This window comes from Bordetella tumulicola (assembly GCF_054779135.1).
In genome coordinates this window covers 451967-913339 of the sequence record NZ_BAAGYU010000006.1, presented here as the reverse complement: position 1 = coordinate 913339, position 461373 = coordinate 451967, and the positions used below count along the sequence as shown (strand labels likewise).

General features: G+C 60.1%; 383 protein-coding genes, 3 tRNA genes, 3 pseudogenes and 2 riboswitches (2 of these 391 only partly in view). Of the genes and pseudogenes, 189 read left to right on the top strand and 200 right to left on the bottom strand.

Going from position 1 to position 461373, the window contains the following annotated elements:
- The 15 genes from ACYVDM_RS08030 to ACYVDM_RS07960 form a co-directional block, all read left to right on the top strand.
- Window positions 1-13862, top strand: partial view of an SDR family NAD(P)-dependent oxidoreductase gene (locus tag ACYVDM_RS08030; protein WP_415792031.1) — the 3' portion only. 2176 nt of this gene lie to the left of the window's left edge; the window shows 13862 of its 16038 coding nt (coding positions 2177-16038); its start codon lies beyond the left edge, outside the window; it ends in the stop codon at window positions 13860-13862.
- A gap of 5 nt (window positions 13863-13867) precedes the next feature.
- Entirely contained in the window at window positions 13868-28135 is a 14268-nt protein-coding gene (locus ACYVDM_RS08025; RefSeq protein WP_415792030.1) for an SDR family NAD(P)-dependent oxidoreductase, read from the top strand.
- A gap of 69 nt (window positions 28136-28204) precedes the next feature.
- On the top strand, window positions 28205-41995 hold the full coding sequence (locus ACYVDM_RS08020) for an SDR family NAD(P)-dependent oxidoreductase (RefSeq protein ID WP_415792029.1): 13791 nt from the start codon (window positions 28205-28207) through the stop codon (window positions 41993-41995).
- A gap of 179 nt (window positions 41996-42174) precedes the next feature.
- Window positions 42175-42248, top strand: a tRNA-Cys gene (locus ACYVDM_RS08015).
- A gap of 39 nt (window positions 42249-42287) precedes the next feature.
- Window positions 42288-42980 (top strand): MBL fold metallo-hydrolase, encoded by a 693-nt coding sequence (locus ACYVDM_RS08010; protein ID WP_415792028.1) that lies wholly within the window; start codon window positions 42288-42290, stop codon window positions 42978-42980.
- Window positions 42981-43075: 95 nt separating this feature from the next.
- Window positions 43076-44332, top strand: coding sequence for a hydroxymethylglutaryl-CoA synthase family protein (locus ACYVDM_RS08005; RefSeq protein ID WP_415792027.1), 1257 nt, complete (start codon window positions 43076-43078; stop codon window positions 44330-44332).
- Window positions 44320-45105 carry an enoyl-CoA hydratase/isomerase gene (locus ACYVDM_RS08000; RefSeq protein ID WP_415792025.1) on the top strand — a complete coding sequence of 262 codons (786 nt, stop codon included), beginning with the start codon at window positions 44320-44322 and terminating at the stop codon, window positions 45103-45105. Before ACYVDM_RS08005 ends, ACYVDM_RS08000 begins: the two co-directional genes overlap by 13 nt.
- A 136-nt stretch (window positions 45106-45241) precedes the next feature.
- Window positions 45242-45991, top strand: coding sequence for a polyketide synthase (locus tag ACYVDM_RS07995; RefSeq protein ID WP_415792024.1), 750 nt, complete (start codon window positions 45242-45244; stop codon window positions 45989-45991).
- 64 nt (window positions 45992-46055) lie between these two features.
- Window positions 46056-46295, top strand: coding sequence for an acyl carrier protein (locus ACYVDM_RS07990; protein ID WP_415792023.1), 240 nt, complete (start codon window positions 46056-46058; stop codon window positions 46293-46295).
- Window positions 46282-47532, top strand: a complete 1251-nt coding sequence (locus tag ACYVDM_RS07985) for a beta-ketoacyl synthase N-terminal-like domain-containing protein (RefSeq protein WP_415792022.1) — start codon at window positions 46282-46284, stop codon at window positions 47530-47532. The genes ACYVDM_RS07990 and ACYVDM_RS07985 overlap by 14 nt, the downstream gene beginning before the upstream one ends.
- A 39-nt stretch (window positions 47533-47571) precedes the next feature.
- Entirely contained in the window at window positions 47572-48705 is a 1134-nt protein-coding gene (gene fabD, locus ACYVDM_RS07980; protein WP_415792021.1) for an ACP S-malonyltransferase, read from the top strand.
- 66 nt (window positions 48706-48771) lie between these two features.
- Window positions 48772-49065, top strand: coding sequence for a hypothetical protein (locus ACYVDM_RS07975; RefSeq protein ID WP_415792020.1), 294 nt, complete (start codon window positions 48772-48774; stop codon window positions 49063-49065).
- Between the two features lie 57 nt (window positions 49066-49122).
- Window positions 49123-50175, top strand: coding sequence for an acyltransferase domain-containing protein (locus ACYVDM_RS07970; RefSeq protein WP_415792019.1), 1053 nt, complete (start codon window positions 49123-49125; stop codon window positions 50173-50175).
- A gap of 161 nt (window positions 50176-50336) precedes the next feature.
- The gene (locus tag ACYVDM_RS07965) at window positions 50337-52394 is read left to right on the top strand and encodes an SAM-dependent methyltransferase (RefSeq protein WP_415792018.1); all 2058 of its coding nucleotides are present in this window, start codon (window positions 50337-50339) and stop codon (window positions 52392-52394) included.
- A 48-nt stretch (window positions 52395-52442) separates the two neighbouring features.
- Window positions 52443-53144 carry an NAD(P)-dependent oxidoreductase gene (locus tag ACYVDM_RS07960; RefSeq protein ID WP_415792017.1) on the top strand — a complete coding sequence of 234 codons (702 nt, stop codon included), beginning with the start codon at window positions 52443-52445 and terminating at the stop codon, window positions 53142-53144.
- Here ACYVDM_RS07960 and ACYVDM_RS07955 read toward each other — a convergent pair.
- Together ACYVDM_RS07955 and ACYVDM_RS07950 are read right to left on the bottom strand one after the other, a co-directional pair.
- Window positions 53141-53974 (bottom strand): 4'-phosphopantetheinyl transferase family protein, encoded by an 834-nt coding sequence (locus tag ACYVDM_RS07955; RefSeq protein ID WP_415792016.1) that lies wholly within the window; start codon window positions 53972-53974, stop codon window positions 53141-53143. The genes ACYVDM_RS07960 and ACYVDM_RS07955 overlap by 4 nt on opposite strands.
- Window positions 53971-54891, bottom strand: coding sequence for an AraC family transcriptional regulator (locus ACYVDM_RS07950; protein WP_415792015.1), 921 nt, complete (start codon window positions 54889-54891; stop codon window positions 53971-53973). The genes ACYVDM_RS07955 and ACYVDM_RS07950 overlap by 4 nt, the downstream gene beginning before the upstream one ends.
- 98 nt (window positions 54892-54989) lie before the next feature.
- Between ACYVDM_RS07950 and ACYVDM_RS07945 the strand changes: the two genes are divergently transcribed.
- The 4 genes from ACYVDM_RS07945 (at window position 54990) to ACYVDM_RS07930 (ending at window position 60393) form a co-directional block, all read left to right on the top strand.
- Complete coding sequence (locus ACYVDM_RS07945) at window positions 54990-55739, top strand: SDR family oxidoreductase (protein ID WP_415792014.1); 750 nt, start codon at window positions 54990-54992, stop codon at window positions 55737-55739.
- Window positions 55740-55979: 240 nt separating this feature from the next.
- Window positions 55980-57617: a Hint domain-containing protein gene (locus ACYVDM_RS07940; protein WP_415792013.1), complete on the top strand. Its 1638-nt coding sequence runs from the start codon at window positions 55980-55982 to the stop codon at window positions 57615-57617.
- 234 nt (window positions 57618-57851) lie between these two features.
- Window positions 57852-58115, top strand: a complete 264-nt coding sequence (locus ACYVDM_RS07935; RefSeq protein ID WP_415792012.1) for a FecR/PupR family sigma factor regulator — start codon at window positions 57852-57854, stop codon at window positions 58113-58115.
- A gap of 103 nt (window positions 58116-58218) precedes the next feature.
- A complete protein-coding gene (locus tag ACYVDM_RS07930) occupies window positions 58219-60393 on the top strand; it encodes a TonB-dependent receptor (protein ID WP_415792011.1) in 2175 nt (724 codons plus the stop codon).
- Window positions 60394-60502: 109 nt separating this feature from the next.
- Here the strand turns inward: ACYVDM_RS07930 and ACYVDM_RS07925 are convergent, their stop codons facing one another.
- The 4 genes from ACYVDM_RS07925 to ACYVDM_RS07910 all read right to left on the bottom strand — a co-directional run bounded on the left by ACYVDM_RS07925 (window position 60503) and on the right by ACYVDM_RS07910 (window position 64312).
- A complete protein-coding gene (locus ACYVDM_RS07925) occupies window positions 60503-61747 on the bottom strand; it encodes an MFS transporter (RefSeq protein ID WP_415792010.1) in 1245 nt (414 codons plus the stop codon).
- A gap of 98 nt (window positions 61748-61845) precedes the next feature.
- Window positions 61846-62745, bottom strand: a complete 900-nt coding sequence (locus ACYVDM_RS07920; protein WP_415792009.1) for an amidohydrolase family protein — start codon at window positions 62743-62745, stop codon at window positions 61846-61848.
- Window positions 62746-63022: 277 nt separating this feature from the next.
- On the bottom strand, window positions 63023-63253 hold the full coding sequence (locus ACYVDM_RS07915; RefSeq protein WP_415792008.1) for a hypothetical protein: 231 nt from the start codon (window positions 63251-63253) through the stop codon (window positions 63023-63025).
- 120 nt (window positions 63254-63373) lie between these two features.
- Window positions 63374-64312 (bottom strand): LysR family transcriptional regulator, encoded by a 939-nt coding sequence (locus ACYVDM_RS07910; RefSeq protein WP_415792007.1) that lies wholly within the window; start codon window positions 64310-64312, stop codon window positions 63374-63376.
- Between the two features lie 138 nt (window positions 64313-64450).
- Here ACYVDM_RS07910 and ACYVDM_RS07905 point away from each other — a divergent pair, with 138 nt between their 5' ends.
- From ACYVDM_RS07905 to ACYVDM_RS07895, 3 genes are all read left to right on the top strand, one after another.
- Window positions 64451-65413, top strand: a complete 963-nt coding sequence (locus ACYVDM_RS07905) for an isocitrate lyase/PEP mutase family protein (protein ID WP_415792006.1) — start codon at window positions 64451-64453, stop codon at window positions 65411-65413.
- A complete protein-coding gene (locus ACYVDM_RS07900) occupies window positions 65406-66239 on the top strand; it encodes an amidohydrolase family protein (RefSeq protein ID WP_415792005.1) in 834 nt (277 codons plus the stop codon). Before ACYVDM_RS07905 ends, ACYVDM_RS07900 begins: the two co-directional genes overlap by 8 nt.
- Window positions 66240-66310: 71 nt before the next feature.
- The gene (locus ACYVDM_RS07895; protein ID WP_415792004.1) at window positions 66311-67267 is read left to right on the top strand and encodes a tripartite tricarboxylate transporter substrate binding protein; all 957 of its coding nucleotides are present in this window, start codon (window positions 66311-66313) and stop codon (window positions 67265-67267) included.
- Here ACYVDM_RS07895 and ACYVDM_RS07890 read toward each other — a convergent pair.
- Window positions 67254-67511 (bottom strand): hypothetical protein, encoded by a 258-nt coding sequence (locus ACYVDM_RS07890; RefSeq protein ID WP_460475333.1) that lies wholly within the window; start codon window positions 67509-67511, stop codon window positions 67254-67256. The two genes, ACYVDM_RS07895 and ACYVDM_RS07890, sit on opposite strands and share 14 nt — an antisense overlap.
- On the opposite strand from ACYVDM_RS07890, the gene ACYVDM_RS07885 reads away from it, so the two are divergent.
- From ACYVDM_RS07885 to ACYVDM_RS07870, 4 genes are all read left to right on the top strand, one after another.
- Window positions 67483-68448, top strand: a complete 966-nt coding sequence (locus ACYVDM_RS07885; protein ID WP_415792002.1) for a Bug family tripartite tricarboxylate transporter substrate binding protein — start codon at window positions 67483-67485, stop codon at window positions 68446-68448. The genes ACYVDM_RS07890 and ACYVDM_RS07885 overlap by 29 nt on opposite strands.
- 13 nt (window positions 68449-68461) lie before the next feature.
- A complete protein-coding gene (locus ACYVDM_RS07880) occupies window positions 68462-69367 on the top strand; it encodes an amidohydrolase family protein (RefSeq protein ID WP_415792001.1) in 906 nt (301 codons plus the stop codon).
- A 172-nt stretch (window positions 69368-69539) separates the two neighbouring features.
- A complete protein-coding gene (locus ACYVDM_RS07875) occupies window positions 69540-70502 on the top strand; it encodes a TAXI family TRAP transporter solute-binding subunit (protein ID WP_415792000.1) in 963 nt (320 codons plus the stop codon).
- 107 nt (window positions 70503-70609) lie between these two features.
- Complete coding sequence (locus ACYVDM_RS07870) at window positions 70610-72643, top strand: TRAP transporter permease (protein WP_415791999.1); 2034 nt, start codon at window positions 70610-70612, stop codon at window positions 72641-72643.
- Between the two features lie 107 nt (window positions 72644-72750).
- Here ACYVDM_RS07870 and ACYVDM_RS07865 read toward each other — a convergent pair whose 3' ends face one another.
- A complete protein-coding gene (locus ACYVDM_RS07865) occupies window positions 72751-73455 on the bottom strand; it encodes a CGNR zinc finger domain-containing protein (RefSeq protein ID WP_415791998.1) in 705 nt (234 codons plus the stop codon).
- Between the two features lie 27 nt (window positions 73456-73482).
- Here ACYVDM_RS07865 and ACYVDM_RS07860 point away from each other — a divergent pair, with 27 nt between their 5' ends.
- Together ACYVDM_RS07860 and ACYVDM_RS07855 are read left to right on the top strand one after the other, a co-directional pair.
- Complete coding sequence (locus ACYVDM_RS07860; protein ID WP_415791997.1) at window positions 73483-74928, top strand: amidase; 1446 nt, start codon at window positions 73483-73485, stop codon at window positions 74926-74928.
- Window positions 74925-76160, top strand: a complete 1236-nt coding sequence (locus tag ACYVDM_RS07855) for an MFS transporter (RefSeq protein WP_415791996.1) — start codon at window positions 74925-74927, stop codon at window positions 76158-76160. The genes ACYVDM_RS07860 and ACYVDM_RS07855 overlap by 4 nt, the downstream gene beginning before the upstream one ends.
- Here ACYVDM_RS07855 and ACYVDM_RS07850 read toward each other — a convergent pair whose 3' ends face one another.
- The 6 genes from ACYVDM_RS07850 to ACYVDM_RS07825 all read right to left on the bottom strand — a co-directional run bounded on the left by ACYVDM_RS07850 (window position 76161) and on the right by ACYVDM_RS07825 (window position 81991).
- Window positions 76161-78362, bottom strand: a complete 2202-nt coding sequence (locus ACYVDM_RS07850; RefSeq protein ID WP_415791995.1) for a xanthine dehydrogenase family protein molybdopterin-binding subunit — start codon at window positions 78360-78362, stop codon at window positions 76161-76163. It lies immediately after the preceding gene.
- Between the two features lie 13 nt (window positions 78363-78375).
- On the bottom strand, window positions 78376-79371 hold the full coding sequence (locus tag ACYVDM_RS07845) for an FAD binding domain-containing protein (RefSeq protein ID WP_415791994.1): 996 nt from the start codon (window positions 79369-79371) through the stop codon (window positions 78376-78378).
- A gap of 4 nt (window positions 79372-79375) precedes the next feature.
- Complete coding sequence (locus ACYVDM_RS07840; RefSeq protein ID WP_415791993.1) at window positions 79376-79888, bottom strand: (2Fe-2S)-binding protein; 513 nt, start codon at window positions 79886-79888, stop codon at window positions 79376-79378.
- 106 nt (window positions 79889-79994) lie between these two features.
- A complete protein-coding gene (locus ACYVDM_RS07835) occupies window positions 79995-80564 on the bottom strand; it encodes a hypothetical protein (RefSeq protein ID WP_415791992.1) in 570 nt (189 codons plus the stop codon).
- 164 nt (window positions 80565-80728) lie between these two features.
- Window positions 80729-81115, bottom strand: coding sequence for a RidA family protein (locus tag ACYVDM_RS07830; RefSeq protein WP_415791991.1), 387 nt, complete (start codon window positions 81113-81115; stop codon window positions 80729-80731).
- A 57-nt stretch (window positions 81116-81172) separates the two neighbouring features.
- Window positions 81173-81991, bottom strand: a complete 819-nt coding sequence (locus tag ACYVDM_RS07825; RefSeq protein ID WP_415791990.1) for an IclR family transcriptional regulator — start codon at window positions 81989-81991, stop codon at window positions 81173-81175.
- A gap of 113 nt (window positions 81992-82104) precedes the next feature.
- Between ACYVDM_RS07825 and ACYVDM_RS07820 the strand changes: the two genes are divergently transcribed.
- Together ACYVDM_RS07820 and ACYVDM_RS07815 are read left to right on the top strand one after the other, a co-directional pair.
- Window positions 82105-83280, top strand: a complete 1176-nt coding sequence (locus ACYVDM_RS07820; protein ID WP_415791989.1) for a thiolase family protein — start codon at window positions 82105-82107, stop codon at window positions 83278-83280.
- A gap of 14 nt (window positions 83281-83294) precedes the next feature.
- Window positions 83295-83690 (top strand): Zn-ribbon domain-containing OB-fold protein, encoded by a 396-nt coding sequence (locus ACYVDM_RS07815; protein WP_415791988.1) that lies wholly within the window; start codon window positions 83295-83297, stop codon window positions 83688-83690.
- A gap of 50 nt (window positions 83691-83740) precedes the next feature.
- Here the strand turns inward: ACYVDM_RS07815 and ACYVDM_RS07810 are convergent, their stop codons facing one another.
- From ACYVDM_RS07810 to ACYVDM_RS07760, 11 genes are all read right to left on the bottom strand, one after another.
- Window positions 83741-85111: an MmgE/PrpD family protein gene (locus ACYVDM_RS07810; protein ID WP_415791987.1), complete on the bottom strand. Its 1371-nt coding sequence runs from the start codon at window positions 85109-85111 to the stop codon at window positions 83741-83743.
- The gene (locus tag ACYVDM_RS07805) at window positions 85104-86267 is read right to left on the bottom strand and encodes a PrpF domain-containing protein (protein ID WP_415791986.1); all 1164 of its coding nucleotides are present in this window, start codon (window positions 86265-86267) and stop codon (window positions 85104-85106) included. The genes ACYVDM_RS07810 and ACYVDM_RS07805 overlap by 8 nt, the downstream gene beginning before the upstream one ends.
- Window positions 86268-86270: 3 nt before the next feature.
- Window positions 86271-87458 carry an iron-containing alcohol dehydrogenase gene (locus tag ACYVDM_RS07800; RefSeq protein ID WP_415791985.1) on the bottom strand — a complete coding sequence of 396 codons (1188 nt, stop codon included), beginning with the start codon at window positions 87456-87458 and terminating at the stop codon, window positions 86271-86273.
- A gap of 13 nt (window positions 87459-87471) precedes the next feature.
- Window positions 87472-88659 carry an acyl-CoA dehydrogenase family protein gene (locus tag ACYVDM_RS07795; RefSeq protein ID WP_415791984.1) on the bottom strand — a complete coding sequence of 396 codons (1188 nt, stop codon included), beginning with the start codon at window positions 88657-88659 and terminating at the stop codon, window positions 87472-87474.
- A gap of 22 nt (window positions 88660-88681) precedes the next feature.
- On the bottom strand, window positions 88682-89458 hold the full coding sequence (locus tag ACYVDM_RS07790) for an enoyl-CoA hydratase/isomerase family protein (RefSeq protein ID WP_415791983.1): 777 nt from the start codon (window positions 89456-89458) through the stop codon (window positions 88682-88684).
- A 30-nt stretch (window positions 89459-89488) separates the two neighbouring features.
- Window positions 89489-90694, bottom strand: a complete 1206-nt coding sequence (locus ACYVDM_RS07785) for a CaiB/BaiF CoA transferase family protein (protein ID WP_415791982.1) — start codon at window positions 90692-90694, stop codon at window positions 89489-89491.
- Window positions 90691-91929, bottom strand: coding sequence for a CaiB/BaiF CoA transferase family protein (locus tag ACYVDM_RS07780; RefSeq protein ID WP_415791981.1), 1239 nt, complete (start codon window positions 91927-91929; stop codon window positions 90691-90693). Before ACYVDM_RS07780 ends, ACYVDM_RS07785 begins: the two co-directional genes overlap by 4 nt.
- Window positions 91930-91968: 39 nt before the next feature.
- Complete coding sequence (locus ACYVDM_RS07775; RefSeq protein WP_415791980.1) at window positions 91969-92943, bottom strand: Bug family tripartite tricarboxylate transporter substrate binding protein; 975 nt, start codon at window positions 92941-92943, stop codon at window positions 91969-91971.
- A 319-nt stretch (window positions 92944-93262) separates the two neighbouring features.
- Window positions 93263-94336 carry a phosphotransferase family protein gene (locus ACYVDM_RS07770; protein WP_415791979.1) on the bottom strand — a complete coding sequence of 358 codons (1074 nt, stop codon included), beginning with the start codon at window positions 94334-94336 and terminating at the stop codon, window positions 93263-93265.
- On the bottom strand, window positions 94329-95522 hold the full coding sequence (locus ACYVDM_RS07765) for an acyl-CoA dehydrogenase family protein (protein ID WP_415791978.1): 1194 nt from the start codon (window positions 95520-95522) through the stop codon (window positions 94329-94331). Before ACYVDM_RS07765 ends, ACYVDM_RS07770 begins: the two co-directional genes overlap by 8 nt.
- 10 nt (window positions 95523-95532) lie before the next feature.
- Window positions 95533-96279 (bottom strand): SDR family NAD(P)-dependent oxidoreductase, encoded by a 747-nt coding sequence (locus ACYVDM_RS07760; protein WP_415791977.1) that lies wholly within the window; start codon window positions 96277-96279, stop codon window positions 95533-95535.
- Between the two features lie 125 nt (window positions 96280-96404).
- On the opposite strand from ACYVDM_RS07760, the gene ACYVDM_RS07755 reads away from it, so the two are divergent.
- The gene (locus ACYVDM_RS07755) at window positions 96405-97094 is read left to right on the top strand and encodes a GntR family transcriptional regulator (protein ID WP_415792107.1); all 690 of its coding nucleotides are present in this window, start codon (window positions 96405-96407) and stop codon (window positions 97092-97094) included.
- Between the two features lie 93 nt (window positions 97095-97187).
- Here the strand turns inward: ACYVDM_RS07755 and ACYVDM_RS07750 are convergent, their stop codons facing one another.
- Genes ACYVDM_RS07750 through ACYVDM_RS07740 form a run of 3 tightly spaced genes read right to left on the bottom strand, consistent with a single transcriptional unit; the run spans window position 97188 to window position 99846 of the window.
- Window positions 97188-97892: an SDR family NAD(P)-dependent oxidoreductase gene (locus tag ACYVDM_RS07750; RefSeq protein ID WP_415792106.1), complete on the bottom strand. Its 705-nt coding sequence runs from the start codon at window positions 97890-97892 to the stop codon at window positions 97188-97190.
- A 7-nt stretch (window positions 97893-97899) separates the two neighbouring features.
- On the bottom strand, window positions 97900-98868 hold the full coding sequence (locus tag ACYVDM_RS07745; protein WP_415791976.1) for a Bug family tripartite tricarboxylate transporter substrate binding protein: 969 nt from the start codon (window positions 98866-98868) through the stop codon (window positions 97900-97902).
- A gap of 39 nt (window positions 98869-98907) precedes the next feature.
- Complete coding sequence (locus ACYVDM_RS07740; protein ID WP_415791975.1) at window positions 98908-99846, bottom strand: dihydrodipicolinate synthase family protein; 939 nt, start codon at window positions 99844-99846, stop codon at window positions 98908-98910.
- Between the two features lie 117 nt (window positions 99847-99963).
- Here ACYVDM_RS07740 and ACYVDM_RS07735 point away from each other — a divergent pair, with 117 nt between their 5' ends.
- Complete coding sequence (locus tag ACYVDM_RS07735; protein WP_415791974.1) at window positions 99964-100902, top strand: LysR family transcriptional regulator; 939 nt, start codon at window positions 99964-99966, stop codon at window positions 100900-100902.
- Between the two features lie 64 nt (window positions 100903-100966).
- Here the strand turns inward: ACYVDM_RS07735 and ACYVDM_RS07730 are convergent, their stop codons facing one another.
- Both ACYVDM_RS07730 and ACYVDM_RS07725 read right to left on the bottom strand, forming a co-directional pair.
- Complete coding sequence (locus tag ACYVDM_RS07730) at window positions 100967-102472, bottom strand: fumarate hydratase (protein WP_415791973.1); 1506 nt, start codon at window positions 102470-102472, stop codon at window positions 100967-100969.
- Window positions 102473-102485: 13 nt separating this feature from the next.
- Entirely contained in the window at window positions 102486-103466 is a 981-nt protein-coding gene (locus tag ACYVDM_RS07725) for a Bug family tripartite tricarboxylate transporter substrate binding protein (protein ID WP_415791972.1), read from the bottom strand.
- 189 nt (window positions 103467-103655) lie between these two features.
- Here ACYVDM_RS07725 and ACYVDM_RS07720 point away from each other — a divergent pair, with 189 nt between their 5' ends.
- Entirely contained in the window at window positions 103656-104408 is a 753-nt protein-coding gene (locus ACYVDM_RS07720; RefSeq protein ID WP_415791971.1) for a GntR family transcriptional regulator, read from the top strand.
- 45 nt (window positions 104409-104453) lie between these two features.
- Here ACYVDM_RS07720 and ACYVDM_RS07715 read toward each other — a convergent pair whose 3' ends face one another.
- The 6 genes from ACYVDM_RS07715 to ACYVDM_RS07690 form a co-directional block, all read right to left on the bottom strand.
- On the bottom strand, window positions 104454-105839 hold the full coding sequence (locus tag ACYVDM_RS07715; RefSeq protein ID WP_415791970.1) for an amidase: 1386 nt from the start codon (window positions 105837-105839) through the stop codon (window positions 104454-104456).
- 43 nt (window positions 105840-105882) lie between these two features.
- Window positions 105883-106608, bottom strand: a complete 726-nt coding sequence (locus ACYVDM_RS07710; RefSeq protein WP_415792105.1) for an ABC transporter ATP-binding protein — start codon at window positions 106606-106608, stop codon at window positions 105883-105885.
- A 5-nt stretch (window positions 106609-106613) separates the two neighbouring features.
- A complete protein-coding gene (locus ACYVDM_RS07705; protein ID WP_415791969.1) occupies window positions 106614-107330 on the bottom strand; it encodes an ABC transporter ATP-binding protein in 717 nt (238 codons plus the stop codon).
- The gene (locus ACYVDM_RS07700) at window positions 107314-108261 is read right to left on the bottom strand and encodes a branched-chain amino acid ABC transporter permease (RefSeq protein ID WP_415791968.1); all 948 of its coding nucleotides are present in this window, start codon (window positions 108259-108261) and stop codon (window positions 107314-107316) included. The genes ACYVDM_RS07705 and ACYVDM_RS07700 overlap by 17 nt, the downstream gene beginning before the upstream one ends.
- The gene (locus tag ACYVDM_RS07695; RefSeq protein ID WP_415791967.1) at window positions 108258-109139 is read right to left on the bottom strand and encodes a branched-chain amino acid ABC transporter permease; all 882 of its coding nucleotides are present in this window, start codon (window positions 109137-109139) and stop codon (window positions 108258-108260) included. The genes ACYVDM_RS07700 and ACYVDM_RS07695 overlap by 4 nt, the downstream gene beginning before the upstream one ends.
- 122 nt (window positions 109140-109261) lie before the next feature.
- Entirely contained in the window at window positions 109262-110377 is a 1116-nt protein-coding gene (locus ACYVDM_RS07690) for an ABC transporter substrate-binding protein (RefSeq protein WP_415792104.1), read from the bottom strand.
- Between the two features lie 523 nt (window positions 110378-110900).
- On the opposite strand from ACYVDM_RS07690, the gene ACYVDM_RS07685 reads away from it, so the two are divergent.
- From ACYVDM_RS07685 to ACYVDM_RS07675, 3 genes are all read left to right on the top strand, one after another.
- Window positions 110901-111380, top strand: coding sequence for a carboxymuconolactone decarboxylase family protein (locus tag ACYVDM_RS07685; protein ID WP_415791966.1), 480 nt, complete (start codon window positions 110901-110903; stop codon window positions 111378-111380).
- A gap of 10 nt (window positions 111381-111390) precedes the next feature.
- Window positions 111391-112146, top strand: a complete 756-nt coding sequence (locus ACYVDM_RS07680) for an SDR family oxidoreductase (RefSeq protein ID WP_415791965.1) — start codon at window positions 111391-111393, stop codon at window positions 112144-112146.
- 74 nt (window positions 112147-112220) lie between these two features.
- Window positions 112221-112715: an Ohr family peroxiredoxin gene (locus ACYVDM_RS07675; RefSeq protein ID WP_415791964.1), complete on the top strand. Its 495-nt coding sequence runs from the start codon at window positions 112221-112223 to the stop codon at window positions 112713-112715.
- A 12-nt stretch (window positions 112716-112727) separates the two neighbouring features.
- Here the strand turns inward: ACYVDM_RS07675 and ACYVDM_RS07670 are convergent, their stop codons facing one another.
- The 3 genes from ACYVDM_RS07670 to ACYVDM_RS07660 form a co-directional block, all read right to left on the bottom strand.
- Window positions 112728-113768, bottom strand: coding sequence for a LysR family transcriptional regulator (locus ACYVDM_RS07670; protein WP_415791963.1), 1041 nt, complete (start codon window positions 113766-113768; stop codon window positions 112728-112730).
- A 196-nt stretch (window positions 113769-113964) separates the two neighbouring features.
- Window positions 113965-114399 carry a cupin domain-containing protein gene (locus tag ACYVDM_RS07665; RefSeq protein WP_415791962.1) on the bottom strand — a complete coding sequence of 145 codons (435 nt, stop codon included), beginning with the start codon at window positions 114397-114399 and terminating at the stop codon, window positions 113965-113967.
- 216 nt (window positions 114400-114615) lie between these two features.
- Complete coding sequence (locus ACYVDM_RS07660; protein ID WP_415791961.1) at window positions 114616-115494, bottom strand: RNA polymerase sigma-70 factor; 879 nt, start codon at window positions 115492-115494, stop codon at window positions 114616-114618.
- 254 nt (window positions 115495-115748) lie between these two features.
- Here ACYVDM_RS07660 and ACYVDM_RS07655 point away from each other — a divergent pair, with 254 nt between their 5' ends.
- The 15 genes from ACYVDM_RS07655 to tssH all read left to right on the top strand — a co-directional run bounded on the left by ACYVDM_RS07655 (window position 115749) and on the right by tssH (window position 131944).
- On the top strand, window positions 115749-116660 hold the full coding sequence (locus ACYVDM_RS07655; RefSeq protein WP_460475332.1) for a dihydrodipicolinate synthase family protein: 912 nt from the start codon (window positions 115749-115751) through the stop codon (window positions 116658-116660).
- Between the two features lie 277 nt (window positions 116661-116937).
- Window positions 116938-118263 (top strand): aspartate aminotransferase family protein, encoded by a 1326-nt coding sequence (locus ACYVDM_RS07650; protein ID WP_415791959.1) that lies wholly within the window; start codon window positions 116938-116940, stop codon window positions 118261-118263.
- A 129-nt stretch (window positions 118264-118392) separates the two neighbouring features.
- Window positions 118393-118833 carry a WG repeat-containing protein gene (locus ACYVDM_RS07645; protein ID WP_415791958.1) on the top strand — a complete coding sequence of 147 codons (441 nt, stop codon included), beginning with the start codon at window positions 118393-118395 and terminating at the stop codon, window positions 118831-118833.
- Between the two features lie 347 nt (window positions 118834-119180).
- Complete coding sequence (gene tssA, locus ACYVDM_RS07640) at window positions 119181-120242, top strand: type VI secretion system protein TssA (RefSeq protein ID WP_415791957.1); 1062 nt, start codon at window positions 119181-119183, stop codon at window positions 120240-120242.
- 44 nt (window positions 120243-120286) lie between these two features.
- The gene (tssB, locus tag ACYVDM_RS07635; RefSeq protein WP_415791956.1) at window positions 120287-120841 is read left to right on the top strand and encodes a type VI secretion system contractile sheath small subunit; all 555 of its coding nucleotides are present in this window, start codon (window positions 120287-120289) and stop codon (window positions 120839-120841) included.
- Window positions 120842-120859: 18 nt separating this feature from the next.
- Window positions 120860-122362 carry a type VI secretion system contractile sheath large subunit gene (gene tssC / locus ACYVDM_RS07630; RefSeq protein ID WP_415791955.1) on the top strand — a complete coding sequence of 501 codons (1503 nt, stop codon included), beginning with the start codon at window positions 120860-120862 and terminating at the stop codon, window positions 122360-122362.
- A gap of 74 nt (window positions 122363-122436) precedes the next feature.
- Window positions 122437-122904, top strand: coding sequence for an Hcp family type VI secretion system effector (locus ACYVDM_RS07625; RefSeq protein ID WP_460475331.1), 468 nt, complete (start codon window positions 122437-122439; stop codon window positions 122902-122904).
- 132 nt (window positions 122905-123036) lie between these two features.
- A complete protein-coding gene (locus ACYVDM_RS07620; RefSeq protein WP_415791953.1) occupies window positions 123037-123852 on the top strand; it encodes a type VI secretion system accessory protein TagJ in 816 nt (271 codons plus the stop codon).
- The gene (gene tssE / locus ACYVDM_RS07615) at window positions 123852-124415 is read left to right on the top strand and encodes a type VI secretion system baseplate subunit TssE (protein ID WP_415791952.1); all 564 of its coding nucleotides are present in this window, start codon (window positions 123852-123854) and stop codon (window positions 124413-124415) included. The genes ACYVDM_RS07620 and tssE overlap by 1 nt, the downstream gene beginning before the upstream one ends.
- Window positions 124415-126319 (top strand): type VI secretion system baseplate subunit TssF, encoded by a 1905-nt coding sequence (gene tssF / locus ACYVDM_RS07610; protein ID WP_415791951.1) that lies wholly within the window; start codon window positions 124415-124417, stop codon window positions 126317-126319. Before tssE ends, tssF begins: the two co-directional genes overlap by 1 nt.
- 31 nt (window positions 126320-126350) lie before the next feature.
- Window positions 126351-127007 (top strand): DUF3540 domain-containing protein, encoded by a 657-nt coding sequence (locus tag ACYVDM_RS07605; protein ID WP_415791950.1) that lies wholly within the window; start codon window positions 126351-126353, stop codon window positions 127005-127007.
- 137 nt (window positions 127008-127144) lie between these two features.
- Entirely contained in the window at window positions 127145-128200 is a 1056-nt protein-coding gene (gene tssG, locus ACYVDM_RS07600; RefSeq protein ID WP_460475342.1) for a type VI secretion system baseplate subunit TssG, read from the top strand.
- Window positions 128197-128721, top strand: coding sequence for a DUF2778 domain-containing protein (locus ACYVDM_RS07595; RefSeq protein WP_415791948.1), 525 nt, complete (start codon window positions 128197-128199; stop codon window positions 128719-128721). The genes tssG and ACYVDM_RS07595 overlap by 4 nt, the downstream gene beginning before the upstream one ends.
- Window positions 128711-129094, top strand: a complete 384-nt coding sequence (locus ACYVDM_RS07590) for a DUF2195 family protein (protein WP_415791947.1) — start codon at window positions 128711-128713, stop codon at window positions 129092-129094. The genes ACYVDM_RS07595 and ACYVDM_RS07590 overlap by 11 nt, the downstream gene beginning before the upstream one ends.
- A gap of 93 nt (window positions 129095-129187) precedes the next feature.
- Window positions 129188-131944, top strand: a complete 2757-nt coding sequence (gene tssH, locus ACYVDM_RS07585) for a type VI secretion system ATPase TssH (RefSeq protein WP_415791946.1) — start codon at window positions 129188-129190, stop codon at window positions 131942-131944.
- 25 nt (window positions 131945-131969) lie between these two features.
- On the opposite strand, the gene ACYVDM_RS07580 is transcribed toward tssH, so the two are convergent.
- Entirely contained in the window at window positions 131970-133457 is a 1488-nt protein-coding gene (locus ACYVDM_RS07580; protein ID WP_460475330.1) for an FHA domain-containing protein, read from the bottom strand.
- A gap of 201 nt (window positions 133458-133658) precedes the next feature.
- Between ACYVDM_RS07580 and tssJ the strand changes: the two genes are divergently transcribed.
- Genes tssJ through ACYVDM_RS07550 form a run of 6 tightly spaced genes read left to right on the top strand, consistent with a single transcriptional unit; the run spans window position 133659 to window position 142925 of the window.
- Complete coding sequence (gene tssJ / locus ACYVDM_RS07575; protein WP_415791935.1) at window positions 133659-134213, top strand: type VI secretion system lipoprotein TssJ; 555 nt, start codon at window positions 133659-133661, stop codon at window positions 134211-134213.
- 58 nt (window positions 134214-134271) lie between these two features.
- Window positions 134272-135606, top strand: coding sequence for a type VI secretion system baseplate subunit TssK (tssK, locus tag ACYVDM_RS07570; protein ID WP_415791934.1), 1335 nt, complete (start codon window positions 134272-134274; stop codon window positions 135604-135606).
- 24 nt (window positions 135607-135630) lie between these two features.
- Complete coding sequence (locus ACYVDM_RS07565; protein WP_415791933.1) at window positions 135631-136914, top strand: DotU family type VI secretion system protein; 1284 nt, start codon at window positions 135631-135633, stop codon at window positions 136912-136914.
- The gene (tssM, locus tag ACYVDM_RS07560; protein WP_415791932.1) at window positions 136911-140516 is read left to right on the top strand and encodes a type VI secretion system membrane subunit TssM; all 3606 of its coding nucleotides are present in this window, start codon (window positions 136911-136913) and stop codon (window positions 140514-140516) included. Before ACYVDM_RS07565 ends, tssM begins: the two co-directional genes overlap by 4 nt.
- A 12-nt stretch (window positions 140517-140528) precedes the next feature.
- Window positions 140529-141239 (top strand): type VI secretion system-associated protein TagF, encoded by a 711-nt coding sequence (gene tagF, locus ACYVDM_RS07555; RefSeq protein ID WP_415791931.1) that lies wholly within the window; start codon window positions 140529-140531, stop codon window positions 141237-141239.
- Between the two features lie 30 nt (window positions 141240-141269).
- The gene (locus ACYVDM_RS07550) at window positions 141270-142925 is read left to right on the top strand and encodes a hypothetical protein (RefSeq protein ID WP_415791930.1); all 1656 of its coding nucleotides are present in this window, start codon (window positions 141270-141272) and stop codon (window positions 142923-142925) included.
- Window positions 142926-142980: 55 nt separating this feature from the next.
- On the opposite strand, the gene ACYVDM_RS07545 is transcribed toward ACYVDM_RS07550, so the two are convergent.
- Window positions 142981-143808, bottom strand: coding sequence for a winged helix-turn-helix domain-containing protein (locus ACYVDM_RS07545; protein WP_415791929.1), 828 nt, complete (start codon window positions 143806-143808; stop codon window positions 142981-142983).
- 277 nt (window positions 143809-144085) lie between these two features.
- Between ACYVDM_RS07545 and ACYVDM_RS07540 the strand changes: the two genes are divergently transcribed.
- Entirely contained in the window at window positions 144086-144613 is a 528-nt protein-coding gene (locus tag ACYVDM_RS07540) for an META domain-containing protein (protein WP_415791927.1), read from the top strand.
- 85 nt (window positions 144614-144698) lie between these two features.
- The gene (locus ACYVDM_RS07535; protein WP_415791926.1) at window positions 144699-145451 is read left to right on the top strand and encodes a sulfurtransferase; all 753 of its coding nucleotides are present in this window, start codon (window positions 144699-144701) and stop codon (window positions 145449-145451) included.
- 110 nt (window positions 145452-145561) lie between these two features.
- On the opposite strand, the gene metG is transcribed toward ACYVDM_RS07535, so the two are convergent.
- On the bottom strand, window positions 145562-147637 hold the full coding sequence (gene metG, locus ACYVDM_RS07530; protein WP_415791924.1) for a methionine--tRNA ligase: 2076 nt from the start codon (window positions 147635-147637) through the stop codon (window positions 145562-145564).
- A 186-nt stretch (window positions 147638-147823) separates the two neighbouring features.
- The gene (locus ACYVDM_RS07525; protein ID WP_415791922.1) at window positions 147824-148105 is read right to left on the bottom strand and encodes a hypothetical protein; all 282 of its coding nucleotides are present in this window, start codon (window positions 148103-148105) and stop codon (window positions 147824-147826) included.
- A 99-nt stretch (window positions 148106-148204) separates the two neighbouring features.
- On the opposite strand from ACYVDM_RS07525, the gene apbC reads away from it, so the two are divergent.
- From apbC to ACYVDM_RS07495, 6 genes are all read left to right on the top strand, one after another.
- On the top strand, window positions 148205-149311 hold the full coding sequence (apbC, locus tag ACYVDM_RS07520) for an iron-sulfur cluster carrier protein ApbC (protein WP_415791920.1): 1107 nt from the start codon (window positions 148205-148207) through the stop codon (window positions 149309-149311).
- 3 nt (window positions 149312-149314) lie between these two features.
- Window positions 149315-151192: an autotransporter assembly complex protein TamA gene (locus ACYVDM_RS07515; protein WP_415791918.1), complete on the top strand. Its 1878-nt coding sequence runs from the start codon at window positions 149315-149317 to the stop codon at window positions 151190-151192.
- Window positions 151189-155022, top strand: coding sequence for a translocation/assembly module TamB domain-containing protein (locus ACYVDM_RS07510; protein ID WP_460475329.1), 3834 nt, complete (start codon window positions 151189-151191; stop codon window positions 155020-155022). Before ACYVDM_RS07515 ends, ACYVDM_RS07510 begins: the two co-directional genes overlap by 4 nt.
- Before the next feature lie 63 nt (window positions 155023-155085).
- Complete coding sequence (gene dcd / locus ACYVDM_RS07505) at window positions 155086-155652, top strand: dCTP deaminase (protein WP_415791914.1); 567 nt, start codon at window positions 155086-155088, stop codon at window positions 155650-155652.
- 326 nt (window positions 155653-155978) lie between these two features.
- Entirely contained in the window at window positions 155979-156425 is a 447-nt protein-coding gene (locus tag ACYVDM_RS07500; RefSeq protein ID WP_415791912.1) for a hypothetical protein, read from the top strand.
- 111 nt (window positions 156426-156536) lie between these two features.
- Window positions 156537-158798, top strand: coding sequence for an Orn/Lys/Arg family decarboxylase (locus ACYVDM_RS07495; RefSeq protein ID WP_415791910.1), 2262 nt, complete (start codon window positions 156537-156539; stop codon window positions 158796-158798).
- Window positions 158799-158896: 98 nt separating this feature from the next.
- On the opposite strand, the gene ACYVDM_RS07490 is transcribed toward ACYVDM_RS07495, so the two are convergent.
- From ACYVDM_RS07490 to ACYVDM_RS07460, 7 genes are read right to left on the bottom strand one after another with little or no spacing between them, the layout of a single operon-like run.
- On the bottom strand, window positions 158897-159307 hold the full coding sequence (locus tag ACYVDM_RS07490) for a Zn-ribbon domain-containing OB-fold protein (RefSeq protein WP_415791908.1): 411 nt from the start codon (window positions 159305-159307) through the stop codon (window positions 158897-158899).
- A 2-nt stretch (window positions 159308-159309) separates the two neighbouring features.
- Entirely contained in the window at window positions 159310-160467 is a 1158-nt protein-coding gene (locus tag ACYVDM_RS07485; RefSeq protein ID WP_415791906.1) for an acetyl-CoA acetyltransferase, read from the bottom strand.
- A 34-nt stretch (window positions 160468-160501) separates the two neighbouring features.
- Window positions 160502-161659: an acyl-CoA dehydrogenase family protein gene (locus tag ACYVDM_RS07480; RefSeq protein ID WP_415791904.1), complete on the bottom strand. Its 1158-nt coding sequence runs from the start codon at window positions 161657-161659 to the stop codon at window positions 160502-160504.
- A 25-nt stretch (window positions 161660-161684) separates the two neighbouring features.
- The gene (locus tag ACYVDM_RS07475) at window positions 161685-163226 is read right to left on the bottom strand and encodes an acyl-CoA synthetase (RefSeq protein WP_415791902.1); all 1542 of its coding nucleotides are present in this window, start codon (window positions 163224-163226) and stop codon (window positions 161685-161687) included.
- 18 nt (window positions 163227-163244) lie between these two features.
- Window positions 163245-164102 (bottom strand): MaoC family dehydratase, encoded by an 858-nt coding sequence (locus ACYVDM_RS07470; protein ID WP_415791900.1) that lies wholly within the window; start codon window positions 164100-164102, stop codon window positions 163245-163247.
- A 34-nt stretch (window positions 164103-164136) separates the two neighbouring features.
- Window positions 164137-165114, bottom strand: a complete 978-nt coding sequence (locus ACYVDM_RS07465) for a Bug family tripartite tricarboxylate transporter substrate binding protein (protein ID WP_415791898.1) — start codon at window positions 165112-165114, stop codon at window positions 164137-164139.
- Window positions 165115-165135: 21 nt separating this feature from the next.
- Entirely contained in the window at window positions 165136-166101 is a 966-nt protein-coding gene (locus ACYVDM_RS07460; RefSeq protein ID WP_415791896.1) for a Bug family tripartite tricarboxylate transporter substrate binding protein, read from the bottom strand.
- Between the two features lie 192 nt (window positions 166102-166293).
- Between ACYVDM_RS07460 and fabG the strand changes: the two genes are divergently transcribed.
- From fabG to gcvP, 14 genes are all read left to right on the top strand, one after another.
- Window positions 166294-167046, top strand: coding sequence for a 3-oxoacyl-ACP reductase FabG (gene fabG, locus ACYVDM_RS07455; RefSeq protein WP_415791894.1), 753 nt, complete (start codon window positions 166294-166296; stop codon window positions 167044-167046).
- A gap of 41 nt (window positions 167047-167087) precedes the next feature.
- Window positions 167088-167564 (top strand): MaoC/PaaZ C-terminal domain-containing protein, encoded by a 477-nt coding sequence (locus ACYVDM_RS07450; RefSeq protein WP_415791892.1) that lies wholly within the window; start codon window positions 167088-167090, stop codon window positions 167562-167564.
- A complete protein-coding gene (locus tag ACYVDM_RS07445; protein ID WP_415791890.1) occupies window positions 167561-169720 on the top strand; it encodes an acetate--CoA ligase family protein in 2160 nt (719 codons plus the stop codon). Before ACYVDM_RS07450 ends, ACYVDM_RS07445 begins: the two co-directional genes overlap by 4 nt.
- Window positions 169717-170484 carry a citryl-CoA lyase gene (locus ACYVDM_RS07440; protein WP_415791888.1) on the top strand — a complete coding sequence of 256 codons (768 nt, stop codon included), beginning with the start codon at window positions 169717-169719 and terminating at the stop codon, window positions 170482-170484. Before ACYVDM_RS07445 ends, ACYVDM_RS07440 begins: the two co-directional genes overlap by 4 nt.
- On the top strand, window positions 170481-171656 hold the full coding sequence (locus ACYVDM_RS07435; RefSeq protein WP_415791886.1) for an acyl-CoA dehydrogenase family protein: 1176 nt from the start codon (window positions 170481-170483) through the stop codon (window positions 171654-171656). The genes ACYVDM_RS07440 and ACYVDM_RS07435 overlap by 4 nt, the downstream gene beginning before the upstream one ends.
- Before the next feature lie 61 nt (window positions 171657-171717).
- Window positions 171718-172455: an IclR family transcriptional regulator gene (locus ACYVDM_RS07430; RefSeq protein ID WP_415791884.1), complete on the top strand. Its 738-nt coding sequence runs from the start codon at window positions 171718-171720 to the stop codon at window positions 172453-172455.
- A 26-nt stretch (window positions 172456-172481) separates the two neighbouring features.
- Window positions 172482-173612, top strand: coding sequence for a CaiB/BaiF CoA transferase family protein (locus ACYVDM_RS07425; protein ID WP_415791882.1), 1131 nt, complete (start codon window positions 172482-172484; stop codon window positions 173610-173612).
- A gap of 35 nt (window positions 173613-173647) precedes the next feature.
- On the top strand, window positions 173648-174484 hold the full coding sequence (locus ACYVDM_RS07420; RefSeq protein ID WP_415791880.1) for an enoyl-CoA hydratase/isomerase family protein: 837 nt from the start codon (window positions 173648-173650) through the stop codon (window positions 174482-174484).
- Window positions 174485-174617: 133 nt separating this feature from the next.
- Window positions 174618-175829, top strand: coding sequence for a BaiN/RdsA family NAD(P)/FAD-dependent oxidoreductase (locus tag ACYVDM_RS07415; RefSeq protein WP_415791878.1), 1212 nt, complete (start codon window positions 174618-174620; stop codon window positions 175827-175829).
- A gap of 128 nt (window positions 175830-175957) precedes the next feature.
- Window positions 175958-176572 (top strand): superoxide dismutase, encoded by a 615-nt coding sequence (locus ACYVDM_RS07410; protein WP_415791876.1) that lies wholly within the window; start codon window positions 175958-175960, stop codon window positions 176570-176572.
- Between the two features lie 36 nt (window positions 176573-176608).
- A complete protein-coding gene (locus tag ACYVDM_RS07405; protein WP_415791874.1) occupies window positions 176609-177502 on the top strand; it encodes a ZIP family metal transporter in 894 nt (297 codons plus the stop codon).
- A 102-nt stretch (window positions 177503-177604) separates the two neighbouring features.
- Window positions 177605-177706: riboswitch (glycine riboswitch) on the top strand.
- 36 nt (window positions 177707-177742) lie between these two features.
- A riboswitch (glycine riboswitch) is annotated at window positions 177743-177856 on the top strand.
- 82 nt (window positions 177857-177938) lie between these two features.
- Entirely contained in the window at window positions 177939-179039 is a 1101-nt protein-coding gene (gcvT, locus tag ACYVDM_RS07400; RefSeq protein WP_415791872.1) for a glycine cleavage system aminomethyltransferase GcvT, read from the top strand.
- 62 nt (window positions 179040-179101) lie between these two features.
- Window positions 179102-179479: a glycine cleavage system protein GcvH gene (gcvH, locus tag ACYVDM_RS07395; protein ID WP_415791870.1), complete on the top strand. Its 378-nt coding sequence runs from the start codon at window positions 179102-179104 to the stop codon at window positions 179477-179479.
- Window positions 179480-179544: 65 nt separating this feature from the next.
- Window positions 179545-182418, top strand: coding sequence for an aminomethyl-transferring glycine dehydrogenase (gene gcvP, locus ACYVDM_RS07390; RefSeq protein WP_415791868.1), 2874 nt, complete (start codon window positions 179545-179547; stop codon window positions 182416-182418).
- Window positions 182419-182581: 163 nt separating this feature from the next.
- On the opposite strand, the gene ACYVDM_RS07385 is transcribed toward gcvP, so the two are convergent.
- Complete coding sequence (locus ACYVDM_RS07385) at window positions 182582-183529, bottom strand: AraC family transcriptional regulator (RefSeq protein ID WP_415791866.1); 948 nt, start codon at window positions 183527-183529, stop codon at window positions 182582-182584.
- 204 nt (window positions 183530-183733) lie between these two features.
- Between ACYVDM_RS07385 and ACYVDM_RS07380 the strand changes: the two genes are divergently transcribed.
- Complete coding sequence (locus tag ACYVDM_RS07380) at window positions 183734-184591, top strand: SDR family oxidoreductase (protein WP_415791864.1); 858 nt, start codon at window positions 183734-183736, stop codon at window positions 184589-184591.
- Between the two features lie 175 nt (window positions 184592-184766).
- Here ACYVDM_RS07380 and ACYVDM_RS07375 read toward each other — a convergent pair whose 3' ends face one another.
- The 8 genes from ACYVDM_RS07375 to aptA form a co-directional block, all read right to left on the bottom strand.
- On the bottom strand, window positions 184767-186839 hold the full coding sequence (locus ACYVDM_RS07375; RefSeq protein WP_415791862.1) for a DUF945 family protein: 2073 nt from the start codon (window positions 186837-186839) through the stop codon (window positions 184767-184769).
- 99 nt (window positions 186840-186938) lie between these two features.
- Window positions 186939-188570, bottom strand: coding sequence for a M81 family metallopeptidase (locus ACYVDM_RS07370; protein WP_415791860.1), 1632 nt, complete (start codon window positions 188568-188570; stop codon window positions 186939-186941).
- Window positions 188571-188599: 29 nt separating this feature from the next.
- The gene (locus ACYVDM_RS07365) at window positions 188600-190285 is read right to left on the bottom strand and encodes an ABC transporter ATP-binding protein (RefSeq protein ID WP_415791858.1); all 1686 of its coding nucleotides are present in this window, start codon (window positions 190283-190285) and stop codon (window positions 188600-188602) included.
- A 4-nt stretch (window positions 190286-190289) separates the two neighbouring features.
- Window positions 190290-191183: an ABC transporter permease gene (locus ACYVDM_RS07360; RefSeq protein ID WP_415791855.1), complete on the bottom strand. Its 894-nt coding sequence runs from the start codon at window positions 191181-191183 to the stop codon at window positions 190290-190292.
- A 2-nt stretch (window positions 191184-191185) separates the two neighbouring features.
- A complete protein-coding gene (locus tag ACYVDM_RS07355; RefSeq protein WP_415791853.1) occupies window positions 191186-192127 on the bottom strand; it encodes an ABC transporter permease in 942 nt (313 codons plus the stop codon).
- Between the two features lie 16 nt (window positions 192128-192143).
- Window positions 192144-193712 carry an ABC transporter substrate-binding protein gene (locus ACYVDM_RS07350; protein ID WP_415791851.1) on the bottom strand — a complete coding sequence of 523 codons (1569 nt, stop codon included), beginning with the start codon at window positions 193710-193712 and terminating at the stop codon, window positions 192144-192146.
- A 74-nt stretch (window positions 193713-193786) separates the two neighbouring features.
- Window positions 193787-195298: a M81 family metallopeptidase gene (locus ACYVDM_RS07345; RefSeq protein WP_415791849.1), complete on the bottom strand. Its 1512-nt coding sequence runs from the start codon at window positions 195296-195298 to the stop codon at window positions 193787-193789.
- 182 nt (window positions 195299-195480) lie between these two features.
- Window positions 195481-196800 carry an omega-aminotransferase AptA gene (aptA, locus tag ACYVDM_RS07340; protein ID WP_415791847.1) on the bottom strand — a complete coding sequence of 440 codons (1320 nt, stop codon included), beginning with the start codon at window positions 196798-196800 and terminating at the stop codon, window positions 195481-195483.
- A gap of 230 nt (window positions 196801-197030) precedes the next feature.
- Here aptA and ACYVDM_RS07335 point away from each other — a divergent pair, with 230 nt between their 5' ends.
- Complete coding sequence (locus ACYVDM_RS07335; RefSeq protein WP_415791845.1) at window positions 197031-198479, top strand: aminotransferase-like domain-containing protein; 1449 nt, start codon at window positions 197031-197033, stop codon at window positions 198477-198479.
- A gap of 54 nt (window positions 198480-198533) precedes the next feature.
- Here the strand turns inward: ACYVDM_RS07335 and ACYVDM_RS07330 are convergent, their stop codons facing one another.
- The 3 genes from ACYVDM_RS07330 to ACYVDM_RS07320 all read right to left on the bottom strand — a co-directional run bounded on the left by ACYVDM_RS07330 (window position 198534) and on the right by ACYVDM_RS07320 (window position 200528).
- On the bottom strand, window positions 198534-199022 hold the full coding sequence (locus tag ACYVDM_RS07330; RefSeq protein WP_415791843.1) for a dihydrofolate reductase: 489 nt from the start codon (window positions 199020-199022) through the stop codon (window positions 198534-198536).
- A gap of 23 nt (window positions 199023-199045) precedes the next feature.
- Window positions 199046-200017, bottom strand: a complete 972-nt coding sequence (locus ACYVDM_RS07325; RefSeq protein WP_415791841.1) for a thymidylate synthase — start codon at window positions 200015-200017, stop codon at window positions 199046-199048.
- A 70-nt stretch (window positions 200018-200087) separates the two neighbouring features.
- Window positions 200088-200528, bottom strand: a complete 441-nt coding sequence (locus ACYVDM_RS07320; protein ID WP_415791839.1) for an OsmC family protein — start codon at window positions 200526-200528, stop codon at window positions 200088-200090.
- Window positions 200529-200739: 211 nt separating this feature from the next.
- Here ACYVDM_RS07320 and coq7 point away from each other — a divergent pair, with 211 nt between their 5' ends.
- The 10 genes from coq7 to ACYVDM_RS07270 all read left to right on the top strand — a co-directional run bounded on the left by coq7 (window position 200740) and on the right by ACYVDM_RS07270 (window position 213640).
- Window positions 200740-201417, top strand: a complete 678-nt coding sequence (gene coq7, locus ACYVDM_RS07315) for a 2-polyprenyl-3-methyl-6-methoxy-1,4-benzoquinone monooxygenase (RefSeq protein ID WP_415791837.1) — start codon at window positions 200740-200742, stop codon at window positions 201415-201417.
- A 735-nt stretch (window positions 201418-202152) separates the two neighbouring features.
- Window positions 202153-203247 carry an MraY family glycosyltransferase gene (locus tag ACYVDM_RS07310; RefSeq protein WP_415791835.1) on the top strand — a complete coding sequence of 365 codons (1095 nt, stop codon included), beginning with the start codon at window positions 202153-202155 and terminating at the stop codon, window positions 203245-203247.
- A 102-nt stretch (window positions 203248-203349) separates the two neighbouring features.
- Complete coding sequence (gene tviB / locus ACYVDM_RS07305) at window positions 203350-204624, top strand: Vi polysaccharide biosynthesis UDP-N-acetylglucosamine C-6 dehydrogenase TviB (RefSeq protein ID WP_415791833.1); 1275 nt, start codon at window positions 203350-203352, stop codon at window positions 204622-204624.
- Window positions 204625-204637: 13 nt separating this feature from the next.
- A complete protein-coding gene (locus tag ACYVDM_RS07300) occupies window positions 204638-205663 on the top strand; it encodes an SDR family oxidoreductase (RefSeq protein ID WP_415791831.1) in 1026 nt (341 codons plus the stop codon).
- Window positions 205664-205742: 79 nt separating this feature from the next.
- Window positions 205743-207104, top strand: coding sequence for a murein biosynthesis integral membrane protein MurJ (gene murJ / locus ACYVDM_RS07295; protein ID WP_415791829.1), 1362 nt, complete (start codon window positions 205743-205745; stop codon window positions 207102-207104).
- Complete coding sequence (locus tag ACYVDM_RS07290) at window positions 207104-208243, top strand: glycosyltransferase family 4 protein (protein WP_415791827.1); 1140 nt, start codon at window positions 207104-207106, stop codon at window positions 208241-208243. The genes murJ and ACYVDM_RS07290 overlap by 1 nt, the downstream gene beginning before the upstream one ends.
- A gap of 42 nt (window positions 208244-208285) precedes the next feature.
- Entirely contained in the window at window positions 208286-210214 is a 1929-nt protein-coding gene (gene asnB / locus ACYVDM_RS07285) for an asparagine synthase (glutamine-hydrolyzing) (protein WP_415791825.1), read from the top strand.
- The gene (locus tag ACYVDM_RS07280) at window positions 210211-211335 is read left to right on the top strand and encodes a glycosyltransferase family 4 protein (protein WP_415791823.1); all 1125 of its coding nucleotides are present in this window, start codon (window positions 210211-210213) and stop codon (window positions 211333-211335) included. The genes asnB and ACYVDM_RS07280 overlap by 4 nt, the downstream gene beginning before the upstream one ends.
- Window positions 211332-212501 (top strand): glycosyltransferase family 4 protein, encoded by a 1170-nt coding sequence (locus ACYVDM_RS07275; RefSeq protein WP_415791821.1) that lies wholly within the window; start codon window positions 211332-211334, stop codon window positions 212499-212501. Before ACYVDM_RS07280 ends, ACYVDM_RS07275 begins: the two co-directional genes overlap by 4 nt.
- Window positions 212498-213640, top strand: coding sequence for a glycosyltransferase family 4 protein (locus ACYVDM_RS07270; RefSeq protein ID WP_415791819.1), 1143 nt, complete (start codon window positions 212498-212500; stop codon window positions 213638-213640). The genes ACYVDM_RS07275 and ACYVDM_RS07270 overlap by 4 nt, the downstream gene beginning before the upstream one ends.
- A 37-nt stretch (window positions 213641-213677) precedes the next feature.
- On the opposite strand, the gene ACYVDM_RS07265 is transcribed toward ACYVDM_RS07270, so the two are convergent.
- The gene (locus ACYVDM_RS07265; protein WP_415791817.1) at window positions 213678-215075 is read right to left on the bottom strand and encodes a phosphomannomutase/phosphoglucomutase; all 1398 of its coding nucleotides are present in this window, start codon (window positions 215073-215075) and stop codon (window positions 213678-213680) included.
- A 182-nt stretch (window positions 215076-215257) separates the two neighbouring features.
- On the opposite strand from ACYVDM_RS07265, the gene ACYVDM_RS07260 reads away from it, so the two are divergent.
- Window positions 215258-216673 (top strand): FAD-binding oxidoreductase, encoded by a 1416-nt coding sequence (locus ACYVDM_RS07260; RefSeq protein WP_415791815.1) that lies wholly within the window; start codon window positions 215258-215260, stop codon window positions 216671-216673.
- A 76-nt stretch (window positions 216674-216749) separates the two neighbouring features.
- Here ACYVDM_RS07260 and ACYVDM_RS07255 read toward each other — a convergent pair whose 3' ends face one another.
- The 5 genes from ACYVDM_RS07255 to ACYVDM_RS07235 all read right to left on the bottom strand — a co-directional run bounded on the left by ACYVDM_RS07255 (window position 216750) and on the right by ACYVDM_RS07235 (window position 221396).
- Entirely contained in the window at window positions 216750-218033 is a 1284-nt protein-coding gene (locus ACYVDM_RS07255; protein ID WP_415791813.1) for a TRAP transporter large permease, read from the bottom strand.
- A complete protein-coding gene (locus tag ACYVDM_RS07250; RefSeq protein WP_415791944.1) occupies window positions 218024-218473 on the bottom strand; it encodes a TRAP transporter small permease in 450 nt (149 codons plus the stop codon). Before ACYVDM_RS07250 ends, ACYVDM_RS07255 begins: the two co-directional genes overlap by 10 nt.
- Window positions 218474-218584: 111 nt before the next feature.
- Window positions 218585-219568 (bottom strand): TRAP transporter substrate-binding protein, encoded by a 984-nt coding sequence (locus ACYVDM_RS07245; RefSeq protein WP_415791811.1) that lies wholly within the window; start codon window positions 219566-219568, stop codon window positions 218585-218587.
- A gap of 119 nt (window positions 219569-219687) precedes the next feature.
- Entirely contained in the window at window positions 219688-220578 is an 891-nt protein-coding gene (locus ACYVDM_RS07240) for an SMP-30/gluconolactonase/LRE family protein (protein ID WP_415791809.1), read from the bottom strand.
- Window positions 220575-221396, bottom strand: coding sequence for an NAD-dependent epimerase/dehydratase family protein (locus tag ACYVDM_RS07235; RefSeq protein ID WP_415791807.1), 822 nt, complete (start codon window positions 221394-221396; stop codon window positions 220575-220577). The genes ACYVDM_RS07240 and ACYVDM_RS07235 overlap by 4 nt, the downstream gene beginning before the upstream one ends.
- 163 nt (window positions 221397-221559) lie before the next feature.
- Between ACYVDM_RS07235 and ACYVDM_RS07230 the strand changes: the two genes are divergently transcribed.
- A complete protein-coding gene (locus tag ACYVDM_RS07230; RefSeq protein ID WP_415791805.1) occupies window positions 221560-222294 on the top strand; it encodes a FadR/GntR family transcriptional regulator in 735 nt (244 codons plus the stop codon).
- Window positions 222295-222306: 12 nt separating this feature from the next.
- Here ACYVDM_RS07230 and fahA read toward each other — a convergent pair whose 3' ends face one another.
- Window positions 222307-223623, bottom strand: a complete 1317-nt coding sequence (gene fahA, locus ACYVDM_RS07225) for a fumarylacetoacetase (RefSeq protein WP_415791803.1) — start codon at window positions 223621-223623, stop codon at window positions 222307-222309.
- Between the two features lie 9 nt (window positions 223624-223632).
- On the bottom strand, window positions 223633-224934 hold the full coding sequence (hmgA, locus tag ACYVDM_RS07220; protein ID WP_415791801.1) for a homogentisate 1,2-dioxygenase: 1302 nt from the start codon (window positions 224932-224934) through the stop codon (window positions 223633-223635).
- Between the two features lie 162 nt (window positions 224935-225096).
- Between hmgA and ACYVDM_RS07215 the strand changes: the two genes are divergently transcribed.
- Window positions 225097-226005, top strand: a complete 909-nt coding sequence (locus ACYVDM_RS07215; protein ID WP_415791799.1) for a LysR family transcriptional regulator — start codon at window positions 225097-225099, stop codon at window positions 226003-226005.
- Here the strand turns inward: ACYVDM_RS07215 and ACYVDM_RS07210 are convergent.
- The 4 genes from ACYVDM_RS07210 to mutM form a co-directional block, all read right to left on the bottom strand.
- Window positions 226002-226202 carry a DUF2783 domain-containing protein gene (locus tag ACYVDM_RS07210; protein ID WP_415791797.1) on the bottom strand — a complete coding sequence of 67 codons (201 nt, stop codon included), beginning with the start codon at window positions 226200-226202 and terminating at the stop codon, window positions 226002-226004. The two genes, ACYVDM_RS07215 and ACYVDM_RS07210, sit on opposite strands and share 4 nt — an antisense overlap.
- A gap of 10 nt (window positions 226203-226212) precedes the next feature.
- Window positions 226213-227907 carry an FAD-dependent oxidoreductase gene (locus ACYVDM_RS07205; protein ID WP_415791795.1) on the bottom strand — a complete coding sequence of 565 codons (1695 nt, stop codon included), beginning with the start codon at window positions 227905-227907 and terminating at the stop codon, window positions 226213-226215.
- 106 nt (window positions 227908-228013) lie between these two features.
- The gene (locus ACYVDM_RS07200; protein ID WP_415791793.1) at window positions 228014-228967 is read right to left on the bottom strand and encodes an MBL fold metallo-hydrolase; all 954 of its coding nucleotides are present in this window, start codon (window positions 228965-228967) and stop codon (window positions 228014-228016) included.
- Window positions 228968-229100: 133 nt separating this feature from the next.
- The gene (mutM, locus tag ACYVDM_RS07195) at window positions 229101-229928 is read right to left on the bottom strand and encodes a bifunctional DNA-formamidopyrimidine glycosylase/DNA-(apurinic or apyrimidinic site) lyase (protein ID WP_415791791.1); all 828 of its coding nucleotides are present in this window, start codon (window positions 229926-229928) and stop codon (window positions 229101-229103) included.
- Here mutM and ACYVDM_RS07190 point away from each other — a divergent pair.
- The 14 genes and pseudogenes from ACYVDM_RS07190 to modC all read left to right on the top strand — a co-directional run bounded on the left by ACYVDM_RS07190 (window position 229927) and on the right by modC (window position 241990).
- Window positions 229927-231824: pseudogene (locus ACYVDM_RS07190) on the top strand (tetratricopeptide repeat protein). The gene mutM and the pseudogene ACYVDM_RS07190 sit on opposite strands and share 2 nt — an antisense overlap.
- Complete coding sequence (lolB, locus tag ACYVDM_RS07185; RefSeq protein ID WP_415791789.1) at window positions 231821-232399, top strand: lipoprotein insertase outer membrane protein LolB; 579 nt, start codon at window positions 231821-231823, stop codon at window positions 232397-232399. Before ACYVDM_RS07190 ends, lolB begins: the two are co-directional and overlap by 4 nt.
- Entirely contained in the window at window positions 232396-233325 is a 930-nt protein-coding gene (gene ispE, locus ACYVDM_RS07180; RefSeq protein WP_415791787.1) for a 4-(cytidine 5'-diphospho)-2-C-methyl-D-erythritol kinase, read from the top strand. Before lolB ends, ispE begins: the two co-directional genes overlap by 4 nt.
- Before the next feature lies 1 nt (window position 233326).
- Window positions 233327-233403, top strand: a tRNA-Gln gene (locus tag ACYVDM_RS07175).
- Window positions 233404-233550: 147 nt separating this feature from the next.
- The gene (locus ACYVDM_RS07170) at window positions 233551-234501 is read left to right on the top strand and encodes a ribose-phosphate pyrophosphokinase (RefSeq protein WP_415791785.1); all 951 of its coding nucleotides are present in this window, start codon (window positions 233551-233553) and stop codon (window positions 234499-234501) included.
- A 137-nt stretch (window positions 234502-234638) separates the two neighbouring features.
- Complete coding sequence (locus ACYVDM_RS07165) at window positions 234639-235259, top strand: 50S ribosomal protein L25/general stress protein Ctc (protein ID WP_415791783.1); 621 nt, start codon at window positions 234639-234641, stop codon at window positions 235257-235259.
- A 141-nt stretch (window positions 235260-235400) separates the two neighbouring features.
- A complete protein-coding gene (pth, locus tag ACYVDM_RS07160; RefSeq protein WP_415791781.1) occupies window positions 235401-235997 on the top strand; it encodes an aminoacyl-tRNA hydrolase in 597 nt (198 codons plus the stop codon).
- Window positions 235998-236001: 4 nt separating this feature from the next.
- The gene (locus ACYVDM_RS07155) at window positions 236002-236763 is read left to right on the top strand and encodes a CPBP family glutamic-type intramembrane protease (protein WP_415791779.1); all 762 of its coding nucleotides are present in this window, start codon (window positions 236002-236004) and stop codon (window positions 236761-236763) included.
- Window positions 236764-236889: 126 nt separating this feature from the next.
- Window positions 236890-237819 carry a siderophore ABC transporter substrate-binding protein gene (locus ACYVDM_RS07150; protein WP_415791777.1) on the top strand — a complete coding sequence of 310 codons (930 nt, stop codon included), beginning with the start codon at window positions 236890-236892 and terminating at the stop codon, window positions 237817-237819.
- A gap of 219 nt (window positions 237820-238038) precedes the next feature.
- A complete protein-coding gene (locus ACYVDM_RS07145; protein ID WP_415791775.1) occupies window positions 238039-238533 on the top strand; it encodes a type III secretion system chaperone in 495 nt (164 codons plus the stop codon).
- 9 nt (window positions 238534-238542) lie between these two features.
- A complete protein-coding gene (locus ACYVDM_RS07140; protein ID WP_415791773.1) occupies window positions 238543-239319 on the top strand; it encodes a hypothetical protein in 777 nt (258 codons plus the stop codon).
- A gap of 79 nt (window positions 239320-239398) precedes the next feature.
- The gene (gene modA / locus ACYVDM_RS07135) at window positions 239399-240163 is read left to right on the top strand and encodes a molybdate ABC transporter substrate-binding protein (RefSeq protein ID WP_415791771.1); all 765 of its coding nucleotides are present in this window, start codon (window positions 239399-239401) and stop codon (window positions 240161-240163) included.
- A gap of 12 nt (window positions 240164-240175) precedes the next feature.
- Window positions 240176-240853 carry a molybdate ABC transporter permease subunit gene (gene modB / locus ACYVDM_RS07130; RefSeq protein ID WP_415791769.1) on the top strand — a complete coding sequence of 226 codons (678 nt, stop codon included), beginning with the start codon at window positions 240176-240178 and terminating at the stop codon, window positions 240851-240853.
- Window positions 240854-240871: 18 nt separating this feature from the next.
- Window positions 240872-241990, top strand: coding sequence for a molybdenum ABC transporter ATP-binding protein (modC, locus tag ACYVDM_RS07125; RefSeq protein WP_415791767.1), 1119 nt, complete (start codon window positions 240872-240874; stop codon window positions 241988-241990).
- A 101-nt stretch (window positions 241991-242091) separates the two neighbouring features.
- On the opposite strand, the gene ACYVDM_RS07120 is transcribed toward modC, so the two are convergent.
- The gene (locus ACYVDM_RS07120; RefSeq protein WP_415791765.1) at window positions 242092-242991 is read right to left on the bottom strand and encodes a LysR family transcriptional regulator; all 900 of its coding nucleotides are present in this window, start codon (window positions 242989-242991) and stop codon (window positions 242092-242094) included.
- Window positions 242992-243097: 106 nt separating this feature from the next.
- On the opposite strand from ACYVDM_RS07120, the gene ACYVDM_RS07115 reads away from it, so the two are divergent.
- From ACYVDM_RS07115 to ACYVDM_RS07080, 8 genes are all read left to right on the top strand, one after another.
- Entirely contained in the window at window positions 243098-243967 is an 870-nt protein-coding gene (locus ACYVDM_RS07115; protein ID WP_415791762.1) for an amidohydrolase family protein, read from the top strand.
- A gap of 56 nt (window positions 243968-244023) precedes the next feature.
- Window positions 244024-244572, top strand: a complete 549-nt coding sequence (locus ACYVDM_RS07110; RefSeq protein ID WP_415791760.1) for a hypothetical protein — start codon at window positions 244024-244026, stop codon at window positions 244570-244572.
- A 2-nt stretch (window positions 244573-244574) separates the two neighbouring features.
- On the top strand, window positions 244575-245126 hold the full coding sequence (locus tag ACYVDM_RS07105) for a carboxymuconolactone decarboxylase family protein (RefSeq protein ID WP_415791758.1): 552 nt from the start codon (window positions 244575-244577) through the stop codon (window positions 245124-245126).
- Between the two features lie 76 nt (window positions 245127-245202).
- A complete protein-coding gene (locus tag ACYVDM_RS07100; protein WP_415791756.1) occupies window positions 245203-246003 on the top strand; it encodes an SDR family NAD(P)-dependent oxidoreductase in 801 nt (266 codons plus the stop codon).
- Entirely contained in the window at window positions 245987-246940 is a 954-nt protein-coding gene (locus tag ACYVDM_RS07095) for an SMP-30/gluconolactonase/LRE family protein (protein ID WP_415791754.1), read from the top strand. Before ACYVDM_RS07100 ends, ACYVDM_RS07095 begins: the two co-directional genes overlap by 17 nt.
- Window positions 246941-247018: 78 nt before the next feature.
- Complete coding sequence (locus ACYVDM_RS07090) at window positions 247019-248029, top strand: Bug family tripartite tricarboxylate transporter substrate binding protein (RefSeq protein ID WP_415791752.1); 1011 nt, start codon at window positions 247019-247021, stop codon at window positions 248027-248029.
- A gap of 154 nt (window positions 248030-248183) precedes the next feature.
- Entirely contained in the window at window positions 248184-250580 is a 2397-nt protein-coding gene (locus tag ACYVDM_RS07085) for an AsmA family protein (RefSeq protein ID WP_415791750.1), read from the top strand.
- Window positions 250581-250690: 110 nt separating this feature from the next.
- Window positions 250691-250766: transfer RNA gene (locus ACYVDM_RS07080), tRNA-Lys, on the top strand.
- 154 nt (window positions 250767-250920) lie between these two features.
- On the opposite strand, the gene ACYVDM_RS07075 is transcribed toward ACYVDM_RS07080, so the two are convergent.
- The 3 genes from ACYVDM_RS07075 to ACYVDM_RS07065 form a co-directional block, all read right to left on the bottom strand.
- On the bottom strand, window positions 250921-251190 hold the full coding sequence (locus ACYVDM_RS07075; protein ID WP_415791748.1) for a helix-turn-helix transcriptional regulator: 270 nt from the start codon (window positions 251188-251190) through the stop codon (window positions 250921-250923).
- Window positions 251191-251288: 98 nt separating this feature from the next.
- Window positions 251289-252164: an ImmA/IrrE family metallo-endopeptidase gene (locus ACYVDM_RS07070; RefSeq protein WP_415791746.1), complete on the bottom strand. Its 876-nt coding sequence runs from the start codon at window positions 252162-252164 to the stop codon at window positions 251289-251291.
- Window positions 252161-252520, bottom strand: coding sequence for a helix-turn-helix domain-containing protein (locus ACYVDM_RS07065; RefSeq protein ID WP_415791744.1), 360 nt, complete (start codon window positions 252518-252520; stop codon window positions 252161-252163). Before ACYVDM_RS07065 ends, ACYVDM_RS07070 begins: the two co-directional genes overlap by 4 nt.
- A gap of 132 nt (window positions 252521-252652) precedes the next feature.
- On the opposite strand from ACYVDM_RS07065, the gene ACYVDM_RS07060 reads away from it, so the two are divergent.
- Both ACYVDM_RS07060 and ACYVDM_RS07055 read left to right on the top strand, forming a co-directional pair.
- Window positions 252653-252937: a DUF3892 domain-containing protein gene (locus tag ACYVDM_RS07060; RefSeq protein WP_415791742.1), complete on the top strand. Its 285-nt coding sequence runs from the start codon at window positions 252653-252655 to the stop codon at window positions 252935-252937.
- A 31-nt stretch (window positions 252938-252968) separates the two neighbouring features.
- On the top strand, window positions 252969-253154 hold the full coding sequence (locus tag ACYVDM_RS07055; RefSeq protein ID WP_415791740.1) for a hypothetical protein: 186 nt from the start codon (window positions 252969-252971) through the stop codon (window positions 253152-253154).
- Between the two features lie 141 nt (window positions 253155-253295).
- Here ACYVDM_RS07055 and ACYVDM_RS07050 read toward each other — a convergent pair whose 3' ends face one another.
- From ACYVDM_RS07050 to ACYVDM_RS06870, 37 genes and pseudogenes are all read right to left on the bottom strand, one after another.
- The gene (locus tag ACYVDM_RS07050) at window positions 253296-253508 is read right to left on the bottom strand and encodes a DUF2274 domain-containing protein (protein WP_415791738.1); all 213 of its coding nucleotides are present in this window, start codon (window positions 253506-253508) and stop codon (window positions 253296-253298) included.
- A 4-nt stretch (window positions 253509-253512) separates the two neighbouring features.
- Entirely contained in the window at window positions 253513-254763 is a 1251-nt protein-coding gene (locus ACYVDM_RS07045) for a TraB/TrbI/VirB10 family type IV secretion system protein (RefSeq protein WP_415791736.1), read from the bottom strand.
- Window positions 254760-255755, bottom strand: a complete 996-nt coding sequence (gene trbG, locus ACYVDM_RS07040; RefSeq protein WP_415791734.1) for a P-type conjugative transfer protein TrbG — start codon at window positions 255753-255755, stop codon at window positions 254760-254762. Before trbG ends, ACYVDM_RS07045 begins: the two co-directional genes overlap by 4 nt.
- Window positions 255752-256447 carry a conjugal transfer protein TrbF gene (trbF, locus tag ACYVDM_RS07035; protein WP_415791732.1) on the bottom strand — a complete coding sequence of 232 codons (696 nt, stop codon included), beginning with the start codon at window positions 256445-256447 and terminating at the stop codon, window positions 255752-255754. The genes trbG and trbF overlap by 4 nt, the downstream gene beginning before the upstream one ends.
- 9 nt (window positions 256448-256456) lie before the next feature.
- The gene (trbL, locus tag ACYVDM_RS07030; RefSeq protein ID WP_415791730.1) at window positions 256457-257728 is read right to left on the bottom strand and encodes a P-type conjugative transfer protein TrbL; all 1272 of its coding nucleotides are present in this window, start codon (window positions 257726-257728) and stop codon (window positions 256457-256459) included.
- Window positions 257725-257925 carry a hypothetical protein gene (locus tag ACYVDM_RS07025; protein WP_415791728.1) on the bottom strand — a complete coding sequence of 67 codons (201 nt, stop codon included), beginning with the start codon at window positions 257923-257925 and terminating at the stop codon, window positions 257725-257727. The genes trbL and ACYVDM_RS07025 overlap by 4 nt, the downstream gene beginning before the upstream one ends.
- Window positions 257926-257935: 10 nt before the next feature.
- Window positions 257936-258655, bottom strand: coding sequence for a P-type conjugative transfer protein TrbJ (gene trbJ / locus ACYVDM_RS07020; protein ID WP_415791726.1), 720 nt, complete (start codon window positions 258653-258655; stop codon window positions 257936-257938).
- A pseudogene (gene trbE / locus ACYVDM_RS07015) lies at window positions 258652-261104 on the bottom strand (conjugal transfer protein TrbE). The gene trbJ and the pseudogene trbE overlap by 4 nt, the downstream one beginning before the upstream one ends.
- 7 nt (window positions 261105-261111) lie before the next feature.
- Window positions 261112-261384, bottom strand: a complete 273-nt coding sequence (locus ACYVDM_RS07010; protein WP_415791723.1) for a conjugal transfer protein TrbD — start codon at window positions 261382-261384, stop codon at window positions 261112-261114.
- On the bottom strand, window positions 261381-261743 hold the full coding sequence (locus tag ACYVDM_RS07005) for a TrbC/VirB2 family type IV secretion system protein (protein WP_415791721.1): 363 nt from the start codon (window positions 261741-261743) through the stop codon (window positions 261381-261383). The genes ACYVDM_RS07010 and ACYVDM_RS07005 overlap by 4 nt, the downstream gene beginning before the upstream one ends.
- Entirely contained in the window at window positions 261740-262714 is a 975-nt protein-coding gene (trbB, locus tag ACYVDM_RS07000; RefSeq protein WP_415791719.1) for a P-type conjugative transfer ATPase TrbB, read from the bottom strand. The genes ACYVDM_RS07005 and trbB overlap by 4 nt, the downstream gene beginning before the upstream one ends.
- Complete coding sequence (locus ACYVDM_RS06995; RefSeq protein WP_415791717.1) at window positions 262704-263168, bottom strand: CopG family transcriptional regulator; 465 nt, start codon at window positions 263166-263168, stop codon at window positions 262704-262706. Before ACYVDM_RS06995 ends, trbB begins: the two co-directional genes overlap by 11 nt.
- Complete coding sequence (locus ACYVDM_RS06990; protein ID WP_415791714.1) at window positions 263165-265183, bottom strand: conjugal transfer protein TraG; 2019 nt, start codon at window positions 265181-265183, stop codon at window positions 263165-263167. The genes ACYVDM_RS06995 and ACYVDM_RS06990 overlap by 4 nt, the downstream gene beginning before the upstream one ends.
- 348 nt (window positions 265184-265531) lie before the next feature.
- Entirely contained in the window at window positions 265532-266446 is a 915-nt protein-coding gene (locus tag ACYVDM_RS06985) for a LysR family transcriptional regulator (protein WP_415791712.1), read from the bottom strand.
- A 240-nt stretch (window positions 266447-266686) separates the two neighbouring features.
- The gene (locus ACYVDM_RS06980; protein WP_460475328.1) at window positions 266687-268690 is read right to left on the bottom strand and encodes a DUF3363 domain-containing protein; all 2004 of its coding nucleotides are present in this window, start codon (window positions 268688-268690) and stop codon (window positions 266687-266689) included.
- Window positions 268691-269071: 381 nt separating this feature from the next.
- Window positions 269072-269593: a S26 family signal peptidase gene (locus tag ACYVDM_RS06975; protein ID WP_415791710.1), complete on the bottom strand. Its 522-nt coding sequence runs from the start codon at window positions 269591-269593 to the stop codon at window positions 269072-269074.
- Between the two features lie 41 nt (window positions 269594-269634).
- Complete coding sequence (locus ACYVDM_RS06970) at window positions 269635-270123, bottom strand: DUF2840 domain-containing protein (protein WP_415791708.1); 489 nt, start codon at window positions 270121-270123, stop codon at window positions 269635-269637.
- Window positions 270120-270359, bottom strand: coding sequence for a chromosome partitioning protein ParB (locus ACYVDM_RS06965; RefSeq protein WP_415791706.1), 240 nt, complete (start codon window positions 270357-270359; stop codon window positions 270120-270122). Before ACYVDM_RS06965 ends, ACYVDM_RS06970 begins: the two co-directional genes overlap by 4 nt.
- Window positions 270356-271042, bottom strand: coding sequence for a ParA family partition ATPase (parA, locus tag ACYVDM_RS06960; RefSeq protein WP_415791942.1), 687 nt, complete (start codon window positions 271040-271042; stop codon window positions 270356-270358). The genes ACYVDM_RS06965 and parA overlap by 4 nt, the downstream gene beginning before the upstream one ends.
- A gap of 281 nt (window positions 271043-271323) precedes the next feature.
- Complete coding sequence (locus ACYVDM_RS06955; protein WP_415791703.1) at window positions 271324-272172, bottom strand: replication initiator protein A; 849 nt, start codon at window positions 272170-272172, stop codon at window positions 271324-271326.
- A gap of 42 nt (window positions 272173-272214) precedes the next feature.
- Window positions 272215-272496: a helix-turn-helix transcriptional regulator gene (locus ACYVDM_RS06950; protein ID WP_415791701.1), complete on the bottom strand. Its 282-nt coding sequence runs from the start codon at window positions 272494-272496 to the stop codon at window positions 272215-272217.
- 92 nt (window positions 272497-272588) lie between these two features.
- Window positions 272589-273440, bottom strand: a complete 852-nt coding sequence (locus ACYVDM_RS06945; protein ID WP_415791699.1) for a DUF2285 domain-containing protein — start codon at window positions 273438-273440, stop codon at window positions 272589-272591.
- Between the two features lie 472 nt (window positions 273441-273912).
- Window positions 273913-274656 (bottom strand): hypothetical protein, encoded by a 744-nt coding sequence (locus ACYVDM_RS06940; RefSeq protein WP_415791697.1) that lies wholly within the window; start codon window positions 274654-274656, stop codon window positions 273913-273915.
- 145 nt (window positions 274657-274801) lie between these two features.
- Window positions 274802-276178 (bottom strand): AbiJ-related protein, encoded by a 1377-nt coding sequence (locus ACYVDM_RS06935; RefSeq protein ID WP_415791695.1) that lies wholly within the window; start codon window positions 276176-276178, stop codon window positions 274802-274804.
- A 154-nt stretch (window positions 276179-276332) separates the two neighbouring features.
- Window positions 276333-279956: a DEAD/DEAH box helicase gene (locus ACYVDM_RS06930; RefSeq protein WP_415791693.1), complete on the bottom strand. Its 3624-nt coding sequence runs from the start codon at window positions 279954-279956 to the stop codon at window positions 276333-276335.
- Window positions 279957-279962: 6 nt separating this feature from the next.
- A complete protein-coding gene (locus ACYVDM_RS06925; RefSeq protein WP_415791691.1) occupies window positions 279963-280931 on the bottom strand; it encodes a hypothetical protein in 969 nt (322 codons plus the stop codon).
- Between the two features lie 390 nt (window positions 280932-281321).
- Window positions 281322-281630, bottom strand: a complete 309-nt coding sequence (locus ACYVDM_RS06920; RefSeq protein WP_415791689.1) for a DUF736 domain-containing protein — start codon at window positions 281628-281630, stop codon at window positions 281322-281324.
- An 869-nt stretch (window positions 281631-282499) separates the two neighbouring features.
- On the bottom strand, window positions 282500-284554 hold the full coding sequence (locus tag ACYVDM_RS06915; protein ID WP_415791687.1) for a ParB/RepB/Spo0J family partition protein: 2055 nt from the start codon (window positions 284552-284554) through the stop codon (window positions 282500-282502).
- 379 nt (window positions 284555-284933) lie between these two features.
- Window positions 284934-285458 carry a JAB domain-containing protein gene (locus ACYVDM_RS06910; RefSeq protein WP_415791685.1) on the bottom strand — a complete coding sequence of 175 codons (525 nt, stop codon included), beginning with the start codon at window positions 285456-285458 and terminating at the stop codon, window positions 284934-284936.
- 423 nt (window positions 285459-285881) lie between these two features.
- Window positions 285882-288074: a copper-transporting P-type ATPase gene (locus ACYVDM_RS06905; protein WP_415791941.1), complete on the bottom strand. Its 2193-nt coding sequence runs from the start codon at window positions 288072-288074 to the stop codon at window positions 285882-285884.
- A 265-nt stretch (window positions 288075-288339) separates the two neighbouring features.
- Window positions 288340-288816, bottom strand: a complete 477-nt coding sequence (locus ACYVDM_RS06900) for a DUF411 domain-containing protein (protein WP_415791683.1) — start codon at window positions 288814-288816, stop codon at window positions 288340-288342.
- A gap of 117 nt (window positions 288817-288933) precedes the next feature.
- Window positions 288934-289863: a copper homeostasis membrane protein CopD gene (copD, locus tag ACYVDM_RS06895; RefSeq protein ID WP_415791681.1), complete on the bottom strand. Its 930-nt coding sequence runs from the start codon at window positions 289861-289863 to the stop codon at window positions 288934-288936.
- A 4-nt stretch (window positions 289864-289867) separates the two neighbouring features.
- Window positions 289868-290251 (bottom strand): copper homeostasis periplasmic binding protein CopC, encoded by a 384-nt coding sequence (copC, locus tag ACYVDM_RS06890; RefSeq protein ID WP_415791679.1) that lies wholly within the window; start codon window positions 290249-290251, stop codon window positions 289868-289870.
- Between the two features lie 99 nt (window positions 290252-290350).
- Complete coding sequence (locus ACYVDM_RS06885) at window positions 290351-291262, bottom strand: copper resistance protein B (RefSeq protein WP_415791677.1); 912 nt, start codon at window positions 291260-291262, stop codon at window positions 290351-290353.
- Window positions 291263-291272: 10 nt separating this feature from the next.
- A complete protein-coding gene (locus ACYVDM_RS06880) occupies window positions 291273-293192 on the bottom strand; it encodes a copper resistance system multicopper oxidase (RefSeq protein WP_460475327.1) in 1920 nt (639 codons plus the stop codon).
- Between the two features lie 110 nt (window positions 293193-293302).
- Window positions 293303-294685 carry a heavy metal sensor histidine kinase gene (locus tag ACYVDM_RS06875; RefSeq protein WP_415791673.1) on the bottom strand — a complete coding sequence of 461 codons (1383 nt, stop codon included), beginning with the start codon at window positions 294683-294685 and terminating at the stop codon, window positions 293303-293305.
- Entirely contained in the window at window positions 294682-295356 is a 675-nt protein-coding gene (locus tag ACYVDM_RS06870) for a heavy metal response regulator transcription factor (RefSeq protein ID WP_415791671.1), read from the bottom strand. The genes ACYVDM_RS06875 and ACYVDM_RS06870 overlap by 4 nt, the downstream gene beginning before the upstream one ends.
- A gap of 885 nt (window positions 295357-296241) precedes the next feature.
- Between ACYVDM_RS06870 and ACYVDM_RS06865 the strand changes: the two genes are divergently transcribed.
- A complete protein-coding gene (locus ACYVDM_RS06865) occupies window positions 296242-296544 on the top strand; it encodes a hypothetical protein (protein ID WP_415791669.1) in 303 nt (100 codons plus the stop codon).
- 59 nt (window positions 296545-296603) lie between these two features.
- Here the strand turns inward: ACYVDM_RS06865 and ACYVDM_RS06860 are convergent, their stop codons facing one another.
- The 12 genes and pseudogenes from ACYVDM_RS06860 to ACYVDM_RS06805 form a co-directional block, all read right to left on the bottom strand.
- Entirely contained in the window at window positions 296604-297809 is a 1206-nt protein-coding gene (locus tag ACYVDM_RS06860; protein WP_415791667.1) for an MFS transporter, read from the bottom strand.
- Between the two features lies 1 nt (window position 297810).
- On the bottom strand, window positions 297811-298551 hold the full coding sequence (gene arsH, locus ACYVDM_RS06855; RefSeq protein ID WP_415791665.1) for an arsenical resistance protein ArsH: 741 nt from the start codon (window positions 298549-298551) through the stop codon (window positions 297811-297813).
- On the bottom strand, window positions 298529-298951 hold the full coding sequence (gene arsC, locus ACYVDM_RS06850) for an arsenate reductase (glutaredoxin) (RefSeq protein WP_415791663.1): 423 nt from the start codon (window positions 298949-298951) through the stop codon (window positions 298529-298531). The genes arsH and arsC overlap by 23 nt, the downstream gene beginning before the upstream one ends.
- 33 nt (window positions 298952-298984) lie before the next feature.
- Window positions 298985-300052 carry an ACR3 family arsenite efflux transporter gene (gene arsB, locus ACYVDM_RS06845; RefSeq protein WP_415791661.1) on the bottom strand — a complete coding sequence of 356 codons (1068 nt, stop codon included), beginning with the start codon at window positions 300050-300052 and terminating at the stop codon, window positions 298985-298987.
- 10 nt (window positions 300053-300062) lie between these two features.
- Window positions 300063-300557, bottom strand: a complete 495-nt coding sequence (locus ACYVDM_RS06840) for an arsenate reductase ArsC (RefSeq protein WP_415791659.1) — start codon at window positions 300555-300557, stop codon at window positions 300063-300065.
- A 15-nt stretch (window positions 300558-300572) separates the two neighbouring features.
- Window positions 300573-300899: an ArsR/SmtB family transcription factor gene (locus tag ACYVDM_RS06835; RefSeq protein WP_415791657.1), complete on the bottom strand. Its 327-nt coding sequence runs from the start codon at window positions 300897-300899 to the stop codon at window positions 300573-300575.
- 170 nt (window positions 300900-301069) lie between these two features.
- The gene (locus ACYVDM_RS06830; RefSeq protein ID WP_415791655.1) at window positions 301070-301696 is read right to left on the bottom strand and encodes a hypothetical protein; all 627 of its coding nucleotides are present in this window, start codon (window positions 301694-301696) and stop codon (window positions 301070-301072) included.
- Window positions 301697-301731: 35 nt separating this feature from the next.
- Window positions 301732-302451 (bottom strand): hypothetical protein, encoded by a 720-nt coding sequence (locus tag ACYVDM_RS06825; protein WP_415791653.1) that lies wholly within the window; start codon window positions 302449-302451, stop codon window positions 301732-301734.
- Window positions 302452-302928: 477 nt separating this feature from the next.
- Window positions 302929-303519, bottom strand: a complete 591-nt coding sequence (locus ACYVDM_RS06820; protein ID WP_415791651.1) for a hypothetical protein — start codon at window positions 303517-303519, stop codon at window positions 302929-302931.
- 61 nt (window positions 303520-303580) lie between these two features.
- Window positions 303581-304936: a tyrosine-type recombinase/integrase gene (locus ACYVDM_RS06815; RefSeq protein WP_415791649.1), complete on the bottom strand. Its 1356-nt coding sequence runs from the start codon at window positions 304934-304936 to the stop codon at window positions 303581-303583.
- A 283-nt stretch (window positions 304937-305219) separates the two neighbouring features.
- A pseudogene (locus tag ACYVDM_RS06810) lies at window positions 305220-305648 on the bottom strand (tyrosine-type recombinase/integrase); the annotation flags it as partial.
- Complete coding sequence (locus tag ACYVDM_RS06805) at window positions 305645-305824, bottom strand: hypothetical protein (RefSeq protein WP_415791945.1); 180 nt, start codon at window positions 305822-305824, stop codon at window positions 305645-305647. The gene ACYVDM_RS06805 and the pseudogene ACYVDM_RS06810, both read right to left, overlap by 4 nt.
- Window positions 305825-305884: 60 nt before the next feature.
- On the opposite strand from ACYVDM_RS06805, the gene ACYVDM_RS06800 reads away from it, so the two are divergent.
- The 19 genes from ACYVDM_RS06800 to ACYVDM_RS06710 all read left to right on the top strand — a co-directional run bounded on the left by ACYVDM_RS06800 (window position 305885) and on the right by ACYVDM_RS06710 (window position 320554).
- Entirely contained in the window at window positions 305885-306517 is a 633-nt protein-coding gene (locus ACYVDM_RS06800; protein WP_415791647.1) for a hypothetical protein, read from the top strand.
- Window positions 306518-306560: 43 nt separating this feature from the next.
- Window positions 306561-306770 carry a hypothetical protein gene (locus tag ACYVDM_RS06795; RefSeq protein WP_415791645.1) on the top strand — a complete coding sequence of 70 codons (210 nt, stop codon included), beginning with the start codon at window positions 306561-306563 and terminating at the stop codon, window positions 306768-306770.
- A 36-nt stretch (window positions 306771-306806) separates the two neighbouring features.
- Entirely contained in the window at window positions 306807-307214 is a 408-nt protein-coding gene (locus ACYVDM_RS06790) for a hypothetical protein (protein WP_415791643.1), read from the top strand.
- A 3-nt stretch (window positions 307215-307217) separates the two neighbouring features.
- Window positions 307218-307997, top strand: coding sequence for a type III secretion system inner membrane ring lipoprotein SctJ (sctJ, locus tag ACYVDM_RS06785; protein ID WP_415791641.1), 780 nt, complete (start codon window positions 307218-307220; stop codon window positions 307995-307997).
- A gap of 2 nt (window positions 307998-307999) precedes the next feature.
- On the top strand, window positions 308000-308662 hold the full coding sequence (locus ACYVDM_RS06780; RefSeq protein ID WP_415791639.1) for a hypothetical protein: 663 nt from the start codon (window positions 308000-308002) through the stop codon (window positions 308660-308662).
- Window positions 308659-309261 carry a type III secretion system stator protein SctL gene (gene sctL / locus ACYVDM_RS06775; protein WP_415791637.1) on the top strand — a complete coding sequence of 201 codons (603 nt, stop codon included), beginning with the start codon at window positions 308659-308661 and terminating at the stop codon, window positions 309259-309261. Before ACYVDM_RS06780 ends, sctL begins: the two co-directional genes overlap by 4 nt.
- Window positions 309261-310601 carry a FliI/YscN family ATPase gene (locus ACYVDM_RS06770; RefSeq protein ID WP_415791635.1) on the top strand — a complete coding sequence of 447 codons (1341 nt, stop codon included), beginning with the start codon at window positions 309261-309263 and terminating at the stop codon, window positions 310599-310601. The genes sctL and ACYVDM_RS06770 overlap by 1 nt, the downstream gene beginning before the upstream one ends.
- A complete protein-coding gene (locus ACYVDM_RS06765) occupies window positions 310598-311080 on the top strand; it encodes a hypothetical protein (RefSeq protein ID WP_415791633.1) in 483 nt (160 codons plus the stop codon). The genes ACYVDM_RS06770 and ACYVDM_RS06765 overlap by 4 nt, the downstream gene beginning before the upstream one ends.
- Window positions 311070-312101: a type III secretion system cytoplasmic ring protein SctQ gene (gene sctQ, locus ACYVDM_RS06760; RefSeq protein WP_415791631.1), complete on the top strand. Its 1032-nt coding sequence runs from the start codon at window positions 311070-311072 to the stop codon at window positions 312099-312101. Before ACYVDM_RS06765 ends, sctQ begins: the two co-directional genes overlap by 11 nt.
- Window positions 312094-312750, top strand: a complete 657-nt coding sequence (gene sctR, locus ACYVDM_RS06755; RefSeq protein WP_415791629.1) for a type III secretion system export apparatus subunit SctR — start codon at window positions 312094-312096, stop codon at window positions 312748-312750. Before sctQ ends, sctR begins: the two co-directional genes overlap by 8 nt.
- 6 nt (window positions 312751-312756) lie before the next feature.
- A complete protein-coding gene (locus ACYVDM_RS06750; protein ID WP_415791627.1) occupies window positions 312757-313026 on the top strand; it encodes an EscS/YscS/HrcS family type III secretion system export apparatus protein in 270 nt (89 codons plus the stop codon).
- A complete protein-coding gene (sctT, locus tag ACYVDM_RS06745; protein WP_415791625.1) occupies window positions 313014-313847 on the top strand; it encodes a type III secretion system export apparatus subunit SctT in 834 nt (277 codons plus the stop codon). Before ACYVDM_RS06750 ends, sctT begins: the two co-directional genes overlap by 13 nt.
- Before the next feature lie 30 nt (window positions 313848-313877).
- Window positions 313878-314936, top strand: coding sequence for an EscU/YscU/HrcU family type III secretion system export apparatus switch protein (locus ACYVDM_RS06740; protein ID WP_415791623.1), 1059 nt, complete (start codon window positions 313878-313880; stop codon window positions 314934-314936).
- A gap of 180 nt (window positions 314937-315116) precedes the next feature.
- Complete coding sequence (locus tag ACYVDM_RS06735; protein ID WP_415791621.1) at window positions 315117-315278, top strand: hypothetical protein; 162 nt, start codon at window positions 315117-315119, stop codon at window positions 315276-315278.
- Window positions 315279-315403: 125 nt separating this feature from the next.
- Window positions 315404-316294, top strand: a complete 891-nt coding sequence (locus ACYVDM_RS06730) for a SctD/MshK family protein (protein WP_415791619.1) — start codon at window positions 315404-315406, stop codon at window positions 316292-316294.
- A 15-nt stretch (window positions 316295-316309) separates the two neighbouring features.
- Window positions 316310-316720, top strand: a complete 411-nt coding sequence (locus ACYVDM_RS06725; protein ID WP_415791617.1) for a hypothetical protein — start codon at window positions 316310-316312, stop codon at window positions 316718-316720.
- On the top strand, window positions 316704-317039 hold the full coding sequence (locus ACYVDM_RS06720) for a hypothetical protein (RefSeq protein ID WP_415791615.1): 336 nt from the start codon (window positions 316704-316706) through the stop codon (window positions 317037-317039). The genes ACYVDM_RS06725 and ACYVDM_RS06720 overlap by 17 nt, the downstream gene beginning before the upstream one ends.
- Window positions 317036-319174 carry an FHIPEP family type III secretion protein gene (locus ACYVDM_RS06715; protein WP_415791613.1) on the top strand — a complete coding sequence of 713 codons (2139 nt, stop codon included), beginning with the start codon at window positions 317036-317038 and terminating at the stop codon, window positions 319172-319174. The genes ACYVDM_RS06720 and ACYVDM_RS06715 overlap by 4 nt, the downstream gene beginning before the upstream one ends.
- Before the next feature lie 39 nt (window positions 319175-319213).
- The gene (locus tag ACYVDM_RS06710; protein WP_415791611.1) at window positions 319214-320554 is read left to right on the top strand and encodes a type II and III secretion system protein family protein; all 1341 of its coding nucleotides are present in this window, start codon (window positions 319214-319216) and stop codon (window positions 320552-320554) included.
- A 436-nt stretch (window positions 320555-320990) separates the two neighbouring features.
- Here the strand turns inward: ACYVDM_RS06710 and ACYVDM_RS06705 are convergent, their stop codons facing one another.
- Complete coding sequence (locus tag ACYVDM_RS06705) at window positions 320991-321824, bottom strand: tetratricopeptide repeat protein (protein WP_415791609.1); 834 nt, start codon at window positions 321822-321824, stop codon at window positions 320991-320993.
- A 378-nt stretch (window positions 321825-322202) separates the two neighbouring features.
- Between ACYVDM_RS06705 and ACYVDM_RS06700 the strand changes: the two genes are divergently transcribed.
- The 11 genes from ACYVDM_RS06700 to ACYVDM_RS06650 all read left to right on the top strand — a co-directional run bounded on the left by ACYVDM_RS06700 (window position 322203) and on the right by ACYVDM_RS06650 (window position 334982).
- Window positions 322203-322994 (top strand): transglycosylase SLT domain-containing protein, encoded by a 792-nt coding sequence (locus ACYVDM_RS06700; RefSeq protein WP_415791607.1) that lies wholly within the window; start codon window positions 322203-322205, stop codon window positions 322992-322994.
- A 120-nt stretch (window positions 322995-323114) separates the two neighbouring features.
- The gene (locus ACYVDM_RS06695; protein WP_415791605.1) at window positions 323115-323576 is read left to right on the top strand and encodes a hypothetical protein; all 462 of its coding nucleotides are present in this window, start codon (window positions 323115-323117) and stop codon (window positions 323574-323576) included.
- Between the two features lie 175 nt (window positions 323577-323751).
- On the top strand, window positions 323752-327258 hold the full coding sequence (locus tag ACYVDM_RS06690) for a hypothetical protein (protein WP_415791603.1): 3507 nt from the start codon (window positions 323752-323754) through the stop codon (window positions 327256-327258).
- Between the two features lie 226 nt (window positions 327259-327484).
- On the top strand, window positions 327485-328768 hold the full coding sequence (gene otnK, locus ACYVDM_RS06685) for a 3-oxo-tetronate kinase (RefSeq protein ID WP_415791601.1): 1284 nt from the start codon (window positions 327485-327487) through the stop codon (window positions 328766-328768).
- Window positions 328765-329418, top strand: coding sequence for a class II aldolase/adducin family protein (locus tag ACYVDM_RS06680; RefSeq protein WP_415791599.1), 654 nt, complete (start codon window positions 328765-328767; stop codon window positions 329416-329418). Before otnK ends, ACYVDM_RS06680 begins: the two co-directional genes overlap by 4 nt.
- A gap of 41 nt (window positions 329419-329459) precedes the next feature.
- Window positions 329460-330248, top strand: a complete 789-nt coding sequence (locus tag ACYVDM_RS06675) for a hydroxypyruvate isomerase family protein (RefSeq protein WP_415791597.1) — start codon at window positions 329460-329462, stop codon at window positions 330246-330248.
- 73 nt (window positions 330249-330321) lie between these two features.
- Complete coding sequence (locus ACYVDM_RS06670) at window positions 330322-331362, top strand: TRAP transporter substrate-binding protein (RefSeq protein WP_415791595.1); 1041 nt, start codon at window positions 330322-330324, stop codon at window positions 331360-331362.
- Between the two features lie 16 nt (window positions 331363-331378).
- Window positions 331379-332359 (top strand): D-erythronate dehydrogenase, encoded by a 981-nt coding sequence (gene denD, locus ACYVDM_RS06665; protein WP_415791593.1) that lies wholly within the window; start codon window positions 331379-331381, stop codon window positions 332357-332359.
- A 10-nt stretch (window positions 332360-332369) separates the two neighbouring features.
- The gene (locus tag ACYVDM_RS06660; RefSeq protein WP_415791591.1) at window positions 332370-332933 is read left to right on the top strand and encodes a TRAP transporter small permease; all 564 of its coding nucleotides are present in this window, start codon (window positions 332370-332372) and stop codon (window positions 332931-332933) included.
- Window positions 332930-334210 carry a TRAP transporter large permease subunit gene (locus tag ACYVDM_RS06655; protein WP_415791589.1) on the top strand — a complete coding sequence of 427 codons (1281 nt, stop codon included), beginning with the start codon at window positions 332930-332932 and terminating at the stop codon, window positions 334208-334210. The genes ACYVDM_RS06660 and ACYVDM_RS06655 overlap by 4 nt, the downstream gene beginning before the upstream one ends.
- A gap of 31 nt (window positions 334211-334241) precedes the next feature.
- Window positions 334242-334982 (top strand): FadR/GntR family transcriptional regulator, encoded by a 741-nt coding sequence (locus tag ACYVDM_RS06650; RefSeq protein ID WP_415791587.1) that lies wholly within the window; start codon window positions 334242-334244, stop codon window positions 334980-334982.
- Window positions 334983-335114: 132 nt separating this feature from the next.
- Here ACYVDM_RS06650 and ACYVDM_RS06645 read toward each other — a convergent pair whose 3' ends face one another.
- The 7 genes from ACYVDM_RS06645 to ACYVDM_RS06615 form a co-directional block, all read right to left on the bottom strand.
- Window positions 335115-336647: a UxaA family hydrolase gene (locus ACYVDM_RS06645; protein WP_415791585.1), complete on the bottom strand. Its 1533-nt coding sequence runs from the start codon at window positions 336645-336647 to the stop codon at window positions 335115-335117.
- 36 nt (window positions 336648-336683) lie between these two features.
- Window positions 336684-337010, bottom strand: a complete 327-nt coding sequence (locus ACYVDM_RS06640) for an NIPSNAP family protein (protein ID WP_415791583.1) — start codon at window positions 337008-337010, stop codon at window positions 336684-336686.
- Window positions 337007-337804 (bottom strand): transporter substrate-binding domain-containing protein, encoded by a 798-nt coding sequence (locus tag ACYVDM_RS06635; protein WP_415791581.1) that lies wholly within the window; start codon window positions 337802-337804, stop codon window positions 337007-337009. The genes ACYVDM_RS06640 and ACYVDM_RS06635 overlap by 4 nt, the downstream gene beginning before the upstream one ends.
- 77 nt (window positions 337805-337881) lie before the next feature.
- Entirely contained in the window at window positions 337882-338610 is a 729-nt protein-coding gene (locus tag ACYVDM_RS06630) for an amino acid ABC transporter ATP-binding protein (protein ID WP_415791579.1), read from the bottom strand.
- 11 nt (window positions 338611-338621) lie between these two features.
- On the bottom strand, window positions 338622-339293 hold the full coding sequence (locus ACYVDM_RS06625; RefSeq protein WP_415791577.1) for an amino acid ABC transporter permease: 672 nt from the start codon (window positions 339291-339293) through the stop codon (window positions 338622-338624).
- 10 nt (window positions 339294-339303) lie between these two features.
- Window positions 339304-339987: an amino acid ABC transporter permease gene (locus ACYVDM_RS06620; RefSeq protein ID WP_415791575.1), complete on the bottom strand. Its 684-nt coding sequence runs from the start codon at window positions 339985-339987 to the stop codon at window positions 339304-339306.
- 4 nt (window positions 339988-339991) lie between these two features.
- Window positions 339992-341047, bottom strand: a complete 1056-nt coding sequence (locus ACYVDM_RS06615; RefSeq protein ID WP_415791940.1) for a cyclase family protein — start codon at window positions 341045-341047, stop codon at window positions 339992-339994.
- A 274-nt stretch (window positions 341048-341321) separates the two neighbouring features.
- On the opposite strand from ACYVDM_RS06615, the gene ACYVDM_RS06610 reads away from it, so the two are divergent.
- On the top strand, window positions 341322-342200 hold the full coding sequence (locus ACYVDM_RS06610) for a helix-turn-helix domain-containing protein (RefSeq protein ID WP_415791573.1): 879 nt from the start codon (window positions 341322-341324) through the stop codon (window positions 342198-342200).
- 77 nt (window positions 342201-342277) lie between these two features.
- On the opposite strand, the gene ACYVDM_RS06605 is transcribed toward ACYVDM_RS06610, so the two are convergent.
- Window positions 342278-342748, bottom strand: coding sequence for an MEKHLA domain-containing protein (locus ACYVDM_RS06605; RefSeq protein ID WP_415791571.1), 471 nt, complete (start codon window positions 342746-342748; stop codon window positions 342278-342280).
- A 272-nt stretch (window positions 342749-343020) separates the two neighbouring features.
- Here ACYVDM_RS06605 and ACYVDM_RS06600 point away from each other — a divergent pair, with 272 nt between their 5' ends.
- Window positions 343021-343188, top strand: coding sequence for a hypothetical protein (locus ACYVDM_RS06600; protein WP_415791569.1), 168 nt, complete (start codon window positions 343021-343023; stop codon window positions 343186-343188).
- Window positions 343189-343376: 188 nt separating this feature from the next.
- Here ACYVDM_RS06600 and ACYVDM_RS06595 read toward each other — a convergent pair whose 3' ends face one another.
- From ACYVDM_RS06595 to ACYVDM_RS06585, 3 genes are read right to left on the bottom strand one after another with little or no spacing between them, the layout of a single operon-like run.
- On the bottom strand, window positions 343377-344672 hold the full coding sequence (locus ACYVDM_RS06595; RefSeq protein WP_415791567.1) for a saccharopine dehydrogenase family protein: 1296 nt from the start codon (window positions 344670-344672) through the stop codon (window positions 343377-343379).
- Between the two features lie 33 nt (window positions 344673-344705).
- Window positions 344706-345809 carry a carboxynorspermidine decarboxylase gene (locus tag ACYVDM_RS06590; RefSeq protein ID WP_415791565.1) on the bottom strand — a complete coding sequence of 368 codons (1104 nt, stop codon included), beginning with the start codon at window positions 345807-345809 and terminating at the stop codon, window positions 344706-344708.
- Between the two features lie 6 nt (window positions 345810-345815).
- Window positions 345816-346202: a helix-turn-helix domain-containing protein gene (locus ACYVDM_RS06585; RefSeq protein WP_415791563.1), complete on the bottom strand. Its 387-nt coding sequence runs from the start codon at window positions 346200-346202 to the stop codon at window positions 345816-345818.
- A gap of 211 nt (window positions 346203-346413) precedes the next feature.
- On the opposite strand from ACYVDM_RS06585, the gene ACYVDM_RS06580 reads away from it, so the two are divergent.
- The 3 genes from ACYVDM_RS06580 to ACYVDM_RS06570 all read left to right on the top strand — a co-directional run bounded on the left by ACYVDM_RS06580 (window position 346414) and on the right by ACYVDM_RS06570 (window position 349880).
- Window positions 346414-347310: a LysR family transcriptional regulator gene (locus tag ACYVDM_RS06580; protein ID WP_415791561.1), complete on the top strand. Its 897-nt coding sequence runs from the start codon at window positions 346414-346416 to the stop codon at window positions 347308-347310.
- Window positions 347311-347403: 93 nt separating this feature from the next.
- Window positions 347404-348759: an MFS transporter gene (locus tag ACYVDM_RS06575; protein WP_415791559.1), complete on the top strand. Its 1356-nt coding sequence runs from the start codon at window positions 347404-347406 to the stop codon at window positions 348757-348759.
- Window positions 348759-349880, top strand: a complete 1122-nt coding sequence (locus tag ACYVDM_RS06570; RefSeq protein WP_415791557.1) for a M14 family metallopeptidase — start codon at window positions 348759-348761, stop codon at window positions 349878-349880. Before ACYVDM_RS06575 ends, ACYVDM_RS06570 begins: the two co-directional genes overlap by 1 nt.
- A 93-nt stretch (window positions 349881-349973) precedes the next feature.
- Here the strand turns inward: ACYVDM_RS06570 and ACYVDM_RS06565 are convergent, their stop codons facing one another.
- From ACYVDM_RS06565 to ACYVDM_RS06535, 7 genes are all read right to left on the bottom strand, one after another.
- A complete protein-coding gene (locus tag ACYVDM_RS06565) occupies window positions 349974-350603 on the bottom strand; it encodes an ANTAR domain-containing response regulator (RefSeq protein WP_415791555.1) in 630 nt (209 codons plus the stop codon).
- A 2-nt stretch (window positions 350604-350605) separates the two neighbouring features.
- Window positions 350606-351757, bottom strand: a complete 1152-nt coding sequence (locus ACYVDM_RS06560) for a transporter substrate-binding domain-containing protein (protein WP_415791553.1) — start codon at window positions 351755-351757, stop codon at window positions 350606-350608.
- Between the two features lie 157 nt (window positions 351758-351914).
- A complete protein-coding gene (locus ACYVDM_RS06555; RefSeq protein ID WP_415791551.1) occupies window positions 351915-352628 on the bottom strand; it encodes a branched-chain amino acid ABC transporter ATP-binding protein in 714 nt (237 codons plus the stop codon).
- A 4-nt stretch (window positions 352629-352632) separates the two neighbouring features.
- Window positions 352633-354675 (bottom strand): ABC transporter permease subunit, encoded by a 2043-nt coding sequence (locus tag ACYVDM_RS06550; RefSeq protein ID WP_415791549.1) that lies wholly within the window; start codon window positions 354673-354675, stop codon window positions 352633-352635.
- Window positions 354668-355501 carry a branched-chain amino acid ABC transporter permease gene (locus ACYVDM_RS06545; RefSeq protein ID WP_415791547.1) on the bottom strand — a complete coding sequence of 278 codons (834 nt, stop codon included), beginning with the start codon at window positions 355499-355501 and terminating at the stop codon, window positions 354668-354670. The genes ACYVDM_RS06550 and ACYVDM_RS06545 overlap by 8 nt, the downstream gene beginning before the upstream one ends.
- 96 nt (window positions 355502-355597) lie before the next feature.
- Window positions 355598-356776 carry a substrate-binding protein gene (locus tag ACYVDM_RS06540; RefSeq protein ID WP_415791545.1) on the bottom strand — a complete coding sequence of 393 codons (1179 nt, stop codon included), beginning with the start codon at window positions 356774-356776 and terminating at the stop codon, window positions 355598-355600.
- A 106-nt stretch (window positions 356777-356882) separates the two neighbouring features.
- The gene (locus ACYVDM_RS06535) at window positions 356883-357785 is read right to left on the bottom strand and encodes a nitrilase family protein (protein ID WP_460475326.1); all 903 of its coding nucleotides are present in this window, start codon (window positions 357783-357785) and stop codon (window positions 356883-356885) included.
- Window positions 357786-358292: 507 nt separating this feature from the next.
- Between ACYVDM_RS06535 and ACYVDM_RS06530 the strand changes: the two genes are divergently transcribed.
- The gene (locus ACYVDM_RS06530; protein ID WP_415791541.1) at window positions 358293-358799 is read left to right on the top strand and encodes a DUF1440 domain-containing protein; all 507 of its coding nucleotides are present in this window, start codon (window positions 358293-358295) and stop codon (window positions 358797-358799) included.
- A gap of 114 nt (window positions 358800-358913) precedes the next feature.
- Entirely contained in the window at window positions 358914-359234 is a 321-nt protein-coding gene (locus ACYVDM_RS06525; RefSeq protein ID WP_415791539.1) for a 4a-hydroxytetrahydrobiopterin dehydratase, read from the top strand.
- 69 nt (window positions 359235-359303) lie between these two features.
- On the opposite strand, the gene poxB is transcribed toward ACYVDM_RS06525, so the two are convergent.
- The 13 genes from poxB to ACYVDM_RS06460 all read right to left on the bottom strand — a co-directional run bounded on the left by poxB (window position 359304) and on the right by ACYVDM_RS06460 (window position 372906).
- A complete protein-coding gene (poxB, locus tag ACYVDM_RS06520) occupies window positions 359304-361031 on the bottom strand; it encodes a ubiquinone-dependent pyruvate dehydrogenase (RefSeq protein WP_415791537.1) in 1728 nt (575 codons plus the stop codon).
- 138 nt (window positions 361032-361169) lie between these two features.
- A complete protein-coding gene (locus ACYVDM_RS06515; protein ID WP_415791535.1) occupies window positions 361170-362273 on the bottom strand; it encodes an ankyrin repeat domain-containing protein in 1104 nt (367 codons plus the stop codon).
- Window positions 362274-362467: 194 nt separating this feature from the next.
- Entirely contained in the window at window positions 362468-363250 is a 783-nt protein-coding gene (locus ACYVDM_RS06510) for an ABC transporter permease (RefSeq protein WP_415791533.1), read from the bottom strand.
- Window positions 363234-364001 (bottom strand): ABC transporter ATP-binding protein, encoded by a 768-nt coding sequence (locus ACYVDM_RS06505; RefSeq protein ID WP_415791531.1) that lies wholly within the window; start codon window positions 363999-364001, stop codon window positions 363234-363236. Before ACYVDM_RS06505 ends, ACYVDM_RS06510 begins: the two co-directional genes overlap by 17 nt.
- Complete coding sequence (locus ACYVDM_RS06500) at window positions 363998-365347, bottom strand: acyl-CoA thioesterase/bile acid-CoA:amino acid N-acyltransferase family protein (protein ID WP_415791529.1); 1350 nt, start codon at window positions 365345-365347, stop codon at window positions 363998-364000. The genes ACYVDM_RS06505 and ACYVDM_RS06500 overlap by 4 nt, the downstream gene beginning before the upstream one ends.
- The gene (locus tag ACYVDM_RS06495; RefSeq protein WP_415791527.1) at window positions 365344-366423 is read right to left on the bottom strand and encodes an ABC transporter substrate-binding protein; all 1080 of its coding nucleotides are present in this window, start codon (window positions 366421-366423) and stop codon (window positions 365344-365346) included. Before ACYVDM_RS06495 ends, ACYVDM_RS06500 begins: the two co-directional genes overlap by 4 nt.
- 68 nt (window positions 366424-366491) lie before the next feature.
- Window positions 366492-368018: a class I adenylate-forming enzyme family protein gene (locus ACYVDM_RS06490; RefSeq protein WP_415791525.1), complete on the bottom strand. Its 1527-nt coding sequence runs from the start codon at window positions 368016-368018 to the stop codon at window positions 366492-366494.
- A gap of 86 nt (window positions 368019-368104) precedes the next feature.
- Window positions 368105-368530 carry a PaaI family thioesterase gene (locus ACYVDM_RS06485; protein WP_415791523.1) on the bottom strand — a complete coding sequence of 142 codons (426 nt, stop codon included), beginning with the start codon at window positions 368528-368530 and terminating at the stop codon, window positions 368105-368107.
- A 39-nt stretch (window positions 368531-368569) separates the two neighbouring features.
- Window positions 368570-369574: a zinc-binding dehydrogenase gene (locus ACYVDM_RS06480; protein ID WP_415791939.1), complete on the bottom strand. Its 1005-nt coding sequence runs from the start codon at window positions 369572-369574 to the stop codon at window positions 368570-368572.
- A gap of 30 nt (window positions 369575-369604) precedes the next feature.
- On the bottom strand, window positions 369605-370591 hold the full coding sequence (locus ACYVDM_RS06475) for an ABC transporter substrate-binding protein (RefSeq protein WP_415791521.1): 987 nt from the start codon (window positions 370589-370591) through the stop codon (window positions 369605-369607).
- Between the two features lie 19 nt (window positions 370592-370610).
- Window positions 370611-371381, bottom strand: a complete 771-nt coding sequence (locus tag ACYVDM_RS06470; protein WP_415791519.1) for an ABC transporter permease — start codon at window positions 371379-371381, stop codon at window positions 370611-370613.
- Window positions 371378-372145 (bottom strand): ABC transporter ATP-binding protein, encoded by a 768-nt coding sequence (locus ACYVDM_RS06465; RefSeq protein WP_415791518.1) that lies wholly within the window; start codon window positions 372143-372145, stop codon window positions 371378-371380. Before ACYVDM_RS06465 ends, ACYVDM_RS06470 begins: the two co-directional genes overlap by 4 nt.
- Before the next feature lie 20 nt (window positions 372146-372165).
- Complete coding sequence (locus tag ACYVDM_RS06460; protein WP_415791516.1) at window positions 372166-372906, bottom strand: GntR family transcriptional regulator; 741 nt, start codon at window positions 372904-372906, stop codon at window positions 372166-372168.
- A gap of 240 nt (window positions 372907-373146) precedes the next feature.
- Here ACYVDM_RS06460 and ku point away from each other — a divergent pair, with 240 nt between their 5' ends.
- The 5 genes from ku to ACYVDM_RS06435 all read left to right on the top strand — a co-directional run bounded on the left by ku (window position 373147) and on the right by ACYVDM_RS06435 (window position 379948).
- The gene (gene ku / locus ACYVDM_RS06455) at window positions 373147-374151 is read left to right on the top strand and encodes a non-homologous end joining protein Ku (RefSeq protein WP_415791514.1); all 1005 of its coding nucleotides are present in this window, start codon (window positions 373147-373149) and stop codon (window positions 374149-374151) included.
- 20 nt (window positions 374152-374171) lie between these two features.
- On the top strand, window positions 374172-376760 hold the full coding sequence (gene ligD / locus ACYVDM_RS06450; protein WP_415791512.1) for a DNA ligase D: 2589 nt from the start codon (window positions 374172-374174) through the stop codon (window positions 376758-376760).
- A gap of 232 nt (window positions 376761-376992) precedes the next feature.
- A complete protein-coding gene (locus tag ACYVDM_RS06445) occupies window positions 376993-377946 on the top strand; it encodes a Bug family tripartite tricarboxylate transporter substrate binding protein (RefSeq protein ID WP_415791510.1) in 954 nt (317 codons plus the stop codon).
- Window positions 377947-377973: 27 nt separating this feature from the next.
- Complete coding sequence (locus ACYVDM_RS06440; RefSeq protein WP_415791508.1) at window positions 377974-378459, top strand: tripartite tricarboxylate transporter TctB family protein; 486 nt, start codon at window positions 377974-377976, stop codon at window positions 378457-378459.
- Window position 378460: 1 nt separating this feature from the next.
- Entirely contained in the window at window positions 378461-379948 is a 1488-nt protein-coding gene (locus ACYVDM_RS06435; RefSeq protein WP_415791506.1) for a tripartite tricarboxylate transporter permease, read from the top strand.
- Between the two features lie 206 nt (window positions 379949-380154).
- Here ACYVDM_RS06435 and ACYVDM_RS06430 read toward each other — a convergent pair whose 3' ends face one another.
- From ACYVDM_RS06430 to ACYVDM_RS06395, 8 genes are all read right to left on the bottom strand, one after another.
- Window positions 380155-381795, bottom strand: coding sequence for a gamma-glutamyltransferase family protein (locus ACYVDM_RS06430; RefSeq protein WP_415791504.1), 1641 nt, complete (start codon window positions 381793-381795; stop codon window positions 380155-380157).
- A 400-nt stretch (window positions 381796-382195) separates the two neighbouring features.
- Window positions 382196-383251: an ABC transporter substrate-binding protein gene (locus tag ACYVDM_RS06425; RefSeq protein WP_415791502.1), complete on the bottom strand. Its 1056-nt coding sequence runs from the start codon at window positions 383249-383251 to the stop codon at window positions 382196-382198.
- A 102-nt stretch (window positions 383252-383353) separates the two neighbouring features.
- On the bottom strand, window positions 383354-384436 hold the full coding sequence (locus ACYVDM_RS06420) for a CobW family GTP-binding protein (protein WP_415791500.1): 1083 nt from the start codon (window positions 384434-384436) through the stop codon (window positions 383354-383356).
- A complete protein-coding gene (locus tag ACYVDM_RS06415; protein WP_415791498.1) occupies window positions 384426-386042 on the bottom strand; it encodes an amidohydrolase family protein in 1617 nt (538 codons plus the stop codon). The genes ACYVDM_RS06420 and ACYVDM_RS06415 overlap by 11 nt, the downstream gene beginning before the upstream one ends.
- Window positions 386043-386078: 36 nt before the next feature.
- Window positions 386079-387326, bottom strand: a complete 1248-nt coding sequence (locus ACYVDM_RS06410; protein WP_415791496.1) for a metal-dependent hydrolase family protein — start codon at window positions 387324-387326, stop codon at window positions 386079-386081.
- Between the two features lie 32 nt (window positions 387327-387358).
- Entirely contained in the window at window positions 387359-388237 is an 879-nt protein-coding gene (locus tag ACYVDM_RS06405; protein WP_415791494.1) for an ABC transporter permease, read from the bottom strand.
- Window positions 388238-388248: 11 nt separating this feature from the next.
- A complete protein-coding gene (locus ACYVDM_RS06400; protein ID WP_415791492.1) occupies window positions 388249-389301 on the bottom strand; it encodes an ABC transporter ATP-binding protein in 1053 nt (350 codons plus the stop codon).
- Window positions 389302-389305: 4 nt separating this feature from the next.
- Window positions 389306-390148 carry an ABC transporter permease gene (locus ACYVDM_RS06395; protein WP_415791938.1) on the bottom strand — a complete coding sequence of 281 codons (843 nt, stop codon included), beginning with the start codon at window positions 390146-390148 and terminating at the stop codon, window positions 389306-389308.
- 384 nt (window positions 390149-390532) lie between these two features.
- Here ACYVDM_RS06395 and ACYVDM_RS06390 point away from each other — a divergent pair, with 384 nt between their 5' ends.
- Complete coding sequence (locus tag ACYVDM_RS06390; RefSeq protein WP_415791490.1) at window positions 390533-391183, top strand: OmpA family protein; 651 nt, start codon at window positions 390533-390535, stop codon at window positions 391181-391183.
- Window positions 391184-391255: 72 nt separating this feature from the next.
- Here ACYVDM_RS06390 and ACYVDM_RS06385 read toward each other — a convergent pair whose 3' ends face one another.
- The 3 genes from ACYVDM_RS06385 to ACYVDM_RS06375 form a co-directional block, all read right to left on the bottom strand.
- Window positions 391256-391951, bottom strand: coding sequence for a DUF6776 family protein (locus ACYVDM_RS06385; protein WP_415791937.1), 696 nt, complete (start codon window positions 391949-391951; stop codon window positions 391256-391258).
- Window positions 391952-392081: 130 nt separating this feature from the next.
- The gene (gene murU, locus ACYVDM_RS06380) at window positions 392082-392816 is read right to left on the bottom strand and encodes an N-acetylmuramate alpha-1-phosphate uridylyltransferase MurU (protein WP_415791488.1); all 735 of its coding nucleotides are present in this window, start codon (window positions 392814-392816) and stop codon (window positions 392082-392084) included.
- The gene (locus ACYVDM_RS06375) at window positions 392816-393856 is read right to left on the bottom strand and encodes an aminoglycoside phosphotransferase family protein (RefSeq protein ID WP_415791486.1); all 1041 of its coding nucleotides are present in this window, start codon (window positions 393854-393856) and stop codon (window positions 392816-392818) included. Before ACYVDM_RS06375 ends, murU begins: the two co-directional genes overlap by 1 nt.
- 200 nt (window positions 393857-394056) lie before the next feature.
- On the opposite strand from ACYVDM_RS06375, the gene ACYVDM_RS06370 reads away from it, so the two are divergent.
- The 3 genes from ACYVDM_RS06370 to rsmA are packed head-to-tail and all read left to right on the top strand — an operon-like array spanning window position 394057 to window position 398785.
- Complete coding sequence (locus ACYVDM_RS06370; protein WP_415791484.1) at window positions 394057-396432, top strand: LPS-assembly protein LptD; 2376 nt, start codon at window positions 394057-394059, stop codon at window positions 396430-396432.
- The gene (locus ACYVDM_RS06365) at window positions 396429-397979 is read left to right on the top strand and encodes a peptidylprolyl isomerase (protein WP_415791482.1); all 1551 of its coding nucleotides are present in this window, start codon (window positions 396429-396431) and stop codon (window positions 397977-397979) included. The genes ACYVDM_RS06370 and ACYVDM_RS06365 overlap by 4 nt, the downstream gene beginning before the upstream one ends.
- Window positions 397980-397996: 17 nt before the next feature.
- Complete coding sequence (gene rsmA, locus ACYVDM_RS06360; protein ID WP_415791480.1) at window positions 397997-398785, top strand: 16S rRNA (adenine(1518)-N(6)/adenine(1519)-N(6))-dimethyltransferase RsmA; 789 nt, start codon at window positions 397997-397999, stop codon at window positions 398783-398785.
- Between the two features lie 43 nt (window positions 398786-398828).
- Here rsmA and ACYVDM_RS06355 read toward each other — a convergent pair whose 3' ends face one another.
- On the bottom strand, window positions 398829-399971 hold the full coding sequence (locus ACYVDM_RS06355; RefSeq protein WP_415791478.1) for a glycerate kinase: 1143 nt from the start codon (window positions 399969-399971) through the stop codon (window positions 398829-398831).
- A 175-nt stretch (window positions 399972-400146) separates the two neighbouring features.
- On the opposite strand from ACYVDM_RS06355, the gene pyk reads away from it, so the two are divergent.
- Window positions 400147-401589 carry a pyruvate kinase gene (pyk, locus tag ACYVDM_RS06350; protein WP_415791476.1) on the top strand — a complete coding sequence of 481 codons (1443 nt, stop codon included), beginning with the start codon at window positions 400147-400149 and terminating at the stop codon, window positions 401587-401589.
- Window positions 401590-402059: 470 nt separating this feature from the next.
- Here pyk and ACYVDM_RS06345 read toward each other — a convergent pair whose 3' ends face one another.
- On the bottom strand, window positions 402060-403289 hold the full coding sequence (locus ACYVDM_RS06345; RefSeq protein ID WP_415793610.1) for a nucleoside recognition domain-containing protein: 1230 nt from the start codon (window positions 403287-403289) through the stop codon (window positions 402060-402062).
- 122 nt (window positions 403290-403411) lie between these two features.
- Between ACYVDM_RS06345 and ACYVDM_RS06340 the strand changes: the two genes are divergently transcribed.
- Window positions 403412-405646, top strand: coding sequence for an acyl-CoA dehydrogenase (locus ACYVDM_RS06340; protein ID WP_415793613.1), 2235 nt, complete (start codon window positions 403412-403414; stop codon window positions 405644-405646).
- Window positions 405647-405667: 21 nt separating this feature from the next.
- Here ACYVDM_RS06340 and ACYVDM_RS06335 read toward each other — a convergent pair whose 3' ends face one another.
- The 5 genes from ACYVDM_RS06335 to ACYVDM_RS06315 form a co-directional block, all read right to left on the bottom strand.
- Window positions 405668-406183: a MarR family winged helix-turn-helix transcriptional regulator gene (locus ACYVDM_RS06335; protein ID WP_415793609.1), complete on the bottom strand. Its 516-nt coding sequence runs from the start codon at window positions 406181-406183 to the stop codon at window positions 405668-405670.
- Window positions 406149-408482, bottom strand: coding sequence for a xanthine dehydrogenase family protein molybdopterin-binding subunit (locus ACYVDM_RS06330; protein ID WP_415793608.1), 2334 nt, complete (start codon window positions 408480-408482; stop codon window positions 406149-406151). The genes ACYVDM_RS06335 and ACYVDM_RS06330 overlap by 35 nt, the downstream gene beginning before the upstream one ends.
- Window positions 408483-408492: 10 nt before the next feature.
- Window positions 408493-409161, bottom strand: coding sequence for an isochorismatase family protein (locus ACYVDM_RS06325; protein ID WP_415793607.1), 669 nt, complete (start codon window positions 409159-409161; stop codon window positions 408493-408495).
- Window positions 409158-410243, bottom strand: coding sequence for a M29 family metallopeptidase (locus ACYVDM_RS06320; RefSeq protein ID WP_415793606.1), 1086 nt, complete (start codon window positions 410241-410243; stop codon window positions 409158-409160). Before ACYVDM_RS06320 ends, ACYVDM_RS06325 begins: the two co-directional genes overlap by 4 nt.
- 62 nt (window positions 410244-410305) lie before the next feature.
- Entirely contained in the window at window positions 410306-411133 is an 828-nt protein-coding gene (locus ACYVDM_RS06315; RefSeq protein ID WP_415793604.1) for an alpha/beta fold hydrolase, read from the bottom strand.
- A 278-nt stretch (window positions 411134-411411) separates the two neighbouring features.
- Here ACYVDM_RS06315 and ACYVDM_RS06310 point away from each other — a divergent pair, with 278 nt between their 5' ends.
- From ACYVDM_RS06310 to ACYVDM_RS06295, 4 genes are all read left to right on the top strand, one after another.
- Window positions 411412-412572 (top strand): FAD-dependent monooxygenase, encoded by a 1161-nt coding sequence (locus ACYVDM_RS06310; RefSeq protein ID WP_415793603.1) that lies wholly within the window; start codon window positions 411412-411414, stop codon window positions 412570-412572.
- Between the two features lie 31 nt (window positions 412573-412603).
- On the top strand, window positions 412604-413146 hold the full coding sequence (locus ACYVDM_RS06305; protein ID WP_415793602.1) for a (2Fe-2S)-binding protein: 543 nt from the start codon (window positions 412604-412606) through the stop codon (window positions 413144-413146).
- Between the two features lie 101 nt (window positions 413147-413247).
- Window positions 413248-416250, top strand: coding sequence for a c-type cytochrome (locus ACYVDM_RS06300; protein WP_415793612.1), 3003 nt, complete (start codon window positions 413248-413250; stop codon window positions 416248-416250).
- Between the two features lie 84 nt (window positions 416251-416334).
- A complete protein-coding gene (locus ACYVDM_RS06295) occupies window positions 416335-417651 on the top strand; it encodes an MFS transporter (RefSeq protein WP_415793601.1) in 1317 nt (438 codons plus the stop codon).
- Window positions 417652-417718: 67 nt separating this feature from the next.
- Here the strand turns inward: ACYVDM_RS06295 and ACYVDM_RS06290 are convergent, their stop codons facing one another.
- Complete coding sequence (locus ACYVDM_RS06290) at window positions 417719-418660, bottom strand: LysR substrate-binding domain-containing protein (protein ID WP_415793600.1); 942 nt, start codon at window positions 418658-418660, stop codon at window positions 417719-417721.
- 251 nt (window positions 418661-418911) lie between these two features.
- On the opposite strand from ACYVDM_RS06290, the gene ACYVDM_RS06285 reads away from it, so the two are divergent.
- The 7 genes from ACYVDM_RS06285 to ACYVDM_RS06255 all read left to right on the top strand — a co-directional run bounded on the left by ACYVDM_RS06285 (window position 418912) and on the right by ACYVDM_RS06255 (window position 426756).
- Window positions 418912-420042 carry a mandelate racemase/muconate lactonizing enzyme family protein gene (locus ACYVDM_RS06285; RefSeq protein ID WP_415793599.1) on the top strand — a complete coding sequence of 377 codons (1131 nt, stop codon included), beginning with the start codon at window positions 418912-418914 and terminating at the stop codon, window positions 420040-420042.
- On the top strand, window positions 420039-421130 hold the full coding sequence (locus ACYVDM_RS06280; RefSeq protein WP_415793597.1) for a mandelate racemase/muconate lactonizing enzyme family protein: 1092 nt from the start codon (window positions 420039-420041) through the stop codon (window positions 421128-421130). Before ACYVDM_RS06285 ends, ACYVDM_RS06280 begins: the two co-directional genes overlap by 4 nt.
- Before the next feature lie 67 nt (window positions 421131-421197).
- Window positions 421198-422391 (top strand): ABC transporter substrate-binding protein, encoded by a 1194-nt coding sequence (locus tag ACYVDM_RS06275; RefSeq protein WP_415793595.1) that lies wholly within the window; start codon window positions 421198-421200, stop codon window positions 422389-422391.
- A gap of 18 nt (window positions 422392-422409) precedes the next feature.
- Window positions 422410-423267, top strand: a complete 858-nt coding sequence (locus tag ACYVDM_RS06270) for a branched-chain amino acid ABC transporter permease (RefSeq protein WP_415793593.1) — start codon at window positions 422410-422412, stop codon at window positions 423265-423267.
- Entirely contained in the window at window positions 423267-425072 is a 1806-nt protein-coding gene (locus ACYVDM_RS06265) for a branched-chain amino acid ABC transporter ATP-binding protein/permease (protein WP_415793591.1), read from the top strand. Before ACYVDM_RS06270 ends, ACYVDM_RS06265 begins: the two co-directional genes overlap by 1 nt.
- The gene (locus tag ACYVDM_RS06260; RefSeq protein ID WP_415793590.1) at window positions 425053-425784 is read left to right on the top strand and encodes an ABC transporter ATP-binding protein; all 732 of its coding nucleotides are present in this window, start codon (window positions 425053-425055) and stop codon (window positions 425782-425784) included. Before ACYVDM_RS06265 ends, ACYVDM_RS06260 begins: the two co-directional genes overlap by 20 nt.
- Window positions 425785-425793: 9 nt before the next feature.
- Complete coding sequence (locus ACYVDM_RS06255) at window positions 425794-426756, top strand: SMP-30/gluconolactonase/LRE family protein (protein WP_415793589.1); 963 nt, start codon at window positions 425794-425796, stop codon at window positions 426754-426756.
- Between the two features lie 96 nt (window positions 426757-426852).
- Here ACYVDM_RS06255 and gloA read toward each other — a convergent pair whose 3' ends face one another.
- The 10 genes from gloA to ACYVDM_RS06205 all read right to left on the bottom strand — a co-directional run bounded on the left by gloA (window position 426853) and on the right by ACYVDM_RS06205 (window position 437203).
- Complete coding sequence (gloA, locus tag ACYVDM_RS06250) at window positions 426853-427248, bottom strand: lactoylglutathione lyase (RefSeq protein WP_415793587.1); 396 nt, start codon at window positions 427246-427248, stop codon at window positions 426853-426855.
- Window positions 427249-427415: 167 nt separating this feature from the next.
- Entirely contained in the window at window positions 427416-428639 is a 1224-nt protein-coding gene (gene tcuB / locus ACYVDM_RS06245) for a tricarballylate utilization 4Fe-4S protein TcuB (RefSeq protein ID WP_415793586.1), read from the bottom strand.
- Window positions 428626-430041, bottom strand: coding sequence for an FAD-dependent tricarballylate dehydrogenase TcuA (tcuA, locus tag ACYVDM_RS06240; RefSeq protein WP_415793585.1), 1416 nt, complete (start codon window positions 430039-430041; stop codon window positions 428626-428628). Before tcuA ends, tcuB begins: the two co-directional genes overlap by 14 nt.
- A 79-nt stretch (window positions 430042-430120) precedes the next feature.
- Window positions 430121-431047, bottom strand: coding sequence for a LysR substrate-binding domain-containing protein (locus tag ACYVDM_RS06235; RefSeq protein ID WP_415793583.1), 927 nt, complete (start codon window positions 431045-431047; stop codon window positions 430121-430123).
- Between the two features lie 8 nt (window positions 431048-431055).
- Window positions 431056-432045 carry a M48 family metallopeptidase gene (locus tag ACYVDM_RS06230; protein ID WP_415793582.1) on the bottom strand — a complete coding sequence of 330 codons (990 nt, stop codon included), beginning with the start codon at window positions 432043-432045 and terminating at the stop codon, window positions 431056-431058.
- Complete coding sequence (locus ACYVDM_RS06225) at window positions 432020-432760, bottom strand: lysophospholipid acyltransferase family protein (protein ID WP_415793580.1); 741 nt, start codon at window positions 432758-432760, stop codon at window positions 432020-432022. The genes ACYVDM_RS06230 and ACYVDM_RS06225 overlap by 26 nt, the downstream gene beginning before the upstream one ends.
- Before the next feature lie 3 nt (window positions 432761-432763).
- A complete protein-coding gene (gmhB, locus tag ACYVDM_RS06220; RefSeq protein WP_415793579.1) occupies window positions 432764-433300 on the bottom strand; it encodes a D-glycero-beta-D-manno-heptose 1,7-bisphosphate 7-phosphatase in 537 nt (178 codons plus the stop codon).
- On the bottom strand, window positions 433297-435435 hold the full coding sequence (gene glyS, locus ACYVDM_RS06215; protein WP_415793577.1) for a glycine--tRNA ligase subunit beta: 2139 nt from the start codon (window positions 435433-435435) through the stop codon (window positions 433297-433299). The genes gmhB and glyS overlap by 4 nt, the downstream gene beginning before the upstream one ends.
- Complete coding sequence (gene glyQ / locus ACYVDM_RS06210; protein ID WP_415793575.1) at window positions 435436-436344, bottom strand: glycine--tRNA ligase subunit alpha; 909 nt, start codon at window positions 436342-436344, stop codon at window positions 435436-435438.
- A 160-nt stretch (window positions 436345-436504) separates the two neighbouring features.
- Entirely contained in the window at window positions 436505-437203 is a 699-nt protein-coding gene (locus ACYVDM_RS06205) for an ankyrin repeat domain-containing protein (RefSeq protein ID WP_415793574.1), read from the bottom strand.
- A 251-nt stretch (window positions 437204-437454) separates the two neighbouring features.
- Here ACYVDM_RS06205 and ACYVDM_RS06200 point away from each other — a divergent pair, with 251 nt between their 5' ends.
- Window positions 437455-438222 (top strand): crotonase/enoyl-CoA hydratase family protein, encoded by a 768-nt coding sequence (locus tag ACYVDM_RS06200; protein ID WP_415793572.1) that lies wholly within the window; start codon window positions 437455-437457, stop codon window positions 438220-438222.
- 91 nt (window positions 438223-438313) lie between these two features.
- Entirely contained in the window at window positions 438314-439837 is a 1524-nt protein-coding gene (locus ACYVDM_RS06195) for a fumarate hydratase (RefSeq protein ID WP_415793611.1), read from the top strand.
- Between the two features lie 284 nt (window positions 439838-440121).
- Here ACYVDM_RS06195 and ACYVDM_RS06190 read toward each other — a convergent pair whose 3' ends face one another.
- Window positions 440122-440529: a hypothetical protein gene (locus ACYVDM_RS06190; protein WP_415789624.1), complete on the bottom strand. Its 408-nt coding sequence runs from the start codon at window positions 440527-440529 to the stop codon at window positions 440122-440124.
- A 464-nt stretch (window positions 440530-440993) separates the two neighbouring features.
- Between ACYVDM_RS06190 and ACYVDM_RS06185 the strand changes: the two genes are divergently transcribed.
- Window positions 440994-441443, top strand: a complete 450-nt coding sequence (locus ACYVDM_RS06185; protein ID WP_415789622.1) for an SRPBCC family protein — start codon at window positions 440994-440996, stop codon at window positions 441441-441443.
- A 2-nt stretch (window positions 441444-441445) separates the two neighbouring features.
- Here ACYVDM_RS06185 and ACYVDM_RS06180 read toward each other — a convergent pair whose 3' ends face one another.
- The 3 genes from ACYVDM_RS06180 to ACYVDM_RS06170 all read right to left on the bottom strand — a co-directional run bounded on the left by ACYVDM_RS06180 (window position 441446) and on the right by ACYVDM_RS06170 (window position 445200).
- Window positions 441446-442792 (bottom strand): FAD-dependent oxidoreductase, encoded by a 1347-nt coding sequence (locus ACYVDM_RS06180; RefSeq protein WP_415789620.1) that lies wholly within the window; start codon window positions 442790-442792, stop codon window positions 441446-441448.
- A 173-nt stretch (window positions 442793-442965) separates the two neighbouring features.
- Window positions 442966-444162 carry a CaiB/BaiF CoA transferase family protein gene (locus ACYVDM_RS06175; protein ID WP_415789618.1) on the bottom strand — a complete coding sequence of 399 codons (1197 nt, stop codon included), beginning with the start codon at window positions 444160-444162 and terminating at the stop codon, window positions 442966-442968.
- 123 nt (window positions 444163-444285) lie between these two features.
- Window positions 444286-445200, bottom strand: coding sequence for an SDR family NAD(P)-dependent oxidoreductase (locus tag ACYVDM_RS06170; RefSeq protein ID WP_415789616.1), 915 nt, complete (start codon window positions 445198-445200; stop codon window positions 444286-444288).
- Window positions 445201-445353: 153 nt separating this feature from the next.
- Between ACYVDM_RS06170 and ACYVDM_RS06165 the strand changes: the two genes are divergently transcribed.
- Window positions 445354-446253, top strand: a complete 900-nt coding sequence (locus ACYVDM_RS06165; protein WP_415789614.1) for a LysR family transcriptional regulator — start codon at window positions 445354-445356, stop codon at window positions 446251-446253.
- Window positions 446254-446410: 157 nt separating this feature from the next.
- Complete coding sequence (locus ACYVDM_RS06160; RefSeq protein ID WP_415789612.1) at window positions 446411-447394, top strand: Bug family tripartite tricarboxylate transporter substrate binding protein; 984 nt, start codon at window positions 446411-446413, stop codon at window positions 447392-447394.
- A gap of 84 nt (window positions 447395-447478) precedes the next feature.
- Here ACYVDM_RS06160 and ACYVDM_RS06155 read toward each other — a convergent pair whose 3' ends face one another.
- The 4 genes from ACYVDM_RS06155 to ACYVDM_RS06140 all read right to left on the bottom strand — a co-directional run bounded on the left by ACYVDM_RS06155 (window position 447479) and on the right by ACYVDM_RS06140 (window position 451109).
- Window positions 447479-448438 (bottom strand): NAD(P)H-dependent flavin oxidoreductase, encoded by a 960-nt coding sequence (locus ACYVDM_RS06155; RefSeq protein ID WP_415789610.1) that lies wholly within the window; start codon window positions 448436-448438, stop codon window positions 447479-447481.
- A gap of 22 nt (window positions 448439-448460) precedes the next feature.
- Window positions 448461-449438, bottom strand: a complete 978-nt coding sequence (locus ACYVDM_RS06150; protein WP_415789608.1) for a Bug family tripartite tricarboxylate transporter substrate binding protein — start codon at window positions 449436-449438, stop codon at window positions 448461-448463.
- 97 nt (window positions 449439-449535) lie between these two features.
- The gene (locus ACYVDM_RS06145) at window positions 449536-450711 is read right to left on the bottom strand and encodes a thiolase (RefSeq protein WP_415789606.1); all 1176 of its coding nucleotides are present in this window, start codon (window positions 450709-450711) and stop codon (window positions 449536-449538) included.
- Entirely contained in the window at window positions 450708-451109 is a 402-nt protein-coding gene (locus ACYVDM_RS06140; protein WP_415789667.1) for a Zn-ribbon domain-containing OB-fold protein, read from the bottom strand. The genes ACYVDM_RS06145 and ACYVDM_RS06140 overlap by 4 nt, the downstream gene beginning before the upstream one ends.
- Before the next feature lie 730 nt (window positions 451110-451839).
- Here ACYVDM_RS06140 and ACYVDM_RS06135 point away from each other — a divergent pair.
- From ACYVDM_RS06135 to ACYVDM_RS06110, 6 genes are all read left to right on the top strand, one after another.
- Window positions 451840-453030, top strand: a complete 1191-nt coding sequence (locus tag ACYVDM_RS06135; RefSeq protein WP_415789604.1) for an acyl-CoA dehydrogenase family protein — start codon at window positions 451840-451842, stop codon at window positions 453028-453030.
- A 36-nt stretch (window positions 453031-453066) separates the two neighbouring features.
- A complete protein-coding gene (locus ACYVDM_RS06130; RefSeq protein WP_415789602.1) occupies window positions 453067-454194 on the top strand; it encodes an acyl-CoA dehydrogenase family protein in 1128 nt (375 codons plus the stop codon).
- A 59-nt stretch (window positions 454195-454253) separates the two neighbouring features.
- On the top strand, window positions 454254-455051 hold the full coding sequence (gene paaG, locus ACYVDM_RS06125; RefSeq protein ID WP_415789600.1) for a 2-(1,2-epoxy-1,2-dihydrophenyl)acetyl-CoA isomerase PaaG: 798 nt from the start codon (window positions 454254-454256) through the stop codon (window positions 455049-455051).
- Window positions 455052-455174: 123 nt separating this feature from the next.
- Window positions 455175-456005, top strand: a complete 831-nt coding sequence (locus ACYVDM_RS06120) for an HTD2 family dehydratase (RefSeq protein WP_415789598.1) — start codon at window positions 455175-455177, stop codon at window positions 456003-456005.
- Window positions 456002-457198, top strand: a complete 1197-nt coding sequence (locus ACYVDM_RS06115; protein ID WP_415789596.1) for a CaiB/BaiF CoA transferase family protein — start codon at window positions 456002-456004, stop codon at window positions 457196-457198. Before ACYVDM_RS06120 ends, ACYVDM_RS06115 begins: the two co-directional genes overlap by 4 nt.
- Window positions 457195-458022: an HpcH/HpaI aldolase/citrate lyase family protein gene (locus ACYVDM_RS06110; RefSeq protein ID WP_415789594.1), complete on the top strand. Its 828-nt coding sequence runs from the start codon at window positions 457195-457197 to the stop codon at window positions 458020-458022. The genes ACYVDM_RS06115 and ACYVDM_RS06110 overlap by 4 nt, the downstream gene beginning before the upstream one ends.
- A 157-nt stretch (window positions 458023-458179) precedes the next feature.
- Here ACYVDM_RS06110 and ACYVDM_RS06105 read toward each other — a convergent pair whose 3' ends face one another.
- The 4 genes in view from ACYVDM_RS06105 to hda are tightly spaced (each overlapping or abutting the next) and all read right to left on the bottom strand, a layout consistent with a single transcriptional unit that may run on beyond the window.
- Complete coding sequence (locus ACYVDM_RS06105) at window positions 458180-458665, bottom strand: 2-amino-4-hydroxy-6-hydroxymethyldihydropteridine diphosphokinase (protein WP_415789592.1); 486 nt, start codon at window positions 458663-458665, stop codon at window positions 458180-458182.
- Entirely contained in the window at window positions 458662-460017 is a 1356-nt protein-coding gene (pcnB, locus tag ACYVDM_RS06100) for a polynucleotide adenylyltransferase PcnB (protein ID WP_415789590.1), read from the bottom strand. The genes ACYVDM_RS06105 and pcnB overlap by 4 nt, the downstream gene beginning before the upstream one ends.
- Window positions 460017-460715, bottom strand: coding sequence for an HAD family hydrolase (locus tag ACYVDM_RS06095; RefSeq protein ID WP_415789588.1), 699 nt, complete (start codon window positions 460713-460715; stop codon window positions 460017-460019). The genes pcnB and ACYVDM_RS06095 overlap by 1 nt, the downstream gene beginning before the upstream one ends.
- Window positions 460687-461373, bottom strand: partial view of a DnaA regulatory inactivator Hda gene (gene hda / locus ACYVDM_RS06090; protein ID WP_415789586.1) — the 3' portion only. The gene runs 39 nt beyond the window's last position; 687 of the gene's 726 nt are visible here — the last part of the coding sequence; its start codon lies beyond the right edge, outside the window; its stop codon occupies window positions 460687-460689. Before hda ends, ACYVDM_RS06095 begins: the two co-directional genes overlap by 29 nt.

The window sequence follows — 461373 nt, the reverse complement described above, 5'->3', positions numbered from 1 at the left end:
CCATGCGGGACGGTATCTGGACTGCCGACGCCATTTATGATGCATTCTCGCGCATGGGGCTGCACTATGGCCCCGGTCACCGTTCGCTGGCTTGCATTATGCGTGGCGAAGGGCAAGTGTTGGCGCGACTGGACCTGCCATCGGCCCTCGCCGGCAGTCTGGCCGATTACGGCCTGCATCCGGCCTTGATGGATGGTGCGTTCCAGGCGGCAACCACGTTGTTGTTCGATCTGGACGAACTGCCGTTGGCGCCGATCGTTCCGTTTGCGCTGCAAAGCTTGCGCACGCTCGCGCCATGCCAGGCGCAAATGCAGGTGTGGGCAAGGTTTGCGCCAGGTGGTCAGGTTGAGGGCGCGCATAGCCTGGATATCGATCTGTGCGATGTTGACGGCAATGTGTGCGTACAAATGCGTGGCTTCGTGCCACGGTCAACGGGGCACGATCGGCCCGGCGTCTTGTTCGCGACCCAGGTCTGGAACGATCGTCCGATAGCCCTGCAGGACCGAGCTCCCGGCGAGCCGCACGTGATGCTATGTGGGCTGCCCGGCATTCGCGCGCAAAGCCTGGCGACCGACGGCGTGACGCTGCAAGACGCCGAGACGCCGAGCAATAGCGCGGATCAGTATCGATTGTTGGCGCAGGCCTGCTTCGCGCGGGCTGCAGCGCTGATTCGCCAGCGGCCGCGGGCCTTGTGCGTGATCCAGCTGGTGTTGCCCAATACCGAAGAATACTTGGTGCATGCGGGTTTGGCCGGATTGTTCAAGAGCATTCATCTCGAGCATCCGCAGGTGACGGGGCAGGTGGTGTTTGTCGACCCCGCCATCGGCGAGGAAGCGCTGGCCGCGCTGTTGCTGCGTGAGCGCAGTCATGCGCACGATACCGTGGTCAGGTATGCGCAAGGTATGCGAACTGTCCAGGGGTGGCACATGCTCGACCCCACGTTGGGCACATCGGTGGCGCCGGCAGGGCTTTTCAAAGAGCACGGTATTTACCTACTGACTGGCGGGTTGGGCGGCCTGGGTGTGTTGTTCGCCAGGGAAATCCTGGCCCATGTGCCCAGCGCGCGGCTCGTTCTGACGGGCAGATCTGCGCCAGACGAAGTGGCCGCATCGCCGGAGAAGTCGGCATTGTTGGCTGGGTTGCAGGCGGCGGGTGCCGTCGAGTATCGCCAGCTGGATCTGGCCTCGCCCGAGCAGATCGATAGCCAATTCACGGCGATCCGAGAAGAATACCGGCAGATCAACGGCATCATCCATAGCGCGGGCATGACTGCCGATAGCTTTGTCTTGAAGAAATCCGACGAGGAGTTTGGCCGCGTGCTGGCGCCAAAAGTCCACGGTACACATTATCTGGACCAGGCAACGCAAGCGCTCGAACTGGATTTCTTTGTTCTGTTCTCATCGCTGAGCGCGGCGGTAGGCAATCTGGGCCAAGCCGATTATGCCGCGGCCAATGGCTTTCTGGATACGTTCGCGGCACAGCGCAACCGATTGGTCGCGCAAGGGCTGCGTCACGGTTTGACTCAGGCTATTCGCTGGCCCCTGTGGCGCGATGGCGGCATGCAGGTCGATGCAGCCGGGCGTGATGGCCTGTACGAAACCACCGGTATCCGGGCGATGGCGACGGCCACTGGCATGCAGATGTTTTACCGCAGCCTGGCGTCCGGTCTGGATCAGACGTTGGTCATGTCCGGCAATGTGACGATGATGCGGCAGACGTTGGGATGGTTTGGAACGGTAGCGAATGTCGTGGCGGGGGAAGGCACGTCCACTGTTGCCGCGCCCATGGAGGCGAGCCAGTCGCAGAGGGACGCCGTCGAAGATTTCTTGTGCGAGCAATTGGCATCCGTGCTGAAACTGCCGATCGACAAAGTGGATCCCGCGGCGCCGCTAGAGGACTATGGCGTCGACTCCATTCCGGCGCTGGATTTGACGCGCCAGTTGGAAAAAACCTTTGGTATTTTGCCCAAAACCCTGTTCTTCGAGTATCTGACAATACGCGATCTGGCGTCCTATTTTGTCAGGGAACATGGACAGGCGGTGGCGACGCTATCGCAAAAAGTCGATGGGCTTCGAGCTGACGTAGCCTTGCCGGCAGCGGGCACCGTCCAGATACAGGATGCTTCGGTGGTGCGCAGGGGCAATGCCAGCCTGCGACGCGGCCGCCGTGCGGCGGTTTCGGCCGTTCGTACCGAGACACGAGATAGCGCGCGGGTGGGCGAGCCCATCGCCATCGTGGGCTTGTCGGGACGGTATCCGGAATCCCGCGATCTGCAGGCGTTTTGGCGCAATTTGCGCGATGGTAAAGATTGCATCACCGAGGTACCCGCAACGCGTTGGGATTGGAGGGAATACTACAGCGCTGATCGCACGGCAGCGGGTAGTCACTACAGCAAGTGGGGCGGATTCATTGAGGGCGTGGACGAATTCGACGCGCGTTTTTTTAATATCTCGCCGGTCGAAGCGGAAATCCTGGATCCGCAGGAGCGCTTGTTCCTGCAATACGCCTGGATGGCGATAGAGGATGCCGGCTACACCCGGGCCGCGTTGCAGGGCGTGAACTGCAACAACACGCCGGGGGCGGTGGGCGTTTACGCCGGTGTCATGTACGGCGAATACCAGTTGCTGGGCGCCGAGGCCAGCCTGCAGGGACGGCGCACGGGTTTTGCCAGCAACCCCGCTAGCATCGCGAATCGGGTGTCCTACTTTTTGAACTTGCATGGGCCCAGCATGGTGGTCGACACCATGTGCTCGTCGTCGCTGACGGCGATCCACCTGGCTTGCCAGGATCTGCGGTTGGGCAACACCGCCCTGGGCATTGCTGGCGGCGTCAACGTAACGATACATCCCAACAAATACCTGATGCTCAGCGCTGGCCAGTTTTTGTCCGGTACCGGGCAGTGCCAGAGCTTTGGCGACGGGGGCGATGGATATATTCCCGGCGAAGGCGTGGGCGTTGTTCTGCTCAAGCGGCTGGCGGATGCCGAGCGTGACGGGAACCTGATCTATGGCGTCATCCGCGGCACCGCGCTGAGCCATGGTGGCAAAACCAATGGCTACACCGTGCCCAATCCGCAAGCCCAGGCTTTGGCGATCCGTCATGCGCTGGCCGACGCTGACGTGGATGCGCGGCATGTCAGTTATCTTGAAGCCCACGGCACCGGAACCAAGCTGGGTGATCCGATAGAAATCGCCGCACTCACCAAGGTGTTTCGTGAAAGCACGGCGGACCGCAGTTTCTGTCTGATTGGCTCGGCCAAGTCGAATATCGGACACGCCGAGGCGGCAGCGGGGATTGCCGGGCTGACCAAGGTGTTATTGCAGATGAAGCACGGAAAGATCGTGCCGTCGCTGCATTCCCGTCGCCTGAACCCGCACATCGATTTCGAGCAAACGCCTTTTACGGTGAACCAGACCCTGCGTCCTTGGGAACGACCGGTAGTTGACGGGCGAGAACTGCCGCGTATCGCAGGGATTTCGTCGTTTGGCGCGGGCGGCTCCAATGCGCATTTGGTCGTCCAGGAATATGTGGCCGCCGCCGATGCCGATGCCGATGCCGGTGTGGTCGGTCAGCATTTATTCCCGCTCTCGGCGCGCAGCGACGAACAACTGCGCCTGAAGGCACGCGATCTCATCGTCTTCCTGAATGACGCGCAGGCGGACGGCCCAGCCGACTTGGCGGCGATTGCCTACACATTGCAGGTCGGACGTGAAGCAATGGATGCGCGCTTGGTGGTGGTTGCCGATTCGGTATACATTCTGGTGGAAAAACTGCAGGCCTTTGTCGACGGCACATCTGTGGATGGCGTGGTGCAGGGCCAAGCGGTTCGTAAAAAAGATGCCTTGTCGCTGGTGACGCAGAATCTCGAGCTGCCGGCGATGCTGGACCGATGGATTGCCGGCGGGCAGTCTGTGCCGTTGGCCGAGCTGTGGGTGAAGGGTATCGAACTCGATTGGCAGCGTCTTCATGTCAGCCGGCCACGGTTTGTCAGCCTGCCAACCTATCCTTTTTTGCGCCAGCGTCATTGGATAGAGGTGGCGCGCACGCCTCTGGCCACCGATGCCGGGGCTCGCCTGCACCCGCTGGTGCATCACAACCAATCCGATCTCGAACAGCAATGCTACACCTCGCGCTTCGACGGCAACGAATTCTTTCTGGTGGGAGCGCCCGGCGAGCGGCGGCTGGGTGAGGCCGCTTGTCTGGAAATGGCGAGGGTCGCAGGCGAATTGGCCATGCCGGGGCGTGCCAAAGCGCACACCGTCGTGTTGCGCGACCTGGCGTGGGGGCAACCGGGCAAAGCCTTGGGCAGCGCGCCGTTGACGCTGGCTTTGTTCGATCACAAGGGCGACCAGGCGAGTGTCGAGTTGACCTGCGGTGCTGGTGACGCGCTAACGGTGCTGTGCCAAGGGCATATCCAGTTTCAGGCGCCGGCCGAGCCGGTGCGGCATGATCTGGCGGTGATTCGCTCGCGTGCTGGCGAGACCGTAGTGGAATTGGCGTTGCCAATCGCGCTGCAGGCGGGACACGAAGCCTATGTGTTGCATCCCGCCATATTGCAGCAGGCGTTGGAGGCCGCGGTAGGTGGGGATATTGATTTGCGGGTTTATGGGATGCGTTCGGTGCGCATTCTGCAGGCGACCGTCACGGCGAAATGCGCTTGGGTGCGGCGATCCATAGGCATGCCGGGGACGGTTGATATTGATATTTGTACGGCCCAGGGCGTGGTTTGTGTCGAACTGCGGGGTGTGCGGATGCGCGCGTCGACGGTGGGGAATGCGTTGCTGGCCCGGGAAGCTGCTGCGCCTGCGTCCACGGGGGCCCGAGGTTCGGCGCCCGATGTGACGGATGGGCCGATACCGGCGCAAGAGGCCAGTCAGCCGCTGGGAAAGGAGGTGCCCATCAGCCTGCGGCGTGTTATTGCCCTGGATGCGGCGATGAGTGTGGATGCGTCATCGTCTAGTGCGTTACTCAAGCCCCATCGCATCGCCCTGCAAGAGCCGGCGGCGGCGATTGCGCCATCGGCAGCAAGTGCGCACAAGCCAAGACTGAGTCTGGCAGCCACCCCGTTTGGTCTGGCCGAGCAGGTTGGCGGTGGCGTTGCGCTGGTCCGCCGGGGCAATGGGGTCTACACCATCAGCGTCGACACGCAGGACGGCGCAAACAGTATGTCGACCGAACTGATCGCAGATTTAGTGCAAGCGCTGCGCGCGGTCCAGGTCGAGGCGGACGTAAAGGTCGTGTTGCTTGAGGGTGGCGACGCCGTCTTCATGCAAGGTGCGGCACAAGCGCATCAACAGGCGCTGCAAGCCCGGTTATATGTTGCGCTAGCCGAGTTCCCCTATCCGTTGGTCGCCGTTGCACGCGGTGATGCGTTGGGCGCGGGATTCTTGATTGCCGCCTTGTGCGACGTCATGATTTGCGGCGAAACCGCTCAGTACGGCTTTGCTTTGCAAGGCCTGTATCCCTCGCAGGCAGTCGACTTTTTCACTCAGCGTTTTGGCCGGACACATGCTGAAGATTTTCTGTACCTGACGGAAATCGCCAGTGGTGCCGAGTTGCGTGCCAAGGGCTGGACTTGCGCCATTGTGCCCAATGCCGAGGTCGTCGCCCACGCCGAGAAGCTGGCGGTAGGTTTGGCGAGCAAATCAGCGTTGGCATTGCGCCTGCTCAAGCAGGAGCTCGGCCGTGGCCTGCTGGCGGCAGCACAATCCTTGCCCGACGTGGTCACGATGTCGGTCGGTGAACGGGGAGTCGAGGTTTTGCCCGAGGCGCCGGCGACGCTGGCGTTGGCGCAGCATCGCGACGGTGTGCTGCATGTGACGATACGTGCGCGGCAGCCGGACGCCGACGAATCCAGTCTGTTGGAAGGCTTGGTCGGCGTGTTCAGGCAAGTGATGGCATCCACCGCGTGGCGTGTTGTGATTCTCTCCAGCGAGTTGCCGGGCTTCTTGCCGGAATATCCCGCAAGCCGGCGCGCCGACGTCGCGCTGCAGTGGGTGCGTCTTTTTCAGAAATTTGATCGGCCTGTTATCGTCGGCTCGAATGACGGCCTCAATGGGGTGGCCACGCTGGCAGCGCTGTATGGCGCGGTTTGCGTTCAGGCCGGCCGTGTGGATCTGTGGGCACTGCAGGAGCCGGTGTTGGCGGCCTATGCCGCTGCGGCGTTGACGCAGCGGTTCGGCGACGATAGGGCGCAACGCATGCTGTTTACCGCCGATGCATCCATGCTGGATGAGGTGGCGGGTCACGCGGGAACCTGGCGCGTCGTTGACAGCCTGCACGTCGACGCCGACGTCGATCGTATCGCTGGCAAGGTGGCGGCGTTACCGCTGATCGAGCTGCAAGAATGGCGACGGCAGACGGCACAAATGCAGGATGATGCGTTGGCCGCGTTCAAGGAACTGCCTTGGGCCGGGGAGCGTGAGCCGGTCACATCGGATGCCGTTGGCGTAGCGGTAGCGCTCGAATCCAGTGTCGTGTCGGCGGTGGCGTACGCCGACGGGGTCCTGGAAGTACACATGGCCGACCGCGAGGCACGCAACATGTTTTCGCCGGCATTTACGGCAGGCATGCGTGCCGCCTTTGCCGAGGCGGAGCGAGGCCACTACAAGGTCGTGGTCCTGACGGGATACGACAACTACTTTGCCATGGGAGGCACGCCGGACACCTTGCGTGCGATACACGAAGGGTTGGAGAAATTTACCGACAATACGGTGTTCCAGTGGCCGCTGAGCTGCCCGGTTCCCGTGGTTGCCGCCATGCAGGGGCATGCTCTGGGCGCAGGCTGGGCGCTGGGCATGTTTGCCGACTTCGCGTTGTTCAGTGACGAGAGCCGTTATGGTAGTCCCTACATGGGCTACGGATTCACGCCGGGCGCTGGCGCGACCCTGGTCTTTCCGGCCAGGGTAGGCCACGACCTTGCGCGCTTGACCTTGCTGGGCGCCGAGTCGTATGCCGGCGGCGAGTTGTTGATGCGCGGCCTGTCCTATCCCGTGTTGGCGCGCCAGGATGTGTTGCCGTCGGCACTGGCGTTGGCACGGCGTATTGCCCGCAATCCGCGTGATCGCCTGATTGCGCTCAAGGCGCGTGGCGCCAGGCCGTTGCGCGATGCGCTGGACGGAACCTTCGAGCGCGAACTGGCCATGCACGAAGAGACCTTCGTCGGCCAGGCGGACACGATTGCGCGTATCGAGCACAGTTTGCCATCGGCAACGCCGTCCATGGCGCCAGCGGCGGCTCCGGTTGGAACAGCTGCCGTTGCGTCGAATGCCGACGCCATTGTCTACGGACTGCGCGAAATGTTGGCACATGAGCTTCGCATGCAGGAAAGCGATATCGATGTCGATGATCCGTTTGTAGACCTGGGGCTGGATTCGATTACCGGCGTGACCTGGATACGTGGCATCAACGATAAATACGGCACGGATATCGAGGCGATAAAGGTCTATAGCTACCCGACCTTGAACCAATTGGGCTTGTACGTGTTGGACCAAATGGGCGTGGTGGGTACGGACGGCGATGTCGTGCCCGACGTATTCCCGCGATCTACGCTGGATAGCGAGGCCGTCGAGGCGCCGAGTCTGGCAGGCGATGCCGATGCGGATGAACGAGTGCTTGTTTCATGGCGTACTCGGGCGTCGGGCAAAACCAGCCATTCCGATGCGGGCCCGATAGCGGTGGTCGGCATGGCCGGGCTGTTCGCGCAGTCAGGGAACCTGCGGGAATTCTGGCACAACATCGTTGAGGGTCGCGACTGCATATCGGAAGTGCCCAAGCATCGTTGGGATATCGATTTGTATTACCAGGAAGGCGCGACGGTGGCCGGCAAGACCTATAGCCGCTGGATGGGCACGCTGGCCGACTATGACCAGTTCGATGCCGCCTTCTTTAATATTTCGCCGCGCGAAGCGCGCAGCATGGACCCGCAGCAGCGTTTGTTCTTGCAGGAGTGCTGGCATGGCCTGGAGCATGCGGGCTACAACCCGCGCAGGCTCGCAGGCAGTCGCTGCGGGGTCTTCGTCGGTTGTTCCACCGGCGATTATCACCAGTTATCACGGCGCGAACAGCTCAGCGGGCAAGGGTTTACCGGCGCCGCGCCGTCCATTTTGGCCGCGCGTATCTCGTACCTGCTGGACTTGCATGGGCCCAGCCTGGCCATCGATACGGCCTGCTCGTCCTCGCTGGTGGCGATCGCCACCGCTTGCGACAGCCTGGCCTCGGGCGGCAGCGATATGGCATTGGCCGGTGGCGTCAATGTGATGGCCGGCCCCGCCATGCAAATCATGACCGCGCAGGTGGGCATGCTGTCGCCACAAGGGCGCTGCTATTCGTTCGATGCGCGCGCCGACGGTATTGTCAACGGCGAAGGCGTGGGCGTGGTCGTACTCAAGCGCCTGGCGGATGCGGAACGCGACGGCGATTGCATTTACGGCGTGGTCGAAGGTTGGGGCGTCAATCAGGACGGCAAGACCAATGGCATCACGGCGCCCAATGCCGATTCGCAAACCCGCTTGCAGCAGGATGTTTATGAACGGTTCGGCATTGATCCCGCGGATATCGGGCTGATAGAGGCCCACGGCACTGGCACGCCGTTGGGCGATCCGATAGAGGTCGCCGGCCTGAAGGCCTCGTTCGGCAAGTACACACGCAATACTGGATACTGCGCGCTCGGTTCGGTCAAGAGCAATATCGGCCACTGCCTGACCGCTGCGGGTGTATCGGGCTTCCTCAAGGCTGTACTGGCGCTCCAGCATGGCAAGCTGCCGCCCACTTTGCATTTCAGCAAACTCAATCAACACATTACGCTGGATGGTTCGCCGTTCTATATCAGCGACACCTTGCGTGATTGGCAGCGGGTGGGCTCGGCGCCGCGGCGGGCGGCGATAAACGCCTTGGGCTTTAGCGGCACGAATGCCCACGTTGTCGTGGCCGAGCATATCACTTCTGAAACACAGGCTGTATCGGCAGGGCCCGTGATCGTACCGCTGTCCGGCGCTTCCGAAGCGCAACTCGTGCGAACGGCGCGCGAACTGTTGGCGTTCGTGCGCGCGCCGGGCATGGAGCCGGGACATCTGGCGCGCATTGCCTATACCTTGCAGGTGGGACGCGAAGCGATGTCCGAAAGGGCGGCGCTGGTGGTGTCCAACCTGAGTGAGTTCGAACGCGTTCTGCAAGCCATCGTGTCGGGTTCCACCGTGGTGGCCGAGAAGTCGGCTGCCCACCTTTATCGAGGGCATGCGGGTGATGACGATGGTGTGATGCGTACGCTGTCCACGGACAGCGATTTCCAGGGCATGGTCACAAAATGGCTGGAACAGCGCGAACTGGCGCGCCTGGCAGAAATGTGGGTCAAGGGCCTGGCATTCGATTGGGGCGGCCTGTATGCCGGCCGCCGTCCGCGTCGTATCGGCCTACCGGGCTATCCGTTTGCCATGCAGCGATTCTGGATCGAAGCCGATGCGCCGTCTGCCGTGGCGTCTACGCCGAGCCAGGTCCCATGTAGTCCTGCGCGTCCCGCCGCCGCACGCAGTGGTGTTCAGGAGCCGCCTATGCACGCGACCACGCAGGCTGCCCCCGCTATTAGCGGTCCATCCCTGGTGCAGTTGCAGCAGGCGTTGCGTGCCAGCCTGGCAGAGGCGCTGTTCATGCAGCCGAGCGATATTGGACTGCAGAAGCCCTTTGCCGAGCTGGGTCTGGATTCGATTATTGGTGTCGAATGGGTCAAAGTGTTGAACAAGCAATACGGAACTGATATTGCTGCAGCGCGGATCTACGACTATCCCAATGTGGCCGAGATGGCCGTGCATTTGCAGGGTGAACTGGGCTCAATGACGCCGACTGTGGCTGCGGCGCAGGTGATCCCGCTAGCGCAACTTCAGCAGGAACTGCGCGTCAGTCTGGCTGAGGCCTTGTTCATGAAGATGGGCGACATTCGTGTCTCTCGGCCGTTCACCGAACTGGGGCTGGATTCGATCATTGGCGTTGAATGGGTGAAAGCACTGAACAAGCGATACGGCACGGACGTTGCCGCCGCGCGCATCTACGACTATCCGAATATTGAGGAGTTGGCGGTACATCTGCGTGATCAGATCGCCAGTGTCGCCCCGGTCGCTTGCGCACCACCGCATGCCGTGGCCGGAAACACGATTGAATGGGCACCCAAGCAGGGTGGCCGATTCGGCTCGCTGTATTTCACCGACAGTGGCGTCGAAGGCGTGTTTGAGGCGGACGGCGAGGTGTCGCTGCACTATCTGATCAGTCCAGAATCCAACGTTAGCCTGCGCGAGCACGTGGTGTTCGGCGAACATCTGTTGCCGACCGACGCCTATATCGAGCTGGTGTATTCGGCTTATCGCCGGTATTTCTCGGTTCAGGAGATACGGCTGAACAATATCGTCATTGTGAATCCCTTGGTCGGCGAGAAGGGCAGCCATACGCCGATCCGCCTGACGTTCCGCCGCAACGGCGATCAACTGCAGTTCTTCGTGCGTTCGGGCAGGCCTCAAGCGACGATGGCCGAGATACTGAACATGCAGGGGATGATAGAAATTGCCGTTGGCCAGCCGGCCCGCCTGCAGACAAATGACGGAATGTTCGACACCAGCCTGACGGCTACCGAGATCGCTACCAATACCGGCCAGTACTATGCACCACTGCAATCCCTGCGTTTTGGTGCTTCGTCCGCACAGGGCGAGATTCAGGTGGCGGACCATGGGTTCGGCTTCATGGCCAATCCTTTCGTTATCTATGGAGCACTGGGCACGGTCATTAATTACGGCGTGCATCTGGCCGCGCAGCGCTACGGTGCCAGCGACGACCAGTTTCTGCCGTACCGGATTGGCAAGCTGTCCGTGATGGGTTCGCTCGATGGTGCGTTGTACCGCAGCCACGCCGTACTTCGTAGTGGGGATCCCGATGCCTTTGAGTTCGATGTCGAGGTCGTCGATCAGCTCGGCAATCCAGTATTGACGTTAGCATCCGTCGTCCTGCGACGCGTGCCGCGCGCGAAACTGGCACCGCCACGGGGCGCTATCGCGGCGTCGCAACCGCCTGTGGCCCGTCCGGAATTTCCCGAGGCAGTGGCGGCCAATGGCGCGGCGCGATTCACTGAAAAGGTGGCCATCATCGGCATGTCCTGCCGGTACCCCATGAGCGAGAACGTCGATGCTCTGTGGGAGAATCTCAAGGCTGGCAAGGATTGCGTGGTCGAGGTGCCTACCGACCGCTGGGGCGCGGTCGACGGTTGGTTCTATCCAGAGCCGAATCACGAGCACACCACTTATTCCAAGTGGTCGGGTCTGGTCGATGGTATCGAGTATTTCGACGCCTTGTTCTTTGGTATTGCGCCGGCCGAAGCCGAGTTGATCGATCCCCTGCAACGGATCTTTCTCCAAGAGTGCTGGAAGACGATAGAAAGCGCGGGTCATGCCCCTAGCTCGCTGGCCAACCAGGCCTGCGGCGTCTATGTGGGTTGTGGCAGCGGCGATTATGTGCGCCTGCTTCATGCCGCAGGCCGGGATACGGCAGGGGCGGCCTTCATGGGTACCTCTACCGCCATTCTTGCTGCACGCATTTCGTATCACCTGAATCTGAAGGGTCCGGCTATCGCCATTGATACGGCATGCTCGTCATCCCTGGTTGCGGTGCACCTGGCGTGCGAAAGCATACGCAATGGCGAGAACACCATGGCCCTGGCGGGCGGTGTCAATCTGCTGACAACACCCATAGGCCATGTGCTGACTTCGCAGGTAGGCATGCTTTCGCGCGATGGCCGATGCGCACCGTTCGACGCATCGGCTGGCGGTATCGTGTTCTCCGAGGGCTGCGGCGTGGTTCTGCTGAAAGCCCTGTCTGCCGCGCAACGCGACAACGACGATATCCTGGGTGTCATAGAGGGATCGGGTATTAACCAGGACGGCAAGACCAATGGCATCACCGCGCCCAGTACCCGGGCGCAAACGGCCTTGCTGCGCCAGGTCTATGAGCGATTCGATATTGATCCGTCGCGCATCGGCTATGTGGAAGCCCATGGCACCGGCACGCCGCTGGGCGATCCCATTGAAGCCGACGCCCTGAAAGAGGTATTCGGCCGGGCAGGAGGTGAGCAGACCTGCGCGCTGGGATCGATCAAGAGCAACATAGGCCATAGCGGCTTTGCCGCGGGGATCGGCGGCATCATCAAGACGCTGTTGTGCCTACGCCATCGCAAACTGGTGCCGCTGGTGCATTTCAGCAAGGTTAATCCTCACATCGAACTGAGTGGTTCGCCGTTCTACGTCAATACCGAGTACCAGGACTGGTCCAACGCGGGGCCTCGCATGGCCTGCGTCAGTTCGTTCGGTTTCTCCGGCACCAACGCCCATGTGGTTATCAGCGAGCATGCTTCGTCCCTGAGCGATCAGCCGACGGTGCAAGAGGTCGCCGCAGGTGTGTTCGTGCCCTTGTCGGCGAAAACCGAAGAGCAGTTGCGGCAACAGGCACTGGAGTTGGCCGGTTTTCTGCGGCGCCGCCAGGAACAAGTGGATTTGCGTCGCATGGCTTATACGCTGCAGGTAGGGCGCGACGCCATGGATCATCGCCTGGCGGTGGTCGCCGACTCGATCGAAGCGCTGGCGTCCAAGTTGCATGCGTGGCTGGATGGAAAATCGGGCGCTGGTGTCTTCCACGGTTGTGCGGCGCAGGCCAATGATGCGCTGGCATCGCTAGCCAGTGACGAGGATATGCGGGCCCTCATTGATCACTGGGTGGCGCGCAAGAACCTGCTCAAGGTGGGCGAATTGTGGGTACGTGGTGTCGAACTTGATCTGGATCCACTGCATGCGGGCAGCAACCTGCGCCGCATGGCTTTGCCGACCTATCCTTTCGCTCGCGAACGTTGCTGGGTTACGCCACGTGCCGATGCGATGCCGCGTGCGGCAAAACAGGCGCAACTGCATCCGATGCTGCATCGAAATACCTCTGACCTAGCCAACCAGCGTTACGCCAGCGAGTTCATCGGCAATGAGTTCTTCGTGGGCGATCATCGCGTGCAGAACCGTCCAATGCTGCCAGCGGTGGCCTATCTGGAGATGGTGCGCGCGGCGCTGGAAGATGCCTTGCCCGACGCCGATAAGCCCGCGCAGGTGGCGTTGCGGCATGTCGTCTGGCTGCAGCCCATGGTGATGGACGCGCCGCGCCAACTGAGCGTGGAAGTCTTCGAAGAGGGCGACGGCGAACTGGGCTTCGAAGTCTATAGCCGGGACGTTGATGGCAGCGAAGTGCTGCATTGCCAGGGGCGTGGCATCGTGGATCGTTCGCAGTTGGCGCTCACTCTGAATCTGACCGACCTGCGCGATCAGATGCACCGAGGCATCCTGGATGGCGAGTCGCTTTATTCGCGTTTCGCCAATATGGGGCTGCAGTATGGGCCCGCATTTCGTGGTGTCCAGACCGTGCACCTGGGTGATGCGCAGTCGTTAGTCGAACTGCGCTTGCCCACCGCCGCACGTACCGGCGACGAATGTGTGCTGCCGCCCAGCCTGATGGACGGCGCGCTGCAGGGTTCCATTCCCTTGATCGCCGATGTGGGTGGGGACAATCCGACGCTGCCATTCGCGCTGGAATCGCTGCGGGTGTTTTCGCCATGTCCCGAGACCATGTTCGCCTGGGTCCGTCATTCGGCCGAGGCGGGCGCTGGTGCAGGCCTGGTCAAGGTTGACATCGATCTCTGCGCGGCGGATGGACGGGTTTGCGTGCAAATGCAGGGGTTCTCGTCGCGTCCGCTGGACATCAATGATGATTTCGACGAGTCGCATTACGCATCACTGATTGCAAGAATTGCGAGCGACGACATTTCGGTCGACGACGCTATCAAGCTAGGTTGAAGGTCATGACGCAAGGTCTAGAGCACATTTATCGCGAAGTATCTGCTGGTCGACTTTCGCAACGCGAGGCCCTCGAGCGTGTCCGCGAATTCAGGCAGCTAGCGACAACCCGCGCGACCAAAAGGATGGCGATCCTGCAGGTCGCGCCGGTTTGGGAACGGTCGAGGCAGCCGGCGTATGCACAGGTGGCGTCTTATGCCGAGCATCATGTGCTGGTCCACGGATTGCCGCACATCGACCACGCCGAGCTCAGGGGACAGCTATATGGTGAACCCGCCATTCAGCGATTGCGCGACGATGCGGCGCTGGGGCTGGGTGGGCAATACCGCTCGGTAGCCACGGCCTTGTTCGAAACGCTGCGCGGCGTGCTGGTACGCAAACCGCAAGGCCTGGCGTTGGTGCAACTGGTGGTGGCCGACGACGCCTCGGCCGGGATTTTTGCCGGTCTTGCCGGCCTGATCGAAACCGCTATGCTGGAATACCCCGATGTATTGGCGCAAATCGTGTTCGTCGCCCCCAGTCTGGCGACGGACGAACTGGTTCGGCAACTGACGGCAAGCGCCGTCGAGCCGCGGCAACGCGTACTGCGTTATGTGGACGGCGCGCGCGATGTGCGCCGTTGGCGAGAGTTGGCGGACACCACGGCCGCTGCGCCGGCCTGCTTCTTCAAGGAACACGGCGTTTATCTTATTACGGGTGGCCTGGGTGGACTGGGCATGCTGGTGGCGCGCGAAATCCTGGCCCAGACCGGCCATGCCCGAGTCGTATTGTGCGGGCGCGCCGCGCCGGACGCCGTGCGCTCCCGGTTGGAGACGCTGGATGGCGACCGCGCCGCCTATCGCCAGGCGGATGTCAGCGATACGGCGTCCACTCAGGCGCTGATCGACGGCATCGTTGACGATTACGGGCAACTCGACGGTATCGTGCATAGCGCAGGCGTTTTGCGCGACGAGTTCATTATGCGCAAGAGTCAGCAGCAGTTCGAAGAAGTGCTGCGTCCCAAGATCGCCGGCACAGAGAACCTGGACTTGGCCAGCCGCGCGTTACCGCTGGATTTTTTCTTGTTGTTTTCTTCCATCGCGGTATGGGCGGGCAATGTAGGCCAGGCCGACTACGCCGCGGCCAACGGATTCATGGACGAGTTTGCGGCGTTTCGCAATGCGCAGGTCGCAGCCGGTGCGCGGCATGGCCGGACGGTGTCGATTGCCTGGCCGCATTGGCTAGATGGCGGCATGAGCATCGACGCCACCAGCCTGGGCCAGCTCGAGCAGCGTACGGGCCTGCGCTCGATGGCGACCGCCGATGGCATGCGGGCGCTGCACCACGCGCTCGCCGCTCGCCACGACCACATCATGGTGATGCATGGCGATGCGGCACAGATACGCCGGGCCTTGGATGGCAGCGTGATCGAGCCGCCGCCTGTACGTACACCGCCCATGGTGGCTGAAGTCGGCGATTTGTCAGTGCGCACTCGCGCGTATTTGCGCGAGGCGTTCGCGAATGTGCTGAAAATACCGCTGCAGCGCATCGAGACCAAGGCGCCGCTGGAGAACTACGGTATCGACTCGATCCTGGCCATGCGGCTGACCAGCCATCTGGAAGCGAGTTTCGGCGCGTTGCCGAAGACGTTGTTTTTCGAATACCTGAGTATCGAGGAGTTGGCCGGCTACTTCGTGCGTTCGCATGCCGATACGCTGGCTGGCCTGCTCGCCGTCAGTAGCCAGCCAGCGGCATCGAAGCTGACCGCGATACCGGAAACGCCATTGGTGCCGGCCCGTGCCGAGGGCGCTAACGCGCCTGTTGCGCGCCGCCGCCGTTTGCGCCGCGCGGAGGCTGTCAGTCGGAATACGGCATCGCACGCGCGGGTGTCGGGCGGCAGTGTCTCGGACACCGGCGCACCTGGACAAACCATGCGCGCGGCCGTGCTGGAGCCGATCGCCATCGTCGGTTTGTCGGGCCGCTACCCCGAGGCATGGGATCTGGAAGCTTTCTGGGTCAATCTACGCGATGGCAGGGATTGCATTACCGAGATTCCCGCTCAGCGCTGGGACTGGCGCGATTACTACAGCGAGGATCGCACGCGTGACGGCGCTCATTTCAGCAAATGGGGCGGCTTTATCGAAGGCGCGGATGAGTTCGATCCGCGATTCTTCAATATCTCGCCGCGCGAAGCGCGCACCATCGATCCGCAGGAAAGACTATTCCTGCAGCATGCCTGGATGGCGATCGAGGATGCGGGCTATACCCGCGCTCGCCTGCAGGTCGCCGATGCCGGCGGTTCGTCAGGGCAAATCGGCGTCTACGCGGGTGTGATGTACGGCGAGTACAACTTGTCGGGCAGCCTGGCCAGCATCGCGAACCGCGTCTCGTATTTCCTGAATCTGCACGGCCCTAGCCTGACGCTGGACACCATGTGTTCATCCTCACTGACGGCCATCCACCTGGCGTGCCAGGATTTGCGTCTGGGTCGCACCAGTCTTGCCCTGGCGGGCGGGGTCAATCTATCGATTGATCCCAGTAAGTATTCCATGCTGAGCGGTGGACAGTTCATTTCGGGCGACGGCCACTGTCAAAGCTTTGGCGAGGGTGGTGACGGCTATATCCCGGGCGAGGGCGTGGGCGTGGCTGTGCTCAAGCGCCTGAGCGATGCCCAGCGCGATGGCGATCACATTTACGGTGTTGTACGTGGTAGCGCCCTCAATCATGGCGGCAAGACTAACGGTTACACGGTACCCAACCCGCGTGCCCAGGCCGATGTCATCCGGCGCGCGCTGGTCGAGGCGGGCGTGGATGCCCGTCAACTCAATTACATAGAAGCCCACGGCACAGGGACAAAGCTGGGTGATCCGATAGAAATCGCCGCGTTGAGCAATGCCTTTCACCAGTCCGCGCCACAAATCGAAGGCCAGACGGGGATTTGTCTGGTGGGGTCGGCCAAATCGAATATTGGCCATTGTGAATCGGCTGCAGGCATTGCCGGCGTAACCAAGGTGCTGCTGCAAATGAAGCATGGCCAGATCGTGCCGTCGCTGCATTCCCGTCGCCTGAATCCCAACATCGATTTCTCTAGCACGCCTTTCGTCGTCGTGCAGGATTTGCAGGTTTGGCCCGCGCCGGTGATCGACGGTGTTGCGCGTACCCGGATGGCGGGTATTTCTTCCTTCGGTGCGGGTGGGTCCAATGCGCATGTCATCATCGAGGAATACCAGACGCCGGAGGTGACGGCTCCGGTGCTGGCCACGCCGTTACTGGTGCCCTTGTCGGCGCGTACGGCTGATCAGTTGATCCGTCGTGTGACTGACCTGCTGGTCCTCATCGAGCGCGCCGGGCAGGCGCCAGACCTGGGTTCGCTGGCCTGGACCCTGCAGACAGGGCGCGAGGCCATGGACGAGCGTGCGGTCTTTATCAGCGATTCGATCGACCATCTGTTGTCGCAATTGCGCGCCTTCGTGGCCGGTGAAGCCACTGGTGGCGCGGTCTTCCACGATCAGGTCAGAAAGCACAGGGATGCTGTCGCGGAGCTGGCCGATGATGTCGCCTTTGCGGGTGCATTGGCGACCTGGCATGCCGAACGCAATCTGACTAAGCTGGGCGAGCTTTGGTCGCGCGGCGTGGAGTTGAACTGGCAGGACCTTGCCGGCGGCGCACCGCCGCGGTTGATGAGCCTGCCCACCTATCCCTTCGCACGGGAATCATACTGGCGGGAGCGGCCCGTGGTGGCCGGATCGCGCTCGCAGGTGTTGCATTCCCTGGTGCACGCCAATACGTCGGATCTGACCCGGCAGTGCTACCAGACGTTCTTGCGCGGCGCCGACCCGCTGCTGGTGACTGATGCCAATGGCCATCAGATTTTGCCGCCGCTGGCCATGCTGGAAATACTGCGTGCGGCAGTGGCGTTGTCGGTACCGCGGACGTCATCGGTCGCGTGTTGGGAGTGGCGCGATATCCACTGGGGCGAGCCGGTAAGCGTGGCGGGAGAGCGTGCGGTTTGCGTCGGCCTTTTTCCCCGCGCAGATGATGTTGTCGACGTCGAGATCTACAGCGGCGAGGGGGGCACCGATACCGTTCACGCTCAGGGTCGCGTGGCGCCCTATGAGGGTGCCGCTGCGGCACGGATTGAACTCGAGCGCATGAAAACCGGACTGCATCCCATGGGCGACGGCGCCTGGATGGGAGATGGCCAACTGGTCGTGGAAGAACCGCTGGCGGGGTCTGCCCATGGCGCGGACCGGGACATGATTCTGACGCCGGCGATTTGGGCCAGTTTGATGAAGTGGACAGCGCAACTCGTCGGCAAGGACGTGCAGCCGTTGGCATTGGATTCCATGCGAGTCTGGGCTAAATCCGGCGGGGCATCGGTACTTGTCCTGCGCACGATCGGCTGTGGCGAATTCGACGTGCAGATATGCGATGAAGGGGGGCATGTATGGGCGCAATTGGGCAGCCTGCGCATGGTGACTGTCGATACCGAGGCTGTCGTAGCGACCGTCGATGCGGCGGCCGTTGATACCAAGACAGCCGGCGCGGCGCCAATCGTCGCAACCGCGGTCAACTTTGCGCCTGCCAACCGCGACGCCGTAACCATTGATCCGCCAGACGCCGCTGTCGATCCCATGCCGGCCCGGTCATGGGCGGTGACACGGGACGCGACACCTCGCTCCACCTCGCCAGGCGCCAAACCGATTGCCGTGCGTTTGGGGGCGGCGCACGTCATCTCGCCGCGCCTCGCCAGCGTCAAGCCTGTAACGCAACTGCATGCGCCGTCGTCGACATCGGCGTCGCACGACCTGAACAGTACCTCCATCGCGGTGAGTGCGCATGAGCAAGCTCCCGGCATTGTCATCATCGACATTCACCAAGCACTGCGAGCGTCGTTGGACGCTCTGCGCCAGGCGGTGCTGCACGTAAACCGGCACTCCAGCCTGAAGACCGTGCTGTTGATCGGCCGCCATGCTGCTGCGTGGCAAGGAGACAGGGATTGCGGCAACGCGGCTGTCCGCGACGCGCTGTATGCAGCCCTGATGGCGCTGCCGTGTCCGGTCATTGCCGTCACGCCGCAGGGCGCGTCGGGCAGCGGCTTGCTGCTGGCCGCGATGTGTGACTTCCTGCAGGCAGGCGCAGAGGCAATCCATGGTTTTGTCGATGTCAATGGTGCCTATCTGCCTAGCCAGGCGGAAGACCGTTATTTGCGCGAGCGCCTGGGCGATGCCGTGGCGGATGAACTGCTTTACCGCAGCGCGCCGTGCAGCGGCCGCCAGTTGAATGAACGAGGCTGGTCTTGCCGGGTGGCGCCGGGCACTCAATGCGTAGACGAGGCGCTCGCCTTTGCTGCCGTCCTGGCAAAAAAGCCACAGCGTGCCCTGCACTTGCTCAAAAACCATCTGGCGCGCGACCTGAGTCCGTTGGCAGCGGTTTTTAGCCCCTATCAACCGGATCGGACAAGCGCTGTTGGCGGCCAAGTCATCGTCGTTCGCCTGGGCGACGATGCGACGCAGCTGTCACAGCTCGCGCAGATAAATGCGGTGTTCGATCGATTGGCGACGCAACCCGGCAATACGTCAGTCATCATCCTGGTTGGTGGTCTCCGTGGTTTCCTCCCCGAACTGCAAAGCCAGCAGGCCGATCCCGACGCGTTCATCGACTTGCTGTCGCGACTGCAGGCCGCGCCAGTGCCCGTGATTGCGGCGTTGGAAGGCGATGTCGAGGGCCTGGCCTGGCTGTTTGCCCTGGCTTGCGACGCGGTCGTTCATAACCGGCATGCGCGTTATACGGTGACGTCCGCCTGGTCTGGCCGGGCGGCGCGTCACGTCGCGGCCTTGGGCGCCATGCGCCTCGGCGCGCCGCTGGGCTATGAAATGGCTCTGTCCGAGCGCGCGTACGAGGGGTCGGAGCTGCCAACACAGACGGTTTTCTTGCGGATGGCGGAAAAAGCGCAAGTCGTGGTGCGGGCCCAAGAATTAGCGAGTCATTGGACCGCTTGGCCACGGGCCGCCCTGACGGGCTGGAAGCAGGCCCAGGCGCAGCGCTATGCCGCGCTGCTGGCCGCATTGCCAAGCTTCGCCTTGCACGAGCACGCCAGCGCGGTGGTGGCGCCGGCGACACATTCTGCCGCGTTGGCGCATAACATCGCCTTGGCCTCATCCGTGGTCAGTGTGCAAGCCTATGCAGACGGCGTGGTCGTCGTCACATTGGCCGATCGTGCAGCCAAAAACATGTTCTCACCGGATCTGATTGCCGGCTTGTCGGAAGCCTTTGCGCATATTGCCGCCATGCCCAGCTACAAGGCCGTCGTGCTGACCGGCTTCGATAGCTATTTCGCCACCGGTGGTACGGTCCAGACGCTGTTGGCGATTCAGGAAGGTCAGGCGCAGTTCACGGACGAGAGGATCTTCCAGGCGGCCATGGATTGCCAACTGCCCGTGATCGCAGCCATCCAGGGCCACGCTATCGGCGGTGGCTGGTCTTTCGGCATGTTTGCCGACGTGGTGCTGTTGTCCGAGGAGAGCCGCTACCTCAGCCCTTACATGGATTACGGCTTTACGCCGGGCGCCGGTTCCACCCTGATGCTTCCCGCAAAAATGGGGTATGACCTGGCTCGCGAAACGCTGTTGTCGGCCCAGGAAATCTCTGGGCAGGAACTAAAGGCGCGTGGCATTGCCTTGCACGTGCTGCCGCGCAAGAATGTGCTGGCTGCGGCGGTTGCGCTGGCCAGGCACTTGGCGTGCCGGCCGCGCGAGGCCCTGATCGCGCAAAAAAGGATGTGGACCGATGTCCTGCGCCAGACGCGCGAGGCAGCGTATCGCCAGGAATTGCTCATGCACGAGGAAACCTTCGTGGGCAACACGGGCACGTTGACGACGATACGGTCCCGTTTCGGCGATACCGATGCCGTCAACGCGCCCGTCGCGCCCGTCGCGCTCGTGCCTCGTGAGACGGTGGCCTCCGGGTCGGAAATCCGCGAAAGCCTCAAGATCATGCTGGCGCAGGAATTGTTCCTGCAGGCCGACGAGATCGAGGACGACACACCTTTCATCGATCTTGGGCTGGACTCGATTACCGGTGTGACATGGGTGCGCAAGATCAACGAAACCTACGGTACCGGCATTGCGGCGACCGAGGTCTACAGCCATCCCACGCTAGGTGAAATCGCAGGCTTGGTCATGAGGGCGATGCAGGCCGCTGGCGAGCCAGAGGGAATGCCCATGGCGGCTTCTGTGACTGTCGCTGCAAAGGAAACCGCATCGTCGCCCGTAGCTGCCAAGACAAGCGCTCCGCTCGCGACAAAACGCCGCCTGGCGTCATGGCGCGGTCAGGCCCAAGCCGCACCACGCTTGGTCAGCCAGTCGGTGGTCGTGCCGCCGCATGCTCCCAAGCCTATCCCTCAGCGGTCCGATTCGATGCGCGCGCCCATTGCCATCATCGGCATGGCCGGCCAGTTCGCCCAGGCGAAAAACATCGACGAGTTCTGGCAGAACCTTGTCCAGGGCCGAGATTGCATTAGCGAGATACCCGCCACACGCTGGGATAGCGAGACCTACTACCGTAGCGGCCTCGCCGCTCCTGGCAAGACCAACAGCCGTTGGTTAGGGGCGCTGGAAGAATACGATTTGTTCGACCCGCTGTTCTTCAGCATCTCGCCTACCGAGGCGGAAAATATGGAGCCGCAACAGCGTGTGTTCCTGCAAACCTGCTGGCATGGCATAGAGAATGCGGGCTACAGCCCAGGTTCATTGTCAGGGCAATTGTGCGGTGTGTTCGTCGGTTGTGGGCCCAGCGAATATCACCAGATCGCCCCTACACAGCAGCTTAGCGCGCAAGGTTTTACCGGCGCCGCCAGTTCGATTCTGGCTTCCCGGATATCGTACTTCCTGAACCTGCGCGGCCCGTGCATGGCGATCGAGACGGCGTGCTCGTCTTCGCTGGTGGCCGTCGCCAACGCGTGCGACAGCCTCAATACGGGCGGCAGCGACTTGGCCCTGGCCGGCGGGGTGTACGTGATGGCGGGGCCCGCCATGCACATCATGACGGCGCAGGCGGGCATGCTGTCCGTAGACGGCCGCTGCTTCAGCTTCGATCAGCGCGCCAACGGCTTTGTCCCTGGCGAAGGTGCCGGCGTCGTGGTGCTCAAGCGCCTGGCTGACGCCCAGCGTGATCACGACCGGATTCTGGGTGTGATCGAAGGCTGGGGTATCAATCAGGACGGCAAGACCAATGGCATGACCGCGCCCAACCAGGCCGCCCAGTCGGAACTGCTGCAGTCGGTCTACCGGCGTTTTGATATCGATCCCGCGCAGATTCAGTTGATCGAGGCCCATGGCACGGGTACCAAGCTGGGCGACCCGATAGAAGTGGCCGGCCTGAAGGCGGCATTCGGGGCTTTCACCCACAACAACGCTTATTCCGCGCTGGGTTCTGTCAAGAGCAATATCGGCCACTGCCTGACGGCTGCCGGTATCGCGGGCGTGATCAAGGTCGTGCAGGCCTTGCGCCACCAAACACTGCCGCCCACCATCAACTACCAGCAGTGCAATGAGCACATCCAGCTCGATGGCAGCCCCTTCTATATCAACGACCAGCGCCGCGCATGGGACGTGGCGCCGGGGCAGCGCCGCCGCGGTGCGGTCAGTGCTTTTGGATTCTCTGGCACCAACGCGCATTTGGTGCTGGCCGAAGCGTCAGCCACCGTTGCGACACGGGCACCGGTGAACGTGCTTACCGAAGACGGCAAGCTGATGATCCCGCTGTCGGCGCGTACCGAGGCTCAATTGCGGCAGAAAGCGGAGGATTTGCTGGCGTTCTTGCGCCGCCACCCCGAAACCAGCCTGACCGATATTGCCTATACCTTGCAAGTTGGCCGGGATGCCATGGGCGAGCGTCTGGGCTTGTTGGCCGGCTCTGTCGACATGCTGGTGACGCAGCTACAGGCTTTCGTATCCGGCGAGCCGAATGCGGCGGGTGTTTACCAAGGCCAGGTCAAGCGCAATCGCGACGAGATCAAGCTGATCGCGCAAGATGAGGAAATGCAGGAGATGGTGGTCGGCAAATGGCTGGGCGAACGGCGCTTGTCCAAGTTGCTGGCGTTGTGGGCGAAAGGCCTGGCCTTCGACTGGAGCCGTTTGTACGGCGCGGACAAGCCGCAACGCATCGAATTGCCCAATTATCCGTTTGCCAAAGAGCATTATTGGCTAGTGCCGGAAATCCCGACGGCCTCGAGCGCATTGGTTGCCGGGCACCGCCAGGTCGCTGTGAGGCTGGCAGCGAACCTGCCAGTAAGCGAGGTCGAGCCTCAGCCTGAAACCGTCATGATGACGCCGCGCTGGGACGTCATGCCGGTACCAGACGAAGCCGCAGTGGCCATGGATCTTCCAGTTCTGGTCATTGGCGCGAATGCGCAGCAGCGTGACCTGCTGGAGAGCCACCATGGCGTGCAACACCTGCACTTCATCGATATTGCGATCACCGACGATGTGGTTGCGATCGCCGACAAACTGCAGCAGGCGGCGTTCGATCGACTGATCTGGATCGCCTCGGCGCACGAGGTAGCGACGCTGGCAGAGGAAACTCTGATCGAGGATCAGGAACGCGGCATTATGCAGGTGCTGCGCATCGCCAAGGCCCTTGTCGGCATGGGCGACGAGAAGCGCGATCTCGTGTGGGACATGATCGTCGCCAACACCTTACCGGTGCGCCAGGGAGAAAGCCTGAATCCCACGCATGCCGGCCTGCAAGGGTTTGCGGGCTGCATGACCGAAGTCTATTCGCACTGGAAAATCCGCCTGTTCGACCTGCAGGCGTGGTCGCAGCCGGTGGTGGCTGCCATGGATCGCCTGCCGTTGCGTGGCCGCAATGCCTGCTATGCCTTGCGCGGCAGCGAATGGTTCGAGCAACGATTGATCCCTGTCGACCAGATGCCGGAAGACGCACCGACTTATCGCCAGCGCGGCGTTTACGTGGTCATCGGCGGTAGCGGCGGATTGGGCAATATCTGGACGCGACATTTGATCCGTCATTACGACGCCAGCGTTGTATGGATAGGCCGTCGTCCACGCGATGCAAGCATTCAGCGGCAAATCGACGAGATTTCCAGACTGGGTCGTACGCCCGAATACATCCAGGCCGACGCCAGTCAGTTGCTGCAAATGCAGGCGGCTTATCAGCAGATCAAGGCGCGCCATCCGGCCATCCACGGCGTCGTTCATTCGGCGGTGGGGACCTTCGACCAAAGCTTGAAGACCGTATCGGAAGCCGATTTCCGTTCCATATTGTCAGTGAAAATAGATGCCTCGGTGCGCATTGCCCAGGTGTTCGACGGGGAGGCCTTGGACTTTGTGCTGTTCTTCTCGTCCAACGCTTCGTTCGTGCGTGGCGCCGGGATGAGTGGTTATTCGGCGGGCTGCACCTTCAAAGATGCGTTTGCGTTGCAACTGGGCCGTCAATGGCCGGGCAAGGTCCAGGTTATCAACTGGGGATACTGGTCGGTCGGCGCCGGAGAGGCCATGACCGACGCTATGAAGGCGTATTTCCACGAAACTGGTTATCGACCGCTGGATCCGGAACAAGGCATGGCGATCCTGGATCACGTGTTGGCCAGCACGCTGAGCCAGGTATCAATTACCCGCAAATTGCCGCAGACGGTCGAGCCCCTGTCTTACCCGAGTGATCGCATTAGCGACTACGGTGCGACGCCCGGAGTCGCCATGCAGGAGGTGGCCGACGCGATCCGTAACATCGATTCCCGTACTCGCTTTCGCCATATTGCGGCGAACGAGGGGCGACAGATGGAGCCCCTGCTGGCGCGTTTGTTGCGCGGCATACTGGCTGCCACGCCCAATATTTTGCCAATCTATGAGCGCTGGCTGAGCGCCAGCCGCGCGTTCATGCCGATCGAGCAACCGGAAACACTCAGTTTGCCTCAGCTCTGGCAGGCCTGGGAGGATGGGTTGCGCGAGTGGACCCGCGATCCCGGCGCCAAGGAACTGGCGCTCTTGGTCGATCTCGCCATGCGTGCGTTGCCGGACATTCTTGTCGGCCGACGCAAGGCGACCGACGTGCTCTTTCCCAATTCCTCGCTGGAATTGGTCGAGCGGGTATACAAGACCGAGACCGTGGGCCTGGCGTACAACCATAGCCTTAGCGATACGCTGGCCGCTGCGGTGCGTGCGCGGGTCGAGGCCGATCCGCACGCGCATCTGCGCATGCTGGAGATAGGCGCGGGTACCGGAGCCAGCACGGTTGGCATCATCGCTGCGCTGCAGCCGTGGCAGGCGCAAGTGGCGGAGTATTGCTATACCGATTTGTCCAAGGCTTTCTTGTTCCATGCGCAGCAGCACTATGCACCGCGCGCCCCGTATTTGCGCACACAACTCTTCAACGTCGAGCAACCCCTTGCGGGTCAGGATGTGCAACCCGGAAGCTATGACTTCGTCATTGCGGCGAACGTCGTCCATGCCACTAAGAACGTCCGCAACACCTTGCGCAACGCCAAGGCGCTGTTGCGCCGCAATGGCGTCCTGCTGCTCAATGAAATCAGCGAGAAGTCGCTGCGCGGCCACGTTACCTTCGGCCTGCTCGATGGATGGTGGCTCAACGAAGACTGCGAGGTACGGATTCCCGGCTCGCCAGGACTGTACCCGCAAGCCTGGCAGCGCGTGCTGGAGGAAGAGGGCTTTCACAGTGTGCAGTTTCCGTGCGCGCCGGTGCACGCGTCGGGGCAGCAAATCGTGGTGGCATTCAGCGATGGCGTGGCGCGACAGCGGCGGGCACAAAAAGAGCAACCACGAGCGATGCCTGCCTTGGCCGTTGAACAAGTTCAGGCGGTGCGGTATGCGCCTGCAGTGGGGAGCGAGCTTGCCGTTGATGCGCCGCAGACGGACGAGCAATTGCTGGCGCTGACCGTTGGTTTTTGCAAGCAGCTGATCGGCAAGGCGCTGAAAATCGAGCCTGCGCTGATAGACGCCACAGAGCCGCTGGAAAGTTATGGCATCGACTCCATCATCGTCGGCCTGGTCAACCAGCAACTGCAGCAGCATTTTGACGACGTGGGCGCCACCTTGCTGTACGAAAATCAAACCGTGGAGGCTCTGGCGCGTCATTTGCTCAATACGCAACGCGACGTTCTGAACGGTTTGTTTGGTACCAAACCGCAAGCGCCCAGCGCTGCGCAGACGCCGGAAGTCCAGATCGCACCGGAGCCGGTGCCGACGCCCGCATTCGGTACGTCGACGGTCATTCCCGCAAGCGTCGAGCCTCCCGTTTCCCCAACCCTGTCCGCACCATCACACGCGCCGCACAGCAAAGGGATCGCTATTGTAGGCATCAGCGGCATGTATCCCATGGCGGATTCGCTAGATGCGTTCTGGGAAAACCTCAAATCGGGCCGGGATTGCATCACTGAAATCCCGCCGTCGCGCTGGTCGCTGGAGGGGTTCTACGAACCTGACGAGCGCATCGCTGTCGCCGAAGGCAAGAGCTATTGCAAATGGGGCGGCTTCATCGATCGATTCGCGGAGTTCGATACGCTGTTCTTTGGTATACCGCCACGCGAAGCACTTAACATGGATCCGCAGGAGCGTTTGTTCATGCAGACTGCGTGGGCGGCGCTGGAGAACGCCGGCTATACGCGCCAGGCATTAAAGCAGCAGTTCCAGGGCCGGGTGGGTGTGTTCGCCGGCATTACACGGGTAGGCTATAACCTGTACCGCATGGCGCTGGGCGAGCAAGAGCGTTTCTGGCCGCGGACGTCCTTCAGTTCGGTGGCCAACCGCTTGTCGTATTTTCTGGACATTCACGGGCCCAGTCTGCCGGTGGACACCATGTGTTCGTCGTCATTGACCGCCATACACGAGGCCTGCGAGCATATCCGCCACGGCGACTGCGAGATGGCTCTGGCTGGCGGCGTCAATCTTTATCTGCATCCGACCAGCTACATCGACATGTCGTCGCAGCACATGCTGTCCGGCGACGGTCGCTGCCGTAGCTTCGGCGAAGGTGCCAACGGTTTTGTGCCGGGCGAGGGCGTGGGCGTGGTGCTGCTGAAGTCGCTTGACCGCGCGCTGGCGGACGAAGACATTATTCATGGCGTGATTCTGGCAACACAGGTCAACCATGGCGGCAGAACCAACGGCTTTACGGTACCTAACCCTGTGGCGCAGGCAGATCTGATACGCCGGGCGCTAGACAAGGCAGGCGTTCACGCCCGGGACGTCAGCTATATCGAGGCCCACGGCACGGGTACCGATCTAGGAGACCCTATAGAGATTGCCGGCCTGCAACAGGCCTTCGGCGACGCCACTGGGGACAAAGGTTTTTGCCGCATCGGTTCGGCCAAATCCAATGTGGGTCATCTGGAGGCCGCCGCCGGCATCGCGGGGCTGACCAAGGTCTTGTTGCAGTTCCGACATGGCCAGATCGTGCCCAGCCTGCATGCCGCACAAGCCAACCCGCATATTCGGTTCGAAAAAACCCCCTTTGTCCTGAATCGAGAACTCATGGACTGGGAGCAGCCGGTGGTCGACGGCCAGTGCAAACCGCGCATCGCGGGGATTTCCTCGTTTGGCGCTGGTGGGGCCAATGCCCATGTGATCCTGCAGGAGTTTGTGCCCGATCGCGTGGACCAGGCGCGGACCAAACCGGCTAGCCCACGTGTGACGGTTGTTCCGCTGTCGGCGAGAAGCGACGAACACTTGTGCCAAAAGGCGCGGGAACTCGCCGCATTCCTCGACGCGAACACCCGTCTCGATCTGGACGAGCTTGCCTATACGCTGCAGACAGGACGCGAGGCCATGGAAGTGCGGCTGGCCATTGTGGCTGACAGTGTGGACGTCTTGCGTCGCCGGTTGCGGGCCTTCGCCAACGGCGAGCATGCCGCAAATGGCGTCCATTGCGGCACGGTGCCGCACAGAAAGGATCGCGTCCTCGTACCGACGCCCGACGACTTGCAGGCGATAGATGAAGGTGTACGCAGGGGCGAGTACTCGCGCGCGCTCGCGTTGTGGGTACAAGGCGTGGCATTTGACTGGCACAAACTTTATGACACCACCAGGCATGGGCGCCGCATCGAACTGCCGACCTATCCCTTTGCCCGGGATAGCTACTGGATCGACAGTGTGGCCGGACATGGCGTCGCGTCGCCCACGCCGGCGCCGAAACCAGCAGTCGAACCTGTGCCTGAACTCGCCGACAGCGTGCGGGTAATCGAGGACATTATTAGCCGTATCGATGATGCCTCGATGGATGCCGCCGAAGGCGCGCAATTGCTCAGAAAGCTTGTCTGAAAAGACGCTGGCAGCCTCTCTCGCGCAGGCGCGGTCGGGGGGGGCGTGCCGAAAGGAATAGCGAAAATCATGATCGATTTTGTTGAGTACGTCGTTTCCGAACTGAAGAGCCGGCGTTTGTCGAAGGCAAGCGCGCTGGAGCTGATTCGGCAGTTTTCGGGCAATACGGGCGGCGCGGCGAGGGAGACGGTCATCCATCCCTTAGTGCAGCGCAATGTGTCCGACCTGCAGGAACAGCGCTACGGCACTTTGTTCAGCGGCAAGGAGTTCTACCTTATCGACCATCGGGTGATGATGGACGGTAAGCCGCAGTCCGTATTGCCAGGCGTGGCGTACCTGGAAATGGCACGGGCTGCTCTGATGGATGCCTTGCCGGACGGCAACGAAAGCGCACCTGTCGAACTGACCGACGTGGTATGGCTTGCCCCGCTGGTGGTGAGCGCAACTCGGCAGGTTTTTATTGCGTTGGCGCCGGCTGCAACGGACGCGGGCGGCATCGAGTTCGAAATTTTCAGCGCCGGGCCGGATGAGACAGGAGACGATGTCGTCCATTGCCGCGGCATGGTTCGCATGCTGGCGGAGGACGCATCGGCGCCGCTTGATATCGCCAGCATCGAACGGCGTATGACGCGTGGCCGCATCGACGCAGCTGAGGTCTACGCCGCGTATCGTGAGATGGGTATACGTTTTGGTCCCGCACACCAATCCGTGCGCACGGTGATCGCGGGTCGTGACGAAGCCCTGGCTCGCCTTATCCTGCCGGAGACGGTTGACGGTACCTTGTCTGCCTATCGCCTGCACCCCAGTCTGGTGGATGGTGCCCTGCAGGCGTCCATAGGGTTGCTGCCTGACCTCGATAATCTGCCTCGTGATTCATCACTGCCCTTTGCCCTGGAGACGATGCGGGTATTCGCACCATGCCCGAAAGAAATGATGGTCTGGGTTCGCCACGCGGCCGATTCCCAGCCCCAACGTGGCGTGATCAGACTGGACATCGATTTGTGCGACGCCGAAGGCAGCGTGTGCGCGCAGTTGCGTGGATTCACTTCGCGGGCGCTGGGCGCAGGTCCTGCCCCCGTCGGTGCTGGCAACGACAACAAAGCCGGCTTGGTGCTGGCCAGCGTCGCCTGGCAGGACGCGCCCCTGTCGGCCAGGGTGAATGAGTATGCGACGTTTATCCATCACGTCATCGTTTGCAATTGGCCGGACGAAGAGGTGTCCGACCTGCAGAACCTGGCGCCGCGACTGCAATGGCATCGGCTGAAAGGTTCGCCTGAGTCGGCGGTAGGATTCACTGCGCTGGCGCTGGATGCCTTCGAGATCATCCGCAACATCCTGCGCAATCCTGATGGCATACCGGCGCGGGTGCAACTGCTGTTGCGTGCCGGCGAGCAGGACGCTTTGTTGGCGTTGTCTGGCCTGTTCAAGACAGCGGCGCTGGAGAATCCGGACTTTCAGGGCCAAGTCGTCATCCAGGATGGCGCGATGACGGCCCAGCATTTATGGGGGTGCTTGCAGGCCGAAATAGAACAAACCTCGGCCCCTGTGGTGCGCTATCGCGGCGCGACCAGGCAAGTGCCGGGCTGGATCGATCATAGCGAACTGGACATTGCACCACGCATGCTGATCAAGGAGCACGGCGTTTATGTGCTGACCGGCGGCTTGGGTGGCCTGGGTAAATTGTTTGCCGCGGACATTTTGCGCCACACCCGTTCAGCCAAGGTGGTTCTGACCGGGCGCGCAGATAGCGATTCGGTGTTGCCGCGCGTGCAGGCCCTGGCGGCCGAGCTGGGCGCGGGCGAGCGTCTGGTCTATCGGCAAATTGATCTGGCCGACCTCAACGACGTTCGTGGCTTGATGGCCGAACTGACGGCGAGCCTGGGGCCGATCAAGGGCATCATCCACAGTGCCGGCATGATTGCCGACAGCTTCATCGTTAAAAAAACCGCCGCTGAATTTGCCAGCGTGTTAAAGCCCAAGGTGTATGGGGCGGCCAACCTCGATCTGGCCAGCCAGGACATCGATCTGGACTTTCTGGTGCTGTTCTCGTCCGGCGCTTCGGTCATGGGCAATCTGGGCCAGGCGGACTATGCCGTCGCCAACGGCTACCTGGATCACTATGCGGCGCGGCGCAATCAAATGGTGGCCGCCGGGCTGCGTAGCGGAGCCACGCTGGCCATCAACTGGCCGCTGTGGCGTGACGGCGGCATGCACATGCCCGAGCGTCAACAGGAAGCCATGCGAGCCGCCACGGGAATGCTGCCGCTGTCCAGCGTTCACGGCCTGCGTGCGTTCCATGCGGGCTTGGACGCCGGGCTGGGCCAAATGCTAGTCGTCGAAGGTGAACTGGACAAGATTCGTGCCGAGTTGTTCGGCAAGGCATCGACGATCACGATCGAGGACGCGGATGCAGAGCGGGGCGAGGTGCGGGCGGTTGATGGAGCGCACGCGGCGCAAGGGGTAGACAAGTTCATACCCGCCGATCTGCGCCAGCGTACGCGGGATTACCTGCGCCACCAGCTTGCCGTGTTGTTCAAATTGCCCTACGGGAAAATTGATCCCTGTGCACCGCTGGAAAAATACGGCATAGACTCCGTCCTGGCGATGGATTTGACCGCGCAACTGGAAAAGCATTTTGGCGCACTGTCGAAGACCTTGTTCTTCGAGTACCAGACCATAGACGAGTTAGCCGACTATTTCATGCAGACGCATGATGCGAGCCTGCGCAAGCTGTTTCCGGTTGGGGCGGCCGAGGCCGACAGCGGTGTCGGGCAATCCGCAATGCCGGTGGGGGGGACTGTCGGGTCGTCGGACGTCGCCGTTGCGTCATCGACGGCCCGTCGCGTGCAACGAAAAAAAGGACGCGCCACCGCGTCTGTTCAGGCCCACACGTTGCCGGACAATCATCAACACGAACCGATCGCCATCGTCGGCCTCAGTGGCCGCTATCCCCAGGCCGAGGACATTGAGGCGTTCTGGACGGTGCTGCGCGACGGCAAAAACTGCATTACCGAGGTTCCGGCCGAACGCTGGAACTGGCGCGATTACTACAGCGAGGATCGCAACGCTCCAGGCCGCCACTACAGCAAATGGGGCGGTTTCATCCGAGGCATCGACGAATTCGATCCGCTGTTCTTCAACATCCCTCCAGTCGACGCGCACATGCTGGATCCGCAGGAGCGCATGTTCCTGCAACATGCCTGGATGGCGGTCGAGGATGCCGGCTATACCCGCGCCAGCATGCAGATCCCGTCGCACAACGGACCGCCGGGGCAGGTAGGCGTCTACGTGGGCGTGATGTACGGCGAATACCAGTTGCTGGGTGCCGAGGCCAGTGTGCATGGACAGCCGGTGGGCGTGCCGGTGAGCTACGCGAGCATCGCCAACCGTGTTTCGTACGTGATGAATCTGCATGGCCCCAGCATGACGCTGGACACCATGTGCTCGTCGTCGCTGACGGCTATGCACCTGGCCTGCCAGGACCTCAAGCAGGGCAGGACAGACCTGGCGATAGCCGGTGGCGTCAACCTAAGCATGCATCCCAACAAATACCTCATCCTCAGCGCCGGGCAGTACATTTCGGGTGATGGCGCGTGCCAGAGCTTTGGCGAGGGGGGCGACGGCTACATTCCGGGCGAAGGCGTGGGCGTGGTCGTGCTCAAGCGCCTGGCCGACGCCGAGCGCGACGGCAATCATATCTATGGCGTGATCAAGGGTAGCGCGCTCAACCATGGGGGCAAGACCAACGGCTACTCGGTGCCCAATCCCAAGCTTCAGGCTGCGGTGATCGCCATGGCGATGAAAGAGGCGGGCATCGATGCCAGGCATATTGGCTATATCGAGGCGCATGGCACAGGTACCAAGCTGGGCGATCCCATAGAAGTCGCCGCGCTGTCGCAGGCGTTTCGTCGCGATACTGACGAGCGTCAGTTCTGCGCGCTGGGTTCGGCCAAGTCGAATGTTGGTCACTGCGAATCCGCGGCGGGTATTGCCGGACTGACCAAGATCTTGCTGCAAATGCGGCATGGCATGTTGGTGCCATCCTTGCACGCCGAGAGGCTCAATCCCCATATTGATTTCGCGGCCTCACCATTCGTGGTTAACCAAATACTGACGCCGTGGGCGCGTACGCGGATAAACGGGCGGGAGATCCCCCGCATCGCCGGGTTGTCCTCGTTTGGGGCCGGCGGCTCGAATGCTCACTTCATTATCGAGGAATACCGTGCGGCGCATACGCCGTCGACTGAGGCAAGCGAGCCAACGCTGATACCGTTGTCGGCGCGGACGGACGATCAATTGCGTCGCAAGGCGTCGCAACTCGCTGACTACATTCAGGCGCGTCCAGGCGCGCTGGACCTGCGCGCGGTGGCCCATACCCTGCAATCGGGCCGCGAGGTCCTGGATGTGCGGCTGGCGCTGGTGGTGAATTCACTAGCGGAACTGGCCGACAAGCTGCACGTCTATGCACGCGGCGAAGATCCCGTCGCACAGTGCTTTGCGGGCCGGGTCGCACCCGACGCCGGCTTCGTCGACAGCCTCGATCAGGACGAGGACATGGCCGAGACCATAGATAGGTGGATAGCGCGCGGCAAGTTCGACAGACTGGCCGAACTCTGGGTGAACGGACTGACGCTGGATTGGAGAAAATTCCATGGTGATCGCCGGCCGACCCTCGTAAGCCTACCCACGTACCCCTTCGCGCGCGATCGCTATTGGTTCAACGGTGGGGAGGCCGCGCGCAAGGCAGCGAGCGGACAGAGTGCGCATCTGCATCCCCTGTTGCACGTTAATTTGTCCAACTTCTTTCAGCAACGCTATCAGTCGGTATTCGACGGCAGGGAGTTCTTTCTTACCGATCATCAGATATCCCTGCCAGGCGTGGGCAAGCAAAAGGTGTTGCCTGCCGTGGCCTATTTGGAGATGGTGCGCGCCGCAGTCGCGCACGCGTTCGGCGACACCGAAGGCCAGCTGGAATTGGAGAACGTCGTCTGGGTGGAGCCGTTGGTGGTCGATGGCTCCGCCACCGTCACCATTGCACTGTTGGCGGACGACAGGGGTGGTGTTGGGTTCGAGGTGCTGAGCGGCGCTGCCGAAGGCGAAACGCACCAACATTGCCATGGCCACGCGCGACGGGTGGAGCCCGAGGCGCGTGGCCCGGTGGATTTGCGTGCAGTCGACGCCACGCTGAGTCAGACGTCGATACCGCCCCAAGCGCTCTATAACGTTTTTGGTGCGCTGGGCGTGCACTATGGGCCAGCATTCCAGTGTGTGGAGATCGTCCGGCGTGGCAACGATCAGGTCCTGGCCGAATTGGCCGTTCGTGACGGCGCACCCGGCTGGGATCAAGGCTTGATGCTGTATCCGGGCCTGCTGGACGGTGCACTGCAGGCCAGCCTGGGCATGATGGGTGACATCGCTTCGCTGCGTGAGCCTGCTATCCCCTTCATGCTCGATCGCTTCGTTATGGTGGCGCCTTGTGGCCCACGCATGCAGGCTTGGATACGGAAAGCCGCGGATAGCGATGCGGCGGCGGGTATCACCAAGCTGGACCTCGATTTGCTCGACACGAATGGCCAGGTGTGTTTGCGCCTGATCGGTCTGGGGCTGCGCGCAGTGCGCCGCGATCCCGAGCGCGGCCTGTTGCTGGCGCGTCCCGAATGGCAATCCGTGTCGCCACAGGGCGAGCCGGTCGCCACGGTAGCGACCGAGCATCATCACGTATGGCTGTGCGGCAAACAGGTTCCAGGCACCGAGCTTGTTGCGGCGGCAATGCCGGGTCGCGAGGTTCGGTTGATCCTGGCGGCAGATGCCAAGGACAGCCATGCTAAGCGCTACCAACGGGCAGCGTTGGCGGGCTTCGAACAACTGCAAGCCCTGATGCAAGCCGGGGTAACGGACAGAACGCTGGTCCAACTGGTCGTGGTTGGCGCCGAGGACGATGCGCTGCTGACAGGGCTGTCTGGCCTGATCGCCTCCGCGCGGCGAGAGAATCCGCTGCTGTTGGGACAGTTGGTGGTATGCGCGCCCGATATGGATGCGGCCAACCTGGCCGCGCGGCTACACGCGGCGGCCGCTTCGCCGCATGAGCCGTGTATCGACATCGCCGCTGCGGTGCCCAGCGTATTGCGCTGGCAACAGCTACCGGTGGACGAGGCCACGCCCATGGCCTGGCGCGACGGCGGCGTCTACCTCATTACTGGCGGCATGGGCGGCTTGGGGACGTTGTTTACGCGCAATATCTTTGCGCATTCCAAGGACGCCGTCGTCGTGCTGAGTGGCCGCTCGGCCTTGACCGATGAGAAGCGCGACGATCTGGTACATCTGGCCGAAGAACTGCAAGTGCCGCTGAGCCGGCTCGTGTACCGCCAGATCGACTTGACGCGGCAAGCCGAGGTCGAAGCCGTCGTCGCGGCGATCGCGGCGCAATTCGGCGGCTTGCATGGGGTGTTGCACAGCGCAGGCATGATCCACGATGGCTTCATCGTCAACAAGACACCGCAGGAGTTTGCCCGGGTGCTGGCGCCCAAGGTCGCCGGTACCGAAAACCTGGACTTGGCTACGCAACGACTAAGGCTGGATTTCTTTGCCCTGTTTTCTTCCATGGCTTCGGCAGTGGGCAACGTGGGGCAGGCCGATTACGCGGCGGCCAATGGTTTCATGGATCACTATGCGGGTTACCGCAATGCGCTGGTTGCGACCGGCGCTCGCCATGGTCGTACGGTCTCCCTCCATTGGCCGCTATGGCAGGATGGTGGCATGCGACTGGATAATGCAACATTGGCTGCCTTGCGCGCGGTGTCGGGCATGGAGCCGCTGGCGACGGCGTCGGGCATGTTGGCCTTCCATCAGAGCCTGTCGCAGACTAGCGCGCGGGTCCTGGTGGCCGAGGGCAACGTAGATCGTTTGCTTCGGGTCTTGCGGCCGGAACCCACAGTCGCGCCGACAACGGATGTCGTCGGGACGGCATCGACCTTGCCCACGGACGCCGACGATTCCTTGCACGATCGGACGGTACGTTATTTGATCGGTGAATTCTCCGAGCTTATGCGGATACCCGCCCACGAAGTGGAGCCCAAGGCGGCGTTGGAGAAGTACGGCATGGATTCCGTACTTGCCATGAAGCTGACTAACCAGCTGGAGCAGCGTTTCGGCGCCTTGTCCAAGACTCTCTTCTTTGAATATCAGAACCTAGCCAGTCTTGCGGGTCACCTGGTCAAGGCTTTTCCGGACAAGCTGAGCGTGCTGATCGGCACAGCCGAAAGCGGTCAGGCGGCTGCAAGCATGGCGGCAGTGAGTTCCACCCCCGCTATGACAGTAGGCGCGGCGCGCCCGCGCAAAATGCTGGCGGGCAAGCTTGCGCCGTCACAACATCCCAAGCCGATAGACGACATCGCTATCATCGGCGTTGCGGGACGCTACCCGCAGGCCGCCAATCTGCGGGAATTCTGGGATAACCTCAAGCAGGGACGCGACTGCATTACCGAGATTCCGCCTGAGCGCTGGGATCATTCGATGTTCTTCCACCCCGAACGCCATCAGCCAGGTAAGGCCTATAGCAAGTGGGGGGGGTTCCTCGATGGCGTTGATACCTTCGATGCACTGTTCTTCAGCATCTCACCCAAAGAAGCCGAACTTATCGACCCGCAGGAAAGGTTATTCCTGGAGACTGTCTGGCAGACGATGGAAGATGCCGGGTACGACAGGGTCGCCTACGCGGGGCAGCATGTCGGTGTGTACGTGGGTGTCATGTGGGGACAATATGAATTCTATGGCGTCAACGCTGGCGCGGGCGGCATGCCCAGTTCATCGTTCGCGTCCGTGGCCAATCGGGTGTCGTATTTCTTTGACTTTCACGGCCCCAGCCTGGCAGTGGACACGATGTGCTCGTCCTCGCTCACGGCGATTCACCTGGCTTGCGAAGCCTTGCGCCAGGGTAGTGTGCCCCTTGCCATCGCGGGCGGCGTCAATCTGTCGCTGCATCCGGCAAAGTACTTGAGTTTGAGCCAGGGCAATTTCGCGTCCACCGACGGACGTTGTCGCAGCTTTGGCGCGGGCGGCGACGGCTACGTTCCGGGCGAAGGCGTGGGTGCGGTGCTGCTCAAGCCGCTGCACCAGGCGGTGGCCGATGGCGACCAGATCTACGCCGTCATCAAGGCGGCAGTCGTCAACCATGGCGGCAAGACCAACGGCTATACCGTGCCCAACCCCGTGGCCCAGGGCGAGCTGATCCGCAATGCCCTGGATCTGGCGCGAGTGAATCCTGCCAGCATAGGCTACGTGGAAACCCATGGTACTGGCACGGCGCTTGGTGACCCGATAGAAATGACCGGCCTGGTGCGGGCGTATACGAATGCGGGCGACGGATCGATGCAGGCGCAGTCCTGCGCCATTGGCTCGGTCAAGTCCAACATAGGGCATCTTGAATCGGCTGCCGGTATCGCCGCACTTACCAAGGTGTTGTTGCAGTTCAAGTATGGTCAGCGAGTGCCCTCGTTGCATGCGCAAGCGCTCAACCCGCATATCGATTTCGCCGGTACGCCGTTCCAGGTGCAGCGCACATTGGAAGACTGGCCAAGCCTGGATGGCAAGCCGCGCCGCGCGGCGATCAGCTCGTTTGGCGCGGGTGGCTCGAACGCCCATGTGATCCTAGAGGAATTCCAGGCGCCACCGTCGTCTCAGCATCAACGCCCCGAGGCCGTGCTGATGTCGGCGCGCGACCAGGCATCGCTGCGCGTTTATGCGCAGAATCTGATTGCGCATTTGCTCGACGAGCCAGGCCTGGCGCTGAGCGATGTCGCCTTCACCACCCAGGTCGGCCGCACGGCCATGACACATCGGCTGGCCGTGATCGCCAGCACCACGATAGAACTGATCGACAAGCTGCGCGTCTGGTTGGCGCAATCCGCGTCGGGTGCGACGGCGTTGGAGCACGTATTTGAGGGCCGAGTGGGCAAGGACGTCCCGGGTGATGTGCCTGTCGTGGACGTTGTCCGTCAGAATTTGTCCGGATTGGCAGAATCGTGGATCCACGGCGCCAGCATCGATTGGCCGGCCTTGTTCCGCAATGAATCCGTGAGGCGCGTGTCGCTACCCACCTATCCGTTCGTCCGGGAGCACTACTGGATCGAGACGGGTGCAATTCCGCCGGCAACACCATCGATGGCGGTTCAAGCGCAAACGCCTGGCGACACCGATTTGCTGTATTACGAGGCGACGTGGCAGGCCTCCGAGGCGCCTGTCGCAAGTGCAACGGGGGCGTCGTCACTTCTGTTGTTGAACGCGGATGCCGTTCTGGCGTCGGCGCTGCGATGGGCCATACCCGATGCCATGATCATCACGGTGGAGATGGCTGGTCCCTATCGACAACGGGATAACGGCCACTATTGCGTAGACGCTAGATCAAGCGCGGACGTTGTCCGACTCGTACAGGATCTGCACGCAGCCGGCACCTTCCCCGACACCGTCGTGCATTGTGCGGGGTACGGTTCCGTGGATAAGCAACTTGATGAGGGTGTGTACGCTATTCATGCGCTGTGCCAGGCATGGCTCGCCTCGCAGGTGCGCGGCCCCCTGAAACTCTTGTCCCTGCATGGTGGGACATCGGGTGTGACGAACGACGTGTCCCTGGCCTTGCATCTGGCTCTCGCCGGCTATTGCCGCAGTTTGGCTTTGGAACGCCCGGGCTTTGTGTGGAAGCTACTATCGATCGACGATCCGTGGCCGATGGATACGCTCGTGCGTCATATCGTGCTGGAACTGGACGATGCCAGCTGGCGGGATGGCGAGGTGCGCTACCGCGGCGGATCGCAGACCCTGCGGCGCGAACTCAAGACCATGCAGCCGCGCAATCGCGCGCAGGCGCCGCTTGGGGCACCGATACGCCAGCGCGGAGTCTATCTAATTACCGGTGGCCTGGGCGGCGTGGGCTATTTGTTTGGCACATGGCTTGTCAAGGAGTACGGCGCTCGCCTGGTGCTCTCGGGACGCTCGGCGCTCGCCGATGCGTTGCAGCGCAAGCTGGCATTGTTGCAGGCCCACGCCGACCAGCCCGATGACGTGGTTTATGTGCAGGCCGATGTGGCCGACGCCAGCCATACCCAACACCTGGTTGCCGAAGCGCAACGACGTTACGGTCGCCTCGATGGGGTTATTCACAGCGCGGGCATCCATCGCGACGCCTTTGTGTTGAATAAGTCCCGTGAAGAGATGGCACAGGTCTTGTCCGCCAAAATCCAGGGCTGTCTGAACCTGGACGAAGCGACCCGGCATCAGAGCCTGGACTGGTTCGTGCTGTTCTCGTCGGTGGCGGGGGCAGTGGGTAATGTCGGCCAGAGCGACTACGCCTATGCCAATAATTTCCTTGACGCTTTTGCCGAGCAGCGCATGCGCTGGGTCGAGGCCGGAGAGCGGGCAGGGCATACCCTGTCCATCAACTGGCCCTTGTGGGAAGACGGCGGCATGCAGCTGCCGGCGTCCGATATCGAGCTGCTGGCGCGGAAAACCGGCTTGCGGCCGTTGCCGACCGAGGTTGGCGTGGCCAGTTGGGAGGAACTGCTGCGGGGCGGCGATGTGCAGTGCATGCCGGTATATGGGAACGCCGCCAAAATCACCGCCTATTTGTCCGCGCCTTTGTCCGTAACCCAAATGGTGTCTGCAACGGCGCCGGTCGCCGCACCGGCGTTACGCCCGGTCGGCGTCGATGTATCGGATCAGGCAATGGACACCGCGTTAGAGGGCTACCTCAGGGCCATGCTTGGCGATGAGATCAAGCTGCCCGTCGAGCGTATCGATCCCCAGGAGCCATTGACTTCGTTTGGTGTCGATTCCATGATGATCAGCCGGATGAACACCAAATTGGAACGGGACTTCGGCGCCTTGCCTAAGACCTTGTTTTATCAATACGAAAGCATAGAGGCGTTGGCGGGTTATTTCCTCAGCGAGGCGGCAGCTGCGGTGGCGCGGCGCTTTGGCGATGCGCAGTCAAGGGCAATCACGCAGGCCTCAGTACCGGATAGCCAGTCAACGCACGTTGATTCGCCTGTGGGTACAAAGTCCGAGCCGATACAGGCCGTGCTCACACAGGCCACGGTCATGCCTGACGCCCGGCGCGAGCCAATTGCCATCATCGGCGTGCACGGACGCTTTCCGGGTTCGGATTCCGCGCAGGCGTTCTGGCAAAACCTGCGTGCCGGTAAAGATCTGATCGTCCCGGTACCTCAGGAACGATGGGATGCCGAGGAACATTTTGCGGATGACCCGGATTTGGCGCGTGAAGGAAAAATCTATTGCAAATGGGGTGGGTTCCTGAACGATGTCGATACATTCGATGCGAGCTTCTTCAGTATTTCCGCCGACGATGCTCGTATGATGGATCCGCAAGAGCGGCTGTTTATCCAGTCGGTCTGGAGCGCGCTCGAAGACGCCGGCTACACGCGGGACAGCCTCAAAGCGCAACATCCCAAGGGTAAGAGCGCAGATGTCGGGGTGTTCGTCGGTGTCACGACCAACACTTATCAAATGCTTGCGCCCGAAGAATGGCGTCGCGGCAACATGGTCGCACCCGGTTCGCTGCCGTGGTCGATCGCTAATCGGGTATCGTATTTCTTTGACTTCCAGGGGCCCAGCATGCCGATTGACACGGCTTGCTCGTCCTCGCTGATGGCGCTGCACCTGGCGGGCGAAAGCCTCAGGAATGGCGATTGCCAGGTGGCGATTGCGGGCGGCGTCAACCTGTACCTGCACCCCTCCAAGTATCAATCCTTGTGCCGGCGCCGCATGCTGGCCGTCGATGGCAAATGCCGCAGCTTCGGCCATGGCGATGATGGTTTCATTCCCGGTGAAGGCCTGGGTACCGTCATTCTCAAGCCATTGTCGCGGGCGATGGCGGATGGCGACCACGTTTATGGCGTGGTAGTAGCGAGCGCGACCGCACACAGCGGCCGCTCCAACGGATACTCCGCACCCAATCCAAATTCGCAGGCCCTGTTGATCGAAGAAGCCCTGGCCAAGGCGGAGATTGATCCGGCCACCATCAGCTACGTGGAAGGCCATGGGACGGGAACCCAGTTGGGCGACAGCCTGGAGGTGTTGTCGCTGACTCAGGCATTCGGCAAACGAACGGCCCGCAAGCAGTTCTGCGCACTGGGGTCGTTGAAGGCGAATGCGGGGCATGCCGAATCGGCGGCGGGCATCGCCGGCGTGATCAAGGTACTGATGCAGTTCAAGTATCGTGAAATCGCGCCGACCTTGCACGCGGATCCGGTCAATCCGGATATCCCGTTCGCTGACACGCCGTTCTACTTGCAACGGCAGTTGACGCCATGGAAAGTGGCAGCAGGCCACGTGCGTCGGGCCATGATCAACTCGTTCGGGGCGGGTGGTGTCAATGCCTGCGTGATACTTGAAGAAGCGCCGGCCGTCGCACCGACGATCGGCGCGGCTAGGCAAAAACATTTGATGGTTTTGTCCGCTCGGGATGAAAGCGGGCTGCGGGAGCGTGCCGCCGACCTGCTGGAATACCTCAAGCACAATGACCTGGTAGACATGAGCCGGTTGGCGTACACGATGCAGATTGGGCGCGAAGCCATGGAGCAAAGGCTGGCTGTCGTGGCAGAAAACGCCGCCGGACTGGCGACTGAATTGGCTGCCTACCTGGAGCAACGGCCGTCCACCGGGCTGTCGGCCAGCCGTGTGGAACCGCATCGCCGGAAGAAGTCCGTCAGTACCGAAGACCGTGAGCGTGTGCGCTTGGCGGTCGCGCAGTCGGATCTGGCGGCAATCGCCCAACGATGGGTGGCGGGCCAGGAAATTTCCTGGAACCTGTTGCACGAGGGACATTCCGTGCGACGCCTGCCTTTGCCCACCTATCCGTTTTCCTCTACCCGCTACTGGCTGTCCGATGGCGCATCTGCGGCGCCGATAAAACACGAAGTTGGGCCGCGGCGCGAAGAGGTTGCCGGGCCGCCGCGACTCCATCCCCTGGTGCACGACAATGTCTCGACATTGAATGAAATCGGCTTTGCTTCGTCATTATCGGCGCAACATTATTACGGGCGGGATCATCGTATTAATGGCGAAGCTATCTTTCCCGGCTCGGGCTTCGTCGAGATGGCTTGCGCCAGCGGTGCGTTTGCGGCCGAAGTCCCGGTTGTGCGGATCAACGACGTCTTCTGGCTGCATCCGCTGAAACTGGATGATGCGGGGCTGCAGGTCAAGACCCTGTTGCAAGCCAGTGGCGGCGATGTGCAATACACCATCGTGTCGCTCGATAGCGACCATGAGCAGATCGTCCATGCCGAAGGCCGACTGGTATTTCAGGCTGACGACGCCGTGGGCGGTGATTCGGAGCCGGCAGTTTCCTTGCCAGAACTCCGGCAGCGCGCCACCCGGATGCTGGGTCACGAGGAATGCTACCGGCAATTCCGGCAAGGCGGCTTCGACTACGGCTTCAGCTTTCAGACGATACAGGAACTGCATATAGGGTCGGATTTCGCGCTCTCGAAACTGAAGCTTGCCGACAGCCTGCTTGAGGACTTCGACCAATATCTGTTGCATCCCTGCTTGCTGGACGGGGCTTTGCAAACGGTCATTGGCATGGTGGCCGGCCACGGTGCAAATACGCCGCATGTCCCCTTCGCCGTGGACGCTATCGCCATCCTGCATCCCTTGACAGAAACCTGCCACGTCTACGTCGAACGCTCGGCGGGAGACACGGCTTCCGGCGACATCATGATGTTCGATATCCGGCTTCTGAATGCCAATGGCGAGGTCTTGGTCAAACTTACCAATTTTTATGTTCGTGCCTTGACCAAGGGCGCCGACGGCGAAATCGATGAGGCTGAACTCAGCGTCGTCGATTGACCCGGGCTACTAGGAAAACGTGCTGTGACGAGATTGCCTAACGAAGCAGTGGACGCAGGAAGCACGGCGTCATTGCAATGTCACGCACGGCTTGTAGAGTTAGATTCTTCGCTTATGTGGCGGTTCCCACTGACCCACTCGTGTCAACGAGAGGGCGGAGCCTGCCCGACACCCTCAAAGGCGCGGTAGCAAAGTGGTTATGCAGCGGATTGCAAATCCGTCCAGGTTGGTTCGAGTCCAGCCCGCGCCTCCATTAAACCCGTGTGCAGGGGACGCCGTGGGCAGCGCCTGGATGGTAGGCAGAAATGAAGTGGTCTCGCCTCACGTATTCTTGATCAAGGTCCGTCATCAGGCCTTTGTGAACAACAACTACCTGATCGTGGATCCAGTGAGCCATCAAGCCGTGGTGGTTGATCCGGCGTGGGAAATGGACAAGATCCAGGTAGAGCTGGAGCATGCCCAGGCGACACTCAGCGGGATCCTGATTACGCACTCGCATCACGATCACATCAACTTGGCCAAACCCATGGCCGACTTCTATAACTGCCCGATCTGGATGTCGCAGCGGGAAATCCAGAGTTCGGGGTTCTCGTCGCGGCATCTGATCGCGTTGGACGATACGGCATTCCATGTCGGCGGCCTGTCGATCCAGCCGATCTTGACGCCAGGACACACGCCGGGCTGCGTTTGCTTCCTGATAGGCAATAATTTGTTTTCCGGCGACGTCTTGTTCGCCGAAGGTTGCGGCATTTGCATGGATCTTGAGTCCGCATACGCCATGTTCGATAGTCTAGAGCTGTTGAAGGCCGTGATAAAGCCGGACACCCATGTGTTTCCCGGCCATACCTATATGCGGTCGCCGGGCCAGAATTTTGGCGACCTGCTCGGCTACAACATTTATCTTAATTTTCCCGATAAGTACGCTTTTGCGGCGTTTCGACTGCGCAAAGGACAGAAACGGGAAAACCTGCTGGCCTTTCGCTGAGTCAGCCGGCCTTTCTTCTTATTGTTTGATCAACTTCTTGCCGCTGCCACGCCAATGCGTGCAGCGAGCGTCGTCTGCGTCTCAGGAGAGCCTACGTGAGCATGGTTGGAATCGAAGCGATGAATGTCTTTGCCGGTACGACGTTTGTCGATGTCAAAAAGCTCGCTGCGCATCGTGGACTGGATATGAGCCGATTCGAGAATCTTCTGATGAAAGAGAAGAGCCTCACCATGCCATACGAGGATCCCATCACGTTCGCGGTCAACGCGGCCAAGCCTATCGTGGATGCGCTGAGTCCGGAGGAAAAGGACCGCATTGAAATGGTGATCACCTGCACGGAGTCGGCGTTCGACTTCGGTAAGTCGATGAGCACGTATTGCCATGATCTTTTGGGCCTGAATCGCAACTGTCGGCTGTTTGAGTTGAAGAATGCCTGCTATTCCGGTGTGGCCGGGCTGCAAATGGCCATTAACTTCGTGCTGGCTCAGGTCTCGCCGGGAGCCAAGGTCCTTGTCATCGCCACCGATATCTCCCGCTTCATGGTCGAGGAAGGCGGCGATGCGCTGTCGGCCGACTGGTCCTTCGCGGAACCCAGTAGTGGCTCGGGCGCTGTGGCTATGCTGATCAGCGATCAGCCCCACGTGTTCCAGATCGATGTCGGCGCCAATGGGTACTACGGTTACGAGGTGATGGATACCTGCCGCCCCTCCGCCGACGCGGACGCCGGCGATACCGATCTCTCGCTGCTGGCCTATCTGGGTTGCTGCGAAAACGCCTATCTGGAATACCAGAGCCGCGTGGATGGCGCGAATTTCGGTTCCACCTTTACCTATCTTGCTTACCATACGCCTTTTGGCGGTATGGTAAAAGGCGCTCACCGCAACATGATGCGCAAGTTGCTCAAGGCGGCGCCGGCGGCGATCGAGGACGATTTCCAACGCCGGGTGACGCCGGGTCTGACGCACTGCCAGCGCGTGGGCAACATAATGGGCGCGACGGCCGCGATGTCGCTGGCCAGCACCATCGACAACGGAGACTTCGAGACGCCGCAACGCATCGGCGTGTTCTCCTACGGATCGGGATGCTGCTCGGAATTCTTCAGTGGCGTTGCCACCCAGGATGGACAACAACGCCTTCGCGAGCAACGCATCGGACAGTGCCTGGACAAGCGCCGCGAGCTCTCGATGAGCGAGTACGACGAGTTGCTCAACAATCGAGCGCTCCGGTTCGGTACCCGCAATCTAGTGCCAGACACGACCTTTGTTGCGGACGCGCGCAGCGTCATGGGCCTGCCGACCTTGTTTCTTAAGCAGATCAAAGAGTTTCATCGGGAATACGAATGGATATCCTGAGCCAGGCTTTCGATACGCTGCGCGTCAGGCAGGAAGAAGACATCTGTTTTATCCAGTTGCATCGTCCGGACGCCGGTAATGCCATCAACGACCGCATGGTCGAGGAACTGGGTAGGGTGCTGGCGGCGTGCGAGCCGGCGATCAAAGTGGTGGTGCTTGAAGGCTTGCCGGACGTGTTTTGTTCCGGTGCGGATTTTCAGGAAATCCGCGAACGTGTCGATGGACTGGCCGGCGCTCGCGAACAAAATCCTGGGCCGCTCTACGATGTGTGGCATAAGCTTGCACATGGTCCTTACATTTCCGTCGCCCATGTGCGCGGCCGCGCCAATGCGGGCGGCGTTGGCTTTGTTTCCGCCTGCGATATCGTGCTGAGCGACGACAAGGCGGCATACAGTTTGTCAGAGCTTTTGTTCGGCCTGATGCCGGCTTGTGTACTGCCGTTCCTGGTGCGGCGGGTAGGGCAGGCCAAGGCCAACTATCTGACCCTGATGACGCAGCCGATCAGCGCTGCGTTGGCGCAATCGTGGGGCCTGGTCGATGCCTGCGAAGCCAACAGCGAGAATCTGTTGCGCAAGCGGCTATTGCGGCTGCGTCTGCTTGGCAAGGCGGGCATCGCACGCTACAAGCGCTACGTGCGCGAGCTGGATGACGGGCTGGCCACTGCCCGTGGACCGGCGCTGGCGGCGAATCTTGAAGTATTTTCCGACCCCGACAACCTGAGCAAAGTGGCGCGTTACGTGAAGACGGGAAAGCTGCCGTGGGAAGCCGATTGACACAACTATGGCTGGTTCCACAAACGGGGTCAGGTCCGAGCAATAGACAAGGCATGTTGCCAAGTCACGCAATGCCGCCCGACTAGGTGCCATTCCGGTCAGAGGCACGGGGCGTGCGACTCACTAAGTGCCATCCATGTCAGACCAGATTATCGAAGTGAGCGATCTTCAGGACGGGATCGTGCAAATCAGAATGCAGGACCGCGCCAACCGTAACGGGTTCACGGTGGAGTTCATTGCCGGGCTGACGGGGGCCTTCGCTGAAGTCAGTCAGCGCGAGGACTGCCGGGTCGTCGTCTTGACCGGTTATGACGGGTATTTTTCGAGCGGTGGAACGCAGGAAGGACTGCGCGACCTCTACGCGGGGAAAATCCAGTTTACCGATAGGGATTTGTACAGCCTGGCGCTGAACTGCCCGATACCGGTGGTAGCCGCCATGCAGGGGCATGGCATAGGCGGCGGCTTCGTTATGGGTATGTTCGCCGACGTTACCGTGCTTGCCCGCGAGGCCGTCTATACCGCGAATTTCATGAAATATGGCTTTACCCCCGGTATGGGTTCGACCTTCATCCTGCCGGAGAAGCTGGGCTCGGTCCTGGCGCACGAAATGATGCTGACTGCGGCTACTTATCGGGGTGAAGACTTCCTCAAGCGGGGCGTGCAACTGCCGATTGTGTCGCGCGAGCAGGTGTTGGAGTACGCGCTCGACGCGGCGCGCAGTCTGGCCGAGAAGCCAAGGGTTTCGCTGGTGACATTGAAGAATCATTTGACGGCGCCTTTGCGTGCCAAGCTGCCGGGTTTCATCGAGCAGGAAATCGCCATGCACGAACTCACGTTTCATCAACCCGAAGTCAAGAGCCGCATCGAGGCGGTCTTCGGCAAGTGATTCGAAACCGAAGCGAGCCTGACCTCTTTTTCGTTATTCCGATAAGTTGAAGGAAATCATTACCATGACCCAGCAAGACATTTTCGATGTCATCGTTCGCCATACTCGCGACGTGTTGCCCAATCTGACTGATCACCCGTTTCAGTCAGGGGATTCGCTGAAGGCCTTGGGTGCGAATTCGGTGGATCGCGCCGATATCATCATGATGACCCTGGAGACGTTGGCGCTGAATGTGCCGCTAGTGGAAATGGCACGCGCCGACAGTATCGGCAATCTTGCCGAAATCATGTATGCCAAGGGCTGAGCTTGCGATCACCGGCGTAGGCATTCAGTCCGCCATCGGTCAGGGCCGGACGGCGTTTGCTGCCGCACTGCTCGAAGGACGGCACCGTTTCGACGTCATGCGCCGGCCAGGACGCCAGCGTCCGTTGGTCGCGGGCACCGTGGATGTCGCGCCGACGCGGTTTATCGGCGCAGAAATGGACGATCCCGTACTGCCGCCATCCGTGCCGCACAGCATGGCAAGAACGTTGTCTCTTTCGGGCCGCGCGGCCCTGGCGTGCCTGAACGAAGCATGGGAAGACGCAGCGCTGGATCGATACGCGCCCGAGCGCGTAGGCCTGGTGGTTGGTGGCTCCAATCTGCAGCAGCGTGAGTTGGTCAACATGCACGACGCCTACCGCGGGCGCGAGCAATTCTTGCGTCCCACCTATGGCATGTCCTTCATGGACAGCGATTTGTGTGGCGTTTGTACGCAAGTGTTTGGAATTCGCGGCCCGGCCTTCACGATCGGCGGCGCCTCGGCCAGCGGACAGGTTGCCGTGATCGAGGCGGCGCAGGCCGTCGCGTCCGGGCGGGTCGACGTTTGCATTGCTATCGGCGGGCTGATGGATTTGTCGTACTGGGAATGCCAGGGTCTGCGTTCGCTGGGCGCAATGGGTTCTGATCGATACGCCGATGCACCGGCATTGGCGTGCCGGCCGTTCGACCAAAGCAGCGATGGTTTTGTTTTTGGCGAATTGTGCGGCGCGGTCGTGATCGAATCGCAGGCTTCGGCGCGGCAACACCAGCGCACTCCTTATGCGCGCCTGGCCGGATGGGCGATGATCATGGACGCCCATCGGAATCCGGATCCTTCGGGTCCGGGCGAAGTCGCGGTCATCCAGTCGGCATTGCAGCACGCGGGGTTGTCGCCGCACGACATCGATTATGTGAACCCGCACGGCACCGGTTCCAACCTGGGCGATAAAACCGAGGTGGGAGCCTTGCGCGAATGCGGTCTGGAACACGCTTATCTGAATACGACGAAATCGCTGACCGGGCATGGCCTGAGCGCTGCGGGAACGGCCGAACTGATTGCTGTCCTGCTGCAGATGCGCGAAGGCCAGTTACATCCGGCCAGAAACCTCGATCAGCCGATCAGTTCCAGCATGAACTGGGTAGGCCCGCGTGCGGTATCCCACTCAGTGCAGAACGCGCTGAACCTGAGCATGGGTTTTGGCGGTACCAACACGGCGGTTTGTGTGCAGCGTTGCGCTTGAACGCCATTTATCTTTGACGAGTATTGCAGGAAGGCAGCCATGAATATCACCATGTTTCCAGGACAGGGCTCGCAGTACAAGGGCATGGGCCTGGATTTGTTCGATCGCTATCAGGATCTGACCGATATGGCCGATGCCATCCTCGGCTACTCGATCAAGGCGTTGTGCCTGGAAGACAAACGAGACGAACTGAGCCGCACCCAGTTCACTCAACCCGCGTTGTATGTGGTGAACGCCTTGTCGTATGCCGCCAAGCTGGATGAGGGCATGGTGCCCCCCGACTACCTGCTGGGCCACAGCCTGGGCGAGTTCAATGCGCTTACCGTCGCCGGTTGCATCGATTTTGAAACCGGGCTGCGCCTGGTGCAAAAGCGTGGCGAGCTGATGAGCCGCGCCACCGATGGCGCAATGGCTGCGGTATTGAACGCCAGCAAGGAGGAAATCGAGAGCCGGTTGCGCGACAACGGCTTGAACAATGTTTTCCTGGCCAACTACAACACGCCGTCGCAAATCGTGCTGTCCGGCGCGCGCGAAGAAATCGGCAAGGCAGAAAAGCTCTTTCAGGAAGGCAAGATGCGGTATTACCCGCTGGCTACCAGCGGCGCTTTTCATTCGGTATTCATGACCGAAGCGATGACGCAATTTCGCGATCACCTGAAGCTGTACACGTTTTCCGAACCGCGTGTTCCCGTCATCGCCAACGTAACCGCCCTCCCGCATACCGCCGACGCCATCCAGGCACGGTTGGCCGACCACCTCGTCAGCACGGTGCGTTGGTTCGAAAGCGTGCAGTATCTGATGGCCCTGACCTTGACGCAGGGCCAGACCGCAAATTTTGAAGAGGTTGGCCCAGGCGATGTATTGACCAAGCTGGTCTACACCATCAAGGCGCAGACCTCGGAAGAAGCGTTGCGCCAGATCGCTGCGCGAGACACCGCTGACGTCCAGGCGGAGCCCGCGGCCGTGGAGCCGGGCGTGAGCCACAGTGCGGCCGCGAAGGTAGCCGCATGGAACAAACAATATCCAGTGGGCACCAGAGCTAAATCAACGTTGACGGACGACGGTCCTCTGGAAACCCGGACCGAAGCCGTCGTGCTGTTCGGACACCGCGCGGCGGTGTATATGAAAGGGTTCAACGGATACTTTGATCTTGACGAACTGTCCCCGGTGTAGCGATCAATCCATCGCGAATGGGGGCAGGATTTTGACTGTTGGTGTATTTCCTGCAACGGAGGTTGTATGACGGCCGCTGACTACTACATATTTGGCGTGGGCTTTGGCGCATCGGACGTTCGATATATCGGTTGGATGAGAAAATCGCTGCAGGACATGAGCGAACAAATCCATGCCGATTTGACCTGCGTCTCGGGTAGCGCCCCCCGCGCGATTGCCGAGGCAGCGCGCGGCGATACCAAACTCAGCATTTTCGAAATCGAATCCGTGCGCACGGCCGAGGATGCCAGGGACGCCACCTGTTTCTGGCATCAATATTTTCGTTCTCTTGGCCTGGACGTCGTCACCGACCAGCGTTAAGCAACGCCCTGGCGTAGGGCGGCGACAGGCCTTGTGGCATTCAATCAGGAGTCGTGCATGCCTAAGACCGTGTTCATGTTTTCGGGTCAAGGGTCCCAGTATTTCCAGATGGGCAAGGACCTGTTCGAACAACACGCAGTGTTCCGCGACTGGATGCGGCGCCTGGACGACATGGCATGGGCTATCAACGGGACCCGTGTCAACGAGGCGATCTACGGGTCACCCAAGTCGAACGTTTTCGCCCGCACGCGGCTGACTCATCCCGCCATATTCATGGTGGAATATGCACTGGCGCAATGCCTGGTGCACGAAGGCATAGAGCCGGATCTTGTTCTGGGTGCCAGTCTGGGCTCGTTCACCGCGGCGGCGGTAGGCGGCAGCCTGACCGTCGAGGAAGCCATGGCGGCAGTGCTGGAACAGGCTGCGGGCTTTGAACGTGACTGTTCGCCTGGTGGCATGATTGCCGTGCTTGCAGCCCCTGATCTCTACGAACAAGAAGCTTTTCTACGCGATCGTAGTGAACTGGCCGGCATCAACTTCCACTCCCACTTTGTCGTGTCCGCCGAGTTCGATGAACTGGATACTATCGAAGCAGAGTTAAAGCGTCGCGACCTGACCTTTCAGCGCCTGGCGGTTTCGTATGCATTTCACTCGCGCTGGATAGACAAGGCCGAGGCCGGCTTTTGTGCATTTATGCGTGGCGTGCCGGTGAGGCCGGCGGCCATTCCTATCGTTTGCTGCCGGCAGGCAGCCATCTTGGACGCGTTACCAGACGAGTATTTCTGGCAAGTGGTGCGCCATCCCATCCGGTTTAACGATACCGTCGCCCTCCTGGAACGCCAGGGTCCGCACCGCTACATCGACGTGGGTCCGTCGGGTACGCTGGCCGCCTTCATCAAGTACAGCCTTGCGAAAGACTCACGTTCCAGCATGCATGCGATTCTGACGCTTTTTGGCAAGGAACATCGCAATTTCGTCGCGTTGCTCAATGAGGTTGGCGCGACGAGCGATGGTGTCCACGATAGTTTCCGAAAGGCCGATGGCGCGATGCCGACAATGGGTCGCGGCAGCGTCGCGCGAGCCGTACGGCCAATCCCACAGCAAGGTTGAATCAGTTTATGGGTCAAGATGATGGACACGCATTCGGAAACGACGTCCAGCAATATCCTCAAGAAAGGCAGCAAAGCCGCGGGTCTGGAAGCGATCGAGGCATAGCGCCGAGCTCGCCACCGCCAGTTGTGTTTGACGGCCGTTGGCTGCGCGACCCTGCCATGCCTCAGGCGTTACAGGGCATGCGCCTGGATGGCATCAGAAAACACCTGTGGCGCTACGGCAATCAAGTCGCGGCGCGCAATGCCATCGTTCGACTCGAAGATCCCCACTGGCTGGCGGCGTGGGATGCCGCGCTTGCCGATTTGACGGACCGCAGGGTTGTGCTGCATGGCAGCGAATTGGGTGTTTTCGCGCTGCGAGCGCTGCATCATGGGGCAGCGCATGTGGTGTGCGCGGACCCTTACCCGCTGGAGGCGCGCATCACCACTGGCATCGTGCAAAAGCATTTCATGAAGCAGTGGCGTGCCCGGTTTGGAGAGGCCGTTGCCTCGTGGACGGAGCAAGAGCAGCGCGCATCATTCGAGTCCTTTGCAGCCTGCGTTGACATTGTCAGCGGCGAACCGCAGACGGTTCTCGAAGCCGACTGCTTGGTGTTTTCGCAGATCGACCATACGCTGCTGGGTACCGGCATCGTCCAGGCGGTAAGGCGCCATCAGGGCGAGGGGCGCAGCATCAGGCGCGTGCTGCCGGCCAGCGCGCGCGTGTTCGCGATGCCCATTGCCTGGAACTACGACGCCACCGGCTACCAATTGGAAGCCCTCAACGTGCTGCGATGGAGCCCTTATCCACAACCGTTCGATGTAGAAACGACGGCCTGGACGCCCATGAGCGAGCCGATCGAAGTCGGTTCGCTGGATTTTTCGGATTTCCAACCGGCCATCTGGGACACCCGCTTGCCTATCGTGAAGACGGGTGAGGTGGATGCGATCGTATTCTGGTTCGAGTTGGATCTGGGCGGTCACTGTATCGGCAACGAGCCGGGCAGCCCCCTGCGTTGGCTCAAGCCGGCGGTTCAGCACATCGATGCGATCTCGGTGACGGACGGCGACGAGCGGGTCTTGCGCACACAGATGACCGAAACCCGCTTCCATTTTCAACTGGGCGATTCGGCAAGCTCGCCTCGTTCACAGAGTTTGCCCGGCTGGTACGTGTCCACGCTGGGCGATGCGCCACGCACGCAGGCGTATCGCGCTGCGATCTCGCGCGCGCTCGACGGAGCGACGGACTCGCTGGTGCTGGATATTGGCGCGGGTTGCGGCATGTTGCCTATGTTGGCGGCCGAAGCGGGGGCTCGGCAGATCGTGGGTTGCGAATCGAATGTCGGCATCGTGCAGGCGGGTAGGGACGTCATCACCGTCAACGGCTATGCCGATCGCGTTGCCCTGATCGGCAAGGACTGCCGAAACATGACGATTCCGGAGGATTTGCCGCGGCCGGCCGACCTGGTGGTACTGGAGTTGTTCGATTGCAGTCTTATTGGCGAAGGCGTGCTGCACTATCTGGGCCACGCACGCGAACATCTGCTGACAGAGTCTGCACGATTTGTGCCCGCCAAAGCACGTATCCGCGCGATGCTGATCGAATATCGGCTGGACCGTCTTTGGGATCTGGACGTCAATCTGCTCAACCCTTATCGTGCGCACACCGGCTTCATCAATGTGGATGCGACCCGGCTGGATTATCGTCCGCTGAGCGAGCCTTTCGACGTATTCGAGTTCGACTTCGCCACGGCGGGTCCACAGCCCGAAGACAAAGTCATTCGCCTGCCGGCGATCGCTTCGGGTACCGTCGGCGCGGTGCTTTTCTGGTTCGACCTGGGGCTGGACGAGGCCAATTGGCTGCCCAATGATCCGCACGCTGCCGGCGGTTCGCACTGGAAGCAAGGTCTGCAGGTGCTGCCGGAGCTAAGCATCGAAACCGCAGGCGAACTGCCCTTGCGGGCCTCGCACAATGGCAGCCGTTTGTCGTTTCGCTGGGAGGCGGAGTCTCTGGCCAAAGACGACTTTTCCCTGCTGCCCAGGTGGGATCCGCGCTGGTTAGCGGCCAACACCGAACTGGAGCAGCAAACCCAAGCCTTGCTACAGCACTGCGTGCAGAATCCCGACGAGTATGCCAAAGTGGCGGAAATCGCCCTGCGTATTGCGGTTGATCCGGCGGCCCACGGCGTCGAACCCGGCATCGCCCAGCGCTTTGCTTCCCTCTTTTTCAATACCTAGGCCGCAGGTCCCGCTATCCGGCTTGTGGCGATCATCGGGGAACGGAGTATGAAGAAAATCTGTATCGTCGGCGCATCGGGCAAACTCGGCCAATATATGGTGCGCCAGTGCCTGGAACGCGGCGACGAGGTCGTCGCCGTGTGCCGTGAGCGCAGCGTGCCCAAGCTGGCAGCCTTCGAAGGCCGTATCCGTGTGGTTCCGGGCGCAACGGATAACCGGGACGTCATACGCGAGGCGGTCGCCGGCTGCGATGGCGTGTTGGTGGTGCTGGTTCCCTGGGGTGTCCAGCAATACTCCACGGGCACAGCCCAGGCCGTACTCGACTACGCCGAGCCGGATGCCCGGCTGGTGTTTTCCTGCGGTTGGCACATCAGCCGCGACGGCAAGGATGTTTACTCCCGCTTGCTCCGGTTTCAGGTTGTCGTGGGCGGCTGGATCGGACGGGTGCTGCGTGTAGGCGACGTCAACGACCAAGTCGAGGCTTGCAGACGGGTGTTCGCCAGTCACCGCCGTTGGACGGTCGTGCGTGGCAGCGACCTCGAAGAAGGCGAGAGCCAGGGGTTGCCGGTGTGGAGCCATCACGTCGGCGATCCGATACTGGCCAGCAACGTCACGCGTCGCGTGGACTACGCGCGATTCATGGTAGCTGCGCTCGAGAACGACGAACTCATCCAGCAGGCGCCCGCCATCGTGGGCTGCCAGACGCCGTCGGCGCTGGCGCACCTGCGCGAGCCTGCCGCTGCAGGCTAAGGCCCGGTGCGTCTTCGCGGTGCCAGCGTCAATTCCTCATCATCGTCAAGCGGCGTCAGCTTGCGTAAGCTGACGCTCTGGGGACGATCGCCCTGGCTTTCGGCACAGATGGCAAGCAGGTAGTCCGCCGTCGGTTGAAACTGCCACAGACGCCAGCGGTCGGGCACGTCGGCCAACTCGGCGTCGATGTCCAGCTTCACCGCACCCGCGTCGGGAAAGCTGAAGCTGAATTTGTCCAGCGGTAGCGACAAACCCATCCCACGGGCCTTGATGTACGACTCCTTGAACGTCCAGTATTCATAGAATCTAAAATCGCGTTCCTGGAGCGGTGTGCGCCGTAGATCGGCGCTTTCCCGCGCAGAAAACATTCTTTCGGCCAACCCCGGCGCCGCTGCACGATGCAGCGATTCGACGTCAACACCCAACATCCCCAGTCGGGTGATCCCCAGCGCGATCAGGCCGCGCGTGTGCGAGACATTGAAATTCAGTTCGCATGCCGCGCCGTGCTGCGGTGCGATCGCCGGACGTCCGTAGGCATTGGCGACAAACCGCCAATCGGCGGGCGCCACCGGTGCGTAGCGTGCCAGCACCGTGCGTACCATGGCACGCGTAACCCCGTAGCGCAGCCGATCATCAGCAAAATAAAACCGCTCGCGCTGCCGCTTCTCGTCGTCGCTCAATAAGGCCTGTAGCCTGCCCTGGGTGCCGTCTCCATCCCAATCCTGGTAGTACGCCAGCCATAGATCGATGGCATTGGCGGCGTTCACGTTCGTCGACACGACGGCTTCCCGCGAGGCATTGACGCTTCCTTTTACGTTCACGGTGATCATACGATGGCAGTCCGCGCCGCGATAGCCTGGTCTCGCGCGTACTGCGTCGGCGGCTGTCCGACGTAGCGCGTGAAGGCGACGCTGAACGTGCTCGCGGAGCCGTAGCCGACCCGCTCGGCGATTTCGGCGATACCGCCCTCGTTGCGGCGAAGCAAGTCCTTTGCGAGCGCCATGCGCCAACCGAGCAGATACGCCATCGGCGCCAGGCCCACCGCGCGGTTGAAGCGCTCGAAGAACGATGAGCGCGAGAGCGCGGCTTGCTTGGCCAATTCCACGACCGTCCATGCTCGCGTCGGCTGCTCGTGCATCGCGCGGATCGAAGCCGCCAGGCGCACGTCAGCGAGCCCGCGCACCAGGCCCGGCGACGCCGTCGTCCCAGCCGTCGATCGCAGCGCCTCGATGAGGAGTACCTCCAACAAACGGGCGAGCACGACCTCGCGCGCAGGTCGCTGCTCGCGTGACTCATCGCCCACCAACTGCACGAGCGTCGCCAGCCGTTGCTCGCCGCGGACGTGAACCAGTTGCGGCAGTAGTGAAACCAGCAGGGCTACGTCCGGCGAGCCGAAGCTACAGTGGCCCGCCAGGATGCGCAGGTCCGTCGGGCCCTCCTGGGCACCGATCCGGAACAGCCCCTGGCCCAGCGCAACCGGCATGGCGTCCGCTGTGCCCGTCGGCGGTTCAAGACTGGACATGGCGATGCCGAGTGCCGCCGGGATAAGAACGAAGTCGCCAGTCTGCAGCACGATCGTCTCGTGTCTGTCGAGCGTGAGGCGGCAGCCGCCCTCGAGGACGACGCAATAGAAGGGCTGTCCGGCATCGGAGCGGCGGATCTGCCACGGACCCGCGCCGACGACCTGTTTCGAGAACCGGGCGGTCGGCTGCAGTAATGTGACCACCTCGGCGAGCGGATCAATCATGGTCGGACTCTCGCAAATGAGATATGGATTCTGGATTGTAGTGAGTATGGATTCGGCGAGCTATCGTCAAGGCCTCCCAACCTACACGAAAAAATCTTATGAAAACTGTCATGATTACTGGCTGCTCTTCCGGCTTCGGACTGGAGACCGCGCGCCACTTCCTCAAGCAAGGTTGGCAAGTGATTGCCACGATGCGCACGCCGAGCGAGGACGTGCTGCCGCCCTCCAGTCGATTGCGCGTGCTGCAGCTCGATGTCACCGATGTATCGAGCATTCACAATGCCATCGAGGCCGCAGGTCCCATAGACGTGCTTGTCAACAACGCGGGCTTCGGCGCGCCCGCTCCGTTAGAGCTGACGAGTATGGAGACCTCGCGCGCGCTCTTCGAGACCAACACCTTCGGCACGATCGCGGTCACGCAGGCGGTGTTGCCGCAAATGCGTGAGCACAAGTCCGGCGTCATCGTGAACGTGACCTCGAGCACCACGCTGAAGCCGTTGCCATTGGTCGGTATCTATCGCGCAGCCAAGGCCGCGGTCAATGCATTCAGCGAATCGCTGGCGATCGAGGTTGAGCAGTTCGGGGTACGCGTGCATATCGTGTTGCCCGGATCCTCGAGCGAGACCCGCTTTCGTGACACGGCGCGGACACACCTGCGCGGCATGGATGACGAGATCTATGGCGAGTTCATGCAGCAGACCATCGCCCGCATGCAAGCCTCCGTAGGCCAGGGAACGCGATCGAAGGACGTGGCCGAGGCGGTGTGGTATGCAGCGACGGATCCGTCGGCACCGATGCGCATCCCCGCCGGTGCCGATGCCGTGCAGTGGGCCGCCGAAACACGCTGACCTCGCGCCGCACGTTGCCTGGAGTTTGCCGGCCGGCGTCCATTTCACCGAGCAAAACGCGCATTTCGTCGAAAAAGGCTTGTGCCGCCCGGCAAATTCCTCGACGCTTACCCGGAATTTTGCTGCAAATCGCTCGCGAGCCTGATCGACGAGATGGGAACCGGTGCGCACCACCTTGCCACATATTCGCTCGATCAACCGGATTTCGCGTGTCCTGAAAACTTACAAGACAGGTGATGTATGGCTACCGAAGCAGTGGTATACATTGGCGGTATCAACCCCCATGATGTGAGGGTCGATCAGCAATACTACGATGCCGACACCGTACTGGAGGCGATCTACGACGACCCCAATACGACTCTGAACGTCGAGGATGACACGGACGTTTCCCGCACGTTGGACCTCAAGCAAACCATCAACGCGGAACTGTCGTCCACCTTTTCGTTGAACGTGCTGGACAACGCCAGCGTCAGGCTGGTCGCGCTGGACGGCTCGGCCAACAATCCCACCTACAACTACGGTCTGGTCGGCAACGGAAAACTGGAAATGACGCCGGAATTTGTCGATGCCGCATTGGGCTTCGTCGGTCAATCGCCGGTTGTCACGATCAACGTTGACTTCAGTGACGCCGGTGCCTCGACGCTGGTGTACGATCCGGGCAATATCTCCAACCTGCGCGTGCCACCCACCATTACCGGCATGTCCATGGGCGACCAGATTCAAGTCCCGGGCGCTCAGAACGTCAACTACGACAATGACGTTCTGTTCTTTCGTACCGATCAGGGCATTGAAGTCGGCCGTCTGCATGCGCCGGACTTGGACCCCGACTGGCTGAAAATGGACGGTGACACCATGACCTACGCGTGCTATCTGAAAGGCACGCACATCGCGACCCCGGGCGGCGAAGTCAAGATCGAGGACCTCGCCGCGGGCGACCAGGTCTGCACCGCCAGCGGCGGCGTCGCCACCGTCAAATGGCTGGGCCACCGTACCCTGTACAAACATCGCACCCCCGCAAAGAACGCAATCCGCGCCTTCCCTATCCTCTTCAAGCAGGGTGCGATTGCCGACAACGTGCCCCATCGGGATCTGCTGCTGTCCCCTTGGCATCACGTGTACTTTGACGGCGCACTCATTCCCGCCATGCTGCTGGTCAATGGACGCACCGTCATCCAGCAATTCGACATGCCTGTCTTTGAATACTTCCATGTCGAGCTGGAATCGTTCGACATTCTCCTTGCCGAGGGCCTGCCGGCAGAGTCGTACGTTGACACCGGCAACCGCGCCATGTTCCAGAATGCCGATACCGTTGCCTTACACCCGGACTTCGGCCCTCCCACCGGGCGACCAGTGATCGACGGCATCAAAGTGGTGCGCGCTGGCCCCACCGTCGAAGCCGTACGCAAACGTCTGCTGGCCCGCGCCCAGGCGCTGACTCAATCCGTGCGCATCACCGACCCCGGTCTCTACGTCGAAGTCGATGGCCAGCAAATACACGCCGAGTCAGCCGGCCAGCCCGAGGGCGTCCTGCGCTTCGCCTTGCCGGCGGGCGCTGTGCACGCCGACGTGTGGGTCCGTTCGCGCTGCGCAGTTGTGCGCGAGACGACCATACGCGCCAACCGCGACTTGCGGCAGGTCGGCGTGGGCTTGGTGCGTATCACCATCGAAGACGAGATCGGCCGTCGAGATCTGGACCTGCTCGACACTCGGCTCGATGGCATGCATGCGCCTCAGGATGTGCGCGGCGCAGTGATGCGCTGGACCAATGGCGACGCGCGCATTCCTGCGGTCTTGCACGGTGCGCGTGGCCCGACGACGCTGGAGCTGCATGTGCTGCGGACTTATTCGTACTGGGAAAAGGCGCTGCGGGCAGCGTAAAGGCAAGCTCGATGCCATGGGCCCCCACTGCGGTGCTCTGCGATACGAAGGGCACCTGGTGAGGGTGCCCTTCGTTTTTTTAGATGCAACCGAGCCATGCCGCGGACCGGTTGATGATTGAAATGACGTAAATTGACAACACGTATCCGTAAGGATGCTTTACTCGCTGATAAAAATCATTATCATTCATAGCTGCTTTTCTTTTCATGGCGAGTGCCGCTGGTGTCGGCGGCAATGACTAGTCAGTCAAGCGCTACATCGCCAAAGCCCTGCAACGCTGCGGCATTGAACTTGTCTTCGTTGTCTTGGTGTAGAACCACTCCCCAGGTCGCTAATGTCACGCCCGAAGTTGCCGAGCAGGCAATCCTATGGTTGCTGGCACAGCATGAGGAGCGGGTCTCGCCGCATGTGATCGGGCAATGGTGCCAGTGGCGTGCCCAGCACCCGGATCACGGGCGGGCATGGCGACGCATCGAAGCCGTAAAAGGAAATCAGTAGCCACTGCTTCCGCTCTGTATCCCTCCGAAAGGTCACCCTCATGCACGTTGTCGCGTCATTTAAGTCCCCCAGTTCCGCGAGCCATCCGCGCACGACCCTCGCCATGGCGCTAAGGTCTGTATTCTGGGCCGCATTCATCGCCACACCAGTCTTGCTTGCTCCTACTATCGCCCGTGCGCAGACGCAACCCGCGGGCGCCACAGGCGAGACAGACGCGGCAGACGTGACCACGCTGTCGACCGTGATAGTGACCGGTGCAGCTTATTCCGATTTACCTGAAGCCTACGCGGGCGGGCAAGTCGCGCGAGGCGGCACTCTGGGTATTCTGGGTGTGCAGGACGTGATGGATACACCTTTTAGCGTTACTAACTATACGGCGCAGACCATTCGGGACGAGCAAGCTCGCACCTTGGCCGACGTGGTCGTCAACGACTCGTCGGTACGCATGCAAACATCTACCGGCAGTTTCAGTGAAGATTTTCAGATTCGCGGTTTCACTGTTCCCAGCGGTGACGTCGGTCTCAACGGCTTATATGGTTTGACGTCGTCCAATCGTATGCCGGCGGCTCTCATGGAGCGTATCGAGGTGCTTAAAGGCCCCGGTACGTTGATGTACGGTATCAGTCCCACCGGTAGCGTTGGTGGCAATATCAATATCATCACCAAGCGCGCTGGCGACACGCCATTGACACGCCTGACCACCACATACGAAAGCAAGTCAGTGCTGGGCACGCAGTTGGACGTAGGCCGACGTTTCGGCGACGACAATCAATGGGGCATTCGTGTCAATGCCCAGTACAAGAATGGCGAAACCAGCCTGGACAATGGCCGACAGGAATTTGGTCTGGGCGCGCTGGCGCTAGATTACCGTTCACCGAAATTGCGCTGGTCGTTGGATGCCTATTCCCAGCGCGAGAACATCGATAACTTTCGCGCGCAGAATGGATTCCGCCCTGGCATTCCCTACATTCCCTCCGCGCCTTCCGGGCATCGTGCGATTTATTCTGGCGCCGACCTGACGGTCTTCGATTCGACCGTGGCGACACGCCTCGAATATGACGTTACCGATCGTCTGATGGTGTACGGCGCGGCGGGTTATCGCTACGGTGGCAGCGAGCAGGACTTTCCCCAAGCACGAACCGTCAATGGCGTCGATGAGCATGGCAACTTTCGGGTGACCAACTCATGGTATGACGCGTATTCGCGTAACAAGACCGGCGAGATTGGCGCGCGCGCGAACTTCGAGACGTTTGGGGTCAAGCACTTGCTGACCTTGTCGGGCTCGATTCTCAAGCTGGAGGCGGGCAGTTTCTACCTGTCATCGGATGAAAGCACGGATTCTAATATCTACGACCCGGTTCCGCTGATTCCGATGAGCGGCCACCGCGGTACTCCGAGCAAGAACTCGGAGACCGAACTCACCAGCTTTGCGTTAACCGATACGCTATCGTTTGCTAACGACCGGATCCTGATTACTGGTGGGCTACGCAGGCAGAATGTGAAGTTGGACAACTTCAATACGGCAGGGAGCGTCACGTCATCCTACGACGAAAGCGCCATCTCTCCGCTCGCTGGCTTTGTTGTTCGCCCCCTGGAAAATGTCTCGTTGTATGGCAATTTCACCTCGGGCCTGACGCGTGGCGGGACCGCGCCAGCAACCGCGGCCAATGCTGGAGAAGTGTTCGCCCCATACAAGTCCAAGCAGTACGAAGCGGGCGTAAAAGTCGATTGGGGTAGCGTCCTCACGACCGCCTCGGTCTTTCAGATCGACCGGCCGAGCGCGATTACCGATCCAACTACCAACGTCTACAGTTACGACGGCGAGCAGCGCAACCGCGGCCTGGAGTTGTCGGCCGTCGGCGAAATCACCCCCGGGCTGCGCGTCATGGCTAGCGCGACCTTCTTCGATGCCAAACTTCAGCACACAGCAGGCGGCGTTAATGATGGCAAGCGAGCCCCTGGCGTGCCCAAACGCACTTATAACCTAGGCGTCGACTGGGATCTGCCCTGGGTTCCGGGCATGAGCGTGAACGCACGCGCCATCTACACGGCCTCAATGCCCTACGACGCGAATAATTCGCTGACACTGCCGTCGTGGACCCGCTATGACATCGGGGCTCGCTACCGCACAAAGGTAATGGGCAAGCAGGTGACGTTCCGCGCGAACGTCGAAAACCTGTTCAACGAGAACTATTGGCTGTCGAGCAGTGCGCTGCTCACTGTGGCGACAGCGGCTGCGCCTCGTACGGTATTGTTGTCGGCCGAGATAGAGTTTTAAGCGACAGAGCAAAAGGCCGCGCATATCGTGTCGCGGCCTTGGCTCAAGGCTGAAGCGGTGGTTGATATGGTGAGACTATCCCCGCCCACTCAAACATGGCCCTATACGTCTAGCTAGCGGTATTCAAGCTCGATAACTCGCGGCCGCGGGTTTCAGGCAATAGCAGGGTAGCGATCAGCACCACCGTATACGCGCCGCCGGCAAAAATGCCGATGGCCATGGCCAGTCCCATGCTGTTGCTCAGGTAGCCCACCAGGCTGGGAAACAATGCGCCAATGCCGCGGCCAAAGTTGTAGGCGAAGCCCTGGCCGTTGGCGCGTATCTCTGACGGGAACAGTTCGGTCAGGTAGGCGCCCAGCCCGCCGAAGATACCCGATGCGGCAAAGCCCAGCGGAAAACCCAGGAACAGCATCTGGCTATCGGTCAGCGGCACCTGGGTATAGAAGTACACGCATATGCCCGACAGCACTGAGTAAATGATGAAGTTGATGCGGCGTCCCAGACGGTCGGCCATGTGCGCGCCGGCGATGTAGCCGCAGAACGAGCCCACGATGATGACGAGCAGATAGCCTCCTGTGTTCAGGACTGACAGATGCCGTTCCACTTTCAGGTAGGTGGGTAGCCACGTGGTCACCGCGTAATAGCCGCCCTGGATGCCGGTGCACAGCAACGCCGATAGCAGCGTGGTCTTGAGCAGCCCCGGCGCAAAGATCAGCCAGGGCGATACCTTGGGGCGGTCTTGCTTTTGCTCGCGTCCTTGTTCGAAAATCTCGGGCTCGGGAACATGCTTGCGGATATACAGCACCAGCAGGGCGGGTAGCACACCGACCCAGAACAGACTGCGCCAGGCCCATTCTTCGGGCAGCACCGAGAACGCAATGGTGTACAGCAGAGCGGCAACACCCCAGCCCACGGCCCAACCGCTTTGCACGGTGCCCACGGCGCGGGCGCGATGCTGGGACTTGATGATCTCGCCCATCAGTACCGAGCCCACCGCCCATTCGCCGCCAAAGCCCAGGCCTTGCAGCGCGCGCAGGATGAAGATCTGTTCGAAGTTCTGGGTGAAGCCGATGCCGACGGTGCATACCGAGAACCACAAGATGGTGATCTGCAGGATGCGCACGCGGCCGTAGCGGTCGGCCAGGATGCCCGCGCCCCAGCCGCCGATGGCCGAGAACAACAGGGTCACTGTGCCCAGCATGCCTGCCTGGCCGCGGTCGATGCCCCATAGCGTCACCAAGGTGGATATCACGAAAGTGAACACCATGTAGTCCAGCGCATCGATGGTCCAGCCCAGGAACGACGCGTAGAACGTGCGTTTACCGCTGGGAGAGAGTTCGCCAAACCAGCTCATGTCATGTCTCCGCTATGGATAGGGTTGTTGGCCGAGTGTGTGGTCACGGCTGTGGCCAATACATTGGTAGCCAACAAGTGTGTAGCTAAACGCGCGCTTCAATCCAGCGCGGGAAAGTCATACAGGGCTTGCGGGTTGTCGACCAGGATGCGGCGGCGCAGGCTGTCGGTAGGCGCCCACTTGGGCAGCAGGTTGCGCAATACACCGGTGTCCGGCATGCGCGGGATGGCTACGTGGGGCCAGTCGCTGCCCCACACCATCCGGCCGGGGGCGGCCTGGATCAGCGCCTGCGCCCAAGGGGTGACATCGTCGTAGTGGTCGAATTGCTCGCTGATGCGATAGGCACCTGACAGCTTCGCCCACCAGCCGTATTCTTTGACGCCGTGCAGCAGGGCTTGAAAACCGGGATGCTGCATGCCGTCGGATACCGGCATGTGGCCCATGTGGTCAAACACGCAGGGTATCGATAGCTTGGCCAGACGAGGCATTGCATCGGGCAGGTGGCGCACGTCCATCAGAAATTGCGCATGCCAGCCCAGCCGGGCGATGCGCGGGGCCAACAGGTCCAGCGCGTCCAGGCCGACACCGCCGCCGAACAAGACGTTAAAGCGTACACCGCGCACACCGGCAGTATGCATGGCTTGCAGTTCGTGGTCCGTGACATCGGGGTTCACCACCGCGACACCGCGCAAGGTGTCGCGGTGACGGCCCAGCACATCCAGCATGTAGCGATTATCGGTGCCATGCACGCTCACTTGCACCAGCACGCCGCGCGCCATGCCGCTGGCAGCCAGCATGGCCAGATACTTGTCTTCGGAGGCGGGTGGCGGCGTGTAGCTGCGGTTTTCCACGTACGGGTAGCGCACGCCGTCGCCAATGACATGCGCATGCGTGTCGCACGCACCGCGCGGTATGTCAAAGCTGGCGGAGGCCACATCGGGCAGGGGCCCCAGACAAAGCGCATGGTTAACAGGCGGTGAGCTTGGGGGCTGCGTCATGGGGGATGGCCTTCTCATGAGAGTGTGGATGAGATTACGCCTGCGCTAGTTTTACTGTCAATAATGTTGTCGATAATATGAAGGGGTAAAGCGATGCGGCTTTGTTATTGACAATAACTGACGCGGGCCGGAAGGAGCATGCAGAAAAGTGTGGTTGGTCAGGGTCAAAACTGGGCCCAACATATGAAGGGGGTATCTAGGCCACACTTACGAAATTTCGTTCATGGTGTCTAGGCTTCCATAGCAAATTGTTCCGAGACGGTCCGGAGCGACGGCATCAACGCCAGTTAGGCAAAACAGGACGTGCGATGTCGAGATTGAGGTTGCTTTGGGGCGCCACCACCCTGGCCATTCTGGCTGTGCTGGGCTTTGCCGGCTGGATATTGAGCTTGCCGGCGGCAACAGCGGTCGCGCAGGCGCCAGTGGTGCCGCAAACGGAGGCCGATGCCCTGTTGGCCGCGCTCAAGTCGACGAAAGGTGAGCGTCCGTTGATTGCCATCTTGGGCATCAACGACGCCACTGAGACGACTGACTATCTCTTGCCCTCGGGCATCCTGCGTCGGGCTGATGTGGCCGATGTCATGATGCTGGCGACCGGTCCGGGTCCAGTGCGGCTCTATCCATTGCTTCAAGTGATACCTGATGCAACCATAGCGGTTGTCAGCGGCGCAAAATACCGCGAATCCAGCATGACGCGCCTCGCAATACTTACCAGCGCCTCAAGTCCTTCGGAGTAGGAAGAGGTACGGTAAGCCGCGCAGATCTGGAGCGGCCTGAAGGGCGTCTGTTGACGGTAACTCACGATGGCGCCTCGCTGGATTTCATTGCGCAAAATGCAGGTGGGCAGCACGCCGATGCCCACACCCGCGGCCACCAATCGGGCGAGCATCGCCAGACTATTGCAAGTGCTGACCCTGAGCGTTGGCCCGCCCTCTTTTTCCCACCAGTTGGTCATCCGCTCGTGTAGTGGCGAGGGGGCGGGCACGCAAAGAATGGTGGATTGCGATAAGGACTGCGGATCGGCAAACTGAGTGGGTAGCGGCATGGCTCGGCTGCTCATCCAGGCGACCGGTGCGAGCGCCAGCGGCTCAACCTGGGTGTTGGCCAGATGGCCCGGATCGGCCAGGATGGCCAGATCCAGCTGATTGGCCCCCAGCGCATCGAGCAGAACGAAGCTATTACCTACTGTTAGCTCGACCTTCAGGCGCGGATAACGCTCTCCTAACAGCGAGACGATTTTGGGCAGTACGGCGATGGCGACGGTTTCCGACGAGCCGACCCGAAGCGTCCCCTGCAGCGGGTCGCCGGTGCGTAATCGAGTCTCCAGTTCATCCAGCAGCTTGAGTACTTCGTCGGCGTAGTGCACGGCGACCGCGCCTTCGGCGTTCAGCTTGGCCGCACGTCCGTCTCGCTCGAACAGTTTGGTGCCAAGCGCCTCCTCAAGCTCGCGCACGCGCAGGGAGACTGTCGGCTGAGTGACGTTCATCTGCCGCGCCGCCGCCTGGAACGAGCCAAGCTTCGCAATGGCCGTAAGCGCTTCAATCTGAGCCAGGGAATATCGACGCATCAGTTTTTCCTATGCAATTGGCCGTAAAAGTTTAATTAGTTTAATGATTGGCGCGTTGCTAGGATAGCGCCATGACGCTGGATACACGGATTTCTCTGGATCGAAATGCGCAGTAGATCCGGCACTATGGAGAGACCGATGACAAAGACAAAACGACTCCGGGACGCAATCTACGCGCCGGAAATACTGGTGCAACTCGGTGTTTTTGATGGATTCAGTACGCGCCTGGTCGAGCACATGGGCTACACGAGCGCCTTTGTGACGGGCAGCGGCGTGAGCGAAACGCGTCTTGGCCAAGTCGATGTGGGCATCATGGGCATGGAAGAGAACGTCGCGGCGGTACGCAGCATAGCGGCATGCTCAAATCTTGCGCTACTGGCTGACGCGGATACGGGTTATGGCAACGCGGTCAACGTGTATCACACCGTGAGTGCTTTCGAGCGCGCGGGCGCCGCCGGCATCATGCTCGAAGATCAGGTTTGGCCCAAGCGCTGCGGTCATATGCGCGGTAAAGAAGTCATCCCTCAGGACGAGATGGTGCAGAAGCTGCGCGCCGCGTGCGATGCGCGTATCGACAAGGATTTTGTTATCAAGTCGCGCACGGATACGCTGGCCACTCACGGCCTAGATGAGGTGATTCAACGCCTGAATGCCTACGCAGAGGCCGGGGCTGATCTCTTATTCGCAGACGCGCTGCTCGACGCCGAGCAAATCCGCACGGTTGCAGCCAATGTTCCCAAACCGCTATGCGTGAACATGGGTTTTGGTATTCGTCAGCGTTCGACGACGCCGCTTTTGTCGGCAACACAGTTGCAGGATTTGGGTGTGGCCGTTGTGATTTACCCGCGCTTGCTGACGGCCTGCGCATTGGCCGGTATGAAAAAAGGCATTGAGATCCTGGGGCAATCGTTGACGAGTGGAAAGCCTGAAGATCGCCCCGACGCCGCGGTGAGCTTCGAAGAGCTCAACGACATCATGGGCATGGCGGCCATCAAGGATCTAGAGGAACGGTTTCTGACCGGTGCACAAAAGGCCGCGAAATATGGCAGTGAGGCGATCGGCGCCCTCCGTGCCACGACATCGGGCGCTGGGCATGAGTAATACGCACGCCACGTCTCGCATACTGCCCCTGGGGTCCGTCGACTGCCATGCGCACGTCATCAAGATGGGTCTACCGTTGATAAGCGATCGACATTCACAGCCCGCTCGCGAGGCGAGCGTCGAGGATTATCTGAGCACGCTGACTGCCCATGGCGTGACATACGGGCTGCTCACGGCGCCCAGTTTTTTCGGACCCAATAACGAGGTGCTGCTCGACGCGCTGCGCTTGTCTGCAGGCAGGCTACGCGGCACCGTGACGGTGCAACCCGATATCAGTGAGGACGCACTTGCCGACTTACAGAGCGAGGGGGTGTGCGGTATCCGGCTGAATTGGGTCAAACGCCAAGCGATCCCGAATATCCATTCCAACGAATACCAGGGCTTGTTGGGCAAGGCAAAGAACCTGGGGCTGCACATCGAGGTGTTTCTCGAGGGCGAGCATCTGCCGCCGGTCCTGGCGGCGATCAATGCAAGTGGCGCGCGTGCTGTCATTGATCACTTTGGTAACCCGGGCGGCAGCGACGGTATTCGAAGCGAGGGCTTTCTGGCGTTGCTCGATGCGCTTGAGGCAGGCAATACCTGGGTCAAGCTATCCGCGCCCTTTCGCTTGCGGGGCAGTGAGGCACCTGCCCTGGCCGCCAAGATCATTCAGCAATCGAACGGTGAGCGCGCGTTATGGGCAACGGATTGGCCCTGGGTCGGTCACGAGGACAAGATCACGTATCCGCAGTGCATCGAATCACTTTTCGAATGTGTGCCGGATGAGGCAATACGGAACCGTATCCTGACAAAAAACGCACACGAAGCGTTCGGATTCGGGTCGTAGCAAGACGAGCCCGGGTCGGGTTCGTTAATCCATCGTCTTAGTAATCACCACGCCGGTTAGGAGACACCATTATGAGAAAGCATAAGCTTCTTGGCGCAACACTACTTGCAGCACTATTCGGGCTGGCCAACGTATCGGTGGCCAGCGATGTCATCAACATGATTATTCCGGCCTCTCCCGGGGGCGGGACCGACGCTCTTTTCCGTGCGATTGCACGCTACGCCGAACCGCATCTGGGCGCAACACTGGTGGTGCAAAATGCCGGCGGCGCGGGCGGCACGATCGGGGTCGGCCAGCTTGCGCGCGCCAAGCCTGATGGCCGGACGATGGCGGGTGTGTGGATGGGACCTATCACTGTCGCACCGCACACGGTCGACGCAACTTACGGCCTGGATGACTATATTCCTGTCATTCAGCTCGATGCTGCCCCCTACGTCATGTGCGTTCGTAATGAGTTTCCGGCCAATACGGGCAAAGAGCTTCTCGACACGCTGAAATCAAAGCCGGAGCACTACACCTTTGGCACTGATGGTGTGGCCGGCCCAGGCCAGCTTGCCGCCGAGCGCGTGTTCCAGGCGTTTGGCGTCAAGGCGCGCGACATCCCGTATCGGGGCGCGGGCGAAATCATGCCAGCCCTGCTAGGTAAGGTGGTCGACGTCTATGTGGGCTCCGTGCCTCCAGCCGCTGGGTTGGCAAAGAAAGGCGACATCAAGTGCTTGCTTGCTACCGGCGCCGATCCCGTCAAGGCGCTGCCACGCGCCACAACGTTGACCGAACTCGGTATCCCCGAGAAAGAGACGCTGCTCTGGCACGGTCTCATCGTGCCTGCCGGTACGCCCGATGCGGAGGTCGAGCGTATCGCCGACGCGTTCGAACAGGCCGCAAACACACCGGAAATGACCCGGTTCTTTGAAACAGCCGGCGTGGAAAAGAAGATCTTGCGTCGCGAGGCATTTTCTCAGCACATCCGTAAGGAATACGCGGAACTTGGCGATTTGGTTAAATCGCTCGGACTTAAAAAACAATGATCAAGGCGCCGCAACCGGTCACAAAGCTGGCCAATTGCGGCGCTTTGTCTTTGTTGTGGAAGGCTTCTTTTTCATCAAAATTTCTTATCAAGCTGGTCAAATAACGTCGCTTTTCTAGATGAAAGGGTGTCCCTATACTGCGGGAAACGTAGCTCTCGTCCGGCAACGCGCCGGCGCGGGAGTTAATTATTTCTATACACAGACAGGAGACAACCATGAAGCCGTGGTTCAAATTTTTTGCCATGCTGGCCTGTTGCGCGAGTGTTGCCGCGCAGGCGCAGTATCCCGACAAGCCGATTCGCCTGATCGTGCCGTTCTCGCCAGGCGGTAATATCGACGCGACCGCGCGCATTATTTCCGGTGGCCTGGCCGAACGCCTGGGTCAAACGGTCATCGTAGAGAACCGCGCGGGCGCTGGCGGCACGGTGGGATCGGAATTCGTCGCGCGCTCATCACCCGACGGCTATACCATGCTGCTGGGCTCAACGGGGGCGTTGGCACCGGTTCGTTCGCTGCATCCCAAGACGAAACTACAGCCGACTGAGGACTTCGCCGCGGCGGCGCCGCTGACTCGCGCGCCATTGGTATTGGTGGTTAGCCCCACGTTACCTGTGAAGACGCTGGCCGAATTCATTGAGTATGCCAAGGCTCGCCCTGGCAAGTTGACGTTCGCCTCCGCGGGCGTGGGGACCGCCGCTCATCTGACGGGCGAACTGTTTCAGAAGCTCAGCGGCACCGAGTTCCTGCATGTACCATACAAAGGCAGCAGCCTGGCGGTAGCAGACCTATTGGGCGGGCACGTGGATCTGACATTCGATCAATTGGCGTCAACGTTGAGCCAGATCCAGGCGGGCAAGCTGCGCGCCCTGGGGGCGACCACGGACAAGCGCTCCAGCGTTATGCCTGAACTGCCGACGCTGGCCGAGTCCGGCTTGCCGGGCTTCGAGGCCAGCACCACCACCGGCCTGTTGTTTCCCGCGGGGACATCCGAGGACATCATTGCAAAGGTCAACGCCGCCGTACAAGAAGTGTTGCGCCTGCCTGACGTGCAGAACCAGTTCCGCGAGCTCGGCTCCGATGTGCTGATCGGCACGGGCGCTGATTTCGATAAGGTGCTGCGCGACGAAACTGCTAAATGGGATGGCGTGATCAAGGAAGCGGGCATCAAGCCCATGGATTAAAGGCCAATCAACAATGAAAAACCACGACGCGACCTCCGCCCCGCTGTGCTTGCCGCCGCTGACGCAGGCATCGAGACCGCGCTGGGCCTTGCCGGCCAACGCCACTGATTGCCACTGTCACGTCTATCAGGACCTGGCTCGTTATCCGCTGATCGAAGAACGGTCCTATACGCCTGCGCCTGCCACATTGCGGCAGTATTCGGAGATGTGCGAACAGGTGGGGATCCAGCGCACCGTACAAGTGAGCGCCAGTGTCTATGGCACCGACAATTCCTTGACGCTTGATGTGATCGCGGCATTGGGCCAGCATCGGGCGCGCGGCGTCGCCGGCCTGGCCGCCGATGTGTCGGCGGCTGAACTGAGCCGGCTGCATGACGGCGGCATGCGCGGGGTGCGTCTTTCCACTCATGTCAAAGGCTATGGTGGTACGCAGGGGCTGGACGCAATGGCTGATCGGATTCGACCGTATGGTTGGCATGTACAGGTACATGTGGCCAACATCGATGAATTGGTGCCGCTCGAGGATACGCTGCTGCGCACGCCGGTACCGCTGGTGTTCGACCATATGGGCGCACTGCGTGGAAGTCAGGGCGTCGACAACCCGGGCTTTCAGGTGATGCTGCGCATTCTGCGCGAACGCGATGATTGCTGGACGAAGATATCGAGCTGGTATCGTCGTTCATCACAGGGAGAGCCGGACTACGGTGACATGGCGCCGATTGTGCGGGCTTTGGTAAAGACACGGGCGGACCGCCTGGTGTTCGGGACCAACTGGCCGCATCCCGCTTTGTTCGCGCCCAGTACCGTGCCGGACGATGGCCACTTGATCGATCTTTTCTGCGATTGGGTGCCGGACGCCGCCACACGTGAACGTATCTTGGTAACTAATCCGGCGCAGCTATACGGATTTGACGGCTGAGTCGAGTGTCGGATTTTCGCACAAGCACTAGCAGGAAACTCTAATTGACGTGCCTTTGTTCGCGGGTTACACCCGTAGCTAGGCACACGTAGCATCAGTCTTATCGCATTGAAAATGTGTTTCGCAGTCGCAGTCGCAGCGCAACATTAAAAAAGCGTTTCCAGGAGACAAGATGAATACTTCAATACGACGTTTCGCATTCCTGCTGTGTTTGTGTGTAGGGTTTTTTCAAGCGGCTGTGGCCGAGAATATCTCGATCGCCACGGGCGGCACCGGCGGGGTCTATTACCCGATCGGCGGTGGTATTGCATCAATGCTGTCCAAGAAAGTGCCCGGCATGGAGGCCACTGCCGAGGTGACTGGCGGGTCGGTGGATAACCTGAAACTGATCGACGGCGATGATTCTTATATCGGACTGACGATGTCCGATGCCGCGCAGGATGCCTACAAGGGTGAAAATAAATTCAAGGACAACAAGGTGCCGCTGCGCACCCTGATGATTCTTTATCCGAACCGCATGCACGTGGTCACGGTAGATGGACGCGGCATCGAAAAGATCGCCGACCTGAAAGGCAAGCGCATTTCCACGGGTTCGCCCGGCAGCGCGACCGAAGTCATGGCTTTTCGCATGCTGGAGGCGGCCGGATTGGATAAGGACAAAGACGTTGACCGCGAACGGCTGGGTGTCGCCGAGTCGGTGAGTGCCGTGAAGGACAACAAGATCGATGCCTTCTTCTGGGTGGGTGGTTTGCCGACGGCCGCGGTAACGGACCTCGCCAATACGCCGGGGACAAAAATCAAAATGATCGACAACGCGGATCTTGTCGGGGCGATGAACAAGAAGTACGGGGATCTGTATATCGAAGACACGATTCCAAAATCCACCTACCGCGGCATGGAGCAGGACAACAAACAGGCGACGGTCATGAATATCCTGGTCGCCAACGAGAAGATGAGCGATGAGACGGCGTACAACATCGTCAAGACCATCTTCGACAGCCGCGACGATCTGATCGCCGTGCACAAGGACACGGCTGAATTCAAGCTCGAGAACCAGAAGGCGGCGGCCTCGCCGATTCCGTTCCATCCGGGCGCCATCAAGTACTTCGCCGAGAAGGGCGTCAAGATCAATTGAGCTGGTTCTTCCTCGCCCCAACCCACGCGGTTGGGGCTTTTACATGGCTCGCGCAACGATAACGCCAAGGCACACAGAGGCCGAACTCCATCCAGGGGAATGTCAGCATGAATGTATCTGTGGAACCGACTTCTACGGCCACCGTCAGCGATGAGGCCTTGCGCAAAGTCGAGGAATACATCGAACAGGAAGAGGGCGCTGCTAATCACCTGGGCGGCTGGCTGGGCATATTCCTGGCTACCGCGGCGGTCATCATGTCGTTGTTCCATATGTACGCCGCCTATGCCATCGTGCCGACGCAGACGTTGCGTCCCATCCACGTGGCATTCGTGATGTCCCTGTCCTTTCTGATGTTCCCCGTCAGCAAGCGATTTCGGCACCGCATCATGTGGTGGGACTGGATAGTGGCGTTGCTGGCGATCGCGGTGGCGGTATATCTGATCGTTGGCGGCGACGATTTTACTGATCGTAATACCAGTCCTAATCCGTGGGATGTCGTGTTTGGCGTGGCGTTGATCTTGATGGTGCTCGAGGGCATGCGCCGCACGATCGGATGGATATTGCCCTTTATCTCGATCTGCTTTCTGGCGTACGCGATACTTGGGGAATATCTACCGCCGCCATGGACGCACAGGGGTTATGGCATCGATCGTATTGTCGGTTTCATGTACATGACGCTGGAAGGTATATACGGCGTAGCGGTGGACGTGTCGTCGTCACTCATTATTCTGTTCACGATCTTTGGGGCGTTTCTGCAGCAATCGGGGGCGGGCAAGTTCTATATCGATTTTTCGTTCTCGGCTATGGGTGGCAAGCCCGCTGGCGCGGGGCGTACGGTGGTGTTGGCGTCATTCCTGCTGGGGGGGCCATCTGGCTCGGGCGTCGCCACGACCGTCACGCTAGGCACGGTGGCGTGGCCGATGCTCGCCAAAGTGGGTTACGAACGCAACGCCGCGGGGGGACTGCTGGCGGCGGGAGGCCTGGGCGCGATCATTTCGCCACCCGTCATGGGGGCCGCGGCCTTCATCATTGCCGAGTTTCTGAAGATCTCGTATCTGGATGTGCTGCTGATGGCGATCATCCCGACTTCTCTTTTTTATATTGCGCTATTCCTGATGGTCGAGATAGACGTACGCAAGTACGGCATGGGCAACGTGATCTTCCAGAAGGTAGACACGGTGTGGAATCTGACCAGGCATTACTGGTTTCATTTCCTGTCGCTGATATCTATCGTCGCATTCATGATGTGGGGATTTTCACCCGTCTTGTCGGTGTTCTGGGCCACGGTCGTGTCGTTCCTGACTAGCTTCTTGCGTCGCGACACGGCGATGATTTCTTATGACTTGTTTCGCGGCAAGGGCTCGATATCGAAGCATTTTTTCCAGTCGCCGTTGATCCAGGCGCTGAAAGCGGGATCGACGGGCATGTTGGGTGTGGGCACGACCTGCGCTGGCGCCGGCATTATTGTGGGCGTGGTGACGCTGACGGGCCTGGGCCTGAAATTCAGCAGCATCGTCATCGACTACGCGGGTGGCTCGCTGTTGCTGACCGCCATCTATACGGCGTTGGTCGTATGGGTGATCGGTCTGGCGGTCCCGGTAACGGCCTCGTACATTATCTGCGCCGTGATTGCCGCGCCCGCGCTGATCAAGTTGGACGTACCCGATTTCGCCGCACATATGTTCATTTTCTACTACGCGGTGCTCTCGGAAGTATCGCCGCCCACGGCATTGTCGCCGTTCGCGGCGTCGGCGATTACGGGCGGCGATCCCTACAAGACCACCATGCAGTGTTGGAAATACACGATACCGGCATTCCTGGTGCCGTTCATTTTTGTGCTTGAGCCCTCCGGTCAAGGGCTGCTGCTGATGGGGTCGACCGAGGCGCTCGCAGCAGCGAACTGGTGGTCGATCGCAGCAGTGACGGTAACAGCGGCCGCGGGCATTTTCTCGCTGGCCGTCGGCTTTCAGGGGTGGCTGCTGGTACGCGCCACGATGTTCGAGCGTGTTCTGTTCTGCATCGCCGGATTCGTGTTGGTGTATCCGGGTGGGGTAGCCGATCTGATTGGTTTTGGCCTAGTGCTGATTGCCCTGCTCTGCCACTGGTGGCGAGGTCGTACGTCGCCTCCGGCTGTGGTTTGACTTGGGTCTTCTCGTCCCAATCGTTCGCAGGCCCCGCGCCGAGCGCGGCTGATGTATTGGCGATCACTTGTCGGGTGGCGTAAGCCGGCGACGAGTCTCAACTGCGATCAATCACCTGTATAACCTTGCTTTTGTCGGTTGCGATAGACGCGAATTTTTTCCCGGTTTCCGCATAGCGTCGACGAGCACCAACGGCGATTTCCGGGTTTGGATCGATCATAAAAAATCCAGCTGCATTCGTCGGATGCACACATCTTCATACGATCCAGTCGATCTGTCACGGATAGCTGATAAAACTCAGCCAGGACGCGGCTCAAGCCCCCTGTGAGTGATCCGGACTGCAGGGTGATGGCACCTGCTTTCCCCATCGCTAACGTCATGGGGAAATGTGCCGCCGCCGCGTTGATCTGTGCGGCAATTGCCGCATCGGCTGCTCGTTCGGCTGGCGCAAGTTGCAAGAATGATCGCAACGCGTCGCGAAGTGCCAAGGCCCGCCCCAGGTCCTGTGCACTTAATGTCGCCTTCTTGGCTATGGCGCCTCGGTTTCTCAGCCAAGCCTGGAGCTTGGCCGCGCTGTCCAATTCGTCATCTGGGACGTGAACCTGCCCCCCTTCGACGTAGCGCCGAAGGTCGAGCGAGTTGACGAAATCGTAGAGCAGCGCGATATCGTCGGGGACGGAAAATTTTTCGGACAAATGCATTGTGACACTAGCATAGCACTTTTGCTGGTTGACTTCTATGACACCAGTAAATAGAATTTGCTCGTGTTTGTTGTTGGCCCCAGGCGCGTCGTTTGACGCGTTGTCGTTCAAACCCATTACCCGTGCAGAGGATTTCCCTTGATTCGATTTCCCGTCGTGCCCAAAGACCTGAGAAATCCGGCTGGCGGCGAGTGGCATTACCTTGATCTTGTCGAATTGGCATCGGGCATCCGGACGGGTGACATTTCACCGGTCGCCGTGACTCAAGCCCAGCTCGAACGCATCGCCGCGTTGGATGGTGCCCTGCACAGCTATGCGCTGGTCATGGCGGATTCCGCCATGGCGCAGGCCCGCCTCGCCGAAGCGGAGATCTCGGCAGGCCACTATCGCGGTCCGCTGCATGGTGTCCCTCTTGCCGTCAAAGATCTATTTTGGACCCAAGGGGTTCCGACTGCTGGCGGGATGGCAGTACATAAGGACTATCGACCGACGGAAGACGCCACCGTGGTTCGACGCTTGAAGGAGGCCGGTGCGGTGTTGCTGGGCAAATTGCAGATGACGGAGGGGGCTTATTCCGATCATCATCCTTCGATAATACCGCCCGTGAATCCATGGGGTGCACAGTACTGGCCGGGAGTTTCGTCCAGCGGACCCGGCGTCGCGACGGCGGCGGGCATGTGCTTTGGCGCGCTCGGTTCGGACACGGGCGGCTCGATCCGCTGGCCATGTGCGGCCACCGGCCTGACCGGGCTCAAGCCGACCTGGGGGCGCGTTAGCCGTCACGGGATGTTTGCACTTGCGCCCAGCCTGGACCACGTAGGGCCGATGACGCGCTGTGCGGCGGACGCCGCAGTGATCATGGCCGCGATAGCCGGGCCTGACCCAAGCGATCCGAGTAGCCGGGTTGATCCGGTATGCGATTACGTGGCTGATGCCCGACTAGGTGTAAAGGGTGTGCGTATCGGTATGGATGTTGCCTGGAACCGTGACGACGTCGATCCGGCAACGCAATCTGTGCTATCCGAAACTGTGGAAGTGTTTCGCAGACTCGGCGCCGAGATTGTTCAACTGCGGTTTCCTGATGTCACTGAGGCTGTGGCCGATTGGACTCCCCAATGCGCGGCGGAGGCAGCCGTGGTGCATGAGGCGACGTATCTAGCGCATAAGCAGGACTATGGGCCGATTTTGTCTTCTGTTGTCGAGGCTGGACGCGCTTTATCAGAGAGCGAATATCAGGCGATACAGCAACGGCGCAACGAATTCCGGCGTCGCGTGGCACGCCTGTTCTCGGGTGTTGAGCTGCTGCTTACCCCAGTTCAACCATTCCCGCCGTTGACGCTTGACGCGGTTCGCATTTTGGGAGAACAGCCCGACCTCATTGCGCAACTGCAGCGATTTACCTGCCCGTTCGATATGACGGGCAGCCCGACCATCACATTGCCGGGAGGCGTCAGCCAACAGGGTCTGCCGATTGCTTTTCAGCTTGTCGCCGCCGACTTGGGTGAATCAATGTTGCTTCGCGCAGGTGTGGCGTTTCAGGGCGCGACATCCTGGCATCGTCGCCATCCGGGTGGACTGACATGAGCCCGCCCTCATTTCGACATCGGGCCTTTCAAGGATGGTTCATCGTTGCGGCAGTGTTCGCGATTACCTTCGTCGGTTTCGGCAGTGCCTATACTTTCAGTGCCTTCGTCGAATCCCTGCAGAGGGAATTCAACGCTTCGAGGGGGGCGGTGTCGCTTGTCTTCTCATTGGCGGGATTCCTCTATTTCAGCTTGGGCGCTATCAGCGGTCCGCTTGCTGATCGTTGGGGCGCGCGTCGATTGGCGATTCTTGGCATGGCGTTGATTGCGCTGGGGCTGGTCTTGGCAGGCATGGCGCGTACGCTCGGCGAAGTTTATGCCGCGTATACCTTTGGGGTAGGGCTGGGGGTGGGTTGCGCCTACGTCCCCGCCGTGGGCGTCGTGCAGCGATGGTTCGTGCGGCGTCGCGGGCTGGCATCGGGCCTGGCGGTCAGCGGAATAGGGGTGGGAACATTGGTGATGCCGCCGGTGGCTTCGCTTCTGATCGATACACTAGGGTGGCGGCAGGCGTATTTCATCCTGGGAGGGCTGGCCGCGATGTTCGGCATAGGCGCGTCCCTGCTTATCAAGGATGATCCCTACACACAGGGGCTCGCGCCAGATGGTGACAGTCGGCATATGGACGCACCCACACCCAATCGTTCAGGGCTATCTGTCCGCGACGCGGTGAGGTCGCCGCAGTTTGTCGGCCTATATATCGCTTGCCTGATCAGTTCGTTCGGCGTTTTCGTGCCGTTCGTTCATCTCGTGCCTTATGCCCTGGATCATGGAATCGCGCAATCCGCGGCCGTGCTTCTGCTGGGTGCGATCGGCGCGGGCAGCACGGCAGGGCGTTTCTTCCTGGGGGGCATCGCCGATCGCATCGGGCGACAGCCATTTCTTCTGATCACATTTTCCGGCATGGCGCTCGCCCTGACGATCTGGGCCGTCGCGACCAACATCTGGACGCTTGCCGTGTTTGCGCTGCTGTTTGGCGTGTTCTATGGCGGGTGGGTGGCCATTCTTCCGGCTGTCATGGTGGACTATTTCGGCGGACGAAATGCCAGCGGCATCATCGGGATTCTCTACACCAGTGTGGCCGTTGGAACGCTAATCGGTCCCAGCGTTGCCGGATTCGCCTTTGACGTGAGCCATAGCTATACGATTCCTATCATTGCCAGCGTTGGCGCAAATGTTTGTGCGTTGATCATCGCGGCATTCGTGATGCGGATGCCGGTGACGGCCGTGGCTTGACTACGCATGTAGCAGATCTTCGATGCGTACCGGCAGATCGCGCACGCGCACGCCGGTGGCATGATAGACTGCATTGGTAATGGCGGCGGCGATGCCCGCCAGGCCGATTTCGCCGATACCGCGCGCGCCGACTTCATTCCAGATGTAGTCGGGATAGTCCAGGAAGTTCACGTCCAGCCGCGGCGCATCGGCATGGGTGGCGACGATGTAGTCGGCCAGATTGCTGTTTACCGGTGCCCCCGAGCGGCTGTCGTAGTGCGTTTGCTCCAGCATGGCCATTCCCACGCCCATGATGATGGCGCCTTCTATCTGGCTGCGGCCGGTGCGCGGGTTCAGAATGCGCCCGCCGTCGATCACCGTGACCACGCGCGACACCCTCAGCCGCGCGGTGGCCGCATGCCAGACGACTTCGACGAAATGCGCGCCATACGAGTTGATCGAATACTGCTTTTTTAGCGCCCGGCCGCTGCCGCCGTGGCCGTCGCCCGATACGTGGGACACGTTGGCCGCGGCTAACACCTCAACCAGCGGCACGCCCGCGTCAACGCTGTCATCGGCCGCGCGAATGCGGCCGGCTTGCACGGTCAGTTCCTTGGCCGATCTGCCGCGGTATGGGCCTTGCCCGCTCACCGCTAGCTGGCAGGCAGCCTGAACGGCGTTGCGGGTGGCCTCCAGCGCGGCGGGCGCAATGGACGCGGTGGCGGCCGACCCGCCCGACACCGGGCCCGCGGGCAGCTGTGTATCGCCCAGGCTGACCTGGATGCGGTCCAGCGCGATACCTGTTTCGGCACTGACTAACTGCGCCAAAATCGTGTAGGTGCCCGTGCCGATATCCTGCGTGGCGCACATCAAGTGAGCCGAGCCGTCCGCATGCAGAGAGACTCTGGCATCGGTGGGCATGCGCAGCCCTAGCCACGAGCACGCGGCGACGCCCCAGCCTAGCACCTCATCGCCCCGACGCATCTCGCCCACGCCTGGCAGGCGTTTTTGCCATCCGAATCGTTCGGCCCCTTGCTGCAGGCATTCGCGCAGGTGGCGCGACGAAAAGGGCAGTCCGTTGCCCTCGTCGTGCTCGGGCTCGTTGCGCAGGCGGAGCTCAACAGGATCGATCTGTAGTGCGATGGCCAATTCGTCCATGGCGGATTCCAACGCGTACATGCCGGGCACCGCGCCGGGGCCGCGCATGGACGTCGGTGCGCCGACATGGCGCCGCGGCATTGCCCAAGTCACTTTTAAATTCGGCGTGCTGTACATGCGTGGCGTGGCTTCGCCGCAGCGTTCGCGATATTTGTCCAGCATAGATACCTGGCTCAGGTAGTGGTGCTGCAGTGACATCAGTTTGCCATCCTGCGTGGCGCCCAGGAGCAGGCGTTGTCGGGTGTACGGACGGTGCCCCGCGCTGTGAAAGGTCATCGCGCGGCTGATCACCAGTTTCACGGGACGGCTCAGCAGGCGCGAGGCGACAGCTGCCAATAGCGAATGCGGCCAAATCCATAACTTGCCGCCGAAACCCGATCCTAAATAATGCGAGATGACGCGTACGTTCTCTTTGCCGGTCCCCAACATCTGGGCGGCGACATCACGATGATTGACCACGCCTTGCGAGGTCTCATACAGCGTATAGGCCTGCCCGTCATAAGTCGCTACGCAAGCGTGCAGCTCCATCGAGTTATGGGTTTCGACCGGCGTGGTGTAGACGGCGTCGATCGTCACCGGCGCACTGGCGTGAGCGGCCGCTGCGTCGCCCCGCTCGCTTTCAATATTGGGTGTGTCCTCGTCGGCTAGCGGCGAAACATCAGGCGTCTGGCTGTCATAGCTGACTTGTACCGCATGGGCCGCGGCCTGAGCCTGTTCGAACGTATCAGCCACGACAAGCGCCACATACTGGCCGTAGTAGCGGATGATGTTGTCGTCCAGCGGTGGTCGTGCTTCGTCAATCGAACCGCTGGCAGCGCGGTATAACGCAGGGCGATTGCCTTGGTGCAATACGATATGCACGCCGGGCATGGTTTCAGCAACCTCAGTCTCCAGCTGGGTGATGCGTCCATGGGCAATGGTGGCGCATACGGGTACCGCATGCAGCATATCAGGCAGCATGAAGTCCGCGGTATAGCGCGCCGTGCCGCTGACTTTTGCAGGACCGTCGATACGCGTATAGGGCTGGCCGATTGCGTCAGGATGGGCAAGCGGGGATTGGGCCATGGTGCGCTTCCTCTTATTGGGGCGGCAGCGTGGTGGACAGGGTGTGGACCAGACAGCGGCGCGCCAGTTCAATCTTGAAGCCGTTCTCGCTTTGTGCAATGGCGTCCTGCAATGCGGTTTGCGCGGCTTGCCGATAGAGCCCCGCGCTGGCGGCTTGGCCGATCAACACTTGTTCGGCGTGCGGGCAGTGCCAGGGCCGCGTACCGACTCCGCCCAGGGCAACGCCGGCCGATACGATATGGCCGTCGCGAGTCTGCAGCACCACTGCGGCCGACGCCAGTGCGAACTCGTATGAAGCTCGATCGCGCAATTTCGTATACAGGGAGCGTGTGCCGGGCGCTATGGGCGGCAGGCTCACATGGGTGATCAATTCACCCGTCCGCAGCACAGTCTCGCGATGGGGCGTATCGCCGGGTAGCAAGTAAAAGTCGCGCAGTGCGATGTCTCGGGCGCCGTCGCTGCCTTGCACATGCACCGTGGCATCCAATGCCATCAGCGCCACATTCATGTCCGACGGATTGCTGGCGATGCAATGCTCGCTAGTGCCCAGGATAGCCAGATTGCGGTTGTGGCCGCCAATGGCGTCGCAGCCGCTGCCGGGGTTGCGCTTGTTGCAGCGAGTGGCACGGTCACGAAAGTAAACACAGCGCGTGCGCTGCAACAGGTTGCCGCTGGTGGTGGCCATGTTGCGCAGTTGCGCCGATGCGCCGGCCAGCAGCGCCTGCGCCAGCACAGGATACTGTGCTGCGATGCGCTCATGGCGCGCCAGATCGGCATTGCGTACCAGTGCGCCAATGTGTGTGCGGCCGTCCGGCGAGACCTCGATTTGGTCCAGGCCCAGATGGTTGATATCGACGACGTGAGAGGGCGTTTCGATATCGAGCTTCATCAAGTCGACCAGGGTGGTGCCGCCAGCTAAAAATCGTACCTGTTCGTGGGGATCGGTCGGTGTGGCCAGACGTACTGCTTCTTCAAGCGTGGCGGCGCGTGCGTAGTGATAGGTTTGCATGCCTTTACCTTTTTCCGCGTACGTCCTGGATGGCGGCGATGATGTTGCCATAGGCGCCGCATCGGCAAATATTGCCGCTCATCAATTCGCGCACCTCGTCGTCGCTGTCGCCACAGGGTTCGTGCAGTAGGGCGGCCGCCGACATGATCTGGCCGGCGGTGCAGTAGCCGCACTGATAGCCGTCGTGCTCCACAAACGCGGCTTGCAGCGGGTGCAGGGCCTCGGGGCTGCCCAGCCCTTCGATGGTCGTGACGTCGCAGTCGTGCGCGGCCACGGCCAGCACCAGACATGCGTTGACACGCCGGCTGTCCACATGCACCGTACAGGCCCCACATTGACCGTGATCACAGCCCTTCTTGGTGCCAGTCAGGTGCAGGGTGTCGCGCAGCGTATCCAGCAACGTGGCACGGGGGTCCAGTGTCAGGACATGGCGGTGGCCGTTGACGCGTAGCGTAGTGGGTACGCCGCCGTCTGGCTTGGAGATCCTACAGGACGTATCTTCAGAAGGATGGGGCATGAACAGTTCCTGTCTGCAGAAAAAAATGGCCGGAAAAGTAGGTGAGAACGAAGACGGCAGCAAACGAAGCGAGCAGCAAACGCCATGCCCGCGGAGCTGGAGAGTGCTAGCGACGGTTGCCTGCGTGGTCCCCTTCTTGCCGGGCCTGTTTCAGGTCTTCGTCTGACAATAGGCGCGTATCCGGGTCGGCGGTGTCACCTTGTTGGGTATTGAAATGCAATTTTTCCATATAGGGCGTGGGCTTCTTGCGGCGATAGTCGGCAAATTCCTTGGCGTAGTAGGCACGCGCTTCGTCAACCGATTTGGCATTGGTGACGATATCGTGCATCAGGTTCAAGGCCAGGAAATTAGCTTGTTCATCATGGCAGCGGGCTGAGACTTCACCCACTGTCCGTTCGACGATAACGCTACCATCGAATTGTGCCAATGCCGTGAACTTATCAGGAGGGACGAGATAATCGATGAACGACTCGACCGAGTCGTTGTGGGGCGCCGGAAAATTGTGCGTATAAAAGGCCCTGGACGCCACGATACGCTTCCACGGTCCGGGTTTGAACCATGTCAGCTGAGTATCGGTGATTTCATCGGGATCGCCATACTGGTCAATGACCAGTTGGGCAGCCTCGCGCGATTCGCTGGGCCAACCTTCCGTGAGAGGGGATTGGGGGGTAGTCATGCGGCTCTCCTTGTTTCAATATGGATTGAACCGGCCTAAAGCCGGAGCCGCAGTGACCAGCAAATCTCGTTCCGCTGCGCTGATTACGTTCGCAACAACATCAGCACACCAACGGCCGCCAAGCCGTTAGCGCTGGATAGCAGCAGATCGAGGCGAAGACGAAATCAGTTGTTGGAAACCGGGCCCCCGGCGTACTTGGGACGCTGCGCGGCAGTCACGATAATCTCTACCAACAGCTCGGGTGCTGCCAACTTCGCTTCGCAGGTCGCTCTCGTAGGCATCGCGTTCGCGGGCAGCCACTCCTCCCAGACGGCGTTCATGCCAGCGAAGTCGCGCTCAATATCCTTCAGCCAGATCTGCGCGGACAACAGACGGGATTTGTCCGAACGGCCCTTGAGCAGATAGTCTTCGATTTTCTTCAGTACGTCGCGGGTTTGCTCGGCGATCCCTCCTGCCGCTGACGATGTGATGCCCGCCAAGTACACCGTATCACCGTGGATCACGACGCGGCTCATCCGCTGGTTGGAATCTTTGCGTTCAATATCTGTCATTTGATGTGCTCCTTGATTCGTGGCTTGCAGTATTTGCTCGCGGTCAGAGGTTTAAGTCTACATCTGGCTTTGAGGTTCGTCTCTGTCTTCGTTTCGTAGCTTGGCCTCGATTGCTCGGGATGCATCGGTCAGCACCTGCAGCTTTTCTCGAAGGAAGTTTCCGGACAATCGCTTCTTTAGCGCTGAGATACTCAGGCCGCCCACCGGGATGCCGTGCGGACCAAAAATGGGCAGTGCCAATGCGCGAATATCCTGAATCTCCAGGACTTCGTCGATGAAATACCCTTTTGTGCGTACGTGTTCGATGCGCTCCCACATGGTCTTCAAGTCAAACCCTGGGTAGTCGCGGGCGATGCGCTTGCTGTTGGCCAGATAAATGCGTTCGATCTCGTCGTCCTGCAGGCCACTGAGAAATGCAACGGCGCCGCCGCCGATGTTTAGCGGACGATGTCGGCCCACATCTAATACGAATGCCTTGATCGGATAGGCGCCTTCGGCACGCCCCGCGCAGACGCCATCGAATCCTGAGCGGATCGTCAGAAAAGCGGTGTCGCCCGTTGCGACGGCGATGTGTTCCAGAAAGGGTTGGCAAACGTCGCGCAAGTCAAAGGACATGGCAGCGGCCAAGCCCATCTCATAGGCCAACGATCCGAGATGATATTTCTTTGATTTCTCGTCCTGGCTGATGAGTCGTTCAGAGACAAGCGCCTGCAGAATTCTATGGGTCGTTGGTCGAGTCAGTCCTGACCGTTGATAGAGCTCGACCAACCTCAGGCCTTTGCGATTGTCCGCGGTGATCAGTTTGAGCAGCGTCGCGCAACGCTGCACCATCTGCGTGCCGCTACGACTTTCTTCAGCATTGGCGTTGTTATGCATGAACTCTCACGATGTGGACGGTTAGGGGTGGGTAAGTCCCGATTATCTGCGGATAATGGGGGTTAATTCAAATTCGTTGTGACAAATAGTCCACATTTAGGGAGATCGAACAGGTGACTGCTACCTTGGACACTGACACATCTCAGATTTCTGCTGTGGTCGGAATCGGCCACACTGACTGGGTGGAGGATTACCGGCGTGTACGTGCCGGCGAGAAGCCACATGATTCCTACGGGTATGCCGCGCTGGCATTCAAAAGGGCGCTGGAAGATGCAGGTCTGAGCCGCGACGATGTCGACGGCTTGATCGTAGGGCCGACGACGGCGTACGAACGGATGGGCGAAATATTGAATATCGATCCGCGCTGGGGAGGCCAGGCCGATGCGGTGCAAGCGGTATTTCAGGCCGTCATGGCGATCAAGTCCGGCATGGCGGAAGTCGTGGCGCTGGTGTATGGCAACGATCAGCGCTCGGCCGCTGTGCAATACGGCGGTCCCGAGGCAATGGGTGGCGGAGCATTCCTGTCATATGTCTATCACAGCCCCTGGGGGCTGACGTCACAAGGCGCGCTCTACGCATTGATGTTTCAGCGCTACAAGGCGTTGCACGGCGTCACGGACAAGGACCTCGGGCAGGTGGCAGTTGGCCAACGCCAATGGGCCAATATCAATCCCAACGCCATCATGCAGAACAAACCGTTGAGCATGGAGGATTATCTCGCGGTCAAGTACATCGCCGAACCGCTGCGTATGAACGACTATTGTTTGATAAACGATGGCGGCGTGGCGCTCATCATCATGGAAGCCAGCCGCGCGAAGCGTCTGTCGAACAAAGCGGTCAAAATCCATGGCCTGGGCCGCAGCGATTTGAATCATCATGCGACCAGTTTGGGTCCGCGGTTGGTCGACTTCTATCTGCCGGCGCAACAGCGCGCGGCGGAGCAGGTGTTTGCTGCCGCCGGTATTGGTCCCAAGGATATTGACGCGTTGATGGTGTACGACAGTTTCAGCCCGCATATTCTCTTTGCGTTAGAAGGGTTCGGTTATTGCCGTTGCGGCGAGGCGGGAAAATTCATCGCCGAGAATGGCATTGGCGTGGGCGGAAAGTTGCCAGTGAACACGCACGGCGGCCATCTGTCCGAGTCCTATATGCAGGGCTGGAGCCATCAGATTGAGGCGGTGCGCCAGGCGCGCGGCGGGCTGGGAAAACGACAGGTACCGGACTGTCGCTATGTGCAATACGTTTCGGATGTCGCCGGCAAGGCCATGTCCATCATCTATGGACGCTGAGGAGGACCACGACCATGAGCAAGACGCCCCGTCTGTATTCCCCGTACGATGCACCGATGTGGGAAAGCATTGCCGAAGGCAAGATGAAGCTGCAACGTTGCCCAGAGTCCGGAGAGTTCCGTTATCCGCCCGGCCCGATATGCCCGGTCAGCCTTAGCATGGACTATGCGTGGACGCCGATCTCGGGTAAAGCCAAGATCGTTTCCTGGACCGTGTTTCATCGTCAGTACTTGCCCGCCTACCCCGCACCTCATCTGGTGGTTGCCGTGCAATTGGAAGAGGGCCCCATCATGGTGTCTTACATGGATCATGCCGAGCTCGCGGACATCGCGCTGGATGCGCCGGTACGCATGATGTATGCGGAGCATCCCGATGGTTATCAGGTTCCGAAGTTCACGCTGGATCGATAGAAAAAAAGGGCGTGCGATGGTGTCGCACGCCTATCCGCCATGCGCGTCGATCAGGCTACGATCGGCAGTTTGCTCATCAACTCTCGCACCGAGGTCTGCTGCAACGCCAAGGCCGATGCAAAAAACGCATCGCCATGATCGGCGGCACCGGCATGGCTCAGGCAATCCCGCCATTTTTCACGAAGTTCTTCGTCATCCAATGGACAGTCGGCCGAGCCGCGCAGTGCTCGGATTTCTTTGTGCAATACGTCGCCTGATACAAGCGTCACCGCCAGTGTATTCCAGCGAGGGGTTTCAGGGCCGTCGTCTTCGGTGCAGCGGATCTTTTGCATCAGAGCCTGCGCGGCGGGTCGTTGCACGGCATCGTCGGTGAAGCTGGATAGGCGTACGTGACCATCCAGTAGCGCGGCAGCCATGGCGTACTGCATGCTGAATTTGCCTTCCAGACCTGTTTTCGGATGATCGTGGATCAACGGAACCGTTGCGCGCCGGTTCGCACGTACGTGGACGGCTGTCACGGCGTCGGCGTGCAGACCATGTGTGTCGCGCAGTGCAAGCATGCCGTCGATGGACCGATGGGCGGCGTAGCACATTGGGTATTTTTTGATTTCGATGCCGCTGCGTTCCAGCTCCAGCGTATCCACGCCCAAGCTGTCCATAGCCTCGTTCAAGTCTTCGCCATGGCCATACAGTGACGTAAAGCCCTCGGGGCCGTCCAGGGCATCAATGGCGCCGTCGACGTCTAGCTCTGCCAGGAGGGCTGCGCGTATGGCGCTGGCACCGCAATGTCCTGTCTGAAATGACTTGGCCATGGTACCGAAGTTGCCGCGCGTACCGGACGCCTGTGCGACAGCAAGACCGATGGCGTTGACGGTTTGTGCCTCGGATAAGCGCAACAGATGGCAGCACGCGACGGATGCGCCGATTGTGCCTAGCGTCGTGGTAGCGTGCCAACCTTTGGCATAGTGGTCGTGAACCATGGCGCGAGCCAGTCGTACCATCACTTCGAATCCCATGGCATACGCGCTCGCCAACTGAATGCCATCCAGGTCTCGGGCCTCTGCCAGTGCCACTAGGGGTGGTAGCAGCGCGATGCTGGGATGGCCCCGAAGCGGACTGTTGACGTCGTCATAGTCCAGTACGTGCCCGGCGACGCCGTTATACAAAGCGGCGTCTTCGGCGGACCTGGCCGCGCCCAGGCCCCAAGCTGTCGCAAACGACCTCGTGTCGCGACGCCCGCCGGTATAGCGCCGTATCGCCAGGGAGGCGGGCTCGCCGTGTCCCGCCAGGGCGATGCCCGCGGTGTCAATCAGCGCCCGGCCGACTTGGCGCCGTAGTTCCGCTTGTAGCACACGCGGATCAAAGACTCGCGAGAACCGGGCGATACGTTGCGAGGCGGTAAGTGCGGTAGGTTCAACCATGAGGGCTCCGCAGAGGAGGATTCTTCAGAAACAGTTCGCCGCGCGCCAGCAAGCGAGCGGTGCGTTCAATGGTGGCGGTAATGATGCGTGTCGTCGCACCATCTTGCTGTGCGGCGGCGTCGACGCTGATCGTCCCGCTCGGATGACCCAAGCGAATCGGACCGGTCTGGTCGGGCCGGACATGCTGTGCGGCCAATGTGCCGGGAATGCGACATGCCATGCCCACCGCGGCGGATACGGTGGCGGCCAATGCTTTGCTGGTCGCGGAGGTCGAGTACTGTCGGCAGATCAGGTCCACATCGTTGGCCTCGATCTGTTCTCCGGTCGTATAGGCCCGATAGGCACGAGGCGACTGTACCGCAACGAGCATCGGTGTCGATGGCGCGGCGCGACTGTACCAGTAGTCGGATAGTCCCGTGCGCACGGCTACGGCTTCGCGTACACGCTGCATGACGCCGCTCAATTGGGCATTGTTATCGATGTCGTCAGGCGTTTCGACACCCGTCATGCCCAGATCTTCCGCGCAGACAAGCACGATCAGATTGGGGCCATCCACGACCGAGACGTTCAGCGGGCCGTGGCCTGGAACCTCAATGCGGCTGGTTGCCTCTCCAAGCGGCAGCAGGGCGCCCGTGATGGCGCCTGTCGCCAGGTGAAAATCCAGATCTATCGCGGCGCCCGTGCCCGGTACCCCGCCGATCATCAAGGTTCCTGTTTCCAGCACGGCGCCGTCACGCAGCGGGACTTTGGCCACGATGATGCGTTTCGTGTTGACGTTGTGGATGCGTACGGTGGCCACATCACCATGCGCCTGGACATATCCTTCACGGACGGCATAAGCGGCGGCCGCGGCGGTCAGGTTGCCGCAATTGAGATTGAAATCGACCTCGGCGTGGCGGATTCCTACCTGTGCGAACAGGTAGTCGATATCCGCGTTTGGCACGGTCGGGGTACCCATGAGGGCCGCCTTGCTGGTCAACTTATCGCCGCCGCCCATGCCGTCTATCTGGCGAGGGTCCGGGCTGCCGAAGATCTCCAGCAGCATGGGTACGAGGGCCGTACGGTCTGCGGGAAAGCGATCGCTGGGCATGAAAACGCCTTTGCTGGTGCCGCCGCGAAACAGAGAGAACGGAATAGAAGTAGTGCTCGTGTTCATGGCTTACGCTGCCTCCGTCAAGATGGCGCGCAGACGGTCGTGGTGACCCGCCAGTTCGCGTGCGCGATCGGCGTTGAAGTTGTATAACGACGCGTTCAGCGCGTGTTCGCGATCGGTGGGTGATACGTTGGTCAGTTTGTGAGGGACACCCAGAGAAAGGAAGTGTGCCCGTACCGCCTGAGCGACTTGCTCGGGTGCGGCCGCGGTGGCGGGTAGTCCCAGGGCGACGCCCATCTGCTCGATAGCGTCGGGACACAGGTTCCCGAAATGCCGGATGGCGGGTGCGGTGAGCAGTGCCTGCGTCGCACCTTGGTCCAGTTGCGGTACGCGGTTAAAGAGGGCCGCGGCCAGCGCATAGACCGAACGGGCGATCCAGTGGGCATCGAACGGTCTGCCCCCATCGTCTTCGTCGCGATTTTGCAATAGTGCCGCGGCGCACATGTCCAGACGAGCTTGCGCATCTCCTGGGTCGAGCATGCGGTGTAACGCTGTTCGTGACAGGGTGTAGGCGTGCAGCCGTGACGACTGCACCAGGGGGTTAGCTTGGCGCAGAGCGCCGATGTTCATCAGCGCGCGCCAATAGACACCCAGTCCGGTGGATAGCGCCAGGCTTGTGGGCGCGGTTAACAGGGCATCTGAATCCCAGAAAATGGCCGATGGTCGGGTCTTGGGATCGAAAAACTCCAGACGCGGACCGCCGTCGTCGCGGCGCAGCGCGGCACCGCCGCGATGCTGTGCCGAGGTGGCCGCCGTCAGCACGTTGAAAACAGGGGGTTTGGGGCGCAATAGCCTGGGGCTATATGGCGGCTGACCGTCGACGTAGCGCGTCGCCAGCTCCATTAACGGTCTGTCTTCGCCCAGCGCCATGGCCACGACGCGCGTGGCCTTCAGCACACTGCCCGCGCCCACTGCCACGAGCAGGTCTGCGTGCCCCGAGCGGGCGACCGCCGCGGCTTGCTGTACATCTTCCAGCGGAGCATCTTTGCGTAGTTGCGTGTAGGCGCCGGCGTATCGATCACCCAATAGCGCTTGAATGCGCGACAACAACGGCGTGCGCGTGGCGACGCTATTGCCGCACAGCACGAAGACGTGGCGTGCGTTCAGTCGCGCCACTTCGCGCGGCAGGCTGGCGAGCGCGTTGTCTCCAGCGTGGATGCGGACGGCGGAAGATATGGCGAGGAACCGAGTCATGGCTGCCTCTCGTTCAGTTTGTCGGTAATCCGCCGCGCAGCAACTCTCGGGCGACCACCCAGCGATGTACCTCGCTGGGACCTTCCACGATGCGCATGACGCGGCACATGCGGGAGATGTACTCCAAGGGCAATTCCTTGGATACGCCCATGCCGCCAAAGAGTTGCATGGCGCGGTCGACGACGCGCGTGATCATTTCCGTGCCCTGTACTTTCACCATGGAGCCGTCCAGGCGCACGTCGGTGCGGTCCTGATCCATTTTCCAGGCCATCTGGTAGACGAGCAGACGCACCATTTCCAATTCTTGATAAGAGTCGGCGATCCACCACTGTACGGCTTGACGGTCCGCCAGCGGTGCGCCAAAGGTCTTTCGTGTGTTGGCCTGTTCGATCATCATCTGCAGACAGCGCGTGGCCAATCCCAGGCAGCGCGACGCAATTTCGAGTCGACGTACACCCAGGCGCTGCGACAGCGGTCCGAATCCACCACCCACCGCGCCCAGCACCTGGCTATCGTCCAACTCCACGTTGTTCAGCACGACTTCATAGGGATGATATTCACCGATCATCGGAAACGACGTGGGAACGCTGAGCCCGGGTGTGCCGTTGTCCACCAGGAATGCGGTAAAGGCGGAGCGCTTGTCGGCGGCAGGATCCGTCACGGCCATGACGATCATGAAATCCGCGCGGCGTGCGTTGCTGATCCACAGCTTTGTGCCGTTGAGCACCCATTTTCCGTTCTTGCGCTCGGCACGAGTCGTTATGGCGGCGGCGTCTGAGCCAGCACCAGGTTCAGAGAGCGCCAGACAGCTTTTCTTCTCGCCTCGCGAGTAGGGCAACAGATATCGGTCGATCTGATCGCCTTTGCACAGCTCCTTGAGCATGAAGAGGTTCGGGCTTTCTGGCGGTAGAACGAAAGGGACAATGCTGTGCTTCAGTTGCTCGACGACCAGGCATTTCGTCAGCATCCCCAAGTTCTGTCCGCCAAACTCTTCGGGTACGTCGATGCCCCACAGGCCGATTTCTTTGGCTTTGGCCTGCAGTGTGGCCTCGAGTTCAGGCGGGATGAGCGGCGTGTCGGTATAGCCGCGCTCGGCTTCGCGGCGGATGATCAGCGCCTCGTGCGGTATCAGTTCGTCAGTGGTGAAACGCGCCACAGTGTCGCGCACCATCCGCGAAGTTTCGGGTAATTCGAAATCCATATTCTCTCCTGATGACTCTGGGTCACCGGCCCTGGTAGGCGGGTTTCCGTTTTTCCTGAAAGGCACGGCGGCCTTCGATTCGATCTTCTGTGTCGCGTAGCAGTCCAAAGGCGAGGCGCTCGCTGTCCAGTGCGGCGGGCAGCGGCATGTCCTTGCCGCTGTACACCAGCCGCTTGATGGCGCGGACCGATAGGGGGGCGTTCTGGGCAATGCGCTGTGCAATCGTCAGGGCGGCCGGCAGCAACTCGTCGCGCGGCAGCACCTTGCTTACCAGACCAATGCGCAACGCTTCGTTCGCGTCCACGCGGTCGCCCGTCAGCAGCATCAGCATGGCATCGGATGTGCCTATCGCGCGCGGCAGCCGTTGCGTGCCTCCCGCGCCCGGGATGCTGCCAATCCGTACTTCGGATAGCGCGAACACGGCGTTCTCCGAGGCGAGTCGGATGTCGCACGCTAGCGCAATCTCCATGCCGCCACCCATGGCGTAGCCGTTGATGGCGCAGATCAGAGGCTTGTCGGTATTCAGCCCTTCCAGCAAGTGGTCGGAATGTGATCGCCCAAACGTCAGTTCGGCAAAACTTTCCTTGGGAGGCATGGTCTTCTTCAGATCAGAGCCTGTGCAGAAAGCCTTGTCGCCAGCGCCGGTCAATACTGCTACCCGAATGGCGTCGTCTTCGTTGATACGGATCCAGGCGGCATGCAATTCGGCGCGCATCTCCGGGTCAATACTGTTCATCGCTTCCGGGCGATTCAGTGTCAGGGTGGCGACGTGGTCAACCACCGTAATGTTCAAGGGCATGTCTTCTCCTATCTCTGATTCGGCGATAGCTCAGGACAGAACACCGTCCGCGTACAAGACTGCTATCTCTGTGTCGTCCAGTCCGAGCAGGTCGTGGCAGACTTCGTCGGTATGCTGTCCCAGCAGTGGCGCCGGGGATGTGGGTTCGGATTGCGCGCCCGAAAACCGATAGGGCGCGGAGTTGTAGGTGCTAGGGCCCATTTCGGGATGGTTCATCGTGACCCAATGCCCGCGTTGCTTCAGTTGCGGGTCGATCATCACATCGCGGGCGTCGTAAACGGGACCCGCAGCGACGCCCGCGTTTTGCAGCGTTGTGGCTAGCTGCATCATGTCGTACGACGACGTGACGGCGGATAAAGCGGCATCGATGGCCTCGCGTTGATTCAGGCGATCCTCGACGTCATTCCACTCTGGATAATCCTGCATGCCGAGGACATGAGTGAGTGTCTGCCATTGCGCGTCGTCACTGATCTCAATGGTGATCCAACGATCTTTGCCTGCGCACGGATAGACGCCACTGGGAGCGCGGCCGGGGTGGGCATTGCCACGGCGGCCGTCGATACTGTCGTTCACCAGGAAATTCATGAGACTGGGACCCACCATGGCCAGTGTGGACTCCATCTGTGCCAGGTCAATGAACTGGCCCTGACCGGTGCGGCGCTGGTGGCGCAGTGCCGCCAAAATGGCGAATGCTCCATGTCCGGGATTGGGGATATGGTCCGGGTAGTTGGTGCCCGTACCCGCAGGTTGACGGTCGGGCAGGCCTGTCATGTGTTGCAGGCCGGTCAACGCAGCAATCGTCAGGCCATAGCCCAAGTCGTTTTTCGCAGGGCCCGCGGCGCCTTGCATGGACATCGCGGCAAAGATCAGGCGCGGTGCGAGTGCCTTCAACGTGTCGTAGCCCAGACCGAGTTTTTCCATGACGCCTGGCGTGAAGTTATTGGTGACCAAATGGGCATCGACGATCAGACGCTTGGCCAACTCCAGCCCTCGTACGGTCTTCAGGTTTAACGTGACGCTGCGTTTGCTGGAATTGCGATCCGCGAAGTAGCCGCTGCGATTGACACCGGGCTTGCCGTCCTTGAACGGTTTGGTGACGCGCAGCGTGTCCAGCCTTTGCGAACTTTCGATCTTGATAACGTCTGCACCGAGGTCGGCCAGAATCTTGGTGGTATATGAGCCTGCGCCAATCCATGAAAAATCGATGACACGTACGTTCGACAGCAGTTTTTTCATCGTACGACTCCTTGCTGTCTCATGGCTTCTTGCTCTGTGTCGGTGTAGCCGACCCAGCTCAGGATCTCCCGAGTATGTTCACCTAGCTGCGGCGCGTGACGACGCAACTGCCAGGGTGTGGCCGATAGTCGGTAGGGTGCACCGGGCATGTGCAGTGTGGTTCCATGGGCATCCTGGGTATCGACGAAATAGCGGCGGAATTCGCGTTGGGGATCGCCGGCAATGTCCCGTGTGTCGCAGATCGGCGCCAATGGAATGCGGCGCGTACGTCCCTTGGCATGCAGCGCCCGCTTGGTGAGTTTGCGGACAAAGGGAGTGAAGACCTCGCCAAAAAGGTGCTTGGCTTCGTCGCTTGCCAGGAATTCCTGGTTGTTCCAGCGCTCCTCGCGGAACTGTTCGGCGCCGATGACGCCTTCCTCGATTAACCAGTCCGTGGTGGTTTTCCAAAATCGGTTACTGCCGATGCCGCCCGCCATCAGATAGATGTAGCCATCCTCACATTCGAAGACGCCGGTGCCCGCCAGGCGCTGCGTGCCGGCGTTGCGCTGGCGGATGGTGCCTTCCAGATCATAGAACTGCACCGCGTTCTCCATGCCCATGACCACGCATTCCTGCATGGAGACATCGACATGTTGTCCCGAGCCGCTGACCTCGGCATCGTAGACAGCCGCCAAGGACGCAACGGCGGCGAACAGATTGGCCGCACCCACGGCCTGCTCGCCGCAGGCCACCATCGGTGCGGTGTCGGGATAGCCCGCCAAGTACAGCATGCCGCCCATCCCCATGGCCGTGAGATCGGTCGCCAGCCAATGCGCGAACGGACCGGATTGTCCAAACGCCGTAATGCTGGTCAGCGTCAGTGCGGGATTGGCGCGGCGCAGCTGAGCAAAATCCAGTCCCCGGTCCGCCATTTTGCCAGGCTGCTCGCTTTCTAGAATCAGCGAGCAGCGCTCGGCCAATCGGTGGAACACTTGCGTGCCAATGTCGCTTTCCAGATCCAGCGCGATACTCTCTTTGTTGGTGTTCTGATACTGGAATGTGAGACTGGCATCCGAATCGTCGCGGCCCGCGATCCGAGGTTCTACATGCCGTGACGGTGATCCTATCAGTGGCTCGATCAGGATGACTCGGGCCCCGAGATCAGCAAACAGTTTGCCGCAGTAGTTTCCCAAAGGGCCGGCCACGTCCAATACCGTGATGCCGGCCAGTGCCATGACTTCTGGCGTTGACGTCATATACGTAAGTCCATTTGTAGATTGCCCAGCCAGACAGGCTTATTGCATTTGGTAGATGCCCGCCTTCTTGGCGACGTCGCGCCATTTGGCGATGTTCTGTTGCACACTTTTTTGCATATCCTCGGGTGAGCTGGCGACCACGGCGTATCCCAGCTTTTCGAGCTGCTCGCGTCGCTTCTTGAGTGAGTTGACGATGGCGGTGTTGAGGACCGCAACGACTTTGGGGTCGGCCTTGGCTGGCATGTTGAAGCCATACCAGGTGTCCGAGTCGTATCCCTTTAGCCCGATTTCCGAGAAGGTGGGCACGTCCGGTAGTTGCGGGTTGCGTTCCGGGCTACCGATGGCCAGGATGCGCAAAGACCCCTTGTCCGCGAGTTCCTTTGCCGAAGCGGATTGCACAAACATCAGGTCGATGTGACCGCCCAGCAGATCTGTCATGGCCGGCCCGCCACCGCGGTAGGGTACGTGGGTGATGTCCACATCCGCCATTGCTTTCATGAGTTCGCCCGCCATGTGCTGCGAGCTACCTACTCCTGCCGAGCCATAGCTTAGTTTTTCGGGGTTCTTCTTGGCGTAATCGATGATCTCCTGCGCCGTCTTGAATGGCGAATTGGTCCGTACCGCCAGCACGAGCGGGGCCGAGACGGCGACGGACAACGGAGTGAAATCCTTGAGGGAGTCGTAGCCGAGCTTTTTGTATATGGCAGGGTTGACCGATAGTATGCCGTCGGTGGTCAGCATGATGGTGTAGCCGTCGCCGGGTTGCCGTTTGACATAGTCGGCCGCGATCGTGCCGCCGGCGCCCGCGTGGTTCTCGACGACGACCGGTTGCTTCAATGCTTCGGCGACGTCTTGGCCGACCAGGCGAGCCAGGCCATCAGTGCTGGCGCCAGCCGCGTAAGGCACGATCAATTTGATTTGCTCGGATGGGAATGTGTTGGCGGCCGCAACGCTCATGGCCAACGTCAGTCCGGCTACACCGAACAAATACTTGAGTGGATTCCTGAATGGCACGGATGTCTCCTAGTTTTAGGGAAGGGGTGTGCCGGTCTGCGCCGGATTCAGTCGCTTTTGGAAGGGGCGATCTGATACCGGTGAATGATAGGAATCTGGGGGAGCGTGGGCAATGCGGAAAAGCCCACAATGTGAGCTATTCAGGGTGAAATCTATGCGTTGTCGTACCGATTCTTCGGGTTTTACCCGATGAATATGCTGATAGTCCAATTATTGAGATTTTATTTTCTGGGCGAAGCCGTTCTTTTGGGCAGCCTTGGGGATCGAACCGCCGTGTAGCAGATATCCTCGAACACGGCATCGATTATGAACTGTGCGTTCAATTGGCGTGTCGCCCCTCCACCTGCCCCCACGCAATATCCGCCACCCGTGAAAACCGATTGCCCATGTCTTCTGCATTGGCACTCGCTGCGGTACCCCTCAGTACGCGGCCTTTGATTCCATGCAGAATCGCGGCAAATCGGAACATGTTGAAGACGATGTAAAAATCCAGATCGGCGATGCCCGTGCGGCCCGTGCGTTGGCAGTAGGCTTTGACATAAGCCTGCTCATCGGGCAGGCCCGCTGCCCGCAGATCTACACCGTGAATGCCGCCGAGAATGTCTGGCGGCATGCGAAACATCATGGCGTGATAGGCAAAATCCGCGAGCGGATCGCCTAGGGTCGAGAGCTCCCAATCCAGTACCGCCAGTACCTTGGGTTTGCTCGGGTGAAAGATCATGTTGTCAGCCCGAAAGTCACCATGCGTAATGGTGACGTCTTCGGTCGTCGGCAGGTGTGCGGGTAACCATTCGACGAGTTTATCCATGGCGGGGTAACGGCCGGCGAGTTCGTCTTCCAGATACTGTTTGGACCACCGATTGATTTGACGTGCGACATAGCCGCCTGGTCGGCCGTAGTCGCTCAGGCCGATGGCCGTGTAGTTCACTTGGTGCAGCGTTGCCAGCGTGGCATTCATGGCATCCATGTATAGGGCACGCTCGTTTTGTGGCACATCGGCAAAGCTGGCGTCCCAGAATACGCGGCCTTCTATCATGTCCATCACAAAGAACCAGCTGCCGATCACGCTGTCATCGGTGCACAGACCATAAATGCGCGGCACGGCAAAGCCTACAGTGCCCAGCGCGGCCATGACGCGTGCTTCGCGCTCTACGGCGTGCGCGCCTTTGAGCAGGACGCCCGGCGGCTTGCGCCGCAGTACATAATTGCGTCCGGGGGTTTGCAGGCGGTAGGTGGGATTGGATTGCCCGCCCTTGAATTGATCGACCGTTAAGGGGCCTTGGTATCCCTCGACATGGGCTTGCATCCAGGCCTCCAGTGAGGTTTGGTCAATTTGGTGTTCGGGACGGACCGCGGTCGTGCCGGCGAAGCTGGCCTCTTTACCCTTATCCATGCGTGCCTCCTTGTATCGCATCGCGCTTCATTTTCTTGGCCAGCGACCATTTGTGGACTTCGGTGGGACCGTCGTAAATGCGGAAGGCGCGAACTTCGCGAAAGATCTGTTCGACGATGGTATCGCGCGACACGCCCGTGCCGCCCAGGACTTGGACGCAGCGGTCGGCGACGCGGAATAGGGCGTCAGACACGGCGACTTTGGCCATGGAACTTTCGGTGGTAGCTTGCGAGCCACTGTCGAGCACACCAGCGCACCAGTCAATCATCAAGGCGGCCTGCTGCAAGTCGATCAGGTTGTCGGCCAACATGAAACCCACGCCTTCGTGATCGATCAGGGGCTTGCCAAAGGCTTTGCGCTTGACGGCGTAGGCGGTGGCAATCTCATGCGCGCGCGCGGCGCCGCCGAACCAGCGCATGCAGTGCGACAGGCGTGCCGGCGACAGGCGGATCTGCGCGTAACGGAAGCCCTCATGCACCTCGCCGAGGATGTCTTCCTGAGGAACGGTGAGGTTGTCGATGATGATCCGCGCATGGCCGCCGGGCATTGAGCTATCGATGGTATCGAGGATGCGTTCGATGCGTATGGCGGGGTTGGGCAGTTCGACCAGGAACATCGTGGCCTGGATCTTGTCGCCCGTGTTGGTGCGCGCCATCACGATGCCCACCTCGGCGCCGTCGGCACCGGTGATGAACATTTTTCGGCCATTGATCACCCATTGATCACCCTGCTGTATGGCAGTGGTTTGCAGCATCGACGGGTCGGAGCCCGCGCCACCGTCTTCGGCCGGCTCGGTCATGTAAAAGGCCGAGCGCGCCTGGCCGCTGACCAGTCGGTCGAGGTATTTGGTTTTCTGCGCGGCGGTGCCGATTTTACCGAGCAGGAACATATTGCCTTCGTCCGGCGCCATGGTGTTGACCGCTACAGGCCCCAGCGGCGACAGGCCCGAGCGTTTGAGCACGGCCGCTGTTTCCAGCTGCGTCATATGGCTGCCGTCGGGCAGGATATGGGGTGTCATGACGCCCGCTGCGCGAGCCTTGGCGCGCAGTTCTTCTACCAGTTCCTGATTCGGGCCGTGGGCCGTGCGACGCGGATCGTGCTCGTAGGGCACGACAATGTCGCGCACAAATGCTTCCACGCGCTGGCCCATTACTTGACTGCGTTCACTGGGGTATGGGGTGTACATGCCTATCTCCTTAAAGCGTACTGACGACATGGCCGCCGTCGACCACCAGCACAGAGCCGGTCATGTAGCGGGACGCATCGCTACACAGGAGCAGCAATGGGCCGTCAAGATCCTCGAGTTGGCCCAAGCGTCGCTGAGGGATGCGTTTGATCAGTGCTTTGCCCGCGTCGGTTTGCCAGAACTCGCTATTGAATTCGGTTTCGATGTAGCCGGGCGCCAAGGCGTTGACGCGAACGCCATAGCGCGCCCATTCCAGTGCCAGTGTTTTGCTGAGCTGGATCACACCGGCCTTTGAGACGGTGTACGACACGATGCCGCCTGCCTGGCGCAGACCCAGAATAGAGGCGACGTTGATGATGCTGCCCCCTGTGGTTTGCAGGGCCGGCAACAGGGCTTGGGCCAGAAAGAACATGCCCTTGAGATTGGTATCCAGTACCGCATCCCAATCGTCCTGACTGTGTTTGGCCGCAGGGCTTTCTCGCACGATGCCGGCATTATTGATCAGGACATCGAGGGTGTCGATTTGCTTGACCAGGGCTGCGCGACTGGCCGCATCGGTCACGTCGAATGACAGGCAAATCGGCGACACGCTGCATTCCAGCGTGTCGGCAAAGGCCTGTAATCGGTCCAGCCGCCGGGCGGCCAATATCAACTGTGCCCCTTGTGCGGCCAGTACCTTGGCAAAGTGCTGCCCCAGGCCACTGGATGCCCCCGTGACGAGCACTCGCTTGTTCGCGACGGATAGTGATGGCGTCATACCTTACGTCTCCTAAGATCCTATTGGCCCGCATAGCGGGACGTGGCTCAATATTTTTTCCCATCAATGAGAATTGTTCTATAAAATTGTAGGATGATTTTCCTGGTGTGACTAGCCCCCTATTTATGAATCAATCGATCACCCCTACTGAACCCAACGACCTGCCGTCGTTGCAAAAGAAATCGAAAAGTGCATCCGACCTGGTTTTCCAGGGGATTCTGCGTGAGCTGGAGGCCCATACACTGGTACCTGGGCAACGCTTGGTGGAAGTCGACTTGGCCGCCCACTTTGGCGTGGGTCGCAATTCGGTACGAGAGGCCTTGCAGCGGCTCGCAGCCGAGGGGGTGATTGAGCTATCGCGGCACAAGGGCGCGGCGATACGCTCGCTGAGTCTGCAGGAAACCCTGGATGTGCTGGATGTGGCAGAGCGCATGTTGGGTCTGTTGGCGCGCACGGCGATCCGGGGTTTGGATCTGCCCTTGGCGAGGGGCTCGTTGCAGGATACGTTGCAGCAATTGAGACAGGCCGATCAGGCGCAGGATAATGTGGCTTTTGCCCGGGTACGTCGGCGCTTTTATCGAGTCTTGCTGGACATGGGCGGCAATCTGGAACTCAAACGATTGTTTCCCACCATTCTGATGCCGGTGGTGCATGCTCAGCATCGGCTGCCTAGTCTGCAGAAAATGCGTCTTGCCGATTATCAGCACATTGCGCAGGCGGTGCTGGATGGCGATCCTGATCAGGCGGAAATGGCCGCTTGCGCTCATGTGCACAACGTGCGCAAGAGTATTAATGGCGCTTATGGGCCAGGCTAGAGTGGCTCTGGTTGTTTGCCGGCTCAATGTGGTCAAGAGTGATTGGGGCGGGGACTTCTCGTTTCGTCGTGGGATAACCTCCAGAGAGTCTATTTAACACCGCAATGACGCCCCTCCGCATATCCCAATATTTTGCCCAGTAATCGCCGCGGCGGCAGGGGAAAGCAGATAGCCTATCAACTGAGCGACCTCTACTGGTTCGATGAGTCGGCCAATCGGCGGCACCCGTGCGGCACTCTCTGATCGCGCCGGATCATTCAACATCCCCGTCGCGGTAGCGGCGGGAGACACGACATTCACAGTGACTCCGTGTTCGGCGAATTCTGCAGCCCAACTGCGTGACATGGCGATCAGTGCCGCCTTGGTGGCCGCATATTGACCTCGCCCCGGCATGCCTTGCGCTACACGGCTGCCAATGAACACGACGCGTCCGTGGTAGCGTGCGGCCATGGCGGGCATGATGGTATTACACAATCTGTTGGCGGCATCGACATGTAAACGCCACATCAGGTCGCTGGCCACATGATCCAATTCCCCAATGCGGCCAACACGCAAGATGCCGGCTGCGTGCACCAGGGCGTCAGCGTCAACGAGTTGCTGCGCTATGCGTTCGACCTCTGTTCCTATGCTGAGATCGACAGTGAATGCATTGAAGTGGTCGGTCGCGAGCGTGGGGGGATCCCGATCCACGCCCGTTACACGCCAACCTGACTCCAATAGCAACTCGGTGATTGCCCGCCCGATACCGGCACTGGCGCCTGTCACGACGGCATGTCTTTGCGATGGGGGGCTCTTCATCGCGGCGTTATTGGACACGAATGTTTGCCTCCGTCACGATCTTTTGTGCTTGAGCCATCTCATCGCGCTGGAAGTTCGCAAAATCAGCGACCGAGCCAGGTTGAAACATGAGGCCTTGCTCGGTCAGCTTAGTTCGCATATCGGTAGCTAATGCGATGTTGACCTCTTTATTGAGACGTTCGGTGACGTCGGCAGGTAACTTGGCGGGGCCCCACAAACCATACCAGCTGTAAAACTCATACCCTGGAATCGTCTCCCCCACGGTCGGCACATCGGGCAGACTGCTGGCGCGCTCGGCGGATGTGACGGCGATGACACGCAGCTTCCCCGTTTTGTGATACTGCAACGAGCCCAGGATGGGATCGATAAAGCCGTTGATCTGCCCACCGATCAGGTCGTTCAACGCGGGGGCTGTACCCCTGTACGGCACAGTCAGGTATTCCAGATTGCCCGCCGCCTGTTTCAGCGACTCGGTGGCGAGGTGGCCTGCGGAGCCGATTGACCCTACGGCGAAGGTCATCTTGCCTGGATTGGCCTGTGCGTAGGTAATGAGCGACTTGACATCCGTAATGGGCAGGTCTTTGTTGAGCGCGATAGACAAAGGGGCTTTGGCGACTAAGGCAATCGGGGTGAAGTCGTTCTCGACCTTGTAGGGGACGGACTTCGTCGTCATTTGGGTGGTGGTAAACGTCGAGGCGCTAAACAGCAAGGTGTAGCCGTCGGGTTCGGCGCGGGCGACTGCGTCACCGCCGATAATGCCGTTGCCGCCAGGACGGTTTTCGACAACAATCGATTGGCCCATCTGTGTACCTAGTTTTTCCGCGAGCATACGACCAACAATATCCAGCGTTCCGCCAGGCGGAAAGGGAATGATCATGCGAATCGGCCGGGTGGGATATTCCGCGGCGAGCGCGTTGATGGATACCACGAGCGCGATGGTGGTCAGGCATGTGCCGATTAGGGTTTTGATTTTCATCGTTGTCTTCCTCCTTGTTATGTGCTGGCTGTCAGGCGATCAGCGTGTGAGTAGTCCAGCTTGTTTGACGGCGGCTCTGAGGGCCTCCAGTTCTTGTTCAGAAGGGGCTTGGGTTGGTGGGCGTACCGTGGCGTCGTTGATGACACCCGCCAAATACATTCCGCTCTTCATCCGAGCATGGGCTTCGCCGGTGGGCTCGCCACCGCCATATACGGCGTCTTTCAAGGGCGTAATGATGGCTTGAATCTCAATCGCTTTCTTGAGGTCACCGGTTTTCACCGCATCCCATAGGTCGATGATTAGTTGCGGGATAAACGTCGCAAAACCCACTAATGCCCCATCTACGCCTTGCACCATCGAGGCGAGCAGATACTCGTCGTGGCAGGTCAGTATGGCTTTGTGAGCGTTCGCCTCGCGAATGGCCTGAATATCGCGTGCATATTTGTTCATGTCGCGCTGGCCCACCTTAAAGGCCTGTACATAGGGCAATCGGGCGAGATCGGCCAGCAGTTGTGACGAGTATGAGGCGCGCGTCCATGCTGGATAGACGTGGCACACCAGATCAAGGTCCGGCGCGGCATGGTGAATGGCCTCGAAATATTCCAATGCATGAACGGTGGTGAAACCAAAACGCAGCCAATGGTGTGGCGGCATCACATCCAGGGCTTTCGCTCCTGCCTCGCGGGCGGCACGGGCATGATCGGCGGCGTCGGAGAGCCCCTCGCACACAATCGACGAGATGACGGGGATTTTGCCCTTGAGTTCATCGGCGACGACGCGTGTGACTTCGGCTCGCTCGTGGGGCGTCAGGGCGAACACTTCGCCTGTGTGACCATTGGTCATGACGGCCACCACTCCCTGGTGACTGGCCAACCATGCAGCGAGTTTGCGCAGGGCGGGCTCGTCGATACGGTGATCTGGTGTAAATGGGCAGGAAATAGCAGGTATGATTCCCCGATAATTATTGATGGACGGCATGGTCGTTTCCTAGTGTCGATAGTGAGTGTCGTAACGTTTTTCGGACACCTCTATCGTTCCTCACCCACCTCCTGTCCGTCCAATACTCGAATCGCATAGAACTATTCACCACAAAAGATGGGTCCCGGAAATCGACCTCTTGATCTCGAATGGCTGGAAGATTTTCTGGCCCTGGCCGAGTGCGGTAATTTCTCACGAGCGGCAGAGGCTCGTCACATTGCACAGCCGGCGTTTAGTCGGCATATTCGTGCCCTTGAGGAATGGGTAGGTGTCGATCTTTTTGACCGTAGTGCGCATCCCGCTGCACTGACTGCGGCAGGCAAGCGATTTCATCCGTTGCTGGAGGATATTCTGGCCAGTCTGCAAGCCGCCCGGATCAAGGCTCAGCTTGCCCATGACGTGGCGGCCGCCAGCCTGCGCTTTGCTGCGACGCACGTGTTATCCCTGACGTTTTTTCCAGCTTGGCTGGGTCGCCTCGAGGGGCAATTGCACCTGGGGTCTATTCAGACGATGTCTGATAGTGCGCAGACCTGCGAGGACTTTATGTTGCAGCGCCGCGCGCAGTTCATGCTCTGTCACGGACATGCCAAGCTTACTAACCGTCTGGACGAAGCGAATTATCCCAAGTTGGTATTGGGACAAGATGTCCTGGTGCCGGTGTCCGCGCAAGATGGGCTGGGTCAGCCCCGGTACACGCTAGATTCCAAGGGCATGCCTCCTTTGCTGGCGTATAGCGAGGGTGCAGGGTTGGGACGAATATTACGTGCCGAGATGCGTCAGTGGTTCGGAGAAATGCCGGATACGGTAGCGTATCCTGGTGCATGGATTGTTTTCACGGCGCATCACGCATTGTTGCTCAAGTCCATGGCACTGGCTGGGCGAGGAGTGGCTTGGCTGCCTGAGAGCTTGATTCGTAGTGAGTTGGAGCGGGGTGAACTGGTCGCGGCCGCAGACACATCGAGGCATGTGATCATCGACATCCGTTTGTATCGGCAGCCATTCGAGATGGCGCCCTCGGCGGAAAAGCTGTGGTTGCTTGCTAGCAGTGGAATTTGAAGTCAATCAATCCCTGTGATGTGGCGTGAGCACACGCTGCGGTTCGTACATCTATACGCTCAGATTACACGGCCGCTTTCAGCGGAAAGACCTTGTGAACTCTGTTTCCCTGCGCATCTATTGCTACGGTAACGGGCATGTCGCGTACATCAAATTCGTAGATGGCTTCCATGCCCAGGTCCTCGAAAGCCACGACACGTGCTGCCTTGATGGCTTGAGCTACTAGATAAGCGGCTCCCCCCACCGCGCTCAGGTAGGCGGCGCCATGGGCTTTGATCGCGTCAATGGCGATGGAACCGCGTTCTGCCTTGCCGATGGTGACCAATAATCCCGTCGTGGCAAGGAGCTGAGGCATGAATTTGTCCATTCGGGTGGCGGTCGTGGGACCCGCGGGGCCAACGGCTTCTCCGTGTACCGGATCCACCGGGCCGACGTAATAGAGCGCTCGATCTCTCAGGGATACTGGCAAGGGTTGCCCTTGTGTGAGCAAATCCGCCATACGCTTATGTGCCGCATCGCGCCCCGTTAGGAGTTTGCCCGATAGCAACAGCGTTTCGCCCGCCCTCCAGGTTGCAACGTCCGTCGGTGTCAGGGTGTTCAGATCGATCCGCTTACCTTCCTGGGCTGGCAGCGTATCGGGGATGCCCTCCCACGTGCCGGGGTCTGGTGGAGGAAGGCGGGCAGGCCCGTTATCGGGCATCTCAAAGGAAATAAAACGGGTGGCGGCACAGTTAGGCACTAGCGCTACGGGCAGTAGCGCCGCATGCGAAGCAGCGGTCGCGACTTTGACATCCAGTACGGTGGTGTCGCCGCCTAAACCCTGGGCACCGATACCCAGGGCATTGACGCGTTGATAGACATCTATTCTTAACTGCTCCTCTGCGATGTGTCCCCCACGTTTGAGCAACGCGTGCATGTCAATGGGACTGAACAGGGCGCGTTTGGCCATCGACATGGCTTGTTCGGGCGTGCCACCGATACCTAGGCCAAGTACGCCCGGTGGACACCAGCCTGCGCCCATGCCGGGCAGCTGGGACACAACCCAGTCAGCAACGGAATCGCTGGGATTGAGCATGGCGTAGCGCGTTTTGACGTCGCCGCCGCCGCCCTTGGCTACGACGATGAACGCCAGTTCTTCACCTTCGACCAGTTCTACCTGCACCATCGCGGGCGTGTTGTCTTGGGTATTTCGACGCGTGCCTAGCGGATCCTGAATCATAGACGCCCGCAATGGATTGTTCGTGCAGCCATAGGCGCGAGCGACTGCGCGGTTGGCTAGGGTTTGCAGGCTTGGCGTGGCCTCGGCGTCGCCGTGACGGATGCGCACGTCCATCCCCATCCGCGCGTATATGTGCACAACGCCAGTGTCCTGACAGACTGGCCGGCGCGCCTGCGCACTGAGCTTGCTGTTGATCAGCAACTGCAGTAGCGCATGGCGCGCCGCAACGCCGCTCTCGGTTGCATGCGCCGCCTTTAGCGCTTGCACGAAATCCGCAGGATGAGTGTGACTGATCGCTTGCAATGCGTCGGCGATGCTGGTTTCGATATCGATGGCTAACACATTGCGCATGACGTTTCTCCTCTCATTGCAATTTGATTCCCGCCTGCTTGACAACACTTGCCCAGCGTTTTCCTTCATCTGCCGTGAACTGTTGGAAGGCGGACGGTGCATACTGTTCAGCGGGCAGCAGTTTGATGCCCTGTTCACTCATCGTGCTGGTGAAGTTCCGATCGGCTAGTGCTTTTTGCCATGCTCGATATAGCGTCTGTACCACTTGGTCAGGTGTGCCTTTCGGCGCGTACAGTCCATACCAGGTGGCGACCTCGAAATCCGGTATGGCTTTTTCTCCGATAGTGGGAACATCCGGAAATTGCGTCATACGATCTGGTGAGGTCAGACCCAGCGCTCGCACCTTACCTCCCTTGGTTTGAGGGAGGGCGGTATTGGTCTGGTCGAACATAGCATCAACCTGATTGCCCATCAGGTCATTCAAGGCGGGGCCGGCGCCTTTGTAGGCAATGGGTGTGACCTCGATACCCGCTTCGCTGGCGAACATGGCTGCTACCAGATGTGAGGTGGATCCAACGCCGGCGTTACTGAAGTTCAATTTGCCGGGGTTCTGTTTGCCATAGGTGATGAGATCGGAGACGGATTGATAGGGAGAGGACTCACCTACCAACAGCACCAAGGGGGTGTCGGGGAAGCGGAATACCGCTTGAAAATCCTGGACAGGATCATAAGGTAGCCGTGCATATAACGAAGGGGCCGCCGCCATATAACCAATGTGTCCCACCAAAAATGTGTAGCCATCTGGGGCGGCTTTGGCGGCTTTGGTTGCCCCGATGGTGCCCCCGGCTCCACCCACGTTTTCAACGAGGATGGTTTGTCCCAATTCTTGGGATACGCGATTGGCAACGTTACGGGCCATGGCATCGGTCGGGCCGCCTGCAGCGAAAGGAACGATCCAGGTAATCGCCCGGTTAGGGTAATTATCTTGCGCCTGAGAGGCCATAGGCAACGCGAGCGCTCCCGCGGCAGTGAGTGCTGCAATCCAATTTTTCATGAGTTGTCTCCGTTCTATGGTGGGCCGTGTTTCCGGGTAGATGGGTACGCGTACATGTGATTCGAGAATGAATACTGACATAATAATGTACGCTCATATAAAAATGTACGTACATTTAAGCGAATCAATATTATCGCGTCAATATTGGGAATTACCCTTGGACTCTGTCAGGGCAGGGCAGCAGATAGAATGGAGACTGTCATCTATTTCCCTCATACCATGTCCATTACGCTGTACACACGCATCTCGGAAGAGCTGGCCGGGTTGATCGCAAGTGGCGTGTATCCGGTAGGCTCTTTGTTGCCCGCCGAGCACACGCTGACCGAACAGTTCGATGCCAGCCGCCACACAGTGCGCGCCGCCTTGCGCCAGTTACAGGATCTGGGATTGATCGCACGTCGCCGTGGCATCGGGACGGTGATTATTGCCGCCAAGCCCAAGGCGGGTTTCAGTCAGTCTTTGAGTTCGTTAGAGGACTTGGTGCAATTGGCGGTGCGTAGTCCACGCACGATTAAGCAAGTCCAGGAAGTCGTGGTGGACGTGGCATTGGCGACGTATTTAGGTGTCGGGCCGGGGACGCGGTGGTTGAAGTTTTCCTCGACGCGTGGGGTCGATGGACAGCCTCCCGTGGCATGGACGGATCTTTATGTCGATGTCCATTACAAAGGCGTGCGTAAATTGGCGCGCGAGCACCCGGATCAATTGGTATCGCAGCTGATCGAAGAGCACTACGGTCGTCGCATTGCTTCCGTTGAACAAACGATTTCCGCGTGTGCGATTCCCTCTGCCGTGGCGCGAGAGCTAGCGGTCCCGGTGGATTCACCGGGCTTGCTGATTCGTCGACAGTACAAGGATCAGGCCGGGACATTGGTCGAAGCATCGTGCTCTTATCATCCAGCAGGACGCTATGAGTTTTCCACGACCTTGATCAGGGAGCAGTGAGGGCGTATGGGCCTATTGCAGGTTAGCGTTCGTCGTGACTCTCAATCACTTTTGCTTAGCAAAAGCGTTTTCGATTTCAACGGCGATCTCTAACAATCGTCGATCGCTGTTAGGAGCCCCCATCAATTGATAGCCGATAGGCAGGCCTCGTACCGGTAACGGCAATGAGACCGCGCACAGGCCCAGGTAATTCGCAGGCTGCGTGTTTTGCGTCATACCCAAGGCCAGGCTCATGCTTTTTTCTGGGTCAGACAGTTCTGTCAACAGAGGGGGGAAATCCGCCGTCGTTGGGCTCACCCAGGCGTCATACCCCGCAAATCTTTCCGCGACAGTTTTTCTGCTCTGGGTTCGTTTGTCCTCCAGGGCCAGGAACTCATAGGCTTTCGATTCCAGGCCCGCTTCGATCCGTTTCGCAATCACGGGGTCCATCAACGATTTTTGGGCGAGGAAGTTTTCTTTGCCCAATACCGACAACAATGATGCCGGCATGGACACGGGAAAATATCCGGCTCGTTCGGGTGCCTCGGGAACCATGATATTTTCCAGCGAACATCCGTTTTCCTTCAGGCGCTGATTGGCCTGTTGAAACGCGTCGCTGATGTCCTGGTTAATGCCGTCACTGAAATGATTTTCCGGCACGCCGAGACACAGGCGGCTTAGTCGGACGCCCGTTGGACGGCTGTCGTATTGGTATCCGAAAAGCACGGACGAGATCGTATTAAATGCCAGCAGCGCATCCTTGGCCGATCTTGTAATCAAGCCGATGGAATCGACGCGGGGGTCTAGCGGAAACGCGCCGTCGACGGGCCACAAACCCGCCGTGGTTTTAATGCCAAATACCCCGTTAAATGCCGCCGGGACGCGAACGGAGCCGCCGGAATCCGAGCCAATGGCAAAGGCGCACAGCCCGGCACCCATGGCGACCCCGGATCCCGAACTGGAGCCGCCTGGCGCGCGGTGGTTGTCCCGATCCGATGTATTCCACGGCGTACCTCTCGGTGTCGAATGGCCGGTGATGCCCAGGCAAAACTCAACCGCCTTGGTTTGCCCCAAGAATACGCAACCTGCCTGTCTGAGGGCTTGGATGAAGGTCGCTTCCTCGGGGCCAAGAATGCCTTGCAAATCGATATTGGAGCCCACCTTGGGTCGCGGCATCTGCGAAATCACAAACACATCTTTGATCGCGATGGGCACACCCATCAACGGCCCTAGATCCGTGCCGGCTTTGATCAAGAGGTCCATGGCTTTTGCCGTGGCGATTGCGCTGTCGGCGGCGACCGACTCATAGGCGCCCAGTTTCGGATCCAGTTGCTGAATGCGCTCCAGATAAATCTTTGTGACGGCTTCAGCGGTCACCTTTCCTGTGCGAAAGTCTTTCGCGAATCCTTCCAGACCGTGTTCTTGGAACGGATCTAACGGCAAATCACTCATTACTGCGTTCTCCGAAAAAGAGTCAAATAGGATGAATAGCGACCTATAGGCCCAAGTACGCTTTTCTGATCAATGGGTGGCCTTCTAATGTCGAAGACGGCCCTTCCAGCACCAACCGTCCGTTTTCGAGTACGTAAGCGCGATCACTGCATTGCAGCACCTGCTTAATGTTTTGCTCTACCAATAACACCGGAAATCCCAGATCCGCGACTTGCCGTATCGTTTGCATGACTTGTTTGACGTACAGCGGTGACAATCCCAGACTCGGTTCGTCCATGATCAACAAATCCGGGTCCAACATCAGTGCGCGACCAATGGCCACCATCTGTTGTTGTCCCCCCGACAACGAGCCAGCTTCCATGTGGGCGAATTTCTCTACATCCGGAAAAAGCGAAAATACTTTCTCCAAATTGGAATTTCTCTTCGCGCGCTGGCGAGGGAGATATCCTCCGAGCAGAATATTGTCTTTGACCGTCAGATTCGGAAAAAGCTGGCGCCCCATGGGAACGTGCGCCAATCCGCGTTCGGCCATCTGATGGGGCTCAAGGCCGGAAATCTCTTCGCCTTTAAACAGGATCCGACCCTTCCAGGGTTTGATCATGCCCGAGATGGCGCGAAGGATGGTGGATTTTCCGCTGCCGTTACCGCCCACCAGCCCGACCAGTTCGTTCTTTTTGACTTCTAGTGAAACATTGAAGACGACCTGCAGTGCACCGTATCCAAGCTCGACATCCTCAACCTTCAATATGACTTCATTTGTGCTGTTCATGGTCGTCAATCCGTGCCGAGGTAAGCTTCAATGACGTTCGCGTCATTAATCACTTCAGTGGCGGATCCTTCCGCGATCTTATTGCCACTGGCCAAGACAATCACGTGGTCAGCGAGCTGAATAATGGCTTCCATGATGTGTTCGACCATTACGATCGACACACCGGTCGCCGTGAGCGTGCGTAAAAGCTCAATCATTTCCTTCAAAGCAGGCGGGTTTAGCCCCGCCATAATTTCGTCCAGAAACAGCACTTGAGGCTCCAGCGCCAACGCTTTCGCCAACTCCAAACGACGCAGTCTGGCCAAATTCAGATCAGAAGACAGCTGATTCGCTCTATCCAGCAAGCCGACCTTTTCCAGCGCAGCCAACGCCACACATTCCGCGTCTTTACGTCGCGTGTTCTTTAAAAAGGCCGCGACCAGCACGTTTTCCAGTACCGTCATCTCCTCATAGGGACGCTCGGTCTGGAACGTACGCCCCATGCCATGCCGGGTGCGCAGATAGGCCGCAAGCCGTGTCACATCCTGATCCAGAAACGTAATTTTTCCTGCGCTGATCGGCGTGAACCCCGTGATGGCGTTAAACAGCGTAGATTTGCCGGCGCCATTTGGCCCGATCAATCCCAGCACCTGGCCTTTGGTCAGCGTCAGTGAGACGTTATTGACAGCGATAAGACCGCCAAACTGCACTTTTATATTTTCAGCCTTAAGCACGGTTTGCATATTTCTTCCTGATTAATTTATGCGCATACTCGCCCACGATGCCGCGAGGCAATACGAGAATGACCACCAATATCAGCACTCCATAGAGCAACATATTGGCTTGTGCAAAGGCTGTTCTGAATATTTCTCCTGAAATCACGAGCAATGCCGCACCGACGGCGGGCCCCCAGAGGGTGCCCCGCCCACCGATAATGACAGTGAGTGCGATCTGGATTGAAAGCAGCAAGTTAAAAATGATGTGCGGTTCGATAAACGACAAGAACAGGCCGTAGATTCCTCCTCCAAGCGCCGTCAGTATGCCCGATAAGACAAATGCTTTTAGCTTGATGATGCTTGGGTTGATGCCCGCCGCCATTGCGGCTTCTTCGTTATCTCGGACTGCCTTTAATTGATAACCGAACTTTCGTGTCGAAATATAGATCGTGATGCCAATCGTGATGGCCGCGTAAATCAACGCCAGATAGTATTGCGTGGTCTTGTCGAATAGATCGATGCCGAACGGTTCGGGTAATGTATCGATAAATACTCCGGACGCACCACCTGTCAGCCATCCTTCATTAATCGCGATCAGGCGCAGAATCTCTGCAATGGCAATCGTCGACAACGTGAAATAGGGGCCACGCAGTCCAAAGGTCAGTTTGCCCCAGATCAGCGCCATGACCGCCGCCACCGCCATTGCGAGCAGTAAGGACCACCACGGTGCCAACCCGAATTGTGCGGAACCAATGGCGACAAAGTACGCCCCCAGGCCTACAAAACTGGCGTGGCCCAAGCTGAGCTGCCCGGCCCATCCTCCCAGCAGGTTCCAGGATGTCGCCCATCCCGTGAATAGCAGAACCGAAATACCCACCGTAATATAGGCGGAGGACGTCAAGGGGTAGCATGCCGCCGCGACGATCAGGCCACCCAAAATCAGAATATGCTTACTCATACTCTTTTCACCGTTTTACCAAAGAGACCTTCGGGCTTGACCAACAGCACGATCAGGAAGACCAACAGCCCATAGGCATCACGGTAGGCAGAATCCAGATACGACGCGCCCAGGACTTCAACGACACCCAGTAGCACGCCACCGATAATAGCTGCGCCGATATTGCCGAGCCCGCCCAGCACGGTGACGACAAATGCCTTGAGCGTAAAGAGTGCACCCGTCGTGACGGGTGAGGCAAAGAGCAGGGGGATCAAGGAAACGCCGGCCGTGACGGCTAGGGCCATTCCCAGTCCAAAAACAATGGCTTGGATTTTTTTGGTGTTGATACCCACCAGCTCCGCACCCAGACGATTTTCTGCCGTGGCTTTGATAGCCCGTCCGACTTCCGTTTTATTCAACAAGAAGTACAAGGCGCTGATCACAACCAGCGTTGCCAACCCGGCAAATAGCAGGACAACGGAAATTCTGATTTCGCCCACCGACATCGTGCTGGACGCATAGGAAACCTTGACCGATTGAGGTTCTCCACCAAATGTCAGCAAGAGAAGATTGGCAATCACCAGGGAAATGCCAAGCGTGGCCAACATCATCGTTTCGGGCTTGGCATCTATCACGCGGGTCAATAGCACTTTTTGTATCATCGCACCCACGACAAAACCCAGCGGAATCGCCAATATCAACGTCAGGTACGGATCCCACCCTAAAAAGCTATTGAGAACGACGGCAAAATACATACCTAGCACGACAAAATCGCCATGAGCAAAATTGATCGTTCGCATGACGCCGAACACGAGCGTGAGGCCCACGCCAATCAGGGCGTAAACCGCGCCAATCAGAACCCCGTTTGAAAGGTTCTGAAGAAATGAAACATAATCCATCGTGAATGACCTTTTGCTGACTTGGACATCGGCCGAATTTTTGAAGTCGATAGCGCGTATTCAGACTGCACCACATGCCGATATAGATCGGCATGTGGGTCTTTATATTTATTGATTAGCAGTCAGTTCGAGAGTTTGGCTTTTTGCGATGCCAGATTCTCCGGGAATACGGTCACGTGCTTGCCATCCTGAATCTGGATAATGACGCTTTTAATCGGGTTCTGTCCGGAGAAGCCGTCGTAATCCTTAAAAACGACGTCGGTCACCGGGGTTTTCAGATTCGTGCTGGCAAGCGCCTCGCGTACTTTTTCGCGATCAGTCGACTTGGCGCGGCGTAATGCATCTGCCGCGACGGTCAGGGCCAGATAACCTTCCGCCTCGTAGAAAGAGGGCTCCTCTTTTGCCTTCGCTTTCAAGCGCTCATAAAGCTCGGGCGTCCCTGCGTATTTAACGTCCGGGCTCCAGCTCACCGCCGACACGATATTTTCCGATGGGTCGCCAACCTGCTCAATGAAACTGATCATCGAGGAGGCAGTGTCAATGGCCACGACTTTCGTGTTCAGACCGACTTCTTTGATTTGCCGCGCAATCGCGATGCCGTCATCCGCATACGAACTGGTTAGCAAAATGTCCGGGTTGGCCGAGCGGAATTTGTTCAGGATCGGACGGAAATCCGTGGTGCCTTGGTCATAGGCTTGCTTGCCGACGATTTCATAGCCTCGTTTTTCCGCTTGGCGCACCCCTTCTTCGCTCATCGAGGTTGGCCACGCGCCGTTGCCGTACATGATGGCAATCTTCTTCAAATCACCATGGGTTTTTTGAAGATTATCGAAATAATCGAAGTAGACATTCGCCACAATCGTGGAGTTGTGCTTGGCACGAAACACCCACTTGGAGCCCGGCTTGGTAATCGAGTCATCGGCGCTGCCCAACACAATCAACGGGATTTTTTGACGGGTCGCAACTTTGGACATCGGGCCCGTAATACCCGAGGCATACGAGCCGATAATCAATGGTACCTGCTGCTTGTTTAGGGACTCAACGGCAGCTAATGCACTTTGCGCATCAGAGCGGTCATCCTGAGAAATCAATTCCAGCTTTTCGCCGTTAATGCCGCCATTCGCATTGACCTCTTCCAACGCAACTTGTATGCCCGTGTTGTATCGCTCTCCGAATGCTGCGAAGTTGCCCGACAGGCTGTTGATGACCCCGATCTTCACTTGTGCAACGGCCGGCATAGAAAATGCCGACGCGCACAACACCGCGAACAGACCCAGTCTCAAAAATTTGGTTTGAGTTTGCATTGTTACCCCTTATTTTTAATAAAAATGTAAATGCCTATACACGCCTACGATGAATGGCGATTAAATTTTTTCTGGCCTTTCTCCCCTCTCGCTCTATGGGTGGTCTAATGGCGTGAGAGTTCAAGAGACCATATTCCCCAGGTGTTATGGCTTGGTTTTATCCGCTTCGTGGGCTGGAAATCCCCAGCTGATTTTCGGCCCGTGAACCCTGCCTGTCAAATATTGAGTTGGCGGCCTGTACGGGCTTGCCAACGTCCCCGGTATCTCGGTCGACCAACGTGCTGGTAGCGATCGCTTGCCTACGATAGCGATTGGTGCTTTCCAGACAACACTATGATCCCTTTGCCGGGTCTACCGGCTGATTCCTTCGACGCCTACCATTTGCTCGTTGCCTGAGTGTTTGCAACGACCCAATTTATCCGCCAGGCGGGCGGCGTCAACCATAGAGGGAATCATCATGAGTCAACGTGTTAATGCCTTTGCGCAGTCCCCCGAGTTATTCAAGAAGTTTGTCGAATTTGGCATGCTCGTCAAGTCGGGTTCCATTGAAGAGTCGATCCTCAATCTCGTCGATATCAGGGCATCGCAACTGAACGGCTGCGCGTTCTGCCTGGATATGCACGTCAAGCAGGCCAAGATCCGAGGCGAACGTGAACTGCGTTTGCACCACGTCGCCATTTGGCGTGAGTCCACGCTGTTCTCGCCGCGTGAGCGTGCGGCGCTGGCGTGGACGGAAGTCATGACCCATCTGCCTGCGCACGGTGTGCCCGATGAGATCTATGAACGTGTGCGTACGCAGTATTCGGAAAAAGAGCTCACGGAGCTGAGCTTTGCGATCATGGTGATCAATGGCTGGAACCGCCTGAATGTGGGTTTCCAGACGGTTCCTGGCTCGGCCGACAAGGCCTATGGGCTGGATAAGGCCAACCTGAACTGAGGAGTACGTCATGAAAATCCTGGTCATTGGTGGCACCGGTCTGATTGGCTCCAAACTGGTCGGCAATTTGACGCAGCGCGGCCACGACGTGATTGCCGCTTCGCCGGCGACCGGCGTGAACACGGTCACGGGCGAGGGCCTGCGCGAAGCGTTGGCCGGCGTTCAAATCGTGGTGGATGTCGCGAACTCTCCCTCGTTCGAAGACAAGGCGGTATTGGAGTTCTTTGAAACGTCAGGGCGTAATTTGTTGGCCGCCGAGGCCGAGGCGGGTGTACGGCATCATGTTGCGCTGTCGGTGGTGGGAACACACCGACTGTCGGAAAGCGGATATTTTCGAGGAAAAATTGCGCAGGAAAAGCTGATCAAGGCGAGTGGCATTCCGTACACCATCGTCCATAGCACACAGTTCTTTGAGTTCCTGGGTGGTATTGTGCAGTCAGGCGCCGATGGGGACGTGGTGCGTTTGCCGGATGCGTATGTACAGCCTATCGCGTCTGATGACGTGGCCAGGGCGATGGCCGACGTCACTCTGGCGTCGCCGGTTAACGGCACGATCGAAATCGCCGGCCCCGAAAAAGTAAGGCTGGGAAATCTGGTCGAGCGATTTTTGAAGCAGATTGGCGATGTCCGTCAGGTCGTGGCGGATAAACAGGCGCGTTATTTTGGGGCATTGCTGCAGGATGACACGCTGGTGCCAGGGGCCATTCCCCTTTTGGGCGATATTGATTTTGAGACGTGGTTTTCCCGCTCACGTAGCGGGAAATAACCGGCTCTGGGAAAATGGCGGCATCAGCTTGATGCCGCCGTTGGGTAGTCCAGACGTACACGCGAGGCAACTATATGAGTAAATTACAGCCCCCTTCTTTAAGCCTGCTGGACAAGTATCGGGGGGAAGATTTTCAGGCCCTGTATACCACCTCTGTGACAGTCAAGGGCGGAGAGGCCGAACACGGACGCGCGTCAGGTATTGCGCGCTCTGACGATGGCGCGTTGACGGTCGACCTGCGTTTGCCTGCAGAGTTGGGTGGCCCGGGCGGCGGCAGTAATCCTGAGCAGCTGTTTGCTGCAGGTTATGCCGCCTGTTTCCACGGCGCGCTCAGTCTGCTGGCCGCCAGAGAGGGGCTGATTATTCACCATTCCGAGGTCAAGGCATCGGTGACCTTTGGCCGTGATCCAGTTGACGGTCTTTATGCCTTGGCGGCGCACATCACTATTCATCTACCGGGGTTGGAAAAGGCCGCGGCAGAAGAGTTGGTACGCAACGCCGAGCGCCTATGCCCATACTCCAAAATGGCCCGGCAAGGCATTGAGAGTGTGGTGGCATTGACGCAATAGTGGTCGCGGCGGTTAGTGCTGTTTTAGCAAAAATGTCTCTAGGCTTTGTAGATCCAGTGCCCGGATACGGGTGGTCATATAGTCGATGAACACCCGTATTCTGCTGGGCAGATGTTGACGGCTGAGGTAACAGATGTAGTGCCCGCGGTCATCGGGCGAGTATTGCGGCAGGCACGGCACTAGCGTGCCGGCCCGCAGATGGTCGCCTATCTGGTAGCCCGCCATGTGTGCGATGCCCTGACCGTCGAGTACCGCTTGCAGAACCAGGTCCGCATCGTTGAACGACAACATAGACTGCGGTGTGAACTTGCGCATCAGGCCTTCGATCTTGAATTCCCATTCGTAGAGTCGCCCCGTCGGCAGGCGAAAGTTGATGCACTGATGTCTGGCCAGCTCGTCGATCGTCTGCGGCAAGGGATGCCTGGCGGCATAGTCCGGCGACGCGCAAAGGAGCATTTGCATTGGAATCAATTGTTTGGCAATGACCTGGCTGTCTTCCATGCGGCCATCGCGAAACGCCACGTCGATGCGGTCCGTCGTGAAGTCGGCCGTTCCGTCGTCCAGGAGGAGTTCTATCGAGACATCAGGGTACGCGGCGCGGAAACCATTGAGCAACGGCGCGACGACCTTGCGGCCAAACCCCGTGGTGGCACATACGCGGAGTTGTCCGGCAGGCGGTCCCGCGCGCAAGTCACGCATGTCGTCCAGTGCTTGCACGATGCGCTTGACACCGGCATGGCAGTTTTCATAGAACACCTCGCCTTCTCGGGTCAGCGACGTGCTTCTCGTCGTGCGCACGAATAGTCGTGTGCCCAACTGGTCCTCCAGCTTTTGCACGCTGCGACTGACGGCCGACCGGCCGATACCCAGGCGGTCGCCCGCCTTGGCGAAGTTGCCTTCGGACGCAACCGCGATAAAGGCTACGACGCCGGCATAGCTGGTAGCAAAGCTATTGGCCAGCGAGTCGCCGCCATTACCAGGGCTAGCCTGTGTGGAAATGGCGTCTGACGCCTGGGCCGCGGGTGCGTTGACAGAGGGATCTGTGTTTTCCATATCCCTAAGACGGCCGAACTGATCGTTTTGTGACGTGGGTCAGAAGAAAAGAAGGCCCGGCGGCAGAAAAGACCCCCACGCCGTGCCGTCGGCTTGCTGTCCACCTCGCGGCTAGTACGCCGCTCGGATTCGCCAGGCACAGAACAGTCCGCAGGGACTGTTCTGTGTCCGGGCTCATCTCCCGAGGGGGCTCAAGCTATTTCACCGGTATGAGCGCTGGCGAACCTTGCTTTTTGATCAACACCACCAGAAATTTGGCGGGTTGGGTGTTACTGGCGTTGCGACCGACGGTATGGATGTCGTTTGGACCTTCATAGAAAGTCTGGCCGGGTGTCAACGTAACCTCTTTGCCGCCTTGGACTTGCATCACGATGCTGCCTTCCAGGACGTAGACAAAGCTGTGCGCGTCGTGCCGATGAATGGGGTCGGCGGCACCGGGCGGGTAGTCGACCGTAATCACCAGGGCGTCTTTACCCTGTATATCCGGCAGATCGTGGGTCATCAGCGATGTCACGATGGGTTGTGGAGCGGTGGTGGCGTGAGCCTTGTGCGGTGGTGCCGCGGATGCCAGGGGGCTCAGTAAGGCGCCGATGGCGATGAAAGGTAATCCGCGCTTGATGATCTGTTGCATGGCCGTTCCTTGGGTGGTTGAAGGGACGGGTCCATCGTAGAAGGCCAGGCGTCAGCCCGGTAGATCCGGGCGCGGGATCACTATGTTGTCTGTGGGGCACCAATCTCGAGTGTCGGCGATAGTTTGGCGTTACTGCGTAAAGCGAGGGCGCCAGCGTTGGCGCTTTTATTTTGTACTGTCTATACGGATTGATGCGTTTTTTTCGCACATGCTAAATCAATCCACCGGCAGCGCCGCCGCGATGCGGGCAAGTTTTTCCGGATTGCGCTGCACCAGTACGCGAACGATGCGTTGTCCGTCAGTTTCGTAGGACTGTACGGATTCCAGGCTGCCCTGGATGTAGCGCAGCAGCGTCCATTGGCCATTGATCTGTACGACCTTGACGTGTAGTGCGTCGCCGTATCGCCTTCGTCCTGCGTAGAACAGTTGAGCCAGGCGTTTGCCGCCGACCAGGCTGGCAAAGCTGGGGACCTTGCCGCCACCATCGCCGATCAGTTCCGCATCGTCACGCAGCAGGGCGTGCAGGCCGTGGAAGTCGCCGCATTGCATCGCCTCGGCAAAGCCCAGCATCAGGCGATGGTGGGTTTCGTGTGAGACATTGTGCCGGGGTTCGGCGGCCTGGAGTTGCTGCTTGGCGCGTCTGACGAGCTGGCGACAGGCTGTCTCGGTTTTTTCGAGGGTCCGGGCAATATCCTCGTAGTCGCTATCGAAGACCTCGCGCATTAGAAAGGCGGCACGCGCTTCGGGCGATAGTCGTTCCAGCAGGAATAGGAACGCGACCGAGACGTCGCTGGCCATTTCGTGGATCTCGGCCGGCGTGGGGGGGGACGACATCAAGATGGGCTCGGGCAGCCAGACGCCGACGTAGTGTTCTCGCTGCGCCTTGGCGGCACGCAGGCGGTCGATGGACAGGCGTGTGGTAACGGTCACCAGCCAGGCTTCGGGATTGTCCAGCGTTGAGAGGTCTGTCTCGTGCCACCGTAGCCAGGCATCCTGGACGACGTCCTCGGCGTCGGCGACCGAGCCCAGCATGCGATAAGCGATCGCCTGCAAGCGCGAACGATGGCTGTTGAACAGGCGAGTGGGATCGGTCATTAGAGGGTAAAGGGGCCGTCGTGAAAGCGTAAAAGAGGCAGCCGTGATTATTGTGCGGTTTCCCCAGAATTGGCAACTTTTCGTCGCGTGGACTTTACTGCGTTGCCTCGGTGGCATAGATCTCTACTGCCATCATTCAGTTCTTGTATGACCGAATGTGCGTTGCGTATTGGACGAGCCGCCGGCAAACGTGTTCAATACATTAGAGTCCGCCGGGCGCCCGTTCGGCTATTACCTATTCGAGACGAGACACCATGAGTCAGGCCCCTACCAAGCTACGCGCCGCCCTGAACGGGATTTCCGGCATTTTGGTTACCCCTTTTGATGATGCCGATAAACTGGCGCCGGCCCGCTTGGCGCCGATCGTCGATCGTGCGGTGACTGCCGGTGTACATGTATTGGTGGCTAACGGTAATACCAGCGAGTTTTATGGCCTGACGACACACGAAGCGGAACAAATGGTGCACGCGGCGGCTGAACAGGTTGCCGGGCGGGTGCCGTTGCTGGCGGGTGTAGGCCGTAGCCTGCATGATGCGATAGCCTTGGCGCGCGCATCGCGCGCGGCGGGCGCTACGGCGCTGATGGTGCATCAGCCGCCAGATCCTTTTGTCGCGCCGCGTGGCGTGGTGCAGTATGTCACTCGGATCGCCGAGGTGGGTGATGGCCTGCCGCTGGTGCTTTACCTGCGTGATGACGGAATCGGCCTGGACGCCGTGGAGGCGCTCTGCGCGATTCCCGGTGTGGTTGGGGTGAAGTGGGCTTCGCCCACGCCGCTGCGTCTGGCCGAGATTATCGAGCGCACGCGTGAGCGTGATTTGGCGTGGGTGGGTGGCTTGGCTGAACACTGGGCGCCGCCGTTTTATGCCGTGGGCTCGCGTGGCTTTACGTCAGGCCTGATCAACGTGTTGCCCGAGCGATCCGTCGAGATTCATGTGGCGCTTGAGGCGGGCGATTATCCGCGTGCGATGCAACTGATTCGCGGTATGGCCGAGTTTGAGGCATTACGGGCGCTAGAGCGCAATGGCACCAATGTGACCGTGGTCAAGCGTGCGTTGCAATTGCTGGGGACAGACTGCGGCGCGGTGCGTGCCCCGGGCGCGTGGCCACTGTCGGCCGAGGCGGATGAGACGCTGCGCCGGCTGCTTGGCCAGTGGGGGCTGATTTAAGACGGGATTGCCCGCCGCCAAGGTTTCCGTGGCGACTGCGGGGGCGAGAGGACGATGGCTTGGCATGAAACGATTGTTGCGTGGCGATCGACTGGTTGCGCGAGCTATCACGCGCATGATTGATTCATTTGATCCGTTTCATTATTTCAATGAAACGATTGTTGCGTTTCGAGTCAGGACTTTTTATACTGGGTGACGGGTACGCTGCTTTGGCAAGTTTCGTTTTGGGTGGCGCCTTGTTCTTCGCGTTTAGCCTTTTCACAAAGAGATTCTGACCATGACGCACGTATTTCACCGTAATCCCAAGCTCAAGTTGCCCCTTGCCGTCGGCGGCGAGGGGATCGAACTGATCGATCAGGATGGTAAGCGCTATATCGATGCCTCCGGCGGTGCGGCGGTGTCGTGCCTGGGGCATGGCCATCCGGTTGTGATTGAGGCGATCAAGCAGCAGCTGGATTCGATTGCCTACGCGCACACGTCGTTTTTTACGACCGAGGTGGCTGAGACGCTGGCCGATATGCTGGCGCAGGCGGCGCCGGGCGATCTGAATCATGTGTATTTTGTATCGGGCGGGTCCGAGGCGGTCGAGGCTGCGCTGAAAATGGCGCGTCAGTATTTTGTGGAAATCGGCCAGCCGTCGCGGCACCATTTCATCGCGCGTCGCCAGAGTTACCATGGCAACACGCTGGGCGCGCTGGCGATCGGCGGCAACGCCTGGCGACGCGAGCCATTCTTGCCGCTGCTGGTCGAGGCGCATCATGTGTCGCCGTGCTATCCGTATCGCGAACGTCTGGACGGGGAAAGCGATGCGCAATATGCACAACGTCTGGCTGACGAGCTCGAAGCCAAAATTCTCGAACTCGGCCCGGAGTCGGTCGCGGCGTTTGTGGCCGAGACGGTGGTCGGCGCGACTGCGGGTGCCCTGGCGCCGGTGGGCGATTACCTCAAACGGATTCGCGCGGTGTGCGACAAGTACGGCGTGCTGTTGATTCTGGACGAAGTGATGTCCGGGATGGGGCGTACAGGCCATTTGTTTGCCTGCGACGAAGACGGTGTGGTGCCTGATCTCATTACCATCGCCAAAGGACTGGGAGCGGGCTATCAACCGATCGGCGCGACGCTGTGCACGGACCGCATCTATGACGCCATCGTGGGCGGCAGCGGTTTCTTTCAGCATGGTCACACGTATATTGGTCATGCGACGGCGTGCGCAGCATCGTTGGCGGTGCAGCGCGTCATTGAACAAGACGATCTGTTGACGAATGTGCTCGCGCGGGGTGAGCAACTGCGTGCCGGCCTCAAGGCCGCTTTTGCGGATCATCCCAATGTGGGCGATGTCCGCGGCCGCGGCTTGTTTGTCGGGGTGGAGTTCGTTGCTGACCGCAGCACCAAAGAAACGTTGGATCCCGCTCAGAAGACCCACGCCAAGCTCAAGGCGATGGCCAAACAACATGGTCTGCTGGTCTACCCTATGGGCGGTACGGTGGACGGGGTCAAGGGGGATCATGCGTTGTTGGCGCCGCCCTTTATTTGTACGGCTGAGAACATCGATCAGATCGTTGAGCGGTTTGCGCAATCGGTACGCGCGGTTCTGCCCGCCTAATGAAGGGGGCGCGTCACGGTAATCTGCCGACTCTTCTATATATATATAGATAAGTGAGTCGGCGAAGCAGAGACCCCAAGGCCGCCCGCATGCTGGCGGCCTTGGGGTCTCTGCCGTTATGCTGTCGCCATGAAGCACAAATTTCAATCTGCCTGCGCGTCAGCGCTGTTGGTCTGTGCCGCGCTGCCTAGCCTGGCACAGAATGTCGATCACACTGACCAGGCCCAGGATGTCGATCGTTATGGCCACGCCCTGATTCTTGATGAGCAAGGCTGGCTCTATATTGACCGGAACAAACGCCCCATCTTGCGGCCTTTTATTTTCGACAATGGCCCAGACTACTACGAGGAGGGCCTGGCGCGCTTTGTCGAGAACGGCAAAATGGGTTTTCACAACGAGGCGCTGCACGTCGTGGTTCCCGCGCAATACGATTTTGTTTTTCCGTTTAAAGATGGTGTAGCCCGAGCCGGGACGAATTGCACTCAGAATCGCGAGGCAGAGCATTCATACATGATTTGCCAGCAGTGGGAAACGCTGCGTAATCCGATGCGTCCGGTACCGGCGCATTAGGGACGCAACGACTCATCTCATATGGATAATGAAGTCTTATTGCATTGTTGATTGGTTTTATTAATGAAACAGCATCAAAAATAAGCTAACGATCAAATCAGCGTACGTGATGTGCGGGGTTCTGGCCCTGATAGTGCTTGGACGGTATTGTTTCAATATTTAAAAATAGCAATGAAGAAAATGTACTGATATTTTCGTATTTGTTAATAAATCGTAAAAAAAGACAGTAGGTGTTATCTGTCACAGGGATAGGCGCAGGCTATGCCTAGAATTCCGACTTCTACGGGATTAGCTCGAAGGTGGCCTATTTGCGGGGCTAAGGGTTATCCCAGGTATGAATAAGACTTATGGAATTTGCCGATATCTTGACCTCGTTGGATTCTCGTCTGCCTTGCGGCGAGGACCTGGAATACGATCCCGAATTTCTGCAACTGCAGCAAGCGGCGGTGGAGCGTAGTGAGCAACAATTCGGCTCGACGATCATCCCGGCCCAGCCTCCCGACTGGCGGGAAGTAGAGAAACTCGCGCGCGGTTTATTGGAGCGCACGCGAGATGTGCGCATCATGGGCTACCTGACTCAGGCTTGGGCAGAAGTGCGGGGCCTGCCGGGCTATGCCGACGGTGTGAAACTGGTGGCCGATACGCTGGAGCGTTATTGGGAGGCCGTGCATCCGCATCTGGATAGTGAGGATGATCACGATCCCATGCCGCGCATCAATGCACTGACTTCGTTGGGCGACCATGCGGGCTGCGCACGCAGCGTGCGTTCGAGTCGCCTGGTCAATGGTGTGCATGGGCAATTGTCGCTGCGCGATGCGGAATCCTTATTGGATGGCACTCGCTCGGATCCCGATTTTTATCCGGGCGGTCGTGTCCGCCTGGTCGAGCATCTGCGTCAATCCTGGGTGCAAAAAGAACCTGAGCTGGTGGCGCTGACCAATGCCGCGCAGGCTTTGCGTCGCATCCAAAAACAAGTCACGGACAAGCTGGGGCAAGAATGGGTGCCGGATTACACCGGTATTCTGCGCACGCTGGATGTGGCGACGTTGGCTTTGGGTGATAGTGCACCGGTAACGACCGTCAGCGCATCAATAGGGGACGCAAGTGCGGATGACACTGCAGTTACAACCTCTGAACAGCACGCTACACTGGTAGCAGCACCGGCGCCGGTGCTACGTTGGCAGGACGCGCAGATACAGTCACGTGACGATGCGATCGCCATGTTGACCAAGGTATGCGCGTACTTTGAAGTGCATGAGCCTAGTCATCCTGCTCCGTATTTGATTCGTCGGGCGCAGCAACTGGTTTCTATGAGCTTTCACGACATTATGAAGAATCTGGCGCCGCAGGGTCTCGAACAATTCGAGAACTGGTTGCCCAGGGACGCTAATGGCGGATCTGGCGACTGAGCTCGCTCAATTCATTGCATAGATTGCAGGACAGGAGAGTACAGATGGTAACGACACTGAAGGGTAGCGGCCAGAAGTTCATTGCACGTAATCGAGCACCGCGTGTGCAGATCGAATACGACGTGGAGATCTATGGTGCCGAACGCAAGGTTCAATTGCCTTTTGTGATGGGCGTGATGGCGGATCTGGCCGGTAAGTCGGTCGAACCTTTGCCGGACGTGGCCGAACGCAAATTCCTGGACGTCGACATCGATAATTTCGATGAGCGCATGAAGTCGATTCAACCGCGTGCGGCTTTCCATGTGCCGAATACGCTGACGGGCGACGGCGAGCTGAATGTCGACATTACGTTTGAGAGCATCGACGATTTCTCGCCCGCCACCGTGGCTCGCAAGGTCGGCGCGTTGAACGAACTGCTGGAGGCGCGTACCCAGTTGGCCAACTTGCTTACCTACATGGACGGCAAGACCGGCGCCGAAGAGTTGATCGGCAAGGTACTGAAGAACCCTGCTTTGATGAATGCGTTGGCTGCTGCGCCGAATCCGGATGCGCCGGCTGCGGGCACGGATGCGCCCGAATCTGATCCGGCCGCGAAATAAACGATAACGGAGATCGCGATGACTGCTGTGGCGAAAAGCGCGGATGCCCGCACAACTGAAACGCTAGAGGCCGATGGCCTGTCGGCGCTGTTAAAGAAAGAATTCAAGCCCAAGACTGAACAAGCACGCGAAGCGGTGGAGCACGCGGTGCGCACGCTGGCCCACCAGGCGCTGGAAAACAGCGGCGTGTCGATGTCTTCCGATGCTTATCGCACGATTCAGGCGATCATTGCCGAGATCGATCGCAAGCTGTCGGATCAGATCAATCTGGTGATGCATCACGCGGACTTCCAGCAACTGGAAGGCGCTTGGCGTGGTCTGCACTACCTGGTGACCAACACTGAGACGGATGAGCTGCTCAAGATCCGTGTGATGTGCATCTCCAAGAAAGAATTGGGCCGTACCCTCAAGCGCCATAAGGGCGTGGGCTGGGATCAGAGCCCGATTTTCAAGAAGGTTTACGAAGAAGAATACGGCCAGTTCGGTGGCGAGCCGATCGGCTGCCTGGTGGGCGACTACCACTTCGACCACAGCCCGCCAGATGTGGAACTGCTGAGCGAAATCGCCAAGGTTTCGGCGGCGGCGCACTGCCCGTTCATCACGGGGGCATCGCCCAGCGTGATGCAGATGGATTCGTGGCAAGAGTTGGCAAATCCGCGTGATCTGACCAAGATTTTTACCAACACGGAATACGCCGCCTGGCGCAGTCTGCGTGAGTCCGAGGATGCTCGCTACCTTGGTCTGGCCATGCCGCGATTCCTGGCACGTTTGCCTTATGGCTCGCGCACCAACCCGGTTGATGAATTCGACTTCGAAGAAGACACCGACGGTGCGAACCATGATCGCTATTCCTGGGCCAACTCGGCCTACGCGATGGCGTCCAACATCAACCGCTCGTTCAAACTGTACGGCTGGTGCACGTCGATCCGTGGCGTGGAGTCGGGCGGCGCAGTGGAAAACTTGCCGTGCCATACCTTCCCCACGGACGACGGCGGTGTCGACATGAAGTGCCCCACCGAGATCGCGATTAGCGATCGCCGTGAGGCTGAGTTGGCCAAGAATGGCTTTATGCCGTTGGTCCATCGCAAAAACTCGGACTTTGCGGCGTTCATCGGCGCACAGTCCCTGCAAAAACCGCATGAGTACTATGACGTGGATGCGTCGGCGAATGCCAAGCTGTCGGCCCGCTTGCCGTATTTGTTTGCCTGCTGCCGTTTCGCGCATTACCTCAAGTGCATCGTGCGCGACAAGATCGGTTCGTTTCGCGAGCGTGACGACATGGAGCGCTGGCTCAATGACTGGATCATGAATTATGTCGATGGTGATCCAGGCAACTCGTCTCAGGAGACCAAGGCCCGCAAGCCGCTGGCTGCCGCCGAGGTCCAGGTCCAGGAGATTGAGGACAACCCAGGCTATTACTCCGCAAAGTTTTTTTTGCGGCCGCACTATCAGCTCGAAGGGCTGACGGTGTCGCTGCGTCTCGTGTCCAAGCTGCCGTCGTTGAAGAAGAATGACGGTTAATGGACTCATTCGATCAGGGCACGTCGGTGCCGTGACTGCAACTTAGGGAGAGAGAAGTGGCTGTTGACATGTTCATGAAAATCGACGGTGCCAGTGGCGAGTCGAAGGATGGCAATCACAAGAATTGGACCGACATTGTTTCGTTCTCGTGGGGTGCTACGCAGCCCGGTACCATGGCCAGCGGTGGTGGTCTGGGCGCCGGTAAGGCCAGCTTTAACGACTTGCACGTCGTTGCGCGTATCGACAAGGCCGCTCCGGCTGTCATGAAGCACTGCGCCAGCGGCAAGCACTTGAGCCGTATCGAGTTGTCGGTGTGCAAGGCTGGTGGCCAACAGGTTGAATACACGAAGATCACGCTGGAAGACGTGTTGGTGTCGTCCGTGCAGTTGTCGGGCGAACTCAACTCTGAATCCGTTGTTGTGAACTTTGCTTTCCAGGCTGCGAAGGTCAAGCAGCAATACTGGGAGCAAACGGAGCAAGGCGGCAAGGGTGCGGAAAGCCTGGTCGCTTGGGATATCAAGCAAAACCGCGAAGTCGGCTAAAGCCTTGGGTAGCGGCTCGGTGGGGCATTGCCTCGTCGGGCCACCCCCAAGGGATCAAGCCGCATCTTTTTCGAGACGGCGGACGGTTTCTGAACCGTGCGCCGACTTTGTGTTTCTTCTGCGGTGCTCTTTATGACCAAACCTGCCATTGCGCTGCGTGAAAGCAGCTTGTCCCAGCATCTGGAGTCGATCCAGTCGCAGATACGCCGTAAACCGGCCGATGCGGATTTGCGTGCACAGTTATTTCAGTTGATGGTGGTGCAGGGAGATTGGGCGCGTGCGTCCGAACAACTGCAATTGAGCGCCCAGCTCAATGCTCAGGCACAGCCTACCGCCATGTTGTATGCACAGGCGATTGCCGCCGAGCGTCAGCGCGAGCTCGTGCTCAGTGGCCAAGAAGAACCCTTTTCCTTTGGCGAGGCGCCGGAGTGGTTTGCGGATTTGTGGCAGGCGTTGCGCTGTGACGCCGAGGCGCCGCAAGAAGCGGATGAATGTCGCGCGCGCGCTTATGAGGCGGCTCAGGCTCGCCCCGGGCAGGTGGTGGTGTCCAATGACGAGACACCGTTGACATTTGAATGGGTCAGTGATGGTGACAGCCGTCTCGGTCCGGTGTTTGAGTTTATGTCGGGCGGCCGTTATGGCTGGCTCCCGTTCTCCGCGTTAAAGAGCGTGCGTTTGTTGCCACCCGAGGGCTTGAGCGATGTCGTGTGGTCGCAAGCCGAAGCCGTGCTGGAGGATGGCCGGACCCAATATGGCTTGATTCCCGCTCGTTATCCCGCGCTGGCCGGGCAGACATACGCCGACCTGTCGGACGGAGCGAAGCTGGGGCGGATGACTGACTGGCACGTGCTGCATGGCGACACCTACGCCGGCGTAGGTCAGAAGATGTGGGTGACCGATCAGGGCGAGTACGGCTTGCTGGATATACGGTCGCTGGAGATGCGTTGATGGCAGTAACCGATACGACGGCGGGTTTGCGTCCGTGGGAGCATATGCCGCGCAGTGAACGCGTGGCCCGTGATCGCTTGCAACCGTCGCTATTGGATCGCTTGATGGACAACGATCCGTCCAAGCGACAGGAGACGCGCGAGTCGTCGATGTTGACGCATGCGGAGTTGCGCACGGCCGTTTTGCGGGATCTGCGCTGGTTGCTCAACACGGTCAATTTGCAGACGACGGATGATTTGTCTTCTTATCCGAGCGTGCCGGGTTCGACCTTGAATTTTGGCGTGCGCGCCATGGCAGGCAAACGGATGTCGGAAATCGACTGGATCGACGTCGAAGACTCGATCCGTAATGCGATTGCGGCGTTCGAGCCCCGCATCCTGAATTCGTCGGTCGAGGTGCGTTGCGTGACCGATACCGGTACGCTGGAGCATCACAACATATTGACCCTGGAGATCAAGGGCATGTTGTGGTGTGTGCCGCACCCCATGGAGTTTTTGTTCCGCACGGATATCGATCTGGAAAGCGGCCATATGGATCTGCGCGATATCGGAGGCGTTGTCTGATGGATTCGCGCTTGCTCGACTACTACAACCGCGAATTGGTGTACATGCGCGAAATGGGTGCGGAGTTTGCCCAGATGTATCCCAAGGTGGCGGGCCGTCTGGGGATACATGGCACCGAGGTTGCGGACCCGTATGTAGAGCGGCTGCTTGAGGGCTTTAGTTTTCTGACGGCGCGTATCCATCTGAAGATGGACGCGGAGTTCCCGCGTTTTTCGCAACGCCTGCTCGAGGTCGTTTATCCCAACTACCTGGCGCCGACGCCCTCGATGGCGGTGGTGCAGTTTTCCCCAAGCATGAACGAAGGCACGTTGGCGCGCGGCTTTGATTTGCCGCGAGGCACGTTGCTGCGTGGGCGAGTGCCGCGTGGCGAGCAGACCCCTTGCGAGTTCATGACCGGACATGCAGTGCGGCTGTGGCCCTTGCGCGTGGTGCAGGCGGAGTTCACGGGCACACCGCCCGATTTGCCGTTGGCCCGGTTGGGGTTGGGCGGGCGTAATGGTCGCGTGCTGAGTGCCTTGCGTATTCGTATCGAAGTTTGTGGGGGCGTTCGTCTGGAAGACATGGATCTGGACCAGTTGGTGTTTCACCTGGCCGGTCAAGACTTGCAGATGCAGCGTTTGCTGGAAATCATCATGGGCCATACCGTGGCGGTGCTGGGCCATGATACGGAGCGCCCTGTCAGTTGGATCAACAAACTATCGCCCGCCTCGATCAAGCATGAGGGATTCGACGACGACCAGGCGCTGCTGCCTGCGGATACGCGGGTGTTCCAAGGCTATCGTTTGTTGCAGGAATATTTTGCGTTTCCGCGACGCTATTTGTTTTTCAGCGTGAATGATTTAAAGCGCGGCTTGCGCACGTCTGCCTTGCGCAGCGGCGAGCGCCGCGAGACGCGCAGTTTTGATTTGACGCTTTTGTTTTCGGTGGCGGCGCCTGAGCTGGAGGGCTCGATCGCCGCGGAGCACGTGGCGTTGCACTGTGCGCCGGCGATCAACCTGTTCCCCAAGCGCGCGGATCGTGTGGCTGTGACGCCGCGCACGAGCGAATATCACTTGGTGGTGGATCGTACGCGACCCTTGGACTACGAAGTGTTTGGGGTGACTCAGGTGTTGGGTCATGCCTCGGCAGAGCGGCCCGAGCAAGAGTTCCGGTCGTTTTATGGCACGCTGGGCAGTGATCCGGATGATTATGGTGCGTACTATTCCATGCGTCGTGAGCCTCGATTGTTGTCCGATCAGGCAAAGCGCAATGGCACGCGGACCGGTTACATCGGTAGCGAGGTGTTTGTGTCGCTGGTGGATCGTCACGAGGTTCCGTTTTCGGGGCAACTGCGTCACCTGACGCTGGAGACACTGTGTACGAATCGCGATCTGGCGATGCTGCTGCCGCTCGGCACGGAGACGGACTTTACGTTGCGGGTGTCAGCGCCGGTTGGTGCGATCAAGGTGCTGCATGGCCCGACGCGGCCGCATCCGGCGTTGGCTGAAAATGCGGCGACGTGGCATTTGATCAGCCATTTGGGCTTGAATTATCTGAGCCTGGTGGATCTGGATGCCGAGCAGGGGGCGCAGACGCTGCGCGAGATGTTGAATGTGTACGGCAATCTGGCGGATCCGGTGGTGCGCAAGCATATCGCTGGCGTGCGCCATGTCCGCGCTGACCCCATGCATCATCGTTTGCCGATTCCTGGCCCAATTGTGTATGGACGGGGCGTGCGTATCGGTTTACAAGTGGATGAGACAGCGTTCTCGGGGATCAGCCCGTATTTGTTTGGTGCCGTCCTGGAGCAGTTTTTTTCCCGGCATGTGTCGATCAACATGATGTCGGAATTGGTGTTGTCTACGTTGCAGCGCGGCGAAATCGCGCGCTGGAAGCCCCGTATGGGGGCACGCCCCGCAGTCTAGGGTCCTGAGTTTGATTGAAAGGAATCGTGCCATGAAAACCGCGGCGAAACGTCAGTATCCCGTCTACGATCCGGTGCATCTGATCGGCACAGTGATGCATCGTGACGACGACGGTATGTTTACTGTTGAATGTGATGGTCATCAATGGCATACCCGTCTGGCGGCCAGTTGTTTGCTGATGCCCCAGTTGGGGGATCAGGTGCTGATCAGCGGCCCCGAGACCGCGCGTGTGTACCTGATTGCCGTGGTCGAGCAGGCCGATCCGCGTCAGGCCCAGCTCGAAACGATGGGCGATGTGGTGCTGCGCTCGCGTACCGGCAGTGTCTCGGTCGAGAGTGCCAAGGACGTGCGTCTGGCCGGCGAGCGCTCGGTCACCGTCGATACGGCGTCTCTGGCGCTGCAGGCCAAAGAAGCCAGTTTCGTGACGGAAAAAATGAAGTACCTGGGCGGTGAGGTGACGGCGACCGTCGGGTCGACTCGTGTGGTGGGCAAGGTCTACGAGGCCGTGATGGATCGCCTGTCGTTCTTGTCCCGCGTGACCTTCCGCGCGGCCGAGGAGGTCGAGCACGTACGGGCTGGTTCGCTAGATTACCGGGCCGACAAGAGTGCCCGTCTGCATGCGTCCTACACCATGGTGACCGGTGAGAACCTGGTGAAGGTGGACGCCAAGCAGATTCATATGGGTTAACCATGTCGGACACGATGGTGGGCGCCGGCGAGCAGGCAACGGTCGGGGCGACGCCCGGGTCGCAGCCGGTCGCGTCCGAAGGGGAGGGTCAGCCATCCGGGACGATCCCGCCCGCGGGAGGTGGGGTCTTGCCCTCCATGCCGATCACGTTCTGGCGTGAGTTGGCGCAAGACCCTTATTCCCACGATCTGTTTCATGTGCTGCGTTGGATTGACGCCCGCGCGGGCGCTCGCGCCCCGTTGGGCCGCGACACGGTTGCGCGTAATGAGCCGGTGCGTCTGCGCCAGGAGCCCTCGATGGCTTTTGCGCCGTCGACATTGTCTTCTGTCGATTTGGCGCGCGACGGACGTCCTCCGGAAGTCTCGATCTACAGTTTTGGTTTGTTTGGGCCAAATGGCCCGCTGCCCCTGCACCTGACGGAGTATGTGCGTGAGCGCATTCACCACTATGGCGATCGCACGCTGTCGGGTTTTGCCGATGTATTTCATCATCGGCTGATTTTGCTGTTCTATCGTGCCTGGGCCGATGCGCAGAGCACGGTCAGTCTGGATCGCAAAGAGGCGCGTTTTACGCGTTATGTCGCCAGCTTGCTGCATATGGGGATGCCGTCCCTGGCACGGCGCGACACCGTGATGGATCACGCCAAGTTTTTCATGGCGGGCCATTTGCTGCGCCAGACGCGTAATCCAGAGGGTCTGAAGCAGATCCTTCAGACATTCTTTTCGGTGCCTGTGCGTATTGCGGAGTTTGTACCGCAGTGGATACGGTTGGAACCCTCGCAGCAGTTGGGGTTGGGCGGTAGTCTCGGATTGGGGCAGGACACTATTCTGGGTTCGGCGGTGCGCGATGCCCAGCATAAATTTCGCATTGAACTCGGCCCGCTGGAGCGGGCCGACTACGCCAGCTTCTTGCCGGGCGGAAAGCGGGCACGGCAGTTGATGCACTGGGTGCGCGATTACATTGGTGTCGAGTTTGCCTGGGATGTACGGCCGGTGCTCAAACGCAAGGATGTGGTCGGCATCAAGTTGGGTGCGGAGCAACCGTTGGGTCTGTCGTCATGGTTGGGTAGTCGCCGGGCAGAGCAAGGCGATGCACGTGATTTAGTGCTGGATTATGAGGGCCGTGATCGTGCAGGACGTGATGCACGCAAGGCGGCGATGGCAACGACGCAACTCCAGGAGACGCAAGCATGAGGCATGACATGACCTACGATGGCCAAACAGTGGAGTGGACAGGCCACGGAACGTTTCGCGCGACCAGTGGCGCGTCACGCCACCAGTTGCCCAGCGAGCATTGCACGCCCGACGCCGGTCCGATCCCGCCGGGCTACTACAAGATTTTTTTGGCGGATCAGGGCGTGGCGCAAGACGATGGCCGCGACATGTGCGCGCTGAAGCCCGCATGGGGCATTCAGACGATTCCCCGCGGCGCCGACGCCGGCCGGTGCGAGCCTAACTGGGCGAATTGGGGGACTAACCGTGCGCGGATGGAGCCGGCCGATACGGCGACGAAGAATCGTTGCTCGCCGGGCCGTAACGGGTTTTACCTCCATGATTCCACCAAGGGTTATAGCCACGGTTGCATTGAAGTCGATGGCCGAATTTTTCCGTTATTGCGCACCTACGTGCGTGGCGGGCAAGGACGGTCGACGATGATCATCAAGGTCGAGTATGTGAAAGATCGCGCCACGAACGGAGGCACGAGTGCCCATTAAAACTCGCTGCCTGGCAGTGCTGCTGGCAACCACCGTATGGGGTCCGCTGGCGCAGGCGGCCGGGTCGATCAAAGTCGAGAATGCGCTGGCGCAGTGCGTGGAGTTGCAACCGGGCGTGCGCAGCACGACGGCTCAAGCCGTGCTCCTGCAGGCCAATGTGAACGTTAAAAAATCCATCGGTGAATGCGGCTGCAAGTCGGCGATTGCGCAGTACACGTCCAAGGTCGAGATGGACGGGTATCGCAGCTTTCTGCAAAGCGGCGCAGTTGCGCTGCGCGAGTCCGGGCCACAGACGCTGACGTTGACCAGCAGTGCCCAATTGCTGGGCGATCGCGGCGTGGTGCTCTCGCTGGGCTGCGCTGCGCCGGATTGACCGAGTTCGCTTGACTGACTGCGACGTTCGATGTCCGCCGAATAATGCTGAACGGCTGATCCCTTTTTTTGATGCTGAGTACAACACAACGATATGTCCGACATTGGCCGCCAAGATTTGTTTGGAAAACTGAATCCGCTGCTGTATCAAGCGCTGGAAGGTGCGACCTCGTTTTGCAAATTGCGGGGCAATCCGTACGTGGAGCTGGTGCATTGGATACACCAGGTCGTTCATACGCAAGACAGTGATTTTCACCGCATCGCGCGTCGCTTTGACATGGACATGGGGACATTGCAGGCAGACTTGACGGTGGCGCTGGATCAACTGCCGCGGGGTGCCGGCTCGGTGTCCGATTTGTCTGAGCATATTGACCATGCAGTCGAGCGTGCGTGGGTGTTGGGATCATTGCGGTACGGCGCCGGGCGTATTCGCGGTGGCCATTTGATGGCTGGGTTGGTCAAGACCTATGCCTTACGCAACGTGTTGCTGGGTATGTCGGACCAGTTCTCCCGCATAGTGCCGGATGTGCTGCTGGAGCAAATGGAGGGAATCGTGCACGGCTCCCCCGAGGATGCTTCCGCACAGCCCGTTGAGTCCGAAGGCACTGCGCCGGTGTCGGGCGAGGGCGGTGGCTCGGCATTGGCCAAGTTTGCGGTCGATTTGACTGCTCGGGCGCGTGCCGGCGAGATCGACCCGGTGTCGGGCCGCGATGAGGAAATCCGTCAGATCGTCGATATTCTGATGCGTCGCAGGCAAAACAACCCGCTGCTGGCCGGTGAGGCTGGCGTGGGCAAGACGGCAGTGGTCGAAGGGTTGGCGCTGCGACTGGCCAGTGGCGACGTGCCGCCGCCGCTGCACGACGTGTCGCTGCTGTTGCTGGATATCGGACTGCTGCAGGCGGGGGCCGGCGTCAAAGGCGAGTTTGAGCAACGTTTGCGTAGTGTGATTGACGAGGTGCAAGCCAGCCCCCGGCCTATCGTGCTGTTTATTGACGAGATTCATACCCTGGTGGGCGCCGGGGGGGCGGCAGGGACGGGCGATGCGGCAAACTTGCTCAAGCCCGCGCTGGCGCGGGGACAATTGCGGACCATCGGGGCAACGACCTGGTCGGAATATAAAAAGTACATTGAGAAAGATCCCGCGCTGACGCGGCGCTTTCAGGTGGTGCAGATTCACGAGCCCGCCGAACCTCGCGCCGTCGGGATGTTGCGCGGTCTGGCCGCGACGCTGGAGGATCACCACAAGGTGTTGTTGCTGGACGAGGCGATTGAGGCGGCTGTCTCGCTGTCGCATCGCTACATCCCGGCGCGCCAGTTGCCTGATAAGGCCGTGGCCCTGCTGGATACGGCATGTGCCCGAGTAGCGGTCAGCCAGCATGCCGTGCCCGCGGCGCTTGAAGATGCGCGTCGCCGTATCGAAGCGTTGGAGATCGAGCAGCGTATTGCGGTGCGTGAGGCGCGTTTAGGGGCGGGAGATGAGGCCCGTGTGGCGCAAATCGCCGATGCATTGACGCAGGCGCGTGTGGAAGAAAGCGCGCTCGAGGAGCGCTGGGCATCTGAGCGAGCATTGGCCGAGCGTGTTTTCTCGCTACGCAAGGCACTGGATCAGGATGGCGACACGCAAGCTCCGGCTAGCGAGATGCCCGGGGCGCCGATTGGCAATGTGCCTTCAGCACACGATAACAGCGAAACCGCAGAACCACCTGCCGGCGATGCGGTGCAAGAACCCGCGCCCGTGCAAGACGCTGCGCCGACAAAAGACCCGGTGCAATTGCGCGAGGAATTGGCGCAGGCCCAGGACGAGTTGGCGCGTCTCCAAGGCGAAGCCGCGCTGATCTACCCGGCCGTTGATGCGGCGTCGGTGGCATCGGTGGTCGCGGACTGGACCGGCATTCCCGTCGGCCGCATGGTGCGCGACGAGGCCAAATCGGTGTTGCGCCTGGCCGATACGCTGGAGCAGCGTGTCATCGGGCAACGGCATGGCCTGGAGGCCATCGCACGACGCATTCAGACCTCGCGTGCCCGCTTGACCGATCCGAACAAGCCGGTCGGTGTTTTCTTGCTGTGCGGCCCCAGTGGCGTGGGCAAGACCGAGACGGCACTGACGCTGGCTGAGGCGCTATATGGTGGTGAGCAGAATCTGATTACCATCAACATGAGCGAGTTCCAGGAGTCCCATACGGTATCCACGCTCAAGGGCGCGCCGCCGGGATATGTGGGCTATGGCGAAGGCGGCGTCTTGACCGAGGCCGTGCGCCGTCGTCCGTATAGCGTGGTGTTGCTGGACGAAGTGGAAAAGGCACATACGGATGTGCATGAGATTTTCTTCCAGGTGTTCGACAAGGGCTGGATGGAAGACGGTGAAGGTCGTTATATCGATTTCCGCAACACCGTCATTATTCTGACGTCGAATGTGGGGACCGAGTTGATCGCCACGCTGTGCAAAGATCCCGATTTGATGCCGGATGCGGACGGCCTGGCGACTGCTTTGCGAGAGCCGTTACTCAAGGCCTTCCCGGCGGCACTGCTTGGCCGTCTGGTGGCGGTGCCCTATCTGCCGCTATCGGATGAGATGTTGGCGCGGATTGTCGATTTACAGTTTGAGCGAGTGCGTCAGCGCTTGCGTGATAACCATGATATCGCGCTCACGGTCAGCCCCGAGGCGACTGCGCTGGTGGTGGCGCGCTGCACCGAAGTGGAGTCAGGCGGCCGTATGGTTGATGCGATTTTGACAAATACCGTGCTGCCACAGGTTAGCCGCGAACTACTGTCCGCCTCGATGGAGGGGCGCAGCGTGTCCACGGTGACCTTGCTTGCGGCTGATGGGGAGTTCCAGTACCAGTACGAATGATGCCGATGCCGGGCATCTCCCGTGCTTATTTGCGGCGCGGAGGGCTCGGCTCGTCTTCAGACGTGTCTTTTTTGGGGGCCGGCTGTTGCACACGAGCCGGTCGCAAGAACCCGCCATACTCGCGCAAATTATCGCGAGCAGCCCAACCGTTGTTGTCCTGCTCGCGGGCGCTATTCAACGTCTCGCCCAAGGGATCGAGACGGTGCGGCGCGAGGGGATCGTCGGAGGGGAGGGTCGACGGCGTTTGGTCGGAGAACACGTTGTGGCCGTCATTGTCATCGTGCGAGCCCAGTGCGTCGAGCGGGTCTCGCAGGGGGCCCGAGACATTGGCATCGCCGCGCGGCAGATGGCGCAGGGGATCTTCCGGGTTGCGGTTCTGGGCCGATTCCATATCGAAGGGATGGGCGGAAACGTCGGGCGCGCTACCGACCGGGACGGTGCCGGGGCCGCCGAACAGGTCACTGAAGACGTCGGTCGTAGAGGTGTCAGTGGGCGGGAAGTCCGGAAGCAGTGCTTCGTCGGACGGGGTGTCGTCAAAAGGGGATCCTGAGGGGGGCGGCGCGGCAAATTCCTGCGCCCTTGGGGACGCAAGCGGGGCCGAGGCCGCGGCCGCGGGCACCGCAGCGGAGACTGGCGTCGCAGGGGTCACTGGGGAGGGCGCAGGGGTCGTGGGCTCTGTGGGTGGCGTGGCTGTGTCAGCGACGTTGATCGGGGGTGTCGTGTCCAGATCAGCGGGACTCGGCTGCGCCACAGGCTGGTCAGGGGCCGCGGGTTGGGGTGAGTCTGCGGGGTGGGCGGAGACAATGGGTGGTGCTGAGGTTGCGGGTTGCGCTGCGGCCACAGGCTCGGCGGAGACGGCAGGTTTGGTTGAGGTAGCAGGTGGTATGGCGGGTGTAGGCTCCGCCATGGCCGTGGGTTGCGCCGCGGCTACAGGCTCAACGGCGACGCTGGGCTCAGCGGGTGCAGTGACGGGTTGGGGCTTAACGGATGCGGGTTGGGCCTCAACAGACGCGGCCTCGACTGCGGCTTTGCCGGTGGCGACCGGTACTACGGGCTGGATATGCGGGCTTGGGATGTCAAGCAGCGGGCTTTCCAGCAACGGGTCGGGTTCTGCCAGCAGGGGGTCGTGCTGCGGGTCGTGGGTGGCCGCGAAAGCGCCTGCAAGGGCAGCGGGCGCGGCGTTGTCTACCGTCGCGGTTGACGGATCTTCGGCTTTGAGGGTATAGGAACCAATGACCAGTTCATCGCCAGGAGCAAGGGGGACTTCTTGATCACGCAAGATAGCGCGGCCATTGATGCTGACACGGCTCATGCTGCTGAGATTGACCAGATAGCAGGTGTCGTCGCTGATGCGCACGGCCGCCTGGACGCGGCAAATGCCACCGTCAGCGTCTGGCAAGGTGAGGTGATTGTCTGTCGATCGGCCCAGCGTACCACCGGGCGCATCAAACACAGCGGACCAGGGCGCGATGAGTCCAGAGTCTTCGGGGCGTTGCTGAACAGTGAGTTTCATGCAGAAAATCTCCAGTACCGATGTCTTGATCATAGCCAGCCTTGGTGACGGAAATGATGTCGGGGCGTTATGAAACTATATCTGCTCAAGACTTTCCTGCGCGTTCCGTAACAGTAGTAACTATTTTTGTTTTTACACGACAATTTCTTGTTTTTCCCTTGTCATAGATAGTTTCTTTATCAACCGAGAGGCGTGCCGGGCATGATGGCATCCAGTAATACCTTGATTTCCCTCTGGAAGGGCCTGCAGGCAGGACTCGTCGTGCTGGCGCTGCTGGCTGTGGCCGGGTGCTCGTCGACCGCGAGTCGCGTGGCGGTGCCCTATGCGCTGGAGCTGACCGTCGATAAAGAGGTGAATCCCGATCACAACGGTCGACCCTCTCCGGTTCAGGTCACGATTTACGAGCTGACCTCGTCCAGCGCGTTTGCGTCCCGTGATTTTTTCTCGCTGCAGGCGGATCCCCAGGCGGCATTGGGAAAAGAATTGATCAACAGCCACCAGGTCGTGTTGCGTCCCGGTGAAATCAGAACAATCGAGTATCCCGGCAGCACCGAGGCGCGGCTGGTCGGCGTCGTGGCCGCATACCGGGATCTGGAACATAGCCAGTGGCGTTTGGTGGTCGAGCTTCCCCAGCCCCAAAGCACGAATATCTTCAAGGTATGGCAGTTTTCGCCCAACGAAGAAACGATCAAGATCTCCGTCAAAGATAATGAGGTTACTGTGACGGACCGGGATAGATCTTGGTGGCCGTTTTAGGCGCACGACCAGTGTTGCATAGCAGCCTGATCCCGCAACCTTATTTGTAAGCGCAACCATGGCAGAGAAGAGCAAAGTCATCTGGACCGAAGGGATGTTCCTGCGGCCACAGCATTTTCAGCAATTTGAACGTTATCTCGAGAGCTCGCTAAGGCAGCGTACGTCGTCATTACAAGGGTTTTTCTGGGGCTTCAGCCATCTGGTGCTGGACCGCGATGCGTTGGCGATCGGCAAGGTCGTGCTGACCGAAGCCAGTGGTGTCTTGCCAGACGGTACGCCGTTCGATTTTTCACACCCCGATGACGCCCCTGAGGCCCTGGATGTGTCCGAGCAAGCGCAAGACGTGCGTGTCATGCTGGCGCTGCCGCGCGTTCGGCCGGGCGCCACGGACGTGCAATACGAAGACGAGGCCGATTCGCTGGCACGCTACCTGGTAAAGGAGGCCGAGGTCGAGGATTCTGGCTCGATGGGACTGGAGCCGGCGTTGTTGCAAGTGGGGCACTTGCGCCTGCGCTTGATGCTTGAAACGGACATGGGCGATGAATGGCTCGGCCTGGGGGTGGTGCGCATAGTCGAACGTCGCGCCGACAATCGGGTGGTGCTCAACGAGCGGTACATTGCACCGTGGTTGTCGGCGGGTGCGCATCCGTTGCTGTTGGGTTTTGCACAAGAACTCTACGGCTTGCTTGAGGCCCGCAGTGAGGCCCTCGGGTTGCGCTTGTCGCAGCCCGGGCGCGGCGGTGTGTCCGAGGTCTCTGATTTCATGTTGCTGGAGACGGTGAATCGCTATATTGGTTCACTGTGGCACACGCGGCAGGCCGAGTGGTTGCATCCCGAAAGGCTATTCCACGATTGGTTGATGCTGTCTTGCGATTTGGCCACATATACGTCGGCTTCCCGACGGCCCGAAGTCCTGCCGACCTATGAGCACGATGATCTGCAATTAACCTTTGGTACCCTGATGAACGAATTGCGCCGCTCGTTGTCGGCGGTGCTCGAGCAGCATGCCTTGCAGATTCCCTTGCAGGATCGCGGTCAGGGCGTACGCGTGGCGCAGATCCCCGATCTGGAACTGCTGCGTACCGCGGGCTTTGTGCTGGCGGTTCATGCCGATATGCCATCGGACACGGTTCGTTCGCGTTTCCCCGCTCAGGTCAAGATCGGCCCGGTCGAGCGGATTCGCGATCTGGTGCATTTGCAGTTGCCCGGGGTGACCGTACGTGTGCTGCCTGTGGCGCCGCGTCAGATCCCGTACAGTGCTGGTCATGTGTATTTCGAGCTCGACAAGGGCGGCGATTTCTGGAAACAGCTAGAGCGCACGGGCGCTCTGGCTTTGCATTTGGCAGGTGAGTTCCCTGGGCTGACCATGGAATTCTGGGCGTTGCGCGATTAAAGGTTCAAGCCTGCCGGAGAAAATATGCACGCATCCGATACTGCATTACCCGGCCCGATGGGTTCGGGCCTGCCAGAAGGGGGCGCTTCGGCGTCCGGCCGATTACGGCCACACGAATATGTGATCAGTGGCTCCAATCCCCTGGTGGCCGCGGCCAATCCGCTGCTGGATTTGATTCCGCAGATACGTGCGACGACGTCGCATCCCTCGCCGGTGATGTTGCGCGAGCATCTACTGGATGAGATCCGGCAATTCGAGTTGCGCGCTCAACAGGCGGGGATTTCCAACGAGACCATTCTTGGCGCGCGGTACTGCCTGTGCACGGCGCTGGATGAGGCGGCCGCCTTGACGCCCTGGGGCGGCAACGGGGTTTGGTCGGCGCACAGCTTGCTCGTGACGTTCCACAATGAGACGTGGGGGGGAGAAAAGTTTTTCCAGCTATTGGCCAAACTGTCTCAAAATCCGAGTCAGCATTTGGACTTGCTGGAACTGCTGTATTTCTGTCTGCTGCTCGGGTTCGAGGGCCGTTATCGCGTGCTCGACAATGGCCGCTCGCAACTCGAGACGTTGCGCCAGCGGTTGCTGCGTATTTTGCGCAGTGCCCGCGGCGAATATCCGCGTGCCTTGTCACCCCACTGGCAGGACGTGCCGGCACAAGTGCAAATGCGGCGTCTGCCGGTCCCATTGTGGGTGTTTGGCGCCCTGGTGGCCGTGCTGGCGTTGGCGGTGTATTGGGGACTGGCCTGGCTGTTGAGCCGGCAGTCTGACGAGGTGTTTACGAAGATCAGCAGCCTGAAACCCCCAACGGTACAGGTCGCAACGCCTCGCCAGCCAACCGCTTCGCCGCGTCTGGCGGTGTTCTTGTCGCCGGAGATTCGTGATGACTTGGTGACGGTGCGCGATGAAGTCGATCGCAGCGTCGTGGTATTGCGCGGCGATGGGTTGTTTGAGTCGGGTTCGGCGGCGGTGCGCGAGCAGTATCTGCCAGTGTTGTCTCGTGTCGCGGACGCGATGCGTCAGACCGAGGGCAATATTCTGGTGCGTGGCTATTCCGACAATATTCCGATACGCAGTGCGCGCTATCCGTCGAACTGGCACTTGTCGCAGGCGCGAGCGGATGCCGTCAAGGAGTTGCTTGAGACGCGTCTGGACGACCCGCAGCGTGTCCGCGCCGAAGGGCGTGGCGATGCGGACCCTGTGGCGCCAAATGATACGGCGGCAGGGCGCGCGCGCAATCGCCGCGTTGAAATTACGTTGATGGTGCCACCGGTACCTCGTGGAGAGACTGTCGAGGGTGTCGGGCGATGATGCATAACGTCTTTAGTTTCATATTTAGCCGAGGGCTGTGGAATTTCTTCGGCTTGGTAGCCATTGCACTGTTGATCTGGATTGCCGGGCCGCTGTTGGCGATTGGGACGACTCGACCGCTGGAAAGTGAAACGACGCGGATCATCGTCATTGCCGTGTTGTTCGGGCTGTGGCTGTTGCGCATTATCTGGCGCAAATGGCGCGAGGGTCGACTGAATTCCCAGTTATTGGGTCAACTGCGCAAGCCTGCGACGAAAAAGAAAGCAGAACCAGAGCCCGGTAATCCCGAGATCCGTCAACTCGAAGAGCGTTTCAACGAAGCGGTCGAGTTGTTGCGCAAGACGCGCTTTGAGGGTGACAAGCGACGATTGTCACTATCGCGGTTTTCAAAGCAACATCTGTATCAGTTGCCCTGGTACGTCATTATTGGCGCGCCGGGGGCGGGCAAGACGACGGCATTGGTGAATTCGGGTTTGAATTTTCCGTTGGCGGATCGTTTTGGCAAAGTGGCTTTGCGTGGCGTTGGCGGTACGCGCAATTGCGACTGGTGGTTTACCGACGATGCTGTGTTGTTGGATACGGCCGGCCGTTACACCACCCACGAAAGCGATGCGACGGGCGACGAAGAGGAATGGAAAGGATTCCTCGGTTTGCTGTCGAAGTACCGGGGGCGTCAGCCGATCAATGGCGCCATGCTGACCATCAGCGTGGAAGACTTGCTCGCGTCGTCTGACGCAGAGCGGGCGCAGCATGCGGCCGTATTACGCCGTCGCTTGCAAGAGCTGCGTGAACAGCTCGGCATTCAGTTCCCTGTATACGTGCTGGTGACCAAAGCGGATCTGCTGTCCGGGTTCGAGGAGTACTTCGCGTCGTTCAGCCGCGAAGATCTGTCGCAGGTGTGGGGCTTTACGCTGCCCTATACCCGGACGCAGGAAGCCGACTTTGATTTGTATGAGGCTTTCCATACTGAATATGACTTGTTGCAGCGACGGCTCAACGATGCTTTGCCCGAGGTGCTGGCGGCCGAGACCGACCCTGCCAAGCGCGCGCTGGCCTACATGCTGCCGCAGCAGTTTGCGGGTTTGCAGGCATTGCTCGGACAGTTTCTGAGTGACGTGTTCGCGACTTCGAAGTTTGAGGCGCGCCTGGTGCCGCGTGGGGTCTACTTCACCAGTGGTACGCAGGGCGGCGAAACATTTGACCAGGTGACAGGTCACCTGAAGCGCTATCTGCGTATTGACGGCGGGCCGCAGACGACAAGCGTACCGGTCGAGGAAGAAGGGCGCAGCTACTTCCTGAAAGGCGTGCTGCAAGACGTGATTTTTCCCGAAGCCGGTCTGGCGGGGCGGAATCTACGCTGGGAACGTCGGTATCGGCGGTTGCACTGGGCCGGTTACTGCCTGATTGCCGCACTGTTGATTGCATTGTTGGTGGGATGGGGGATCAGTTATCGCAACAACAAGGCCTATGTGCAAGAGGTTGAGCGCAGGGTTCCCACCGTCGAAAAGCTGGGACGCGAGATCAAGATTACGCGTGCCGGGGATGTGCTGGGCCTGATGCCGTTTCTGGATAGCCTGTGGTATCTGCCGCGCAATGCGAACTTTGAGTTGGATTCGCCACCGCTGACGTATCAATTTGGCCTATATCAAGGGCAAAAGATGCATTCCGCGGCGCAAGGGGTGTATCGCGACACGCTGGATCAGGTGCTGCTGCCGCAGGTGGCACGACGAATCGAGACGGCATTGCGTTCGGCGTCGCCCGATGATCTGGAGTTTTCGTACGAGGCATTGCGTGCCTATTTGATGTTGTACGAGGCCGATCACTATGATGCGGAGTTCATGCATGCCTGGCTGCTCTCGGATATGCAGAAAACCCTGCCAGAGGGCTATACACGCCGGCAGTACGACATGATGTCATTGCACGTGCGCAATCTGGTTCAGGGCCGTGTGCTGTCCTCGCCGTTCCCGCGCGATGATGCGTTGGTGTCCGAGGCGCGTGAACGCCTGGCGCACTATACGTTGGCGCAACGTGCGTATAGCCGTTTGCGCCGCCTGCTGTCGAATACCGAGCAGGGGCCGGAGCAGACAGCGATTACGCTGGGGGGGCCGCAAGCCAGCTCGGTGTTTGTGCGCAAGAGCGGCAAGCCTCTCACGCAGGGGATTCCGGCGCTGTATAGCTACGATGGTTACTGGAAAATCTTTAACCAGCGCGTGACGCGCGTGGCGGAGTTGCTGCGTCAGGATGATGCATGGGTGCTGAATATCCCGCCGCCTGGGGCGATGGATCAACGGGCGCAGCAGCAATTGATCGTGGATATCAAGCGTCTGTACATGAACGATTATGTGCAGCAGTGGGATGGGTATCTCAACGATCTCAAGTTGACACCAACGAAATCGTTGATGGAGAACATTCAGATCGCCCGGACCTTGTCGGCACCCGATTCGCCGTTGGTTAAGTTGGTGGAGGGGGTTGCGCGCGAGACCACCCTATTGCGCGATACCGGCGATGGGCGTTCGTTGATGGACCAGGCGCGTGAGCGTGTCAGCAGTACGCGGGATGCGCTGGAGCAAATGTTCGGCCCTACCGGACCTGTCGCGGCGATGCGTGGGGATGCGACGGATGAGAAACTCGAACGCATCGTCGACCTCCATTTCGAACCGTACCGTCGTTTGGCCCAGGGTCAAGGCCAGACTCCTGCGGCGATCCTGGAGACGACGGGGTTGCTCAATGATCTTTATACCTACTTGACCGCTGCCGATGCCGCATTGCGCAGTGCCAGTCCCGCCCCGGACTCGGATGTCGTGAGCAAGCTGCGTGCCGAAGCGGGTCGACTGCCTGGGCCCCTGCGCGAGGTGCTCAATACCATGTCGGTGAACGCGTCGGATGAAATTTCCGGCGCGACGCGCAAGCGTATGGGCGATACGATGTCGGCGACGATCGGGTTGTTTTGCCGCCAATCGATTGCCGGTCGCTACCCGTTTGCCCGGGGGGCCACGCGTGATGTGGCGCCCAATGACATGGCCCGCTTGTTCGCGCCCAACGGGATGATGGATGAATTTTTCCAAAAGGAGTTGGCGACGCAGATCGATGTGTCGGGGCCACGCTGGCGGTTTAAACCGGGCATTGATGGCGCGAAGGGCGAGCGCGCAGGATACCTGGATTCATTTCAGCGCGCGGGTGTGATTCGGGATGTGTATTTCATGGCGGGTAGCCCGCTGCCGTCGTATCGTGTCGCTATTCGACCGATCGAGATGGATGCGCAGATTACCCAGTTCGTGATGGATGTGGATGGTCAGGCGGTGCGCTATGCACATGGCCCGCAAATCGCGACAATCGTGCAATGGCCGGGCCTGCGTGGCTCGAATCAGGCGCGCATTGAACTCACGCCCCAGTCGGGTGGCGCGGGGTTGTCGGCGTCGGGGCCCTGGGCGTTGAACCGGTTGCTGGACAAGGCGCAGTTGAGCCGCGGGTCGTCGCCTGAGGTGACCATTGCGACGTTCGACATTAATGGCCGAAAGGTCGTGTTGGAGATCACTGCCAGCAGCGTGAAAAGCCCCTTCAATCTTCCCGAAATGCAGGGGTTCTCCTGCCCGGGCCGCTAAATGGGATTCGCCATGGATGACGTGAAGGCATTCTTGGGGTGGTACGGAAAAATTCCCGCATCCGGGGATTTCGTGCATCGGCGCGTGCCGCGGGAATTGATTGCCTGGTGGGACCACTGGCTGCAATATGGCCTGGCCGCATTGAAGCAGGCGCCGGACGATAGTACGGCGCGCAGTTTCGCAACCGCGCCGATCTGGAATTTTGCGATTCCTGCCGGACCCAGTGGCAACGGTGTCCAGTTGGGCTGCGTAGCGCCCAGTCGGGATCGGGTCGGACGCGTATATCCATTATGCGTGTTCACGTCGATTGCCGAGGACGACTATCACAGCAGCATACTGGAAGGCGCGACGGACTATTACCGACGCATTGGCGTGAGCATTCTGTCGGCGGTACGGCATGGCTGCGCGTCAGAGCAGTTCGATCGCGAATTGCAGGCGATTGTCGTGCCGGGCGTGGTGCAGCAGCAACCGGTGGCGCGTTCTAGCGGCAGCGATATCATGGATATCTTGAATTCGGGTTTGGAAACCACGGCTGAGCCGGTATCGACTCACAGCTTGTCAGCCTGGGCCGATTTGCCGTTTTGTTTTAACCCCAGTTCGCACACCAGTTATTGGTGGACGAATCAGGTCGATGGGGCTGCCTTGCAGACGTATATACATGGCGGGGCATTGAATGCCGCGTTATTTACCCGATTGTTCGCATCGTTGCCGGCTTGGCGCTAGCAACGGTGCATGTTGTTTGGAGCCTGGTGTATGAACGCGACTCCCCCTGTATCTAGTCATCCTGCCCCCGACGGGGGTGTTTCGGGGCTACGGCCGCTGAACGTCATTGCCGCGGTCGCCAATGGCGGGGTGCCGCAGGCGCGTATTCGCCGGGTATTGGCTGATCTGGCTGTGCCTTTGGCTCAACTGCATGCGCACAGAGGTGTTCATGGGGGCATTGCCCTGAGCACTATCGGGTTGGATGCGTCGGGCAAGGCCCATCTGATGCAGCCACCGCTCGAGCCGAGCGCGGACGCGGATAATGCGGCCCGTATAGAAGGCTACGCTGCCTTTGAGCAGTACACGGATGATCCAGAATGGCCGTGTGGCCCGTGGACGGACGTTTATGCGTTGAGCGCGGTGGCCCATACGATGTTGACGGGGACGGCGCCGCCACCTGCGTTGGACCGTTGTGTCAAGGATGCGAGCGTGCCCTTGGCGGGGCGTGAGCTCGGTGCCTACGACCTGGCGTTTTTGCAGGCCGTGGACCAGGGATTGTCCATGTCGCTGTCTGGCCGACCGCAGAGTATCGAGGCTTTTGTGCAGGCATTTGGCTTGGGGGTGGCTTTGCCTGTGAAGGAAATGCCACCGCCGGCAGCTGCTGAGGTACCTGCGGCGGCAGTCTCGGCGCCACCCCCGACACCGCCTGTTTCTCCTATTCCGGTGGCTGCCGCAGCGCCTCCGAGCACCAAGGCGGGGCCACGCGTGCCTCTGTTGGTGTTGTTGGGGGTCTTGGCGGCGATTGCTTTGGTGCTGTATATGTGGCTGCGCCCTGGTGGGCCGACTGTGTCATCGGCCGGCCGGGATGCGCCGCCCGCAGTGGCTGAGAACGTTGCCCCCGGATCAGCGGCTCCTGCTGAGCCTGCCGAGCCCGAACCCCCGATCCCGACGCCACCGGCGTTATCGGACCTGGGTGGCTCGCGTAATGGAAGTTCGACGGGAGAGGGGACTAGCGCCTCGTCCGACGCGTCAGCGACGTCGGAAGCTACTGCGGGTGTCGCGGCACCGACGGCGACGGCGCCAGAAGCGACTGCACCGCAGGCGTCTGCAGGCGTTGACGCACCTGCTGGCGCTGAGGCCCCGGCGGGGAGTGCCGCGCCGCAGACGACGCCGGATGCTGCGAATGGGATCGCCACCGCGGGGGCTGCCGCCTCTGAGTCGTCGGCAGGCACGAGCGGCGCGGGTGCGGCCGGGGTGCCTATGACGGTAAACAGTAGCCTATCCCCCGGGGAGTCATCGACCACATCTGGGGCCGCGGCGGGTACGGCGGAGTCGCCCGCCACGCCGGCAGGAGCATCGACTGACCCTTCGTCTGCGGGTCAAGCCGAGGCGACGGGGACGGCGATTGCGGTGACTGGACTCGAGGCGACGAACGCGGCGGCGCAAGCCGCGGCAGCAGAAAAGGAACAGGCAAAGGAAACGCCACCCCCTCCCGCTGCGTCGAGTGCTGTGCGCGTGAGCGTGCGGCCGTGGGGTGAGGTGTTTATTGACGGGAAGTCACGCGGGATCAGTCCGCCACTGGGAGAGGTCAAGCTATCTCCGGGCACGCACCGGGTTACGATCCGCAATCCTGCCTCATCGGACTATCACACCACGATCACGGTGGGCCGCGGTGGCTCAGGCGCAATTTCTCACGTTTTTGAGTAGCGGGGTTTTAGCATAGGCATAGGGGCATAGGCATACTGTCTATGCCCCTATGTTTTTAGCTCGGCTCTGCCGTCGAGTGATCCATATCGAGAATGTCCGTATCCACGAGCAGATCGGCGGTGAACATATAACCCCAGCCGTGAACGGCTTTGATCGGCAGGCGGACACGCTGGGCTGCGGCCTTGCGCCGCATGCGGCTGATCATGACGTCGATAAAGCGGCCCCGTCGCTCGCTTTCGGATGTCTCGCCCACGGCCAATGTCTCGGGGTTTTGTGCATCGCGGCTGATACGCTTGTCCGGTTCGTGGGCAAACCGCAGTAACAGGCTGCGTTCCGCTGTGGTCAGCGAGAGCGTCTGGCCCGTCGGCGCCATCAATGCCCAGCCTTTGCTGGTCAAGCGCCAGGCGCTTGACGAGGATGAACCGGATTCGGCGGTCTGATGGGGAGCGTCTGGCAGAGACGTTGGCACGGCTGCCGTCTGAGACTCGAGCTCTGGCAATTTGGCCGGCGCGTTGCCCGGTAAACGCCGCATCAGTGACTGAAATACCGCGGCTAATTCCAGACCACTGGTATAGGTGTCCAGGCAAGCATCTGCGCCAGATAGCAGGGTACGCACACGCGAATCACTGTCTGGAAACTGTGAGAGTGCGACGATGCCGACAGTGGGCCGCATGACGCGCAACTGCGCTGCCGCAATATCAATAATAGATAAAGGTCCGGCCAACGCGATTAACGACGCAGCTTGTTGAGACAAATGGACGTATAGCTCAGCGAGACTCGCATGGCGATGGACACGAAATCCCAGATGCGTTAGCTCGGAGATTTGTACGGGGTAGGCGGTCTCGTCTCCGGTAAGAAAGAGTACGTCCGGCGTTGTGTTCATGATTCCTTTCCGAATAAAGCGTATCGAACGCAGTCGATAGATCCGAGCCTGGTCTGCCTTGGCAAGAGGCGTATTTGTTTTACGAGTCTGTGTTGTTGCGCGGAGCGCGCGGGAGTACTGAACTTATATCGCGATTTGCGACGGTCAAGATTAATCGACGCGTGGCGGCATGCGAGATGCGAGCGGCAATCTTGTGTGACGCTGTGTGTCTTTTGCTGCAACGCGGGGGCGAGTCCGCGTTACAGTAAGAGCATATGTAGATTGGTGGAGTGACTATATGTCGAGTGCTTTGTTCGTTCGCAGCCTTTTGGTCGCGGGTCTGATGATGGGAATAGTGGGTTGCGCCAGTACGACGGGCCATGCCACGGCAGAGGGGGCGGCCGCCACCAATGCGGCCACCAGCGCGGACTCTCTCGCCCAGACAAACTGGGAATTGACCCGTTGGACTACGAAGGCTAGTGTGGATCGAGCGATTCCGCATGGCGATAATGGCGAGCCTATACAGTTGGTATTCCTGGCACAAGGCGACCAGTACCGGGTAAGTGGTTTTTCGGGCTGCAACCGATACATGGGCAGTTATCGTTTGCAAACCGGGAAATTATCGATTTCCGTGAAGGGTAATACACGCATGGCGTGTATGTCCCCGGAAAAGGCCCAGCTAGAACAATCCTATTTGCAAGCCCTGTCAGGCATCCGCTCGTTTACCCTCGATAGTGGCAGTGCGCCGCGTCATCTGACATTTAATGTGGCAAATGGGGATGTGTTGGAGTTTGTACGCCGGCAGGATCCGCCAACACCTCGGTAAATTATATGGGGTATTAAAATAACAGGTCTTCATTTTTTGTCGTTTATTATTACGATCGCTTAATTTTGCTGTCGCATTGCTTTTTATGTCTTCCGTTGTCAACATCGCTGCTTACAAATTTGTCCCGTTGCAGGACCTGCCCACTTTGCGCGCCGGAATGCTGGCGCAGGCGCAGGCCACCGGCCTGAAAGGGACGGTCTTGCTGGCCGAAGAGGGGATTAATCTCTTTTTGGCGGGCGCAGTCGATGACATTGAGACGTGGTTGCAATGGCTACGATCCGACCCGCGGTTTGCCGACCTGGACGTGAAGTTCAGCGAGTCGGAGGCGGTGCCGTTTCGCAAGCTGCTGGTCAAAATCAAGCGCGAGATCATCCGCATGGACCATCCGGCGATTCAGCCTCAGGCTGGGCGCGCGCCCGGGGTGGCGGCAGCGACCCTGGCGCGCTGGCTGGATCAAGGGGGCGACGATGAGGGGCGGCCGATCGTGATGCTGGATACGCGCAATGCGTTCGAGGTGGATGCCGGCACCTTCGAAGGCGCCATTGATTGGCGAATCGAGCGGTTCACGCAGTTTCCGGATGCGGTGCAACAGAACAAAGACAGCCTGCGCGGCAAGACGGTCGTCAGCTTTTGCACGGGCGGAATACGCTGTGAAAAGGCCGCGCTGTACATGGCCGAGGCCGGGATCGACCATGTCTACCAGCTTGAGGGCGGCATTCTGAAATACTTCGAAGAGGCCGGCGGCAAGGGGTTTAACGGCAATTGCTTCGTTTTTGACGAGCGCATTGCGCTGGATCCGGCGTTGGCTCCCGCCGACGGGGCGACGTTGGACGCCTAGAGGGCGTAAGGCAGGCGATTAGATCGTGGGCCCCGGCGGCTATCCGGGCGGCGCTGAGGCGGCCGCCTACCAGGCAGCCCCTTTTCGCGGTGTACGCGTCGTTGTGGTGCTTAGCGCACGCGCATCCCGGGCTTGGCGCCAGGCCAGGGTGCAAGCACATAAATCCCCGTATCGACCGAGTCATCGGTGTGACTGGCTGCCAGTACCATGCCTTCGGAGATGCCGAATTTCATTTTGCGCGGCGCCAGGTTGGCGACCATGACCGTGAGTTTTCCGACCAGATCTTCAGGCTTATAGGCGGACTTGATGCCGGAAAACACGTTGCGATGACGGCCTTCGCCGACGTCGAGGGTGAGTTGCAGCAGCTTGGTCGAACCTTCGACATGCTGGCAGTCGACGATTTGCGCGATACGCAGGTCGATTTTGGCGAAATCGTCGATGGTGATGGTGTCGGCGATGGCCTCCCCGCCCGGGGTCGGCGCGGCCGGTTCGGGCGCGACAGGCGGTTCGAAGAGTTTGTCCAGCATGGTCGGATCCACGCGTTGCATCAGGTGTTTAAAGGGGGTGACCTGCTGCGGCAGCACGGCGGCATCCGCCCAGGTGTAAGCCTGTTGTGCGCCGAACAGGTCGCAGGCGACGCGTTCGGTCAGGGCCGGCAGAACGGGGGTCAACATGACCGACAGGGCCTTGAAACCTGCCAGCGAGCGCGAGCAGATGTCTTGTAGCGCGGCTTTCTGGGCGGCGTCAGCCGTGCCGATGCCTTTTGCCAGCACCCAGGGCTGGGCGGTGTCGAACGCCTGGTTGATCCCGTCGGCATAGGCCATGATTTCGCGAATGGCGCGGTTGTATTCACGGGCCTCGAATGCCGCGCGGACGGATTCAGCCTGGGCCGCAAACTCGGCCGAGAGGGAATCAGTATCGCCCGTGTAGGCTAGCGCGCCGTCGAAATGCTTGGTGATGAAGTTGGCGGCACGGCTGGCGATGTTGACGTATTTTCCGACTAGGTCGCTGTTGACGCGCGCGATGAAATCATCGGGGTTGAAATCGATGTCTTCGACCTTGGCGTTGAGCTTGGCGGCAATGTAGTAACGCAGCCATTCGGCGTTCATGCCGATGTCCAGATAGCGTAGTGGCGAGATGCCGGTGCCACGGCTCTTGGACATTTTTTCGCCGCTGACCGTGATGAAACCATGCACGTTGAGCGCGTCCGGCGTTTTGCGGCCCGCAAATTTCAGCATGGCCGGCCAGAACAGTGCGTGAAAGTAAATGATGTCTTTGCCGATGAAGTGCACTTGTTCGGTGCTGCCCTGCGGATCCAGCAAGGCATCGAAATCCAGGCCTTCTTTGGTGCAGTATGACTTCAGCGAGGCCAGGTAGCCGACGGGCGCGTCCAGCCAGACGTAGAAATACTTGCCGGGGGCGTCAGGGATTTCAATGCCGAAATACGGCGCATCGCGCGAGATATCCCAATCACCGAGCTTGGCTTGGCCGTCGTCGCCACCCAGCCATTCGCGCGTTTTGGCCTGAACCTCGGATTGCAAGTGCTTGAGGCCAATGCGGTTGGTGCCGGTGGTCCAGTTTTGCAGAAACTCGACGCAGCGCGGATCTGACAGTTTGAAGAAAAAATGCTCGGAGGATTTCAGAACGGGCGTGGCGCCGGTCAATGCCGAGTACGGATTGATCAACTCGGTGGGCGCATAGACCGCGCCGCAGACCTCGCATGAATCACCGTATTGGTCTTTAGCGTGGCATTTTGGGCATTCGCCCTTGATGTAGCGATCGGCCAGGAACATGCCCTTCAGGGGGTCATAGAACTGTTCAATGGCGCGGGTTTCGATCAGGTCTTGTTCTTTGAGCGCTCGATAGATGTCATGCGACAACGCGACGTTTTCGTCGGAGTCGGTCGAATGCCAGTGGTCAAAGCGGATATGAAAACCGTCCAGGTAGCGTGGACGTTCAGCGGCGTAGCGGGCCACCAGGTCACGCGGCGAAATACCTTCCTTTTCGGCTTTCAGCATGATGGGCGCGCCATGCGCGTCGTCCGCTCCCACGAAGTGCACCGTGTGGCCGGCCATGCGCATGGTGCGAACCCAGATGTCGGCCTGGATATATTCCATGATGTGGCCGATATGGAAGGATCCGTTTGCGTAGGGAAGCGCGGTCGTGACGAATAGGGTGCGGGACATGTCGTGGATGGCGGTTCAGGAAAGGACAGACCGTTATTTTAACGGTCGTGCCAGAGGAAGTGATTGGGACGGAAAATGCAGCCCCCTGCGCCAGCTCGGGCCGGGGCAGGGGGAACACAATGATACGTCGAGACGCGCCGTCACGCGCAGGCGCGACGAGGGCAGGCTGCCGGTGAAGCCGGGCGCTTAGCGGATTTCGCGGACTTCGACGTCGATGACCTCGCCACGCGGCGGGGTAAAGGACGACGAGGATGCCGAGCCGGGCCGGAAGGAATTGCCGCGGGTGGTCTGGCGCTGGCTCCAGTAGGCGCGCACGCCAAAGGGCTTGCCACGGACTTTGGCCACGATGTACAGGATGCCGACCGCGATGGCGGTCGATATCATGAAGGCCAATGCCATGACCATGCCGACTAGAGCCAAGACGGCGAAGGCAACGGCGCGGAGGAATCGGGAAATAGTGTCGATCATGATGGTCGGATGCAAAACAGGAGAAAAGGTTCCCGTGTATCCGCTATCCTTGGAGGGTAGCGGCGGGCGCGAAGCCCTCCTGCCTAGGGAATGAGAGTAATGAGTATAACGATAGCGGAAGTTCGTGCTGCTTTGCAGACGGTAACAGACTCGCCAGATTCCGGGAGCCCGGCTGCGAGCTCGGTGTCGAGGTCATTTGTAAAAAATAGTGACATTCAACTCGACGGTACGTCGGTCACGGTCACGTTGCGGCTGGGATACCCGGCCGACGCCATCGCGGCGCGTATTGAGCAGGCCGCTCAGCAGGCGCTGATCCGGGCGGGTGCTTCGCAAGCTCAGGTGACCGTATGTTGGGCCGTACAGAGCCACGCGGTGCAGCGCGGCCTCAAACCGCTGCCAAATGTGCGCAATATTATTGCTGTAGCCTCGGGCAAGGGAGGTGTGGGCAAGAGCACGACGGCGGTCAATCTGGCGCTGGCTCTCGCGGCCGACGGGGCGAGGGTCGGCATTCTGGATGCCGACATCTATGGCCCTAGCGTACCTACCATGTTGGGGATCGCCGGTCGTCCCGCCAGTCATGACAATAAGACGATGGAGCCTCTGATCGGACACGGTCTGGAGGCGAATTCAATCGGATTTTTGATTGATGCGGATGCGCCGACTATCTGGCGCGGCCCCATGGTCAGCCGGGCGCTCGAACAGATGCTGAATCAGACCAATTGGGGAAATCTGGATTATCTGATTATTGATATGCCACCGGGGACGGGTGATCTGGCGCTGACCCTGGCGCAGAAGGTGCCAGTGGTGGGCGCGGTGATTGTGACGACGCCGCAAGACTTGGCGCTATCGGATGCCCGCAAGGGGTTGCGCATGTTCCAAAAGGTCGACGTTCCGATCCTGGGTGTGGTCGAAAACATGGCGGTGCATATTTGCACCCAATGTGGTCACGCCGAGCACATTTTTGGCGAAGGGGGCGGGCAACGCATGGCCGAACAGTATCAAACCCCCTGGCTAGGTAGCCTGCCGCTGATGATGCGCATTCGCGAACAAACCGACTCGGGGCGTCCCACCATGGTGTCCGAACCGGACGGCGAGGCCGCACGGCATTATCGCGATATCGCGCGCAAGGTCGCGGTCGGTGTCGCGGCGCTGCCACGCGATATGGCGGGCAAGTTGCCGTCCATTGTCGTGCAGCCGTCGAGCTGACGTATGCGGGTCGCGGTAGCGCTGATACTGGCAGGGTTGTTGGGCATGGCGGGTAGTGTGCGTGCGCAGGCGCCCGAGGTCATCATCGACCCGGGCGGCGTGCCCCCTGCGGCCCTGACGTCGATTACCGAGGCGGTGGCTGCGATCACCCGGTTGGCCGATGATCAGGACGGAGGAGAACTCAGTCGCCTGCGGCGTCGCGCTCGCGACGCCGCAGTGGCCGCGTTGGCGACACAAGGGTATTTCACGCCCATCGTCACGCTCGATGCGGGTACCGATGTCGCTGGGGAAACCTGGGATATTTCGATTGAGCCGGGTAAGCGCGCGGTCGTGACCGCGGTCGATTTGCAATTCACGGGGAGGGTGACGCGGCCAGAGTATGCGCAGCGCATCGCCGAGTTGCGCAAAAATTGGTCGCTGGCCGTTGGGCAGCCCTTTGTTAACAGTGAGTGGAACAAGGCCAAGTCGGCTCTCCTGGAGGCGGTGTCGTCGCGCGATTTCATGATGGCGTACATGACACGGTCGGATGCGGCGGTGTTTGCCGATTCCGCCGAGGTGCATCTGGCGATAACGATCGATAGTGGCCCGCTGGTGCGCATGGGGTCCCTGAACACACAGGGATTCAAACGTGTGCCCGAGTCATTGGCGAACCGTTATGTACGCTACGACAAAGGTGAGCCGTATAGCCAGGACAAGCTCGATGGGTGGCAGCAGGATCTGCAATCGACCTCGTTTTTTCGTGGTGCATTCGTGACGCTGGGGACGCCGTCGTCGGAAGATGCGCCTGCTGCCGGACGGGGGGGGCCGAGTGAGCTGGCCGCGGCGACGCCCGGCGGGGATCCCGCGGTGTCGGGTGGCGCCACAGCAACGCCGATGCCTGCACGAGATTCGGATGGGGAGGTCACGCTTCCCGTCGATGTGCGTGTGGTGGAGGGGCCGGCCCGGCGTTTGAGCACTTCCATTGGCGTGGATGACGAGGCGGGCGTCCGTGGCGAGGTGATGTATCGGCAAAACGTGGTGTTTGGCTTGCCTGTCACGTTGGAGAGTGGCATCAGCCTGGATCGTTTGGAACAACGCGCTTTTGCCGACTTTCATTTACCGCCTGATGAAAAGGGACAAAAAGATTCTATTGGCGTGTTGGCCAGTCATTCGGACATCCAGGGGTTGGACGTGCGTCGCGTGGCGCTCGGGGCGACGCGGCTACGCGAACGAAAAGGGGCGGGCGATAGCCGGGTCGAATACGAAAACCGCTGGGGGGTTTTGCTGGCGTATGACAAAGTCAAAATCGATGGTGGCGACGAGTTCAATTTGCCCACGGCGACGCTGACATCGGAATGGCTGCGGCGTGACGTCGATAACAAATACGATCCGCGCGAAGGCAATCTTATTGCGGTCGGCGGAGGCGCCGGGGTGGTATTGGACACCGGCAAGCCCTTTTTCCGAGCTCGCTTGCGTGGCCAGAAGTGGTGGCCGGTGGGCGAGCGCGATGTGCTGACGTTGCGAGGCGAGGTGGGTCGGGTCTGGTCTGATTCGCAGACGCGAGTGCCTGATGATTTTGGTTTCCGCACGGGGGGGGCGCGTTCTATTCGTGGCTACCGTTATCAAAGCATCGGCGTGGAACTGGACGATGCGGTGGTGGGCGCGCCCACGCTGGCCGTGGCCAGCCTTGAATACGACCATTACTTCGACGAGCGCTGGGGGATGGGGGTCTTTGTGGATGCGGGCGATGCCGCGGAGTCGTTCGGCGAGATGGAGTGGCACGTGGGCTACGGCGCTGGGTTACGGGTGCGGACACCGGCGGGCCCAATTTTTTTGGATTTGGCATACGGTCAAAAAGAACGTGACCTGCGTCTGCATTTTTCGTTGGGGATCGCGTTTTGAATGCGTTTCGAGCTCTGTTGCGCCACGTGTTGATATGGTGGCTGCCTCTGCCGATTGCGTTGGTGGTGCTGTTGTGCGCGTTTGCGCTGTGGCTGACCGGAACGCAGCCGGGAACGCGGATGCTGCTGAACGTGGTGGCACAGCAGTTTGATGGCCAGGCCGACGATATCCAGGGCACGATACTGAGTGGGCTGCAGGTTGGACGGTTGCAGTTGGCGTTCCCGGGGACGGCGGTGGACTTGACCGATCTTCGATTGGATGTGGGCTGGAGCGAATTGGGATATCGGCGGTTGCACGTGCAGGAATTGTCCGCCGGCAAGGTAAAGGTGGACTTGACTTCGACGCCGGAGGAATCCGAACCACTAACGCCTGACGAGCCGTTCGTGATGCCCGAATTGCCCGGCAAGGTGACGGTCGACCGGTTCGCCGTGGGGGCGCTGGACGTGACGCTGGAGGGTGAGCCCATTCCGGTGTCAGTCAGTAATTTAGCCGCGAGCTTGGGGGTCGATGAGGCGGGTGCCCGGCTAACCATTGATCGCGTGCATGTGGCGCATGAGCAGGTATTGGCGGATTTGAGCGGCCAGTTGAATGTGCGGGAGCTGGCGGATCCATGGCCGCTGCGGGCGACGCTGAACGTCATGGCTCAAGGTCTCGGGAAGGATTCCCCGCTATGTGCCAGTCGCATGTTGGCCGCGCAGCGTTCCTCGAAGGCGGTGGCACCAACGAAGTCGAAAAATGGTGCGTTGGCAAAGTCCAAGAAGGCGACGTCCAAAAAGGTCGAATCCAAAAACGGCGCGCCGACGGAATCCCCCCGAAAGGCCGCCGACAATGCCGAGACGATGCCGACCGAAAAGTGTGCCGCGACTGTGCAGATGCAGGCCGAGGGGTCGCTGGAGCAATTGAAGGTGAGCCTGGATGGGGCGACGGCCGATGGCGCGCTGACATTGTTGGCGCAGACGGGGCTGGCGTTTGATCAGCCCTTTCCGCTGCGTACCGCCAATGTGAATATGCGGTTGAGTGATCAGTCTGGACTGACCGTCACGCTGGATCGTCAGCCCATTGCGCAGCAACCGGGCATAGACCGGCTCGTTGCCACGCTCGATGCCGACCGCCTGGATCTGGGTAATCTGGTGGGTGATGTGATTCCGCCAGCGTTGCTGACCGCACGCATGGCGGTCGATGCGCAGGTGGCCGATGTCGTTGATGTGCGGCACGCGTCGATCCAGGCCACGATCGCCAAGGGCAGTCGCTGGAATAAGCATGCGCTGGCGGGGACGTTGAGCGGACGTATTGATGCGTTACCTGCGCCGGCTGCATCGACCCCCACTCCGACATCTGAGCCTGCGGCGCCCACCGTCACGCCCTCAGCGCCCTCATCGTCGACGGCGTCCGCGACCCGTGCCGATGATCCGCTGGCCGGTTTTCAATTGCGTGACCTGTTGCTTGACGTGACGCTGGGTCCCAACCGGGTGCGCGCGCAGGGTGAGCTTAGTCAGGGCGAAGGGGCGCTAACCCTGGATGCCAATACGCCGCGGCTGGACGCCTTCTGGCCGGACCTGCCGGGTGGCGCTTCCCTGAAAGGCAAGCTGGACGGTCGTCTGGCGCAGCATCGTGGGCAACTCACGGCGCGTTATACCCCGGGCAATGCCCGCGCGGACACGCTGGGACGCGCACCGATGCAGGCTGAATTGGTTTTTTCCGGTGGTTGGGGGCCGGGTGGGGAGCGTCGGCTACCTCCCGCGGATCGCGCTAATCAGGCCGGTCAGTCCGCTGTCGCCGCGGCGCCGGGGACGTCTCCCACTGCGCCGGCCGCTTCCGCTGCGCAGATAGGCTGGCGCGGCAAAATCGAGCGATTGAGCGCCGGCTCGATGAACTTTGCGGTGGCGTTGCAGCCTGTGGCGCTGTCCTTTTTACCGCAAGCGGCTGCACCGCTATGGCAATGGGAAGTGGGCGCTACACAACTCACGGCAACGCTCCCAGACAAACAGCGTGCCGTGATTGCCCATCAAGGTTCCCGTGGCGGGCCGGGGCGGTGGCAGACGGCCGGTCGCGCCGACAACCTGGTTATCACGAGATCCATGCTGCGCCAGATCATGCATGCCCTGGATCCTGAGGCGGTGAGAGAGCGTCGGCAGCGTGTCAATACGTCTCCTTCCGATGGACAGCGGCGGATCGCCCTGGATGCTTCCTGGGATTTGCAGTTTGCGGGGGCGCTATCGGGTACGGCGCGCGTTGCGCGCCGTGATGGCGACCTACGCATTCCGGGCGACCCGCCGATTCCGCTCGGATTGACCGATCTGGTTGTGGACGTCAAGGCGACGCCAACCGGGGGCGGCGCCAGCCGTTTGGCGGCGACGCTGGATGTGCGCACGAAGAAAATGGGCACGATTACCGGCGCGGCCAACGCGGTGTTGGTCGCAGGCGCCGATGGCTCGCTGGCGCTGGACGAACGCCGTCCGATGAGTGTGAATCTGGACGCGGATATTACTGATCTGACTTGGGTGGACCTGTTTGTCGGTGACACCATGGAAGTTCGCGGCAAAGTGCAGGCCAAGGTAGAGGCGACCGGCACGCTGAAAGGCCAGTGGAAAACCACGGGTACGATTCGCGGCCAGGCGCTGCGTGTGGTACGTATTGACGAGGGCGTGCGTCTGATCGATGGTACGTTGGAGGCGCACCTGGACGGGACGCGCCTGGTGCTGGATAAACTCAGATTCCCGGCGTCGCTGCGCGTCATGCCGGACGAGTGGCGTACCCGAGAATGGATTACCAGCAATCCCGATGCCAAGGACGGTTATGCCGAGGCAACGGGGCAATGGGATCTGCAGACGGCGCAGGGGCAGATCCATCTGAAGCTGCATCGATTCCCCGCGCTGCAGCGCTCGGATCGCTATGCCATGGTGTCGGGGACCGTAGATGTCGATGCTCAGTTGCCGCGATTGTCGATTACCGGTGATCTGACGGCGGACGCTGGTTGGTTCAGTCTGGAAATCCTGCAAGGTGTGCCCAGCCTCGATGAAGACGTACGCGTGATCAAGGCGGGCGACGCCGAAGAGAAGAAATCATCGCCGATACAGATGTCGATGAGTTTGAAGTTCGATATGGGTCCCCGCTTTTACATTACAGGCATGGGCCTGGACGCCGGGCTATTGGGCTCCATCCAGATTCATATGGGGGACGGTCGATTGACGGGCGTGGGCGCGTTGCGCACGCGCGGCGGGGGCATCGAGGCCTATGGACAGAAGTTGCGGCTGCGGCGCGGTACGCTGACTTTCCAGGGGCGCCTGGATAATCCTCTCCTGGATATCGAGGCGCTACGCACCGGCGATCAGGTCGAGGCGGGCGTCAAGGTCGGGGGCACGGCGCAGCGTCCACGCATTGACCTAGTGTCGTATCCCGATGTCAGCGACGTCGAAAAACTATCCTGGTTGGTCCTCGGGCGCGGTCCGGATGAAAATGGTAATGACGCGGCCCTGCTGCTGTCGGTGGGGGCGGCGCTCCTGGGTGGCGGGCAGCCGTTCTACAAGCAGTTCGGGCTGGATGACGTCAGTATCCGCTCGGGCGCCATTGGCAGTTCAGGCAGTCTGCTGCCGGACCGCACGGTGGCCAGTCAGGTTAACCTGGACAGCAATAGTGAGTTGGCGACGCAGTTCCTGGTGGCCAGCAAGCATTTTGCCAACGGGATTACGCTCAGTGTCGAGCAAGCGATGTCGGGCTCGGAAACGGTCGGACGCGCCAGTTATGAGCTCTCCCGTCGATGGTCGCTGGATCTGAAGGGAGGGGCGGTCAATGGGCTTGCGCTGGTGTACCGGACGTTCTTCATGGATTGATCCGGTCGGCCGGTCTGGCGAAACGATAAAATAGCTGTCAATCAACCTGGGCGAATTATTACCATGAGCATTAAAAGCGACCGCTGGATCCGACGTGCGGCCGAGGCCGGCATGATTGAACCGTACGAGCCGGGCCAAGTACGCACGGCCGCCAATGGCGGCCGTATCGTCAGCTATGGCACCAGCAGCTATGGCTACGACGTGCGTTGCGCCACCGAATTCAAAATTTTTACGAACATCAATTCCACGATCGTCGATCCCAAGCAATTCGACGAAAAGTCGTTCGTGGATTTTTCGGGTGATGTGTGCATCATTCCCCCCAATTCATTTGCCTTGGCGCGTACGGTCGAGTTTTTCCGTATCCCGCGCAGTGTGCTGACGATTTGCGTGGGCAAAAGCACGTATGCCCGCTGCGGCATCATCGTCAATGTGACGCCGCTTGAGCCCGAATGGGAAGGCCACGTCACGCTCGAGTTTTCCAATACGACGCCATTGCCGGCCAAGATCTACGCGGGCGAAGGCTGCGCGCAGATGTTGTTTCTGGAAAGCGACGAGGTCTGCGAGACGTCCTACCGCGATCGTGGCGGCAAATACCAGGGCCAGCGCGGCGTGACCTTGCCGCGTACCTGATTGAGTCGGTGATCGGGCGACGGCCGGGTTGACGGGTTTGTCCGCCGTTGATTCGTTCGCGCGAAGGGGCGCCAATGTGCGCGTAATGTGGTGTTAATGCAACAAAAACGCGTGTCATGACGTGTCGGGATAAGGCGCGCATGCTCACGCCAGACGGTGCATGGCCCACCGGAAAGCACGCCACGTATGGGGTTGAGGCTCAGATGACATGACGTGCGCGTTCGTAACCAGGTCACACTGGTCTCGATAATGCGCTGCGGCTGCGTACATGCGGCAAATATAATGGGCTTATGTCATGCGCGGGGTTACCGGCGCAGGAGCCCAGGATGTTTGGTTTCCACAAAAGCACCCAGCAAGTAGAAGTCGACGTGCAAGATGAGTTCATCGAGCGCGTCAACGCGGCGGCCGAGGATTTTTTGGCCGTTGTGCCCAATCATGGAGCGCTAGATTATTCCCCCCAGAGCGTGCAGGCCCTGGACGCTGTGCTCGACGAGGTCTATCAAGGGCGTCTCTCGCTGACGCCGATGCAGACCGTCGGTGCTGCTGCGTACTTATACGAGCTCTGCCGCCGGCAGTATGGCGGGCTATACGAGGTCTGCGACGATGACGATCCCGTCGTTCTGGTGACTGGTGAACCTGACTTCGATGTTTGCCTGTGCGCGATTTCCAAAGTCGAGCAGCGCGTGCGCCAGGGGTCGACCGAGTCCTTGCTGGCATTTTTCCAGCGATATGTCCGCGCCGTGGACTCGCGACAATCCGGTACTATCAATTGATACGCCTCAACAGGTTGTAAATGTCTGCCCCAAAGGGCCGGGCTGTCAACCTGTTGTCCTCATCTCGCTGTACACTCGCCTCCGTTTTGGCCGTGCCTCAGGAGCGCCCGCATGAAATTCCGCTTCCCCATTTTCATCATCGACGAAGACTATCGTTCCGAGAACGCCTCGGGTTTGGGGGTTCGTGCATTAGCGACGGCGATCGAGGCCGAAGGTGTCGAGGTCATCGGTGTCACCAGCTATGGCGACCTGAGCTCGTTTGCGCAGCAGCAGAGTCGTGCCAGCGCCTTTATTCTGTCGATCGACGACGAGGAGTTCGACGTTGATTCGCCCGAAGACGTGGCGGGTGCGATCAAAAAGCTGCGCAGCTTTATCGGTGAACTGCGTTTTCGCAATGCTGACATCCCGATCTATCTATACGGTGAGACACGGACGTCCGAGCATATTCCGAACGATATTCTGCGTGAGCTGCACGGCTTTATTCACATGTTTGAGGACACGCCGGAGTTCGTGGCGCGTCATATCATCCGCGAGGCACGTAGCTACGTTGACAGCCTGGCTCCGCCGTTTTTCCGGGAACTGGTCAACTACGCCCAGGACGGCTCGTATTCATGGCACTGCCCTGGCCACTCAGGTGGCGTGGCGTTTCTGAAGAGCCCCGTCGGACAGATGTTCCACCAATTTTTTGGCGAGAACATGCTGCGTGCCGACGTCTGCAACGCGGTGGACGAGTTGGGACAGTTGCTGGATCACACCGGTCCGGTGGCCGAATCCGAGCTGAATGCCGCGCGCATTTTTCATGCCGATCATTGCTTTTTCGTGACCAATGGTACGTCCACGTCCAATAAGGTCGTGTGGCACGCCAACGTTGCGGCGGACGACGTGGTGGTGGTCGACCGTAACTGCCACAAGTCAATTCTGCATGCGATCACGATGACGGGGGCGATCCCGGTGTTTTTGCGACCGACGCGCAATCACCTGGGCATTATCGGGCCGATCCCGCTCGAGGAATTTGATCCCGAAAACATCAAAAAGAAAATCGAGGCCAATCCCTTTGCGCGCGAAGCGGTCAACAAAAAGCCCCGCATCCTGACGTTGACCCAAAGCACCTATGACGGTGTCATCTACAACGTCGAGATGATCAAGCAAAAACTGGGCGACTACATCGACACGCTGCATTTTGACGAAGCCTGGCTGCCGCACGCGTCGTTTCACGAGTATTACCAGGACATGCATGCGATCGGCCAGAATCGTCCACGTCCGCAGGGACCGATGGTGTTTGCCACGCACTCGACGCACAAGCTGCTGGCCGGTATTTCCCAAGCCTCGCAGATCATCGTGCAAGAGTCCGAATCGCGCAAACTGGATCGCAATATTTTTAACGAAGCCTATTTGATGCACACCTCGACCTCCCCGCAGTACGCGATCATCGCGTCGTGCGATGTGGCGGCGGCGATGATGGAGCCGCCGGGCGGCACCGCGCTGGTCGAGGAGAGCATCCGTGAGGCGATGGATTTCCGTCGCGCGATGCGCAAGGTGGAATCCGAATTCGGTAAGAACGATTGGTGGTTCAAGGTGTGGGGCCCCAATCGTCTGGTGCCAGACGGTATTGGCCATCGCGACGATTGGATCCTCGAGGCCAATGATCATTGGCACGGCTTTGGTGAGATGGCCGAAGGATTCAACATGCTGGACCCGATCAAGGCAACCGTGGTCACTCCGGGACTGGATATGTCGGGCAGCTTTGGCGAGACCGGGATCCCGGCCGCGCTGGTGTCCAAATATCTGACCGAGCACGGGGTCGTGGTTGAGAAAACCGGTCTGTATTCGTTCTTTATTCTGTTTACGATCGGCATTACCAAAGGCCGTTGGAATACGCTCTTGACTGCTTTGCAGCAGTTCAAGGACGACTATGACCGCAATCAGCCACTGTGGCGCATCTTGCCCGATTTCTGCCGTGGCCATCGCCGCTATGAGCGGATGGGCCTGCATGATTTGTGCCAGCAAATTCACGAGGCTTATCGTTCCAATGACGTTGCGCGCCTGACCACCGAGATGTACCTGAGCGATATGGTGCCTGCGCTCAAGCCGTCGGATGCTTTTGCACGGATGGCGCACCGCGAGGTCGAACGTGTGGAAATCTCCCAGCTCGAAGGCCGCGTCACCGGTGTATTGCTGACACCCTATCCGCCGGGTATTCCCCTGCTGATCCCGGGCGAGCGCTTTAACCGCACGATTGTGCAGTACCTGCAATTCGCACGCGACTTTAATGAGCGCTTCCCGGGGTTCGAGACCTATATCCATGGTTTGGGCGAAGAAACGGGACCGGACGGCGAAAAGCGGTATTACGTGGATTGCTTGATCGAAGAATAGGCGGCTGCGGCTTATCCGAAGCGTGTTAGGGAATACGGCGCCAGCGCGGCGATAGACAGTTCGCCGGTTATCGCGCGCGCGATCAGGCGCGACCTGATCTAGGTCTGAAGGCGAAACTGCGGCAGAGCCATGCCATCGGGCAAATCCTCGAACACGACCTGCACGCGCGCTCCCATATGCACGGCGTCGGGCGGCGAATCGACGATGTTGGCCATCATCCGGGTGCCTTCGTCCAGGTCGATGGCCGCTACCACATACGGCAGGCGCTCTTTCATGTAGCTGTGGGCGGCCCGGTGATTTACCGTAAATGTATAGATTGTGCCTTTGCCGCTGCAGGGCATCCACTGCAGTTGGTCGGATAGGCAGGCAATGCAGAATCCGCGCGGGTAGAACTGGCGCGCGCCGCAGGCCTGGCATTCCTGGATCACCAGTTTATGAGCTGCAGCGGCCTCCCAGTAGGGGCGCGTAATGTCAGTGGGCTGGGGGATGGGGCGTTGTCCGGAGGTCATGCTCATACTCCAAGAATCATAGTGGTATTGGCGGAAAACACCAGCCCCGGCGCGTGCACCATGGCTAGCCTGGGGTCGGGCAACTGGCGTTGGCCGCACTCGCCGCGCAGTTGTTTCACTGCTTCGATCACCAGCAGCATGCCAAACATGCCGGGGTGGTTGTACGACAGCCCGCCGCCGGACGTGTTGATGGGGAAGGCCCCGTCTGGCCCCAGCCGTCCGCCCGCCACGAAATCCTTGCCCTCGCCGCGCTTGCAGAAGCCCAGTTCTTCCAGTGACTGGATGACGCCGATGGTGAAGTGGTCATAGATCTGCACCACATCGATGTCGCTGCGTGACACGCCAGCCATGGCCAGCGCCTGGTCGGCTGTCTTGGCTACGTCCGTGTCGAGCCAATCGCCGGTATTGAAAGGCGTGTAGTGGTGCGCGAAGGTCTCGGCGATGCCGCGCACGTACACCGGCGGTCGCGCCAGGTCGCGCGCGCGTTCGGCGGTGGTGACGACTAGCGCACCCCCCGCATCGGTAACCAGGCAGCAATCTCGTTGGCGCAGCGGTTCGGCGATGTAGGCCGACGCCAGTACGTCGTCGATGGACAGCGGGTCCCGTTTGTAGGCTTTGGGGTTCAGCATCGCCCACTGTCGCGCCGCGACCGCCACTTCCGCCAGGGCTTGCGGCGTGGTGCCGTAACGGTGCATGTGCAGGCGGGCTACCATGGCGTAATACCCGATAGGGCTAAGTTGGCCGTAAGGGGTGATGAACTGGCCGCGCGGACTGCGCGTGTCTTCGGCGACGACGCCTAGCTTGCGCGACCCATCCGACAACTGGGTGCTCCCATAGGTGATCAGCGCCACGTCGCACATGCCCGCGTGGATGGCGGCCATGGCATGGCGGATATGCAGCACGTTCGACATGCCGCCCACATTAGTCGAATCGACATAGCGGGGGCGGATACCCAGGTATTCCGCCACTTGCAGACTTGAGAACCGGTCGTCGGTGTGTGCGAAGATGCCGTCCACGTCGCGCAGTACCAGGCCGGCGTCGAGCAGGGCCCGCTGGGCGGCTTGCCCTTGCAATTCCAGTGCGCTTAACCCGGGGACCTTGCCCAGGTCCGACTCGGCTGCACCCGCGATGGCAACGGATCCGGATAAATGATCAGTCATAAATGCTCTCCGTCCTTGGTTGGTATCGGCCTGTCTACAGCGACCGGGCGATCAGTTCCCGCATGATTTCCGACGACCCGCCGTAGATGCGGTTGGGCCGGACGTCGGTGTACGCCCGCCCGATGGGATATTCGCGCATGTAGCCATAACCACCATAGAACTGCAGCAGGTCGTCAATTGCCCGGGTGGCCTCGGTGGCCCAGAGTTTGGCCATTGCCGCGCCGGCGGCGTCCAGCGTGCCGTCCATGTAGCGCAGGATGCAGCTGTCCACAAAGGCGCGGGTGGCGGCGGCGAGGGCCTTGATATCGGCCAGCTTGAAGCGGATATGCTGGTTCTCGATCAGCGCCTTGTCGAACGCGCGCCTTTCCTTCGTGTACTCGATGGTCCAGTCCAGTGCCGCTTCCAGCGCAGCAGCGCAGCGCACGGCAATCATCAGGCGTTCCCTGACCAACTCTTTCATCAGGTATCCGAAGCCCTGGCCGGCTTCGCCCACCAACGTGTCCGTCGGTACTTCCATATCCTGGAAGAACAGTTCGCAGGTGTCCTGTGCCTTCTGTCCGACCTTGTCCAGCAGGCGGCCGCGTTTGAAGCCCGGCGTGGATGTATCGACCCAGAACAGGCTGATGCCACGCGCGCCCGCCACAGGGTCGGTCTTGGCCACCACCATGACGCGGTCTGCGTGCAGGCCGTTGGTAATGAAGGTTTTCTGGCCGTTGATAAGATAGCCGTGCTCGGTTTTCTGGGCCGTGGTGCGGATGGCCTTCAGGTCGCTGCCGGCACCGGGCTCGGTCATGGCGATGGCGCCCACGATGTCGCCTTGCGCCATGCCCGGCAGGGATGCGTGTCTCTGGGCCTCGGTACCGAAATTTAGCAGGTACGGCGCCACGATGTCCGAGTGCGTCGTGAAGCCGGTGATACCGCTGGACAACGAGCTGGCGATTTCTTCCAGCACCACCACCGTATACAGGAAGTCGCCACCCGCGCCGCCATACTCGTCGGGGATATTGGTTAGCAGCATGCCGATCTTCCCCGCCTTGCGCCACAGGTCGCGGGGGACGTGCCCTTCGTTTTCCCACTGGGCGTGCCAGGGGCTGATTTCGTCCTGGATGAAGCGTGTAATGGTGCGGCGGAACTGATCATGTTCCGCCGAAAAACCGGGTCGCCGATAGGTACTGGCCTGGATATTCGCCATAGCTGTTCCTTTAATGTCGCCTGCGTTAGTGCGCAATGCCGACGTCTTGCGGCCAATACCGCTGTTTGACCAGGCGCTTGAGTAGCTTGCCCGATTCGGTGCGTGGCATGTCGGTAATGAAGTCGACCGTGCGCGGGCATTTGATGTGCGAAATATGGGTGCGGCAATAGTCGATCAGTTCGTTGGCCAGCGCCTCGCCGGCCAATTGCGGATCGATCAGTTGCACCACGGCTTTGACCTCTTCGCCGAACTCTTCATTGGGCACGCCGATAACGGCCACGTCCTGCACGGCCGGATGCAACGCCAGGCGGTTCTCGGCTTCTTGGGGATAGATATTCACGCCGCCGGACACAATGGTGTTGGACAGACGGTCGGTCAAATACAGGAAGCCGTCCTCATCCAGATAGCCGATATCGCCGTAGGTGGCCCATCCGTGTTCGTTGTAGGCGCCACGGGTTTTCTCGGGATCGTTGTGGTACTGGAAGCTGCCGCCACCGGAAAAGTAGATGGTGCCCGGCTGCCTGGGCCCGAGTTCCCGGCCATCCTCATCTACGATGTGGACCTTGCCGAACTCGGGGATACCCACTGAACCCTTGTGCTGCAGCCATTCGTGCGAGCTCAGCGAGGTGCGACCCACCAGTTCGGTGCCGCTGTAGTATTCATACAGAATCGGGCCCCACCAAGCGATCATGGCTTCTTTGGTTTCGACCGGGCAGGGAGCGGCGGCATGTACCGCATAGCGCAGCGAACCCAGGTCGTAGGTGTTGCGCTGCGCCTCGGGCAGGCGCAGCAGGCGGATGAACATGGTGGGTACCCATTGCGAATGGGTCACTGCATAGTCCTGGATCGCGCGTAGCGCCTGTTCCGGATCGAACTTTTCCATCATGACGCACAGGCCGCCGGCGCGCAGCACAGCCATGTTCCAGCGCACGGGCGCGGTGTGATAGAAGGGCGCTGTGGACAAGTAGACGCTGTCCTGGTCGAACGCTTTCCATGCGCTGCGCGCCGACGTATCGGCGCGGAAGAATCCGTTGGCGGTCTCCAGTGGGCGCTTGATGCCTTTGGGCACGCCCGTGGTGCCCGACGAATAGCAGAAATCCGTGCCCTCCGGCGTTTCCGGCAGCGATACGTTGGCGGGAAAGCGGCCGATCCAGGTGGGATACGATTCGAACCCCGCGCGTTCCTCATCCATGAGGACGCAGATGGTGCTGCGCTGGCGGAAGGCGTCATACGACACTTCATTCAGGGTATGGCGCGAGCAGAACAACACTTTGGCGTCCGAGTCGTTCACGATGTATTGCACTTCGTCGCGCTTGAGGTGGCGACTGACCGTAACGTAGTACAGGCCGATGCGGTGGGCCGCGCACAGGATCTCGAAGTAATAAGGGTGGTTTTCCAGGAACACCGCGATCGAATCGCCGGTCTTCAGGCCGGTCGCCAACAGGGCGGCCGCGCATTGCCGCGTGCGCCTTTCCAGTTCGGCCCAGGTAACGGCGTATCCGGACGGAATCAGCCGATAAGCGATGCGATCGGGCGTATCCCGTGCATGGCGCTCGATAGGAGACATTCGGATTTCCTCCATGGTTCAGTCGATGATGGCGATGCCGTTGTTCAGCACCACGGCGCCGCGCTCGTGCGCCACGGCACGGAAGTGCACTGAGGTCGCGTGCCGCCATATTTCCACCCGCAGAGTCTCGCCAGGGTACATGGGGGCCGAGAAACGTACGGAAAAACTGCGCATCCTGGCCGGATCGGTCGGGCAGCAGGTCTTCAGCAGGGCGCGGGCGGCCATGCCGAAGGTGCACAGACCGTGCAGAATAGGACGGTCGAAGCCGGCCTTGGCGGCCATGGCGGGCAGCGCGTGAATGGGATTAAGATCGCCGTTCAGCCGGTACAGCAATGCCGCCTGCGGCAGGCTAGGTATCAGCACGGTGTGCTGGGGCGGGCCATCCGGTACGGCCGGCAGCGGGGCCAGCGGTTCGTCGCCCAGCCCGAATCCTCCGTCGGCCCGGCAGAACGACACATGTTCGATGCTGGCCAGCGGCTGGCCGCTGCCGGCATCGAAAATATCGCGGGTCGTGACCACCAGGGCGCCCTTGCCGGCTCCTTTGTCGACGACGCGGGCAACCCGGGTCTTGCTGGTTACCGCCGCTTGCGCGCCCACCGGCGCGTGGAACGTCATCCGGTGTTCGCCGTGCAGCAACTGCACCCAGTCGATACCGGTGTCGGGATGGGCGGTCCATGCACCCGGGGCGCCGACCACCGCCAGTCGGGTGGGTACGGCCAGCGTGTCCTGTTCGTACACGAAGCGCAGGTCTTCTTCATCGGTGGGCTGGCTGCCGTAGCCCAGCGTCAGGGCATACAGAATGCTGTCCTGCGTGCTGTAGCGATCGGTGCGGTCGTCGAAATGCCAGTTCCGCAAGCGTTCATACTGAATGGCCATACGTAGGTGATCCTGTTCAAGCGCCGTGTGGCGGTTACTGCACTTTGATACCGGCTTCCTGGATGACTTCGCGCCAGCGTTCGGTTTCCTTGCGGACGAACTCGTCGAATTCCTGGCTGGTGCCGCCGACGGGATTGCCGCCTTGCTTGATCAGTGTTTCGCGCACGCCCGGATCGGCCAGTACCTTGTTCAGTTCAGCATTCAGGCGCTGCACGTGCTCGGGCGGGGTCTTGGCCGACACGAACAGACCTAGCCAGGTCCCGCCAGCCAACTGCGGGTAGCCCAATTCCGCTACGGTGGGCACGTCGGGCATCAGTGGGCTGCGTTCCGCGCTGAAAACCGCCAGCGCCCGCAGCCGGCCCGATTCGATCATGGGCTTGGCAGTAATCATGTTGTCCACCATAAAATCCACCTGCCCCCCGACCAGATCGGTGATGGCCGGTGCCGCACCCTTGTAGACCACATCGATGGCAGAGATGCCCAGCTCTCGTTGCAGGACTTTGCCGATCAGGTGGCTGGAAGCGCCCATGGTGGAAATGGCCATCGCGATGTCGCCGTCCTTGGACTTGGCATAGGCTTGCAGCGAGTCCAGGTCTTTCACGGGCAGCTTAGGGTTGACCACCAGCACACTGGGCATGGAAATGACGTTGATGACGGGTGCGAAGTCCTCCATCTTGTAGGGCAGCTTGCTGTACAGCGAATAGTTGGCGGCGTTCGGACCCAGGCTACCCATGACCAAAACATGGCCGTCCGGCGTGGCGTTCAACATGCCTTGCATGCCGATGATGCCGCCGCCACCAGGCATGTCTTCGATCACCACGGGCTTATCTAGTTGGCGTGACAGCTTCTCGCCCATCAGCCGGCTCGTTAGGTCTAGGATGCCGCCGGCGGAACTGGGGGCGATGATGCGTATCGGTTTGGACGGAAAGTCCGAAGCTGCGGCTACGGGCGCTGCCAAGAGCACCGTTATCCCGGTACCGACAGCCAGGATGGCTGCTTTGATCTGCCTCATTTCGTTCTCCTTGAGCTGCGACTAATCGAGCTTCAGTGCGTTGTCGGCCACGAGCTTGTTCCATTTCTCGTATTCGGAACGCAGGAACGCCTTAGCCTCTACCGGACCGCCCGCCATGGGCGATGCATACAGACGTTCGGTGTAGGCCGAGGCTTCCGCCCCAGCGTTGATCTCGGCTACGGCTTGGCTCAGGCGCTCCACCACGTCGTCGGGCACATTGGCCGGCGCCACCAGCATGTACGAAGCCCCCACGTTGAAACCCTTCAGGCCGGCCTCGTCCAGAGTGGGTACATCGGGAAAGACTTTCATGCGTTCCAGACCCGTAACGGCCAGGATCTTCAGCTTGCCGGCCTGCACCAGCGGCACTTCGGTCGACACACTGCCGAACATCATGTCGATGTCCGCGGCCATCAGCGCTACCTCGGCCGGCGAGACGCCCTTGTAGGGCACATGGGTCAGCTTCGCACCTGTCATGGCCTTGAAGAGTTCACCGGACAAATGAATCGACGAGCCGACGCCGGCCGAGCCGAAGGTCAAGAAAGAGTCCGGCTTGGTGCTCGCCTGGATGACATCGTCGACGCTCTTGAAGGGTGAATTCGGCGGTACCACCAGCATGTTTGGGGTAGAGGCGATCAGCGCAATGGGAGCGATGTCCCTGTCCCAATCATAGGAATTGCGCTTGAGGGCTGCATTGGAGGCGATGTAATTGGCGCCCATGGCAATGGTGTAGCCATCGGGCTTGGTCTGGACCAATGACTGGATGGCCACGTTACCTCCTGCGCCCGGGCGGTTTTCCACGATGAACGGCTGCCCCAGCTTGCGCGAAAGCTGCTCCGCGTAGAAGCGTGCCAGCAGGTCGGTGGCGCCGCCAGGCGCGAATCCCACGTACATTTTGACCGGCTTGTCGGGGTATTCCGCATGGGCGGCAGGGGTGCCCATCATGGCCAGGCCGAGCGCTGCCGCAGACAACAACTTCAAAACTGCCATTTGTCACCTCCTGATTTTATAAGTGGATGCCATTTATTTATACGGCATGTCGTAGATTATAACGACATGCCGAATTTAATTGCAATGAATTCCGGGTATACGTATACTTCTACCGTATATCGGATTGTCGGGTGCCGTCCTGCCGCGGTGCCGAGCGTATGGTCTGGCAGTGCAGCCTTGAAGGGGAAAAAATTGGATTTGCAACTTACGGGAAAAGTCGCCTTGGTTACTGGTTCCGGCCGCGGCATTGGCTATGCCTCGGCATTAGCCATGGCACGTGAAGGCGCGCGGGTCGTCATCACCGACATCAATCCGCAGGCGGTCGAGTCGGCCACAGCGCAGTTGAAGGAAGCGGGCCACCATGCCCTGGGCGTGGTGGCCGATGTCTGCGACGCGCACCAAGTGCAGGCTTTGGCCGATCAGGCTGTCGCTGAGTTCGGGTCGATCGACATCCTGGTCAACAACGCGGGTTTCACCCGCGACAAGTATCTGACCAAAATGCCCGAAGCGGATTGGGATGCGGTGGTGGACACCATCTTGAAGGGCGCCTATTACTGCACCCGGGCCGCCCTGCCTTCCATGATGGAAAAGCGCTGGGGCCGGGTGATCAATATCACGTCCCGGGCGCACCTGGGCAACCCTGGCCAGACCAATTATTCCGCCGCGAAGGCGGGGTTGATCGGCTTTACGCGTTCGCTTGCCTACGAGCAGGGTAAGTTCAACATCACGGCGAACGCCATTGCGCCTGGGTTCGTCGAAACCGATCTGATCCGCGCGCTTTCCACCTATGAAACCCTGCGGGCCAATGCACTGGCCCGCCAGCCGGTGCAGCGCCTGGGGGCGGTAGAAGATATTGCTGACGCGGTTGCATTCTTGGCTTCGGCGCGCGCCAGCTTCATTACCGGCGAAACCGTGCACGTCACCGGGGGGCGGTACGCTAGCTAGCGCCGCAGGCGATACACGTCAAATACAGGAGACTACGCACCATGAGTTCCCCCTCAAACCCGGCTGTGCTGGTGGCATTGCCCGACGTGGGCTATACGTTCGAATCTGCCGGCCGTACGATTTCCGAGGCCGACATTGTTCAGTTCGCCTGCCTGTCAGGCGATTTCAACCGTCTGCACGTGGATGCCGAATACGCGAAGTCCACGCGCTATGGACAGCGCATCGCCCATGGCTTGCTGGTGCTGTCGGTGCTTTCCGGCCTGACTACCCAGACTGTGGCCTATCGAGGGCTGGAGCCCCATGTGCTGGCCCTTATCGACCTGAATTGCCGCTTTCCCAAACCCACTTTCATCGGCGATACGGTGCATGCGCGCGTCACTGTGGCCGAGCGCGTGGCCGACATCAAGCCAGGACGCGTCAAGATCGTGTTCAGACGCGAAGCTGTGAACCAGCGCGGCGAGGTGGTGGTGCAGGCTGACTTCACCATGCTGATGCGCGAGCCCGGAGTTGCCGCATGAAGCCCTTTGCCGATCTTTCCCGCTTCATCTATCCGGTCAACGTGGCCGTGGTGGGAGCCTCTGCGCGCCCATCTAGCCAGGGCGGCCGCCTGTACGAAAATCTGGTGCGCCATTCGCGCATACGCGGCAAAGTGTATGCCGTCAATCCAGCGTACTGCGAGATCGGCGATGCGCCATGCTGGCCGTCGATACGCGAATTGCCCGACGGGGATATCGACGTCGCGCTGGTTATCGTCAATGCCGCGCGTGTGCTCGATACCTTGCGCCAGTGCGCCGAACGCAAGATTCCCTATGCCATCGTTATGTCTTCGGGATTTTCCGAGGCGGGTGATGCGGGCCGCGCCTTGGAGAACGAAATCGCGCAACTGTGCCGGGATACCGGCCTGCATGTATACGGGCCCAATTGCCCGGGCTTCGTCAACGTGCGCGATCGCATCGGCATGACGTTCTCGCCGGCCTTCAGGCATGACTTGAATGCCGGCTGCATCGGGCTGGCAACGCAGGGCGGCGGACTCGGACGCAACTTGCTGCAAGGCTTGAGTCATGGTCAGGGAGTCGGGCTGTGGTTTTCCGCTGGCAATGAAGTTGACCTGGAAATTCCGGATTTCATCGCCTGCATGGCGCGAGATCCACAGATCAAGGTAATCGGGCTGCTGATGGAGGGCGTCAAGGACGGCCGCCGACTGACCGCTGCGCTGGATCTGGCGCGCGAATGCGGCAAGCCGGTGGTGGTACTGAAGATCGGCCATTCCGAAGCGGGCGTGCGCGCGGCGCAGTCGCATACCGCATCGATCGCTGGTAGCGCCGCTATCAATAGCGCCGTATTCCGGCAATTCGGCGCGATCGAGGTCGACGACTTGGACCAGTTGCTGGCCGTGACCCGGCTGCTTGCGATGGGCGCGCCCAAAGCGGGCAGCGGCCTGTGCATCTATACTTTTTCGGGCGGCACGGCGGCTTTGGCAACCGATATCGCGGGCATGGCGAATTTGCCTATGGCGGCATTTTCGGACCAGACCCATGCCACGCTGAAATCGCTGTTACCCGACTTTGCCAATATTGCCAATCCGGTCGACACGACCGCCGACATTTTACGCGACCAGGATGCCGCCAATGATTGCCTGCGCGTCATCTGCAACGATCCGCACGTGGGCGCGGTGCTGTTTCCCATTCCCATGGACTACGGCGATGTCACCGACGGCATTGCGCAATCCATCATCGACGTGTCGCGCGCGACGGCCACGCCCATTGTCCCGGTGTGGATGAGCCGCCGCATGGGCGGCGGCTTCCAATTGCTGGAGCAGCATGGCCTGCAGCCTTTTATGTCGGTCTCGACCGCCATCGCCGCACTGTCGCGCATTTGGCCGTCGGCGGGCATGCAGCCGAGCTCAGCCCCTACCAGCGAGGACGCCGAGCATGGGTCCAGCGCCTCGGAGGGCCCGGATCCGGCCAGGCAGCAACTGAGCGAAGCGCAATCCAAGGCGCTGCTGAAACAGGCCGGGTTTCCCTTGCCGCTCAGCGAGGTGGCCATCAGCGCCCCGCAGGCCGCCCGTGCCGCGGCCCGCATTGGCTTTCCGGTTGTGATGAAGGTCGTCAGCTCCGACATTGTCCACAAGACTGAAAGCGGCGGCGTGCACTTGGGTATCGATTCCGAGGCCGCCGCCGCTGCGGCATTCGACAGCATATGCGCTGCGGTGGCGCAGGCCGCGCCGGCCGCGCGCATCGAAGGCGTGCTGGTGGAGGCCATGCTGCCCGCCGGCGGCCGCGAGGTGCTAGTGGGTGTGCACCGCGATGCCGCTTTCGGCCTGGTGCTGACGTTCGGGCTGGGCGGCATTTTCGTGGAAACCCTGCGCGATGTAGCACACCGGATGATTCCGCTGCAACGGCAGGATGCCCGCAATTTGTTGCATGAAATACGCCACACCGCAATTCTGGAAGGAGTGCGGGGCCAGCCGCCGGGCGACTTGGCTGCGCTGGAAGATCTGATCTTGCAGGTGTCCGCATTCGCCGAACGTCATGCCGATACGCTGCTCGAACTGGAATTTAACCCCGTATGGCTGGGTCCGGTCGGCCAGGGCGCTATCGCGCTGGACGCGCTGATCGTCACCTCGGGTCACCAGGAAGCTCGTGCCATCCTGGAAACGGACGCAAACCCATGACCATACGCACCAACATCGGGTACGCCACTACCCAAGACATTTTCGTACGGGGCAAGAACCTCTCGACCGACATCATCCCGAATGCCGATTTTGTCGATATGGCTTGTCTGTGTATTCTGGGACGGTATCCCGAGCCACGATTCAAGCGCATGATGAACGTCATTCTGGTGACTTCATGCGATCACGGCTTTACGCCCATTTCGATGGCTGGCCGCCTGACCTTCCTGGGCGCGCCCGAATCGCTACAGGGCGCGGTGGCCGCGGGCCTGCTGGGCGCGGGCGACCGATACCTGGGGGTTACCCAGAACGTGGCGCAGATGCTGTCCGACGAAACCCAGGGGCTGTCCGACGATAGCCCGGACGGCGACTTCCGGGCGCGCGCGCACGATCTGCTAAATCGCTACGCGGCCCAGAAGAAGCGCATCGCCGGGTTGGGCCATCCGATCCATGTCGATGGCGACCCGCGCGTCGAGGCTCTGCGCATGGTCTCGCGCGACAACGGCTACTATGGCAGGCACTGGAAGCTGTTGGATGCCGTCGTCGCCGTCAACCAGGCGTCTTTGGGTAAATTCCTGCCGATCAACGGTGCCGGTGCAATGGGCGCGATGGCCGCCGAGATGGGGCTCGATCCCAAGGCCGCGCGCGGCCTGGCACTGGTGGGACGCACGGCCGGTTTGATCGCGCACATTATCGAAGAGGCCAGTTCGCCCGTGGCACCCGAGATGTGGAAGGTGGTGCTGGACGCCGAGCAGGCCAACCTATGAGCGCTGCGCAGGAGGCCCCGATGAATTTCTTGCTGTCGTCCGAACAGATTGAACTGCAGGATGCTCTGCGCCGCTATCTGCATGCCGAAGTCGCGCCTGTCGTCGACGCGCATGAGGCCGAGTCCCGCATGGTGCCGAAGCACATCGTCCGCGCCATGCGCGACTTCGGGCTGCTGGGTGGCCTGTTGCCCGAGGCCAGCGGCGGATTCGCGCTGCCCATGACCACCTACGGCATGCTGATCGCCGAGGTCGCCCGCGTGTGGCCGTCGTTGCGTAGTATCGTCAGCACCAGCAACCTGGCCGCGTCCGTGCTTGCCGATGGTGGATCGTCAGCACTGAAAGATAAGTATCTTCCCCGCATCCTCAGCGGCGAAGCCATCGCCAGTTTTGCCTTGAGCGAGCCCAATATCGGCTCTGACGCCGCCAATATCGAGACACGCGCAACCGTCACCGGGCAGGGCTGGAAAGTCAGCGGCCGCAAGCTCTACATCAGCTTGGGGCCGGTCTGCGAACTGGGCGTGGTGTTCGTGCGTACCGGCGAAGCCGGCAAACGGCAAGTGTCGTGCCTGCTATTCGAGCGCGACATGCCGGGCTTCTCGTCCAGCCCGATCCCGAAGATGGGAATGCACAGTTGCCCCCTGGGTGAGCTGCTGTTCGACGAGGTGGATATACCGCGTGGCAACCTTATCGGCCAGGAAGGTGCCGGGTTCTCGCTGGCCAAGAAGTACCTGAACGTCGGGCGCTGCGTGGTGGCATTCTCGGCGCTGGGCATTGCCCAGGCTGCGTGCGACGCCGCGGTGCGGTATGCCGGCGAGCGGGTCCAGTTCGGCAAGCCCATCGCTAGCTTCCAACTGGTGCAGCATATGATTGCAGATATGCTGACGCTGGTGGAAACCTCACGGCTGATCTGCTATCGGGCCGCCGCCGCCCTCGATCAGGATGCTGCGGACAGCCAGCTGTTGTGCTCGATGGCCAAGCGTTACGCTACCGATGCGGTCCTGCGCGTGGCCGAGCAGTCGATGCAGGTGCACGGGGGGGCGGGCTACACGGCCTTGTTCCCAGTCGAGCGTTATTATCGCGACGCACGGCACCTGAGCATTGCAGAAGGAACCAATCAGATCCAATCGCTGCTGATCGCACAGGGGGTACTAGGCGTCTCGGCCTTGAAATAGCCGGTGGCAGCTTGGGCGTGCCGCTATCCAAACCGAATTTTACTGCCAACTATCCATTTCTATGCCTCAGATTCTTCCGACCGCGCAACGTGTGCTTCAAGTGTTCGAAGTCTACGCCAGAGAGCGCCGGCCATTGAGCAATTCGGAGATGGCCCGCCTACTCGGGCTGGCGGACAGCAGCTGTTCCGACCTGCTGTATACGCTGCGGCAGGCCGGCTACCTGCTGCGGGCGCCCAAGACCCGGTTCTTTCATCCGACAGCGCGGCTGCTCGATGTGGCCAAGGGCATTGCGGCGGCCGATCCGATGCAGATATTCGCCGCCGAAGCGCTCGAGATACTGAGCCGGCTATCGGGCGAATCGTCGATGTGTGCGCACCTGGACGGCAATCGCGTACAGATATTCGCCTGCCAGGAAAGCCCTCGCGCGTTGCGATACGTGCTCAAGCCAGGCACCATGGTCGACATCCACACATCGGCCTTGGGCAAGGCCTTGCTGGGCACTGTTGACGACAAGGTGCGCGAAGCCCTGATCGACAGCTTGGTCCTGACGCCTACCACCAGCAAGAGCATCGTCGACAAGGGCGTGCTGCGCGCGCAAATACTCGAGGCACGCGATAAGAAATATTCCTATACCAAAGACGAAGGCAACGAAGGCGTATTCGCCATCGGCATTGCCGGCTATGTCGGCGGCCAATTGACTGCGATGTCGCTGGTCGGGCCGACGTCGCGCATGGAACAGAATTTCGATGCCAACGTCGAGATTCTGCTCAAGGCGCGCGCCGAATTCTTCGATTTGTAATGACCGTCGCTCACACTGGGGAAAATATGCCGGGACCATTGAACGGACTGCGGGTGCTGGAGCTGGCGGGAATCGGGCCGGGTCCGTTCTGCGCCATGATGCTGGCCGACCTGGGCGCGGAAGTGATCCGCGTCGATCGCAAGACTGCCGGATTCCTTGGCGGCGGCGGCACCATCGTCGATCGGGGGCGTCGCTCGATTGCGTTGGATATCAAGCAGCCAGGCGCCACCGGCATCGTGCTGGATTTGGCCGATTCGGCCGATGCTCTGATCGAAGGGTTCCGTCCCGGCGTCATGGAAAAACTGGGCCTAGGCCCGGATGTCTGCCTGCGGCGCAATCCGCGGCTGGTCTACGGTCGCATGACGGGATGGGGGCAGACTGGGCCGCTGGCCCATGCGGCCGGACACGACCTGAACTACATCGCCGTGACGGGGGCGCTGCATGCCATGGGTCACGCCGATCGGCCGCCCTCACCACCCCTGCATTTATTGGGCGATATCGGCGGGGGAGGAATGATGCTGGCGCTGGGCATTGTGTCGGCCGTGCTCGAAGCGCGCCAAAGCGGCAAAGGCCAGGTCGTCGACGCCGCGATCTGTGATGGCGTTTCCACGCTGGCCACGGCTTATCACGGCATGCTGGCCAATGGGAAATGGGGTCTTGGCCGGCAGGCCAACATGCTTGACGGCGGCGCGCCGTTCTATGGCTGCTATGTCTGCGCCGACGGTAAATTCATTTCCATAGGCGCGATCGAGCCGCAGTTTTATGCCTTGCTGCTGGAGCTGTGCGAAATCCGCGATCCTGATTTCCAGGCGCAATGGGGTCGCGAGCAATGGCCGGCCTTGCGAGCCAAGCTGGAAAAGCTGTTTGCCGCAAAGACGCGCGATCAATGGTGCGACCTGCTCGAGGGCACCGACGCTTGCTTTGCACCCGTGCTTGACTTCGAAGAGGCCCGTGCCCACCCGCACTACCAAGCCAGGAACGGTTTTGTGGAAACCAGCGGCATTACCCATCCTGCCCCTGCACCACGCTTCAGCCGCACTCCGGGTGAGCCGGGGCCCATTTTCCCGGCCGGTCATCACACTGAGGTACTGCTGGCCGAATTGGGACGGTCCGCCGAAGACATCGACCGCCTCAGACAGTCGGGCACGATCGCCTGATGCGCAACATGCCGCTAGCGGCGCAAGGAGAAGACATGCAGGCAGCCAGCCAGTCCTACCAGGCGGTGCAGTATGCAGTGGCCGACAATGTGGCCACGCTGACGCTGAACCGGCCGGCCCAGCGCAATGCCCTGGACCAGGCTATGCGCGAAGAGCTGGGCGACATCGTGGCCGCCATCCGGCGCGACCGCGAGATCAAGGTACTGGTCCTGCAGGGTGCGGGCGGCGCCTTCTGTGCGGGTGGAGACATCCGTACCATGACCTCGGATACGGCCGCCGATGGGGCGCGCGACCGGATGCTGAACCTGCAAGTCGTGATTGCCGATCTGCTCAATCTGGATCGGCCGGTCATTGCAGTGGTGGACGGCCCGGCGTATGGCGCGGGAGTGGGCCTGGCCCTGACGGCCGACCTAGTCCTGGCCTCGCCGCGCGCCCGATTCTGCCTATCGTTCCTGAAGCTGGGCGCCGTGCCCGATTGCGGCGTTTTCTATACGCTGCCGCGTATCGTGGGTTTGCAGCGCGCTAAAGAACTGGCCTTCTCGACCCGCGAATTCGGCGCGCAGGAAGCCCGCGACATGGGTATCGTGTTCGAGATCCATCCCGAATCCCAGGTTCACGAACGGGCCCAGGCCCTGGCCGCTAGCATCAGCCAGCTTCCCCTGGCGGCCTTGAGCCTGACCAAACGCCTGTTCAATACATCGCTGAATAGCGACCTGAATACGATGTTGGACCTGGAGGCCGCTGGCCAAGGCATCGCGCGCTCGACCGAATACCACCGCGCCGCCGCGGCACGATTCATGCAGAAACAGCCGCCGCTCTATCAATGGCCGGCGTTCACGCCCGATGCCTTGCCCGGCCCATCGGCAGGCTGACGGGGCCCACGCAAGGCGGCGATCTGGTCAAATAGAGGGCTATGCCTTTTCCTTCATTCCGTTCCTCCCTGCTGGCGGGTCATCAGCCTGCCACCCTTGATGCCGCGCTCGCACGGCAAAGCCCGCCCGTTTCATGACCGCGCCCTACGACGTAGCCGTTATCGGCGCCGGTGCGGCCGGCATGATGTGTGCCGCCGTGGCCGGCCAGCGCGGCCTGCGGGTCGTGCTGATCGATCATGCCGAGCGCTTGGCCGAAAAAATCCGCATCTCGGGTGGGGGGCGCTGCAACTTCACCAATCTCGGCGCGGGGCCGGCCAATTTTTTGTCGGATAATCCGCATTTTTGCCGCTCTGCGCTGGCGGGTTATACGCCGCAAGATTTTTTGGCATTGCTGCGCGAGCATCGCATTGCGTGGCACGAAAAGCACCGTGGGCAATTGTTTTGCGATGACAGCAGCGAGTCCATCATCGACATGCTGCGCGCCGAATGCCAGTCCGGCAAAGTGCAGTGGCGCATGCCGTGTCGCGTGACGGAGATCAGTCGATCCGAGGCGGGTTATCAGTTGCGCACCAACCAGGGCGACATCCGTGCGGAAAAACTGGTGGTGGCGACCGGTGGCATGGCGATTCCGCAGTTGGGGGCAACCGACTTTGGTTTGAAAGTCGCGCGGCAATTTGGACTAAAGGTGATCGAGCCTCGTCCGGCACTCGTGCCTTTGACATTCGATCCGGTGCAGTGGCAGCCGTTTGCCGAGTTGTCGGGCGTGGCGCTGGAGGTGTCCCTCGCGACGGGGGCCGGGCGTGCACGTGGCGAGTTTCTGGAAGACCTGTTGTTTACGCATCGAGGGCTGTCCGGGCCGGCGATTTTGCAGATCTCCAGTTTTTGGCGACCCGGCGACGAGATCGTGATTGATTTGGCGGCCGGACGCGACTTGGCGGCCGAGTTGATCGCCGCCAAGCCGGGTAATCGGCAGCAATTGCATACCGTGTTGGGCGGGCTATGGCCCCGGCGCTTGGCCGATCAATGGCTTCGTGCCGCAGGACAAACGGGACAGGGCGACCTGGCGGAACTGCGACTGGCGGACGCGCCCGATAAAGCCTTGCGTACGTTGGCCGATGGGATACACCGATGGCGCCTCGTGCCGAGCGGCACTGCGGGTTACAAAAAGGCCGAGGTGATGCGAGGCGGTGTGGACACGCGGGGCCTGGATCAGAAATCCATGCAGGCACGGACCGTGCCGGGCTTGTACTTCATTGGCGAAGCGGTCGACGTGACGGGCTGGTTGGGCGGCTATAACTTCCAGTGGGCCTGGGCTTCAGGCGCCGCCTGCGGCCGAGCGCTGTAAGACGGCAGGATAGACGCTCTGGTGGCCTCGTTGTTTTATTAAATAAAAATGACTATCATTTAAGTTATCTTTATTGATATTACAAATCCCGCCGGAGACACCACCGGGGGCTGAACTGGAGATTCGCAATGCCTTATACCTTGCCTGATCTGCCTTACGCTTACGACGCCCTGGAGCCGCACATCGATGCGCAGACCATGGAAATCCATTACACCAAGCATCACCAGACCTACATCAATAACCTGAACGCAGCCTTGGAGGGCGCGAGCCTGTCGTCGGAAGAGCCCGTTGATACCCTGGTGGCGCGGCTCGACGGTTTACCCGAGGCGGTACAGGGCGCTGTGCGCAATCACGGCGGTGGCCATGCCAACCACAGTTTGTTCTGGACCGTGATGTCTCCCAAGGGCGGCGGCCAGCCGCAGGGGCGTGTCGCCGCTGCGATTGACGCTGATCTGGGGGGCGTGGACGCGTTTCGTGACGCCTTTACGAAAGCGGCATTGACGCGCTTTGGCAGTGGCTGGGCCTGGCTCAGTGTGACGCCGCAAGGCAAGCTGGTGGTGGAAAGCACCGCCAACCAGGATAGTCCCCTGATGCTGGGCAACACGCCCATCCTGGGACTCGATGTCTGGGAACACGCGTATTATCTGAAGTATCAGAACCGTCGTCCGGAATATATCGGCGCGTTTTTCAACGTGATCGATTGGGCCGAAGTGACCCGTCGTTACGAGGCCGCATTGGCCTGACCCCCGGGCGCGCCGTATTTTCCACGCAGGAGTGTGATGAACACTTTCAGCCGTTACCGCCAACGTCCGGCCTTGATCAGCATCGGCATCTTGAGTCTGGCTGTGCTGGTGGCATGCCTGGGCGCGCATTCCTTGTGGGCGTACCTTGTGCCCCGCGCGCCCCATGTGGCCAACGCCCTGGCAGGTGGCTTGCTGGCCGCGGGCGCGACTGCGCTGGGTACGGTACCCGTGATGTTTTCGCAAACGCTGTCCGAAAAGGTGCAGGACGCGATGCTGGGGTTTGGCGCGGGCGTCATGTTGGCGGCCTGCGCCTTTTCCCTGGTGGTGCCGGGTCTGGATTCGGCGGGTAACCTGGGTTATGGGCCGTGGCAGGCCGGGGCGATGGTCGGCGGGGCGATTCTGTTGGGCGGCGTGGTGTTGTTGTTGATAGACCGCCTCTTGCCCCATGAGCACTTTATCAAGGGCAAAGAGGGTATCGAGGTGCGCCGCTTGCGTCGGACCTGGCTGTTCGTATTTGCGATTGCGTTACATAACCTGCCCGAAGGGTTGGCGATAGGCGTTGGTTATGTGGGCAGTGGCCCGGAACGCGGTACCGCACTGGCGACCGGGATCGCGATTCAGGATGTACCTGAAGGGCTCGTGGTTGCCTTGGCGTTGTTGTCGGTCGGATACCGGCGGACATTTGCCGTGGCATTAGGCATGCTGTCGGGACTGGTCGAGCCTCTGGGCGCGGTGCTGGGCGCTGTGGTGGTCGGCGGGACGGCCGCGTTGCTGCCCTGGGGCCTGGGTTTTGCGGCCGGCGCGATGCTGTTTGTCATCAGCCATGAAATGATCCCCGAATCTCATCGCAAGGGGCACGAGGTCTATGCGACCTGCGGGCTGATGATCGGATTTGTACTGATGATGGTGCTGGATACGGCACTGGGCTAGGCCGCGCTGCGCTGACGCACCCGCGGCAGCGGGCGTGCGGATTTGATGCCCCGAATTGGCTTTGCGACGCCGGAATTTCGATGTATGCTTCACCTCGCTGTCATGTAAGTCGCGGGAGAGAGCGGCCCATTATTTGGTATGGGGCCGTCGCCGAAGGCGCAATTCGCCCGGAATCGCTCAGGTAACCCATACCGCGACACGTCAGTTGCCAGTCTGGCCGTGGGCCAGGGCGCGGCACTGAAACAGCACTCTGGAGAGACCTGGCGCCACGTAACCCGTGCGCCGCCCAGGCGCCGAAGGTGCAAACCCGCGCTACGCGGGGCAACTCTCAGGCAAAAGGACAGAGGGGCGGAAAATCCAGCTGGCTTCTGGCGCTTTCCGCTTTCAGACCGGCATTCCGTAACCCTTGGCGATGCCGCCGCTCTGGAGCCACTCCATGTCATCCTCTCTTCAACGTACTCCTTTGGCCGACACCCATGTCGCCGCAGGCGCCCGCATGGTCGATTTCGGTGGCTGGGAGATGCCGCTGGCCTATGGGTCGCAACTGGAAGAGCATCATGCGGTGCGACGCGACGCGGGCATGTTTGATGTGTCGCATATGTTGAACGTCGATGTGTCTGGCCCACAGGCGATGGATTTTCTGCAACGCCTGGTGGCTAATGACGTGGCCAAACTGGCGGTGCCAGGCAAGGCGCTCTATTCCTGCATGCTGAATCCGCAGGGCGGCATCATTGACGATTTGATCATCTATTTCTTTTCGATCGACCAATGGCGCGTGGTGGTCAATGCCGGTACGGCCGATAAAGACGTCGCCTGGATGCGTCGCGTGGCCGCCGCCGGGCAGTTCGAGGTGACGATCACGCCGCGGCGCGATCTGGCCATGGTCGCGGTACAGGGCCCGAATGCCCGTGCCAAGGTCTGGGCCGCGCGCCCCGCCTGGCAGGCCGCTACCGAGCCGCTGACGCCGTTCGTGGCGGCGCAGGTGGATGACGACACCTTGGTCGCGCGCACCGGTTATACCGGCGAGGACGGGTTCGAGATCGTGGTGCCCGCTAGCCAGGTGGTGACTTTGTGGAACGATTTGGCCGCTCAAGGCGTGCGCCCCTGCGGACTGGGGGCACGCGACACCCTGCGCCTGGAAGCCGGCATGAATCTGTACGGCCAGGATATGGACGAATTGACGCAACCCAATCAGGCCGGTTTGTCGTGGACGGTATCGTTGAAATCGCCTGAACGTCGTTTTGTCGGGTGCGACGCCCTGGAGCAACTTGCAACACCCTGCAGTTTTGTGGGGCTCAAGCTGCAAGAGCGTGGCGTGATGCGTGCCCACATGGCGGTGCGTACGCCGCAGGGCACGGGCGAGCTCACCAGCGGCACGATGTCGCCGACGCTGGGCGTTTCGATTGGTTTTGCCCGGGTGCCGCTAGGCGTGGAGCCCGGCCAGACGGTCGACGTCGAGATCCGCGGCAAGTGGGTCCCGGCGCTGGTATGTAAATTACCGTTCGTTCGTCACGGTAAAGCCGTCGAACACTCGTAAACTGCCGCCATGCGCCGGCAGGGGTGTCGGCGCATGGCGCGTAACCCCTTATAGGAGCTTTCATGAGCCTGCCTACTGATCGTAAATACACCGAGTCCCATGAATGGGTTCAAGCCGAAGGCGACGTGTTTGTCGTCGGCATTACCGACAATGCCCAGGAGCAATTGGGCGATCTCGTTTTCGTTGGCGATGTCAACGTAGGCGCCAAGCTCACGGCGGGTCAGACTGCTGGCGTGGTCGAGTCGGTCAAGGCCGCGTCCGATATCTACGCTCCGGTGTCGGGCGAGATCGTGGCCTTTAACGAAGAACTGGAAAACACGCCCAATTTGATCAACGAATCAGCCTTTACCGCCTGGATCTTCAAGATCAAGCCGGATAACGCTGCCGATGTTGAAAAATTGTTGGACGCTGCTGGCTACGAAGCCATCGCCAATAGCTAAATCCGGCTGACACCGCGTGGATGTGTCATGTCCACGCGGCTATTTCTTTGCCTCCCGAGACCCACATGTCGCGCGCCCTAGATACCCACTCCGATTTCATTCCCCGCCATATTGGCCCCTCGTCAGGCGACCAGGAAAAAATGCTTGCAGCCGTTGGCTGCGATAGCCTGGATGCCTTGCTCCAAGAGGTTGTGCCCCCCGCGATTCGCAGCCGGGCGCCGTTGGCGCTGCCCGCGTCGCGCAGCGAACCTGACGTGTTGGCCGAACTGAAGGCCATGGCCGGTCGCAATCAGGTCTATCGCAATTACATTGGCCAAGGGTATTACGGCACGCATACGCCGAATGTCGTGTTGCGCAATGTGCTGGAAAACCCCGCGTGGTACACCGCCTATACGCCCTATCAACCCGAGATATCGCAAGGCCGCCTCGAGGCATTGTTGAACTATCAAACGATGGTGGCGGATCTGACGGGCCTGGACATTTCCAATGCGTCGTTGCTGGATGAGAGCACGGCAGCGGCCGAGGCCATGACGCTGGCGCGTCGCGGCTCAAAATCGGCCAGCCCGGTGTTTTTTGTGTCGGTGCACTGCCACCCGCAAACCCTTGAGGTTGTTCGTACCCGGGCCGAAGGCTTGGGGATCGAGATCGTCGTGGGCGATGAGGCAGACGGATTGCCGGCGTGCTTTGGTGTGCTGTTGCAGTATCCGCACAGCCTGGGATCGGTTGCCGATTACCGCGCACTCACCGAGGCCGCGCATGCGCAAGGCACGGTGGTCGCTTGCGCGACGGATTTGCTGGCGCTGGCATTGTTGACGCCGCCGGGCGAGTGGGGGGCCGATATTGCCGTCGGATCATCCCAGCGTTTTGGCGTGCCCTTTGGTTTCGGTGGCCCGCATGCGGGTTTTATGGCTTGCAAAGACGCGTACAAACGCAATATGCCGGGTCGTCTGGTCGGTGTCTCGAAAGACGCGCAGGGCAATCCGGCGTTGCGGCTGGCCTTGCAAACCCGCGAACAACATATTCGCCGCGAGAAGGCAACGTCGAATATTTGCACGGCTCAGGTGCTGCTGGCCGTGATGGCCGGCTTGTATGCCGTGTGGCACGGTCCCGAAGGCATTCGTCGCATTGCGAATCGTGTACAGCGTTATACGGCCATTTTGCGCACCGCACTGGGCCAGTTGGGGATCAAGGTCGTCAACGACACGTTCTTTGACACGCTGTTGTTGGAAACGGGCGCGGCCACGCCGGCCCTGGTCGTCGCGGCAGAGTGCTCGCACATTAACCTGCGGCGTGTCGATGGCGCGCGCCTGGCGATTTCGCTGGACGAAACGGTGACAGCCGCCGACTTGCAGGCATTGGTGAATGTCTTTGCTGCTGGTCTCGAAAAAGACGACGTGGTGCTGGATATCGAGGCGCAGGATGCCACGGCAGCAGGCGGCATCCCGAGCGCGCTGCAGCGCGAGGGCGCGATTTTGTCGCATCCGGTGTTCTCGAGCATTCAATCGGAAACCGACATGCTGCGTTATCTGCGCAAGCTGTGCGACAAGGATCTGGCGTTGGATCGCAGCATGATCCCGCTGGGTTCGTGCACGATGAAGTTGAACGCGACAGCCGAGATGATTCCTATCACCTGGCCCGAGTTTGCCCTCATGCATCCGTATGCGCCCGTCGATCAAACGAAAGGCTATCGCGAACTCGTGCAGCGCCTGTCCGATGCGTTGTGCGAAATCACGGGCTATGACGATATCAGCCTGCAACCCAACTCGGGCGCGCAGGGAGAATACGCCGGGCTATTGGCTATACGGGGTTATCACCGGGCCAATGGTCAATCGCAGCGCGATGTCTGCCTGATTCCTGCGTCCGCACACGGCACCAACCCGGCGTCGGCCCAGTTGGCGGGCATGAGCGTGGTGGTGGTCGCGTCTGATGCCAACGGTAACGTCGATCTCGTTGATCTGCGCGCCAAGCTCGAGCAGGTGGGTGACCGCCTGGCCGCGCTGATGATCACGTATCCGTCGACCCATGGTGTATTCGAAGAGTCCATTACGCAGATTTGCGAGTTGGTGCATCAGGCCGGCGGTCAGGTATATCTGGATGGTGCCAATATGAACGCCATGGTGGGCGTGGCCCAGCCTGGAAAGTTCGGCTCCGATGTGTCACATCTGAATTTGCACAAAACGTTCTGCATTCCGCATGGCGGCGGCGGCCCCGGCGTTGGGCCGGTAGCGGTGCGTTCGCACCTGGCGCCGTATCTGCCGGGCGTGCTCAACGCGCAGGGCAAGCTGAACGGTGAGGCGAGCGTTGGACCGGTGTCGGCGGCGCCGTTTGGCTCGGCCAGCATCTTGCCGATTTCGTTTGCCTATATCGCTTTGATGGGCGCCGACGGCTTGCGTAGCGCGACGGAAATGGCCATTCTGAATGCGAACTATCTCGCTGCCCGTTTGCGCGATCATTACCCCGTGCTGTACGCCGGTCGCAACGGTCGTGTCGCGCACGAATGCATTTTGGACGTACGTCCGCTGAAAGACACCAGTGGTATCAGCGCCGAGGATATCGCCAAGCGTTTGATGGACTATGGCTTTCATGCACCGACTATGAGCTTTCCGGTAGCGGGGACGCTGATGGTCGAGCCGACAGAGTCCGAAGGCCTGTTGGAGCTGGATCGCTTTGTCGACGCGATGATCGCCATCCGCGAAGAAATCGCGCAGATCGAACGTGGCGAGCGTGATCGTGACGACAACGTGCTGAAGAACGCACCGCACACGGCGCAGATGCTGCTGGCAGAGGAGTGGCTGCATGACTACCCGCGTCAGCAGGCGGCGTACCCGGTCGAGTCCTTGCGCGAGGCGAAGTATTGGCCGCCCGTGGCTCGTGTGGATAATGCCTATGGTGACCGCAACCTCGTGTGCGCGTGTTTGCCTATCGAGGCCTATGCCTGACGCTTTGTTGGTCTGATCTGAACGCATCGCGTTAGATCAATGTAAAAAAAGCTCGCCGAAATAAAACTCGGCGGGCTTTTTTTGCTGTCGGGCCGTCCATGATGTTGCTGGGCATTGACTGCCGAGTAATCTTGCGTGCTGCCCTTTACCTGAGGCCCCTGTATCAATGCGTCACGGCCACTGCTTCGAGTTGCGCGGGTGCCATGAGCGCGAAGGCCGAACGCATTTCTCGCGCCTCTTCCCCTGGGCTGCGGCCAAAGAGCCGCTTGAATTCGCGGTTGAACTGCGACGCGCTCTCATAGCCGACACGCACGGCTGCCCCCGCAGCGGTGAGATCATCGCGGATCATCAACAACCGCGCCTGATGTAACCGCACTGACTTGATGTACTGGATCGGCGAAGTGGCGGCTACCGCCTTGAAATGCGCATGGAAAGCGGGGATGCTCAGTCCTGCTTCGCCTGCCAGCGAAGCGACGTTCAGCGACTGGGCATAGTCGCTGTGGATGCGCCGCAAGGCGCGAGCGATCCGGCCGAAATTGCCATGGCTGGCCAGCGCGGCCCTGATGGCCCCGCCTTGCGCGCCCATCAACACGCGAAAGCACACTTCCCGCACGATGGACGGCCCCAATACTCTGGCTTCGATTGGTGAGCGCAATGCCCTGAGCAGGCGCACTGTCGCATCGGCCAGCGCAGTGTCCAGTGGCGTAGAAACGATGCCCACGGGCGCGGTGGCTGATGTGTTGTTGCGATGATCCACCTCAATGACGAGGTCGGCCACCGCGGTCATGTCCAGCTTTACGGAAACCGCCAGGAGCGGTTCTTCAGGGGTGGCTTCGGTCTCGGTAGAGAACGGCAGCGGTACCGACAGTACGAGGTAGTGTTGGGGGTCGTAGTGGTACACCTGATCCGCTAGGTAGCCGCGTTTGTGGCCCTGGCAAACGATCACGATGCTTGGCTCATATAGCACCGGCGTGCGCCCCAGCGAGCGGTCGGCACGCATCAGGCGCACGCCGTCAAGTAGAGACCGCGTATGGCCCTCTTGAGGGGCAAGCTGTTGGATCAGCGCGGCCATTTCGGTCTGCCTTGACGTGTCTTGCTCGACGGCGCTCATGGTGGGAGTCATTTAAAAAATAGGAAGTATCCATATCGTCGCATAAATTTTGATCCAGAACGAATATATAAAATAGGAATAGGCAATGATCCAAGAGCCTTGCAGCTAGTCCGATCCGCTCGGCATGCTTACGATTTCACCTTGTTCATTCATCCCCTGCACCGTCGTATTCGGGCGTCATGGGACAACAAGGAGTATCAATACATGCCACAGCAAACACAGAGCTCAAAGGTCTGGTTCATCACCGGTGGCGCACGCGGCATCGGCCTGTCCCTGGCTCGTCAGGCGCTGGCCAACGGCGACGGCGTGATCGCCACCTCACGTACCCTGAGCAGCTTGCGCCAAGCGCTTGGCGAGGACCGTGCACGCCTGCTGGCACTGGAAGTCGACCTGGGAAGCGAGGCGAGTGTGCAGGCCGCCATCGAGAAAACCATCGCCACCTTTGGCCGTATCGACTGTGTGGTGAACAATGCCGGCTACGGCCAGCAGGGCACGATCGAGGCGCTCACCGATGCCGAACTGCGCCGCAATTTCGAGGTCAATGTGTTCGCGCCGCTGCGCGTGCTACGCCATGCCTTGCCGCATCTGCGCCAGCAGCGAAGCGGGCATCTCTTCAACGTAGCCTCTATCGTCGGCTTTCAAGGCAGCTATGCCGGTTGGGGTAGCTATGTCGGCAGCAAATTCGCCTTGGCGGGGCTGACCGAAACGCTGGCTGCCGAAGTAGCCGAACTGGGCATCAAGGCGACCGTGGTTTACCCCGGGCCGGTGCGCACGGGCTTTCTGTCCAAGGACAGCTTGGTCGTGGCCGAGCGTTCGATCGCCGATTACACCGAGGCTCAGGCCTCGCTGGACCTGCACCTTGATGGACTGGATGGGCAGCAGGCGGGCGATCCCGAGAAACTGGCGACCCTGATTCTGCAGGCAGCCAGCGTCGCCGAACCGCCCGTCCATCTGTTTGCCGGCAAAATCGCCAATACGCTGGCCGAGCAGAAGATGCAGACCGTGCGCCAGGATCTGGATGCTTGGCGCGGTGCGTCGGATGCCACCGATTTCACCGATTGATCGCCATCCTGTGCGGCAGGAAACTCGGCTGATCCACCACTAGGGCGATGGTCGCTTCAGTGTGGATGGAGAAGTGCTCGACTTGGGCGAGCGCATGGTGAAGTGGCGCGATCTGATGGATTGATGCGTGCCATTTTTGACGTGCCGCCGCTGGGCGGCGGCACGAAGGCAGGGATTACTGCGCCATGCCACCTCTGACGTGTGCCGGGAAACCGGCCACGGCATCCATGAACATATAAACCAACGTGCGTACGTTGGTTGCGCCGATGCCGCCGTAGGCGCTGACATAGACTTCGAAGACGGCGTTGCGCTCGTTATCCAAATAGGCGCGGCCCGTGACATAGTCGGCGTTCCAGTTGTTCAGTACGTTCAGAGGTACGGGGCTGGGCGTTTTGACGGCGATACGCATGCGCATGTCACCGCAGGACGACTCGTCCTCACATTCACCGAACACAATCTCCGCCTTGTCGTCCTCGTTTTCAAGGCCCTGGATTTTCAGCACCGGACTACCGTTCTCCGACGTTGCGAGTTCGTAGGCGTAGCCTGCCTCCTCGATGGCGGCGGCGATGTCGGATGGATCCAGCGTGCTCAGCAATGTGTTTTCTTCTTCGGCGTCGTCGGTCTCTGCAATGCTGCTCAGCAGGGTGCCGAACAATTCGTCGACGGGAATTTCTTCGCCATTCAACTGGGCCTTGTTGTCAGCATAGTGGAACGTCGTCACCATGTTGCCGCCTTCGGTTTTGGCGATGCCGAACATTTCCGCCATCCCCGCCATCGAATTGACCTGGTCCGCGGCTTGTTCGGCCGCCATCGTGGCCTCGATGCCTTGGCGTTCCATATATCGGGTAGCCAGATCTTGCAGCATGGGCTTGGACACGTTGACCTTCAGGTCGATCAACTTGATCGCTTCCTGCAGCAGTTGTTCGTAATTGGACGGCAATTCCTGACCGGGCACCAGGCTTTCGGGTTTGGTCAAATCGATGGCCAGCTTCAAATTGCTTTCGCCCTTGGCGGTTTGCCATACGAAAGGATCGACACGCAAGGTCGGATTCGCGGCCAAGAGCTGGATGACTTGATTCGTGGTCTCGATAAGACGTGCGTCGGCCTTGGCGCTGTCTGTTTCCTCTACTTTCTGTTCGGCGATTTCATTCAACATCTCGTTGTAAATCTTCGAGAGTGCGGAGGCGGCCTTGCCATCGATCTTATCGGCTTTGATCGTGGCGTTTCCTTTGCCGAAATCACTGCCGTTGACCAGGATGCTGCCGATTTGATACCCGGCTGCGATCGCCAGATTGGAGCCGCTTTCCGAGAGGTCGACGGTATAACCCAAATCTTTCAGTTCGATACGGGTCTTGTCGCCGGCGGCGGAGGCCTGATCTTCGGTGCCCTGTCCGGTACTCGGTTCGACGCTCTGTTCTGCACCCGGTTCGGTGCTGGCGGAGGGGTCGGCATTCTCCTGGGCCGGTTGTTCTTCTGCCGCAGTCGCAGCGTCCATGGTCTGCTGTTGGACTTCGATGTTGACGGCATCAATCTTGGCGCTGGACTTGCCGATGCTGAAGTCAAATTGGCCCATCCGGGTATCGATATCCATCGAGATGCCGTTGAGCTCCGCATTGACCAGTTCCTCGTCTTCGAGGGCGCGGATCGCGAGTTGGGCGACGTTGACGGTGCCGATGCTTTGTTTGGTGGCGCGCAGGTATCTGCCTTCGGACGTGGCCCCGCTGAACTTGATCGATTGCCCGTCTTCCGTGAACTCGAACGGTGCGACCGTCGCGGAGCCGTCGGTATCGCCGTTATAGGACACGACGGTATCTGCAACCAGGGGGGAAACACCCTTGGTCAGCTCGAATACGGGTTTGAGGTCATCCGTTGACGCAACCTGGGAATGAATGAAGGCCAGCTTGGGGGCCCATTGTCCGCGTGCGAGTGCGCTCTTGGCGAAGGGGCCGTGCTCAACATGGGCAACGATTTCGACCCGCTGCTTGGGCGGCTCTTCATCGCCGGGCACTGCGGTCAGTTTGATGCCATAACGGACGTCGCTGCTGAAAAAATGGCGTTCGTAGGACATTTGATCGACGACGACGCCAAAGCCTGTGTGGCCCAGCATCTTCGCCAGTTCTTCGTTGAGCTGCGTCACTTGGGCCGGTGCTTCTGCCTCGATGCGCTTGCCGGTGTACCAGGTGGTGCCGAGCCAGCCTGCCACTGCGATGACGATCACGCCCGCTGTGATTCCTACTGCCTTTTTCATGTCGTGTCCGATTCTCGTTGAAATGCATTCGGGACAGGGGTGCTCCTGTCCCGACGAGGGCGATAGCCGCCTGGGCGAAAGTATAACGGCGAGCGGACGTTATAGCGGATCCAGCGGGTAAATTGGCCGCCGTACATGCTTGAACTCAATTTGACTGTAGTCCGAGGTCGTCACTCCCAGACCGGTGCACTCGATGATCTCGGTGGCCATATCGGCAAAGCCCGCCCGCCAGTGGATGCGGCTTTTCAGCGCGACATAGCGTTTCTGCAGCGGGTCAATCCCCACCGAAAGCAGGCAATTGACATCGAAGGGCTCTTGGTGGCGCGAAATGAGGACAATCTCGACTTTGCCTGTATCGAAGACGACAGTCAGCCCAGTGTCGTTACGCACCCCGCGATACATCGGGCCGCGGTTTACGTAGACACCGTCAAAAACCAGTTTGACTCTACCCTTTACGGCCAGGGTCTGGCTTTGCTGTTTCAGTGCCGGCATGGGGACTTTGGCGCCCATTTGCAAGGTGATTTCGGCGCCGACACCGGCGGCAGCGGCCTGGCGTGCGGCTTCGGGATCGCACAGGGCGTAGAACGCTACGTTGTCTAAATCTTGACGCAGGATTTCGGCCAACACCTCGGTGGTATCCATGGTGCCGCCCGAGCCGGTGTTGTCAAAGTGATCCAGCAAAATGACGGGGCCTTGTTTTGCCGCCGGGCCGCCCCAAGGCAAAACGTTCCCCCCAGGGGGGCAGCCAGCCGAAGGCGCAGCGTGGGGGTCTTGTTTTGCCGCCGGGCCGCCCCAAGGCAAAACGTTTCCCCCTGGGGGGCAGCCAGCCGAAGGCGCAGCGTGGGCGCTTTGTTCAATGGCCTTGGCCCGCGCGATGGCGGGCGACAGTGGTTCACAATGAAAAACCCACTGTTCGCGCGCCTGCCAGGCGGCATCCAGGAGTTCATCGCGATAGCGTTCGGCGACCGGTAGGTCGCCATCCGTGCATATGACGGCGCTCAGGCCAGCCTCGCTGATGTCGGCATGAGGAAAACCGACGAAAACGGAAGCGGCCAGCACCCCTTGCGACTCGAGCGTCCTGCAGCGTTCCTGGAGGGACTTGTTGGGCTCGGCATGGGTGCCTTGGCACATGATGTGCGGCAGCATGGGCTTGTTCGCCCACGTCATGACCGGGCGAATTTCGCCTTTGAGGGTGCGGGCAATGGTGTCGGCCGCGCGTACGCCTGCGGCGCGAATGTCGATGTGTGGGTAGGTATGAAAACCGGTCACGACGGTGGCATGGCGTACGATGTCATCGTAGATGTTGGCATGCATGTCCAGCGTGACCGCCACAGGTGTGTTGGGATCGATCTCGCGCAGGCGACGCAGCAGATTGCCTTCGGCGTCTTCGACGCCTTCTGCCACCATGGCGCCGTGCAGGTCCAGCAGAATCGCGTCGTATCCCCCATGCCGCACTTCATCCAGGATGAGACCGCATAGCCGGTCGTACGTGCCGGCGTCGGTAGGGGCGCTAGGCCACGATTCCGCGGCGACGGGCACCACGATTTCCGCGCCTTCGCGGCGCGCGATCTCGATATAGCCTCCCAGGCCGCTGTCAGTGTTCTCGTAGGCATGAATGGCGCGCTCGCCGGCCAGAATCTCGGGGTTGCCACGGAAAAACCGCTCAAGCGGCGTTGGTACCGGGGAAAAGGTATTGGTCTCATGTTTGATCATTGCCAACAGCCAGCGCATGTCGTGTTCCTTTGTGTTGCTTGTGGGGGCTACGCGTTACTTGTGGCGATGGGTGACGCCACCGCGCGCGGTCGAAAATGCTGAAAGTCCCAGTCCCGTCCAGGGGCCGCGTCGATCAGGGTGCGCGTGTAATCATGGACGGGCTGCGTGAGCACGACGTTGGCCGCGCCGGTTTCTACGACTTGCCCGCGTTGCATGACGAGGATGGTGTCGCAGATTTGCGCGGCTACTCGCAGGTCGTGCGTGATGAACAGCACGCCCACGCCAGTGCGTTGGCGGATTTGTTCCAGGAGCTCCAGGACTTGTGCCTGGACTGAGACGTCCAGTGCCGAGACGGCCTCGTCGGCCACGAGCACCTCGGGTTCCATGACCAGGGCACGAGCAATGCAAATACGCTGTCGCTGCCCTCCGGAAAATTGATGGGGATAGCGTTGCATGGCGTCGGCGTCCAACCCGACAATCCGCAGCGTTTCGACTGCCTTGGCCACTGCGTTGTCGCGTGACTCGCCAAAATTCAACAGCCCTTCGATGACGGACTCGCCAATTTTGCGGCGCGGGTTGAGCGAACGATAGGGATCTTGAAAAACGATCTGGATACGTTGGCGTACCGGGTGAAGCTGAGCGCCGGACAAGGTAGCGATATCGTCGTTGCCCATCAGCACACTGCCGGTCGAGGGTTCGATCAAGCGCAGGATACAACGCGCGACCGTGGACTTTCCTGACCCCGATTCGCCGACGATACCCAGGATCTCGCCCTTGTGCAAAATCAGATTGACGTCTTGCGCGGCGGGGACTTTGCGTGCGCCGCCGGCCCAAAAGGGGCGCTTATCGACATAGTCGCGGCCCAGACCCTGGACACGCAGCACGGGGGTACCTGTCAGCGCCTGCCGCTGTTGGGGAATCAAACTGGGAACGGACGACACCAGTCGGCGGGTATAGCTTTGTTGGGGGCGGGCCAGAATGTCGTCGCGTGTCCCCGTCTCGATCAGATCGCCGCGATTCATGACCACAATGCGATCCGCGATCTCGGCGACGACGCCAAAATCGTGTGTGATGAATAACACGGCGGTGCGATGTTTGGTCTGCAGCTCTTTGATGAGCGCCAGGATTTGCTTTTGCGTAGTGACATCCAGAGCGGTCGTGGGCTCGTCGGCGATGAGCAGGCGTGGCTCCAGAATGAGGGCCATTGCGATGACGATGCGCTGGCGTTGGCCACCGGACAACTGATGCGGGTACGAGTCGTAGATGCGCTCGACGTCCGGCAAATGCACGGAACGGAACATGTCCAGGACCTTGTTGCGCCGTTGCGAGCGGGACATGCGGCGATGGAGCCTCAGAACCTCATCGACCTGGGCGCCGACCGTGTGGACGGGATTGAGCGCCGTCATGGGTTCTTGAAACACCATGGCCATGCGGGTGGCGCGCAATTCGCGCAAGCGTTTCGGCGTGGCGCTCAGGACGTCCTCGCCTTCGACACGAATGGCGCCGCTGGGTTGCAGCACGCCCTGTGGCAGCAAGCCCATGACGGCTAACGAGCTGACTGATTTTCCCGAACCTGACTCGCCGACGACGCAGACCGTTTCGCCGGCATGGACATCCAGGCTCAGATTGCGCACGACCTGCTGGCTGGCACCGATGACGGCAACCGACAAATTACGGATCGCCAGGACGGCATCGGTGGTATCGCCGGGGGGAGGATGCGGGGTATAGGCCATGACGTTAGATCCTGCGTGCCATTTTGGGGTCCAGCGCATCGCGCAGGGCGTCTCCCAGGATGTTGACGCTCAATACTGTCAGCGACAAGAACAGGCCGGGGAACAGAATCAGGCCGGGCAGCATACGAAAGTACATGCGGCCTTCGGACATGATGTTGCCCCAGGACGGGATCTCGGGCGGTATGCCGGCGCCCAGAAAGCTGAGAATGGCCTCGGTCAGCATGGCCGATGCGAAAACGTAGGTGCCTTGCACGGTCAGCGGCGCGATCGTGCTGGGCACCATATGACGCCATAACAGCAATGGCAGCGGGGTGCCCAGGGCCAGCGCGGCCTCGACATAGGGCTCGCCGCGCACGCTGAGGATCTGGCCGCGCACCAATCGTACGACCCGGGGGATTTCCGGGATCGTGATGGCGACCAGCACCGTGGTCAGACTGGCCCCGGTAACGGCCACCAGAGAAATCGCCAGCAAGATGCCCGGGATCGCCATGATGGCGTCCATCGTGCGCATGATAAGACCGTCGAGTCGGCGAAACCATCCCGCCGTCACGCCGATGATCAATCCCAGGACGACACTGATGACCGCCGCGCCCAGGCCGGCAATGAGCGAAATGCGGGCGCCGTACACGACACGCGACCAGAGGTCCCGGCCAAACGCATCGGTCCCCAGGAACGAAACCGTGAATGGACGTTTGAGCCGGTTGCCTGGATCGATGGCGATGGGGTCTGTGGTCCCCACCCACGGCGCCAGGATGGCGGTGGCGACAATCATCAGGAGTATCGCCAGCGCTAGCAATACGGGCCAGCTTTTCAGGCCCTGGCGCACGCGCAGCCAGGCCGTGGACGGCGGGAGAGCATTTGGCGCTTGGGCAGAAACGGGGTTGGTCGGTTTGGTCATCGTCAATACCTGATACGCGGGTCGAACAGCGTGTAGGCGCAATCGACGATCAAATTGATAAATACATAAACAAAGGCGAAGAACAGCGTCAGCCCCTGGATGACAGGATAGTCACGCGCGAGGACCGCCTCGACGACCAGGCGTCCCAGACCCGGAATATTGAAAACGGATTCAGTGACGACGACGCCGCTGATCAACAGGGCAATGCCGACGCCGATGATGGTTGCGATCGGTACCGCGGCATTGCGTAAGGCGTGTCCCAGCAACACCCCGGTTTCGCCAAGGCCTTTTGCGCGCGCCGTGCGGATGAAGTCTTCGCCCATGACCTCGATGACGCTGGTGCGGGTGATCCGCGCGATCAGCGCGACGTAGATGGTCGACAGGGCGAGCGATGGCAAAATGAGGCGATGCAGAAAGGGCCAGAAACCGCTCGACAGCGGCGTATACCCCTGAACCTTGAACCAATCCAGTTCGAGGGCAAAGACCCAGATCAGCAGATAACCCGTCACAAAGACCGGCACCGAAAAACCCAGCACCGAAAAGCCCATGACCATGCGATCAAGCAAACGGCCTTGTTTCCATGCGGCCAGTATCCCGAGTGGTATCGCCACGATCAGTGTGAACAGCAGGGTCAGTACGGCCACACTGAGCGAGGGTTCCATGCGCTGTCCGATCAGTTGGCTGACGGGCACGCCCGACATCAACGAGGTGCCAAAGTCACCTTGCAATAATCGGCCCGTCCACAGGAAAAACTGTTTGATCAGGGGTTGATCCAGCCCCATGACCTGACGGATTTGTTGAATGTGTTCAGCGGTCGCGGCATCCCCGGCCATGATGGCGGCCGGGTCCCCGGGGCTGAGACGAAGGATCGCAAAGACGACGACGGCCACCAGGATCAGAACCGGGATCGTGGCCAGTAGTCGACGCAGAATAAAAACCAGCATGTCCAGGCTTGCCTTTTCAAGGCGCTTTCTTGACGTTCCAGAACGCCATGATGGGCGCGTGCACCAGCCCACTCAGCTTGGTTGAGTATGCCGTCGGGACGGACATTTGGCCCAACGGAACATACAGGCCCTCTTCGATGCCGATGCGCTGGACTTCGTCGGCGATTTTCTTTTGCTCGGCCGGATCGGACGTCAGCGCGAACTTCGTGCGCAGGGCCTCGATTTCAGGAAAGTCGGGCCAGCCAAACCAGGCGCTGTCACCGTTGGCCGCAGCCGGGGCGGAGCGCACGGGATCCATGATGTCGGTCGCATACCAGTTGGTATTGTGCACGTTCCAGCCACCCGCATCCGGCGCGGCCTTGGAGGCGCGACGCGTGGCGACCGTCTGCCAGTCCATGGCGGCCAGGTTCACGTTAAAGCCGGCTTTGCGCAGGGCCTGGGCCATGACGACAGGTTGCGGGCTGAGGGTACCCACGTCGGTGGCGTGCATGACCAGAATGGGCGTGTTGTCGTAGCCGGCTTCTTTTAGCAGCGCCTTGGCTTTTTCGATGTTGGAGGGTACGACCATGTCTTTGCCTATATCGGTTTCGAATGGTGTACCGCAACCCCATAGCGAGGCGCAGGTCTGGTAATACTTGGGATTGCCGACCAGGGCCTTCATCACGTCTTCCTGGCCAATGGCGTACATAGCGGCCTGACGGATTTTCTTGTTGTCAAAGGGCGGGTATTTGAAGTTAAAGCGATACATCGTGAAGTACCCGACCGGGCTGAGCGATTCGACTTTGAATTCGTCGTTACCGTCCAGCATGGGAAGCAGGTCGTACGGGAACTGCTCGACATAATCGAGTTCGCCGCCCATGAGGGCGTTGGCCGTGGTCAGGGCATCGGGCATGACATTCCAGACGACTTTGTCTACGTTGACGACTTTGCCGCCTGCCAGGCCGCTGGCGGGTTCTTTGCGAGGCACGTAGTCGGTGTTTTTAACGTAGACCGTGGTGACGCCCGGCTTGAACTCGGCGACTTTGAAGGGGCCCGAACCCGTCATGTCCGTGATGGGCGTGCCGATCGGTGTCTCGGCGACACGTTTGGGCATCATGAACGCCGCAGTGCCGGTGGGCTTGGACAACGCGCGCAACGCCAGGTCCGTGGGCTCGGTCATGACGATGCGAAAGCTCTGGTCGTCGATCACGTCGATGCTGGAGACGAACTTCAGCAGCGTGCGTCCCATGCCGTCGTTGGCCGCCCAGCGCTTGATAGAGGCGACACAGTCTTCGGCTTTGACGGGCTTGCCATCATGCCACTTGAGACCGGCCCGCAGCGTCATCGTGTAGGTTTTGCCGTCGTCCGAGACGTTCCATTTTTCGAGCATCTGCGGCTGGATCTTGTTGTTGGCGTCGGTGGCCAGCAACGTGTCGTAAATCATGTAGCCATGCCACGTCGTGATGTAGGCGGTCGTGGCGTGGGGATCGGTCAGGCGCAGGGGAGAGTGCATGACTGCCCGGATAACGGTTTCAGCCTGTGCCACGCTGCTCATTGCCAAGACTGTTGCACCGGCCAAGACGGCCGCACGAACAAACTTCAACATGAAACTCTCCTTTCGGTTGTAGAACGGCGTTGGAGCGGCCGCATGATTCGATGGCATCGCCGGTGCGGCGCTGCTCAGACGGTTGCCGAATTGGCTGAAAAAGCAGGACCGCAAGGCGACATTCTGATGCCGTGGCGCAGTCGTGTCCATGGTTGCTGTGCGGCGTCCATCAACATGGACCCCGGCGACGAGCAGACCAAGATGGTTTGCGCGATAGACGTAAAGTCAGCCCGAAAATGCGCCGAGCTTTTCAGGACAAGTATGGCCTGACGCGTGGGTTCGATGCCGGCAAAACGGAACATTTCCTGGTCCGCCATTTGCACTTTGTTTGATGCAACGATAATGCGCACGTCGTTGATGCGCAGGCAGGCGCTGGGACCCAGATCCATGTGAAAGCCCCGATAAAACGCGCCGTGCGTATCGAAGCGTCCATCAGAGATTTTTTCGACGACGTAATCGGCTTCGATAGGGGCATCATCACGGATGCCCGAGTGCCCGCCCAGTGCGATGCGAACCGTGTTTCCGGCGCCGGCACGATGGGCGGCCAATGCCGCGGCCGGATCCACAATAAGGCCGATAGCGGCATTGCTTGCGCCGTGACGTATCAATGCACGCAGAATACCCGTCGTGTCAGAGCTGCCTCCCGCGCCGGGATTATCCTGAACATCGGCGATGATGATGGGACGTGTGCTGGTGCTTGCCAGGGACAGCGCCGTTTGTACGGCTTCATCAGCGGTCAGAATCTTGCCGCCGAAATCGTCTTCCGCATTCAGGACGGCGCGTTGCATCGTATTGGCCGCCGCATCAGCATCTGCTTGGGTATCGCCGTATGCCCAGACGGCGGGTGCACATTCCGGAAAATCCGCCGCCGGAAAACCCGTGGCAAATGACAGACTGACAGTGGGTTCACGGGATTCGAGATCATCGAGCAACTGGTACAGACTATTCGCGGGTTCGATGTCCGTCGATTGCCAGCACAACGAGATCAAATACGGAATATTGCGCAGGGCCACGTAGGGACGCGGCATCCCCTCAAGGCGACGATCGAGCAACTGCGCTGCACGCTGGCCGGTCTCGGCCATGTCGATGTGTGGATAGGTGCGATAGCACACGAGATTGTCGGCATGCGCAATCATGGCGCGCGTGACGTTGGCATGCAGGTCGAGGCTGGCCACGATCGGCACGGTGGGGCCGACCAGTGCGCGCACTCGACGCAAGAGTTCTCCTTCGCCGTCGTCGTGGTGTTCCGCCACCATGGCGCCGTGCAAGTCCAGATAAACACCGTCCAGGGGCATCGCTTGCTTCAGACCGTCAAGAATCATGCCGCTAATGCGCTCGTAGGCGTCGCGAGTGACATAACCGGAGGGGCTCGCAGCGGCCCAGGTCGTGGGGAGCAGCGCATGGGCCTGCATGGCGTCGATGAAACCGGCGACGGGGATATTTGCGCCGGCTACGGCATCGAATAATGCTGCGCCGGAGACCAGTTTTGGCCAGCCCCCGCCCTTGTCAGCGAATTCTTCCCATGTGGCGCGAGAGGGTGCAAAAGTATTGGTTTCGTGCTGGAACCCGCCGATCCCGATGCGCATCGGAGCCATCCTTCATGTAAAGGCCGTGCGTTGTTGATAGGTGTTCAAGAGTTAACTAAGGGGATTCTGCGGAAGATACAAGGGTTGGGCAATAAGGCTTTGCCCGGATACCGTTGCGTTCTGGTAAGGCGGAAGGCGAAGAAGCCCCTCTTTGGGGCTTCTTCGTGAGACGTATCGCTCGTTCAGGCGATTTCTGTCAGGACATTTCTGATGGTTTGGAAAAGTTCGGTAATTTGCGATGCCTCAATGATCAACGGAGGCGAGACGGCCAAGGTGTCGCCGGTATAGCGAACCATGAGGCCGTTGTCGAAGCATTTCTGGAAGGCTTCGGCAGCGCGCGCGCCAGGTGCGCCGTCGCGCGGAGAGAGTTCGATGCCGGCGACGAGACCGAGGCTGCGAATGTCAATGACGTTGGGTACATCTTTGAGCGCGTGCGCCGCGGCTTCAAACGTGGGCGACAGTTCGCGTGCGCGCTTAAAGAGCTGTTCGCGCTTGTAGATATCAAGCGTAGCCAGGATGGCGGCAGCGGCGAGGGGGTGGGCAGAGTAGGTATAGCCATGGAAAAACTCGATACCCGCTTGCGCGCCGTTGATGACGGCGTCATGCACATCACGTTTGACGGCGACGGCGCCCGCAGGCACGGCGGCGTTGCTGATGCCCTTGGCCATGGCGATCAGATCGGGTGTCACGCCAAAAAATTCACTGGCGGTGGCGGCGCCCAGTCGACCGTAGCCGGTAATGACTTCGTCGAAAATCAACAGGATGCCGTATTTCGCGGTGATGGCGCGCAGACGCTCCAGATAGCCTTTGGGCGGAATGAGCACGCCCGTCGATCCTGCCATGGGTTCGACAATGACGGCGGCAATCGTGGAGGCGTCGTGCAGCGCGACGATGCGTTCGAGATCGTCGGCCAATTGCTCACCCCAGGCGGGTTGGCCCTTGGAGAAAGCGTTCTGTTCCAGGTTGTGCGTGTGGGGCAGATGATCAACCGCGGGTAGCAGCGCCCCGGAGAAGGTTTTGCGGTTGGGCGAAATACCGCCGACGGAGATGCCGCCAAACCCGACGCCGTGATAACCCCGTTCGCGGCCAATCAGGCGCGTACGCTGGCCTTCACCACGGGCGCGGTGATAAGCCAGGGCAATTTTCAGGGCGGTATCCACGGACTCCGAGCCCGAGTTCGTGAAGAAGATGCGGTCCATGCCTTCAGGCATGAGACTGGCGACTGCTGTGGCGGCTTCGAAGGCAAGGGGGTGACCAAGCTGAAAACCGGGCGCGTAGTCCATCTCGCCCGCTTGGGTGGCAATCGCCTGTACGATTTCTTCGCGGCAATGGCCGGCATTCACGCACCACAGGCCGGCCGTGCCGTCCAGGATCTGGCGTCCGTCTACCGACGTGTAATGCATCCCTTTGGCGCTGGCCAACAGGCGTGGCTGATTTTTGAACTGGCGGTTGGCCGTAAAGGGCATCCACAGGTGGGACAGATCGGGCAGGGGGGCATTCATGAGACGGACTCCAGGTAGATCTGCGCGGTGCGCCGACATTGACGCGGCGAGGGATAGGTGCGCGGCAGGACGCTATCCATTCTGAGCGTGTGGCGTCAGGATGAAAATATACAATTCATCCAAATATTGATAACTGTATTGGTCATAATCTATTAACTGTATAGTTAACTCTGAGAACGCCGCCTCCCAGCGGCTCGCAGGCCGCGGGCAACGTCATTTTTATTCTTGCCATGATTGATTTTCAGCCGATTCGTACGCGTAATCAGAGACCCACCCTGGTGGACCAGGTGGTTGATGCCTACGTGTCCGCGATTCAGGCGCAGACGCTGCGTCCTGGTATGCCGGTGCCGTCGGTACGTGAGTTTGCCCGCCAGTATCAGCTCAGCACGTTTACGGTCGCGGGCGCGTATAGCCGCCTGGCGGCGCAGGGGTGGTTGGCGGCCCGACAGGGGGCCGGTTATCGGGTGGCGCCCAGGATCAAGGCCGGCACCGAGTCGATGCCGACGTCTTGGCAGCCCCCCCGGCGAAGCGCGGCTTGGTTGTTGTCAGACATTTATGCGGATCAATCCATCTCCATCAAGTCCGGCTGCGGGTGGTTGCCGGGCGAGTGGCTGAACCAGGAAGGCTTGCACCTGGCGCTGCGGCATCTGGGGCGTGTGCCGGCGCTGCGTATTGCGGGCTATGGGCACCCCTACGGTTATGCACCGCTGCGTGAAGCAGTTGCGGTCGCGCTGGCAACGCACGGTCTGGACGTGGCGATGGATCAAGTGGTGCTTACCCATGGTGTGACGCACGGTCTGGACTTGGTGATTCGTACACTGCTGCGGCCCGGGGATACGGTGTTGGTCGAGCAGCCCTGTTATGCGAATTTGCTGCCGCTGCTTCGTTTGGCGGGGGTGCGCGTCGTCGGCGTGCCGTGCACGGTAGCGGGTCTGGATTGCGAGGCGCTGGCGCATGCCGCGGCGACACATCGGCCGCGTGCCTTGTTCGTCAATACCGTGCTGCAAAATCCATCGGGCGCGGTCATGAGTATGGCGAATGCGTTCCAGGTGCTGCAGACGGCACAACAACATGATTTTTGGGTGATCGAGGATGATATCTCCCGCGAATTGATGTCGGGCGCGGCGCCGCTGTTGGCAGCGCTCGACGGTGCGCAGCGAGTGGTCTATCTGGGTGGCTATTCCAAAGTCATCAGCCCGTCGGTCCGAGTGGGCTACATCGCCGCGCACCGGGATTTGATACGCGATCTCGCCCGAACCAAGATGGCCGTCGGGCTGACGTCTCCCGAAATCATGGAGCGCGTGGTGTATCAGGTGATACGCGAAGGGCGCTTTCGTGCACACATCGTGCGCACGCGTGAACGTCTGGCGCAGGCGCATGCCGTGGTGTCCCAGCAGATGGACGCATTGGACATGCAGGTCTGGGCGCGACCGCAGGCGGGCTTGTTTCTGTGGGCGCGTTTGCCCGAGGTAGATGCCGCGCAGGGCTTTGCGCCAGACCCGACGCAAGGCGCGAATGCGTTGGCCGAGGGGGCGTTGAAAGACGGCATCTGGCTGGCGCCGGGATCTTACTTCGACCCTGGCGAGGCCGATGTTCCCTGGATACGTTTTAACGTCGCGTATTCTCAGGCACCGCAGCTATGGCAATTCTTGGCGCGCGCAAGAACAGGCAAGGGTTAGCGCGCCTGTGCGTCTGTGCGGCCGCTGCCGAATCAGGGGCAATACCTACCGCGATCACGTGCGACGTTCGTACACCACAAAATCGTAGGCATAGCCGTTTTCAGCCGCTTGGGGTTGGCGAGAAATCTCGTGCCAATCCTCGTCGGGCAACGGTGGAAAGAACGCATCGCCCTGGATTTGCGCATGGACCTCGGTGGCGATCACGCGTTGCGCCAGTGGCAGAGCCTGTGCATAGATCTGTGCCCCCCCAATGACATACGCCTCATCGACATCGCCGCAGGCTTCGATTGCGGCTGGCAGGGTTGGCGTGACCACGGCGCCTTCGGCCGCATAGTCCGCATTGCGGCTGACAACGACGTTTGTGCGACCTGGCAGCGGCCGTCCCAATGACTCCCAGGTTTTGCGGCCCATGATGATGGGGCTGCCTAACGTGGTGCGTTTGAAATGGGCGAGATCGCCCGGCAGTTTCCAGGGCAGGGTGTTGTCGCGACCAATGGTGCGATTATCGGCGTAGGCGACGATGAGAGTCAGGCGCGGGGACATGGTATCTGCTTGGGGATCGCGCGTTATACCGCCATCGGCGCGGTCAACGCGGGGTGGTGTTGGTAGCCTTCGAGCGAGAAATCCGTGGGTATGACTTGTTCCAGCCACTGCGGTTCGTAGTTCCCGGTTATGGCGTAATCCGGAATACGATCACTCAAGACCAGTTGGGGCGCTTCGTAGGGCTCGCGCGTCAGTTGCTCGCGCAGCATCGGCAAGTGATTTTCGTAGATGTGCGCATCGCCGATGAAATACGAAAACCAGCGCGGCTTATAGCCAGTCAGCCGACCAACCAGATGCAGCAGCGCAGCGCCTTCTGTGAGGTTGAACGGCGTACCCAACCCCACATCGTTAGAGCGGATATACAAGCACAGCGAGATTTCGCGCGTACTGGCGTTGGGCAGAAATTGATAGAGCAAGTGGCACGGCGGCAGCGCCATCTCTTCGATCTGTGCCCAGTTCCAGCCGTGAAACAGAATGCGGCGATCTTGAGGGTTGCTGTGGATGGTATCCAGGCACTGGCGCAACTGGTCCACCGCCTTATAAAGCAACACGTGGGCTACCCCGTTTTCGTCAGGCTCGGCGACCTGCCGGTAGCCTCGGCTCAACGCATCCTGGATTTGTCCGGTGTTCGTGCGGGGCAGCAACTTGTAGGCGGGCCACTGCCGCCATTGCACGCCGTAGACCGGACCCAGGTCGTCGGGTCCTTCGCGATACGGATTGGCTAGCCACGCGGCATTGTCATTGGCATTCTGGTCCCAGACTTTGCACCCCAGCGCCCGAAAGTCGGCCGCGCTACGCGCGCCGCGCATGAACCCTACCAATTCGCCGATCGCCGATTTGAACGCCAGTTTTTTGGTGGTAACGGCAGGGAACCCTTGTTGCAGGTCAAAACGCAGTGCCGCGCCGGGAAGCGACAGCGTGCGCACACCTGTGCGGTTTTCCTGCCATGCACCATGGTCGAGGATGGATTGAATGAGCGAGAGGTATTGTTTCATAGCGTTCCGCCCGGCAAAGCGGGCGTGGCGGTGGGGCGGTCGAGGAGCGGTTTTTCTGCGGCTGCCTTTTTTAGGCGGCCGGTGTTTCCTGGGGGTCGACGATCTCTACCGAGAAGGTCAGTTCTGCCGTTTTTTCCAGCATCGCGGAGGCCGAGCAATATTTTTCATGCGACAACTGCACCGCGCGCTCGACGGCGGTACGCGGCAGGTTTTTACCTGTGACCGTGAACGCAAAGTGAATGCGGGTGAAGACCTTGGGGTCGGTGTCGGCGCGCTCGGCGGATAGTTTGACGCTGCAGCCCGACACGGCATGACGGCCGCGCTTAAGGATCAAGACGACATCGTAAGCCGTGCAGCCGCCGGTACCCGCCAAGAGCAGTTCCATCGGTCGGGGCGCCAGATCGTTGCCACCCCCTTCGACCGCGCCATCCATGGTGGCAATATGACCGCTGCCCGTTTGGGCCACGAAGAGCATGCCGTCCGGGCCACCCCAGTTGATCGTGCAATCCATGAGAAAAATTCCTTGTGGGTAATTCGCAAGCAAAGAGTGATGATAACCGGTGGTGCACAGGTCGGACCTACCCCGGTCGAGGCAGGCCAGATCGCGTCCGCCGACCGTTCTTGCCTTGGGAGATTGCGTTTCTCTGTTTCCGTACAATCCCTAGTATGCAGGACAGTCCCAGCCTATCGCAGGGTGGGGAAGTTACTCAGGAGTCTCGTTCATGTCTGCTGTTCCCACGTTGTCTGATTTTGCTCCGTTTTCCCGCCGGCGCGGCCCACTTGACCCTTTGTTTGCTGAAGTCGATCGAGCGTTGCGTGTGTTGACGGGTGCGGCGACCGCGTCACGCCCTTATCCGGCCGAGGCACCAGAACCGAATCCCGCCTTGTCCGACCGGGAAAAGCGCCACGCGGCGGGCCTGATGCGTGTCAACCATGTGGGTGAGGTTTGCGCGCAGGCACTTTACCGAGGCCAGGCGGCAGTTTGCCGCGAGGCGCCGGTCAAAGCGTTGTTGCTCGACGCTGCCGCCGAGGAAGTCGATCATTTGGCCTGGTGTTCCCAACGCCTCGAAGAGCTCGGCAGCCGCCCCAGTTTGCTCAACCCGGTTTGGTATGCGGGCTCATTTACGCTGGGAATGTTGGCCAGCTATGCCGGCACCGCGCGCAATCTGGGCTTTATGGCGGAAACCGAGCGCCAAGTCGAAGAGCACCTCGACGGGCATTTGAGCAGCCTTCCCGACACGGATCAGCGCTCGCGTGAGATTGTGAACAAAATGAAGGCCGACGAGGCTCAGCACCGCGCCAACGCGGAAAATGCGGGGGGTGTTTCCCTGCCTGCGCCGGTGCGAGGATTGATGCGCGCCATGTCCCGGGTCATGACGACGACCGCGTATCGGCTTTGATGACCTGATACAGTATTGCTGCGACGCACCATTGATCACGAAAAAGCATCGCGGGCATCTGGATTACGCGCATATAAGTGCTTGAGTTTTATAGGGTAAATCCTCAAGGGTTTACCCTTTTGCTACAAACCCTGTCTGACCTGTAACCCAATAATTACGCCGCATTGATCAGGGGTGACGCGAATTTGCAACGCGAAAACCCGGTAAATACATCACCCCAAAAAATATCTTGCATCGCACAAAACGATGCGCTAATATTCGTACATGGATGTTGAAAACGCAGTCGGCGCGGTGAGTCACCCCGATGCGTAGCGGTCGAACCTGATGCAGTGTTCACCTCAACATGCCCCGGTTGTCTCCTCCACCCTCCTCCTTTGGTGGATTTAGCCCGAGATCTTACGATCTCGGGCTTTTTTTTAAGCAAAATTCTTCCGTCCCTAATTTTTAGTGAGAGGCAGGAAAGTCGACTTCAGTGGGCCTGGTCATCGGTATGATCCGGCGACCCGGCGCCTTTCTGACGTTATCTAAAAATGTTTGCCGGACTGCGCATGGTTTGCCCCTAGTAAACTTGGGGATAGCATTACAATCAGTCCATTCTGTGCGCGTGGTTAAGCGCTGGTTGTTGTTACGTTCTGTGTGGCTGGCTTGCACTTGCTTATCCCTCGCATACAAGAACGTTACACGCACTGTACATAATGGTGTGTTCCGTACATTCCACCCAACGAAGGGTTTTTTGTGACTTGGTTGTATATCTGCGTGGTGGCCTTCATGGTTGGAGGGCTGATCGTAGCCTCCGAACGCTGGCACGGCGCGTTTACCGGCGACAGCGACCTTAGCAAGCCGCAGGCCTCGCACACTCGCGCCACGCCTCGCGTGGGCGGACTAGCTGTGTTGGCGGGATCGCTGGCGGGCCTGTTGGTGCTGGGGCCCAGCAACATGACGCTGACTTGGCTGTGGCCCGCCCTGTTTGTCGCGGCGTTGCCGGTTTTTGTCGCGGGCCTGCTCGAAGACATTACTAAAGACATCGGCGCCAGCAAGCGTCTGCTGGCGGCTTTCCTGTCCGCGGCCATCGCATGGTGGTTGCTGGGCGGCGTCAGTCGCGTTGGGATTGCGCCGGTGGACTGGGTGCTGTCGTTTTGGCCCGTCTCGCTGATCTTTACGATGTTTGCCGTGGGGGGCTGTACCCATGCGCTGAATATTGTGGACGGCATGAATGGCCTGGCTGGCATGGTGGCCACGCTGATGGCAGTGTCCATCGCATTGGTCGCATTGCAGGTCAACGATATGCCCATCTTCATGATTTCGGCGGCGTTGGCCTCGGCAACGCTGGGCTTTCTGGTCTGGAATTTTCCGTTCGGCCGAGTGTTCCTGGGGGATGGCGGCGCTTATTTCCTGGGGTTCATGCTGGCGGAGCTGGCAGTCCTGTTGGTGGTTCGCAATCCATCGGTGTCGCCGTTCTATGCGTTGGCCGTCTTGTTTTATCCGGTTTTTGAAACGGGTTTTTCCATCTGGCGCAGGCGCTTCAAGCGTGGCGTGCCGGTCGATCAGCCCGATGCGCTGCACTTGCATCAATTGGTTTTCCGGCGCCTGGTGCGCGTGACGTTCAGCCGAAAGCGTCGCCATGCCGTGCCGGCGTTGTGCAACGCGTTGGCTTCGCCCTATATGTGGGTGCTGGCGTTGATCGGCTTGGTGCCGGCCACTATCTGGTGGGACAACGCCTGGATACTGACCCTGAGCTTGTGTGTCTTTGCCGCCGCCTATATTTGGTTATATGTCAGGCTGGTGTCGTGGCGTCGGCCGGGTTGGCTGTTGTTGCCGCGCGCGCACTGACTGTCCTGATGAAAGGCCTGTGCGGGTCAAGGGCCGTTGTTAAAATTTTCCCCGTACCTATTTTAAATGCCGTGATCGTAACGCGGCAAAGGGAGAGCGATCTTGCGTATCGATGATGTAAAACTTGCCGTGGTTGGCCTGGGCTATGTCGGGTTGCCGTTGGCCGTAGAGTTCGGCAAGAAGCGCCCAGTCATTGGTTTTGACATTAACGTCAAACGAATCAAGGCCCTGCAGGGTGGTCACGACCACACGCTCGAGGTCGATGATGACGAGTTGGCCGAAGCCAAACACCTGACGTACACCGCCGAGCGCGACGAGTTGGGCCAGGCCAATGTGTACATCGTGACCGTGCCCACGCCCATTGACGAATACAAGCAGCCCGATTTGACACCGCTGGTCAAGGCCAGCGAGACGATCGGTGCGGTGCTCAAGCGCGGCGACATTGTCATTTACGAGTCCACCGTGTATCCCGGCGCCACTGAAGAAGACTGCGTGCCTGTACTGGAGCGCGTGTCGGGCCTGAAATTCAACGAGGATTTTTACGCGGGCTATAGCCCCGAGCGTATCAACCCGGGTGACAAGGCTCACCGCGTCAGCACCATCAAAAAAGTGACTGCCGGTTCGACGCCCGAAATCGCGGACCTGGTTGATGCGCTGTACAACGAGATCATCACCGCCGGCACCCACAAGGCATCCAGCATTCGCGTGGCCGAGGCTGCCAAGGTCATCGAAAACACGCAGCGCGACGTCAACATTGCGCTGATCAACGAGCTGGCCCTGATTTTCAACAAGATGGGCATTGACACCGAGGCCGTGCTGGAGGCCGCTGGCACCAAGTGGAATTTCCTGCCGTTCCGTCCGGGTCTGGTAGGCGGACACTGCATCGGCGTCGACCCGTACTATCTGACGCACAAAGCGCAGTCCATCGGTTATCACCCCGAGATCATCCTGGCCGGCCGTCGGCTGAATGATTCGATGGGTGGCTACGTGGTGTCGCAATTGGTGAAATGCATGACCAAGCAGCGCATCCATGTGCAGGGTGCGCGCGTTCTGGTGATGGGCCTGGCCTTCAAGGAAAACTGCCCCGATCTACGCAACACGCGTATCGTGGATATCGTGCAAGAACTCGGCGAATACAACGTCGACGTCGACGTCTATGACCCTTGGGTCGATGCGCAAGAGGCGGTGCACGAATACGGCATTACGCCCGTGTCGGAGCTCAAGCAGGGCCACTATGACGCTATCATCCTGGCGGTGTCGCACGAGCAGTTCGTCAATATGGGCGCCGCAGAGATCCGCAAGCTGGGCAAGGCCAAGCACGTGTTGTACGACCTGAAGTACGTGCTGACCTCCAGCGAATCCGATCTGCGTTTGTAAAAAGAGAGAAGGTATGAGCGAACGCTACGAAAGCATCCAGCAAGATCTACGTCAAACCCCGCGCAAGTGGCTCGTCACCGGCTGCGCCGGATTCATCGGGTCCAATCTGTTGGAAACGCTGCTCAAACTCGATCAGACGGTCGTGGGGTTGGATAATTTCGCGACGGGTCATCAGCACAATCTCGATGAGGTGCGCAACTCGGTAGTGCCTGCGCAATGGGAGCGATTCACCTTTATCGAAGGCGATATCCGCGACCTGGAGATCTGCCAGCAGGCGACGCAGGGTGTGGACTACGTGCTGCATCAGGCGGCGCTGGGATCGGTGCCGCGTTCATTGAATGATCCGATCACGACGAACGCCGTCAACATCAGCGGGTTTCTGAATATGCTGGTGGCGGCACGCGATGCCAAGGTCAAAACGTTTGTGTATGCGGCGTCCAGTTCCACGTACGGAGACCACCCCGCCTTGCCCAAGGTCGAAGACACGATCGGCAATCCGCTGTCGCCTTACGCGGTCACCAAGTACGTGAACGAACTGTACGCCGACGTATTTGAGCGGTCGTACGGTTTTCGCAGCGTCGGTTTGCGCTACTTCAACGTGTTTGGCAAGCGCCAGGACCCCGATGGCGCCTACGCCGCGGTGATCCCCAAATGGACATCGGCCATGATTCGTGGCGACGATGTGCAGATCAACGGTGATGGCGAAACCAGCCGCGATTTTTGCTTTGTGGACAACGCGGTACAGGCCAATCTGCTGGCGGCGCTAGCGTCCGATGAGGGCATCAATCAGGTCTACAACGTCGCCTATAGCGGCCGCACCACGCTGAACCAGCTATACGACTTTTTGGCGAAAACATTGGCTGAACAGGGCGTGCAGTACGACAAAAAACCGGTGTATGTGGATTTCCGCGCCGGTGATGTACGTCACTCACAGGCCGATATCGGCAAGGCCGGCAAGCTGCTGGGCTATCAGCCCGAGTTCGATATCCAGCGTGGCCTGCAAACCGCCATGCCCTGGTATACGAAATTCCTGCGTTGATCATTCGGTACCGAGCCGCCCCACGAGCAACATCCCCCCGTTCGAGGGGGCGTTGCTCCGGCGCGGGGTGGGGAAATTTTTGAAAGCGCTTATACGCAAAGTCAACGCAATCCACCCTGATCATCAGCGGATCTTCAAGGCTGCGTTTCGGGTGGCGATCTTCCTTATTTTGGGAAAGGCCGCCGGCGCTCTCAAGGAAATGGCGGTGGCCTACCGCTACGGCGTCAGCGATGCCGTAGACGCGTATCAGTTCACCATGACGATGGCCACCTGGCTGCCGGTCACGATCGTGGGCGTGCTGGGGGTGGTCCTGATTCCGGTACTGGTGCGGCTGCGACGCAAGGGCGGCGTGGAGCGCGATTTATTTATTCGTGAACTTCAGGGCTGGATGCTGCTGGTGGGCGTAGCGCTGGCGCTATTGACCGCGTTGGCCTGGCCGTGGGTGCTGCAGTGGTTGGGCAGTGGGCTGTCGGTGCAGGTAGCCAACATGAGCACCCAGCTGTTGGTGGCCTTTGTCCCCGTGACAGTATTTGTGCTGATGGCGGGTATCAGCGGCGCGCGACTGCGTTCGCACGAGCGTCACGTCAATACCTTGCTCGATAGCGTTCCCGCCATTGCTACGTTGGCCTGGGTGATGCTGGCCGTGACGACGGAGCAAGACGTGGCGCCCTTACTGTGGGGCACACTGGTCGGCTATGCCATCCAGGCGGTGTGGCTGGCCTGGCTGGCCGCGCGAGCGGATAAGGGGTTCTGGGGGTCGCCGCGCTTGTCGCTGCAGTCGCCGCATTGGCCCGAGTTGCTCAGCGCCGCAGGCATCATGCTGGTGGGCCAAGTGGCGATGAGCTTCGTGGGGCCGCTGGACCAATACACGGCGGCGAACCTGGGCGATAACGCCAACGCCACGCTGGGGTATGCCAGCCGTTTGTTGTCCTTGTTGTTGGGGATCGGCGCTGTGTCGGTGGGCCGGGCTGCGTTGCCCGTGCTGGCCGATATACAAAGCCGGGGCGATGCCGTTCGGGCGCGTGCCATGGCATTGAAGTGGTCGGGGTTGATGCTGGGGGCGGGCGCCGTGGCGGTTGCGATCGCCTGGGTGTTGGCGCCGTGGGGCGTTGCCCTGCTGTACGAGCGCGGCGCCTTTACCGCGGACAATACGCAGGCGGTGGCGGAGGTATTGCGCTGGGGATTGCTGCAACTGCCGTTTTATTTTGGTGTTCTGATTTTGGTGCAATTGCTGGCCAGTCAGAATCGGTATCGTGTGATGGCGGCGATCGCTGTGGCGAATTTTCTGCTCAAGGCGGCCATGAATGCGGTGCTGGCGCCGCGCATGGGCGTGACAGGGATTATGCTGGCCACAGCGGCGATGTATGCCTTGTCATTTACGTGCTATGCCGTGGTCGCCTTAAGGCGCCATGAGCCGCCGGCCCCCAAGGAGGCTGCCTGATGGATTCGCAAGTCATGCGTGAGCCGCGTGTCCTGATTTTTATTCACTCGCTGCACGGCGGCGGCGCGGAGCGCGTCGCGGCGGATCTCAGCGCGCAGTGGGCGCAGTCGGGTTGGCAGGTCTCGCTGGTGACGCAGGCGGATGCGCAGGACGATGCCTACGCTTTACATCCCGCCGTACAGCGCAAAATCTTGCACACGGCAGGCGGGGGCGGCGGGTTGCGGGGCATCTGGGCGAATGTACGGCGCGTGCGCGCCTTGCGTCGGGTATTGCGCGATTTTCAGCCCGATATCGTGTTGGGCATGATGACGACAGCCTCGGTGCTGGCGGTGATGGCGGCACGGGGGTTGCCTTGCAAAGTGATTGCTACCGAGCACACCCATCCGCCGTCTCAGACGCTGTCGGGGTTGTGGCAGCGCTTGCGACGCGTGACTTATCCGCACGCGGCATCTGTCGTCGCCCTGACGCGGGGTACGGCAGATTGGCTGGCGCAGCACGTACCGGGATGCAAGCTCGCCGTGATTCCCAACCCCGTACACTGGCCCTTGTCGCGCGCTGAACCCGTGCAGATGCCGCCGCCGGCCGAGGGCCGTCGACGCCTGCTGGCGGTCGGACGTTTGCACCCCGATAAAGGGTTCGACTTGCTGATCCAGGCTTTTGCGTCCGTCGCGGGGCAGCATCCGGATTGGGATCTGATCATTCTGGGCGAGGGGACCGAGCGTGCGCGCTTGCAAGCACAGGCCGACGCCGCCGGGCTGCAGGCACGCGTCGCGATGCCGGGCCGGGTAGGTAATGTCGGCGATTGGTACGAGAGCGCGGATCTTTATGTGTTGACCTCCCGTTTCGAGGGGCTGTCCAATACCTTGCTTGAGTCGTTGGCGAGCGGCCTCGCGGCGGTGTGCTTTGATTGCGATACTGGGCCGCGCGAGGTGGTGCGCGAGGGTATCGATGGGGTACTGGTGCGGCCCAATGGAGATGTGCCTGCCATGGCCGCGGCGTTGACGAAGCTGATGAGCGATGACGCGGCCCGACAGGCGCTGGCGCGACACGCGATCGAAGCGCGTGAACGATTTTCCATCCAGCGGGTGCTGGGTTTGTGGCAACAACTTTTCGACGATGTGCGTGGGCAGGAGAAATAGCCTCGCCCGGCCGCCGTCCAGACAAGCACGGAAGAAAACATCATGTGTGGAATAGTCGGAATTTGGGGCTCTTTGCAAGACAAGACGCAGGTGTTGGCCGAAAGCTGCCGGCGCATGCGGCATCGTGGCCCGGACAGCCAAGGACAATGGGAAGATCGGGCCGCCGATGTGGCACTGGCCCACGTCCGCCTAGCCATTCTGGATCTGACCGAAGCAGGACATCAGCCCATGGTGTCGGCTTGCGGTCGCTACGTCCTGGTGCTCAATGGCGAGATCTACAACCACCTGGAATTGCGCGCGAGCCTTGAGCAGGCCGGCCAAGCGCCTGATTGGCGCGGCCATTCGGATACCGAGACGGTGTTGGCCAGTTTTGCCGCGTTGGGCGTTCAAGCCACGTTACAAGCCACGGTGGGCATGTTTGCCGTGGCGCTCTGGGACCGCGAGCGTCGTACCCTGACGCTGGCGCGTGACCGCATGGGCGAAAAACCCTTGTACTACGGCTATACGGGCGCCAGCCTGGTGTTCGCGTCGGAGTTAAAAGGACTGATGCCGATTCCGGGTTTTGGCCGCGAACTGAACCGTAGCGCCCTGGCCTCATTGATGCGGCATAACTACATCCCATCGCCACAGTCGATTTATGAGGGGATCTACAAACTGCCGCCGGGCACGTGGCTCGAAATCTCCGAGGCGGATATGCGTGCGCGCCGGGTGCCGCCACATCACGCCTATTGGTCGGCGCTGCAAATGGCCGATCAGGGATTGCAGACACGGAGCAGTTTTGCATCGGATGAGCAAGCTACCGATGAACTGGAAGCCATTCTGTCGAAGGCCGTTGGCGGACAGATGTTGTCTGACGTGAGCTTGGGCGCATTTTTGTCGGGCGGAATTGATTCGTCGACGATCGTGGCGCTTATGCAGGCGCAAAGTTCGCAACCGGTGCGAACGTTCGCGATTGGTTTTCACGAGAAAAAATACAACGAGGCCGAACACGCGAAGGCCGTGGCCCAGCATCTGGGCACGGATCACACCGAGCTCTATGTCACGGCGGACGATGCGCTGGCCGTCGTACCGACACTGGCCGATATGTATGACGAACCATTTGCTGACTCGTCGCAGATTCCGACGTCGCTGGTGACTCACATGGCGCGCCAGCATGTCACGGTGGCCCTGTCGGGCGACGGCGGCGACGAGTTGTTCGGCGGGTATTCCCGTTATCTACGTGTGCGCGACTGGTGGGCAAAATGTGGACGCATCCCCGGACCCGCGCGCCATGCGTTGGGCGCGATGATGACCGCCTCCGGCGCGCTACCGGGCCGTGGCGCCTGGCGCGGCAAAGTCAGCAAGCTTGGTGAGATGCTGCGCGCTGACACGCAAGGCGAGTTCTATCGCACGTTCGTCTCGTATTGGGCAGACCCGGGCCAGATCGTCAAGGGTGGCGTTGAGCCCCCGTCGTTGTTTGAGCAGTCCATGGGGGGCTCGCTGTTCGATGTGATGATGAAGCTCGACACGGTGACCTATATGCCGGATGACATCCTGGTCAAGGTCGATCGCGCTGCCATGGCGGTCAGCCTGGAGACTCGCGTTCCTTTGCTGGATCATCGCGTGTATGAGTTCGCCTGGCGTTTGCCGTTCGAGTACAAGGTGCGCGGCAATACGGGCAAGTGGCTCTTGCGCCAGGTGCTGCATCGCCACGTCCCGCAATCTTTGGTGGACCGCCCCAAGCGTGGCTTTGCGGTGCCGTTGGCAAGCTGGTTGCGAGGGCCGTTACGGGATTGGGCCGAGTCTCTGCTGGATCCGGCTCGCCTGCGGCAAGAGGGGTGGTTTGAACCCGAGCCTATTTTGCAGAAATGGCGCGAGCACATCTCGGGTCACCGTAACTGGGACAGTCGTTTGTGGGGCGTGCTGATGACGCAAGCCTGGCTGGACCGCTATCACGCCGGCATGACTGGCGAAAAGGATTCTCGACGATGAAAGTATTGCTCCTGGTCAGTTCCATGCATGCGGGCGGCGCGGAAAGGGTGGCCGCCACTTTGGTCAACGCCTGGAGCGATCGCGGTGATGCCGTGACTCTCGTGCCCACTTATTCGTCCAAGGGCACTTGCTTTTATCCGGTTTCCGATGATGTGAGCCTGATTTGGCTGGCGGATCGGGTGGGCACGCGCAGCGGTGGGTTATGGGCCGCGTGGCAGCGGCTGCGTGAATTGCGCAAACTGATCCTGGAGCGCAAACCCGATGTGGTGGTGTCGTTCCTGACCAACGTTAACGTGGCCGCCATTCTGGCCATGCGGGGGTTGGGCAAAATCGATATTCCGCTGATTGTGTGTGAGCGTACCAATCCCGTTGCAGAGTTGACGACGGGTCGCGTCTGGCGCGCATTGCGACGTTTGCTGTATCCGCGCGCAGACATGGTGACCGTGCAGGCTGAGGATACGGTGGCGCCGTTTGCGCGTGCCGTGCCTGGTATCAAAGATATGCCGGTTGTCCCTAACCCCCTGCCTCCCGAATTGCTGGATGCCCCCTTGGTCGATACGCAGGCCAACGTGTCGCGCAAGCGCCTGCTGGCCATGGGCCGGTTGGTGCCGGCCAAACAATTCGATTTATTGATTGACGTGTTTGCGCAGCTCGCCGATGAGTTCCCGGATTGGGACCTTTGCATCTGGGGCGAGGGGCCTGACCGTGACGCGTTGCAGGCGCGTATCGCGGCCGCCGGCCTGGCGGATCGCGTGCAGTTGCCCGGACGTACGGAATCCCCGTGGGATGAATTGTCCAAGGGGCAGGCCTTTGTGCTGAGCTCTGCGGTGGAAGGCTTTCCCAATGTCTTGTTGGAGTCGATGGCGCTGGGACTGCCTTGCGTAGCGTTCGATTGCCCAAGCGGTCCGCGTGAAATGACGCGCGATGGCCAGGATGCCGTGTTGGTGCCGGCGGGAGATCGTGAGAAGTTGCGTGAGGGATTGCGCAGCCTGTTGTCCGACGCCGCCTTACGCCAAACGCTGGGTGCGCGTGCGGCCGAGTCCGTGCGCAGCCGTTACGCTTTGCCTGCCGTGTTGGCAAAATGGGATACCTTGTTCGCTCGTGTCCGAGAGACCTCATGAATTCACCCGCTGTCTTGCGCGTTACGCATGTGATCACCGGACTGGGGCAGGGCGGTGCCGAAGCCGTCTTATTTCGTCTGGCCACCTATCCCGATCAGCACGTTCACCATACGGTCGTGTCGTTGACTGACGATGGCGTCTACGGCGAGCGTTTGCGCGCGGCCGGCGTGACCGTGCATACCCTAGGCATGGCGCGCGGCCGCGTCAGTCTGAGTGATTTTTTGACGTTGCGCCGGCTGCTGATAGCGGGCAAGCCCGATGCCGTGCAGACGTGGATGTATCACGCCGACCTGATCGGTGGCCTGGCCGCGCGCCTGGCGGGGATCCGGGCGCTGGCCTGGGGAATACGCAATTCCGGCGCACACCTACAACGCAGCAGTCGCTCGGCACGCGCGGTCCTGAAGTTATGCGCGTTGCTATCCGGACGTGTTCCCGCAGCGATCGTGTGCGCGGCGCGTGATGCCGCGGTACGGCACGAGCAATACGGCTATCGTGCCGAGAGGTTGGTGGTTATTGCCAATGGCTATGATTTGTCGCGTTATCAGCCGGATGCCGAGGCGCGCCAGCGTGTGCGTCAATCGTGGCAAGTCGGGGACGACGTCCCGGTGATTGGCTGCGTGGCGCGCTGGGATCCCCTGAAAGACCACGCCAACCTGCTGGGTGCGATGGCGTCGCTGGTGCATGATGGCGGACCGCAGCGTTTTCCCGAGTTGCGCTGTGTGCTGGTGGGGCGCGGCATGTCGCCCGATAACGCCGAGCTTGCCGCATTGATTGACCGCCTAGGCTTGCGGGATCGGGTCCTGTTGGCGGGCCCCAGTGATGAAGTACCCGCCGTGATGAATGCGCTCGACATTCACGTGTTGTCCAGTTGCGCCGAAGGCTTTCCCAATGTGGTGGCCGAGGCGATGGCTTGCGGGACGCCTTGTGTGGTGACCGATGTGGGCGACGCCGCGCACATTGTGGATCAAACCGCGGTGGTGGTGCCGCCGGAGCAGCCCGAGGCGCTCGCCCAGGGGATCGCCCGCACACTAGAGAATATTGCCGTGCGCGGTCGTCAGGCGGTGGGCGATCCCGGTCGGGATCGTGTACTGGCAGAGTTTGATTTGGCGCATATGGTCGCGGCGTATGACGCCGTGTGGCGTCGCATCGCGCAGGAGTCTCGATGACTGCATCTCGTTTGTTGTTCGTAGTGAATAACCCGGCGTTTTTTTTATCGCATCGTTTGCCCTTGGCGTTGGCGGCGCAGCACGCGGGTTATGACGTACACGTCGCGACGATGGCGGGCGACAGCGTGCCGCAGATTCTGGCGCATGGATTGACGCATCACGTGATTCCCATGACGCGCAGCGGTAAGAATCCCGTGCAAGAACTGGGTACCGTCTGGGCGTTGTATCGTCTTTTTCGTACTTTGCGGCCTGCATTGGTGCATCTCGTGACCATCAAACCCGTGCTGTATGGCGGTATCGCGGCCCGCCTGGCCAGGGTGCCCGCTATGGTGTCGGCGATTTCGGGCTTGGGTTTTGTCTTTGTGGCGCGTGGCGCCAAGGCGGCGCTGGTGCGCCAAGTGGTGGCCACGTTGTATCGCTTGGCATTGGGGCATGGGAACAGCCGTGTCGTGTTTCAGAACGCCAGCGATCGCGAATCGTTGCGCAAACTGGGCGCGCTACGTGACGAGCAGGTCGTGATGATTCGAGGCTCGGGCGTGAATCTGTCGGCCTATGCCGCGGTCGCCGAGCCACCGCCACCCGTGGTGGCGCTGATGGTCGCGCGTTTGCTGCGCGACAAGGGCGTGCTGGAGTTTGTCGAGGCGGCCAGGACGTTGCAACGCCAAGGGGCGGGGGTACGGATGTTGTTGGCAGGCGGGATTGATCCGGGTAATCCGGCATCTGTGTCGCAAGCCGATGTTGATGCGTGGCAGCAAGAGGGCATTATCGAAGCCCTCGGAGAGCGTCGCGACATCGCGGATTTGTATGCGGCCGCGCATATCGCCGTCTTGCCTTCGTACCGGGAGGGGTTGCCACGCTCGTTGATCGAAGCGGCCGCTTGCGCCCGCGCGGTCGTCACCACAGATGTGCCCGGTTGCCGCGATGCGATCGAGCCGGATCGGACGGGTTTGCTCGTGCCACCGCAGGACGCCCAGGCGCTGGCGCAGGCCATTGGCCGCTTGGCCAATGACACGGCATTACGGCAGGAAATGGGCCGTGCCGGGCGTGCCCTTGCCGAACGCGAATTCGATATCGAAGATGTGTGTCGTCAACATCTGGAGATATATCGGTCGTTGTTAAAATGCCCGTCCTCGGTATGACCGCGAACGGGCTTGATCGGATCGAGGTGTCTCGAGCCTAGAACGGCAGCGTTGCGCCGGGAGCGAGTTTCAGCAGTTGCTCGCGGAAGGCGTCCTGAATGCGCGTCAGGGCCTCGGGCGTATCTGCCTCAAAGCGCAGCACCACGACGGGCGTCGTGTTCGATGCGCGGGCCAGACCAAAGCCATCGGCGTACTCGGCACGAACGCCGTCGATCGTTACGACACGCAGCGCACCGTCGAAATTGCCTTTTTCCTGCAAGGCCTTGACCAGCACAAAGGGCTCGCCTTCCGCCATTTCGAGCTTGAGCTCGGGCGTGGACAGCGCTTGCGGCAAGTCTTCGAGCAATTGCGAGGGGTCGGCCTCGCGCGAGATGATCTCGAGCAGGCGAGCGCCCGTGTATAGCCCATCATCGAAACCGTACCAGCGCTCCTTGAAGAAAATATGGCCGCTCATTTCGCCGGCCAGTGGGGCGCCCGTTTCAGCGAGCTTTGCCTTGACGAGAGAGTGGCCGGTCTGCCACATCAGCGGTTGTCCGCCGGCCTCTTGGACGGCCAGGCCCACATGACGGCTGCATTTCACGTCATAAATAATGGTGCCGCCGGGGCAGCGCGTCAACACATCGCGCGCAAACAGAATGAGTTGGCGATCGGGCCAGATGATTTGCCCATTCTTGGTGACCACGCCCAGGCGGTCGCCATCGCCGTCAAATGCCAGGCCAATCTCGCAATCCGTACGGGCCAGGTGATCGATCAGGTCTTGCAGGTTATGCGGGTCAGCGGGATCGGGGTGATGGTTCGGGAATGTGCCATCGACCTCGCAGTACAGTTCGGTGACGTCGCAACCCAATGCGCGGAACAATTGCGGCGCCACGGCGCCGGCAACACCATTGCCGCAGTCAATGGCGATCTTGAGTGGCCGTGCCAGTTTGACGTCGCCCACGATGCGTTGGACGTATTCGTCAATCAGGTCGAGCTCGCGACGCGTGCCGCGCTGGGTGACCGGCGGGGCATCGGCCGTCGCGGCATTCATGGCATCGCGCAGCGCCAGCACATCCGGGCCATAGAGCGCCCGGCCACCCATCATCATTTTGAAACCGTTGTATTGCGGCGGATTGTGGCTGCCGGTGATGGCAATGCCGGAGCCCGTTTCTTGGGTATATGCCGCGTAGTACACGAGCGGGGTAGGCACTTGGCCGATGTCGAGGGTGTCGATGCCACCATCAAGAATGCCGTCCTGCAGGGCTTGTGAGAGCTCTTCGCTGCTGAGGCGGCCATCGCGGCCCACGACCAGCGTCGAAACGCCGTGTGCGTGCGCTTGTGCTGCGAGAGCGCCACCCAATGCACGCGCGAAGTCGGCATTGAGATTATCGGGGACAGTGCCGCGGATGTCGTAGGCCTTGAAAACAGAGTCAGGGTACTGGCGGGTGGATTTCAAGCGTGCTCCTGGTTGCAAGATCGGATGGTGCTACGCCGCGGGGGGCGAATGTGAGGGGTATTATCCTCGATTCGTTTGTCATGTGGGCGCGCGCGCAGCAGGCACGTCTTACAATAAATAACTCACATTTTTAATGTCGCCTGGAGTTTGGCTTGCCAGGTGCTTCGATCACGGTCGTGTCCATGAGCTTACTGAACGCACTGCAATCCGCCCTGGGGACTGCCCACGTATTGACCGGTGCTGACGCCGAAACCTATGTGCAGGATTGGCGTCGCCGCTATCGGGGAGCCGCCCTGGCGGTGATTCGCCCAGGTTCGACCGACGAGGTCGCGCAAGCAGTACGTTTGTGTGCGCAGCACGGTACGCCGGTCGTGCCGCAGGGCGGTAATACGGGTCTATGTGGCGGCGCGACGCCCGACGACACGGGCCTGGCCGTGGTGTTGTCGACCGCGAGGCTGAATCAGATTCGAGCCATCGATACCGACAATGACACCATCACGGTGGAGGCGGGCTGTATCTTGCAGGCAGTCCAACAGGCCGCCACCGACGCGGGGCGTTTGTTCCCGCTCAGCTTGGCGGCCGAGGGCAGTTGCACCATCGGCGGCAACCTGGCGACCAACGCGGGCGGCACGCAGGTACTGCGTTATGGCAATGCCCGCGAACTGGCGCTGGGACTCGAGGTCGTGACGGCCGAGGGCGAGGTCTGGAATGGTCTGCGGGGGCTGCGCAAAGACAACACTGGTTACGATTTACGTGATTTGTATATCGGCAGCGAAGGCACGCTGGGCATTATCACGGCCGCCACCCTCAAACTTTATCCCTGCCCGGTGGCGTCCTGCACGGCTTTGTTGGCACTGGACTCGATTGATGCCGCCGTCGAGCTGCTGTCGCGCGCGCGCCTGGGTTTCGGGGCTGCGCTGACGGGTTTCGAACTGATGGCGGGCGATTGTTTGCAGACCGTGGTGAGTCTGTTTCCGCAACAACGTTTACCTTTTGAGGGCGCGTCGACACAATCGCCCTGGTTTGCATTACTCGAGCTCTCCGATAGCGAAAGCGAGATCCACGCCCGCGAGCGTTTCGAATCGGTGCTGGGCGAGGCCATCGAGGCCGGCCTGGTCACGGATGCGGCGATTGCCTCCAGCGTGGCGCAGAGCCGTGCCCTGTGGCATTTGCGGGAAAGCATCCCGCTGGCCGAGGCCGAGCAAGGCAAAGGGGTCAAGCACGACGTGTCGATCCCGATTTCATCCATTGCCGAGTTTGTGCACAAGACAAACGCGTTGCTGCAAGCGCGCTTTCCCAAGGTGCGCAACGTGGTCTTTGGCCATCTGGGCGATGGCAATCTGCATTACAACGTGGCGCGTGCGCCGGGCCAGACCGAGGCCGATTTGCTGGTCCTGCAGCAAGACATCTATGACATCGTGCATCGTAGCGTGATCGACCACAACGGTTCGATCAGCGCCGAGCATGGCATTGGCCAGCTCAAGCGCGACGAGCTGCCGCACTACAAGAGCGATCTGGAACTGGGCCTGATGAAGCGCATCAAGCGGGCGCTGGATCCGCAGGGATTGATGAACCCGGGCAAGGTCCTGCAGGCCTGACAAAGCCCGGCCTCACCATTGCTGCGCCTGGCAATCTCTTGCGGCGGATGTCCGCCGCAAGAGATCTGTTGCCTATTTATTTGAGCAGTAGCTCCGGCAGCCATAAGGAGAACGTCGGCACGTAGGTGACCAGTCCCAGTGCCGCAATCAGTGCGCCGTAGAACGGCCAGATGGTCCGCATGACGGTACCGACGGATACTTTGCCGATTGCGCATCCGACGAATTGCACAGTACCCACAGGTGGGGTATTTAAGCCCAGCGCGCAATTGATCAGGATAACGACGCCAAATTGCACGGGACTCATGCCGTACTGCATGCAGATCGGTAGAAAGATCGGTGTGCAGATGAGAATGGTCGCCGCCATATCCAGAAAAGTGCCCAGCAAAAATAGCGCGATATTCACCATCAAAAAGATCGCCCAGGGTTCGTTCGAAATGGCCGACATGAGTTCGCCTGTCTTTTCCGCGACGCTGTAAAACCCGATCAGATAGCCAAAGGTGGCCGAGATGCCAATCAGCAGCAGCACGATACCCGTGGTTTTGACGGCTTTGGCGGCGGCGCGGATGAACTGGTCCCAATTCAACGAGCGGTACACCAACGCCGTTAACGCCAGTGAGTACAGGACGGCAATCGCTGCGGATTCGGTGGCTGTGAATACGCCGCTCAGAATCCCCGCGATAATCAGCACGATCACAAACAGGCCCGGTGTCGCTGCGACCAGTGAGCGCAACACGATCGCCCATCCTGGAAATGTGCCAGCGGGATAACCGCGTTTGCGAGCCACGAGATAGGCCGCCGCCAGATTGCACAGTGTCAGAATAACGGCCGGGACGACGCAGGCGGCGATCAGTGCGGCGATCGAGACTTTGCCGCCGGTGGCCAGCGTATAGATGATGATGTTGTGACTGGTCGGCATCAGGGCGCCCACCAACGCCGCATGGGTGGTGACGTTCACCGCGTAATCGGCGTGATATCCCTCGCGCTTCATCATAGGGATCATCACGGAGCCCATCGCCGAGACATCTGCGACCGGCGATCCCGATACGCCACCAAACAGCGTGCAAGCTAACACGTTCGACATGCCGAGCCCGCCGCGGACATGACCCACCGTCGACTTCGCGAAGGTCACGATGCGGTCGGCAATGCCGCCGTACAGCATCAATTCACCGGTAAAGATAAAGAACGGAATGGCCAGAAACGAAAAGGCGTTCATGCCCGAGGTCATCTGCTGAAACGCCACCGCGATAGGCAGATCTTCGTACACGATGGCCGATATCGAGGCCAGGCCGATCGCAAAAGCGACGGGCACCCCGATCACCAGAAAGCCCATGAACGTCAGAGATAGGAGTGTTAGTGCCATGCTGGAACGACCTCCTGATTGCGCAACAGGGCAATGATGTGCTCTATCGAAAATAGGACGATCAACGCGCCAGATAACGTGGCGGGGATATATTTCCAGCCTTCGGACAAGCCTAGATTGGGAATCTTGTAGCTATGCACCGATTCGGCCAACTGGCCGCAATACCACGCCATCAATGCGCCAAACAGCAATACCAGCAGGTGCACCACTATCTGCAGGCGGCGCTTGCCTGTTTCGGGCAACAGGTCGGCGAGGGACTCGAAACCGATATGACTCGCGTCGCGTACGGCAACGGCGGCCCCTAGCATCGTCACGTACAACACAAGCAGTAACGATAGACTTTCGGCCCAGGTCGGGGTGTTGTTCAGGACGTGACGGCCAAATACTTGGAACGATACAGCGGCGACCAGGCATATCACCCCGATCACACTTAGCACCATGCAGAGTCGAGCGATGGCCGCGCACAACTGTGCGTAGCCATTGAAGACCCGTGCGAGTGTGCTGCCGCTGCCTTCCGTAGATGAAAGCGCTTGGGCAGACATGACTCTTCCTTATTTAACTGCCTGGATGCGAGACACCAGGTCTTTCATTTCCGGTGTAGTGACATACCGTTCGTATACCGGCGCCATGGCGGCCTGGAACGAGGCCTTATCGGGTTCGATGATCTCCGAGCCCGCTTTGACGACGACCGCGCGTGAAGTGTTTTCACGTTCGCTCCAGAGTTTGCGCATGTAGGGCACGGATTCCAGGGCGGCCTTGCGGATGATGTCGCGATCCGCATCAGAGAGCTTGTCCCATTGGCGTTTCGAGAACAACAACATCTCCGGTGTCATGGTGTGCTCGGTCAACGAGTAATACTTCGCGACCTCGTAGTGATGCGCGCTCTCATAGCTGGGATAGTTGTTTTCTGCGGCATCGACGAGCCCGGTCTTCAGTGCGGTGTAGACCTCGCCCATGGGCATGGGTGTGGCGTTGCCACCCAGCGCTTCGATCATGGCGACCGACAAGTCTGACTGTTGCACGCGGATCTTCATCCCGCGCACGTCGTCCTTGGTCTTGATGGGTTTTTCGCCCGAATACATCGAGCGTGCCCCACTGTCATACCAGGCCAGGCCCACAAAGCCGGCGTCTTCGCAAGACTTCAGGATTTCGTCGCCGATATCGCTGTCGAGCACTTTGTGTAGATGATCCTTCGAACGGAACAAAAAGGGCAACGACGGAACACGGGTGGTTTGGCAGATATTGTGCATGGCCGCGCTGCTCACGCGTGTCATGGCCAACGCGCCCAGCTTGACCTGTTCGATCGAGTCGCCTTCGCTGCCCAGCGCGCCGCCCGAATAAATTTTGACTTCGATACGCCCGTCAGTGCGTTTCTTGATCAACTCCCCCATATAGCGCACAGCCTGTACGGTGGGATAGTCGTTGGGATGGATATCGGCCGAACGCAGCGTTTCGGCTTGGGTGATTGCGCCTGCCGACAGGGTCAGGGCACTGAGCGCGGCCACGGTGGCGCGCTTGAGGGTAAAGCACAGCATTGTCTACCTCCGGATTGGGAGTACGTTGTCGACTCGACTCTTGTGGAAATCGCTGCGGGCACTGCGTTGGTGCCAGTGTGGGCCTGGGTGGCGGCCCGTTTATTGGGGCATCTCGGGGGCTAGCCGATGTGAGCAGATTCCTCCAGGCCGCAGGGGCCGGGTATGAAGGCGAATAACGCACCATCCAGCGCGTCTTTTGCGGCGTGGGGAGGGCGAATGCTAGTAATAAACAAGGTGTCTAGGCGGGCACCACCAAACGCGCACATCGCGGGCTTGGCAACCGGCAGGGCCAGGCTGCGATCCAGCCGGCCATCAGGGGTGTAGCGATACAGCATGCCGGCATCGTTACCGCATATCCAGTAGCCGCCGTCCTGATCCACCGCCGCGCCGTCCGGACGGCCCGCAGGCAGTCGTTCGATGAATACGCGGCCGTGATGCGGCACGCCGACATCCCTGTCGTAATCAAATACCCAGACCCTCTGGCGATCAGGATGCGAGTCCGATAGATACATTTTGCCGCCATCGGGGCTGAACGCCATGCCATTGGGCACGATGAAGGGGGCCGCGAGCGGGATGGTCAGCTTGCGATCCGCATAGCGATACAAGCGACCGGCGTCGCTGGCCAGTGACATGTCCTGAACCATTGTGCCGGCCCAAAATCGCCCTTGCCGGTCGCACCGACCGTCATTAAAGCGCATGTTGGGCGCGGCATGGTCGACCGTAGTCAATGGGGTGGCCTGGGGCTTGGGCTGATCCGGCGTCAGCGCGGGCAACGCGTACAGGCCGGTTTCCATGGCGGCCAGCCACCCCGTTGCAGACATCGCAATACAGCCTGCCATTTCGGGCATTTGCCACTGGCAGATCTGGCCATCGGCCGGGGTATAGCGCCACAGTCGGCGTGCCGGGATGTCGGTCCCGTACAGCGCTTGGTCACCGGGATGCCAGACCGGACTTTCTCCGACCGTGCACAGGAGGTCTCCCAGCCGCTCGATGCATGGCTGTTCAGTCATGCGTTGAACGGCCCGGCTTTGACAAAGGCGCCGCCCTGGTATTGCGTCGCAGGGTCGTTGGGGTCGGGCGTGGGTTGGGCTTCGACTTCGGCGCGAAACGGCTCGGACGAGTCTTTGGGGGCGAAGCCCAAATGCTGGGCGAGATGGTTGTCCCACCAGCGATCGCGATTGGCGGAGGCGCCATAGACAATCGTATGGCCTACGTCAGGCGTGAAGAGCGAACGTACGACGAGTTGCAGCAGGTCGTCGTAACTCATCCAGGTCGCCAGCATGCGTCGATCGCGTGCTTTTGGAAAGGACGAACCGATGCGCAGGCACACTGTTTCAATGCCATAACGGTCGAAATAAAAGCGCGATAGATTCTCGCCAAACGCCTTGCTGATGCCGTAGTAGCCATCGGGGCGCGGTGGCGTGGCCGCGTCGAGCACCTCGTCTTGCCGGTAAAAGCCGGTGACATGGTTCGAGCTGGCGAAAACGATGCGCCGTACGCCATTCAGGCGCGCCGCCTCATACAGGTTATAGGTGCCTTGGATATTGGCGGGCAGGATTTCCTCAAATGGGCGCTCGACCGACACGCCGCCCAGATGGACGATGGCGTCCGTGTCATGGACCAGCGCGATGACGGCTTGCAGGTCGGACAGATCACAAGGGACGACTTCCTCGCCCTCTGCCGCCGGCGAGAGCGGGGCGATATCCGACAGACGCCTTACCTCGGCGTAGGGGCGTAGTCGTTCTCGCAGAACGCCGCCCAGGCCTCCCGCGGCGCCCGTAATCAGCAGACGGTGGCAATGTTGGGCGGGCGGAGGGGAAGAGGTCATGCGGGCATTCCGGCTGGGGGTGGCAGAAGCAAGGGCGTAGGCTGACTGATGCGTGAGCGGGACAGTGTTGCGTGTCGAACATGTACGTTGTCGTACAACTTAGGGCAGTATAATGAGGCCAGAATTTTCACGTCAAGTGCACTTTTATCCGGGGTATCCCTTGATGACCCACTTCGCAGACTTGCAGGCTTCTGCTCCGCGTCGGCCTCGCAACCTGGCGCAGGGCCTGGTTGAAGACGTGTCCGATCGGATCCGGGGCGGGCATATCCTGCCCGGTGAAAAACTGCCGACTGAATCCGAGTTAATGCGGCAATTCGGCGTGAGTCGTACCGTGGTGCGCGAGGCTTTGTCCCGATTGCAGGCGGCAGGCTTGGTTGAGACCCATCACGGGATTGGCACCTATGCACTCAAGCCGAGCGATAGTGCGGATTTTCGTGTCGATCCGGCAGACTTGGCCACCGTGCGCGATGTGTTGGTGCTGCTCGAGTTACGTATCTGTCTCGAAAGCGAGGCGGCGGGCCTGGCCGCGCAGCGCCGGACTGACGTGCAGTTGGCCCAGATGCGCCAGGCGCTTGACGAGTTTTGCCACAGCCTGGCGACCGAGGGCGATACGATCACGCCGGACTTTCGCTTTCATCTGCTGATCGCACAGGCCACGGACAATCGTTATTTTGCCGATCTGATGTCGCATCTGGGGTCGGCCATTATTCCCCGCACGCGCATTAATTCGGCCCGTATTGCCGACGAAGACCGTCAGCAGTACCTCGCGCGGGTCAATCGCGAGCACGAAGACATCTATGATGCCCTTGCGCGCCAGGCGCCCGACGATGCTCGCGCGGCCATGCGAACTCACCTGAGCAACAGCCGCGAGCGATTGCGGCGTGCTCGGGCGCGTTAGTGATCAGGCCCCTTAGCGGGCGGGCATCACCGTGCCGACGGACTCCCCGAATCCGATCCGGGGATAACCGGCTTTTTGGCACTCGGCGCGAATGATGATCTGATCGCCATCCTCCAGGAACGTGCGCTGTTCCCCCCAGGGCAGGGCGATCGGCGCCTTGCCGCCATTGGATAATTCCAGCAATGAGCCCGCTTCGCTGGGTTGCGGACCTGATAGCGTACCGCTGCCCAGCAGATCGCCAGGTTGCAGATTGCAGCCGTTGACCGTGTGATGTGCGATCATCTGTGCCACCGTCCAGTAGCCCGCCTCACTGAAATTACTGGCCGACAAATGGGCGGGTGCATGTCGAGCGGCGCGCGATGCTTGCGTGGTTATCAGCACTTCCATTCGCACGTCGTAGGCCCCGCGGGCCCGATTGGTATCCGACGACAGATAGGGCAGTGGCTGGGGTTCGCCAGCGCCTCGGGTAAAGGCCGTCCGGAAGGGTTCCAGCGCCTCGAGCGTGACGATCCAGGGCGAGATCGTTGACGCAAAATTCTTGGCCAAAAATGGTCCCAGCGGTTGGTATTCCCACGCCTGGATATCGCGTGCCGACCAGTCATTCAGGATGCACAGGCCAAATACGTGTTCATCGGCCTGATCCAGTGCAATGCGATCGCCTTGCGCATTGCCGGTGCCTACAAAGATGCCCAATTCCAACTCATAGTCCAGTCGCTGGCAGGGGCCGAATTGGGGCGCCTCGCCTTCGGCCGTGGGACGCGTCTGTCCGACCGGGCGCGGAAATGCCTGATTGACGCCCAGGCTGGAGGCGCGGCCGTGGTAGCCGATCGGCACCCATTTATAGTTGGGCAGCAGCGGATTGTCGGGGCGAAACTGCTTGCCGATCGTGGTCGCATGGTGCAACGAAATATAGAAATCGGTGTAGTCGCCGATGCGCGCAGGCGTGGTGTACTCGGCGTCTGCCTGAGCCGACAGCAGCGGCTCGATTTGCGCTTGCAGGGGGGAACCGGTGCGCAGCGCGCGTGATAGGGCCAGGCGTAGCGCGCGCCAGTGATCGCGGCCCAGCGCCATCAGTGCGTTCAGGCTATCGCCGGTGCAGGTGTTCAGCGCCTGGGCAGCCAGGCCCTCAAAAACGTTCAGTTTGGCGAGGGCGGCCAGATCGACGATGCGATCGCCAATGGCGACGCCGGGACGAAAGGCACCTTGTGTGCCTTGTTTGCGAAACACGGCAAATGGCAGGTTTTGTATCGGAAAACCGGTGCTGTCGTCATTAGCGGTCGTGACCCAACTGGTCAGAGCGGTGTCGTGGGTTTCGTTCAAAGTTGTCATGGCGATAGATCAGTTAGGCGTGGTGGGGTTGAAGTGCTTCTTCAGGCCCTGCCAGCATCGGTAATAGTCGTCTTGCCGCGCGGCGCTAGCCAGTGCTTGTTCTGTGGGGCGAATAACGCGGCGCGTCTCGAACATGAATGCCATCGTATCGCGGATGTAGTGGGCTTGTGTCGTGTCCGCGGCACTGGCTTTTTCAAAGGTGTCCGCATCGGGACCGTGGCCGCTCATGCAGTTGTGCAGGCTGGCACCGCCTGGGGAAAATCCATCCGCTTTGGCATCATAGACGCCGTGAATCAGCCCCATGAATTCGCTGGCCACGTTACGGTGAAACCAGGGAGGGCGGAACGTGTCTTCCATGACCAGTACGCGCGGCGGGAAAATAGCGAAATCGATGTTGGCCGTGCCCGGCGTGTCGGACGGCGCTGTCAGCACGGTGAAGATCGACGGGTCGGGATGATCGAAGCCGATCGAGCCCACCGCATTAAAGTGACGTAGATCATATTTGTAAGGGGCGTGTGTACCATGCCAGGCCACCACATCCAGCGGCGAATGATCAATGGTCGCACGCCAGAACCCGCCGGTGAATTTGGCGATCAGTTCAAAGTCACCGTCGACATCTTCGTACCAGGCTGTCGGTGTCTGGAAATCGCGCGCGTTGGCCAGGCAGTTCGAGCCGATCGGTCCGAGCTCCGGCAGTCGCAGCGCGGCGCCGAAGTTCTCCAGCATATAGCCCCGAGCGTGACCGTCGGGGAGTTCGACGCGTAGCCGGACGCCGCGCGGAATGACGGCGATTTCCTGGGGCTCGAGGTCGATCATGCCCAGTTCGGTGACCAGGCGCAGTCGTCCCTGTTGCGGCACGATCAATAGCTCGCCATCGGCGTTATAGAAGACACGATCCTGCATGGATCGATTGGCCACGTAGAGGTGGATGCCGACGCCGCTTTGCTCGCCTGGGCTGCCATTGCCGCCCCAGGTTTGCACGCCTGCGATGAAGTCTGTGGGGGCATCGGGGACCGGCAGTGGGCTCCAGCGCAATTGATTCGGGGTAACCGGGCCGGTGCCGAATTCGCTCAGCCAACGCGGCGCACCCGTAAAAAGCTCGAACGGCAAGTGCTGTGCGCTGGGGCGGATGCGATACAACCACGATCGACGATTCTCCGAGCGCGGCGCCGTAAAGGCTGTGCCGGACAACTGCTCGGTGTACAGGCCATAAGGGCAGCGTTGGGGCGAATTGCGGCCGACAGGTAGCGCGCCGGGCAGCGCTTCAGTTGCCCAATCGTTGCCAAAGCCAGATTGGTATTGCAAGGACATGATATGAGTCTCCTGGCGCACGTATTCGGTAGCCTTGTCTAGCGGCCGGGCGGCGCCGTGATGATGTGCATATTGTCGAGAAAAAATCGTGGTGTGGCTATGGGAATATAAAAATATCGACTATAAATTCTATGAATATAGGTAACACCTCAAGGACAAGGCATGGCGGAGCTACGCAATATCGACCTGAATCTGCTGGTTATTTTTCAGCATTTGCTTGAGGACCGTAATATTTCGGCTGTTGCCCGGCGCTTGAATTTGTCGCAGCCCGCGGTGAGCAATGCCTTGCGGCGTTTGCGGTCGGTGTTGGGCGATGAGTTGTTCGTGCGGACCACGCACGGCATGCAGCCGACCCCTCACGCGGAGCGACTCGGCGGACCCGTGGGCGAGGCGCTGGCGCTCCTGTCGCATACGCTGGATGCGAGGCACGACTTTCGCGCAGAGGAGAGCCCGCGACGGTTTCGTATTGCCATGTCGGATGTGGGCGAAATTTACTTTATGCCCCGACTGATCGAGCACTGCGCTCGTCACGCACCGGGCGTACGGATGGATTCATTGCATTTGTCCGGCGCGGATCTGCGCCGCGAGATGGACGCGGGCAGAATTGATCTGGCCATCGGCGCATTCGAGGGACTGGGTAGCGGCGTCATGCAGCGCATGTTGTTTCGTCAGGGTTATGCCACGCTTTTTCGCCGGGGGCATCCCACGGCGCACGAAGGCATGAGCCTGAAGGCGTTTCGCGCCGAACGGCATTTAGTCGTGTCTCACGCTGCCCCCCACGGGCAGGTCAATCAGTCACTGGAAAAAGCCGGCGTCGCCCTCGATGCGCATTTCAGTGTGCCGCATTTTTCCGCTGTGCCTCATATCGTGAGTGCGACCGACCTGTTGGCTACCGTGCCACAAAAACTCGCCGATAGTGTCGCCGCGCACTTTGAACTGGGGCTTTTGGCGCCGCCATTGCGCGTGCCGGCATTGCAGACGAATCTTTACTGGCACCGGCGTTTTCATCGCGACAGCGGCAATCAATGGCTGCGGGCGATCACGGTCGATATCTTCGCCGATGCGCCTTAATCCGGCACCACAGAACGCCGCGCCAAGAGTAATGCTTCCCGAATAATGTCCATATCGCCGAGATGATTGGCCAGGAGCAAGATCAAGGCCGCGTTCAGTTCGGCGCTTTGTTCGTCGGTCAAGCCGCTGTGGATGTCGATCAACGTTTCGTAAAAGGCGTCGGGAGCAGGCAGGTTGGGTTCGGTGATCAAAGGCATGGCAAGGACCTCAAATGGCGCCGAGCGCGCGTTGTAACGCGTGGGTCATGACGCTGGCGTCGAAATGACGGCGACGCGCGGCGACGTGCTGGTCGGGGCGCAGGAGATAGCAGGTGCCGGGGCGAGCGTCGTAGCGTTGTGCCAGGCAGGTGTTGGTGTCTTGCACGACCGCAAAGGAAGGGGGAGCATGCAAGGGCTCGGCGCCCAGATTGACGAGCACAATGCGTACAGGCGTGGTGTGCGGCGTCTGTGCCTCCCATGCCGCCAGGGACGCACTGTCGAGCGAACGTGCATCGCAAAACACTGCCAGCACAAAGTCGCCGTCCAGGTAAGAAAGCCACCACGCGTCGTGACCCGCCGCATCGCGCACCGGTGCGTCCAGGGCGACCGCGCCGGGCACCATGCGGCCCGTAAATGCATCATCTTGCGTCGTGGTGTCGTCTGGCGTATTGAGGGGGGAATCGAGGTACGTACTGGGCAGCGACAAGCGTCCGCTGTTGACAAGTCCGCGCGCAAAGGAATGCGTACGTGCCAGGTTAAGTACGGCATTGCGAAAGTGACGGCTGGCCTCGCTTTTCGGGGTAATGAAATCCGTGGATCGCGTGGAATTCAACAGATTTTCGTCGGCCGCCTGTTCGCGTTCGGCGGGATAGGTATCGAGCAACGTTTCGGGTGCCGTGCCTGCCAGGACGGCCTGCAATTTCCACGCCAGATTTTCCGCATCCTGTACGCCGCTGTTGGCACCGCGCGCGCCAAAGGGCGAGACGCGGTGTGCGGCGTCACCCGCGAACAGAATCCGTTGATGGCGAAACGACTCCATGCGTTCACAGGCAAAGGTGTACACGCTGGCCCATTGCAATTCGAATGACGCGTTGGGCCCTAGCAGCGCGCGGATACGTGGCAGCACGTTGGCAGGCTTGATCGCTTCGGCGGGATCGGCGTTCCAGCCCAGTTGAAAATCGATTCGCCAGACGTTGTCGGGCTGCATGTGCAGCAGCACCGATTGATTGGGATGAAAGGGCGGATCAAACCAGAACCATCGCTCCGCGGGAAAGTCCGCCGCCATCTTGACGTCCGCGATCAGGAACCGGTCTTTGAAGACGCGGCCATGGCTTTCCTGACCGACCAGTTTGCGAGTAGGCGAGCGTGCGCCGTCGCAGGCGATCAGCCATTCGCCCCGCAATGGGTACGGCCCGTCAGGGGTGTCGACGATCACCTCGACATGGCCGGCATGTTGCGTGACCTCGATGACTTTGCTTTTCCAGCGCAGATCAATTAGCGGGTGTGCGTCGGCGGCTTCGTAGAGAAAGCCTTCGACGTAGTATTGCTGCAGATTGACGAAAGCCGGGCGTCGATGGCCGGGCTCGGGCAGCAGGTCAAAGCGCCAGACTTCTTCGTCGCGGAAAAAAACCCGGCCCACATTCCACGACACGCCCTTGCTTGTCATGCGTTCGCCTATGCCCAGGCGATCCCAGATTTCCAGCGTGCGTTTGGCAAAGCAGATGGCCCGGGACCCCGTGGACAATTTGCAGTCGTCGTCCAGTACAACGACGGGCACGCCGCGGTGCGCGAGATCGAGCGCCGTGGTGAGTCCCACCGGTCCGGCACCCACGATGATGACGCGGTGCGAAGCCGGGCGGGGGGATACTTGATCCGGGTGTGGTTGATAGGCGAACTCCAGCGCCTGGTAATCCATGTCGGTCACGCCGTGTCTCCTGGCGACGAGCTGCAAGCTCGTCACGACCCGTCGCCGTCTCCTCTAGGGGATCGGTGCGCGGGCCTGGTGCGGTGCGGGTACTGGGGCAGATGAATCAGCCTTCCAGTTGTTTCCACATCTCGATGTCGCGCTTGTCGGTCCAGATGCGCGGGTCGTCGTAGCCGGTTGCTTCGTCGTAGGCACGGGACACGTCGAAAGGCATGCAGTGATCGAAGATGACCCAGTCGCTATAGCGTGGCTGCATGAAGTCGTACACCTCGCGGTAGATCGTCTTCAAGTCTTTGCCCTGGGCCGCGCCGCGGTTGACCGCGCCATACAGATCCGTCAAAAAGGCCCGCGTGCCGGCCAGGCCCTGGCGGACTTCGGTGGCGTTCTTCAGGGAGGGACCACGACCCGGGACCATTTTTTCCGCACCGAACTCGGCGAGGGCGTCCAGCGTGGTGGGCCAGTCACGAAAATACGCATCGCCGCAATAGGGCGTGGACTGGTATTCGACCAGATCGCCTGCGAACAGGATTTTTTGTTCGGGTAACCAGGCGATGGTGTCGCCTTTGGTGTGACCGCGGCCGACTTGCAGCAGGTGGACTTCCAGATTGCCAAGGTTGACCGTCATGGCACCCTGAAAGGTCATTGTGGGCCATACCAGGCCGGGCGGGATCGACTCCGCATTGCGAAACAGGCGGGGAAAACGTCCGATCTCGCTTGCCTTGTCCTGCTCGCCGCGCTCGGCGATCAGGTCGTACGTATCGCGGCTGGCCAGGATTTCCTGGGCGTTGTAGGCCGATGCGCCAAACACCCGGACGGCATGGTAGTGCGACAGCAGGATGTACTTGATTGGTTTGTCGGTGACTTCGCGGATACGGCGGATGACGTCCTGAGCCATCACGGGCGTTGCCTGCGTGTCTATCACCATGACTGCCTCGTCGCCGATGATCACCCCCGTGTTGGGGTCGCCTTCGGCGGTATAGGCATAAGCGTTGTCGGAAAGTTTGTCGAACGACACGACTTTGTCAGTGAGGTCGGCGTGCGAGGCGAATTGTTTGCTCACGATGTCTCCTGTTTTAGGGGCGGCCATCGGGCCGTTCTGATTGGGATACGGCCAATATAGTTCGTGATTCGTTTTTGTGCAATACGTTTGCTATAGACGAATTTATGGCCATACAGGCAATCCGCCAGGCCTCTCAGCGTCGTTGGCAGCTCGGGCAGTAATAGGTCGCCCGCTGGCCCTGGACCAGTCGGCGGATAGGCGTACCGCAGACCCGGCAGGGTCGGCCATCGCGCTCGTACACTGCCGCATGAATCTCGAAATAGCTGCCGGGCTGGCCAGTGGCGCTGACATAGTCGCGCAACGTACTGCCGCCCGAGGCCAGTGCGTCGCCCAGCGTCGCGCGTACGCAATCCGCCAATCGCGTGCAGCGCGCCCGCGAGACACGGCTGGCGGGGGTGCGTGGATCGATGCCGGCGCGAAACAGGCTTTCCGAGGCGTAGATATTGCCCACGCCCACCACGGCGCTGCCGGCGAGCAGGGCTTGTTTGATGGCGATGCTGCGACCTCGAAACTGCTGATGCAGCCAGGCGCCGTCAAACCGGGGGTCAAAGGGTTCAATGCCCAGCTTGGCCAGCAAGGGATGGGACATGATGGGCCCATCGTTCTCGGGATGCCATAAGACGGCGCCAAAACGGCGCGGATCGTGCAGCCTCAGGATGGCGTGATCAAAGACCCAGTCGACGTGGTCGTGTTTGAGCGGGATGTCGCCGGCCAGCACGTTGCGCAGCGATCCGGACATGCCCAGATGCACAATCTGGGTACCATGCTCAAAACGTAGTAACAGATATTTGCCGCGGCGCGCGCATTCCAGTACGGTCCGCTCGGACAGCAACGCAGGTAGATCGTCGGGGATGGGCCAGCGCATACGCGATTCGCGCACGACCAGGCGACGCAGTGTTTTGCCCGTAATCACGGGGTCAATCCCGCGGCGGGTGGTTTCGACTTCGGGGAGTTCCGGCATGAGCCAGTGTAAGATGATCAAACGTGTACAGATGATTGTGCCATCAACCAGGCGGGTCGTGTGAAGTCGTCATTCAAATCAGCTCATTTCCTACCTACGATACTGACGTTTGCGCTGGCGGGCTTGTTGCCCCTGCCGGCGCTGGCCGCCGATGCCGTTCCGGGCGATGCGACGGGGCCACGGATGTCAACGAAGCCACGGGTGCCGGAAACGCAAATTATCCGCTTGCGTCCCGGGCAGTTGCCTTATGTTTCGCTGACGGCGGACATTTTTTTTCGCGTGATGGCCTCCGAGGTCGCCGCGCAGCGCGGCATGTACGATACGGCGGCCGCAACGCTATTGACCCTGTCTCAGGAAACCGGAGATCCCCGGTTGGCGCGTCGTGCCCTGGAGTTCCAGTTGGCCGGCGGCAATTTGGGCGGGGCACTCGAGGCCGCTCGCACTTGGTCGCGACAGGCTCCCACCGACATCGAAGCCAGCTCGACCGAATTGGCCCTGGCGGCTGCCAATGGCCAGACCGCCGGATTGGCGGCGGCGTTACGCAAGCGTATTGACGCTTCGCCGGACAAGCCCTTTGCGATCGGACAGGCGCTGGCGGTAATTGGTCGTTTGAATGACCGCCGCCTGGCGCTGAAGATTCTGGATGAGTCGTTCAGCCCCGAGGTGCGCAAGCTGTCCGAGGCGCATCTGGCACTTGCCGATATCGCCCAGGCCGCCGGGGAAAGCGATCGGGCGGTGGCAGAGGCTCGCGCGGCATTACAAGCGGACCCCGACTCGGAAGCCGCCGCGCAACGGGTATTGGAGTATGGCGCTCTGGTCGATCCCGGGCGCGCGGAAAGCGAAGCCCGCGCCTTCCTGGTCAAGCATCCTGACGCGCGCAAAGTGCATTTGTCTCTGGCGGGCATGTTGGCCGACCGTGGCGATTACGACGCGGCGCTCGCCGAGTTGCAGGCGATGGCGCGCCGTTCGCCCGAGGACTTCGACCTGCTTTACATGCAAGCACAACTGGCCTACAAGGCCGATCACAAAGATCAGGCGCGCTTGTTGCTGCAAGAGTATCTCTCGGTGCAAAACCAGCGTCAGGAGTCTATCGCTGAAGGCGCGAGCGATGCCGGTGCGGCCGAGGCCGACGCCCGCGTGCTGTTGTCCCGCATCGCCGAGGACCAGGGGCAATACGACGAAGCCATTGCGCAACTGAATCAGATTGATGATCCGGCGCTGCGTTATTCCGCCCAAATGCGCCAGGCCGCACTGCGGGCCAAGCAAGGACGCATCGACGAAGCCTTGTCCATGGTGGATGCGGCGCAACCGAACGACGAAGAAGACCAGATACAAGGGGTGCTGACCAAAGCGCAGATCCTGCGCGATGCCGATCGCATTGACGATGCGGTAAAGGTCCTCGAAATCGCTAATCAGGCCCAGCCCGATACGGTCGAAATCAAGTACGAACTGGCCATGCTGTACGAACGCCAGGAGCGCTACAAGGACCTGGAGGCGCAACTGCGTCAAGTTATTGCGCTGGACCCCGAACACGCACACGCCTACAACGCGCTGGGATACACGCTGGCCGATCGCAATGAGCGGTTGCCCGAGGCGCTTGATCTGATTACGCAGGCTATGGAGTTGTTGCCCGATAATCCGTTCGTCCTGGACAGCATGGGCTGGGTCAAATTCCGCATGGGCGATAAACAGGCCGCCGCGGATTACCTGTCTCGCGCCTATGCCCAGCGGCCCGAGCCTGATATTGCTGCGCATTGGGCCGAAGTGCTGTGGTCCGGCGGCCAGCGCGCCCAAGCCCAGGAACTGCTGCAGGCCGGATTCAAAAAAGATCCCCAAAATCGCACGCTGATTGATACGGCCAAGCGGCTGGGCGTACCGCTTGGAGGGGCTCAATGACCTGGGGCTTCGCAACGCTGCGTACGTGGCTGGCCGTGGCGGTATGCGCAGGCGTAGCCGCCTGCACGAGTGTGCCTACCGCGCCACCGGGCACCGCCGATGGTGCGTTTTCTCGCAGTGGGCGTTTTGCCATCACCGTGACCGAGGCGGACGGGCAGCAGCAGGCCGTGCAAGGGGGCTTTAATTGGCAAGACGATGGTGATCGCTATCGACTGGATCTGACGAGTCCGTTGGGGTCTATTCAGGCGCGAGTCGAAGGCCGTCCCGGACATGCCACGCTGACCAAAGCGGATGGTGCGGTATTCGAGGCCTCGAGCCCTGACGCTCTGGCTGAAGAAGCCCTGGGCGGTCCAATACCCGTATCTCATTTGCGCGACTGGATGCGTGGTCGCGTTGTAGAGGGGGCGGCGACGGACTTGCAGCGTGACGAGCTGGGTCGTCCCGTGTCGTTCCGTCAGGCTGACTGGCAGGCGCGTCTGTCTCGTTACGACACGCAAGGCCCGGGATTGCTGGTACTGCAACGTGTAGAGCCGGGGCGTCGCATTTCCGTGCGGCTGGCCGTCAATGAACCATGATGTATGACGTCCCCGCGCCGGCCAAGCTGAATTTGTTTTTACATGTGGTGGGCCGTCGCGATGATGGTTATCACCTGCTGCAAACCGTGTTCCGGTTTATCGATCTGTGCGACACCTTGCATTTCGAGGCGCGTGGCGATGGCCGTATTGAGCGCGTTTCCGACCTGCCGGGTGTGCCTTCCGAGCAGGATCTCACCGTGCGTGCCGCCCGTGCATTGCAGCAGGCAACGGGAACACGCCAAGGCGTGAGCATCACGCTCGAAAAACAGATCCCCCAAGGGGGCGGGCTGGGAGGCGGGTCGAGCGATGCCGCCTCGACACTTATCGCGCTGAATCGCCTGTGGGGCACCAGCCTGTCGCGCCGCGAGTTGATGGCATTGGCCCTGCCGTTGGGCGCGGATGTACCTGTCTTCGTATTTGGACAGTCGGCATTCGCCGAGGGCGTCGGGGAAGACCTCACGCCACTGACGTTGCCGCCCGCCTTCTATTTGGTGGCCCAACCCGACGTGAGTGTGCCTACGGCTAATATTTTTTCCGATCCGGATTTGACAAGGAATTCTTCTTCCGTCAAAATAACGGACTTTCTTGCTTCACAAAATTTTGGCACAGGTTCTGCACAGCAGGCAGCGCCGGGATTTTTTGGCAGAAACGACTTGGAACCGGTGGTTTACCGCCGCTATGTGGAGGTCTCACAAGCAGCGCAGTGGCTATCGGGACATGGCATACATGTCCGCATGTCTGGGTCTGGTGCGTGTTTGTTCGCCCAGTACGCCACTGCGAAACAGGCCGTTTTGGCAGAGCGGGAAATTACCGCTACAATGCGCGTCGCTGGTGAATTAACTGGCAACTCGCAGGCAGGATTCAGGTTGATACGGGTGTGTTCCGGGTTAACTGAGCATCCGTTGCGGAATTGGGTTGCAAGATAGTTGGGGAGTCGCCAAGCTGGTTAAGGCACTGGATTTTGATTCCAGCATGCGAAGGTTCGAATCCTTCCTCCCCAGCCAAAAAAATACATAAAAAAGCTGTTGAACACGCCCGTCAGACACTGGCCTCAGTTCAGCAGCTTTTTTATTTGCCGATTTCGGCAAGATTGATTGCACACGGCAATACACGTTCTCGCGTCTTCACTGACCATCGCAGCAGCTTCTATCATGGCAAACGATAGCTTCATGATCTTCACCGGCACAGCCAATACCCGGCTGGCCGTAGACGTTGTCAACCATCTTGATATGTCTCTCGGGAAAATGACCGTTGGCCGTTTTTCCGACGGCGAGGTCATGGTGGAGATCAACGAAAATGTGCGTGGCAAAGACGTTTTTGTTTTGCAGCCCACCTGTGCCCCGACCAACGACAACCTGATGGAAATCATGGTCATGGTCGATGCGTTGCGCCGGGCTTCGGCAGGCCGGATTACCGCCGCCATCCCGTATTTCGGTTACGCCCGCCAAGACCGTCGCCCGCGCTCCGCGCGCGTGGCCATCTCGGCCAAGGTCGTGGCCAACATGTTGCAAGTCGCGGGCGTTGACCGCGTGCTGACCATGGATTTGCACGCCGATCAGATCCAGGGCTTTTTCGACATTCCGGTTGACAACATTTACGCCGGCCCGATCTTGCTGGGCGATATCTGGCGCCGCGATTTGTCCAATCTGGTGGTGGTGTCGCCTGATATTGGCGGCGTGGTGCGTGCCCGTGCCCTGGCCAAGCAGCTCGAAGCCGATCTGGCCATCATCGACAAGCGTCGTCCGCGAGCCAATGTCTCCGAGGTCATGAATATCATCGGCGAAGTCGACGGTCGCACCTGCATCATCATGGATGACATGGTCGATACCGCCGGCACCCTGTGCAAGGCCGCCCAGGCCCTCAAGGACCGTGGCGCTGGCGCCGTCTACGCCTATTGCACGCACCCTGTGCTCTCGGGTGGCGCGATCGACCGTATCGAGGCTTCAGAGCTTGACGAACTGGTCGTGACCGACACGATTCCGCTGTCCGAACAAGGCCAGGGCAGCACCAAGATCCGCCAGTTGTCGTGTGCGGCGTTGTTGGGCGAAACCATTCTGCGTATTTCCAACGCCGAATCGGTCAGCTCGCTGTTCGTCGACTGAGTTAACGCTTATCGACCCCTATTTCGTATTTGCTCGCCTGCTGGTCGCGGCAGGCGCGTAAACAACACGGTCCGCGCGTCGCGTTCCGTGTCACTTAACAGGCAGTTTTGCGACTGCCAGTCTGTTTGGAGTTATCCATGAAATTCACTGCCACTGCGCGTAGCGTCCAGGGTTCGAGTGCGAGCCGCCGCCTGCGCCGCGCGGGTCGCGTTCCTGCCATTGTTTATGGCGGTAAGGCTGCCCCCGTAAACGTTGAACTCGACCACAACGAAATTTTCCACGCCCTGCGTAAAGAACAATTCCACGCTTCGATCCTGCAAATGCAATTCGAAGGCAAGGAAGAACCCGTTCTGTTGCGTTCGGTTCAATGGCACTCCTACAAGCCGCAAGTTCTGCACGTTGACTTCCAACGCGTCGATGCCGGTCAGGCCCTGCACACCAAAGTGCCGCTGCACTTCATCAACGGCGACGAGTCGCCCGCGGTCAAACTCAGCAGCGCCGTGATCAGCCATATCAACACCGAGCTGGAAATCACCTGCTTGCCGGCGGCTCTGCCCCAGTTCATCGAAGTCGACCTGAAGAATCTGTTGGCCGGCGCTTCGGTGCACTTGGCCGACATCAAGCTGCCCAAGGGCGTCACGTACGTGCCGCACGGTGGCGAAGCCAACCCGCTGCTGGCGACGGCTGTGGTCAAGGGCGGTGGTGCTGGTGCCGCTGACGAAGACGCCGCTGACGCTGCGCCTGCTGCTGAAGCCTAAGTTCCATTAACCCGACCTGCGTCGGGTGTCGGGCTAAAACCCTGCGTGTGCGTTAGCATGTGCAGGGTTTTTTATTGCCGGGCCGCCTGGGTTTTTGTATGCGCGACGGCTCGGTAGCCTTTCCCCTTTACTATTCTCACCATGTCTACTGCCATCCGCCTTATCGCGGGCTTGGGTAACCCAGGCCCCGACTACGAAACCACTCGCCATAACGCCGGTTTTTGGCTTGCCGATCATCTCGCAGATGATTTGCGTGCCCAATTCAATCTGGAAAAAAGTTTTTTCGGCCTGGTTGCCAAGGCGCGTCATGCGGGCGAGAACGTATTGCTGGTCAAGCCGATCACCTATATGAACCGGTCTGGTCAATCCGTCGGCGCCCTAGCGCGGTTTTACAAACTCGCACCCGAACAGGTGCTGGTGTTGCACGACGAACTGGACTTGCTGCCCGGGCAGGTCAAGCTCAAACAAGGGGGCGGGCACGCCGGCCATAATGGCCTGAAAGATATTCAGGCTGCATTGGGCAGTCCCAATTTTTGGCGCTTGCGTATCGGTATCGGCCATCCCCGGACCCTGGGGCTGGCTCAACAGGTCGTGGATTTTGTGTTGCATCCACCGCGCCGCGACGAACAAACAGGGATCGACGAAGTCATCCGTCGTTGCCGTATCGTCGTACCGGCCATGCTGGATGGCGACTTTGATCTGGCCACACGCCAATTGCACAGTGGCAACACGGCCTGAATTGATGAGTACTCCTTTGGCGCCATCGCAAGGAAATCTCCGCTTTCGCCAAGAGGTCGCCGATTTCTGGCAGTTTTTACAGCAGCCGGATTTGAGACGATTGCCTGGGCGTCGTACCGGCAGCGGCTTGTCCTCCGATTGGTGGCCGGGCCTGCCTTTCGGGCGCTTGTTCGCGTGGGCTTGCGTCTTGTGGGCCCTGAATTTTGTCGCGTTGGGGCCGATTGCTGTGATCGCGGCCAATTCGGGCGGCGCGGCCCATCGTATCGACCCCGCCGCGATTCCTTGGTTGACAGCGATCCTGTGGGCACCTCTCATCGAAGAAATGCTGTTTCGCTATGGCCTGCGTCGACCTGGACAGGTGTTATGGGTGTGTCCCGCCATGTTGCCGCCACTGCTGTGGGGCGCGCAGGGGTGGACCTTGGCGTGGGTGGGTATGGTGATCGTGCTGGCCTGCTTGCCGCTACGCCGTGGCCGGATCAAGCGCACGGGTTGGAAAATGGAATGGCGCCGGTACTATCGCTGGCGCTTCCCGTGGGTTTATCACCTGTCCGCCCTGGTGTTTGCCGGGGTACACCTGAGCAATTTCCGGTTGACTGACTCGGCCTACTGGATGCTGCCGCTGCTGGTGTTGCCGCAGTGGTCTGCCGGTCTGGTGGTGGGATGGATGCGCGTGCGGCGCGGCATAGGCGCGGCCATGTTGTTGCATGGCATGTTCAATGCCGGCCCGGTCCTGTTGATTTTCTTGATCATGCGCTGGACCACGTAACGCGGTGCAACATGTGTTGTTTAGCTCTTTGTAAGCTGCCTTGGGTTTGCCGATATACTTGATATTGACAATCAATATCATTATTAAGCAGTGACGGCCCCCGTCGCAACAAGGAGTACTACCGCTGTGAAACCCTGGATTTTGTTGGCAGGATCGGTTTTCGCCTCTTTCTCGTCGTTTGCGTTCGAGTTACCGCATGACGAGGTCGCATTAACACTGCCTACGACGCCCGAAAAAATCGTGACCTTCGATTTGGGGATTCTGGATACCTTGCATGCCCTGGATATCCCTGTCGCCGGGGTACCGAAATCGACCTACGAAGGGGGGCTAGCGCCGTTTAGCACGACCACCGTCGTTGGATCGCTGTTCGAGCCCGACTATGCCGTCTTGAAAGAGATCAAACCGGATCTTATTTTCGCGGGTGGCCGTAGTCAAAAGGCGATCCCGGAGCTAGAGAAAATCGCACCCACTGTCAGCTTTACGGCCGACCCGACGGCATTTTTGTCTTCCGTCGAGACCAGCACCAATGCCATCGGCAAAGCTTTTGGCAAGCAAGCCCAGGCAAGCGCAGCATTGGCCAAGCTCAATGGCGCGGTTGAGCAATTGCATGCGGCCAATCAAGGTAAAACCGGTGTCTTTCTCTTTGCCGTCAAAGGCAATGTGATGGCTCACGCGCCTGGTGACCGGTTCGGCTACGCGTACGAACTGTCGGGTTTGAAATCCGTCTTGCCGGCCAACGATCCCAACACGCCGTCACAGCCGCGCCCCGAACCGGGTTCGCCCGAAGCCAAAGCCGCCACGGCCAAGCGCGCCGAGACCCTCACCGCCGCGGTAAACGCAGACCCCGATTGGTTGATTGTTCTGGATCGCGGCGCCATCAATGGTGGTGAAAGGACGGCGGCACAAACCCTGGCCAAACATCCCGAGTTGAGCCAGACGCGCGCGTACAAGACCGGGCATGTCTACTACGCCGATCCGAACGGCTGGTATATCGTGACGACCGGGCTGTCGAATTTGCAGACAATCAGCGCAGACATGCTGAAGGCCATGAAGTAATAGCGGGCCATCTCGTTAACACCTAAAACGCACAAGGCACGCTGGCGCTTGGGCCGGCGTGTGACGACGTACGCGCAGATTGGGCAAACATGTTGCTGAGTGACCCGCTGCGTATTTTGGTTTCCTGATCCAGGTCATGGGCTGCCTGCAATTGATGATTGGAACTTGAAGCTCTCCGCAGTTACTTAGTCTGCAGTCCAACTCTATTTGGCTGTAGACATGGCAATCGATTCCGTGGCGATACTACGTAGCTGGGGGAGCCGCCTGGAGCAGGCCCTGGGTATTCCGATCTGCCTCGATGATAGCGGGGCCATGGTTCTCAAGACCAAACAGGGCCAGGCGCTGGGTATTACCCCCGTGCCTGGGCATGGCGTGTTGGTATTTACAGGAATACTCGGTATCGCCGACGCGTCGGTCCGGGTGGATACCTTACTGGCGTTGCTAGCCCTCAATATGGCGCCGAGCTGTTCCGGCATGGGGTGTGTGGGACTGGCGCCCGATACCCGGGAGATCGCGTTGCGATTGAGTTGGGTGCCTGCACCGGAAAATTGGACCGAGCAGGCGTTCGCCGCTACGTTGACCGCGTTTGTCGAGCATATCGACGCGTTGGCGACTGCCATCGTCAGCGGTGACATCGAGCAAATCCTGACAGCAACGACATCGATCGATGTCTCCCCCGCATCCCCGGACACGGGTCCCATTGCGCTTGTGTGACGAGAAAAAATGCAAACCGCCCCCACGATAACGCCGGTGTTGGCGCCGTTTTCTCCTGATACGTCCATGATTGACGCTGTGAAAGGAGGGACGGGAGACGCCATGAAGACCGCGGCTGCGGCATTGGCGCTGGAGCCCGTCGCGCATACGAGTTACGACACGTTGTGCACCATCGGCAGTATCACGCTGGATTCCACTTTTGCCGCCTTGAACGTGGTGGGAAGCGTTGTCGCATTCAGAAATTGCCTGAATGGCAGTTTCATCAGTCTCGATGGCGTGCTGTTTATTACTTGCAGCATTAACGCGGTTGCGTGTCTTGATCGTATAGTTGACGCTGCGGTTCAAGTGGGCATTGGCATCGGAAGTCACGGTCTCGTGACGAGTGGCTTGGTCAGCTCGGTCAAGCTCGTGTCGAAATTGAGTCAAGGCGACATGCTGGGTGCCACTGTCACGGGCGCGAAATTGGTGGCCACGCTGGCTCTGACAGGACATCCGGTCGTGTTGGGAATCGTGATTGCCGTCGATTTGGCCTATTCATACTCCCATTTAGTGTTGCCGGCGCCGATGCCGTGGAACCGTACACAGCAGATGCCTCCATTACCCGGCGGTATTCAGGAGCCGTCGACGTCTCCATTATCGGACGGCGTAGAGGAGCCGTCGACGTCGCGATTGTCGAATGCAGAGGAAGGACTGTCGATGCCGCCATTACCCGACGCTGAGGAGGGGCAGCCGACGTCTCCCTTGTCGAATGTCGCGGAAGGGCCGCCGAGATTGGCGAGCAGTTAGGCGCCATCGGCGTGGGGGAATATTTTCGTTATATAGTATTGTATATAGCGAAATTCTCAATCCTTGGAACCCCCCTGCCATGCGTACTTTGTGCCCTGCTGTTCTGGTAGCGACTGGCTTGTTTTCCATCGCCACATCGACCCTGGCGGGCGAAGTGCAAGTCGCCGTCGCGGCGAACTTTACTGCCCCCATGCAGGCGATCGCACAGCAGTTTGAGCAGGATACCAGCCACAAGGTCCTCGCGTCCTTTGGGGCGACGGGGCAGTTTTACGCACAAATCAAAAATGGCGCGCCGTTCGAGGTGTTTCTGGCGGCGGACGACGAGCGCCCGGCCAAGCTCGAGGCCGAGGGCCTGACCGTGCCGGGGTCGCGTTTCACGTACGCCGTGGGGGCGCTGGCGTTGTGGTCTGCCAAAGCCGATTATGTCGATGATCAGGGCGCGGTGTTAAAGCAGGATACGTTCCGGCATCTGGCCATTGCCAATCCGAAGGCCGCGCCGTATGGCTTGGCCGCCACCCAAGTCATGGCAAAACTGGGGCTCACCGACACGCTGAAGCCGAAAATCGTTGAAGGGCAGAGCATCGGCCAAACCCTGCAGTTCGTGTCGTCCGGCAATGCCGAACTGGGTTTTGTCGCACTATCGCAAATCTTCAAGGACGGTAAACTGAACGGTGGGTCGGCCTGGATGGTGCCCAGTTCGCTGCATGACCCTATCAAACAAGATGCGGTCGTCCTGGACAAGGGTAAAGGCAATCCCGTCGCCTCCGCGTTTGTCGAGTATCTCAAAGGCCCCAAGGCCGCCGAGATCATCAAATCGTACGGTTATCAATCAAGCGGCCAATAAAGGCAATATTGCATGCCCCTGGACTCTGCCGACGTTGCCGCCATTTGGCTGACGATTCAACTTGCATCGTTGACGACGTTGTTGCTGTTGCTGGTTGGCACGCCAATCGCCTGGTGGCTGGCGCGCACCCGCTCGCGCTTCAAAGGGCCGGTGGGTGCCGTCGTCGCGTTGCCGCTCGTTTTGCCGCCCACGGTGTTGGGGTTTTACTTGTTGGTCGCGACGGGCCCGCACGGCTGGGTGGGGCAGGCGACGCAAGCGCTAGGCCTGGGAATATTGCCCTTCACGTTTAGTGGTCTGGTCGTGGCCTCGGTGATTTACTCCCTGCCTTTTGTCGTGCAGCCCTTGCAGAACGCGTTCGAGGCTATCGGTGTTCGCCCTCTCGAGGAGGCGGCTTCGTTGCGCGCCAGCCCGCTGGATTGCTTCTTTTCCGTGGTGTTGCCGCTGGCACGCCCGGGATTTATCACCGCCGCCATCCTGGGTTTTGCCCATACGGTGGGCGAGTTCGGAGTGGTGTTGATGATGGGGGGCAATATCGAGGGCAAGACCCGTGTCGTGTCCGTCCAGATTTTCGATCATGTGGAGGCCCTGGAGTACGAACAGGCGCATTGGTTGTCGGGCGGCATGGTGGTCTTCGCGTTTGTGGTGCTGCTGTTGTTGTATACGCGACGGCGTACCTCGCCACTGTGGTGATGGAGCGTCAGGTCGGACATGTCACTCTCTGATCAGGCTGCTCTCTCGTCGAACACGGGCATCGAAGCGCGCTTTCGGGTGGATTACCCTGATTTTTCGCTGGATGTCGATCTACACTTGCCCGGGCGCGGCGTTTCCGTGCTTTATGGACATTCTGGTTCAGGCAAAACAACCTGCCTGCGCTGCATTGCTGGTTTAGCGCCTGTCACGCAGGGCTATTTACGGGTCAACGGAGAAGTGTGGCTCGATACCGAGGCCGGCGTCGCCGTGCCCACGCATCGGCGTTCGCTGGGATATGTCTTTCAAGAGGCCAGCTTGTTTTCGCACCTGACGGTGCAGCGCAATCTGACGTTCGGCCTGAAGCGCATTCCCGCGGTGCAGCGCCGCGTGGATCTGCGTCAGGCGACGGAGCTGTTGGGCATTACGCATTTGTTGTCTCGCATGCCCGCGGGTTTATCGGGTGGCGAGCGTCAGCGGGTCGGCATCGCACGCGCGCTCCTGACCAGTCCGAGCTTGTTGCTGATGGACGAACCCATGGCGTCGCTGGACATGGCGCGCAAGCAAGAAATTTTGCCCTATCTCGAGCGGCTGTACGACGAGCTGGACATCCCGGTGATCTACGTCAGCCATGCTCCCCAGGAGGTCGTGCGCCTGGCCGATTATCTGGTGTTGCTGAGCGAGGGCCGTGCGTTGGCCAGCGGCGACATTGCCCAGATGCTGACGAGGCTGGATCTGCCCTTGGCCCGAGCGGATGACGCTTCGGTCGTCGTCGAAGGTGCTGTCACGATGTTTGATGCCGACTATCAGTTGATGGCCGTACAGTTGCCGGGCAGCAGTGCTTGCCTGCGTGTCGTGCATCCATCGTTGCCGTTGGGCTCTACTGTCCGGCTGGCCGTCAAGGCCCGCGACGTCAGTATCACGCTGGTGCATCCCGAACAAAGCAGCATTGTGAATGTGATCCCGGTGCGCGTGCAGGACATGGCGCCGGCGGATCATCCTGATCATATTCTGGTGCGATTGGATGCCGATGGTACGCCTTTATTGGCGCGGATCACCCGTTATTCACGCGATCAACTAGGGCTGGCGTCCGGCACACATGCCTGGGCGCAGATCAAAGCGGTGTCCGTGTTGGTCTGAGGGTGGCATCGTGCTCGGATAGAGCGGCAGCATGCAAACTCATGAGCACGCAAGCATGCAAACACGTGAGCACGCCGTCACGCCATCACCCGAAAACATCGTCAGGCAAACAGTTGTTTCATGTCCAGCGCGCGAATGATGCTGGCGGTCGACTCGACGAAAGGCGGCAGCGTCTGGCGTATGGGGGTAGCCAACGTCAGGTTGTTCATGATCACGGGGTCGATGATCTCCGAGCAAATCAAGTAGTCTTGCCCTTGCATATCATTTAACGCGGAACGCGGCAGAATGGTGTACAGGCTTTCCTGGGTCATGGTTTCCAGGATGGTGTGCACGACGTCGACTTCGGCGGCGATATCCAGCGCGACACTGAGATCGCGGCATGTCTTATCGACGAGTGCGCGAATCGTATTGGGCGCGCTGGGCAAGACCAGCGGGTAGCGGCCCAGATCCCGCGCACGCACGCGTGGTGGCGGAGCCGGCCGACAGGATTTGCCGTACGCCAGCACGAGGTCCTCGCGGTACACCGACTCATATCGCACGAGTGTCGAGGGCGGCGGATCGTACAGCAAGGCCAGATCGACCCGATCCTTGACCAGCCATTCGTTCATTTCCAGGCTGAGCCCTTCAGCCAGGGTCAACGCGGCATGGGGATGTTGCCGGCGAAAGGACTGCACGATGTGCGGGGCCAGTCGGCGCGCGACGCGATGCGGCATCCCCAGGCGTACCTTGGCCTGCGAGGTCGATGCATAGGCGCGCATATCTTGTCTGGCGTGTTGTGCCAGATCATCCAGCGCCTGGGCGTGCGCCAGAAAGCGCAAGCCGGCGGGGGTGGGTTCGACCCCCCGACCCGTGCGGATCAACAAGTGATGGCGCAATTCGGCCTCTAACAATTGAATCTGCCGGCTCAGCGAGGGCTGCGACAATCCCAGCACCTCGGCGGCACGGGAAAGGCTGCGCATCTCGCAGGCCACAATGAAATAGCGGATTTGTTTGAGATCCATAGAGGCAATGGTATACGTTTTTTCTATATCAGAAGTCCACTAGACCCCATTGCCGGGGTCGCGCCGGCTGCGCATCATGAGGGGTCACGATAACGAAGCGATCCCTATGCCCGATTGCGCTGCCCCGCTCGCCCAGATCACCCCTGCAAGCCAAGTCTTGCCTGCACAGGCTTGCGATAGTCATTTCCATGTATTTGGCCCGGCCAATGTCTTCCCATACGCCGAAGGGCGTCCCTATACGCCGCCAGATGCCCCATTCGAACAGTTGCGTCAGTTGCATCAGCAACTCGGATTCAGCCGAGGTGTCATCGTGCAGCCCGGTTGCCATGGCTACGACATGTCGGCCACGCTGGACGCGCTGGACAAGGGGGCAGGGCAATACCGCGCCGTGGCCCTCGTGGCGCCTGATGTGAGTGAGCAGGACATCGCCGAACTGGATCGGCGCGGCGTACGTGGCGTGCGCTACAACTTTGTCGCGCATTTGGCCAATGGCGGTTGGGATGAGTTGGCACGTGTCGTGCCGCGTATCGCGCCATTCGGATGGCATGTGTGCATTCATTCGGACCAGGCATCGCTGATGGGTTTGTTGCCGCGCCTGAAAACGTTGCCTATCCCGTTTGTCATTGATCACATGGGCCGTGTGGCGGCTGCCCAAGGCGTCGCTAATGAAGCATTTCAGGCGCTGCTGGCGCTGCGGGACCAGCCGAATGCCTGGATCAAAATCTCAGGATTGGATCGCGTGTCGAGCCAGGGTAAACGGCCTTTCCAGGATGCCGAGCCCTTGATGGCGGCCTTGCTGGACGTCATGCCGCAGCGCCTGCTATGGGGCACGGACTGGCCCCATCCCAATGTGGCGGGCGACATGCCGGACGATGGTGAGTTGCTCAATACCTTTCTGCGCTTGTGCCCGGATCCTGCCATGCAGCGCCAGATACTGGTGGACAACCCGCAAGCGTTGTACCGATTCGCTCCCTGAGCGCGCTGCCGTTCATCACGAAATCCCTAACCTCACACACCACAAGTATGGAAGCAATGCTGATCAAATTTCCGGAAGAGACCTTGGACACCACTGCGTTGCTGGCCTTACCTGGCGTGACGCAAGCGCATGTGCACATCTATCACGCAGCGGACCACCGTGAAACCTATGCCTGGTTAGCGGCTGCGATTGATGTGCCGGCGTTGCAGGCTGTGCTGCGTGCGCGGCATCCGCAGGCCCAAGTGGTCAACCTGACTTTGACGACGGACGTCGCGGGCCACTCCACGGGACAGGCCGCTGCCTGGTTTTATGTGGTTGAAACCGATATCAAGCCGGGTGCCGAAGCCGATTTCGATCAGTGGTATGAAACCGAGCATTTGCCGGGATTGGCCGCCGTGCCAGGTACTGTGCGTGCGCGGCGCTACGTCGCGCAGGTAGGCTCGCCGCGCTTTTATGCTTGCTATGACTTGGTGGAGCGCGAAACGTTTGGATCGCCGTCATGGCTAGCGGTGCGCGCCACGCCCTGGAGCGACCGCGTTCGCCCCAATTTCGTGAATACCAAACGCACCATGTTTCGCTTGGTGCAAGAACCGACAAAGGCCTGAATATGCCCCGATTGAATCCACCCGAACTGGACAATATGTCCGACCATCAGCGTCGCATCTATGACGCGATTGCCTCGGGGCCACGCGGCAAAGTGCGTGGGCCATTGGCGATCTGGCTGCATCGTGCGGGCCTGGCAGAGCACGCTCAGGCGCTGGGGCAATACTGCCGTTACGACTCTAGCCTGAGCCCTCGTCTATCCGAATTGGCCATCCTGACGATGGCGGCATGGTGGGAGGCCTCATTCGAATGGTGGGCGCATCATCCCATCGCCGTGAAGGCGGGACTGGATGCGACCGTCGCCGAACAGATCCGCGTAGGCGATGAGCCGGTGTTTTCCCAACCCGATGAGTCGGTGGTGTATCGATTCGTGCGTGCCTTGCTGCAGAAGCGTCGTGTCGAGGACGCGTTATATCAAGAGGCGATAGAAGTGCTCGGGACTGATAGCGTGGTGGACCTGGTCGGGGTCGCGGGTTATTACACCTTGATTTCCATGACGATCAACGTGTTCGACATCGGTCCTCCGGATGGCAGTACGGTCAGCTTTGCGCGTTGATCATCGGCAGACAATTTTTCATGCGTCGGATTTTTACGGGTCATTGACGCCATAACAACACTACGAGAGACACAACATGACAGGTCGTTTACAGGGCAAGGTGGCTATCGTCACCGGCGCGGGGAGCGTTGGTCCGGGTTGGGGAAATGGGCGCGCAATCGCCTATCGATTCGCGCAAGAGGGCGCACGCGTTTTTGCCGTGGACCGCGATGAGTCCGCCATGAAGGAAACGGTTGAGCGGGTGCGCGAAGCGGGGGGAGATATCTCCACGTGGTGCGCCGATGTGACGGATACCGACGCGGTGAAAGAGATGGTGCAAGCCTGCGTCGAATCGCTGGGCCGCGTCGATATTCTGGTCAATAACGTGGGCGGTTCACGCAAAGGCGGTCCGGTCGGTTTAGACGAGGCGGCGTGGGATGGCCAGATCGACTTTAACTTGAAGAGCGTGTATCTCGGTTGCCGACATGTCTTGCCCGTGATGCAGGCCCAAGGGGGTGGCGTCATCGTCAACATTGCGTCCACTTCCGGTATCCGCTGGACCGGCTCGGCGCAGGTCGGCTACGCCAGCGCCAAAGCGGGTGTCATTCAGCTGTCACGCGTCGTGGCCGTGGAGCACGCCAAGCAGAATATTCGTTGCAATACGGTGATCCCCGGGCAAATGCATACCCCCATGGTCGAAGTACGCCTGGCCGGTCAACGCGCGGGCGGCGATGTAGAGCAGTTGTTGGCGCAGCGACAGTCGCGCATTCCGTTGCCGTTCATGGGTGACGGGATGGACACGGCCAACGCCGCCTTGTTTCTGGCCTCGGACGAGGCGCGGTTTATTACCGCTACGGAAATTGTCGTTGATGGAGGCATGAGTGCACGCTGCGATTGATGGGGCACAGCCCACCCGCTATCCCGACCCCGCCGTTATTACGCTGGATCCGCGTTTCGAGAAACTTGTGTTGCCGCTCGCGGCCGTCGAACGTTTGGCGACGGGGTGTCGCTGGGCCGAGGGGCCGGTATGGTTTGGCGACGGCCGTTATTTACTCTGGAGCGATGTTTCCAATGATCGCATCATGCGCTGGGATGAGGTCAGTCAGCAAACGCATGTCTGGCGTCATGGTTCGGGCAATGCCAATGGCAACACCCGGGACCGGCAGGGCCGCTTGATCACCTGCGAGCACCTGGGCCGTCGCGTGACGCGTACCGAGCATGATGGCCGCGTGACGGTATTGGCCGATCGATACCAGGGCAAGCGGTTGAACTCGCCGAACGATGTCGTCGTAAAGTCGGATGGGTCGATCTGGTTCACCGATCCTCCCTTTGGCATCATCGGTTATTACCAGGGCGAGAAAGCGGAGCAGGAATTACCCGCCGCGATTTATCGGATCAGCCCTGACGGCAGCGATATAACGTTGGTGTGCGATACCGTCCAGGGCCCTAACGGGCTGGCGTTTTCGCCGGATGAGCGGCACTTGTACGTGATTGAGTCCCGGTCGCGTCCGCGCAATATCCTGGTGTTCGACGTGACCGAGGATGGCGGGCGTCTGGAGGCATCTCGAGTGCTCTTTGATGCGGCCGACGGTACGCCCGATGGCTTTCGCGTCGATATTGAAGGCAATCTTTGGTGCGGTTGGGGCATGGGATCCGCCGAACTCGACGGTGTTCGTGTGTATTCCCCTCAGGGTGAATTGCTTGGGCGTATCGCCTTGCCTGAGCGTTGCGCCAACTTGTGCTTTGGCGGCAAACACCGCAACCGCCTTTTCATGGCGTCATGCACGTCGATCTATTCCTTATACGTCAACACGCAAGGGGCGACCACCCTGTAGGGCGTGTCTGACGTTCATTTCATTTTGTCGAACTCGCCGCACCTCAGACGGCAAACCATAATCAGACAGGAGACCACCGTGTTTCATCTATCCCATTCACACATCGCCAAGCGCCTGACCACCTTGCGCGCGCCCGTTCGCCGTTTGATCAAATGCATCGCCGCCACGACGTTGGGCATCGCCGCTATCGGGGCACATGCCCAAGACAGCACCAGTCTGGTTGTCGCATTCCCTGCGGGCGGGCCTGCGGACTCGCTGGCCCGCATTGTCGCCGCGCAGCTAGAGAAAGAACTAAAGCATCCCGTGGTCGTCGAGAACAAACCCGGTGGCAATGGCGCGATTGCCGCGACCGATGTGGCCCGCGCGCGTCCTGACGGCCACAAGTTGTTTGTGAGTTCGGTAGGGGCCATCTCGATCAATCCCGGCTTGTATCCCAAGCTGATTTACGACCCCATCAACGATTTCCTCCCCGTCTCGCAGTTGGTCTCCGTTCCCGAGGTGCTGGTAGTGGGGCCCAACAGCCCCTATGTGGACGCTCAGGCTTTCGTCAAGCAAGTCAAAGGCGAAGGCTTGTCCATGGCCTCGTCGGGGGTCGGCAGCATGCCGCACATGGCGATTGCTCAGCTCAAGCTGGCCACAAAAGGCAACATCCTGCATGTGCCCTACAAGGGGGCTGCGCCTGCCATCACCGATACCATCGGTGGTCAGGTAGCGGGCTTTATCGGCGACGTGTCCGGGTTGATGCCGCATATCAAATCGGGCAAGGTCAAGGCGTTAGCCATTGCCGCGGCCAAGCGCTCGCCGGTATTGCCCGACGTCCCCACCTTTGACGAGTTGGGTATTCCGAATGTCTATGCTAACAACTGGTATGGCGTCTTTGCCCCAAAGGACACGCCTGCGTCGACGGTCGACTCGTTGAACGCCGTGTTCGCCAAGGTGCTGGCCTCGCCTGAAATGAAAACCTACGCCGAGTCAACGGGCGTTGAGTTGTCTCCCACGACACCCCAGGCTTTTTCGGATATCGTCCGTGGCGATGCCAAAAAATGGGGCGACTTGATCCGTGAAGAAAACATCACCGTCAACAACTAATGCACTGAAGAAGAGGGAGCACCGTTGTCGCGTCAGGTAGATTTAGAAAAATTCGTATACATTCTTAGGCATTGATTCCCTCCGCGGCCTATATCCTGAAAAGGAAAGGGACAGCTGGGCTGCATGAGACGGGTCGGGCAAAGGAGTGAGCGCCATGACGCGAACGAAAAAAGTCGTGATCGGATTGGGCGCCGTCATCGTTTTATTGGTGGCGGCCCTGATTATCGGCATCGCGCTCTTCAATTGGAATTATCTCAAGCCCACCATCAACATGAAGGTCTCCGAGGCCATCGGACGACCGTTCGCCATCAATGGCGACTTGACCGTTCAATGGCGGCGCTCGGCTGACGAACCAGGATGGCGTGGCTGGGTGCCTTGGCCACATGTGGCGGCCAACGACATCGCGGTGGGCAATCCTCCCTGGGCACAGTTTCCCGACATGGTCACGCTCAAGCGTGCCGAACTCAGCCTGTCGCCGGTGCCGCTATTGGCGCAACGCGTGGTCATTCGCAATATTCAATTGACCAGGCCGAGCGCGAATCTGGAGCGTTTGAGAGACGGGCGCACGAACTGGCTGTTCACCTTTCCAGAAGGCAGCGGTGAGACAGAGCCCTCTGCCTGGGTGATCGATATCGATCAAATCGGTTTTGACCAAGGGAAAGTTGCGTTTCGTGATGAAACGCTACAAGCCGACGTTCAGGCGAAAATTGACCCACTTGGTAAGCCGATTCCATATGAAGCGATCGCCGGCGGCGGCAAGGATGAGGAAAAGCAGCAGGAGTCGAAAGAGCAGAAGAAAGAAAAGGCCACAGGGGGCCAGGTGTCTGAAAAAGAAAAGACCGCCGACGCCAAGAAAACCGCCGACGCCAAGACGACAGGCGAAAGCAAGCAGACTCCTGACACTCAGAAAGCGTCGGACGCCAAGCAGGTCGCTGATACCCAGAAGACGCCTGACGTTAACAAAACCAGTGACGCCAAGCCCCCCGTTGACGCGGACAAGACCCCTGACGCCGCGACCAGGGCAGCACTGGCCGCTAAGCCGCCCGCCAGTGGCGAGGATGGTGTTCAGGGGGCGGCAACCCCGGTGCCGGTATCGAAGAAGGCCGCGGTGCGGGACGATTACGTCTTTGGCTGGAGCGTAAATGGACGCTACAAGGACCTACCCCTAAAAGGGGAAGGCAAGATCGGCGGCATGTTGGCCATGCAAGATCCCAATCGCCCTTTTCCCTTGCAGGCCGACGTATCCATCGGCAGAACGCGTATCGCCGTGATAGGCACCTTGACCGATCCCGCGAACCTCGGGGCCCTGGATCTGCGTCTGGCACTCTCGGGCGCCAGCATGTCTGACCTGTATCCCTTGACCGGTGTGACTTTGCCCGATACCCCCCGCTATTCCACCGACGGGCGTCTGGTGGCACGTCTGAAAAACGAAGGGGGGTCGGTCTTTCACTATCAAGACTTCAACGGCAAGGTCGGCGCCAGCGATCTACACGGCGATATGACATTTCGCGCCGGCGCGCCGCGTCCCAAGCTCACAGGCAAGCTGAGTTCGCGTTTGCTTCGACTCCAGGACCTAGGGCCTTTGATCGGTGTCCAGCCAGGCAACCAGAAGAAGACCGCCGCTAAAGAGGAGAAGAGCGATAAGGCAAGGTCGTCAGGCAAGGTCCTGCCCACGCAGGAGTTTCGGACAAATCGTTGGCGTGACATGGATGCCGATGTGGCGCTGTCGGCTGATCGGATTATTTATGACGAAAAAAAACCTATCAGCAAACTCGACGTACACCTGGTGCTCGACAACGGATTGTTGACCCTGGATCCGCTGCGCTTTGGGTTCGCTGGGGGCACGATCAACACCAATCTGAAACTGGATGGCGCCAAGACCCCCATGGATGGTCGCGCAAAGATCGGCGTACGCGGGCTGCGCTTAAAGCAGCTGTTTCCCAATGTCGAATCCATGAAAAAGGCGCTGGGCCAATTGAACGGAGACGTTGCCTTAAGCGGCACGGGCAACTCGGTGGCCGCGTTGCTGGGCACCGGCAATGGCAATGCCACGGTGCTGGTCAATGATGGCGTGATCAGTAGAGGGCTGATGGAAATCGCCGGGCTGAATGTCGGCAACTACGTGATCACCAAGTTGTTCGGCGACGAAGAAGTCAAGATCAACTGCGGTGCCGCCGACCTGCAAATGAAGCAGGGCGTCATGACGCCGAAAGTCTTCGTCTTTGATACGGAGAACGCCATTGTCAGTATCGCGGGCAATGTCAATTTCAAAAACGAAACCCTGGATCTGGATATTTCACCCGAGAGTAAAGGGGTGCGGCTGTTCTCGTTGCGCTCTCCCTTGTATGTGGAGGGGACGTTTGCCGATCCGAAGGCTGGCGTTCAGGTCTTGCCCCTGGTCGCCCGTGGCGCAGGGGCAGTGGCGCTAGGCGTGCTGCTCACACCGGTGGCCAGTTTGTTGGCATTGGTCGCGCCAAGCTCCGGCGAGACCGACGAGCAGTGCGGTGCGATGCTGAAGCAAATACGCGAGCCCGCGAAGGGGAAAAAGTAAGTCCATGGGGCTCCGCGCGCCAAGCAAGATACCTGCCTTGAAAAAAGCATGTATAATCTTCGTCTCACTTGCTTGGGGCCTGTCAGTTTTTAGGGGTTCCAAGTTCAAGCGGGCTGTTAGCTCAGTTGGTAGAGCAGCGGACTCTTAATCCGTAGGTCGAGTGTTCGAGCCACTCACAGCCCACCAGAAATATCAAGGACTTAGCGAGAAATCGCTAAGTCCTTTTCTATTTCCAGCCTCTTCGTGTCCGACATGTGTCCGAAATTTCTCCATGTCGGATGAATGAGACGTGGCGAGACGCTATGATGCCGAGCCACTGACCGTGTGGCGCTCCGCTTCATCATGCTGGCCTTCGCGCCAAAGAATGGGACCTCGGCTGACAAGGTGGCTCAGTGGTATATCCCTGAGGGTCGTCAATCCAGGCTTGCAATGATGAGGGTGTCCAGCCGCATGCTCGCCCACCCAAATGCACCGGATGCGGAAATTTGCCGTCCGCGATGCGCCGGTACAACGTCGCCCGGCTCAATGCAGTAATGCGTAGCACGTCGACAATGCGGTAGAACGCCGGTCGGCGGTGCGATGGGCTATCGTCCTGATCGAAATGAGGCATGGCTGACTCCTGTGTGTACAGGCCGATCAGATTGCCTCAAGCGGTCTCGATGCCAAACCCGCAGGGGCGTAGTCAAGCAAAGCGCGACCTCGACCGCCTTAACGCTTGAAGCGCGGTGTCCAGGACTTGATAAGATTGTTCTCATCCTCTTCTTCTTCGGGGTCCGGAAGGTCGATGCCGTAGAGCACTGTCAGGGTTTTTCCGTAACGGCCTAGCCCTACTACGTCTTCGCTAATTTCAATGTGGCGCTTGCCGCCAAACCAGTGTTGGAGGTTTGAGGTCTCTTCCTGACGTACTCCATGCTCAACATTGGCAGGAACTTGGTTGAACGCGAATGTTGCGGTATTGCGTGGTACCCCTTCGCGTTTCTTAAGCCAGTCGATGCCATCAAGTTGTTTTAGCGCCTCGGACATGAAGCAGTGATCGATGACTCCGCCGCGACTGACGATGATAGCGACGGGATCGCGGGCGCATTGCGTGTACCTGATAGCGGTGGCATGTAGGGAGGTCTTACACAAGGTCGCGAGAGCCTCGATCGCCGCGAGCCCCTCTCCAGCCCTGTCAATGGCGGGAAAGAACAAATGCCGTGGCATCAGTAGACCCGCTGCGAAGCGATCGGCTTCGGCCTCATATTTGTTGCCGGAGTTAAAGCCCGCGCGTGAGAGGTGCATTCCGGTCTCGCCCTGGATGACGGCCTCGACATGGCCAGGCATGAAGTAGTGCCCCAATTCATGGGCTATGCTGAAATTCTCGAAACCTTCGTTCTGCAGGTGCGTGGCATAGGCAATGGCGAAATCATTCCCCAGGCGGACTAGCATTCCCGAGCACCCTTTGTCCTCGACCGGTTTAGCCTGAACGACGATTTCGCGCTTCTCTGCAATTGTGCACGGATTGATCGGAAGGGCCGTAACCCCCATGCCTTTGACGATCTGTTCTGCGGCTTGTGACGCAAAGGCGTAGGGGTCAGCGCTCATTTTTTTCCTTTATCTTCGGCGCGTTTGGCGAGCATCGTGATGAGATCGTCTGCCATCTTACGATCGGACCCATCCAGGGCTTCGTAGTGACGGTGGAGCCTGTCGGCCCCGGCTAGATCCTTGAATTCGGCAACGCGGCCCAAAAGGTAGTCGGTTGTCACATCGAGGGCATCGGCCAGGTATCGGAGGTTGTCGAAGGACGGCTTGCGCGTTCCGGTTTCAAAGTGGGAAATCGCTGAGGACTGCATGTTGGCCTTTTCGGCCAATTGGCTTTGGTTGAGGCCGCGATACTCGCGCGCCGTTCGCAACCTCTCCTGAAAAACAACTGCTGGGGATAGGGGGGTTGACTGAGACATGACGATACCGTATAGTTTGTGTTGACTAGTTCGTCATGGCCCTTCGGGCCTCTCTTTTGGCCGGGGGCTTGACGAATTCGTCATATTCTAGATGACGCTCCCGGCGCTGGCAAGCACAGAAAGGAATCTGCCATGGCTGACGCCCAAGTAACCTGTATTACGAAACCACATCCGCAAAGCACTCACGAACACATCACGCATCTCGGTAACCCCGGGCGCTGGACGTGGACGCGGGAGCAAGTGATCGAAAGCATCGAGGCCAAGACCAACACGTTCTTCGTGTTGGACCCAGAAAACGGGAAGCGCGCTGATATCGGCGTGGTTCGCGAGTCGGGGAAAGCCCCTTATGTCCGCACTTACGCGGATGGTCGGTGGAACAACAACCTGTTGTCGCTGAACCAGTGCCCCCTGAACTAACTAACGCCAATCTGACCAGAAGGAGGTTTCCATGGCGACGACGAAGAAGCCCGGTGAAAGCACCGGAAACAAAGGCGGGATCTACCAAGAGGTTGGACCCCGTGGCGGCAAGCAACCGAACTACACGACTGTTCCCGATAACCGGCAGATGCCGCCGACCACCAAGCCCGGCCATGCCTGGACACCTGTGAAGGTAACTCCCACCAGCGACCGATGAGGGATAGCGAAGTGCTTTTCCGGGCGGCTTTGGCCGCCCTTTTTGCTCGAAACCTTTAACTCTTGAATGATATGTCCGGAGCTTGCCGGGGAAAGGGGTCACCTCGCCGTAGTCTCGGAATGCAGCGTGGCATATCTCCGCCTAACTTTTCATGCGTCTGAATCCCCGATCGCTCTCGATGAATCTCGCCAGCATGTACGGAATCAACACCTCAGCATTGACCTTCTCACCGTAAAGCTGGGTGTGCTCGGTCGCATATCGCTCCAATTCATCCCTCAAAGTTGCCGATAGACTGATAGTCATTTTCACGGCCTGCTGCTTGGGCAGCGGCCCAAGGCGTAGCTTGTTCGCCATCGCGTCACCTATTGATGAAAATTGGCCGGTACGGCCGTAGCGTGATGTCCCGATTCACGATCACCCGCACCGGCATGCCGGGTCGGATTGTAAGTGTCGGCTGAATGTTCATGTTCCGGCGAGTCATCTCCTGGCCAAACTGGTTAACGCTGTCCTGAGCGCTATCGCGGCCCGCGATGATGATGCGATCGCCATCGACGCGGTTCTCCGGCGCGGCCAGCTCGGCCCCCACGCCCAGTAGTGTGGTCAGCGCCGCGCCAGCCAGCACTCGATCCCAATGCCAGTCCACGTCATCCTCCAAGCCGGCATAACCAGCTGGATCGATCGCCGCGAGGTTGTCGAGCGTCACCGACGACGTGTCCGGCAGAATGATCCGCTCCCAGACCGCCTGCGCTCGACTTTGCCCGTAGGCTACCCGGCTGTTGTAGCGGCCAATTAGCTGCGAGCCTTGTGGGACAAGGACATGCTGATGCGTCGCGCTGTCGTAGACCGGCTCCGTCACGGTGGCAATGATGTCGCCTGGCAAATCCGATTTGATACCCGTGACCAGCGCGGCCGCGATGACGGTACCGGCCATCAATGTGTCCGGCCCGCGCGGCGCCTCCATGCGGTGCGTGCTCTGCGTTGCTCGCGCGCCCTGGCCAGCGAAGGCCGTTTTGTTGTCCTGCATGTTCTGAGTTTGCAGGGGATCAACCGGGGCGGCGTCGCCGCCCATGCCGGCCAGTGCCGTCGTGCCAGGCGCAGTCATCGACGGCGGCACGCCCGCCGGGGCGCTGCCTCGGTTGCTACCCTTGTAGAAAATCGGCGCGCGGGCCGCGTCCTGAGCCTCTTTCAACCGCGCCAGCCGCTCAGCCTCGGCGGGGTCCGGTCCACCATGCGGGCGCAGATCCGCTTCCTGTTGGGCGCGCAGCATGGGCCGGCCCAGGTCGCCCGGCAGCGGCGGCCCGAGGGGCGGCGCCGGCATCGGTGCGGGTGACGGCACCTGGCTGTAATCGCGCGGCAAGGCGTTCAGGCCCTCTGCCGGAGAAATCTTGTCCACGTTGTAAAGTTCTTCGGAGGCGCCAGCGCGCCGCTTTTGCGGTTGTAGCGACCACATGGTCGCGCCCAACACCATGGCTGATACCCCGCCCACCAGAATGGCCAGCGTGCGGCGATTCAGCCTCGTCACTGGTTGAGGTGTCGCGCGCAACGCAACCGATTCGGGAGCGACCTTGGGCGGCGACTCTTCGGCGTCATCGGAGTGGTCGGTCGTCATGATCCGCTCCGCTTCGTTTGTACGTCGTTGCGCTCGATGCGCACGATCTTGGCGTCGTCACCGCCCAGGCGCAGTTCGACCGCTCCAAACAATCGATCGACGATGTAGTACGGCTCCACATATCTCGGGTTGACCAGTTGCAGGCCGCCGTCCGGCCCGATCAGGAACAAGGGCGGCAATTCGCCCTGGGCGATGGCGGCTGGAAACTGGATATACACCTTCTGCCCGTCATCAAAAGCTCGCAGCGGCCGCCACGGGGGCGAATCGCCCGTGATGTCATATCGGAACCGTAGTTGATCAAGCGACAACCCAGCGGCCAAGGGAGTTGTCGCTCGCGCCTGCTCGGCCTGCTTCTTCAATTCCTCCATGCGATCCTGCGGGTAGTCCCAAGACACGGAAGCCATCCAGGCCGATTCGGTGGACGTCAACTCCAGCAGGTAGATACGTCGATCGGTCGTCACGACCAGATTGGTTTTCAGGCCCGGGCGAATGGGTTTGACCTGCAGGTTGGCGCGCAACTTGGCGTCGCTTCCGCTGGTTGAGTCGCCCACGATCCAGCGCACCGTGTCGCCCGCCGAAATATCGATCAACTTTTCACCTGGTTGCAGCAAGATCAGCGTTACGCGGCCCGGACTGGCGTAGACCTGATAGAGCGCGCCATCTGAATATGGCCACACTTGAATGGCGTTGATGAAGCCGTCGCGAGTCGGCGCCATCCGTGCTTCTTGGTTGGCTTGCGCAATCGATGAGGCCGGATTGACCGGCTGCGGCTTAGGCTGCGGGTCCTCTATCGGCTTGAGCTGCCCCGGCAAAGGCAACGGCGTTGGCACCGGCACGATCTCGACCGGCTTGGCCGGCTCGGGAATTGCCACGGGTGCGGATACGGCCACGGGTTCGTCCAGCGAAATCGTGGGCGGTGGCGTGCCCCGCGCGGCGCAGCCGGCGAGCGCCGCCGACGCCGCGAGAATCATCCAAGGGGAAAAGGCTTTCATGGTGTATTGCCTCCAAGTTGCCGGCTCCAACTGATGCCATCGACATAGATACCGGGTGGGTTTTTTTTCAGCTTCTCTTCGGTATTGGGCGGCTGCAGCACGATGGTGAGAATCGCCGTCCATTGCTCGGTCGTGGCGAGCGAGCCGTTGACGTAAGCGCGCTCGCTCCACTGCACCTGGAACGACCGATCGCTGGCCCGAACGACGCTCGCCACTTCCACGGTCACGGTCTGCTTGCCGATTTTGGTGAAAGGATCATTTGCCCGCGCGTATTCGTTGAGGAACGCAGCACCCCGTGTGGTCGTATAGGCGTAGGCCTGCAGCCAGTTCTGCCGGACGATGATGGGATCAAGCGAAATCGAACGGACATTGCCGACGAACCGCGCCAGGTCATAGGCGATCTGCGCGTCGGTGGGCGTGTAGGGCATGGTAGCTTTGCCAACGGCGCGGACATGGCCGGATGTCTCGACCTCGACGACATAGGGCGTTACCAGGGATTGGGTGGAGCGCCATACATAGGCGCTCATCGATCCCATCGCCAATAGCAAGCACCCGAAAGCCATCAGGCGCCAATTCTTGGCCTGAACACGCGCGCTGCCCAGCCGGTCATCCCAAACCTGTGCCGCTCTCTGGTACGGAGTCACGGGTTCGGGTGTGGCGGAGTACTTCACCGACGGTCGCCGAAATCGCATCGCGCTCTCCTAGTTCGAATCATCATGCAAACGCGGGCTGGGGCTGCTGCCCCCGCCGCCATCGCCCGCGCGTAGCGTGTGGGCGGCCAGCGTTACGCCATGCGTGGCCTGCTGCCGACTTTGTGCCCGTTTGGCCCAGGCGGGCGGCCCGCCTGGTTCACCCGCGCCTCGCGCGGAATCGCTGTGGTGGGAAGGAGGTGCAGCATTGCCACCTCCCGAGGCTTTGCCACCTGGGGTCATCCGCTCCTGGGCAGCCGAAGCGCCAGCGCGGGCAACGGCACCCAAGCCCGCCGCCGCCGCGCTTAAACCGGACTTGCCTGCTGCGCCGGCGGCATACGCCTGCCGGGCGCCGCTCGCCATCGAGGCGGCAGCGCGAGCACCACCCATGCCGCCACGCAGCCCGGCACCTGCCAGCGCTGTGCCCGCTGCGGCGACACCGGCCACACCCATGGCCGTGCCGGCCGCGGCGCCCGCGCCTAGCTGCGGCGCACCGGATACCAGCCCAGTCGCTATGCCCGGCCCAAAAATCGCCAGCCCCAGCATCGCAAGCGAAGCCAGGACGACAGCTGCCGCTTCATCGAGCGTCGGCTCGGGACTGATGCCTGTCCTGAAGTCGTTGAAAACTAGCGTGCTGATGCCGACGATGACGGCCAGTACCAAGACCTTGATGCCGGCGGCAATGACATTACCCAGCACCTTTTCGGCAAGAAACGATGTCTTGTTCCACAGGGAGAACGGCACCAGCACGAAGCCGGCGAGCGTAGTCAGCTTGAACTCGATCAGCGTGATGAAGAGCTGAATCGCCACGACGAAAAAGCTCAAAACCACGATCACCCAGGCCAGTAGCAGCACGACAACAATTTCGAAGTTTGCAAAGATCGACGTGAAACCCGACAGCCTCCCGACCTCCGCCAACAGCGGTGCCGCCGTATCGACCCCGACTTGCGCCAGTCGCCCCGGTTGCAGTAGTTGCGCTACCGTAATGGTCGATCCGGAGGCCACCAGGCCCAATCCCGCGAACGAGCGGAAGATGATGCCAGCCAGCGCATTGAAGTTGCCGATGATGTAGGCGAAGGCGCCGACATACAGTGTCTTTTTGATGAGCTTGCTGAGGATGTCATCGTGGCCGCCCATCGCCCAGAAAAGGCCCGCCAGCGTCATGTCGATGACGACCAGCGTAGCTGTGAGAAAGCTGACCTCGCCGCCCAGGAGGCCGAACCCGCTATCGATGTAGCGGGAATAGACGTCCGTGAAGCGGTCGATGATGGCCAGGTCGTTCATGGCTGAGCGCGTGGCGCCTCGTAGGGCGTGTATTGCGCCTTGCCGTCGCCTTGGAAACGCTGCCGCCGCTTCTGAGCGTCCTGCGTGACGGTGGCGTCATCGGCAGCCGGTGCGGCGGCAGGCGGCTGCGGCTCTTCCTTGCCGCAGCCGGCCAGCATCACGCCACACAGGGCGGCAATCATCCAGCGATAGATCATGCGGATCTCCTCATTGATAAAACTGCACGGGTTGCGGGGTGTAGTTGGCACGGTCGCGGGAAAAGCGCCGGCGGACCTCTTGTGCGCGGGCTTCCTCGGCCGCCTCCTGGGCTCGATCCAGTACCATCGCGCGGTCCTGCGCGATCTGCAATTGCTGGTGCTGGATCGATTGCTTGGCTTGCAGGGCCAGGAGTTGATTCGTCGCTTGGGTGGCCTGCAAGGCTCCCACGGCCGATTGGCTCTGCTGCACCAGATCGGACAACACGCCTTCGTCGTCCCCCAGGTTCTGCACAGCCTGGGACTGGACATTGGCGGTGGTGCGCAAGGCGTCGAGCGACTGGCTCCATCGCTCGCGGGCATCCTGCGCCATCGCATCATTACTGATCGTCGCGTCGTACTGCGCGGGATAGAGTCGGGCGAACTCCGCCTCGGCCCGTGACACGTCGAAGGTCAGACCGCGCGCCTGGTTCATCAGGGTGGTGGTCGACGACAGCGACGTGCGCAACCGGCTGATCGCGTTGAAATCCAGGCCCGTCAGGTTCATCGCGTCGTGCGTGAGCATCTGCGCTTCGTTCTGGAGCTGGCGGATTTGGTTGTTGATCATCTCCAAAGTGCGCGCGGCCGTCAGAATGTTTTGGGAGAAATTCGTCGGATCGAACACGGTCAGGGCGTGCGCGGGATGCGCGGCCAGAGCGGCGCATAGCACCGCGGGGACAAGCAGGCGTTTCATGGCAAGATCTCCTCAGGATGGAACAACGGTGCAGGCACTGCCTGCGGGACAAACCCATCGGCCAATTCAGCGGCCCAGCCGAGGCCACGATGGCGCAGCCACGCGGCCGCGAAATGTTCATGCCCGGCCTGCGCGGTGATGGCATCGATCGCGCGCTGGTCAGCCGGCGTGGATGCCCCGGCAAAGGCCAGGGCCACCTCGCCCAGACCCAAGTCGAAGACGCGGTTGCCCAGCCGAGATTGGTAGTAGTAGTCGCGTTTGGGCACGGCGTGCGCGACGATCTCGATCTGCCGGGCATTCAGCCCGAAACCTTCGTAGATCGAGCGGATTTGTGGCTCCATGGCTTGGGCGTTGGCAAGGAAGATCCGGCTCGCGCAGCTTTCGATGATGGCCGGCGCGATGCTGGAGTCCCGGATGTCGGCCAGCGATTGCGTGGCGAATACGACGCTGACGTTCTTCTTGCGCAGCGTCTTGAGCCATTCGCGCAAGCGCGCGGCGAATACCGGATCGTCGAGAAAGAGCCAGGCCTCGTCCAGAATCAAGAGGGTCGGGGTGCCGTCGAACCGCGCTTCGAGCCGGGCGAAGAGATATTGCAGGACAGCGAGGGCGGCGGCCTTGCTGTGCATCAGCTCTTCCATCTCGAAGCCTTGCACGTCCGCGCTGCCCAGCCGGTCGTGGTCGGCGTCGAGCAGCCGCCCATGCGCGCCACCCAGGACGTAAGGGGCCAAGGCTTGGCGCAACCGGTTCGATTGCAGCAACGCCGACAGGCCCGTCAAGGTGCGCTGTGCCACTGGCGCGCTGGCGAGACTGCCCAGCGCCGACCAGATGGCGGCCTTTTCGTCCGGACCCACCGTGATGCCTTCCTGGATGATCCGGCCTTCGACCCACTCTGCTGCCCAGCTCCGGTAGCCGTACTGGTCGATGTGGGCCAGCGGCTGAAACGCCATGTCGGCATCCATGCCCAGGTCGTAATACTCGCCGCCCAACCCAAGTAGCGAGGCACGCAGTGAGCGGCCCATCTCGAACACAAAGACGCGCGAACCGGCATAGCGGCGGAACTGCAAGGCGAGCATCGCCAACAGCACCGACTTGCCGGCGCCGGTCGGACCGACGATCAGCGTGTGGCCCACATCGCCGATGTGCGGTACGAGCCGGAAAGGTGTGGCACCGTCGGTGCGCGTAACGATCAGCGGCGGTCCATCCAGGTGCACGTTGCGTTCCTGGCCGGCCCAGACGGCCGATACCGGCATCATGTGCGCCAGGTTCACGGTGGACACCAGATGCTGACGCACGTTGGCGTAAGCGTGGCCCGGCAGCGACGACAACCAGGCTTCGACGGCGTTGAGTGTTTCCATCAGGTCACGAAGCCCCTGCCTTGAATCGCGCGTTCGACCAAACGCAGCTTGTCATCGGCTACCGTCGGGTCGAGATCCATCACGACGACGGTGGAGGTCAGATAGCCATACGCCACATCGTCGGCTCCCAGCTCCTGCAAGGCGGCATCGGCATCCGCCGCCTTGTTGTCAGCATCGGTGTCGACCAGCGGGCTTTCCTGCTGGGAAAGTGTTTCCCGTAACATCGCCACGATGCTCTTTCTTTTGGCAAACCATTGCCGGCGCAACCGTGTCAGTTCCGACTCGGCTTCGCTTTTGTCGAGAAAGAGATAGCGGGTCGTCCAGCGATACGCGAAGCCAAGCCGGTTTAGCTCATCCAACAAGCCCGGCCAGGTCGAGGTGGGGAACCCACGCACCGACAGCACCCGCAGGTGCTGATTGCCCAGCATGGGCGCGAGACCGCCTATCAGCGGTGCATCGGCCAAAAGGCTGTCGATATGAAACGGCACCTCGGGCACAACGACCGGATGCCGGCGCGTCGAAATCGCGCCGTGCAGGTACGTCAAGGTCTCCCTGCTATCGAGCCAGGCGATCTCGGGCATGACGCCATCGAGCAGGCCGAAGAAGCGCTGCGTCTCGGCCAGGAAGCTGTCCAAACGCTCCTTCCAATCCACGCCGCGCCGGGGCTGGTTCTCGTACAGCAGCTTGGCCGCGCGCGCCCGCGTTTCCTCAGGCGGCAGCCATACGATGGTCAGGTAATAAGCACTCTCGAAGTGTGAGCCAGACTCCTCGAACGCGGCGCGCCGTTCCTCGTCGATCAGCCAGGACAATCCATCTGGGAAAGAGGAACTGGGATAGTCCGCCGCATCGCGCCTGTCGGCTTCAACAAACAAGGCCCAGCCCGATCCGAAGCGCTTGAGCGCATTGTTCAGCCGCGCCGTGACCGCCACCAACTCTGTGCTGGTTGCGCTGTCCAGATCAGGCCCGCGAAATTTCATCGTGCGCTGAAAGCCGCCGTCCTTGTTCAACACGACACCGTCGGCCACTAGGCCTGCCCAGGGCAGCCAGTCGGCGAGCAATGTCGGACGCTTGCGATATTCGATGAGATTGAGCATGGCAGCCTCACACGTCCAGTACCGAGGGATGCTTTACATGGCGCAGGAATACCGGCATGAATTGCACATCCAGGCGCGCGCCCCAGACCGCGAGCATGTGACCCGCGAACCAGCAGACAAAGCCGGGCAGCCAGAGTTGCAGTCCCAGGCCGATGGCGGCGGCCAGCGTTCCGTTGGCGATCGCCACGGTGCGCGGCGCGCCGCCCAACAGGATTGGTTCGGTCAAAGCGCGATGCAGCGGCGCCTCGAAGCCTTCAGGGAGTCCAGCGCGCTCGTTCATACCAGCGCCCCGCCGGAGAACTGGAAGAACGTCATGAAGAATGACGAGGCGGCAAACGCAATGGACAGGCCGAATACGATCTGAATCAGCCGACGAAAACCCCCGTTGGTATCGCCAAATGCGAGCGTCAATCCAGTGACGACAATGATGATGACGGCCACGATGCGCGCAACCGGCCCCTGTACCGATTCCAGGATGGATTCCAGCGGGGCCTCCCACGGCATACTGGAACCGGCTGCGTGAACCTGCACAGTCAAGACGGCAGCGAGCAACAATACCCAGCCGTGACGGCGGATGAATGTTCGCGCCTGGTCCAGCGACGAGGGCAACGGCGACAAGGTGAGCTTGGGGTTAGTCATGCGGTTTCTCCTGCGGTGAGGGCTATCGGCTCAAGGTGGTATCGCTCGCCATCAATGCCGACCACGCGCGCGATCTCCTTGACCTGGCGGGCTTGTCCGCGGCCAGAGAGAAAAACGATGACGTTGACGGTGCTGGCGATCAGGGCGCGCGGCGGTACACTCACCGCCTCTTGTGTGAGTTGCTCCAAGCGCACCAGGGCGCCATAGGCGGAGTTGGCGTGCAACGTGGTAACGCCGCCTGGATGGCCGGTTCCCCACGCCTTCAACAGATCCAGCGCTTCGGCACCACGGACTTCTCCGACGATGATCCGGTCGGGCCGCTGGCGCAGCGTGGAGCGCACCAGGTCGGCCATGCTCGCGATGCCGGGCAACGTGCAAAGCTGCACGCGATCTTCATTGCGGCATTGCAGTTCGCCCGTATCTTCCAGAATCACGATCCGGTCGCCGTCCTCGGCGATTTCATCGAGCAGCGCGTTCGCAAAAGTTGTCTTGCCTGAGCCCGTGCCGCCCGCGATCACGATGTTCGAGCGATCACGCACCGCGACGCGCAGGTAATCGGCGTGCCCCGCGTCAAGAATCCCGCTTGCCACATAGTCATCCAGTCGGTAGATGCTGACGGCCTGCTTGCGTATGCAGAATGTGGGCGCATAGACCAGCGGCGGCAGCACACCCTCGAAGCGCTCGCCATTGAGGGGAAGCTTGGCCGACAGCAGCGGCCGGTCCCGATGGACTTCGAGCCGCACCGAGGCGGCGGCCAGTCGGATGATCCGCTCGGCGTCCGCCGCGGATAGCGTGACGCCCACCGGCGCACGGCCCTGGCTGTGCCGATCCAGCCACAGCCGGCCATCTGGGTTCAGCATGATCTCCACGACATCCGGGTCGCTGAGTGCGGCGGCGATCTCCGGTCCCATGGCCGTACGCAACATGTCCAAACTGCGCTGGCGAGCTAGCCCGTCGGCGTCATGAGACATGGCGGCCTCCGTCTTCGGCATCCTGCGCGTCCGGGTCGTCCTGCGGCGCCGGGAACCATTCCTCATGTACTTCGCGCACGAGGCTGTGGCCGCGCTGCAAGTGGCGGGCCAATTGATCGACGAACTGCGCAAAACGCTGCTTGCCCTGCGCCCGTGCCGCATCTTGCTGCGCCTCCGGCATGGCGGGATAGACCGTCAGGAAATACCGGACGTAGAGCGACATCGTCTCGATCAGGATGTTCTGGTCGCGGTCAAGCTTGTCAAATTGCCGCGACAGCCGGTCCAGCCGGCGCGCTAGGGCCGCCTCGCGCTGGTCTCCTGCGTCAGGCGACAGGAAGGACGCCAGAGCGGCCGCCACGATGGATGACTTGGACACGCCGCGATGCACCGCCAACTCGTCCAGGCGGCGGGCGTGCTCGGGCTGAATAAACAAGTTCAGGCGCGCACGGCTCATAGCGGTATCCCGTCGTCGGGATCGAGCGCGGCCAGCCGGGCGGCACGCTGCAGGCGGCGGTCTGGCCGGATGGGCAGGACTGGCGCATCGTCGTCGTCCAGGAAGTCCAGGTCAGTACCCCCATCCGGTACTAGCGTGTCGACCTCGACATCCAAGTCAGGCTCACGCCGCAACCCGCCTTCCTCCTCCGCATAGTCAGCCGTGCCATCATCCACGCCATCGACCGGCTGAGGCAACACCAACCCGGTCCAGTCATCTGTGCGAGCAGCTGGCCGGTCCCGATACGTCGTGCCGGACAGGACCGGGGGATCCATGACCCGCTTCGTAAAATTTACGTCCTCGTAGTAGCGCAGCTTGGCGGCGTGAATCGGCGCCTGGCCCGACACCATCACGATTTCCTCATCCACCGGCAGTTGCATGATCTCGCCAGGGGTACGTAGCGCCCGTGCCGTCTCCTGTCGGGACACCATCAGGTGGCCCAGCCAGGGCGAGAGCCGGTGCCCGGCGTAGTTGCGCTGGGCGCGCAGCTCGGTGGCCGTGCCCAGCGCATCGGAGATTCGTTTGGCCGTGCGTTCGTCGTTCGAAGCGAAGGCAACGCGCACATGGCAGTTGTCCAGAATCGAGTTGTTCGGGCCGTAGGCCTTCTCGATCTGGTTCAGCGATTGAGCGATCAGGAAGGCGCGCAAGCCATAGCCCGCCATAAAGGCCAGCGTAGATTCGAAAAAATCCAGGCGTCCCAGCGCCGGGAACTCGTCGAGCATCAGCAAGAGCTTGTGGCGCCGCGCGATCCCGTCGGAGCCATCGAGCGATTCGGTCAAGCGCCGGCCGATCTGGTTCAAGAGCAGGCGTACCAGCGGTTTCGTGCGGCTGATATCCGATGGCGGCACCACTAGGTACAGCGAAACGGGATGCCGCGCATCGAGCAGATCGGCTATGCGCCAGTCGCAGCGCGACGTGACGGCCGCGACGGTCGGATCACGGTACAACCCGAGGAACGACATGGCGGTCGACAGGACGCCGGAGCGCTCGTTGTCCGATTTATTCAACACCTCGCGCGCAGCGGAGGCCACGACTGGATGCGGTCCATCGTCCAGATGGCGCGTGACCATCATGGCTCGCAGGGTTGCCTCGAAAGTTCGGGCCGGATCGGATAGTGCCGCTGCGACGCCCCGTAGCGTCTTGTCCGACCCCGCATAGAGCACATGCAAGATGGTGCCCACCAACAGTGCATGACTGGTCTTCTCCCAATGATTCTTGCGCTCTAGCGCGCCTTCCGGGTCTACCAGGATGTCGGCAATGTTCTGCACGTCGCGCACTTCATGCGTGCCGCGCCGCACTTCCAGCAAGGGATTGTTCGCGGCTGAGCGGGTGTCGGTCGGGTTGAACAGCAGGCAGTGCGAGAATCGCGCTCGCCAACCGGCCGTCAGTGTCCAGTTCTCGCCCTTGATGTCATGGACCACGACCGAACCGGGCCAGGTCAAGAGGCTGGGGACGACCAGGCCGACCCCCTTGCCGGAGCGGGTCGGGGCAAAGGCCATGACATGCTCCGGCCCTTCGTGACGCAAATAGTGTTGTTCGCCTTTATGCTTGAATCGGCCGAGGAATACGCCGGCCGAGCCCGTCAACCCCGTCTTGACGATTTCGTCGTAGGTCGCCCAGCGCGCCGAACCGTAGGTCGTGACACGCCGCGTTTGCCGCGCCCGATGGACAGACATGCCAATTGCAGCGCCTGCGGATAAGAGACCGCCGGTTGCTGCGATGGCGCCACCGTGCATGAACACATCCGGCGCATACGCCTCATAGATGTACCACCAGAGAAAGAGTTGCCAAGGCGGGTAGATAGGCATAGCGCCCCAGACCAGCCATGGCGTACCCAGGCGTGGTGAATAGCCCAGCGCTGCCGCGGTCCATTGCGTGGCAAACCAGAGACAAGCCAACGTGATCGCGCAGACCACCACGATCTGCCCGAAGAGCACGCCCGTATGCAGCGACACCGCCGACACCTTGTCCGCCATTCCGACCTCCTGCGCACGTGCCGCGCACGCCGTCATGGGCGTGCCGCATCAACACGTCGTCAGTCTCGTCTCCTGTCGCTGGATTCAAAACCCGCTCGGGCGTGGTCCAGCGCAGTGAATCGGTAATGGTTTGTCCAGCACGCAATCCGCGCGCGACAAACTTTCTTGTTGGGGTGGCGGCGGGACGTAGTATCCAGGCCGAGAGAACGTTTCCGCGACGGACGTAGGGGCAATCAGGCGCGAGAAGGGAAACGATCAGTATTGATAATCGTCAATGCAGTAAAACAAGTCAAAGACTGAAATTGCAATACTTGAGACGATTCGAGCAAACTCTAATTCAAGCACCTTCTATGCTGTGGCAATAGTGGCGTCGCCACATGAGGTCTTAGCTCTATCAAGCAGATTCCGCAGGGGCGCGCTCATCCCACCGGGGCGGCGGATCGCACACGTTGAAAACACGGCAGCGGCGTCTATCAAAGGTACGAAACGAACATCTTCCCATTTCAACATATTGGCGTGCGCGCGCGCGATAAAACTAACCCCGAACCCGGCGGCTACAAGCGTCAACATGCCAGTGATGCTCGAAGCATAATGGCCCACCCTTGGTGGGGGGTCGCTCTGGTGGATCAATTCGCGTAGACGTTCGCTAACTGCCGCATCATTTTGAGGTTGGCAGATCACCAATGGGTGCGCCAACATGTCGGCGAGCGTCACACTCTTGCGATCGGCCAATTGATGATTGGCCGCGATCACCCCCAAGATCGGATCATCCCACAAACGATGCACAACCAAGTCGTCAGCATGTACGCCGCCAAGCGTAATGCCGACATCCAACAGGCCATCGCGTACCTCACGCAGCATGGCGCCGTAGTCGCATTCAGTGACGACCAAATCAATCGTTGACGATGCGTGACGATGATAGGCTAGGAGCGAAGTCAGATTGGGATGTGCTAGGCCAACAGTCATACCAGATAGGCCGACACGTAGGCGATGCTGGAATTTGTGGCAGGCTTCTCGCACATTTTGCCTGGCCAGGTCATAAGCCACCAAGATGCGACGCGCGTCTTCCAGCAACACCTCTCCGGCAGGAGTAATACTGCTACCCCGCTGTGTACGTTCAAACAATCGTGCGCCTAACTCATCCTCCAATGTCTTAATCGCACGCGACAAGGGTGACTGATCCATATGCAGTCGCTCCGCTGCGCGATGGAAATTCCGTTCCTCAGCCACCACCACGAAATAGCGCAGATAGCGAATTCTCACTGTTCTTCTTAATATCGTTGCGAGTTCTTAGAGTAGAACCTTCTCTTATCGAAGATTCTGGGGTGCAAACCTCAGACTCTAGCCGCCGAAAACCAACAAGATGCGGACTGCCACATTACATTTCTGCAAGGAATGGCGTATCCAAATACTGCGTGGCTAATGGTGTCTTGTTCGAATTTTTGTATCGACAGCACTCTGTCATGGTGCTTCCAAACCCACGATGAAGGCGGAAATTTCGATTTAACCAATCGACGGTCCCAACTTCCGTCCAAACTCCCACGTCACACGGCCCGCCTGTATGGTCGCTGATATTGATTGCCCTAGCCGTTGTTCGACTACCGGTCGCCAGGGCACTAAGCTGAATCCGAGGCCATCGTTCAGCAAGGCATAACGGCCACTGACAAGCTGCAACGATCGCTTGTACACCCCGTGGGCGCGACCATGTTCGCCGACAGGTTTGTAGCTGAGTCCAGTCTCGGTCATGATCGTTGCGGCTGTCTGAGCCAATTCTCGATCACGTAGGGTTTGCAGCAGATTGCGCGCCAGCGTCAAGCGCTGTCCGCGCCGCTCGGCCAATTCTTCCCGCACCAAAAAATCCGCCCGATGCCACATCGCTTCGCGCACCTTGGCGCCAAAGGCCGACGAGGACAGTTCTTTGCCGCCGGCGATCAGTTGCGTGTCCAGCCAAGTTGCACCCATCGCTTGTACCTGTCGCACTAGCGGCAGGTGGCAACGCAACTCGATGGTCAAACCGCCCGTGCGCTTTATGTCAAAGACCTGACCTTGCTGCGTCAGATCCTGCGGGATTCTCCAGACCCCATCGTCGATGCGCTCCACCATGCCGGCACGGCGCAACGCTTCCAGGCGTCGTACATGAGATTTGACAACGCGGTCGGGGTCGCTATCGCGAGTGCGTACTTGGGTAAGGTGGTCGGACGTGCGGTAGATACCGTCGCGCGCTACGGCGGCGATGTTTCGATCCGCAGCGCTGGCCGGCGCAGACTGGGCTGCGACGATGCCGCCCAAAGGATAGTCGGCCAGTTCCGTCATGGATGGCAGACGCACGTAATGCGCCCGACCGTCCACCGCGTCGATGACCAGATAGCCTGTGTCATGCAATTCGTCGGCTAGCCCCTTGCCGGCAACCCGCCCAACGATAGGCGCCTCGTTCCGACCTGGTTCATGGATCACCCATTCTCGCGCCTCGCCACGCATTGCCCGGTGCAGCGTGCGGATGATGTCACCGCGTTCGCCCAGGCTGCGCAGCGTCTCCTCCATCCGCTCATCCAGTTGCCAGCGGGTCGGGTCAAGCGGATTCGCCAGGCCCAGGTCCGACAGATGCCGCAAGCGGCCACGCAGTATCGACTGGTCGCCGCTATCTACCCGTATCGCGGCAAGGTCCACCATGCCGGCCACGGCATGCCGCAGTAGCGTCCGGTCAAGTGTCGTGAACCGCTCCTGCCCCACCTCGCGGACCAGGCTTTGCTGGATCTCGCGCTCGGTCCGCGGGCCAAGCCATTCCGTGACGATTTCGGAGCCTCGCGCACGCATGCCGTGACCGAGGTAATCGGGAGCTATCACCAGGTCTTTCCCGTTGTCATCCCGACCGCGCAGGACAATGTGCGTATGGGGATTATCGGTATCCCAATGATCGACTGCCACCCAATCGAGACGAGTCTCCAGATCGATCGACATCTTTCGCATCAGCGCGCGGGTGAAGTCGCGCAGTCCGCCCAGCTCCTCCGCGTCCTCGGCCGATACAATGAAGCGGAACTGGTGTCGATCACCCTGGCTTCTGATCTCGAATCCGCGGGTATCGGCGTCGTCGGTGTCGGCGCCATAGGCGCGGCCAGGTTCGCCCTCCCGCGTAACGCCGTCGCGCTGGAGGTAGCGCAGGTGCCGGCCGATGCCTTCGCCGCCGGCCTTGACCAATACAAAGCGCGACTTAATGATCACCCGCCGGCTGCGCGGCGAAGGCTGAGCCGCGGCAAAACGGGCCGCTACCCTGCCGCGCCAAAAAGCCGAGCCGCCACGCCGCGCCGTGGTTCCGGCGCGGGCCGGCCCGGTGCGCGACACCTGGCGCAGCACCTGCGAGACAAAGCGTTGCCCACCATCCTTACCGCCGCCCTTGGGTGGAGCGGGACGTGGCTGGAAACGGTCTTCATCGCGGATCGCCATGATGCCTGCTCCAAATGACCCCGGCGTATCCAGGCGTGGATGGCACGTGGCAAACGCTGCATTCATGCGCGATTGCACCCCAGGACGGCACCCACGCTGCAACGCTGCGTGCCGTCTCTCCCCCCGTGCAGACAAGGCTTTGCGGCCAACCACGTGCTGGCCCTTTTATCTTGCCCCCGCCTTTGACGTTGCCGTGAACCTCGCTCCCAGTCCCTGGCGGCTCGCTTACCGATCGGTCGACACCGGGGCCGGCGCGTGGGTCGACACACCGCTGCGATGAGCATAGGCCAGGCGGTCTTGGCGACGTGGGAAAACCCGCCCACGGGCAAGCCGGCTGCACGTCGGAACGCACGTTGCGCGCATCCACGGCGTCGAACGATACGCAGCCCGTTCGGCGAGCCGGCTGCACGGATGAGGACAGCCCGTGTGTCGACGGATGTACCGATCTCATGGCGTCGTCCAGGTCCAGACGGGCGCGGCCCGGCCGTAGGCCGCCGCGCGCGGGACTGGCCCGAAATAGCGACTGTCGAACGACGCCGCATTGTCGGTGCTCAACAGGAACCATTCGCTTTCGGTCAGTATCCGGCAGCCCACCCAGGACGTAAGCAGCCGGCCTTGGCTGTCGTGCGTTAACGTCAAAGCCAGGACTTTCCCGTTGACCCGCACCATGCCATTGCGCACGCAAACGTGATCGCCATACATGGCCGCGACATGCTTCAAGAGCGGGATGTTGGCAGGCAGGTAGCGCCGTTCGGCGGCGAGTGCGGCCATCGCCGCCGGCAAGCGCGCGACAACGTAATCGCCGCGCGCGACCGGTAGCGTGGAGACGGCGTAGAAACCGCGCGGCGCGCTATCGCTGACATTGAACACCAGACGCGGTGCCGCTCGCCCATGTCGGGATAGCATGGCAGGCGCGAAGAGCGCCGCCAGGCCCGCCGTCATGCAAACAAGCAATCCGATCTGCGACATCCGTCGCCTTCTCCGTGGCTGCATCGTGCGCTCCAGACGGGTTAATTGGTTAACGCGCTACGCGCAAGATGTGCGGCATGACGCTCGGCCGTATAGGCCGGCGGCACGAGACGCGCAGCGAGCCGGTCGTTCACCACCTGCCAGTAGACGGTCGAGACGTGTAGCGGCGAGATGCCTAGCGCCTCGATCGCGTCGACGATAGCGAGCACGGCTTTGACACGAGGCTCGCCTTCGGCGCACAGCAAGATGCGCGCGCCGGGCGCCACACCCGCGATGCGTTGGATGCCATCGCGCTGTGTGCCAGCCTGTAGCACCATGACTTGCCAGTGCACCGTGCCGTAGTCGTTAGCAGCCCACGACACACGGCAGCAGACCGCACCCGGTAGAAACACGGCCTGGCGTCGGTAGTCGTCCAGTCGGAAGATCCGCTGTGGCGCGCCAAAGCGCAGCCAGATGTTGATGCGCTGGCCCACCGTGGCAAGCGCGACGCGCATGTTGGGCACGGTAGGTACGCGGACGGACGGCATCATCGCAGCTCCTTCTGAAACTCGCGCTCAAGCAGCTCGCGCAACATCGCAGCGACGGTGATACCACGCTCGAATGCGATGACCTTGATGCGCCCGCGCAGCAATGGTGTTACGTCGATGGTCAGCCGCGCGGTGTATGCCGGTGTGAGTCCATCTCCTTCGCCCCGGCGTACCCAGGTGGTCGCCGCCGTGGATGCCGGGCGCAGACCGATGGCCGCGCGTTCGCGCGCCGGACTCATTGCAATGCCTCGCGTACATGTGCCGCGAGCCGCGCGATTTCGCAGGCAGCGGCGCTGTTGGGGTCCTGCTCTCGCACGAGCCGGCCAGCGGCCACATTGTCGGCGAAGGAGATGCGCTGCGCGATCTCGGCGGCCAGCGCCGGCAATGGCTGATCGGCGAGCGCGCTACGTGCTTCGCGGCCGATCACCGTGCCAACGACACGCCGGTTGATGACAAACGCCGCGCGCAGCGCCGGCTTGTACAAGCGAGCCTCCTCGATCGCCCGCACCATGTCGCCGCTGGCCCAGATGTCGTAGGCCGAGGGTTGTACCGGAATTAGCACCAGGTCGGCCGCCAGCAAGGCCGAGCGAGTGATGGCGGCGGTGCGCGGCGGCCCATCGATCACCACGAAATCGGCCGTTCGTGCGATCTGAGGCACCTCGACATGCAAGGACTCACGCGCTAGGCCGAAGACGCCGTACAGGCGCTTCTGGCCGTTCTGGATGCGACGCTCGGCCCAATCTGAGGCCGAGGCCTGCGGGTCGGCGTCGATCAACACCACGCGCGCGCCGTCGAACGCCAGTTCGCCGGCTAGATGCGTGGCGAGTGTGGTCTTGCCTGAACCGCCTTTCTGGTTCAGCAAGGCGATGACGTACCCAGAACGCGGCGAGGCAAGATCGGCGGCCAGTACGCCGGCCGGCATCGGCAAGGGCTCGCATTGCCGACCGGGTGTTATGCCTTCCGTATGCGCACTGCCCATGTTTTGAGCAACGCCCGTCGCGCTTTTATTGTTAGTTAGTCTTTTAGTTAGATAGTTAGAAGCGCCCCGGAGCGTTAATGTTGGCGCGGGGTTCCAAGGGATCGTGCGCCTGAAAGCACGTACATTCTGCGCCTGATAGCACGTGCCCGATGCGCCCGATAGCACGTGCGTATCCACAGGTAATTCACAGGTTTGTCCACAGGTTATCCACATATCGAACCTCGTCAAGGCGCTGGCGCGCCGGGTTGCCGATAGAAGAACAATTTCTCCACGCCGCCAGCTCGCGCGATGCGCAAGCGGTAACCAGGGAGCGTTTGGCGCTGTGCGAGACGCCGAATGTCCAACGCGAAATCGGAGTAGCGCGCCAGGCTTCCAGACTTGGCGTGCAGATGGCGCAACTCGAACATCCACCCCATGCGCTGGCTGCCGCCGTGCTTACGCACCAGGCGGTATAGCCAGCGTTCGATGCCGCCAGTTAGCTGGAAGTAGCGGGTATCGATGCCGAGCACTAGGGCGTCGTCCAACACGCCGCGGTAGAACCAATCGGGCAAGATCAACTCGATGCCGGATGCTCGCCCATCGGGCCGGGAAGTTTCTTGCCACTCATTGATCCAGGAAAATCGATGCAGGCGGCGATTGGCGCCTTGGCGCAAGCTGGTGGCCACGGTGGTCGATTGCAGCCGGTCGAAGGCCGCGCGCAAGCGTAGATAGTCGTGCCGCGATGTGCCGCGTCCGGTGTAGGTCAGGATCTCGCGCGGTGTCGCGGACATGAGCCGCGAGGTTGGCAGGCCCACGTCGCGGGCAGCGACAATCTGGCTCGCGGCCCAGATCAGAATGTCCGCATCCCATATCGTCGCGATTCCATGTTCGGCCACGCCTTCGACCAGGATGCGCACCTCGCCCGCCTCAAAGGCGATGGGTGCCACGCGCCGCGACTTGCCCAGCGAGAAGAAGGGATACGCCATCAGGTCTTGCGCATCGCGCGGGCGCATGTCGCCAGGCAGCGCGCGGAACAGCGCAAGCTGTTCGCGCTCGCCAGCAGCATGCGCTGCATCCCGTTTACGCGGTGCCATGCCGGCCGGTCCTCGTCGCTTCCACGTCCACGCCTAGCCGCATCAGCGGCCGGCGTGGCGCTCCGTGTATTCCGGATCGGAGGTCATGTCGAAGGTATGGCTGGCGCTCCAGGCATCCAGATCCGCCAGGGTGTACCGCACACAACGCCCGTGCTTGCGAAACCGGGGCCCGCCGCCCAGCACGCGCTTCTTCTCCAGCGTGCGGGGCGAGAGTTTGAGATGCGCGGCGGCTTCGGCGTTGGTCAGAAACGCCGGCGCCGCGTCCGCGAGCGCGGGCGTAGCCGGGCTCGCCTGGGATGCGCGAGGCGAATGAGTGATTGTCATGGCTGTCTCCATCGGGCAAGAGCGTTGGCAGTCCAAACACCGCCAACGGGAGACAGTCTCGTCAAGGCTCATCGCTCTGCACAGGGAGAAATTCAGGAGGGGGAAGGATTTTCTCCCGGCGCGGGTACGGCAGTGGAGCTGGCGGGGCGCAGCCCGGCCAGAGCACGGTAGCCGCCGCGCATCAGCGCCAGGCCACGCGTGAGGTTGTAGCGGACCTGGGCGCGCAACGCGCTATCGGCGTGCCAGCCGCCACAGACTTGCTCACGTCCGTACAGCGCTTCACCTATCGCGCGTTGCGATGCACCCGCGAGCCGGCCATCGAGCGCCTGTAAGGCACGTAGATGCTGCTGTGCAGCCTGGGTGTAGCGAAAGACGCCGCCGTGGCTGGCGGCCGCGCTGGGCCGGCGACCTGTGGGCGAGGCCCGCCTCGGAGCGAAATGTGCGGCATGGGAGGACAACAAGGCGGCCTGTGGATGCAGGCGCGCATCGAGCGGGATGATGCACATGGCGGGCCGGCCATCAAGCACGCCAGGATCGAGCCGGGCGCGCAGGATGCGCACGCCGTCGCTGGCCTGCAAGGCCAGGCCGTGCGGAGTTACCGCGAGGTCCTTGCGGCCGGGGATGTGCCAGAGGTCCAGGCCGGCGCCGCCCGCTTGATTATCGGCCATCCGGATATGCAGCAGGGAGGGCAGGCTGTCATTCCAGACTGGATGCGCGCAGCGCGCATCCAGGTTGGGGTTTTCGAGTTGCTCTAGCCCCCATTGATGCGCGGCGGCAGGCTCGGCCTGGCGCCCCAGAGCACGCCAACAAGCACAGTATCCAGGATCGCGGCGCAGGTATTCCCACGCCAGGGCGGGATCGTCCAGCAGCAGAACATACAGGTACGCGGCCGTGGCTTGCCACGGCGCACAGCGGTCTGCAGCATGGTCATCGGGTGCATCCATATTGGTGTTGTCTCCTCTCGTATGAACGGCAAAATCCCCCCAAGCCCCGCGCAGCGCGTGGGGCTTGATGACACGCGCCGGCGGCAAAGCCGGCGGTGGTGGGGATTCCGAGAGGCAGGCGCAGGACGTGCCCAAACCTAAGACGTATTCGATGCCGGAGTTCAAGTCATCCGGTTCGAATCGAATCGACGGGGATAGGAAGCTTTCGAGGCTATAGCCGATACGCCGCTGGCGTCCAAGACTGATTTGGGAAGAGGTGAGACAAAAAACGCATCATGTCGTACGCGTGCTCGCGGGACGCTAGGGATCGCGATTGAATGGCTGCTTTTAGGCCGTAGTCTTACCTTGATGGTTCAGAACTCGTGGAGCAATTGATCTCGGTGACATGGAATCCAGGAAAAAAAGGGCCATAGTGATGGCCGACCTCCCTTTATCTCCAGAACCGCCGTCGAAGTCAGGTCCATGCCTGTGCCTATGTTTCTTGACCGTGGGTAGGGAGTGCCATCGCTGCTTCGTAGAGGAGGTAGCCTGAGTCGTAGATAGCGCCCGTCTGGTCCGATGAGGGCAACGCGTGGGCCAACCAAGCGAGAACGATCGCGCCGACGCTGCAACACAAGATCAAGCTGAATTTGGTGGTGTTCGATCCCGCGGGATATAGACAGCCCAATGTCACGCTCCGCCCATCCTGACTACGGGAATGAGTCAGATTAGGCAGCACGCCCTGCGAGTTCGGATGCGCCCCGATGTTGATCAACGTATCGTAGATGCCATCCGTCACTTCTGCGAATGACCTATCGCACAGCCTCGCTTCCTTTTGGACCGCCGCCCAGCCAAACTGCTTCGTTCGTTCCTTGCGGGCCGTCTCAGTCGCTTGCCAGACAAGGGCCTTCGCGGGGGTTCGATGGATAACCACCGCATACAACATGCTCTCCAGTGCGCTCCGTAGCAAGCCTGGAATCGGCGCGGTCTGCCCAGACAACGCAGCATGCAATGCAGACAGCAACAGTGCTTTGGCATTAAGGGCAAGGACCATCGCCGTCGGTATGGTACCGGTTGGTGGGTTACGAAGGACTAAGAGATGTCGATCAACCTCGGCGAAATGGTCGAGATAGGGTTTGATCGAGGGATGGGCGACGTTGTCCCGCAAGGTCGCCGTCGCATGATGTAGGAAGGTCTGGTAGTCATTCAGAATCAGAGTTGTATCCTTGGTGCTCATTGATGCCTCCTGAATAGGGTGCGGGCGTGATCGTGTCTACGACGAAACCACGTTGACGTGTTGTCGCCAGAAAACAGTGTGGCGCCGGCTTCCGTCGCCGCGGCGACGACATTGATCATCCAGTGCGCCGCGTCATGACCTGGTGTCATGCACGGTAACTCACTGGAACCCCATACCGTTTGAAGAGGGTCTCGAAGAACGTCTTGACTATGGCGTTCGCCGAATCGCCCAGCAGCTCGTATGCGCCAAACCGGAAGATCTGATAGCCCGCCAATTTCAATTCACGGTCAGCGGCCGCCATCTGCGCATAGCGGACAACGTCAGCCCGCCCGGCCTCATCGGCATAGTGGTGCTTGCCGTCCACTTCGATGACGATGCGGACCCCTTGCGGCAGCAGCAACAGAAAATCCATTCTGAACCGCAGCAGTGCGTCTCGACCCCGCTCTTTGACCGTACGCGGGTCCCAGTGCAGCCACACCTCGGGCAGAAGCGCTGGTAATTCGGGGACCGCACTGCCGAAGCCACCGTAGAACGCATCAAAGAGCAGAGCTTGCGGCGGGGAGTTCGGTGGCAAGCTCTCTCGCAATCGCCTGTAAAGACTCTTCTTGGCCGCTTCCGCCTCTGATATCTTCGACGTCTCGCCCCACCACGATTGCAAATCGCTCCATAAGAGACCGTCCATACCGATGGGACGGTCATAGACAAGTACCTTGTCCGCGTTGGTAACGATCTCGATGTCGTTGTTTACTGCATCGCGGAATCGAAGGTCTGGCTTGATGGATGAGGCAAAAATCAGATTTTTGGGACGCCCTGCTGGCGCAGTGTGGGTAGCGACCGTGCTGAAGACGGGATAGCCCCCATCCGTATCGCTTTCGCTGAGTTCGACACCGCAGTTACGTAGCGGCACATTGACGGTTTCCACGAAGCGGCGCTGCGCCGCCTCATCGGGGCGAACGTCGGACGATGCAAGGCCTTCGAGAAAGCGTACGAAGCGTCCGTTTGATGCCGTGTAGACGCCCAGCTTGTCGAACAGGAATTCGGTAGACCAATCGCCTCGATTCCGATGCACGTGTTGTTCGATGTCTTGCCGGAGGTTCGTTCTGCTGTTGCCCACCATACCGGCCCACGGATCGGTGTCCAAAATCCAGAGTCGATCTAGCAGCGAGTCGAATTGCTGTGCATCCACAAAGAGTTCTTCAATGTCCAAGGTCTGCGCCACTTCGCGTCGGAACCGTTTCGGTATTTCTGGACATGGGGAGTCTGCCCACAGGATGTCCTGGATCGCATTTCGCGTCGCAGGCGAAGGTGGATGCCGTAGCAAGAAGCGTTGCGCAGTGTCGGGCAACTGCGCATCGGGCAGCGCATTGAAGCTCGCGATCATACGCTCCCGTTTCGAGCCTTCGGGATCGGGGGCTGGTAACCCCAACGCCTCGCAGATGGACGGAAGCTCAGGGTGCGTGCCTGCATCCTTGAGACTTTCGATTAGCGGTGCAAGCACGTCGCGAAGGCAGGCGAAGTCCACCCTCAATCCTTGCTCGAAATGATTGACTTGTATGCGTGATCAGGCGAATACAGCTGCAATGCCTCTAGGAAGCGACTCGCCGCATCCTGAATCGCCGACTCGGTCTTTCGTGGCTGCTCTGACATCAATCCACCTTCAAAAAAACAATCTAGTTCTAAGCCGTGAACACACGTCTTACCAACGCACCATGTCGCTGTCTCCCCAGATCAAAATCATTGCGGTGCGCATCTGGCGAGAACAATCCCTGCTCATTGCCTGAAGTCGCCAATTCATAGCCTGCCGCATCGATCCAGTGAATCATGTCTCCGTGCCGAACTGGCACGACGCCGTAGCGCTCCAATTGGCCGTCGGTACCTGTCAACGCCGCATTCTCTGGGCCATTCTGTACAGGCTGCGCTGCGTTGGGCTGCGCTAGGCTGATCTGCCATTCTAGGAATAGCTGTGGGTCGATCATGTCATCCGGCTCTAGATTGATGTACCCCTCGTCTAGCCAGACCTCATAGTCAATGCGACGCTGCGCTGCTTCTCCGCGTGTTTTGGCCAATCCTTGGGCGAGGACAAACGCAATGAATGGGTCCAACGTTCCCCACCGTAGTAACTCGCGAGCCCAAAAGCCAAACCATGGTAGACCTGTCGTGGCACGCCACGTATCGAGCGTCGGTACGGCCAATGGATCGTTCGCACCGGCAGTCCAAGCCCTCGCAACCACAGCGCCAATCGCCACACCCAGTCTGAATTCCAGGTTCTCCGTGACGAATCGCTGCCATGCGCGCAGTTCGTTGGGCGGAGGCGACTGCGCATCCGGCCCCTGCATCCACCACGCCAGAAGGCCTGTCCAGGTGTTTAGCAGACGCTGATCCGTCGCCGTAGCACGGATGCGAAAACCAAAGCCCCGGTCATTGGCAATCAATTCACCGATCTCTTCGAAGACCGTCAATCGATCCGCGTCGGTAGCTTCGCCATAGTTCCTCGCTTGTTCGAGCAGCTCTTGCACTTGCTGCGCCACTTGCTCGAAGCGGCGGCCGACATAGGGCGTGAAACCATAGAGGTAGAGCCGTTTTCTCTCATCGCCATCAGGATAAACGGTATCCACCAAAGCCCGACCGCGCCGAACAAACGCCGCCTCAAGCCATGCTTCCTGCACCGCGGCGACATTCGTGAAGGTCTTTCGCCATAGCTGGACAAGATGTGCTTCGGCCCGTGCGCCATTCACCTCCTCAGCTTGGGCCTGGTTTAGTTCCTCGATGGCGCTCAATAAAATTCCATCGAGTTCATCGAGGCTATCCGCCAAACGCGCCTCCGGCGTCGTCTCGGCCCGACCGGCATCGTGGCTGATCCCGCTTGGCGTGACCGCATCAAGCCAATCTAGAAACTCAGCGCCGGCTATTCCCAAGATAGCCCCTGCTCGGGTGGCAATCGCATTCAGGAGTAGGGCCAGCGGACTGGAAACAGCCTGAACGGCCAGTGCGTTATCCACGAGTCGTTCATGCAACGAACGGTAATCGGCGATCAACTCGCTACGTTGAGTGCGTTGGGTCGCTCGCGTCGCATCTGCCGTCGTCGAGACGTTTCGAGGAATGGCAATCAAGGTCATGCCTTCCATTCCCTTGCTCGCGCCGGGGCGCCCCGCGCGGCCCGCTAGGTTCCGAAACTCCCCCGTCGAAAGCGGCGTGATGACCGGCCGCCGCGTACTAGGATCGAAGGAGCGCCGTTTCAAGGAAGTCACGAATATCATATCGAACGGCAGATTGACACCTTCCGTCAATGTCGCTGTGGCGACCGTGATTGGGCAGATGCGCTGGCCGATCAACTCGGTCATTAACCTGCGCAGCCGTTGAGGCATTTGACCGTGACTGGTCGCGATACCCCGGTCCAGCAGAGCGACCTCGTACGAGTCCGCCCCACAGTAGTCTACGGTTGTGGCTCGCGCCTCATCGAACCGTTCGCGCCGCCTGCCGACTGGGACGGTGAAACGGGGGAGGTCGGCCCAGTCCGGCAGTTCGAACGCCTCCTTGTACCAGCGCATTGTCTGCTCAGGCTCCTGAGCCACAGAGATCAGTATCCGTCGCTCATCGTCCATCAGATGCAGGGCCGTCCACAACACACTGAGTTCATTGAAGCGATACAAGCTATTGCGCATTGCCGCAGGAAGTTGAGGCATGACAGGTATGCGCAATGGTAAGTAGACTGGCGCATCCCGACCTCGCACATATAAAGCCCTTCCATTCATGATCTCCAGCAGGATTCGGCTGGCATGATTGGGCGAGGTTTCAAGAACGCCGATTAACTGGCGCGTGCTCTGATACCGCGTTCCGACGGCCGCGGCGTCACGGCGCCCCTCAATCCACTGAGCAACCGGCGTTGCGGCGCCACCTGCCACCGCGGTCAGCGCAATCCGGGCAATATCTGGTGACAGCGACAGCAGGCGCGAGACAAATCCTTCGAGACGAAGAGAGCGACTGCTGTGCTCTGCGAATGCTATACGTGTACTGTCGTTGTCTTCTGGTACGACCTGATGGGCCTCGTCAACGACAAGCAGGCGAAGACGGGCCAGCAGAAGTGGCCCCACATAGCGCATCAGCGCTTCGGCCTTTTCCACCGTGGCGATCAAGACGGTTGGCTTTTCGCTCTTGAGCCAGTAATCCGTGATACCCCAGTCTGCCCCACCATACAAGCCGGTGACGATCAGATCTTCACCAAGCTCGCTTCGCAACTTGGCTTCCACTTCACCGGCAAGTGCGCGGGAAGGAACCAAATACAGGGCCAGCGGATTGGCGGCATCCTCTTCCGGACGAATAAGCAACTCTTTCACCAACGCAAGATTGGCGACCAAGGTTTTACCCGATCCAGTCGGGGTGCAAAGTGCGAACGAAGAATCACGCAGAAGCCTAGCCAATCCGTCGCGTTGCGATGGCCAAAGAATTCCGCGGCCTCGGCTGAACTGTCCTCGCGCGAAGCGCAGCAACCGCGGCCTGCGATCAAGATTCGTCTCTGCAAGCTGTTCCACAGGAAGATAGATACTCGCCTCACGGTAGTTGTCAGCTACTGCTCGCATGAGCGTAATGAGAAGTGAAGCGTCTTCGCTGAATGTCCGCGTCGCCATCTTTTCCAGAGCATCGAGCTTCTCGATAGCACGGGAGAGCCGGCCGGTGTCTCCTCGCCTCAAGGATTCGGCAATCAACCCCAGACTGCGCACAAGTTCGGTCGTGAAGTACCAGGCGATATGCCCTTCGCGTTCCCTGTCAAGGAGTAGTCTGCGCGGTGCGTCGCGGTCGGTAAGATCAGCATGTTGATGCCAAAAGGCCATCACGACCTTCAGCACACCGTCAAAATCCGCTTGCAAGAAGCTAGCATAGAGCTGTGAACCCGCGTTGCCTAGATCGACTTGCCGCAGCAGGCCAGCGGCCATTGCCGGCAGTCCTCCAAGCTGGAGCGCCGCAGCGGCAAACAGTCCGATCGGCGCGATCAGGCGAAGTTTGTCTTCAGCGCGAGAGAGCCACTCAAGAATTTCGCCAGCACGCCGATAGCAGTCCATTGCGCCTGGTGAATTCTTACCCTCGATCTGCCGAAATATCTCCGCCGCATGGAGTAGACGTCGCGCGTCGGCAAACTGCTCACGCGACTCCTCTTCACTCCACTGGATAGGGGGTACCTGCCATATCGTTTGCAAACATCGCACGAATGCGCGTGCCTGTACGGTCGACAAGGTATTTTCGACGGCAAGCGCTTGCCGTACTTCTCGCGCAACCGCGAGACGGTCTCTATCGTTCTCGGCCATAGCTACTTAGTCCTGAGGCCAAAGCGCATCGTAGATTTGGTCGATCAGATCCCCGCCATCGCTGAGGATCAATTCGACAACCTGTAGATCGTGCGGAGCTGTATATTCTTCCGGCACCTCTTCCCATGGGATGAGTACCTGCCTTTCGCCGCGGCTCGGGACGTCGTTACCGGCAATCAGGATGAGATTGGTGCGCGGGATCGGTTCTGGGTTGCGCAGTGCCAATGCCTTGTCGAGCGAAAGAATTGCAGGACCATGTCCGTCAGGATCGCGTTCTTGAAGCAACCGCTGAAGTTGCCGCAGGCCATGAGGAACCGGTGTGTCGCGGTTCACTTCGTACCAGACGCCCTTCCCTGATCGAGTTCGTTCCCCGGTATCTCTGTTCGTGACCCATTTCCCGAGCATCAATGTATCGATAGTTGCAGGGCTCAACCGATCGCGCCATTTGGCTTCCCCAGCGATGAATCGAACGACATCTCCGTCCTCGTTCAGGCACAGTCCGAGGAAGTCCGATCCAAAGCGTCCAAACACTTGTCTCGTTCGTTCGCCATCTCGGGAAAGATCGAACAAATATTTCTCGACATCGGCGTGGTAACGGAAAAGAAAAATTGGTACATCCCATGCGTGATCGCCAACATAGGAGTAGTGCTCGGTGAGCATCCCTGCCATCACTTCGCCGAAAAGGCCGCGTCGCGCGCTGATCGACAAGCATCGTGGATACAGGGATTCAGCGTCTTCCGCTTCACCATCGCCAGCAACATCGTTATCAGGATGGAGATTGATCCCAATCTGCTCACAAAAATACATACGGGCATCATGGTGCGCGGATTCGAAGTACGGGACGAGCAAGTTAGCCAAATCCGGAACGAGATTCTCTTTTTGCTCAAGGAGAATGTGGCCGTAGTTACCGTCGACAGTGGGATAGTCGTCCAGCCATCCATTGAGGGCAACTTCCGGTGGTGGGCAGGTATGCATCGTCTCTCGTTTTTCTTATCAGTTGAATCGACTCACAAATTTGGAGCTTATGTTACATGTTCTGGTTGGCGCTGTGCTGAGCAATTCTCCAACGCTAGATTTCGACGAAAAAGGAGTCCGAAGGATGAATGATGGCGACGATGCTCACTGACCGTTGTCTTGCACAAGGGCGAAAATCAGTGAATCTTACAAAGCAGCTTCGTATAAATGCGCCGAACCGCAAACCCGTGATGCCGTGTTTTTGGCATACCGTACTCATGCAAAACCGTATCTACGGATTGACGATGTACAGGTTTTACGTATTTCAGGCGCTACGCCGAAAAAAAGCCGGCCACAGCGTAAAGCCGGGCCGGCGTGAAACGCCCGGCAAGCCGGGCGGTGACGGAACGTTTAGCTGTTGGCCTTCAGCCGGGACCAGATCAGGTCGAAGGTGCCGTCCTCATTGCCGATCAACCGTGCGTAGATCGTGGCCGGAAACGACGGATCATCGAGTGTGACCGAGAGGTAGGGACGGTCTGCCTTGGAAACTTGCTTCCAGGCCGCACCGATCTCGTAGCCGCCCGCCACGATGCGGTAGTCCGGGGACTTGTCGCCTTCCTTCTCGGACGGAACGATCTTGACCTTGACGTTCAGCGTCAGGGTACGAACCGTGCCCGCATAACCGTTGTCTTGCGCGTTGAAAGTGCCGATCATTGCCATGATGAAACTCCTTGAGGTTGCAAGTCCGCGCCTATCGCGTCCTTGTTGTGATCCGATAGTCGGAGGTCGGGCGCGGTGCATCCCGTCGGGACGGAAACGCAGTGGACGACCGGGAGAAGCGGCGATTTTTGGCCGCGAGGAATGCGCGCCAGCGCAGGGGAAAATCGTTGCGCCGGACGGTTGCGCCGCATAAGCCCGAGGCGGCCCAGGGCCGCCGTGCCGCAGACAGGATTCACACAAAACAAGGCCGCGATAGGACGGACGTTGCCCCAAGGCATCCTGGCAGGCGCGCTCGATGCCGTGACGGTGCGGGTGAAGTCGGTTTGCTGGCGCATGTCAGGGTTTGGTGATCTGTGCAAGGCTGGTGATGGGCATCGGTGCAGCGGGGAGGTGCCATTGGCGTAGCCTGGAAGTGGGTTTTCTGGTCTCCTGTACCCGACGCTCGCCGTGCTGTGACCAGCACCGTGCCAATACCGCTAGGGTCGATGTAGGAGACGCGCTTCGCAACCTGGATCGGCGCACTCGGGCGTAGACGTGCCTCGACGCTCGCCTGGCGGGTGGGTGCCGCACCTGTTGCACTTGGCGGCATGGGCCATGCCGCCAAGCTGATCGATGCCTTTCCGCCAGGTTGTTGCGCCCGCCGCATCGCGGCGCTCGCTGGGCCGTCTTGGCGGTGTCGGGACGGCGCTAGTCGGGTATGGAGTGGACGTTGCGCGCTGCGTGCCGGCCATGCCGGGGCGCAGCGCGCCGTTTTGTGCGGACCTCGATAGGCCACGCAAAACGCCCGCCGCCCGCTACCCAAAATCCAAGGGCAGCGAACGGCGGGCGACGCGACAGGTTTCCCCACCGCGTTGAGCCGCGCTATCGGCTTAGGCCGGGGTTTGCAGCATCGCAGGCAACCACCCGCTGGCCGTGGCGTGTTGCCCGGCCTCTCCTGCCATCAGCGCCTTCTTGTACCCGCTCACGCGGCTGATCTCGCCCGGTTTGAACGCCTTGAATCCGGCCAGGATCTGCGCCTTGGAAACGTGGTTGAAATACCCCTCGGCGCTGGGTTTCCAGTACACAGTCATGTCTAGCGCCACGGCGCGAGCCAGCGTGTCGGCGCGGGTGTCGTGCTCGTTGCTGGTGACGGCATCGATCATGCTGGCGGTGCAAACCGCCAGCAGCGCCAGCAAGTCGGCGCGTTTGAGTTGTCGCAGCGCATCGAAGAGTTCGTCCGCCTGGGCGGGCAGACGGTCGCGCCACACCGAACGCAGCGCGTCGAAGTCCGCTGCGGCCTTACCCTGGGCCAGTTCAGGGGCATGACGTTCGAGGCCGTCTTGCGGATGAACGGACAGTTGCAGCAGGCTGGCCCGGCTATCGTGGTAGTACACCGACAGCGCCAACCGATGCGTGAGCGCGACGAGTGCCACGTCCGGCTTGCGTGCAAGTTCAGCTTGCAGTGCGGCCGTGCGATGCGCACTCAGGTTGCGGGCCAGCCGATCCGACAGGGTTTTGCCCGGCGCGGGGTTGTCATCCGTATTGCTACTTTCGCTTCCGTTGCCTTCACCCTCGGTGGGCGGTGTCTTTGCAGTCTGGGCTGCCGCCTTGATGTCCTCCGGGCGCAGCAGTCCGCGATGCACGGCCAGTTCACCGTCGCGGTCCACCGTCACAATCGCCCCGGATGCCGCCATCGTTTCAGGCGTGTAGACCAGCAGGGACGCAAAGAGCGCGTCCAGTGCCTCGCCCACCCGGTCGCCTTGCTCGTAGAGCTTGGTGGCTGCGGCTTCATCCTCGGCGTCTTCGGCGGCGTGTAGCGCTTCCTCGATACGTGCTTGGGCGGCTTGGAGCTTGGCGAGCCGCTTGGCTTCCCGCGCACGGAGTTGGCGCTCGGTCTGCTGCGCCCGCCGAAACGCAGCCAGTTCGCTATAGCCAATGGCGGGGATGGCATCGACCCATTTCCAGCCTTCGGTCCGGATATCGGCGGCGAACGCATCGAGCTTGGCCGTCGCCAGCCGATGCAGTAGGCCCGCATCGGTCAGGTAGACGCCCTGACCGTCCTCCGCAAACAGGTCGCGCCGGATACCGCCGCCTACTGCCTCGTAGGCTTCTATGCCGACGAATCGGGCCAGCACGTTGCGCGAGGCGTCGACCTCGCTGTGGGTGATGCGCCGACGCAAGGCGTAGGCTTCGCGCTCATGCTGTGGCGCGTCGTAGAACGCGGCTTCCTGCGTCTTATGGTCTTCCGTGATTGCCAGGGCCATGAGCTGGTCGAGCGTGACATTGCCTGCCCGGTAGTCGGCCAACAGGCGCGGTGATACGCTGGCGAGCTTCAAGCGCCGCAACACCACCAGCGGGGTCACGCTGAAATCTGCCGCGATATCCTCTACCGGACGCCCTTCGATCACCAGCGCCATGAATGCCTCGAACTGGTCGGCGGGATGCATCGCTTCGCGCTGCACGTTCTCGGTCAAGCTGACGATCACAGCGCTGCCGTCGGGCACGACGAGGCAGGGAATGCTCTGGTCTTTGCCGATCCGCTTTTGATGCGCCAGCAAGCGCAGAGCGGCCAGCCGCCGCTTGCCGCCGACCACGCCATACAGACCATCGGGCAGCGCGATGACGATCAGGTTTTGCAGTAGGCCCACGCGCACAATGCTTTCGGCCAGCGCGTCCACCGGGACGGTGCTGGTCTTGCGGACGTTGCTCTTGGAGATGCGTAGCCGCGACAGGGGAATGAATCGCAGTTCGGCGGGTTCCTGGCTGTCTTGTTCTGCTTGGAATGATGCCGTATCGGGCAGGGTCCCGGGTTCCTGGGCGAAGGCCTGTGCCTTGTCCAGCACGGCTTGCGCCTGCTGCTGCGCGGTGGTGTGCAGGGCTTTGTCGTCGGCCACTGCCTGGATGGGGGTATCGGTGGCGGTCGAAATAACAGTGGTGATGTTCATGATGCTGCTCCTTGGGTTGCATGCCCACATGGGCACGAAGGGCCGGGGTGGCCCTTCGTCCCATGAACACCACGCGGCATGGCAGGGGCGCGCCGTCAAGGGAGGAAGCGACTGGCCATGGCGCGGCCCGCAGCCGTAGGCGAGGACACGGGGGCCAGCCGCGGCCCTTGACGGAATAAGCGTCCCGGACATGCCAGGCAAGCGCCACCCGGCGCGCGCAGGCGTTCACCCCAGGGCTTTTCGTCTGGACGCCGGAGAGTCAAAACCAGTAGTTGTTCGCCGGAGCATCCGGCCAATGAATGGGGGATGTCATCAACCTGGTGCGTATCATTCGATGACGCAAAAAAAGGGAGGCCTGTTGCCTCCCGCATCGCGCCGGTTATATCTGTCCCAGCTCGGACATCGAGACAATCTTGGAACCCGCGACGATGAAATGGTCCAGCAAATGCACATCGATCAGTGCCAGGGCTTGCTTGATGATCTGCGTCATGTGCCGATCCGCCATGCTCGGCTCGGGATTGCCCGACGGATGGTTATGGACCAGCATCACCGATGCGGCGTTGTGCTGGATCACCAGCTTGACGATTTCTCGTGGATAGATCGAGGCTTGCGTCAGCGTGCCACGAAACGGCTCCAGGTAGGTGATCAGATGGTTTCGGCTATCGAGCAAGAGCAGCCCGCAGACCTCATGTTCCAGAGAAGCCAAGCGCAGCCGGAGAAAGTCCTTCGTCTTGGTCGGACTGCTCAAATCCTTGCCACACAGTTCGTTGATCGTCACCAGTTCGCGCGCCACTCGCAGGATTTCCTTGCGGCTAGCCGGGCGTACTTCGCCGGCCGAATCGCGCAACAGCAGCGCTCCCGTGCGCGTGAGATCGACATCGGTGAAAAGGGAATATTGGTCCATGACAGCCTCCGGATCGGAATCAGGCGGAATTGCCTGGAACCGGAGGGCTCACGCCGCAGCGCAAGCAGTCAGGGATCGAAGACGGCCGCGTTGCGGCCGCTAGCGCTTCGCGCAGTCCTTGACAGCGAGAACGGTGTGAGACCATGAAAGGAAAGCAAGGCCGCCCCTCTTACAACGGCAGACGGTGCAGGTGGTTGGCAAGCGAGAGCGCGCAGGTGTCAGGGATGCGCAAGGCGGGCTGTGCCCGTCCCATCAGGGATGAGCGGCTAGCGAACCTGGAGGACCGCGACCCGGCTAGGCCGGGAGACACACAGCGAAGTAATTCGCTTCGCATCGTGCGGGATCTTTCGTTCGACCACAGAATCAAGCGCTTAAACCGAATGACCATGCCGCCGATCTTCCAAGCTTCGGGACGCGGACATACTAAGAATCGATACGAGCCGTGCGAAGCCGCAACGCATTGCCGATGACACTTACGGACGACAGGGCCATTGCCGCCGCTGCAATCACAGGCGACAGAAGAATGCCGAATATCGGATAGAGAACACCTGCTGCGACGGGGATGCCTGCTGCGTTATAGACAAAAGCGAAGAATAAGTTCTGTTTGATGTTTCGCATGGTTGCTTGAGACGCGCGTCGCGCCCGCACGATGCCCATAAGATCGCCTTTGAGCAGCGTCACACCCGCGCTTTCCATCGCAACGTCTGTTCCGGTTCCCATGGCGATGCCTACGTCCGCCGCGGCGAGCGCCGGCGCATCGTTAACGCCGTCGCCAGCCATGGCCACGATCCGGCCTTCCGCTTGATAGCGCTTGACCGCTGCACTTTTGTCTTCAGGCAAGACCTCCCCGATTGCCTCATCAATGCCCAGTTGCTGCGCCACGGCCTGCGCGGTGGTTTTGCTATCGCCCGTAAGCATGACGACCTTGATGCCTGCGTCGTGTAGCGCCTGTATCGCTTGCGGTGTGGAGGCTTTGATCGGATCCGCGATGCCCACGAAGCCGGCGTAGGCAGCATCGATGCCCACGTGAATGACAGTGGCGCCTTTGGCGCGAACCGCTTCGCCGGCCTCTGTCGACGGCACGGCAACGCCTTGTTCCGTCAGGAACCTCGCGCTACCACAGACCACACGGCGTCCCTCGACAGTGCCCATTACGCCTTTACCCACCGGGGAATCGAAATCCGTCACGGGCAATAGCGCCAAGTTCTGCTCTTGCGCGGCTGCGACGATGGCTGCGGCCAAGGGATGTTCGCTCGCACGCTCGACGCTGGCCAAGAGCTGGAGGAGGGTTTTTCCGTCTATTGCGCTCGCTGCTTGAATCTCGGTCACCTTGGGCCGTCCCTCGGTTAGCGTGCCAGTTTTGTCGACAATGACCAGATCCACCTTTTGCATCTGCTCCAATACCTCGGCATCACGGATCAGCACGCCGTGTTGCGCGGCGCGTCCTACACCAACCATGATAGACATGGGGGTGGCGAGTCCTAATGCACAGGGACACGCAATAATCAGCACGGCAACCATTGCAATCAGCGCGTACGAGAAAGCCGGCGCCGGCCCCCAAAGCAGCCAGGCGCCAAAGGCAACGAGCGAGACGAGGATGACAACGGGTACGAACCAGGCGGCCACCTGATCGGCGAGCCGTTGAATCGGTGCGCGGCTGCGTTGCGCCGATGCCACCATTTGCACAATCTGCGCCAGGAGAGTGTCAGCGCCTACGCGGTCGGCACGCATGACAAAGCTACCGGTCTGGTTCAAGGTGCCGGCGGTGACGGGTGAACCGGGAGACTTCGCAACGGGAATAGGTTCGCCCGTGACCATGGATTCGTCGATGGTGCAGCGTCCCTCGATGACCTCGCCATCGACCGGCACCTTCTCGCCGGGTCGCACCCGCAGCTTTTCTCCTACCTGGACCGTGTCCAGCTCGACGGTCTCGTCCGTGCCGTCCGCATTGACTTTGACGGCCGTTTTTGGCGCTAGATTCAACAACGCCTTGATGGCTCCAGACGTACGTTCGCGCGCCCGTAACTCTAGAAGTTGCCCCAACAGTACGAGCACTGTAATAACCGCTGCCGCCTCGAAGTACACCGCCACAGCACCTTGCGGCCGAAAATTTTCCGGAAACCACTGCGGGGCCACGGTGGCAAAAACACTGTAGAGCCACGCCACACCTGTCCCCAGCGCAATGAGCGTAAACATATTCAGGCTGCGAAAGACCAGAGATTTCCAGGCTCGCTCAAAGAAGGGCCATCCCGCCCACAGCACGACAGGCGTAGCAAGCAAGAGTTGTATCCAATTGGACACCTGAGGTGCAATGATGCCGTGAATATTGACTAGATGCCCGCCCATTTCAAGCGCGAACACCGGCATGGTAAGCACCAGACCGACCCAGAACCGCCGCGTGAAATCGTGCAGTTCATGGCCTTGCTGCTCATCGTTCAGAGACGCCGTTACGGGCTCAAGTGCCATTCCACAAATCGGGCAACTCCCTGGGCCGATCTGCCGGATTTGGGGATGCATGGGACAAGTGTATTCAGCATCCGGCGTAGCCGTTTTTTTCGCGTTCGCACTTTGGCGGCCTGTACCGTGCCCGTGGCAAAGCTCGCTATGGCCGGCCATAGCGGCAGCATGTTGGTGCGGAGCATGACCTTGAGAATCATGGTCTGCTGGCTTTTCGCCTTCAAGATAGGGACGACCGGCGGCGTCGGACGATTCCTTGAGCTTTTCTTCCATACTGGCCTCCACAAACGATGCGTTCCCGCACGATAAACCTTGCCATCTTTGGAATGTCAAGGTCTGAGAAAAGTCGCAGTCCCTACCCTATGGCCTGAGAAAGAACATGACCGACACATCTACTCATGACCGGCTTGCCCAGCCTGCCGGGCTAACGATACGTTTGGTAGACGCTGGCTTTCCCTCCTCGTGCGATGAGGAAAACGTCATAAGGAAATTTTCGGCCTTCATATTCGGGACCATCCATTCCGGGCGATCCGAGCGGCATGCTCGGAACGGTAAGTCCCACCGCGACAGGACGTTCGCGCAGCAAACGCTTGATCTCCTTGGCAGGCACATGCCCCTCCAGTGCGTACTCTTCTACTAGGGCAGAATGGCACGAGCCGTACTCGTCTGGGATGCCGTTTCGGCGACGGAAGGAGGAAGTATCACTAACGTCATGGGCGACAACGCGGAATCCGTTGCTCCGAAGATACTTGACCCAGTCTTTACAGCAACCGCAATCCGGTGTTTTCCAGACTTCGACTGTTGTTGCCGTCTGTGCCAAGGCCCCAATAGGAGACAGTATGAGCGCCGTTAATAGCGCTCTTCGGAGTGCCTGCGGATGTGTGGTATTCATTGTAGTCATTCACGCTTTCAAAAATTCTTTGAACGGTTAGTGATGATGCAACCGCCGGGACACCGTCTACCGCGCAATGCGATCCACCGGGTTATCGTGTGGTAAGCGAGCCGGCAATACGCCGGCTCACATCGACCCAGATGGACTCAGAGTTCCGAGCCAAGCGACCACCGCCAGAATCAAAACCGCGGCGCTAGCTTCGAAAATTAAGCTTTTTCGTAAGGACGCTACTGCTGATCCATGATCGCCGTGGGCTATCGCCCGCTCCAGCAAAGGACTTAGATGAAAGCGGTTCGCGGCCGCTAGTCCGAGCATTGCAGCGAACAAACCGAGCTTAATTAGCAGCAGCACACCATAAAAGCTGGACACGATGCCTGCGAGGGTAGGACCCACGATGAGTAAATAATTTACGATCCCCGTTATCGCAAGAATGATGACAATGATCGTTCCAATTACCGCAAATCCTGACAGTCCGTGGCTCAGCAGCCGCATCTGATTGTAGGAGTCACGTTTAGATGGGCGTAACAGTAACGCGAACGCGGCCAGCGCTCCTATCCATCCCGCTGCGGCAAGCAAATGAAGAATGTCAGCAGTGAAATGAACGTACCGGCGCGTCCCCTCATCCATGGCACCGTGCCCGCTCCAGGCGAGCGTAGCGAGGGCAATCGCCGAAAGACCAACGGTCAAGCCCAAACTAGCGAGCCGCCAACGCCTCATGAGTGCCAAACAAAGTATGGAGAGAAACAGCGCCCCGATCCGTACTGCACACGCCAAGCCGGCATCGGTGCCTGTAATCATCATGCCGAATATATGCTGCTTAAGCTCAATAAAATGTGAGGCGCCGCTCATCGATTTGGCAAGCAAAACCATACTGCAAACGGATAGCAGTAAACCGAGACTCGCTAGTCCGACCATAAGCGAATCAAACCTGAGTGCTTCCTTTGCCAGGCGTTGCTCATGCCTGAAGTTGTAAAGAGCAAAGAGCGGCAAGCCGAAAAGCAGCATCAGATCGACGTACAGCGCGAAGCGCACCCCCACATTGAGCCAATCGGTCATTGGGCTACTTCACGCTGAATGAAAGACTGCCCGTTACAGGGTGAGTATCCGATGAAACGGCACGCCACTCGACTCGATAAGTACCAGTCACGAGAGGTTTGGCCGGGGTGATGATCATAGTCTTACCGTCTGTGCCACCCGAAACATTAGCGTCGACCGACATAGGCGAATGCGTCATGCCGGGCATCCCTGTCATTACCAACTTAGCGCCAGAGAACTGGGTGACGAGAGTCTCAGAGAAGTGCAACTCTATTTTTGTTGGTGAGACTGTCTCAGCATTGGCTTGCGGGTCGGACGATATGAGTTTGGGATGAGCTTGTGCCAACGCACTGAAAAAGAGCCCACCGGCCAAGGCTGCAATGCTGAGCGACGTACGAAAAGTAGACATATGTTTCCTTAATGCTAATGATGTGATTTGCAAGTTCAGGCACGATCGGCCCTGGTATCAATTATGGATATGCCGAGGAACAAGGTGGGTCCGCGACCACTAGAACCACATGCGAACACCCACCAAAAATCGCGCTTCATTTCGGGCTTCACCGTCCGCACGTGCGTAATCGGCAGTGTTTCCATAGGCGCGGTTCCACGTCACGCCGATGTATGGCGCGAATTCGCGGCGGATTTCATATCTGAGCCTCAATCCAACCTCCGTGGTTGAAAGACCGGAGCCTACGCTCCTCCCTCGGTCGTTCTTGCCATGGAAGTTGATCTCTGCAGTGGGCTGCAGAATAAGCCGGTTCGTAATGAGTATGTCGTACTCGCCCTTCAGTCGCGCCGCGGTCTGACCATTCTCACCGACGAATGCAGTGGCTTCTGCCTCGAAGTTGTAGAGCGCTAATCCTTGTATGCCAAACGCGGCCCAATTTTGCGATGACCCCGGCTTGAAATCGTGGCGAATCCCGCCGACCACATCCCACCAGGGACTTACAGCATGCCCCCAAAGTGCTTGAATCTCCGATTCACCGAGTTTGCCATTGCTGCGTTCGCCTTCCGAGCGAATCCACAACCGGTCGATATCGCCACCTATCCAGCCCTTGACATCCCAATTCAAAGATCCGCCTTCACGACCGTCTTGCCACTCCAATTGGTCGACCAGAAAGAAGGAATTGATAGTCTTGTCGTGGACCGTATGCCCGTCCGAATCCAAGAAGGCTGCTTGTCGGTCGGCATCCGTTAGTGCGGGGATAGGTGTCCGGCTTTCCGCCGGCGCGCGCAACCCCATAGTCGGCACTGGCGAACGATCCGAGCCCGGCATTGTGGCGTGATCCATACCTGGCATTGTTGATGTTTCCGAAGCGCTTTGGCTGGACTGGGCGAAAGCAGCCGGCGTTTGCACCAACCCCAGCCCAATCGTTGCAATTGCGGCAATCAGGGCCTTCTGACGAATTGATAGAGTCATGTCCGATTCCTCACTCTTCCACGCGCACTTCGCGGAACATGCCCATTTCCATGTGGAACAGAAGATGGCAGTGATATGCCCAACGGCCTAAAGCATCGGCGGTGACACGGTAACTACGCTTTGAACCGGGGGGCATGTCAATAGTGTGTTTGCGCACCATGAAGTTGCCATTTTCGTCCTCAAGATCGCTCCACATTCCATGCAGGTGGATGGGGTGAGTCATCATGGTGTCGTTCACCAAAACAATTCGTACCCTCTCTCCGTATTTAAGGCGCACGGGCTTGGAGTCCGAGAACTTAATTCCGTCGAATGACCATGCGAACTTCTCCATGTGCCCCGTGAGGTGTAGCTCAATGGCGCGACTGGGTTCGCGCCCATCAGGGTCTTCGAACGTGCTTCGAAGGTCCGAATAGGTCAACACGCGGCGCCCGTTATTTCGCAAGCCGAGCCCAGGATCGTCCAACTTCGGAGTGGGACTCATTGTTTGCATGTCGACGAGAGGATTGTTGTTCTCAGAAGCCGGATGAGACTGCATGCCGTCCATACCCTTCATCTGGCTATGATCCATGCCCTGCATCTGGCCCGAGTCCATACCCTTCATCTGGCTATGATCCATGCCTTGCATCTGGCCCGAGTCCATGCCCTTCATCTGGCTATGATCCATGCCCTGCATCTGGCCCGAGTCCATACCCTTCATCTGGCTATGATCCATGCCCTGCATCTGGCCCGAGTCCATACCCTTCATCTGGCTATGATCCATGCCCTTCATCTGGCCCTGGTCCATTCCGGACATGCTTCCATGGTCCATTCCTCCCATTCCCATATCGTCCATCGTGACGAGGGGTCGGGGGTCAATTGCAGGAACAGGTGCCTTCAAGCCTTCCCGGACAGCCAGAGTACCCATCGCAAATCCCGTACGGTCCATGGACTGAGCAAAGACGGTGTACGCCTGCTCGCTCGCGGGCTCGACGATAACGTCGTAGGTTTCCGCAACAGCGATTCGGAACTCATCGACCGAAACCGGATTGACGTATTGGCCATCAGCCGCCACTACCGTCAATTTCAACCCTGGGATGCGTACGTCGAAATAGCTCATCGCAGAGCCGTTGATGAAACGCAAACGTATGCGCTCGCCAGGTCGGAAAATGCCCGTCCACCCGCCGTCAGGTGCGTGACCATTCAAGAGGTAGGTATAGGTGTAGCCACTGACGTCGGCGAGATCGGTGGGATTCATCTTCATCTCGGCCCACATCTTGCGATCCGCAACCGTCGCGGCCCAGCCCTTTGTTTTCACGTCGCTGATGAAATCGCCAACTGTGCGCTTATGAAAGTTGTAGTAGTCAGACTGTTTCTTGAGTTTCCTCATGACATCTTCGGGATCCTCATCCGTCCAATCGGACAGCATGACAACGTAATCACGGTCGTAAGTGAAGGGTTCAGGGTCTTTGGCGTCGATCACGAGCGGTCCATAGACGCCGGATTGCTCCTGAAGCCCGGAATGACTGTGATACCAGTAAGTTCCGTTCTGCCTCACCTTGAACTGATAGACATACATTCCATCCGGAGCGATGCCATGGAAGCTCAACCCCGGAACTCCGTCCATATTGGCCGGAAGCAAAATGCCGTGCCAATGGATCGACGTAGTTTCCTTGAGCTTGTTCCGAACGCGCAGAGTGATCGTGTCGCCTTCGCGCCATCGAAGTAAAGGGCCGGGCAGCCCGCCATTGATAGTCATGGCAGTACGCGCATTACCAGTGACGTTAATCGGGGTCTCTTCGATAGATAGGTCGAACTCTGTACCGGTCAATACTTGGGGAAGGCGAGTGTCGTTTACCGCCCAAACCGGCGTACGCCATAGGCCTAGGCCACCCATCACTCCGGTGACGGCAAGAGTTCTGACGAAGGTGCGCCGCGAGGTTTTGGTCTGCATGGGGCTGTCTAATCCATCAATAATGATCGGGCTAGAGTCCGGGGGAGCACGGGCTACCCGATCACTCTCCACTGTAGTGATCAGCCCCCCACCACAAGCTGTCGGAAAGATTACTTTTCTGTAATGTTGGAGGAAGTGGCTACGGTGAAGCCCACTTCCGATCCTTGGCTGTCCGCTACTGCGAACGCGTGTCCGCCGTGCATCAGGGCGATGGCTCGCACAATCGCCAGCCCCAGCCCGTGTCCCTCAGCGCGCCTGCTTCGGGAGTCATCTGTGCGGTAAAAACGATCGAAGATACGTGGCAGCGCGTCGGCAGCAATAGGAGTGCCAGGATTTCGTACTCGAATCTCTACTTCGTCGTCCCGAGCGACACAGTGAATCTCTATGAATTGGCCGCGGGGCGTGGCCTTTATCGCGTTGGACATCAAATTTGCAATGGCACGCCTCAACAAACGTGGGTTGGCCACGACAATGCTGTCACCATAGGTTTGTACCGATACCCCGGCGTCTTCCAGGCGCGCTTCGTAGAACTCCACCACGCGTGCAACTTCCTGGTCAATATGAACTTGCTGCAGGTCACGCGCCAATTCCCCGCCGTCGGCTCGCGCAAGAAAGAGCATATCGTTGATCAGCGCCTTAAGACCTCCGAGCTCCTCAAGATTGGACCCTAAAAGATCCCGTAGATCCTGCATCGAATGAGAGGATGACAGCACAACCTCCGTTCCATTTATCAGCGTAGCCAGAGGTGTGCGCAGCTCGTGTGCTACATCCGCATTAAATCCTTCCATCTGCTGATAGGCGGTCTGCACCCGACTCAACATGCTGTTGAAGGTGTGAGTGAATTCCCTCAATTCCCGGTCGATTTCTGCCTCCGGGAGACGTACGGCCAAGTTATCTGGCTGAATACAGGCTGCCTGCGCGGATAGGCGCCGAATAGGTGCTAATGAGCGACGCACTGCCCAAGCGGACAGGACCACGGTGGCGCCGATCCATACCGTACAGATGAACAACAATGCCGTCGCAAAAACGTATAGGAACCGCGCGCTTGGCCTTACGTCTGCGGCAACTATCAGCTCTGCTTCGGAAAACGCAACACCGTCGAGTCGTACGCGTAAGCCGCGCATATTCCAACCTTCACGCGTTTCAAGAAGAACTTCATCGCCGGATACGGCAGTTAAGGACTGCGGACGCTCCTCCCCGTACAGAACCTCGCCGGCTTTCCCAAGAATCCAGACTTTCAAGTTCGCGTGACCCACGAGGATAGGGTCCAAGGTCTCACGTAGTCCTTCCAACCGGTGCGGTGTTGTCTGCATGCTAACCAAGTGTTCGATTAGCTCAAGCTTTCCCGCCACTTCGGTCATTTCCTGGCTTTGCACTTCTCGCTTTAGCGCCAAAAATAGCGTGTATCCAGCGACACTCGATACCACGAGTGCAATGATGCCCAGTAATAAAGTGAGGCGTAACTCAATGGAAGCAATGCGCCAACGTTTCATTGATCGCGTAGCTCCAGGACATACCCCATACCACGGACGGTATGCAAAAGTTTCGTGTCGAAGGAGTCATCGATTTTCGCCCGTAGGCGACGAACAGCAACCTCGATGACATTTGTATCGCCATCGAAGTTCATGTCCCACACTTGCTCAGCAAGCATGGTTCGGGATAACACCTCGCCGCGGCGTCGCAGCATCAGCGCGAGCAAGGTGAACTCTTTCGCCGTAAGGTCTAGGCGTGTGCCCGCACGGCTGGCCTTGCGGCGTGCCAAGTCGAGCTCCAAATCGCCGAGCGTTAGCAGGGTGGATTCCTGTACTCGACCGCGCCGAAGCAGCGCATGGATTCGGGCGAGTAGCTCTGAAAATGCAAAGGGCTTGACGAGATAGTCATCGGCCCCACCTTCCAAGCCGCGAACTCTATCTTCGACCTTGTCCCTCGCAGTCAGCATCAAAACTGGCGTGTCTTTGCGTTGACGCAAATCAGCGAGAATGCCAAACCCGTCTATGTCGGGAAGCATCACGTCAAGAACCACCAAATCGTAGTTTCCTTCAAGAGCCGCGTGCCTGCCATCTTGCCCGTCGCGAGCAACATCTACCACGTAGTTCTGTTGACTAAGTCCCTTTTGCAGATAGTCGGCGAGTTTTCGCTCGTCTTCGATGACCAGTATTCGCATAAATTTCTCCGCTCGCCTTACTTAAGTATCAGGAGTCAATGCAGATCATGGCGATAGCTGTTATGCAGGGTGCGTCATGTTAAAAGGATCTGCCCGGCCGTTTTGACCTTGCCAGATCCCCCATCTTACAAACCTTTGCCTTAAGCACGAGGGAGGATGGCCGCCGCTCCGCCTTTGGTAGGGACACCTTTCCGCGTGTTACTAGCCTTATGGCCCAGATACCGCAATACAGCATATGCAATTCTACGATCGAATATGTTCCGACATAGCATGAAGCCTTCCAACATGGGAAGGTCAACGTTTTCTTCAGCGTCTCGCCCTCTGCGCATGTTTATGCGAATGACCAGAAGTTCACCCAGCAGCGCTGAATAGCTAAAATTCCGCACCGCTGCGGCGAGTCATCGTCGTTGACCGGCTCGCGCTGACTGCTTCAGTTTCAAGCGGAATCGTCTAAAAAGCCGCATAACGGACAAGCGGACTAACTGGCTAAACAGGGGCTATGGACATTACCCACCTCTCGGTTTAGCGCCATGTCTTGGCATAGGATCCAGCGAGGTATCCATGCGCCCAAAACGACTGCCACAAGGTGCTGGCCAAATAAAAGGTTCGCCGCCCTTGCAGGGACGGCGAACCGAGCGCATCAGTCCGATGCCGGCGCCACCATAGTCTGAAGCTGATCGATCACGCCAAGCTCCACGAAGACGCAAGCTTGGTCGGGAGTGACTTCCACGTTGAACAGACGCTAAGGACGTACTCGTCGGATTGCTACATCCGAGCGTCGTGGAAACAGCGATTTCGCTCCGTCATAATTTTGAGGTTCTTCGCCGGGCGCATGATGCTGGATATACCGATGTCCGGATACTTGCTTCAGACCGGTGTCGGTGTTTGCATGATCTTCTAGACGGACGCACGGTCAAAATACAGTCTCTGCTGGCTGCGTTTAGCGATCCGGTTGCTGAAATGCCACTGCTGCCGCCAGCCCAGACTCCCTGCGGTCACCTTGATTCGCCATCGCTCTGTACGGTGCATCTCGTGCCAGTCCAAAACCTTCGGCAGCCCGGCAATGACATGGCTTTTGCAGACTGGCTAGAGACGACGTTGACTGGTGGTAAAGACAAGAAAGAACTCGAATTGAACTGGCGTGACGTATTAGTCGCTCGAACTGCTCGTTTAAAACGGGGTGAGTGATTCGCAGAAATACGTCGATGCCATTTTGGCTTTCGTTTGAACAGCGCCCGTTAGGACAATCAGTGCCCAGCCTTGGCAATCGCTGCCGTATGACGAACGTCCGATGTGCCACGAAGAAGCAGAAGTGCAGCGAACGCAATGAGGCCCAGTCCGCTGGATAACCACAGTGCTCCGATTCCCCACCGGTTCAGGCAAAGCCCGAAGAGCCAAGGCGCCAACGCCTGCGTGATGCGAGCGGGAATCATCAACAGTCCTTGTCGCTCGCCATAGCCTTGTGGCCCGAACAGTGCCAATGGCAGCGTACCCTTGGCGATGGTCAAAATGCCGTTGCCTGCCCCATGAAAAATAACGAAGGCCGCAGCGGCGGGCGCGCCCAGTACCGCAAAGACTGCCGCGCCCAGCGGATGCATGAGGCTTGCCAGGCGCGCCGAAAACAAAGGGTGTACACGGCGAAGGATACCGAACTCCAGCAGCCGTGCGCCAACCTGAGCCGGCCCTACGAGCGCACCGGCGGCGACGGCTGCAGCAAGTGTCACCCCGCCGGCTGTCAATAAGTGCGGCAAATGAGCCGCCATCGCCGTGCTGATGAACCACGTCACAGCGAACACCACGGCGAGCAGTATCGACGCTCGCAATGAGCTGGAGCGCGAGGCAGGCTGCACAGTCTCGATGGGTGCCACGGACTTCTCGCTACGAGGCAGTGCGGCCGAAGGCAGCAAAGCATTCAGCGGCAACGCCAGCACGAGGTGCAGCATGGCCCAGATATAGCACGCGCCTCGCCAACCTATGTGCACTTCTAGAAAAGTGGATAGCGGCCACCCCACCGTGCTGGCAAACCCCGCGATGAGTGTAATGCCAGCAATCGCGTTGCGTGATTCGTGGCCATACAGACGAACCAACGATGCGAATGCCGCTTCGTAGAGTCCGCTCCCCATGCCGATGCCCAAGATCAGCCAGGCCGCGAAAAGTCCGACGAGGGTGTCGGCACTGCCGAGCCAACCCAGGCCGGCAGCAAAGATCACGTTGGTCGCCATCAGCACCGGCCTTCCACCCCACCGGTCAATGGCTCTGCCCGAGTAAGGCCCCAGCAATGCGGAGATCAACAAAGCGAAGGAGAACGCTGCGAAAATGGTGGGCGTTGTCACAGCCAAGTCCCGCGCCATGGGCTCGGCCAGCATGGCAGGCAGGTAGTATGAAGACGCCCACGCTAGCGTCTGGGTCGTGCCCAGTGCGGCAATCACGCCCGTGCGATTCGCAAGGCGCATGTTAGATAGCCCGTTGATTGACGCGCCTGGACAATTGCTCCGCGCTTTCCTTGCGCTCGCTATATCGATCCACCAAATAGGCGCTGGCATCGCGCGTCAGCAGCGTGAACTTGACGAGTTCTTCCATCACGTCAACGACGCGGTCGTAATAGCTGGACGGCTTCATGCGCCCAGCGTCATCGAATTCCAAGAACGCCTTGGGCAGCGAGGACTGGTTGGGGATGGTAACCATCCGCATCCAGCGGCCAAGGATCCGCATCTGATTGACGGCATTGAAGGACTGCGAGCCACCGGAGACTTCCATCACGGCGAGAGTCTTGCCCTGAGTGGGCCGCACTGCGCCCATCGAAAGGGGAATCCAGTCGATTTGTGCCTTCATGATCCCCGTCATTGCGCCGTGTCGCTCCGGCGATGTCCACACCATGCCTTCGGCCCATTGTGCGAGCGAACGGAGTTCCTGAACCTTCGGATCGGTCTCAGGAACGCTGTCTGGCAACGGCAGACCTGCGGGGTCGAATGTCCGGACCTCGGCGCCCAATGCTTCCAACATGCGGGCCGCTTCGCGCGTCAGCAGCCGACTGTACGAACGTTCGCGCAGGGATCCGTAGAGCATCAGAATGCGCGGCGCATGGGTCGATCGTTGAGCCGGTGCCAGCAGGCGCGCACAATCTGGAGTCTCGAACAATGAGGCATCCACATTGGGCAGGTCGAGCCGATGTTCAGACACGCTGCCCCCCCGCATTCACCACGGCCTGGCCATCCTCTTTCGTGAAGCTGCCTTGTTGCAGTTGCGGCAGGATATCCAATACCGCTTCCGACGGCCGGCAAAGCTTCGTGCCCAAGGGCGTCACCACGAATGGCCGGTTCATGAGGATGGGATGCTGTTGCATGAAATCGATCAGTTGATCATCTGTCCACTTCGAATCATTCAGCCCCAGCTCGTCATAGGGCGTGCCCTTGACGCGTAGCGCTTCACGCACCGTTAGCCCGGCGGCGGCAATCAAGGCCACCTGCGTTTCACGGCTCGGCGGCGTTTTCAGGTATTCGACAACGACAGGTTCCTCGCCGCTATTGCGAATCAGCGCCAGCGTATTGCGCGATGTGCCGCAGTCGGGGTTGTGATAGATCGTGACGTGGTTCATGCCATGGCCTCGCGGATGAAAGATAGTTTTGGGTCAGGTGCGTTCATACCAGCCGCGCGAGCGATTCACCACCTGAACGACCAGCAGCATGATCGGCACCTCGATGAGTACGCCTACCACGGTGGCGAGTGCTGCGCCGGAGTGAAAGCCAAACAAGCTGATGGCGGCTGCCACCGCCAGCTCGAAAAAGTTGGATGCGCCAATCAAAGCTGAGGGGCAGGCAATGCTGTGCTTTTCGCCAGCCCGGCGATTGAGCCAATACGCCAATCCGGAATTGAACAACACCTGGATCAGGATGGGCACCGCCAGCATGGCGATCACCAGCGGTTGCTGCAGAATGGCTTGGCCCTGGAAGGCGAACAGCAACACCAGGGTGAGCAACAGCGCAGCGATGGACAACGGTCCCATGCGCTCCATGGCCCGATCAAATGCGCCTTGTCCCTGGCGCAGCAATATGCGGCGCCACGCTTGAGCAATGACGACCGGGATCACGATGTACAGCACCACTGACGTGAGCAAAGTGTCCCACGGCACGGTGATTGAAGAAATGCCCAGCAGCAGACCAACCACCGGGGCGAAGGCGAACACCATGATGGTGTCGTTCAAGGCCACCTGCGACAGCGTGAACACAGGATCGCCGCCGGTCAGGCGGCTCCAGACGAAGACCATCGCTGTGCAAGGTGCCGCTGCCAGCAGAATCAGGCCGGCAACATAGCTGTCGAGTTGATCGGCCGGCAGCCAGTCGGCAAAGACATTTCGTATGAAAAGCCAGGCCAGAAAGGCCATCGAAAACGGCTTGACCGCCCAGTTAACGAACAAGGTCACGCCAATGCCGCGCCAGTGTTCCTTGACCTGGCCAAGCGCGCCGAAGTCCACCTTGACCAACATCGGTATGACCATGACCCAGATCAACAACCCCACGGGGAGGTTGACCTGCGCAAATTCCATACGGCCGATCGCCCGGAACACGTCGGGTGCGAACTGGCCGAACGCGATGCCGGCCACGATGCACAACAGCACCCATACCGTCAGATAGCGCTCAAAGACGCTCATCGACGGCATCGCCTGCACTGGGCAGATGGCGTTGCTTTGTACCGTCATCAGGTGCTCCTTATTGCTTGCCGATGCCATGCAGCTCTTTTTGGAGCGACATAGCATCGAGGCGTTGCAGCGGCAGATTCAGGAGAAGTTCGATGCGTCGCTTTAAGACAACCGCGGTGTCCAAAAAGGCCTTGAGCTGATGCTCCTCGGTGCCTTCAACGGCGGCCGGATCGGGCACACCCCAGTGCGCGGACATGGGCTTGCCTGGCCAGATGGGACAAACTTCGCCCGCCGCGTTGTCGCAAACGGTGAAGATGAAATCGAACTGCGGCGCATCGGGCTGAGTGAACTCATCCCAGCTCTTGCTACGGTAGCCTGTCGCCGGTAGACGCAGCCGCTCCAGCGCGGCGAGCGCGAGCGGATGCACAGCACCCTTTGGGTGACTACCTGCGGAATAAGCATGGAAGCGCCCGCCGCCTAAACCATTGAGCAAGCCCTCGGCCAGAATGGAACGCGCGGAATTGCCAGTGCAGATGAACAGCGCGTTATACGTCTTGTCGGTCATGAAAAGAAACCCCGGTCAGCAGGTTGTACACGTGGAGGATTCGGTGAGTTCACACACGCCGCCCTGGCAACAGTGCTCTGTCAGGTAGCCAAGTAGGCCGTTCATATGCGCGAAGTCGGCTCGGTAAATCAAATTGCGCCCTTGTTGTTCAATGGTCACCAAACCGGCATGAGATAGCTCTTTCAAATGAAAGGACAGCGCGTTGCGCGCAACGCCGAGTTGGTCCGCCAGCACGCTAGGTGTCAGACCCGCAGGCCCAGCGACCACGAGGGCGCGAAATGCTCGTAGGCGCTGCGTATGGGCTAGCGCTCCGAGGGCAGATATGGCTTGATCTTCTTTCATGATTCAATAGTACACCGTTTATTGAATCATCGATTGAATATTAGAACCGCTTTCGCCAAAAAGCGCGCCCTGTCGTGTAGGGCACCTCAAAAATCGATCGGTGGTTGATGACCTCGACAGCGCTGATCCGCAGGAGCACGCGGCCTTGCCGGCTGTGTAGCCAAACGCTGCTAGAAAGGAAGTTGAGTCGTTGCCGAGTGCCGAAGAAACATAGATGTGCCCCGCGCCCAGGGGTCTCCTCGCTGCGCGGCATATTGCAATGAAGCCATATCCTTGAGCTGCCAAGTCGGCAATTTGACCTCGCCGGTAGCTGCCTGATTTTCCTGTTGGCAGCGAGCCAGGAAATCGTCCATCCTACTCAAAATCTCCGCGTCAGAAACAAGCGTGACGTGCGGGTCGTAACGGATGACTGCCCGATAGCGCAGAAAGCGCGGCAACGGGGCAGCCAGGGACCATCGAACGAACGGTATCGGAACCGACGGATGGCTGGAATTTCGCGGAAGATAATGCGGCCCGACGTCGATCAGGGTTTTTCCAAGTTCTACCCAATAGTGTGAGGGCTCTTGGGAGTTGGGTTTTCCAAATCCTTGAAGCGTTGCCCTTTTACCATCAGGAGAAAGCGCCAGGCACAGAAACTCTCCCCCAACAATCTCGGGGCTCAAACCGGTTTCCTGCAAAAGCGAACGTAACCCAAACGCTGCGTACATGCAGCGCTTGTCAAAATCGTCAGGAAAGGCTGCGCGCAGTGCCTTATCCACGATCGCCATGCTGCGGGCAATGGGATCTTGTTTCGCCATGCTCAGCTCTCCGGCGGCACGTATCGTCAGCTGCGCTACTTGGACGATTGGCTGCCTTGGGCAGACGGGGTATTGCCGCTGCCCGACGTACTTTGAGGCGCGGCGGGGGCAGTCGTGGTGCTCTGCGCGGCCGGCGGGACTGGCGCCATGGTGCCGGCTGGCAGGCCTTTGGTCAACGGAGCTTCTGCCGAGCCACCAGTCATTTTTTGCATCATCGCGCTCGGCAATCCATCCTGAGCAAAACTCTTTGTTCCAGCCATAGCATTCGCCTTATTTAGATTAATTGCGACAAAGATCGAGGTGAAGACCAGCGCCAAAATAAACGCCGCTCCAGAGATGAGGTTGAACCACTTCGTGCATCGATCGCACCAGGATTGTCTGTTCAAGTAGCATTCATTCCCCTCCAGATAATACTTTTCTGCGTACTGGATAGACAGCGTCTGTGCCTTATAGCTGACCAAGAACGATACAGTAGTCAGCGCCGTGGAAAGCACGAACAGCGCCCAGGAACCGTACAGCAGATATGGCATTGTCGCTGTACGGATAGGGATGAAATCCTTGAGGAAAGCTAGCGACAGGGCCAGTCCGCCACTCGAATACGTCAAGATGGATTTGTCGAAGTTCTCGGAACTCGATAGCTGCCGCTTTTTTGCATCATCTAGGAACGCTTTATATAGCGTCTGCGCCGCCTCTGAGGGGGTGTACGAATTTTGGGGCGGCGTGGCAGGTCCACCGCTGGAGCTTTGGGAACTCACGGTTGTTACTTGCCCGATCCGCCGCCTGTCTTCGGCGGTACTGGTGGCATGTGGGAGGTGGGGACCCCGCCTTTGATCGTAATTCTCCCCGGTGGACGAGTGCCGCTTGGCTTGGCCACGGGAGGTGGCGTGCTTGGATTAGAGTTTTTAGTGGTAGCCATGCGGGATCGCCTAGAATAAGAGTAGGGTTCGGGGACTGTCGGCACTTGTATCGTTTACAGGTGCAACATTATCCTACGTACATCCAGGGTTTTGCATGCCCTTCGTGCGGGCGATTGAGTCATTTGGTGGCGGAAAGCGGGCGGTTGACCCATTGCTCAAAATTGAGTAAGCTACTGGCAGATAGATGTATCGGGGCCTGAAAAGGCGTCTATCTGCCCCCTGGCAACAGGGTCCAGCCGTGCTGGTATCAAGAGCTCCCGCGACATATGAGGCCCCGTTCTACGGGGCCTCGCCTTTTTCAGCCCTGCAGCGGCGCTATCGGCGGTGATGGCCGGGGTCGCGCAGCGGTTCCCCTCGGAACACCTTGGCGGCCATGACATGGAAACGTACACGGCCCTTGCGCTCATGGGGTACGCCTGGTCCGGGCGTGCCGTATGCACGGACATAGGCGCTTTCGACCACCATGCGCAGGGTATCCCCGCCATGCCGGCGTAGCTGAAAGTAGATTTCGTAATCCACCTCTTGGCCCCGGTCGTCGATGGCACGAATGACCAGCCAGTTCCCGTATCCGGTGAAATTGCAGTAGTGCCCATCGAGCGTGCGCATCAGTTCGGGCAGGGACTGCGACCAGCGGTAGCGGTCGAAGCAGAACACGCGTGGCATGTCCCGATGGTCGAGAATCCGGCGGTCGTGGCCCAGGACGTCGAAGTCGAGGATTTCGTCTTCCTTCGAGCCGAACGACACGCAATGCGAGGTGAATTCCACCTCGATACGCAGCGTCAAGGCTGGGTAGCGCGGGGTCGCCGCGATGGCCAGCTCGAAGGTGGGCCCGCGCATGTGCGTGAGGTCGTAGCGCGTACCCGCGACCTCGATGAAGCCTTGCCGCAAATAGCGAATCCACTTCATCGTGCTGTCGCCGTGTCGAGACTTTCCGGGCGCGGGACTATCTGAACCTGTAAGCCGTTCGTCATGCTGCGACCAGAGCCGATTCCTGGAGTGCGCTAGTTTCCCCGGCGGGCAAGGAAGTGCCCCCCGATGGTGCGGCACGGCGCGCCGCTTCCTCCGCAGCGGTATTCTCGATGAAGTCCGCGACGGTTTGCCAGCCGGCTCGCAACTGCGCCTCACCCTTGCCGACATAGTGGCCTAGGGTCACGTCATTGTTGGCGGCGTGGTTGATCATCCGCTTGAGTACGCCGCCGGACACCAGCTCTTCGGCCACGGTCGTAAAGGTCGCACGCATGTCATGCCCCTGCACGGTCGTACCCACCTGCTTGTTGATCCAAGCCAACGTCTTGCGGGCATCAACGATGGGGAACAATCGGTCATCGGGCTTGCGCCCTTTGCAAGCTTCCTCGGCGATCGCCAGCGCCTGCCGCGATAGCAGCAACACATGGTCGGTCCGGTTCTTGGTGTCTCGTAGCAGCACGCGGCCGGCCCTGAGGTCCACATCGCGCACCAGGATCGGTTCGTAATCGTATTTCTTCTCGCCGTGGATCTCGATACCACGGCAGCCCGTGAGCAATTGGAAGCGGTAGTAGTTCGCCGCCACGCGACGCGGGGACGCGCAGGCCGCCAGCCACCAGGCGCCGAGCTTTTCCGCGGGAATCGGTGTTGGATTGCCACGGGGCCCGGCAATCACGATCCGGTCCCGCCCTGCAGTTTCCTGGCTCAGAGGGCTATTGGGAACGTTGACTCCGTGCCAGCGCAAGACCGCGCGCAAGACCTGCATGGCGTAGTCCGCCCGGCGCTTGGCCCGTTTCAGCAGGTTGTTATAGACGTCCCAGATGTCCTTCGCAGTGATCTCGGGCATGAGTTTCTCGGCCAGAGGCATAAGTTCGCCGTCGGCGAATTTTCTGCCGTTCTTGGCGACCTTGCCCGGCTCGATCATGGCCACATATTCCGCCTTGGTGCGCGCCTTGAGCGACAAGCCATCTTTGGCCCGGCGCTTTTTCTCGACGTACTCGCGGATGCCTTCGGCCAACGTCAGGGCGTTCGAGGCCGCCGACTGTGTCTGGGTTTCAGCCTCGGCGCGCCGCCGGGCTTCTTCCTCGGCGGGCCAGTCGATGCCGGCGCGGGCCAGAGCACGGATGCGTTGCCCCTCGGCGCAGGCGTCGGCCAGCTTGATCTGGGCAGGGCCGTCCCCGTACTCCCGGGGCAGCGTGTATTGACGCTCTTCCTCCATGCCGCGCACGGTGTAGCGGATCAGGACGGTACGCAAGCCGTCGGGTGCGATACGGAGTTGCACGCCACGATCTAGCGTGATCTTGTACGACTTGTTTTTGGGCTTGTGAGCCTCGATAGCGCGGTAGGTCAGAACAGGCATAGGGATGGTCTCCAGGTCCGAGCGGAACGCTAGTGGCGGCCTCCTGGTCACCTCATCAGCACCTTCCGTGTCCGAACTGTGTCCGAAAAATCCGAAGATTTCGTACCATTAAATGAGACCATAAAAAACAAGAATTCACAATAACTAATTGATTTTAAATAGAATTATTCGTCTCATGCGGTGTCGTGAAATCTCACAAAATACGGATTATTGGGACTCTTAATCCGTAGGTCGAGTGTTCGAGCCACTCACAGCCCACCAGAATTCTATTGTTATCAAACACTTACGCCACTTCTTCGGAGTGGCGTTTTGTTTTTGTGCTTGAGTCTTGACCAAATCCTGACTGAAAAATCCGCTGGTCAACTTTTCCTCTTCCTTGACCAGCTGTCTCAAGGACGTTCACTGTTCGGGCGCGAGGCGCAATGTGACTCGGGGCAAGGTGTGCATGCTTTTGCACCATTGCAATGGTCTCCCAGCCCCCGAACTCCTTAAGAATCATCAGTGGTGTCCCGCGCTGGACGTGCCAACTCGCCCAAGTATGGCGGAGGTCATGCCAGTGAAAATCCTCAATGCCAATGGCCTTGCAAGCATGACTAAAGTCTCGTCTGTTGTTTTGTTCGATTCGAGTCGATAAATCTTCTCTTCTTGTGAAGGCCCATCGCTCGGCGGTCTTCAAGCTGCGCTCGAATACTGCCAGAGCACCGTCATTCAGAGCGCTTTGAAAATGAGCTTCTTGCGGTTCTCCGCCATACCAACGTGGAGAGTACCGTGCATGGAACATACCTGAGTTAACGTGGCGACCACGTCGTCGTTACGCAGATTTCGGCCGACGTAGATGGCGAGTTTCGAAATCAATGGGTTGAAATATTTACTATCGGCCGTCTGCATGCAATGTGCTTGTCACTATTGAATTCAATAATGGACGCCGTTGGGTGTAGGAGTCGTGCGATGCAAAGGGCAGGCATATTCCGCTTTTTCGGTGTTCGCATGGCGCTGCTTGGTGCTGTGCTGAGCATCGGGCTGGGTTGTGCGTCTGCCCATGCTGTGACTCAGATCGGCATGTTGAATCAACCTTATCCGTATCTGGTGATCGAGCAGGACTTGCGGATCGTACTGAGCGAGTTCGGGCGCAATCTGGGCATCGAAACGAAGGTGTCGCCGAATGTCGGCGGTGTGGTGCGTGGTATGCGACATGTCGATAGCGCTGATGCGTTTCTGCGTAGCTTGGCCGACGCCCACGATTTGGTCTGGTATATGGATAGAAATACGCTGTTTGTCAGTACCCGGAAAGAAAACAGCACGGAGCTGCTGCCAGTGCCGTCGATGAAGGCGGAACAACGCCAGGCGTTGGCGAGCGAATGGTCGAGGCAAGGGGCGGGTATCAACATCGTATTGGATGACCGGTCGCCAGCGCTAGTTGTGACGGGGCCGACATCCTTTCGTGAACTTATTGCAGCCGTAGTGAATAGTCGGCGCGTGACCAGTAGTCCTGGCCTGGCCCTTAGCCACAGCCAGGGCGTAGCGGAGATTACGGTGTATCGGGGCAAGGCCGGTCGCCAGCGAGTCATGGTCTCCAGGTGAGGCCGGGTGTGTTTTGTCATGCAACGTTTTCAGGAGCAAGAATATGTCAGTGATGCCAGTTGATTCCGCAGCGGTACCTAATGCGCCAGCGGAAGCCTCGTTCGACGTCGCCGTTCAGAATGCCCAAGCAAATTCTTCAGAAGATCAGGCACGGCTGGACGAAGCGATGCTGACGGGCGTGGTGGCGCTGGCCCAGACCATCATTATGCCCCGTATGAACGAGATGCTCAGCGAAGCCCAGTCCGATGAGTGATCTCTCGGTTTGGGGTAAGGTAAAAGAGAGCAGATAATGGATTTGCCGAGCGCTTCTGGCGTCGCCCTGGACGTTTCCGTGCATCAGGGCGGCGCGCATCCTGCGTCGCAGGACTTGTTCGAAGTCATGGCCCTGCAGGCACGTGACCGACATCTTTCAAGTGTTGGTGAGATCGGCCAGGTGGTGGCTAAGTATCTCGATGGGTATCTGGAACGAGCCAGCCTAGCCTCGTCGCGGGTGGAGCACGTGGCGGGTAGTCACGACCGCGTGTACGCCATGCCAAAAACCGAGGCCGCGAATACGGGTCAGGAGACAGATCAGAGGGTGATGACCGCGCTGGATGCTCTGAATCGCATGTTCGATTATTCCATCGAGACCCAGGTTGTCGTCCGCAGCGCAACCCAGGTTTCCGGCGCCGCTAATACTCTGATTCGAGGCCAATGACTCGTGTTCGATTTGATCGGTTGGCGCACTTTGCGCACGGTTGCCTTGGTCATGTGCGTCTTGATTTTGCAGGCTTGCAAAACGGAGCTGTATTCGGGCCTGAATGAGCGGCAAGCCAATCAGATGATTTCCGTACTGATGAAGCATGGCATCGAAGCCAGGCGGGAAAGCACCAAGGACGGCAGTCTGACCGTGATGGTCGATGAAGAGCGCTTTGCATCGGCCGTGCAGGTGCTAGAGGCCGCCGGCCTACCCCAGGCCCATTTCGATTCCCTGGGGGATGTCTTCAAAGGCAACGGTCTGGTGGCTTCGCCTATTCAGGAACGGGCGCAACTGGTCTATGCCATGAGCCAGGAGCTCTCCAATACTGTGGCTCAGGTAGACGGCATCCGTACCGCCCGGGTGCATGTGGACTTGCCGGATACGGATTTGCGGAGTAAGGAGACGCGTCCGGCGTCCGCCGCCGTATTTGTTCGCTATGAGGCGAGCGTAGATGTCGAGCCCTTGATTCCGAAGATCAAGTCGCTGGTGGCGGGGAGCATTTCCGGGCTGGACTACGAGCGGGTGTCGGTGATTCCAGTGGCGGTGTCCGTCGAGGAAATCGCAGCCGAGCCCAAGATGGCTAGTTGGCTGGGGGTGCCCGTGCCTGAGCATAGCGTCGGCAGGCTCGCCCAGTGGTCGCTGCTGATCTGGCTCTTGGCAGCCATCGTGGCTGGCGGCGGGACATGGTGGTTCATGACCCGGTCTGCCAGAGGGACGCGTATCTATCGCCAAGCGTCGTGATCATGGCGAAGACGACGACGCCTACCGGCGAGTGGGAACGATTTCAAAAAAACCCGTTGCCGGGTGTGCACGTGGCAAATTTGACGCGGTGTTTGGCGCCCATCCAGATCCAGGATGAATCGCTGCTACGGCAGGTCTTCGCGGTGGAGCCGTTCAGGTCGTCGCTCGTCGATTTGCTGCGCCAAACACTGGGCGTAAAGCCGTTGGCGGAGTTGGCCGTCGCGCCCGAGGAAGCCGGTTTGGCGGCTCTGGACGTGGCGGGCTGGGAACGGGCAGCCGGTGCCTGCGGCCTGATGTTCTGGTCGCAGGCGTTGGCGCGCGAATTGCGGGCGCCTGTGCTCAGATCGCTGGAAACGTATTTTGGCGCGTCGTGGTGGCGATGGGTGGAGTTGGGCCAGGATCTGGCTGACGATACGGCCTCGGCCGCGCAGGTTCGACGCCGGCCGGATACCGCCCAAGAGTGGATATCCGGGATCTGCGATGTGGGTTTTGCTGTGCTGGATACCAAGGTCTCGTTGCTGGACGAGGACCTGGCGGCATGGGTGCATTTGAAGCAGCCGCTGAGTTTGGATGGGGCGGGCGTGGATGGTATCTGGCATGTCGATGAGAAATCGGCTGTGGCGCTCGTCGAGGTCCTGAATCGTAATCTGCGAGAGTCTTCATGAGTGCGAATGTTCCAGCGGTTCGAGAAGATGCCTTGATCGTGCGTGCCGAAAGTTTGGCCGCATGGCGCGAGGGCGAACGCTTTCTCGAACAGGCCAGGCAAGAAGCGGACACGATACGAAGCGAAGCCCTTGCGCAAGCGGAGACCTTGCGCGAACAAGCCTGGCACGAGGGCTATGAAAGCGGCCAGCGTGCCGCGATGGACGAGGCGGCGGAATTGGCGCTACGGATTTCGGCCGAGCGGGAGTCGTATAAGACCGAGTTGGAACCGCATCTGGTACGGGTGATCGATACCGCGCTCAGAAAAATCCTCGATGGCATACCTGATCAGGACCTCGTCATGTTTGCCGCGCGTAAGGCTATCGGCGAATTGAGAGAGTCCGGCAGGTTCACCTTGAGGGTGGCGCCGGGGATGGCCGCGATTCTCGGCGAAGAGGCCATGCACCATCTGGCCCGTGCGGTCGTGCTGCGTGCAGATGATTCCTTACAGGAATCGCAATGCTTTCTGGAAACGCCGGCGGGCATCATCGAGTTGACGCCGCACGCCCAATGGGAGCGTATTCTCAAGGCACTACCTCGCGCCGGCGAGGAGAATAAGTAATGGTAGGACTGACACGGGATGACGCGGACCCCCTGCATCACATTCATGCCGCCATGCAAGGGGTCGACACCCGTCCCAGGCAAGGAAAAGTCCAGGAAATACGTGGGCTGACCATCCGAGCCTGGCTACCTGGGGCAACGCTGGGTGAATTCTGCAGTATCGAGCCGAGCATGCCCGAATATGCACCGGTTCCCGCGGAAGTTGTGGGTTTCGCGGATGAGCTGGCCTGGTTGGCGCCGATGGCCAAGGCAAACGGCATCAGCGCCGGTTGCCCTGTGTACCGGACGTCGCGGGGGTTCTCCATTGCGGTGGGCCAGTCGCTGCTGGGCACGGCCATCGATGCGTTCGGACACAACCTGGATCCGCGGGCGCCGCACCGCGTAGGCGAGATGGTCCTGCGCTCTGTTCATGGCACAGCGCCGGCGGCGATAGAGCGCCAACGCATCAGCGAGCCTTTTCCATTGGGCATCCGGGCCATCGATGGGCTCTTGACCGTGGGCCGAGGTCAGCGGGTGGCCATCCTGGGTGAGGCCGGCGCAGGCAAGTCTTCGCTGCTTGCCTCTATGTTGGCGGGCGCGCAGACCGATGTCATCGTGCTGGCGCTGATCGGCGAACGGGGCCGTGAAGTCCGGGAATGGCTGGAAGATGCAATGAGCCAGGACACCCGCGCTCGCACGGTTACCGTCGTGGCGACTTCGGATAAATCGGCCCTGGAACGGGTTAAGGCGGCCGAGACGGCCACTTGCGTGGCGGAGTATTTCCGGGATACCGGCAAGCACGTCCTGTTGATGGTCGATAGTGTGACGCGGTATGCGCGCGCGCGTCGCGAAATTGGTCTGGCCGTGGGCGAACCGCCCACACGTCGGGGATTTCCGCCTTCGTTGTTTGCAGCATTGCCGGAACTGCTCGAGCGTGCCGGTCCGGGCGTGCGCGGCAGCATCACCGGCATTTACACGGTGCTGGTTGAAAGTGACGGCGAAGCCGATCCCGTCGCAGAGGAGGTCACCTCTATCGTCGACGGGCACATCGTGCTTGATGCTCAGTTGGCGCGCAGGAACCGGTTTCCGGCGATCGACATCCTGCGCAGCCGAAGCCGTCTGATGCACAAGGTCGTACAGAACCGGCACGGCAATGCGGCCGCGCAGGTGCGCGACTTGATGGCGCGCTATGCGCAAGTGGAATTGCTTATCCGGCTGGGCGAATACGCTGCCGGCACGGATGCACAGACCGACGTCGCGATCCAGCGCCACGAGGCGATAGAGAGCTTCCTGTGCCAGGACATGAAAACGGTATCCAGTTTTTCCGAGACGCGCAGCCGCTTGATGGAGTTGATGGCGTGAGTACGGAACTGAAGAAAATCCTTACTGTGAAGGAAATTCGTCTCCGGCGCGAGGAGCGGCTGCTGTATTTGAAGAGTCTTCAGGCCAGGCAGTGCGAACGCGTCGAGCAGGAGTTCCTGGACGAGAGCCATCGTTCCGAGGAAACGATGGTTTCGATACAGCAACGAAAGCATGAGCGTTGGCAGGAGCTGTTCAGTGAACCTTTCGATAGCCGGAAAATCATGCATGCTCACGATCAGGATAGTGACGATGCGTGGCAAGTAGTGCAGATGGAGGTTTCGTTACAGAACCTGAAAGGCAAGTTGGCGGAGGTGCAAGCGGAGCTCGATCACCTTACGGCGAATCACGCGCAATGTGCGCGCAAGCTGGAGGCCTGCAACGAGTTGGCGGCCTGGCATGGCCGTCGGCAGTCCAGACGTAATGCGTTGCGCGAGGAGTTCTTGGCCGACGAACTGCAGGGGGCGCGCCATGGCCGTTGATGTTGCCATTCCGGTGGTGCCGCTCTGGCAAGAGCTACCCATATGCGACCCGGCCGCGTTGCAAGGCGGCGTGGCATTGTCGCCGCTGGTATTCAGTCTATTTGACGAGTCGATCACATTCAATTTGCGCGAGGTGCAGCAGACTCCACCGGCCGATGCGTGCTGCGTGGCGCTTGAGGTGGATGGCGCGTACGGTCGCTTGTTTGCCGACGCCAAATGGCTGGATGGCGCATGCCTGCGGGCCGGCGTGTCCCGCCCGCGCCAAACGCCGTGGCCCGAGATCGCGCCGCCGCTGCGGGTCTTTCTACTGTCCTGGGCGATGGCCAATGTGCTGTCACGTTTGAAGGCCGTGTGCGGCCATGACTTCGTGCTGTCGCCCAAGGACGGGCACCGGAATGCCGCCGTCGGTCTTCGCCGTGTGGCCTTGTTTCCTGACGGCGCCGACGAGTCGCAGGGCGCCTTGATATGGCTGGATTTGCCCGACGCCACAGTGAGCCGCCTGCCGCGCGAGCAGGCTCAAGAGGAAGTCTGGCAGCGTGTGCCTATCCTGGCGGCGCTTCAGGCCGGGCGGCAGATGCTGAGCCTGGTGCAGTTGAGTTCCTTGCGGCCGGGGGATGTCGTGCTGTTGAGCCGGCCGTTGGATGGGCTGCATTTGGCTGTAGCGCCCTCCCTGCTGGCTGATGTTCGCGAGCAGGATGGCGGTTATGTCATCGGCAGCGCTTGGTATATCGATGAACGAAGAGAGGTTTCCGTGGAAGAAATCAATGTCGAAACGGAAGCAGTTCCGTCCGTGATGTTGGATCAATTGACCGTGCCGGTAGTGTGTGAAGTCGGCCGCCTTGCCATGAGCATGGCGGATCTGAAGGCCCTCAAACCGGGGTCGGTGCTGCCGATGAGCCGGCGGGCTGACCAGGCGGTAGACCTGATGGTGAATGGGCAGAAGATCGGGCAAGGAGAGTTAGTACGGTTAGACGATGTGCTCGGTGTCCGGGTAACGAGGCTGGCAGATTCAAATGGCTGAGTATCAGCCGAATCTGGGCGTCATCATCCTATTGGTGGCAACGGTAGGGCTACTGCCGCTGTTCATCGTGACGATGACAGGGTTCTTGAAAATTTCTGTTGTGCTGTTTCTGATCCGCAATGCACTGGGTGTGCAGCAGACGCCGCCGAACCTGGTGCTCTACGGTATTGCTCTTATCCTGGCCTGCTACGTCACCGCACCTCTGATCGGCGAGATCAGCCATCAGTTCCAGGGGGTGCAGATACAGCTTAATTCCATGGAAGACTTGACCGATATCGCTAGCCGCGTGCGCGGACCCTTGCAGACACACCTCGCCAGATATGCCTCGACCGAAGAAAGGGAGTTCTTCCTGAACGCGACCGAGGGGTTATGGTCTGAACAGGCGCGTCAGAATTTGCGCGACGACGACCTGGTTGTGTTGGTGCCCGCCTTCGTCGGTTCCGAACTGGCCAGGGCGTTCGAAATTGGCTTTCTGTTGTACATCCCGTTTCTGGTCATTGATTTGATCGTGTCCAACATACTGATGGCCATGGGCATGATGATGGTGTCGCCCGCCCTGATCTCCGTTCCACTGAAAATATTTCTGTTCGTTATCGTGGACGGATGGTCGCGTCTGATGCATGGATTGATCGTCAGCTATGGAGGTTGAACGGAGATGGATCAGTCGCTGATTATTTCACTGATGAACAAGGCATTGATGACGGTCCTGATCATCTCGGCGCCGGCTTTGTTGATTGCGATCGTCATTGGTCTGGGTGTGGGGTTGCTGCAGGCCCTGACGCAGATCCAGGATCAAACCCTGCCGCAGGCGGTGAAACTGGTGGCGGTGCTGTTCTCGCTGATCTTCGGCCTGCCATTGCTAGCGGGGCAGGTGTCAGAGCTGGCAGATCAGTTGCTGACCGGGTTTCCCTTATGGACACGGTAGCGGGCGCTTCGGCGGATTTATGGTGGCGCGGGGCGTTGTTATGGCTGGGTGCCGCGTATCCGGCGATCATGGCCACGTCGCTGGCCATGGCGCGTTGCCTGGGGCTGGTGATGATTTCTCCGGTGTTCAACCGCCTGGGCATTACCGGCATGCTTCGCACTATGATCGCGTTGGTATTCGCGGCGCCGGCGGTGCCCATGTTGCTGCCGGAAGTCATTGACGGTTATTCCCATGCCGGTCATCGCCTGATAGGTGCGTTGGTGATAGAGATGCTGGTGGGCATGGTGCTGGGCGCAGTCTATGGCGTGCCTATCTGGGCCGCCGAGGCGGCGGGCGAATTGATCGATCTGCAGCGGGGCTCGACGATGGCGCAGTTGGTCGACCCGTTATCCGCCACGGAGTCTGGCGTGACTGCTACCTTGCTGGGCGTCATCATGGTGGCCATGTTTTTCCTGGCAGACGGGCTGTTCTTCATGCTGCAGGGGTTGTACACCAGTTACTCCATCTGGCCGGTCGGCGGGTTTTTCCCCGTCATGGATGGCTTGGGGCTAGCAATGCTGGGTTTGCTGGATAACGTACTGAGACTGGCGGTCATGATGATTGCCCCCTTGATGATAGCCATTCTGGTTTCCGACCTGATGATGGCATATCTGTCGCGCATGGCGCCCAGCTTGCACGTTTTTGATTTGTCTCTGCCCGTGAAGAACTTGCTGTTTGCCATATTGCTCGTCCTTTACATGGCGGTGCTGTTGCCGGATATGGCGAGTCTGGTGGCGTCGGCCCAAGGCGTGTCCGATTGGGTAGGCACGATGCGCCGGTAAGGTGATAAGCATGGGTGCCGGAGGTACAAAATGAGCAATGAATCGAGCGAAGAAAAGACCGAACCAGGCTCAGACAAGAAACTGCGGGACGCCAGGCAAAAGGGGCAGATGGCGAAAAGCCAGGACATGATTACTGCGCTGGTTGTGCTGGCATCTACGGTCTATCTGGGCTTGTCAGCGCAGACCATGGCTGTCCGGGCGATTGATTTGTTCGACAGAGTGGCCCTGATACTGGGGGCGCCAGATATGAAGTTCTCAGAAGTCTGGGGGGCCGTCGTGGTAGAGGCGTTGGATGCGTTGATGTCTACGACTTTTCCGCTGTTTGTGCTTATCGTGCTTGTTGTCTTCATCGGAAACGTCCTTATTAGCAAGGGAATCGTCTTTTCGACAGAACCTATCAAACCGGATATCAAGAGAGTCGACCCGATCAGTGGATTCAAACGATTATTCAGTCTGAGAAACGTCGTGGAGTTTCTAAAGGCGCTGTTGAAAGTGGCGGCATTGAGCGTGGCATTTTTCATGGCGTATAAAAAAAGCCTGCCTTTTCTGTTCGGCGCCCCGTCCTGTGGCGCCGATTGTCTGCTGGCATCGTTCAACCATTTATTCATTCCCATTGCAATTACCGCGATTTTGGCATTTTTGGGTACCGGGATACTTGATCTGCTGCTTCAGAAATGGCTGTTCGCGCGCGATATGCGCATGTCGCATAGCGAAGTGAAACGGGAACGCAAGGATATGGATGGAGCGCCGGAAATCCGCAAGGAAAGACACCGGCAGCGCATGGCCACGCAGGCAGGCTCATCTGCCCGGGGCGAGCATATGGCCTCTGTAATGATCGGGAGCGAGAAGGGCTGGATCGTCGGTATACGGTATATCCGTGGCGAAACCAAGGTGCCTGTGGTGGTGCATGTGGTCCCTCCGGACAAGGCGGCCCAGGCATGGGCGCAGCGCCATGAAAAGAGCGCGCCATACGTGTACGACCCGAGCCTCGCTGGCGAGGTGGCGCGCCAATGCTCTCTGGGGGAGCCGCTGCCGGAACGCCATTTTGGCCGAGTGGCGGAAGTCCTTGTCAAAGTGGGCCTGATATGACGATGGCGCGCCCAGGCTACGTGGCGGCCATGTTTTTGCAATCGCCTGTATGTTTGTAATGCTATGAAAATGTAATGCCGTGGTCATTTCATCCAAGCAGAATGGATTTGCTCGCAGGGGTATCTGATGAGCCCTCTATTCTTCGAGTGTTCAATTTCATATTTTTTTTTGGAGTCAATTATGAGCAACGTTTCTCCTACCAATACCGGTGGCGGCGCCGAAGCCGGCTTGGCAAAAATGGAAGCGGCTTTCGATCGCGCGATCGAGATGTCAGCCAAGGTTACCGAAATCACCACGGAAAAAAAGGCGGAACTGGACGCTAGCAAGCAACGTCCTAACTAATAGCCTTTATCGGTGGCAGGGCCGGGAACGATTCCGGCCCTTTTCTGTTTTTTATGTATCCGCCATGCCCAATTTAGTAATGATATGTCTGCTGGCCGGTATCGATTCCGGATGGTGTCGATTGTATGGATGAGCGCCGCGAATCACTTGCATTGCATATAGCAAGCGGCATGCATGCAGGAGCCAGGACGCGCATCCATGAAAATGTCAAATATCGCCTTGGGGCCGATCTCGATGGCGATCTCGTCGTACGGGATGAAGGAGTTGCTCCGTGCCATATGACAGTTGAGGTCAGCAACGGCTGCGTCAGGCTGGAATCGTATGCGGAATCGGTACTGATAGACGGTTTGCGCAAACTGCCAATGGGGCATATCGCAGAAAGCCGTCTGCCGTGCCGCTTTTCCATAGGAAGCGTGCAGTTGCGGATTGAGGATGACGTGAGCGGGGTGGGGCGGCATGACCGGTTGGCGCGCTTGCCCTGGCGGCGTGGCCTGTACGCCAATGCTTGGCTATTGGGGCTGGTTTGCCTGGGGGCAATGGGGGGCTACCTGCTATTGCCAGAATCGGGCGCGGCAAAGAATGCCCAGGCCGGCACGAAGCCCGATACCGCTCATGTTCGTTTGCCGGCGCCCACGGCGCAAGAAGTCCGTCGGGCGTTGCAGTCGCGCTTGCAGGTAGCGGGCTTGCAGGACATGGCGGTCCAGGTTGATGGCAGCGTGGCCGAAGTTCGAGGTGTACTGCCCGACCACAGCAAAGCGCGATGGCAGGCCGTGCAGGAATGGTTCGATCTGCGTTATGGATCGCGTTATTTACTCAGATCAAAGATGGTTGATGTGGAGGTCCCCAAAGTCGCCATTACGGCCGTTTGGTTGGGAAAGCGCCCCTATATCGTCGACGTCGAAGGCGAGCGCCATTACCAGGGAACCATGCTTAATGAAGGCTGGATGTTGAAGAGCATAGACAAAAGGCAAATAGTTCTGGTTCGCGGTGGACAAGAGCATATTTTCGGGCTGTGAGGGGATACCGGAATAATGCGGATCACTCGATCGGATGTTGATCTCTGGCGCGCGCGCGAGATGCAGGGGCTGCGGCGATTGGCCGAGGCTTCGCCTTTTTCTTCTCAGGAAAAGCGGCCCGAACCGGCGCTCAGGCGGGCCTCGAGCAGCCGTCGTCGGCTTGTTGACCGAACCGAGCAGGCAAACGCCGCGCCGCCTATCGACGATCAATTATCGGACACGGTGGGAAACGTCACGATTTTGCAGCATCTACTCGATAGCGTGCTGCCGGCGCTTGATCTGCCTGCTGACGTGCGCCGTGCGGCGGCATCGTTGCTGTCCGAAGACATGGATCATCATTTGCGGGTGCTGGGTGCCGATCTGGCCGACGAAGAAGAACTCGAGGAAGACGCACCGGAGGCCGAACCGGATGGAAGACTGGGATAGCCTTAGTACGGAATGGCTGTGCCGCCGGGCGCGGTTGCTTGCACTCAATGGGCATGTGCGCCGGGGCCTGGTGTATCAATTGGTTGCCCATCACATGCACCCCGTCGATATCGATGTATTGCATGGCTTGGCCGAGTTGTTCGCTATGGCGGGCGACGGCACACGTGCACTCACCGTGACCAACAAAATGGAGGCATTGGGCGTGTCGGCGTCCGACTTGGCCTTGCTGCGAATCAACGCGCACCTGGCGCTGGGCCAATTGGACACGGCCACGGAATTGCTGGCACGGTACGATAGCGGGCCGGAGGCGAAGGCGTGAAAGGCTTGTTGAATCGTATCGTCCGGATGGCGGCGGGCCGCAGCGACATCGTCGTCGCGTCCTTCCTGCTGCTGGTGGTGGTGATGATGATCATCCCCATCCCGGTCTTTCTGGTAGATGTCATGGTCAGTTTCAGCATCGCGTTTACGGTGCTGGTCTTGATCGTGGCATTTTACAGTTCTCGGGCAGCCGACTTTTCCGCGTTGCCTCCCATCATCCTGTTGAGCACCCTGTTTCGCCTGTCGTTGTCCATCACCACCACGCGCCTCATTCTCCGCGATGCGGATGCCGGCGAGATCGTGGCTGCGTTTGGCGAGTACGTCATTGCTGGTGATGTGGTCGTTGGTCTGGTGATTTTTCTCATCATCACGGCGGCGCAATTCATCGTGATCACCAAAGGCGCGGAGCGCGTCGCTGAAGTGGGTGCGCGCTTCAGCCTCGACGCCATGCCGGGTAAGCAGATGAGTATCGATGCGGACCTGCGCAACGGTGATATCAACAAGGAAGAGGCCAAGCTGCGTCGTCAGAACCTGGAGCGTGAGAGCCAGCTGTTTGGCGCCATGGATGGCGCCATGAAGTTCGTCAAGGGCGACGCAATTGCTAGTCTCATTATTCTTTGTGTCAACCTGATGGGCGGCATCATTATCGGCACTGTTCGCCACGGCCTGTCGTTCTCGGACGCGGTGCATACCTACTCACTGCTGTCGGTGGGGGACGGTCTGATTGCGCAACTTCCCGCGTTGATGACCGCGGTAGCTGCCGGGATTGTCGTAACGCGTGTCAACTCCGGCCAGAACGTCGACTTGGGTGCGGAAATCATCGGTCAATTGGGTGCGCAATCGAAGGTCATGGCCTTGTGTGCGGGCGTGCTTGTGCTTTTGTCGCTGGTGCCTGGCTTTCCCATGCATACGTTTCTTGTTATCGCCCTCTTGTTGGGGGGCGCGGCGTACGCGGCCCGTCGGCGTGAGACCGCTGCTGTCGGGGTGGATGACGGTGAGGCGGCGGAGGAAGGGCAGGGCGATGCCGGTGCCGTTCAAGTCAGCGCAGCCCATATGTTGTCTGATTGGGTTGATCCCCCGTCGGGGCGCGTGACGCTGCGTGTCGGCCCGGAGCTGGCTGCAGTGCTCAATCTGCAGCTAGTACAGTTGGCGCTCGAAGATGCCCGAATTCGTGCCGAAATTGCCTTGGGGATACCGTTCCAGCCAATCGGCTTCAAGCTCAATGATTTACTGGCTGACCCCCTGTTCAGTATTTACCTGGATGGGGTGCCAGTGGCAGGCGGAGCATTGCACCCGGGATGCGTGTTTGCCCATGGCAATCTGTCGATGCTGGAAGTGTTGGGAGTCGAACCGCAGGAAACCGTCAGTTTCGAAGGCCAGCCCGCTGTTTGGGTGCCACGTCAGCACATACAGGAAATCGAGAAACTCGGTGGCGTGTGCCTGACACCGGAAGAGGCGCTGGCGGAGTATCTGTTGGCCATCCAGCTTCAGCATGCGCCAGAGTTCCTCGGCATACAAGAGACTCGGCAATTGCTGGGGGAATTGGAGCAGGGCTTTCCGGAGTTGGTTCGCCAGGCTTTGCACGCCGTGCCTTTGCAGCGGATGGCAGAGATATTCAGACGTCTGCTGGAAGAGCGGGTGTGCATTGGGAACCTCAGGGCAGTTTTGGAGGTGCTGGCGAGGATGGGGGAAGGCAATTCCTTGCCTGCGCAGGTTGAAAGCATCCGGGCTGCCTTGTCTCGCCACATCTGCCATCAATATGCGGATGCGCATCGCACGATCGCCGTCTACGTTTTTTCGCGGGACCTGGAACAAGAAATCCGTCGGGAACTTTCGTCCAAGGAAGGGCGTGGCAGCACGCTATCGGTAGGCCTGAGCGCCCGTCTAATCGACGGCTTGCAGGCGGTGCCGAGTGTGGCGGGGCGCACATCCAGGGCGGTATTGATGATTGCTGCGGATATGCGTCGGTACATGTACCACCACCTGTCCAGGCATGGAGTGACCATTCCCGTCATGTCGTATACCGAGTTGGCAAGCGGTTATGTGTCGCACCCCCTCGGCATGCTGGGCCTGAATGGACGCCTGGAGGCCTTGGACACGCAGTCGCTGAACGAAGCAGGAAAGGCGGCTGCGTGAGCGTCAGCGTGAACTATTTATTGGCATAGGGAAGACTTCATGGCGTTTCCGAACAGTAGAAAAAAAACAAGCGAGCAAGCGAATTCGGTGTTTGGAAAACGCTGGCTGGCGGCCGTTCGGCTGCTGCTGGTCGTGCTGGTATTTATTAGTGGGTCGATGGCGCCCGTCGCGACGGTGATCGCGGCGCAGACTGGTTGGACGGTTGGCAAGGACGATGGGCTGATCATTCGTTTCGATCGTCCTGTCAGCTCAGTGATGGTCGCGAACGAAAATATTGCGGATGTAGAAATGGTCAGCACCACCTCAGCGTATCTGTTTGGCAAGAACGTCGGCACCACGCGCGTGACGGCCCTGGATGCGCAGCACAACGTGGTCGCGAATGCGAGAGTGCAGGTCGGTGTCGGGCTGGCAGGAAATGTACGGGAAAATGTCCGCGGCCACCGCATCGTCGCCAGAGGCGAAGTCGATGATTTGGACGAAGGCGTAGGGCAGAATGCCCTACTTGATGGGCACGCGTCCGAAGGCGTCGAGGCGGTGAACATGATGACGCAAGCGAATTTGCAACAGATCAATTTGCGGGTGCGCTTTGCCGAAGTCTCGCGCCGAGAACTACTGAGCTACGGCGTGAATTGGCAGGCATTGATCAATTCCGGGTCGTTCACTTTCGGGCTGATCACGGGCGGCCCGCTGTCCGGGAGTACTGGTGCTACCAACACGGCGACCGGCGGATTCAGTTCGAGCAGCGCCAATGTCGATCTTATCCTGGATGCTTTGCAGAGCAACGGGGTGCTGGAAATCCTCGCAGAGCCGAACATCACCACCGTGACGGGGCGTTCGGCGAGCTTCCTGGCTGGTGGTGAAATTCCGGTGCCGGTGCCCGTTACCAGCGATATGGTCGGCATTGAATATAAATCCTATGGGGTGTCGCTGGAGTTCACGCCGACCCTGCTGCCCAACAATAGAATATCGCTGCAGGTCAAACCCGAGGTCAGTACACTGGCCGGGACGGCGATCGTGGAGATCGCTGGAGTAAGGGTGCCGGAATTCCGGGTGCGAAGAGCGGACACGCAGGTTGAAGTCGCCAGCGGGCAGACCTTTGCGATTGCGGGCCTGTTCCAGCGCGATAGCTCCACGGATGCTGATCAAATGCCTTTACTCGGTGACATCCCTATCCTGGGCAATCTGTTCCGATCCAAGCGTTTCCAACGCAATGAGACCGAATTGGTGATTCTGATTACGCCCTATCTGGTGCGTCCGGTTTCCAACCAGGCCAGTGCGACGCCGCTGGATCCGGACAGCGAGAACCCCGCCATTCTGGCCGCCGGTAGCACCGCCGCAGTCCGGCGCAACGCGCTGGATTTCGGCTTTTATGTATTCTGAGAGAAATGTGATGAAGACGGGTGTCCGGAACATCATTTGCGCTGCTGCGCTGAGCAGCATGCTTGGCTGCACGACAATGTCTGAAACGAGTTATTCGCCGAGGTATGTGGGCGTGGTTGGCCCCGGGGGTGATATTGGCTATCTTCCCCGTGCATGTTTGTCAGATGTGGGTATGCGGCCAGGCGGGTTTTTACCGCCTGGTTGCGCTAATGCCCTGAATTTATTGGGTATGGTCGCCGACAAAAGAGATCTGCTGCAGGGGCGCGAAATGGGGCCGGCTTTTGTGGCGCCGGCCGCCGCCGCCGTGGAACGTTACTTGGGGGGTATACAAGATGGCCCACCGGATCAACAGAGCACTGAATCCGGCGTTTCGAACTAGCACGGTGAATGCCCGGCATTGTCGTCGCAAACGGAGTCATGCTCAAGGCGGATGGGGTCACTGTGCAGCGGGTGAGTCTTTGGATGATGGCGGGGATATGCTGCTAGCCGGGACGGGAGTCCTCAGTGAGGCCGTGATCCCGATGGCGGCCGCCTTTTCCGCAACAGTAGGCAAGTCACGGATGTGTTCGGCACGACTTATCAGCGAAGCACGTTCGGATTTTGGGAGTTCGTGTGTCAAGGCGATGGCCTGCTTGTCGTCTCCGGCCAGCATCAGAATGAGAATCGCCCGCCGCGTATGGTGTATTTCGGCCAATGGTGATGTGGTGACTGCCGATACTTGCTCGATGGCGATCGCCGGTTGCCCGGACAGCGCGTAGGCTAATGCCTCGTTGGTCTTGATTTCCAGATTGGCTGGCGCAAGCCGCTGCGCGCTCTGGAACGCGGACATGGCGGCATCCATTTCTCCGTTCAAGGTGCGGCTGATGCCCAGCAAGTTGTAGGCGCCGAACGTATTTAGCGCAGGCGCCGCCTGCGCAATGAGATCACTGGCACGCTTGACTCTGCCCTCCATGAGCGCCGCTTGGCCTAGTCCAAGCAGGGCTCGGGGGGCACCTTCTTGCAGCCGGTAGACCTGCTGGAAGGCGGTGGTGGCCGATTGGGGATCGTTATTGCGCAAATACGCGCGGCCCAACGCAAGCAGGATATCGGGATTGTTTGGCATCGCCATCGCGGCGCGTTCGTACAGTGCGATGGCGGATGTCGTGTCCCCTTTCTGGTCGAGTTCCGCCGCCAGTGTGGTCAGGCGGTTTTCTGCTTTATCAGCAAACAGATGGCCGGCGCAGCCTGTAATCAGCACTACGGCTGGTATCGCAGCAAAGAGGCGGAGCATCTGTATTCCCATACTATGTATTCCATGCATAAACCAACCATGCATTGAATGACTTTTCAATGACGTGTGCATGACAGGTGCACGCGGACGACGGCTTTCGCGTCATATAAAAACATGGCTACCGCAGTATCTGTATAGCCATGATGAAGCTTGATTGGACCACTACATGCGTCATAGTGGCGTCATGCGGGTACGCTAATTTGCTGGTAATGCGGTAGGGGTTTGGTGGCTATAGGAAACGCCACGCTTCGACTGTTTACGGATCAAGGCGCACGTCAGGCTCAAGGCAACAAACGTCGTATTGCTATTTCAACTCGATGGTTTAACTTGAGTATGGCGTGACGGTATCGAGATCCCTCGCTTCATCGGGAGAGTGATATGCAGGCAGGAACGGATTCCATTGGCGGATGGCAGGCTTTCCACGCTGACCGTACAGAACGTCTCAATGCGGCGACAGACGACGCGCTGCGCAAGCATTTCGAGGCTGAGTTGGAAGTAGCACGTACGACGATGCAGGCGATGGGCATAGAGGTACCCGATGCCGGTGTTTCTCCGTCAGAGATTCCGCAGGAAAACAACGCGGTGGAACAGCCCGGCGTAACCGCCCCTCGTGGCGACGGTGCCGCAGATCAGGCGCAACCGCCTACCAAGGAAGGTTCTGGCGACAGCAAGGCGTTGAGCTCGAATTTGAATCCGCAATTGGAGCCTTTCCGGGATGAGATTCTTGCGGCCTCGGAGGCGACGGGTATTGCGCCGAATCTACTTGCGGCAGTGATCTGGGACGAGTCGAAAGGAGTCGTGTCGGCCGGTTCGGTCAACGGGGAAAACGGAATGACGGATTCCGGTTTGATGCAACTGAATCCGGAAACGTTTGCCGATATGAAGGCGAAGAATCCGGACTTGATCACAGGCGACAGTTCCGATGCGCGCTCCAATATCATGGCGGGCGCAATGTATCTCAAAGAAATGCACGACCAGTTCGGCGATTGGGATTTTGCACTGCGCGCATATAACTCGGGCCCTCTTTCCGTTGATATGACCGATGCTTCCATTTCCACGACAGGATTCGGTACGAAGAATTATGTAGAAAAGGTGAATTTCTATCGCGAGATGCTTGATCAAGGCAATGTCATGCCCGATGGGTTCCCCGGCGGAAACCAGTTGTACTAGATTTTTTTCGCAGGATATTCATTTCAATTCCCGGCCTTTTCTGGTTGCGCCATCAAGGACATATTTCCGAGGGCCATATCGACTGGCCGAATTTTTTAAAACTTTGTGTGGAGAGTTCAAATGTCAGTAGCCATGCCAAACGCGGGTGTCGTCCAGCCCTCGCAGAACCAGCCTTCGTCGCAATTCGACCAGTATCTTGATTCGGCCAAGTCCAGTCAGATTTTGGTCGATTATCTGAAAGGTAAGGGCAAGTCAGCAATCAATATCCAGGAATTGAAAGACTTGGCCGATAACAAGAGCGGTGACGTGCCCAAGGATGTGCAGTCGGCTGCCGCCTATATGGTTCGTCACGAGGCCATCTTTACCGCCGTGGAAACCCATGACGTGGCCGGTACCGATGGTTTGTCGGGAGTCTGGAACTTCGAGTGGGCGGCTGAGGGCGGCATGACGGGTACCGCGGAAGAGGCCTTGGCCAAAATGAGCGACGCTTTTGATCGCGCCATCGCGATGTCCGCCGAGGTGACCAAGGTCACGACCGAGAAGAAGGCCTCGCTGGATGCCAGCAAGCAGCGCCCGCAGTAACTGATCTCAGAGTGCGGCCGCAAGCAGGGCGGCGACGCTGTCCTGCCGTGATGTATGCGGCAGAAAAGACTTGCTAGCAGAAGACGGCCGAGTCGATGCGTCACGGCTGTGTCATCGAGATGGTTTAGTTTTTTCAGCAAGCTACGTTAACCCCTTATTGCCCAGGAACGTTCTCATGTCGAAAGTCGCGTCTGCCCCCGTTGATCCCAAATCGGTCGATCCTAACAACACCAAAGCCTGGGACGAGGCGAAGGAGCAGGCAAAGGAAGCCGGTATCCGTTGGGAGCGTCCCGAAGACGATAAGCGTACAGCGAAGGAAATTCTGGACGACAGCGAGCTGCTGAAGAACCTTGGCAATCAAGCGGGCGTGCGCGAGTCGTTAGAAAAGCGTGTGAACGGCAAGATCGGCGTGGATGCCGACGCGACCTACCGCGCCGTGCAGGTGCTGGAACATATCGAGCGCTTCGGTGGTGACGGAAAGCGCCTGGTTGGCGACGACATCGGCAATGGCGAGATAAACGGATTCTCCAAGGACAACGAGGCTTATAACGGGACCGAGGCCGGGCGGCTGCAGGATTTCGGTAAATACGGTTTCGCCAACCTCAAGGGTGAGCTGCAACATATCGAAAGCGCATCCGAGGATCCCAAGGCTCGAGAGCAGGCTGAGGCCCTGGGTATCGAATGGGAACTGCCAGAGGGTGACGATAGAACCGCCAAGGACATCATCGATAAGAACCCGTTGCTGAAGAACCTTGGCAATCAAAGTCACGTCAAGGAGATGCTGAAAGAGCGGGTCGGAGATTTCGAAAACGATCCTGATGCGGCGCACCGTGCTGCGCAGGTGCTAGAACACATCGAGCAATACGATGAGGATGGAAATCGCGTTGCCAGCAGGGACGTTGGGAACGGCGAAATCAACGGATTCCGTAAGAGTGGCGAGGCGGATCATGGCACCGAGGCTGGGCGTCTGCAAGACTTTGGCAAATATGGTTTCGAAAGCCTGAAGGGCAAGATTCGTGACAGCGGAAACGCTGCCGATGACAAGGACGCGCGCGCCAAGGCCGAAGCTCTCGGCATCCATTGGGAGCGTCCCGAAACGGACAAGCGCAGCGCCAAGGACATTATCGAAAACAATCCGTTGCTGAAGGATCTGGGTAACCAGTCCGGTGTCAAGGACATGCTGAAGGAACAGGTTGGCGATTTCGAGAATGACGCCGATGCCGCCTTCCGCGCCGAGCAGGTTCTGAAGCATATCGAGACTTATGATGCCACAGGGAACTCGACTGGCGGGACCAGCGATGGCAAGATCAACGGCTTTGATCCTGAAGGCCGAGCCAAGACCAATACCGAGGCTGCCCGGCTGCAGGATTTCGGTAAATACGGTTTTGACGCATTGAAGGGCGAGATGCCCGACGAAATCACTCCCAAGCATGAGGACGCGGCCGAAAAGGAACGCATCGACGCCGTCAATAAAGCACGCGAGGAAGCCGGCCTGCCGCCGATGGACAAGCAGGACGTCACACAGCTGATGACCTCGGACAAAGGCGCCGACGGCAAGAACCTGACGGTGACCGAATCCGCCTGGCAGCAGGTCATGTCCGATTGGAAAACCGGCATCGAGGACGGCTCGATCAAGGCCGATGATGACCGTGCGAAGCTCTACAACGCGATGAAGGCTGGCGCGTTTGTTGATAATGGCGCGCAGATGTATACGCTGAACATTAGCGAGGGTGTCACGACCCGCGCTGTCACGGGCAGCGACATGGAAGGCATCATCGACAGTGCCAAGGTCGATGAACAGATCGCGGAACTGATGAAGTCCGAGGCGGTGACCAAGGACATTACTGCAGCCCGCAAGACTGCGCTCGGTAAGGTCGAAGGTGGCGACAAGGTTGTCCAAGAACTGAAGGAGATGGCAGAGAGCTCGGAGTATGCGAAGTACATCCAGGAGCTCAGCAAGGATCCCAAGATGAAGCAAGTGGCCGAGGATGACATCTCCTCGACGTATACGTCACTTTTGGCAGCCGACCCAGAAGCCGCGGCCAAGTTTGCCCAGAACATGCAGATCGACAGCATGACGATGGAGCTAGACGCGCTGATGGCTGATCCAAGCAAGATCAGCGAAGAAAACCTGACCCTTGCCGGTTCTGATGTGGGCAAGATGCTGTTGACGCTGATCAAGAAGGCAGGGCTTGATCTGGGGCGCCGCGCAGCCGAAGCACAGAAATTCTTAGAAAGCATGCTGGGCGACAAAAAGACCAGTAAAGAATTTGCGCAGGCAATGGCCGAGCTCGGCGCGAAATATTCGCATACCGGCGAAGTGACGACAAAGGATGTCGAGAAAATCATCGGCAGCGGCAAATACAAGGGCCTTGAGGAGGGTGGTGGGCGCGCCTTCTTCGAAACCATGACCAAGGCTGGCGTCATCGGCTCACTGGGCGGCATGGTTTCACTGGCCTCGGGAATTTATCAGCTGGCAGGAAAGGGTGGAACACTGGCCGACACGCCTGAAGAACGGCTGGCTATCGCCAAGGATTTTGTCAGCTTCGTCGGTGCCGGCAAGCACTTCGCCGATCTGGGTAACCATATCATCGGTGAGCACAACAAAGGCGTCATCGAGTTTAACGAGTCGATCGACAAGAAATACGTTGCCAGCGATGCGCCGAGAGAGGGAGACGGGCCGAACCCGCTTGAGGACGAAACGCGCGAAGTAAAGACTCAGGCCGAAATCGACGCAATGAAAAAGCAGCCGGCGCGGTCGTTGCTGGGTTTGGACAAGACGCTGGACGATCTGCTGAGAAGCCCCTCTGCAACCACGCCCGCCGGAGCACACAACAACTACGCTGGTTTCTACGACGCGGTGGATAACGCGTTGTCGAGTTCGACGAACCGAGAAACCTACGAAAACCGGATGGGTGAGTTCGAGATCGACGAGAAGGAAGGCAATAAAATCATCAAGGCGGTTGAGGAGGGGATTCAGACCCGGCCCGGCGTCAAGGGGCCGGACGGTAGCCCGGCCAGTGGATTGCACAAGGGGGCCTCGGCATATCTCCTGGTGGCCAGTGCTGGCGCCGATACGTTTGTGGGGGCGGCGGACATCGCCATTGGGGCGCTGACCATCAAGAAGGGGCTGGCGTCCGGCGACGATACCACGACGGCCAAGGGTGCGCTTCAGGTCGCTGCTGGCGGCTTTGGTCTGGCGGGCGGCGTCGCGTCTTCACTGGGTCTGCTCAAGAGCCTGCAGTTCGTCAAGGTCGCTGCGGCGCCATCCTTCCTTGTCTCCGCGGTGTTATCCATCGCGACGGTCATTCCCGACATCATCAACGACATCAAGAAGACCAACCAGATCGACAGTTACCGTGCAGACATGCAGGAGTTCATGACCCAGTTGAACGATCAGGGTCTCTTAACCGAGGACGGGTTGGACAAATTCCGCTTCCTGGATAGCTATATGGCCAGCTATGGCCAGCGGGATGCACCGGACGGCATCAGCATCTTCGATTACCGCGATGAGGAAGTGGATCACTTCCTGAGTTATTGGGATAGTGAGAGCGGCAAGAAAGCCGAGGAACGCGGGCAGTTCTCCTCAACCTTCGGTCTGGATGAGGACAATCACGAGGACTACAAAGGCGATGGCGATAACCTGAATACCGATATGGAGGGGCAGGGCGGGTTGTCTTGATCTTTGCGCGAATTCAGCTGATCTGGTTTCTGCTCGAGATTGTGGTGAATACTTAGGAACCAACCTGACCCATACGCCAACCCTTCGGGGTTGGCGTTTTGCATTTCTGCGTTCTGTTCGCCGCGGCATTCGCCGAGGGCCGCAGGGCTAGGGTTTGCCCTAGTTTCTAAAACATCATACGAATACGTAATATCACTATCGCAAATATCCAATAATAGGGGACATAATGCGACTTGGGTGTATCGCAGACGACTTCACGGGTGCGACGGACGTGGCCAACAATCTGGTCCGTGCGGGTATGCGTGTCGTGCAAACAATCGGCGTGCCGAAGGACGCGGCAGATATCGATGCCGACGCCGTGGTGGTAGCGCTGAAGTCCCGTACTACCCCCGGCGCCCAGGCTGTTGCAGAGTCGGTGCAGGCGAGCGAATGGTTGCGCAGGCTGAATCCATCGGCACAGATTTACTTCAAGTACTGCTCCACATTCGACAGCACTTCCAAGGGCAATATCGGGCCCGTAACGGAGGCGTTGATGAACGCGTTGGGCACCACGTTCACGATCGCGACGCCAGCATTTCCCAATAACGGACGCTCGGTGTTCAAGGGGCATCTGTTTGTGGGTGACGTGCTGCTCAGCGAATCCAGCATGCGCCATCATCCACTGACGCCTATGACGGATGCCAACCTCGTGCGGGTGCTGCAGGCGCAATGTGAGCGGCGTGTGGGATTGGTGGACCATCGTGTTGTGCGTCAAGGACCTGATGCAATCAAGCAGCGGTTCGGACAGATCGAGCAAGAGGGTGTGTCGATCGCCATTGTTGATGCGATCGACAATGAGGATTTATTGGCATTGGGCGCCGCGACTGCCGACATGGCGTTGGTGACTGCCGGGTCCGGATTGGCGATGGGGCTACCCGCGCAGTGGGGGTTTGCACCTAATGCCAGCGCTCAGCGATTGCCAATACCCGGTGGGGCACAAGCGATTCTTGCTGGCAGCTGTTCGGCTGCCACGCAGCGTCAGATACGCGCTTTTATCGATGCGGGTGGTGCTGCTTTGGCACTGGACCCTGTGCAACTCGCGCAGGCAAAGGACCCCGTCGCAGAGGTATTGGCGTGGACGCAACTGCGATTGGCTAAAGGCGAGCGCGTGATGGTGTATTCGACGGCTGACGTCGAATCAGTCAAGGCTGTGCAGGCGCGGCTGGGGGCGCAGGTAGCGGGCGAGCTGGTCGAGCGGACATTGGGCGCCGCGGCGCAAGGTCTCGTGCAATGTGGTGTGCGGCAGTTGATCGTCGCGGGCGGTGAGACGTCGGGTGCTTGCGTACAGGCGCTCGGTATCGATCGCATGCAGATCGGTCCACAGATCGACCCAGGCGTGCCGTGGTGCTATGCGCACAGCCCGGCGGCATCCGAAGACGGCATGCATCTGGCGCTGAAGTCCGGCAATTTCGGCAGCGATGATTTCTTTATCAAGGCATTTGAGATGTTGAACGACGAGGCGTCCGTATGAGCGAGGCTGCATTGCTCGAGGAGATATGTTTCGTAGGCCGATCGTTATTCGAGCGCGGCTATGTGCATGCGACTGCAGGCAACATTAGTGCGCTGCTCGAGGACGGTAGTGTGTTAATCACGCCCACAGATGCGTGCTTGGGTCGTCTGACGCCGGCGGACCTCGTGCGTGTCGATGCGGCCGGCAGTGTGCCGGCAGGTGCGCGTCCCAGCAAGACTATTGTGTTGCATCGTCGGATCTATGCTGCCGAGCCTGCTGCCCGTTGCGTGATCCATACGCACAGCACGCATTTGGTGGCGCTGACATTGAAAGGCGTGTGGCAGGATTCGGATGTCGTGCCGCCGATCACACCGTACTTTGTGATGAAGGTCGGTCATGTGCCGCTGATTCCGTATTGCCGCCCGGGTGACGCGCAGGTCGGCGATCTGGTGGTCGACGCCATCGCCGCAGGGCAGCGCGCCGGCGCGCCATTGCGTGCCGTCATGTTGGACCGGTTAGGTCCTAACGTCTGGCACGAATCTCCCGCAGCCGCGATGGCTGTGCTCGAAGAGCTGGAAGAAACGGCGCGCCTGTGGCTGATGACGGGTGCCGACACGTTGACGGAACAACAGATCGACGAGCTGCGCACCGCGTTTGGTGTGCGCTGGTAAACGCGCTATATCCCATCCAAATCTTCCCTTGTCAGGACATCATGCTGAAATTTTCCGCCAACCTTTCGATTCTCTTTACTGAACTGCCTTTCGTGAAACGATTTGCCGCAGCAAAGAATGCGGGCTTTGATGCAGTGGAGTGCTGGTTTCCCTACGAGGACGCATCGGCGGCCGAGGTCCGTGCGTTGCTCGACGAACATCAACTGAAAATGATCGGCATCAACACACCATGGGGCGGGTCCGGTCAGTGGGGCCTGGCGGCGCTGCCCAGCTATGAGGCCGCGTTTGAAAAATCCGTGCGCGATACGTTGGCATTCGCTCAAGCCGTTGGAAATCCCGCGATCCACGTGATGGCCGGCCTGGCCGGCGATGTGCCAGCACTCGATGCACGTCGCTGTTACCACCGCAATCTTGAACGTGCGTTGCGTTGGGCAGAGGGCAGTGGTTCGATGCTAGTGATCGAACCACTGAATGGACGCGATCGGCCTGGGTATTTCCTGCATAGCGTGGATCAGGCCGCCGATATCATCGAACGCCAGGGCTTGGGTGATCTGCGGATCATGTTCGATTGCTATCACATTCAAGTAGAGGAAGGCGATGTGATCACGCGAATGCGCCGTCACTTCGACAAGATTGGTCATGTACAGATCGCCGGGGTCCCTGTGCGCGGTGAGCCGGACAAGGGCGAGTTGAACTACGTCGAGGTGCTGCGCGAGCTTAACAACCTGGGTTGGCAAGGTTATGTCGGCGCCGAGTACAAGCCCACAGGCACCTCGGCAGAAAGCCTGGGCTGGCTTGCTGATTTGCGCCGACTGGGCATCGCCGCCTGAGCCGGGCCACAGACCCTGTTTCACCACGTAGCACCCTTGGCATCACCAAACATAAGCACTTAGGAGACCACAAATGAATTTCACCATTTCTCGCCAGCGGCTGAGCCGCTACAGCCTGGGCCTGGTTGCGGCTTGCTTTGCCGCGGGCGCGATCGCCGCCGACTCGCCTGACTATAAGCAGCGCAACTTCAAATTGGGCCACGTGATCGCAGACGATCACCCGGCGGCACTGGGTGCCAAGCGCTGGCAGGAGTTGTTGGCCGAACGTAGTGACGGCAAGATCAAGGTGCGTATCCATGGTAACGGCAGCATCGGCGGCGATGCGCAGATGACCTCGGCCGTGCAGGGCGGTGTGCAGGAGCTCGGTATCATCACCTCGTCGCCGATCGCGAGCGTCGTACGTGAGATCGGCCTGCTGGATCTGCCGTTCACGTTCAATACGGCCGAAGAGGTCGACGCTGTGCTGGCCGGCAAAGTAGGGGACGCCATTGCCGAGAAGATGAATGCTAACGGCATGGTCGTCGTGGGCTGGATGGAAAACGGTTTCCGCAGCATCACCAACAGCCGTAGCCCCATCACCAAGTTTGAAGACATGCAAGGCCTGAAGATTCGCGTGTTGCAGAACCCGGTGTATATCGAGACCTTCAACACGCTGGGCGCAAACGCGGTGCCGATGCCGTTCCCCGAGGTGTACACCGCGCTGGAGTCGCGCGCGGTGGACGGTCAGGAAAACCCGCTGGGAACGACCAATACGTCTAAGTTCAACGAGGTTCAGAAGTACTTGAGCCTTACCCGTCACACCTATACCCCGTATGTGGTGGTGGTCAGCAAGCGTGTGTGGGACAAACTCACGGCTGACGAGCAGACGCTGCTGAAAGAAACCGCTATGGAAGCTTCCGAATACCAGCGCAAGGTGTCGCGCGAAAGCGAAGCGCGCTTTTTGGCGGAGCTGAAGGAGCGCGGTATGGAGGTCAATCAGTTGTCGGAGCAAGAGTCCAATCGTATGCGCGAAAAGCTCCAGCCCGTCATCGACAAATTCTCTAAGGATTTGGGCGGTGATCTCGGTGCCGAAATGATGGCCGAGATCAACGAAGTTCGCGGTACTTCCAATTAAGCATCGGAGTCACAATATGCAGATCGCCATTACCGGCGGAGGTGGTTTCCTGGCATCGATGCTGGTACGCCGCCTGCTGAATAACGGCCTGGCCGGCCAACCAGTCACCCGTATCGTCACTATCGATCTGGTGCCGTGTCCTGTGGTGGACCCCCGTGTTCAAAGCATGGTGGCCGACGTGGGTGACCGCGAGACGCTCACACGTGCCATCGCGGCGGACACCAAGGCTGTTGTTCATTTGGCCGCTGTCGTCAGCGGTCAGGCCGAGGCGGATTTTGATCTCGGCACGCGCGTCAATATCGATGCAACGCGCGCGTTGCTTGAGCATGTGCGCGCGCTGGGCACAAAGCCCCGATTCGTATTCACAAGTTCGGTTGCCGCATTTGGCGGCAAGTTGCCCGAGCGGGTGCAGGACGATACTCGGGCGCTGCCCCAGAGTTCCTACGGCGTGCAGAAGGTCATTGGCGAGCTGCTGGTTGGCGATTACACGCGTAAAGGCTTCATCGACGGTATCACGCTACGGGTACCGACGATTTCGGTGCGGCCCGGCGCGCCGAATAAAGCGGCCTCCAGTTTTGCGAGCGGGATCATTCGCGAGCCGCTGGCCGGCATACAAGCCATATGTCCCGTTTCACCCGAAATGCGGATGTGGTTGCAATCGCCCGATCGCGCGATCGACAACCTCTTGCATGCACTCACGCTCGATGGCGAGCTACTGGGTAATGACCGGACGGTGAATCTGCCAGGTTTGTCGGTGTCGGTAGGGGCCATGATCGATGCGCTGCGCATCGCGGCTGGCGAAGAAATCACGAAGTTGATCCGCTACGAACATGATCCCGCGGTGGAACGGATCGTGGCGTCATGGCCTAACGATTTCGATGCGGTTCGGGCGCGTGCATTGGGCTTTGTCGCGGACGAGGACTATGTGTCGGTTGTGCGTGCCCATATGGCACGCGTGGGTGATACGCCCTCGGCGACGCAGCACACGCCCGCTTGAAGGAGCACGCATGAAAAGGCTGATAGACGGTTATTTTCGGATGCTGGGCTTGATGATGGTGTTATGCCTGGTGGGGATGGTGGTTCTGGTGTTCGGCAATGTCGTGCTGCGGTATGGCTTGAATTCGGGGATCACTAGCTCGGAGGAAGTGTCACGCTGGCTGTTCGTCTGGTTAGTGTTCCTGGGCGCCATCGTGGCCCTGCGCGAACGTCAACACTTAGGAGTGGAGGTTCTGGTTCGCCGCCTGCCGGTGGTGGGGCAGAAACTGTGCCTGATTGTGAGTCAATTGCTCATGCTGGTCACGCTCTGGTTGTTTATGTCCGGCAGTTGGGAGCAGACCTTGATCAACCTGCACGTCGAGGCGCCTGCGACGGGATGGTCGATGGCCATCGTCTACATGGTGGGGATTGTTTTCAGCATCTCTGCAGGCGCGCTGGTGCTGTGGGATATGTATCGGTTGCTGTCTGGGCGCATGCGTGACGAGGATCTGGTCATGGTGACGGAGTCCGAAGAAAAAGCCGAGCTGGATAACCTGCAGCGTGAGCTCGCGCGCGCTGAAAGGAAACAGCTATGACCGTATTGATATTCGTCGGGGCATTGCTGGGCGCGATGGCGCTGGGCATGCCGATCGCATTTGCGCTGCTGGTGTCCTCTGTGGCGCTGATGTGGCATCTAGACATCTTTGATGCGCAGATCATTGCGCAGAATTTCATCGCGGGTGCGGATAATTTTCCCCTGCTGGCAATTCCCTTTTTCATGCTGGCTGGCGAGGTGATGAACGTAGGTGGCCTGTCGCGACGCATCGTCGATGTGGCCATGGTATTCGTTGGGCACGTCAAGGGCGGACTGGGTTATGTAGCAATCGTGGCGGCTTGCATCCTCTCGGCGCTGTCGGGCTCGGCGGTAGCCGATGCAGCGGCGTTGTCTGCGCTGCTGGTGCCAATGATGATCAAGGCTGGTCACTCCAAGGCGCGATCGGCGGGTCTGGTCGCGGCCTCGGGCATTATCGGGCCGGTGATTCCGCCTAGCATCGGCTTTGTTATTTTCGGGGTCGCGGCAAACGTCTCGATCACCAAGTTGTTTCTCGCGGGCATTATGCCAGGTATCTATATCGCGGCGGCGCTGTGGGTGACATGGTGGCTGTGCGTGCGCAAGGACAATCTGTCCATCGGATCTCGCGCCAGCGCACGCGATCTCTGGCGCGCAACGGTGCAGGCGAGCTGGGCCCTGATGCTGCCCGTGATCATCATAGTCGGTTTGCGTTTTGGTGTGTTCACGCCTACCGAAGCCGCCGTGGTGGCAGCTGTCTACGCATTGTTCGTCTCCACAGTGATCTATCGCGAGTTGAAGCTCGCACAGCTATATGCCGTGTTCATGGCGGCCGCACGTACGACGTCGGTGGTGATGCTGCTGGTGGCAGCAGCCTCGATCGCCGGCTGGTTGGTGACCGTGGCGGATTTGCCAGGGGCCATCACGGACCTGATGGAACCGTTCCTCGATAACCCGACGCTTCTCTTACTGGCTATCATGTTGCTGGTGATCGTGGTGGGTACGGCGATGGACATGACGCCGACCATCCTGATCCTTACACCGGTGCTGATGCCTATTGTGCGACAGGCGGGTATCGATCCCGTATACTTTGGCGTTCTGTTCATTATTAATATGTCCATCAGCCTCATCACGCCGCCCGTGGGCACCGTGCTCAGCGTCGTGGCAGGGGTGACCAGGCAGCGCGTCGATCATGTGATGCGGGGCGTGTGGCCGTTCCTGATCGCCGAGCTGATCATCTTGCTCCTACTAGTGCTTTTCCCGGTGTTGGTCACCGGTCCGGCCCGCTGGTTTAGTGGCTGATATAGTGGCTGATATCGTCAGGAGCCAGGGTATGAGTGAGCGCTCAGTGGGAGAGGCCAACAAACCTGCGGGCGGCACATTGGCCGACCGGGTGACCGCGGAATTAATGCGACTCGTCCGTGGTGGCGCCTATCCCGTCAATACGCGACTGCCGACTGAGCCACAGTTCGCCGAGCAGTTTGGCGTCAGCCGGACCGTGGTGCGGGAGGCCATCTCGCGTCTGAAGTCCGAAGGCCTGGTCGAAACGCGCCAGGGCAGCGGCACGATTGTGCTGAACCCAAAGCGTAATACCTTTCGCATTGATGCGCTGGGCGGGCAGATCGAGGCGCGAGCCGTGCAGGAAGTACGCTGCGGTCTGGAGAGTGAAATGGCGGCGCTGGCTGCCGCCCGCTGCAACGACGCTCAGGTCGCACGTATACAGCGGGCGCTGCGGCGTATCGACGATGCGGTGGCCGATGGCTGCGATGGTGTGGCCGAGGATATGGCGTTTCACGCGGCGATCGCCGACGCGGCACAGAATCCGTTGTTGACGTCACTATTGGAATTCATCGGGCATGTGCTGCGTGACGTGATCACGATCACACGTACACACGAAGCGCGGCGCGAGGACTTCTTTCAGCAGGTCAAGGCCGAGCACGCAGCGATTGCGGACGCCATCGCGCGCCGGGATGTGGAGGGCGCCCGCCGGGCGGCGCTGCAGCATATGCAGACATCGATTCAGCGTCTGACAGCTGCGGAGTCTGATGACGCAGGGGCTGCCCCCCTAGTTTGACCGTGAGAGCAATGCGCGCGCCCGTCGTGTCCGACATGCATCCGAAATTTCCATGTCGGATGAAGCGCCATAGCGGTAGATGATTTCGCGCCGGGGGCGTTTGCGCGCAAACTCAAGCCGGCCGAAACATAACTATGTCGTTACTCCCAACTGCCAGGGTACGAATTCGTTCTGGCCGTAGCCGTGTTGCTCGCTTCGGGTCTTCCGGCCCGATGCCGTGTCCAGCATGGCCTGGAAAATGTGTGCGCCAGCTTGCGCCAGCGTCATTGTGCCGTCCAACACTTCGCCGCAGTTGAAGTCGATGTCGTCCTGCTGCCGGCGCCACAGATCGGTATTGGTCGACAGTTTCAGCGATGGTACAGGCGCGCAGCCGTAGGCGGAGCCCCGGCCGGTGGTGAAACAGATCAGGTTGGCGCCGCCGGCCACCTGGCCCGTGGCCGACACGGGATCGTATCCGGGGGTGTCCATGAAAACCAGGCCCTTGGCCGTGACAGATTCGGCGTATTGGTAGACCTGCATTAGCGGCACGGTGCCTCCCTTGGCCACCGCGCCCAGCGATTTTTCGAGAATAGTGGTCAGCCCGCCGGCCTTGTTGCCGGCCGAGGGGTTGTTGTTCAGGTTGGCGCCGTATCGCGCACAGTGTGCTTCCCACCATGCAATGCGTTCCAGCAGTTTTCCTGCGACTTCAGGGCTGGCGGCCCGCTGCGTAAGCAAGTGCTCCGCACCATAGATTTCCGGCGTTTCTGACAGAATCGCCGCGCCGCCATGGCGCACCAGCGTGTCCACGGCCATGCCCAGTGCCGGGTTGGCGGTAATGCCAGAATAGCCGTCCGAACCGCCGCATTGCAGGCCGACCACCAGATGACTGGCGGAAACGAGTTCGCGCGTGGCCTGGTTGGCGCCGGGCAGCAGTTGCCGAACCCTGGCGATGCCGGTGTCGACGGCCTTTGCCGTACCGCCCATTTGCTGGATCGTGTACGTATGCAGGGCCGGTCCTTCGGCCAGGTCGTAGTCTGCCATCAGGCCGGCGATTTGATTGGTTTCACACCCCAGTCCGACGATAAGGACCGCGGCGAAATTGGCCTGGCGGGCATAGCCTGCCAGCGTGCGGCGCAGTACCGCAAGTCCGTCTCCCTCGGCATCCACCGCGCAGCCTTGTGCGTGGGTCAGCGCGACCACGCCATCTACGTTGGAGAAGGGTGCTAGTTCGTCCGGATAGATTTCGCGCCGGAAACGATCCGCGATCGCGCGGGCCACCGTAGCGGAGCAGTTCACCGAGGTGAGCACGCCGATGTAGTTGCGCGTCGCGACACGTCCGTCAGACCGCACGATTCCCATGAACTGCGCGGGCTGCGCATAGGGCACGATCGGGGCAGGGGGGTGTGCCGGCATGGCGGCGTGTCCGTGTCCGGTCATCGCCAAGTTGTGGACGTGCACGTGCTGGCCGGCGGCGATGTTCCGCGTAGCCACGCCGATGACTTGGTTATATCGCTTGACTGAACTGCCCTGAGGCAGCGGCCGGACGGCAATCTTGTGGCCAGGCGGAACCAGCCCGGCAACCCGGAGATCCGCGGCGGGTAATTCCATGCCCGCCACCAATTGGTGGCGGGCGATGGCGACGTCGTCATCGGGATGGAGCAGAATGATGGGTGTAGGGCGGGGCATGTAAGGGTGCCGGAAGGACAGGTCAGTTGCCGCGGGTCAGCGCAGCGGCGAGTACACGGTGGGTTCGAGCAATTGGTTTTCAATGCGGGCCACGATCGGCCCTTCGGCTTCGTAGCGCTCGCGCGCCTGCAACCACTGCGGATCGGTCGAGAAAGCGTTCCAGATGCGCTCGCGCTCGGCAAGGCTTTCCCAGCGCAGCATGAAGGTCAAGGCCTGGTTGGTGGGGCCGACCACGGTTGTCCAGAATCCTATTGCCTGAACACCGTGTTTTTGCCACAGGGGTAGCGTGGCGTCCTGGAAGCGCGCATGCAGGGCCGGCAGCCGGCCCTGGGCGCAGTGATAGATGCGCAGTTCGTGGATCATGGCTGGTTGGCAGCGGGCAGATCGACGTCATTGTATTTTTTAAAAATCGCGTTGAGCTTTCCATTGGCGCGATTCTCTGTTACCCACCGGTTCACCCAGTCCAGCAACGCCGGCTCGCCTTTGCGCATGCCGATGCCCAAATCGAAGTTCTTCACCACGAATTTGGTCTCCAGGTTGGCACTGGGATTTTTCTCCTGAATCTCCCGCAGCAGCGTCGTGGCCGTCGAGACGATGGTGGCTTGGCCGGTGATGCCCGCGGTGACAAGCGTCGCATCGTCGTCGTAGCGAACGATCTGGGCGCCCACCGCGCGCTTCATCAGTTCCGCCTCCTGGACATTGCCTCGTGTGATGGCGATCGATTTGCCCTTGAGATCGGCAAAATCCTTGATCGGCATGCTCTTGGGGGCCGCGACAACGATCTGTACCGCAGAATAGGGCACTGAAAAGTCGATCACTTTCGCGCGTGCCGGACTGATGGATAGGGTAGCGATCGCGACATCGGCTTTGTTGGTCTGCAGATATGGAATACGGGTCGGCCCGGTGACGGGCACGATCTCGAGCTGCACACCCAGGTCGGCGGCCAGCAGCTTCGCGGTCTCGACATCGGAACCCGTGGGCTTTAATTCGCTGTCCATCATTCCGTAGGGCGGTAGCGAGAGCTCGATGGCAACGCGGATCTTCTTGGCTTTCTGGATGTCGGCCAGAAGGTCGGCGTGCGCCGCTGACGCGGCCAGGGCCGTCAGGCCCAGGGCCAGTCCGTATTGGACAGCGCGTTTGGCGATACGTTGATACATGTTTTGTCTCCCTGATGTATGGGTATGGGTATGGGGTGTAACGGGTGCAGCCGTGCGCGTCCGACAGCCTGCGGCGCCTATAGCCCGCTGCCGACGAACTTACGCAATTCCTGGGTTTGCGGCGCACGCAGAATAGAAGCGTCGCCGGTTTCGTGGACCTTGCCTTCGTGCATATAGATGATCTGGTCGGCAACCTTTTCGGCGAAACCCATTTCATGGGTCACCAGGATCATGGTCATGCCCCCTCGCGCCAGTGATTCCATCACTTGCAGGACTTCGCCCGTCAGTTCCGGATCAAGTGCTGAAGTGACTTCGTCGAACAGCATCAATTGCGGTTCCATGGCGAGCGATCGGGCGATGGCTGCCCGCTGTTGCTGCCCGCCAGAAAGCTGTTCCGGATAGCTGTGTGCTTTGTCCGCCATGCCGACTTGAGCCAACACGCGGGCGGCGATGACTGCCGCGTCGGTGCGGGAAAGCTTGCGCACGAGTTTCAACGCCAGCGACACATTCTGTTCGACCGTCAGGTGCGGGAACAGGTTGTAGCTCTGGAACACGATGCCGACATCGCGACGTAGCGTTTTCAGATTGAGCTTGCTGTCGTGCAACTGGTGGCCGCATACCGTAATGGCACCGCTGTCGATCGATTCCAGTCTGTCGATGCAGCGTAGCGCGGTGCTTTTGCCCGAGCCGCTCTTGCCGATAATGGCCACTACCTGGCCCTTGGCGACTTCGAATGAAACCCCTTTCAGTACCGGAGTCTGGTCGAAGCATTTGTGAATGTTCTCTACTTTGACGATGGTTGTCATATCGTGTTTCCTCAGGCCGTCGCACGCGCGCGGCGGCCGGTTTTCAGGCGCCGTTCGAGTGCATGGCTCCATCGCGACAGCGGATAGCACAGGGCAAAATAAAGAACTGCCATCAGGCTGAACACCATGAAGGGCTCGTAGAGGGTGTTGTTGACCATCTGGCCGGCTCGTACCAACTCGACGAAGCCCACCACTGAAGCCAGTGACGTGTTTTTCACTATCTGCACCAGAAAACCTACGGTACTGGGCGTAGCCAGCCGCATCGCTTGGGGCACGATGACACACACCATGCGCTGCGCTGGAGACAGTCCCAGGCATTCGGCGGCTTCCCATTGCGAGCGCGGCACCGCTTGCAGGCAGCCGCGCCAGATATCACCCAGATAGGCGCTGGCGTAGACTGACATGGCACCGCCGGCGGCGGCTAGCGGTGGTACGTTGTAACCCATCAGTCCCAGGCCGAAATAGAACAAGAACATCAAGATCAGCAGCGGAATGCCCTGGATGAGCTGGATATACAAGCTGGCCGCCCAGCGCACCGGTGTACGCCGCGAAATGCGCGCCAGCGCGATGATGCCCCCCAGGATCCCGCCGCCGAGGAATCCCATCGCGGACAGCCCGACCGTCCATGCCGCGCCTTGCAGCATGTACCCTAGATAAGCCAGATTGAAGCTCGTGTTGCCCATATCCATGCCCTCAGATCGGCGTGCCCAGCTTGCGCCGGCGCGGAAACAGCATCAGCCCCAACAGCGCGAAGCCGGCCCGCATCAATTGCGCCAGGCACAGGTATATGACGGCGGTCACCATGTAGGTCTCGAAAGCCCTATACGTCATCGACTGCACCAGGTTGGCAACCGCCGTGAGTTCTTCGGCCGAAATCTGGGACGTGATCGACGTTGCCAGCATCATCAGTACGAACTGGCTGGTCAGGGCCGGATAAACGCGCTCCATGGCGGGACGCAGGATCACATGCCAGTAGGTCTGCAGGCGCGACATGCCCAGGCATTCCGCAGCCTCGATCTGACCGGGGCTGACGGAATCCATGCCTGCCCGCATGATTTCGGTGGTGTAGGCGCCAACGTTGATGACTAGGGTGGCCATGGCCGCCACCGTGGCGGACAGGGGCAGGCCGATACTCGACAAACCGAAATAAGTCAGAAACAGCTGCACTAGCAATGGCGTGTTGCGGATGACCTCGACGTAGATGCTGACGATGCGTTTGAGCCAGTGGGATTGGCTGTTGCTTGCCGCCGCACACACGGACCCGAGGGCAAATCCGAGAATGGTTGCCCCGAAAGAGAGCTGGATGCTCAGCCATGCGCCATGCAGAAATTGCGGCCAGTACTCCAGTACGCTGGAATAATCGAAGCTGTAATCCATGGCGTTACACCGTTGCGACGGGTGTCGTCGGTGAGCCTACTGCACCGGGCAGGCGCAGAGGCGGCGCGGTCAGCAGGAACCGGTAGCGGCCCTGGCGGCGCAGGTGGGTTGCCAGTGGGGTCAGATGCCACAGTTCGCCCAGGTGGATGCCCAACTTGAACAGGCAGTGCTCATGCAAGGGCAGCGCAGCGCAGCAGCCGTCGGTATGGCCGGCGGGCAGCGCTTCGACGGCGGCGTTGTCGGAAATCAGCGCGGCCAGCCCGCTGTCGGTGATCCAGTTCAGCAACCCGGCGTCTCGGCCATCCAGTTCTGCGCCGATGCCGTTCAGCACTGCGGCGCTGGGTTGCCTGTTCTGCGCCAGCAATGCATCGGCAAAGCCGGTGTGCAGGCACACCATGTCGCCGCTTTCGATCTCGAGCCTGTCGTGATCGATGATGCGCATCAGCGCGTCATAGCCCACGCTTGTGCGCTGTTCGCCCAGGTGCGCCCGTAGATCGATCATGACGGCGCGTCCCTGCACACAGCGCTCAGCCATGTTTTCGATACCCAGCGCGCGGGCCGCCGACGTGGATGGCGCGGTTGCGGTCGGCGGCAGGCCGGCATCGGCTGCCGCGTTCGGGCCGATGATGTCGATGCCGGCGCGATAGCCGTTGTAGAAGACGGGCTCAGGAATGCCGTCACCGTTGGCGTCGAACAACTGGCCGATATGGGCAAGCGAGTCCCATTGCGTTGAATATTGCAAATGCAGGATCGCCAGGTCGTCACACAGAACATCCGTAAGATGGCTGTGTTCGTCCCGCATGCGGTAATTCATGTTGGGATGGCCATTGCGCAGCGTAGGACGCAGCACGGGAGGATGGCGTTTCTCGTTCAGTGCATTGCCGCCGGGAAAGTCCAGCGGCAGGCTCAAGCAGAAAGTCCTGCCCTCGCGAACTTCCGCCAGGCCCTGCAGGACTTTTTCGCTGGTGACCAGATTCATGCGCCCGGCTTGGTCATCGGCGCCGAAATCCCCCCAGTTAGAGCCCGAGGGTCGTTGCTTCCAGCGCGGCGAGTGGTCAATGCCTGGCGGCGTTTTAATGTGCACGACTGTTGTCTCAATTTTTATACGTGATCTAATTATTGAATAACATTGACACTGCGATAATAGGTGAAAACCCGCGTCGAAAGATCGATCATGCCGGCTGAATCCCTGTAATCATCTATTAAAGATGACGAGACTGCAGGACTCCGATGGCGAAAAAAGCATCGTGCACCGTCTTTTTTTTGATACACTGTCTCTGGTCCGAACTCCTCGAAGAGCAATGGTTTAGCGGGTGGACACACAACACATGGGTATGGGATTCAATCTTGCCGAGATAGGTGCGCGGGTGCGCGCCTACAGGCTCGGCGCCGGATACAACGCCGACCAGTTGGCGTCGAGGCTGGGCGTATCGCGCGCGGCGCTATATCGCATCGAACAGGGCGATATCATCAAGGTCGACGTGCTCGAGAGCATTGCCGCCATCTTGGGAACCAGTCTGGCATCGCTATTAGGCGTAGGGGCTGAATACCATTCGAATGCAGCCAGTTATCAGGCGCGCATGCAGCAACTGGAAGAGAATGCGAGCCACATCGTGGCCCTGTTCAGCCCATTGTCGTATCTATTGACGACCGAGTCCTACGACCACGACCTTGCAATCATGCTGCAGGAATCGGTGTCTGATACCGAGCAGCGCGCCGATCGGCAAAACGAGCAACGCGCCCTGCTGCGTACGTTGAGCGAACGGCGCAAACAGGCGCGCGAACGCAAGCCATCCATTACCTGCCTGACTTCGCTTGAAGAACTGCGTCGGCTGGTCACGCTGGGATTGGTCGGGCGCCTGGGCTTGCCCGAAGACGTTGTTGCCAAACGCCGCATGGCAGCGAGACGCGAGGTGCAACATCTGGCCAACATGATGAAGGCCGAGCCGGTGGGCGTACAGATCGGCCTGGTCGAGGATATCGTCCCCAATGTGGCGTTCCAGCTTTTTTATAAAGGCAACGAGGTGCTGCTGGGTACAAGCCCATTCCGCATTGCGGAGCTGCCGAACCTGCATGTAGGCGTGGCAAGTATCACGTCCAATCCCGAAGCCGTGGACCTGCACGTGCAATTGTTCGACCGATTGTGGAGTATCTGCAAGCGCGGCTCGGAAGGCGCCCGGTTGCTTGAGGACATGCTCGCGCAGCATTCTTAGATAGGTCAGGCACCGTGGTGCGAGCCTGACACCCGGTATCATTCGCACTCTCTTCGGAAGCTCACTGATCCGACCACCTAGGTACGTTGCAACTGTGCCGAGCCAATGTACGGAATGAGTGCAGCCTGTCCATGCAATACATGATCCTCGTCGACGAGTTGCCACACGGTCACATCAGATATCCAGAATCTTCGCCCCTCTTTGGTAATCCGTTCGCCGCGATAGTCGGATACATAACCATCCTTCTCGACCTGGCGAAGGAATTTCTCCCGTTCGATGCGTTCCGGTGCAGCGGCCGAAAGTCTGGAAGGTAATGCTATAAGCTCCTCCCAGTTATATCCAAAGATCAATTGCGCTTGCCGGTTTCCATAGACGAAGCGAGGATCCTCGCTGGTATCGTGCGCCAATAGACCGAAGGGCGCATGATGATAGATCCATTCCATCGCGGCATATGCAGGTACATCGGGGGGGACCAATGGCTTCCCAACGATGCGCAGATAGCTGTCCGTGAGCAGTTGAAAAAAATCAGTATCTGTTCGGCGACTCATGAGATCCACTTAGATTGAAATTGCGTTTTACACTAGCACCAGCCACTACAAACATAACCCATACCGCTGTCGGCGCGCTCCTATCAACGCCGTTTTTTTCTCCTATGCTTCTCGTGGCCTAGTTGGGGTGGCTGCTAGAAACATGGCAATCTCAGCGTGGGAACAGCGATGTGGCTCTGGTCCAGCAAGACAAGACGGGCATTGTTCGCGAATATGGCCTATGCTGGTTGATATGAGCGATTTCGCTCTGACCGTATTACCGTGAGATTGAAATGGATAAGAAAGACAAGGCACCCGAGAAAGCGAAGCCGGAAGGCGCGACGCCTGCCCTGAAGCAACAAGCCCGCTGGCCCGGGCAAGGCAACAGCGGGGGAATCAAGAACGCCAAATCCGCTCATGATCGCAAGACCATCGGGCGCGGTGCGGCGCGAGGGCGGTGATCGGAGGTCTGCTCTCGGCGTGTCCCGCTGATGATCCTCGCCTAGAGGCCGGCAGCACGCTTTGCGGCAAGACGGATGCTTGAGCCGTAGGTCGAGTGTTCGAGTTACCGGCTGTTCACTAGAAATATCAAGGACTTAGCGAGCAATCGCTAAGTCCTTTTTTACAATGATAAGACGCCGAAACTCGTTCAACGCGTTGTTTCTGCAACCGGCGTGGACGAGCGAGACTTTGCCGGCGCTTCTGCATAGGGGTCCAGGACGCGCTCGCCTGCAGCGTCGCGTACGCGGCTGACCAGTCCGATGCGGTTCATGAGTCCGATGAACGGTTTGGGATCGAGCTCTTCTACGTTGACCATCTGGCCGACATCCCAAACGCCATCGGCGATCAGCATGGCCGCCGCGACGACCGGCACGCCGGCGGTGTAGGAAATGGCCTGGCTACCGACTTCCTTGTAGCTCTCCTTGTGATCGCACACGTTATAGACGAACACTTCTCGAGGTTGGCCGTTCTTCGTTCCCTTGACCAGGTCGCCGATGCAGGTTTTACCGGTATAGGTCGGCGCAAGCGACGAGGGATCGGGCAATACTGCCTTGACTACCTTGAGCGGTACGACTTCCAGCCCTTCGGCAGTGCGCACGGGCTTCTCGGACAACAGGCCCAGGTTGTTGAGCACGTTGAACACGTTGATATAGTGCTCGCCGAAACCCATCCAGAAGCGGATATTGGGCACGCCCAGGTTTTTGGACATCGAATGGAGTTCGTCGTGTCCGGTCAGGTAGGCGGTACGCTTGCCGACGACCGGAAGATCCCAATCGTGCTTGCGCTCGAACATGGCGTTGGCTTTCCATTGGCTGTCTTCCCAGGACCAGACCGTGGAAGTGAACTCGCGGAAGTTGATTTCGGGATCAAAGTTGGTGGCGAAGTAGCGGTTATGGTTGCCGGCGTTGATATCGATGATGTCGATCGAATCGACCTTATCGAAATAGGCGTCCATGGCAAAGCGACCGTAAGCATTGACAACGCCGGGGTCGAACCCTACCCCCAAGATGGCGGTCACGCCGGCCTTGAGGCAAGCATCGCGGCGCTTCCATTCATAGTTTCCGTACCAAGGTGGCGCTTCGCACACCTGTGATGGGTCCTCATGGATGGCGGTGTCCAGATAAGCGGCGCCGGTTTCGATGCATGCCGTCATGACCGACATGTTCAGGAAAGGCGAACCTACGTTGATGACGATTTGCGCGCCGGTGGAACGGATCAGCGCCTTGGTGGCGGCCACGTCCATGGCATCGAGCTCATGCGCCTTTAGCAACCCCGGGCCTCGCTGGCTGCCCTTTGCCTTGATAGATGCGATGATCGCGTGGCATTTGCTCAGTGTGCGCGACGCGATATGGATATCGCCGAGCAGAATATTGTTCTGCGCGCATTTATGCGCTGCCACGTGAGCCACGCCGCCGGCGCCGATAATAAGAACATTGCGCTTCATTGGGCTATCCCCCCGTTTCTTGATTATGGACTGTCAGGACAGACTGTCGACGTAATCGCTAAAGGAAAATTCGCGTATTACGCGCATGGAGCCATCGCTTTCTTTCAGGACAATCGATGGCATGTTGACGCCGTTGAACCAGTTTTTCTTCACCATGGTGTAACCCGCGGCATCGCCGATCGAGATTCGATCACCGACCTGCAACGGCGAGGCAAAACGGCCTTCGCCGAATATATCGCCGGCAAGGCAGGTCTTGCCGCAGATCATGTACTGATGGTCACCCTCATCGGAGCCCAAGGCCGCGGTTTCACGATAGATCAGGAGATCGAGCATATGGGCTTCGGTGGACGCGTCGACGACAGCCAGGTGCTTGCCGTTGTGGCCGAGGTCCAACACGCTCACTTCCAGTGTGGCGCTGTGGCGTACTGCCGCCTCACCGGGTTCGAGATAAACCTGCACATCATGCTTGCGTGCGAAGTCGCGCAGGCGCTTGCTGAACTGCGCAACCGGATAGCCGGGCGCGGTAAAGCTGATGCCGCCGCCCAGGCTGACCCATTTCAGGCGCTGTAGCACCTGGCCGTAACGCTGTTCGACCTGGGTGAGCAGCTCATCGAAACGCTCGAGATCGTCGTTTTCGCAATTGTTGTGAATCATGACGCCGTCGAGCCGGTCGATGATCGCCAGAATGCGATCGGGATCGCGCTCACCCAGGCGGCTGAAGGGGCGGGCCGGATCGGCCAGATCGAAGCCCGCGACGCTCACGCCGGGATTCAGCCTCAACCCCACGGGTTTGCCTTGAGCGTGTGAGGCGTACCGTTCGAACTGGGCGATGGAGTTGAAGATGATCTTGTCGCAATGGGCGACGACCTCTTCAATTTCGTGATCGGCGAACGCGACGCTGTACGCATGGGTCTCGCCGCCGAATTTCTGAGAACCGAGCTTGGCTTCGTATAGGGATGACGACGTGGTGCCGTCCATGTGTGGGCGTATCAGGTCGAACACCGACCATGTCGCAAAACACTTGAGCGCCAGCAAAATCTTGGCGCCCGAGAGTTCTCGCACAGTGTCCATCACTGCCATGTTGCGCAGCAGCGCGGATTTGTCGATCAAGTAATAGGGCGTGGGTAATGTGTGCATTGCGTATCAGGTGCCCGGCGAGTGCTTCGACTCGGCCGGTTTGTTGTTTGTATCCTTAGAGGGTTTGGAGATTTTCTTGCCGAGGCTCTCGACGAGCAGCGGCGCACGGTTGGGGAACGTAGCCAGGATCTGCAGCGTCCCGCCCAGGCTTTGCACATAGTGCTGCAGGGTGGAGACCAGCATGTCGTGGCGCTTTTCGATGCGGGAAATCGTGCCTTGACCCACGCCCATTGCGGCGGCCAGGTCGTCCTGCGTGTGCTGTGTGGCTTTACGCAGATCTTTGAGCGTGCTGACTTTGACGGCCTGGATGTCAGTTGGGGATTTACTGCCGTTGCCGCGCTTGGGTCTGTTGTCGGCCATCGTGATAATGACCTTTTTCGTTTTTTTGGGCATATGCGTGATTTGCTTGGTGATCGGGCATGGAGAGTTGCCGGAAATACCAGGCAAGCGCCAATATGCCCTGCATGCTATATGCTTTCTAAGGAATATGCAATTAAGGCCATATTTAGGGCGATCGAATTACTCCTAGGGGCAGTCAGGGCAAGCCGATATATCATGCATGCGGCGAGGCGAAAGTACCCCGCATGCAACGTCGAGGTGACAGATGAAAACCCATCAGCTACGTGCGTTTCTGGCCGTGTTCGATCACCGCAGCGTCAGAGGAGCCGCTCGCGCGCTGAATTTGACGCAACCTGCCGTTACGCAAGCGATTAAAGAACTCGAGGCCTTCCTGGGCGTACAGCTCTTTCACCGTGGCGCCTCCGGTGTGATACCCACGATATTCGGCGAAGCGCTCGAAAAGCGTGCAAGGATTATTTGCCTGGACATCGAGCGTGCGGGTAATGAGCTGGAGCAAATTCGCGACGGTTCGAAGGGTGTGGTGTCGATTGCGATTTCAACAGCGGCCGCCTTGGACGTACTGCCCCCGGCGTTCGCGCATTTCAGGAAAAATTATCCGCACGTCGAACTGAAGTTGAATGAAGCTTCAATCCCATCCTCATTGCCCAAGCTGATGAGCGGTGAAATCGAATTCATCATTTCGCAGGTTCTTCCTGGCACTTTGCCTGATTGGGATGTCAGTGTTCTCTATGAAACCTCGATGATTGCAGCAGTCCGTGTCGGGCACCCAATCCTTGAGGCATTTAGCGACGAAGATGTCCCCGCAGCCGAGTGGCTCTTGCCCTACGATAACGAAAGTGGCCCAGCACTTTTCAAGCAACTATTTTCTGGCGGTTACCTCAGGCTGCCCAGTCAGATTGTGACTTGTACATCGACCGCAATGGGCCTGCGACTGGTGGGAAGCTCCGACCTCATTGGCGTTTTCGTCAAAACGATGGTGGCAAGCGAGTTCCCCCATTATGGTCTGGTCGAGTTACCCCTCACGCAAGCGTTGGCACCCCTGGAGGTTTGCGTGGTAACCAGGAAGCATGCTTTTCTTACACCGGCTGCTCAGAACTTTCTAGATTGCCTACGGTTTTACGCCAATCGCCTTCAGAAGTGAGAAGCACTGCTTATCGCTGCCAACCGCTGCTTGTCTTTTCGTCTGTGTGATCGAGGTTTAGGATGGCCCACAACTAACTCCTCGGGGAAAAAAATGGGCGAGACAGCCAGTACTGTGGGTAAGCCGTTGAGCAAACGGCGAGCAATAACAGCTATCACCGTTGGTAACGCGCTAGAGTTCTACGACTTCACGGTTTACGGGTTCATGACGAGCGCTATTGGACGCGTCTTCTTTCCATCGCTGAGCCCCTATGCACAAATTCTGCTGGCAATTGCCGGATTTGGCGTGGGATTCTTGGCAAGGCCGCTTGGCGGTATTGTGATTGGTAGTTACGCTGACAAACATGGCCGTAAGAAAGCCATGGGACTGACGATTAGCCTGATGGCCCTGGGGTGCGCAATGATTGCGTTTGCGCCAACGCCTGCGCAGATTGGCGTTCTTGCGCCGCTCGTCATTGTCACAGCTCGGCTGATCCAGGGGTTTTCAGCCGGCGGAGAGGTCGGTGCATCTACTACGTTGCTGGTCGAGTATTCGGGACGAAATGATCGGGCATTCATGGCGAGCTGGCAGGTCGCCAGCCAAGGCCTGGGCGTAATGCTCGGGGCATTTGTCGCTAGCTCAATTATTTCTTATTTACCGCCAGACGCGCTAGATAGTTGGGGTTGGCGGGCGCCATTTGTGCTAGGCATGGTGATCGCGCCAGTCGGCATGTATATCCGCCGGCAGCTACACGAGACGCATGTCGACAACGGGCCAAGAGCCGATAGCTCTGAGCGTCGGGCCAAGGTACGGATTCTATTTGCAGATTATTGGCGCGAGTTGATTCAGGCGAGCCTGCTGTTTGTCTCTTGCACCGTAGGTATTTACATCATTGCTTTTTATCTCCCCACATTCGCAGCCAGGGAGTTGAAACTTCCTGTTCACGTAGGCGTATGGGCCGGTGTCGTGTTTGGTGTCGTCAATTTCATTGTCGCGCCGCTCTCAGGTCGCCTCGCTGATCGATGGGGGAGAAAACCGATGATCTTCTGGTCACGAGTGTGTCTTTTGGGATTGTTGTTTCCGGCGTTTCTATGGTTGCTTGCCGAGCCTTCACCACCGAAGTTGTACCTGCTGGTGGGTGTTCTTAGCGTCTTTCTGACGTCACAGTTTCCGGCACTGTTAGTCATGTTGACTGAAATTTTTCCTCGCCACGTTCGTGCGACCGGACTGTCGGTGGTGTACAGCACCGTCGTCGCTGTTTTCAGTGGATTTTCACCATTTGTTCTCACCTGGCTTGTGCATGAAACCGGCAACAAGCTTGCACCAGCCTGGTACCTACTAGTGATCACTATGATCTCGTCAGCTGTTCTGTTCTGGATCAGGGACCGCACTGGTGAAAATCTTGATGAGACTGAGTTGTCGCTTGGAAATGCGGGCTTGTCTACCGATAGCATTCTCAGGAGGGCCTGATGCTGGATATCCATATTCCTGATTGTTTTTCGGCAACCTATCAAGAGGCGAGAGACAAGTTTCTGCTTGCGGCGCGTGACCGCCAGCTGAGCCATACTGAGAATGTGTTGCCTGCAAGGCGAGGGCTACACGATGAGGCACTGGCCACCGACATTGTGTGGATAGGTCCTGAAGACGCCGATAGACTGCTGATCGTCAGCTCCGGAATACATGGGGTAGAAGGATTTTGCGGATCCGGGTGTCAGATTGCATTGCTTAAAGACGACTCGTTGCTGGATCGTGCGAAGGATCTGGGCGTCGCTATTGCGATCATCCACGCAGTGAATCCGCACGGGTTTTCTTATGGCCGTCGTGTCAATGAAGACAATATTGACGTTAATCGAAACTTCCTATCGTTCAACGGCACCCTACCTGAAAACGACGCGTATCAGGAGCTTGCCAGCATGCTGCTGCCGACAACGTGGCCTGCCGACGAGAAAAACGCCGCGCAGTTATCGCGTCGGATTGCCGAAATCGGGGAGGACAATTACGGCCAAACTCTCTTCCGAGGGCAATACGATGTGCCGAACGGACTCTTTTTTGGAGGCACGTCCCCAAGCTGGTCAAATTCTGTCATTCGTCATTTCCTTCGGACCCGTGCCAAGGCCGCGCAGCAGATTGCTTGGATAGACCTTCATACAGGACTCGGCCCAAGAGGAAACTGCGAAAAGGTGTTCATTGGTAAAGCACAGGAATTTGAAGTTGCCAGCGCTTGGTGGGGGGCGGACGTCATATCGCCGGTTCGTACAGATTCGGTCATGTTCGAAATCAATGGGCCTATGCTGCGGGCGTTGAGCGAGGAATGTTCCCAGGCTCAGGGCGCGACTATCGCACTCGAATTCGGCACGGTACCGCTAATGCGAATGCTCGAGGCGCTTCGCGCAGATCATTGGTGCTACATGAACCAGGAACCGGAGGATTCTGCCCTCCGGAATGAAGTCCGGGAGGAGCTCCGCCGATGCTTTTTTGTCGAGGAGGATGATTGGTACGGAATGGTGGTCGGTCAGTTCAGGACAGCTGTCATTCAGTGCTTGCTGGGTATGGATCAGCAGTCCTTACGAACTAGAACGTCGTCGAATTAAAGTAAGCAGCCGGCAAACCTTGCAATTACCCACAACTTTTGGCTATCTGTACGCCGAATGGGAATCAGCCAAGCTGACGCATGCCTCTGCACATCACCGCGGGGGCTTGGGCTTCGCGCCGCCCAGGCCCAGTTTCTCCATGGCTTCGCTGGCTTCCAGGATCATGGCGGCCACCTCGGCTACGCTGACACGCAGTTTCGTGGCGCGGGTCCGCATGTGTTCGTAAGATTCGCGTTCGCCCAGATGCTGGTGATCCATCAACACGCGAATGGCTTTTTCGATGACGCGCCGTGACTTGATGGTGCCTTCGAGTTTGTCGATCTTATTTTGCTGGCGGTTCTGGAACTGTTTGGCCGATCGCGCCAGTACCAGTGTGCTCAGGATCCCAGCCGACCGGAACGGGCGTGTCAGTACGCCGTGGGCATTGGTCTTTAGCAACAGTTTCAATGTCGTGGGCGTTTCGTATTCGGACAGTGCGATCAGCGTGGCGTCAACCTCGCTGGCGCACCAGGCGGAACTGTTCTGCAGCACCTGCGACACCTGGAAGAACACGACGTCGGCGCCAGCGGGCGGATGCTCCGGGAACGGCCAGTACAAATGGATGCGGCAGCCGATACGCTGAAGCTGATCGATCAGCAGGTCGCGGTCTTCGCCGGGCGGGTACACCACGGCGACGGCCACGCTGCGCAGATCTTCATATAGGCGGCGAAGACTAGGGTCCATGCTTACCTCAGCCAGAATTCGTCCAGACCGAACGTGGTCAGGTAGGGATCCGGCTTGACGGGTTCGGCGCTTTGCCACACCACATCGAAACGGCCATTGGGTCCGCACACGCCTATGCGCGGCGTCAACACGCAATGATTGTTTTCGGCCAGGATGGACAGTGGACCTTCGGGCGAATCCAGCGATACGTCATGCGTGGCCTGCACCAGTTTGCGTGTGTCCAGGCTGCCTACACGCTGCAATGCTCGCGCGAACAAATGAACCTGATTGTACGAGGCCTCGGAATATACGCTGGCCGGGCGGTCGCCGAATCGTGCGTGCCAGCGCTGCAGGAAGTGATCGTTGCGCGGATTCTGCAGCGTGTTGAAGTAGGGCGCAGCCGTGATGTGGCCGATGCAGACATCGGCGCCGATTTCGCGGACTTCCGATTCCGTCATGGTCAGGCTGGCGATCGGGATGTTCCGTGCGTGCAGGCCCACCTCGTGGAAGCGGCGGTAGAAGCGCAGCGCGTCGCTGCCGATTTGCGTGGAAAACACCACATCGGGATCTATGGCCTGGATATCGCGGATCACGTCGTGAATGTCGCTATCCGCACAGCCCAGTGGCAGGTAAATTTCATCCAGGATTTCGCCGCCATGGTCTTCGACGGCTTCGCGCAGAATGCGGTTGGTTTCGCGGGGATAAATGTAGTCCGCACCCACCAGGAATATGCGCTTGCCGCAATGCTGCATCAGGTACGCGGCCAGTTGCATGCTGCTTTGATTAGGTGATGCGCCGGTGTAAATGACGTTGGGTGAATACTCGAAACCTTCGTACACCGACGCATACCACAGCAGCGCGTTGGTGCGCTCGACCACCGGTAGCATGGCCTTGCGGCAATGCGACGTGCAGGCGCCGAAAATCACGTTGATTTCATCGTCCAGCAACAAGCGGCCGGCCAGGCGCCGGTATTCGTCGGCGTCACTGCGCGGGTCGTACGCCACCGGATCCAGCATGCGCCCCAACACGCCGCCCAGCGCATTGATTTCTTCGATGGCCAACACGGTGCCGAAAAAATGCTGCGATTCGGTAATACCGGATACGCCGGTGCGCGAATACAGTACGCCCACGCGCCAGCCTGGGCTGTCGGGGGCGGTAGGGGTAGAGGACGTCATGATTATTCGTTCCACGGAAAAACAAGGCGACGCGCATGTTCCCGCAGCATACCGCGCCCGCGCGTTGCTGCGTGAAAGCGCGCTCGGACGGATGCATAGGCAGATTCACAGCAAGGCCCACACCTAGATGCATGGTCATCCAGATGCGCTGCGCGCGTTACACCTTTAAATGCTCAAAGATGCGCGTCGCCGCGTCGGGCTCGTGCACATGGCCCTGGTCGACGATGCTGCCTTGCTTCAACATCAAGTACCGGTCAGCGACTTTCAGCGCGAACGCTACGTTCTGTTCGACGATCAGCATGGTGGTGCCACGGCGTTCGCGTTCCCACAACAGGGCCTGCGCCAGTCGGTCTATGACCGAAGGCTGCAGCCCTTCAGTAATTTCGTCCAGCAATAGCAAGGTGGGTCGCATCATCAGCGCGCGCGCCACCAGCAGCATTTTCTGTTCGCCGCCCGACAAGGTGCCTGCGTGTTGCCGCAAACGCGAGCGAAATACGGGAAAAACTTCGGTCACGCTGTCGAAGCGTTCGTCAAACTGGCCGTCGTTGGCCAATCCTAACCGCAGGTTGTCGCGAATGCTCAAGTCCTGGAACAGCGGTTGTTCCTGCGCGGCATACGCCACGCCGCAACGCGCGATCTGGTAAGGCGGCATGCGGGTGGCGTCGCGGTCGGCCAGGTGCACGCTGCCGCGTTTTTTGGGCAGGTAGCCCATGATGGTTTTCAGCAAGGTGCTTTTGCCCATGCCGTTTTTGCCCAGCAAGGCTACGGATTCACCAGCCTGGATGGATAGCGAAATGTCCTGTAGCACGATAGAAGACTTGTAGCCGCTGGCGACGCGGTCGATGCTCAGGGTGTAGGTGGACGTGATCATTGCGTCAGGCTCCTTGTGGGCGGATGAGCGCGGACGCGGATGGGGTGCTCGCATCCGGCGCACTGTGTTGCCCCGCCTGGCGTTGCAGGTTTTCGGCGTCCGTGCCCATGGCGGTTTGCGCCGTGCCGGCGTAGATGGTGCGCACAAGCTCCGATTCCACCACGTCTTTGAAGCTGCCTTGCATGACGATGCGGCCCTGGTGTAGCACCACGATACGCGTGGCGACCTCCTGCACGAAATCCAGGTCGTGTTCTACCAGCAGGCAGCACAATCCATAGGTATGGGCCAGCGACGACAGTACTTGCCCGATCTGCGTGCGTTCGGTCTTGGTCAGGCCCGCGGTGGGCTCGTCCAGCAGGATGACGCGCGGTTCCAGCGCCAGCACCATGGCCAGTTCCAGCGCCTGCTGCTCGCCGTGGGACAAGTCGTGCGTGATGGTGTCCAGCTTGCGGTCCAGTCCGGTGGTGCGCAGGACTTCCAGCGCGTAGTCCGGCAATGCCAGGTGCGGCGCGCGTTTTAGCCACGATGGCGCTGCGCGCAGCGTGGACGCTATGCGTAGGCTTTCCGCCACCGTCAATGTATCGAACACATTGGCGTTCTGGAACTTGCGGCCCAGGCCGAATCGCACGCATCGATCGGGGGCATGGTGCGCAATGTCGTGGCCGCACAATTGGATGGTGCCTGCCGAACGTTCCTGGCCGTCGCTGATGCAGCGCATCAACGTGGTCTTGCCAGCGCCGTTCGGACCGATCAGACCCAGTAGCTCGCCGCCGTCGGCCTGCAGGTCTATGCCTTCCAGCACCTTCAGGCTGCCAAAGTGCTTGGCCACGCCGTGCATCGTCAGGGCCGAGGCAGTGGCGCTGGTCGACGACAGGGCCACGCGGCTGGCCGGTTGCACCGCGGATGCCGACATCCCCGTTAATGCCGATGCGCCTGGCATGCCAGCACTGACGGTCACTGCCCGCGAACGCAGGTCTGGGGCGGGCGCGGCGGCCGTGCGGCGGCCCAGTAGCGCCAGCAACAAGGGCAGCAGCCCGCGTGGCAACAGCAGGATCACGGCAATGAATGCCACGCCCAGGATCAGTTGCCACACAAATGGCATGCTGCCGCTTAAATACGATGCGGCCACGTTGATGGCTATGGTGCCGATGACCGGCCCCCAGATCGTGCCGCGCCCGCCTAGCGCTACCCAGATGATCAGTTCGGTGCCAAATACGAAACCAGCCAGTTCGGGCGCGACCACGCCGCTGAATGCGCCGTACCCAAAGCCCGCCGCGCTGGCCACCGTGCCGCACACGACCAGCAGCGCAATGCGAATCGACGCGGTGTTCATGCCCAGGTAGGCGCAGCGCGATTCGTTGTCGCGCAACGCCACCAGCAAACGGCCACCGTCGCTGCGCACCGCGACCCAGGCCAGCAAGGCAATGACGGACAAGGACAGCGCGGCGATCACATACCAGGCTTCCAGCGACAGGTCGAACGTTTCGTAGCCGGTCAAGCCCGATGACGATCCGGTGAACGTGCCGCCCGACAACGCCAGTTGTGTCAGCACGATGGGTAGCACCAGCGAAATGACCGTGGCGAAAAAAGGCGATGCACCGCGATAGAACGACAGCCATCCAGTGACGGCCGCGACAATCGCCGCGGCACCCAGCGCGGCCGCGAATGCCAGCCAGGCCATGCCGGGCGAGAATCCCAAATGCGTAAACACCAACCCCGCGGCATATGCGCCCACGCCAAAAAACGCGGACTGACCAAAGGTCAGGTAACCGGTATAGCCCCACAGCAAATCAACGGTGACGGCCGCGATTGCAAAGAACAAGGCCTTGATCAAGATGTTCAGCAAGTACGTGTCGAACAGCCACGGGCCGGCAACGGTCAGGATTAGGCAGATCGCGGCCAGCCAGCCCAATTCGCTGGCGCGACGGGTGCGACGAGCCGCAGTGTCGGGGGTGGCGTCCCCGGAGGTGGCACGCAAGCCGGCATGCGCGGCTGAGTCGGCGCCGTGGTTTCGTGCAGCCGGATCGGAATAGGCGCGGTCAGTCATGGGCGAATCCTTGGGGTCGTATACGCAGCGTCAATGCGGCCAGCACGGCAATCGTGACGCCGCCCAGGATGGGACTGACGACGGTGCTGACTACGACCTGGACGGCGCCAAACACCACGCAGGTCAACAGCAGGCTGGCCATGGAATGGCCCGATACCATGACCAGCATGAATGCGCTGATCAACCAAGGCAGTCCCATGTTTGGGTCCACACTGGACAGCGGGGTGATCAACGCGCCCGCCAGCGCGCCCAGGCCCGCGCCCAGACTGAAGGTCATGAAGCGGATGCGTCCTGAATGGATGCCCAGCCCTTTGGCCAGGTCTTCGTTCATGATGACGGCGCGGGTCTTTACGCCAAAGCGCGTACCGCTCAGCAACGCCGTCATCAGCAGGCACAGCGCCACTGCGATCGGGATCAGCAGCAAGCGGTACGCGGAATATTCGGTGCCCAGCACCGACAGCGCCCCCTGGACCGGCGAATCCACGAACTGGACTTCACGGCCAAAGCTGATGGTGATGGCCTGGCCTATGACGATACCCAGACCCCACGTGGCCAGGATGGCATCCAGCGGGCGCTTGTAGAGCGGCCGCACGATCAGCCATTCAACTAGCATGCCTGTGACCACGCCCACGACCAGCGCGAATGGCAAGCTGATCCAGGGATCTAGCCCCAAGCGCGTCACCACGAAGCTGGCGTAGCTGCCCAGCGTGATGATGGCGCCGTGGGCGAAATTGACGATCTTCATGACTCCGAAAATCATCATCAGCCCGGCGGTGACGATATACAGCATCGCCGCGGTGCTAAGAATATCCAGCAACATACCCATAGTGTTCTCCCGCGCGTGCCATTGCACGGCAGGTAACCGGTGGCGCATGGTGCGCCTGGCCGGCCCCGCCGCAAGCCGCGCTATGACTAGCCGTGCTTACTTCAGATTCGGGCACTGCGCGCCCGGGTCGACCTTGTCGAACGTCTGCAGGATCTTGATCGATCCGTCGGCCTGCACCTGACCCAGGCGCATCGACAGCGCGGCGTGGCGTTGCTTGTCCATTTGTACCGGACCGCGCGGGCCGTCGAAGGACACCTGGCTCAATGCATCGACGACTTTTTTCCCGTCCAGGCTGCCGGCTTTTTCAACGGCGGCCTTGTACAGGAAAAAACCTTCGTATTGCGGTTCTGACAATTCATTGGCGGTCTTGGTGTCGCTGCCGAACTTCGCTTTCAGGCCGTCCAGGTATTTCTTGTTCGCGGCGCTGTCGATGCTGGTTAGGTACGATGCCGACATGTACATGCCGTTCGCCGTTTCGCCCATGGTCTTGGCCGTGCCTTCGTCGATGGCCAGGTTGCCATACGGCATGGTCAGGCCTGCGCCCTTGACCTGTTTGGCCAGGCTGACATTCGGGCCGCCGCCGGCGGTGGAACTGATCAGCGCGTCGGGCTTGGCCGACCGTATTTTGGAAATTACTGTGGTCCAGTCGCTGCCGTCCATAGGCAGGTATTCTTCGCCTACGACCTTGCCGCCTTGTTTTTCGATGTATTGGCGCGTGAAGCCCAGCATGCCGCGGCCAAATGCATAGTCGCTTCCCACCAGGAAGAACGTCTTGGCTTTTTGTTCCTTCATGAAGTGGTCGACGATGGGTGCGACCTGCTGTTCCGGCACCCACCCATTGACGTGCATCCACCGGTTGCACGAACGGCCCTCGTAGAACGACGTGTAGATATACGGCACCTTGCCGCGGTTCACGATGGGCAGCGCGGCGTTACGGGCCGCGCTCGTTTCCATGGAGATGATGGCGTCGACTTTTTTCTGAAACACCAGCGTGTCGTACGCTTTTTGCGCACCGATGGCGCCCGAACCGTCGTCGGCGATTTCCAGTTCGACCTTGCGACCCAATATGCCGCCGGCTGCGTTGATTTCATCTACGGCTAGTTGCGACGATTGCACGACCGCGGGTGCCACGACGCTGTTGGCGCCCGACAGTCCGACCGGGACGCCTATGCGTATGGGGTCGGCAGCCTGGGCGGCGGGGATCATGGCGGCATACGCCGCGGCCAGGGCGGCGGCCGTGGCGCCGGCACGCAATAAACGTGATACGGATTTCATGAGGTTTCTCCTTGGGGGCGGTGCGCCGTTTGGTTTTGCATTGAAGGTGGTACGGAGACTACGATGCGATGTTGCAGTTGCTGGTTGCCGGTGGGCGCGATCGCGATTAGCGTGCCGAACGCGTGTAGTCGCTGCCCAGCATGGGGTCGTACACGTCGGCACGGCGGTCGCGCAGCACGTGGTTGAAGGCGTTTAATTGCCGGCTATACCGTATTTTCCGTAGGTTCACGGCGGCGATCAGGATTTCTTCCTGATCGTGGCTAGCGGGGCCAGCCACGACCCATCCTTGCGATCCCGCGATCAGACTGCGGCCTACAAATGGTTGTCCGCGTTCCACGCCGACACGATCCGCGCAGGCGATGGTCAGGCCATTGCTGTGCGCCGCCGCGATGGTCAACGAATGCGCCATGGCGGGACCTTCCAGCGTTTGCCCAGGCATGGGCACCCAGTTGGTGGGCACGGCCACGATGTCCGCGCCTTGCATGGCCTGCAGACGGAACACTTCGGGGAACCAGCCGTCGTAGCAAATAGCCACGGCCAGCTTGCCGATGCCGGTGTCGAACACCGGCAGGCCCAGGTTTCCTACTTCGAAAAACAGGTTTTCATCGCCCCACAGGTGCAGTTTGCGATAGGTGCCAAGATAGCCTTGCGGACCGGCGACAATGGCTGAGTTGTACAGTTTGTCATCGTCGCGTTCGGTAATGCCCGCCACCAGGAAGATGCCTAGGCGTTTGGCCAGTGCGATCCAGGCTTGCGACGACGGGCCCGACGGCACGGGCTCGGCCAGGGCATAGGCTTCGTCGCGGCTGGCGAACATGTAGCCGGTATTGGCCAGTTCAGGCAGCACGACCAGCTTGGCGCCGCGGGCAGCGGCGTCTTCGATGAGCGTGGTGGAACGCGCCAGGTTAGCGGCTACGTCGCCTATGGTGGGGTGCATCTGCACGCAGGCAATGAGCGTGTCGGGATACGCGGGCATGCCGGCATCGTGCCCGGCGGGATAGGTGTCCATTCGATCTCCAAAAACAAAAAAGCCCTCGACCACGCGTAAGCGTGAAAGTCGAGGGCTTCTATAGCCAACCTAAATGTGTAAGCGGCAATTATTGCCGCTGCCTGAGCGCGATGCTGCGCGCAGGTAAGTCATGAATTAAATTCTAGGGACCGGATTGCCATGGGTCAATACAGGCTAACCCGAAGTTCGCGCCGCTGGCATTGATACCCGCTTACCGCCCGGACCACTGTCTGTTATTTCCCCATCGACAGGATGCAACTGGTATTGACGACGGCCGCACATCAGGCTGATCAGCCCCTGGCGGCTTCAGTTTTCGGGGGCTTGGCTTTGCCAGCACTTTAAAAGTGCGAATTGAATAACCGGATGACGTGGGAAGCTGCGGTACGCCAAACGGCAAAGAGGCGACGACAAAGTCTCTGTCAGATTACATGAGCAGGTTATGCTCTGAAAACACGGAGGTCTTTGTGTTGGGCCAATAGCCCGGGCTCTTTCTTAGAGGAAATTATCGTGCAGGCATCTGACATGTTTCACCCACGCAAGAACGCGCTAGGCACACTGGTCGGCGTGGGCATCGTCGCCGGTATTATTTCCGCAATGGTCAAGTCCGGGGTGGAAACCGTGCTTCCTCCCCGGTTGCCCACCGCGGTGCCGCCGCCGATTGGTCTGCTCGACATGATGGGCTTTGATGCGGCGACAATGAACTATGTCTTTAATCAAACTGTGGTGAATTGGGGCGGCAACGGGTTCCATATCCTGTTCTCGATCGTCATCGCGCTGGCGTATGTCTGGCTGGTGGAACGGTGCCCAAAGGCTGGCGTCTGGTGGGGGGTACCATTCGGATGGCTGGTCGCCACGGTGGGGGCGCATGGCATCGTGCTTCCGTTGTTGGGCGTCGCGCCGCTTCCGTGGGATATGGGGTCGGCGGGACTCATTTCGGAGGTCGTTGGCACGGCTATGTGGATCTGGACGATCGAATGCGTGCGCCGTGCCCTGCTGCGCCGGTCGGCGGACTAAACCGCCAGCGTCCCGCCACTGAGGGCTGCAAACGGTAGGTCCTGGATCACTTCAGTCCGCACATTGCCGTCTTTCTCGCGCGCCTCAGTGGTCGTGTTTTTTAGGAGACTTATTATGAACAAGCCCTCTTTGCCGCGCCTTGGTGCACAGGCTGTGCTGCCTGGACTGCCCGGTTGGCAAGCGCACGCCGAACGAGATGCTATACAGAGAAGCTTCCAGTTCAAGGACTTCAACGCCGCTTTTGGCTTTATGACGCGCGTGGCCATGCAGGCCGAGAAGCTCGATCATCATCCGGAATGGTTCAACGTATACAACCGCGTTGATGTGGTGTTGACCACGCATTCGGCTGGCGGCGTGACCGACCTGGACGTGCGCATGGCCCGCTTCATGAATGAAGCGGCTGTTCCCAAGGACGTGGCTGACAAAGCGGGGTAAGGGGCGGGCCAGCCAGGTTCAGGCGTATCGGTGACGCGGCGCATGCCAGGTGCTTACACAACGCCGGCCTCATGATCGAAGAAAGTTGGTCTTTGCCAATTCGACCACTTCGTCACCACGGCCACTGATAATGGCCTTCAGCATATAGAGGCTGAAGCCCTTGGCCTGATCGGCTTTGATTTTGGGTGGCATTACTAATTCCTGTTTCGCGGTCACGACGTCGACCAGGGCGGGTCCCGGATGCGCGAACGCCTCGCGAAGTGCGCCATCCAGATCGGCCGAGGCTTCGACTCGGATGCCCTTGATGCCCATTGCCTGCGCCATGGCCGCGAAATCCGGGTTCTCGAGATCGGTGCCCGTGTCGAGATAGCCTCCTGCTTTCATCTCCATCGCCACGAAGCCGAGCGAACCGTTGTTGAACACGACAATCTTCACGGGCAGGTTCAACTGAGACAGGGTAATGAAGTCCCCCATCATCATGGTGAACCCGCCGTCACCGGAAAGCGAGACAACTTGTCGCGCAGGGGCGGCGGCTTGCGCGCCAATCGCCTGCAGCATGGCGTTAGCCATTGACCCGTGATTGAACGAACCCAGGAGGCGACGCTTTCCATTCATGCCAAGGTAACGTGCCGCCCAGACCGTCGGCGTGCCGACATCCGCCGTGAATATCGCGTCCTCCGCCGCTAAATCGCTGATGCGCCGTGCGAGATATTGCGGATGGATCGGACGCCCCACGGGTGACGGGCTCGCCAGATCATCCAGTGCTTTACGGGCTTTTTTGTAGTGGTCAACGGCCGCATCCAGAAACGTACGTTCCTGTCGTTCCTCTAGTAAAAACATCAACGCCGCGATCGTATCTCCGACATCCCCGACAAGGCCCATTGTCAACATCGCCCGCCGGCCAAGTGCCGCGGGATCGCGGTCGATCTGAATGATTTGCGCTTTTTCAGGATAAAAATTTCTATAGGGGAAATCGGTGCCCAGCATGAGCAGCACGTCCGCGTTTTCCATGGCGTGATAGCCAGAGGAAAAGCCGATCAGGCCGGTCATGCCAACGTCATAGGGGTTGTCCCATTCCACATGTTCCTTGCCGCGCAGCGCATGTACCACCGGCGCTTTGAGTCGTTCGGCTAACGCCACCACGGCATCGTGATGGCCCGCGCAACCACTGCCCGCGAGAATGGTGATTGCTTTGTCGCCATTCAATAGCGAGGCAAGGCGCTGAATGTCGGCCGCGGGTGGCACGATATGCGGCGCCACAGGCAGCGCTGGCTGCAATGCTGCCTCGAGGGGTGAATCCGCCAGTGCCACGTCTCCGGGGATCACGAGAACGGCGACGCCCTGCTTGCCAATGGCGGTATTCAGGGCACGATTCAGCACGCCGGGCAATTGCGCGGGACTGGAGACAAGCTCCACAAAATCCGCGCATTCGCGAAATAGCTCTTGAGGATGGGTTTCCTGAAAATAACCCAGGCCGATTTCTGATGACGGAATGTGCGCAGCGATGGCCAATACGGGGACGTGATTGCGCTTGCAGTCAAACAGGCCATTGATCAGGTGCAAGTTCCCGGGGCCGCAACTGCCGGCGCATACCGCTAGCGAACCGGTGATCGCAGCCTCCGCGCCCGCGGCAAAAGCGGCGGTCTCCTCGTGGCGGACATGCATCCATTCAATTCGATTGAGTCGTCGCAAGCTGTCATTGAGACCATTCAGGCTGTCTCCCGTCACCCCCCATATGCGCTGGACGCCTGCGTTCGCGAGAGTGGTGGCGAGATAATCGGCAACGGTGATAGCCATGAACGGCTCCTTATGGGGGTGGAGTCAAAGGCACTGAGATCGAATGACGCTTAAGACAGGGTAGTCTGTTTTCCCCGTTGATCTCTACTGTCTCGGTGCGCAATGAAACAAAACCCTACCATGACATTGGTTTCAAGCTCAATCACGATCGGGGTCTCTCGAGGGAGACTCCGTCGCGCCGACGCGTTTCAAGAATAGGGAGACCGCCGTATGACCATTTCTGCGGGCCAAGTCCATGGCGGATTGGTGAGAACGGTCCAGGATGGCGTTCAAGTTCGCCCCCGCCGCAACGAGACGTCGCACGATAGGCAGATTGCCATTTTCCGCAGCGATTATCAGGGCAGTCCTGCCCGCCGCGTCTGACGCGTTGACGTTCGCGCGATACTGCGTCAGGTTTTCTAGTGTATGCAGGTTGCCTTGCCGCGTCGCCTGCATGATGGGCGTGTGTCCGTGATGGTCTGCGATATTGGGATCGACGTGGGCAATCAACAAGAGATAGGCAACCAGATCGTGATCATTGTTGACGGCATGCCGCAATGCGGTAAGCCCGTCGACGTCCTGGACGTCGAGGTCGGCCCGCTCGGCCGCCAGCCAGGAGAGCGCCCGGGCGCAATCGTTTGCGGCCGCGTGCATGGCCGAGGTGCGCCCCTGATGATTGGTCTGATTGATATCGGCACCGAACTGAAGCAGTATGTCCATCATGTCCGGATGGTCGTTGTGCGCGGCGAGATGCATCGCGGTGTCTCCCTCGTGATTGGCGGCGTTTACCGGCATGTCTAGTTCGAGCAGAAAAACGGCGGCTGACATCTGGTTGCGTTCGGCGGCGATCGTCAGCGCGTTATTGCCGGTCGCGGTGGTCGCCTCGACCTCTGGACCATAATCCAACAACGTTTCCATGGCGTCGACTTGGTCGTGCGCGGCCGCGAATAGAAATGCCGACATCCCGTCTTGGCTTTGGGCGTTCACCGATGCGTGGGCTCGGCACAGGATTTCGATGATTTCCACCCGGCCACGTTGCGCGGCGACCATCAATACGGTGATCCCGTCGTCATCGACGGCATTGGCATAAGCGGGAAACGCCTGCAGGAGTGTCCGAAGCGCGTCGACATCGTTGGTGATGACGGCGTCGAGCACGATTGCGCCGACGCCGATGGTGGACGATGGCGCGACGACCGGTGCCGCGGCAACCGCGCTAACGTGCGCACTGTGGGGGAGGATCGCGGCAAAGGGAAAGGGGAGCATGTGAAACGAGCCTTGAAAGAGTGGCGATCATGTTGCTGTCGCCGAGCGATTTTCAGGCTGTCAGGGGATGCTCGACGATTCTGTGGCGTGAGTAACTCACGCCACAGAATCGGTTCCAACTAAATGTTTTATGGGGTCGGCAGGCGAGCGGCTTGTTAGCCGGCAGGCCCCGACACCGGCGCACTCGATGTCGACTATCGACCCGAGTTGTGGGATCGGGCTTCCCAGAACACGACGCGGCGGTGTATTGCCCGCATGATCAGCGAACCCGTGAGACCGATCACGGCCAACAACAACACACCCGAGAACATGGTCGATAGACTCATGCTGACTGACGCCGAGGCGATCAGATATCCCAGGCCTTGTTGCGCGGAGAGGAATTCTCCGACCACTGCGCCGATCAGTGCCAGCGACACACCGATCTGCAAGCCGGAGAAAATTTCTCCGGATGCGGCGGGCAGCTTGACGTGCAGCAACAAGTACAGGCGCGATGCTGAAAAGGCGCGGCAGGCGTCCAGCAACTCGGGATCGGTGCGCTTGATCCCGTTGACCGTGTTGACAAATAACGGGAAGAAGCAGACCAGCGCGACCAATACCACTTTGGAGGCCATGCCGAATCCGAACCACACCAGAATAATTGGACCCAGCGCGACTTTGGGCATGGCTTGCAGGCCGATGAGCAGGGGATACAGAAATCGCTCAAAGGTGCGTGATTCTGCCAGCAGGGCACCCATCAGCACGGCCAGGCCGCAGCCGATGACGTAGCCGCTGAGGGTTTCCCCAAGGGTGGTGGCGATGTGCGGCCAAAGCTCGCCCGACACCAGACCATTGTATAGCGCGGAGAATACGGCCGACGGCGGTGGTAGCAGATAATCCGGAATGACGAAGATCTGTATCGCCAGATGCCACACCAGCACCAAGACAGCCAGACTGATGAGCGGGTACAGGAACGCGGTGAAATCAAGTCGCTTGAGCATGAGTGAAATGGCGTCGCAAGTGATGGCAGGCTGCGGTGAAGTCCGCGTCGTTCAGGGTTTCCAGTGTGCGTGGCCGCGGCAGGTCTGGGCAATAGTCTTCAATAATGCGTCCCGGACGAGGGGACATCACCAGGATGCGATCCGCCAGGAAAACGGCCTCCGGAATGCTGTGCGTAATGAACAGCACGGATTTTTGCTGGGTGCTCCAGATGCGTTGCAGTTCCAGCGTCAGCGCTTCGCGGCTGAGGGCATCCAGGGCCGCAAAAGGCTCGTCCATCAGCAGCAAGTCGGGATCGGATAGCAGCATCCGGGCGATGCCGACGCGCTGCTGCATACCGCCGGATAGCTCGTAGGGGTAGTTTTTGGCAAAGCCCGAGAGGCCCACTAATTCCAGTAGCGCTTGTGCGCGCTGACGCGCCGGGGCCATGGGGAGTCGGAGCGTCGTGGCGGGCAAGAGCACGTTGTCCAGTACGGTTTTCCAGGGCAGCAGATTCGGTTTTTGAAAAACGACGCCCGCGCGGCGACTCGGTCGCAGGATGCGTTCGTCGCCCAGGCGCAGTTCGCCTTCGGTGGCCGGCAGCAAGCCGGCGGCCAGCTTTAAAAGCGTGGATTTGCCGCAGCCGGACGGCCCCAGTACGGCGACGAATTCACCGGCTTCGATCTGCAGGTCGATCCCTTGCAAAGCCTCGATGACGCCGTTGCGCGTGGGATAAGTAAGCCCCACGCCATTGAGGCTCAGATTGGCGCTCATGAGGACACCTGGCCGGGTGTGCCCGTGTCGGCCTGAGTACGTGACTCCGCGTGTGCACGCACGGCGGCGGCCAGGAACGTTTGGACGCGAGACCACGATGTCGTATTGGCGCGCGCATTGGCCTCGGGCGTGCCACCGCCGGTCAATACGACTTGGGCGACCGGATGCGGCTTGGCAATCAGGGTCGTCGGCAAGTTGGGCAGGCCAATCGCGTGGCCCGCGCCTTCGCCACGCACGTGTTCGACCGGCCAGGCGTGTCCGTGTTCGCGCAACATTTTTTCGATCTGTTCGCTGTACCAGGAGGATGGCCAGAAACCATCGTCAGTACCCGATACCAGCATGACCGGCCCTTGAATCTGTTCGATCGGAATACGCGCCGCGGCCACTGCGTCAGGATTGCGCATCGGGGTATGAAATGCGGGCTCCTGCCTGACGGGTTGGTCGTTTACCGGACGCTGGTCAAAGGCTGTCCAGTCGGCTTGAGGGTTGTTCTGCCAGACATTGGCCAGGGGTTTGCCTTGCCATGTCCAGACTGGCGAGTCCGGTGCTTGGCCCGGCTCGCCGGCACGCAAGGTGCCGTGGATCACAAAGCTGGGGACATAGGCGATGGTGGCACTGATCTGATCCGGCAAGCGCGACGCCAGCAACAGTGAGAGTTCGCCGCCGCGCGATTGACCGGTAATGGCGACGAATCCATGTGCAGGTTGCAGGTGCTGATGTACCCAGCTCAGGGCTTGCTGGAAATATTCCAGCGGCATGTTTCCGATGCTATTGGGCAGGCCCGGCGCTTTGAAGTATCCCAATGCGAAGGCGGTGTAACCCCGGGCCGCGTACAGTGCCGCCCGCTGCCGAGGGATGCCGCCGCCCGAGCCATTCATGACAATGATGGCAGGATGGGGGCCGGGTTGGGCAGGTTCGAACACGGTACCGACAAGTCCCGATTCCGAGATTTCGCGACGGGTGACACCCTCGACGATAAAACGCTGTATGAGTTGTGCCTGGGCCTGTTGACCCTGATCGTTCTGGGCGGCCAGATGCACCGTCAGAGTGTCGGTTTCTTCGGAGCGCGCGGGGTTCGAGGGCAGGGTCTGACGTACGAGCGACCAGACGGTCGCCATGGCGTCAGCAACGGCCCAGTCGCCTTGCGTGGGGACTTGCGCATCGAGGTCTACGATACCGTCCGCACCCGCCACAAAGTCGGCCGTGCTGCGCCAGGTACTGCCATCGGGATGCGTCAATGTCGCGGTGACACGCACCGGACCCGGCTCAAAGCCGGTCAGTTGAATTTGCCTGCGGACATCCACCGCCGCGTCGGCGGGGCTGACCACAATGTGGGGATGATTCATTTTGCGCTCCGGGCTTGCTGGCGCACCGCTTCAGCGTCGAAGTCATTGATCTGCGTGATCAGTTCGTTCGAGAAAATATTTTCGATGGGTACGTCAGCGGAGGGATACTCGCCGGCTTTTGCCATGGTCTCAATGCCTTGTTGAATGGCCTTGAGATCGTATTGGCCGGGGACGCGAGGCTGGCCATCGACGTGGTTCAGCACACGATCCAGGCGGCGCGACAGCAGCGTGGTGGCGTCGGCCAGTGCACGGGCCTCGTCAACGTTGCCCGACGGTTTGGCCTGCGGGTTGGCGCGCCAGAAGGCGTGGACGCAGTATTCGGGGTTCGCCTGGCAGGCGATCTGGCCCTTGGTGTAGGCTCGCGCAAAGCGCACCAGCAGGTCGGGGTGATCGCGGAAATTGTCGGTATGCGTGATGAAGCCGTTGCCGGCCGTTTCACCAAAGACCTTGGGGTACGCGACGCGGTGGATCTTGGTGCCCGACATCTCGAGCATATCGTTCCAACTGCTGTTGAAGTTCAGCGCGTCGACACGTTTCGTTTTCAGGGCCTGAAAGCCCGATGCCAGCGCGCCGACCGCGACATACTCGACGTCCTTGCCCGGCGTCAGGCCGGCCGTACGCAGGGCGGCGCGGCCGCCCGGGATCGTGCCCCAGGTCAGTGCGCCCACGCCGATTTGCTTGCCTTTCAGGTCTTCGATCGTCTTGATCGATGAGTCAGCCAGTACGGCAAACTCCATCGTATTGACGGGAACGCCATTATAAAAATAGCGTAGCGGCAGCACGTCTTTTCCGCTGAAATAGCTGGAGATGACGGGCTCTGAGGTCGGATAACCGAACGTGACCCGTTTGGCGGCGACTTGCGGCAGGAGCGCGCCCGCGCCTTGAAATACGATGGTTTTGACGTCGAGATTTTCGTCTTTGAAGAAACCCAGTTCGTCTGCGGCGGCGTAGGTCGCGCCGTCATGGACCGCGAGCGGCACCGCGAGCGCGACGGTGACTTCGTCTAGTGCATGGGCAGGCGCGAGTGGGGCGATCGCGCATACCGCGGTCGTGAGACTGAGCAGCGTAAAGCGCATAGTGAGTCCTTTTGTGTCAATGTGGGGTCGACGTCCCAGTGGGGGCGTGGTGGCGATACAGAGAGAGGTCAGTTTGCGTGTTGGGTGTCTTCGCTCAAGCGTTTGGCGGCTTCGGCCAATAATTGATGGCGATCGATCTTATTGGTGGATGCCAGGGGCAGGGCGTCAACGAACCAGACTTGGCGCGGGTGCTGATAGGCGGGGGCATTTGCCAGCGCATATTGCTTGATCTGCTCGGTGTCCACTTCTTGGCCTTCGCGAAGTATAACGAACGCCACCGGCTTGGTTCCCTTGATGTCATCATCGACAGGTACCACGGCTGCTTGTTGAACAGCGGGATGCTGTTCGAGCATTTTTTCGACCTCGCCGGGATAGATGTTCTCGCCACCGCTGACGAACATGTCGTCGCGCCGGCCGACAAAGAAGTAAAAGCCGTCCGCGTCACGACGAAAAACGTCGCCGGTGATGTAGTGGCCGTCTGCCGTGAAGGGCAACGTCAAATCCGGACGCTGGTGGTATCCCTGCATCAAGCCGGGGCTGCGCAAGGTCAGAATGCCCTGATCCGGGCCGTCGTCCGGTCCCGGCATCAGTTGTATGGATACCAAGGGGTGCGGGTAGCCGACCGACATCGACGGTGTGGGCAGGCCTTGCGGGTGTGGACCAAAGGCGACCGGGCCACCCTCGGTGGTGCCATAGGCATTGATAACGCGCGCGGCGGGGAACATGGCGTGAATCTGCGTCAACAGGCTTGCGCTGACCGGCGCCGATCCCATGCGAATGACCTTGACCGAGGAGAGATCGGTGCGCGCCAGCAGATCGCGCTCGCGCAGCATCATGGCAATCATGGGAGGGACCGCCGTCAACCAGGTGCAGCGGTAGGTGCTGATGGCGTCGATGTAGGCGGTGGCGGTGAACTGCGGCAACAAGACTGTTGTGGCGTGGCTGGCCAATGAGAGCAGTGCCAGGGCCAGGGCATTCATGTGATAAAGCGGTGCAGCGATCAGGGCGCGGTCGGCGGCCAGTGATGTGGCTTTCCGGCGAGTCTGTACCGTCCACCATTGGCCGGCATGAGACAGCAGGACGCCCTTGGGTTTGCCGGTGGAGCCCGACGTATAGAGGATGATGGCGGTATCGTCTTCATCGGGCACGTAAGATGGGGCCTCGCCTGCGCGACGCCAGGCGTCAAAGTCCGGTGTATCCAGCGCGACGCGAGGGATGTCGTCGGGGATCGCCGCGGTGCGCGCTTGATCATGCAGGACGAGCCGTGCGCCGCTATCTTTCAGCACATAGTCGATGAGCACGGGCGGGAACTTGAAGTTGACCGGCACGGCGACCAGACCCGCGCGCATGATGCCCAGCACCGTGGCGATGTAGGGCACTGAATTTGCGGCCAGGATGGCAATGCGGTCACCTGGCTGAAAGCCCTGAGCTCGTAGCGCCTGGGCGACGCCGCGTGCGAGGTCATCGACCTGGGCATAGGTGTATTGCTGCGCAGTCCCGGACGAACCCGCGTCGCTATCCAGTCCAATCAGTGCGATTTGCTGTGGATTGGCGTGCGGATCTATCAAATCGCCCAGGTTCTTCAGAGTAGTCATGATATGGACTGCGTGACAGCAGGAAGAAAGATTGAAATTCAGCGTGATGAGGCGCGCCCGGCCGTTGGGTCGGGCGCGCCGAGTCGTCAAGCCTTGGGCTTGGGCGTCGAATAGGCGCCGCGACCGCTGGCCAGCAGCTTGCCGTCGGCGTCATACACGTAGGCTTCCGCGATCGAGACCTGGGAGCCGAACTTGATGACTTTGCCCTTGGCCCGCAGATCGCCGCGCAGGGCGGCGCGATGGTAGTCGACACGCAGGTCGATGGTCGGTACGCCGCGCCCGGTTTGTGACACCAGGGCCCAGTCGGCCGTCAGGTCGACCAGTGCCGCCAGAATGCCGCCGTGGGTGTAGCCACCCTCGACATTGACCACCCATTCTTCGCGCCATTTGGCCGAGAGTTCGATTTCCCCTTCGGCCACGGACAGGACTTCGATGCCCAGCCATTCATGGTACGGGCCGCGACGCAGGCGGGCCTGGATATCTTCCTTGGTGGGGAGTGTGGTTTCGCTCATGTGTGTTTACTCGAAAAATAGTGGAGAAGGTGTGGGGGCTCAGGGCGTGACGATGACTTTGCCCAGGACTTCGCGGTCGCGGATCAGGGCCAGGCCTTCGGCGGCCTGCTCGAGCGGTACCACGCGGTCGATGACGGGCTTGATGCTGCCGTCGGCGACCATGTCCAGCAGGGCTTTCAGGTTGTCGTCGTAGAAGCTGTTCGAGCCCTTGATGTTCAGCTCGAAGCTCCACACATAACGCAAGTCTTCTTTGGGGTCATGGCCTGCCGTGGCGCCGCATACCAACAGCGTGCCTCCGCGCTTGAGGCACTTCAGCGACGGCACCCAGGTATCGCCACCGGTGAAGTTGATGACGACGTCGACACCGCCTTCGTTGTTGCGGCGTTGAGGTTTGCCGTATTGCGCGATCGCCCACTTCGAGAAGTCGGTCTCGCGGTAGTTGATGACGTGATCGGCGCCGATTTTGCGCAGTTGTTCGCCCTTGGCGTCGCTACCGGCGCAAGCAATGACTTCTGCGCCGAGCAGCTTGGCCAAAATGACGCAAGCCGTGCCCACACCACCACTGGCACCCAGAATGAGGACGCGATCACCGGCCTTGACGGTGTTATGCGTGATCAGCATGCGGTGTGCCGTGCCGTACGCGACGGGCAGGGCGGCCGCATCTTCGTAGCTGACTTTCTCGGGCAGGGCGATCAATTGCGGTTCGGAAACCAGGCAGTATTCGGCCATGCCGCCGTCAAGCATTTCGCCCATCAGGCCTTTGCCGCGATTCAGGGGGTTGACCAACACGCGGTCGCCCACCTTCCAGTCGGACACGCCTTCGCCGACTTCGGTGATTTGACCTGCCATGTCCAGGCCGATCACGACCGGCAGCGGAACCTTGATGCCAGGCATGCCGCGTACCGTGAAGACGTCGTGGTAGTTAAACGAGGAGGCGCCCACGCGAATCACCACGTGACCGGGGGTGGCAGTCGGCGCGGGTTTGTCGGTAACGACCTTCAGTTGGTCCAGGTCGCCGTGCTCGCTCAACAGTAGTGCTTTCATGGTTTTGCTCATCGATATTCCTTTGCTGGGTTACTTGATGGATTTGGATTGTTCGTACGGACCGGTCACGAACAGGTCGTCTTTGAGTTCGCCCTTGATCACGCCGCTGTCGGTAAAGACTTTGTGCTCGCGCTTTAACGTGGCGATGTCCGCGGGCTCGAATGCCACGCGGTTCATGTTGGACCATTGGGCCGCATACACACGCGCGTAGTCTTGCGGCAGGTTCGCGGACTTTTGCAGGATGCTCGCGACTTCTTCAGGGTTTGCTTCGCCCCAGGCCAGGGTATTGCGCAGGCCAGCCAATACGCGGGCAACGACATCGGGGTGTTTTTCAATGAATTCGGTACGGGCGGCACCGATGCCGATATACGGCACGGAATCGCTTTTCGTCAGCTTTTTCCACTCATCGGCAAACGAGCCTAGCGAAGTGACTTTCAGGTCAGACAACTGGGCGATCGTGACGGAGCGCAATGCAGCGCCGTCGACTTGCTTTTGCGCCAAGAATTGCGCCAAACGCGATTCGTTGCCCCCGACCAGCGAGAAATCGGTGGCCTTGATGTCATAGTTCCCAACCAACACCGCGGAGGCGATGGCAGAGACAGAGCTGCCGGCCGGGGACATACCGATTTTTTTGCCTCGTAGCTGTTCGATCGAGGTGATGGGCGAGCCTTCTGGGACGACGAACTGCACATCGGCGGGTTGGGTCGCGGCAAAGACTTTGATGGGCACGCCTTCGACCGCGCTGCTGAATACGCCGGCGGCAGGCGCCCCGAAGGCCAGGTCAATCGAGTTCGATGCCAGCGCGCGCAGTGGCGCATTCACATCGGGAAAGCGAATGAATTCGACGTCGAGATTTTGGTCCTTCAGGAAGTCGGTGCCTTCCAGCACGGAGCCATAGCCCAGGCTGACGCCGCTGCTCCAGTAGCCGATGCGGATTTTGTCGGCGGCCAGCGCGTTGGTTGATGCGAGGGCGGCTGTTGTTACCAGTGCCGCGGAGAATAGTTTTTTCCAGTCCATGCGAAAACTCCTTTGAGTTCTAAATCGGTTTCCAGCGGAACAGGCGACGTTCCATCGGTTTCAAGAGCCCCCCTTCGAGGGCTAGCATTAGCAAGACCAACGTCAGTGTCCAGGCGAACACCTGATCGGTTTGCACCAGATCGGCTGCCTGCCGCAGTCGGTATCCAATGCCGTCCGAAGAGCCCAGCGTCTCGGCGACCAGCGATACTCGCCAGCCAAATCCAAAGGCCAGTCGGGCGCCGGAGAAAAAGTACGGCAAGATGGAGGGCAGATAGATCTTGCGCAGGATCTGCGTGCGAGACATGCGGAAACTGCGGGCGAGATCAATATGCTGTTTATCGACGTTCTTCGAGCCCTGCCATACGTTGGTCAGGATCAGCGGCATCGCGGTCATGAACACGACAAAGATGGTCGTCGCGTTGGAGATGCCAAACCAGATGATGGCGAACACGGCCCAGATCGCCGACGAGACGGTATTGGTCACGGAGAGCAGTGGTTCAAAGAACTGCGCCAGCGTGCGATTGGAGCCCAGTGCGAGACCCAGCGGCGTGCCTACCAGCGTGGCCAGGAGAAAACCCATGACGACGCGATACATCGTCATGCCGACGTCGTGTAAAAAGGTCGCTGTACCGAACAAAGTGAGCATGGCGTCCCCGACCTTCGCGGGGCCAGGCAGCACAAATGCCGGCATACGTGATGCCGCGAGCGCCCATAGAGCGATGAATAGCGCCGCCAGAAAGAGACGTTGTGCCAGCAATGTCCAGACGGAGGGCGTGGTGGCTTGGCTCATGGCGTCACCTTCAAACGGAGTTGGCGAGTGAGTTCGGCGGTATCCGGATCCGTGGGTAGACGCGGACGATCGAGCGGCACCTCCACAATCTGCTTGACGCGGCCAGGGCGAGGCTCCAGCAGTACGATCCGGTCTGCCAGCACCACGGCTTCTTCGACGTCGTGCGTCACAAACAGAATGGTGGCGCCGCTAGCGACCTGGAGTCGCAGCAGCTCCTGATGCATTTGGCTGCGGGTATAGGGGTCGAGCTTGGAGAACGGCTCATCCATGAGCAGAATCGAGGGCTCGACTACCAGGCTGCGTGCCAGCGCGACCCGGCTGCGCATGCCGCCGGAGAGCTGATGCGGCCACGATTGTGCGAAATCGCCCAGTCCGACGGTTTGCAGAACATGCTCGGCGCGTTGATGGCGCGCACGGCGGGAAAGTGCCTGTGTTTCCAGACCGAGTTCGACGTTTTCACGGACGGTGCGCCATGGCAGTAGGCGGTCCTCCTGGAACATATAGGCCAGTTTGTGCCACTGCTTGAATTGCGCAGCGGGCTGGCCCTCGATCTCGAGGCTGCCGCCATCGAATGAATCCAGGCCGGCCGCGATATTGAGCAACGTGCTTTTGCCACAACCCGAAGCGCCAAGCAGGGCGACGACTTCGCCGCGGCGTACGTCGAACGAGACATCACGCAGGGCCTGAAGTTTGCCGTAGAACTTGACCATGTCGGTCACTTGCAGCACGGTGGGAGCCGCACTGAGGGGGGCGTCGTTTGTCATCAGGATCTCGGGCCGTGCATTCATCGCCAGCTCCCTGGTCCACTAATAGGAATCGCTGCACCGGTTTCGGCCAGGCTGGCGTAGAGTTTCTCCATGGTCATCGCCTGAAAGGTTTCGATATGCCGGCGCGCGATGAGCTCGGCACGCTTGGCGTCTTTCTCTTCGAAGGCGGCGATCATGGCGTTGTGGTCGTGCTTGATTTCAGGTTTGGTTTTCTGAACGCCAAATCCCAATGCCACGAGGCGCGACATTTCGTCCAGCAGGGACGCCAGCGTGCGATGCAGGCGCTCGTTGCCGCAGGCTGCCGAGATGGCCAGGTGAAAGGCTTTGTTTGCGTCCATGAATGCGTCGATTTGATCGTTCAATTGCATGACGGGATGCTGTACACGACAGGCCGCTTCGAGTTCGCGCAATTGCGCGATATCAATGCGATCCACTGCCAGGCGCGCGGCCAGGGGCTCGAGCTGTATCCGTAACGTGAACACTTCTTCGACGTCACGCAGCGTGATCGGGGCGATTTGATAGCCCTTGCGAGGCCGTGATCTGACAAATCCCTCTTGGGCCAATCGAACCAATGCAATACGTATGCTGTTTTTACGTATGGCGTACCTGTCCATGAGTTCAGGCTCTGTGACGAACGCGCCAGGCGGCAAACGGCACGAGAGGATGTCGCGCCGCAGGCGTACATAGGCGTCCTCACCACAGTTCAAGGTGGCGTTCGCTTCATGTGCAGGTGCGGAAAAAACAGGGAAAAACGTCATGGCCGCCACGTAGAAAAGAGGCTGTGAGCAGCTCACAGAGATCTATAAGTCAGCTTACAGAACCCATTCTAGGCACTCACTAACGTGGCGTGAAACACCAATATGCGCTTTGTATATAACGAAAAGATATATAGACCGTGGGGAAAGAGTGGCCACGAATCGTTACGGACTGGTGCACCTGGTGTGTCCCGGTGGGATTACAACGTTAGAAAGTGCATCTCATCGCGACAGGAGCCGCCTATGGCAAAGGACAAGAGCAAGGTGCCCACCTCTACGCGGACCTTGTGGAAAGGGGCGATCAGTTTTGGCCTGGTCCACATTCCTGTGGGCCTGTACTCCGCGACCGTGAGCTCTGGCATTGACTTCGATTGGCTCGACAAGCGCTCGATGGAGCCCGTCGGCTATAAGCGCATCAACAAGGTCACGGGCAAGGAAATCGCTGCCTCGGACATCGTGAAGGGCGTGGAGGTCGAGGATGGCCGCTACGTCGTTCTTTCGCCAGAAGAGATCGCCGTCGCCTACCCGAAGATCACCCAGACTATCGAGATCGAAGCTTTTCTCGATGCCGATGAGATTCCTTTCGTCTACCTGGAGCGTCCCTACTATACGGCGCCGCTGAACAGGGGAGAGAAAGTCTACGCGCTATTGCGCGAGGCGCTGCGCAAGAGCAACAAGGTGGGTGTGGCCAAAGTCGTGATTCAGACCAAACAGCATCTGGCCGTCCTGATTCCGTGTGGCCGCGCGTTGATTCTGAACCTGTTGCGCTGGGGGGGCGAGATCCGCTCCTTTGAGCAACTCAACCTCCCACCGCTGGATGGCAAGGCCGCCGGCATCAAGGAATCGGAGATGAAAATGGCGATGGCGCTCATTGAGGACATGACGTCCAAATGGGATGCGGACGCTTTTCGCAACTCCTTTGCCGACGAGATCCACAGGTTAATCGAAACCAAGACCGGGGCGGGTGAGGTCGCCGACGTCGTCAAAGTTGAACGAGAGACTGATTCGCCGAAGGGAGCTGACGTGTTGGATCTCACCGCGCTGCTTAAACGCAGCCTGGACGGTGGCAAAAAGTCCGGTTCGTCAGCGTCAACCCAAAGATCTCCTGCCTCTGTGACGGCTTTACGTTCGGCCAAGCGCGCGTCAAAGAAGAGCGCGCCGGCTAGAAAAGCACCCGCCAAGAAAGCATCCACTGGCAAGACGTCGAAGACCACCCCCGCGAAAAAGGCCGGACGTCGCTCGGCCTGAATGTCTATGGAGGTTCGAGCATGGCTGACTCTCTGGCGCTCTACAAGAAAAAGCGCAATTTTGCCCTGACCAACGAGCCCGCCGGTGGCGGCACGCCCAATGCGCCCGCTCCCGCATTTGTTATTCAGAAGCATTGGGCGAGCCGCCTGCACTACGATCTGCGGCTTGAGCTCGACGGTGTCATGAAAAGCTGGGCCGTGCCCAAGGGGCCCAGTTACGACCCCAAGGACAAGCGCATGGCGGTGCCGGTCGAAGACCATCCCATTGCTTACAACGAATTCGAGGGCGAGATTCCCGCCGGGCACTACGGCGCGGGCAAAGTCATTATCTGGGACGAAGGTTACTGGGCGCCGACCCAGAGTGCGCGCAAGGGCTATCGCGACGGTGTGCTCAAGTTTGAGCTCAATGGCGTCAAGCTTAAAGGACGGTGGGCGCTGATCCGGATGAGAGGGCGGGGCGAGAAGCAGCCTCCGTGGCTGCTCGTCAAGGAGAAGGACGAGTTCGCGCGATCGGCCGCAGAGTTCAACGTGGTTGATGAGGCACCGGATAGTGTTGTGCCGCTGCGCAACGCCGTCAACGGAGTCAGCAAGGCAACGAAAGCAACGAAGGAAACGAAAGCAACGAAGGCGACCAAGGCGACCAAGGCGACCAAGGCAACTAAGACAACCAAGGCGACCAGCGCAGGACCGGTCGACGCGAGCTTGCCGGGAAAGAATGCGGAGCTGCCCGCAACGCTTGCACCACAGTTGGCGACGTTGGTTGATGGCGTTCCCTCCGATCCCGCGGACTGGCTATTCGAGATCAAATTCGATGGTTACCGCGTGCTGGCTCGCGTAGAAGCTGACTCAGTACGGTTATTCACACGTAATGGGCACGATTGGACGCATAAGTTGGAGAAGCTGGCGACGGCGATTCGTAAACTGAAGCTTTCTTCGGGTTGGCTGGACGGCGAGATTGTCGTATTGAGCGACGCTGGCGTGCCGAGTTTTCAGGCGTTGCAGAACGCCTTTGATGCCAGCCGCACGGCCGATATCGTTTACTACTTGTTCGACGCGCCGTATCTGGGCGGGCGTGACTTGCGGCGTGAGCCGCTGGAAGTTCGGCGCGAATGCCTGCGTCAGTTACTTGGCGATCACCCACCGTCGGGTCTGCGCTTTAGCGAGGTTTTTGACGCTGCCCCCCGAAATCTGATCGCCTCTGCCTGCCAGATGGGGCTGGAAGGGGTGATTGGCAAACGTCGCGGCTCGCCCTATGTGACGCGCCGCACAGGCACGTGGATCAAACTGAAGTGCGCCAAGCGACAAGAGTTCATCATCGCCGGGTACACCGACCCAAAAGGCTCGCGACACGGTTTTGGTTCGCTGCTATTAGCGGTGAACGACGAACAGGGCAGGCTGCGTTATGCGGGTAACGTAGGCACCGGCTTTGACAACAAAACGCTGGTAGATTTGAAAGACAAGCTCGACGCGCACGCCACATCGAAGCGGCCTTTCGCGACGTCGACCGGCATGGATCGCGTGGCGCATTGGGTGCAATCGCGTCTCGTCGCCGAGGTCTCGTTTGCCGAATGGACAAGCACGGGGCGTGTTCGCAACGCCGTCTTCCGGGGGTTGCGCCGCGACAAGGCGCCCAAGGCGATTACGCGGGAGAAGCCAACACCTGCCAAAGCGGTCGTGTCGGACGCGCCTGCTCGGATTAGCGCCAATCCGTCTACCCGATCGAAAGTCAAGCAGTCGCTTCGCGTTACGCATCCAGAGCGGATCATCGACCCATCGACTGGCCTGACCAAGCTGGATATGGTGCGTTATTACGACCTGGTTTCCCCATTGCTGGTCGAACACTTGAAGGCGCGCCCAGTATCGCTGGTGCGCGCGCCCGCGGGCATTGACGGCGAACTTTTCTTCCAAAAGCACCTGGAGGGCAAGATCCCGGGCGTAAATACTCTGGATCGAAAGCTCGACCCGGATCACCCGCCATTGATTGAGGTTCCGACACGGGATGCGGTGATTTCTGCCGCACAGATGAACGTGATCGAGTTTCACACTTGGAACGCGGTAAAAACGGCGATTGATAAACCGGATCGCATGACGTTCGATCTGGATCCCGGCGAGGGGACGCCGTGGAAGAGCATGCAAAAAGCGGCGGAGCTGGTACGCGTTTTCCTGTCAGAGCTGGGCCTGGCATCGTTTGCCAAGACCAGCGGCGGCAAGGGGTTGCATATCGTTGTCCCTTTGAGAAAACACTATGGATGGGAAGCCATCAGGCGCTTCTCACAGGCGATTGTGCAGCACCTGGCTCGGACGTTGCCACAACTATTCGTCTCCAAGAGCGGGCCACGCAATCGTGTGGGAAAAATTTTCGTCGATTATTTGCGCAATGGCTTTGGGGCGACGACGGTGTCCGCCTGGTCCGCCCGCGCCCGACCCGGCTTGGGCGTTTCGGTGCCGCTGCACTGGGATGAGATAAATTCGATCAAGAGCGGCGCCCACTGGCAAGTCACCAATATCCACACGCGTCTCGATCAGGGCAACAAACCCTGGGACGCCTATGCGCCGCAGGCGGTGGGCAAGGCAATGAAGCAGCTTGGTTTTGATCCTCAGGGTGATTAATGGACCCTTTTCACGCGCGCGACATCGTCAATGCGCCGTGGCAGAGCGATCGTTTCCGGTGACATTGCGCGATGCGCGCCAGTTCTGAACTGTCATGTGGCTGAATGCCATCGAAAATAGAGGCATGGCGTTCCGCCGGAAAGTTGTCTAGTATCAAAGTCTGCTGAGCCGACTATCAATAAACAGGCAATGGCCGATACGCATGGCGTGTCGAGCCGAAAGGAGACATCTTATGCTGGGCTTCAAACGGGTTTTGGCTTCATTAGTGGTTGTCGCGTTGCCGTGGGCGGTGAGCGCCGAGCCGGCGAAGGTGATGGCGCCGGGTGGCCCAGGCGGCGGGTATGATGCCGCGGCGCGCGTGCCGCTGCGGGTCATGCAGGAGGCCGGCATTTTCACTGACGGTGCACAGGTCACCAACAAGGGTGGGGCGGGCGGCACGATCGGTCTGGCCGAGTTCATCAATACAAGCAAGAACGATGACAACGCCATCATGTCGATGGGGGCGATTCTGGTGGGCGGCATTATCCTGAACAAGTCGCCGGTTTCGCTCGACCAGGTCACCCCCTTGGTGCGTCTGACCGATGATGCTGATGTGCTTGCGGTGCCGATGGATTCTCCCATCAAGACGGTGGCCGATGTGATCAAGGCCATGAAAACCAATCCCGGCGCATTGGCGATAGGCGGCGGCTCGGTCGGCGGCGTCGATCAAGTGGCGGCCGGGCTGATCGCCAAGTCCGCCGGGGTGGATCCGCGCAAGCTGAATTACATCCCCTATCCAAGCGGCGCCGAATTGGTGCCGCTGCTGGTGAGCGGACAATTGAAGCTGGCCTTGTCGGGACTGTCGGAGTTCAAACCCTATGCCGATCAAAAGCGATTGCGCATTATTGCGGTGACGTCCGAAAAGCGTCTGCCGGGGGTGGATGCGCCGACGTTGAAAGAATCCGGTGTGGACGTGGTAATTGGCAACTGGCGCGGTATTGTGGGGGCGCCGGGCATGAGTCAACAGGGCCGTCAGATGTGGCTGGACCGGTTCCAGAAAATGCATGCTTCGCCCCAATGGGAGGAAACCCTGAAGAAGCAGGGGTGGGACGACGCCTATTTGGCGGGTGACGATTTCGCCAAGTTTCTGGAGCAAGAAAAAGTCCGTCAGGCGCAGGTGCTGAAGGATCTCGGTCTGACCAAGTAATCCCTCCCTCCGACACGAGAGACATCTATGTCCGCAACGCTGCAACGCCGCCCATGGTGGCTGGGTCTGGCCGTGATCGTCATTGGGGCGATCTGGCTGCAACAGGGATACGCGCTACCGGATGCGTCGGGTTATGGCGGTGTGGGTCCTGGGGCATTTGTCATGCTGGTCGGCTTGGTGTTGATCCTGCTCGGCTTGGCGTTGATGGCACAGATCGCGCGCGGTGATTCGTTCGAACCTCAAGAGGCAGAGAGCGCCGAGGCGGGGGCCAAGCCCTCTCGCCAGGCATTGGCCTTTGCGGCGGCGGGCGCAGGGGTTCCCCTATTGACGATGCAATCCCTGGGTTTCCCTCTGACCGCCATGCTGGCATTTACCTTGGTGACTCACGCCTTTGGGTCGCGTCGCCTGGTGCTGGACGCTGTCATCGGCCTGGTGCTGGGGGTGATCTGCTGGATGGGGTTTTCGTGGCTGGGCGTGACGTTGGGCGGTGCACTGCCGCTGGCGGGGTGGTGAGATGGATGCCTTTGATTCGTTGATGGTCGGCTTTGGGGTCGCTTTGCAACCGACCCACTTGATGTGGGCCTTCGTGGGATCGTTGCTGGGAACGGCTATCGGCGTGTTACCCGGTATCGGGCCGGCCCTGACGATTGCGCTGTTGCTGCCGGTCACGGTCAAGCTGGCGCCGACCGCCGCGTTCATCATGTTTGCCGGTGTGCTGTACGGCGCAATGTATGGCGGCTCGACGACGTCGATCTTGTTGAACACGCCTGGCGAAAGCGGATCGATGATGACCGCGCTGGAGGGCAACAAGATGGCCCGGGCCGGGCGCGGCGCGGCTGCCTTGGCAACGGCGGCGATCGGGTCGTTTGTGGCCGGCACGATCGCGACATTGGCGTTGACGTTTTTAGCGCCGGCGATTGCGGAACTGGCATTCGTGTTTGGACCGGCGGATTATTTTGCCTTGATGTTGTTGGCGTTTACGTCGGTCTCGGTGGTAATGGGGACATCGCGGGTGCGCGGCTTTATCGCGCTGTTCCTGGGGTTGGCCATGGGTGTGGTGGGAATCGATGGTCCCACGGGACAGGCGCGTCTGGCATTTGGCTCGCCGGCCTTATTGGATGGCATCGACATTACGGTTGTACTGGTGTCGCTGTTTGCCATCGGAGAAATCCTTTACGTGGCGAGTCGCTATCGTCACGCTCCGCCAGCCGTCAACCCCCTGGCGGGCGGGCGCTGGATGACACGGCAAGATTGGCGTCGATCCTGGAAGCCTTGGCTGCGAGGTACGTGCCTGGGTTTCCCGATCGGTGCGTTGCCGGCAGGCGGCTCCGAGATTCCGACATTTCTTTCGTACACCATAGAGCGCCGGCTGAGCCGCCACAAAGAGGAGTTCGGCAAAGGCGCCATCGAGGGTGTAGCAGGTCCCGAAGCGGCGAACAATGCGGCGGCTGCGGGCATCCTGGTGCCCTTGTTGACGCTGGGACTCCCGACATCGGCCACGGCCGCCGTGTTGCTGGCGGCGTTTCAGAGCTATGGCTTACAGCCCGGGCCATTCTTATTCGTGAACAGTGCCGATCTGGTGTGGGGCTTGATTGCCTCGTTGTATATCGGCAATCTGATGTTGCTGGTGTTGAATCTACCCTTGGTGGGATTGTGGGTCCGGTTGCTGCTGATCCCTCGCCCTTATTTATATGCCGGCATATTGGTGTTCGCGTTGGTGGGGATCTGGGGCGTGGGCACATCCTGGATGGACCTACTGCTGATGTTCGTGATCGGTCTGGTGGGCTATGTGATGCGCGTCTATGACTTCCCCATCGCGCCGGTATTGATTGGCCTGATCCTGGGGCCACTGGCCGAGACGCAACTGCGCCGGGCGCTGTCCATAGGCGAAGGCAATCCGCTCGTCCTGGTGTCATCTCCGTTGTCGGCCACGCTGATCGTGTTGGCGTTTGCCGTACTGTTTTTGCCCGGCCTATTGCGCAGACTACGAGCGAATGCGTGAAGGTGTCTCGTCGGAGGCGTTTCTGCCGTGGGCTCAGTGGCTGCACTGGCCTAATCGAAACGGCTCGGCCCAACCAGGGGCCTCGGCCCCGCTGCGCGGGGCTGCCCGTCTCTCAAAAGGCCAGTGCAGCCACTGAGCCCACGACGGAAACGCACAGCCGCGGCATGCATACAGCGCTGAACACTCTAGGCCTCCCGGATTCAACGCTAGGCTACCCCCTCCGCATAGCCATCACGCTGTGGGTCGGCGCCGCCTTCCAGTTTGCCGTCAAAACGGGTGATGCCATGTACGCCCGCAAAGGCGTAGCTTAGATAGCTGCGGCGGACTTCGTAGCCGAGTTGTTCCACGGCCTGTTGGACGGGCTGTGGAATGCGGTTGGAAATATCGATGGCGTTGCTGGTGGCCACCACGCGCGGCGCGATGATGGCCTCCTGGATGCCCATGCCCCATTCCAGCACGTTGAGAATGACCTGCGCGACGGCGGGCCCGATCCAGGAGGCCCCGGGGGCGCCCAGCGTGAATACGGGTTGCTCGCCGTCGTAGATGATGCTGGGGGCCATGGAAGAATAGCGGCGTTTGCCGGGCTCGATAGAGTTCGGTGTGCCCGGCGTGGGGTCGAACGTGCTCATGGCGCCGTTCATCATAAAACCCGCATCTTTTACGATGAAGCCTGATGGGTTGCCCAGGGTATGCGTCAACGACACGATCATGCCGTTGGCATCGATCGCACTGACGTGCGTGGTGTGCTTGGACTCTCCCGGACTGCGGCGTTCGACATTGGCCTTTTCACCGGCCCGGATGCGCGCGGCTTGTTCCTGGCAATAGGCATCGGACAGTAGGCGTTCGACCGGATTGTCCGCGTAGTCGGGATCACCGATGAACTGCTCTTTATCACGCAGGGCGATTTTCATGATCTCGGCGAGTACACGGATGTAATCGGGCGAGTTGTGGCCCAGTGCGGGTAAATCAAACTGTTCGGCAATCCTCAGGATTTGTCCGACCAGCACGCCGCCTCCCGGCGGCGCCGGCATATCGACGCGCCAGCCACGATAGTTGACGGACAACGGGTCGGCCGTGCGTAGACGGAATTGCGCGAGATCAGCGCTCGAGAGCAGGCCGCCTTGACCGCGTACGTCGTCGATGATGTGGGCGGCAAGCGAGCCCGTGTAGAAACTGTTCGCGCCTTCTTGGGCCAGCGTCTGCAGCGTCGTCGCCAGATCTGGATTGAAAATAGTGGATCCGAGCTTCTTGTATGAACCGTCGGGCTCTAGATAGATGCGGCGACCGTCCGGAGTGAGAGCCAGTTTCTCTCCGTAGTTCATGCGTCCGTACTTCTGCTCGTTTTGCGTGAAGACGGTATAGACGTGCGGGCGCACAATCCAGCCATCGCGGGCGACGCGAATCGCCGAGTTGAACAGATCCCCCCAGGACATGCTGCCAAATTGCGCGTGAGCTGCCGAGAGCGCCTTGAGGATGCCCGGCGCGGTGACCGACTGTGCGCCCGCTTCATTCAAAAAATCTTTGACGATGAATCCAAACCCGTCGGTGGTCTCGCCCAAGACAATGTCTTGCCACATATCCGCACGGCTCTCAACCGGGCAGCCGCCAAAGCCCTCGTAGACTTTGCGAGTCCCTGTCGCGGGATCATAGATGTGCAGCATACCGAACCCACCAATGCCACACATCAACGGGTCGACCACCCCCTGTACCATGGCGCACGCAATGACAGCATCCAGCGCCGATCCGCCGGCCCGAAGAATCTCGGCCCCCGCGGAGACTGCCTCCGGTTGAGGCGCAACAATCATGGCCTTGGCTGCGGGTATTTTGCGTTCAGGAGCTTGTCCCATTATGACTTCCTTGGATGATATCGACAGGGCGGTTTAACAAGTGCGCGATCCAGGTTGCACTACACACCAAAAATGAGGTACCTATTTCAATGTTCTCGGTGCAGAGTGACGTGGTTCCAAAAAGGACCATTCAAAACTCGACTCTGACTGCCACTTTGGATTGTTCTGGCCATTTCAAGACGAACTCGCACAGGGTCAGTTCAGGTTCACATCGGAGGCGTTTGTGCCGTGGGCTCAGTGGCTACGCTGGCCTTTTGAGAAACGGGCAGCCCCGCGCAGCGGGGCCGAGGCCCCTGGTTGGGCCGAGCCGTTTCTATTAGGCCAGCGTAGCCACTGAGCCCGCGGTACAAACGCACAGCCGTGGCAAGCACCCACCGCTCGCCACGGTACTAAAAACCCCTTACAGCCCCGCCTTGAACTCCTTGTTCCAGAACTCCAGGCTGGCGGAGCGCTGACTGGCCAGGGCTTTCAGGTCATAGGAGTGAATGCGCGCCAGCTCTTGCTCCGTGAATCCCACCGACGCCTGCAGTTCGGGCGGTAAGGATGCATTGCGAACGGTTGGCGCGTAGCCCATGGTGTCGGCGAAGTGCACTTGGCCTGCCGGATCGAGCAGGGCATTCATGTATTTCCACGCCGCATCTTTATTGCGGCTGTTTTTCGGTACGGCTGCTTCGAAGGTCACGGGAATGGCGCCTTCCTCGGGGATGACGAACTCCAGTGGCAGGCCGGCTTCTTTCCACTGCAGGGCACGCGCTTTCCACATGCACGCGATCCAGATTTCACCCGACTTGAAAGCGGCGGCGACGGCTTCGTTCGAGGGAAACACCTTGGGCGAATTAGCTTGGAGTTTTTTCAGGAACTTATAGCCAGGTTCGAAGCTGGTGCCATTGCCACCCTCGGCCAGGCCGACAAACAGCGTGTTGAAATTGAAGAGAATGTCGGAGAACCCCACACGGCCCTTGTACTTGGGGTCCAACGCATCCTTGAATGAGTGCGGAGGCGTGGTGACCTTGTCCTTGTTATAGACCAGCACCATGGCGCTGAAAATATGGGGAATGGAATAGGGCGTCTTGAAGGTGTCGATCGCATTTGCGAGATTGGGCACGTTGTCTACGCTGACCGGTTCCAGCACACCCGCGGTGCTAGCGTCGTACATGTCCAGATCGCCCAGTAGTGCAACATCCATGGAGCCGCGTCGCGAATTGCGTTCAGCCTTGAGCTTGGTGTTACGTGCGGTGGCGTTACCCGTATCAAAGACGACGTCGATCCCTTGGGCGTTCACGATAGGGCTGATGAATTTCTGCAGCAGGTTCTGGTAGTCGCCGCCCCAGGTACCCACAACAACATTGGACGAGGCGCCATGCGCCATGCCAGGGATCAGAGGCAGGGCCGGCGCGATGGCCAGGCCCGCTGCCTGTTTGATAAAACCGCGTCGATGGAGATTGTGCTTATGCATAGTGCCCTCTGTAGAAATGGAATGGGTGCAGAGCATCCTGCCGGGGAAAAGAGAAAATGTATGGAAGAAATGTGCGCATGGCCGAGTTATCCGACGGTTTGATTATGCGCAGGCGGCCGCGGCCAGTGCGACCGGCGCGTCGGGAAACGCGGTATTGATGGCCGTGGCATCAATGTCGCGCGTGATGACGACGCAGATGTCTTCGGTGTTGACGCGCTGCATCAATCTGCGCGGCATGCCGAAGGTGGTTCCGACGCTTTGAATCAGTATAGGTTCGTCGCAGTCGGTTGTGTTGACGACCGCTTTGACTCGCAGCAAACGATCACCGCACAAACCTGCCAGGTCATCCAGCCAGATCGACATGTCTTCCCAGCTTGTGACGTCGCGCAGCGTGCCTTTCAGCACGTGAATGCGGGGATGTGCCAGCGCGCGAGTGTCGGGAGAAAATATCGCCCGTAGCGCGAGATCAACCGGATCGTTGGTGGACGCAATGGTGAAGGCTTGCTGCACGGCCAGGGCGCGATCGGTCTCGGCGACGATCTGTGCGAACGGGTTGACGCCACGAATGGTGCCGAGATGCTGTTCCAGGGTTTCCAGTGCGACCAAGTCGACTTTGGTCAGCACGATGCGTTGCGCGGCCGCTAGTTGTGCGGCGGCCTCGTCAAAGGACTCGATGTTCAGCAAACCCCGTTCGCAATCGTAGGTGCTGATGACCGATACGCGCAGGCCTCGTGCACTGAGCAGTGGATCCGCCAGGGACGCGATGATGGGGCCGGGGCGCGATAGCCCGCTGGTTTCCAGGACGATGCGTTTTAACGGCGCGCGACCCGCCGGCCTGGGGGCGTCGAGCAATGCCATCACCGTATCGACAAGACTGCTGCGCAGCGAGCAGCACACGCAGCCGTTGGCTAGCATGGTGACCGGCAGGTTTTGCGAGCCATCTTCCACAATGACACCGTCGATGCCAATTTCACCGGCTTCATTGACGATGACGCCGGTTTCTCCGCGGTCGTCGCCCTGGAGCAGATCGACGAGCAGCGAGGTCTTGCCGCTGCCCAGAAAGCCCGCAAGAATAATGAGTTCAATGGGCGTGTCGATGCGTCGCGTCGATGTCTCGGCGGCGTGTCCCGGGGAGGGTGCCGCCGATTGGGTCTCGGCAGCATTCGCGGCGAAATCAGCGGACATAGGGAGGTCTGTTTTTGTCGTCGCCCCAACCGTCGTTCACGAGCGCGCGCACGTCTGCCAGCAACTGGTCGACGTCATAGACCACGCCGGATTTGACGGTGTATTGCAGCGCACGACGCCATTCGGGTTTGCCCGTGCCGTCGTTCAGTCGCAGCGCACCGGTGCCGTACAGCAGCTTGAAATCCTCGAGTGGGTTTTCTTGCAGAATCAGCAGATCGGCACGCTTGCCGATATCGACCGAACCACGGTCCTCGCTGACGCCGAGGAGTTCGGCGCCTTGCGAGGTGGCGCTACGCAGCACCTCCAGGGGATGAAAGCCGGCCTCTTGCAGTAGTTCCAGTTCGCGAATCAGACCGAAACCAAATATCTGGAAGATGAATCCACTGTCGCTGCCGGCGCAAACACGGCCGCCGAGGTTCTTGTATTCGTTGATGAACTGCATCCAGATGCGGTAGTTTTCTTTCCACTCGATTTCGTTGGTGGTGCTCCAGCGATACCAGTAGGAACCATGGCCACCGCGTTGCGGCTGGAAGTATTTCCAGACGGCTTTCCAGGTGTAGTCGTCGTGCCAGTCGGCGCGGCGCGCACGCATCAGATCACGATTGGCGTCGTAGATGTTGAAGGTGGGAACGAACGTATGGCCCAATTCCAGGAACTGGTCCATGACGGATTTCCACTTTGCGCTACCGGGGGTCGCGGCTTGCTTGAAGGTCTGGCCGGCCAACGCGAAGCGAAAGTATTCGTCGTTGTAGTTGTAGTCGGTGGGGTAGTTCTGTACGACTTGATTTTCGAACAGGGCCTCGGGTAATCCGTAATAGTGTTCGGAACTGGTCAGGCCCCATTGGGCGGACTTGAGGGCGTTGACGCGGGTCACGGCCATTTGTGCATGGTGGCAACCGGAGCCCAGCCCGACCTTGGCGGCCTCGTCCAGCGCGGCCTGCATGATGGTCGGGGGGGCACCAAAAAACTTGATGCCATCAGCGCCACGAGCTTTCAGGCGTTGGACCCAGTCGCGCGCCTGATCGGGAGTGTGGATGGTTTTGACGCGATCGTTGACGGCAGGGAAATAGGCGTACGACAGAATGTGCGGCGCGGCGATCTCGTTCTTGGCCGAGGCGTCTTTTTGCTGCAGCGTGTATCCCAATCCATTGAGCCCGCCCATTTCACGCACGGTGGTAACGCCGTGCGCCAACCAGAGCTTGTAGATGTAGTCGGCGGGCGGCTCTACATCGCACATCGAGTGATAGGGCGTGCCGATGTGCGCATGCGAATCGATCAGCCCCGGCATGACGAATTTGCCGTGGCAGTCGATTTCATGATCGCCCGCGGCGGGGCGGCGGTCGGGGTTGATCGTGTCCAGCGAGGCGCCGACGCCAATGAGGGCGACGATACGTTCATTTTCGATCACGATATCGACCGGACCCCAGGGCGGCGCGCCGGTGCCGTCGATGATCGTGGCGCCGCGCAGCACCAAGCGCTTGAAGGGGCCGTCGCCTCGGTCACGGCGGGTGGCAGGGACCGGGGGCTTCCAGCCTTTGCTGGCATTCATGTCCCCCATTTCCTCGCCGGGCTGGGAGTTGATATAGGGATTGTCGGGCTTGGACATGGGGTTCCTTAATCAAATCAGTGTCGGGGATGAGGATCAGGCTGCGAGCTCGTCGTGATAGATCTGTCCGGCTTTCATGACCAGCGGAATGTGGTCGCCCTGGCCGAGCAGGCAATTGATGTCTTTGTAGGGGTTGCCATCGACCACCAGCACGTCGGCGATGGCGCCTTCGATGAGCTGGCCGAGTTTGCCCTGCATATTCAGAATTTCCGCACCGATCAGGGTGGCGCTTTGCAGGACCTCGAAGTTCGGGAGGACCTCGGCACGAATACGGAATTCGTCGCTTTGCAGCCGTTGTGACGGGCCGAGCAGGTCAGAGCCGAAACCCATCTTGACGCCGGCGCGCTTATAGAGCGCCAGCGAAGCCAGGCCCGCCGTGCGGACGGTGGCGATTTTGTCGACGCTATCGGCGGGCAAACCATAAGAGGCGCCTTCGTTGGCCAGGGCCTCGTAGGTGATCAGGGTGGGTACCACGTAGGCGCCTTTTTCTGCCATCAGCTTGGCGACGCGCTCGTCGATCAGGTTGCCGTGTTCGATCGTACGCACGCCATTGCGTACGGCGCGTTCGATGGCCTCGGCGGTATACGAGTGCGCCATGACATAGGTCTGGCGGCCCCGGGCCTCGGCCACGATGGCGGCAATCTCGTCCTCGGAATAACCGTAGGCCGCGATGGGGTCGGTGGGCGATGCGACGCCGCCCGAGGCCATGATCTTGATCTGATCGGCGCCCATTTGGAATTCCTCGCGCACGGCGCGGCGCAGGTTGTCGACGCCGTCGACGACGCGGCCGATGTCACCGGCTCGGAAACAGCAGCCGCAGTAACTCATGGGGCGAAGATGGTCCGAACGCTGGCGGGGATCGCCGTGCCCGCCGGTTTGGCTTAGCGCGCGTCCGGAAATGAACAACCGCGGGCCAATCACGGTGTCTTCTTCGACCGCGCATTTCAGGCCCCAGCCCGCACCGCCGGCATCGCGTAGCGTGGTGAAACCACGGCGCAGCATGGCCGCCATGATAGGCACGGCGCGCATCATCACCAGGGCATCCGGCAGGGCACCTTGGCTGCTGAGGTTGAGTTGGGTGGCCATCACGTGGCCATGCAGATCGATCAGGCCGGGCATGACGGTTTTGCCGCTGGCATCGATGACTCTGGCCGATGCCGCAGTGATGGGCTTGTCGGAGACCTCTTTGATCAGGCCATTTTCGACGAGGACGTCGTAGCCCTCTTGCAGTTCGGGCTGGGTGGGATCCAGCAAATTCCCGTTTTTAAATAGCACAGCGGACATTGAGGGTGCTCCTGGTATTCGGTAAAAAAGGATCAGGACACCATCGTCTTGACGTAGCGACGATGGATAAACCAGTTGGACAAGGTAGCCATGACCAGCGTGGCAACGACCAGCACGAGGGCCAGCGCAGCGCCGAACGGCCAGTTTGCGGCCTTGGTGATCTGGTCATACAGGGCCGGCGCCATCATGGTGATGCCGGTCCCGCCCAACAAGACCGGAGTCGCGTAGGCATTCATGCACAGAATGAAAACCAGCACGGTGCCCGCCGCGACACCGGGGGCGGCAATGGGCAGGACGATGCGATAAAAGGTCACGAAAAAATTTGCGCCGAGACTTTGCGAAGCCTCTTCGACGGCAAAATCGATGCCTTCGAGGACGCTTTGCAGGGTCAGGATAAAGTACGGCAGCACGACGCCCGTGGTGCCGACGATGACGGCAAATGGCGTGTACATCATCTGTAGCGGCTTGTCGATGAGTCCAAATAACTGCAGGAAATAGTTCACGAAACCGGCGTTGCCCAGAATGATCATCCAGCCTGCCGCGCGTACGACGTTGCCCACCATCAGCGGGAACACCAGCAAGATGATGAACAGGCTTTTGTAGCGGCTTTGGGATTTTGCCAAGAAATAGGCGACGGGAAAGCCCAGCACTAATGACAGTAGGGTGCACAGGCCCGCGACATAAACCGTATCGAGGAAGACCGCCCGGTAGTACGGGTCGCTAAAGAATTTGATATAGCTGTCCAGCGTGAAGCCTTCGACCATCATTGCATTATCGAAGTGGTTGAAGCTGTACCGGAACAACATCAGAATGGGCACGAGCATCACGATCAAGACCATGAGCGAGGCGGGGAACGCCAGGCTGGCGCCCATGCGCCGGCTCTGGCGCGCGCTTTTTTCAGCGGAATCCATGGTGTGTCGCCTTATTCGCTGAACAGCACGCAGTCCGCCGGGTCGAAGCACGCATGGACGCGCGCGCCTTCGGCCAGGTGCTGAATATGCTCGCCGCCACGGTTCGATATTTGGGCACTGACCGACTCGCCCGAATCCAGGCGTACGCGTACATCGATGATCGATCCCAGGTAAATGGCATTGTCGATGGTGCCGGCCAGCACGTTTGGCCCTTGGGGCTGGGTGCAGAGCATGACGCGCTCCGGGCGCACGCCGACTTTGTTGATGCTGCGATCGGTTCCGTCAATAACGATTTCGCGCTGGTGTTGCGTGATGAACCTGCCCGACTCGGCCACACTGCCGTCGAAGAAATTCATTCGCCCCAGAAAGTCCGCGACGAACAGATTGGCGGGCCGCTCATAGAGCGCCTCGGGCGAGCCGATTTGCTGGACCTTGCCGTCGTACATGATGGCCATGCGATCGGCAATGGCCAGGGCTTCTTCCTGATCGTGGGTGACGAAGATGGTAGTCAGTCCCAGGTTGCGCTGTAGTTCGCGGATTTCTTCGCGGACCTCGAGGCGTAGTTTGGCGTCCAAGTTGGAGAGGGGTTCATCCAGCAGGAATACGCGAGGCTGGATGGCCAGTGCACGAGCGATTGCTACGCGTTGTTGTTGCCCGCCCGAGAGTTGACGCGGATAGCGGTCATGGAATTGGGACATGCGCACCATGTCCAGCGCAGCGCGCATCCGTTTGTCGCGGTCGGCGGCGGGGACTTTGTGCATTTCCAGACCGAACAGGACGTTTTGACTGACGGTCATGTGGGGGAACAGCGCATATCGCTGAAACACCATGCCGGTATTGCGTTTGTGTACTGGCATATGGGTGACGTCGTCGTCGCCGATATGAATAGTGCCGGCCGTAGGCGGGATGAACCCGGCGATCATGCGCAAGGTGGTGGTTTTGCCGCAGCCGCTGGGGCCCAGAAAAGCGACCAGTTCGCCGTCCGCGATGTCGAGGGAAAAATCCGAGACTGCTACGGCAGAGCCGAACGTCTTTTTAAGCCGCTCTATAGAGACTTTTGCCATTGTTTTAAACCACCTGACTGAGTTTTACGAAGCGATCGGTCACGAGCATGACGATACCCAACAGCAAAATCTGGATCGCCGAGACCGCCGCAATGGTCGGGTCAAGGTTGAATTCGAGATATTGCATGATCGCAATCGGGAGCGTGGTGCGGCCGGGGCCCACCAGCGAGAGTGAGAGTTCGAGGTTTTCGAACGATACGACGAAGCTGAACAGCGAAGCCGCGACGATGGCGGGTCGAAGCATGGGCAGCGTAACCCGCCAGAATGCGATCCGTGGATTGGCCCCCAGGTTTCTGGCGGCCTCTGCGATGGAGGGATCGAGCCCGTGCATGCTGGCCGAGACCAGTCGTACCGTCCAGGGGATGGTCAGGCAGATGTGGGCAAGCACCAGTCCGCCGTACGTACCGACGACGTCCATGTCGAGAAAATTCTCGACCTGCAAATAGGCCAGGTAGATGGCGACACCCGCGACGATGCCGGGCACCAATAGCGGGGAAAGCAGCAGCGTGTTGATCAGGTTGTTGCCTTTGAAGGCATAACGAATGATGCCCAGTGATGCCGCCACGCCCAGCGTCACGCCGCAAATCGAGGCGATGGCGGCCACCTGCAGACTGGTAATGAACCCATTGACAAAGGCGGAATCGGTGACTGCCTTGTGATACCAGGAGAAGGTATAACCCGATGGCGGGAAATAGAGAATGGCGTCTTTGAAGAAGCTGAGCCACACGACAAAAATCAATGGGCTGAGCATGAAAAGGTACATCGCGACGATAAAAATGCGATGCAGCCATGTGATCCAAGGCGTCCGTGGTTTACGGCGAGAGCCAAGAGTGGCGGCAATGCGCATGTCAGCGCTGGCGGGGGTTTGCAATTCATTTACCTGTTTCAAGAGGCCTACTGCAAATCCATGCGACACACCTGGTTGCACCAAACCAATAAAGATGCAACCGATGCTAATTAATTAGGGCAACCTTTGATATCCGTATTAGCCCCTATGGTTGTACTCCGGATAATTTGCGGGGGGTAAACCCGTCGCGCCGTTGCATTCATAGCGATTTCTTGCAGGCCTCGCGTCAGGCGGTCGAGTTCGGGTTTGTGATGTTTTTTGCATTTGGCAGCGAATCAGACGCAGAATGTCACGGATGGTGCATGCGGTCTTGCTAGCATCATCACGCCGGGCTGACCCGGTTATGTCAATTTGCGCCATTCATGGGCGTTATTGGAGGCTGTCATGCAAGCAAAAAGAATATTTCCCCGTATCGCGACGTTGATCGCGGTGGCTGCGTTAGCCGCCGGCTGTGCGACGCAACAGCAAACCAATACCGCGGTCGGCACGGGCGCCGGTGCTGCGGCTGGCGCTGGGATTGGGGCCTTGATCGGCAATGGCAAGGGGGCGGCGATTGGCGCGGGTATTGGCGCTGTGGCCGGCGGCCTGATCGGCTACAACTGGTCGGGCGTCAAGAAAGATGTGCAGCAATCTGGCGCGTCGTCGCTCGGGATTGACGTGGTCGAAATGCCCGATGGCAGCCTGAAGGTCAATATCCCCAGCAACGTCTCGTTTGACACGGACAAGGCCGTACTGAAACCCGCGCTGTTGCCGGTGCTCGATAGTGTGGCGCGTGCGCTGACAGAGCACCCGGAACTGCGCACGAAAGTGGTGGGCCATACGGATAGCACGGGTGCCGCCGCGTATAACCAGACCCTGTCTGACAAGCGCGCTCGTAGCGTGACCACCTATCTGGCCGGCAAGGGCGTGGCTCAGAATCGCATGAGCATCGAAGGCCGTGCCGCCCGTGACCCGATCGCGGATAACGGAACCGCCGAAGGCCGTGCGGCAAACCGGCGCGTCGAGGTTTACTTGTACGCGGTAAAGCCGCAGTAAGAAAACAGCCCGCCGACAGGGGCGGGCTGTGAATGCCGTGGCGGGCCTTACGTGCCCGCCACGATAGATCGGTTAACCGCGCACGTAGTACACGCGCATGGCTTGCTGGCGGTCGCTGGGATCCATCACCTGGATGCGTATCGAGCGTGGGGTAAGACCCTCGGGCACCTCTGCCGTGCCTTGTGCCACGTGGTAGTGATTCAGTGTGATATCGATGGGAGGCAGATCGATCGCGCCCGCGCGCCCATTGCGATAGACGCCCTCTACGGTCAATCGCAATGTGCCCTTGAATTCGGGGCCTTTGCTGTCCCTCATCAAGAGCACTTGGTAGCTGAGTTTGCCCGGGGCGCGGCTGAACAGGCCGGAGCGCACGCCAATGTCGGTGCCGCGCGGATCCGGTGGGACCACGTTCTGGAAAACCGTCAGCGCTTTGTCGAGTTGCTGAAGCTGCTCGCGCGCTGCCGTCAGTTCAGTCGTCGCCTGTTTTTGAGCGGCCTGACTACTGTCACGTTGTGTCGTGGCCTCGCCGAGTTGCGTGCGCAGGCGCTGACGCTCGAGATTGGCCGCGTTCAGTTCAGACTGCAGTTGCTCGGATTGCTCGATCGTTAAGCGAGGCGGTCCGTAGTTGGCTTGCAAAAATAATACGCCGCCTGCGCCCAGGCCGACGCCGATCAACATCAAAAAAACCCAACGCGGCATCCGGCGAGCGCGTTTGCCGGGGTTATAGACCGACGGCTTGAAAGTGGCTCGTTGCGAGCGTCCGAACATCCCCATGCTTAAAACCTTGTGTGCGTGTGTTGCTGGCTGTGACGAGCCAAAATCGGTAAAGAATAACGTTTGTATCGTAGCTCAGGTTACGGCTGACAAATTTAGTTGCGTATTGCCGCCGTCGCGCAGGCTAGGTGGTGCTCAGTCGCGCATCCAGCATGGCCAGCCGTTGTGGGGTGCCGACGTCGGTCCACGTGCCGCGATGATGAGTGCCCAGAACCGTGCCGCGCTGCATGGCGGTGCGCAGCAACGGTGCCAGCGGGGCGGGGGTGGCCGCGGGCAAGGCGGCAAACAGGCTGGGACGGTACAGGCCGATCCCGGCAAAGGTCAACCGTTGGGATGCCCCGGCTGTACCCGAGATGCCGGCTTGACCCGCGGGCGCCGTGTCATCGCTCAACACGCGGCCTTGGGCGGACAGGACAAAGTCGCCCTTGGGATGATGCTCGGGGTTGTCGACCAGTAACAGCCACGCCTCGGCCTGGGCGGCGTTGAGCTCCTGCGCCCGGGTTTGCGCCTCGGTAGGGTCCCAGTCGCACCAGATGTCGCCATTGATGACCAGAAAAGGTGCTTGCCCGAGAAAGGGCAGGGCCTGGACGATGCCGCCTGCGGTTTCCAGGGCGGGCGGGGTTTCCGCGGAATAGGTGATGCGCACGTTGTATCGGCTGCCATCACCCAGTTGGGCAGGTAGTTGCTCGCCCAGCCAGGCGTGGTTGATCACCACTTGGTGTATGCCGGCCGCGGCCAGCCGTTCGAGGTGCCAGACGATGAGGGGTTTTCCACCGACCGGCAGCAATGGTTTGGGTGTGTGGTCGGTCAGGGGACGCATGCGTTCGCCGCGTCCGGCTGCCAAAATCATTGCATGCATCAGAACGTATACCCCACTTGGACTTCGCGATTGTCGAGTCGATCCAGGAGGCGAAGCAGGGGCTTGAAGACGCCATAGCGCTGCGCGACCTGTCGCACATAGGCATTGACGCGCGGGATATGTGTCAGGTAGACCGGCTTGCCATCGCGGTGATGCAGGCGGGCGAAAACACCCAGAATACGCAGGTTGCGTTGCAGGCTCATCCATTCATAAGCCTGATGAAAATCGGCGAAATCGCCATGGATGGGTAAACCGGCGGCACGCGCCATTTCCCAGTAGCGGATGGCCCAGTCCAGTTGTTGCGGTTCTTCCCAGGTGGTGCGTGCGTCCATGACCAGCGAGGCCAGGTCGTAGGTAATGGGGCCGGCCAGGGCGTCCTGGAAATCCAGAATGCCGGGGTTCGGGCCGAAAGCGGGGTCGTCGCAGACCATCAAGTTGGGCGAGTGAAAGTCGCGATGCACCAATACGGGCGGCTGAGCGGCATTGGCATCGGACAGCAGGCCAAAAATGTGCTGAATCGCCGTCGCGGTCTTGTCGTCGAGTTGCACGCCATGATGCCGCTCGACATACCACTGCGGGAAGAGCTCAAGCTCGTCTGCCAGACGGGGGCGGTCATAGGCGGATAACCCCTCGGTGCGCGCCTGTTGCATGCGCACCAGTGCGGCCAGGGCCTCGCGGTAGAGATTTTGTAACTGATCGTCGGGCAGGCCCGCCTGGATGCGTTGGTAATAGGTGTCGTGTCCCAGGTCCGATAGCAATAGCAGGCCTTGGTCGGGGGCCTGCGCCAGTATCTCGGGAACGTTCAGCCCGGTTTCCCGCAACAGGTCGCCGACGTGCAGAAACGGGCGGACGTCTTCGTGTGGCGGGGGCGCATCCATGATAATGGCCGTGCGTGCGCCGGCGCGAATGCGGAAATAGCGTCGAAAACTAGCGTCGCTAGAGGCCGGTTGCAGGGTTTCGGGGGCCAATGCCAACTCGGCGGGCAGGGTCGTTAGCCAAGTCTGGACCTGGGTCAGGCGGGGGTCGTGATCGGTGCTCAAGGGGGCCGTCTCGCAATACGGTAGGGTTTGGTTGCTTGCCGGGCGTGTTCTGTTAAAAACGTTATGCTCAGCTTCTCTATAATACCGGGTCGCCCCTCCTGACATGCATGCGAATGTGTATGTCCTGTCCGGGTCATTATCGCCGCCGTGCAGATTGGCATCGGGGCGGGTGTTTTTTATCAATAAGGCGTGCATTTACGGTGAGTATGGTCCGGTGGTTGATCCTCTCTGCTGTCAGCTTGGCCGGTGCCGTCCATGCGCAGGGCAGCCAGGGAACGCGTTTGCCCGCCGAGGCCAATGCGACTGGAGCGCCGACTTTGCGCGCGACGCCCCAACTGCGCAGCTCTACAGGCCTGCAGGAGCACAACCCGCCTGACGATAGCGTGCCGTCTTATTTGCAGGCCGATCATATCCAGGGCGACCCGAATGCCAATGTGACGTTGACGGGTAACGCCGAGGTGCGTCGTATAGACGGGGTGGTCAAGGGCGACAAGATCGACTATCGCAACGATACCGGTGCGACTGACCTCCAGGGCAGTGTGCGCATGATGCGTGGCGGCACGCTCGTGACGGGTCCAGCGGCACAGTTCAATATGGATACGGATAGCGGCGAGATCGAATCGCCGAATTTCTGGATCGGCGCGAATGGCGGTACGGCGCGTGCGGATCAGGCCGAGATTTTCAGTCGTTCGCAAATGCGGCTGACGAACGTGCAGTACAGTGGCTGCCCGTGCCCCAATCCGTCCTGGTACATCGAGGCTGATAGCGCTGATCTCGATTTCGACGAAAACGAAGGCGTGGCCCGCAATGGCGTGCTGTATTTCAAGGACGTGCCGTTGTTCGGATTGCCGTATCTGACGTTTCCGGTCAAAAAAGAACGTAAGTCAGGCTTTTTGGTGCCGACGTACGGGCTGACCAGTAATAGCGGCCTGGATCTGTCCATTCCGTATTACTTCAATCTGGCTCCCAACTACGATTTGACGCTGCAGCCCCGCTATCTGAGCAAACGCGGCCCGCAGTTGGGCGCCGAGTTCCGGTATATGGGCCAGTCCTATTCGGGTGACATGGTTGGTACGTATATGTCCCGTGACCAGGACACGGGGGACCGGCGCTGGATGTTCCGTTCGCGGCACCAGCAATTGCTGGGGAACGGGTTTTCCGCCGATTGGGACTATGCCAGGGTTTCCGACAACGACTATTTTCGGGATTTTTCCACATTGGGCCTGAACGAGGCTTCAACGACGTATTTGCCGCAGCGTGGCCGGGTGGGCTGGAGCGATCGTTACTGGAATGCCTATGCCCAGGTCTACAAGTACCAGACCCTGCAGGACGAAGACGCACTGCTCGCGCCGCCCTACAACAAAGTCCCCGAACTCTACCTGAAGGGCTCGCGGTATGACGCCAATGGCTTCGATGTCGAGTGGACCAATACGGCGGTGCGTTTCGAACGGCCCTTGCTCAACGACGAGCGCCTGGGTCCGGACGGAGATCGGTTGCAAAGTTATTTGACGGCGTCCTACCCGATCGTGCGTCCAGGCTGGTTCGTGGTTCCCAAGGCCGGCATTCACCATACGCAATACAAGACCGATTGGTATCGGTTGAATCAGAACGAGAGCAATATGTCGCGCACCCTGCCGATTTTTTCGGTGGATGCGGGCATGGTGTTTGAGCGGGACACCACGCTATTTGGCAACGACTCGATCCAGACATTGGAGCCTCGACTGTATTACCTGAACGTGCCTTATCGGGACCAGTCCAAGCTCCCGGTGTATGACACCACGCTGGCGAATTTCAGTTTCGAGCAGGCGTTCGAAGAAAATATTTATACGGGTGGCTGGGATCGTATTGCTAACGCCAACCAGTTGACGGCCGCATTGACCACCCGTTGGCTCGACGCGGATAGTGGCTTTGAGCGGTTGTCATTGTCGGCGGCGCAGCGTCTGTATTTCGAAGATCAACGCGTCACATTACCGGGTGAAAGCCCACGCGAAGACCGTAATGTGCGCTCCGACTTTCTGGTGGCGGCGAGCGCCGCGCTGACCGATACACTCAGCACCGCGGTCGCGGCGCAGTACGATCCCTACGACAACAATTGGTCTCGTGGCCTGATCAGTGCCCGGTGGCGGCCGCAACGCCTGACCTCGGTGGCGCTATCGTATCGCTATCAGCGCAATCCGCTACCGGACACCGGGATTTATCAGCCGCGCGGCCAGAACCAAATCAGTCTGGCATTCCAATGGCCATTTACACAACGGTGGTACGGTGTAGGCCGGATCGATTATTCGTTGGGCTCTGAACAAGCAACGGATACGTCGGCCAACGAGTCTTCCCGCGTGACGCAGGCGATCGCCGGCGTCGAGTACAAGGGGGATTGCTGCTGGACGGGCCGGGTAGTGTTCCAGCGCTATGCCGTGTCAGCATCCGACACCAACACCGCGCTGTTTTTCCAATTGGAATTGAGCGGTTTGGGTTCATTGGGCACAGACCCGATGAGCCTGCTGAACAAGAGTATTCCTGGGTATCAGTCTGTGACGCCGCAGACGCCTCAGGGCACGACATTTGAAAGGTATGAATGATGCGTAGCTTGCACACTTTGCGCCGGCTGTCCGGTAACCTGTTGGTCTTGACTGCATGCGCGTCTGTGCCTGTCGCCTACGCGCAGCAGCCTACGACCCGCGGGTCGGTCAAGCCCGCCGCCGCGCAATCCGCCAAGCAGGGCGATCAGTTTGTCGATGGCATTGCCGCAGTGGTCAACAAAGACGTCATTACGCTGCGTGAGGTCGATAGCGCCTCAAAACGCGCTATCGAAGATCTGCAGCGGCGCGGTATTCAGGTGCCGCCTCAAGATATCCTGCGGCGCCAGGTGTTGCAAAGCCTGATCATCGAGCGCGTGCAGACCCAAGAGGCGGACCGTCTGGGGATCCGCGTCAATGACGGGCAGATCGATCAGGCCATTGCCAGTATTGCCGAACGCAATCGTATAACGCCACAGCAAATGCGGGCTGAGGTCGAAAAATCCGGCGTGAAATGGGAGGATTACCGCAAATCCTTATCCAATGATCTGCGTATGAATCGCCTGCGCCAGCGCGCGGTGGACTCGAACATCGTCATCAGCGATGCCGAGGTCGACGCATTCCTGAAAGATCGCGCCAACAATCCCGCGGTGGGCGCCGCGCCCTCCGCGCCCTCCGCGCCCTCACCCGCGCAGCGTGCGCCGCAGGCACGCGCACAGTCCGGACCCGAGCAAGTCGCACTGGGGCAGATTCTGATCCGCGTCCCCGAGGGCGCCAGTTCCTCAGAGGTCGCCGAGTTGCGTAAAAAAGCGGAAAGCGTCCTCGCGCGTCTGAAAAAGGGCAGTGATTTCGCGAGTCTGGCCGCCGAAACGTCGGATGGCCCAGAGGCACTGCAAGGCGGTGTGATGGGCGCCCGTCCGATGGACGGTTGGCCTGACCTGTTCGTTCAGGCGATTGCTTCGCTGTCGCCCGGACAGGTGAGTGATGTGATTCAAAGCGGTAACGGCTTTCATATCCTGAAGGTGCTCGATCGCGCCGGCGGGGCGCCCGCTCAGCCTGCTCAGCAGCCAGCGCCGCAAAGTCCCGCCGTGGCTCCTCAACCGGGCCAAGGCATGCCCACGCAGCAAGGGCCGGTGCAAGTGACGCAAACGCATGCGCGTCATATTCTGGTCAAAACCTCCGCCGTGATGACCGACGATCAAGCCCGTCAGCGACTGGAGCAAATTCGTCAGCGCGTCATCAACGGAGGGGCTTCGTTTAGCGATATGGCTCGCCAGTACTCCGAAGACGGCAATGCGCCGCAAGGCGGTGACTTGGGTTGGGTGAATCCGGGCGAGATGGTGCCTGCGTTCGAACAGGCCATGAACGCACTGCCCGTGGGTGGCCTCAGCGAACCCGTGCTGTCGCCATTCGGTTGGCATTTGATTCAGGTCGAAGAACGCCGTGAGCACGATGTCAGCGACGACTTGCAACGCATGCAGGCCCGTCAGATCCTGTTCGAACGCCGTGCTCAGCCTGCGTTCGAAGACTGGGTCGAACAACTGCGTACCGGGGCATATATCGATAATCGCCTCGAAAAACAGATGGCCGACGACCAAAATAATCGCTAAGCGTTTCGAGTGCATCCATGAGCAAGCACCAGGCGCGCAAGCGTTTCGGACAACACTTTCTGACCGACGAAAGTGTGATTGAAGGCATCGTGCGGGCCATCGCGCCCGCATCGGATGACCACGTCGTCGAAATCGGGCCGGGGTTGTCTGCATTGACGCAGCCCCTGTTGCGTAGTCTGGCGCATTTGACCGTGGTCGAGATTGACCGCGATCTTGCCGCGCGGTTGCGCGGCAAGCACACCGCCGAACGGTTGACCGTAATCGAAGCCGATGCCCTGACGGTCGATTTCGCGAGCCTGGGGGCCGGACTGCGCGTCGTGGGTAATCTGCCCTACAACATTTCCAGCCCGCTCCTCTTTCACTTGATGGCCGCCGCCGATACGGTGCGCGATCAGCATTTCATGTTGCAACGTGAGGTCATTGATCGCATGGTGGCCACACCGGGTAGCTCGGATTTCGGGCGCTTGTCGGTCATGCTGCAATCGCGCTATCGCATGGAAAAACTGTTCGATGTGCCGCCGGAGGCTTTCGACCCCCCTCCGCGTGTCGTGTCAGCGGTAGTGCGTATGGTGCCGTTGCCCATCGACCGCGTGCGTCCTATCAGCGAGTCGGCATTGGAAAAAGTGGTGGCGCGAGCCTTCGCGCAACGCCGCAAGATGCTGCGGCGCGCGCTGGGGGACTGGGCGGCACTCGTACCCTGGGAGGCACTTGACATTGCGCCAACCGCGCGCGCCGAGGAAATTTCTGTCGACAAGTTCATCAAAATGACTGATGCGCTGGTCGAGGCGGGTGTCGTCTCGGCCTAAAGCCCTGGTCGGGACGGACGATGTGGCGGCAGGCATTGCCGCCCTATAGCATGCGCTTGCTGGCTGCCAACCACAGTTGCGTAACATCGCGGGCACGGTCGGACAAATACTGTGCAGCGTTGTCGCAGGCGTGTTGCAGGCTGATCGGCCCCGGCGCCAGACTGAAGGCGGCGGTGATACCCCCGGCATGCAGGTCTTGATAGCCCTCTCCCAACGAGCCCGCCAATGCGATCACTGGGACCCCCGCTCGCTGCGCAATACGGGCGACCCCAGCGGGCGTTTTGCCGCGTAACGTTTGGGCGTCCATGCGACCCTCGCCGGTGAAGGCCAGCGTGGCGCCCTCCATGGCTTGTGCCAGCCGGCCGAGCTCTGCCACGACCTCGACACCGGGACGAAAGCGCGCATTCAAAAAAGCGTGCGCCGCAAAACCTAATCCACCCGCCGCACCCGCGCCCGGCGCGTCGCGCATATCACGTCCCAAGTCGCGGGCGCAGACATCGGCCAATCGACCCAGACATTTATCCAGGAACGCGACCTGCTCTGGCGAGGCGCCTTTTTGGGGGCCGAAAATATGCGACGCGCCTTGTGGGCCACATAGCGGATTGTCGACATCCGATGCGATGTCGAGTTGAACCTGGGCGAGACGTGGATCCAGCCCTTGCGTGTCGACACGGTCCAGGTCGGCCAACGCTGCTGCGCCAAGGGCCAAGTCTTGACCCGCCTGGTCCAGAAAACGCACGCCTAATGCGCTTAGCAGACCCGCTCCGCCATCGTTGGTCGACGACCCGCCCAGACCCAGAATAATGCGCTGCGCACCGGCATCCAGCGCCGCACGCAACAGTTGCCCAACCCCCACGCTGCTGGCGCGCAGCGGATCGCGTTGATCCGGTGGCGTGTGCTCCAGGCCGGCCGCGGCCGCCATTTCGATGACTGCTGTCTTGTCCTCGAGCCAGCCCCACGCGGCATCCCGCGATGCCCCTAACGCGTCGCGCACAGTGGTCGACCGCCATTGCCCGCCGGCAGCGGCCAGGACGGCCTCGACGGTGCCTTCGCCACCATCGGCCATCGGCACACACACGGTATGCGCGCCAGGGTAGGCTTGCTTAATACCGCGTTCGATAGCCGCAGCCGCGTCGGGCGCAGAAAGACTTTCTTTAAACGAATCGGGGGCGATGACAATTTTCACGGGGATGATCGTAGATAGCAGAGAGAGGGACGAGGAAAGCGGTAGGGTAGAGTTTGCAATGAAAGATGTTAATAATACCCGCGCAGCCGTGAGACTTTGTTAGGTACCTGATTGCCTGCAATGTCGGAGGCCGGCGTACCATACCGTATTCGTCGTTTCGAGAGAGAGGTCATTTATGTCCGTATTGCGTCGCACCAAAATTGTCGCCACGCTGGGGCCGGCCACATCAACGCCAGAACAGCTGGAAGCGTTGGTGCGTGCGGGCATCGATGTGGCGCGATTGAACTTCTCGCACGGCACCGCCGACGACCATCGCGAACGTGCACGTTTAGTGCGCGACATCGCCGCCAAACAAGGCCGCTATGTCGCTCTGATGGGCGACCTGCAAGGCCCTAAAATTCGCATCGCACGGTTCACTGACAAGCAAATCGTCCTGCACACGGGCGATAAATTCATCTTGTCGAACAGCCATCCCAACGACGAGGGCAATACGTCCATCGTCGGCATCGACTACCCCGAGTTAGTCAAAGACTGTCAGCCGGGCGATGAGTTGCTGCTCGACGATGGTCGTGTTGTGCTGGTCGTGGATCATATCGTCGATGACGCGGTGCACACCACCGTCACCGTCGGTGGCCCCCTGTCGAACAACAAGGGTATCAATCGACGCGGCGGCGGCCTGTCGGCCCCCAGCCTGACCGACAAAGACCGCGCTGACATCCTCGTTGCCGCCGAGTTGAAACTCGAGTACGTGGCCGTGTCGTTCCCACGTTACGGCAGCGATATCGACGAAGCACGACAGTTGGTACAAGCGGCAGGCAGCAGTGCCTGGATCGTCGCCAAGATCGAACGCGCCGAAGCTGTCGTCGACGACCAGGCCCTTGACGCATTGATTCGCGCCAGCGATGGCGTCATGGTGGCTCGCGGCGACCTCGGTGTAGAGGTCGGTGATGCCGAACTGGTCGGCATCCAGAAGCGCATCATTCAACATGCGCGCACGCTGAATAAGGTCGTGATCACGGCGACGCAGATGATGGAGTCAATGATCTCCAGTCCGTTGCCCACACGCGCCGAAGTCTCCGATGTGGCTAATGCCGTCCTGGACTACACGGACGCCGTCATGTTGTCCGCGGAGAGCGCCTCGGGCCAGTACCCCGTCGAAGCCGTGCAAGCCATGGCCCGCGTATGCCTGGGTGCAGAAAAACACCCCACCACGACGCGTTCGCACCACCGCCTGGGCGAAACCTTTACCCGCTGCGACGAGACCATCGCCCTGGCCGCCATGTACGCCGCCAATCATTTCCCGGGCGTCAAGGCCATCATCGCGCTGACCGAAAGCGGGCACACCCCGCTCATCATGTCGCGCATCCGCTCAGGCGTACCGATCTACTGCTATAGCCCACACAGCGAAACTCAGCATCGAACAGCACTCTTTCGTGGTGTCTACACGATCCCGTTCGACCCGACCGCCTACGACCCCGCAGATCTGAGCAACGCCGCGATCGATGAACTCAAGAAGCGCGGACGCGTGCAAGAGGGCGACTGGGTAATCCTCACCAAAGGGGATTCTTATCGCGATAGCGGTGGGACGAATGGCATGAAAATTCTCGTTGTCGAGTAGGTTTTGCTTGCGGTGAGTGGCAGTTCTTGAGACGCCGCTGTCCGCCGTGTAAAGGCCACGCCGGCCTAATCGAAACGGCTCGGGCGCATACAGGCGCCCTCGGCCCCCTTGCGGGGGCTGCCCGTTTCTCAAAAGGCCGGCGTGGCCTTTACACGGCGGACAGCGGCTCGCAATGTCTTCCCTTTACGGATGCTGTTGTCCTGTCGGTGGTTCATGGGGAGGACGTTATGGATGATCGGCACGATGCATGTCAGCTCCGGAAGTGCATCACTACTGTGAGTTGCAGGCGTGTGCGCAGTGGCGGCGCCGGCCTTTTGAGAAATGGGCAGCCCCGCGCAGCGGGGCCGAGGCCCTTGGTTGGGCCGAGCCGTTTCGATTAGGCCGGCGCCGCCACTGCGCACACGCCTGGAACGCGTCAATAGAGACACCCTGCGCCAGCAACAACACCGCTAGCTACTGAACTACGGTACTTAACCGAAGAACCAATAGCACACCGCAATGGCGGCAAGAACACCTGCGAGGTCTGCGATCAATGCGCAACTGATGGCGTGGCGGGTGCGCAGGATGCCTACGGAGCCGAAGTAGACGGCGAGTACGTAGAAGGTGGTTTCCGTGCTGCCTTGCATGACGGCGGCGAGGAGGGCGGGGAAGCTGTCTACGCCAAAGTGCGTCATGGTTTCCAGCATCATGGCGCGGGCGGCGCTGCCGGAAAAGGGTTTGACGAGCGCGGTGGGGAGGGCATCGACAAAGCGGGTGTCCCAGTTGGCGGCGTGTGCCAGCCATCGGATGCCGTCCAGGACGAGGTCGAGAGCGCCCGAGGCGCGCAGGACGCCTACGGCGCATAGCATGGCGACCAAGTAGGGCAGCAGGCTTTTGGCGACGTCGAACCCTTCTTTGGCGCCGGTGATAAAGGTCTCGTATACCGGGACGCGTTTGTACGCGCCGACGATCAGGAATGCCAACAGGATGCCGAATAGCGTCAGGTTGCCCATGAGTGACGAGAGGCTGGCAATGGCGGCGGTGGACATGCTGGCGAGCAGTGCCATGAAAGCGCCTAGCAGCAGAGCGATGCCGCCTAGCCAGGCGAGAGCGACGGGATCATGGAGCTTGAGGCGTTGGCAGGCGGCGACGGCGAGCAAGCCGGCTAGTGTGGAAGCGCTGGTGGCCAGCAGAATGGGCAGAAAAACGAGCGTGGGGTCGGGGGCGCCTTGCTGGGCGCGAAACATGAATAGCGTGACGGGCAGCAGCGTCAGCGACGAGGCGTTGAGGACGAGGAACAGGATTTGCGCATTGGTCGCCGTGTCGGGTTTGGTGTTGAGGCTCTGCAGCTCGCGCATGGCACGCAGGCCGATGGGGGTGGCGGCGTTGTCCAGGCCCAGGCCATTGGCGGCCATGTTCAGTGTGATGAGGCCGATGGCGGGGTGATTGCGGGGGACCTCAGGCATCAGGCGCGCAAACAGGGGGCCCAGCAGGCTGGCCAGTTTTTCAACCAGGCCGGCGGCTTCGGCGATGCGCAGAAAGCCCAGCCACAGGGTGAGCGTGCCGAACAGCAGCACCATGACTTCGACCGATATGCGCGCCATATCGAACAGGCTGGCGACGACTTGGCGGAATACGTCGGGGTCGCCGATGAATAGCCAGCGGTACGAGGCGGCCGCGGCAGCGGCAAGAAAGAAACCCAACCAGAGTTTATTGAGCATGGCAGAAAGCAAAGACAGCGAGAAAAGGCCAGTCGCGGCGAGGCCCATTGTCGCAGACTTGGCATCATCAGGGATGTGCGGGGCGAGGCAATTCTGTTAACTTGGTTCTGTACGCGCACTTCATTCATACAAGGCTGCATATGGATTTCAATGCTTGGCGTCGTCGCCGTATCTCTGACCCCGCCTTTCGGTGGGCCCGCAAGGCTATGCCCGGTCTGTCCGATACCGAGCGCGAGGCGATCGAGGCCGGCGACGTCTGGTGGGACGCGGATCTGTTTACGGGAAATCCCGACTGGAACAAGTTGCTTGCGGTGCCGCAGGCTACGCTAACGCCTGCCGAGCAGCAGTTCCTGGATGGCCCAGTGGCGCAGCTGTGTGCCATGCTCGACGAGTGGGATATCACCTGGAATCGCGGTGATCTGCCCGAGCAGGTGTGGCAGTTCATGCGCGACCAACGTTTCTTCGGCATGATCATCCCGACTTCGTACGGGGGGCTGGGGTTCTCGCCGTACGCTCATTCCGAGGTGGTGCGACGGATTTCGGCCTATTCCGGGACGGCCGGGGTCACGGTGATGGTGCCTAATTCTCTGGGGCCCGGCGAGTTGCTGATGCAATTCGGTACGCCAGAGCAGCGCGATTATTGGTTGCCGCGCCTGGCCGATGGCACGGAGGTGCCGTGCTTTGGGTTGACCAGTCCCGAGGCGGGTTCGGATGCGGCATCGATGACCGACTCCGGCGTGGTCTGCCGGCAAGAGGTCGATGGACAAGAGGTGATCGGCATACGCTTGAACTGGCACAAGCGTTACATCACGCTGGGGCCGGTGGCGACGGTGCTGGGCCTGGCGTTCAAGCTGCAAGATCCGGAGGGGTTGCTGGGTGGTCCGGTCGATGTCGGTATTTCGGTGGCGCTGGTGCCGACGAATACACCGGGCGTCACGATCGGGCGTCGTCATCTGCCAGCCATGCAGGTGTTCCAGAATGGTCCGAATCAGGGCAAGGATGTTTTTCTTCCCCTGGATGCCTTGATTGGCGGGCCGGCCAAGGCAGGGCACGGTTGGCAGATGCTGATGAGCGCCCTGGCCGCGGGTCGGGGTATTTCTTTGCCTTCGTTGTCGGCCGCGGCGGCGGTGTACTGCGCACATGTGACGGGTATGTATGCCCGTGTGCGTCAGCAATTCGGGATCGCGGTGGGGCGCTTTGAGGGCGTCCAGGAAAAGCTGGGGCGTTTGGCGGGTAATGCCTATCTGGTCGAGGCGGCGCGTCGATTGACGTGCGCGGCATTGAACCAGGGGCACAAGCCCGCTGTGGTGTCGGCGATCATGAAATACCATGCGACAGAACGCATGCGCGTCGCGGTCGATGATGCGATGGATGTGCATGGGGGCAAGGCCGTGATTGACGGGCCGTCGAATTACTTGAGCCCGCTGTATCGGTCCGTGCCGATTGCGATCACCGTCGAGGGCGCCAATATCCTGACGCGTTGCCTGATCATCTTTGGCCAGGGGGCGATTCGTGCACACCCTTTTATGATGAAAGAGGTGTTGGCGGTAGGCGACGAGGACGAAGATCGTGGCGCGCAGGCGTTCCATGAGGTGTTCTGGAAGCACATCGCGCATAGCGCCAAGAACGGTTTGCGCGCCTGGGGACGGGCCTGGACGGGTGGACTGCTGGCGCGTTCGCCATCCCGTGGGCCTATTGCTCGCCAGTATCGTCGGCTGAGTCGCTATGCCTCGGCGTTTGCGTTGGTGGCGGATGCCGCCTTGGGCACGTTGGGTGGGGCCCTGAAACGTCGCGAGATGTTGTCGGCCCGCTTGGGCGATATTCTGTCCGAGCTCTATTTGCTGTCCGCTGTCCTGAAGCGCTGGGAAGACGAAGGGCGGTGTCAGGCAGATCTGCCGTTGGTGCAGTGGTGCATGGACGACGGCTGCGCCCAACTCGAAACACGTTTTGATCAGGTGCTGGCGAATCTGCCGTCACGGCCGGTGGCGTGGGTGTTGCGGGCCCTGGTGTTGCCTGTGCGCCTGAATCGCGGCCCTAGTGATGCCCTGACCCGAGAGTGCGCCGATTTGCTGTTGTCGCCGTCTGCGACACGTGACCGGTTGACCGCTGATTTACAGCGTGGCGAGGGTGATGATGGGGTGGCTCAGTTGGAGCGGGCATTTAGCCTGGTCCATGCGGTGCAGCCCCTGCACGATCGCTTGCGTCGCGAAGGTGTGCGTGATTGGCGCGAGGCGCAGCGAGGCGGCGCGATCACGGACGAGCAAGCCCGTCAGCTCGAGGCGGCGGAGGTCGCTGTTCAGCACGTCGTGGCGGTCGATGATTTCGCGCCCGGGGCGTTTGCGCGTCAGTCCGCTTAGCGCGTTGTGCTTGCCTGCGCCTCAGGTGCAGACGTGATGGACATTCGGGTATTTGGCGTCGGCTTCCGGCTCTGTGATTTTGCGCAGCAAGTAGAGCAGCGCGACCCGCTCGGCATCATTGAGCGGGCCAAATGTTTCTTCGGTAATGATCCGGGCAAAAGGCTGCATTTCGGTGACGAGTTGGTCACCCGTTTCGGTCAGTGTCACCATGACCTTGCGTCGATCCGTTGAGTCGGCGCGTAGCGTGATGAGATCGCGGTTCTTGAGGCGGTCGACGACGCCGCGGATGGTGGCCTGATCGATTACCGTTGCCTTGACCAGGTTGGCGATCGAGGCGGGGCCGTCATCTTTGAGCGCGCACATGACTACGAATTGCGCGACCGTCAGTTTGGAATCCGGAATGAACTGCTGAAAAAGCGCGGTGTGTCGTTGATAGGCGCGGCGCAGCAGGTGCCCGACCTGCGAAGAAAACAGGTAAGACGACGTGTCTTCTTTGGCGGGGTTATCCGGTGATGGCTGTCGTTGGGGCGAGGGCATTTTCATGGGTACGAGGGGGCTGATGCAAGGCTAGGCGCAGTGTCTCGGGAGTATACGGGGGAGCGCACAAGCGTCGTCCCGTCGCGTCGAATAAGGCATTGGCCACCGCGGGCGCACAGGGCAGCGACGCCGACTCACCGACTCCGAGTGGCGGCTCTTCTTGGCGCGGCATCAGCAGTACGTCAACCTTGGGTAGATCACGGAAAGTCAGGATGGGGTAGGTGCCCCATTCGCGACTGGTCACCCCTTGCGGTCCAAATGAGACATGCTCGAGCAGCGTGCGGCTTAGCGCCTGAATGATATTGCCGTGAACCTGGTGTCGAACGCCTTGCGGGTTGATCATCATGCCGGCATCGTGGCCGACCACCACGCGCGTGACGCGCAGACGCCCGCTTAAGGGGTCGACCTGCACGTCGACGATCCATGTTGCCCACGAGGCGCCGAAGCCCGGGAACTTGCTGTGCACGTAGCGTGCGTACGCGACGCCGCGGCCATGCAATAAGCCGTCTTGTCCGGGAATGCCTCGACTGCCGGTGGCGTTAGTCTGCCAGCGTGCACGCGCTGCGGTGGCAACCAGTAAATCGCGGGCGCGCGTATCGTCCAGATGACGCAGGCGATAGTCGATGGGATCTGCGCCCGCGTGGTGGGCGAGCTCGTCGATCATGCATTCGTGCGCATAGGCATTCGGCAATGCCGATACGCCGCGCAGCCACGATGCGCGCATCAAGGGTGCCATGTCGTGGCAGACGATATTCAGGCTCGGATACCGGTAGGGCGGCATCGCGGTGCGATCACCCATTTGCAAGGTACGGGGGTGATTGGAGATGCTGCCGGTCAACAGCAATGCGAGTAGCGGCGCGTCGTTGGAGGGATAGCGCACCCCGAAATCGTAGGCCAGCAGATTGCCTTGCGGATCAATCGCCGCCTGCACGTCGATCAGTTGCGCCGTACCCTTGGGCTCCCATTGGTGTTCTTGCTCGCGCGTGAGTTGTACGCGGACCGGGGCGCCCACGGCCATTGCCAGTAGCGCCGCATCACCACAGACATCGTCGGCGCAATTCCGGCCATAACAGCCAGCCGCCTCGAGACGCACGATTTCAATATTGCCTTCACCCAGATTGAGCAGGCGATCAATATCGGTGCGCAGCATGTGCGGGTTTTGGGTGCCGGACCAGAGGGTGAGCCGGTGCTCGGTGTAGTCTGCCACCGCACAGGACGGACCAATGGAACCATGCATCTGATAGGGCCAGACGTAGGTTCGCCGGACGCTGCGGCCAGCGTTGGCGTGTGCGGCTTGCGTCAGCGCGTGGCCGGGTTGCCCCTGACTGTGCAGGGGGCGGGGCTCAGAGGGGTGGGCGCGTATCGCTGCCTCCAGATCACTCAGATCTGGCGCGGGCGGGATGTCCTTCCAACGGACCTTCAGGGCTCGCATCGCGGCAATCGCTTGTTCTTCGCGGTCGGCCACCACGCCCACGAAATCCCCTCGCACGACAACCTGTACCCGGCCCGGCAGATGGGCAATAGAGGACTCGTCGACGGCCACCAGGCTGTTGCCCACAAAGTCGCCGCCATCGCGACCGGGGTAGGGCGGGCGGATAACGCGGCCATGCCGCATGCCGGGCACGCGCACATCGTGGACGTATGTGAGGGTGCCGGTCGCTTTGGCGGGAATGTCGACGCGGGCCTGTGGCTGGCCCACGAGCTGATATTCGGAGGCCGGCTTGAGGGGGGCGTTTTCGGACAGGGGCAGATGATCGTGTCTGCCTCGGAGGAGTTCCCCATAGTGCAGGCTGCGAGCATCTGCGGGGTTTTTGAAGACGATGGCACCTGCGCGTGCCTGTAATACATCAACGGGAACGCGCCAGGTTTGCGCTGCCAGGCGACGTAGATGCTCGCGTGCCTGGGCGGCGGCGCGACGCAGCGGTACGGCCGAAATCTGGATGGATGCGCTGGCAATGGTGGGGCCTTGATTGGGCGATGCCTCGGTGTGGCCCAGCACCATGTCGAGTTGCCCGAAAGGGATCTCAAGCTCCTCGGCCACGATTTGCGCCAGCGCGGTGCGTATCCCCGTGCCGAGATCGACGTGCCCGTTAAACGCCATCGCGCGCCAGCCGCTGGCGATCTCGGGGGCGTCCTGGATCGCGATAAAGATTTCCGGCGTGGCCGGGACGTAGTCGGTCGGCGCACCGGGTTGACCCGGGGCGGGCTTGGGAGGCGCGACCGGATGGCGAATGATCAGCAGCACACCGCTCTGATTGAGTAACCCGTCGTGCAGAGATTTCGGCTGGGGCAGGCTCATCCGAATTAGCTTAGCCCGACAGGGCCTCGATGTCGATCAGGGCCTGGCTCAGCGGCATGACCGCTGCGTATTTCTGTGCCATGTCGAACAGATTGGCGTCATGCGGGCCGAGTGCCCGATCGCCCACGCAGTCCGAGACCACCAGGGGGCGGAAGCCGGCCTGCATGGCATCAACCACGCTGGCGCGAACACAGCCGCTGGTGACACACCCCGCGATCACCAGGGTCTGTACACCGCGCTGGCTCAACCACGGTGCCAGCATCGTGCCATAGAAGGCCGAGGGCGTGCTTTTGCGCACCACGTACTCCCCGGAGGCCGGTGCGAGTTCGGGCACGATGGCGCTGGCCGCGCTGTCCTCTTTGAGCGTGAGCATGCCGGGGACTTTCAGGCAAAAAATATTCTGGTCGGCATCATCGTCCGCGAACACGATGCGGCTGTGTGCGATCGGCCAACCTTGCTGGCGTGCATGAGCAAGCAGATGCGTCGTCTGGTCGATTGCTTGCGGGATGTTGCCCCCGCCGAAGACCGCTGGATCCGCGAATCCGTTAACGAAATCAATGATCAGCAGGCCAAATGGCGCCTTCAGGGGCAATGGTGTGCCAAAGCCCTGCCGTGCGTAGGCCGAGACGTCGCCCTGGACGCCGTCCGTGGAAATGTGTTGGGCGGAGAGTGTGCTCAATTGACGATTCCTGCGAGTTGGCTCAGTCGCTCGGCGCGGGCGAGCCCTTCTTTGTCTTGCACGATGCCATCGATGACAGTCGGCGTGCCGTCAAGCGTGACGGTGCATCGGCGCATCGGAATGTCGATGTGGCACGCCGTGGTGCGGTTGCCGCCGGCCTCGTTGTTGGGTCCCATGGACCAGAGGAAGTTGCCCTCGAATGCGCGTGCGTCCATGCCGATATGCGACTCTTTGTCGTAGTGGGCCAGCATCGACCAATGCGCGCGGGGCTGCAGACCCCAACCCACATGCGATACGGCGTAAGCCTCGGGGTCTTCGTAAGAGGCCATGTACTCGCGCAGGATGTCCGCCTGCAGGCCGCCTTCGATCGCGGTAACGAAGCCGTTGCGGATCGTGAGCTGGATGGGATCGTTGACGTATTCTTTGAGCGGCAACAGGATATCGCCGCGATCCAGCACGACAACGCCCTGGCTCTGGCCTTCGTCGGGCCAGGTCAGTACGAAACCGCTGGGCCAATGATCCCATCGGCCAGGCTGGTCGACAAAGCCGTATTCGCAGATGACGGGGAACTCGCCCAGCTTGCAACGCAGGTCGGTGCCCGCCTTGGATGAAATATGGATTTCGCGGGCGGCCTCAATGAGTCTGGAGGCGTTGATGACCCGTGTGCGATCGGCCTCGGTGGGGACGAGGCGGCACAGCACTTCAGGGGGCTCGACCGCCAGCAGGATTTTCGTACCGGCGCTCAGGATGTCGTGTTGCTCGGGCGAGAACAACAAGGTCATGAGATCCAGCACCAAGTCGCTGGCCTTGAGCGCCGCGATGGCGGCGGGGTTGCCCGTCAGCGGAGTGGTACCGAGATAGGCCAGCGAGTCGCGCGAGAGCGATTTCTCGGCGTTGATCGGCGGCAGGTCCAGGCGATTGACCCGCGCACCGAGGTCGCTGGCCGCGGCGATCGCGCAGCGCAAGGTTTGCGGATGGGTGTCGGCGCCGGTCAGTACGGTGACTGTCTGGCCGGCTTCGAGCCTGGACAGGGTGAGGACCTGTTTCCAGGCTTGAATCAGATCAATATCGCTCACGGACATGGCGAACTCCGGTTGGCTAGAGGGACAAGAGACCAAGGTGCCGGCGTGGCACCCGGTGGGCGTCAGGTCAGGGGGTGCCCCAGAAAATCGCCAAAGGCGGCGTAGAAGCCGTCCTCGTTGTCCCAGGGAATCATGTGCCCCGCGCCGGGCACGCGCACAGATTGCGTTTGCGGTGCGAGGGTTTGCCATTCGGCGACATCGCCATCGTTGACGACATCGCCGCGCTCGGCCGTTATCAGCAGCAGCGGGATCTTGATTTGAGGCAAGTCGGCATGGATATCATCGCGGCCAAAATCCTCGAAGCTCTGCACGATGGCAGGTTCGTAGCAGGTGTGCAGCCATTGGGCGCGCAGCCGCAATTGATCATCGGTCCAGGTGGGGCAAAACGCGCGCATGGCCTCGGCGTCCATACCCTGCGTGGCCTGGCGGATGGAGTCGACGTACCACGGCAGTTTGGCGGGATAGGCGCGGCGGCCGGGCCCGGAGACGGGGGGATCCACGGCAACCACTCGCACGAGCCCCGCGGGCTGAGAGCGCGCGGCGCGGACCGCGATGCGTGCACCCATCGAGTGGCCGATCAGTGCGTAGCGCTGCAGTCCTAGCGCCTCCGCAAAGGCGGTGACGTCGGCAGCCTGGGCATCAAGACCGTAATCCAGACCGGGGCCCGATTCGGACAAACCGCGGCCACGAACGTCGAGCACATAGGTATCGAAATGGATGCCGAGTCGTTCGGCGACAAAGCCCCAGGTCACCGCCGGGCTGGTGATACCGGGAATGAGCACGATGGCAGGGCGTTGCGCGCGTGCGCCGTCGTTGCCGCCATAGCGCAGATAGTGTTGGCGGATACCGTTAGCGTGGACATGCGCGCCGTAGAGATAGGTCGATGGCATGAGGCTTTTTCTCGCAGAATGTTTTGAAAAAATACAGCGTAGACACTCAATATATAGAAATAAAACGCGCCCCGCAATGCTCGATATTCATAGGTGAAAAATGAGAAAAATCTAGGGAAAATACCTAGATAGATTCGGTTTTATTTCCTTGTCAGTAGTCTTTCTTGTCTGTAAATTTTAAAAAAAGAAGCGTATACGCTTTAAATTCACGACTCGGAACGACCTGCCGATCTTGCGATTGGTAGCGAGAAATTTTGATTGCCAGGAGAGTTTTCTGTATGTCCGCACAACCTCGAATTGCCGTGATCGGTGCCGGTCTTGGAGGAGCGGCCGCGGCCTCGCTGCTCGCTAAAGAAGGGTTCAATGTTCGTGTCTATGACCAGTCTCCCGTTTTTTCGCGCCTGGGGGCAGGGATCCACGTCGGCCCCAACGTCATGAAGATCCTGCGTCGCATTGGCGTCGAGGATGCACTTAACGAACAAGGTTCGCATCCGGAGTACTGGCACAGCCGTCATTGGCAAACGGGCGATGTGCTGGCACAGATTCCCCTGGGTGACTACGCCGTCAAGGAATACGGCGCCAGCTACCTGACAGTGCATCGGGGTGACTTCCATGCGCTGCTGATCGATGCGTTGCCCGACGGCATACTGACCTTTGACAAGCATCTCACGCAGGTCGAAGACCTGGGCCACGTGGTGCGCATGCATTTTGCCGATGGCACCGTCGAGGAAGCCGATCTGGTGATTGGCGCCGACGGTGTCAATTCGCGCATCCGCGAAGAACTGCTGGGTGTCGAGCCGCCGAAATACGCGGGTTATCTGGCGCATCGCGCCGTGTTTCCGACACCCGACGTCAAGGCCGGTATGTTGCCCTTCGATCCCTGCGTGAAGTGGTGGAGCGACGATCGTCACATGATGACGTATTTCGTGACCAGCAAGCAGGATGAACTGTATTACGTGACCGGCGTGCCCGTCGAGCAATGGAATCTCGAAGACCGATGGCTGCCGAGCAGCAAGGAAGAAATGCGAGAGGCATTCGACGGTTGGCATCCCACGGTACAAGCGTTGATCGATTCCACCGTCGAGGTCACCAAGTGGTCCTTGCTGGAGCGTGATCCACTGCCGCTCTGGAGCCGCGGCCGTCTGGTGTTGTTGGGTGATGCGTGTCACCCCATGAAACCGCACATGGCGCAGGGGGCGGCCATGGCCATCGAAGACGCCGCGATGTTGACGCGCTGTTTCAAGGAGGTGGGTGCGAGCAATTATCAGTTGGCCTTTGATTTGTATGAGGCCAACCGCGCAGAGCGCGCGAGCAAGGTTCAGCGTATTTCGCACGATAATACGTGGTTGCGCACCAACGAAGATCCTTCCTGGTGCTTTGGCTATGACGTATTCAATGTGCCGCTGGTTGATCCGTTGCCCACAGCGCAAAAAACGTAAGGCCATTGGCACTCACTGAGCGGCGACCCTCATGCACAGCAGCGTTTCCACGACGCCTCATCCCGTCAGTTCGTCTGTCTTTCGTTTGTCCGTTAACGGATGCGAGCGAGAGCTACACGCGGACCCGGGGACGCCGTTGCTGCTCGTGCTGCGCAATGATCTCGCCTTGAACGGCCCCAAGTATGGTTGCGGGTTGGGTGAGTGCGGGGCGTGCACCGTGCTGATTGATGGAGTCGCTGCGCGGTCTTGCGTGATCCCGGCGCGTGGCGCTGTGGGTCGCGAGATCACGACCCTCGAAGGTCTTGGCGATATTCATTGCCCAGGCCCCACTCAACAGGCATTCATCGACTGTCAGGCGGCGCAATGTGGATACTGTCTCAACGGAATGATTATGACTGTCGAGGCACTGTTGCGACGTCAGCCGTATCCGTCTGAGGCCACGCTGCGAGAAGAGTTGAGTCACAACTTGTGCCGTTGTGGCACGCACCTCGAAATCCTGCAGGCGGCACACCAGGCGGTGGCATTGCGTGCGGCCGCGACCGCGCAAAGCCCGACTGAAGGTGGGGAGCCGTGAGCGGCCCCGCATTGCCTGATGTTCTCGCCTCGCAGCGGTTCGCCCAGCCGCCGACCATTCCTGGCGGCGTATTGCATGGCGCCGTGTTGCGCCCGCCCTGCATGCTTTGGGACGGACGGCGCTATGGTGGTGCGCGTCTGCAAACAGTCGATATGGCGCGTGCGCAGGCGTTGCCTGGCGTCGTTCAGGTGGTGACTCAAGTGCATTTTGTCGGGGTGGTGGCGGTATCGGCCATCCTGGCACGACAGGCGCTGGACGGGCTGGGCGCGTGTTGGCAGTCGCCGCCGTCGTCGGCACAGTATGCTGCGGCCGCAGAAGATGCGTCTGCCGTCGAGACGGCGCTGGATGGGGCCGCATCGGATGACACTGCACCGACTGAGGCAGCACCTTATGTTTGGCACGTGGCCGAGCATTCGGTGACTGAAGGGCTCGGCGTGACTGTCTGGTGCACAAGCAGTCATGCGACAGTTTGGGCACCTTGTCCCGCATCGTACCGGTCGGTTTTGCAAGAAGACCTCGGACGTTTGCTGTCGCTGCCCGGACATCGAATCACACTCGTGGATATCGATCCGGGCCGATCGCTGGACCTCCATATCCTGGACGTATTGGATGCCGTTGCGGACGCGGTACTGCTCTCGCGTGCGGCAGCACAGCCTGTGCACGTCGCCATTCAGCGGGACCCGGTGCCTGGCGATATTGTCCTGAGTCCTGACGCGCCTGTGGCGTACGAGATCGAGGGCGATGCGACAGCACCCCCGCGGTTGCTGTCGAGCCAGCCATGGGGATTACGGCCCAGTAGGGCGCGACTGCTCAGCCAGCCCACGCAGGCAGATCCCGTCGCGGCACCCCGGGTGCAGGGTATCAACCCAATTCGACAGGTTGCTGCGGATGCCGCGTCGCCGCTGACGCAGGCGTGCATCGCCGAATTCGAGGCGATGCACGTGTTTGCGCAGGAGAGTCTGCTGGACGAACAAGCCGCTCGCCTGGGCATCGATCCGTTGGCGCACCGACTGGCGCAATTGCCGGCCGGGCCGGGGCGTGCGTTAACAGAAAGAATGGTCGAACAGGCGAGTTGGCAGGCATTGCCACCGCAAGAGCAAGCACAACGAGCCGTGGCCCGGCGAGACCATGGCGCCGAGACGGGGCTGCGCGGTCGAGGTTATGCGGCCGCGCATGTGCGCGACGAGCACGCGGATGGCAGTACGACCGATACTTGGAGTGCCTGGGTCGTCGAGGTCGAAGTCATGCCGGCAACGGGCACTGTGGACGTGACGCGCCTGGTGGTGGGGCACGACAGTCAGTCCTTGCAACAGGCGCGGCAGGCCGCTATTCATGATCAACATCCTCAGCTACTGGACGCCGCCCGTCGATTGCTGGCAGCGCCCTCACAGTTCGATGACTGGGGTGCGACGGCTGCGCAGAGGACGTCATCGTCGGGCAGCCAGGCGGCATCGCATGATCTGATGCCTGTGCAGGGTGCCGATCAGAACACGGGGTTGACCAGGCGGGTCGAACAGGGGCAATTGGCGCTGGACGGCGTCGTCACCCTGCCGGCCGCCGCGGCCATTGCGAATGCCATTTTTGATGCAACGGGCGTGCGTCTGCGCCAGGTGCCTTTCAACACCGAGCACCTGCGCGACGCGTTGGCGGCGCCGGGCGCACCGTCGTCGCCCGCTCGCCGTTGGTGGCGACGCGGCGGCCTGTGGTTGGCGGCGGGCGCAAGCACCGTGGCCGGGTTGATGACGATGGCTTGGCCCGTTAAACCGGCCATCGCGCCGACCACCGGACCGGATGTGTCGCTGTATTCTGCTGCGGCCATCGAGCGAGGGCGTCTGGTCGCCGCCGCGGGGGACTGCGTGGTGTGCCATACCGCGCCGGGCGGCAAGGAGAACGCGGGTGGATTGGGGTTGGACACGCCTTTTGGCACGATCTACACGACCAACATCACCCCCGACAACGAGACCGGGATCGGTCAGTGGTCGTACCGCGCCTTTGAGCGCGCCATGCGCGAGGGTGTGCATCGCGACGGCCGTCAACTCTATCCCGCATTTCCCTATACCGCTTTTGCCAAGATCACGGATGCGGATATGCAGGCGTTGTATGCCTATATGATGGTACAGCCGCCCGTACGCAGCGAGCCGCCCAAGACGGCGTTGGCATTTCCGTATAACGTGCGGCCCGCCATGGCGGGCTGGAACCTGCTGTTTCACGACAATCGCGTATACGAACCCGACCCCACACAAACGCTGGCGTGGAATCGTGGCGCTTATCTGGTGCAAGGGGTGGGACACTGCGCGGCGTGCCATTCGCCACGCAACGCGCTGGGGGCAGAGAAGACCGGTGTCCAGAATTATTTGGCGGGCGGCGAGGCCGAAGGCTGGGCGGCCCCGGCCCTCGATCAATTGGCGACCGGCAAAGTCCCCTGGACGTCTGACGAATTGTTCCAGTACCTGCGTACCGGCTACTCGGCCAATCACGGCGTAGCGGCGGGGCCGATGGCGCCTGTTATTCACGGATTGGCCGAGCTGCCCGAGAGTGACGTGCGCGCCATCGGTACGTATCTGTTGAACCTGCCTGGTAGTCCGGTCGCGCGCACCTCATCGGGGGAGGGGAATGCCCCTGCGCCTGCCATCAACGCATTGACGTCTGATCTGACGCCTGCGAGAACGCCTGAATCAACGCCCAAATTAACGTCTGAATCAACGCCAGCGTCGGCGTTAAGCCTTGCGGCGTTGACGCCAGCCGTATCCTCGACGCAACGTCTGTTCGAAGGGCATGCCCAGGGCGAGCGCATTTATCAGAATGCCTGTGCGGTTTGTCACGAAGCGGCGGCCGGTCCGACCTTATTTGGCGTAAAACCTTTATTGGCGACGAATACGAATTTGCACGCTGCGACGCCAGACAATTTAGTGCAAGTCATCCTGCATGGCATTCAGACTCCGGCCAACGATGATCTGGGTTATATGCCAGGATTCAAGGATAGCCTGGACGATCAGCAGGTGCAGAATTTAGTGGGTTATCTGCGGGCGCGCTTTGCGCCACAAGAGTCTGAATGGGCCGATAGTATGGCGGTGATCGGTCGGATACGGAGTCAATCCCAATGAATCGGCGATTCGTCGACGCACGCGATTGATTTTTAGTTGCGCGAAAGCGCATAAAAAGCAACGGCAAACCTCGTAGGAGTAGCCATGGCAGCATCAACAATAACGATTGAACAAGGGTTGAATACAGTCGGCGTCGGGAAATTCCAGTACAGGCTCTTCGTGATATTCGGGCTCGTCTGGATGGCCGACGCCATGCAAGTGTTGTCGATCGGATTCAGTGCACCGTCGATCGCAAAGACCTTTGGCATCACCATCCCTCAAGCCTTGCAAACAGGCACTCTGTTTTTTATCGGCATGATGATTGGCGCTTTTGCTTTCGGCCGTTTAGCTGATCGCATTGGCCGGCGCCCCGTCTTGATGATGGCCGTGATCCTGGATGCGCTGGCAGGGGTTGCATCGGCCTTCTCGCCTGATATGACATGGCTGCTGATTTTGCGGTTCCTGGCCGGTGTCGGTGTGGGCGGTACGCTGCCCGTGGATTACACGATGATGGCCGAGTTCCTGCCGCCGCAGCGTCGTGGCCGTTGGCTCGTGTGGCTGGAATCATTCTGGGCAGTAGGCACGATCTTGCTGGCCATCCTGGCGTTGTATGCCAGCGCGTACGGTGACGATGCATGGCGAATTATCTTCTTCGTCACCGGGATTCCGGCGATCATCGGTGTGGTGTTGCGCTTCTATGTGCCTGAATCGCCGCTGTATCTCAACAAGAGCGGCAAATCGGACCAGGCGCGGCAGGTCCTGGAGCGGGTGGCCAAGACGAACGGCAACAATGTTCAGCTCGCCGCGATCGAGCCTCAAGTCATGGAGCGCAAGTCGGTGTTGGCCCTGTTTGGCTCGGGTCTGGCACGACGCAGTATTGCGCTGCTTGCCGCATGGATGCTGATCTCGATCGCGTACTACGGGGTCTTTGTCTATCTGCCGGTGAAGCTGTCCGGGCAGGGCCTGGGCTTCATGCGAGGTCAGGAGTTCCTGATCGTGCTGGCCCTGGCTCAATTGCCCGGATTCGCCCTGTCGGCTTATGCCGTGGAGCGCTACGGCCGCAAACCCACGCTGATCGGCTTCTTGTTGCTCAGCGCCGTGGGTTGCCTGCTATATAGCCTGGGGACCTCGGTTCCCCTGATTGTGGGCTCGACGTTGCTGATGAGCTTCGCTCTGCTGGGTACTTGGGGCGCGTTGTACGCCTTTACGCCTGAGGTGTATCCCACGAATTTGCGCGCCAGCGGGATGGGGTTGGCAGGTGCCGTTGCCCGTCTTGGCGGGCTGTTTGCGCCCGCGCTGATTGCGCCGATCATGGCAACGCAGTTCACCGCGTCATTGTTCGTGCTCTCGGGGATGCTGGTTGCCGGCGCCGTGGCGATCAAGCTGGTCGATGTCGAGTCCAGGAATCGCGCGCTGGATTAAGCACGTCTGAAGCAAGAAGCGCCAGGCATTGTGGTCGATGCCCGGCGCTTCTTTTTCGAGTCTACCTTCAGTGGGCGATAACATTCGAGCCGCGCGGCAAAGAATCCTTAAGCGAAATCGCCGTTTTCTTCAGCGCAGCGACAAACAATTGTGCATGCCGGGATAAAGGGGTGTTGTTAGGTAATAGCAATTGCGCTTTGACCGACATGCGTGGCTCAAACCGGATAGTGACCACCCCCTGGTTGCGACCTGTCAGTAGATAAAACGGATCGATGATGGCGACCCCAGCGCCGGATCGAGCCAGCGAGTAGGCGACTGCAGTCAGGGTGACCCCCAACGCAATTTTGCGTTTGACACCGGCGATTCGATAGCTTTCTTCGATCAATGCCCCTAGCGGCAGGTTCTTGTCGAAGGATATCAGCGGATAGGGTTCCAGATCATGAGGCGTGACGACCGATAGCTTTGCCAGTGGGCAATTTTCGGGAACGACGCAGACGAGCTCTGCTTCGCATAGGTCAGTCAGGCGGCCTTCGATCATGCGTCCGTCCTGGCTTAAGGGCGAGAGCACAATGCCAAAATCCACCCGTTCCTGAAAAACGCAGTCAGATACGCTGACATTGTCGGTAGCAATGACTGACACCTGAATCTGTGGCCACTCTTGGCGAAACCTGAAGCTGGTAGGCGCCAATAGATTCTCTGCAACGGTCGGCACGGTAGAAATCTGCACCGACCCTTCGGTCAACTCGCGCATGTCCTCTACCCGGCGATTGACTCGAGCAATACTGTCGAACGCGCGATTCAATTCGCTCATGATTTCCAGCGTTTCGCGCGTGGCGTGCAGACGTCCCCGTTTGCGCACGAAGAAGGGAAAACCCGCGTGCAATGCGCATTCGCGCAGCATCAAACTGATGGCCGGCTGAGAGATGCCCAGCGCGGAAGCGGCTTCGCCCACACTGCCGTAACGATGCACGGCACGTATGACCTCCATTTGGCGTACGGTCAAATGCATGGTGTCCCCTTTGGTGGACTTTGTTCTATTTCCGCAGGTTTCGTACAGTGCTTTCGCTTTGCGGATACTGATTTGGTACATCAGTGCAGCGTTGATTGAACATAAGTCTAGCTTATCTTTGAATTAGTCCACTTCCATTGTTTTTGCGCCCGACGGCTTTTACAGTCGTTGCCTGGGACAGGTGTTGACGACAACGATAGAAACAACGCTCAGCACTGGATCCACTGCAAGATGACATAAGGAGCAAACGCATGAAAATTGTGGCAGTCGAGTCTTCGGTGGTTTCCGTGCCGTTCGACATGGGAGGTCCTCATTGTCGTTTCGCGGGGAAGTTATGGGACAAGCTGGAAATCTTGCTTGTTCGCGTCGAAACCGACGACGGCCTGGTGGGGTGGGGGGAGGCGTTCGGCCATGCTGCGATCCCGGCGACACGCGCCGCGCTGGACACTATCGTGGCGCCGCTGGTGATCGGAAAAAATGCCGGAGACATTTCGGCGTTGACACGAGAAGTACTGCATTCCACGCATTTACTGGGTCGCAATAGCAGCTTTGTCTATGCATGGTCGGGAATCGAAATTGCCCTGTGGGATTTGCTGGGCAAGCGTGCCGGTTTACCGATATATCAGTTATTGGGTAACAGCAGCCGTACCACATTGGAGAGCTACTCCAGCCTGCTGGCTTATGGTGATGCGACGATCGCTGCCCGTAATACGCGTGCAGCGGCCGACGCAGGGTTTCGTTATGTCAAACTGCATGAAACCACTCGTGAAGCCCTGCTGCATGCTCAGTCGGCCGTCGCGGGCATGGACGTTCAGATCATGCTGGATGTCAATTGTCCGTGGGATGTGCCCGACGCTTTGGATAAAGCGCGCAGTATGCGCGATGACGGAATGTATTGGCTTGAAGAGCCTGTATGGCCGCCGGAGGACGCCCGTGGTCTTGCTCGAGTACGTGAATGCGGGATCCCCATTGCAGCGGGCGAAAATGTGGCGGGCCTGCAGGGCTTTCGTACGTTGTTAGAGGCAGGTGCGATTGACATCGCCCAACCCAGCGTGACGAAAATCGGCGGCATTGGCGAGGTGATGCGCATCGCGGCTTTATGTGCCGCGCATGGGGTTCGTGTGATTCCTCACTCTCCCTACTTCGGGCCGGGTTTCATTGCGACGCTACATATTGGCGCGGCCCTGCCTCAGTCGCCCTTGATCGAAGTGCTATGGATGGATATGGAGGCGAATCCCTTTGCCCCTTATGTTCACGCAGTTAACGGCATGCTGAGCGTTCCACAGGGGCCGGGGCTGGGGTGTGACCCGAACGAGGAAATCATGACACGTTATCGCATCGGATCCGTGCATCGCATTACGACGGCGGAGGCTTACGCATGAAGGTCGTCAAACTGGAAACGCGCCCAATCGTCGTGGCACTGAAAGATCCGATCATTAGCGCGCTGGGACCGATTTCAAGCTGCGGCGTCGTGCTCATCAGGCTGCATACGAGTGATGGCGTGGTGGGCGAGAATTTGGTGTTTACGCTGAATAATCGACGTACACGCGTACTGCACAGCATGGTCGACGAACTGGCCGATCTGGTTGTTGGCCAGGATGCGGGCCACATCGCCGGGTTTTGGGCGCGGGCCTGGAAGGACATGAATTTCTTCGGGCAGAAAGGTATCCCGGTGATGGGCATATCTGCCATCGATGGCGCATTATGGGACGCGGCCGCCAAGTCGGCGGGCCTGCCTTTATATCGGATGCTGGGTGGGGCACAGGATCGAGTCCCCGTCTATCACAGCGGCGGTTTGTGGTTACATCGCAGTGTCGATCAACTCGCGCATGATGCACAGGAAATGGTGCAGCAGGGGTTTAACGCGGTGAAGATGCGGTTAGGGTCTCCAGATCCTGCCGTGGACGTGCAGCGAGTACGCGCGGTGCGCGAGGCTATCGGTCCGCATGTGAAGCTCATGGCGGACGCGAATCAGGGATTGACCGAGACGCAGGCGATACGACTGGGGCGGATGCTCGAAGAGTATCAGTTAGCGTGGTTCGAGGAGCCCTTGCCCGCCTGGGATCTTGAAGGGCTGGCCCGTGTATCGGCGGCACTGGATACCCCCATCGCCAGTGGCGAGACGGAATACGCGCGATATGGATTTCGTCGCATGATCGAGCTTCGTAGTGCTGATGTATTGATGCCGGATTTGCAGCGATCGGGCGGGGTGTCGGAGTTTATGCGTGTTAGCCAGATGGCCGCAGCCTACGATATCCCGGTTTCAAGTCATTTGTTTCCCGAAATGAGCATTCAGGTATTGGGGGCGCTGAGCAATGCGCTATTCCTGGAATACATGCCGTGGTTCTCTGACCTTTATCAGGAACGATTGGAGTTTGACGCGGGGTTCGCGATCGTGCCGGAACGCCCGGGATGGGGGTTTACCTTTGATCTAGATCGGATTGCCCATCTAGAAGAAAAAACCCAGTAGTGTCGGCCGAGGAGGGTAGACAGGGATACCCGCACCGTCCTCGGATCACAATATCTAGGAGACAAAAATGTCAGTTTCTCGCCGTGATTTTGTATTGGGTGCCGCAGGTGCATTGGGCGCCTCCGCATTAGGGATGCCAGCATTGTCCCTGGCCGCGACGGAAGACATCAAAATAGGCTGGCTAGCGGCCCTGACAGGGCCGAGTTCGGCACCTGGTGTGGGTTTCAACCGTGGCGTGGAGTTTGCCGCCCAGGCGATTAATGCCGCGGGCGGGGTAAAAGGGCGCAAACTCGTGATCGTCACACGCGATACCCAGGGTGATCCAACGAAAGCCGTGAACGCCGTGCAGGAGATGATCAATTCGCAGAAGGTACACGCGATTTGGGGGCCGACGAACTCGGGAGAATCGCTGGCCGTTACGCCTATTATGGCGCGAGCCAAAATGCCGAATATTCATCCTTGCGTTATTGATCGTCTGATTAATACGGATAAGTACCCCAATGCCTTTCGACTCGCGCCGTCAAATTCGCAATGGGACGATGCTTGCCGGGATTATTGCCTGAAGGTACAAAAATTCTCAAAAATCGCAGTGATTGGCGACACCACAGGTTATGGCGTTAGCGCAACCAAGGCGTGCGTGGCGAATTTCAAGAAGGACGGGGCGGAAGTCGTGTATTCGACAAATATCGACGCGACACAAACCGACATGTCGCCCGATATGACGCGCGCTCGTGACGCAGGGGCCGAAGTGATTGTGGTTTGGAGTGTATCCACGGGTATGGAGGCGCGATTATTCAATACCCGCGCGAATATGGGTTGGGATGTGGCATTTGTCGGCCATCCCTCAATGGCATCGGGAGAGCTGCGCACGTTGATCGAAAAGCCGGAAAACTGGGACAAGGTCTATGCGATTGGCTATAAGAGCGCCAGTTACGATGCCGATGGAAAGCTACCCACCCATTCGCAAGAGTTCGTGGACATGGTCAAAGGCAAGGTCACGCTGGAGGACACCTTGTATTGGTGGGTGTCAGCGGGCTATGACGCTATTGCGTTGGTGGCCAAAGCGGTAGAGACAACCGGGTCGTCGCAAGCCAAGGACATTATCGAATATTGGAACAGCCTGAAGGCTTACCCCGGATATTTCGGAAACTATACGTACTCGTCCACGCAGCATGATGGCTATCCCACACAGGAAGTCGTCATGTCCGAGGCCAAATCTGCGCGTGACGGCACGTTTGCACTGGCGCCGGGATACCAATAACGATAGGGAGGAGCAATCATGCTGGCTTCTATCATCAGCTCTGGCCTGGCCGTTGGCGCGGTTTACGCGCTGATCGGTATCACGTACAACACGATGTATTCTACTTCCCGAGTGATGAGTTTCACCGCAGGGCAATTGGGAATGCTGGGTGGTGTTTTTGGCTCCTTGTTCATGCTGCGTCTGGGCTTGCCCGGACCGGTGGCATTTGTACTCACTCTGGCAGTGTGTGCCTTGGTCGGAGTGATTACCGAGTTTGTCGCCGTCAGGCCTGTATTGAAAAGCCTGGACCAGCACTTATACGTGTTGTCTACGTTGGCGTTGGCGTTGATGATCCAGCAGGTAACTGCGATTAAGTGGGGAACAGAGCCTCAACCGTTTCCAAAGTTGCTTGCCTGGGGCTCGGGCCCCCTGGACCAGCGATTTTGGTTGCCGGTTGTTGCATGCGTGGTGGTAGTGCTCGCATTGGAGTATTTGTATCGGCGCACACTGGTCGGCTTGGCATTTCTGGCCGTGGCGGAGAATAACTTTGCGGCGCGATCTATCGGACTGCCTGAACGGCGGCTACGTGTCATTAGCTATGCGCTGGCAGGCGTGATTGGCGGCGTGGCCGGTTTCGCGTCGGGGCAATTGCTGCTGGCGTTTTTTGCTAATGGACCGTTATTGAATTTCTACGGGTTCGTGCCTGTGGCATTGGGGGGGCTGGGAAATAATCGTGGCGCCTTGGTGGGGGGATTGGCCCTGGGCCTATTCCAGCAGACCGCGAACTTTACCGTGGGCGGCGTGTTCGCATCGATAGCGGTATTCGTGCTGTTCATTGTGGTGTTGATGTTAGTGCCGCAGGGTATTTTTGGCTCCAATACCGCTCGGAGGGTTTGATGACTGCTCAAGCAAATATATCCGCTGCCATGGCGTTACGCTCGCCTGCGAGTTCGTCCTTCTGGGTTCGAGTTCTTCCCTTTGCCTTGTTGTTGGTGGCGGCGCTCGCATTGCCGACTCTTGGTGATACGTATTGGACGGTCATTGCGACGCGCGCCGCGGTTTATTGGGTACTGGTGTCCGGCCTGAATTTGATCGTGGGGTACGCAGGCCAATTGGCGATCGGCTATGTTGCCTTGCTGACGATAGGCGCGTATACCACTAGTGTGCTCGTCGAAGGTAATGTCTCTGAACCGTGGGGGCCCTTCTCTGCGCTGATCGCCGCGGGCGCTATCGGGGGTTTTTTTGGTTTGGTCGTAGGCTTGCCGGCGTTGCGGCTGCGCACATTTTATTTTGCGATGGCCACGCTGGGGTTTGCCACTATCGTTACGCAGATTGCTTTGGCTTGGGAGTCTGTCACGGGCGGTGGAATAGGGGTTCCCGGGCCGATGATGCCCGCGCCGTTCAACTCTGACACTGGCCTTTATTACTTGTGCATTGGGGTCGCCACGGTAGCCACGATATTGACGGCAAATGTTGCTCACAGTCGTTTTGGCCGGGGCTTGATTGCAATTCGCGATGCGGAAGTCGCGGCTGAGGCTTACGGCATATCCAAACCCAAGTTGCTGGCGATGGTGTTCGTGCTGGCCGGCGCACTGGCAGGTGTGGCGGGAGGTTTGTTTAGTTCGCTGCAAACTTACATTACGCCAGAAGCGTTTACGTTCGAGCTGTCGGTACTATTTTTTATCTCCATTTTGATAGGCGGGCGCAGTTCTATTTTGGGCCCATTGTTGGGGACCTTGATCTTGACCGTTCTGCCAGAGATTGCGGCGCCATTAGCGGCGTGGTCCAATTTCCTGTATGCGCTGTTGCTGCTGGTGATTGTGCTGGCAATCCCGGGTGGTATTGCGTCACTGCTGGATTTTGGCGGGCGTAGTCCGTTGCCGGCCGATCGTCGTATCCGGCCAGAGTTGGATGCGGTGCATCAGATTTTGGCCGAGGTGCCACAAGGCGGGGGCATCTCCTTGAAAGATCTGCATCTGTCGTTTGGTGGCGTGAAAGCGATTAATGGTGTTGATTTGCAGATCAAGGCCGGGCAGGTACATGGATTGATTGGACCCAACGGCAGTGGAAAAACGACCATGTTGAATGTGATCTCCGGGTACTACCGCCCACAAGCGGGTAGCCTGATGGAAGACGGCACAGAGTTGCCAGTCGGCAAACCGTTGCAGCGTGCCAAACGGGCGTTTGCGCGTACGTTTCAGACACCACGCATGGTGGGTGATACGTCGGTGCTAAAGAACGTCATGGCGGGCGGTTACACCCGTGCAAATGGCACGTTCCTGGAGGCCATGTTTCTGTCCGGCAGGCATCGCAAGGACGAACGTAGATTGCGCACGATGGCGGAGCTGGCGCTGCGGGCAGTCGGCTTGTCCCATATGGCGCATGTCCGCGCGGACCGCCTGCAGCACAGTGAATTGCGTTTTGTAGAGATTGCCCGTGCCCTGATGCTGCAGCCCCGCTACTTGTTGTTGGATGAGCCGGCGGCAGGTTTGACGGGAGACGAGATCAAGCGGCTCGGGGCAATCATTAAAGAAATCAGCCATTGTGGAACGGCCGTGTTGCTGGTTGAGCATCATGCGGATCTGATTTTTGATATCTGTGATCATGTGACAGTATTGAATCTGGGAACCGTGTTGGCCAGTGGTACACCACAAGAAATTCGATCGCACAAGGAGGTGGTGAGTGCATACCTCGGCGCATGAAGATTTACTGCAAGTGCAACGGCTGAATGCCGGTTACGGAAAAATCCAGATATTGCATGATGTGGATATGGCCATGAGGCCTGGAGAAATCGTCGCTTTGCTGGGTCCGAATGGGGCAGGGAAAAGCACGTTGATGCGCGCTATTTCGGGCTTGTTGCCTTGGATGTCGGGCGATGTGCGGTTTGACGGCAAAAGTCTTCATCGCGCTTCGCCGCGAGATGCCGCCAAATTGGGGTTGGTGCATGTGATCGAGGGCCATCATGTGTTCACTCAACTGTCTGTACAGGACAATCTGGCGCTGGCTGGATACGACATTGCTCGTGCTGAGCGACAGCAACGGATCCAGGATGCACTGGCTTTTTTCCCGGAGATAGCGCAAAAGCGCCATGACCGAGCCGGCGCACTCAGTGGTGGCCAGCAACAGATGCTGGTGGTGGCGCAAGGCCTGGTAAAGCGGCCTCGGCTATTGATTCTGGATGAACCGTCAGCGGGCTTGTCGCCCGTGTTGGTTGACCGGGTGTTCGAGGTGGCAGCCCGGTTACGAGACGAGGGGACATCGGTGCTGCTGGTCGAGCAGCTCGTGGAAAAATCTCTCGCGTTGGCGGATCGCGTTTACGCCATGGCCCACGGGGAGATTGTGTTGCAGGCGGACACGAACGAATCTAATCTGCAAGGCCGTCTGGAAGAGGCCTATTTTGGCCAGCATGCTTGAGACAAAACCATGAACTCAATACGCAACGCCCTCGCGCCAGATTCGTTGTGGCGCGTCAGTTCCCGCTATCCTGATCCGCGCGTGCAGTCACTGGATGCCCGTTTTGATCGATATCGATTGTTTCATGCCGCGGTGGAAATGTTGGCATCGGGTTCACGCTGGGCGGAAGGCCCGGTGTGGTTTGGCGATGGTCGGTATTTGCTGTACAGCGACATTCCGAATAATCGCATGCTTCGTTATGACGATACGTCGGGATGCGTTACCGTATTTCGGGAACCTTGCGGCAATGCGAACGGGAATACGCGTGACCGTCAGGGGCGGTTGATTACCTGCGAGCACGCCACTCGCCGTGTGACGCGTACTGCCTATGACGGAACGATCGAGGTGCTTGCCGACCGCTACGAAGGCAAGCGTCTGAATTCGCCAAATGACGTGGTGGTGAAGTCAGATGGATCCATTTGGTTTACGGATCCCCCCTTTGGCTTGAGTAGCGATTATGAGGGTTACTGCGCGAAGCAAGAGCTTCCGGAGCGTGTATATCGTATCGATCCTGAGGGCCATATCACGGTAGTGGCTGACGATATTTCGGGACCGAATGGTTTGTGCTTTAGCCCTGATGAAAGTCTGCTATATGTCGTGGCGTCGCGGGCAAGGCCCAATCGCACGATTCGAGTGTACCGGGTGTCGGGCGCAACGTTGTCAGACGGGCGTGATTTCATTGACTGCGGTCCCGGCACGGCCGATGGTTTGCGCTGTGACGTCGATGGAAATCTGTGGTGCGGCTGGGGAATGGGGACGGAGGCGTTGGACGGTGTGCGCGTGTTCGCTTCTGACGCCACACCGATAGGCCATATTCACTTGCCGGAGCGCTGCGCGAATGTGTGCTTTGGCGGAGAGAAGGGGAATCGCTTGTTTATGGCGGCAGGCAAAGGCCTGTACAGCCTGTATGTCAACACGCGAGGCGCCGTTTGAGGGTAGTGGCGCCGATCCTCCGGCCCAAAGGACAGAGGAGATTCATTACGTCGGCGGCCAGGACGTGAATAACGGCGCCCCCGCCGCTGTCGAAATTCAGTCGACGCGATTTTTGTCTTGAATGAACTCGATTTTGTAGCCGTCGGGATCTTCGACAAAGGCGATGACCGTGGTGCCGTGTTTCATGGGGCCGGCCTCGCGAGTGACCTTGCCGCCTTTTTGTTTGACCTTTTCACAGGCCTCGTAGGCGTTGTCGACCTCCAGCGCGATGTGGCCATAGCCGTTGCCCAGGTCATAGTGGTCGGTGTCCCAGTTGTGGGTCAACTCGATGACGGCGCCTTCGCTTTCGTCTTGGTAGCCAACGAATGCCAGGGTGAATTTGCCTTCGGGGTAATCTTTACGGCGCAGCACCCGCATACCCAGGACATGGGTGTAGAAATCGATGGATTTGTCCAGGTTGCCGACGCGCAGCATGGTGTGCAGGAGACGCATGGGGAATTCCTTATGCTAGATGAAGTCAGGCGAGTAGCCAGACTGATATCGTAGCAAACCCATGCGCTCCTTGCCGGTCAGTTCGCGATCGCGCCAGCGGCGTCGATGGTCTTGGTCCAATTTGCGCCGCCTTTTTTCAAGGAGCGCCTCCTCCGTGAACGGTGCGATTAATCAGATCCCAGCTTCAATCCATCGGGTTGTCTTTTTTCGATAGACGATTTCAGCAGGGCCGCACAGCGATAGATACCGTGTGCGAATTTTCCGTACGGCAGGGTAAGGAACAGGGCCATGACCACGCCCAGGTGGATCGCCAGCAGCAAGCCCATGGCGGATGTATCGCGTAACGCCAGCAGCAGCAGCCCTGTCAGGCTGATCAGGAACAGCAGGACGATAAACCCGCGGTCCATGGGGCGTTGTGCGGCATCGCCCTGGAGCGGATGGCGCTTGATATTCAGCCACAACAAGCCCGCGGGGCCGATCAGCAGCCCGATACCGCCGACGGTTCCCAATATGACGGGCAGGCTGAAATAGGGGTAGGGGGCTTCCCAGCCGAATGCATAGTGGTATAGCGTGGCGACGCTGGTGGCGGCGAAGCACAGCATGAACCCATAAAAGGTCAGGTGATGGAAACGACGTCGTGCCAGGGTGAATGCATCATCAGCATCGTTGCAGCCTTTCCCGTGGCCACCATCCAGGTATTTCAGGCGCAGCGCGTCGTGGGTGGCTTCGGCGACGGCAGCCCCGCTCGCGGTGCCGGGCGAGACGTCACGCCAGAAGCGCCTCACGCCCATTCCCAATGCGAAGACGGCAAAGCCGAATACTAGGCCGAACATCAACGCCAACGTGTTGTGCGGAAAAATCGCGTAGAAGTTGCCGGCCAGCGGTTCGTGCAAGAGTCCGCCGGTGATGGCGATTGTTAGCACCAGGAACAGCGCGAGCGCGGCGGCACTGGCCAATGACAGCGTCAGTCCGTTGCGCTTGTACAGTTGACCCAGGGCGGCAGGCCAGGCGTAGTCGGTATAGGTCTGAAGACGTACTTTGGCCAAGGCTTTCGGCACATTGACGCCGAACTCATGCGGGGGGGCGTATTGACAGGCGTGCAGACAGGCGCCGCAGTTGTGGCACAGGTTGGCCAGATAGTTGACGTCGGCCTTGCCGAATTCCAGGCGACGGGTCATGGCCGGGAAGACCGCGCAGAAACCTTCGCAGTAGCGGCAGGCATTACAAATCTGCATCACCCGGGCGACTTCGGTTTCATCGTCGGTCAGCGGGGCTGGCGTCGGACGGGCGCCCTTGGCGTGCCATTGTATGGATTGCTCTGTTGCTGCGGCTGCCCTCGCTGGCGATGCGGCGTCGCGCGCCTGACGGGTCAGTTCTTCAAGCTGCTTCACGTTTTGCTCCTGTTGCCCGTTGGGCGAGCGCCGAGGCCGCGGCGCGTGTGCCGGCAATGCGGCCAAAGGCCGTGCCGATCGACATGCCGACGCCGGCGGTATAGCCCTTGCCCAGCACGTTGCCGGCCATCATTTCGCCGGCGACGAAAAGGTTGTCGCTGGGTTGGTCGTTGAATCGGACTGCGGCGGTGTCATCCACCTTCAATCCCAGGTAGGTAAAAGTGATGCCGGGCCGCACGGCATAACCGTAGAAGGGCGCCGTGTCGATTGGGCGAGCCCAATGCGTCTTGGCCGGTTGCACGCCTTCGGTATGGCAGTCGTCCAGTTGGGTATGGTCGAAGGTGCCGACGCGGCAGGCAGCGTTGTAGCCCGAGAGCGTGCGCATGAACTGGGTTTCGTCCAGTTCAAGTTTGCGCGCCAGCTCGGGCAAGGTATCGGCTTGCACGCCGGGAAACACCGGCGGCATGAATCGGCCAATCGCCTTGCTGTCAATGATCGAGTAGGCAATCTGGCCGGGCTGCATGGCTGTGAGCCGGCCCCAGATGGCATAGCGTTTGGGCCAGAAGTCTTCGCCTTCGTCATAGAAGCGCTCGGCGTCGCGATTGACGACGACGCCCAGGGAGACACAGTCAATGCGCGTACAGATGCCACCGTCGTACAGAGGCGCGCGCGCGTCGATCGCGACGCAGTGCGATTGCGAGGGGTCGCCGATACTGTCCGCGCCCGCGTCAATCATGAACTTCAGCAGCACGCCCATGTTGAAGCGCGTGCCGCGAATCAGGAAGTTGTCGGCGGGCCATTCACCACGTTCGTTCTGGCCCCAGGCTTCGCGCATCCATTCGCGATTGGACTCGAAGCCACCCGCGGCCAGCACACAGCTGCGTGCCGTAATGCGTTCGTCGCCGATGCGGGCGGCGACGAAGCGGCCATTGTCCAGCTCCAGCGAGTCAACGGGGGCGTCGTAGCGGATCTGCACGCCGAGCGCTTCGGCGCTGCGGTAATACGCGTTGACCAGCGCTTTGCCGCCCCCCATGAAAAACGCATTGGTGCGCGCGACGTGCAGCGCGCCGGATAGCGGCGGTTGAAAATTCACGCCGTGCTTACGCATCCAGTCCCGACAGGTCGAGGACGCGCGGATGACGAGACGGGCCAGGTGTTCGTTCGTCAGGCCGCCAGTGACTTTCAACAGATCTTGCCAGAATTCTTCTTCTGGATAAGCGTCAATCAAAACGTCTTGCGGCTCATCGTGCATGCAGCGCAGGTTGCGGGTGTGCTGGGAGTTGCCGCCACGCCATTCTTTAGGGGCGGATTCCAGCAGCAGCACGCTGGCGCCGGCTTCGCGCGCCATGAGCGCTGCGCACAGGGCGGCATTGCCGCCACCGATAACCAGTACATCGATCATGATAAAAGGCCTGTAAAGTCAGGCCTGAACTATAGGGCGGCACCATAGGGTATGCCAGCCTATGATCGTCAACGGCTGTTCACGATTTGTGAAGAGTCGCGCCGGGCCAGATGCCGGCGCGAACCAGATTTTCGACTGTCTGCGCCAGCAAAACGCGCGCCGCCAGCGCGGCGGGCGAGAGTTCGTCATCCGAGACGCTGGCCAGCAGGTTGCTGCGCCGCAGATGGCGATCCGTGATCTGGCGTACGGCCAGGGGCTCGCCACGTAGCCGCACGATCGCTGCGCCCGGCTGGATAGTGGCCCCAAAACCATTGCGCACCAGATCCATCAGGACGTCCAGACCGTCGATTTCGGCCGCCAGGTTGGGCTCTATGCGCAACCGCGCACAGGACGCGTCGACTTGCTGACGCAGGCCGTGGCTGGCACTGGGCAGCAACAACGGCAGCTTGGCAATGTCGCGCAGACGTACGGTGCCCTCGGGTGGCAGGCCGGGCAGATCGGGCGGGGCGATCAGGAACAAGCGTTCATCCAGCAGGGGGAGCGTGCTCCAGCGCCGGGCGCTTTCTGTGCGAAAGACGACAGCCAGATCGAGTTGGCGGGCGTTTAGCATGGCGCTCAAGTAGCCCGACAGGCTTTCGACCAGATGGATGCGCACGTCGGGATAGCGCTCACGCATGGCCTGCAAAAAGGGGACGGCCAGGACAGACGCGGTGGTGGCGGGCAAGCCCACGCTGACCTCGCCGATCAGGCGCGCGTCCTTGGCGGCGCGCGCGGCGCCGTCCGCGTGGCGTATGGCCAATTGCGCTTGACGCAAAAAGGCGACGCCGGCGTCGGTCGGCACGACGCCGATGGATGTGCGTGTCAGCAATCGGGTGGACAGCTCGCTTTCGAGGCGGCTGATCTGCTGGCTGAGTGCCGAGGTGACCACCCCCAGCTCGGCGGCAGCGCGCCCCATGCTGCCGAACTCGGCGACTTTGACGAAATAGCGCAGTTGGCGGAGCTCCATGAGGCCTCTCAGAACCGTGGCAGACTGGCCGGATCGTGCCGCCGCAGCACTTGTTTTGCTTCTTCGAAGTTCGGCAGAATCTGGCCGACCTCTGCCCAGAAGTCCTGGCTGTGGTTCATTTCGCGTAGGTGTGCGAGCTCGTGCGCAATGACGTAATCGATGATGGCGGGCGCGAAATGGATCAGGCGCCAGTTCAGCATGATGTTGCCGTCGCTGGTGCACGAGCCCCAGCGCGTGGCGGCCGAAGACAATCGCCAGCGGCGGATTTTCAGACCGCTGATTTCCAGGAAATGCGCCAAACGCGTTGCGAACAGGGTGCTGGCACGCTGTTGCAGCCAAGCCTGGGCGGTGTCGCGAATGCGCGACGCATCGGCCTGGACGGGCAAGGGCAACGACAGGATATCGCCATCGCTGGGCGCATTCATATCCCCTGAGAAGTGGGCCTGCCTGTTTTCCGGATTCAGGTCGAGAATGACACGTTTACCCAAATAGGGGAGATCACCACCCGCTTGCCAGCGGGTTTGCGACAACGCGAGTTGCTCCTTACGGGCCTGCCAGTCGCGTAGCTTGGCCAAAATCCATCGGGATTTTTCGCGGACGGCATCGTCGATCTGCCCCAGGGTGACCCAGTTGGGCGCGGTGACGCGCAGGCCGTCGTCGGTGACGACAAAGCCGATGCTGCGTCGGCGGGATCGCTGCAGGACAAAACCGATGGTTTGCTGTTCGGTGGCGACTTCGCGCCAGCGCGCGCCCGGCGGTAGAGGCTCTGGGCAGGGGGTGGAAATAACGGTGACGCCCGACGAGTTATTTGCGGGGGGGCGCAGCGCGGCGTCTACCACGTCCGTGGCCGGTGAACGAGGTCCCGGACGATTATTGGTGTCGACAGCGTTGGCTGCATCAGCACCGAAAGCCTGCAGGGGCTCGGTGCCGGCGTTGGCGGACACGGAGGCTGCAGGCTGGGCGAACAAGAGTTCAAGCTGACCGTTGTGGGGGGGCATACCTTTCGGGATTGAGTTGGCGCATTTCCCCTTCGATCCAGGCCTGTACTTTGGCGTTGAGCTCTTCGGGGGTGAGACCCTGAGATTCTATCGTGGGACCAATCGAGACGGTGATCAGGCCGGGACGCTTGATAAAGGCATTGCGGCGCCAGCACTCGCCCGCGTTGTGCGCGACGGGGATGACCGCCGCACCCGTACGCGAGGCCAGCAGCGCCCCGCCCATTTTGAATCGGGCGGTTTTCCCGGGCGGCACACGGGTGCCTTCGGGAAAGAGCAAGGGCCAGCGGCCTTCGTCCATGCGCATCTGGCCTTGTTTGATGACCTGCTCAAAGGCATCACGGCCCTTGGACCGGTCAATCGGGATCATGCGCAGCAGCGCCAGGCCCCAGCCAAAAAATGGCACCATGTGCAGCTCTTTCTTGTAGACAAAGCAGACCTCGCGCGGCATGTGCGATGGAAAAAACAGGGTTTCCCAGGCCGATTGGTGCTTGGAGAGCAGCACGGCCGGGCCATCGGGGAAGTTTTCAGCCCCTTTGATCTGCCAGCGGATACCGCAAAAAACCCGGGCGCCCCAGATGGCCAGACCGGGCCAGCCCACGGTCAGCTTGTAGCGCCAATGCTGGGGCAGCGGGGCCCATAGCAGACAGGCAAAGGCATACGGGATGACCGTGACGGAGAGAAACACCATATACAGCAGTGAACGTAGCCAGGCCATGGGTCAGGCTTCCTGCAGCAGGGCGTCGACCACCGCCGAAAGGTCGGTGGCCACGCGTGTGCCCGGGGGTAATTCACCTTGTTGCGCCTTGGCGCCATTGCCGGTCAGGACCAGCCAAGGCGCACAGCCTGCCGTTGCCGCGGCTTGCAGGTCACGCAGAGAGTCACCCACCGCAGGGACGCCATTCAGGTTGACGTCGTAGCGCCGGGCGATGTCGTAGTACATGCCAGGCAGCGGTTTGCGGCAGGTACAGCCGGCTTTCGGGCCATGGGGGCACAGGAAAATCGCGCTCACCGCGCCGCCTGCCTGCGCGACCTCGCGGTGCAGTTTGGCGTGGATGGCATTGAGCGTGGCGGTGTCAAACAAGCCTCGCGCCAGTCCGGATTGATTAGTCGCCACCGCAACGGTGTAGCCGGCCTGAGTCAGGCGGGCAATGGCGGTCAGGCTGCCTGGCAGGGCCACCCATTCGTCGGGGCTTTTGACGAAGGCGTCGCTGTCCTGATTGATGACGCCATCGCGGTCGAGGATGATGAGTTTCACTGTGCCAACCTGGAAATGTCAGCAACCTGGTTCATCAGCCCGTGCAATTGGGCCAGTAGCGCCAGACGGTTGGCACGTACGCCAGGATCCTCGGCCATCACCATCACGTCGGCAAAGAACGCATCGACCGGCTGACGCGCTTGTGCCAAGGTGCTGAGGCTGCCCGCGAAGTCGCCCGCTTGCAATTGAGCTTCGGCTCGGGGGCGCAGTTCGGCCACGGCGGCGGCGAGGGCTTGCTCGGCGGGCTCGGTGAGACGCGCCGCGTCGATATTCCCGATTTCACCGTCGGCCTTTTTGAGAAGATTGCCGATACGCTTGTTGGCGGCAGCCAGGCTGGCGGCTTCAGGCAACAGGCCAAAGGCCGTGACAGCACGGACGCGAGCCGCGACCTGATGCAGCGGCGGCGCCAGGGCGATGACGGCGTCCACGGCATTGCGGTCGAATTCCCCAATGAGCTGGTTGCGATAGCGTTCGTAGATGAATGTGCGGACATCGTTGCACGTATCGGCGGGGATCTTGTCCGCGGGAAAGGTTTTCGCGGCCAATGACAACAATCCATGCAGCGACAACGGACCATCGGCGCTGGCTGCCAGCCAACCGCCGGCGGCCAGTTGCTCGAACGCGCTGATGAGGCCCAGCGCGGCGCGGCGCAGGCCAAAGGGATCGCGCTCGCCCGTGGGAGCCAAGCCGATTCCCCAAATACCGATCAGGGTCTCGGCCCGTTCGGCGATGAAGAGCGTCGCCGCGGTGAGTGCCTCGGCACTGACGGGAGCATCCAGCCGGATGCGGTATTGTTCGCGCAAGGCGTGTACAACGGCCTCGGGCTCGCCATCACCGGCGGCATAGTAGGCCCCCATGATGCCTTGCAGCTCGGGGAATTCGCCCACCATGTTCGAGCCCAGGTCGGCCTTGGCCAGCAAGGCGGCACGATCCGCGGCAGCGACATCGCTGCCAAGCTGTTCGGCGATGGTGCGGGCAATCGCGCGCACGCGTTCCACGCGTTCGAGCTGCGTGCCCAGTTTGTTGTGATAAACGATGGTGCCCAACTGCTCCACGCGAGCCGCCAGCGGGGTCTTGCGATCGGTATCAAAGAAGAACTGCGCATCCGCCAAACGTGGGCGCACCACGCGCTGATTGCCTTCGACGATGTTGACCGGATTGTCCGTCTGCATATTGCTGACGATCAGGAAATGGTGGGTCAGCTTGCCAGTGGTCGGGTCAAACAACGGGAAGTATTTTTGATTCAGCCGCATCGTCAGAATCAGGCATTCCTGCGGAACCTGCAGGAACTGCTCGTCAAACTGCCCCTCGTACACAGTGGGATGTTCGACCAGTGCGGTGACTTCGTCCAGCAGCGCGACGACCTCGGGGTCATCGCCCAGCGTGGCACTCAGACGGCTGGCGTGCGCTTGCAATTGACGATCGATATCGGCGCGCCTTGCTTCGAACGAGGCGATGACGCGACCTTGTTCGGCCAGCGTGGTCTCGTAGGTGTTCGCGTCGGCGATTTCCACGGGACCGGTGCACATGAAGCGATGCCCCAGGGTGCTGCGCCCCGCGCTCAGGCCCAGTATCGATACCGGGATGACGTCCGCGCCATGCAGCGCGATCAGGCTGTGCGCAGGCCGGACGAACTTCACGCTCGTGACGCCGTCGGCCAACTGATAACGCATGACCTTAGGGATGGGCAGGCCGTCGATGGCCGCTTGCAGGCCCTCCTGGAGACCATCGGCGAGCTTGGCGCCCGGCGCGGTGCCACGCGCGATCAGATAGTCTTGTTTGCCGTCGGACTCGCGAGCCAGCGTGGCCGGGTCGAGGTTTTCCAGGCCTTTGGCGGCCAGTTTCTTGATCAAGGCGGGCGTGGGCTTGCCATCGGCATCCAGGCCGACTTTGACGGGCATCAGCTTTTCAGTGTAATCCTGATCGGGCGCCTGGTCGCGCACGGCCGACAGGCGTACCGCCAGACGGCGAGGGGTCGCAAACACAGCGGCCTGGCTGTCATCGGCGAGCAGGCCATGCTTGGCCAGCGTGCCGCGAATGCCTTCGGCGAAAGCCTGGCCGAGCTTTTGCAAGGCCTTGGGCGGGAGTTCTTCGGTCAGCAGTTCGACCAGCAGGGGGCGGGTATCGGTTGTCATTCAGGCAGCCTCCTCGGTGCGGCGGCCAGCCAGCATGGGGAAGCCCAGTCGTTCACGGGAATCGTAATAAGCCTGTGCGACGGCACGCGACAGGTTGCGGATACGGCCGATATAGGCGGCGCGTTCGGTCACACTGATGGCGCCACGCGCATCGAGCATGTTGAAAGTGTGTGCGGCTTTCAGCGCCGCCTCGTAGGCCGGCAGGGCCAGGGGAACGTCCATGAGGCGCTTGGCTTCGGCTTCGTAGTCATTGAAATGCGAGAACAGCATGTCCGCCGAGGCATATTCGAAGTTATACGTGGACTGCTCGACCTCGTTTTGGTGGAACACGTCGCGGTACAGCACCCGATTGCCGTTGACACCTTCGGTCCAGACCAGGTCGTAAACGCTTTCTACGTCTTGCAGGTACATGGCCAGGCGTTCCAGGCCGTAGGTGATCTCGCCGGTTGTCGGGGTGCAATCCAAGCCGCCCACTTGCTGGAAGTAGGTGAACTGGGTGACTTCCATGCCGTTGAGCCAGACCTCCCAGCCCAGGCCCCAGGCGCCCAGCGTGGGGTTTTCCCAGTCGTCCTCGACGAAGCGGATATCGTGCTGCGTGGGATCGATACCCAGTGCTTTCAGCGAGCCGATGTACAAATCCAGGATCTCGGGCGGCGCGGGCTTGAGCACCACCTGATATTGGTAATAGTGCTGCAGACGGTTCGGGTTTTCGCCGTAGCGGCCATCCTTGGGGCGGCGCGAGGGCTGCACATAGGCGGCACGCCAGGGTTCCGGCCCGATCGCGCGCAGGAAGGTGGCCGTATGCGAGGTACCGGCGCCCACTTCCATGTCGTACGGTTGGAGCAGGGCGCAGCCCTGCTTGTCCCAGTAGTCCTGGAGCGTGAGAATGATTTGCTGAAAGGTGAGCATAAGATTCTTGGAATTCGGATCGCCGGGCAGGCCGGCCAGTGGATGCTGCAGCCCGGCCTTTGGGCGGGAAAGTCGGCCATTTTAACTGGCCTGCGGCCAGGACGCTGCCACCGGCTCTGGCGGTAGCGGTTAATGGCGCAGCTTACCCGGATTTCTCTCCTCAGCTTTGACCAGGGTTTTTCCAAGTCTCGAGGGCGTGACGCCTTCGCACCCGATGTGCGAGCGCGTCGTCGTCGGGCAGATCCGCGATCAGATTTAGCACGCTATCGCCTGCATCATTCCAGATCAAAGTGCTGGCTAGGAAGATACACAGCAAATCGACAGAGGGCTCATGGCCATTGAACACTGCGTGTATGAGCGCCGTGTTTCCATCCCGATCCTGTGCGTCGATAATGGCACGGAAATCAGCCCTCGCTAATGTGTGCTGCGTTTGTGGGGAATGCGGCAAAAAATGATTGTATTGCGCTGCAGTTCTATTACACAGCGTCCAAACGCACTTACGGAGCATCGCTGTTTGCTCGGCACGCACCGTCAGTATCGGCAGTGTCTGGCCGGTGTCGCCGGTGCACATTGTGAGTACGTTGAGCGGCAGCTTGTCGACTAGCACCTCGAACGCCTGGACGCTGCCTTGTTCTATAGCGTTATGCAAAAGTGAATACGCAAACGTCATCTCGTCAGGATCGGTCCATTCCTCTGCGTGATTATCGATGAGCAACGCGCCGATGGCCTCATGGTTGTTGTTGGCAACGTGTTGCAACAGTGCTTGTTCAAGCTGCGTCCCTTGTTCTGCCGCAGTAGGGGCCGCGTAGAAAAAGGAAGAACAATATTGTCCGAACGATACGAGATAATTGTTTAACATTTTGGTCCTTGGGATTGGGCGCGTCATTACGCACCGCGAGGTTGCGAGCGAAAACGTCGTATTTGCCGGATCGCCGCACTCCTAGGTGTCCCATTGACGGTTCCAGTTCCGTTTCCTTTCGCTAATGTCGATGGACAGGACAGAGGTATTACTAATTGTAAATTTATCTGGACGCCGTTGATCGTATGATTCGGTATCTCTGCAAGTCTTATAGATAACTGCGGGCCGAGCGCCCGCCCTGGGAGCTTTGCATGTCCGAATTGATCAAGGTCGAGGTATCTGACGGTATTCAGATCATCACCGTGAACCGTCCCGAAGCAAAAAATGCCATCAACCTGGAAGCCGCGCAGGCCATGGCCGCCGCGCTGGAGGATCTGGATAGCCGCGACGACGTGCGCATTGGCATCCTGACCGGCGCCGGTGGCACATTCTCGTCGGGAATGGACCTGAAGGCGTTTGCGCAAAGCGGCCAACGCCCGCTGGTCGCCGACCGTGGCTTTGCCGGCCTGAACGAAAAGCCACCGCGCAAACCGTTAATCGCCGCCGTCGAGGGCTATGCCCTGGCGGGCGGATGCGAAATGGCCCTGGCCTCCGATCTGATCGTCGCGGCCAATAATGCCAAATTTGGTTTACCTGAAGTCAAGCGCGGACTGGTCGCCAGCTCGGGCGGGATGTTGCGCCTGCCGCGCCGGTTGCCCTATCACATCGCCATGGAAATCATCCTGACCGGCGACATGCTGACCGCCGAGCGTGCCCACGCCTTTGGACTGGTCAACCGCCTGACCGAGCCGGGCAAGGCCCTGGAGGGCGCGCTGGAATTGGCCCGCACCATCGTCGCAAACGGCCCCCTGGCCGTGCAGACCGCCAAGAGCATCGTGTCGCAGGCGACAGACTGGGATCAGGACGGGATGTTTGACCGTCAGCGCCCATTGGTCGCGCACATTTTCACGTCCGCCGACGCCAAAGAGGGCGCCACGGCCTTCGCCGAAAAACGCAAGCCAGTCTGGCAAGGAAAATAAGCCCCGTCAGTCATAAAATAGTATGTTGATCGCGCGCGACCCGGCCATCGGGCCGCGTATTCCCTTATCTATTGCTTTTGCTTATCCCGCCATGTCCACTCTGATCAAAGAAGACGACCTCATACAGTCTATTGCCGATGGTATCCAGTTCATCAGCTACTACCATCCCGTCGACTACATCCGTCATCTGGCCCGTGCCTACGACCGCGAGGAAAGCCCGGCCGCACGCGACGCGATGGCGCAGATCCTGACCAACTCGCGCATGTGCGCCGAAGGCAAGCGTCCCTTGTGCCAAGACACCGGCATCGTGAACGTCTTCCTGAAAATCGGCATGGACGTGCGTTTCGACACAAAGCGTTCGCTGCAAGAACTCTGTGACGAGGGTGTGCGCCGCGGCTACACCAACCCCGACAATCCGTTGCGTGCCTCCGTGCTGGACGATCCGCTCTTCGCCCGCAAAAACACGCGCGACAACACGCCCTGTATCCTGCACGTCGAGCTTGTCCAAGGTGATAAGGTCGACGTGCAAATCGCTTCCAAGGGCGGTGGTTCGGAAAACAAGTCCAAGTTCGTTATGCTCAACCCCAGCGATTCGCTGGTCGACTGGGTGCTCAAGACCGTCCCCACGATGGGCGCAGGCTGGTGCCCGCCCGGCATGCTGGGGATCGGCGTCGGCGGTACCGCCGAAAAAGCCATGTTGATGGCCAAGCAGTCCCTGATGGAAGACATCGATATGTACGAGCTGCTGGCCCGCGGCCCGCAAAACAAGCTCGAAGAATTACGCATCGAACTCTACGAAAAGGTCAACGCGCTGGGTATTGGCGCCCAGGGCCTGGGTGGCCTGACCACGGTGCTCGATGTCAAGATCAATACCTTCCCGACGCACGCCGCCTCCAAGCCCGTCGCGATGATCCCCAATTGCGCGGCGACCCGTCATGCGCACTTTGAGCTCGACGGCTCCGGTCCGGCCCGCCTGGATCCCCCGGCATTGTCGGAATGGCCCGAAGTGCACTGGGCGCCCGACTACAACAAGTCCAAGCAGGTCAATCTGGACACACTCACGCCCGCCGAGGTCGCCAGCTGGAAACCCGGCCAGACCTTGCTGCTGTCCGGCAAAATGCTGACCGGCCGCGATGCCGCCCACAAGCGCATCCAGGACATGCTGGCCAAAGGCGAACCTTTGCCCGTCGACTTCACCAACCGCGTCATCTACTACGTCGGCCCGGTTGACCCGGTCGGCGATGAAGTGGTCGGCCCCGCAGGCCCCACGACGGCGACCCGCATGGACAAGTTCACCGACATGATGCTGGCCCAGACCGGCCTGATCTCCATGATCGGCAAATCCGAGCGCGGCCCCGTTGCCATCGAAGCCATCCGCAAGCATAAGTCCGCCTACTTGATGGCCGTCGGCGGTGCGGCCTACCTGGTGTCCAAAGCCATCCGCGAAGCCCGTGTCCTGGCCTTCGAAGACCTGGGCATGGAAGCCATCTACGAGTTCAACGTAAAGGACATGCCGGTAACGGTGGCGGTCGATTCCGAAGGGATTTCGGTGCATAACACCGGACCTAAGGAATGGCAGGCGCGCATTGGGAAGATTCCGGTCGCGGTTGCTTAATTGCTCTTGGCACTCTTGTCGTTGAAGGCGGGAGTCCTGGGGGGGACCGGTCGTTCCCTATCTGTCGGTCGTGCAGGTCCAGAGCCGGGCTAATGGGCCGCGGCGGCCTGGTCGCTCGGCTCAGGCGCAAACCATGCGCCTGATGTCCCCTGCGGGGACTTCCCTTCCTCCAACAGGCCGCCGCGGCCCATTAGCCCGGCTCTGGACTTCTTCGGGTCGAGATTGGGTGCGCGATGGGTTTGTTCCGATTTGTGTGGCTCGGTTTTAATTTGGGCTGCTCGGATTTACTTCGGTAGGGCGTTTTTTCTGCGTGGTTTGCGGGGTTTGGGGGCTACGCCTATGCGCGGGTCGTGCGCCAGGACCAGGGTCGTCAGCTTTTCGGCGGTTTCTTCGAACGCGGCGTCGTCTTGGGGCATGTATAGCCACTTGCCCAGAACGGAATGCGGACGCAGGGCGGGCATGTCCTGGATGAGTTCGGCATGTTGCTCTTTCGCTGTGCAAACCAGCAAGCCATCCCAGGCGCCTCCTTTGTCCGCCACGACCAGGCACAAAAGATCGTCCAGATACGCCGCTTCGCAACCAAACATTCGCTTGCGCAGATAACCCGCATCACGTTCCAGCGCATCGAAAACCCAAAGCAGCGAATTCTGCCCCCCGTCGCGTTTAACCACGCCAAAAATAGACTCAACCATCCCAATCACCTCATCGGTACACGGTATATCCCCCGCATCAGCCGACCATGCCGACACCGTCGATAACATAGCCCTAGAGTAGTACGAAGAATCCGACATCAATCGACAACATACCCCCAGAGTCGCGTGAAGCGTCCGACATCAGCCGACAACATAACAGTCAGGCGAAACGTCCGACATAGAAGCATCCGACATTATTCAATAACGCAAGTCCCGGGCGGGGTAATGGCCCCCACCGGCCTGTTGGAGGGAGGGAAGTCCCCGCAGGGGACATCAGGCGCATGGTTTGCGCCTGAGCCGAGCGACCAGGCCGGTGGGGGCCATTACCCCGCCCGGGACGCTTTAAGAACAACATCGCATCGCAAAAACGCGGGTTTTCCCTAATGCAAACCCTGTCGATTAGAGAAGAACACGTTCGTCGTAACGGTACATCCTCTCTTTTTAACCAGAACGGAGTACATACCATGTCGACGGGAACTGTTCATCTGCATCGTGTTTTGCGTGCCACCCCTGAGCGGGTTTATCGGGCTTTTCTAGAGGCCGATGTCGTTGCCAAGTGGCTGCCGCCTTATGGGTTCACGTGCCAAGTGCATCACCTGGACGCGCGGGTCGGCGGCACGCACAAAATGTCGTTTCGTAACGTGACGACGGGCAAGGCCGACTCGTTTGGCGGCGAATATCTGGAGCTCGTGCCGTTTGAGAAAATTCGTTATACCGATAGCTTTGATAATCCGGCTCTGCCAGGCGAGATGATCGTCACCGTGACACTGCGGCAAGTGTCTTGCGGGACGGATCTGAGTATTGTGCAAGAAGGGATTCCCGAGCAGATTCCGACAGAGATGTGTTATCTCGGCTGGCAGGAGTCACTCCTGCAACTGGCGAAGGTCGCAGAGCCCGTGATTCCCGATGAGTGACGTCAATTTTCGATAGTTGCGCCGTCGTTGATCAATCGCTGTTGAATCGACGTCACGGGCAGATCGGTGAAGGCGCCGCCCGTGAACAGGCTTGCGGCGGTGCCGGCGGCTTGTCCCATGACAAAGCATCCACCACTGGCGCGCGAGGCGGATTGCCCCTCGTGGGTAGCCGAAGCGCAGCGTCCCGCTACCAGCAGATTGTCGACTTGACGCGGTATCAGCATGCGCCATGGCAAGTCGTTGTAGGCGCGAGTCGATGAGGTCGGGAAGACCCATTGAACGCCACCCGACGTATGGAGCTCCATGGGCCAGGCATTGATGCCGATCGAATCTTCGAATTGTGCCGAACCTTCGATATCCGCGCCGGTGAGCTGATAAACGCCTTTTATCCTGCGCGTTTCACGGATGCCGATTTGTGGCGCGATTTCGATAATGTAGGCGTTGGAAAAGCCGGGGACTTCGGCGCGCAGAAATTCGAAATAGGCGGCGACTTGGCGGCGGCCTTCGATCTCGCCGCGGCTTAACTCGAGCGCGTCTACGCCATTGACGGCATTGCCTTGGGCATTCTTGATTTGCGTGACATTAACGCGCCATTCCGTCGGGTTGATCTGGGGACGAATAATGGCCCCGTCGCGCGGGAATTGGTATTTGTTAGGGTGTTTTTCTTGAGCCAGGCGCATGAAATCGTTGATGGCCTTGAACTCGCCCACGGCTTTCAGCGCGATTTCCGCATCCACATTTCCGACGCGAAACATGGTGGTGGGATACAGGCCGCTACCGTGACCATCACCGACCTCGAAGTCCACGCCCGCCTGCGCCGCAAGGTCGCCGTCGCCCGAGCAATCGATGAACGCATTGGCACGTATCGCGCGTCGCCCTGACTTGGTTTCGACAATGACATGTGTGATGCGGTTGGCGTCTTTGAGCACGGCGGCCGCGTGCGCGTGGAACAAAATGTCGACGCCGTGATGCAACAGCAGTTGGTCCGCCGCGCACTTATAGGACGACGTATCGTAGGAGCGCACACGGATGCGGCCCTGCATGCCATCTTGGGGTTTGTTCAGGCCGCCGAGGCGATCCAGTCGTTCGAGTAGTTCGTCTACGACGCCATGAACGAGCTGCACCATTTCCCCATTGCGACGACCGTACAACCCTGCGAAATTCGTGACACCGCCGGCGGTACCCATGCCGCCAAGAAAACCATAGTGTTCGACGAGCAGCGTCTTCGAGCCGTTTTTGGCGGCGCTGACCGAGGCAGCGATGCCAGCGGGGCCTCCACCGATCACGACGACGTCGTATTCCCCATAGACGTCAATGGCTTTCTCCGATTCGCGTAATTCCATAGTCATGTATGAGCCAAAATAAGGTTGCGTTTCGTGTTGTGTCCCTTGATAGTAGCGCGCCGGGGTTTGGCCATGACCGGATCGAACTGTGTCAGGTGACTTCAGAATGGCGTTAAGGTGGCATTAGGATCGCATTAGAGCGGCTTGGGCGTAGCATTAGGGTGGCCCTGTAGCACGCTCTACACCGGCTTGCCCAGCACGTCTCGCAAAATCTCCTGCGTGTGCTCTCCCAGCAGAGGCGGCGCCTTGCGATACACCACGGGCGACGCGGAAAAACGTAGCGGGCTGGCCGTGACCGGGGCCGTGCCGCCTAGTGGATGGGGGAGTTCGCGCCGCAGTTGGCGAGCCTGTACCTGCGGGTGGGCGAAGGCTTGCGCGATATTGTTGATGGGCCCGCTGGGCACGCCCGCGGCTTCCAGTTTGGCAATCCACTCGTCGCGCGGCCCTTGCTTCATGATGTCTGCCAACAGGGCGATGAGCGTCTCGCGATTTGTCACCCGTAGGCGGTTGGTGCAAAAGCGCGGATCATCGCCGAGCTCGGGCGCTCCGATGGCTTTGCAGTAGGCGCGGTACTGTGACTCGTTGCCCGTCGCCACGATCAAGTGTCCGTCACTGGCGGCAAACACCTGATAGGGCACGACATTTTGATGGGCATTGCCCGCGCGCACGGGTGCGACGCCCGAGGTGAAATAGTTCGAGTTCTGGTTTGCCAGCATCGCTACATGGCAGTCCAGCAGTGCAATGTCCAACTGTTGCCCCAGCCCGCTGCGGTGCCGCTCTTGCAGCGCGGCCAGGATCGCCACGGTGGCATACATCCCCGTGATGATGTCCGTGACTGCGACGCCGGCTTTCTGTGGCCCGCCGCCTGGCAGGTCATCGCGCTCGCCCGTGATGCTCATCAGGCCGCCCAGCCCCTGGATCATGAAATCATAGCCGGGCAACTGCGCGCAGGGGCCGTCCTGGCCAAAGCCCGTGACCGAGCAATAGATCAGGCGCGGGTTCAGTTCCTTCAGGCTGTCGTAGTCCAGGCCATACTTGCGCAGGCCGCCGACCTTGAAATTTTCGACCAGGATATCGCTGTGCACGACGAGTTCGCGAATCAACGAGGCGCCCTCTGGCGTGGCCATATCGGCCTCCAGTGATCGCTTGTTGCGATTGGCGCTCAGGTAATAAGCGGCTTCGCTGGTGTCCTGCCCCTGGCCGTCTTTCAGGTAGGGAGGGCCCCAGTGGCGGGTATCGTCACCCGTGCCCGGGCGTTCGACCTTGATCACATCTGCGCCCAGATCGGCCAGATTTTGGGTGCACCAGGGGCCAGCCAGGATGCGGCTGAGATCGAGGACGCGTATACCTTCCAGGGGTGGGGGGCGTTGTTGCATGAGAGGTGAGGCCTTGTTGCGGCGAACCGCGTTCAATGAGGAATCGTGCCGATACCGGGGTTTAGGAGCCTGCCGTCGAACATCCCGTGTTTGACGGGATATGCATTCAGGCGATGGCGCTTCTCAGATGGGATCCCAGTCGATGACGTCCGGCGAACGCTCTAATGCGTAGAAATGTTTACGCATGGCGGGCATGGCGATCTCGCCGATCAATTCCGGGGTCCAACCCTCGCTGTGATGCACGGTGCGTAGTGGCCGCGGCTGGCTCATCAGCATGATTTCATTGGCGCGCACCGCGAAAATCTGCGCGGTGATTTCGTGGGCGGCGTCGCTGACCAGATAGACCGCCAGGGGAGCCACCTTGCCGGCTTCCATCTTCTTCAGTTTTTCGACACGGGCTTTCTCTGCCTCGGTTTCCGCCGGGATGGAGCTGGTCATGCGGCTCCAGGCAAACGGCGCAATGCAGTTCGAGCGAACGTGGTAGCGCGACATATCCAGCGCGATCGATTTGGATAGCGCCACGATGCCCAGTTTGGCGGCTGCGTAGTTGGCCTGGCCGAAATTGCCGATCAGGCCCGATGTCGAGGTCATGTGCACCAGCGCGCCCGATTCTTGTTCGCGGAAATAGGGCGCGGCGGCACGGCTCATGTAGAACGATCCGTTCAGGTGCACGTCCAGCACCTGGCGCCATTCTTCTTCGCTCATTTTGTGAAAGACGCGGTCGCGCAGGTTGCCGGCGTTGTTGACGACGGCATCAATGCGTCCATAAACGTCAATGGCGGTCTTGATGATGTTGTGGGCGCCCTCGTAGCTGGCGACGCTGTCGGTATTGGGGCAGGCCTGGCCGCCCGCGGCCTGGATTTCCCGCACTACGGCCTGAGCGGGGCCATCGCCGCCGCCTTCGCCTTGCAGTGACACCCCAATATCATTAACGACCACTTTGGCGCCTGCCGCGGCCATGGCCAGCGCGACGCTGCGCCCAATCCCGCCGCCCGCTCCTGTGACGACGACCACTTTGCCTGAAACCATACCGCTCATGAAAATGTCTCCTTATAGGGCGAGTCCGTGACGGGGAGTGAGCCAGCCCGAACTGTGTACCGATGTTGGCACACTTCACTGCCTACATGGTAGATTTCCAGGCTGGGTAGCGGAATTCAAAATTAAAGACACCCCCCTTCTGCACGGCGGAACATGAGACATGACCTGACCGACCTGCGTTTATTCGTGAACGTAGGAGAAACCCTGAACTTGACCCGTGCCGCCGAGCGCACCTTCCTGTCGCTGCCTGCGGCCAGCGCGCGCATCAAGAACATGGAAGAGGCCTTCAAGGCCCGATTGCTGGTGCGGCAGGCAACGGGTGTTGCCCTGACGCCGGCGGGTGCGGTGTTGCTTAAACACGCACATGCGGTGTTCCGACAACTAGAGTGCCTGCATGCGGATTTGCAGCCCTACGCCAGTGGCATCAAGGGGCGGCTGCGGTTGCTGGCCAATACCACGGCCACCAATTCGTTTCTGGCCGATGCGATGTCCACGTTCCTGGCAGAGAATCCCGATGTGGATATCGAACTCGAGGAAAAAATCTCGGGCGACATCGTATTGGCCATCCGCGCCGGCGCGGCGGATCTGGGAATTGTCGCAGGCAATGTCGACGTCGAGGGGCTGGACGTGATGCCGTTGTTTCGCGATGATTTGGTCGTCGTTACGTCATTGAATCATCCCCTGGCACAGTCGGAGTCGGCGCGTTTTGTAGACGTGATCGACGCGTATCAGTTTGTGGGTATCCATCCCAACAGTGCGATTCAGACGTTCCTCGAAGACATTGCCTCGGGCCTGGGCAAGCGCCTGTGTCAGCGCGTGCACGTAGGCAGTTTCGAGGCCGTCTGCCGTATGGTCGAGGCGGGAGCGGGTATCGCGGTGGTGCCGCGCGCTTGCGCGGCCCGTTATAGCCGTCCGCAAGCCCTGCATGTGCTGCGTCTGGAGGACGCCTGGGCCAAGCGCGCACGCCTGTTGTGCCGTCAGCGTGGTCGCGATGTGCCGCGCTTTGTCGAGAATTTCATCGAGCATGTGCGCACGGCGGCGCGCGCGGGTTAGCGTCGTGCTGCGACGGGCGCGGAGCAGAGGCTGTGCTGGTGCTGAACAGGGGGTTCGGCAAATAAAAATCGGCAAGCAGGCCCGCGTGCGCGAATAATACGGGCACAGCGCACGGTATGACGCCGACGCGCACAGACAAGAAACCGGAGACACACACATGCAAGATCCGCAACGCCGCCGCTTGCTGGCGGGGCTGGGGGCCGCTTGCGCAGCCGCTTCTTTACCGTTTGCTGCACGCGCGGCCGCCTGGCCCGACCATGCTGTTAATTTCATCGTCCCGTTCCCGGCAGGGGGACCAGTAGATACCACTGCACGGTTTATCTCTCAACCGCTGGGCACGATGTGGCACGTACCGACTGTGGTGGACAACAAGGCAGGCGCGGGCGGGATCGTGGGCGCCCAGGCGGCGGCCAAGTCCCCCGCCGATGGTTATCACTATTTCTTCGCCTCGATTCACCATACCGTGCTGCCCAGTTTGCGTGGGAGCTTGAGTTACGACGTGATGACGGACTTTGTGCCGGTAGGCATGGGGGCTGTCTTTCCCATCGTGCTGGTCGTACACGAGTCGGTACCCGTCAAGAGCGTCGAGGAACTGATCGCCTATGCCAAGAAAAACCCTGGCAAACTCTCCTACGGATCATCGGGCACGGGCGGTGGGACGCATTTGGCGGGTGCGTTGTTCAACAGCATGACGGGGACACGCCTGCAGCATGTGCCTTATCGCGGCAGTGCCCCTGCCATGCAGGATTTATTGGGCGGTCAGGTCCAGGTCATGTTTGCGGACGGCCCGTCGGCGATACCTCATCTTTCCGGAGGAAAAATTCGCCCGCTTGGCGTCGGCAACCCCGAGCCGTCGGCACTGTTTCCCGGAATCCCTACGATTGCCGCGTCGGGCGTACCGGGTTACGAGGCATATTCCTGGAGCGGCATGCTGGCCCCCGCAGGCACACCGATCGATATCGTCAAGCGGGTCAATGCCGACATGAGACAGATATTGAGTGATCCGGTCACGGTCAAGCGCATGCTCGCAGCGGGCGCCGAGCCCAAGCCTGGGTCGCCCGAAGAGTTTGAGGCGTTCCTGCAGGCGGAGCTGGCGAAGTGGAGCAAGGTCATCAAGGACGCCGGGATCAAGGTCGAGTGATCGGCGCCTGAGGCGCGACGAGTTCAGTATGCGCCCCTCTAGACGTGCCATGCGGTTCCGTACGCCCTTACGGTTCAGTACGTGCTATGCGTTCAGTAACGCCCGACGAGCCTCGTCATACTCCAGGGCAAGCTGTTCGATCAGGGCGGGGGTGGGGAGCAGTTCCTGAACTGCACCGACCCCCTGTCCCGCGCTCCATACGTCTTTCCACGCTTTAGGGCGGGTACGCTTATCCATGTTGACCGGATTGGTGGCCATTTGCGCCAGTTGCGAAGCATCCAGCCCTGTGGCCGCGATACTGGGAATCAAGTAGTTCGCCGGGACGCCCGAGAAAAACGGCGTATAAAGCACATCATCGATACTCGCTTGCAAGACCATGTCGCGATAGGAATCGGGAGCCAGCGATTCCTGTGTCGCGATGAAGCGTGTCCCCATGTACGCAAAATCACAACCCAGCACCTGGGCGGCCAGCACGTCTTTGCCGTGGCTGATACAGCCTGACAACACGAGCGGTCCGTCATAGAACGCCCGAATCTCGTTGACCAAGGCGATGGGATTGAGCGTGCCTGCATGGCCGCCCGCGCCCGCGGCCACCAGGATCAATCCATCGACACCGGCCTCCAGCGCACGGCGCGCATGTCGTACGGTCGTGACATCATGAAAAACCAGGCCACCGTAAGGATGCACCGCCTGAACCACTGTATCGGGGGCATGCAGCGACGTGATGATCAGCGGAACACGGTGCGTGACGCAGATATCCAGGTCGCCCTGCCAGCGTGGGTTGGTGGGGTGCACGATCAGATTCACGCCATAGGGCGCCACACGCGCTTCGGGGTGCGTCTCGCGGTAATACGCCAGGCCGGACATGATGCGTGTCAGCCAGTTATGCAAGGCCTCTTGCGGCCTGGCGTTCAGCGAAGGAAAGGTTCCGATAATGCCCGACGTGCATTGCGCGATCACCAATTCCGGCCCCGACACCAGGAACATAGGTGCGGCGATGATAGGTAGGCGGGTACTCGCACGCAACGACTGCAAGGCGGACATGATCAGATACTCCAATCTCAGATCAATTGCTTTGGATATTGGCGGACTTGATGACCTCGTCCCACATGGCGTATTCACGATCAATGCGCGACTGAACAGCTTGGCCGTCACCCTCGTCAACGGTATAGCCGCCCTTGACCATAGCCTTGCGAAATGCCGGATCCTCCTTCACGTCGTTCAGCGCCTTGTTCAGTCGTGTTTTGATGCCATCCGGCAGTTTGGGCGGCGCCATCAATGCGTACCAACCAACCACTTCGTAATCCTTCACGCCTGCTTCGATCATGGTAGGAACATCAGGCAGCTCTGGATTACGGGTGCGCGAGGTCACCGCCAGTGCGCGTGCCTTACCGCTTTTGATAAACGGAATGGCGGTGCTGGTAATGTCGAACATAAACGTGATTTTGCCGCTGACCACATCCAGCATGGCGGGTGAATTACCGCGATAAGGCACGTGCAGCATTGGCGCCTTGGCCTGCAGTTTGAGCAGTTCCGCCGACAGGTGGTTAGAGGCGCCGACGCCGGCCGAGCCAAAGCTGACCGCATCCGGGTGGGCCTTGGCATACTCAAGCAGCTCGCCAACGCTCTTGGCGGGGTTCTGCGGGCCGATCAGCAGGACGTTGGTGTAGTCCACCACCATGCCGATGGGCGTGAAATCCTTATGGGGATCAAACAAGGTGCTCTTCTGTACCAGCGGAGAAATCGTCAGTGACGGGCTGGCGGCAAATCCCAGCAGATAGCCGTCGGGCGTCGCCTTGGCGGTGGCATCCGACGCAATCATGCCGCTGGCCCCCGCACGGTTCTCCACCACCACAGTTTGCCCCAATTTGTCGCCAAGATACTTGGCAAAGACCCGGGCCGTGGTGTCGACCGGTCCGCCGGGTGCGTAGCCGACCAGTAGGCGCAGCGGTCGGTCGGGATAGGTGGCTGCCTGCGTGGACGCGGCCGCGGTACCTAGCGCCGCGGCGAGCGCAGTGGCTTGCAAGAAGTTCTTGATAATCATGATGTGTCTCCGTTTTGCTGTTTTGTTATGAGTGCGAGTTTGATGGGGACGCACCGTGTCCCCCGTCCGCGGCATGACTATCTGTCCGGGACATTTCCTACAAGGTTGCTTGCGTTCCCAAAATGGCGGTGGACTGACTGGACAGCGTGCCGCCATTGCCATGCACGAGCGCCAATTGCGCCCCATCGATCTGACGCGCGCCACCTTCGCCGCGCAGTTGCCGCACGGCTTCGATCATGATGAACACGCCATACATGCCAGGATGTACGCAACACAGTCCGCCGCCATTCGTGTTGACGGGCAATCGCCCGCCCGGGGCAATCGCACCGTTCTCGACATAGGTGCCACCTTCGCCCTTGGCGCAGAATCCCAGGTCCTCCAGAAACAGAATCGTGTTGATGGTGAAGGCGTCATACAACTCAACCACATCGATATCCGCAGGACGCACCCCGGCCATGGCAAACGCACGCTGACCCGACTGCTGCGCTGCCGTGACGGTCAAGTCTTCCATTGAAGAAATCTGTCGATTCCACACGGCAGTCGCATTGCCCAGCACATAGACCGGCTTGCGAGGCAAGTCACGCGCACGGTCGGCGCGCACCAGCACATAAGCCCCCGCACCATCCGTGACCAGGCAACAATCGCGCACGGTCAGCGGATCCGACACCATGCGCGCGGACAGGATCTCATCCAGCGTCGTGGGCTCGCGCAATTGCGCTTCCGGATTGCGTTGCGCCCATTGATTCGCCGCCAGGGCCACATGCGCGAGCTGCTCGCGCGTGGTGCCATACTGATGCATATGACGTGCAGCCGCCAGAGCATACGAGCTAAGTGGGCTGAGCGGCGCATAGGGCGTTTCGTAGGGTTGCGGATCAAAGTTCTTGCGCACCCGCCCGATCTCGGCGCGATTCAACGTCGATGTCCGTTGCGTACTGCCATAGCACACCAGCACGGCATTGCATTGCCCCGATTCCAATGCCTGCAAGGCGGGCATCAGATGTGCCACGAAGCTCGATCCACCCAACATGGTGCTATCGATAAAGGTCGGACGAATTCCCAAATGCTCAATCACTGGCATCGCCCACATCGTGGCCGCCACACTGGCCGTACAGATGCCATCGATATCGCGCAGGCTCAGCCCGGCATCGGCCACGGCACGCTGCGCCGCCTGCACCAAAATCTCCATTTCGGAAAAGCCATCCGCTCGCCCCAGCCCGGCATGGCCCACGCCCGCAATCGCAACGGCACCACGCAACTGTCGCAAATCGCTCATGCCGCCTCCCGCGCCACAAATACCACTAGCCCCTGATTCTGATGCACGCGAACATCCGCCCGCACATCCATACCAATGCGAACCGCATCAGGTGCCATACCCTCGACTCGGCTCATCATGCGTACACCTTCGTCCAGATCAATCAGCGCCACGTTGTAATCCCCACCGGCTTCGGCTTTTCGCCGCACTATCGTGGTCGAATACACCGTCCCGCGCCCGCTTGGTGTCTCCCACCGCAAGTCGGGCGCACCACAATGCGGACAAACCATACGGGGATAGAAAACTGCGCGCGCGCAGGCGTCACAACGCTGAATCAAAAACTTGCCCTGAGCGAGCGCCTGCTGATAGTGCAAATCAGGGCCGCTCGCCTGAGGTGTGTCATTTTCTACGGAGGTCATCATTCTGCTACGCGTCGATCAATGGTAATGGCGGCAGTGTCACGGTTGTTGGCGCCGTTGACCATTCTTCATTGCCGAAGCAGGGGTTTTGCGTAGCGGTATTCTTTTGTTCTTCTTTGTGGCGGCGGGGGTGTTTGCTGACGGGGGGTGTCTCGGTTAACACGTCCGGTTCGCGCTGGACGGGGTCGCACCGGCCAGCTCGGAACGGCTCGGCCCATTATCAGGGGCCTCGGCCCCGCTGCGCGGGGCTGCCCGTTCCTCAAACTGGCCGGCGCGACCCCGTCCAGCGCGAACCGGACTCGCTATCGTGGCACGCGTCGGATACATGGCTGCGATGGCAATGGGCAAGTGGTGCTGCGCTGTGCGATATCCAAGTGGTGTTGCGATGTGTAGGTAATGCCGCGATGGACGATGACATTGCCACGAACGATGTCCGACAATTGCGGGTCATCGGTGACTGGGAGATGTTGCGAGTCGCAGAGTGTGTGTAGAAGGCGGTGGCGGCGTGGTCGCTCGGCTCAGGCGCAAACCATGCGCCTGATGTCCCCTGCGGGGACTTCCCTCCCTCCAACACGCCGCCACCGCCTTCTACACACACTCTGCGACGCCTAAAGAACCAACACCCCCCAAAAATAAGCCAACCTTCGCGCCAACAAAACCCCCGCTTCCGCAGAGGCAGATTGCATCGAACCCACCTCTCGTGGCTAGATGCGTGTTAAGGAGACAAGACATGGATCTAAGTTGGACGCCCGAAGAACGGCGATTTCGCGAGATGGTGCGTGATTTTGCGAACGAGAAATTGCCGCAGGATATTCGTGCCAAAGTACTGAAGCACCAGCGCTTGCATCGTGACGACTATGTTCGGTGGCATCGCGTACTGGATGATCAGGGGTGGGGGGCGCCTACCTGGCCTAAGGAGTTTGGCGGGACCGGGTGGAATGCGATTGAGCGGCTCATCTTTGAGGTGGAGTGCTTCAAGGCCGGAGCGCCGCGGTTGTTGCCATTTGGGTTGAGCATGATTGGCCCCGTATTGATGAAGTACGGAAGCCCTGAGCAACAGCAGCGCTTGTTGCCGCGCATTATCCGAGTCGATGACTGGTGGTGTCAGGGATATTCCGAGCCCGGGTCGGGGTCGGATCTGGCTTCGTTGAAAACGCGTGCGGAGCTCGATGGCGATTGTTATGTGATTAATGGCCAGAAGACCTGGACGACGCTAGCGCAGTACGCGGACTGGATGTTTTGCTTGGTGCGCACGGATCCGCAGGCGAAGGCGCAGCGTGGTATTTCGATGGTGTTGCTGGATATGCGTTCGCCCGGCGTGAGCGTGCGGCCTATTCGTACGTTGGACGGCGGGCACGATGTGAATGAGGTGTGGCTGGAAAACGTGCGGGTACCGATAGCGAATCAGGTTGGCGAGGCGGGGCAGGGTTGGACGTATGCCAAGTATTTATTGGGTCACGAGCGCACGGGTATTGCCGGATTGGGGAGTTGCTATCGCGAGTTGGGCATTCTCAAAGCGTTGGCTGCCCGGACGTCGTGGCGAGGTCGGCCAGTCTTGCAGGACAGTCGAATACGCGATCGCATTTCGCGTGTGGAAGTCGACATCATGGCGCTGGAGATGTTGTTGCTGCGGGTTGCGGCGGCGCGAGGAGATGCACCTGGGCCGGAGGCGTCGGTGCTGAAGATTCGCGGCTCGGAAATCCAGCAGGATCTGGCCATGTTGCAGATGGAGATCGCGGGACCGGATGTGTGGCCGTATGACCCGGACTGGATGGAGGCCGATGCGGCGTTTCAGGGGCCGGGGCCCGAGATGGCGGCCGCGGCGGGTGCAGGGTATGCCGATATGCGCAAGACGTCGATTTATGGCGGTACGACGGAAGTGCAGAAGGGCATTATTGCTCGCATGATGTTGGGCCTGTAGTGCGCCCCACGACTCGCTATCGCAAGGAATAAGACAATGGATTTTGCATACACGGAAGAGCAGCGCATGCTGGCCGATAGCCTGCGGCGTTTGGTGCAGGATGAGTGGGGGTTCGCGACGCGGCGTGCGCGGGCCACTCAGGTCGCAATGGATGCGCGGGCGTGGGCCCAGTTGGCCGAGCTGGGCGTGTTGGGGCTGAATATTTCCGCGGAGTACGGTGGGTTTGGTGAACCGCCCGCGAGTTTGTTGCCGGTGCACCTGGAGTTGGGGCGAGGTCTGGTATCGGAGCCGGTGATTCCCAGTGCTGTGATGAGTGCGGCCTTGCTGGTGGCCTGCGCCGATGTTGCCGTGCGGCAGCGGTGGTTGCCCGCGTTGGCGACCGGGCAGGTGATCATGACGGTGGCGTATCAGGAACCGGGTCGTCGTTATGAGACGGATCCGAGCCTGTGCCGGCTGACGTCCGCCGGGGATACGGGGTTGCAGTTGTCCGGCACGAAGCATCTCGTCTGGCATGGCGCGGCGGCGCATGCCTGGTTGGTGTCGGTGCGAGATGCCGATAATGAACCGGTGCTGCTGCGGGTCCCTGCCGATTCAAAGCGCGTGACGGTGGTAGACACGCCGACGTTGGATCGGGCGCGCTGTGCCCGGCTGGATTTTGATCGTACGCCGTTGGCGAGTGACGCAATCGTGGCGCGCGGAGAGCGTGCGCGGGACGGTCTTGCCATGGCATTGCAGTGGGGAGTGGCGGCACTGTGCGCGCATGCGGCGGGCGCGATGGAGCGCTTGTTGGAGATTACGATTGATTATCTGAAAACGCGGCGCCAGTTCGGTCAGCCGTTGGCGGCGTTTCAGGTGTTGCAGCACCGGTTGGCCGATATGTTGGTCGCAAAGGAAATGGGGTTGTCCATGGCCTATGTAGCCGCGGCGGCGCTCAGCGAGCCTGATGAGGGGCGGCGTTCTCGCATGTTGGCCAGCGCCAAGCTTGAGGCGGCACGGGCGGGGCGGTTTGTGGCCCAGAGCGCAGTGCAATTGCACGGGGGCATGGGGATGACCGACGAGCTGGAGGTCGGCGACTATTTCAAGCGCTTGACGATGGTGGATCAGCTATTGGGCGACAGCGCTGAGCAACTGGCGGTGCTCGAGACGTTGGCAGCGCTGGAGTAATCGGCAATGCAGCAAGAGTTGACAGCACCGAAGAGGTCGGCAACGCGAAAGGAGGCGGTATGACGCTGGACTATCATCAGATTCAGTTCGTTTTGCAGGATGGGGTGGGCGTGATTACCCTGAATCGGCCGGACCGGCTAAACAGTTTTACGGCGGCCATGCATGGTGAGTTGGCGCAGGCGCTCGATACGCTGGAGGCTTGCGACACACTGCGTGGTCTGGTGATTACGGGTGCGGGGCGAGGGTTTTGTGCGGGCCAGGATCTGGGCGAGCGTAAGCCCTTGCCGGCAGGGCAGCGCCGGGATCTGAGCGAGGGTTTGAGGAATTGGTATCGGCCGTTGATTTTACGCCTGAGGGCGCTGCCGGTGCCCGTCGTGTGTCTGGTCAATGGCGTGGCGGCGGGTGCCGGCGCCAGCCTGGTGCTGGCCTGTGATGTGGTGTTTGCGGTGGAGTCCGCGCGCTTTATCCAGGCATTTAGCAAAATCGGCCTGTTGCCCGATGCGGGGGGCACGTGGTTCTTGCCGCGCCTGGTGGGATCCGCTCGCGCGATGGGGGCGACGTTGTTCGGCGAGACCGTGACAGCGCGTCAGGCCGAGGCCTGGGGGCTGATCTGGCGGTGTATTCCCGACCAGGATCTGCTCTGCACACGCGAAGAAATCATCGGTACGTTGGCGCAAGGGCCCACGCGGGCATATGCCGCGACAAAGCAGGCGTTGCACGCCTCCAGCGGCAATACACTGACCCAACAGTTCGATCTGGAGTGTGAGCTGCAGCGCGAACTGGGGCATACGGACGACTATCTGGAGGGCATGCATGCCTTTGCAGAGAAACGCGCGCCGGTGTTCCTGGGGAAATAGCACGATCGTCCGGACCAAGGATTTCAGCCTTTTGAACACGGTCTTGTAGAAATACGAATTCACAAATATCGGCAGGGAAGGCATGCTTGCGGTTGCCATGACATTGCCCAAGGAACCCTGTATATGACGTCTTCTCATCCCGCCGACTGGATCGGCCGCGGCGAGTCTGTGACCGATAACCTCGACGCAGGCCATGCCGCGCGTATTGCCGTCACCCTAGGGGGGGCCGCACCCGCTGCGGGCGAGCCGCTGCCCGCGCTATGGCAGTGGGCGTTCTTTATCTCTCCGGTCGGCCTGGAAGGTATCGGCGAAGACGGCCATCCGGCGCGTGGAGGCTTTCTGCCGCCCGCCGATAATCGCAACCGTATGTGGGCGGGCGGACGGGTGACGTTTCATCAGCCCCTTCGGGTGGGCTCGCCCGCCGAGCGCCGTTCCTCGGTGATGGATGTGCGCGAGAAAACCGGTCGCACGGGCGCGTTGCTGTTTGTGACGGTACGCCATGAGTACCATCAGGATGGCGTGCTGGCCCTCGAAGAAGAACAAGACATTGTCTATCGCCAGCCGTCTCCCCCGAAGCTCGTAGGCTCGGACGCGCCGCCGGCGTCGCAGTGGCGCGAGCAGATTGACCCTTCGCCGGTATTGTTGTTCCGCTATTCGGCCGTGACCTTCAATGGCCATCGTATTCATTACGACCATCCTTATGTCACGGGCACTGAAGGGTATCCCGGGCTGGTGGTGCACGGCCCCATGATCGCAACCCTGATGGTGGCGGCGTTTCAGCACGCGAATCCGACGGCGCGGCTGGAGCACTTATCCTATCGTGGCTTGCGTCCGCTGATTGCGCCGACGCCGTTCGACGTTGCCGGTCACGTGGCCGAGTCCGGCCTGGCCGAGCTGTGGGCCGAACAGGACGGCACGCTGGCACACCAAGCCCAACTGAGGTTTTCCGCATGAGTGATTCTCCCGCTATTCGCCCGCTGGACGGGATTACCGTCATCAGCCTCGAGCATGCCATTGCGGCGCCATTTTGTACCCGTCAGTTAGCCGACATGGGCGCCCGCGTGATCAAGGTCGAGCGACCCGGCGGTGGTGATTTTGCACGCGGCTATGACGAGCGCGTACGTGGCTTGTCGTCGCACTTCGTCTGGACGAATCGTTCCAAGGAAAGCCTGACATTGAATCTGAAGCATCCGGACGCGACCGACGTGATGGAGCGTCTGCTCGAGTCGGCCGATGTGCTGGTGCAGAATTTAGCACCCGGTGCTGCAGAGCGGCTGGGCTTGTCGTTTGAGGCGCTGCATGCCAAGTACCCCAAGCTGATCGTGTGCGATATTTCCGGCTACGGAGAAGGCGGGCCGTACGAGCGCAAAAAAGCCTACGACTTGCTGATCCAGAGCGAAAGCGGCTTTGTGTCGGTGACCGGTTCGCCGGACGCGCCGGCCAAGGCAGGATGCTCGATTTCCGATATCGCCGCGGGCATGTATGCGTATTCCGCGATTTTGAATGCGCTGCTATTGCGCCAGCGCACGGGCTTGGGTAGCCGTCTGGATGTGTCCATGCTGGAAAGCATGGTCGAATGGATGGGCTACCCGATGTATTACGCTTTCGAGGGGGCCGCGCCACCACAGCGTGCGGGCGCGGCGCATGCCACGATCTACCCGTACGGCCCGTTCCCGGTGGGCGACGGCGCCACCATAATGTTGGGCCTACAAAACGAGCGCGAATGGCGCGTCTTTTGCGAGCAGGTGCTCAACCAGGTCGAGTTGGCCGATGACGAGCGTTTTGCGTCGAATTCGCGTCGAGCGGCCAATCGCGACAGTTTGCGTGCGTTGATTGTCCAGGCCTTTGCCGAGATGACGATAGATCAAGTCACCGATCGCCTCGAAGCCGCGCAAATCGCCAACGCACGCGTCAACGACATGAATGATGTGTGGGAACACCCGCAACTGCAGGCGCGCGAGCGTTGGCGCGAGGTGGGCAGTCCCGCCGGGACGTTGCCGGCGCTGCTGCCGCCTGCCTCGAGCAATGCCTTTACACCGCGCATGGACGCCGTACCGGCAGTGGGCGAGAACACCGATGCAGTGCTAGCATCACTAGGATACGCGCCCGAGGATGTGGCGCGCTTGCGTACTGCCGAGGTGGTGTGATGCAAACTGTTGTTCGTTCCACATTGTTCGTGCCGGCCAGTCGGCACGAGCGTATCCCCAAGGCGCTGGCCAGCGGGGCCGATCGGGTGATCGTTGATCTGGAAGACGCCGTCGAGCATTTGGCCAAGCACAGCGCGCGCGAGGCGCTGTGCGATTTTCTAGGCACACACCCGGACGTCCGGCTGTGGGTGCGGGTCAACGATGCGTCGACCGATTGGCATGATGACGACCTGAAGGCCTGCCGCAATCATCCTGGCGTGGTGGCGATTATGTTGCCCAAGGCCGAAAGTCTGGCCCAGGTACGGCATGCGGCGCAGACAGGCAAAGAAATTGTCCCCCTTTTGGAAACTGCAGCTGGCATTCTGAATGCGGCCGAGATTGCGGCCACGCCGGGGGTGCAGCGCCTGGCGTTTGGCAGCCTGGATTATGGGCTGGACTTGGGCCTGACACCGAATACCGAGGCTGCGTCCATCGTGCTGGATCACGCTCGTATCGAGATATTGTTGCGCAGCAAGGCGATGGGTTTGTTGCCGCCGCTGGATGGCGTGTTTCCCGGAGTCAAGGATACCGAAGGGATGCAGGAGGCCGCCTATCGGGCGCGTGACATGGGGTTTGGCGGGATGTTGTGCATTCATCCAACCCAGGTCGACATCATTCACCAGGCCTTTGTGCCACCGGCCGAAGAGGTGGCGTGGGCCCGCAGAGTGGTGATCGCGCATCGCGAAAGCGGTGCGGGCACGTTCATGTTCGAAGGCACAATGGTCGATGCGCCCGTGATCGGACACGCCAGACAGTTGCTCGAGCGCGCGGGCGAGCAGGTGTAGCGTTTTTTGCCGCCGGGCCGCCCCAAGGCAAAAAGGCCCCCTTGGGGGGCAGCAAGCCAAAGGCGCAGCGTGGGGGCTTTTTTTGCCGCCGGGCCGCCCCAAGGCAAAAAGGCCCCCTTGGGGGGCAGCAAGCCAAAGGCGCAGCGTGGGGGCTTTTTTAGTCTTCCAGACGTTCGATCGATTGGTCCGACAGTGCCGCCAGCAGATCGGCCGGCGAGCCCTGCGACAGCATCAGGCCCGGCGTCAATTCATAGAGCGGCGCCAGGACAAACGCCCGCTGATGCAGCCGCGGGTGCGGCAGAATCAGGCGCGCCGTGTCCATCTCGATATCGCCATGCAGCAGCAGATCCAGATCAAGCGTGCGGGGTGCATTTCGATAAGGTCTCTGGCGTCCGTGCTGGCGCTCCAGCGCCTGTAGCAGATCCAGCAGCGCCAGGGGCGCCAGGGTCGTGTCCAGCGCGGCGACGGCATTGATGTAATCCGGGCCGGCAGCGTCGACGGGGGCCGTGCGATAAAAATGAGAAACTCGGCATGTCACGATACCTGGCGCGGCGCTTAGTTGATCCAGCACCGTGCGCAGCGTGGCGCGCGCGTCTCCCAGGTTGGCGCCTAAACCGATATAGGCGCGTTGCGACCTGCTCATTCCGCGTCGCGTGGCACTGCGGGGCGACGGGGCCGACGGCGGCGTTTGCGCGGGACACTGGCTTCGGCGGGGTCGCGAGGCAGATGCGCGAGCGCTTCGATCATGTCGGCGCGCGTGGCATCGTCGCCATTGGCCAAATCCATCCACCATTGAGCCAGCACGCTATCGAACTCGCCAGCGGCGGCGCGCAATTGCAGAAAATCGCACGAGGCACGGAAGCGCGGCTGTTCGATCATGCGGTAGATGGTCTTGCCCATGCGACGCTCAAAGCGCGGTTGCATGAACCAGATCTCGCGCATGTCCGACGAAAAACGTCGCTGGATAGCGAGCTTTTCCGTTTGCTCGTCCAGTACTGAATCGGCGGCTTTGGCAAGGGCGGGGACGTTATGCTCGCCTTCGGCGCGCAACTGTTTCCAGCGTAATTCCACTTGTTGCCACAGCAGCGCGGCAAACAGGAAGCTGGGGCTGATGCTCTTGCCTGCGCGTACGCGCGAGTCGGTGCGTTCCAGGGCAAGTTCGACGAAACGTTCGCCGCCGGGTTGCTCGAGCACGACGTCCAGCAATGGCAATAGGCCGTGGTGCAGGCCGTCTTCGCGCAATTGACGCAGACAGTCCATCGCGTGTCCACAGGTCAATAGTTTGAGCATTTCGTCGAACAGGCGCGACGCCGGGACGTTGTCGATCAGCGACGCCATGGTTTCGATGGGCTGGCGAGTCGCGGGATCAATCGTGCCATTGAGCTTGGCCGCAAAGCGCACCGCCCGCAACATGCGCACCGGATCTTCGCGGTAGCGCGTGGCGGGGTCGCCAATCATTCGGACTTGGCGTTTTTTCAGATCCGCCACGCCCTGGTGATAGTCGATCACCTCTTCGGTGTGCGGATCGTAGTACAGCGCGTTCATGGTGAAGTCGCGCCGAATGGCGTCTTGTTCCTGGTTGCCGAAGACGTTGTCGCGCAGGATGCGGCCGTGCTCGTCGGTCTCTTGCTCTTGCGTCGCGGGCGCGCGGAACGTCGAGGTCTCGATGATTTCCTGGCCAAACACAACGTGTACTAGCTGGAAGCGCCGTCCGATGATCCGGGCGCGGCGAAACAGCGGGCGGATTTGTTCGGGCGTGGCGTCGGTGGCCACGTCAAAGTCTTTGGGTTCCAGGCCGACGATCAGGTCGCGTACGGCGCCGCCGACGATATAACCCTGATAGCCATGCTGACGCAGGACTTCACAGACTTTGATCGCATGGCGCGAGACATTGCGGCGGTCGATGCCGTGTTTGTCGCGTGCAATGCGCTGAGGTCCCCGTATGGCGGGTGAAAATAAACGACTGACGAATTTTTTTATGGTGTCGGTGATCATTAGGACTTGGCATCTTCCATGTGTTCGAACAAGTCGAGCACTTTCCAGCCCCGTGCTTGCGCGATGTTGCGCAGCGCCGGACTGGGGTTTGCCGCTACAGGATGCGTGACGATGTCCAGTAGCGGTACGTCGTTGATCGAATCGCTATAAAAATACGATTCTGAAAAATCTGCAACGGTCAGATTGAGGGTGGCCAACCATTGGTTGACGCGGACGACTTTGCCTTCTTTGAAGCTGGGCGTGCCGTGAATGCGGCCGGTGTAGCGTCCGTTGCGATATTCGGCGTCGGTGGCAATCAACTGCGAAATGCCAAAGGCGCGTGCAATGGGCGCGGTGACAAAACTATTGGTGGCGGTGACCAGCGCACAGAGATCGCCCGCGGCCAAGTGTTGTTCGACGAGTTGTATGGCTTGCGGCGTGATGTCGGGGCGAATGACTTGCGCCATGAACTCTTCGTGCCAGACCGCGAGCTCATAGGGCGTGTGGGCGGCCAGCAGGCCCAGCATGAATTCGGCGGCTTGCTCGGCGGTCAATTGCCCCTGGTTGTAGCGATCCATCAGGTCGTTGTTGCGGCGACGGGCTTCGGCCGGGTCGCCCGCGCGTCCGGTGCGAGCGAGAAAATCGGCCCACTGGTAGTCGCTGTCCAGTGGCAACAGGGTGTGGTCCAGATCAAAGAGCGCGAGTCGTTGGGGCATCATGGTGTTTGTGGTTGGGGTCTGCCAGCATGGCACGCAGCAAGGCTACCGTGATATGCCGGCCGGTGGCCAGCGAATAGCGATCCAGCGCATCAAGCAGGGCCGCCAATTTGCGGATATCGCGTTCGCGATGCGTCAGCATCCATTGGATGACTTCGGGCGCGAGTTGCAAGCCACGCTCGGTCGCCTGCGCAGAGAGCGCGGCCAGCTTGTCTGCGTCAGATAAGGGATCCAGTCGAAAAACCAGATCCCATCCCAGGCGGGTGCGCAGGTCTTCACGCAACGGCATGGAGATCGGCGCGCGGTCGCCAGCGACGGCCAACGCGAACGCGCGGTTGGTGGCCGCACATTCGCGCCACCGATTGTACAAGGCGAACAGGCCGGCCTGCCGGGTTTCGTCCATGTTGTGCACGTCATCGACCGCGACGACGGGGGGCATGGCGGCGGCAGAGTCGGCATCGGCCAGGCTGCGCAAGGTACGCGCGTCCTGCTGGACATCGACATAGATGGCATCGGGCGTGCTGGCCAAACCCTTGAGCAGGTGGCTACGGCCGCAGCCGGCCGCTCCCCATAGGTAGAGGGCCCGACCGGGCGCCAGCGCACGCACGGCGGCCAACGCCTGGCCGTTAGCGCCGGCAATATAGTTTTGCAGCGTAGGGGC

Bases quoted from the DNA above. Each gene is read 5' to 3' on its own strand.
- ACYVDM_RS07845 (WP_415791994.1), bottom strand. From the start codon at position 79,371: ATGCAAACCTATCACTACGCACGCGCCGCCACGCTTGAAGAAGCAGTA.
- ACYVDM_RS06420 (WP_415791500.1), bottom strand. From the start codon at position 384,436: ATGTCCGCTGATTTCGCCGCGAATGCTGCCGAGACCCAATCGGCGGCA.
- ACYVDM_RS06560 (WP_415791553.1), bottom strand. From the start codon at position 351,757: ATGACGTCCTCTACCCCTACCGCCCCCGACAGCCCAGGCTGGCGCGTG.
- ACYVDM_RS07850 (WP_415791995.1), bottom strand. From the start codon at position 78,362: ATGGCCCAATCCCCGCTTGCCCATCCTGACGCAATCGGCCAGCCCTAT.
- ACYVDM_RS06930 (WP_415791693.1), bottom strand. From the start codon at position 279,956: ATGGCCGAGAACGATAGAGACCGTCTCGCGGTTGCGCGAGAAGTACGG.
- ACYVDM_RS07515 (WP_415791918.1), top strand. From the start codon at position 149,315: ATGCGGGTCGCGGTAGCGCTGATACTGGCAGGGTTGTTGGGCATGGCG.
- ACYVDM_RS07910 (WP_415792007.1), bottom strand. From the start codon at position 64,312: ATGCGTCGATATTCCCTGGCTCAGATTGAAGCGCTTACGGCCATTGCG.
- ACYVDM_RS07250 (WP_415791944.1), bottom strand. From the start codon at position 218,473: ATGGTGCTAAGTGTGATCGGGGTGATATGCCTGGTCGCCGCTGTATCG.
- ACYVDM_RS06235 (WP_415793583.1), bottom strand. From the start codon at position 431,047: ATGGAGCTCCGCCAACTGCGCTATTTCGTCAAAGTCGCCGAGTTCGGC.
- ACYVDM_RS07065 (WP_415791744.1), bottom strand. From the start codon at position 252,520: ATGTCTCAGTCAACCCCCCTATCCCCAGCAGTTGTTTTTCAGGAGAGG.
- ACYVDM_RS07380 (WP_415791864.1), top strand. From the start codon at position 183,734: ATGCCACAGCAAACACAGAGCTCAAAGGTCTGGTTCATCACCGGTGGC.
- ACYVDM_RS07360 (WP_415791855.1), bottom strand. From the start codon at position 191,183: ATGACCAAACCGACCAACCCCGTTTCTGCCCAAGCGCCAAATGCTCTC.
- ACYVDM_RS07480 (WP_415791904.1), bottom strand. From the start codon at position 161,659: ATGGCGAATATCCAGGCCAGTACCTATCGGCGACCCGGTTTTTCGGCG.
- ACYVDM_RS07445 (WP_415791890.1), top strand. From the start codon at position 167,561: ATGAAGCCCTTTGCCGATCTTTCCCGCTTCATCTATCCGGTCAACGTG.
- ACYVDM_RS07685 (WP_415791966.1), top strand. From the start codon at position 110,901: ATGAGTCAACGTGTTAATGCCTTTGCGCAGTCCCCCGAGTTATTCAAG.
- ACYVDM_RS06285 (WP_415793599.1), top strand. From the start codon at position 418,912: ATGAAAATTGTGGCAGTCGAGTCTTCGGTGGTTTCCGTGCCGTTCGAC.
- ACYVDM_RS07680 (WP_415791965.1), top strand. From the start codon at position 111,391: ATGAAAATCCTGGTCATTGGTGGCACCGGTCTGATTGGCTCCAAACTG.
- ACYVDM_RS07550 (WP_415791930.1), top strand. From the start codon at position 141,270: ATGAACGCGACTCCCCCTGTATCTAGTCATCCTGCCCCCGACGGGGGT.
- ACYVDM_RS07810 (WP_415791987.1), bottom strand. From the start codon at position 85,111: ATGGTTGAACCTACCGCACTTACCGCCTCGCAACGTATCGCCCGGTTC.
- ACYVDM_RS07625 (WP_460475331.1), top strand. From the start codon at position 122,437: ATGAAAATCGACGGTGCCAGTGGCGAGTCGAAGGATGGCAATCACAAG.
- ACYVDM_RS07460 (WP_415791896.1), bottom strand. From the start codon at position 166,101: ATGGCAGTTTTGAAGTTGTTGTCTGCGGCAGCGCTCGGCCTGGCCATG.
- ACYVDM_RS06300 (WP_415793612.1), top strand. From the start codon at position 413,248: ATGCTTTGGGACGGACGGCGCTATGGTGGTGCGCGTCTGCAAACAGTC.
- ACYVDM_RS07715 (WP_415791970.1), bottom strand. From the start codon at position 105,839: ATGAGTGATTTGCCGTTAGATCCGTTCCAAGAACACGGTCTGGAAGGA.
- tagF (WP_415791931.1), top strand. From the start codon at position 140,529: ATGGATGACGTGAAGGCATTCTTGGGGTGGTACGGAAAAATTCCCGCA.
- tssH (WP_415791946.1), top strand. From the start codon at position 129,188: ATGTCCGACATTGGCCGCCAAGATTTGTTTGGAAAACTGAATCCGCTG.
- aptA (WP_415791847.1), bottom strand. From the start codon at position 196,800: ATGAATGCCCCCCTGCCCGATCTGTCCCACCTGTGGATGCCCTTTACG.
- ACYVDM_RS06915 (WP_415791687.1), bottom strand. From the start codon at position 284,554: ATGAACATCACCACTGTTATTTCGACCGCCACCGATACCCCCATCCAG.
- ACYVDM_RS06165 (WP_415789614.1), top strand. From the start codon at position 445,354: ATGAGACATGACCTGACCGACCTGCGTTTATTCGTGAACGTAGGAGAA.
- ACYVDM_RS07815 (WP_415791988.1), top strand. From the start codon at position 83,295: ATGAGCAAGACGCCCCGTCTGTATTCCCCGTACGATGCACCGATGTGG.
- ACYVDM_RS06425 (WP_415791502.1), bottom strand. From the start codon at position 383,251: ATGCATAAGCACAATCTCCATCGACGCGGTTTTATCAAACAGGCAGCG.
- ACYVDM_RS07995 (WP_415792024.1), top strand. From the start codon at position 45,242: ATGTCAGACCAGATTATCGAAGTGAGCGATCTTCAGGACGGGATCGTG.
- ACYVDM_RS07675 (WP_415791964.1), top strand. From the start codon at position 112,221: ATGAGTAAATTACAGCCCCCTTCTTTAAGCCTGCTGGACAAGTATCGG.
- ACYVDM_RS07950 (WP_415792015.1), bottom strand. From the start codon at position 54,891: ATGATTGATCCGCTCGCCGAGGTGGTCACATTACTGCAGCCGACCGCC.
- ACYVDM_RS06280 (WP_415793597.1), top strand. From the start codon at position 420,039: ATGAAGGTCGTCAAACTGGAAACGCGCCCAATCGTCGTGGCACTGAAA.
- ACYVDM_RS07010 (WP_415791723.1), bottom strand. From the start codon at position 261,384: ATGAACGAGCGCGCTGGACTCCCTGAAGGCTTCGAGGCGCCGCTGCAT.
- otnK (WP_415791601.1), top strand. From the start codon at position 327,485: ATGCGACTTGGGTGTATCGCAGACGACTTCACGGGTGCGACGGACGTG.
- ACYVDM_RS07690 (WP_415792104.1), bottom strand. From the start codon at position 110,377: ATGCCGGCCGTTGCACAAGTGAAGATCGGGGTCATCAACAGCCTGTCG.
- dcd (WP_415791914.1), top strand. From the start codon at position 155,086: ATGAGCATTAAAAGCGACCGCTGGATCCGACGTGCGGCCGAGGCCGGC.
- ACYVDM_RS07100 (WP_415791756.1), top strand. From the start codon at position 245,203: ATGACAGGTCGTTTACAGGGCAAGGTGGCTATCGTCACCGGCGCGGGG.
- ACYVDM_RS06525 (WP_415791539.1), top strand. From the start codon at position 358,914: ATGAACAAGCCCTCTTTGCCGCGCCTTGGTGCACAGGCTGTGCTGCCT.
- ACYVDM_RS07890 (WP_460475333.1), bottom strand. From the start codon at position 67,511: ATGGCAAAAAATTTGAACCACGGCTTCATGGTTGTCTCCTGTCTGTGT.
- gcvT (WP_415791872.1), top strand. From the start codon at position 177,939: ATGTCATCCTCTCTTCAACGTACTCCTTTGGCCGACACCCATGTCGCC.
- ACYVDM_RS06490 (WP_415791525.1), bottom strand. From the start codon at position 368,018: ATGACTACTCTGAAGAACCTGGGCGATTTGATAGATCCGCACGCCAAT.
- ACYVDM_RS07915 (WP_415792008.1), bottom strand. From the start codon at position 63,253: ATGCCCAAGATGGCAATCAACGGACGCTCACCTTTCGTCGACTTGAGC.
- ACYVDM_RS06815 (WP_415791649.1), bottom strand. From the start codon at position 304,936: ATGCCTGTTCTGACCTACCGCGCTATCGAGGCTCACAAGCCCAAAAAC.
- ACYVDM_RS07270 (WP_415791819.1), top strand. From the start codon at position 212,498: ATGACTGCATCTCGTTTGTTGTTCGTAGTGAATAACCCGGCGTTTTTT.
- fabD (WP_415792021.1), top strand. From the start codon at position 47,572: ATGAATATCACCATGTTTCCAGGACAGGGCTCGCAGTACAAGGGCATG.
- ACYVDM_RS06290 (WP_415793600.1), bottom strand. From the start codon at position 418,660: ATGCATTTGACCGTACGCCAAATGGAGGTCATACGTGCCGTGCATCGT.
- ACYVDM_RS06575 (WP_415791559.1), top strand. From the start codon at position 347,404: ATGGGCGAGACAGCCAGTACTGTGGGTAAGCCGTTGAGCAAACGGCGA.
- ACYVDM_RS07840 (WP_415791993.1), bottom strand. From the start codon at position 79,888: ATGCCCCATCCTTCTGAAGATACGTCCTGTAGGATCTCCAAGCCAGAC.
- ACYVDM_RS07895 (WP_415792004.1), top strand. From the start codon at position 66,311: ATGAGAAAGCATAAGCTTCTTGGCGCAACACTACTTGCAGCACTATTC.
- tssM (WP_415791932.1), top strand. From the start codon at position 136,911: ATGATGCATAACGTCTTTAGTTTCATATTTAGCCGAGGGCTGTGGAAT.
- ACYVDM_RS07470 (WP_415791900.1), bottom strand. From the start codon at position 164,102: ATGGCCATTCAGTATGAACGCTTGCGGAACTGGCATTTCGACGACCGC.
- ACYVDM_RS07405 (WP_415791874.1), top strand. From the start codon at position 176,609: ATGAACACTTTCAGCCGTTACCGCCAACGTCCGGCCTTGATCAGCATC.
- gcvP (WP_415791868.1), top strand. From the start codon at position 179,545: ATGTCGCGCGCCCTAGATACCCACTCCGATTTCATTCCCCGCCATATT.
- ACYVDM_RS06820 (WP_415791651.1), bottom strand. From the start codon at position 303,519: ATGAAGTGGATTCGCTATTTGCGGCAAGGCTTCATCGAGGTCGCGGGT.
- sctQ (WP_415791631.1), top strand. From the start codon at position 311,070: ATGGCCGTTGATGTTGCCATTCCGGTGGTGCCGCTCTGGCAAGAGCTA.
- ACYVDM_RS06860 (WP_415791667.1), bottom strand. From the start codon at position 297,809: ATGCGCCTTGCGAATCGCACGGGCGTGATTGCCGCACTGGGCACGACC.
- ACYVDM_RS06205 (WP_415793574.1), bottom strand. From the start codon at position 437,203: ATGTTAAACAATTATCTCGTATCGTTCGGACAATATTGTTCTTCCTTT.
- tssC (WP_415791955.1), top strand. From the start codon at position 120,860: ATGACTGCTGTGGCGAAAAGCGCGGATGCCCGCACAACTGAAACGCTA.
- ACYVDM_RS07410 (WP_415791876.1), top strand. From the start codon at position 175,958: ATGCCTTATACCTTGCCTGATCTGCCTTACGCTTACGACGCCCTGGAG.
- ACYVDM_RS07420 (WP_415791880.1), top strand. From the start codon at position 173,648: ATGCAGGCAGCCAGCCAGTCCTACCAGGCGGTGCAGTATGCAGTGGCC.
- ACYVDM_RS06150 (WP_415789608.1), bottom strand. From the start codon at position 449,438: ATGATTATCAAGAACTTCTTGCAAGCCACTGCGCTCGCCGCGGCGCTA.
- ACYVDM_RS07930 (WP_415792011.1), top strand. From the start codon at position 58,219: ATGGCGCTAAGGTCTGTATTCTGGGCCGCATTCATCGCCACACCAGTC.
- ACYVDM_RS07785 (WP_415791982.1), bottom strand. From the start codon at position 90,694: ATGAAAAAACTGCTGTCGAACGTACGTGTCATCGATTTTTCATGGATT.
- ACYVDM_RS06475 (WP_415791521.1), bottom strand. From the start codon at position 370,591: ATGGACTGGAAAAAACTATTCTCCGCGGCACTGGTAACAACAGCCGCC.
- ACYVDM_RS06115 (WP_415789596.1), top strand. From the start codon at position 456,002: ATGAGTGATTCTCCCGCTATTCGCCCGCTGGACGGGATTACCGTCATC.
- ispE (WP_415791787.1), top strand. From the start codon at position 232,396: ATGATGTATGACGTCCCCGCGCCGGCCAAGCTGAATTTGTTTTTACAT.
- ACYVDM_RS08010 (WP_415792028.1), top strand. From the start codon at position 42,288: ATGGTAGGCAGAAATGAAGTGGTCTCGCCTCACGTATTCTTGATCAAG.
- ACYVDM_RS07955 (WP_415792016.1), bottom strand. From the start codon at position 53,974: ATGATCACCGTGAACGTAAAAGGAAGCGTCAATGCCTCGCGGGAAGCC.
- ACYVDM_RS06950 (WP_415791701.1), bottom strand. From the start codon at position 272,496: ATGACAATCACTCATTCGCCTCGCGCATCCCAGGCGAGCCCGGCTACG.
- ACYVDM_RS06445 (WP_415791510.1), top strand. From the start codon at position 376,993: ATGCTGGGCTTCAAACGGGTTTTGGCTTCATTAGTGGTTGTCGCGTTG.
- ACYVDM_RS07720 (WP_415791971.1), top strand. From the start codon at position 103,656: ATGGAGACTGTCATCTATTTCCCTCATACCATGTCCATTACGCTGTAC.
- ACYVDM_RS06255 (WP_415793589.1), top strand. From the start codon at position 425,794: ATGAACTCAATACGCAACGCCCTCGCGCCAGATTCGTTGTGGCGCGTC.
- ACYVDM_RS07060 (WP_415791742.1), top strand. From the start codon at position 252,653: ATGGCTGACGCCCAAGTAACCTGTATTACGAAACCACATCCGCAAAGC.
- ACYVDM_RS08025 (WP_415792030.1), top strand. From the start codon at position 13,868: ATGACGCAAGGTCTAGAGCACATTTATCGCGAAGTATCTGCTGGTCGA.
- ACYVDM_RS07215 (WP_415791799.1), top strand. From the start codon at position 225,097: ATGGCGGAGCTACGCAATATCGACCTGAATCTGCTGGTTATTTTTCAG.
- ACYVDM_RS06295 (WP_415793601.1), top strand. From the start codon at position 416,335: ATGGCAGCATCAACAATAACGATTGAACAAGGGTTGAATACAGTCGGC.
- ACYVDM_RS07335 (WP_415791845.1), top strand. From the start codon at position 197,031: ATGATTGATTTTCAGCCGATTCGTACGCGTAATCAGAGACCCACCCTG.
- ACYVDM_RS07925 (WP_415792010.1), bottom strand. From the start codon at position 61,747: ATGAGCTGGTTTGGCGAACTCTCTCCCAGCGGTAAACGCACGTTCTAC.
- mutM (WP_415791791.1), bottom strand. From the start codon at position 229,928: ATGCCGGAACTCCCCGAAGTCGAAACCACCCGCCGCGGGATTGACCCC.
- ACYVDM_RS07320 (WP_415791839.1), bottom strand. From the start codon at position 200,528: ATGGATTGCACGATCAACTGGGGTGGCCCGGACGGCATGCTCTTCGTG.
- ACYVDM_RS06770 (WP_415791635.1), top strand. From the start codon at position 309,261: ATGGTAGGACTGACACGGGATGACGCGGACCCCCTGCATCACATTCAT.
- ACYVDM_RS06270 (WP_415793593.1), top strand. From the start codon at position 422,410: ATGCTGGCTTCTATCATCAGCTCTGGCCTGGCCGTTGGCGCGGTTTAC.
- parA (WP_415791942.1), bottom strand. From the start codon at position 271,042: ATGCCGGCCGGCGTACTGGCCGCCGATCTTGCCTCGCCGCGTTCTGGG.
- ACYVDM_RS06460 (WP_415791516.1), bottom strand. From the start codon at position 372,906: ATGACGTTTTTCCCTGTTTTTTCCGCACCTGCACATGAAGCGAACGCC.
- ACYVDM_RS06830 (WP_415791655.1), bottom strand. From the start codon at position 301,696: ATGGCGAAACAAGATCCCATTGCCCGCAGCATGGCGATCGTGGATAAG.
- ACYVDM_RS07210 (WP_415791797.1), bottom strand. From the start codon at position 226,202: ATGCCTTTGATCACCGAACCCAACCTGCCTGCTCCCGACGCCTTTTAC.
- ACYVDM_RS06740 (WP_415791623.1), top strand. From the start codon at position 313,878: ATGAGCAATGAATCGAGCGAAGAAAAGACCGAACCAGGCTCAGACAAG.
- ACYVDM_RS06840 (WP_415791659.1), bottom strand. From the start codon at position 300,557: ATGACCGACAAGACGTATAACGCGCTGTTCATCTGCACTGGCAATTCC.
- ACYVDM_RS06920 (WP_415791689.1), bottom strand. From the start codon at position 281,630: ATGGCAATGATCGGCACTTTCAACGCGCAAGACAACGGTTATGCGGGC.
- ACYVDM_RS06965 (WP_415791706.1), bottom strand. From the start codon at position 270,359: ATGAGTCCGGCGCGCGAACGCGCGGCCATCGGTCTGCGCCCGGCATCC.
- ACYVDM_RS07140 (WP_415791773.1), top strand. From the start codon at position 238,543: ATGCAAACCGCCCCCACGATAACGCCGGTGTTGGCGCCGTTTTCTCCT.
- glyQ (WP_415793575.1), bottom strand. From the start codon at position 436,344: ATGCTCACCTTTCAGCAAATCATTCTCACGCTCCAGGACTACTGGGAC.
- pcnB (WP_415789590.1), bottom strand. From the start codon at position 460,017: ATGATCACCGACACCATAAAAAAATTCGTCAGTCGTTTATTTTCACCC.
- ACYVDM_RS06630 (WP_415791579.1), bottom strand. From the start codon at position 338,610: ATGACAACCATCGTCAAAGTAGAGAACATTCACAAATGCTTCGACCAG.
- ACYVDM_RS06695 (WP_415791605.1), top strand. From the start codon at position 323,115: ATGTCAGTAGCCATGCCAAACGCGGGTGTCGTCCAGCCCTCGCAGAAC.
- pyk (WP_415791476.1), top strand. From the start codon at position 400,147: ATGTCCGTATTGCGTCGCACCAAAATTGTCGCCACGCTGGGGCCGGCC.
- ACYVDM_RS06140 (WP_415789667.1), bottom strand. From the start codon at position 451,109: ATGACCTCCGTAGAAAATGACACACCTCAGGCGAGCGGCCCTGATTTG.
- ACYVDM_RS06710 (WP_415791611.1), top strand. From the start codon at position 319,214: ATGGCGTTTCCGAACAGTAGAAAAAAAACAAGCGAGCAAGCGAATTCG.
- ACYVDM_RS07745 (WP_415791976.1), bottom strand. From the start codon at position 98,868: ATGAAAATCAAAACCCTAATCGGCACATGCCTGACCACCATCGCGCTC.
- ACYVDM_RS06955 (WP_415791703.1), bottom strand. From the start codon at position 272,172: ATGGCACCGCGTAAACGGGATGCAGCGCATGCTGCTGGCGAGCGCGAA.
- ACYVDM_RS06180 (WP_415789620.1), bottom strand. From the start codon at position 442,792: ATGACTATGGAATTACGCGAATCGGAGAAAGCCATTGACGTCTATGGG.
- ACYVDM_RS07755 (WP_415792107.1), top strand. From the start codon at position 96,405: ATGAATCAATCGATCACCCCTACTGAACCCAACGACCTGCCGTCGTTG.
- ACYVDM_RS07965 (WP_415792018.1), top strand. From the start codon at position 50,337: ATGCCTCAGGCGTTACAGGGCATGCGCCTGGATGGCATCAGAAAACAC.
- ACYVDM_RS07415 (WP_415791878.1), top strand. From the start codon at position 174,618: ATGACCGCGCCCTACGACGTAGCCGTTATCGGCGCCGGTGCGGCCGGC.
- ACYVDM_RS06980 (WP_460475328.1), bottom strand. From the start codon at position 268,690: ATGAATGCAGCGTTTGCCACGTGCCATCCACGCCTGGATACGCCGGGG.
- ACYVDM_RS06130 (WP_415789602.1), top strand. From the start codon at position 453,067: ATGGATTTTGCATACACGGAAGAGCAGCGCATGCTGGCCGATAGCCTG.
- ACYVDM_RS06690 (WP_415791603.1), top strand. From the start codon at position 323,752: ATGTCGAAAGTCGCGTCTGCCCCCGTTGATCCCAAATCGGTCGATCCT.
- trbJ (WP_415791726.1), bottom strand. From the start codon at position 258,655: ATGAAACGCCTGCTTGTCCCCGCGGTGCTATGCGCCGCTCTGGCCGCG.
- ACYVDM_RS06275 (WP_415793595.1), top strand. From the start codon at position 421,198: ATGTCAGTTTCTCGCCGTGATTTTGTATTGGGTGCCGCAGGTGCATTG.
- metG (WP_415791924.1), bottom strand. From the start codon at position 147,637: ATGTCCCGCACCCTATTCGTCACGACCGCGCTTCCCTACGCAAACGGA.
- ACYVDM_RS06505 (WP_415791531.1), bottom strand. From the start codon at position 364,001: ATGAGCGCCAATCTGAGCCTCAATGGCGTGGGGCTTACTTATCCCACG.
- tssJ (WP_415791935.1), top strand. From the start codon at position 133,659: ATGATGGCATCCAGTAATACCTTGATTTCCCTCTGGAAGGGCCTGCAG.
- ACYVDM_RS07110 (WP_415791760.1), top strand. From the start codon at position 244,024: ATGCTGATCAAATTTCCGGAAGAGACCTTGGACACCACTGCGTTGCTG.
- ACYVDM_RS07900 (WP_415792005.1), top strand. From the start codon at position 65,406: ATGAGTAATACGCACGCCACGTCTCGCATACTGCCCCTGGGGTCCGTC.
- ACYVDM_RS07805 (WP_415791986.1), bottom strand. From the start codon at position 86,267: ATGAACACGAGCACTACTTCTATTCCGTTCTCTCTGTTTCGCGGCGGC.
- ACYVDM_RS07345 (WP_415791849.1), bottom strand. From the start codon at position 195,298: ATGCGCATCGGGATCGGCGGGTTCCAGCACGAAACCAATACTTTTGCA.
- ACYVDM_RS07325 (WP_415791841.1), bottom strand. From the start codon at position 200,017: ATGAAACAATACCTCTCGCTCATTCAATCCATCCTCGACCATGGTGCA.
- arsB (WP_415791661.1), bottom strand. From the start codon at position 300,052: ATGACGGTACAAAGCAACGCCATCTGCCCAGTGCAGGCGATGCCGTCG.
- ACYVDM_RS06750 (WP_415791627.1), top strand. From the start codon at position 312,757: ATGGATCAGTCGCTGATTATTTCACTGATGAACAAGGCATTGATGACG.
- ACYVDM_RS06605 (WP_415791571.1), bottom strand. From the start codon at position 342,748: ATGAGTCGCCGAACAGATACTGATTTTTTTCAACTGCTCACGGACAGC.
- ACYVDM_RS07730 (WP_415791973.1), bottom strand. From the start codon at position 102,472: ATGCGCAATGTGTTAGCCATCGATATCGAAACCAGCATCGCCGACGCA.
- ACYVDM_RS06625 (WP_415791577.1), bottom strand. From the start codon at position 339,293: ATGGGCAACACGAGCTTCAATCTGGCTTATCTAGGGTACATGCTGCAA.
- ACYVDM_RS07495 (WP_415791910.1), top strand. From the start codon at position 156,537: ATGAAATTCCGCTTCCCCATTTTCATCATCGACGAAGACTATCGTTCC.
- ACYVDM_RS07740 (WP_415791975.1), bottom strand. From the start codon at position 99,846: ATGCCGTCCATCAATAATTATCGGGGAATCATACCTGCTATTTCCTGC.
- ACYVDM_RS06390 (WP_415791490.1), top strand. From the start codon at position 390,533: ATGCAAGCAAAAAGAATATTTCCCCGTATCGCGACGTTGATCGCGGTG.
- ACYVDM_RS06885 (WP_415791677.1), bottom strand. From the start codon at position 291,262: ATGACTCTATCAATTCGTCAGAAGGCCCTGATTGCCGCAATTGCAACG.
- ACYVDM_RS07800 (WP_415791985.1), bottom strand. From the start codon at position 87,458: ATGACTCGGTTCCTCGCCATATCTTCCGCCGTCCGCATCCACGCTGGA.
- ACYVDM_RS06805 (WP_415791945.1), bottom strand. From the start codon at position 305,824: ATGCAGACGGCCGATAGTAAATATTTCAACCCATTGATTTCGAAACTC.
- ACYVDM_RS07795 (WP_415791984.1), bottom strand. From the start codon at position 88,659: ATGGATTTCGAATTACCCGAAACTTCGCGGATGGTGCGCGACACTGTG.
- ACYVDM_RS07170 (WP_415791785.1), top strand. From the start codon at position 233,551: ATGGCAAACGATAGCTTCATGATCTTCACCGGCACAGCCAATACCCGG.
- ACYVDM_RS06565 (WP_415791555.1), bottom strand. From the start codon at position 350,603: ATGGACCCTAGTCTTCGCCGCCTATATGAAGATCTGCGCAGCGTGGCC.
- trbB (WP_415791719.1), bottom strand. From the start codon at position 262,714: ATGTCTCATGACGCCGACGGGCTAGCTCGCCAGCGCAGTTTGGACATG.
- ACYVDM_RS06170 (WP_415789616.1), bottom strand. From the start codon at position 445,200: ATGAGCGGTATGGTTTCAGGCAAAGTGGTCGTCGTCACAGGAGCGGGC.
- trbG (WP_415791734.1), bottom strand. From the start codon at position 255,755: ATGAAAGCCTTTTCCCCTTGGATGATTCTCGCGGCGTCGGCGGCGCTC.
- ACYVDM_RS07905 (WP_415792006.1), top strand. From the start codon at position 64,451: ATGACAAAGACAAAACGACTCCGGGACGCAATCTACGCGCCGGAAATA.
- ACYVDM_RS07620 (WP_415791953.1), top strand. From the start codon at position 123,037: ATGACCAAACCTGCCATTGCGCTGCGTGAAAGCAGCTTGTCCCAGCAT.
- ACYVDM_RS07605 (WP_415791950.1), top strand. From the start codon at position 126,351: ATGAAAACCGCGGCGAAACGTCAGTATCCCGTCTACGATCCGGTGCAT.
- ACYVDM_RS06495 (WP_415791527.1), bottom strand. From the start codon at position 366,423: ATGCGCTTTACGCTGCTCAGTCTCACGACCGCGGTATGCGCGATCGCC.
- ACYVDM_RS06230 (WP_415793582.1), bottom strand. From the start codon at position 432,045: ATGCCCCCCCACAACGGTCAGCTTGAACTCTTGTTCGCCCAGCCTGCA.
- ACYVDM_RS07825 (WP_415791990.1), bottom strand. From the start codon at position 81,991: ATGCATAACAACGCCAATGCTGAAGAAAGTCGTAGCGGCACGCAGATG.
- ACYVDM_RS07115 (WP_415791762.1), top strand. From the start codon at position 243,098: ATGCCCGATTGCGCTGCCCCGCTCGCCCAGATCACCCCTGCAAGCCAA.
- ACYVDM_RS07145 (WP_415791775.1), top strand. From the start codon at position 238,039: ATGGCAATCGATTCCGTGGCGATACTACGTAGCTGGGGGAGCCGCCTG.
- ACYVDM_RS07645 (WP_415791958.1), top strand. From the start codon at position 118,393: ATGAAGCACAAATTTCAATCTGCCTGCGCGTCAGCGCTGTTGGTCTGT.
- ACYVDM_RS07990 (WP_415792023.1), top strand. From the start codon at position 46,056: ATGACCCAGCAAGACATTTTCGATGTCATCGTTCGCCATACTCGCGAC.
- tssE (WP_415791952.1), top strand. From the start codon at position 123,852: ATGGCAGTAACCGATACGACGGCGGGTTTGCGTCCGTGGGAGCATATG.
- pth (WP_415791781.1), top strand. From the start codon at position 235,401: ATGTCTACTGCCATCCGCCTTATCGCGGGCTTGGGTAACCCAGGCCCC.
- ACYVDM_RS07280 (WP_415791823.1), top strand. From the start codon at position 210,211: ATGAAAGTATTGCTCCTGGTCAGTTCCATGCATGCGGGCGGCGCGGAA.
- ACYVDM_RS07985 (WP_415792022.1), top strand. From the start codon at position 46,282: ATGCCAAGGGCTGAGCTTGCGATCACCGGCGTAGGCATTCAGTCCGCC.
- ACYVDM_RS07365 (WP_415791858.1), bottom strand. From the start codon at position 190,285: ATGGCCTATACCCCGCATCCTCCCCCCGGCGATACCACCGATGCCGTC.
- ACYVDM_RS06510 (WP_415791533.1), bottom strand. From the start codon at position 363,250: ATGCTCAAGCGACTTGATTTCACCGCGTTCCTGTACCCGCTCATCAGT.
- hmgA (WP_415791801.1), bottom strand. From the start codon at position 224,934: ATGTCCTTGCAATACCAATCTGGCTTTGGCAACGATTGGGCAACTGAA.
- ACYVDM_RS07025 (WP_415791728.1), bottom strand. From the start codon at position 257,925: ATGATCTATCGCTGGATGATTGCCGCCCTGTGTGGCGTGATGCTGGCC.
- ACYVDM_RS07475 (WP_415791902.1), bottom strand. From the start codon at position 163,226: ATGTCTCCTATCGAGCGCCATGCACGGGATACGCCCGATCGCATCGCT.
- ACYVDM_RS06925 (WP_415791691.1), bottom strand. From the start codon at position 280,931: ATGCATACCTGCCCACCACCGGAAGTTGCCCTCAATGGATGGCTGGAC.
- ACYVDM_RS06435 (WP_415791506.1), top strand. From the start codon at position 378,461: ATGGATGCCTTTGATTCGTTGATGGTCGGCTTTGGGGTCGCTTTGCAA.
- ACYVDM_RS07670 (WP_415791963.1), bottom strand. From the start codon at position 113,768: ATGGAAAACACAGATCCCTCTGTCAACGCACCCGCGGCCCAGGCGTCA.
- rsmA (WP_415791480.1), top strand. From the start codon at position 397,997: ATGAGCAAGCACCAGGCGCGCAAGCGTTTCGGACAACACTTTCTGACC.
- ACYVDM_RS07490 (WP_415791908.1), bottom strand. From the start codon at position 159,307: ATGACCTCCGGACAACGCCCCATCCCCCAGCCCACTGACATTACGCGC.
- ACYVDM_RS06315 (WP_415793604.1), bottom strand. From the start codon at position 411,133: ATGCCATCGACCTATCTCTACGGCGCGCATGTCCACGCTAACGGTATC.
- ACYVDM_RS07705 (WP_415791969.1), bottom strand. From the start codon at position 107,330: ATGCAAACCGTGCTTAAGGCTGAAAATATAAAAGTGCAGTTTGGCGGT.
- arsC (WP_415791663.1), bottom strand. From the start codon at position 298,951: ATGAACCACGTCACGATCTATCACAACCCCGACTGCGGCACATCGCGC.
- ACYVDM_RS06680 (WP_415791599.1), top strand. From the start codon at position 328,765: ATGAGCGAGGCTGCATTGCTCGAGGAGATATGTTTCGTAGGCCGATCG.
- ACYVDM_RS07275 (WP_415791821.1), top strand. From the start codon at position 211,332: ATGAATTCACCCGCTGTCTTGCGCGTTACGCATGTGATCACCGGACTG.
- ACYVDM_RS06465 (WP_415791518.1), bottom strand. From the start codon at position 372,145: ATGACAAACGACGCCCCCCTCAGTGCGGCTCCCACCGTGCTGCAAGTG.
- ACYVDM_RS06395 (WP_415791938.1), bottom strand. From the start codon at position 390,148: ATGCGCATTGCCGCCACTCTTGGCTCTCGCCGTAAACCACGGACGCCT.
- ACYVDM_RS06795 (WP_415791645.1), top strand. From the start codon at position 306,561: ATGTCAGTGATGCCAGTTGATTCCGCAGCGGTACCTAATGCGCCAGCG.
- ACYVDM_RS07970 (WP_415792019.1), top strand. From the start codon at position 49,123: ATGCCTAAGACCGTGTTCATGTTTTCGGGTCAAGGGTCCCAGTATTTC.
- ACYVDM_RS06975 (WP_415791710.1), bottom strand. From the start codon at position 269,593: ATGTCGCAGATCGGATTGCTTGTTTGCATGACGGCGGGCCTGGCGGCG.
- ACYVDM_RS07465 (WP_415791898.1), bottom strand. From the start codon at position 165,114: ATGAGGCAGATCAAAGCAGCCATCCTGGCTGTCGGTACCGGGATAACG.
- ACYVDM_RS06875 (WP_415791673.1), bottom strand. From the start codon at position 294,685: ATGAAACGTTGGCGCATTGCTTCCATTGAGTTACGCCTCACTTTATTA.
- ACYVDM_RS06345 (WP_415793610.1), bottom strand. From the start codon at position 403,289: ATGCTCAATAAACTCTGGTTGGGTTTCTTTCTTGCCGCTGCCGCGGCC.
- ACYVDM_RS07760 (WP_415791977.1), bottom strand. From the start codon at position 96,279: ATGACGCCATCACTATCCGTCGCGAACAAGCGAGTGCTCGTCACGGGG.
- ACYVDM_RS07545 (WP_415791929.1), bottom strand. From the start codon at position 143,808: ATGAACACAACGCCGGACGTACTCTTTCTTACCGGAGACGAGACCGCC.
- ACYVDM_RS07565 (WP_415791933.1), top strand. From the start codon at position 135,631: ATGCACGCATCCGATACTGCATTACCCGGCCCGATGGGTTCGGGCCTG.
- ligD (WP_415791512.1), top strand. From the start codon at position 374,172: ATGGCTGACTCTCTGGCGCTCTACAAGAAAAAGCGCAATTTTGCCCTG.
- ACYVDM_RS07765 (WP_415791978.1), bottom strand. From the start codon at position 95,522: ATGTACACCCCATACCCCAGTGAACGCAGTCAAGTAATGGGCCAGCGC.
- tssK (WP_415791934.1), top strand. From the start codon at position 134,272: ATGGCAGAGAAGAGCAAAGTCATCTGGACCGAAGGGATGTTCCTGCGG.
- ACYVDM_RS07240 (WP_415791809.1), bottom strand. From the start codon at position 220,578: ATGACTGAACAGCCATGCATCGAGCGGCTGGGAGACCTCCTGTGCACG.
- ACYVDM_RS07155 (WP_415791779.1), top strand. From the start codon at position 236,002: ATGAGTACTCCTTTGGCGCCATCGCAAGGAAATCTCCGCTTTCGCCAA.
- gcvH (WP_415791870.1), top strand. From the start codon at position 179,102: ATGAGCCTGCCTACTGATCGTAAATACACCGAGTCCCATGAATGGGTT.
- ACYVDM_RS07485 (WP_415791906.1), bottom strand. From the start codon at position 160,467: ATGACTGATCATTTATCCGGATCCGTTGCCATCGCGGGTGCAGCCGAG.
- trbF (WP_415791732.1), bottom strand. From the start codon at position 256,447: ATGCGATTTCGGCGACCGTCGGTGAAGTACTCCGCCACACCCGAACCC.
- ACYVDM_RS07710 (WP_415792105.1), bottom strand. From the start codon at position 106,608: ATGAACAGCACAAATGAAGTCATATTGAAGGTTGAGGATGTCGAGCTT.
- ACYVDM_RS06470 (WP_415791519.1), bottom strand. From the start codon at position 371,381: ATGAGCCAAGCCACCACGCCCTCCGTCTGGACATTGCTGGCACAACGT.
- ACYVDM_RS07355 (WP_415791853.1), bottom strand. From the start codon at position 192,127: ATGCTGGTTTTTATTCTGCGTCGACTACTGGCCACGATCCCGGTTCTG.
- ACYVDM_RS07430 (WP_415791884.1), top strand. From the start codon at position 171,718: ATGCCTCAGATTCTTCCGACCGCGCAACGTGTGCTTCAAGTGTTCGAA.
- ACYVDM_RS06900 (WP_415791683.1), bottom strand. From the start codon at position 288,816: ATGACTACAATGAATACCACACATCCGCAGGCACTCCGAAGAGCGCTA.
- ACYVDM_RS06790 (WP_415791643.1), top strand. From the start codon at position 306,807: ATGGATTTGCCGAGCGCTTCTGGCGTCGCCCTGGACGTTTCCGTGCAT.
- ACYVDM_RS07235 (WP_415791807.1), bottom strand. From the start codon at position 221,396: ATGACCTCTTCCCCTCCGCCCGCCCAACATTGCCACCGTCTGCTGATT.
- ACYVDM_RS07260 (WP_415791815.1), top strand. From the start codon at position 215,258: ATGAGCTTACTGAACGCACTGCAATCCGCCCTGGGGACTGCCCACGTA.
- coq7 (WP_415791837.1), top strand. From the start codon at position 200,740: ATGTCTGCTGTTCCCACGTTGTCTGATTTTGCTCCGTTTTCCCGCCGG.
- ACYVDM_RS07875 (WP_415792000.1), top strand. From the start codon at position 69,540: ATGAATACTTCAATACGACGTTTCGCATTCCTGCTGTGTTTGTGTGTA.
- ACYVDM_RS06200 (WP_415793572.1), top strand. From the start codon at position 437,455: ATGTCCGAATTGATCAAGGTCGAGGTATCTGACGGTATTCAGATCATC.
- ACYVDM_RS06515 (WP_415791535.1), bottom strand. From the start codon at position 362,273: ATGCTCCCCTTTCCCTTTGCCGCGATCCTCCCCCACAGTGCGCACGTT.
- fahA (WP_415791803.1), bottom strand. From the start codon at position 223,623: ATGACAACTTTGAACGAAACCCACGACACCGCTCTGACCAGTTGGGTC.
- gloA (WP_415793587.1), bottom strand. From the start codon at position 427,248: ATGCGTCTCCTGCACACCATGCTGCGCGTCGGCAACCTGGACAAATCC.
- ACYVDM_RS07350 (WP_415791851.1), bottom strand. From the start codon at position 193,712: ATGTTGAAGTTTGTTCGTGCGGCCGTCTTGGCCGGTGCAACAGTCTTG.
- ACYVDM_RS07945 (WP_415792014.1), top strand. From the start codon at position 54,990: ATGAAAACTGTCATGATTACTGGCTGCTCTTCCGGCTTCGGACTGGAG.
- ACYVDM_RS06590 (WP_415791565.1), bottom strand. From the start codon at position 345,809: ATGCACACATTACCCACGCCCTATTACTTGATCGACAAATCCGCGCTG.
- modA (WP_415791771.1), top strand. From the start codon at position 239,399: ATGCGTACTTTGTGCCCTGCTGTTCTGGTAGCGACTGGCTTGTTTTCC.
- ACYVDM_RS06305 (WP_415793602.1), top strand. From the start codon at position 412,604: ATGCACAGCAGCGTTTCCACGACGCCTCATCCCGTCAGTTCGTCTGTC.
- ACYVDM_RS07290 (WP_415791827.1), top strand. From the start codon at position 207,104: ATGGATTCGCAAGTCATGCGTGAGCCGCGTGTCCTGATTTTTATTCAC.
- ACYVDM_RS06335 (WP_415793609.1), bottom strand. From the start codon at position 406,183: ATGCCCTCGCCCCAACGACAGCCATCACCGGATAACCCCGCCAAAGAA.
- ACYVDM_RS06410 (WP_415791496.1), bottom strand. From the start codon at position 387,326: ATGTCCGCTGTGCTATTTAAAAACGGGAATTTGCTGGATCCCACCCAG.
- ACYVDM_RS06640 (WP_415791583.1), bottom strand. From the start codon at position 337,010: ATGATCCACGAACTGCGCATCTATCACTGCGCCCAGGGCCGGCTGCCG.
- ACYVDM_RS06970 (WP_415791708.1), bottom strand. From the start codon at position 270,123: ATGATGCCGTCCGTCCGCGTACCTACCGTGCCCAACATGCGCGTCGCG.
- ACYVDM_RS06700 (WP_415791607.1), top strand. From the start codon at position 322,203: ATGCAGGCAGGAACGGATTCCATTGGCGGATGGCAGGCTTTCCACGCT.
- ACYVDM_RS06385 (WP_415791937.1), bottom strand. From the start codon at position 391,951: ATGTTCGGACGCTCGCAACGAGCCACTTTCAAGCCGTCGGTCTATAAC.
- ACYVDM_RS07300 (WP_415791831.1), top strand. From the start codon at position 204,638: ATGAGCGAACGCTACGAAAGCATCCAGCAAGATCTACGTCAAACCCCG.
- ACYVDM_RS06555 (WP_415791551.1), bottom strand. From the start codon at position 352,628: ATGATCACGTCCACCTACACCCTGAGCATCGACCGCGTCGCCAGCGGC.
- ACYVDM_RS07975 (WP_415792020.1), top strand. From the start codon at position 48,772: ATGACGGCCGCTGACTACTACATATTTGGCGTGGGCTTTGGCGCATCG.
- ACYVDM_RS06440 (WP_415791508.1), top strand. From the start codon at position 377,974: ATGTCCGCAACGCTGCAACGCCGCCCATGGTGGCTGGGTCTGGCCGTG.
- ACYVDM_RS06480 (WP_415791939.1), bottom strand. From the start codon at position 369,574: ATGAAAGCACTACTGTTGAGCGAGCACGGCGACCTGGACCAACTGAAG.
- ACYVDM_RS06725 (WP_415791617.1), top strand. From the start codon at position 316,310: ATGCGGATCACTCGATCGGATGTTGATCTCTGGCGCGCGCGCGAGATG.
- tcuA (WP_415793585.1), bottom strand. From the start codon at position 430,041: ATGATCGATGTACTGGTTATCGGTGGCGGCAATGCCGCCCTGTGCGCA.
- ACYVDM_RS07940 (WP_415792013.1), top strand. From the start codon at position 55,980: ATGGCTACCGAAGCAGTGGTATACATTGGCGGTATCAACCCCCATGAT.
- sctT (WP_415791625.1), top strand. From the start codon at position 313,014: ATGGACACGGTAGCGGGCGCTTCGGCGGATTTATGGTGGCGCGGGGCG.
- poxB (WP_415791537.1), bottom strand. From the start codon at position 361,031: ATGGCTATCACCGTTGCCGATTATCTCGCCACCACTCTCGCGAACGCA.
- ACYVDM_RS06550 (WP_415791549.1), bottom strand. From the start codon at position 354,675: ATGACTGACCGCGCCTATTCCGATCCGGCTGCACGAAACCACGGCGCC.
- ACYVDM_RS08020 (WP_415792029.1), top strand. From the start codon at position 28,205: ATGATCGATTTTGTTGAGTACGTCGTTTCCGAACTGAAGAGCCGGCGT.
- ACYVDM_RS06730 (WP_415791619.1), top strand. From the start codon at position 315,404: ATGGATGAGCGCCGCGAATCACTTGCATTGCATATAGCAAGCGGCATG.
- copD (WP_415791681.1), bottom strand. From the start codon at position 289,863: ATGACCGATTGGCTCAATGTGGGGGTGCGCTTCGCGCTGTACGTCGAT.
- ACYVDM_RS06995 (WP_415791717.1), bottom strand. From the start codon at position 263,168: ATGAGCCGTGCGCGCCTGAACTTGTTTATTCAGCCCGAGCACGCCCGC.
- ACYVDM_RS07790 (WP_415791983.1), bottom strand. From the start codon at position 89,458: ATGCCCTTGAACATTACGGTGGTTGACCACGTCGCCACCCTGACACTG.
- ACYVDM_RS07230 (WP_415791805.1), top strand. From the start codon at position 221,560: ATGACCCACTTCGCAGACTTGCAGGCTTCTGCTCCGCGTCGGCCTCGC.
- ACYVDM_RS06535 (WP_460475326.1), bottom strand. From the start codon at position 357,785: ATGGACACCTATCCCGCCGGGCACGATGCCGGCATGCCCGCGTATCCC.
- ACYVDM_RS06780 (WP_415791639.1), top strand. From the start codon at position 308,000: ATGGCGAAGACGACGACGCCTACCGGCGAGTGGGAACGATTTCAAAAA.
- ACYVDM_RS07830 (WP_415791991.1), bottom strand. From the start codon at position 81,115: ATGACAGATATTGAACGCAAAGATTCCAACCAGCGGATGAGCCGCGTC.
- ACYVDM_RS06190 (WP_415789624.1), bottom strand. From the start codon at position 440,529: ATGGTTGAGTCTATTTTTGGCGTGGTTAAACGCGACGGGGGGCAGAAT.
- ACYVDM_RS07855 (WP_415791996.1), top strand. From the start codon at position 74,925: ATGAGCCCGCCCTCATTTCGACATCGGGCCTTTCAAGGATGGTTCATC.
- ACYVDM_RS06870 (WP_415791671.1), bottom strand. From the start codon at position 295,356: ATGCGAATACTGGTCATCGAAGACGAGCGAAAACTCGCCGACTATCTG.
- apbC (WP_415791920.1), top strand. From the start codon at position 148,205: ATGAGTATAACGATAGCGGAAGTTCGTGCTGCTTTGCAGACGGTAACA.
- ACYVDM_RS06145 (WP_415789606.1), bottom strand. From the start codon at position 450,711: ATGAGCGATTTGCGACAGTTGCGTGGTGCCGTTGCGATTGCGGGCGTG.
- ACYVDM_RS06675 (WP_415791597.1), top strand. From the start codon at position 329,460: ATGCTGAAATTTTCCGCCAACCTTTCGATTCTCTTTACTGAACTGCCT.
- modB (WP_415791769.1), top strand. From the start codon at position 240,176: ATGCCCCTGGACTCTGCCGACGTTGCCGCCATTTGGCTGACGATTCAA.
- ACYVDM_RS06835 (WP_415791657.1), bottom strand. From the start codon at position 300,899: ATGAAAGAAGATCAAGCCATATCTGCCCTCGGAGCGCTAGCCCATACG.
- paaG (WP_415789600.1), top strand. From the start codon at position 454,254: ATGACGCTGGACTATCATCAGATTCAGTTCGTTTTGCAGGATGGGGTG.
- ACYVDM_RS07165 (WP_415791783.1), top strand. From the start codon at position 234,639: ATGAAATTCACTGCCACTGCGCGTAGCGTCCAGGGTTCGAGTGCGAGC.
- ACYVDM_RS06645 (WP_415791585.1), bottom strand. From the start codon at position 336,647: ATGCCCCGCCCTACACCCATCATTCTGCTCCATCCCGATGACGACGTC.
- ACYVDM_RS06655 (WP_415791589.1), top strand. From the start codon at position 332,930: ATGACCGTATTGATATTCGTCGGGGCATTGCTGGGCGCGATGGCGCTG.
- ACYVDM_RS06160 (WP_415789612.1), top strand. From the start codon at position 446,411: ATGCAAGATCCGCAACGCCGCCGCTTGCTGGCGGGGCTGGGGGCCGCT.
- murU (WP_415791488.1), bottom strand. From the start codon at position 392,816: ATGCATGCAATGATTTTGGCAGCCGGACGCGGCGAACGCATGCGTCCC.
- ACYVDM_RS07665 (WP_415791962.1), bottom strand. From the start codon at position 114,399: ATGCAACAGATCATCAAGCGCGGATTACCTTTCATCGCCATCGGCGCC.
- ACYVDM_RS06430 (WP_415791504.1), bottom strand. From the start codon at position 381,795: ATGGGACAAGCTCCTGAACGCAAAATACCCGCAGCCAAGGCCATGATT.
- copC (WP_415791679.1), bottom strand. From the start codon at position 290,251: ATGTCTACTTTTCGTACGTCGCTCAGCATTGCAGCCTTGGCCGGTGGG.
- ACYVDM_RS07070 (WP_415791746.1), bottom strand. From the start codon at position 252,164: ATGAGCGCTGACCCCTACGCCTTTGCGTCACAAGCCGCAGAACAGATC.
- asnB (WP_415791825.1), top strand. From the start codon at position 208,286: ATGTGTGGAATAGTCGGAATTTGGGGCTCTTTGCAAGACAAGACGCAG.
- trbL (WP_415791730.1), bottom strand. From the start codon at position 257,728: ATGAACGACCTGGCCATCATCGACCGCTTCACGGACGTCTATTCCCGC.
- ku (WP_415791514.1), top strand. From the start codon at position 373,147: ATGGCAAAGGACAAGAGCAAGGTGCCCACCTCTACGCGGACCTTGTGG.
- ACYVDM_RS07725 (WP_415791972.1), bottom strand. From the start codon at position 103,466: ATGAAAAATTGGATTGCAGCACTCACTGCCGCGGGAGCGCTCGCGTTG.
- ACYVDM_RS06580 (WP_415791561.1), top strand. From the start codon at position 346,414: ATGAAAACCCATCAGCTACGTGCGTTTCTGGCCGTGTTCGATCACCGC.
- ACYVDM_RS07435 (WP_415791886.1), top strand. From the start codon at position 170,481: ATGAGCGCTGCGCAGGAGGCCCCGATGAATTTCTTGCTGTCGTCCGAA.
- ACYVDM_RS06910 (WP_415791685.1), bottom strand. From the start codon at position 285,458: ATGGACCAATATTCCCTTTTCACCGATGTCGATCTCACGCGCACGGGA.
- ACYVDM_RS07655 (WP_460475332.1), top strand. From the start codon at position 115,749: ATGAGTCAGGCCCCTACCAAGCTACGCGCCGCCCTGAACGGGATTTCC.
- ACYVDM_RS06585 (WP_415791563.1), bottom strand. From the start codon at position 346,202: ATGCCCAAAAAAACGAAAAAGGTCATTATCACGATGGCCGACAACAGA.
- ACYVDM_RS07255 (WP_415791813.1), bottom strand. From the start codon at position 218,033: ATGGCACTAACACTCCTATCTCTGACGTTCATGGGCTTTCTGGTGATC.
- ACYVDM_RS06120 (WP_415789598.1), top strand. From the start codon at position 455,175: ATGACGTCTTCTCATCCCGCCGACTGGATCGGCCGCGGCGAGTCTGTG.
- ACYVDM_RS06310 (WP_415793603.1), top strand. From the start codon at position 411,412: ATGTCCGCACAACCTCGAATTGCCGTGATCGGTGCCGGTCTTGGAGGA.
- ACYVDM_RS07450 (WP_415791892.1), top strand. From the start codon at position 167,088: ATGAGTTCCCCCTCAAACCCGGCTGTGCTGGTGGCATTGCCCGACGTG.
- ACYVDM_RS07085 (WP_415791750.1), top strand. From the start codon at position 248,184: ATGACGCGAACGAAAAAAGTCGTGATCGGATTGGGCGCCGTCATCGTT.
- ACYVDM_RS06610 (WP_415791573.1), top strand. From the start codon at position 341,322: ATGGGATTCAATCTTGCCGAGATAGGTGCGCGGGTGCGCGCCTACAGG.
- sctL (WP_415791637.1), top strand. From the start codon at position 308,659: ATGAGTGCGAATGTTCCAGCGGTTCGAGAAGATGCCTTGATCGTGCGT.
- ACYVDM_RS07105 (WP_415791758.1), top strand. From the start codon at position 244,575: ATGCCCCGATTGAATCCACCCGAACTGGACAATATGTCCGACCATCAG.
- ACYVDM_RS06400 (WP_415791492.1), bottom strand. From the start codon at position 389,301: ATGGCAAAAGTCTCTATAGAGCGGCTTAAAAAGACGTTCGGCTCTGCC.
- ACYVDM_RS07650 (WP_415791959.1), top strand. From the start codon at position 116,938: ATGACGCACGTATTTCACCGTAATCCCAAGCTCAAGTTGCCCCTTGCC.
- ACYVDM_RS07885 (WP_415792002.1), top strand. From the start codon at position 67,483: ATGAAGCCGTGGTTCAAATTTTTTGCCATGCTGGCCTGTTGCGCGAGT.
- lolB (WP_415791789.1), top strand. From the start codon at position 231,821: ATGACCTGGGGCTTCGCAACGCTGCGTACGTGGCTGGCCGTGGCGGTA.
- ACYVDM_RS06720 (WP_415791615.1), top strand. From the start codon at position 316,704: ATGGAAGACTGGGATAGCCTTAGTACGGAATGGCTGTGCCGCCGGGCG.
- ACYVDM_RS07005 (WP_415791721.1), bottom strand. From the start codon at position 261,743: ATGACTAACCCCAAGCTCACCTTGTCGCCGTTGCCCTCGTCGCTGGAC.
- ACYVDM_RS07580 (WP_460475330.1), bottom strand. From the start codon at position 133,457: ATGAAACTCACTGTTCAGCAACGCCCCGAAGACTCTGGACTCATCGCG.
- ACYVDM_RS06195 (WP_415793611.1), top strand. From the start codon at position 438,314: ATGTCCACTCTGATCAAAGAAGACGACCTCATACAGTCTATTGCCGAT.
- ACYVDM_RS07440 (WP_415791888.1), top strand. From the start codon at position 169,717: ATGACCATACGCACCAACATCGGGTACGCCACTACCCAAGACATTTTC.
- ACYVDM_RS07330 (WP_415791843.1), bottom strand. From the start codon at position 199,022: ATGTCCCCGCGCCTGACTCTCATCGTCGCCTACGCCGATAATCGCACC.
- ACYVDM_RS06880 (WP_460475327.1), bottom strand. From the start codon at position 293,192: ATGCAGACCAAAACCTCGCGGCGCACCTTCGTCAGAACTCTTGCCGTC.
- ACYVDM_RS06545 (WP_415791547.1), bottom strand. From the start codon at position 355,501: ATGGGTATGTTGCTGGATATTCTTAGCACCGCGGCGATGCTGTATATC.
- ACYVDM_RS06595 (WP_415791567.1), bottom strand. From the start codon at position 344,672: ATGAAGCGCAATGTTCTTATTATCGGCGCCGGCGGCGTGGCTCACGTG.
- ACYVDM_RS07050 (WP_415791738.1), bottom strand. From the start codon at position 253,508: ATGGCGAACAAGCTACGCCTTGGGCCGCTGCCCAAGCAGCAGGCCGTG.
- ACYVDM_RS07500 (WP_415791912.1), top strand. From the start codon at position 155,979: ATGTTTGGTTTCCACAAAAGCACCCAGCAAGTAGAAGTCGACGTGCAA.
- ACYVDM_RS06225 (WP_415793580.1), bottom strand. From the start codon at position 432,760: ATGGCCTGGCTACGTTCACTGCTGTATATGGTGTTTCTCTCCGTCACG.
- ACYVDM_RS07750 (WP_415792106.1), bottom strand. From the start codon at position 97,892: ATGAAGAGCCCCCCATCGCAAAGACATGCCGTCGTGACAGGCGCCAGT.
- modC (WP_415791767.1), top strand. From the start codon at position 240,872: ATGTCACTCTCTGATCAGGCTGCTCTCTCGTCGAACACGGGCATCGAA.
- glyS (WP_415793577.1), bottom strand. From the start codon at position 435,435: ATGACAACCGATACCCGCCCCCTGCTGGTCGAACTGCTGACCGAAGAA.
- ACYVDM_RS06620 (WP_415791575.1), bottom strand. From the start codon at position 339,987: ATGGATTACAGCTTCGATTATTCCAGCGTACTGGAGTACTGGCCGCAA.
- ACYVDM_RS07870 (WP_415791999.1), top strand. From the start codon at position 70,610: ATGAATGTATCTGTGGAACCGACTTCTACGGCCACCGTCAGCGATGAG.
- arsH (WP_415791665.1), bottom strand. From the start codon at position 298,551: ATGCGGGGGGGCAGCGTGTCTGAACATCGGCTCGACCTGCCCAATGTG.
- tssF (WP_415791951.1), top strand. From the start codon at position 124,415: ATGGATTCGCGCTTGCTCGACTACTACAACCGCGAATTGGTGTACATG.
- ACYVDM_RS07735 (WP_415791974.1), top strand. From the start codon at position 99,964: ATGGGTCCCGGAAATCGACCTCTTGATCTCGAATGGCTGGAAGATTTT.
- ACYVDM_RS07770 (WP_415791979.1), bottom strand. From the start codon at position 94,336: ATGGATAAGGGTAAAGAGGCCAGCTTCGCCGGCACGACCGCGGTCCGT.
- ACYVDM_RS07660 (WP_415791961.1), bottom strand. From the start codon at position 115,494: ATGACCGATCCCACTCGCCTGTTCAACAGCCATCGTTCGCGCTTGCAG.
- ACYVDM_RS06635 (WP_415791581.1), bottom strand. From the start codon at position 337,804: ATGTATCAACGTATCGCCAAACGCGCTGTCCAATACGGACTGGCCCTG.
- ACYVDM_RS06415 (WP_415791498.1), bottom strand. From the start codon at position 386,042: ATGTCCAAGCCCGACAATCCCTATATCAACTCCCAGCCCGGCGAGGAA.
- ACYVDM_RS07835 (WP_415791992.1), bottom strand. From the start codon at position 80,564: ATGACTACCCCCCAATCCCCTCTCACGGAAGGTTGGCCCAGCGAATCG.
- ACYVDM_RS07880 (WP_415792001.1), top strand. From the start codon at position 68,462: ATGAAAAACCACGACGCGACCTCCGCCCCGCTGTGCTTGCCGCCGCTG.
- ACYVDM_RS07780 (WP_415791981.1), bottom strand. From the start codon at position 91,929: ATGACGTCAACGCCAGAAGTCATGGCACTGGCCGGCATCACGGTATTG.
- ACYVDM_RS06320 (WP_415793606.1), bottom strand. From the start codon at position 410,243: ATGTCCGTGAGCGATATTGATCTGATTCAAGCCTGGAAACAGGTCCTC.
- ACYVDM_RS07120 (WP_415791765.1), bottom strand. From the start codon at position 242,991: ATGGATCTCAAACAAATCCGCTATTTCATTGTGGCCTGCGAGATGCGC.
- ACYVDM_RS07700 (WP_415791968.1), bottom strand. From the start codon at position 108,261: ATGAGTAAGCATATTCTGATTTTGGGTGGCCTGATCGTCGCGGCGGCA.
- ACYVDM_RS07535 (WP_415791926.1), top strand. From the start codon at position 144,699: ATGTCTTCCGTTGTCAACATCGCTGCTTACAAATTTGTCCCGTTGCAG.
- ACYVDM_RS07385 (WP_415791866.1), bottom strand. From the start codon at position 183,529: ATGAGCGCCGTCGAGCAAGACACGTCAAGGCAGACCGAAATGGCCGCG.
- ACYVDM_RS06945 (WP_415791699.1), bottom strand. From the start codon at position 273,440: ATGGATGCACCCGATGACCATGCTGCAGACCGCTGTGCGCCGTGGCAA.
- ACYVDM_RS06735 (WP_415791621.1), top strand. From the start codon at position 315,117: ATGAGCAACGTTTCTCCTACCAATACCGGTGGCGGCGCCGAAGCCGGC.
- ACYVDM_RS06670 (WP_415791595.1), top strand. From the start codon at position 330,322: ATGAATTTCACCATTTCTCGCCAGCGGCTGAGCCGCTACAGCCTGGGC.
- ACYVDM_RS07540 (WP_415791927.1), top strand. From the start codon at position 144,086: ATGTCGAGTGCTTTGTTCGTTCGCAGCCTTTTGGTCGCGGGTCTGATG.
- ACYVDM_RS07245 (WP_415791811.1), bottom strand. From the start codon at position 219,568: ATGCTGTGCTTTACCCTCAAGCGCGCCACCGTGGCCGCGCTCAGTGCC.
- tssG (WP_460475342.1), top strand. From the start codon at position 127,145: ATGCCGATCACGTTCTGGCGTGAGTTGGCGCAAGACCCTTATTCCCAC.
- ACYVDM_RS06570 (WP_415791557.1), top strand. From the start codon at position 348,759: ATGCTGGATATCCATATTCCTGATTGTTTTTCGGCAACCTATCAAGAG.
- ACYVDM_RS06500 (WP_415791529.1), bottom strand. From the start codon at position 365,347: ATGAATCATCCCCACATTGTGGTCAGCCCCGCCGACGCGGCGGTGGAT.
- ACYVDM_RS08000 (WP_415792025.1), top strand. From the start codon at position 44,320: ATGGATATCCTGAGCCAGGCTTTCGATACGCTGCGCGTCAGGCAGGAA.
- ACYVDM_RS07055 (WP_415791740.1), top strand. From the start codon at position 252,969: ATGGCGACGACGAAGAAGCCCGGTGAAAGCACCGGAAACAAAGGCGGG.
- ACYVDM_RS06155 (WP_415789610.1), bottom strand. From the start codon at position 448,438: ATGTCCGCCTTGCAGTCGTTGCGTGCGAGTACCCGCCTACCTATCATC.
- ACYVDM_RS06485 (WP_415791523.1), bottom strand. From the start codon at position 368,530: ATGAGCGAAACCACACTCCCCACCAAGGAAGATATCCAGGCCCGCCTG.
- ACYVDM_RS07960 (WP_415792017.1), top strand. From the start codon at position 52,443: ATGAAGAAAATCTGTATCGTCGGCGCATCGGGCAAACTCGGCCAATAT.
- ACYVDM_RS06660 (WP_415791591.1), top strand. From the start codon at position 332,370: ATGAAAAGGCTGATAGACGGTTATTTTCGGATGCTGGGCTTGATGATG.
- ACYVDM_RS07375 (WP_415791862.1), bottom strand. From the start codon at position 186,839: ATGAAAAAGGCAGTAGGAATCACAGCGGGCGTGATCGTCATCGCAGTG.
- ACYVDM_RS06095 (WP_415789588.1), bottom strand. From the start codon at position 460,715: ATGATGCCCCAACGACTCGCGCTCTTTGATCTGGACCACACCCTGTTG.
- ACYVDM_RS07370 (WP_415791860.1), bottom strand. From the start codon at position 188,570: ATGCGCTGGCTGTTGGCAATGATCAAACATGAGACCAATACCTTTTCC.
- ACYVDM_RS07525 (WP_415791922.1), bottom strand. From the start codon at position 148,105: ATGATCGACACTATTTCCCGATTCCTCCGCGCCGTTGCCTTCGCCGTC.
- ACYVDM_RS06650 (WP_415791587.1), top strand. From the start codon at position 334,242: ATGAGTGAGCGCTCAGTGGGAGAGGCCAACAAACCTGCGGGCGGCACA.
- ACYVDM_RS07695 (WP_415791967.1), bottom strand. From the start codon at position 109,139: ATGGATTATGTTTCATTTCTTCAGAACCTTTCAAACGGGGTTCTGATT.
- tssB (WP_415791956.1), top strand. From the start codon at position 120,287: ATGGTAACGACACTGAAGGGTAGCGGCCAGAAGTTCATTGCACGTAAT.
- ACYVDM_RS06600 (WP_415791569.1), top strand. From the start codon at position 343,021: ATGGATAAGAAAGACAAGGCACCCGAGAAAGCGAAGCCGGAAGGCGCG.
- ACYVDM_RS07425 (WP_415791882.1), top strand. From the start codon at position 172,482: ATGCCGGGACCATTGAACGGACTGCGGGTGCTGGAGCTGGCGGGAATC.
- ACYVDM_RS06905 (WP_415791941.1), bottom strand. From the start codon at position 288,074: ATGGCCGGCCATAGCGAGCTTTGCCACGGGCACGGTACAGGCCGCCAA.
- ACYVDM_RS06365 (WP_415791482.1), top strand. From the start codon at position 396,429: ATGATGCGTAGCTTGCACACTTTGCGCCGGCTGTCCGGTAACCTGTTG.
- ACYVDM_RS06800 (WP_415791647.1), top strand. From the start codon at position 305,885: ATGCAAAGGGCAGGCATATTCCGCTTTTTCGGTGTTCGCATGGCGCTG.
- ACYVDM_RS07045 (WP_415791736.1), bottom strand. From the start codon at position 254,763: ATGACGACCGACCACTCCGATGACGCCGAAGAGTCGCCGCCCAAGGTC.
- ACYVDM_RS07920 (WP_415792009.1), bottom strand. From the start codon at position 62,745: ATGACGCAGCCCCCAAGCTCACCGCCTGTTAACCATGCGCTTTGTCTG.
- ACYVDM_RS06705 (WP_415791609.1), bottom strand. From the start codon at position 321,824: ATGCTCCGCCTCTTTGCTGCGATACCAGCCGTAGTGCTGATTACAGGC.
- ACYVDM_RS06135 (WP_415789604.1), top strand. From the start codon at position 451,840: ATGGATCTAAGTTGGACGCCCGAAGAACGGCGATTTCGCGAGATGGTG.
- ACYVDM_RS07935 (WP_415792012.1), top strand. From the start codon at position 57,852: ATGACTAGTCAGTCAAGCGCTACATCGCCAAAGCCCTGCAACGCTGCG.
- ACYVDM_RS06405 (WP_415791494.1), bottom strand. From the start codon at position 388,237: ATGGATTCCGCTGAAAAAAGCGCGCGCCAGAGCCGGCGCATGGGCGCC.
- denD (WP_415791593.1), top strand. From the start codon at position 331,379: ATGCAGATCGCCATTACCGGCGGAGGTGGTTTCCTGGCATCGATGCTG.
- ACYVDM_RS07075 (WP_415791748.1), bottom strand. From the start codon at position 251,190: ATGCCTCATTTCGATCAGGACGATAGCCCATCGCACCGCCGACCGGCG.
- ACYVDM_RS06940 (WP_415791697.1), bottom strand. From the start codon at position 274,656: ATGAGCACCAAGGATACAACTCTGATTCTGAATGACTACCAGACCTTC.
- tssA (WP_415791957.1), top strand. From the start codon at position 119,181: ATGGAATTTGCCGATATCTTGACCTCGTTGGATTCTCGTCTGCCTTGC.
- ACYVDM_RS06265 (WP_415793591.1), top strand. From the start codon at position 423,267: ATGACTGCTCAAGCAAATATATCCGCTGCCATGGCGTTACGCTCGCCT.
- ACYVDM_RS06540 (WP_415791545.1), bottom strand. From the start codon at position 356,776: ATGAAATCCGTATCACGTTTATTGCGTGCCGGCGCCACGGCCGCCGCC.
- ACYVDM_RS06175 (WP_415789618.1), bottom strand. From the start codon at position 444,162: ATGCAACAACGCCCCCCACCCCTGGAAGGTATACGCGTCCTCGATCTC.
- sctR (WP_415791629.1), top strand. From the start codon at position 312,094: ATGGCTGAGTATCAGCCGAATCTGGGCGTCATCATCCTATTGGTGGCA.
- ACYVDM_RS06185 (WP_415789622.1), top strand. From the start codon at position 440,994: ATGTCGACGGGAACTGTTCATCTGCATCGTGTTTTGCGTGCCACCCCT.
- ACYVDM_RS06330 (WP_415793608.1), bottom strand. From the start codon at position 408,482: ATGAGCCTGCCCCAGCCGAAATCTCTGCACGACGGGTTACTCAATCAG.
- ACYVDM_RS06105 (WP_415789592.1), bottom strand. From the start codon at position 458,665: ATGAGCAGGTCGCAACGCGCCTATATCGGTTTAGGCGCCAACCTGGGA.
- ACYVDM_RS07595 (WP_415791948.1), top strand. From the start codon at position 128,197: ATGAGGCATGACATGACCTACGATGGCCAAACAGTGGAGTGGACAGGC.
- ACYVDM_RS06990 (WP_415791714.1), bottom strand. From the start codon at position 265,183: ATGGCGGACAAGGTGTCGGCGGTGTCGCTGCATACGGGCGTGCTCTTC.